This window comes from Alkalihalobacterium chitinilyticum (assembly GCF_029028005.1).
In the GTDB taxonomy this organism is placed as follows: domain Bacteria; phylum Bacillota; class Bacilli; order Bacillales; family Bacillaceae_F; genus Alkalihalobacterium; species Alkalihalobacterium chitinilyticum.
Genome location: NZ_JAOTPO010000001.1, coordinates 173,015 through 522,287, shown reverse-complemented (window position 1 = coordinate 522,287; position 349,273 = coordinate 173,015). Strand labels below are relative to the sequence as shown.

The 349,273-nt window shown below is 37.3% G+C and carries 361 protein-coding genes, 17 tRNA genes, 2 rRNA genes, 3 pseudogenes and 9 riboswitches (1 of these 392 only partly in view); of the genes and pseudogenes, 321 read left to right on the top strand and 62 right to left on the bottom strand.

The genetic code is table 11. The annotated features are described in order from the left end of the window. From N7Z68_RS02750 to N7Z68_RS02625, 26 genes are all read left to right on the top strand, one after another. Window positions 1-125 (top strand): 23S ribosomal RNA (locus N7Z68_RS02750); the annotation flags it as partial. A gap of 215 nt (window positions 126-340) precedes the next feature. Continuing rightward, window positions 341-456: ribosomal RNA gene (rrf, locus tag N7Z68_RS02745) — 5S ribosomal RNA — on the top strand. Window positions 457-476: 20 nt separating this feature from the next. Continuing rightward, window positions 477-552: transfer RNA gene (locus tag N7Z68_RS02740), tRNA-Ala, on the top strand. Window positions 553-562: 10 nt separating this feature from the next. Further along, window positions 563-655, top strand: a tRNA-Ser gene (locus N7Z68_RS02735). Between the two features lie 23 nt (window positions 656-678). Beyond that, window positions 679-755 (top strand) — tRNA-Met (locus N7Z68_RS02730). 125 nt (window positions 756-880) lie between these two features. Then, window positions 881-956, top strand: a tRNA-Asp gene (locus N7Z68_RS02725). A 6-nt stretch (window positions 957-962) separates the two neighbouring features. Further along, window positions 963-1,047: transfer RNA gene (locus N7Z68_RS02720), tRNA-Tyr, on the top strand. Window positions 1,048-1,062: 15 nt separating this feature from the next. Then, window positions 1,063-1,138 (top strand) — tRNA-His (locus tag N7Z68_RS02715). Window positions 1,139-1,159: 21 nt separating this feature from the next. Beyond that, window positions 1,160-1,234 (top strand) — tRNA-Gln (locus tag N7Z68_RS02710). Window positions 1,235-1,238: 4 nt separating this feature from the next. Continuing rightward, window positions 1,239-1,313, top strand: a tRNA-Gly gene (locus N7Z68_RS02705). Between the two features lie 100 nt (window positions 1,314-1,413). Beyond that, window positions 1,414-1,490: transfer RNA gene (locus tag N7Z68_RS02700), tRNA-Pro, on the top strand. Window positions 1,491-1,643: 153 nt separating this feature from the next. Then, window positions 1,644-1,717, top strand: a tRNA-Gly gene (locus N7Z68_RS02695). Window positions 1,718-1,729: 12 nt separating this feature from the next. Continuing rightward, window positions 1,730-1,806 (top strand) — tRNA-Ile (locus N7Z68_RS02690). Window positions 1,807-1,813: 7 nt separating this feature from the next. Continuing rightward, window positions 1,814-1,904: transfer RNA gene (locus tag N7Z68_RS02685), tRNA-Ser, on the top strand. Between the two features lie 9 nt (window positions 1,905-1,913). Next, window positions 1,914-1,988: transfer RNA gene (locus tag N7Z68_RS02680), tRNA-Glu, on the top strand. Window positions 1,989-2,246: 258 nt separating this feature from the next. After that, window positions 2,247-2,322, top strand: a tRNA-Lys gene (locus N7Z68_RS02675). A 7-nt stretch (window positions 2,323-2,329) separates the two neighbouring features. Continuing rightward, window positions 2,330-2,413: transfer RNA gene (locus N7Z68_RS02670), tRNA-Leu, on the top strand. Window positions 2,414-2,682: 269 nt separating this feature from the next. Then, window positions 2,683-2,982, top strand: a complete 300-nt coding sequence (gene comGC, locus N7Z68_RS02665; RefSeq protein ID WP_275116901.1) for a competence type IV pilus major pilin ComGC — start codon at window positions 2,683-2,685, stop codon at window positions 2,980-2,982. After that, entirely contained in the window at window positions 2,979-3,416 is a 438-nt protein-coding gene (gene comGD, locus N7Z68_RS02660; RefSeq protein WP_275116900.1) for a competence type IV pilus minor pilin ComGD, read from the top strand. The genes comGC and comGD overlap by 4 nt, the downstream gene beginning before the upstream one ends. Further along, entirely contained in the window at window positions 3,403-3,732 is a 330-nt protein-coding gene (locus N7Z68_RS02655) for a type II secretion system protein (protein WP_275116899.1), read from the top strand. The genes comGD and N7Z68_RS02655 overlap by 14 nt, the downstream gene beginning before the upstream one ends. Continuing rightward, window positions 3,711-4,163, top strand: coding sequence for a competence type IV pilus minor pilin ComGF (gene comGF, locus N7Z68_RS02650; protein ID WP_275116898.1), 453 nt, complete (start codon window positions 3,711-3,713; stop codon window positions 4,161-4,163). Before N7Z68_RS02655 ends, comGF begins: the two co-directional genes overlap by 22 nt. Further along, entirely contained in the window at window positions 4,160-4,549 is a 390-nt protein-coding gene (gene comGG, locus N7Z68_RS02645) for a competence type IV pilus minor pilin ComGG (RefSeq protein ID WP_275116897.1), read from the top strand. Before comGF ends, comGG begins: the two co-directional genes overlap by 4 nt. Beyond that, entirely contained in the window at window positions 4,525-5,055 is a 531-nt protein-coding gene (locus N7Z68_RS02640) for a shikimate kinase (RefSeq protein ID WP_275116896.1), read from the top strand. Before comGG ends, N7Z68_RS02640 begins: the two co-directional genes overlap by 25 nt. A gap of 39 nt (window positions 5,056-5,094) precedes the next feature. After that, window positions 5,095-5,289 carry a YqzE family protein gene (locus N7Z68_RS02635; RefSeq protein WP_275116895.1) on the top strand — a complete coding sequence of 65 codons (195 nt, stop codon included), beginning with the start codon at window positions 5,095-5,097 and terminating at the stop codon, window positions 5,287-5,289. A 208-nt stretch (window positions 5,290-5,497) separates the two neighbouring features. Beyond that, complete coding sequence (locus tag N7Z68_RS02630; RefSeq protein ID WP_275116894.1) at window positions 5,498-6,202, top strand: helix-turn-helix transcriptional regulator; 705 nt, start codon at window positions 5,498-5,500, stop codon at window positions 6,200-6,202. A gap of 178 nt (window positions 6,203-6,380) precedes the next feature. Next, a complete protein-coding gene (locus N7Z68_RS02625) occupies window positions 6,381-6,626 on the top strand; it encodes a DUF2626 domain-containing protein (RefSeq protein WP_216831716.1) in 246 nt (81 codons plus the stop codon). 37 nt (window positions 6,627-6,663) lie between these two features. Here N7Z68_RS02625 and N7Z68_RS02620 read toward each other — a convergent pair whose 3' ends face one another. Together N7Z68_RS02620 and N7Z68_RS02615 are read right to left on the bottom strand one after the other, a co-directional pair. Next, window positions 6,664-7,791 (bottom strand): class I SAM-dependent methyltransferase, encoded by a 1,128-nt coding sequence (locus tag N7Z68_RS02620; protein WP_275116893.1) that lies wholly within the window; start codon window positions 7,789-7,791, stop codon window positions 6,664-6,666. A gap of 240 nt (window positions 7,792-8,031) precedes the next feature. Then, window positions 8,032-8,667 carry an MBL fold metallo-hydrolase gene (locus N7Z68_RS02615; RefSeq protein WP_275116892.1) on the bottom strand — a complete coding sequence of 212 codons (636 nt, stop codon included), beginning with the start codon at window positions 8,665-8,667 and terminating at the stop codon, window positions 8,032-8,034. Between the two features lie 79 nt (window positions 8,668-8,746). Between N7Z68_RS02615 and N7Z68_RS02610 the strand changes: the two genes are divergently transcribed. Next, window positions 8,747-9,211, top strand: coding sequence for a hypothetical protein (locus tag N7Z68_RS02610; RefSeq protein ID WP_275116891.1), 465 nt, complete (start codon window positions 8,747-8,749; stop codon window positions 9,209-9,211). Between the two features lie 275 nt (window positions 9,212-9,486). Further along, window positions 9,487-9,657: a DUF2759 domain-containing protein gene (locus N7Z68_RS02605; RefSeq protein ID WP_275116890.1), complete on the top strand. Its 171-nt coding sequence runs from the start codon at window positions 9,487-9,489 to the stop codon at window positions 9,655-9,657. A gap of 44 nt (window positions 9,658-9,701) precedes the next feature. Here N7Z68_RS02605 and N7Z68_RS02600 read toward each other — a convergent pair whose 3' ends face one another. Continuing rightward, on the bottom strand, window positions 9,702-10,499 hold the full coding sequence (locus N7Z68_RS02600) for a YqhG family protein (protein ID WP_275116889.1): 798 nt from the start codon (window positions 10,497-10,499) through the stop codon (window positions 9,702-9,704). Further along, entirely contained in the window at window positions 10,477-12,171 is a 1,695-nt protein-coding gene (locus N7Z68_RS02595; RefSeq protein ID WP_275116888.1) for a DEAD/DEAH box helicase, read from the bottom strand. Before N7Z68_RS02595 ends, N7Z68_RS02600 begins: the two co-directional genes overlap by 23 nt. Before the next feature lie 118 nt (window positions 12,172-12,289). After that, window positions 12,290-12,397: riboswitch (glycine riboswitch) on the top strand. Between the two features lie 290 nt (window positions 12,398-12,687). On the opposite strand from N7Z68_RS02595, the gene gcvT reads away from it, so the two are divergent. Genes gcvT through gcvPB form a run of 3 tightly spaced genes read left to right on the top strand, consistent with a single transcriptional unit; the run spans window position 12,688 to window position 16,602 of the window. Then, window positions 12,688-13,788: a glycine cleavage system aminomethyltransferase GcvT gene (gene gcvT, locus N7Z68_RS02590; protein WP_275116887.1), complete on the top strand. Its 1,101-nt coding sequence runs from the start codon at window positions 12,688-12,690 to the stop codon at window positions 13,786-13,788. An 11-nt stretch (window positions 13,789-13,799) separates the two neighbouring features. Further along, the gene (gcvPA, locus tag N7Z68_RS02585) at window positions 13,800-15,149 is read left to right on the top strand and encodes an aminomethyl-transferring glycine dehydrogenase subunit GcvPA (RefSeq protein ID WP_275116886.1); all 1,350 of its coding nucleotides are present in this window, start codon (window positions 13,800-13,802) and stop codon (window positions 15,147-15,149) included. Continuing rightward, window positions 15,142-16,602, top strand: coding sequence for an aminomethyl-transferring glycine dehydrogenase subunit GcvPB (gene gcvPB, locus N7Z68_RS02580; protein WP_275116885.1), 1,461 nt, complete (start codon window positions 15,142-15,144; stop codon window positions 16,600-16,602). The genes gcvPA and gcvPB overlap by 8 nt, the downstream gene beginning before the upstream one ends. Before the next feature lie 212 nt (window positions 16,603-16,814). Here gcvPB and N7Z68_RS02575 read toward each other — a convergent pair whose 3' ends face one another. Continuing rightward, window positions 16,815-17,192, bottom strand: coding sequence for a rhodanese-like domain-containing protein (locus N7Z68_RS02575; protein ID WP_275116926.1), 378 nt, complete (start codon window positions 17,190-17,192; stop codon window positions 16,815-16,817). 234 nt (window positions 17,193-17,426) lie between these two features. On the opposite strand from N7Z68_RS02575, the gene lipM reads away from it, so the two are divergent. Next, window positions 17,427-18,263: an octanoyltransferase LipM gene (gene lipM / locus N7Z68_RS02570; RefSeq protein ID WP_275116884.1), complete on the top strand. Its 837-nt coding sequence runs from the start codon at window positions 17,427-17,429 to the stop codon at window positions 18,261-18,263. 11 nt (window positions 18,264-18,274) lie between these two features. Here lipM and dat read toward each other — a convergent pair whose 3' ends face one another. Continuing rightward, window positions 18,275-19,117: a D-amino-acid transaminase gene (gene dat, locus N7Z68_RS02565; protein WP_275116883.1), complete on the bottom strand. Its 843-nt coding sequence runs from the start codon at window positions 19,115-19,117 to the stop codon at window positions 18,275-18,277. A 451-nt stretch (window positions 19,118-19,568) separates the two neighbouring features. Between dat and N7Z68_RS02560 the strand changes: the two are divergent. The 5 genes and pseudogenes from N7Z68_RS02560 to N7Z68_RS02540 form a co-directional block, all read left to right on the top strand. After that, window positions 19,569-21,008, top strand: a pseudogene (locus tag N7Z68_RS02560) (vitamin B12-dependent ribonucleotide reductase); the annotation flags it as partial. 199 nt (window positions 21,009-21,207) lie between these two features. Next, window positions 21,208-22,137 (top strand): restriction endonuclease, encoded by a 930-nt coding sequence (locus tag N7Z68_RS02555; protein WP_275116882.1) that lies wholly within the window; start codon window positions 21,208-21,210, stop codon window positions 22,135-22,137. 76 nt (window positions 22,138-22,213) lie between these two features. After that, window positions 22,214-23,332: pseudogene (locus N7Z68_RS02550) on the top strand (ribonucleotide reductase barrel domain-containing protein); the annotation flags it as partial. A 259-nt stretch (window positions 23,333-23,591) separates the two neighbouring features. Then, a complete protein-coding gene (mntR, locus tag N7Z68_RS02545; RefSeq protein ID WP_275116881.1) occupies window positions 23,592-24,035 on the top strand; it encodes a transcriptional regulator MntR in 444 nt (147 codons plus the stop codon). A gap of 207 nt (window positions 24,036-24,242) precedes the next feature. Further along, complete coding sequence (locus N7Z68_RS02540) at window positions 24,243-25,133, top strand: patatin-like phospholipase family protein (RefSeq protein ID WP_275116880.1); 891 nt, start codon at window positions 24,243-24,245, stop codon at window positions 25,131-25,133. 6 nt (window positions 25,134-25,139) lie between these two features. Here N7Z68_RS02540 and N7Z68_RS02535 read toward each other — a convergent pair whose 3' ends face one another. Next, a complete protein-coding gene (locus N7Z68_RS02535; RefSeq protein ID WP_275116879.1) occupies window positions 25,140-25,976 on the bottom strand; it encodes a phosphatase PAP2 family protein in 837 nt (278 codons plus the stop codon). A 98-nt stretch (window positions 25,977-26,074) separates the two neighbouring features. Then, window positions 26,075-26,446, bottom strand: a complete 372-nt coding sequence (locus tag N7Z68_RS02530; protein WP_275116878.1) for an SA1362 family protein — start codon at window positions 26,444-26,446, stop codon at window positions 26,075-26,077. Window positions 26,447-26,796: 350 nt separating this feature from the next. Here N7Z68_RS02530 and N7Z68_RS02525 point away from each other — a divergent pair, with 350 nt between their 5' ends. The 29 genes from N7Z68_RS02525 to spo0A all read left to right on the top strand — a co-directional run bounded on the left by N7Z68_RS02525 (window position 26,797) and on the right by spo0A (window position 51,631). Beyond that, a complete protein-coding gene (locus N7Z68_RS02525) occupies window positions 26,797-27,291 on the top strand; it encodes a YqhR family membrane protein (protein ID WP_275116877.1) in 495 nt (164 codons plus the stop codon). Window positions 27,292-27,522: 231 nt separating this feature from the next. Continuing rightward, entirely contained in the window at window positions 27,523-27,960 is a 438-nt protein-coding gene (gene aroQ / locus N7Z68_RS02520; RefSeq protein WP_275116876.1) for a type II 3-dehydroquinate dehydratase, read from the top strand. Further along, window positions 27,961-29,028 (top strand): M24 family metallopeptidase, encoded by a 1,068-nt coding sequence (locus N7Z68_RS02515; protein ID WP_275116875.1) that lies wholly within the window; start codon window positions 27,961-27,963, stop codon window positions 29,026-29,028. A 76-nt stretch (window positions 29,029-29,104) separates the two neighbouring features. Then, window positions 29,105-29,662 (top strand): elongation factor P, encoded by a 558-nt coding sequence (gene efp, locus N7Z68_RS02510; RefSeq protein WP_275116874.1) that lies wholly within the window; start codon window positions 29,105-29,107, stop codon window positions 29,660-29,662. 278 nt (window positions 29,663-29,940) lie between these two features. Further along, window positions 29,941-30,222 (top strand): YqhV family protein, encoded by a 282-nt coding sequence (locus tag N7Z68_RS02505; RefSeq protein WP_216829430.1) that lies wholly within the window; start codon window positions 29,941-29,943, stop codon window positions 30,220-30,222. Between the two features lie 69 nt (window positions 30,223-30,291). Continuing rightward, a complete protein-coding gene (gene spoIIIAA / locus N7Z68_RS02500; RefSeq protein ID WP_275116873.1) occupies window positions 30,292-31,221 on the top strand; it encodes a stage III sporulation protein AA in 930 nt (309 codons plus the stop codon). Next, a complete protein-coding gene (gene spoIIIAB, locus N7Z68_RS02495) occupies window positions 31,218-31,730 on the top strand; it encodes a stage III sporulation protein SpoIIIAB (protein WP_275116872.1) in 513 nt (170 codons plus the stop codon). Before spoIIIAA ends, spoIIIAB begins: the two co-directional genes overlap by 4 nt. Before the next feature lie 40 nt (window positions 31,731-31,770). After that, on the top strand, window positions 31,771-31,977 hold the full coding sequence (gene spoIIIAC / locus N7Z68_RS02490; protein WP_216829433.1) for a stage III sporulation protein AC: 207 nt from the start codon (window positions 31,771-31,773) through the stop codon (window positions 31,975-31,977). A gap of 6 nt (window positions 31,978-31,983) precedes the next feature. Continuing rightward, a complete protein-coding gene (gene spoIIIAD, locus N7Z68_RS02485; protein ID WP_275116871.1) occupies window positions 31,984-32,379 on the top strand; it encodes a stage III sporulation protein AD in 396 nt (131 codons plus the stop codon). Between the two features lie 48 nt (window positions 32,380-32,427). Then, entirely contained in the window at window positions 32,428-33,597 is a 1,170-nt protein-coding gene (spoIIIAE, locus tag N7Z68_RS02480) for a stage III sporulation protein AE (RefSeq protein WP_275116870.1), read from the top strand. Window positions 33,598-33,609: 12 nt separating this feature from the next. Next, window positions 33,610-34,242: a stage III sporulation protein AF gene (gene spoIIIAF, locus N7Z68_RS02475; protein WP_275116869.1), complete on the top strand. Its 633-nt coding sequence runs from the start codon at window positions 33,610-33,612 to the stop codon at window positions 34,240-34,242. A gap of 1 nt (window position 34,243) precedes the next feature. Continuing rightward, complete coding sequence (gene spoIIIAG, locus N7Z68_RS02470; RefSeq protein WP_275116868.1) at window positions 34,244-34,906, top strand: stage III sporulation protein AG; 663 nt, start codon at window positions 34,244-34,246, stop codon at window positions 34,904-34,906. A gap of 3 nt (window positions 34,907-34,909) precedes the next feature. Then, window positions 34,910-35,530: a SpoIIIAH-like family protein gene (locus N7Z68_RS02465; RefSeq protein ID WP_275116867.1), complete on the top strand. Its 621-nt coding sequence runs from the start codon at window positions 34,910-34,912 to the stop codon at window positions 35,528-35,530. A 205-nt stretch (window positions 35,531-35,735) separates the two neighbouring features. Next, window positions 35,736-36,095: a hypothetical protein gene (locus N7Z68_RS02460; protein WP_275116866.1), complete on the top strand. Its 360-nt coding sequence runs from the start codon at window positions 35,736-35,738 to the stop codon at window positions 36,093-36,095. Between the two features lie 37 nt (window positions 36,096-36,132). Further along, window positions 36,133-36,639, top strand: coding sequence for an acetyl-CoA carboxylase biotin carboxyl carrier protein (accB, locus tag N7Z68_RS02455; RefSeq protein WP_275116865.1), 507 nt, complete (start codon window positions 36,133-36,135; stop codon window positions 36,637-36,639). Window positions 36,640-36,651: 12 nt separating this feature from the next. Beyond that, entirely contained in the window at window positions 36,652-38,004 is a 1,353-nt protein-coding gene (accC, locus tag N7Z68_RS02450) for an acetyl-CoA carboxylase biotin carboxylase subunit (protein WP_275116925.1), read from the top strand. Window positions 38,005-38,048: 44 nt separating this feature from the next. Then, a complete protein-coding gene (locus tag N7Z68_RS02445; RefSeq protein ID WP_275116864.1) occupies window positions 38,049-38,453 on the top strand; it encodes an Asp23/Gls24 family envelope stress response protein in 405 nt (134 codons plus the stop codon). Between the two features lie 235 nt (window positions 38,454-38,688). Continuing rightward, complete coding sequence (nusB, locus tag N7Z68_RS02440; protein WP_275116863.1) at window positions 38,689-39,093, top strand: transcription antitermination factor NusB; 405 nt, start codon at window positions 38,689-38,691, stop codon at window positions 39,091-39,093. A gap of 43 nt (window positions 39,094-39,136) precedes the next feature. Beyond that, window positions 39,137-39,982: a bifunctional methylenetetrahydrofolate dehydrogenase/methenyltetrahydrofolate cyclohydrolase FolD gene (gene folD / locus N7Z68_RS02435; RefSeq protein WP_275116862.1), complete on the top strand. Its 846-nt coding sequence runs from the start codon at window positions 39,137-39,139 to the stop codon at window positions 39,980-39,982. A gap of 17 nt (window positions 39,983-39,999) precedes the next feature. Next, the gene (gene xseA / locus N7Z68_RS02430) at window positions 40,000-41,364 is read left to right on the top strand and encodes an exodeoxyribonuclease VII large subunit (protein WP_275116861.1); all 1,365 of its coding nucleotides are present in this window, start codon (window positions 40,000-40,002) and stop codon (window positions 41,362-41,364) included. Continuing rightward, window positions 41,364-41,609 carry an exodeoxyribonuclease VII small subunit gene (locus tag N7Z68_RS02425; RefSeq protein ID WP_275116860.1) on the top strand — a complete coding sequence of 82 codons (246 nt, stop codon included), beginning with the start codon at window positions 41,364-41,366 and terminating at the stop codon, window positions 41,607-41,609. The genes xseA and N7Z68_RS02425 overlap by 1 nt, the downstream gene beginning before the upstream one ends. Further along, window positions 41,609-42,493, top strand: a complete 885-nt coding sequence (locus tag N7Z68_RS02420; protein WP_275116924.1) for a polyprenyl synthetase family protein — start codon at window positions 41,609-41,611, stop codon at window positions 42,491-42,493. Before N7Z68_RS02425 ends, N7Z68_RS02420 begins: the two co-directional genes overlap by 1 nt. Window positions 42,494-43,259: 766 nt before the next feature. After that, entirely contained in the window at window positions 43,260-43,868 is a 609-nt protein-coding gene (locus N7Z68_RS02415) for a CNNM metal transporter family protein (protein ID WP_275116859.1), read from the top strand. A 19-nt stretch (window positions 43,869-43,887) separates the two neighbouring features. Further along, window positions 43,888-45,777: a 1-deoxy-D-xylulose-5-phosphate synthase gene (gene dxs / locus N7Z68_RS02410; protein WP_275116858.1), complete on the top strand. Its 1,890-nt coding sequence runs from the start codon at window positions 43,888-43,890 to the stop codon at window positions 45,775-45,777. Between the two features lie 3 nt (window positions 45,778-45,780). After that, window positions 45,781-46,599: a TlyA family RNA methyltransferase gene (locus N7Z68_RS02405; RefSeq protein ID WP_275116857.1), complete on the top strand. Its 819-nt coding sequence runs from the start codon at window positions 45,781-45,783 to the stop codon at window positions 46,597-46,599. Between the two features lie 195 nt (window positions 46,600-46,794). Continuing rightward, complete coding sequence (gene ahrC / locus N7Z68_RS02400) at window positions 46,795-47,244, top strand: transcriptional regulator AhrC/ArgR (RefSeq protein ID WP_275116856.1); 450 nt, start codon at window positions 46,795-46,797, stop codon at window positions 47,242-47,244. A 13-nt stretch (window positions 47,245-47,257) separates the two neighbouring features. Beyond that, window positions 47,258-48,949 carry a DNA repair protein RecN gene (gene recN / locus N7Z68_RS02395; protein WP_275116855.1) on the top strand — a complete coding sequence of 564 codons (1,692 nt, stop codon included), beginning with the start codon at window positions 47,258-47,260 and terminating at the stop codon, window positions 48,947-48,949. A 122-nt stretch (window positions 48,950-49,071) separates the two neighbouring features. Continuing rightward, entirely contained in the window at window positions 49,072-50,391 is a 1,320-nt protein-coding gene (gene spoIVB, locus N7Z68_RS02390; protein WP_275116854.1) for a SpoIVB peptidase, read from the top strand. A gap of 445 nt (window positions 50,392-50,836) precedes the next feature. Beyond that, window positions 50,837-51,631, top strand: coding sequence for a sporulation transcription factor Spo0A (spo0A, locus tag N7Z68_RS02385; protein WP_275116853.1), 795 nt, complete (start codon window positions 50,837-50,839; stop codon window positions 51,629-51,631). A gap of 47 nt (window positions 51,632-51,678) precedes the next feature. Here the strand turns inward: spo0A and N7Z68_RS02380 are convergent, their stop codons facing one another. Beyond that, window positions 51,679-51,855 (bottom strand): hypothetical protein, encoded by a 177-nt coding sequence (locus N7Z68_RS02380; protein ID WP_275116852.1) that lies wholly within the window; start codon window positions 51,853-51,855, stop codon window positions 51,679-51,681. 123 nt (window positions 51,856-51,978) lie between these two features. On the opposite strand from N7Z68_RS02380, the gene steA reads away from it, so the two are divergent. Genes steA through N7Z68_RS02360 form a run of 4 tightly spaced genes read left to right on the top strand, consistent with a single transcriptional unit; the run spans window position 51,979 to window position 55,031 of the window. After that, window positions 51,979-53,109 (top strand): putative cytokinetic ring protein SteA, encoded by a 1,131-nt coding sequence (gene steA / locus N7Z68_RS02375; protein WP_275116851.1) that lies wholly within the window; start codon window positions 51,979-51,981, stop codon window positions 53,107-53,109. Window positions 53,110-53,118: 9 nt separating this feature from the next. Beyond that, window positions 53,119-53,586 (top strand): hypothetical protein, encoded by a 468-nt coding sequence (locus tag N7Z68_RS02370; RefSeq protein ID WP_275116850.1) that lies wholly within the window; start codon window positions 53,119-53,121, stop codon window positions 53,584-53,586. Continuing rightward, the gene (locus N7Z68_RS02365; protein WP_275116849.1) at window positions 53,570-54,232 is read left to right on the top strand and encodes a glycosyltransferase family 2 protein; all 663 of its coding nucleotides are present in this window, start codon (window positions 53,570-53,572) and stop codon (window positions 54,230-54,232) included. The genes N7Z68_RS02370 and N7Z68_RS02365 overlap by 17 nt, the downstream gene beginning before the upstream one ends. Before the next feature lies 1 nt (window position 54,233). Then, window positions 54,234-55,031 carry a hypothetical protein gene (locus N7Z68_RS02360; protein WP_275116848.1) on the top strand — a complete coding sequence of 266 codons (798 nt, stop codon included), beginning with the start codon at window positions 54,234-54,236 and terminating at the stop codon, window positions 55,029-55,031. Between the two features lie 104 nt (window positions 55,032-55,135). On the opposite strand, the gene N7Z68_RS02355 is transcribed toward N7Z68_RS02360, so the two are convergent. Then, the gene (locus N7Z68_RS02355; protein WP_275116847.1) at window positions 55,136-55,390 is read right to left on the bottom strand and encodes a DUF2627 domain-containing protein; all 255 of its coding nucleotides are present in this window, start codon (window positions 55,388-55,390) and stop codon (window positions 55,136-55,138) included. Between the two features lie 200 nt (window positions 55,391-55,590). Between N7Z68_RS02355 and N7Z68_RS02350 the strand changes: the two genes are divergently transcribed. The 30 genes from N7Z68_RS02350 (at window position 55,591) to N7Z68_RS02205 (ending at window position 88,622) form a co-directional block, all read left to right on the top strand. Continuing rightward, a complete protein-coding gene (locus tag N7Z68_RS02350; protein ID WP_275116846.1) occupies window positions 55,591-57,657 on the top strand; it encodes a sigma 54-interacting transcriptional regulator in 2,067 nt (688 codons plus the stop codon). A gap of 134 nt (window positions 57,658-57,791) precedes the next feature. Then, complete coding sequence (gene yqiS / locus N7Z68_RS02345; RefSeq protein ID WP_275116845.1) at window positions 57,792-58,715, top strand: phosphate butyryltransferase; 924 nt, start codon at window positions 57,792-57,794, stop codon at window positions 58,713-58,715. A gap of 12 nt (window positions 58,716-58,727) precedes the next feature. Continuing rightward, window positions 58,728-59,822 carry a branched-chain amino acid dehydrogenase gene (gene bcd / locus N7Z68_RS02340; RefSeq protein ID WP_275116844.1) on the top strand — a complete coding sequence of 365 codons (1,095 nt, stop codon included), beginning with the start codon at window positions 58,728-58,730 and terminating at the stop codon, window positions 59,820-59,822. Between the two features lie 14 nt (window positions 59,823-59,836). Further along, complete coding sequence (gene buk, locus N7Z68_RS02335; protein ID WP_275116843.1) at window positions 59,837-60,955, top strand: butyrate kinase; 1,119 nt, start codon at window positions 59,837-59,839, stop codon at window positions 60,953-60,955. Continuing rightward, window positions 60,956-62,377, top strand: a complete 1,422-nt coding sequence (gene lpdA / locus N7Z68_RS02330; protein WP_275116842.1) for a dihydrolipoyl dehydrogenase — start codon at window positions 60,956-60,958, stop codon at window positions 62,375-62,377. Window positions 62,378-62,393: 16 nt separating this feature from the next. After that, window positions 62,394-63,386: a thiamine pyrophosphate-dependent dehydrogenase E1 component subunit alpha gene (locus N7Z68_RS02325; protein WP_275116841.1), complete on the top strand. Its 993-nt coding sequence runs from the start codon at window positions 62,394-62,396 to the stop codon at window positions 63,384-63,386. A 14-nt stretch (window positions 63,387-63,400) separates the two neighbouring features. Beyond that, on the top strand, window positions 63,401-64,384 hold the full coding sequence (locus N7Z68_RS02320) for an alpha-ketoacid dehydrogenase subunit beta (RefSeq protein WP_275116840.1): 984 nt from the start codon (window positions 63,401-63,403) through the stop codon (window positions 64,382-64,384). A gap of 17 nt (window positions 64,385-64,401) precedes the next feature. Next, window positions 64,402-65,700, top strand: coding sequence for a dihydrolipoamide acetyltransferase family protein (locus N7Z68_RS02315; protein ID WP_275116839.1), 1,299 nt, complete (start codon window positions 64,402-64,404; stop codon window positions 65,698-65,700). A 217-nt stretch (window positions 65,701-65,917) separates the two neighbouring features. Next, complete coding sequence (locus N7Z68_RS02310; RefSeq protein WP_275116838.1) at window positions 65,918-66,400, top strand: hypothetical protein; 483 nt, start codon at window positions 65,918-65,920, stop codon at window positions 66,398-66,400. Between the two features lie 214 nt (window positions 66,401-66,614). Beyond that, window positions 66,615-67,826, top strand: a complete 1,212-nt coding sequence (locus N7Z68_RS02305) for a metal ABC transporter solute-binding protein, Zn/Mn family (protein WP_275116837.1) — start codon at window positions 66,615-66,617, stop codon at window positions 67,824-67,826. A 169-nt stretch (window positions 67,827-67,995) separates the two neighbouring features. Next, window positions 67,996-68,418: a BrxA/BrxB family bacilliredoxin gene (locus N7Z68_RS02300; protein WP_275116836.1), complete on the top strand. Its 423-nt coding sequence runs from the start codon at window positions 67,996-67,998 to the stop codon at window positions 68,416-68,418. Window positions 68,419-68,740: 322 nt separating this feature from the next. Further along, the gene (locus N7Z68_RS02295) at window positions 68,741-69,100 is read left to right on the top strand and encodes a hypothetical protein (protein WP_275116835.1); all 360 of its coding nucleotides are present in this window, start codon (window positions 68,741-68,743) and stop codon (window positions 69,098-69,100) included. A gap of 167 nt (window positions 69,101-69,267) precedes the next feature. Next, window positions 69,268-69,342 (top strand) — tRNA-Arg (locus tag N7Z68_RS02290). 248 nt (window positions 69,343-69,590) lie between these two features. Then, on the top strand, window positions 69,591-71,207 hold the full coding sequence (locus tag N7Z68_RS02285; protein WP_275116834.1) for an ATP-binding protein: 1,617 nt from the start codon (window positions 69,591-69,593) through the stop codon (window positions 71,205-71,207). Then, window positions 71,197-71,886, top strand: coding sequence for a response regulator (locus tag N7Z68_RS02280; protein WP_275116833.1), 690 nt, complete (start codon window positions 71,197-71,199; stop codon window positions 71,884-71,886). The genes N7Z68_RS02285 and N7Z68_RS02280 overlap by 11 nt, the downstream gene beginning before the upstream one ends. A 9-nt stretch (window positions 71,887-71,895) precedes the next feature. Beyond that, the gene (locus N7Z68_RS02275) at window positions 71,896-72,948 is read left to right on the top strand and encodes a DctP family TRAP transporter solute-binding subunit (protein ID WP_275116832.1); all 1,053 of its coding nucleotides are present in this window, start codon (window positions 71,896-71,898) and stop codon (window positions 72,946-72,948) included. Between the two features lie 221 nt (window positions 72,949-73,169). Then, window positions 73,170-74,231 carry a TAXI family TRAP transporter solute-binding subunit gene (locus N7Z68_RS02270; protein ID WP_275116831.1) on the top strand — a complete coding sequence of 354 codons (1,062 nt, stop codon included), beginning with the start codon at window positions 73,170-73,172 and terminating at the stop codon, window positions 74,229-74,231. A 216-nt stretch (window positions 74,232-74,447) separates the two neighbouring features. After that, entirely contained in the window at window positions 74,448-76,406 is a 1,959-nt protein-coding gene (locus N7Z68_RS02265) for a TRAP transporter permease (protein WP_275116830.1), read from the top strand. Between the two features lie 187 nt (window positions 76,407-76,593). Then, window positions 76,594-77,037, top strand: coding sequence for an acyl-CoA thioesterase (locus N7Z68_RS02260; protein ID WP_275116828.1), 444 nt, complete (start codon window positions 76,594-76,596; stop codon window positions 77,035-77,037). A gap of 11 nt (window positions 77,038-77,048) precedes the next feature. Next, on the top strand, window positions 77,049-77,516 hold the full coding sequence (locus N7Z68_RS02255; protein ID WP_275116827.1) for a hypothetical protein: 468 nt from the start codon (window positions 77,049-77,051) through the stop codon (window positions 77,514-77,516). Further along, window positions 77,516-79,057 carry an acyl-CoA carboxylase subunit beta gene (locus tag N7Z68_RS02250; RefSeq protein ID WP_275116826.1) on the top strand — a complete coding sequence of 514 codons (1,542 nt, stop codon included), beginning with the start codon at window positions 77,516-77,518 and terminating at the stop codon, window positions 79,055-79,057. Before N7Z68_RS02255 ends, N7Z68_RS02250 begins: the two co-directional genes overlap by 1 nt. An 18-nt stretch (window positions 79,058-79,075) precedes the next feature. Then, on the top strand, window positions 79,076-80,755 hold the full coding sequence (locus N7Z68_RS02245; protein ID WP_275116825.1) for an AMP-binding protein: 1,680 nt from the start codon (window positions 79,076-79,078) through the stop codon (window positions 80,753-80,755). Window positions 80,756-80,831: 76 nt separating this feature from the next. Further along, window positions 80,832-81,071 (top strand): hypothetical protein, encoded by a 240-nt coding sequence (locus N7Z68_RS02240; protein WP_275116824.1) that lies wholly within the window; start codon window positions 80,832-80,834, stop codon window positions 81,069-81,071. Between the two features lie 15 nt (window positions 81,072-81,086). Next, the gene (locus N7Z68_RS02235; RefSeq protein WP_275116823.1) at window positions 81,087-82,559 is read left to right on the top strand and encodes a sodium:solute symporter family protein; all 1,473 of its coding nucleotides are present in this window, start codon (window positions 81,087-81,089) and stop codon (window positions 82,557-82,559) included. A gap of 216 nt (window positions 82,560-82,775) precedes the next feature. Continuing rightward, the gene (locus N7Z68_RS02230) at window positions 82,776-84,422 is read left to right on the top strand and encodes an SLC13 family permease (protein ID WP_275116822.1); all 1,647 of its coding nucleotides are present in this window, start codon (window positions 82,776-82,778) and stop codon (window positions 84,420-84,422) included. 386 nt (window positions 84,423-84,808) lie between these two features. After that, a complete protein-coding gene (locus tag N7Z68_RS02225; protein WP_275116821.1) occupies window positions 84,809-85,561 on the top strand; it encodes a transporter substrate-binding domain-containing protein in 753 nt (250 codons plus the stop codon). Window positions 85,562-85,608: 47 nt separating this feature from the next. Beyond that, a complete protein-coding gene (locus N7Z68_RS02220; RefSeq protein ID WP_275116820.1) occupies window positions 85,609-86,268 on the top strand; it encodes an amino acid ABC transporter permease in 660 nt (219 codons plus the stop codon). Further along, the gene (locus tag N7Z68_RS02215; RefSeq protein ID WP_275116819.1) at window positions 86,261-86,983 is read left to right on the top strand and encodes an amino acid ABC transporter ATP-binding protein; all 723 of its coding nucleotides are present in this window, start codon (window positions 86,261-86,263) and stop codon (window positions 86,981-86,983) included. Before N7Z68_RS02220 ends, N7Z68_RS02215 begins: the two co-directional genes overlap by 8 nt. Window positions 86,984-87,088: 105 nt before the next feature. Then, window positions 87,089-88,048, top strand: coding sequence for an aromatic acid exporter family protein (locus tag N7Z68_RS02210; RefSeq protein WP_275116818.1), 960 nt, complete (start codon window positions 87,089-87,091; stop codon window positions 88,046-88,048). A 64-nt stretch (window positions 88,049-88,112) separates the two neighbouring features. Then, the gene (locus tag N7Z68_RS02205) at window positions 88,113-88,622 is read left to right on the top strand and encodes a L,D-transpeptidase (RefSeq protein ID WP_275116817.1); all 510 of its coding nucleotides are present in this window, start codon (window positions 88,113-88,115) and stop codon (window positions 88,620-88,622) included. A 53-nt stretch (window positions 88,623-88,675) separates the two neighbouring features. Here N7Z68_RS02205 and prli42 read toward each other — a convergent pair whose 3' ends face one another. Further along, entirely contained in the window at window positions 88,676-88,768 is a 93-nt protein-coding gene (gene prli42 / locus N7Z68_RS02200; protein WP_275116816.1) for a stressosome-associated protein Prli42, read from the bottom strand. A 216-nt stretch (window positions 88,769-88,984) separates the two neighbouring features. Here prli42 and mce point away from each other — a divergent pair, with 216 nt between their 5' ends. The 9 genes from mce to N7Z68_RS02155 all read left to right on the top strand — a co-directional run bounded on the left by mce (window position 88,985) and on the right by N7Z68_RS02155 (window position 98,135). Next, window positions 88,985-89,410 (top strand): methylmalonyl-CoA epimerase, encoded by a 426-nt coding sequence (mce, locus tag N7Z68_RS02195; protein ID WP_275116815.1) that lies wholly within the window; start codon window positions 88,985-88,987, stop codon window positions 89,408-89,410. Between the two features lie 91 nt (window positions 89,411-89,501). Beyond that, the gene (locus tag N7Z68_RS02190) at window positions 89,502-90,623 is read left to right on the top strand and encodes a tripeptidase T (RefSeq protein WP_275116814.1); all 1,122 of its coding nucleotides are present in this window, start codon (window positions 89,502-89,504) and stop codon (window positions 90,621-90,623) included. A 125-nt stretch (window positions 90,624-90,748) separates the two neighbouring features. Continuing rightward, complete coding sequence (locus N7Z68_RS02185; RefSeq protein WP_275116813.1) at window positions 90,749-91,264, top strand: MarR family winged helix-turn-helix transcriptional regulator; 516 nt, start codon at window positions 90,749-90,751, stop codon at window positions 91,262-91,264. Between the two features lie 152 nt (window positions 91,265-91,416). Then, window positions 91,417-92,655, top strand: a complete 1,239-nt coding sequence (locus N7Z68_RS02180) for a DNA polymerase IV (RefSeq protein WP_275116812.1) — start codon at window positions 91,417-91,419, stop codon at window positions 92,653-92,655. A 143-nt stretch (window positions 92,656-92,798) separates the two neighbouring features. Further along, entirely contained in the window at window positions 92,799-95,942 is a 3,144-nt protein-coding gene (locus N7Z68_RS02175) for a hypothetical protein (RefSeq protein ID WP_275116811.1), read from the top strand. Then, on the top strand, window positions 95,939-96,238 hold the full coding sequence (locus N7Z68_RS02170) for an EscU/YscU/HrcU family type III secretion system export apparatus switch protein (protein ID WP_275116810.1): 300 nt from the start codon (window positions 95,939-95,941) through the stop codon (window positions 96,236-96,238). Before N7Z68_RS02175 ends, N7Z68_RS02170 begins: the two co-directional genes overlap by 4 nt. Before the next feature lie 66 nt (window positions 96,239-96,304). Then, a complete protein-coding gene (fliS, locus tag N7Z68_RS02165) occupies window positions 96,305-96,727 on the top strand; it encodes a flagellar export chaperone FliS (protein WP_308447204.1) in 423 nt (140 codons plus the stop codon). A 26-nt stretch (window positions 96,728-96,753) separates the two neighbouring features. After that, entirely contained in the window at window positions 96,754-97,581 is an 828-nt protein-coding gene (locus tag N7Z68_RS02160; RefSeq protein ID WP_275116809.1) for a flagellin N-terminal helical domain-containing protein, read from the top strand. Between the two features lie 116 nt (window positions 97,582-97,697). Continuing rightward, window positions 97,698-98,135, top strand: coding sequence for a YaaR family protein (locus tag N7Z68_RS02155; RefSeq protein ID WP_275116808.1), 438 nt, complete (start codon window positions 97,698-97,700; stop codon window positions 98,133-98,135). Between the two features lie 62 nt (window positions 98,136-98,197). Here the strand turns inward: N7Z68_RS02155 and N7Z68_RS02150 are convergent, their stop codons facing one another. Together N7Z68_RS02150 and N7Z68_RS02145 are read right to left on the bottom strand one after the other, a co-directional pair. Beyond that, window positions 98,198-98,806, bottom strand: coding sequence for a CPBP family intramembrane glutamic endopeptidase (locus tag N7Z68_RS02150; RefSeq protein WP_275116807.1), 609 nt, complete (start codon window positions 98,804-98,806; stop codon window positions 98,198-98,200). Next, window positions 98,803-100,056 (bottom strand): DUF4236 domain-containing protein, encoded by a 1,254-nt coding sequence (locus N7Z68_RS02145; RefSeq protein ID WP_275116806.1) that lies wholly within the window; start codon window positions 100,054-100,056, stop codon window positions 98,803-98,805. The genes N7Z68_RS02150 and N7Z68_RS02145 overlap by 4 nt, the downstream gene beginning before the upstream one ends. Before the next feature lie 83 nt (window positions 100,057-100,139). On the opposite strand from N7Z68_RS02145, the gene N7Z68_RS02140 reads away from it, so the two are divergent. Next, the gene (locus N7Z68_RS02140) at window positions 100,140-100,574 is read left to right on the top strand and encodes an SRPBCC family protein (protein WP_275116805.1); all 435 of its coding nucleotides are present in this window, start codon (window positions 100,140-100,142) and stop codon (window positions 100,572-100,574) included. 129 nt (window positions 100,575-100,703) lie between these two features. Here N7Z68_RS02140 and namA read toward each other — a convergent pair whose 3' ends face one another. After that, window positions 100,704-101,720 carry an NADPH dehydrogenase NamA gene (gene namA, locus N7Z68_RS02135; protein ID WP_275116804.1) on the bottom strand — a complete coding sequence of 339 codons (1,017 nt, stop codon included), beginning with the start codon at window positions 101,718-101,720 and terminating at the stop codon, window positions 100,704-100,706. A 99-nt stretch (window positions 101,721-101,819) separates the two neighbouring features. Next, window positions 101,820-102,257, bottom strand: a complete 438-nt coding sequence (gene cbpB, locus N7Z68_RS02130) for a cyclic-di-AMP-binding protein CbpB (RefSeq protein ID WP_275116803.1) — start codon at window positions 102,255-102,257, stop codon at window positions 101,820-101,822. A 544-nt stretch (window positions 102,258-102,801) separates the two neighbouring features. On the opposite strand from cbpB, the gene N7Z68_RS02125 reads away from it, so the two are divergent. From N7Z68_RS02125 to cysC, 5 genes are all read left to right on the top strand, one after another. After that, entirely contained in the window at window positions 102,802-103,563 is a 762-nt protein-coding gene (locus N7Z68_RS02125; RefSeq protein ID WP_275116802.1) for a DUF4097 family beta strand repeat-containing protein, read from the top strand. A 202-nt stretch (window positions 103,564-103,765) separates the two neighbouring features. Further along, window positions 103,766-103,915: a YezD family protein gene (locus tag N7Z68_RS02120; protein WP_275116801.1), complete on the top strand. Its 150-nt coding sequence runs from the start codon at window positions 103,766-103,768 to the stop codon at window positions 103,913-103,915. 151 nt (window positions 103,916-104,066) lie between these two features. Then, window positions 104,067-104,792 (top strand): phosphoadenylyl-sulfate reductase, encoded by a 726-nt coding sequence (locus N7Z68_RS02115; protein ID WP_275116800.1) that lies wholly within the window; start codon window positions 104,067-104,069, stop codon window positions 104,790-104,792. Between the two features lie 53 nt (window positions 104,793-104,845). Next, the gene (gene sat, locus N7Z68_RS02110; protein WP_275116799.1) at window positions 104,846-105,988 is read left to right on the top strand and encodes a sulfate adenylyltransferase; all 1,143 of its coding nucleotides are present in this window, start codon (window positions 104,846-104,848) and stop codon (window positions 105,986-105,988) included. A gap of 11 nt (window positions 105,989-105,999) precedes the next feature. Continuing rightward, window positions 106,000-106,596 (top strand): adenylyl-sulfate kinase, encoded by a 597-nt coding sequence (gene cysC, locus N7Z68_RS02105; protein ID WP_275116798.1) that lies wholly within the window; start codon window positions 106,000-106,002, stop codon window positions 106,594-106,596. A gap of 65 nt (window positions 106,597-106,661) precedes the next feature. Here the strand turns inward: cysC and N7Z68_RS02100 are convergent, their stop codons facing one another. From N7Z68_RS02100 to N7Z68_RS02080, 5 genes are all read right to left on the bottom strand, one after another. Beyond that, window positions 106,662-108,440: a S8 family peptidase gene (locus N7Z68_RS02100; RefSeq protein WP_275116797.1), complete on the bottom strand. Its 1,779-nt coding sequence runs from the start codon at window positions 108,438-108,440 to the stop codon at window positions 106,662-106,664. Further along, a complete protein-coding gene (locus N7Z68_RS02095) occupies window positions 108,437-109,003 on the bottom strand; it encodes a GNAT family N-acetyltransferase (RefSeq protein ID WP_373323090.1) in 567 nt (188 codons plus the stop codon). The genes N7Z68_RS02100 and N7Z68_RS02095 overlap by 4 nt, the downstream gene beginning before the upstream one ends. A 21-nt stretch (window positions 109,004-109,024) precedes the next feature. Next, window positions 109,025-109,834: a divergent polysaccharide deacetylase family protein gene (locus N7Z68_RS02090; protein ID WP_275116796.1), complete on the bottom strand. Its 810-nt coding sequence runs from the start codon at window positions 109,832-109,834 to the stop codon at window positions 109,025-109,027. Next, on the bottom strand, window positions 109,835-110,746 hold the full coding sequence (locus N7Z68_RS02085; protein WP_275116795.1) for an NAD(P)/FAD-dependent oxidoreductase: 912 nt from the start codon (window positions 110,744-110,746) through the stop codon (window positions 109,835-109,837). A 125-nt stretch (window positions 110,747-110,871) separates the two neighbouring features. Next, entirely contained in the window at window positions 110,872-111,174 is a 303-nt protein-coding gene (locus N7Z68_RS02080) for a MerR family transcriptional regulator (protein ID WP_275116794.1), read from the bottom strand. A 260-nt stretch (window positions 111,175-111,434) separates the two neighbouring features. On the opposite strand from N7Z68_RS02080, the gene N7Z68_RS02075 reads away from it, so the two are divergent. From N7Z68_RS02075 to N7Z68_RS01970, 22 genes are all read left to right on the top strand, one after another. Further along, entirely contained in the window at window positions 111,435-113,513 is a 2,079-nt protein-coding gene (locus N7Z68_RS02075) for a sensor domain-containing protein (RefSeq protein WP_275116792.1), read from the top strand. Between the two features lie 348 nt (window positions 113,514-113,861). Continuing rightward, on the top strand, window positions 113,862-115,328 hold the full coding sequence (gene cobA / locus N7Z68_RS02070; RefSeq protein ID WP_275116791.1) for a uroporphyrinogen-III C-methyltransferase: 1,467 nt from the start codon (window positions 113,862-113,864) through the stop codon (window positions 115,326-115,328). A 17-nt stretch (window positions 115,329-115,345) separates the two neighbouring features. Further along, on the top strand, window positions 115,346-116,119 hold the full coding sequence (locus N7Z68_RS02065) for a sirohydrochlorin chelatase (protein ID WP_275116790.1): 774 nt from the start codon (window positions 115,346-115,348) through the stop codon (window positions 116,117-116,119). Further along, window positions 116,100-116,732, top strand: a complete 633-nt coding sequence (locus tag N7Z68_RS02060) for a precorrin-2 dehydrogenase/sirohydrochlorin ferrochelatase family protein (RefSeq protein WP_275116789.1) — start codon at window positions 116,100-116,102, stop codon at window positions 116,730-116,732. Before N7Z68_RS02065 ends, N7Z68_RS02060 begins: the two co-directional genes overlap by 20 nt. Window positions 116,733-116,892: 160 nt before the next feature. After that, window positions 116,893-117,894 carry a biotin synthase BioB gene (gene bioB, locus N7Z68_RS02055; RefSeq protein ID WP_275116788.1) on the top strand — a complete coding sequence of 334 codons (1,002 nt, stop codon included), beginning with the start codon at window positions 116,893-116,895 and terminating at the stop codon, window positions 117,892-117,894. Window positions 117,895-118,021: 127 nt separating this feature from the next. Further along, window positions 118,022-118,199, top strand: a riboswitch (cobalamin riboswitch). Between the two features lie 193 nt (window positions 118,200-118,392). After that, window positions 118,393-120,006 carry a precorrin-3B C(17)-methyltransferase gene (cobJ, locus tag N7Z68_RS02050; protein WP_275116787.1) on the top strand — a complete coding sequence of 538 codons (1,614 nt, stop codon included), beginning with the start codon at window positions 118,393-118,395 and terminating at the stop codon, window positions 120,004-120,006. A gap of 32 nt (window positions 120,007-120,038) precedes the next feature. Then, a complete protein-coding gene (locus N7Z68_RS02045; RefSeq protein WP_275116786.1) occupies window positions 120,039-120,932 on the top strand; it encodes a sirohydrochlorin chelatase in 894 nt (297 codons plus the stop codon). An 8-nt stretch (window positions 120,933-120,940) separates the two neighbouring features. Then, window positions 120,941-121,708: a precorrin-6A reductase gene (gene cobK, locus N7Z68_RS02040; protein ID WP_275116785.1), complete on the top strand. Its 768-nt coding sequence runs from the start codon at window positions 120,941-120,943 to the stop codon at window positions 121,706-121,708. 4 nt (window positions 121,709-121,712) lie between these two features. Further along, window positions 121,713-122,363 (top strand): precorrin-8X methylmutase, encoded by a 651-nt coding sequence (locus N7Z68_RS02035; RefSeq protein WP_275116784.1) that lies wholly within the window; start codon window positions 121,713-121,715, stop codon window positions 122,361-122,363. 3 nt (window positions 122,364-122,366) lie between these two features. Then, a complete protein-coding gene (locus N7Z68_RS02030; RefSeq protein WP_275116783.1) occupies window positions 122,367-123,485 on the top strand; it encodes a cobalt-precorrin-5B (C(1))-methyltransferase in 1,119 nt (372 codons plus the stop codon). Then, on the top strand, window positions 123,464-124,672 hold the full coding sequence (cbiE, locus tag N7Z68_RS02025) for a precorrin-6y C5,15-methyltransferase (decarboxylating) subunit CbiE (RefSeq protein WP_275116782.1): 1,209 nt from the start codon (window positions 123,464-123,466) through the stop codon (window positions 124,670-124,672). The genes N7Z68_RS02030 and cbiE overlap by 22 nt, the downstream gene beginning before the upstream one ends. Next, window positions 124,673-125,380 (top strand): precorrin-2 C(20)-methyltransferase, encoded by a 708-nt coding sequence (gene cobI, locus N7Z68_RS02020; protein ID WP_275116781.1) that lies wholly within the window; start codon window positions 124,673-124,675, stop codon window positions 125,378-125,380. It begins immediately after the preceding gene. Between the two features lie 10 nt (window positions 125,381-125,390). Then, the gene (cobM, locus tag N7Z68_RS02015; RefSeq protein ID WP_275116780.1) at window positions 125,391-126,185 is read left to right on the top strand and encodes a precorrin-4 C(11)-methyltransferase; all 795 of its coding nucleotides are present in this window, start codon (window positions 125,391-125,393) and stop codon (window positions 126,183-126,185) included. Further along, window positions 126,178-127,257: a cobalt-precorrin 5A hydrolase gene (locus N7Z68_RS02010; RefSeq protein WP_275116779.1), complete on the top strand. Its 1,080-nt coding sequence runs from the start codon at window positions 126,178-126,180 to the stop codon at window positions 127,255-127,257. Before cobM ends, N7Z68_RS02010 begins: the two co-directional genes overlap by 8 nt. 12 nt (window positions 127,258-127,269) lie before the next feature. Continuing rightward, the gene (locus tag N7Z68_RS02005) at window positions 127,270-128,661 is read left to right on the top strand and encodes a cobyrinic acid a,c-diamide synthase CobB (RefSeq protein ID WP_373323089.1); all 1,392 of its coding nucleotides are present in this window, start codon (window positions 127,270-127,272) and stop codon (window positions 128,659-128,661) included. Next, the gene (gene cobT / locus N7Z68_RS02000) at window positions 128,645-129,718 is read left to right on the top strand and encodes a nicotinate-nucleotide--dimethylbenzimidazole phosphoribosyltransferase (RefSeq protein ID WP_275116777.1); all 1,074 of its coding nucleotides are present in this window, start codon (window positions 128,645-128,647) and stop codon (window positions 129,716-129,718) included. The genes N7Z68_RS02005 and cobT overlap by 17 nt, the downstream gene beginning before the upstream one ends. A gap of 13 nt (window positions 129,719-129,731) precedes the next feature. Beyond that, window positions 129,732-130,496: a uroporphyrinogen-III C-methyltransferase gene (gene cobA / locus N7Z68_RS01995; RefSeq protein ID WP_275116776.1), complete on the top strand. Its 765-nt coding sequence runs from the start codon at window positions 129,732-129,734 to the stop codon at window positions 130,494-130,496. Between the two features lie 307 nt (window positions 130,497-130,803). Beyond that, window positions 130,804-131,802 carry a FecCD family ABC transporter permease gene (locus N7Z68_RS01990; protein WP_275116921.1) on the top strand — a complete coding sequence of 333 codons (999 nt, stop codon included), beginning with the start codon at window positions 130,804-130,806 and terminating at the stop codon, window positions 131,800-131,802. Then, window positions 131,802-132,587: an ABC transporter ATP-binding protein gene (locus N7Z68_RS01985; RefSeq protein ID WP_275116775.1), complete on the top strand. Its 786-nt coding sequence runs from the start codon at window positions 131,802-131,804 to the stop codon at window positions 132,585-132,587. The genes N7Z68_RS01990 and N7Z68_RS01985 overlap by 1 nt, the downstream gene beginning before the upstream one ends. Before the next feature lie 82 nt (window positions 132,588-132,669). After that, complete coding sequence (locus N7Z68_RS01980; RefSeq protein ID WP_275116774.1) at window positions 132,670-133,770, top strand: methyltransferase domain-containing protein; 1,101 nt, start codon at window positions 132,670-132,672, stop codon at window positions 133,768-133,770. Then, window positions 133,757-134,770, top strand: a complete 1,014-nt coding sequence (locus N7Z68_RS01975; protein ID WP_275116773.1) for an ABC transporter substrate-binding protein — start codon at window positions 133,757-133,759, stop codon at window positions 134,768-134,770. The genes N7Z68_RS01980 and N7Z68_RS01975 overlap by 14 nt, the downstream gene beginning before the upstream one ends. Before the next feature lie 84 nt (window positions 134,771-134,854). Next, window positions 134,855-135,193 (top strand): hypothetical protein, encoded by a 339-nt coding sequence (locus tag N7Z68_RS01970; protein WP_275116772.1) that lies wholly within the window; start codon window positions 134,855-134,857, stop codon window positions 135,191-135,193. 90 nt (window positions 135,194-135,283) lie between these two features. Here the strand turns inward: N7Z68_RS01970 and thiC are convergent, their stop codons facing one another. After that, on the bottom strand, window positions 135,284-137,038 hold the full coding sequence (thiC, locus tag N7Z68_RS01965) for a phosphomethylpyrimidine synthase ThiC (protein WP_275116771.1): 1,755 nt from the start codon (window positions 137,036-137,038) through the stop codon (window positions 135,284-135,286). A 195-nt stretch (window positions 137,039-137,233) separates the two neighbouring features. After that, window positions 137,234-137,345: riboswitch (TPP riboswitch) on the bottom strand. 511 nt (window positions 137,346-137,856) lie between these two features. Here thiC and N7Z68_RS01960 point away from each other — a divergent pair. Next, window positions 137,857-139,227: an aspartate kinase gene (locus N7Z68_RS01960; RefSeq protein WP_275116770.1), complete on the top strand. Its 1,371-nt coding sequence runs from the start codon at window positions 137,857-137,859 to the stop codon at window positions 139,225-139,227. A gap of 168 nt (window positions 139,228-139,395) precedes the next feature. Then, window positions 139,396-139,674 (top strand): amphi-Trp domain-containing protein, encoded by a 279-nt coding sequence (locus tag N7Z68_RS01955; RefSeq protein ID WP_275116769.1) that lies wholly within the window; start codon window positions 139,396-139,398, stop codon window positions 139,672-139,674. 22 nt (window positions 139,675-139,696) lie between these two features. On the opposite strand, the gene N7Z68_RS01950 is transcribed toward N7Z68_RS01955, so the two are convergent. Beyond that, complete coding sequence (locus N7Z68_RS01950) at window positions 139,697-140,530, bottom strand: ion transporter (RefSeq protein WP_275116768.1); 834 nt, start codon at window positions 140,528-140,530, stop codon at window positions 139,697-139,699. A 201-nt stretch (window positions 140,531-140,731) separates the two neighbouring features. Between N7Z68_RS01950 and N7Z68_RS01945 the strand changes: the two genes are divergently transcribed. Together N7Z68_RS01945 and N7Z68_RS01940 are read left to right on the top strand one after the other, a co-directional pair. Continuing rightward, window positions 140,732-141,745, top strand: coding sequence for an NAD(P)/FAD-dependent oxidoreductase (locus tag N7Z68_RS01945; RefSeq protein WP_275116767.1), 1,014 nt, complete (start codon window positions 140,732-140,734; stop codon window positions 141,743-141,745). Window positions 141,746-141,828: 83 nt separating this feature from the next. Beyond that, window positions 141,829-142,587 (top strand): class I SAM-dependent methyltransferase, encoded by a 759-nt coding sequence (locus tag N7Z68_RS01940; protein ID WP_275116766.1) that lies wholly within the window; start codon window positions 141,829-141,831, stop codon window positions 142,585-142,587. 115 nt (window positions 142,588-142,702) lie between these two features. Here N7Z68_RS01940 and proC read toward each other — a convergent pair whose 3' ends face one another. The 3 genes from proC to proB are packed head-to-tail and all read right to left on the bottom strand — an operon-like array spanning window position 142,703 to window position 145,916. Then, window positions 142,703-143,536, bottom strand: a complete 834-nt coding sequence (gene proC, locus N7Z68_RS01935) for a pyrroline-5-carboxylate reductase (RefSeq protein WP_275116765.1) — start codon at window positions 143,534-143,536, stop codon at window positions 142,703-142,705. A gap of 17 nt (window positions 143,537-143,553) precedes the next feature. Next, the gene (locus tag N7Z68_RS01930; RefSeq protein WP_275116764.1) at window positions 143,554-144,798 is read right to left on the bottom strand and encodes a glutamate-5-semialdehyde dehydrogenase; all 1,245 of its coding nucleotides are present in this window, start codon (window positions 144,796-144,798) and stop codon (window positions 143,554-143,556) included. Next, on the bottom strand, window positions 144,795-145,916 hold the full coding sequence (gene proB / locus N7Z68_RS01925) for a glutamate 5-kinase (protein WP_275116763.1): 1,122 nt from the start codon (window positions 145,914-145,916) through the stop codon (window positions 144,795-144,797). The genes N7Z68_RS01930 and proB overlap by 4 nt, the downstream gene beginning before the upstream one ends. A 449-nt stretch (window positions 145,917-146,365) precedes the next feature. Between proB and N7Z68_RS01920 the strand changes: the two genes are divergently transcribed. Continuing rightward, window positions 146,366-147,163, top strand: a complete 798-nt coding sequence (locus N7Z68_RS01920) for an SDR family NAD(P)-dependent oxidoreductase (RefSeq protein WP_275116762.1) — start codon at window positions 146,366-146,368, stop codon at window positions 147,161-147,163. Here the strand turns inward: N7Z68_RS01920 and N7Z68_RS01915 are convergent. The 3 genes from N7Z68_RS01915 to N7Z68_RS01905 all read right to left on the bottom strand — a co-directional run bounded on the left by N7Z68_RS01915 (window position 147,154) and on the right by N7Z68_RS01905 (window position 148,257). Continuing rightward, complete coding sequence (locus N7Z68_RS01915; protein ID WP_275116761.1) at window positions 147,154-147,354, bottom strand: YqzH family protein; 201 nt, start codon at window positions 147,352-147,354, stop codon at window positions 147,154-147,156. The genes N7Z68_RS01920 and N7Z68_RS01915 overlap by 10 nt on opposite strands. Before the next feature lie 120 nt (window positions 147,355-147,474). Beyond that, window positions 147,475-147,957 (bottom strand): YqeG family HAD IIIA-type phosphatase, encoded by a 483-nt coding sequence (locus tag N7Z68_RS01910; RefSeq protein ID WP_275116760.1) that lies wholly within the window; start codon window positions 147,955-147,957, stop codon window positions 147,475-147,477. 153 nt (window positions 147,958-148,110) lie between these two features. Continuing rightward, window positions 148,111-148,257: a hypothetical protein gene (locus tag N7Z68_RS01905; protein WP_275116759.1), complete on the bottom strand. Its 147-nt coding sequence runs from the start codon at window positions 148,255-148,257 to the stop codon at window positions 148,111-148,113. A 235-nt stretch (window positions 148,258-148,492) separates the two neighbouring features. Here N7Z68_RS01905 and N7Z68_RS01900 point away from each other — a divergent pair, with 235 nt between their 5' ends. The 4 genes from N7Z68_RS01900 to N7Z68_RS01885 all read left to right on the top strand — a co-directional run bounded on the left by N7Z68_RS01900 (window position 148,493) and on the right by N7Z68_RS01885 (window position 151,156). After that, window positions 148,493-149,701, top strand: a complete 1,209-nt coding sequence (locus tag N7Z68_RS01900) for a Y-family DNA polymerase (protein ID WP_275116920.1) — start codon at window positions 148,493-148,495, stop codon at window positions 149,699-149,701. Window positions 149,702-149,715: 14 nt separating this feature from the next. Further along, the gene (locus N7Z68_RS01895) at window positions 149,716-150,048 is read left to right on the top strand and encodes a YolD-like family protein (RefSeq protein ID WP_275116758.1); all 333 of its coding nucleotides are present in this window, start codon (window positions 149,716-149,718) and stop codon (window positions 150,046-150,048) included. Window positions 150,049-150,227: 179 nt separating this feature from the next. Beyond that, entirely contained in the window at window positions 150,228-150,512 is a 285-nt protein-coding gene (locus tag N7Z68_RS01890; RefSeq protein WP_275116757.1) for a hypothetical protein, read from the top strand. A gap of 164 nt (window positions 150,513-150,676) precedes the next feature. Continuing rightward, window positions 150,677-151,156, top strand: coding sequence for a low molecular weight protein-tyrosine-phosphatase (locus tag N7Z68_RS01885; protein WP_275116756.1), 480 nt, complete (start codon window positions 150,677-150,679; stop codon window positions 151,154-151,156). Between the two features lie 66 nt (window positions 151,157-151,222). Here the strand turns inward: N7Z68_RS01885 and N7Z68_RS01880 are convergent, their stop codons facing one another. After that, a complete protein-coding gene (locus N7Z68_RS01880) occupies window positions 151,223-151,402 on the bottom strand; it encodes an H-type small acid-soluble spore protein (protein ID WP_275116755.1) in 180 nt (59 codons plus the stop codon). Between the two features lie 333 nt (window positions 151,403-151,735). On the opposite strand from N7Z68_RS01880, the gene asnB reads away from it, so the two are divergent. From asnB to N7Z68_RS01845, 7 genes are all read left to right on the top strand, one after another. Next, a complete protein-coding gene (asnB, locus tag N7Z68_RS01875; RefSeq protein WP_275116754.1) occupies window positions 151,736-153,583 on the top strand; it encodes an asparagine synthase (glutamine-hydrolyzing) in 1,848 nt (615 codons plus the stop codon). A gap of 279 nt (window positions 153,584-153,862) precedes the next feature. Continuing rightward, window positions 153,863-155,395, top strand: coding sequence for a class I adenylate-forming enzyme family protein (locus tag N7Z68_RS01870; protein WP_275116753.1), 1,533 nt, complete (start codon window positions 153,863-153,865; stop codon window positions 155,393-155,395). 184 nt (window positions 155,396-155,579) lie between these two features. Further along, window positions 155,580-156,398, top strand: coding sequence for a metallophosphoesterase (locus tag N7Z68_RS01865; protein WP_275116752.1), 819 nt, complete (start codon window positions 155,580-155,582; stop codon window positions 156,396-156,398). Between the two features lie 81 nt (window positions 156,399-156,479). Beyond that, window positions 156,480-156,848, top strand: coding sequence for a winged helix-turn-helix transcriptional regulator (locus N7Z68_RS01860; protein ID WP_275116751.1), 369 nt, complete (start codon window positions 156,480-156,482; stop codon window positions 156,846-156,848). Window positions 156,849-156,969: 121 nt separating this feature from the next. Then, a complete protein-coding gene (locus N7Z68_RS01855) occupies window positions 156,970-157,848 on the top strand; it encodes a carbon-nitrogen hydrolase family protein (RefSeq protein WP_275116750.1) in 879 nt (292 codons plus the stop codon). A gap of 4 nt (window positions 157,849-157,852) precedes the next feature. Continuing rightward, on the top strand, window positions 157,853-158,518 hold the full coding sequence (locus N7Z68_RS01850; RefSeq protein ID WP_275116749.1) for a GNAT family N-acetyltransferase: 666 nt from the start codon (window positions 157,853-157,855) through the stop codon (window positions 158,516-158,518). A gap of 69 nt (window positions 158,519-158,587) precedes the next feature. Next, window positions 158,588-159,259 carry a GNAT family N-acetyltransferase gene (locus N7Z68_RS01845; RefSeq protein ID WP_275116748.1) on the top strand — a complete coding sequence of 224 codons (672 nt, stop codon included), beginning with the start codon at window positions 158,588-158,590 and terminating at the stop codon, window positions 159,257-159,259. A gap of 129 nt (window positions 159,260-159,388) precedes the next feature. On the opposite strand, the gene N7Z68_RS01840 is transcribed toward N7Z68_RS01845, so the two are convergent. Next, window positions 159,389-160,423 carry a LuxR C-terminal-related transcriptional regulator gene (locus N7Z68_RS01840; RefSeq protein WP_275116747.1) on the bottom strand — a complete coding sequence of 345 codons (1,035 nt, stop codon included), beginning with the start codon at window positions 160,421-160,423 and terminating at the stop codon, window positions 159,389-159,391. Between the two features lie 258 nt (window positions 160,424-160,681). Here N7Z68_RS01840 and N7Z68_RS01835 point away from each other — a divergent pair, with 258 nt between their 5' ends. The 9 genes from N7Z68_RS01835 to N7Z68_RS01795 all read left to right on the top strand — a co-directional run bounded on the left by N7Z68_RS01835 (window position 160,682) and on the right by N7Z68_RS01795 (window position 169,252). Beyond that, entirely contained in the window at window positions 160,682-161,830 is a 1,149-nt protein-coding gene (locus tag N7Z68_RS01835; protein WP_275116746.1) for an acyl-CoA dehydrogenase family protein, read from the top strand. 33 nt (window positions 161,831-161,863) lie between these two features. Continuing rightward, window positions 161,864-162,448: a TetR/AcrR family transcriptional regulator gene (locus tag N7Z68_RS01830; RefSeq protein WP_275116745.1), complete on the top strand. Its 585-nt coding sequence runs from the start codon at window positions 161,864-161,866 to the stop codon at window positions 162,446-162,448. 221 nt (window positions 162,449-162,669) lie between these two features. Beyond that, window positions 162,670-164,187: a class I adenylate-forming enzyme family protein gene (locus tag N7Z68_RS01825; protein ID WP_275116744.1), complete on the top strand. Its 1,518-nt coding sequence runs from the start codon at window positions 162,670-162,672 to the stop codon at window positions 164,185-164,187. Between the two features lie 86 nt (window positions 164,188-164,273). Continuing rightward, window positions 164,274-165,458: a TRAP transporter substrate-binding protein DctP gene (dctP, locus tag N7Z68_RS01820; RefSeq protein WP_275116743.1), complete on the top strand. Its 1,185-nt coding sequence runs from the start codon at window positions 164,274-164,276 to the stop codon at window positions 165,456-165,458. Window positions 165,459-165,534: 76 nt separating this feature from the next. Next, on the top strand, window positions 165,535-166,845 hold the full coding sequence (locus N7Z68_RS01815) for a TRAP transporter large permease (RefSeq protein WP_275116742.1): 1,311 nt from the start codon (window positions 165,535-165,537) through the stop codon (window positions 166,843-166,845). A gap of 34 nt (window positions 166,846-166,879) precedes the next feature. Beyond that, entirely contained in the window at window positions 166,880-167,392 is a 513-nt protein-coding gene (locus tag N7Z68_RS01810) for a TRAP transporter small permease (RefSeq protein ID WP_275116741.1), read from the top strand. A 97-nt stretch (window positions 167,393-167,489) separates the two neighbouring features. Beyond that, entirely contained in the window at window positions 167,490-168,677 is a 1,188-nt protein-coding gene (locus N7Z68_RS01805; protein ID WP_275116740.1) for a thiolase family protein, read from the top strand. A 108-nt stretch (window positions 168,678-168,785) separates the two neighbouring features. Beyond that, a complete protein-coding gene (locus tag N7Z68_RS01800) occupies window positions 168,786-169,046 on the top strand; it encodes a sigma-G-dependent sporulation-specific acid-soluble spore protein CsgA (RefSeq protein ID WP_373323094.1) in 261 nt (86 codons plus the stop codon). Window positions 169,047-169,096: 50 nt separating this feature from the next. Next, a complete protein-coding gene (locus N7Z68_RS01795; protein WP_275116738.1) occupies window positions 169,097-169,252 on the top strand; it encodes a hypothetical protein in 156 nt (51 codons plus the stop codon). A 25-nt stretch (window positions 169,253-169,277) separates the two neighbouring features. Here the strand turns inward: N7Z68_RS01795 and N7Z68_RS01790 are convergent. Next, window positions 169,278-169,361, bottom strand: a tRNA-OTHER gene (locus N7Z68_RS01790). Window positions 169,362-169,483: 122 nt separating this feature from the next. Between N7Z68_RS01790 and N7Z68_RS01785 the strand changes: the two genes are divergently transcribed. The 4 genes from N7Z68_RS01785 (at window position 169,484) to N7Z68_RS01770 (ending at window position 174,073) form a co-directional block, all read left to right on the top strand. After that, a complete protein-coding gene (locus tag N7Z68_RS01785; RefSeq protein ID WP_275116737.1) occupies window positions 169,484-169,825 on the top strand; it encodes a hypothetical protein in 342 nt (113 codons plus the stop codon). Window positions 169,826-170,077: 252 nt separating this feature from the next. After that, window positions 170,078-171,001, top strand: coding sequence for a 2-dehydropantoate 2-reductase (gene panE / locus N7Z68_RS01780; protein ID WP_275116736.1), 924 nt, complete (start codon window positions 170,078-170,080; stop codon window positions 170,999-171,001). 63 nt (window positions 171,002-171,064) lie between these two features. Next, on the top strand, window positions 171,065-172,327 hold the full coding sequence (locus tag N7Z68_RS01775) for a sensor domain-containing diguanylate cyclase (protein ID WP_275116735.1): 1,263 nt from the start codon (window positions 171,065-171,067) through the stop codon (window positions 172,325-172,327). A 648-nt stretch (window positions 172,328-172,975) separates the two neighbouring features. Further along, entirely contained in the window at window positions 172,976-174,073 is a 1,098-nt protein-coding gene (locus tag N7Z68_RS01770) for a M24 family metallopeptidase (RefSeq protein ID WP_275116734.1), read from the top strand. Window positions 174,074-174,167: 94 nt separating this feature from the next. Here the strand turns inward: N7Z68_RS01770 and N7Z68_RS01765 are convergent, their stop codons facing one another. Further along, on the bottom strand, window positions 174,168-174,341 hold the full coding sequence (locus N7Z68_RS01765; RefSeq protein WP_275116733.1) for a hypothetical protein: 174 nt from the start codon (window positions 174,339-174,341) through the stop codon (window positions 174,168-174,170). A 465-nt stretch (window positions 174,342-174,806) separates the two neighbouring features. Between N7Z68_RS01765 and N7Z68_RS01760 the strand changes: the two genes are divergently transcribed. From N7Z68_RS01760 to N7Z68_RS01730, 7 genes are all read left to right on the top strand, one after another. Next, window positions 174,807-175,004, top strand: coding sequence for a cold-shock protein (locus N7Z68_RS01760; protein WP_075384919.1), 198 nt, complete (start codon window positions 174,807-174,809; stop codon window positions 175,002-175,004). A 595-nt stretch (window positions 175,005-175,599) separates the two neighbouring features. Continuing rightward, window positions 175,600-176,595: an ABC transporter ATP-binding protein gene (locus tag N7Z68_RS01755; RefSeq protein ID WP_275116731.1), complete on the top strand. Its 996-nt coding sequence runs from the start codon at window positions 175,600-175,602 to the stop codon at window positions 176,593-176,595. After that, window positions 176,588-177,592, top strand: coding sequence for an ABC transporter ATP-binding protein (locus N7Z68_RS01750; protein ID WP_275116730.1), 1,005 nt, complete (start codon window positions 176,588-176,590; stop codon window positions 177,590-177,592). Before N7Z68_RS01755 ends, N7Z68_RS01750 begins: the two co-directional genes overlap by 8 nt. Window positions 177,593-177,622: 30 nt before the next feature. Further along, window positions 177,623-179,281: an ABC transporter substrate-binding protein gene (locus N7Z68_RS01745; RefSeq protein ID WP_275116729.1), complete on the top strand. Its 1,659-nt coding sequence runs from the start codon at window positions 177,623-177,625 to the stop codon at window positions 179,279-179,281. A gap of 198 nt (window positions 179,282-179,479) precedes the next feature. After that, on the top strand, window positions 179,480-180,481 hold the full coding sequence (locus tag N7Z68_RS01740) for an ABC transporter permease (RefSeq protein ID WP_275116728.1): 1,002 nt from the start codon (window positions 179,480-179,482) through the stop codon (window positions 180,479-180,481). Between the two features lie 17 nt (window positions 180,482-180,498). Next, window positions 180,499-181,419, top strand: a complete 921-nt coding sequence (nikC, locus tag N7Z68_RS01735) for a nickel transporter permease (RefSeq protein WP_275116727.1) — start codon at window positions 180,499-180,501, stop codon at window positions 181,417-181,419. Between the two features lie 163 nt (window positions 181,420-181,582). After that, window positions 181,583-182,998, top strand: a complete 1,416-nt coding sequence (locus tag N7Z68_RS01730) for a phospholipase D family protein (RefSeq protein WP_275116726.1) — start codon at window positions 181,583-181,585, stop codon at window positions 182,996-182,998. A 289-nt stretch (window positions 182,999-183,287) separates the two neighbouring features. On the opposite strand, the gene N7Z68_RS01725 is transcribed toward N7Z68_RS01730, so the two are convergent. Together N7Z68_RS01725 and rpsN are read right to left on the bottom strand one after the other, a co-directional pair. Beyond that, complete coding sequence (locus N7Z68_RS01725; RefSeq protein WP_275116725.1) at window positions 183,288-184,358, bottom strand: GTP-binding protein; 1,071 nt, start codon at window positions 184,356-184,358, stop codon at window positions 183,288-183,290. 36 nt (window positions 184,359-184,394) lie between these two features. Further along, window positions 184,395-184,664, bottom strand: a complete 270-nt coding sequence (gene rpsN / locus N7Z68_RS01720; RefSeq protein ID WP_275116724.1) for a 30S ribosomal protein S14 — start codon at window positions 184,662-184,664, stop codon at window positions 184,395-184,397. Window positions 184,665-184,821: 157 nt separating this feature from the next. On the opposite strand from rpsN, the gene N7Z68_RS01715 reads away from it, so the two are divergent. The 3 genes from N7Z68_RS01715 to sufU all read left to right on the top strand — a co-directional run bounded on the left by N7Z68_RS01715 (window position 184,822) and on the right by sufU (window position 186,200). Then, the gene (locus tag N7Z68_RS01715) at window positions 184,822-184,977 is read left to right on the top strand and encodes a DUF1540 domain-containing protein (RefSeq protein WP_216831613.1); all 156 of its coding nucleotides are present in this window, start codon (window positions 184,822-184,824) and stop codon (window positions 184,975-184,977) included. A gap of 255 nt (window positions 184,978-185,232) precedes the next feature. Further along, complete coding sequence (locus N7Z68_RS01710) at window positions 185,233-185,673, top strand: hypothetical protein (RefSeq protein ID WP_275116723.1); 441 nt, start codon at window positions 185,233-185,235, stop codon at window positions 185,671-185,673. Between the two features lie 80 nt (window positions 185,674-185,753). After that, window positions 185,754-186,200 carry a Fe-S cluster assembly sulfur transfer protein SufU gene (gene sufU, locus N7Z68_RS01705; RefSeq protein WP_275116722.1) on the top strand — a complete coding sequence of 149 codons (447 nt, stop codon included), beginning with the start codon at window positions 185,754-185,756 and terminating at the stop codon, window positions 186,198-186,200. 65 nt (window positions 186,201-186,265) lie between these two features. Here the strand turns inward: sufU and folE2 are convergent, their stop codons facing one another. Further along, complete coding sequence (folE2, locus tag N7Z68_RS01700; protein ID WP_275116721.1) at window positions 186,266-187,165, bottom strand: GTP cyclohydrolase FolE2; 900 nt, start codon at window positions 187,163-187,165, stop codon at window positions 186,266-186,268. A gap of 170 nt (window positions 187,166-187,335) precedes the next feature. On the opposite strand from folE2, the gene N7Z68_RS01695 reads away from it, so the two are divergent. The 10 genes from N7Z68_RS01695 to N7Z68_RS01650 all read left to right on the top strand — a co-directional run bounded on the left by N7Z68_RS01695 (window position 187,336) and on the right by N7Z68_RS01650 (window position 197,119). Continuing rightward, window positions 187,336-188,460, top strand: a complete 1,125-nt coding sequence (locus N7Z68_RS01695) for an NAD(P)/FAD-dependent oxidoreductase (RefSeq protein ID WP_275116720.1) — start codon at window positions 187,336-187,338, stop codon at window positions 188,458-188,460. Window positions 188,461-188,534: 74 nt separating this feature from the next. Then, window positions 188,535-189,698: a nucleoside recognition domain-containing protein gene (locus N7Z68_RS01690; RefSeq protein WP_275116719.1), complete on the top strand. Its 1,164-nt coding sequence runs from the start codon at window positions 188,535-188,537 to the stop codon at window positions 189,696-189,698. Between the two features lie 71 nt (window positions 189,699-189,769). Further along, window positions 189,770-190,768, top strand: coding sequence for a CobW family GTP-binding protein (locus N7Z68_RS01685; protein WP_275116718.1), 999 nt, complete (start codon window positions 189,770-189,772; stop codon window positions 190,766-190,768). A 109-nt stretch (window positions 190,769-190,877) separates the two neighbouring features. Next, window positions 190,878-191,813 carry a CobW family GTP-binding protein gene (locus N7Z68_RS01680; RefSeq protein WP_275116717.1) on the top strand — a complete coding sequence of 312 codons (936 nt, stop codon included), beginning with the start codon at window positions 190,878-190,880 and terminating at the stop codon, window positions 191,811-191,813. Between the two features lie 123 nt (window positions 191,814-191,936). Continuing rightward, window positions 191,937-193,136, top strand: a complete 1,200-nt coding sequence (locus N7Z68_RS01675) for a GTP-binding protein (protein WP_275116716.1) — start codon at window positions 191,937-191,939, stop codon at window positions 193,134-193,136. 133 nt (window positions 193,137-193,269) lie between these two features. Continuing rightward, window positions 193,270-194,268, top strand: a complete 999-nt coding sequence (locus N7Z68_RS01670; RefSeq protein ID WP_275116715.1) for a CobW family GTP-binding protein — start codon at window positions 193,270-193,272, stop codon at window positions 194,266-194,268. A gap of 104 nt (window positions 194,269-194,372) precedes the next feature. Beyond that, window positions 194,373-194,561 carry a hypothetical protein gene (locus N7Z68_RS01665; RefSeq protein ID WP_275116714.1) on the top strand — a complete coding sequence of 63 codons (189 nt, stop codon included), beginning with the start codon at window positions 194,373-194,375 and terminating at the stop codon, window positions 194,559-194,561. A gap of 13 nt (window positions 194,562-194,574) precedes the next feature. Further along, window positions 194,575-194,823, top strand: coding sequence for a spore coat protein (locus N7Z68_RS01660; protein WP_275116713.1), 249 nt, complete (start codon window positions 194,575-194,577; stop codon window positions 194,821-194,823). 406 nt (window positions 194,824-195,229) lie between these two features. Further along, window positions 195,230-196,228, top strand: a complete 999-nt coding sequence (locus N7Z68_RS01655; RefSeq protein WP_275116712.1) for a permease — start codon at window positions 195,230-195,232, stop codon at window positions 196,226-196,228. Window positions 196,229-196,243: 15 nt separating this feature from the next. Beyond that, window positions 196,244-197,119 carry a TIGR03943 family putative permease subunit gene (locus N7Z68_RS01650; protein WP_275116711.1) on the top strand — a complete coding sequence of 292 codons (876 nt, stop codon included), beginning with the start codon at window positions 196,244-196,246 and terminating at the stop codon, window positions 197,117-197,119. A gap of 454 nt (window positions 197,120-197,573) precedes the next feature. Here the strand turns inward: N7Z68_RS01650 and N7Z68_RS01645 are convergent, their stop codons facing one another. The 3 genes and pseudogenes from N7Z68_RS01645 to N7Z68_RS24320 all read right to left on the bottom strand — a co-directional run. Continuing rightward, on the bottom strand, window positions 197,574-198,701 hold the full coding sequence (locus N7Z68_RS01645) for a S1C family serine protease (RefSeq protein WP_275116709.1): 1,128 nt from the start codon (window positions 198,699-198,701) through the stop codon (window positions 197,574-197,576). A 14-nt stretch (window positions 198,702-198,715) separates the two neighbouring features. Then, window positions 198,716-199,843 (bottom strand): FxLYD domain-containing protein, encoded by a 1,128-nt coding sequence (locus tag N7Z68_RS01640; RefSeq protein ID WP_275116708.1) that lies wholly within the window; start codon window positions 199,841-199,843, stop codon window positions 198,716-198,718. 9 nt (window positions 199,844-199,852) lie between these two features. Further along, window positions 199,853-199,915 (bottom strand): annotated as a pseudogene (locus N7Z68_RS24320) (zinc-ribbon domain-containing protein); the annotation flags it as partial. A 452-nt stretch (window positions 199,916-200,367) separates the two neighbouring features. Here N7Z68_RS24320 and N7Z68_RS01635 point away from each other — a divergent pair. The 6 genes from N7Z68_RS01635 (at window position 200,368) to N7Z68_RS01610 (ending at window position 207,647) form a co-directional block, all read left to right on the top strand. Further along, window positions 200,368-200,589 carry a YdbC family protein gene (locus tag N7Z68_RS01635; protein WP_275116707.1) on the top strand — a complete coding sequence of 74 codons (222 nt, stop codon included), beginning with the start codon at window positions 200,368-200,370 and terminating at the stop codon, window positions 200,587-200,589. A gap of 132 nt (window positions 200,590-200,721) precedes the next feature. After that, window positions 200,722-202,104, top strand: a complete 1,383-nt coding sequence (locus tag N7Z68_RS01630) for an MFS transporter (protein ID WP_275116706.1) — start codon at window positions 200,722-200,724, stop codon at window positions 202,102-202,104. A gap of 45 nt (window positions 202,105-202,149) precedes the next feature. After that, window positions 202,150-202,249: riboswitch (purine riboswitch) on the top strand. Window positions 202,250-202,310: 61 nt separating this feature from the next. Beyond that, window positions 202,311-203,600, top strand: a complete 1,290-nt coding sequence (locus N7Z68_RS01625; protein WP_275116705.1) for an NCS2 family permease — start codon at window positions 202,311-202,313, stop codon at window positions 203,598-203,600. A 190-nt stretch (window positions 203,601-203,790) separates the two neighbouring features. Next, complete coding sequence (locus N7Z68_RS01620) at window positions 203,791-205,326, top strand: phytoene desaturase family protein (protein WP_275116704.1); 1,536 nt, start codon at window positions 203,791-203,793, stop codon at window positions 205,324-205,326. Further along, window positions 205,323-206,774 carry a phytoene desaturase family protein gene (locus tag N7Z68_RS01615; RefSeq protein WP_275116703.1) on the top strand — a complete coding sequence of 484 codons (1,452 nt, stop codon included), beginning with the start codon at window positions 205,323-205,325 and terminating at the stop codon, window positions 206,772-206,774. Before N7Z68_RS01620 ends, N7Z68_RS01615 begins: the two co-directional genes overlap by 4 nt. 18 nt (window positions 206,775-206,792) lie before the next feature. Beyond that, window positions 206,793-207,647, top strand: a complete 855-nt coding sequence (locus N7Z68_RS01610; RefSeq protein WP_275116702.1) for a phytoene/squalene synthase family protein — start codon at window positions 206,793-206,795, stop codon at window positions 207,645-207,647. A gap of 40 nt (window positions 207,648-207,687) precedes the next feature. Here N7Z68_RS01610 and N7Z68_RS01605 read toward each other — a convergent pair whose 3' ends face one another. From N7Z68_RS01605 to N7Z68_RS01580, 6 genes are all read right to left on the bottom strand, one after another. After that, window positions 207,688-209,163 (bottom strand): phytoene desaturase family protein, encoded by a 1,476-nt coding sequence (locus N7Z68_RS01605; RefSeq protein ID WP_275116701.1) that lies wholly within the window; start codon window positions 209,161-209,163, stop codon window positions 207,688-207,690. Beyond that, window positions 209,160-210,266 (bottom strand): glycosyltransferase family 2 protein, encoded by a 1,107-nt coding sequence (locus N7Z68_RS01600; RefSeq protein WP_275116700.1) that lies wholly within the window; start codon window positions 210,264-210,266, stop codon window positions 209,160-209,162. The genes N7Z68_RS01605 and N7Z68_RS01600 overlap by 4 nt, the downstream gene beginning before the upstream one ends. A gap of 6 nt (window positions 210,267-210,272) precedes the next feature. Next, window positions 210,273-210,989 carry a lysophospholipid acyltransferase family protein gene (locus tag N7Z68_RS01595; protein ID WP_275116699.1) on the bottom strand — a complete coding sequence of 239 codons (717 nt, stop codon included), beginning with the start codon at window positions 210,987-210,989 and terminating at the stop codon, window positions 210,273-210,275. Further along, complete coding sequence (locus N7Z68_RS01590; protein ID WP_275116698.1) at window positions 210,982-211,770, bottom strand: carotenoid biosynthesis protein; 789 nt, start codon at window positions 211,768-211,770, stop codon at window positions 210,982-210,984. The genes N7Z68_RS01595 and N7Z68_RS01590 overlap by 8 nt, the downstream gene beginning before the upstream one ends. 180 nt (window positions 211,771-211,950) lie before the next feature. Then, window positions 211,951-213,468 carry an NCS2 family permease gene (locus tag N7Z68_RS01585; protein ID WP_275116697.1) on the bottom strand — a complete coding sequence of 506 codons (1,518 nt, stop codon included), beginning with the start codon at window positions 213,466-213,468 and terminating at the stop codon, window positions 211,951-211,953. 15 nt (window positions 213,469-213,483) lie between these two features. After that, window positions 213,484-214,074 carry a xanthine phosphoribosyltransferase gene (locus N7Z68_RS01580; protein ID WP_275116919.1) on the bottom strand — a complete coding sequence of 197 codons (591 nt, stop codon included), beginning with the start codon at window positions 214,072-214,074 and terminating at the stop codon, window positions 213,484-213,486. Window positions 214,075-214,236: 162 nt separating this feature from the next. After that, window positions 214,237-214,339, bottom strand: a riboswitch (purine riboswitch). A gap of 282 nt (window positions 214,340-214,621) precedes the next feature. Between N7Z68_RS01580 and N7Z68_RS01575 the strand changes: the two genes are divergently transcribed. The 7 genes from N7Z68_RS01575 (at window position 214,622) to trpB (ending at window position 222,371) form a co-directional block, all read left to right on the top strand. Beyond that, window positions 214,622-215,134: a PTS sugar transporter subunit IIA gene (locus N7Z68_RS01575; protein ID WP_275116696.1), complete on the top strand. Its 513-nt coding sequence runs from the start codon at window positions 214,622-214,624 to the stop codon at window positions 215,132-215,134. Between the two features lie 157 nt (window positions 215,135-215,291). Further along, complete coding sequence (locus N7Z68_RS01570; protein WP_275116695.1) at window positions 215,292-215,603, top strand: CC/Se motif family (seleno)protein; 312 nt, start codon at window positions 215,292-215,294, stop codon at window positions 215,601-215,603. 11 nt (window positions 215,604-215,614) lie between these two features. Continuing rightward, on the top strand, window positions 215,615-216,124 hold the full coding sequence (locus tag N7Z68_RS01565) for a DUF8052 family protein (protein ID WP_275116694.1): 510 nt from the start codon (window positions 215,615-215,617) through the stop codon (window positions 216,122-216,124). Window positions 216,125-216,140: 16 nt separating this feature from the next. Continuing rightward, window positions 216,141-217,742, top strand: coding sequence for a carbon starvation CstA family protein (locus tag N7Z68_RS01560; RefSeq protein ID WP_275116693.1), 1,602 nt, complete (start codon window positions 216,141-216,143; stop codon window positions 217,740-217,742). A 190-nt stretch (window positions 217,743-217,932) separates the two neighbouring features. Then, on the top strand, window positions 217,933-219,120 hold the full coding sequence (locus N7Z68_RS01555) for an acetyl-CoA C-acetyltransferase (RefSeq protein ID WP_275116692.1): 1,188 nt from the start codon (window positions 217,933-217,935) through the stop codon (window positions 219,118-219,120). Window positions 219,121-219,461: 341 nt separating this feature from the next. Next, complete coding sequence (cimA, locus tag N7Z68_RS01550; RefSeq protein WP_275116691.1) at window positions 219,462-221,090, top strand: citramalate synthase; 1,629 nt, start codon at window positions 219,462-219,464, stop codon at window positions 221,088-221,090. A gap of 105 nt (window positions 221,091-221,195) precedes the next feature. Continuing rightward, complete coding sequence (gene trpB, locus N7Z68_RS01545) at window positions 221,196-222,371, top strand: tryptophan synthase subunit beta (RefSeq protein WP_275116918.1); 1,176 nt, start codon at window positions 221,196-221,198, stop codon at window positions 222,369-222,371. A gap of 104 nt (window positions 222,372-222,475) precedes the next feature. Here the strand turns inward: trpB and N7Z68_RS01540 are convergent, their stop codons facing one another. Further along, window positions 222,476-223,414 (bottom strand): TIGR03943 family putative permease subunit, encoded by a 939-nt coding sequence (locus N7Z68_RS01540; RefSeq protein WP_275116690.1) that lies wholly within the window; start codon window positions 223,412-223,414, stop codon window positions 222,476-222,478. Window positions 223,415-223,435: 21 nt separating this feature from the next. After that, complete coding sequence (locus tag N7Z68_RS01535) at window positions 223,436-224,455, bottom strand: permease (protein WP_275116689.1); 1,020 nt, start codon at window positions 224,453-224,455, stop codon at window positions 223,436-223,438. Between the two features lie 196 nt (window positions 224,456-224,651). On the opposite strand from N7Z68_RS01535, the gene N7Z68_RS01530 reads away from it, so the two are divergent. Then, window positions 224,652-225,650, top strand: a complete 999-nt coding sequence (locus N7Z68_RS01530; protein ID WP_275116688.1) for a CobW family GTP-binding protein — start codon at window positions 224,652-224,654, stop codon at window positions 225,648-225,650. 41 nt (window positions 225,651-225,691) lie between these two features. On the opposite strand, the gene uppP is transcribed toward N7Z68_RS01530, so the two are convergent. Continuing rightward, complete coding sequence (uppP, locus tag N7Z68_RS01525) at window positions 225,692-226,522, bottom strand: undecaprenyl-diphosphatase UppP (RefSeq protein ID WP_275116687.1); 831 nt, start codon at window positions 226,520-226,522, stop codon at window positions 225,692-225,694. A gap of 213 nt (window positions 226,523-226,735) precedes the next feature. On the opposite strand from uppP, the gene N7Z68_RS01520 reads away from it, so the two are divergent. Beyond that, window positions 226,736-227,281 (top strand): TlpA disulfide reductase family protein, encoded by a 546-nt coding sequence (locus N7Z68_RS01520; RefSeq protein WP_275116686.1) that lies wholly within the window; start codon window positions 226,736-226,738, stop codon window positions 227,279-227,281. Window positions 227,282-227,414: 133 nt separating this feature from the next. Then, window positions 227,415-228,497, top strand: coding sequence for a DUF3866 family protein (locus N7Z68_RS01515; RefSeq protein ID WP_275116685.1), 1,083 nt, complete (start codon window positions 227,415-227,417; stop codon window positions 228,495-228,497). Here the strand turns inward: N7Z68_RS01515 and mciZ are convergent. Continuing rightward, a complete protein-coding gene (gene mciZ, locus N7Z68_RS01510; protein WP_275116684.1) occupies window positions 228,494-228,625 on the bottom strand; it encodes a Z-ring formation inhibitor MciZ in 132 nt (43 codons plus the stop codon). The two genes, N7Z68_RS01515 and mciZ, sit on opposite strands and share 4 nt — an antisense overlap. Before the next feature lie 94 nt (window positions 228,626-228,719). Between mciZ and N7Z68_RS01505 the strand changes: the two genes are divergently transcribed. The 23 genes from N7Z68_RS01505 (at window position 228,720) to N7Z68_RS01395 (ending at window position 248,739) form a co-directional block, all read left to right on the top strand. Then, window positions 228,720-229,262, top strand: a complete 543-nt coding sequence (locus tag N7Z68_RS01505; RefSeq protein WP_275116683.1) for an NUDIX domain-containing protein — start codon at window positions 228,720-228,722, stop codon at window positions 229,260-229,262. Window positions 229,263-229,320: 58 nt separating this feature from the next. Continuing rightward, the gene (locus tag N7Z68_RS01500; protein WP_275116682.1) at window positions 229,321-230,433 is read left to right on the top strand and encodes an endonuclease Q family protein; all 1,113 of its coding nucleotides are present in this window, start codon (window positions 229,321-229,323) and stop codon (window positions 230,431-230,433) included. Between the two features lie 77 nt (window positions 230,434-230,510). After that, entirely contained in the window at window positions 230,511-231,158 is a 648-nt protein-coding gene (gene spoIIM, locus N7Z68_RS01495; protein WP_275116681.1) for a stage II sporulation protein M, read from the top strand. Window positions 231,159-231,281: 123 nt separating this feature from the next. Next, window positions 231,282-231,743 (top strand): ferric iron uptake transcriptional regulator, encoded by a 462-nt coding sequence (gene fur, locus N7Z68_RS01490; RefSeq protein ID WP_275116680.1) that lies wholly within the window; start codon window positions 231,282-231,284, stop codon window positions 231,741-231,743. Between the two features lie 217 nt (window positions 231,744-231,960). Then, window positions 231,961-232,191, top strand: coding sequence for a YqzK family protein (locus tag N7Z68_RS01485; RefSeq protein ID WP_275116679.1), 231 nt, complete (start codon window positions 231,961-231,963; stop codon window positions 232,189-232,191). A gap of 29 nt (window positions 232,192-232,220) precedes the next feature. Continuing rightward, window positions 232,221-233,111 carry a site-specific tyrosine recombinase XerD gene (gene xerD, locus N7Z68_RS01480; protein WP_275116678.1) on the top strand — a complete coding sequence of 297 codons (891 nt, stop codon included), beginning with the start codon at window positions 232,221-232,223 and terminating at the stop codon, window positions 233,109-233,111. A gap of 166 nt (window positions 233,112-233,277) precedes the next feature. Continuing rightward, a complete protein-coding gene (gene deoB, locus N7Z68_RS01475) occupies window positions 233,278-234,459 on the top strand; it encodes a phosphopentomutase (RefSeq protein WP_275116677.1) in 1,182 nt (393 codons plus the stop codon). A 29-nt stretch (window positions 234,460-234,488) separates the two neighbouring features. Next, window positions 234,489-235,289 carry a purine-nucleoside phosphorylase gene (locus tag N7Z68_RS01470; protein WP_373323093.1) on the top strand — a complete coding sequence of 267 codons (801 nt, stop codon included), beginning with the start codon at window positions 234,489-234,491 and terminating at the stop codon, window positions 235,287-235,289. A gap of 15 nt (window positions 235,290-235,304) precedes the next feature. Continuing rightward, entirely contained in the window at window positions 235,305-236,132 is an 828-nt protein-coding gene (locus N7Z68_RS01465; protein WP_275116676.1) for a purine-nucleoside phosphorylase, read from the top strand. A gap of 13 nt (window positions 236,133-236,145) precedes the next feature. After that, window positions 236,146-237,447 (top strand): pyrimidine-nucleoside phosphorylase, encoded by a 1,302-nt coding sequence (locus N7Z68_RS01460; RefSeq protein ID WP_275116675.1) that lies wholly within the window; start codon window positions 236,146-236,148, stop codon window positions 237,445-237,447. Window positions 237,448-237,674: 227 nt separating this feature from the next. Then, on the top strand, window positions 237,675-238,838 hold the full coding sequence (locus N7Z68_RS01455; RefSeq protein WP_275116674.1) for a D-alanyl-D-alanine carboxypeptidase family protein: 1,164 nt from the start codon (window positions 237,675-237,677) through the stop codon (window positions 238,836-238,838). A 212-nt stretch (window positions 238,839-239,050) separates the two neighbouring features. Beyond that, window positions 239,051-239,401 (top strand): anti-sigma F factor antagonist, encoded by a 351-nt coding sequence (gene spoIIAA, locus N7Z68_RS01450; RefSeq protein ID WP_275116673.1) that lies wholly within the window; start codon window positions 239,051-239,053, stop codon window positions 239,399-239,401. A gap of 2 nt (window positions 239,402-239,403) precedes the next feature. Then, the gene (gene spoIIAB, locus N7Z68_RS01445) at window positions 239,404-239,844 is read left to right on the top strand and encodes an anti-sigma F factor (RefSeq protein ID WP_275116672.1); all 441 of its coding nucleotides are present in this window, start codon (window positions 239,404-239,406) and stop codon (window positions 239,842-239,844) included. 12 nt (window positions 239,845-239,856) lie between these two features. Next, the gene (sigF, locus tag N7Z68_RS01440; RefSeq protein WP_275116671.1) at window positions 239,857-240,615 is read left to right on the top strand and encodes an RNA polymerase sporulation sigma factor SigF; all 759 of its coding nucleotides are present in this window, start codon (window positions 239,857-239,859) and stop codon (window positions 240,613-240,615) included. 112 nt (window positions 240,616-240,727) lie between these two features. Continuing rightward, window positions 240,728-241,351 (top strand): stage V sporulation protein AA, encoded by a 624-nt coding sequence (locus N7Z68_RS01435; protein ID WP_275116670.1) that lies wholly within the window; start codon window positions 240,728-240,730, stop codon window positions 241,349-241,351. Next, the gene (locus tag N7Z68_RS01430; protein ID WP_275116669.1) at window positions 241,341-241,763 is read left to right on the top strand and encodes a stage V sporulation protein AB; all 423 of its coding nucleotides are present in this window, start codon (window positions 241,341-241,343) and stop codon (window positions 241,761-241,763) included. The genes N7Z68_RS01435 and N7Z68_RS01430 overlap by 11 nt, the downstream gene beginning before the upstream one ends. Before the next feature lie 18 nt (window positions 241,764-241,781). Continuing rightward, a complete protein-coding gene (spoVAC, locus tag N7Z68_RS01425) occupies window positions 241,782-242,243 on the top strand; it encodes a stage V sporulation protein AC (protein ID WP_275116668.1) in 462 nt (153 codons plus the stop codon). A 51-nt stretch (window positions 242,244-242,294) separates the two neighbouring features. Beyond that, window positions 242,295-243,311 (top strand): stage V sporulation protein AD, encoded by a 1,017-nt coding sequence (gene spoVAD / locus N7Z68_RS01420; protein ID WP_275116667.1) that lies wholly within the window; start codon window positions 242,295-242,297, stop codon window positions 243,309-243,311. Then, entirely contained in the window at window positions 243,311-243,661 is a 351-nt protein-coding gene (gene spoVAE, locus N7Z68_RS01415; protein WP_275116916.1) for a stage V sporulation protein AE, read from the top strand. Before spoVAD (N7Z68_RS01420) ends, spoVAE (N7Z68_RS01415) begins: the two co-directional genes overlap by 1 nt. Before the next feature lie 4 nt (window positions 243,662-243,665). Then, a complete protein-coding gene (gene spoVAEA / locus N7Z68_RS01410; protein ID WP_275116666.1) occupies window positions 243,666-244,226 on the top strand; it encodes a stage V sporulation protein SpoVABEA in 561 nt (186 codons plus the stop codon). Between the two features lie 3 nt (window positions 244,227-244,229). Further along, a complete protein-coding gene (locus tag N7Z68_RS01405) occupies window positions 244,230-245,708 on the top strand; it encodes a spore germination protein (RefSeq protein WP_275116665.1) in 1,479 nt (492 codons plus the stop codon). Between the two features lie 99 nt (window positions 245,709-245,807). Then, window positions 245,808-245,987, top strand: a riboswitch (Lysine riboswitch). 198 nt (window positions 245,988-246,185) lie between these two features. After that, window positions 246,186-247,505, top strand: a complete 1,320-nt coding sequence (lysA, locus tag N7Z68_RS01400; RefSeq protein ID WP_275116664.1) for a diaminopimelate decarboxylase — start codon at window positions 246,186-246,188, stop codon at window positions 247,503-247,505. Window positions 247,506-247,773: 268 nt separating this feature from the next. Further along, window positions 247,774-248,739: a LysM peptidoglycan-binding domain-containing protein gene (locus tag N7Z68_RS01395; protein ID WP_275116663.1), complete on the top strand. Its 966-nt coding sequence runs from the start codon at window positions 247,774-247,776 to the stop codon at window positions 248,737-248,739. Window positions 248,740-248,874: 135 nt separating this feature from the next. Here the strand turns inward: N7Z68_RS01395 and bioA are convergent, their stop codons facing one another. After that, window positions 248,875-250,233: an adenosylmethionine--8-amino-7-oxononanoate transaminase gene (bioA, locus tag N7Z68_RS01390; protein ID WP_275116662.1), complete on the bottom strand. Its 1,359-nt coding sequence runs from the start codon at window positions 250,231-250,233 to the stop codon at window positions 248,875-248,877. Continuing rightward, entirely contained in the window at window positions 250,208-250,951 is a 744-nt protein-coding gene (bioD, locus tag N7Z68_RS01385; RefSeq protein ID WP_275116660.1) for a dethiobiotin synthase, read from the bottom strand. The genes bioA and bioD overlap by 26 nt, the downstream gene beginning before the upstream one ends. A 206-nt stretch (window positions 250,952-251,157) precedes the next feature. Here bioD and N7Z68_RS01380 point away from each other — a divergent pair, with 206 nt between their 5' ends. From N7Z68_RS01380 to N7Z68_RS01350, 7 genes are all read left to right on the top strand, one after another. After that, on the top strand, window positions 251,158-251,742 hold the full coding sequence (locus N7Z68_RS01380; protein ID WP_275116659.1) for a biotin transporter BioY: 585 nt from the start codon (window positions 251,158-251,160) through the stop codon (window positions 251,740-251,742). A 95-nt stretch (window positions 251,743-251,837) separates the two neighbouring features. Next, on the top strand, window positions 251,838-252,272 hold the full coding sequence (locus N7Z68_RS01375; RefSeq protein WP_275116657.1) for a peptidylprolyl isomerase: 435 nt from the start codon (window positions 251,838-251,840) through the stop codon (window positions 252,270-252,272). A gap of 110 nt (window positions 252,273-252,382) precedes the next feature. Continuing rightward, window positions 252,383-252,532, top strand: a riboswitch (FMN riboswitch). A gap of 352 nt (window positions 252,533-252,884) precedes the next feature. Further along, a complete protein-coding gene (gene ribD / locus N7Z68_RS01370; RefSeq protein WP_275116656.1) occupies window positions 252,885-253,973 on the top strand; it encodes a bifunctional diaminohydroxyphosphoribosylaminopyrimidine deaminase/5-amino-6-(5-phosphoribosylamino)uracil reductase RibD in 1,089 nt (362 codons plus the stop codon). Between the two features lies 1 nt (window position 253,974). After that, window positions 253,975-254,628 carry a riboflavin synthase gene (gene ribE, locus N7Z68_RS01365; protein ID WP_275116655.1) on the top strand — a complete coding sequence of 218 codons (654 nt, stop codon included), beginning with the start codon at window positions 253,975-253,977 and terminating at the stop codon, window positions 254,626-254,628. A gap of 15 nt (window positions 254,629-254,643) precedes the next feature. Then, window positions 254,644-255,837 carry a bifunctional 3,4-dihydroxy-2-butanone-4-phosphate synthase/GTP cyclohydrolase II gene (locus N7Z68_RS01360; protein ID WP_275116654.1) on the top strand — a complete coding sequence of 398 codons (1,194 nt, stop codon included), beginning with the start codon at window positions 254,644-254,646 and terminating at the stop codon, window positions 255,835-255,837. A gap of 116 nt (window positions 255,838-255,953) precedes the next feature. Beyond that, entirely contained in the window at window positions 255,954-256,424 is a 471-nt protein-coding gene (ribH, locus tag N7Z68_RS01355; RefSeq protein WP_275116653.1) for a 6,7-dimethyl-8-ribityllumazine synthase, read from the top strand. Window positions 256,425-256,784: 360 nt separating this feature from the next. Further along, window positions 256,785-257,132, top strand: a complete 348-nt coding sequence (locus tag N7Z68_RS01350) for a GNAT family N-acetyltransferase (RefSeq protein ID WP_275116652.1) — start codon at window positions 256,785-256,787, stop codon at window positions 257,130-257,132. Window positions 257,133-257,242: 110 nt separating this feature from the next. Here N7Z68_RS01350 and N7Z68_RS01345 read toward each other — a convergent pair whose 3' ends face one another. Further along, complete coding sequence (locus N7Z68_RS01345) at window positions 257,243-257,767, bottom strand: DUF309 domain-containing protein (protein ID WP_275116651.1); 525 nt, start codon at window positions 257,765-257,767, stop codon at window positions 257,243-257,245. Window positions 257,768-257,942: 175 nt separating this feature from the next. Here N7Z68_RS01345 and N7Z68_RS01340 point away from each other — a divergent pair, with 175 nt between their 5' ends. The 4 genes from N7Z68_RS01340 (at window position 257,943) to N7Z68_RS01325 (ending at window position 260,356) form a co-directional block, all read left to right on the top strand. Next, the gene (locus N7Z68_RS01340) at window positions 257,943-258,710 is read left to right on the top strand and encodes a segregation/condensation protein A (RefSeq protein WP_275116650.1); all 768 of its coding nucleotides are present in this window, start codon (window positions 257,943-257,945) and stop codon (window positions 258,708-258,710) included. A gap of 14 nt (window positions 258,711-258,724) precedes the next feature. Beyond that, entirely contained in the window at window positions 258,725-259,336 is a 612-nt protein-coding gene (scpB, locus tag N7Z68_RS01335; protein WP_275116915.1) for an SMC-Scp complex subunit ScpB, read from the top strand. 46 nt (window positions 259,337-259,382) lie between these two features. Further along, the gene (locus N7Z68_RS01330) at window positions 259,383-259,769 is read left to right on the top strand and encodes a hypothetical protein (RefSeq protein WP_275116649.1); all 387 of its coding nucleotides are present in this window, start codon (window positions 259,383-259,385) and stop codon (window positions 259,767-259,769) included. Window positions 259,770-259,864: 95 nt separating this feature from the next. Beyond that, the gene (locus tag N7Z68_RS01325; RefSeq protein ID WP_275116648.1) at window positions 259,865-260,356 is read left to right on the top strand and encodes a DUF3907 family protein; all 492 of its coding nucleotides are present in this window, start codon (window positions 259,865-259,867) and stop codon (window positions 260,354-260,356) included. Between the two features lie 32 nt (window positions 260,357-260,388). On the opposite strand, the gene N7Z68_RS01320 is transcribed toward N7Z68_RS01325, so the two are convergent. Further along, window positions 260,389-261,192, bottom strand: a complete 804-nt coding sequence (locus tag N7Z68_RS01320) for a DUF2935 domain-containing protein (protein WP_275116647.1) — start codon at window positions 261,190-261,192, stop codon at window positions 260,389-260,391. Window positions 261,193-261,325: 133 nt separating this feature from the next. On the opposite strand from N7Z68_RS01320, the gene N7Z68_RS01315 reads away from it, so the two are divergent. After that, a complete protein-coding gene (locus tag N7Z68_RS01315; RefSeq protein WP_275116646.1) occupies window positions 261,326-262,225 on the top strand; it encodes a superoxide dismutase in 900 nt (299 codons plus the stop codon). Window positions 262,226-262,266: 41 nt separating this feature from the next. On the opposite strand, the gene N7Z68_RS01310 is transcribed toward N7Z68_RS01315, so the two are convergent. From N7Z68_RS01310 to N7Z68_RS01300, 3 genes are all read right to left on the bottom strand, one after another. Next, window positions 262,267-263,841, bottom strand: a complete 1,575-nt coding sequence (locus N7Z68_RS01310) for an alkaline phosphatase family protein (RefSeq protein WP_275116645.1) — start codon at window positions 263,839-263,841, stop codon at window positions 262,267-262,269. A gap of 11 nt (window positions 263,842-263,852) precedes the next feature. Further along, window positions 263,853-264,539, bottom strand: coding sequence for a DUF421 domain-containing protein (locus tag N7Z68_RS01305; RefSeq protein ID WP_275116644.1), 687 nt, complete (start codon window positions 264,537-264,539; stop codon window positions 263,853-263,855). Between the two features lie 87 nt (window positions 264,540-264,626). Further along, a complete protein-coding gene (locus tag N7Z68_RS01300) occupies window positions 264,627-265,154 on the bottom strand; it encodes a hypothetical protein (protein ID WP_275116643.1) in 528 nt (175 codons plus the stop codon). Window positions 265,155-265,258: 104 nt separating this feature from the next. Here N7Z68_RS01300 and N7Z68_RS01295 point away from each other — a divergent pair, with 104 nt between their 5' ends. The 7 genes from N7Z68_RS01295 to N7Z68_RS01265 all read left to right on the top strand — a co-directional run bounded on the left by N7Z68_RS01295 (window position 265,259) and on the right by N7Z68_RS01265 (window position 269,012). Beyond that, complete coding sequence (locus N7Z68_RS01295; RefSeq protein WP_275116642.1) at window positions 265,259-265,462, top strand: DUF1657 domain-containing protein; 204 nt, start codon at window positions 265,259-265,261, stop codon at window positions 265,460-265,462. Window positions 265,463-265,595: 133 nt separating this feature from the next. Continuing rightward, window positions 265,596-266,042 carry a YhcN/YlaJ family sporulation lipoprotein gene (locus N7Z68_RS01290; protein ID WP_275116641.1) on the top strand — a complete coding sequence of 149 codons (447 nt, stop codon included), beginning with the start codon at window positions 265,596-265,598 and terminating at the stop codon, window positions 266,040-266,042. Window positions 266,043-266,057: 15 nt separating this feature from the next. After that, window positions 266,058-266,537: a stage V sporulation protein AC gene (gene spoVAC / locus N7Z68_RS01285; RefSeq protein WP_275116640.1), complete on the top strand. Its 480-nt coding sequence runs from the start codon at window positions 266,058-266,060 to the stop codon at window positions 266,535-266,537. After that, a complete protein-coding gene (spoVAD, locus tag N7Z68_RS01280) occupies window positions 266,537-267,547 on the top strand; it encodes a stage V sporulation protein AD (protein ID WP_275116639.1) in 1,011 nt (336 codons plus the stop codon). The genes spoVAC (N7Z68_RS01285) and spoVAD (N7Z68_RS01280) overlap by 1 nt, the downstream gene beginning before the upstream one ends. 5 nt (window positions 267,548-267,552) lie before the next feature. Beyond that, window positions 267,553-267,903: a stage V sporulation protein AE gene (gene spoVAE, locus N7Z68_RS01275; RefSeq protein WP_275116638.1), complete on the top strand. Its 351-nt coding sequence runs from the start codon at window positions 267,553-267,555 to the stop codon at window positions 267,901-267,903. 12 nt (window positions 267,904-267,915) lie between these two features. Further along, window positions 267,916-268,122 (top strand): DUF1657 domain-containing protein, encoded by a 207-nt coding sequence (locus tag N7Z68_RS01270; RefSeq protein WP_275116637.1) that lies wholly within the window; start codon window positions 267,916-267,918, stop codon window positions 268,120-268,122. Window positions 268,123-268,154: 32 nt separating this feature from the next. Next, complete coding sequence (locus tag N7Z68_RS01265; protein WP_275116636.1) at window positions 268,155-269,012, top strand: DUF421 domain-containing protein; 858 nt, start codon at window positions 268,155-268,157, stop codon at window positions 269,010-269,012. A 299-nt stretch (window positions 269,013-269,311) separates the two neighbouring features. On the opposite strand, the gene N7Z68_RS01260 is transcribed toward N7Z68_RS01265, so the two are convergent. Beyond that, window positions 269,312-270,034 carry a DUF421 domain-containing protein gene (locus N7Z68_RS01260; protein ID WP_275116635.1) on the bottom strand — a complete coding sequence of 241 codons (723 nt, stop codon included), beginning with the start codon at window positions 270,032-270,034 and terminating at the stop codon, window positions 269,312-269,314. Window positions 270,035-270,200: 166 nt separating this feature from the next. Between N7Z68_RS01260 and N7Z68_RS01255 the strand changes: the two genes are divergently transcribed. From N7Z68_RS01255 to N7Z68_RS01120, 28 genes are all read left to right on the top strand, one after another. After that, window positions 270,201-271,349, top strand: a complete 1,149-nt coding sequence (locus N7Z68_RS01255) for a D-alanyl-D-alanine carboxypeptidase family protein (protein WP_275116914.1) — start codon at window positions 270,201-270,203, stop codon at window positions 271,347-271,349. Further along, the gene (locus N7Z68_RS01250; protein ID WP_275116634.1) at window positions 271,342-271,929 is read left to right on the top strand and encodes a nucleoside recognition domain-containing protein; all 588 of its coding nucleotides are present in this window, start codon (window positions 271,342-271,344) and stop codon (window positions 271,927-271,929) included. The genes N7Z68_RS01255 and N7Z68_RS01250 overlap by 8 nt, the downstream gene beginning before the upstream one ends. Before the next feature lie 2 nt (window positions 271,930-271,931). After that, entirely contained in the window at window positions 271,932-272,465 is a 534-nt protein-coding gene (locus tag N7Z68_RS01245) for a spore maturation protein (RefSeq protein ID WP_275116633.1), read from the top strand. Between the two features lie 217 nt (window positions 272,466-272,682). Next, entirely contained in the window at window positions 272,683-273,411 is a 729-nt protein-coding gene (locus N7Z68_RS01240; protein WP_275116632.1) for a pseudouridine synthase, read from the top strand. A 294-nt stretch (window positions 273,412-273,705) separates the two neighbouring features. Beyond that, on the top strand, window positions 273,706-274,233 hold the full coding sequence (gene resA / locus N7Z68_RS01235) for a thiol-disulfide oxidoreductase ResA (protein ID WP_275116631.1): 528 nt from the start codon (window positions 273,706-273,708) through the stop codon (window positions 274,231-274,233). Window positions 274,234-274,245: 12 nt separating this feature from the next. Beyond that, window positions 274,246-275,904, top strand: coding sequence for a cytochrome c biogenesis protein ResB (resB, locus tag N7Z68_RS01230; RefSeq protein ID WP_275116630.1), 1,659 nt, complete (start codon window positions 274,246-274,248; stop codon window positions 275,902-275,904). Further along, window positions 275,888-277,075 (top strand): c-type cytochrome biogenesis protein CcsB, encoded by a 1,188-nt coding sequence (gene ccsB / locus N7Z68_RS01225; RefSeq protein ID WP_275116629.1) that lies wholly within the window; start codon window positions 275,888-275,890, stop codon window positions 277,073-277,075. The genes resB and ccsB overlap by 17 nt, the downstream gene beginning before the upstream one ends. Before the next feature lie 140 nt (window positions 277,076-277,215). After that, complete coding sequence (locus tag N7Z68_RS01220) at window positions 277,216-277,932, top strand: response regulator transcription factor (protein WP_275116913.1); 717 nt, start codon at window positions 277,216-277,218, stop codon at window positions 277,930-277,932. Further along, window positions 277,932-279,710, top strand: a complete 1,779-nt coding sequence (locus N7Z68_RS01215; protein ID WP_275116628.1) for an ATP-binding protein — start codon at window positions 277,932-277,934, stop codon at window positions 279,708-279,710. Before N7Z68_RS01220 ends, N7Z68_RS01215 begins: the two co-directional genes overlap by 1 nt. Window positions 279,711-279,878: 168 nt before the next feature. Then, a complete protein-coding gene (locus N7Z68_RS01210; RefSeq protein WP_275116627.1) occupies window positions 279,879-280,442 on the top strand; it encodes a WD40/YVTN/BNR-like repeat-containing protein in 564 nt (187 codons plus the stop codon). Window positions 280,443-280,597: 155 nt separating this feature from the next. Next, complete coding sequence (locus N7Z68_RS01205) at window positions 280,598-280,819, top strand: hypothetical protein (RefSeq protein WP_275116626.1); 222 nt, start codon at window positions 280,598-280,600, stop codon at window positions 280,817-280,819. 24 nt (window positions 280,820-280,843) lie between these two features. Then, window positions 280,844-281,299, top strand: coding sequence for a flavodoxin (locus tag N7Z68_RS01200; protein WP_275116625.1), 456 nt, complete (start codon window positions 280,844-280,846; stop codon window positions 281,297-281,299). A 59-nt stretch (window positions 281,300-281,358) separates the two neighbouring features. Beyond that, window positions 281,359-281,537, top strand: a riboswitch (cobalamin riboswitch). A gap of 240 nt (window positions 281,538-281,777) precedes the next feature. Next, complete coding sequence (locus N7Z68_RS01195) at window positions 281,778-282,770, top strand: ABC transporter substrate-binding protein (protein ID WP_275116624.1); 993 nt, start codon at window positions 281,778-281,780, stop codon at window positions 282,768-282,770. Continuing rightward, window positions 282,733-283,788 carry a FecCD family ABC transporter permease gene (locus N7Z68_RS01190; protein ID WP_373323087.1) on the top strand — a complete coding sequence of 352 codons (1,056 nt, stop codon included), beginning with the start codon at window positions 282,733-282,735 and terminating at the stop codon, window positions 283,786-283,788. The genes N7Z68_RS01195 and N7Z68_RS01190 overlap by 38 nt, the downstream gene beginning before the upstream one ends. A gap of 21 nt (window positions 283,789-283,809) precedes the next feature. Further along, the gene (locus N7Z68_RS01185; RefSeq protein WP_308447202.1) at window positions 283,810-285,285 is read left to right on the top strand and encodes a heme ABC transporter ATP-binding protein; all 1,476 of its coding nucleotides are present in this window, start codon (window positions 283,810-283,812) and stop codon (window positions 285,283-285,285) included. Beyond that, a complete protein-coding gene (gene cbiB / locus N7Z68_RS01180; protein ID WP_275116623.1) occupies window positions 285,282-286,277 on the top strand; it encodes an adenosylcobinamide-phosphate synthase CbiB in 996 nt (331 codons plus the stop codon). Before N7Z68_RS01185 ends, cbiB begins: the two co-directional genes overlap by 4 nt. Next, a complete protein-coding gene (gene cobD / locus N7Z68_RS01175) occupies window positions 286,235-287,314 on the top strand; it encodes a threonine-phosphate decarboxylase CobD (protein ID WP_275116622.1) in 1,080 nt (359 codons plus the stop codon). The genes cbiB and cobD overlap by 43 nt, the downstream gene beginning before the upstream one ends. Continuing rightward, window positions 287,311-287,886, top strand: a complete 576-nt coding sequence (locus N7Z68_RS01170) for a bifunctional adenosylcobinamide kinase/adenosylcobinamide-phosphate guanylyltransferase (RefSeq protein WP_275116621.1) — start codon at window positions 287,311-287,313, stop codon at window positions 287,884-287,886. Before cobD ends, N7Z68_RS01170 begins: the two co-directional genes overlap by 4 nt. Next, window positions 287,883-289,397 carry a cobyric acid synthase gene (locus N7Z68_RS01165; RefSeq protein ID WP_275116620.1) on the top strand — a complete coding sequence of 505 codons (1,515 nt, stop codon included), beginning with the start codon at window positions 287,883-287,885 and terminating at the stop codon, window positions 289,395-289,397. Before N7Z68_RS01170 ends, N7Z68_RS01165 begins: the two co-directional genes overlap by 4 nt. Continuing rightward, complete coding sequence (gene cobS, locus N7Z68_RS01160; protein ID WP_275116619.1) at window positions 289,390-290,196, top strand: adenosylcobinamide-GDP ribazoletransferase; 807 nt, start codon at window positions 289,390-289,392, stop codon at window positions 290,194-290,196. Before N7Z68_RS01165 ends, cobS begins: the two co-directional genes overlap by 8 nt. After that, entirely contained in the window at window positions 290,154-290,804 is a 651-nt protein-coding gene (locus N7Z68_RS01155; protein WP_275116618.1) for a histidine phosphatase family protein, read from the top strand. Before cobS ends, N7Z68_RS01155 begins: the two co-directional genes overlap by 43 nt. Next, entirely contained in the window at window positions 290,738-291,172 is a 435-nt protein-coding gene (locus N7Z68_RS01150) for a bifunctional adenosylcobinamide kinase/adenosylcobinamide-phosphate guanylyltransferase (RefSeq protein ID WP_275116617.1), read from the top strand. The genes N7Z68_RS01155 and N7Z68_RS01150 overlap by 67 nt, the downstream gene beginning before the upstream one ends. Window positions 291,173-291,186: 14 nt before the next feature. Then, window positions 291,187-291,768: a cob(I)yrinic acid a,c-diamide adenosyltransferase gene (locus tag N7Z68_RS01145; protein WP_275116616.1), complete on the top strand. Its 582-nt coding sequence runs from the start codon at window positions 291,187-291,189 to the stop codon at window positions 291,766-291,768. 180 nt (window positions 291,769-291,948) lie between these two features. Beyond that, window positions 291,949-292,902: a VanW family protein gene (locus N7Z68_RS01140; protein ID WP_275116615.1), complete on the top strand. Its 954-nt coding sequence runs from the start codon at window positions 291,949-291,951 to the stop codon at window positions 292,900-292,902. Between the two features lie 239 nt (window positions 292,903-293,141). After that, window positions 293,142-294,641 (top strand): spore germination protein, encoded by a 1,500-nt coding sequence (locus tag N7Z68_RS01135; RefSeq protein WP_275116614.1) that lies wholly within the window; start codon window positions 293,142-293,144, stop codon window positions 294,639-294,641. A gap of 31 nt (window positions 294,642-294,672) precedes the next feature. Beyond that, window positions 294,673-295,779, top strand: a complete 1,107-nt coding sequence (locus tag N7Z68_RS01130; RefSeq protein WP_275116613.1) for a GerAB/ArcD/ProY family transporter — start codon at window positions 294,673-294,675, stop codon at window positions 295,777-295,779. Further along, a complete protein-coding gene (locus N7Z68_RS01125; protein ID WP_275116612.1) occupies window positions 295,766-296,860 on the top strand; it encodes a Ger(x)C family spore germination protein in 1,095 nt (364 codons plus the stop codon). Before N7Z68_RS01130 ends, N7Z68_RS01125 begins: the two co-directional genes overlap by 14 nt. A gap of 87 nt (window positions 296,861-296,947) precedes the next feature. Beyond that, window positions 296,948-297,943, top strand: coding sequence for a M23 family metallopeptidase (locus N7Z68_RS01120; protein WP_275116611.1), 996 nt, complete (start codon window positions 296,948-296,950; stop codon window positions 297,941-297,943). Between the two features lie 102 nt (window positions 297,944-298,045). On the opposite strand, the gene N7Z68_RS01115 is transcribed toward N7Z68_RS01120, so the two are convergent. Further along, window positions 298,046-298,183 carry a hypothetical protein gene (locus N7Z68_RS01115; protein ID WP_275116610.1) on the bottom strand — a complete coding sequence of 46 codons (138 nt, stop codon included), beginning with the start codon at window positions 298,181-298,183 and terminating at the stop codon, window positions 298,046-298,048. Window positions 298,184-298,314: 131 nt separating this feature from the next. Between N7Z68_RS01115 and N7Z68_RS01110 the strand changes: the two genes are divergently transcribed. Both N7Z68_RS01110 and N7Z68_RS01105 read left to right on the top strand, forming a co-directional pair. Further along, window positions 298,315-299,397 carry a M14 family metallopeptidase gene (locus N7Z68_RS01110; protein ID WP_275116609.1) on the top strand — a complete coding sequence of 361 codons (1,083 nt, stop codon included), beginning with the start codon at window positions 298,315-298,317 and terminating at the stop codon, window positions 299,395-299,397. A gap of 175 nt (window positions 299,398-299,572) precedes the next feature. Beyond that, on the top strand, window positions 299,573-300,289 hold the full coding sequence (locus tag N7Z68_RS01105; RefSeq protein ID WP_275116608.1) for a FadR/GntR family transcriptional regulator: 717 nt from the start codon (window positions 299,573-299,575) through the stop codon (window positions 300,287-300,289). A gap of 316 nt (window positions 300,290-300,605) precedes the next feature. On the opposite strand, the gene N7Z68_RS01100 is transcribed toward N7Z68_RS01105, so the two are convergent. Further along, on the bottom strand, window positions 300,606-300,854 hold the full coding sequence (locus tag N7Z68_RS01100; protein WP_275116607.1) for a 4Fe-4S domain-containing protein: 249 nt from the start codon (window positions 300,852-300,854) through the stop codon (window positions 300,606-300,608). 303 nt (window positions 300,855-301,157) lie between these two features. Here N7Z68_RS01100 and N7Z68_RS01095 point away from each other — a divergent pair, with 303 nt between their 5' ends. The 5 genes from N7Z68_RS01095 to N7Z68_RS01075 all read left to right on the top strand — a co-directional run bounded on the left by N7Z68_RS01095 (window position 301,158) and on the right by N7Z68_RS01075 (window position 305,106). Continuing rightward, window positions 301,158-302,207: a YpbB family protein gene (locus N7Z68_RS01095; RefSeq protein ID WP_275116606.1), complete on the top strand. Its 1,050-nt coding sequence runs from the start codon at window positions 301,158-301,160 to the stop codon at window positions 302,205-302,207. Beyond that, window positions 302,207-303,727, top strand: a complete 1,521-nt coding sequence (locus N7Z68_RS01090; RefSeq protein ID WP_275116605.1) for a RecQ family ATP-dependent DNA helicase — start codon at window positions 302,207-302,209, stop codon at window positions 303,725-303,727. Before N7Z68_RS01095 ends, N7Z68_RS01090 begins: the two co-directional genes overlap by 1 nt. Window positions 303,728-303,742: 15 nt before the next feature. Beyond that, window positions 303,743-304,324, top strand: a complete 582-nt coding sequence (locus tag N7Z68_RS01085) for a CPBP family intramembrane glutamic endopeptidase (RefSeq protein ID WP_275116604.1) — start codon at window positions 303,743-303,745, stop codon at window positions 304,322-304,324. Window positions 304,325-304,351: 27 nt separating this feature from the next. Further along, entirely contained in the window at window positions 304,352-304,591 is a 240-nt protein-coding gene (locus N7Z68_RS01080; RefSeq protein WP_275116603.1) for a hypothetical protein, read from the top strand. An 80-nt stretch (window positions 304,592-304,671) separates the two neighbouring features. Further along, window positions 304,672-305,106, top strand: a complete 435-nt coding sequence (locus N7Z68_RS01075) for a DUF2663 family protein (protein WP_275116602.1) — start codon at window positions 304,672-304,674, stop codon at window positions 305,104-305,106. Between the two features lie 54 nt (window positions 305,107-305,160). On the opposite strand, the gene N7Z68_RS01070 is transcribed toward N7Z68_RS01075, so the two are convergent. Then, complete coding sequence (locus N7Z68_RS01070) at window positions 305,161-305,382, bottom strand: hypothetical protein (protein ID WP_275116601.1); 222 nt, start codon at window positions 305,380-305,382, stop codon at window positions 305,161-305,163. Between the two features lie 899 nt (window positions 305,383-306,281). On the opposite strand from N7Z68_RS01070, the gene yhfH reads away from it, so the two are divergent. The 10 genes from yhfH to N7Z68_RS01020 all read left to right on the top strand — a co-directional run bounded on the left by yhfH (window position 306,282) and on the right by N7Z68_RS01020 (window position 314,807). Further along, a complete protein-coding gene (gene yhfH / locus N7Z68_RS01065; RefSeq protein ID WP_275116600.1) occupies window positions 306,282-306,413 on the top strand; it encodes a protein YhfH in 132 nt (43 codons plus the stop codon). A 233-nt stretch (window positions 306,414-306,646) separates the two neighbouring features. Further along, window positions 306,647-307,492, top strand: coding sequence for a hypothetical protein (locus tag N7Z68_RS01060; protein WP_275116599.1), 846 nt, complete (start codon window positions 306,647-306,649; stop codon window positions 307,490-307,492). 189 nt (window positions 307,493-307,681) lie between these two features. Next, the gene (locus N7Z68_RS01055; RefSeq protein ID WP_275116598.1) at window positions 307,682-308,551 is read left to right on the top strand and encodes a 50S ribosomal protein L11 methyltransferase; all 870 of its coding nucleotides are present in this window, start codon (window positions 307,682-307,684) and stop codon (window positions 308,549-308,551) included. Window positions 308,552-308,841: 290 nt separating this feature from the next. Continuing rightward, on the top strand, window positions 308,842-309,378 hold the full coding sequence (locus N7Z68_RS01050; protein WP_275116597.1) for an RNA polymerase sigma factor: 537 nt from the start codon (window positions 308,842-308,844) through the stop codon (window positions 309,376-309,378). After that, a complete protein-coding gene (locus N7Z68_RS01045; protein WP_275116596.1) occupies window positions 309,371-310,168 on the top strand; it encodes a hypothetical protein in 798 nt (265 codons plus the stop codon). Before N7Z68_RS01050 ends, N7Z68_RS01045 begins: the two co-directional genes overlap by 8 nt. Before the next feature lie 194 nt (window positions 310,169-310,362). Next, on the top strand, window positions 310,363-311,625 hold the full coding sequence (gene ystJ, locus N7Z68_RS01040; protein ID WP_275116595.1) for an NADP-dependent malic enzyme: 1,263 nt from the start codon (window positions 310,363-310,365) through the stop codon (window positions 311,623-311,625). 226 nt (window positions 311,626-311,851) lie between these two features. Beyond that, the gene (locus tag N7Z68_RS01035) at window positions 311,852-312,256 is read left to right on the top strand and encodes a hypothetical protein (RefSeq protein ID WP_275116594.1); all 405 of its coding nucleotides are present in this window, start codon (window positions 311,852-311,854) and stop codon (window positions 312,254-312,256) included. A gap of 78 nt (window positions 312,257-312,334) precedes the next feature. Further along, window positions 312,335-313,042: a metallophosphoesterase gene (locus tag N7Z68_RS01030; protein WP_275116593.1), complete on the top strand. Its 708-nt coding sequence runs from the start codon at window positions 312,335-312,337 to the stop codon at window positions 313,040-313,042. A gap of 96 nt (window positions 313,043-313,138) precedes the next feature. After that, complete coding sequence (locus N7Z68_RS01025; RefSeq protein WP_275116592.1) at window positions 313,139-314,047, top strand: MerR family transcriptional regulator; 909 nt, start codon at window positions 313,139-313,141, stop codon at window positions 314,045-314,047. Between the two features lie 151 nt (window positions 314,048-314,198). Continuing rightward, entirely contained in the window at window positions 314,199-314,807 is a 609-nt protein-coding gene (locus tag N7Z68_RS01020) for a genetic competence negative regulator (protein ID WP_275116591.1), read from the top strand. Between the two features lie 285 nt (window positions 314,808-315,092). Here N7Z68_RS01020 and N7Z68_RS01015 read toward each other — a convergent pair whose 3' ends face one another. Then, complete coding sequence (locus N7Z68_RS01015) at window positions 315,093-315,221, bottom strand: hypothetical protein (RefSeq protein ID WP_275116590.1); 129 nt, start codon at window positions 315,219-315,221, stop codon at window positions 315,093-315,095. Between the two features lie 165 nt (window positions 315,222-315,386). On the opposite strand from N7Z68_RS01015, the gene N7Z68_RS01010 reads away from it, so the two are divergent. Further along, the gene (locus N7Z68_RS01010) at window positions 315,387-316,304 is read left to right on the top strand and encodes a D-alanine--D-alanine ligase family protein (RefSeq protein WP_275116589.1); all 918 of its coding nucleotides are present in this window, start codon (window positions 315,387-315,389) and stop codon (window positions 316,302-316,304) included. A gap of 122 nt (window positions 316,305-316,426) precedes the next feature. Here N7Z68_RS01010 and N7Z68_RS01005 read toward each other — a convergent pair whose 3' ends face one another. Then, window positions 316,427-317,248 carry an alpha/beta fold hydrolase gene (locus N7Z68_RS01005; RefSeq protein WP_275116588.1) on the bottom strand — a complete coding sequence of 274 codons (822 nt, stop codon included), beginning with the start codon at window positions 317,246-317,248 and terminating at the stop codon, window positions 316,427-316,429. A gap of 339 nt (window positions 317,249-317,587) precedes the next feature. On the opposite strand from N7Z68_RS01005, the gene N7Z68_RS01000 reads away from it, so the two are divergent. From N7Z68_RS01000 to fni, 16 genes are all read left to right on the top strand, one after another. Beyond that, window positions 317,588-318,871, top strand: a complete 1,284-nt coding sequence (locus N7Z68_RS01000) for a Glu/Leu/Phe/Val family dehydrogenase (protein ID WP_275116587.1) — start codon at window positions 317,588-317,590, stop codon at window positions 318,869-318,871. Between the two features lie 106 nt (window positions 318,872-318,977). Next, window positions 318,978-319,970, top strand: a complete 993-nt coding sequence (locus N7Z68_RS00995) for a YpdA family putative bacillithiol disulfide reductase (RefSeq protein WP_275116586.1) — start codon at window positions 318,978-318,980, stop codon at window positions 319,968-319,970. Window positions 319,971-320,011: 41 nt separating this feature from the next. Further along, entirely contained in the window at window positions 320,012-320,974 is a 963-nt protein-coding gene (locus N7Z68_RS00990) for an asparaginase (protein ID WP_275116585.1), read from the top strand. 36 nt (window positions 320,975-321,010) lie between these two features. Next, complete coding sequence (gene prsW / locus N7Z68_RS00985) at window positions 321,011-321,646, top strand: glutamic-type intramembrane protease PrsW (protein WP_275116584.1); 636 nt, start codon at window positions 321,011-321,013, stop codon at window positions 321,644-321,646. Window positions 321,647-321,668: 22 nt separating this feature from the next. After that, window positions 321,669-321,833 (top strand): hypothetical protein, encoded by a 165-nt coding sequence (locus N7Z68_RS00980; protein WP_275116583.1) that lies wholly within the window; start codon window positions 321,669-321,671, stop codon window positions 321,831-321,833. 94 nt (window positions 321,834-321,927) lie between these two features. Next, window positions 321,928-322,040, top strand: a riboswitch (SAM riboswitch). 91 nt (window positions 322,041-322,131) lie between these two features. After that, entirely contained in the window at window positions 322,132-323,238 is a 1,107-nt protein-coding gene (locus N7Z68_RS00975; RefSeq protein ID WP_275116582.1) for a methionine biosynthesis PLP-dependent protein, read from the top strand. A 16-nt stretch (window positions 323,239-323,254) separates the two neighbouring features. Continuing rightward, window positions 323,255-324,418, top strand: coding sequence for a cystathionine beta-lyase (gene metC, locus N7Z68_RS00970; protein ID WP_275116581.1), 1,164 nt, complete (start codon window positions 323,255-323,257; stop codon window positions 324,416-324,418). 25 nt (window positions 324,419-324,443) lie between these two features. Beyond that, window positions 324,444-326,300 (top strand): bifunctional homocysteine S-methyltransferase/methylenetetrahydrofolate reductase, encoded by a 1,857-nt coding sequence (locus N7Z68_RS00965; protein WP_275116910.1) that lies wholly within the window; start codon window positions 324,444-324,446, stop codon window positions 326,298-326,300. Window positions 326,301-326,348: 48 nt separating this feature from the next. After that, on the top strand, window positions 326,349-329,795 hold the full coding sequence (metH, locus tag N7Z68_RS00960) for a methionine synthase (RefSeq protein ID WP_275116580.1): 3,447 nt from the start codon (window positions 326,349-326,351) through the stop codon (window positions 329,793-329,795). A 175-nt stretch (window positions 329,796-329,970) separates the two neighbouring features. After that, window positions 329,971-331,125, top strand: a complete 1,155-nt coding sequence (locus tag N7Z68_RS00955) for a cell wall hydrolase (RefSeq protein WP_373323086.1) — start codon at window positions 329,971-329,973, stop codon at window positions 331,123-331,125. 16 nt (window positions 331,126-331,141) lie between these two features. Next, window positions 331,142-332,497: a germination protein YpeB gene (ypeB, locus tag N7Z68_RS00950; protein WP_275116579.1), complete on the top strand. Its 1,356-nt coding sequence runs from the start codon at window positions 331,142-331,144 to the stop codon at window positions 332,495-332,497. A gap of 92 nt (window positions 332,498-332,589) precedes the next feature. Then, window positions 332,590-333,258, top strand: coding sequence for a flagellar brake protein (locus tag N7Z68_RS00945; protein ID WP_275116578.1), 669 nt, complete (start codon window positions 332,590-332,592; stop codon window positions 333,256-333,258). Between the two features lie 153 nt (window positions 333,259-333,411). Beyond that, on the top strand, window positions 333,412-334,083 hold the full coding sequence (gene cmk / locus N7Z68_RS00940) for a (d)CMP kinase (RefSeq protein WP_275116577.1): 672 nt from the start codon (window positions 333,412-333,414) through the stop codon (window positions 334,081-334,083). Between the two features lie 5 nt (window positions 334,084-334,088). Next, the gene (locus tag N7Z68_RS00935) at window positions 334,089-334,670 is read left to right on the top strand and encodes a lysophospholipid acyltransferase family protein (RefSeq protein WP_275116576.1); all 582 of its coding nucleotides are present in this window, start codon (window positions 334,089-334,091) and stop codon (window positions 334,668-334,670) included. 103 nt (window positions 334,671-334,773) lie between these two features. Beyond that, window positions 334,774-335,922: a 30S ribosomal protein S1 gene (rpsA, locus tag N7Z68_RS00930; RefSeq protein ID WP_275116575.1), complete on the top strand. Its 1,149-nt coding sequence runs from the start codon at window positions 334,774-334,776 to the stop codon at window positions 335,920-335,922. A gap of 9 nt (window positions 335,923-335,931) precedes the next feature. Continuing rightward, window positions 335,932-336,984: a type 2 isopentenyl-diphosphate Delta-isomerase gene (gene fni / locus N7Z68_RS00925; RefSeq protein WP_275116574.1), complete on the top strand. Its 1,053-nt coding sequence runs from the start codon at window positions 335,932-335,934 to the stop codon at window positions 336,982-336,984. A gap of 64 nt (window positions 336,985-337,048) precedes the next feature. Here the strand turns inward: fni and N7Z68_RS00920 are convergent, their stop codons facing one another. Next, window positions 337,049-337,180 (bottom strand): YpzI family protein, encoded by a 132-nt coding sequence (locus tag N7Z68_RS00920; RefSeq protein WP_275116908.1) that lies wholly within the window; start codon window positions 337,178-337,180, stop codon window positions 337,049-337,051. Window positions 337,181-337,306: 126 nt separating this feature from the next. Here N7Z68_RS00920 and N7Z68_RS00915 point away from each other — a divergent pair, with 126 nt between their 5' ends. The 15 genes from N7Z68_RS00915 to N7Z68_RS00845 form a co-directional block, all read left to right on the top strand. Beyond that, entirely contained in the window at window positions 337,307-337,927 is a 621-nt protein-coding gene (locus N7Z68_RS00915; protein WP_275116573.1) for a YphA family membrane protein, read from the top strand. Window positions 337,928-338,088: 161 nt separating this feature from the next. After that, window positions 338,089-339,402 (top strand): ribosome biogenesis GTPase Der, encoded by a 1,314-nt coding sequence (gene der / locus N7Z68_RS00910; protein ID WP_275116572.1) that lies wholly within the window; start codon window positions 338,089-338,091, stop codon window positions 339,400-339,402. A gap of 152 nt (window positions 339,403-339,554) precedes the next feature. Continuing rightward, the gene (plsY, locus tag N7Z68_RS00905) at window positions 339,555-340,163 is read left to right on the top strand and encodes a glycerol-3-phosphate 1-O-acyltransferase PlsY (RefSeq protein ID WP_275116571.1); all 609 of its coding nucleotides are present in this window, start codon (window positions 339,555-339,557) and stop codon (window positions 340,161-340,163) included. Between the two features lie 212 nt (window positions 340,164-340,375). After that, window positions 340,376-341,419, top strand: a complete 1,044-nt coding sequence (locus tag N7Z68_RS00900; RefSeq protein WP_275116570.1) for an NAD(P)H-dependent glycerol-3-phosphate dehydrogenase — start codon at window positions 340,376-340,378, stop codon at window positions 341,417-341,419. A gap of 147 nt (window positions 341,420-341,566) precedes the next feature. Beyond that, window positions 341,567-341,821, top strand: a complete 255-nt coding sequence (locus N7Z68_RS00895) for a stage VI sporulation protein F (RefSeq protein ID WP_275116569.1) — start codon at window positions 341,567-341,569, stop codon at window positions 341,819-341,821. A gap of 216 nt (window positions 341,822-342,037) precedes the next feature. Further along, on the top strand, window positions 342,038-342,241 hold the full coding sequence (locus N7Z68_RS00890) for a DUF2768 domain-containing protein (RefSeq protein ID WP_275116568.1): 204 nt from the start codon (window positions 342,038-342,040) through the stop codon (window positions 342,239-342,241). Window positions 342,242-342,262: 21 nt separating this feature from the next. Then, on the top strand, window positions 342,263-343,003 hold the full coding sequence (locus tag N7Z68_RS00885; protein ID WP_275116567.1) for a YphF family lipoprotein: 741 nt from the start codon (window positions 342,263-342,265) through the stop codon (window positions 343,001-343,003). 339 nt (window positions 343,004-343,342) lie between these two features. Further along, complete coding sequence (gene spoIVA / locus N7Z68_RS00880) at window positions 343,343-344,821, top strand: stage IV sporulation protein A (protein WP_275116566.1); 1,479 nt, start codon at window positions 343,343-343,345, stop codon at window positions 344,819-344,821. Window positions 344,822-345,016: 195 nt separating this feature from the next. Next, window positions 345,017-345,586, top strand: a complete 570-nt coding sequence (folE, locus tag N7Z68_RS00875) for a GTP cyclohydrolase I FolE (protein ID WP_275116565.1) — start codon at window positions 345,017-345,019, stop codon at window positions 345,584-345,586. Window positions 345,587-345,685: 99 nt separating this feature from the next. After that, window positions 345,686-345,904 carry a trp RNA-binding attenuation protein MtrB gene (gene mtrB, locus N7Z68_RS00870; protein WP_275116564.1) on the top strand — a complete coding sequence of 73 codons (219 nt, stop codon included), beginning with the start codon at window positions 345,686-345,688 and terminating at the stop codon, window positions 345,902-345,904. A gap of 186 nt (window positions 345,905-346,090) precedes the next feature. Continuing rightward, window positions 346,091-346,876, top strand: a complete 786-nt coding sequence (locus tag N7Z68_RS00865; protein ID WP_275116563.1) for a heptaprenyl diphosphate synthase component 1 — start codon at window positions 346,091-346,093, stop codon at window positions 346,874-346,876. Between the two features lie 24 nt (window positions 346,877-346,900). Next, window positions 346,901-347,602, top strand: coding sequence for a demethylmenaquinone methyltransferase (locus tag N7Z68_RS00860; RefSeq protein ID WP_275116562.1), 702 nt, complete (start codon window positions 346,901-346,903; stop codon window positions 347,600-347,602). Window positions 347,603-347,640: 38 nt separating this feature from the next. Then, window positions 347,641-348,504: a UbiA-like polyprenyltransferase gene (locus tag N7Z68_RS00855; protein ID WP_275116561.1), complete on the top strand. Its 864-nt coding sequence runs from the start codon at window positions 347,641-347,643 to the stop codon at window positions 348,502-348,504. Then, window positions 348,501-349,106 (top strand): UbiX family flavin prenyltransferase, encoded by a 606-nt coding sequence (locus N7Z68_RS00850; RefSeq protein WP_275116560.1) that lies wholly within the window; start codon window positions 348,501-348,503, stop codon window positions 349,104-349,106. The genes N7Z68_RS00855 and N7Z68_RS00850 overlap by 4 nt, the downstream gene beginning before the upstream one ends. Next, a protein-coding gene (locus tag N7Z68_RS00845; RefSeq protein ID WP_275116559.1) for a menaquinone biosynthesis protein crosses the window boundary here: on the top strand, window positions 349,103-349,273 show its start. It continues 687 nt past the right edge of the window; only the first 171 of its 858 coding nucleotides appear in the window; it begins with the start codon at window positions 349,103-349,105; the stop codon falls past the right edge of the window. The genes N7Z68_RS00850 and N7Z68_RS00845 overlap by 4 nt, the downstream gene beginning before the upstream one ends.

Genomic DNA, 349,273 nt, shown 5'->3' with positions numbered 1-349,273 from the left:
AGATGAGATTTCCCATTACGTTAAGTAAGTAAGACCCCTTAGAGATGATGAGGTTGATAGGTCTCGGGTGGAAGCGTGGCGACACGTGGAGCTGAGAGATACTAATCGGTCGAGGACTTATCCAAATGAATAAAGCGTTGAATTCATCTAGCCATTATCCAGTTTTGAGAGAACCACTCTCAATTTAATAAGGATTTATTAAAAATCCAGTAAAATTGTTAGAAGCGAGAAGTTCGAGGCGACAAGCTCACGAGTAGCGGAATGTACGTTTAAAGGGTACATGAGCAACGCAGAGAGCGCAGTCAACGAAGAAATTCGAAGCTCATCACAATTTTAATAGTCTAGTGGCGATAGCGAAGAGGTCACACCCGTTCCCATGCCGAACACGGAAGTTAAGCTCTTCAGCGCCGATGGTAGTTGGGGGCTTCCCCCTGTGAGAGTAGGACGTCGCTAGGCTTATATTTTTATATTTTGATGGGGCCTTAGCTCAGCTGGGAGAGCGCCTGCCTTGCACGCAGGAGGTCAGCGGTTCGATCCCGCTAGGCTCCACCATTAATTATGCGGAGGAATACCCAAGTCCGGCTGAAGGGATCGGTCTTGAAAACCGACAGGCGGGTTAAACCGCGCGGGGGTTCGAATCCCTCTTCCTCCGCCATATTTATTATACTTTTATATTACCGCGGGGTGGAGCAGTCTGGTAGCTCGTCGGGCTCATAACCCGAAGGTCATAGGTTCAAATCCTATCCCCGCAACCAAAAAAATTATCGCATCTACTTCGAATTACTACTAGGAAGATAATATAAGTAGTGCTTGGAGAGTGCAACCAAAAAAATTATCGCGTCTAATTTTAGTATATGTTCTGAAAAATGTAATTAACAGTGGTCCCGTGGTGTAGCGGTTAACATGCCTGCCTGTCACGCAGGAGATCGCGGGTTCGATTCCCGTCGGGACCGCCATAAGTTGGAGGGGTAGCGAAGTGGCTAAACGCGGCGGACTGTAAATCCGCTCCCTAAGGGTTCGGCGGTTCGAATCCGTCCCCCTCCACCATTTTAACCTGATATGGCGGTTGTGGCGAAGTGGTTAACGCACCGGATTGTGGTTCCGGCATTCGTGGGTTCGATTCCCATCAGCCGCCCCATTTAATAACTTATTAATGTATTGGGCTATAGCCAAGCGGTAAGGCAACGGACTTTGACTCCGTCATGCGTAGGTTCGAATCCTGCTAGCCCAGCCATTATGCGGAAGTAGTTCAGTGGTAGAACATCACCTTGCCAAGGTGAGGGTCGCGGGTTCGAGTCCCGTCTTCCGCTCCATACGCATCGCATTCTTAAATTGTATGATTAATTTGAGTAGGAATACGAGTTTAGGAGTTTTACTCCCCATCTGTGTCATTCTTGTAAAATAAAAAAGTTCCGGGAAGTGGCTCAGCTTGGTAGAGCACCTGGTTTGGGACCAGGGGGTCGCAGGTTCAAATCCTGTCTTCCCGACCATCTTCTATAAGCAAATAAAATGCGGGTGTAGTTTAATGGTAAAACCTCAGCCACGAGCAAGGCTTCTATGATTTACAGCGAGTTGCCTCGACGCATTTTCATCAATGAAGTTGCTAGAAGAGAAAGAGGCATGACTTTTTAAGTGAATAACCTGCGGGTGTAGTTTAATGGTAAAACCTCAGCCTTCCAAGCTGATGTCGTGGGTTCGATTCCCATCACCCGCTCCATTTAATATTTATGGGCCTATAGCTCAGCTGGTTAGAGCGCACGCCTGATAAGCGTGAGGTCGGTGGTTCGAGTCCACTTAGGCCCACCATTAATAAGGAGAAGTACTCAAGTGGCTGAAGAGGTGCCCCTGCTAAGGGTATAGGTCGGGCAACCGGCGCGAGGGTTCAAATCCCTCCTTCTCCGCCAGTGTCATCTGGCCCGTTGGTCAAGCGGTTAAGACACCGCCCTTTCACGGCGGTAACACGGGTTCGAATCCCGTACGGGTCACCATTATTAGAAACTAGTAGATGGAAGTTAGTTACTAGGAAAAGAGGAAGTCTAAACCGACTAACCTGTAACAACTAAATGCTAGTTGAAAATGAAATACAAGAGCCATTAGCTCAGTTACGAGCAAGACAACGTGAAATTGCTACGAGTTGTTCCGACACAGCGTGCTACAAAGCATTACTAGTAGAGGAAGGAACAGGTAGGACCACAAAGCGAAACATCGTCCGATACGACATGAGAAACATCATGAATTAACGTCATGAGCCATTAGCTCAGTTGGTAGAGCATCTGACTTTTAATCAGAGGGTCGAAGGTTCGAGTCCTTCATGGCTCACCATTTATTTGCGGGTGTGGCGGAATTGGCAGACGCGCTAGACTTAGGATCTAGTGTCTTTGACGTGGGGGTTCGAGTCCCTTCACCCGCACCACTACATAAACAATATTCTAATCTCAAGTTAAAACTTGAGGTTTTTTTTGTTTTTTAAAGATATGTTAATTTTATGTAATTATAAGGATTTTCAACTCAACTTATTGTATTATCAATTTATAAATTTATAAGGAGTGATGTCGTAAATAGAAGATCAGTAAGCCCTCTATCTTATCCATATCCCCAATCTCCCCTTGTTTTAGTGATATTAATGTTACCATCCCTATCATTAGTTATTTTATCCCCCTTCTAATTAGGAGTGTGTTGTCTATGAAAAAGTGGCTTAGATTACAAAAAGGTTTTACTTTAATCGAAATGCTTATTGTGTTAATGATCATTTCAATTTTGCTGCTCATCGCTGTACCAAATATGACGAAAAATACTGAAGTTGCTAATGAGAAAGGGTGTGATGCAACGATTGATCTGCTTCAAGCACAGGTTGGTGCTTATACAGTTGAAGTAGGAAGTCCTCCTGCAAGTATTGATGATTTGAAAGAATATGCTAGTAATTTGTCATGTCCAGACAAATCAAAGCTAAAGCTGGAAAATGGTAAAGTAGTTAAAGAATGAAACTAAAACAACAAGGCTACACGCTCGTTGAACTTCTCCTTGTATTAACGATCATTTCTGTTGTCAGTTCTGTTACACTGATCTCTCTTAACTCCACTTATTCTTCATATGAAAGAAATATTTTCCTCTCTCAACTAGAAAACGATTTATATTATGCTCAGCAACTTGCGATATCTAATGGCGCTCACGCTGTTTTTTACTTCAATTCTGAACGTAGCTGCTATGGGATCCGGCAAAATAACCAAATTGTTTATGAACAGCCCATTAATATCGATGTAACCTTTGAACGTGGTTCTTTAGGTTTTACTGATGTCAGGTTCCTTTCTAACGGAAATATAAGTAAAGCTGGGACGTTATTTATGTATGTGGGCAGTCAACGGTATGTGATCGTGTTTCACATAGGGAAGGGGCGCTTTTATATTGAAGAGAAATAAAGGCTTTTCATTACTAGAAGTAATTGCTTCGATTTTTATCTTTACTATCCTATCTCTTTCCGTTTTTCCCGCTTTTATAAAGGTCTATAATGAACGAATAACAATCCGTCAAGAAAATGTCGCGAATGAAAGTATAAATGAAACGCTTCAACGTTGGTTATTTGAAAATCAATTACCAGATGGAGTGTTTGAAAAAGACGATATATTATTTCAATGGTCAGTGACTCAGGTGACTGAAAGAGATATTAAAGTGTGTCTTTCCTGGTCAAGTAAAAATGGACGTGATTATGAAAAATGCGGATATGCCAAAAAATAAATCAAAGAGGATTTACATTCATTGAAGTTATCATAGCTTTTACCCTATTATTGATCATTGCCTCTGTGTTCCCTCTCGTTATCAAAAGTATTCCTATCCTTCCTCCTCCAACTGAACAACCCCATAAGTTCCAAGTGGAATTATTTTTTAATCAATTTAGTATGGAAGTAAGAGAGACAAGTGAAATTGAAGTTACGGGTGATACACTTAAGCTCCGTAAACCAGATGGTACAGTTACTTCAATTGAGAAGCACGGAAAACTTATTCGAAGGAGAGTTAATCAACAAGGACATGATGTCTTTTTACGTCATGTATCGTCTGTGTCTTACCAATTAGTTCCTCATGGTGTAATAGTAGAAATAGTTGATACTAATAGGAAAAGGCATGAGCGACGGTTCTCTTTCGTATGTTCTTTGGAGGTTAACAGTTGAAGAAAAATGGGCAAAAGGGTTTTATTCTTCCTATCACTTTAATTTTTTGTTTACTTTTATCTTTAGCTTTAATGCATGTATTGGATATGTACCTGACAGAAAAAAAGTTTTATGCAGAACAAGAAGAGATATTTCTCTTAGAGTCCTTATTGCAGATGGCTACGGTTGATTTAGTTGATGACCTAACAACCAATCGACTTTCTTCAACGGGTGCTTTTAATTATGAAAAAGGTACAGCCGTATATTGGATTTTAGAAGATACCCATGATACAGTAAACATACAACTTAAAGTAAGGACAGATAAGGAAAGACAAAGAGTCGTTCGATTTCTACTAGACAAAGATAAAATGAGGGTGAAGGAATGGATAGAGTATACGATGGGGTAAAGATTATCTTTTTAACTGGATTTATGGGGGCTGGCAAATCAACTATAGGAAAAATAATAGCAGAAAAATTAAATTATAAACTATTAGATACAGATGCAAAGATTGAAACGACAAAACATAAAAGTATTGCAATGATTTTTCAGGAAGAAGGAGAAGCAGCGTTTCGGTCATATGAAACGGATGTGTTAAAAAAGTTACCTGTCGAAAATACGATTGTAACAACAGGTGGTGGTATTGTTGTCAATGAAGTAAACCGAGAGATTATGCGAGAAAAGGGGAGCATTGTTTATTTACATTGTGACATTGAGAGAATATTAGAAAGAACTAAAGGCGATACTACAAGACCACTTTTACAAAATAAATCAAAAGAACAGGTAAATGAGCTGTTTTTGCAAAGAAAGCCTTTTTACGAAGATGCTGATTATAAAATTGATACTACCAATTTATCCATTTCTGAAATTGTTGATAAAATTCTTTTGATCTTGAATGAGTACCGCTCAAAGTGACAATAATAATTTTAAATGCTTGGTTCGGGAGTGGGAAAATTGTCTTCATTTAACGACTATGTAAAATTTGTTACTCAACAATTTGTTTCTTATGTGGATCGCCCTAAAGAAGAGCGCATCGCATTGAGAAAGCAAAGGAAAGAATCCAGACCGCCTATTCAATATCAAATGTTCGGTATGATACCACTAGCTTTATCAATGATATTAAAAAAAAATCGAAAACGAAAAAAATAATAGCATTTAAGAAGGATGGCTCAATCCATTATGTTTGACTCGCACCCATGTTTTAATTTGTAATTAAAATAGCAGGTTGAGTGTAAGCAGTAGTTGGGTCATCTTTTTTATGTTTTTTTGACAAAAAACTACAAATTTTGAAAATTGATTTGATTGTTTATTGAATTGTATTATAATGGTACAAGACATGAAGAGGGAGTGACGTAATTTGGAGCAACAAACACTTAAGATAACTAGCGTTTTATCAGATCCAACTCGGTTTTCCATATATCAATATGTTACGAAACGACACGGTGATGTTACAGTTCAGGAAATAGCGGACCAGTTCAACATTCATGCCAATGTGGCTCGTTTACATTTAACTAAATTAGAAGATGTAAATATGGTAGTTTCAGAGACAAAGAAGACGGGTAAGGGTGGTCGACCTAGTCGTTTTTACCGACTATCAGATGAAGTTGTTAGTCTTCAGTTTCCATATCGAGACTATCAGCGCCTAGCTGAGTTGTGTTTAGAGACATTAGCTGGCTTTGGAGACGAAGGAGTAGAAGCATTAAAGAAAATTGGTTATAAATTTGGAATGGAATCGGCTAAAACATTCCTAGCTCGAATAAATCGTAATATTGAAGGTATTAACGATGAAGAAAAAATTAGATTTATTGAGCAAATTGCCTTAAATCAAGGATTAAACCCTGAAATTAGTTTTAACCAAGAAGAAAAACAAGTAAGTTTTAGTATTTATAATTGTACTTTTAAAGAGGCTATTCGGGAACACTCTGTTCCATTATGTTCTATGCATTATTCTCTATTACTTGGTATATTTGAGTTTTTCTTTGGGAAAGTTATACTCAAAGAAGAGCAATCCATGAAAGATGAAGGATGCATTGCTTGTTCCTATACGACGATTATTCTATAAGAGGACACGCAATATAAATAATTATAGAAAGACACGATATAGACAAGGATAAGTCATTTACAATCAATTTAATTGTCATATATAATTGTAGTGTACTGTATTTTTTTATGATATGATTAGCATAGACATGTACTATTGTTGATCAATGGATTAAGACATAGAGAAGGAGGGGACAGGAATGGATCGTATGTTTCGTGTTTTAGGCTTCTGGACAGGTATTTTTGCAGTACTTTTCTTCGTTGGAAGTATGTATAACATGGCATTATTGTTTTTTGCACAAACAGGAGCTTTCGTTGCATTAAGCTACTTAAATCTATCAGAGCGAGTGTACATTTACCTTTTTGGTGCATACTTAACTGTTTTCTTTGTAGGTTTTACGTGGTATTCGCATTTCCTACTTGTACCAGGCTTTGGAAATCACTAATATGTAACTTCGGTTTACATACTGAAGAGGCTGACACTTATGAGTCAGCCTCTTTTTCAGCTTTTAAGAAAGACAGGCTTTCGGTTACTGAAAGTGTTTTTGTTTGAAGGATAACATGAAACGCTTTACTCATACCATCCGTAATGAGGGATCGTATCGCTCGATTTTGCTTACTTATTTCAGAAAATGGATTAGGATCGTAATTTTCTTGTAAGTAGTTAAGAATTCCTGCTTGGAGTAAAAACTGATCTTGAGTTGCAACGAGCTGTGTCTCCAGCCCATGCTCTTTACCAATTTTAATAAAAGGATCCAACTGGATATGAGTCGTTAAATCCATATCGCTCGGATAGAGTAAGGGGTTGCCAATCATTTGATGCTGATAGTAGCCCCTTAAACTGCCATCCCGACGTTCCGGATGTTGCCACTCTTCGTTCCAATACCCATAATCAACTGTGAAGATCGCCCCTTTATCTACGAACTGACTTATTTTTTCAATCCATTGCTGCATGGCTAACGGAATTTCGATTCGTTGGTTATTATTTAACTTTGGTCCATAGGTGTCTAGCCACATTTGAATTTCTTTATTCTCAAGTGGTACTCTCACTTCCGTTAATTCATCTAATTCATTTACTGTAATAAAAACTTCATTAATAACGTTATTGTGTTTTTCTATCACATGTACAGGTAATGCATCTATTAATTCATTAGAAAATACAATTCCTTCAAAAGTAGATATATTCAATTGATCAATGGAGGAAGAATAGTGAACGTTGTTAAATTCTCCAAGTATCTCTTTTTGCATTGCCCTGTGATAAGGGCTTTCCTCAATTAAGAAATACGACAGTTCTTCATATGTATCTGGATATTTTCCGTTCCATTCTTTTAATAAATCATAAGCAAAGCGACCAGTTCCGCCGCCAATTTCACAGATTATGAATGGAAGATTATTTTTCGTTATGACCTCATGAAAAATAGAACAAAATACTTTGGCGAAAATAGAATGAACATTACTTGTTGTGATAAAGTCACCCTTTTTTCCAACTTTCTCCTTTTGTTTCATATAATAACCATACTGTGGATCATAAAGTACTTTTGCCATATATTCAGCATAATTTATTTTTTGATTTGTTTGATTCCTTATGTAAGAAATGATTGGATGTGTCATAAAATCCCCTTAAAATGCGCATAATTATCATATTAGAATACTTTTAGTAGACCGAAAGAAATTCACGTTAATACTGTTGACATAGTGTAAAGTCTATAATATAATTTTAATACATTGGTGAATACAATGATTTTGGGAGTCCCCCTCCCCCTCATAGTTCATTTATCAATACGATTTACTCCCCTTGTGACCTCCAAGATAGGAGGTCAATTTTTTTATGCATTTTTTGCGGGAATTTTACTAGAAACCGCTTAAAAATGGGTTTGAGTCCATTTCTTGACCAATTGTTGTTGTCGGTCCATGACCGGAAGCTACGATGGTATCCTCAGGCAGTTCGAGTAGTTTATCATGAATACAGTCTAATAATTGTTGATGATTCCCTCCAGGCAGATCTGTTCTGCCGATACTGCCAGCAAATAGGGCATCTCCTGAAAAAACAATACCGAGTGGTTCAAAATAGAAAGAAACACTTCCTGGAGAATGACCAGGTGTTTCATAAATTTTGAATTCAAAAGAACCAATCGATAATGTTCCTTCTCCGTGAATGATATGATCTGCGTCATTAATAATAATTTCCTGATTTCCTAAGAAAAAAGCAGAACCATTCTTTGTTGAATCTCCAAGCCACTCTGTTTCATTTTTATGTAAATAAACTTTAATACCCCACTCATTCCTTACATCATCAACTGCTCCGATATGATCGAAGTGAGCGTGAGTGAGTAGGATAGCTAATGGTGTAATTCCTTCTTTTTTTAGGTAGGCATTTAATTGTGGTCCGTCTCCACCTGGGTCAAAGATGACGGCTTCTTTTTGTTGGTTCATAAGTAAATAACAGTTGGTTTGAAGTGGACCTAGTGGTACTTGCTTCCAATTCATAAAATCTCCTCCATTGCAGTTTATATAATCCTATTCTACACTGAATACATACGTTGTTCAAAGAATGGAGTTGGCTGTCGTGAATAGTGGCTTTGCCTTAGAGTTAAAAAATAACCTTAATATTGATATAAACACATTAGAGGGCTGTTATTTTGAAATCTACCAGCAAGATCCTTTCGATGAAGCTGAATCGATGTATGTTTTTACTGAACATAATGCTATTGCTGCCTTATCTAATCAGTTTTCAAATTTAGATCTGATTGAGGAAGTTCATGAACTTTTACTTTTTGAAGAGTTAACGGTTTATGAAAAGTTTGCTGATTATGGTTGGAAAGGCAAACTCTATTATTTGTATCGTGAACTTGTGTTACCATTTAAAATTGTACATGGTGAAGAAGTGCAAATAAAAATGGCAACTATACAAATGGAAGAAAATTTAATTGCTTATGATTTGACCAAGCAAACCTATTATGTTGATTTTCACGTAAAAGAATTAATTGAGGGATATGCAAATGCATATGAAATTCATGTAGAGTTCCTATAAACCGAGGTTATAGATAGAATAAGCACTTACGACCAAAATTCTATAACAGAAAAAAACGCTTGTCATCTCTTGACCATTTTATAAGTACTTAGGATTCTTTTTTCCAAGCCTCGACATTTTCAAAAAAAAAGAGTAAAATGAGGTAGAATGAGTCAAGCTATAGAGGGATATTCTGTGACATTTTCAAGTTTATAATGAAACATCCCTCGTAAGTTATTATAATATAAGTGAAAATGCATGTAGTAAAAGCGTTATACATAAGGGGGGAAGGCATCGTGTTTCTTGGAATTAACATGACTTTAGTTGCTCTTTTCTGTGCATGGGGACTAGTTCGTGAAGTGCGCAAAAAGAACTTTTTTGCTGTAGGATTTGCAGCAATTTCATTAGCAGTGTTTGGCTGGTTTGGAGTTATGACATTAATCTCTGGTGCACCAGTTGCTCACTAAACAGAGAAGAGGCTGCCATTATTATGGCCAGCCTCTTTTGCATTTTAGGAAAAGAACTGTTGTCTTAAATAGAACATTCCACCGTTGATAAATTGTACGTGAATTTTTGGTTCATATTGACTGCGAAGTGCTTCTTTTTCGGTTTCGTAGCTTTCAGGCTTTTCATCAACTTCCTCATAAAAACGATTTAATAGCTGTAAATCTTCATCCCAGCGCTTTCTTGCTTCGATTGCCCAATTTTTATCTTGTTGATTAATAAAATTCTCGATGGTTCGCTCTACCCTCAGTAATCCGCTTTTCGGTGTAATTAGCGGAGATAAGGTAAAACAAAAATCAGGAATTTTGGGAGTTAAATCTTTTTCTCTTATCCTGTCAAAAAAATGATCGACGATTTGGCCGTGAATTAAATTTAACCCTAATGATAAGATGACATCTTTTTTCCGATCGCACTGAAACGAGATCTTCACATTTGTACAAAGCCATGGTTGAAGAGGGATCGATCCATGGGAAACCATTTGAATATTTTCATACATTCGAATAAATCCGCCGAGCTCTTTCGTTGTTTGAAAGATTTGGTGTAACCTAGGAGATCCAAAGTGTATTTGTTCACCTTTTATTTCTTCAGGAGCTTTTGTCTGATCTGTTACTAAGGTCATCTGCATCGGCTGAGGTGTCCCACCTGTTTTTTCAAGGTAATGCCAATAAAACGGGCGATTCATTAATGTCTTATCAAGTTCAATGGATAATTGAACTTGAAGATAGCCATCGCCGCTATGTAGGACAGGGCTTTGATTGGCTGTAAAATAACGCTCTAAGTAATTATGGATGTGTTGCTGTTGCATGTGTATCGCTCTCCTCATTAGGATCTGTTTCAGTAGGAATATCATTAATGATCGCGGATAAATGATCCATTTTCACACGGACTTCTCCTTCTGAGTCCGAGTGAAGTAAAATCTCAGAAACGTGTTCTTCGAGTGAAGGGAGTTCTAATTTGGCTAAGATGTCGTCAAGCTCACCGACGACACGTTCAAATAAGTTAATCTTCTCATACAACAATTTAAGAATGTGTTGTTCTACCGTATCTTCTACGGCAAAGTTATAGATACGAACATCATTTTTTTGACCTAAACGATGAATACGCCCAATTCGTTGCTCAATCCGCATTGGGTTCCACGGTAAATCATAATTGATGATATGGCTGCAAAATTGAAGGTTAATTCCTTCGCCTCCAGCTTCGGTTGCTATCAAGACTTGAGCGTGATTTTGGAAGAGTTGTCTCATCCAATCTTTTTTACCCCGTTTAAAACCGCCTCGGAACGGAACAGAAGAAATACCGTGTTGCTTTAAAAACCACTGAAGATATAGTTGTGTTGCTCGGTATTCCGTAAAGATAATAACTTTCCCATCTATGCCTTTAATAATTTCAAGTGCTTTTTCAGCTTTTGAGTTTTGTTTAATATTCTCAATCATTTTAATAAACCGATCGGCATTATTTAACGGACGACCTTCTTCTTTAGCTTTGTCCATCATGTTTTTTAATGTCATGAAAGCGGCTTCTCGGCTTGAACAAATTTCTCGTTGCAGTGTGAGCATGCCAAAGCTGCTAGTCAAAACATTCGGGTCGTGTTTTAAAGAAGAAATGGCATCGTATAACTCTCTTTCTTCCTTACTAAATGTAATTGGCACCGTTTGTACAATCCGCTTGGTCCACTCTATTCCCGTTTCTTCACGTCTGTTTCGCACCATTACTTTATTAACTAACTCACGCAACTGTTCATCATTTTTAGGAGCTCGTTGATTGGATCGGTAGTTCTTTTCGAACGTTGATAAATCTCCAAGATGTCCAGGCTTTAAAAGAGAAACAAGATTAAAGATTTCATCTAATCTGTTTTGGACAGGTGTTGCTGTAAGTAGCAAACAAAACTTTTTCTTTAGGTTTTTTACAAACTCATAGTTTTTGGTTTTAGGATTTTTTAATTTATGAGCTTCATCAATAATAATTAAGTCATAATCTTGTTTCATCACAATGTCAAAATGTGGATTTCGTTTAGCCGTATCAATTGAAGCAACGACTACATCACATTGCTCCCATACGTATGCTTTTTTCTGTGGAACTGCTGGAATGTGAAATTTTTGATTTAACTCGTACGCCCATTGAGAAACAAGTGAAGCAGGGACTAGAATTAATACCTTTTTTGCGAGCCCGCGAATCATATATTCTTTTAAAATGAGTCCAGCTTCGATGGTCTTACCTAATCCAACTTCATCAGCTAAAATTGCTTTTCCGTTCATTTTTTCAATTACAGTATTTGCAACTTCAATTTGATGAGGGTACGGCTCTAAATGAGGCAGATGCTTTGGTGCTTGAAGTCCATGAAACTCTGGGATGGATAAATGTTGCTCAGCTTCATAAGCTAATTGAAACAGCTCCCAGTTCGACCAAGGACCATCTTCATCTAACCTTTTGCAAAAATCTTCTTGCCAAGATGTTTCAAATAAAACGTCTAAATTCAAGAAATATCACCCTTTCCTGAAAATTTTATATTGCCTTTCTACTCATCAATTGATAGGATATTAATATAATATTTTGTTTAAAACATAAAATTTTCAACTGAAAACTTTATAATGGCGAATGAAAGCAAGGGGAGAGCTCGTATATTGTTCGGATTTAGAACAAATTGGCGACGCCGAAGGAGCAAGCGAAAGTGAATCTCTCAGGCAAACAGACTCTTGCTCGACGCGACTCTGGAGAGTGTTCAGTGACTAGTAGTCTAAGAACCACCCACGAAGACATTCCTTGCTTCTTCATATAGTAAGGAAGAAACTTTCTGGTATCAGGACAGAGAAGTACATAGATTTAGTATGTACTTCTCTGTCTTTTTTTATAAACAGAATAAATATTTTAGTCCTGTCTAGATTAAGGTCAGATATCTTGAATCATACTTAATCTCAGTTAATTGCATTAATCTAGCGACAATTTATTTTTACCTTCTATCTTGTATTCTTGCTAAATATTTAAGGAGGATTGACATGTCAACTTTAAAAAGAACACCATTATTTGACTTGTATAAAGAACATGGCGCTAAAACAATTGATTTTGGTGGATGGGATTTACCGGTTCAATTTTCAAGCATTAAAGAGGAACATGAAGCAGTAAGAACTAAAGCCGGGCTTTTCGATGTTTCCCATATGGGTGAAATTGAAGTGAAGGGTGAAAAGGCATTAGAGTTCTTGCAGCTAGTCATGACAAATGATCTAGCAAATATGGAAGCAGGGCAAGCAAAATATACCTTGATGTGTTATGAAGACGGAGGAACGATAGATGACTTACTCGTTTATAAACGTAATGATGAAGACTATCTACTTGTCGTCAATGCTGCCAATACAGAAAAAGATGCTAGTTGGTTAGAAAGCCACATCATTGATGGGGTTGAATTAGTCAATGTTTCAGATCATGTTGCTCAACTTGCGATACAAGGTCCATTAGCAGAATCTGTACTACAACGATTAACGAACGAAGATTTATCAAAAATTGGCTTTTTCCGTTTCAAAGATAATGCAGATGTTGCTGGGGTTAAAGCTCTCGTATCTCGTTCTGGCTATACGGGTGAAGATGGTTTTGAAATTTATTGTGAAGAAAAAGACGCAGCGAAATTATGGGCAGCTATTTTAGAAGAGGGTAAGAATGGTGAGGTTTTCCCGTGCGGGTTAGGGGCTAGAGATACGTTACGTTTTGAAGCTAAACTACCATTATACGGTCAAGAACTTTCGAAAGAAATTTCTCCTCTTGAAGCTGGTTTGGGCTTTGCTGTAAAAGTTGATAAAGAAGCTGATTTCATTGGGAAAGCGGCACTACAGAAACAAAAAGCGGAAGGAACGACAAGAAAACTTGTTGGCCTTGAAATGCTTGACAAAGGAATTCCTCGTACGGGGTATGAAGTTTTTGTTGATGACAACCAAGTTGGAGTTATAACAACAGGTACACAATCTCCAACATTAAAGAAGAATATTGGCTTAGCCATTATTGATAAAGAGTTTACCGCAATTGATACAGAAGTTGAGGTTCAAGTTAGGAAAAAACGTTTAAAAGCTAAAGTAATTCAAACACCATTTTATAAAAGGCAAAAATAGGGGGAAAAACGATGAGTTTTCGATACTTACCGATGACCGAGTCTGATAAGCAAGAGATGCTTGAGACGATTGGTGTACAGTCAATAGAAGATCTTTTTAATGATATTCCAGAGGACATTCGCTTTAAAGGGAACTTAAATATTAAAGAAGCATTAACAGAACCAGATCTAGTAAAATACCTTCAAGGTCTTGCAAAAAAGAATACAAATATTAAACAAATGCCGTCATTTTTAGGTGCAGGCGTATATGAGCATTATATTCCATCAGTTGTAGATCATGTGATTTCCAGGTCTGAGTTTTATACAGCGTATACACCTTACCAACCTGAAATCTCTCAGGGTGAGCTTCAAGCCATCTTTGAATACCAAACGATGATTTGTGAATTAACAGGTATGGATATTGCGAACTCTTCTATGTATGATGGACCAACAGCGCTTGCAGAAGCTGCGATGATGAGTGCAGGACAAACAAAGAAAAAGCAAATACTTGTTTCTAAAGCTGTTCATCCAGAAGCACGTGACGTGTTAAAAACGAATGCAAAAGGTCAAAACTTAACAGTGGTGGAGATTGACATTCGTGATGGTGTTACGGATATAGAGGATTTAAAAGCGAAGTACGATAGTGAAACTGCGTGTGTCATTGTGCAATACCCTAACTTCTTTGGTGCAATTGAAAACTTAGCTGCAATTGAGGAAGTTACGCATTCTGAAAAAGGTATGTTTGTTGTATCAAGTAACCCACTTGCATTAGGAGCACTAAAGCCACCTGGTGAGTTTGGTGCAGATATTGTTATTGGAGATGCGCAACCATTTGGTATACCAACACAATATGGCGGTCCACACTGCGGTTATTTTGCAACAACGAAAAAGCTGATGCGTAAAATTCCAGGCCGTCTAGTAGGGCAGACAACAGATGATCAAGGTCAACGTGGTTTCGTTCTAACGTTACAAGCACGTGAACAGCATATTCGTCGTGAAAAAGCGACTTCTAATATTTGTTCGAACCAAGCACTGAACGCTTTAGCTGCATCAGTGGCTATGACGGCAATTGGAAAGTCTGGAGTAAAGGAAATGGCTATCCAGAACGTTCAAAAAGCAGCATATGGCAAAAAGAAACTGCAAGAAGCAGGCGTAGAGGTTGTTTCTTCTCATCCAACATTCAATGAATTTGTCATTAAATTAAACAAACCTGTAAAAGAAGTAAATCAAGCGTTGTTTGCTCAAGGCATTATCGGCGGATATGATTTGGGTAAAACGTACCCAGAACTAGAAGGACATATGTTAGTAACGATTACAGAAATTCGTACAAAGACTGAAATTGACCAGTTTGCTGGTGTATTGGGGGCGGCTATCAATGAGTAAAAATCAACCACTAATTTTTGAAATGAGTAAGCCAGGACGTATTAGTCATAGCCTTCCTGAATGTGATGTACCAGAAGTAGATCTTGCTGAATTACTTCCTGAAGAATTTGTTCGTACGAACGAGCCTGAGCTTCCAGAAGTATCAGAACTTCAGTTAATGCGTCATTACACGGCTCTATCTAAACGTAATCATGGTGTTGACTCAGGTTTTTATCCACTTGGATCATGTACGATGAAGTACAACCCAAAAATTAATGAGAATGTAGCTCGTTATGAAGGGTTTGCTCATATTCATCCGTATCAAGAAGAAGAGCAAGTTCAAGGGGCATTAGAATTATTATTTGAGTTACAAGAGTCATTAGCTGAAATCACAGGAATGGACGAAGTAACTCTTCAACCCGCTGCAGGGGCGCACGGTGAGTGGACGGGGTTAATGTTGATCCGTGCTTATCATGAAGCAAATGGAGATACAAAGCGTACAAAGGTTATCGTTCCTGACTCTGCACATGGAACAAATCCAGCATCGGCGACAGTAGCAGGTTTTGATTCGATCACGGTTCGTACAGATGATAATGGTTTAGTTGACCTAGAGCATCTCAAAGAGGTAGTTGGAGAAGATACAGCTGCCCTGATGTTAACGAATCCAAATACTTTAGGATTATTTGAAGAGCATATTGTTGAAATGGCAACGATTATTCATAATGCTGGCGGTAAGCTTTACTATGACGGAGCCAATTCAAATGCTATTCTTGGAATTGCTAGACCTGGAGACATGGGATTTGATGTAGTGCATCTGAACTTACACAAAACATTTACTGGTCCGCATGGCGGTGGTGGCCCAGGTTCTGGCCCAGTTGGGGTTAAAAAAGACTTAATTCCTTATTTACCGAAACCATTAATCGTAAAAGATGGAGAGACCTATCGTCTTGATTATAATCGACCTGAGTCGATTGGTCGTGTTAAACCTTACTATGGCAACTTTGGTATTAATGTTCGTGCTTACACGTATATCCGAACAATGGGACCTGTTGGATTACGCCTAGTGTCTGAGTATGCAGTGTTAAATGCTAACTATATGATGAGACGTTTAGAGCCTTACTTTGATTTACCATATCAACAGCATTGTAAACATGAATTTGTTATTTCTGGTAAGCGTCAAAAGAAATTAGGGGTTCGTACGTTGGATATGGCTAAACGTCTTCTTGATTTTGGTTATCATCCACCAACGATTTACTTCCCGTTAAACGTTGAAGAGTGTATGATGATTGAACCTACTGAAACGGAGTCAAAAGAAACGCTTGATGAGTTTATCGATGTAATGATCCAAATTGCAAAAGAAGTAGATGACAATCCAGAAATCGTTCAAGAAGCTCCGCATCATACGGTTATTGGTCGGCTAGATGAAACGACAGCTGCAAGAAAGCCAGTACTACGTTATGAAAAAGAAATGTAAACATGGTAAAGAACTAGACAGTTAATTGCTGTCTAGTTTTTTTATAGAAATACGGACTTATAAGAATGTATTTAAGCTAACTAGGTAAAGCAACTCTCAGTTAATAAAAAATAGCACATCAAATCCATAAGAAAAAGACTAGAAAAATATCTAGTCCTCTTCTTTCGATTTATTTGCTTAAAATTCGTATGAGAAAACATCCTCAACTACATTTATTTCTTTTTAATTTTTCCTGTCCACTTTTTAAATCCACCTTTAAGGTGATTAAGGTCTTCACAGCCGCGTTTTTTCTTTAAGATTTCAGCAGCTTGACGACTTCTTGCACCTGACTGACAGTATAAATAAACTGCTTGGTCAGGACGAACTTCGTTCATTCGTTGTCTTAATTGAGACATTGGAATGTTACGTGCCCCTAGAATATGACCGCCATTAAACTCTTTTGGTTCCCTGACGTCAATAAGTTGAGCTTTTCGGTAGCCTTTAATGAAATCATCTTGCGTTAACTCTGTTAAATATTTAGGCTTAATAAAACGTTTCACAATAAAAAATACTAATAATCCAAAAAGTAAACCCCATAAAATCCATTCCATTTTTGACAAAAACACTCCTTTATTTACAACAATCAATAGTTCCCTCATTTATTATAAACATGGAAGGCATTTTTCGCAAAGTAATTGTTGGTAGTAGTTTATGGTTTGTCTACTAAGTAATTGCTTATTTAAGGAGTTTATTGAGAATGTATAAACAAAAGTTTGTTTCTTTTGTTTTAATTCGACTTTTGATACACTTAGGTTTGTATTTTAGTAGTAGAAAAGAGGAAATGTATGATGAAAGAGACATGGCGGTTTATTGATTCTGGCTTCAGTTCACCAGCTTATAATATGGCGTTAGACGAAGCTTTATTAAATTGGCACAGTGAGGGTGTTATTCCACCGACGATCCGTTTTTATGGCTGGAATCCCCCTACATTATCCATTGGTTATTTTCAAAAAGTAGAAAAAGAAATAAATATGGATGCCGTGAAAAAGTATGGCTTAGGTTTTGTTCGCAGGCCGACAGGAGGTAGAGGGGTCCTTCACGATAAAGAATTAACATATAGCGTGATAGTTTCTGAAGCGCATCCGGAAATGCCTAAAACAGTTACTGAGGCGTATCGCGTTATTTCACAGGGGCTGCTAGAAGGATTTAAAGAACTAGGACTAGACACATATTTTGCTATCCCCAAATCGCAGCAAGAAAAAGATGCTTTAAAAAATCCACGATCAGCTGTTTGTTTCGATGCCCCTTCTTGGTATGAATTAGTCGTTGAAGGTAGAAAAGTTGCGGGAAGTGCACAAACGAGGCAAAAAGGGGTTATTTTGCAACATGGGTCTATCATTTTAGATCTAGACGAGGACCAATTATTTGATCTATTTAAATATCCGAGTGATCGGGTGCGTGAGAGACTGCAAAAGAATTTTAAAAATAAAGCTGTTGCAATTAATGAATTAAGAGAGCGACCTGTTAGTTATGAAGAGGCGAAGGAAGCATTTAAGCTAGGATTTGAACGTGGGCTTGATATTAAATTAGAACCTTACACACTAACGGAAGAAGAAAAAGAAATAGTTCAAAATATTGCGAATGAAAGATATGCAAATGATAGTTGGAATTATAAAAAATGAAGCAGCAGTGTCTACTGCTGCTTCTTTCTGTAGTCTGTAAAAGCATGTTGTAATTTCCTTGTCCACGGTCCAATACTATACGAAGCGGTTAGATCTCCTTTAATTGAACGAACGGGAGTAACTTCCATTGTTGTACTTGTAATAAAAACTTCATCAGCTTGTTTTAATTCTTCCAACGTAAATGGTTTCTCTTTAATTGTTGCTTCTATTTGATAAGCTAAACGGATGGTAATTCTTCTCGTGATGCCATTAAGAATTAAATTGGTAGATGGATGTGTATAAATAACATCATCTTTAACAATAAAAAGATTTGAAGATGAACCTTCAGTTACCAGCCCTTCACGATGTTGAAGCGCTTCATGACAATTATTATCACTTGCTTCTCTTTTCGCCATGATATTCCCTAATAAGTTAATGGTTTTTATGTCACAGCGAAGCCAACGGATATCTTTTGTCATCCACGTATCAAGGCCGTTCTGCTGCCATTCGACATTAGTTTCAAGTGGCTTTGAGAAACCGCTAAGAACAGGTTCTATATCTCGTGAGTATAAATGATTACGTGGTTGAATACCTCTTGTTAGCTGAAAGTAAATCATTCCACTGTTAATTTCATTTTTTTGAATTAAGTCATAGACGAGTTTCTCTATTGTTTCCATAGAATACGGCACTGTCATATCAAGTTCTGATGCACTGTGCTGTAAGCGATCGAGATGTTCATCCATTGCAAATGGAATTCCGTTATAAACACGTACAACTTCATATATTCCATCCCCAAAATTATATCCTCTATCATCCATATCAATATGTAGTTCATTTTTTGGTATAATACGATTTTGGTAAAGAACGTAGTCCATTAATTTTACCTCCTATAATGTCTTGTACTTCAATTTATCATTTTCGCTTTAGAGATTCTCTAGGTATTATTACCTAAAAGTTGTTAAGGAAATGTTAAAAACGCGACAAACCAACCTTTTAGACTATTACTAAAATGCAACAAAGAAAATTGTTTGATTACGTCGAATTTAAGTAGTAAATTTACTCTATTCTCGAAATATCTCTGTTTCTTTCATTTCTTTTAACATTGACAAATAAGATGTACGGACGATCAATTTCACAATATATAGTATATATTTAATTCTTTGATACACAATATATTGATTTGGGATTTATTTTATGTTACGCTTGTCCAAGTTACCCGTAATCAAGAAATTGTTGGTAACTTTCAAAAATTAAACCTCTTTGCTACATACAACATGTTCAGCAGAAGAAAAATAGATAAGATACAAAAGAGAGGAGCTTATTTGTATGACGATGATGATGTCAAAAGTGATGACGATCAACAAAGAAAGACTCAATGATGATATTAAGGTGTTTCCTCAAGTTCACCCAATAACAGGAGACATGAACATTACGAAAAAAGGTGTTTCCCGCCTTGTAATGCTCGATCGTTACACATTTAAAGACACAGAAAAGAAAACACTAAAAGAAGGGGATTTCGTCGTTCTTACTGTGAAAGATGATCCTAAATTCCCAGCGAGAGGCTTTGGTTTTATTCTTGAAATTGATAGAGAAGCTAATAAAGCGAAAGTACTCGTTGATGAAGAATTTCATGGTGTTTTAGATGAACCGAACGAAATGCAAACAGGCATCGTCGAACGCTCACTAGATACAATTGAAAAGCCATTAGAAATTTATTATGAGCAAATTGCAAAGCGTGTTGCTACGGGGTTAGCATCTGTTGAAGTAGATGAGAAAAAACGCCAAGAAACATTTGAAAAGTTCTATCATGAACTAGTTTATATGAACTTTATACCAGCTGGACGAGTTTTATATGGTGCAGGTGCAGGAACGGACGTTACCTATTTTAACTGCTACGTGATGCCGTATGTAAAAGACTCAAGAGAAGGTATTTCTGAACACCGCAAACAAGTAATGGAGATTATGAGCCGTGGCGGCGGGGTTGGAACAAACGGCTCAACATTACGTCCTCGAAACACGCTAGCAAGAGGAGTAAATGGGAAATCTTCTGGATCAGTATCTTGGCTAGATGATATTGCAAAGTTAACACATTTAGTTGAGCAAGGCGGTTCAAGACGTGGTGCTCAAATGATAATGCTATCAGATTGGCACCCGGACATTCTAGAATTCATTATTTCTAAAATGCAAAACCCTCGTATACTACGTTTCTTATTAGAGACGACTAAAGATGATCAAATAAAAAAGCTAGTAAAAGATAAATTGAAGTTCAACCCGCTTTCAAACGTGGAACAAGCAATGTATCAAGGAATTGTTAACTTTAAAAATGTCGAAGGTCAAGGCGGATTTAACGATAAAATCATTAAAGAAGCTGAAGAAAAGCTAGCAGTTGGAGGAACGTATACGGTTAATAATTCTGAGTTCTTAACAGGTGCGAATATCTCAGTCTGTTTAACGAAAGAATTTATGGAAGCCGTTGAAAAAGACGCAAATTACCCATTACGCTTCCCGGATGTTGAGAATTATACGGAAGAAGAAATGGAAATTTATAATAGAGAATGGCATGATTATGGTGATGTACGCGAGTGGGAAAAACGTGGCTTTAAAGTCAGAACGTACCGCACGATTAAGGCGAGTGAATTATGGAACTTAATCAATATTTGCGCGACGTATTCTGCTGAGCCTGGAATTTTCTTTATTGATAATGCAAACGACATGACGAATGCTAAAGCATATGGTCAAAAGGTAGTTGCAACGAATCCGTGTGGTAGAGTAGCTTAGTTTGCCTCACGTAAAAAACTGCGGAATAAAGCGGGAAGGCTGAGATGCTAATCCGAACCGAAGGCTAAACGTAAAACTTTAGTCAGGGGCAACGCATAGATGGTGAACCTCTAGAAATAGAGAATATAACCCATCCAAGAGGCCGCAGCATTGTACAGCTCATTTACTATGGTAAAGTGGTGATATGATGAATAGAGGTTATGCAGGTTTTTATAAAGGCCGTTACCTCCGTAGCTCATATGAATATGCATATGCTAAGTTCCTTGAGCACCATTCTATACCGTGGGGATATGAGGATAAAGATTTTGATATAGGATATAAAATTTATAAGCCAGACTTCTTCTTTTATGATGAATATGGGAAAGTAATTAAAATTGTTGAGATCAAATCTAGAAATAATAAAGCAAAAGAAGAGGCACAAAGAGCATTAAATGCGATTAAAAACCTCTATAATATTAAATGTGAATTGATCTCATATGACGAACTGCTCAATATTTATAAAGACTTACCTTTTTCTCTAACTTCGACAATTAATGAATGGATTGAATCTGATAAAACTACTGTTAATAAATCACTCGCTGGTAATTTAAATGGTCATTACAACATGAAGCATAGTGTTGAAGCCAAAATAAAAATTGGTAATCATACAAAAAAACTATGGGCATCTAACAGTGAGGCAAAGGAAAGGATGTTAACAGGATTAAGAAATAGTGGATTGGCTCAAAAGGGAAAAATTAAAACACCAAGAGAAACTAGAGAGTGTTTAAGTTGCGGTACGAATTTTGAAACACTCATAACATCGGATAAAAAGTATTGTAGTAATCACTGCTCAGGTCAAATAGCCATAAAGCTAGCTACAGAAGCATACTTAAATAAAAGAAGCTCAATCCATTATGATATCAGAGAGTATATAATTAAATGGTCAATCGAAAATAAAGATATTGTTCAAGCAACACCATTGAATAAAATCAAAACAACGATTAAACCATTATTAGATGAAATAGAGAAAAAGTTTGAAGTAAGAGATATACGAGTAGTGAGTAAATCTGTATTCGGGGAAGCTAAAGGTAGAAAAGAGCTTATAAAATTTATGAAAGATATATCAAAAAGTGTATAATGAAAAGGTATGCTGAACTTGCAGGAATTCAACTGTAAGAACTATCGGATAAAAAGCCGATAGGATAACATTATTGGAACAACCACTTGCGCCATATTCAGTTTGTAACCTTGCAGCGATTAACTTAGCTGAAATGGCTGATAAAGAAAATAAAGTTGTAGACTTTGAAAAGTTAAAGCAAACCGTTGATGTTGGTGTGCGTATGCAAGATAACGTAATTGACGCTACGCCATACTTCTTAGAGCAAAATACAAAACAAGCCAAAGGTGAACGACGTGTTGGTCTTGGAGTAATGGGATTACATGACCTACTCATCTATTGTGAAACAGTTTACGGTTCTGAAGAAGGAGATCAACTGGTAGACCGTATTTTTGAGACGATTGCAACTACAGCTTATCGTACAAGTATTGACCTTGCGAAAGAGAAAGGAAGTTTTCCTTTCTTAGTAGGGGAAACGTACGAAGACACGGTTGCACTTAGAGAAGCATTCATTAATACAGGGTACATGAAGAAAATGCCTGAGGATATTCGTCAAGGAATCCTTGAACATGGGATCCGTAACTCTCATTTATTAACCGTAGCTCCTACGGGTTCTACGGGGACGATGGTCGGTGTATCAACAGGTCTTGAACCATACTTCTCATTCTCGTACTACCGTAGTGGCCGCTTAGGGAAATTTATCGAAGTAAATGCTGAGATTGTTCAAGAATACTTGAATGATAATCCTGAAACTAGTAAGGACAACTTACCTGAATGGTTTGTTTCTTCGATGGAGTTAGCTCCAGAAGCTCATGCGGATGTACAATGTGTTATCCAACGTTGGGTTGACAGCTCTTTATCAAAAACCGTAAATGCTCCAAAAGGCTACACAGTGGAACAAGTACAAAAAGTGTACGAACGTCTATACAAAGGCGGAGCTAAGGGTGGCACGGTTTATGTTGATGGAAGTCGTGACGCTCAAGTGTTAACGTTAAGTGCTGAAGAAAATACATTTGATAACGAAGCACCAGAAAGTTCGACGAAAAGGCAACCAGTTGTATTAGTAGATACAATTGCAGATCTTCGTTCAACTAAAGTAACATTTGGTTCTGAAGTTGGAGATACTTGCCCTGTTTGTCGTGAAGGGACAGTGGAAGACCTTGGCGGGTGCAACACATGCACAAGTTGTGGCGCTCAATTAAAGTGTGGCCTATAAGAAATAAACGATAAAAATAAACAAAGATGAATAACAAGAGTCTGGCTCTTTCGCTCATAGTGCGTGCCTTCTATGTATGTCCACTATAAAACGCGAGAATGATGCCAGACTCTTTCATTTTGGGGTTGTTTTTTTATGTGTTTAACCTCTTGGTAAATAATTGGAGTCGAAAAACATTGTTGTCTAACCTCAGTTATAGTAAAATATAGTTTAGACTTAATTGGACAAGAGACGAGACGAATGGAGTGGAGGAGTACCGATGCCAACACCTAGTATGGAAGATTATTTAGAACGGATTTATATGCTTATAGAAGATAAAGGGTATGCGAGGGTTTCTGATATTGCAGAGGCATTGGAAGTTCATCCGTCTTCCGTTACAAAAATGGTTCAAAAATTAGACAAAAGCGAATACTTAATATATGAGAAATACCGTGGATTGGTTTTAACTCCAAAAGGAAAAAAAATAGGTAAGCGTTTAGTATACCGCCATGACTTATTAGAAGACTTTATGAAAATAATTGGTGTAACAAACGAAAACATTTATGTAGATGTTGAGGGAATTGAACATCATTTAAGTTGGGACGCAATAGACCGTATTGGTGATCTCGTTCAATATTTTCAGGAAGATGAGAAACGCATTAATGAATTGCGTGATGTTCAAAAACGAAATGAAGAAGAGGCTGACTCAAAAGGGCACATTTAGTGTCCAGATGGAGTCAGCCTTTTGTGTTTTTATCCTAGTTATTGCTGTTGTGTAATAATGATGTTGCTGGTTGTGCTCTTTCCTAAAGGTCACCCACGCATTTCACGTTGTCCACCTATACTTATTGGATTTCCGTAAAAAAAACCTCAACTATTGTACCTCCTTAGACGAATGACACATATTTTATATTGTGAGGAGGAGAAGGTTATGAAAATAGATGGTGTTTTTGCTGGAGGTGGCGTTCGTGCATTTGCGTTTATTGGGGCAACGCAAGTTCTCGAGGAAAAGGGGTATACTTTCGAGAGATTAGCAGGTACTAGTGCGGGCGCATTATTTTCAGCACTATTGAAAGCTGGATATACGAGTCATGAACTGAATGACATGTTGAATGAACTTAATGTGGCTGAGTTTATGGACGGTAGAAAAACAATACTTCCTTTTAAATGGATGAAATGGGCGCAATTGTATTTTAACTTAGGGATGTATAAGGGAGATGCATTAGAACAGTGGATTGATGAGAAGTTGGCCAAGAAAGGAATAAAAACATTTGCTGATGTACCAGAAGGAACACTTAAAATTATTGCTTCTGACTTAAGCAGAGGGCAAATTGTTGTCCTTCCTGATGATTTACCGGCCTATGGTATTATTCCAGAAAAATTCTCTATTGCAAGAGCAGTAAGAATGAGTAGCAGTATTCCCTACTTCTTTGAACCAGTTAAAGTATACAATCCATCTGGTAAAAAATCATATATAGTTGACGGCGGGGTTCTGAGTAATTTTCCTTTATGGATATTTATGAAAGACATAAATCAAAAGATTGTAAGACCTGTATTAGGGTTTAGGTTGACACCAGACTTAGATGAAATTCCACCGCATGAAATTAAGAATGGGATTGATATGTTCCAGTCGTTGTTTGAAACAATGCGTAAAGCTCACGATGTCCGTTACATCGTGAAGGAACACGCCAAAAATATTGTATTTATTCCTGTAACAGATGTAAAAGCCACGGATTTCGATTTATCTGAGGAAAAAAAAGAAGCTCTCATTCTATTAGGAAGAGAGCGTACACACAAGTTTTTAAAAAAGTGGGTGTACTAACAACAGTTACACCCCGATTTTATTTCCTTGCTGTCCATAAATTTTTAAACTGACAAATAAAATCGGTGCAATATAAGTAATCCATAATCCGATACCAATTGCATAAATGAATTCAATAACCACTTGATCTGGTAAATACAGTCCGATCGTCTGAAGGGAAATAATCCCCATTAAACCTATAATTATAGCGATAACTCTCCTGATAAAAGTAACTTTAATATCCATCCGGTTCTTAGTTTGTTCTAGATGATAGCCGATACCAGCACCAAGTAATACACCACTAAATAAAGCTTGATCCGGGGAGAGAACAAAAAGTGCAACAGGAATAATGACCCAAAGTGAAAGTTTAATTCGCTCAGGCATCCCACCCGTCCAGTCTAATGAACGATAGCTGGCATAAACTAGAAACGCTCCAATAATAATGGCCCCTAAGACATCAAATGGCCAATGGGCTCCGGAATATAACTGAGAAAACGCAACTAATGCAATCATTAAGCAAGCAAAAATAGTAAACCATTGTTTAGTTACGGCAGGAATGAGATAACCCCAAAACGTAGTCGCCGCTTGTGTATGAGCGCTCGGGAATGAATATCCGTTATCAAGTGGTGTAACTTCTGGTCGCTCAATCATAAAAACATCTTTAATAAAGCTGTTAACATACATGGAAAATAGAAATAAAGATAAAAGCTGAAATCCGGTCTGTTTGTGTATAGCCCAATAAATAATTGGAATGAATATGAAATAAATATATTCATAGCAAATCAGTTGGAAAAGTGACATGAAAAAATCAAGGATCGGATGTTCTATCGATAGTAACCAGTTGAGGAAGTTAGACTCAATCATGTTTGACCTCCTTTCATAAACGAATAGAAATATAAGACTCTCTCTTATTATATGTGAAAATATTTCCTATTTCATGGATAAAGAAAAAATCGCGCAACTTAAAACAGTGCACGATTTTTTTTCTTTCCTTTTTTTCCTTCAATCACTGTTAAAGTTGGTGCTGAACTTCGTTTATTTAGCGTACGATTAGATGCTTTCTTTTGTCCTGCCTTCTTACGATGCGGGATGACATTGGTCGTTTTCTTTATTTTATTTTTGACCGGCTGTTTCGGACGGTGAGAGGTCCCTTCCACTCCAAATTGCTTCGCAAGGAAGCGTTTGTACAAGAAAAATAGGATAGCAGCTATCGCCCCAAAAATAAGGAATTGGGTCAATAATTGCAGCGGCTCTGTAATCAGTCGATAAAAGAAGCCGAACACAGCTAACCCAATAAGGATTAAAACAAGCGGATTGTACATTTTACGAGACATTTGGCTCACCTCCAAAGAATTAGCAAAAGTTGTTTTATAGAGAATTTACAAAGAATTTATTAACACTGTATTTCAATATATGTGTATGAGACGGCTTGCCTCATTATCATAGTTGCATAAGTCAACAAATCTAAACATAAATTATTATTTTTTAATTTATATTCTACAACAATGTCCATAATTCCTCTATTGATATCTTCCTGTTCATAGATTTCCCCTTTATTTTTTAAATTACACATATTTCTAGAAATTTTCTAAAGTTATCCATAATCCGACCAAATGAATGGAATTGAAATTTAATGAAAACTATAGAAAAAGATGGGACATACTACAATTGGAGGTGTTGAACATTGGAAAATCAACAATCATTAGAACAAAACCAAAAAGATGACCCGATGTCATATAATGCCAAAATTGCAACCATTGGGGTCGTCGGGGGGGTATTATGGAGTACGATCGGTTATATTGCCTTCTTTTTTAATTTTGCGCGAATTGGTCCTGCTCTTGTATTAATGCCGTGGGCTTTAGGCGATTGGAAGAATGGTTACATGGGACAAATCGTTGGGATTATTGTCATCGGATTGTTATCAATTCTTGTTGCATTCATTTATAAGCTGTTACTTCAAAAGGTTAATAATATGTGGGCCGGAGCTGTATATGGAATTATTTTGTGGTTAATTGTGTTTTACTTATTAAATCCAATTTTCCCTGGACTTAAAAGTGTGGCAAACCTAGATTTTAACACTATAATAACTACTTTATGTTTGTATTTGCTATATGGTGTGTTTATTGGATACTCAATTTCCTTTGAATATCAAGAATTGAAAAGAGTACAATCATCATAATGGTAACGCGTTCATTGGCAAAAGAAGAAAAAACTATGGTAGAATAAACCATAAAGAAAAGTATTTAGGCTTTGTTAGAGTAATTTCTAAAGTGTAGTCATTGGCGGTTTGGGCTCATTAACTGATTAGAAAATTGATCGGTGCGTAGTATTTATTTTATACAAGGGCCCAAATCAATGATCATCATTTATCTACTTTAAAGAGCTATTTTAAAAAGAGGAGAAAGAATCAATGAACTCGATTCTTGTAATTAATGGACCGAATCTTAATCGACTTGGAATGCGAGAGCCTGATATTTATGGTCATGAAACACTAGCAGACTTAGAGAGTAGACTTGTAGAATATGGTAAAGGTCTAGGTTATGAAGTGGTATGTAAGCAATCCAATTTTGAAGGTCAAATTATTGATTGGATTCACGAAGCCCAAGAAACTGGCTGTGCTGGAATTGTTGTCAACCCTGGGGCGTTTACTCACTATAGTTATGCCATTAGAGACGCAGTAGCTAGTATTTCAGTACCTGTTATTGAGGTACATATTTCAAATGTGCATGCCAGAGAAACTTTTCGACATACCTCGGTCATTTCACCTGTTACGCGAGGGCAAATTGTTGGGTTAGGTTTTACTGGTTATGAACTTGCAATTCAAGCAATTATTAAAGGGGGAAGTTAAGTGGAACGTTTACAGAATTTACGTGCAACATTTAAAGAGCAAGGTATTGATGGATTATTGATCGCAAGTCCTTATAATCGTCGGTATATGACGAATTTTACAGGTACAGCTGGAGTAGCACTTGTTTCAGAAAAAGAAGCTAAATTTATTACAGATTTTCGTTATGTGGAACAAGCTCAAGCCCAAGCGACTGGTTTTGAGGTTGTACAACATACGGGACCTATTTTTGAAGAAGTAGCTAAGCAAGCCAAAAATATGGGGATTGGTCAGTTAGGTTTTGAGAGTGATCATACGACGTATCAAACGTTTGAAATCTATAAAAAACAAGTACAAGGAGAACTTATTCCTGTAAGTGGCGTTGTGGAAAAGCTTCGACTAATAAAAGATGAGCATGAACTCAAAATAATTACGGCAGCAGCAGAAATAGCTGATGCGGCTTTTGATCATATTACGAAATACATAAGACCAGGTATAACAGAACTTGATGTTGCCAATGAACTGGAGTTTTTCATGAGAAAACAAGGCGCAGCGTCATCATCATTTGATATTATTGTAGCATCAGGATTACGTTCGGCTCTTCCTCACGGTGTGGCCAGTGATAAGGTCATTGAAAAAGGAGAGTTAGTTACACTTGATTTTGGTGCCTATTATCAAGGATACTGCTCAGATATTACTCGTACACTTGCAGTTGGTCAAATAAGTGATGAGTTAAGAAAGATCTATGATACAGTTTTAGAAGCGCAAAAAAGAGGAATGGACGGGATTAAGCCAGGTCTGACTGGAAAACAAGCTGACGCTTTAACTCGTGATTATATTACCGAGCAAGGGTATGGCGAGTATTTTGGTCATTCAACTGGACACGGTCTAGGAATGGAAGTTCACGAAGGACCATCATTATCAACGAAATCAGATACGGTTTTGGAGCCGGGTATGATTGTGACGGTTGAACCAGGAATTTATATTTCTGGTGTAGGCGGTACCCGTATTGAGGATGATACTCTCATTACTGAAGATGGAAATCGTTCTTTTACAAAATCGACTAAGGAACTTCTTTTCGTCGGCGAATAAATTATGCACCCTGTGGATTATGTATGGTATATTTTTATAGTGAACTAACAATTGATTGAACGATGGAGGATAAAAGATGATTTCTGTAAATGATTTAAGAACTGGATTAACGATTGAAGTAGATAACGGAATTTGGCAAGTGCTTGAATTCCAGCATGTAAAGCCAGGTAAAGGTGCTGCGTTTGTTCGTACGAAATTACGTAACATTCGTACAGGCGGGATCCAAGAAAAAACATTCCGTGCTGGAGAAAAAGTGGCTAAAGCACATATTGAAAACCGCAAAATGCAATACTTATATGCAAGTGGTGATACACACACATTTATGGATAACGAGTCGTATGATCAAATTGAGCTGTCGGCTTCGCAAATTGAACGTGAATTAAAATTCCTAAAGGAAAATATGGAAGTTCATATCATGACTTACCAAACTGAAATTTTAGGAGTAGAAGTTCCAAATACAGTTGAACTAGAAGTTACAGAAACAGAACCAGGAATTAAAGGTGATACAGCAAGTGGAGGTACAAAGCCTGCAACTCTTGAAACGGGGTTAACAGTACAAGTACCATTCTTTATTAACCAAGGTGATGTTTTAATTATCGATACTCGTAACGGTGATTACGTATCGCGTGCCTAATTTTTAAGCTTGATGCATTTGCATCAAGCTTTTTTTACTGCCAAAACTGAAACCATACGAAATTGAAAGAAGCTGAACAATGTTTCCGGCTTCTTTTTTTACACGTTCTCGACGAGGGTAAAAATTTTTAAGTACCAAGTATAAGGGCAACTACGCCTCTGTCTTTGCCTCTAAGACTCGCCAACGGCGAGTTTTCTTTATATTTCAAACAAGCTGTTCTGAACGGATCACTTGCAACATAGGTTGTACAAAGAGAGTTTCGCTTAGAGGTGAATGAGATGAAAGGCTTCTTTACAGGAATTGAAACAGCGCTACTAGGAATGGTTTTATTGCGAGTTATTTCAGGATTGATCGAGCTGTCTGCGGCGGGGCTTATGCTTAAGTTCAACAGTATTGAAAAAGCTGTAGCTATCAACGCGATATTAGCGATTGTTGGGCCACTTGTTCTAATTACTACGATGACAATAGGGCTCATAGGATTAGCAGACAAACTGTCAGCAAGTAAGCTCATACTCATTGGCCTAGGAGTAACATTAATTCTTATTGGTATTAAAAGATAAGGAATAAACAAGCTGTTTGTGCATACATTTGGTTGAGACTAGCTTTTTGAGGATGAAGGAGAGAGAAATATGAAAGAAGTCCTAGAAGTTTTGCCAGAGCCCATCGCCAGGCTTATTACTCAGTGTCCAGACTCAATAAAGAAAGAGTTAGAAGAAATTCGTATCCGTGTAAATCGGCCACTAGAGGTCATCGCTCGTGGAAAACCCTTCTATCCAGAAGTTCGAAGTCAAATGTATAAGGTTAGGCCAGAAGACGGTCAACAGCTATTAAATCAACTTAGTCAATATTCCTTATATGCTTTTGAAGAGGAGTTGAAACGTGGATTTATTACGATCCGCGGAGGACATCGAGTTGGTTTAGCTGGAAAGGTGATTATTGAACAAGGGCAAGTGAAAGCTTTAAGAGATATTAGCTCATACAACATTAGGATCGCAAGACAAAAGATAGGTGTTGCAGACAAGGTAGTTCCGCACATTTATCAAAAAGGGTGGCAAAATACATTGATTGTCGGAGCACCACAGACTGGGAAAACAACGTTATTAAGAGATATTGCCCGGATTGTCAGTAGTGGAGTGCCCGAGCTAAATATACCGCCTAGTAAAGTAGGTATTGTTGATGAACGCTCTGAAATAGCAGCTAGTGTGCGAGGTGTACCGCAACATAATTTGGGGCATCGAATTGATGTGCTAGATGGTTGTCCTAAAGCGGAAGGGATGATGATGATGATCCGTTCGATGAGTCCCGATGTGTTAATTGTAGATGAAATAGGTCGACAGGAAGATGCCGTAGCAATCATGGAAGCAATCCATGCTGGCGTAAAAATTATTACAACAGTGCATGGTTTTGATATGGAAGAATTAGATCACCGTCCGACTATTTCTGGTTTAATGAAAGCTAATGTGTTTAATCGATGTATTGAACTTACGAGAAGGAATTCTGCTGGCGCCATTCGGAGAATTCGTAATCAGCTTCGGAAAGATGTGGTGAGCGCCATTTGAAGCTTATAGGTGCAATCATCATTTTAATTGCTACAACTTGGGTCGGTTTTGAAATTGCAAGAAGGTTAAGCGAACGTCCACGCCAACTTAGACAATTAAAAATTGCCCTTCAATCCTTAGAAGCTGAAATTATGTATGGAATGACACCATTAGCGGAAGCTTGTCATAACTTAGCTAAGCAAATGCCCAAGCCAGTGTCCTATTTCTTTTCGAGATTTGCTCAAAGGCTGAAGGATCAGGAAGAAAGTGTACCAGTTGCATGGGAAGAAAGCTTGAAAGAAACATGGCAGCTTACCGCACTTTGCGATGCAGAATATGAAATTATGCAACAATTTGGTACAACACTAGGGCAACATGATCGAACGAACCAACAGAAACAAATATTACTTACGATCAATCATCTTGAGCGTGAAGAAAGCGAAGCGAAAGATCGGCAAAACCGCTACGAAAAAATGATTAAAAGTTTAGGTTTTCTAACAGGTTTACTCATTATTGTATTAATGTTATAAGCATTTATTTGCATCCTGAGGAATAAGGGAGGGTTTAACGGTGGCATATGATGTAAATACCATTTTTCAAATCGCAGGAATAGGGATCGTTGTTGCCATGATTCATACCGTTCTAAAACAAATGGGAAAAGACGATTGGGCACAATGGGTAACACTCATCGGTTTTGTTGTAGTTCTTTATATGGTGGCATCAATCGTTGATGACTTATTCCAAAAAATAAAAGGTGTATTCTTATTTCAAGGTTAGGGGGTGGTGACCATTGAAATCATTCAAATTGTTGGACTAGGGCTGATCACCACCTTCCTTGCTCTTGTTGTAAAAGAACAAAAGCCGATCTTTGCTTTTCTTTTAACCGTATTTGTCGGGATTTTGATTTTCTTATTTATCATAGATGAAATTGTTAAAGTGGTTACGATGCTCGAAGATATTGCTAAAAGTGCCAATATAAATATGATCTATGTACAAACCATTTTAAAAATTATCGGCATTGCCTATATTGCAGAATTTGGAGCACAAATTGCAAAAGATGCTGGACAAGCAGCAATCGCTTCCAAGATTGAGTTAGCAGGAAAAATCTTAATTCTAGTAATGGCTATTCCAATCTTAACTTCTATTATCGAGATGATTATTTCATTAATTCCGGGCTAAATTGAGTGGTACAAGCATCTCCTGATTAATTATAGAGGGGGTGAAGAGATGCGCATCTTAACCGTATGTTTTTTCGCTTTATTATTCTTTATACCAATTCAAGTATCAGCCGAGACTCCATCGATGGATGAACACACTTTTGTAGAAGAACAATTAGATAAATTAGGGGTAGATGAAGTTAGAGAATTTTGGGACAAGATTGCAACAGAATATGGGGGCTTTCTTCCAGAAAGTCAAAAAGGCACATTTATGGAATTTGTAAAAGGTGAGAAAGAGTTTTCTATTAAAGAGTGGTTTGGTGGACTTATAAAATTTTTTCTTCATGAATTATTAGTCAATGGAAAGCTTCTTGGCTCACTTATACTATTAACCATTTTTGCAATGGTTTTACAATCCTTACAAAATGCTTTTGAGCAACATACGATCAGTAAAGTGGCTTATGCAATTACTTATATGGTCTTAATTGTCATAGCCCTAAATAGTTTTCATGTTGCGATCACGTATGCATCTGATGCAATAAATAATATGATCCACTTTATGATCGCCTTATTACCATTACTTTTAGCCCTTATGGCAGCTGTTGGAAGTATCACATCTGTAGCATTGTTTCATCCATTAATCGTTTTTCTCGTAAATACGAGTGGGCTGCTTATCCAACATGTGGTCATGCCGTTGTTGTTCCTTTCTGCGTTACTAAGTATTGTAAGTACGCTCAGTGACCACTACAAAGTTACGAAGTTAGCAAACTTTTTACGTAATATCAGTATTGGTATTTTAGGAGTATTTTTAACGGTTTTCTTAGGTGTCATATCTGTCCAAGGTGCAACGTCAGCTGTAGCCGATGGAATAACAGTAAGGACAGCAAAGTTTATTGCAGGAAATTTTGTTCCAGTTGTCGGCAGGATGTTTACAGATGCCGCTGATACTGTAATGGGTGCTAGTGTCCTGTTGAAAAATACGGTTGGACTAGCTGGTCTAGCGATACTTCTCATGCTTTGCGCATTTCCAGCGATCAAAGTATTGTCACTTGCCATTATTTATACAGTTGCAGCTGCAGTTCTTCAACCGCTTGGGGGCGGTCCAATTATTGATTGTTTATCGATCATTGGTAAGTCAGTTATTTTCATATTCGCAGCTTTAGCGACAGTATGCTTAATGTTCTTCTTAGCTCTAACAATTATCATTGCAGCCGGAAATGTCTCATTAATGATGCGGTAAGGAGTGTGAAAAATGAGCTTTTTAACAGATTGGCTAACGAATATTATTATTTTTATTTTACTAGCGACGATCTTGGAGCTCCTATTACCGAATTCTAGTATGCAACGCTATGTCAAGATGGTTGTTGGTCTGCTGCTGCTAGTTATTATTCTTAATCCATTGCTTTCCATTTTTTCTAAAGATATCAACGATATACTTCCAAATTTTTCAAATAACGAACACATTTCAGAAAAATCTTTAGAAAATTCAATAGAAAAAAAGAAAATAGAAATAGAAAGAGGACAACGTGCATATATATCAGAACAGATGGCTGTCCCAATGAAGAGACAAGTAGAAGAGGAGTTGGTGGCAAAGTTTGATGTAGAAGTTGATAGTGTTCAAATTACCCTCGATGAATTTGCCTTTGATACTACAGATGAGGATGCCATTGTAAAAGTAACGGTGCATCTTAAAAGAGTGGCAGAAGAGGAAAATGAAGGTGAACTCGTTCAAGCAGTTTCCGTGGTAAATATCGACACACGAAAAGAACTGCCTTCTGAAGAAGAGACAGCATTGGATACAGTCCCTATACAAACATTTTTAGCAGATGAGTGGCAAATTCCTAAAGATAAAATTTCTTTAGCCTGGGAAGGAGGGGAGCAATGATATGGAAAACGGTGATAAAGGGGATAAGCAATGGCTAAAAAAGCTGTTTGACCAAAAAGCTGGCAGTCCAAAGAAAAAAAATACGATCCAATACGTGATTATGGTTCTTTGTGTAGGTGTTGGACTTATGATATTAGGAAATTTCATTGGTGATGATCAAAGTGCTCCACCAAGTGAACCAGTGTTTAATCATGAAGAGAATGAAGAAGCAGAGCCAGCTTTAGGACGAAGTAGCTCTTCCGGCCCTATGACAATGGAAGACTATGAAATCCGCTATGAAAATCAGCTGAAGGAAGTTTTAGAACAAATGATAGGTATTTCTGAAGTTGCGATTATGATCAATTTAGCAGAAACCGAGAAAAGGGTGTATGAACGAAACATTCATACAAAGCATCAAAAAACGGATGAAACTGACCGTGAAGGTGGAACGAGACAAGTAGATGACTTAACGAGGGATGAACAGGTTGTCATTGTCCGTAAAGGAGACAGTGAAGAGCCGCTTTTAGTCAAAAAGCAAAAGCCTGAAATCCGCGGGGTCCTAGTTGTAGCTCAAGGAGCTGACAATATGCAAGTGAAAGCAAGAGTTGTCGAAGCTGTAAGCAGGGTCCTTGATGTTCCAGCTCACCGTGTATCAGTAATGCCTAAGAAATTTAAGGAGGAATAGAAAATGGTATTAAAAAAACAAACAGTATGGTTATTAACAATGCTTAGCTTAATCGTAGTTTTATCAGTGTATTACATGACATCTCAACCGCAAAATACAACGGACTTAGCTTACATGGACGAGGATATGGAAGGTATTGAAGAAATGATGGGTGAAGAAGATGCGGGGCAGGTTTCTGTAAATATTGAAGAAGATGAAATGGAAGAGATGATGACTGAAGGTAACGAAGAAGGTGAAGGCGAAGTTGAAGACGGAATGATTTCCGCAATTAATAGTGACGAGTTCTTTACTGAAATTCGCTTAGATCGTGAAGTTTCGCGCAGTAAAATGCTTCAAGAGTATACAAATATCATTGCAGAAGCAGATGTTCCGGCTCAGGTAAAAGTGGAAGCATTAGAAAAACAAAATAACTTATTAGCGTTAGAGCAAAAAGAAAATTTATTAGAAACATTAATTCGATCAAAAGGTTATAAGGATGTTTTAGTATTAACTGAAGAAGAGCAAGTAAAAATCATTGTAAAAGCAGATGAGCTATCAAAAGAGCAAGCGAATGAAATTCTTCTAATGGCAAACGAGCAATTAGGTGAAAGATTGGTTGTTGTTGGGCATCAGCCATCAAAATAAGATTAAGTTATAGAGGATGTCCTCCTTTTTGAACACGTATTTAAAGAGGCTAATATCATATTAGTCTCTTTTTGATGTCTGATGTTTATATCTTTATTCTTTTGGAACATGATATACTATAATGCGTAGGAAACGATGAAATGGTATAATACGTCAATATCGGAGTACTAAATGATTGTAAGTATGATTTTATGAGGTGATTATAGTGGAATGGAATGACTTAACAGAAGGTGCAAAAGCAGTATTTGAACAAACACGTAACTTGAAGAATGATAACATTCAAATTGTTGAATTTGAAGTGGGATTTGTGCAGGATTTTGAAACAGAAGGCGGAAATACATATACAGTATCTATTCAAGAAGAAGACTACGACAGCATCAAACGATATACAAAAGAAAATGAATATGGCGAAAAGTTTCATATGGCAAGAAATAAAAACATTGTAAAACTAATTTTATTAGAAAACGGTAAAATTCCAGATAACTTATCTGAGTTTCCTGTGTTTCGTCAATACAAAAACGATGTTGTAGTTAAAGAAACAGAAGAAAAGGAAATGACGGAATAAATAAAAATAGCTGGATCGTGAAGGGACAAAAGAAATTATGTTAAAAGTTCAAGATATAAAAGAATTGATAAGAGTAATTGATAAGTCGACGATTGATGAAGTGGAAATCGAACAAGATGGAACGAAATTAACGATTAAAAGAAACACGAACCCATCATTAATTACACCAACAATGGTTGAAGCTCCAGCAGTTCGTGAAAACGTTCAACCAACAGTCACAGCACAAGAGCAGAAAACAGTTGCAGCAAAAGCGCCAGTGGAGGCAGAACAGCCAGTCCGAACTGAGACGAAGGTAAATGATACACATGTCACTATAAAATCTCCAATGGTAGGAACATTTTATGCTGCACCAGCTCCAGATGCACAGCCTTATGTAAAACCAGGCGACCATGTCAATGAAAGTACGATTGTTTGTATCTTAGAAGCAATGAAACTAATGAATGAACTTGAAGCTGAAGTTAACGGTAAAATTGTAGAAATACTCGTTCAAAATGGGGAATTAGTAGAATATGGACAACCATTATTCGTTGTTCAACCAGAGTAGGGAGAGTTTATGATGATAAAAAAGGTTCTAATTGCTAACCGAGGAGAAATAGCCGTTCGAATCATTCGAGCGTGTAAAGAGCTAGGTATTGAAACGGTCGCAGTTTATTCAGAAGCTGATAAAGAATCCCTTCATGTCAGGCTCGCAGACCAAGCGTTTTGTATCGGTCCAACTCCTTCGGCCAAAAGCTATTTAAACTTCACGAACATTATGAGTGTAGCTACCTTAACTGAGGTCGATGCGATCCATCCCGGATACGGTTTTTTAGCTGAAAATGCTGATTTTGCAGAGATTTGTTCAGCATGTAATGTAACATTCGTTGGACCAAGCCCTGAGGCTATAAATAGAATGGGAACTAAAGATGTGGCACGGGAAACGATGGCGAATGCCAATGTACCAATTGTTCCTGGTTCTAAGGGTATTATTGAAGATGTTGAAGCAGGTTTAAAAGTGGCTGGCGAAATTGGATACCCTGTCATTATTAAAGCGACAGCCGGCGGCGGTGGAAAAGGAATTCGTGTAGCCCGTAATGAAGCAGAGTTAAAAAAAGGAATTCAAATTACCCAACAGGAAGCAAGTACTGCATTTGGTAACCCCGGTGTTTACTTGGAAAAATACATAGAAGATTTCCGCCACGTTGAAATTCAAGTACTAGCTGATAATTACGGAAACGTTATTCACCTAGGTGAAAGAGATTGTAGTATACAAAGAAGATTACAGAAACTATTAGAAGAAACTCCTTCGCCAGCGCTGGACCAAGAGATGAGAGATAAAATGGGTGAGGCAGCTGTTAAAGCAGCAAAGGCGGTTAATTATTCAGGTGCAGGGACAGTTGAATTTATCTATGATTACCGCTTACGCCAATTTTACTTTATGGAAATGAATACAAGGATCCAAGTAGAGCATCCAGTAACAGAGATGGTTACTGGGATCGACTTAATTAAAGAACAACTTCTTGTAGCTTCCGGGAAGGAGCTGTCAGTAACACAAGAAGAGGTTACGCTTAATGGTTGGTCGATTGAATGTCGTATCAATGCCGAAAATCCAAGTAAAAACTTCATGCCTTCCCCTGGGAAAATCACAAAATATTTACCCCCTGGTGGTCTAGGTGTGCGTGTAGATTCAGCGGCATACCCTGGATATACAATATCGCCGTTTTATGACTCAATGATTGCCAAAGTAATAACTTACGGAGCAACACGAGAAGAAGCAATTGCAAGGATGAAACGAGCGTTGGCAGAGTTTGAAATCGAAGGAATTGATACTACAATTCCGTTTCATTTAAAGTTGCTTAGTCATGAAAAGTTTATTTCAGGTGAGTTTAACACGAAATTTTTAGAACAATATGATTTAACCAAACCGTAATATGGTAAAATGAATATAAGGCTGAATGATGGAGGTGCGGTAAGATGGCAGAAAATCATATCATAGACCTAGAGGAACAAAAAAATGACCTAGGTAAAGTAGAGATTTCTCCAGAAGTAATTGAAGTAATTGCAGGGATTGCATCATCAGAAGTAGATGGTGTTGCAACAATGAGGGGAAATTTTGCAACAGGTGTTGCCGAGCGATTAGGAAGAAAAAATCACGGCAAAGGTGTAAAAGTTGAGTTGAAAGAAGATGGAATAGTTGTTGATGTTTCCGTAATTATTATTTACGGGGTGTCGATTCCGGAGGTAGCTAAGAAAATTCAATCCAATGTAAAACAAGCGTTACAGACGATGACAGGTATAGACCTTGAAGCCGTTAATGTTCATGTAGTTGGTGTTCAATTTGAGGCCCAAACAGAGCCGCAAGAAGTTACTGAAGAATAAATTTTAAAGTTAAAATAGTTATTAACTGGTTTGACGATGGGAATACTATTTGCAAACAAACAGCCAAAGGATTGTGCCTTTGGCTGTTTTCTAATTGATGATGGTCCAATAGCTGCACTTCAGAGAATTCTACAAAAAAGTCGTATATTCAATAAATATCGGCAATCTCTGTTATCAGCTAGCAGAATATGCTATTATCAAACATATAATTAGGCAACAGAAGGAGAAAACACGTATGAATAGACGTCTAGCACGTTTAAGAGCCGTTCAAGCTCTTTTTCAAATTGACTTAACAGCAGTAGAATGGAAAGAAGCATTGTCAAACTCACTTGAAGACAGTGAGGAGATAACTCCATTTTTAGAAAAAATCGTTTCAGGAACGCTTTCACACCAAGAAGAGATTGATGGTATTTTATCAAAAAATCTCTCGAATTGGTCGTTAGATAGAGTTGGGAATGTCGACCGTGCCGTCCTTCGTATGGCTGTGCACGAAATGAAATACATTGATGACATTCCGATGAATGTTACATTCAATGAAGCAATTGAACTCGCAAAAGCTTTTGGCGGGGAAGAGTCAGGCCGCTTTGTCAATGGAGTATTATCTAAAGTTGTAGAAGCGATAAGTAAAGAAGAAAACTAAAAGGATGTACAAAAATAGGTTTAATGGGATAGGAGTGTAGAAAATGTCAGCAACGATTATTAGTGGGAAAGAGTTAGCTGCTAGCAAAAGACAAGAAATGAAGGTTGAAGTAGAACAACTTAGTAAAAAGGGGATTGTCCCAGGTTTAGCTGTTATTTTAATTGGAGAACACCCTGCATCTAAGTCTTATGTAACTGGAAAAGTAAAGGCATGTGAGGAAGTCGGCATCCGTTCATTACTTATTGAGAAACCAGAAGATATTGCTGAAGAAGAGCTGTTAAATTTAATTGATAGTTTAAATAATGATAAGGACGTACACGGAATTCTTGTACAATTGCCACTGCCAAAGCATATTTCAGAAAGAGCGGTAATTGAAAAAATCAGTCCAGAAAAAGATGTTGATGGCTTCCACCCAATTAGTATTGGGAAAATGATGATCGGAGAAGAAACGTTCCTTCCTTGTACTCCATTCGGCATTGTTGAGATGTTAAAGTCTAAAGAGATTAAATTAGAAGGCAAACATGTAGTTGTCATTGGAAGAAGTAATATTGTCGGAAAGCCAGTTGGACAACTTCTATTAAATGAGAATGCAACTGTTACATACTGTCATTCACGTACAGAAAATATGAAGGACTTAACAAAACAAGCAGATATATTAATCGTTGCTGTAGGAAAAGCCAACTTTGTTGATGCTAGCTATGTAAAAGAAGGGGCTGCAGTAATAGATGTAGGTGTTAACCGCTTAGATACAGGGAAATTGTGTGGAGATGTTGTTTTTGATGAAGTAAAAGAAGTTGCATCATATCTTACACCTGTACCTGGTGGAGTTGGGCCGATGACGATTACGATGCTATTACATAACACGATTATTTCGGCAAAGCGAGGTTAAGATAAGGAGCCGTTCTTATGTCTAGGGAAAATATATTATCTGTAACGGAAGTGACTCGATATATAAAAAGACAATTTGAAACTGATGATGTCCTGCAAAATGTATGGATTAGAGGAGAACTTTCTAACTTTAAACATCATAACCGCGGACATATGTACTTCACGATTAAAGATGAACAAGCGCGAATGCAAGCGGTCATGTTTGCTGGTAATAATCGGTTTCTAAAGTTTAAACCAGAAGATGGTATGAAAGTGCTTATTCGTGGTGAAATCACTGTATATGAAGCATATGGTCAGTACCAAATGTATGCTAGAGAAATGCAACCAGATGGTGTGGGAAGCTTGTATATGGCCTACGAACAATTAAAGGAAAAATTAGAAATTGAAGGCCTTTTTTCTCCACATTTGAAAAAGTCGCTTCCAAACTATGCCATGAGAATTGCGGTTGCCACTTCACCAACAGGGGCGGCGATCCGCGACATTATTACAACGATAAAAAGACGCTTTCCTATTGCTAATATCACGATATTACCTGTATTGGTGCAGGGTGAAGGTGCCGCACCTTCAATTGTAAAAGCAATCCGGCAAGCAAACGCTGCTAATATGTTTGATGTGTTAATTATCGGTCGTGGCGGAGGCTCGATTGAAGAATTATGGGCTTTCAATGAAGAGGCAGTTGCACGTGCCATTTATGAATCGAAAGTTCCAATCATATCTGCAGTTGGTCATGAAACGGACTTTACTATTGCTGACTTTGTGGCTGATATAAGGGCTGCAACACCAACAGCAGCTGCTGAATTAGCAGTTCCAGAACTAAAAGAATTGGTCAAAGCCATCGATCTTCAAAAGCTTAGATTACGCCGAGCTATAATGGAGAAGGTCGAGCGTGAAAAGCAGCGGTTAAACCGTTTACAAAAATCATATGCCTTTCGCTACCCGCAACAATTGGTTCATCAAAAAGAGCAAGAGCTAGATCGTTTATATGATCGTCTTGAACGTGAAATGCGACGACTACTAGAAAAACGATCCGAACAGATAAATCAATTAACAAAAGACATAATGAGGAACCATCCGAATGCAAAGCTGGCAGAGGCTAAGCAACAGTCGTTATTTTTAAGAGATCAACTTCTAAGAAATATGAAATGGCTGCTAAAGGAAAAACAAAACCAATTTCATAATAAAGTACAGACATTAGAAGTACTGAGTCCGTTACGAATGATGGAACGTGGTTATAGTTTAGCATTTAATGATAATAACGAGTTAGTAAAATCGGTAAGTGATGTAAGTATAGATGACGCAGTTCAAATTAGAGTTATGGATGGAACTGTAAAGTGTCAAGTTTTAGATACTAAAAAGGAAACTTTATTAAAGGTGGATGAGTGATGAGCGAGCAAAACCGTGAGGAGTTATCTTTTGAAGATGCAATAACTGAGCTTGAGAGTGTCGTCGAAAAGCTTGAGCAAGGTGACGTACCCTTAGAAGAAGCGATTTCAATGTTTCAACAAGGTATGAACTTATCGAAGCTTTGTCACGATAAGCTGACAGTCGTTGAAAAGCAATTAGAGCAAATTCTAACCGAAGATGGCCAACTAGAAGAAGCATCGTTTCAGGAGGATCAAGCAGAGTGATTGATCTTAAACAATTTCTACAAAAGAGTAAAACCGAAATAGAACAGCAATTACCAGAGTGTATAAGTCACTTAGAAGCTCCGCCTACTCTTAAAGAAGCGATGCTTTATTCGCTTTCTGCCGGTGGGAAAAGAGTTCGCCCAGTGTTATTATTAGCAACTCTTCATGCTTTTAATCGTGATGAAAAAATTGGAACTAATATCGCGTGCGCCATTGAAATGTTGCATACATACTCTTTAATACATGATGATTTACCAGCAATGGACGATGATGATTTACGAAGAGGGAAACCGACGAATCATAAGGTGTTTGGTGAAGCAATGGCTATACTTGCTGGAGATGCACTGCTCACTTATTCATTTCAATTAATTAGTGAAATGAATAGTCCAAATGTAACCGATGGAATGAAGGTAAAGTTAATGCAAGAGCTTGCTAAGGCTGCAGGACCTGAAGGAATGGTTGGCGGACAAGTTGCTGATATGGAAGGTGAAGGAAAAAGCCTTACTTTGGAGGAATTAGAATACATCCATGATCATAAAACAGGTGATCTTTTAACGTACTCCGTTATAGCCGGAGCAATTTTAGCTGAAGCAAAAGAGGAAGAAATTGAACAATTACGTTTGTTTGGGAAGGAACTTGGACTCGTTTTTCAAATTAAGGATGACATTCTTGATATTGAAGGGGACGCAGCTATGATTGGCAAGCCTGTAGGTAGTGATTTCGGGAAAGAAAAAAGCACTTACCCTGCATTATTAACAATGGACGGGGCAAAAGAAAAATTATTCGAGCATACAAATCGCGCAAAAGAATATTTATATAATGTAAAGCTTGAAAACTCATTGTTAATGGCGATAACCGACTATATTGTGGAAAGAGACCACTAAGCTGTTAGTAACGGAAACATGTTTTAGGACTGACAGACATTTTCATTGAGCGATTTTCTATCTAGTGATATAATAACTCTACAAAGAGAGAGTGGTGCAGTATTCTAGTCGGCTCTCTATTCTTGAAGGCGGGGCTAAAAATCCGCTAAAGGGCACATCGATGAAGCTCCTTGTGTCGGCTTGAGGCGCCCAGCTTTGGGTCGGCGCTGGGTGTTAAGGTGTGAGGGCGATCCACAAAGGCATGTGGGCGTTGACCCTCACACCGCGGAGGCCTTATTTTACTGCTGTATGCGGTGCATACAATAGTGGTAACATAGGGTATGAACCTGCTAAGGCAAACTTGGGTAGTTCTGCCAGCAGCGTAGCCTGCCTTGAGTGGAGTCAGAGGGGATTATGGAAGCAGGTGTAAAGGTTGTCGGCCAACAACGTTTACTCTTTGCCATATGAAATCTGCTCTGCAAAAGAGGATAAAAGAATAGCGAGGAGCTGTCGGGGAAAACTCCTAGACTGTTCGTAAGACATTTAAAGAGGATTGAAGTGTGGACTAAGTGGTAATCCAGTCTAGCGTTTGGTGACGGCGCTAAGATAGGTTTAATGGGAAACCGCCAGAGCGGCGACGCTCCGGTACGTATCTGGGAAATCCTACTGGACCTAAGCCACAGCATTTACTCTTTAAATGACCACTCAGCACTATACATATTTAAAGGATGTGTATGGCTTAATTGTGTGTCTTTTAAATTAAAAAGATAGGTGACAAATAATATAAATGAAACAATCATTTATTAAATCCATAAATTGGAGTTTAGCAATTGCCGTTATCACACTTGTGTTAGCGGCTATTTTTTCAGTTATATCGACGTTTCTCTTAAGTGGTGTAACCTGGGGCATTGGAATGCTTATAGTGTTTTTTATTGTATTAACAGGTGTGTTTTTTGATACAATTGGGGTAGCTGCGACAGCTGCAGATGAAGCTCCTTTCCATGCGATGGCTGCAAGGAAACTATTAGGAGCAAAACATGCTGTAAGAATAACAAGAAACGCAGATCGCTTTGCAAACTTTTGTAATGATGTAATTGGTGATATAGCAGGAATTGTGAGTGGGACGGCTTCAGCATATGTAGTCATTCAGCTATCCTTACAACTAGGACATGGTGAGGGGTCACTTGACCAATTTTTTATTTCTGTTTTATTTACAAGTGTAGTGGCTGCAATAACTGTTGGGGGAAAGTCTATAGGAAAAACAATAGCTATCCAATATTCTACTCCTATTATCTATCATGTCGGTAGAATATTATATATTTTAGAGGTAAAATTAAAAATAACACTTTTTGTTAATAATGGTAAGAACGGAAAAAGTAAAAAAAGAGATAAATAATTGAAAGTGAGGGTTCTTAATGGAACTTGAAAATATAAAAGACCCTAGTATGTTAAAGCAACTATCCAAAACAGAATTAGAAGAATTAGCATCTGAAATTCGTCACTTTCTAATAGAAAAGTTATCGGTTACAGGTGGTCATTTAGGTCCTAACTTGGGTGTTGTTGAGCTTACAATGGTTCTACATTACTGTTTAGAAAGCCCGAAAGATAAAATTATCTGGGATGTAGGACATCAAGCTTACGTCCATAAAATTCTTACTGGGAGAGCGGACCAGTTTGACACCTTACGTCAATATAAAGGTTTATGCGGTTTCCCAAAAAGAAGTGAAAGTGAACATGATGTATGGGAAACTGGACATAGTTCAACTTCGTTATCGGCTGCGATGGGGATGGCAGCTGCACGTGACTTAAAAGGAACGGATGAAACAGTCGTTGCTGTTATTGGTGATGGGGCTTTAACTGGCGGTATGGCTTTAGAAGCCTTAAATCATATTGGCCATGAGCAAAAAGATATTATCGTCATTTTAAATGATAATGAAATGTCTATTGCTCCGAACGTAGGTGCCCTTCACAATGTGTTAGGACGATTAAGAACCGCAGGGAAGTATCATAAAGCTAAAGAAGAATTAGAAATGTTAATTCGCAAAATCCCTGCTTTCGGTGGAAAGTTGGCTACGACAGCTGAAAGAGTCAAAGACAGCTTAAAATATTTACTCGTTTCAGGGATCTTCTTTGAAGAATTAGGATTTACTTATTTAGGACCTGTTGATGGTCATGATTTTGACGATCTCCTTGAAAATATGAGGTATGCCAAAAAGACAAAAGGACCTGTATTAATTCATGTTCTAACGAAAAAAGGGAAAGGTTATGCCCCTGCAGAAAACGACGCAGAGGGAACGTGGCATGGATTAGGGCCATACAAGATGGAGTCTGGAGAAGTAGTAAAAAAACCTGGACCGCCGAGTTATAGCGGTGTATTTAGTGACACGCTTAAAAAAATTGCTAGAGAGGATAAGCGATTAGTAGCCATTACAGCAGCGATGCCTGGCGGAACAAAGTTGGATAAGTTTGCAGCAGAATTTCCTGATCGGATGTTTGATGTCGGAATTGCTGAGCAGCACGCAACTACAATGGCTGGCGGATTAGCTACCCAAGGCATAAAGCCTGTATTTGCAGTTTACTCAACATTTTTACAAAGAGGATATGATCAAGTCGTTCATGATATCTGTCGTCAGAATTTAAATGTTGTGTTTGCAATTGACCGAGCTGGTCTAGTAGGGGCAGATGGTGAAACACACCAAGGTGTATTTGATATTGCCTACCTTCGTCACTTGCCAAATATGGTAATATTGATGCCAAAAGATGAAAATGAACTTCAGCATATGATTTATACAGCATTCCAATATGATGATGGTCCAATTGCTGTCCGCTATCCTCGAGGAAATGGTTACGGCATTAAAATGGATGAACAATTAAAGCAAATACCTATTGGAAAGTGGGAAACTCTCCAAGACGGTAATGATGCTTGTATATTGACATTTGGTACGATGATTCCAGTAGCTGAAGAAGCAGTTCGTCAACTTGCGCTACAAGGATTGTCAGTGAAAATAGTAAATGCCCGCTCAATCAAACCGCTGGATGAGCAAATGTTAACTGAACTGGCTGAAGTTAATATCCCGATCCTAACATTAGAGGAAACCTCGGTCCAAGGAAGCTTTGGAAGTGCTGTATTAGAATTTTTCCACGATAATGATTTCCATAATGTTGTCGTCGAGCGTATGGGCATACCAGATCAGTTTATTGAACATGGAAGTGTCTCTCAGCTGCTTGAGGAAATTGGTTTAACCTCAGCGAAAGTTGCAGAAAAGATTACGGCAATGGTACCTCGAAAAAGACAAAGGGCATAGAGAATGAGCAAAAAAGAACGAATTGATGTACTACTAGTAGATAAAGGTTTAATTGAAACAAGGGAAAAAGCTAAACGGGCAGTGATGGCTGGTTTAGTCTATGTAGAAAGTGAACGTATTGACAAGCCTGGAATGAAAGTCAGTATAGATGCGCCTCTAACCGTTAAAGGAGATGTATTACCTTATGTCAGCCGTGGAGGTTTAAAGCTAGAAAAAGCCATAAAGGTGTTCGATCTTAAGTTAGAGGGTGCTGTCGTTTTGGATATTGGAGCTTCGACGGGAGGATTTACCGACTGTGCTCTCCAAAATGGAGCAAAAAAAGTTTATGCCTTAGATGTAGGGTATAACCAATTAGCTTGGAAATTAAGAACGGATGAGCGTGTTTGTGTTATGGAGCGAACGAATTTTCGTTATGTCAAGGCAGAAGACCTTATTCATGGGCTTCCTAATTTTGCAACAATTGATGTTTCTTTTATTTCCTTAAAACTTATTCTTCCTGTTTTAAAAACATTGTTGTTAGAAAACAGTCATGTGATCGCTTTAATAAAACCGCAATTCGAAGCAGGTAGAGAAGAAGTGGGTAAAAAAGGGATCGTTCGCGAGCCAAAGACACATCTAAAAGTTGTACAAGATATTACAGACTTTTCTAGAAACGAAGGATATGAAATTGCCGGTATAGACTACTCGCCTATAAAAGGCGGCGAGGGTAATATTGAATTCTTGTTACATTTACGCTGGAATTCAAAAGAAGATATCGTTCCTCCTTTGTTTTCAGTAGAAGAAGTTGTAAGTCAGGCACATGAACAATTGAAGAAAGACTAAACAGAGGGGGAGACCCCTCTGTTTTTTTACATGCAACTATCAGTTTTATGCAATAGCGAATAAACTTGGGGTTTTATTATTTATACATTAATTATTATAAATATTTGTAAATACCTTGAATTCAGTGAGGATACATGTAAAATAATGAATATACAATTAGTGAATATTGATTAAAAGAATGAGCAGGTGAATGAAATGAATAAAGGACAGCGTCATATTAAGATAAGAGAAATTATTACTAATCAAGAGATAGAAACACAGGACGACTTAGTGGAACACCTAAAAAACTCAGGATACAATGTAACTCAAGCAACGGTATCACGTGACATTAAGGAGTTACATTTAGTTAAAGTACCGATGATCGATGGCCGATATAAGTATAGCTTGCCGGCTGATCAACGCTTTAATCCATTGCAAAAATTGAAAAGAGCGCTTATGGACAGCTTTGTAAGTATAGATCGTTCAGAAAATATGATCGTCATGAAAACTTTACCAGGTAATGCAAATTCGATCGGAGCATTGATCGATAACTTAGATTGGAATGAAATTATGGGAACGATTTGCGGAGATGATACGATCTTAATCATCTGCAAACATAAAGAGGACAGTCCGAGTATTACTGAACGTTTTTTAGAAATGCTATAGAGGGTGAAATATTATGCTAGTAGAACTGTCCATTAAAAACTTTGCCATTATTGATGAGTTAATAGTATCACTGAACAAAGGGCTAACAGTACTAACAGGTGAAACAGGGGCAGGAAAATCAATTATTATCGATGCCATCGGTTTGTTAGTCGGTGGAAGAGGTTCAACTGAATTTATAAGGTACGGAGCTAACCGAGCCGAAATTGAAGGATTATTTTCAATTGAACAGGATCACCCTGTAATTGAGAAAGCAAAATCATTGGGTATTGATGTTGAAGAAGGAATGATTATTGTTCGTCGAGATTTAACGACCCATGGAAAGAGTATATGTCGATTAAATGGTAAGTTAGTGACATTAGGCATTATTCGCGAAATTGGACAAACTTTAGTTGATATTCATGGCCAGCATGAGCATCAGGCTTTACTTCAACAAGATCGTCACATTGCGTTTTTAGATAGTTTTGCCAAGGATGCTCTAAAGTCAACTAAAAGTGAATATCAATTGCTTTTTAAAAAGTTTAACAACGTCAAAAATCAATTAGAACAAATGAATAAGAATGAACAGGAGTTAGCTCATCGAACAGATCTCATTCAGTATCAATTAAATGAAATTGAAAAAGCAAAGTTAAGGCCTCATGAAGATGAAGACTTATTAGAAGAAAAACTAAAGCTGGCTAATAATGAGAAGCTTTATAAAGCTCTTCATGCTAGCTACAACAGCCTATATGGTGAGGGAAAAGGGCTCGATTGGATTCATAATGCTTTGAGTCATGCAGAAGAAGCAGTCGAAATAGATCCTAAACTAAAAAAACTTGTTGAAACCGTTTCTAGCTGTTATTACTTACTTGAAGAAGCATCATTTTCATTAAGTCATCAATTTGAACATTTAGAATTTGATCCAAATCGACTTGAGATGATTGAAACTCGATTGAATGAAATTAGTTTTTTAAAAAAGAAATATGGAACAACAGTTGATGAAATTTTAGAATATGCTGCAAAAGTTGAAGATGAACTTGACACTCTTGTAAATAAAGAAGATCGAATTCAAAGTTTACAAAATGAATTAGATGCGCTTCGCTTAGACCTTGAAGTTGAAGCCAATGCATTATCAGCCATAAGAAAAGATAAAGCACTGCAATTAAGTGATTTGGTTCATCAACAATTACAAGCTCTCTATATGGAAAAAACAAAATTTACAGTTGAAATGAATAAAATACCTAATGGTCGATTTACAGAGGATGGAGTGGATACTGCTGAATTTTACATATCACCTAACCCAGGGGAACCATTAAAACCGTTATCAAAAGTGGCTTCTGGTGGTGAAATCTCAAGAATTATGTTGGCAATGAAAACCATTTTTTCAACGGGACAAGGAGTTACTTCATTAATATTTGATGAAGTAGATACAGGAGTAAGTGGCAGGGTAGCACAAGCGATCGCAGAGAAAATATACCAAATTGCATCAAAATCTCAAGTATTGTGTATTACGCATCTACCTCAAGTTGCGGCAATGGCAGACCAACATTTATATATATCTAAACAGCAAATAGAGGAAAGAACGAAAACAAATGTAAGACAGCTCACAACCGAAGAGAAAGTTCATGAAGTTGCAAGGATGATTTCAGGGGTTGAAGTGACTGAACTCACGAAGGAACACGCAAATGAATTACTAATATTAGCAGATCAAATAAAAACCAATACATGAAAAGTCGGCCAAATAAGGCTGGCTTTTATTTAGGATAGCGGTTATAAATGACACAAAACAAGGCAACATTAGTAATACAGCAAACATGGAGGTGTGTGTAAGGAGCGAGGAGAGTGAATTAGTTGTATTCAGAACAAATTAGAAAAATTATAGGAACAATTCTCCTTGTTTTTGTCATCGGTATTGGCTTTTATAAGCCTGTACATGAGTGGATAAGCATTCCTTCTCAGGTAGTTGTGTTTGAAGGGGTGGAGCAGCAATTAGTTAAATCAGCACCTGAATCAGGCAACCTCACAGCTCAGACAGATCAAGATCATCTTAAGTTTAATTCAATTAGACATGATGAAGAACAGGCTATAACTGTATTAGCCCAAGGGCAAGGGGATGGTGAGGTGACAGTTCAGTCAGGGTCTTTGCCTGTAAAGAAAGTAGATGTAAAAGTTTTGCCGGAGATTAAAGTTGTACCTGGAGGACAATCAATAGGTGTTAAACTAAACACCGATGGAGTTTTAGTCGTAGGACATCATTTAATTCAAACCGAAGATGGAGAGGAATCACCAGGTGAGATTGCTGGAATTGAAGTTGGTGATATGATTACAGAAATTAATGGTGAAAAAATAACGAGAATGAGTCAAGTGGCAGCGTTTGTTCAGGAAGCCGGTGAAAAAGCTGAAAAACTGGATATTCAAGTAAAACGTGATAAGAAAACGTTGCAAAAGAAATTGTTACCATTAAGGTCTAAGGGAGAAAGTTCGTATCGATTAGGACTATATATTCGCGATTCCGCTGCTGGAGTAGGAACATTAACCTTCTATGAGCCGAAATCAAAGAAATACGGTGCGTTAGGTCATGTTATTTCTGATGTTGATACCAAGAAACCCATTGTTGTTCATGATGGGCAAATCATTCGATCATCGGTCACTTCAATTGAAAAAGGAAGCAACGGTGATCCAGGTGAAAAATTAGCCAGTTTTTCTGATCAACGACATGTATTAGGAAGTATAACAAAAAATAGTTCATTTGGAATCTTTGGTGAACTAAACTCACCAAAGGAAGTAAAGAACGATTTGATTGATGAAGCAATGCCTATTACATTATCTTCCCAGGTTAAAGAAGGACCAGCGAAAATTTTAACCGTAGTGGAAGGGGAAAAAGTCCAAGAGTACGATATAGAAATTATTAGTTCGACCCCTCAAAAGTATCCTGCTACAAAAGGGCTTGTTCTAAAAGTTACTGACAAAGACTTAATTGAAGCTACAGGTGGAATTGTACAAGGGATGAGCGGCAGTCCAATCATTCAAGATGGAAAAGTAGTCGGTGCTGTCACACATGTCTTCGTTAATGATCCAACATCTGGTTATGGATGCCATATTGAATGGATGTTGCAAGAAGCTGGTATTGATATTTATGGAAAGAAAGATGACAGTGCAAAGGCGAGCTAAGCTCGTCTTTTTTATATGGTAAGTAGGTGTGTTTTACATAACCTCGAGTTCCTCATCACTCCTTAAAATACCCGAAGAAATTATACAATTTGCGTGGTAGAAAGCTCCTTCCACATTTTCTTTTTGCACGTTTAACAAAAACCGTCTATATCTTACAATTTATTTATGATACGATTAATAATAAAACAATATAAACCATATAATTGAATTGTATTGTAAAAACAACAACAAATAAAGAATATTCGACAAAAGTGGAAGATGTTGTTATTTCGGTATCGAAAAATATCGAATTTTATATTATAACGCATTTGTTTTATAAAAAACAATATTTTTTTTAGGAAATTTAGAAATTTTAAAGGAGTTTCAATAACGATGTCGAAATTGTTGTTTGGAATATAAACTTTGACATTTATTTTACTACTATAGAAGTTGAGGAGGACGTCGTGTGCAAAAGGTGAAGGTATGTATAGCTGATGATAACCGAGAGTTGGTTGGTTTATTAAATGAGTATATTTCTGCTCAAGATGATATGGAAGTTGTAGGGTTTGCTTACAATGGTCAGGAGTGTTTAAAGATTGTAGAGGAAAAACAGCCTGATGTACTTATTCTTGATATTATAATGCCACATTTAGACGGTTTAGCGGTATTAGAGAAGATGAACCAATTGGGGCTTAAGAAAAAGACAAACATTATCATGTTAACTGCTTTTGGTCAAGAAGATGTTACAAAGAAAGCTGTAGATTTAGGGGCTTCTTACTACATTTTAAAACCGTTTGATATGGATACACTTATTTCAAACATTCGCGAAATTAGCGGCCAAAAGCAAACTTTCATTCAAAAAACCGTTTCATATCAACAACCACAATTAAAGTCTGCAACAAAAGAATTTAACTTAGATGCGAGCATAACGAATATTATCCATGAGATTGGAGTTCCGGCTCATATTAAAGGGTATATGTATTTAAGAGAAGCGATTACGATGGTGTATAAAGATATTGAACTATTAGGTTCAATTACAAAGGTTTTATATCCAGACATTGCAAAGAAATTTAATACGACAGCCAGTCGCGTAGAACGAGCAATTCGTCATGCGATTGAAGTCGCTTGGAGTCGCGGTAACATCGATTCGATTTCTTCGTTATTTGGATATACAGTAAGTCATTCAAAAGCAAAACCAACCAATAGTGAATTTATCGCAATGGTTGCTGATAAATTAAGAATTGAGCATAAGGTAAGCTGAAAGGACCGAGAATAGAGAAAAAGAGGCTGACTACAGAGTTAGCCTCTTTATTTTTGTTCGTGTCGATAGTTTTTAAATAAGCGGACAATAGCATCAGTTCCTACCATAGGGGTGATGTGTTCGATTTCGTCTGTTTCTGAATTATAGGTAATCAAAAACCGTTCGTCACAATACTCCGCTTGATAAACTTCACGGTCATTATGTTCGTGTAAAAATTGAAACATCTTCTCACCTCCAGCTTTCATTCTATTTTTTCCTTGTCCTTTTCCCCTTATACCATTTATCTATATGGTTGAAATATGTCGTAATGGAACATACTATCAAAAAAGACACGAGGGGTATTTTGTATGAATCTTTTCCTGCGTGGAGTATGTTATGAAGGACAAATTACAAAAGACTTAGTGAAGACGCTTCCGTCAAAAAGTATTGTTGTGCTGCACCATGAAGACATTGACAGTACTGCTGCCGATGCGTTAATTGATAAAAAAGTTAAGGCGGTTATAAATGTTAAGCAATCAATGACAGGCAAGTACGACCATAATGGTGTATTAGAATTGTTACAAGCCCAAATACCTGTATATGACATTGTTGAAATAGTTGATCGTAATATCGCCTTACATTTATCAAAAGCAAAAATAATAAATAATGAGCTTTTTTTATATGAAGATAACAAGTGGTTAAAAGTTGCGAAATTATACCGATATACCTTCAGCCGGGTAAAAGATCTAAAAAAAGTCGCCTTTTTTCATTCGACAGAAACATATAAAGATTTTGTAAGTAATTCGCTTACCTATGCGGACAAAGAACTGGGAGATTTCTTAAGTGAATATCAACAGTATCAACCATTTAGCGAACTAGACGGAAAAGAAGTAGTCATCGTTGTTAGAGGGGCAAAATATAAACAAGATTTTCAGGTAGTTCTGCCAATAATAAAGCGAAAGAAGCTACCTATTATCGCTGTCGACGGGGCTGCAGATGGGTTAGCTGAATTAGGTGTCTTTCCCGATTATATTATTGGAGACATGGACTCTGTTAGTGAGAGGTTATTACAATCAGGGGCAAAGCTTATTGCCCATTGTTACCTTAATGGAAATTCCCCAGGCTATGATCGAGTCTGTAAATTAGGTTTATCGTGTGAAAAGCTGCCATTTGTAGGGACGAGTGAAGATGTTGCTGTGATTTTCTCTTACTGGGCAAACGCGAAAGTCATTTATTTGGTCGGCGGTCACAATTCAATGAACGATTTTTTAGAAAAAGGAAGAAATGGGATGGGCGCAACCCTTTTAACTCGAATGCAAGCTGGCCATCGTATTGTCGATTTAAAGGGTATCCATCGTTTGCGGTCAAACAGAGAGAAGTATTCACTACCAATGTACCCAATTGCGGGTAGTATCATGGTACTACTAATTATGAGCTCTACTTCAAAAATTCAATTGCTTTTCATGATTTTATGGAATTGGATAAAAGTAGGAGGGTGAAGATAACAAATGAAACCACGGACTAATTTCATTTTATTGTTTACTTTTTTATTCGGTGCTTTTGTCGGTGTCGTTTTAGATAAAGATTGGTTGAACGACCAACAATTATTATATTTTAACCAACTGCAAACTGAGAATAGTTTGTTAAAGGCTGAAAGAAACGAGTGGTTAAGTTTTGTTGCTGAAGAAATAGGGTCTATACCACTTTATATCGCCTCAGAAGATGAAACGTATAGCAGTTTAGCTTTTTTGCTTGAAGAAATTGGAGCTGAAGTCAAACTGATTGAAAAGGGAGTAGAACCGATACTTGAAGAGGAGGGCATATTAATTTCTTTAGGAAATGAACTTTATCATGATTTTGAAGGACCACATATGGCATTAGAAGCCATCCCTATTCATGAGATAGATGTGCAGAATTTTTACTTGACGTTACTAAGACTAAAAGGAGAAATTTATACACATGAACATTCAAGCTAGTGTTGTAATTCCTGCGTTTAATGAACAGGAGCGAATAGAACATACACTAAAAACGTTAAAAGAACAATCATGGGTCCAAGAAATTATTACTGTAAATGATGGAAGCAGTGATGCAACTGGTGAGATCTGCGAAAAATACAGCGATGTTACGGTTCACTTTAAGTCAAATCATGGAAAAGGACAAGCTTTAAAAGCCGGTTGGGAAAAAGCAAATGGCCTGTATATTGTTAGTTTGGATGCCGATATCGGTTCAACAGCAAGTGAAGGTAAAAAATTATTAACTCCATTAACATATCCGTTTATTGATGTAGTAATAGGTACTCTTCCGCCATCCAAAAAAAGAGGTTTTGGTTTTGTTAAACGAAAAGCCCAAAATGTCATCTATAAAAAAACGGGCAAGTGGGTCACTTCACCGTTATCAGGGCAACGTGCCTTTCATCGGAAATGGTTACCTGCATTGCTAAATAAAAATTACAACGGGTTCGGAATTGAATTGGCTATGACGATTGACTTGATTAATGCGGGAGCCCAAATCGTCGAAGTTGATACTAATATAACCCATAGACATACAGGAAAAAACTTAAGTGGTTTTTTGCATCGTGGAAAGCAGTGGCTGCATATCGAAGCCGCATTGAGAGGTGGTTAAAGTGATAATTTTATCTTTTACATTACCTTTAGTTGCTATTGCTAGTATGCTTTTCTTTACACGTATGAATTGGACGTCAACAAACTTTTTAAAACGTTCTATTCCTTATAGCATTGGTTTTTTTGTACTGTACAGTTATATGACTTTTGCCATTTTCTCGCCTTGGGACATTTATGTATTTAGTGGTGTAAGTATGATTTACTTATTTGGTTTATGGTTGATTGGGTTAGTCGATGATGTTATGGGAGATAGGAGAACAAAAGGTTTAAAAGGACATCTTCAAAAATTGATTCAAGAGGGAACTTTTAGTACGGCATTACTGAAATTAACGGGTACAATTATGTTAGCTTATGTATGGATTAGTTTAATGGAACCTGCAACGGTAGAGCAATGGATTCGTTACTCGGTCATTTTAATTTTAACACCGCATGTCATGAATTTATTTGATACAAGACCCCTTAGAGTATGGAAAGTATCACTTCTTCATGCTGCCATATTTTTACCGTATGTTGTAGTGGATGTTCCGTTTGCCTATTACTTATTTCTGTTATCATTCTTTTTTCTATTTTATGTTTTAGATGGACATGCCGTTGCTATGTTAGGTGATAATGGAGCAACATTAATAGGCGGGATTTTAGCCATCGTCACCGTATTATATGCTCCAGTGTTACAGCAGTATGTTGTCATTACCTTATTAATTTTATTAACCGTTATTGCTGAGCGGATTTCTTTTTCAAAGTGGATTGAAAAGCACCCATTAATGAAGAGAGTCGATAAATGGGGATTATCAATAAAATAGATGAGGTTGGATTTAAGTAGATTGAATTCCTAAAGAAAAACGATATATAGATGAACAACGAAAATGGTTGTCACTATATATCGTTATATAAGGAGGGGATATGCTTAATTCAGCTTATTTTTTGTTTTCTTTTGAAAACGAGGAGCGATTTTGTTGTTTTTACGATCACGGTGAAAGATAAACCCGCCAATAAAAGCAATCCCTAGTATACAGAGAATTAGACCTGCAATAAATTGAAACCATAGTGAGAAAAATGGAGTATGGAGAATTTGGAATACGGTATCCCGCATCAGCTTTATTCCATAACCTGCAATAATTGCTGGTATTACTAAAATCATTAATGCAATAAATCGTTGCATAGAAAAATATCCTTTCATTATTACTTTTTGAGGTGATTTCTAAAGTTATATGGATTATAAAAGTGCTGCACTTTTATAAAAAGATACTACAATTATTATTTTAATTGATTATACCATGTTGTCCAAGTAATCAGTTGCAAGTTTTCTAAGTTTCAGTAATAGTTGTGTATAGGGTAAGTTCCTTTAAAGGGGGAAGTAACATGAAAACAGTTGTTATTATTGGTGCCGGGAGAGGCGGTACGGCTTTATTGAAGCTCCTAATGGAAACAAAAAAAATGGAAGTTATCGGAGTTTCTGATATTGATCCTCAAGCACCAGGTATGCTTATTGCAGAAGAAAATAATATCGAAACACAGATGAATTGGAAAGACTTAATCAGTCCAAAAATAGACATTGTAATTGAAGCTACAGGCTCTAAAGATTTAATTGAAGAAATAAAGGAAGTTTGTCATAAAGACACGACAGTGATTTCAGGAACGATCGCAAGCTTTATTTTTCAATTAATTGATGAAAAAGAATCGTTAATAGCTTATATGAAAGAGCACGGAACGGTTCAAGAAACGATCCTCAATTCGACCCATGACGGGATGATTGCGATAAATATGCACAGTGAAGTGACATTATTTAATGATGCTGCAGGAAAAATGGCTGATATTGATGCGAAGTCAGCGATTGGTCAAAAGATTGGAAAGGTTATGCCGGCTAGTCAATTACCGCGAATTCTGCAAACGCAGAAGGAAGAAACCAATCAAGAGCAGTTGTTAGATAATGGGCGTAAAATCTTAACCACACGTGTACCGTTAATTTGTGGAACTGAAATGATTGGTGCTCTAGCTGTTTTTAGAGACATTACAGAAATTGTTCAAATGGCAGAGGAGGTCACGAGTCTAAAAAGTATTCAAACGATGTTAGAGGCGATCATCCACTCTTCAGATGACGCCATATCAGTTGTTGATGAACAAGGTTTAGGTATTATGATAAACCCTGCTTATACGAGGTTAACAGGGCTGATGCCTGAAGATGTGATTGGAAAACCCGCAACCGCTGATATTTATGAAGGTGAAAGTATGCATATGCACGTCCTTAAAACGAGGAAGGCAGTAAGAGGAGTCCAAATGAGGGTAGGTCCAAAACGAAAAGATGTTTTAGTAAATGTAGCACCGGTTATTGTGGATGGGATTTTAAAGGGGAGTGTTGGAGTCATTCACGATACTTCTGAGATTAAAACGTTAACGGATCAATTACAGCGTGCAAGGCAAATTATTCGAACATTAGAAGCCAAATATACGTTTGATGACATTATTGGTGATTCGGATGAAATGAAAGTAGCTATCGAGCAAGCGAAGTTGGCTGCTACGACGCCAGCGACGATTTTATTGCGTGGAGAGTCAGGGACGGGGAAGGAGTTATTCGCGCACGCCATACATAATGAAAGTGAACGAAAATATAATAAGTTTATTCGTGTAAACTGCGCTGCCATTTCTGAAACGCTGTTAGAAAGTGAATTGTTCGGGTATGAAGAAGGTGCATTTTCAGGCGCAAAGCGTGGTGGAAAACGAGGGCTTTTTGAAGAAGCAAATAAAGGCAGTATCTTTCTAGATGAAATTGGTGAGTTGTCAGGAAATATGCAAGCTAAACTCTTAAGAGTATTACAAGAAAAAGAAATAGTAAGAGTTGGCGGGACAAAACCAATTCAAATTGATGTACGAGTTATTGCTGCAACAAATGTTAATTTAGAAAAAGGTATGAATGACAATACTTTTAGAGAGGATTTATATTATAGATTAAATAAAATGCCGATTTTTATACCACCGCTTCGTGAACGTAAAGAAGATCTTCCAGAGCTTTGTATCCATTTAATACATAAACTAAATCAAGATTATGGAAGAGCCATTTATAACATCTCCGGTGAAGCGCATGAACTTATTAAAAAGTATGATTGGCCGGGCAACGTAAGAGAGCTTGAAAATGTACTGGGACGAGCTATGATCTATATGACATTAAATGAACATGTTATCGAAACGAAACACTTTCAGCACTTACCTACGATTGAAAAAGGAACAGTAGAGTCAAAAGCAACCTCACATGTGCTAGGGTCTGGTACTTTATCAGAGCAAGTAGAAAACCTAGAGAGGGAAATTATTATTAATACACTAGAGAATTGTGAATGGAACAAAACCGCTGCAGCGAAAACGCTTGGTTTATCTGTTAGGAATTTATATTATAAAATGGAGAAGTATAATATTGAAAAAAATTTCACGCAATAATTTTCATACTATGAAAATTATTGCACACTTTCTTTTTTGAAAAACTGTAAAATAAAGCGCTTTCACAGTGAATACTTTTGGCACGGATCTTGCAATAGTAAATCTGAGAAAGAGAGAAAGAAGGGAAAGAGGTTATGTTATTACAAAACATGCTTTCGAGGGTTGCAGATTTCCCTAATAAAATTGTTGCTGTCGCTGCTGCAGACGATGAACGAATGATGATCGTTGTAGAAGAGGCTGTACGTTTAAATCTTGCATCTTTCTTGTTGTTTGGAAATGAAGAAAAAATCCGTCAATTAGTAGAGCAAAGAAAAATTAATTGGCAACATGTTACTATCGTTTCCACAGACAGCGTAGAAAAATCTGCTCACGAAGCAGTAAAAGCTGTTCGTAACGGTGATGCGGATATATTAATGAAAGGAATGGTCCCTACATCAATTCTCATGAAGGCAGTCTTAAATAAAGACTACGGATTAAGAGTAGGTAAATTATTTTCACACGTAGCAGCGTTCGATATACCAAATTACGATAAGTTGCTGTTTATTACGGATTCTGCCCTTAATATTGCACCTGATTTAAATCAGAAGGTTCAAATCATTGAGAATTCAGTGGAAGTTGCACGGAAGGTAGGGGTTCAATTACCTAAAGTAGCTCCAATTGCTGCTGTCGAAGTGGTTAATCCTGAAATGGTAGCCACAGTAGATGCTGCGCTTTTATCCCAAATGAACCGCAGAGGGCAAATTAAAAATTGCATAGTTGATGGACCGCTCGGGTTAGACAACGCCATCTCTAAAGATGCGGCCCAGTACAAAGGAATAAAGGGAGACGTCGCAGGTGAGGCTGATATTTTATTAGTCCCTACTATAGAGATAGGTAATATCCTATACAAATCTTTAGTTTATTTTGCGAAAGCCAATGTCGGCGGTTTTATTACTGGAGCAAAGGCACCAATTGTATTAACGTCGAGATCAGATTCAACAATAAACAAATTGTATTCAATAGCATTTGCCTTAAATTCAATTAGCACTAAAAAAGTTTTAGAACATCAAGCACATTAGGAGGAAACAAAAATGGAACTTTTCAAGTATATGGAACTATATAATTATGAGCAGGTTGTTGTTTGTCAAGATAAAGAGTCAGGTTTAAAAGCGATTATAGCTATTCACGACACTACGTTAGGCCCAGCATTAGGTGGTACGAGAATGTGGATGTACGAAAGTGAAGAGGCAGCTTTTGAAGATGCATTACGTTTAGCTCGTGGTATGACATATAAGAATGCTGCTGCAGGTCTAAATCTAGGCGGCGGTAAAACTGTAATTATCGGTGATCCTCGTAAAGATAAAAACGAAGAAATGTTCCGTGCGTTTGGACGTTTCATTCAAGGGTTAAACGGTCGTTATATTACCGCAGAAGATGTGGGGACAACTGTTGCAGATATGGACCTTATTCATGAGGAGACGGACTATGTAACTGGTATTTCACCTGCGTTTGGTTCTTCAGGAAATCCATCACCTGTAACAGCATATGGTGTATATGTTGGGATGAAGGCTGCAGCGAAAGCTGGTTTTGGATCAGACTCTTTAGAAGGAAAAACGGTAGCGGTTCAAGGTGTTGGAAATGTTGCTTATAATCTTTGCCGTCACCTTCATGAAGAAGGAGCAAATTTAGTTGTTACAGATATTAATAAAGAAGCCGTTCAACGTGTTGTAGATGAATTTGGTGCAAAAGCTGTTGATATTAACGATATCTATGAAGTAGATTGTGATATCTTTGCACCGTGTGCGCTTGGAGCAATTATTAATGATCAAACTATTCCAAAATTAAAAGCTAAAGTAATTGCTGGTGCTGCAAACAATCAATTAAAAGAAACACGACACGGGGATCTCATTCATGAAATGGGAATCGTTTATGCACCTGACTATGTCATTAATGCTGGTGGTGTTATTAACGTAGCTGATGAGTTATATGGTTATAACAGAGAGCGTGCGATGAAAAAAGTTGAAGGTATATATGAAAACATTGAAAAGGTAATTGAAATTTCAAAGCGCGATGAAATTCCAACGTATTTGGCAGCGGACCGCATGGCTGAAGAGCGTATTAGAAGAATGAGAAATTCAAGAAAGCAATTTTTACAAAACGGACAGCACATTTTAAGTCGTAGATAAGTTGGTGATTGAAGATGGAGAGTCGACAAAGAGTTTTAGTTATTAATCCTGGATCGACCTCAACGAAAATTGCAGTATATGAAGGTTACACACCTCTTTTTATGACGAAAATTGAACATAGTTTAACTCAAATTCAATCGTTATCAACAGTTGAAGAACAATACGATTTTCGTAAAAAAGTTGTCCTGAAAACATTAGACGAAGAAGGTATTAACCTTTCAAAACTAGATGCAGTCGTTGGTCGAGGGGGATTAGTCAGACCAATCCCAAGTGGTACGTATGCTATAAATGAACTCTTACTTGAAGATTTGAAAGACGGATATGCTGGTTGGCATGCTTCGAACTATGGTGGAATTATCGCCTATGAAATAGCCAACCAGTTAAACATCCCATCGTTCATCGTGGACCCGGTTGTCGTAGATGAAATGGAAGAGGTCGCTACAGTATCAGGTCTAAAAGGAATAGCAAGAAAGAGTATTTTTCATGCTTTAAACCAAAAAGCTACAGCGAGAATCGCCGCCAAAGCGCTTGGGAAAAAGTATGAAGATTTAAAACTAATAGTTGTCCATATGGGTGGAGGAATTACCGTAGGTGTTCATAAGGAGGGGCGTGTCATTGATGTCAATGACGGGCTTTATGGCGAGGGCCCCTTCTCACCTGAAAGGGCAGGGACACTGCCTACGGGAGCAGTCATTGATCTTTGTTTTTCAGAAGGAATGACAAAAGAAAAGGCACTAAAATTAATGGCAGGTTCGGGTGGCTTAGTTAGCTATTTAGGAACTCAGGACGGCCATGTCATTGAGCAATCGATAGAAAATGGTAATGAAGAAGCATTATTTTACTATGAATCTATGGCGTATCAAATTGCAAAAGAAGTGGGCGCAGCTAGTACTGTTCTATCAGGTGAAGTGGATGGAATTATTTTAACCGGCGGTCTCGCATACAGTGAACGCTTAATATTATCTCTGACAGCGAAGTTAGAGTGGATTAGTGATATCCTCGTATATCCAGGTGAAGATGAGATGTTAGCGCTTGCAACAGGTGCGATACGTATCATCAATGGAGATGAAACAGCTAAGCATTATCCTAGTGGAAAGATGCTAAGTGAATTAGAAATATCAGGAGGTAAATAAATGGCTCAAGAATACGATTTGGTCATCCTTGGTGCAGGTACAGGCGGTTATGTTGCTGCCATTCGTGCGGCTCAATTAGGACTGAAAACAGCAGTAGTGGAAAAAGAAAAGCTTGGTGGAACATGTCTACATAAAGGGTGTATTCCTTCAAAAGCACTATTAAGAAGTGCAGAAGTGTTTGCAACAACGAAGCGTGCAAGTGATTTTGGGGTAGAAACGAGTGACGTTTCACTAAACTTCTTTAAAGTTCAGGAACGGAAACAAGCTATCATAGATCAGCTCCACAATGGCGTTCAACATTTAATGAAAAAAGGAAAAATAGATATTTATGAAGGAACGGGGCGTATTCTAGGACCATCGATCTTTTCACCGACTCCAGGGACGATTTCTGTAGAAATGAATAATGGTGAAGAAAATGAAATGTTAATTCCGAAAAACGTTATCGTTGCAACGGGTTCAAGACCACGAATGTTGCCTGGTATGCAAGCTGATGGAACACATGTCCTAACATCAGATGAGGCACTGCAACTTGAAGAACTTCCTTCTTCAATCATCATCGTTGGTGGTGGAGTTATCGGAATTGAATGGGCTTCAATGTTAGCCGACTTTGGAGTAGAAGTAACCGTTATTGAATACAGTGACCGTATTTTACCGACAGAAGATCATGAAATTTCAAAAGAAGCCCAACGTCTGATGAAGAAAAAAGGTATTAAGATTGTGACTGGTGCGAAGGTCCTTCCAGAAACTCTTGAAAAATCTGCTGGTGTCACGATTAAAGCAGAACATAAAGGTGAAGAAAAAACATTTACTGCCGATAAGCTTCTTGTCTCGGTTGGGCGAGCAGCAAACGTAGAAGGTATTGGACTTGAAAATACAGACATCCAAGTAGAAAAAGGGATGATTTTAACGAATGAGTTTTATCAAACAAAAGAGTCTCACATCTATGCAATTGGGGATGTTATCGGTGGATTGCAATTAGCACATGTTGCATCACATGAAGGTATTGTAGCAGTTGAACATATTGCAGGACAAAACCCCGACCCGATCAACTATGACACTGTCTCGAAGTGTATTTATAGTCACCCTGAAGTCGCGTCTGTTGGATTGACTGAAGCAGAAGCAAAAGAAAAGGGTCACGATGTTAAAACAGGAAAGTTTTTATTTAAGGCGATTGGTAAAGCGTTAGTATTCGGTGAAAGCGATGGATTTGTTAAATTTGTTGTTGATGAAAAAACAGATGATTTACTAGGTGTTCATATGATTGGACCTCATGTTACAGATATGATTTCAGAAGCAGCGATTGCAAAAGTACTAGACGCATCCAATTGGGAAGTTTCTCATACGATCCATCCACATCCGACGTTATCAGAGATTATTGGTGAAGCTGCTCTGGCAGTTGAAGGAAAAGCGATTCATTCATAATAGGAGGGATATATCCATGACAGAAAACCGTCATCAAGCATTAGGATTATCTGATGATAAAGTGTTAGAAATGTATGAAACGATGTTACTTGCGAGAAGAATTGATGAGCGTATGTGGCTATTAAATCGTTCTGGTAAAATACCTTTTGTTATATCTTGCCAAGGGCAAGAAGCTGCACAAGTAGGCGCAGCGTTTGCCTTAGACCGAGATAAAGATTATATCTTACCGTATTATCGTGACATGGGTGTTGTATTAACATTTGGTATGACAGCGAAAGATCTTATGCTGTCAGGTTTTGCTAAAGCAGAAGACCCGAACTCAGGTGGACGTCAAATGCCTGGGCACTTTGGTCAAAAGAAGAACAGAATCGTTACTGGTTCATCTCCAGTAACCACTCAGGTTCCTCATGCTGTAGGTATTGCTCTTGCTGGTCAAATGGAAGGTAAAGACTTTGTAACGTTTACGACTTTTGGAGAAGGTTCTTCTAACCAAGGAGATTTCCATGAAGGAGCAAACTTTGCAGGTGTTCATAAGCTTCCGGTTATTTTTATGTGTGAGAATAATAAGTATGCGATTTCTGTTCCTATCGAAAAACAATTAGCGTGTGAAAAAGTTTCAGACCGTGCGATTGGTTACGGAATGCCAGGTGTAACAGTAGATGGAAATGACCCGCTTGCCGTATATGAAGCGGTAAAAGAAGCGGCAGATCGTGGAAGACGAGGAGAAGGACCTTCACTTATTGAAACGGTTTCATATCGATTAACCCCTCACTCAAGTGATGACGATGATCGTACTTATCGTTCACAAGAGGAAGTTGAAGAAGCAAAGAAAAAAGATGCGATCTTTACATTTGCTGAGTACTTAAGAGGAGTAGGACTTCTTACTGAGGAAAAGGAAAAAGAATTAAACGACCGTCTTATGGCAATCGTCAATGAGGCGACAGAATATGCAGAAGAAGCACCATACGCACAGCCAGAAGAAGCAATGAAATACGTTTACGGAGAATAAGGGGGGAGAGAATTATGGCAGTTATTTCATATATTGATGCAGTTACGTTAGCGTTAAAAGAAGAAATGGAACGCGATTCAAAAGTTTTTGTACTAGGAGAAGACGTTGGGGCACGCGGTGGTGTATTCCGTGCTACTAAAGGTTTATATGATCAATTTGGAGAGCAACGAGTCATCGATACTCCTCTTGCTGAGTCTGCAATTGTTGGTGTTGGAGTCGGTGCTGCAATGTACGGGATGCGACCTGTTGCAGAAATTCAGTTTGCGGACTTTATTATGCCAGCAGTAAACCAAATTGTGAGTGAGGCCGCAAAAATTCGTTACCGTTCAAATAATGATTGGGATTGCCCGATGGTTATTCGTGCTCCTTACGGTGGTGGAGTTCATGGAGCGCTATATCACTCACAATCAGTAGAAGCGATGTTTGCTTCTGTTCCAGGTTTAAAAATTGTAATGCCTTCCACTCCTTACGATGTAAAAGGGTTATTAAAGGCTGCTATTCGTGATAATGATCCAGTTTTATTCTTTGAGCATAAGCGTGCATATCGCCTTATTAAAGGTGAAGTTCCTGAAGAGGATTACACGCTGCCAATCGGAAAAGCTGATGTAAAACGTGAAGGTGATGACATTACGGTTATTACGTATGGTTTATCTGTTCATTTTGCACTTCAGGCAGCAGAAAAGTTAGCGAAAGATGGTATTTCTGCACACATTCTTGATCTAAGAACAGTGTATCCGCTTGATAAAGAAGCGATTGTTGAGGCAGCAAAGAAAACAGGAAAAGTTCTACTAGTAACGGAAGACAATAAGGAAGGCAGCATCATGAGTGAGGTTTCAGCAATTATTGCAGAAGAGTGCCTATTTGATTTAGATGCGCCAATTCAACGTTTAGCTGGTCCTGATGTACCTCCTATGCCTTATGCGCCAACAATGGAGAAGTATTTTATGATAAATCCAGATAAAGTCGAAAAAGCAATGAGAGACTTAGCAGAGTTTTAATAGAAGGAGGTTCTATCATGGCTACAGAAATTACGATGCCCCAATTAGGGGAAAGTGTAACTGAAGGAACGATTAGTAAATGGCTTGTTAAGCCAGGTGATAAGGTAAATAAATACGATCCTATTGCTGAAGTAATGACAGACAAAGTAAATGCTGAAGTCCCGTCATCTTATACTGGTGTGATTCAAGATCTAGTAGCAGATGAGGATGAGACGGTAGCTGTAGGTGCAATTATTTGTACGATTGAAGTGGAAGGTGCAGCACCAGCAGCTGAAGAGAAAGTAAATAAACCTGTAGAAACTGCATCCGCTTCAGCAGCAAGTGCAGAAGAAACGGATCAATCGCAGAAGAAACGTTATTCTCCTGCAGTATTGCGCCTAGCCCAAGAGAATAATATTGATCTTGAGCAAGTCAATGGGTCCGGTAAAGGCGGACGAATTACTAGAAAAGATATACTTGCAGTCATCGAGAGTGGTGCGATCCCACAACCTAAAGCAGCAGAAACAGTAACACCACAACAGGAACCAACACCAGTGGCAGCTTCATCAACACCAACACCAGTTGCAACTCAGCCTGCAAAGGAAACGCAATCTATCGACATTCCTGTAGCGGCAGGTGATATTGAAATTCCGGTATCCGGTGTCCGTAAAGCAATTGCAGCCAATATGGTACGCAGTAAGCACGAAGCACCGCATGCTTGGACGATGGTGGAAGTGGATGTAACAAACTTAGTAAACTTCCGTAATTCTGTGAAAGATGAGTTCAAGCAAAAAGAAGGGTTTAATATTACGTTTTTACCGTTCTTCATTAAGGCGGTTGTAGAATCGTTAAAAGAATACCCTCAGCTTAACTCCATGTGGGCAGGAGACAAAATTATTCATAAGAAAGACATTAATATTTCAATCGCTGTAGCAACAGATGACGCTTTATATGTTCCAGTCATTAAACATGCAGATGAGAAAAATATTAAAGGAATTGCACGTGAAGTAAATGACCTAGCTGGAAAAGTTCGCACTGGAAAACTTTCAGGAGCAGACATGCAAGGCGGTACGTTTACAGTGAATAATACAGGTTCGTTTGGGTCTGTTTTATCAACTCCAATTATCAATTATCCGCAAGCGGCAATCTTGTCTGTCGAGTCAATCGTAAAACGACCAGTCGTTATGGAAAATGATATGATTGCGGTTCGAAGCATGGTCAACCTATGCTTATCTTTAGATCACCGAGTGTTAGACGGATTAGTTTGCGGACGCTTCCTAGCAAGTGTGAAAGAGAAATTAGAGAAGATCGGAAAAGATAATACTTCCATTTATTAATAATGGTGTGTAAAAGCATATTGTTTTTAACGAATAAAAAGGGTTCTTAGGAACTCTTTTTATTTGGTTTCTATCAGGTTGAGGCGTGAGAAAAGAAGTAGACCTTAAATAAGGATCCATTTTAGATGAAGAAGTTAAGTTATTAATATCCTTGCATAGAACAACTAGAAAAGGGCACTCTACTCGTGATACTAAAGAAAAAGGAGTAGTGCTAAAAGTGACAAGGAAAAGAGTAATAGCGCTCAGTCTAGCTTGTATATTTTCGTTTATAACTTTGTTCAGTAGTCAGCAGGTTACGTATGGTTTCAGTGTTAGTAGTCAACAAAAAGATGATGAATGTTGTTCGCAAACACAAACTTGTTTATTAATTAATAACGGTTTTACAGCTCATCTAAATATGTATTACGAGTTGTTAGCTGAAAAATATACACCAGAATATGTGAATGCATGGAGAGAAATAAGTAAAGAGCAAGCAGTCCTTAAAAAGAAAATCTCAGAAGCGATGAAAAACGGCGAGCTTATGCACGGTGATGTAATTGATCAAGACTGGTATAAAAAGCATGAAGAGCTTCAAACTTTGTTTGTCCAAGCTGTGGAACAAAGAAATGAAAAAGCATTGAAGAAAGTACTGCCAAAAGTTTTTCAACAACAAAAAGATTTGAATAAAATGTATAAAGAAAGATTATCGATGATTAATTAGTAACGAATAAACTGACTGTTAACGCATCCACCTATACAGTATATTAGATGTAATTAAAATGGTATTGCATCATATATCTAAAAAGGTGAAGTGCTTTCAGTCAGTTTTTTTATGGAACAAAAACATGGATGAACAATTATTAATGATTTACAAATCGGAACTATTACGTTATAATTTATAATCGAAAACGTAATGATTACGGAAGGGGATAATAATGCGAAAATTAAAAGCAAGCTTGTTTGCAGGTATGTTAGTAACATCGTCTTTTTTAGCAGCCTGTGGAGGACAAGGTGAGCCTGAAGAAAACGTACAAGAGGAAGTAGTAGAAGAAGAGGTAGATGCTTTAGAAGTATTTACAACACTTTTCCCGCTTGAAGACTTTACAAATAAAATTGGTGGAGAGTATGTTAACGTTACAAACATTATTCCTGTAGGTGCAGATGCCCATACATATGAACCAACTGCTCGCGAGATGATAAGTGTTGCTGAAGGTGATATGTTCATTTATAACGGAGCAGGAATGGAAGGCTTTGCAGATGCAATTATCGATACGGTTACAAATGAAAATGTGTTAGTCGTCAAAGCAATCGAAGGAATTGAATTAATAGATTACGATCACGATCATGATCACGGACACGACCATGACGATCACGGACATGAGCATGACGATCACGGACATGAGCATGACGACCACGGACATGAGCATGACGAGCATGGACATGAGCATGACGACCACGGACATGAGCATGACGACCACGGACATGAGCATGACGAGCATGGACATGAGCATGACGAGCATGGACATGAGCATGACGAGCATGGACATGAGCATGACGAGCATGGACATGAGCATGACGAGCATGGACATGAGCATGACGACCACGGACATGATCATCATCATGGAGATGAAGATCCGCACGTTTGGTTAGATCCAATTCTTGCAATTCAAATGGCTGAGAATATTAAGAATGGATTAATACAATTATTACCAGAACAACAAGAAGTATTTGAAGCAAATTTTAACGACGTAAAAACTGAATTAGAAGCAATCGATGCAGAGTTTTCTGCAATGGTTGAAGAGGTAGAAAAAGATACATTTATCGTTTCACATGCTGGGTTTGGTTATTGGGAAAACCGTTACGGTATCCACCAAATTGGAATTACTGGACTTTCACCAACGAATGAGCCTACTCGTAAGCAATTAGAGCAGATTATCGAGTTTGCTGAAAAGCATAACATTCAACATGTAGCATTTGAACAAAATTTCACATCTCAAGTTGCTGAAGTGGTTAAAGAAGAAGTAGGTGCAGAACCAGTTTATATTCATAACTTAGAAGTTTTGGTTCAAGAAGACATCGACAATAACGAAGATTACTTTAGCTTAATGAGAAAAAATATTGAATCATTAAGAACAGCATTACAATAAGAGGATTGGAGCGAAGAGTGAGTAACTCTTCGTTCCTTTCTTTTGGTTTTTTTGAAAATAAAACATTGATTTAAAACATAAAAATAATTTTATAAAACGTTTTAGTTGGTTGTTCATAAGAAAACGGGTACAATAAATACAGACTTAACAACATCAAGGAGTGATAAACATGCAATTTAATTTTTTGAACGATGTTGTTCAAATAGCTAGGCAAGATATGGTTAATGCGGGGTACAAGCAATTAACAACACCAGAGGAAGTAGATGAGGCACTATCTCAAAAAGGAACAGCTTTAGTCATGATTAATTCTGTTTGTGGTTGTGCTGGTGGCATTGCTCGTCCTTCCGCAGCTTATATGGCCAACTATGATAAAAAACCAGATCAATTTCTAACGGTATTTGCAGGTCAAGATAAGGATGCAACGGCTCGTGCAAGAGAGTTTTTCACAGGGTATCCACCATCTTCGCCTTCTTTTGCTCTGCTAAAGGATGGGGAAATTAAAATGATGGTTGAACGTCATGAAATTGAAGGACATGAACCAATTGAAGTTGTTCAAAAGTTAGAAGCTGCGTTTGATCAATATTGTGATTAGAAAAGAGGGCTGACAGCATAAAGTCAGCCTTTTTTTAATATAAAGTATAAAATTCGAAGATGTTTAGCGCTAGCGCCCAGCGAGACTTAGCTCACCTCCTTATGATAAGTCAACATCGGCTTCCTAGCGATCACCGAGTCTCCTTTCTCTTTCTTATACGGCGGGCTTCAGTCCTTACTTCACTAAATGCGCGCTTGCGCTTTTCTCATTCACAATTCAATGCGCGGTGCAGGTGTCTTGGTATCACATATTAATAAACCGTGTTTTTCTTATAGGAAAATGTGATATAATATACCCGAATATGTTTAGGAAGGGTGTCAACATGGAAGAACTATATAACCAAATACAAGGGTATTTAAATATGGACGAAGAAATTCCATTCGAAGAATTTGATCAATTCTATAAAAAGGTATTAGATGTCCTAAATGAAAGAAATGAACAATTCACTGAAGAGGATATATGGAAAGCATTGTTCATTGTTGAAAACCTAATGTCAAATGCGGATGCAAGATCTAAAGAAACAAAAGGGGCATTAGTAAAGAAGTATAAGAAAATGGCTAAACGTAATGAGCTATGGGCAAAGAACTTTGTCGTTAGATTACATAAATTTGGCTATAATGATGACCAAATTAATGCACGTTTCGAAAAAATGTTTGAGGACGGTCCAGTTGAAGCTAATTAATGAGTAACACTTAGAGCGTCTATTAAGTAAAGGTATCTCAATATGGGATTATGGATTAAAACCATCAGCTTTTTATTGAGATACCACACATTGTTTTAAGCTTCATATTAAATGATATGTTGACTTTAATATTATATTATTATATACTAGTTGTGTCGCTAAAAAACGCGCCTATGGTGAAATGGATATCACACGAGATTTCGGCTCTCGCGTTCTGGGTTCGAATCCTGGTGGGCGCGCCATACTTATACATATTAACCTGAAGAAACCAATTCTTCAGGTTTTTTTGCCCCCAATCTTCGCACGGTACCAGGTACCTTTAGTCCACTAAAGGTACCTGGTACCGTTTTTTTTTTTTTTTTTCTTATGACACGATTTTCCCTTACGCCTCTTCCTGTGCTTTCTTTTCAAAATAAACAAGAAATTGTTGATTAAAAATATGTTATAGTTAAAGTAGAAATATGCTGAAAATAGTCGAATGGAGAAAAAATTGAAAGCTTTATTACAATTACCTATACGATGGAAAATCACTGGCTTATCTTTTGGAATCGTTGCTTTTTCTCTTATTATAATAGGCATTATATTATTAGGTTATGTTAGTGAGATTAAAGAAGAAGAACGGTCACAGCAAGCAATGATAACCGCACAACTAGTTGCGCAAAATCAAACGGTGCAGGATAGTATTGAATTAGCCAATGCTTCTGAGATTTTACAACCACTTATAGAACGAATGCGGGTTTTGAATGAACAAGATTATATTGTGATATTGAATATGGATAGGATACGACTTACCCACCCCATTCCAGAACGATTAGGAACGCCTTTTGTCGGTGGTGATGAGGGTGCAGCATTTGCAGAACATATTTATATCTCGAAAGCAAAAGCAGAAGATGGAACAGAGACCGTCCGCGCGTTTGTACCCATAATAAATCGTGATCGTGAACAAGTTGGGGTCGTTGTAGTTGGTAGTGTGCTTCCTTATTTAAGTGATATTATTTATGAATTTGGTAGGACAGCTTTAATCATTATTTTAATTACTACACTTTTTGGATTTTGGGGTGCTTGGTTACTCGCTAACCATATAAAGAAACAAACCTTTGAAATGGAACCAAGTGAATTAGCTCGTGTCTTAGAAGAGCGTACAGCTACCTTTAATGCAATACATGATGGGGTTATTGCAATTGATGAACATCAAAGAATTACTGTAATCAATGAAGCAGCTAAAAGGATGTTAAATGTACATGGAAATGTGGTAGGAAAACAGATATCTGATGTGATCCCTGATACTCGGTTGCCGGAAATTTTAGAAATAGGACAGCCTGTATATCAACGAGAGTTCTACGTACAAAACAGAGCGATACTTAGCAATCGTATCCCTATAACCGATCAAGGCAGGACGATTGGTGCCGTTGCTATTTTTCAGGATAAAACAGAAGTAAACCGATTAGCAAAAGAATTAACGGGTGTACAAGCTTTTGTCGATGCACTTAGAGTTCAAAATCACGAATACTCAAACAAGTTACACACGATTGCTGGCCTGATTCAGTTAAATCAGGGGAACAAAGCACTTGATTATATTTTTGAATTAAATGAAGAACATTCTGCCCTATCTAGAATATTGATGCAACAAATTCACGACGATAGTATTGTCGGACTATTATTAGGTAAAGTAAGCAGGGGTAAAGAGTTAGGTATATCATTGAAAATTAATAAATCAAGTTCGTTTGTAAACTATCCAGAAGGTATAACTAACCATGACTTGGTCGTGATTATAGGAAATTTAATAGATAATAGTTATGATGCTTTATTAGAAACAGACACTTCCGATAAAACGGTATATATATTAGTCAAGGAGTTAGAAGAAGAACTTTTTATTCAAGTATCTGACAATGGGATTGGAATTCCAAAAGGGTATAAAGAAAGAATTTTTACGAGAGGCTTCTCGACTAAAAAGAAAGAAGGTAGAGGGATTGGTTTGTTTCTCATTCAATCCATAGTTGAAAGAGTGAATGGAACCATTGATATCGATAGTGAAGAAAATGAGGGGACAACGATATCGATAACGCTGCCTTTAAAGAGGGAGGATGGTGTTGGCCATGCCTTATAAAAAAAAGGATATACTCGTATTATTAGTTGAAGATGATCCAATGGTCCAAGAAGTAAACCGGATGTTTATAGAAAAGATTGATGGATTCTCAGTCGTTGGTGTAGCTGCGACTGGTGAACTGGGAAAGCAGCAAATTCAAAAGTATAAACCAGAATTAGTTCTTTTAGATGTATATATGCCTGGTATTGACGGAGTTGAACTGATCAAACAACTTCGTCAAGAGTTAATTGATGTCGATATCATTGCAGTTACCGCAGCAAATGATACAGAGACCGTCAAAACATTGCTTCGACACGGGGTAGTAGATTATATTGTAAAACCGTTTACTTTTGAACGGCTAGAAAAGGCATTAATCCAATATAAGACGGTATACAGACAATTAAATTATGCGGATAAAATTTCTCAAGAGAAGTTAGATCATATTACTTTTCAACAAGAGGCGAAGCAGGATACAACTCTGCCTAAAGGTTTGCATGTACACACTTTAAATCAAATTAATGAATACCTAAATAAAATGGATACAGCTAAATCAGCAGAAGAAATAGGAAGTGAAGTTGGTTTAGCTAGAGTAACTGTTCGTCGTTATCTGAATTATCTAGAGAACATTGGACAAGTTGAAATGGAGTTAACATACGGAACAATAGGACGTCCTATTCAATTATATCGATTAAAGCAATAGGAGGAAAAGATGAGAGGTTTAATTACAATCTGTTCCTTCTTAATTATCGGGGTTTTAACTGCCTTTTATATTGGGTTTGGTTTTGGAGAAAAAGATGAACCTAAGGCAGTAGACAAAGAATTAGAAGGATTAAACGAAAAGTACGTATTACGCTTTAGTCATGTTGTTGCGGAAAATACACCCAAAGGACTTGCTGCCTCCATGTTTGCACAGTTAGTAAGGGAGAAAACAGATGGCTGGGTAGAAGTACAAGTTTTTCCTAATGCAAGTTTGTATGAAGCTCAAGATGAGTTTGATGGACTAATGAGAAATGATATTCATATTATTGCACCAGCTTTGTCTGAAATTACAGTGTTGGATCCGAAGTGGCTGATTATGGATCTACCATACGCTTTTAAGGATGAAAAAATGGTTGAGGCTGCATTTGAAGGTAAAATAGGAGAATTGCTTTTTGAAAGTATTAAAGATTACGGATTTCATGGAATTGCATACTGGGATAATAGCTTTAAGCAATTTACGAATAATGAAAGGCCGATTATCGTACCTGAAGATTTCAAAGGGCTTACAGTCAGGGTCATGCCGAGTATTGCACTAATGGAAACGTATAGAGTAATAGGTGCACAACCTCGCCTTTTTTCATTTAATGAAGTTTATGACGCACTTAGTGAAGGTATGATAGACGGGACAGAAAATACGTTATCAAATATTTTTTCTAAGGGATTTTATAAACAGCAAAAATACATGACCTTAAGTAATCATAACTATTTAGGTTATGCAGTTTTTATGAACAGTGAATATTGGTCTACGATGCCTGTAGATTATCAAAAAAGCATTATGGAAGCAATGGATGAAGTAACGGTATGGTTACGAGAGCATTCTCAAACAATGAATGAGGAAATGCTTTATAGGATAAAAAATAGTGGAGTTATAGACATCCATTATCAGACAGACGAAGAAAAAGAATTATGGAAACAAGAGTTTAATTCTCTATATGAAAGATTCCAAAATATGATTGGGCCTGAATTAATGGAAGAGCTGAATAGGCTACAATCAGGCTATTAAAAGCTAGCATACTCGTGCTAGTTTTTTTATTTGTACCGGTAAAGAAAAAATAGTATAACACATTTGATGTATCCTTAGAATTATTACATTTCATTCAAGGAAATGTAAAGACCAAAAAGACCAAAATGACCTTTAAGTTCAATTTATGACATACTATTGAAAGCGTTTTATACTTTGAATTGTAAGAAAAATAAAACACTTATAAATAAGGGGGAGCAGATATGAGAAAGTTTTTCAAACGTTCCATGTTAACTGCTGTTGCGAGTTTAAGCTTAGTCTTTGTATCAGCTTGTGGAAGTGATTCCAGTAATGCACCAGCAAATGATGGAGGGCAAGGTGAGACGCCAGAAGAAACCGAAGTAAATTATGCTGAACGTCCTTCAACAGTTGTAATTGGTACAGCTTCACAAGGAGGAACATACTTCATTTATGGTGGAGGTCTTGCGCAATTACTAGAGAGAGAATTTAGTATTACAGCTAACGTTGAAGTAACTGGTGGGCCAGTTCACAATATGCAGCTTGTAAATGGAAAGCAACAAGATATTGGAATGATTACTCTTGGTCCGGGTTATGAAGGGTACTATGGAACAGGTGATTGGACAGGTGCCGACAAGTTAACAGATGTTCGTGTTGCATTCCCTATGTATACTACACCATTCCACTGGTGGGCTTTAAAGAACAGTGGAGTTGAAACATTAGAAGATATGGATGGTAAGCGTGTCGGAGTGGGTCCTTCAGGTGGGACTTCAGGTACGTATCTTCCATTAATTCACGAAGCATTAGGACTAAACGTTACTCCAATCCAAGCGGGGGCGAGTGATATGACGAGTCAACAAATGGATGGACAATTAGACGTAATCGGTTTTGCAGCTGGTATCCCGATTTCTGCTGTGTCTGAGGTAGAAGCTCAACGTGAATTAAACTTTTTCGGAATTGAAGGAGAGCAAAGAGATCTAGTAATTGAAAAATATCCGTTCTTCTATCCTTTCACAATTCCAGCAGGAACATATAATCAATTAGATCACGACCTTGAAACAATTGCTCAATTTAACTTTGGTATCGTACACAAAGAAATGGACCCTGATTTCGTTTATGAGTTTGTAAAAGCTTATCATGAAAACCAAGAATTATTAAAAACAACACATTCTTCTGCTGAAGAAGCTATAGCTGAGGCAATACTTTTTAATGACTCGCTTCCTTTACACCCAGGAGCAATTCGTTACTATGAAGAAATTGGTATTGACCTTCCAGAAGGTGTATACCCGCCAGAATATAAAAAATAAAAAATAAAAAATAAAAATAATAAGAGTAAATCGTATTTATGGGAGGCTGGCTTCTTACGTCAGCCTCTATATAAAAAGTATTCAAAAAGGCACCGTTTTATAGGTTTCTTTTTGAATACCGTTTATACAAGCAGATCCTTGGAATTACATCTATTATTTTATTCATTACCTCAAGGATTGACTTCAAGGTAGAAATTCATAAAGGGAGGTAACAGTATGAGTAAGGACTTAAAAGAAACCGAACAGACAGTTGTTAATGATGACAAAGCGAAAGAGCTCGAGGAAGCAGTTGAGGGGGCCTTACACCATCGTGAATTAACAGGATGGATTAAATACACATTTATAACGATAGCTGTTGTTGGTGCTCTTTTCCATTTATACGTATTAAACTTCCACCCAATTGAACCATGGGTTTTTAGAAGTATTCACTTAGCTTTAGGTGCAGTTTTAGGTTTCATATTATTTAAAAGCTGGAAAACAAGTAAAAAAGTTAATGTCGTTGACTGGCTATTAATTGCAGCAACATTATATGTAACGTTTTATATTTATACTAATGTTTCCGCTTTATTGTTTAGGTTTGGCGTAATGCCACAGACACAAGATACGATTGTAGCCGTTTTAGGGTTAATTATCGTACTTGAATTAACAAGACGTACAAGTGGCTGGACCTTGCCAATATTAGCCGGTGTCTTTATTCTCTACGCATTTGCCGGCCCGTGGCTTCCAGGTATTCTAAACCATAATGGATACAGCTTTGGCCGTTTTGTTACTTATATTTTCGGTACAGACGGAGTATTTGGAGTAACACTGGATGTTTCATCAAAATATATCTTATTGTTTATCATTTTTGGTGCATTTTTACAAATGTCAGGTGTAGGAAAGTACTTTATCGACTTTTCGTTTTCTCTTGCAGGGGGTATGCGAGGAGGACCCGCAAAAGTATCAGTTATTTCAAGTGGATTAATGGGGATGATGAACGGAACATCTGCTGGAAATGCAGTTGCAACAGGTTCATTAACAATTCCTTTAATGAGACGAGTAGGTTATAGTGGAAGGTTTGCTGCTGCAACAGAAGCAACTGCATCAGCAGGTGGACAGATTATGATTCCGATCATGGGTGCTGGGGCATTTATTATGGCAGAGGTAACAGGGATCCCATATTCAGAAATCATTATAGCAGCTACTATTCCGGCTCTTTTATACTTCTTATCTGTATATTTTATGGTAGATTTTCAAGCGTTAAAAAATGGGATGAAAGGTCTATCACGTAAAGAATTACCATCATTAAGAGGTATCCTTAAGCAAGCGTATTTATTTATTCCTATTGTACTCCTTATCGGTGCTCTTCTAAGTGGTTTTTCTGTTATCCGATCAGGTACTGTAGCTATTATTGCGTGTTTAGTCGTAAGTTGGATCCACCCGTCTACTCGTATGGGATTAAAGAAAATCATTCATGCGTTTGAATTAGGAATGAAAAATACGATTCAATTATTAGCGGTTTGTGCGTGTGCAGGTATCATTGTTGGTGTTATCGCCCTAACCGGCGTTGGTTTACGTTTTAGTTCAATGCTTCTAGGAATTGCCGATAATAACATGTTCTTAGCACTATTATTTGCAATGGGGATTTCCATTCTTTTAGGAATGGGTATGCCGACTACAGCTGCCTATGCAGTAGCGGCTTCAGTTGTTGCACCAGGTTTAATTCAGATTGGGATTGAGCCCATCTTTGCTCACATGTTTGTCTTCTATTATGCTGTTATGTCAGCTATTACACCGCCAGTTGCTCTAGCGGCTTACGCTGCAGCAGGTGTTGCGGGGACAGATCCGTTTAAGACCGGTGTAACAGCCTTTAAGCTAGGAATTGCAGCGTTTATCGTACCGTTTATGTTCATTTATAGTCCGCAGCTTTTAATGGAAGGTTCAGCAGGAAGCATTGCTGTTGCTTGTATAACAGCTGCTGTAGGTATCTATCTTCTTTCAGCTGCGGTTCAAGGATGGTTTGCGAAGAAAAGCGCGAACATTATCGTACGAGTATTATTAATCGGTGCTTCTCTATGTTTAATCAATGCGAACTGGATGATGGATTTAATTGCATTATCTATTATCGTAGTAGCTGTACTTATTCAAAGAATGCGTGCACCTGAAGATCCAGTAATAACTCAAAAGATTAGCTAGCAAAAGAGTAAAAGGGGTTAACTTATAAGTTAGCCTCTTTTTTGTATTACAAAAAATCGATATCTAAATGATAAATAAAGTTGGTTTAAATGATAATAAAGGTTGAAAATTTGGAAAATTTAGATTAGTATAGTGTTTAGTAATACTAACCGGTTAGTATAATTTTTAGAGAAGGAGGGGTGTTAGTATGTTAGAAGGTTTTCGTTTTTATTACCCAATAAGAGTAAGATACTCTGAAATTGACGGCCAAAAAATAGTCTTCAATGCGCATTATTCTACGTACATTGACGTGGCATCCACTGAATATTTCAGGGAGATCATTGGGAGCAATTGGATAGAATTAGCTGAAACGAATACTTTTGATTTAGTACTGGCGAAAATTACACTCGAGTATCATCAGCCGGCTAAGTTAGATGATGTCATTCATGTTCATTGTCGAATTAAAAAGCTCGGTCGATCGAGTATGGTATGTTCTTATGTGATTACTCGAGGAGACAGTAATGAAATACTAGTAACAGCAGAATCTGTACAAGTTTCCTATAATTCAGTAACAGGACGATCACAACCGATTCCAGAGGATATCGTTGAAAAAATCCAAACCTATGAAGGTGACCTGCTAGAAACGAAATAGGAGGTGCTGCTGTGCTATCATTCTATCGGAATAAATGGGAAGCTTATGTAGGAATTCCTCAACATGAAGCTTCCAATCTGCTCGAAAAAGTAATGAAAACTAGAAATATACCATTTACTAAAGCATCCAATCCACCAATTTATATCTACGACTCTAACCACGACCAAATCATTTATAAAGCCAAAGACCTCGAGATCTCGATTATTTATGTTTCTGCTGACCCCTTAACTAGATTTTTTTCAACATTATTAGGGACACGCGGACATTTAAAAGGGATTAGTTACCTTTCTATTACATTTACATCTGAATCGAAGCTAGAACTCGCAAAAATATTAACTGATTTCTATCATAATTGTCCCCAAGAACCGTGGAGAATTATGGGACACCCTAGGTTTCAATTTGCATTTTTACTACAGTTAATTAATAAACGAAAATGGAAGAAAGCCTGCAATCATATCTACTTGAAGGAGTCGTTCTAATGGAAGAAGTAAGTATGGAGCAATATATTCATGAATTACAGGAGAGAAAAAAGCGCTCTCTTGATTACGGGAAAAATAAAAGAAAAGATGAACAAAATGCACTAGCAAGGGAGAGAATTGAAAAGCTTGTCGATCCCGGCACATTTTTAGAGCTTGGGTTATTAGCCCACTCAGATGTACCTGGATTTGAAGAAAAGACACCAGCAGACGGTTTAATTTGCGGGCTTGCCAAAGTTAATGGACGTCCGGTAGTTGTTGAAGCGATCGATAAATATGTGATGGCTGGTACAGAAGGTGCTGTTCATTTAAGGAAATCTCACATGGCCCATGAATATGCAATTAAGCGAGGCCTTCCAATCTTTAACCTTGCAGAAGGCGGCGGGTTGCGTATGCCTGATGGAATGGGCTCAGATGGGATTAGTGACAAACTGTTTCCAGACAGCCTTTTGACAGTCGGACGACAAGTTCCCATGATTACAGGGATTTTTGGAGATAGTTTTGGAGGTCCTACATGGATGGCTGTTTCATCTGATTTCGTATCACAAGTAAAAGGAACTTGCATGGCTGTTGCCGGCCCCAGAATGCTGGAGATGGCGACAGGTGAAAAAGTAGATTTAGAGGAACTAGGCGGTTGGAAGGTTCATGCTGAAGAAACGGGACAAATTGATCATGCAGGTGAGGGGGAAGACGAGACGATCGCTGCAATGAAAGAATTTCTTAGTTATTTACCGTCTCATGAAGATGAACTTCCCCCTCGGCGAGAGACAAAAGATGACCCCAACCGGCAAGTAGAGGAATTGCTGGACATTGTCCCAACTAGAAGAACAAGAGCTTATGATATGAAAAAGGTCATTAAGTCAATTGTGGATGATGGTCATTTCTTTGAATTAAAACCGCTGTTTGGCAAGTCGCTTCTTACAGGTTTTGCTCATCTCGATGGAAGAGTTGTCGGGATCATCGCAAATCAGCCTATGCAATTTGCTGGCTCAAGTGGAGCTGAAGAGTGTGATAAGGCAACGGATTTTATTTGTTTATGTGACTCATATCATATTCCTATTATTTTCTTACATGATATACCTGGTTTTCGCGTAAGCAGCAACGCGGAAAAGAAAAGAATACCAACGAAAATAATGGTTTGGAATCAAGCACTTGCAAGATCAACCGTGCCAAAGGTATCCATTATTATTCGTAAGAGTATAGGAGCTGCTTTCGGAAATATGTGTGGACCGACAATGGGAGGAGACTTTGTTTTCGCTTGGCCGACAGCAGAAATTAACTTTACAGGGCCAGAAGTCGGCATAAATGTTGTTTATGGTAGAAAACTGATGCAAGCTGACAACCCTAAGGAAGCACGGCAAGAACTGTTATCTAAGTGGGAGTTTGATAGTTCGCCTTTTAAAGCAGCGAGTAAATATTATATTGATGATGTAATTGATCCGCGTGATACTAGAAAAATCTTAGCTCAATCATTAGAGTTTGCGTGTTCACGTGATGGCGGGAGAAGTAAACGACTGTTAGCCAGTTGGCCTACAGGTTTTTAATAGAAGGGAGATATGGTTATGGAAAAGATTTGGTTAAAAAATTGGCCTGAGGGTGTTTCGACAACATTACAATATCGTCTTGGGAAAAAGCCGTTACATGAGTATGTAAAACAAAATGCAAAAGATACGCCGCATAGAACCGCTTATATTTATTATGGGAGACAAATAACATGCTTAGAAGTAGAAGAGAATTCTCAAAAACTGGCTAATTATTTACTAGAAAAAGGTGTAAAAAAAGGTGATCGAATTGGACTCTTTATGCAAAATTGTCCACAGTATATCTTTTCTCATTATGCCATTCAAAAAATTGGTGCTATTGTGTGTCCGTTAAACCCGATGTACAAAGCTTCTGAGCTTGAGTATCTACTAAATGAAATGGAAGCAAAAGCTGTTATTTCTGCCCAAGAGTTGTATCCTAACTTGGAGCAAATCCGTGCTAAAGTTTCTACATTAGAGTTCATATTTACGACGAATTATGCTGACTTTTTACCTTCACAACCATCTTTACCAATACCGGATGAATTAAAGTTAACGAAGGTTACACCAGAAGGAACGTTAGATTTAACGAAAGTGTTTACGAGGGAGTTGAAGGATTACAAAAATCACCAAGTGAACGTTAGTGACGATGTTGGATTGATGGTGTTTACTTCGGGTACAACAGGCCGTCCTAAGGGAGCGATGCTAACTTATGAGAATGCATTATTTAAAACAGCTGCTTCGGTTCATGCACAAATAGTAGATGATAATGATACGTGGTTAGCTGTTATGCCGTTATGTCATATTGCCGGCATGGTAATGGGTGTAAACATTCCGGTCTACACAAACACTCCATGTGTCTTATTGACCCGATTTGAACCAGAAGCGACGATACAAGCCATTGAAAAGTATAAAGTGACAACTTGGTATAGTATAGCGCCAATAAATGCTGGATTACTGACATATCCAGGAATACAAGAAAGAGATCTATCGTCTTTAAAAATTAATTTAGCAACGAGCTTCGGTATACCTGTAACAGAAGAACTATCGAACAAATGGAAAGCGCTTACAAATGGGTGTTTAATGTTCGAGGCAGCTTATGGTCTAAGTGAGACACATACTTGCGATACATTCATGCCAGCAGATAAAGTTGTATTCGGCAGTTGTGGAATACCGACGTTTGAAACCGATATTCGCATACTTGACTTGAGTACAAAAGAAGAATTACCACCGGGTGAAACTGGAGAAATTACAATAAAAAATCCTGGGGTATTCAAAGGATATTGGAAGCGCCCAGATGCAACGAGTGAGACCTTAAAGGATGGCTGGGTTCATACTGGAGATATCGGATGTATTAGTGAAGAAGGATATTTATATTTTAAGGGCAGAGTGAAAGAGATGATCAAGTCTTCCGGTTATAGTGTCTTTCCAGAAGATGTTGAAGCGTTATTAATGGAGCACCCTTCCATAGCTCAAGTAGCAGTGATTGGAGTTCCTGATGAAACGAGAGGAGAAACAGTTAAAGCTTTTGTTGTCCTGAAACCTGATGCTGTTGGATCGATTAGCGAAGCGGAAGTCGTAAACTGGGCAAAGAATCACATGGCAGCCTATAAATATCCTCGTTATGTGGAATTTAGGGACAGTCTTCCTGCGACAGGAGCAGGTAAAGTATTAAGAAGACTATTGAAAGAAGAAAAAACGACAGAGAGCAAACATGCTTAAAACGCTAGAAAAATGAAAAGTTAACCACCTTTCCTTTTGGAATAGACTACCAAATTAAATGCTAGGGGGAATCGAATTGAATAAGCAATGGTACTCTCTGCCGCGACGTGACGCTGTTTTATTAATTGGGCTTATCGTTTACTCAGCCATTTTCTTTCTTCCTTGGAGTTATAACATAATGATCTTTAATGTTACATTACTAGCTTGGGGTGCTTACGGGTTGCACCTGATCGCTCCTGTAGCAGCGATTTTATTTATCTTATCGGAACGAACTGCAAATGTAAGTGTAGATCAAAAGCAAGATCAACAGTTATAAAAGGAGGGAAACGAAATGAAAACGGTTGAACTGTCGATAATGATTGCCTACTTATTATTTCTAGTTGTACTAGGGTTGATATCGCAATATAAAATTTCAAAATCGACATCGAGCATCGATGAATATTACGTTGCGGGAAGAAAAATTGGAACGGGTGTCAATTCTTTAGCGATGCTTGCGGCCCTTGGGAGCGGTGGTTCCTTTATGGCCGGTGCTGGAACGATTTGGAATTTAGGGTTTCCTTTTTTAGCATGGATGACAGTTGGGTCGGTTGTTGGGTTTTCTGTTGCAAGTGTCCTCGTTGCCAAACCGCTGCGTAACTCTCAAAAATTTACTGTATCTGAATTTATTAACGATCGCTATGGCGGACAATTTTTCAAGATTGCTATTCCAGTAGTTATCATTATCGGTTCAGCCATGTATTTAATGTCGCAAATGAGAGCGGGAGGACTAATTGCTTCATATGTAACCGGTTTTTCCTATGAATGGGGATTAGTCATCATTACGCTTGTGTTTATCTTTTATGTATCATTAGGTGGTATGTTAGCAGTTACGTGGACTAATATACTCCAAGGGTTTATGATGATATTTTTAATCTCCTCGATCGTTATTGCTGGAATTTATCACCTGCCAATCGGGTGGTCTAGTTTTCTAATAGAGGCGACTGTAGCTAATCCGGCATTAGGTGTAGTTGGAGCGACTGTCCCTGTGGCTGCATATTTAGGGGCGTTTGTTACATGGGCTACAGCCGTTTGTGTGACACCACATTTAGTCATGCGGATATTTACTGCTTCTAATGTACGTTCAGCTAAGTTATCTTTAAATATAAGCATGTTGATCTTTGGAATTTTGATGCTAGGTGCAACACTGGTAGTCGTCCCATATATACCTACTTTAGATGCAACTGCTTTACAAAACAATGCGCCAGATATGTGGCTACTTTTAGTTGCTAATGAGTTCTTTGGTCCGATTATCATGGGGATTATAACGGCAGGAATTATGGCAGCTGTTATGTCCTCAACAGATGCGTTGCTTTTAGCAGTAAGCAGTGCTTTTGCATATGACCTTTATAAAGGGGTGTTATCCCCGAATGCTAGTCATAAACAAGTGTTACGGGCATCAGTCATCTTTACTTGGATTGTCGGTATTGCAGTCATGCTTTTAACATTAAATCCGCCGCCATTCTTAATTGTTCTCTACACAGCTGCAGTTGGCTTTATGGTTTCAGCCTTATTTAGCCCGCTAGTACTTGGAATTTGGTGGAAACGAGCCACCCAGCAAGGAGCCGTTTGGGGATTACTAGTTGGGGGAGTATCATTCATGGTTCTTTTCTTAGGGTTTAGCATGCCGTTCAATTCAGAAATACTCATTGCTTTACCGTTGTCTCTAGTAACGATGTTTGTCGTTTCCTATTTAGGAAAGCAGCCTTCACAAGAAGTAGTAAAGAAGATGGACGCATATCATCAAGAAACACATGTAAATTTATAAACAATGATAGACACGAAGTTAGGGGTAATTTCCCTTCCTCGTGTCTTTTTTTTGTTTTTTACACTAACATAATTTAATATTACTCTTCCTAAATGGTTACAAACAAAAACTAAGACCAAAAAGAACAAAAATATACCTTTATGTACAAAACCACAATTAAAAATGAAAGCGTTTTATACTTAGAATAGTAGAAATATTTATAAGGGGAGGATATTTATGAATAATACATTCATTTCTAATGTATGGAATAATCTTTGGCAATCTCATAATAAAGTAAAAAATATAGTAACCTTCTCATTTGCAACTCAAACTTCTCAAGATACAAATGAAAAGACTGATTCGAGAGAAAAAGAGAAAAATAATAATTCTAATCCAATGTATAAAAAGTCTCAGCTTATAGGTTTGATGTTGGGACCGGCACTTTTCGCTGTTATCATGTTGTTTTTCTCACCAGAAGGTTTATCACCAGAAGCAAGGGCCGTTCTTGCTAGTACAGTTTGGATTGCGACTTGGTGGATTACAGAAGCGATCCCGATCCCTGCGACTTCGTTGTTGCCGATTGTGCTTTTCCCAATCACCGGGGCTATGGATAGTGGCGCAGTCACTTCTTCTTATGGTAATAGTATCATTTTCTTATTTTTAGGCGGCTTCTTAATTGCTCTTGCTATGGAGCGATGGGACTTACACAAGAGAATTGCATTAACGATCATTTCTATTATTGGTACAAGTACACAAAGGATCGTACTTGGGTTTATGGTCGCGACAGGCTTTCTATCGATGTGGATTTCAAATACGGCTACAGCAATGATGATGGTTCCAATAGGGACTGCTATTATTTATCAAGTCTCTCGTAGTTTAAAAGAAAAAAATGTAGGCATTGCCAATGAGGATAAAAATTTCGGTCGAGCAATGATGTTAGGTATTGCATATGCGGCTTCAATTGGCGGTTTAGCTACATTGATAGGTACGCCACCAAACATGATATTAGCCGGTGTAGTAAATGAGTTATACGGCATCGATATCTCTTTTGCCAATTGGATGATGTTTGGATTACCTCTATCTATTATTCTACTTGGTCTTGCTTGGGTTTACTTAATCAAATTTGCATTTCCGGTTCAAATGAAAACATTGCCTGGCGGAGATGAGTTAATACGTGAACAAAAGAAATCGCTAGGTAAAACTAGTTTTGAAGAGAAGGCTGTACTGACGATCTTTTTATTAGCGGCATTTGCGTGGATTACTCGTTCGTTTTTACTAGACGGTCTTATTCCAGGAATCGATGATACAATGATTGCTATTACAGCAGCAGCTATTTTATTTATCATCCCTTCTTTAAGTAAGCGAGGTAAGTTCCTGTTAGATTGGGAAACAGCGAAAAAGGTTCCATGGGGAATTCTCCTTTTATTTGGAGGTGGACTTGCAATAGCTGCAGGATTTAGAGAGTCAGGACTTGCAACTTGGATTGGAAACCAATTAACAGTTGTAGAAGGAGTTCACTTCTTATTAGTGGTTACCATCGTTACAGCACTTGTTATGTTCCTGACTGAAATTACATCAAATACTGCATCTGCAACGATGATACTGCCAATTATGGCTTCACTTGCGTTTGCAATCGATGTTCACCCTTATGCACTCATGATCCCGGCAGCAATTGCGGCATCTTGTGCATTTATGTTACCAGTAGCGACACCACCGAATGCAGTGGTTTTCGCATCAGGACACTTAAAAATGTTAGATATGGCTAGGGCCGGATTGTGGATTAATCTGATTTCTATTGTTGTTATAGTAATCGCCATCTATTTCTATCTACCAATCGTTTGGAGTATGGATCTACAAATGATCCCTGAAATGTTTAAAGGGTAAATAAGATCGAAAGGATAACATGGAGGTGCGTGCCCCTTCACTGTTATCCTTTTTTTATTTGTGGTTTATTCTACTGTTTTAAGTACATATAATTAAAAGTAAAAAATAAAATCACCCGAATTTTAATAGCGATATATGTTATCCGAATGAATAAAAAAATTTTTAATTATTTAATAAAAATAGTATTGTAAAAAAGCTAATTCATACTAGTATTATATTAAAAATTGTCAATCTATTGAACTTTCAAACATTTATAAATGTGCAATATTATTTATAAAAAACCTTTTCAAATTTTTTGGTGTGTGTTAAGATACACCAAGATGAATATTTATTAGTTATTATACAAAAAAATAAATTTATTTTAATGAAGAAACCGGGGGATTATGATGAAAAAGTTTTTTAAATTAGGTGTAACAGCATTGCTATCATTAGGGTTACTTGCAGGGTGTGGGTCAGATGACAAACAAGTACTTGTTATGGGTACTTCAGCAGACTACCCTCCATTCGAATCAATTGATGAAGCTACAGGTGAAATTGTTGGATTTGATGTAGATTTAGCGCGTTATATTACGGAAGAACTAGGGTATGAGTTTGAAGTTAGGGATATGGATTTCAATGGTCTTATTCCTGCTTTAGAAGGCGGTCGAGTTGATTTTGTTTTAGCTGGTATGACGCCTAGACCGGATCGTTTAGAGCGTGCGGATTTCTCTGATATCTATCACGAAGCGAATAATTTAATTGTTTCAAAGGCTGATAGTGGAATTGAAACTGTAGAAGATTTAGCTGGTAAGGCTATTGGTGTTCAACTTGGCTCTATTCAAGAAGAAGAGGCTGAAGGTGTAGTAGCTCCTGAGGTAGATGGCTTACAAATCGAAAAGCGTAATCGTATTCCAGAACTGATTCAAGAAATTATAGCAGGGCGTATTGATGCGGCTATTATTGAAGACACAGTAGCTAAAGGATACTTAGAAAGATATGAAGAACTAAGTTCATTCCTGTTACCACATACTGAAGAGGCAGGTTCAGCGATTGCCTTCCCTAAAGGCAGTGAACTGCTAGAACCATTTAATGAAGTACTTAACGAAATGAAAGAGAATGGTAAGTTAGAAGAACTAATTTTAAAATGGTTTGACGAATAAACAAATATAACATAGAAATATATACGAGAGAGGAATGAGATACGGGCATGAATTTGGATTTTAACCAAATCGTGCCCTCTATCCCTTTTATTATGGGAGGGATATGGGTCACGTTAAAGTTTGTAAGTGTGTCTTTAATTATTGGTTTAATATTAGGGACATTTCTTGCGATACTTAAGATTGGAAAAGTTAAGGTATTAGTCATTTTATCTGATATTTATACATCAATTTTTCGTGGTACACCGCTTATTTTGCAATTATCTATTATCTACTTTGCGACACCGCAATTAATTGATTATAATATTTCTGCCTATGAAGCAGGTGTTTTAACATTTGGTTTAAACTCAGCTGCCTACATATCAGAAATCATTCGTGCTGGTATTCAAGCGGTTGATAAGGGGCAAAAGGAAGCTGCAGAAGCATTAGGTATCCCTTACAATCAAATGATGCTGAAAATAATTTTACCTCAAGCGTTTAGAAATATTTTACCAGCGCTTTTTAACGAATTTATAACGCTAACAAAAGAATCTGCAATCGTATCGGTTATTGGTGTCATGGACATTCTAAGAAGGTCACAAGTTGTAGCCTCGAATACGTTCGCTTACTTTGAACCGCTATTGATTGCCGGAGTTATCTATTATGTATTAGTAATGGCATTAACTCTTCTTGGTAAGTTGCTGGAGAGGAGATTGAAGCGCAGTGATTAATGTAAAAAATTTATCCAAATCATTTGGAAAGCTTGAAGTATTAAAAAATATTTCCACTTCAATAAATAAAGGGGAAGTCGTTGCAATTATCGGACCTTCTGGGTCGGGTAAGTCAACGTTTCTAAGATGCTTAAACATGCTAGAACAACCGACTTCCGGCGAGGTTTGGTTTAACGATACGGAATTAACGAACCCTAAAGTTGATATTTTAAAAGTTAGGCAGCAAATCGGTATGGTATTTCAACACTTCCATTTATTCCCGCATATGACGGTGTTGGAAAACTTAACTTACGCACCGATGTCGGTTAAAAAATTGGAGAAATCTGAAGCTGTCGCTAAGGCAGAAGGACTTCTAAAAAAAGTCGGTTTATATGAAAAGAAAAATGAATATCCTAGTCGCCTTTCCGGCGGGCAAAAGCAGCGTGTTGCAATTGCTCGTGCATTAGCAATGGATCCTGAAGTGATGTTATTTGATGAACCGACTTCTGCGCTTGACCCCGAAATGGTAAAAGAAGTATTAGAAGTCATGAAATCATTAACAAAAACGGGTATGACAATGGCGATTGTTACACACGAAATGGGCTTCGCTAGAGAAGTGGCTGATCGAGTAATTTTCTTAGATCATGGACAGTTGTTAGAAGATGCTCCGCCAAGTGAATTTTTCAGTCAACCAAAAACAGAGCGTGCACGTGATTTTCTGCAAAAGGTGCTATAGAAAAAGTTTGACTTTTCAACAAACTGATAAAATAAATGAATTGCCGTATAATAAAAGATGGTCTTTATGCCATCTTTTTTCTATTTTATTTGATAGGAGAACTATATGTTTAAAATAGGCTATCGAACATTAAAAACCGCAGTTGGGGCAGGTATTGCCATTGCCATCGCCCAATGGCTTTCGTTAGATTTTTATGCATCAGCAGCTATCCTAACCATCTTATGTATTTCCGTTACGCGAAGGAGTTCGGTATCAGTATCCTGGCAACGGTTTGTCGGATGCTTATTAGGGTTAGTTCTAGCTTTTATCCTGTTTGAATGGGTTGGATACCATCCTATTTCTCTTATTATTTTATTATTAGTCTTTATACCTCTATCCGTTAAACTGAAAGTAAAAGAGGGTATTGTAACGAGTTGTGTCATCATCTTACATATTTATACTTTAGGTACGGTTTCTGTCGCTATTTTTTTAAACGAATTATATATTATCATTATTGGTATAGGTGTAGCTTTATTAATGAATTTATATATGCCGAGTGTAGACCGAGATTTACATAAGTATCAAAAAAGGATTGAAGATAATTTTAAGTTCATCTTAAAGGAGTTCTCCAATTATTTACGTAATAGTGGTAATCTATGGGATGGAAAAGAGTTGACAGAAACCTACGAGCTCATTCAAGATGCTAAAGATATCGCTATACGAAATATTGAGAACCACCTATTGCGGTATGAAGATCAATATTATCACTACTTTAAAATGAGAGAAAAACAATTTGAAATCATTGAGAGGATCATGCCGTTTATTTCTTCTTTAGATGATACGGTCGTTCAAGGAATTAAAATATCGAGTTTTTTAGAAGAGCTAAGTCAAGCAGTGGGTCCAGTAAATACAGCTAGTTATTTCTTAGACGAGTTGTCTAAAATGCGTGAAGAGTTTCAACAGATGGAATTACCGCAAACACGTCAAGAATTTGAAATTCGTTCCTCGTTATATTATGTCATGCATGAGCTAGAAAAATATTTATTGATTAAAGAATCATTGAGAAAACAACCAGTAAACAAGTAGAAGTAAGAATAAAAACAGGAGGATTAGTCAAGATAAGGAAAAGAGAATATATGGAGGCGGTCGTATGCTGAAAACACTTTTCTTATCGCTGATGTTAATCGCTTCTCCTATTTGGCCACTTGGTGAAAATCCTTTGATTGGTGATCCTTACCTTATCGTTAATAAACAATATAATCAACTTGCGTATATTCAAGATGGTGTTATTCAAAACGTATATTCTGTAGCAACTGGAAAGGAAATGGACTTAACCCCAGAAGGTGAGTTTATGATTGTCGTTAAAGCTCCAAACCCTTATTATCGAAAAAAAGATATTGAGGGCGGGGCAAAAGAAAATCCACTAGGAACGAGATGGATCGGCTTTGACGCACTCGAAACGGACGGCAGAATATACGGTGTTCATGGGACCAATGCTCCACAATCAATCGGTCATTATGTGACAGCAGGTTGCGTAAGAATGGAAAATACAAATGTAGAGAAGTTATATGATGAAATTCCATTAGGAACGAAAATCTTAATTGTAAATACGAAGGAGAGTTTTGAAGAATTAGCTAGAAAGGCAGGAGCTATTGAATAAATAAAAAGAAGAGGCAGCCTCATATACTAAATGAGAATGCCTCTTCATATCATTTAGAGCCACAAAGCCGCTCCTGTCAGTAAACTACCTGCTACTAATGTTACAATCATTACATAGATGACTACTTTTTGAAATTTACGTGGCATATGAAATGACCTCCTAAAAGACGTACTATACTTATTGTACCTTGTTATAGGCATTTGAACAAGGTTCTTTTTTATTCCTATAACTCATGAACCTTCCATCCACATCAATGTTTAACAATGACAAAAAAGGAGGAAAAATGAGAATTATAGAGAAGATTCTACATTGGGTATTACTATAAAGATAATAATATTAAAATGAACTAGGAGTGGATAGTTATGGGAAACTCGAATGCACCTAAAAAAATCGATCATATTGGAATTGCTGTTCAATCGATTGAAAATGCACTGCCTTTTTACACAGAACAATTAAACCTCGAATTACTTGCTATCGAAGAAGTGGCATCTCAGGGGGTAAAAGTGGCTTTTCTAAAAATTGGGGAATCCAAAATTGAATTGTTAGAGCCTTTACATGATGAAAGTCCAATAGCAAAATTCATTGCTAAAAAAGGAGAAGGTATTCACCATATCGCATTAGGTGTTGAAGGTATTCAAGACCGTATTAATGAAATAAAAGAAAAAGGGATCCAGATGATCAATAATGAGCCAGTAAAAGGAGCGGGTGGTGCACAAGTTGCATTTATTCATCCGAAATCTTCAGGTGGAATTCTTTATGAGTTTTGCGAAAAAAATAAATCTGAATAATCTTTCTCTTCTATTGAACTTCACAAAAGGTGAAATGTTCGGGGAAATCATGTACCATTTAAATTGAAAACCGACAGATGGAGGCAGATAAATGATTAATGAACAACGTCTTGTGGATGAGTTTTTAGAGCTCGTCCAAATTGACTCAGAAACAAAACATGAACAATTAATAGCACCTGTTTTAAAGAAAAAGTTTGAGGACCTTGGTGTTGAAGTATTTGAAGATGATACGACTGAACAAACAGGGCATGGCGCAGGTAATTTAATCTGTACCTTACATGGTACAAAAGAGGAAGTAGACCCAATTTACTTTACTTCTCACATGGATACTGTTGTTCCTGGTGTTGGCGTAAAACCTTCTATTAAAGATGGGTATGTAGTAACGGACGGAACGACTATTTTAGGTGCTGATGATAAAGCTGGAATTGCCGTAATGCTTGAGGCAATTAAAGTATTAAAAGAGCAAAACGTAGATCACGGCACGATTCAATTTATCATTACAGTTGGTGAAGAATCAGGTTTAGTAGGAGCTAAAGCACTCGATCCATCTTTAGTAAAAGCAAAGTTCGGGTTTGCATTAGACAGCGATGGACCGGTTGGTGATATTATCGTTGCAGCTCCAACACAAGCAAAAGTAAATGTTGTAGTACACGGAAAAACAGCCCATGCTGGTGTAGCACCTGAAAAAGGAATTTCAGCTATTACGGTAGCTGCTAAAGCTATTTCAAAAATGCCACTAGGTCGTATTGATGAAGAGACGACAGCAAATATCGGCCGTTTTGAAGGGGGAACACAAACGAATATTGTTTGTGATTATGTAGCGATTTTAGCTGAAGCCCGTTCACTGCTTCCAGAAAAAATGGAAAAACAAGTGGCTGCAATGAAAGCTGCGTTTGAAGATACAGCAAAAGAGTTCGGTACGACAGCTGATGTAGATGTAGATGTCATGTATCCAGGCTTTAAACTTGGTGATGGTGATGAAGTAGTTGAGGTTGCTAAACAAGCGATGACTTCTATTGATCGTACTCCACGTTTACTAAAAAGCGGTGGTGGCAGTGATGCGAATATCATTGCTGGCTTTGGCATTCCAACGGTAAACCTTGCAGTCGGGTATGAAGAGATACATACGAAAAATGAACGCATGCCTATTTCGGAACTAATCAAGCTTGCAGAAGCAGTTGTTTCTATCGTTAAAACCGTTACAAATAAATAAAACTTCCAAAAGAGTCCAAATGTTTTGGACTCTTTTTCATTTTTTGGTACACTATACTGGTAAAATGTTAGTGAATAAAAGTAAAATATAGATAAATACTTATATTATGGGCCTGGGAGAAAGGGTTGATTAATTTGGAATATAATTCTATACATCAAATGTTAAATTATTTCCGTGCGACGTATAAAGTGGTTGAAGAAGACTGGCAAAAGTCAGCGCAAGAAGTCGGAATCACACAGTCAGAGCAGCATATGCTCTGGATTATTTATTACGAAAAAAAAGTTTCAATGTCCTATATTGCTAAAGTAGGGTTGTGGGATTTATCGACAGTGATGCAAGTGATTAAACGGTTAAAAGCAAAAGGCCTTGTTCAAACCATTAAAGACGAAAATGACCTTCGGATATCATACGTTATGCTGACGCCAGAAGGTGAGAAGAAGCGAGCAGAAACTTCCGAATTTACCTACCGTTTCTCTGAATTTCTTGATAATTATGCAAATGAAAGCGAAGAACAAAAAAAGAGACTGGAAGAGTCACTGCACTTTGTAAAAGATTTTTGTAAGCATTATTATGGACAGGAATTTATTCAATGGGTAGATAAATCGAGCAGTTTAAATGAAGCCGATGATGAGAATAAGTGATCCAAAAGATGTGAGTTAACTTAAAAGCTCACATCTTTTTTATTTTTCTACGAACGTAATAGTTGCAGTTTCTTTAGTTCCTAAAATAATTTGACAGCTTTAAAATAAGAAACATCTAATATTTTGTTTTATAATGATTGCAGGTGATGATTATGAAAAGAAAGGTGATATTTCATATCGATATGAACTCGTTTTATGCCTCGGTAGAAGCTGCTTATGACCCCAGTTTACGAGGCAAACCTTTAGCCGTTGCAGGAAATGAAAAGGAACGTCGGGGAATTGTGGTCACTTGCAGTTATGAAGCAAGAGCAAAGGGTGTAAAAGCAACAATGCCCGTTTGGCAAGCAAAGCGTCTATGCCCGAACCTAATTATCAAACAGCCGGACTTCACAAAATATCGATCTGCCTCTTTGCAAATGTTCGATGTGCTACGGGAATACACGCCTTTAGTTGAACCCGTTTCCATTGATGAAGGCTTTATGGATATGTCTCATTATGAAGGTGATGAACCACTGCAAAAAGCGACTGAAATTCAAAATAATCTTTTAGAGTACTTATCATTACCATGTAGCATTGGAATAGCCCCGAATAAGTTTCTTGCTAAAATGGCTAGTGAAATGAAAAAGCCCTTAGGCATTACGGTATTAAGAAGGCGGGATATCGCTGAGAAGCTTTGGCCACTCTCTTTAATAGAAATGTATGGCATTGGAGAAAAGACAGCAAATAAATTAAATAAACTGGGACTACATACAATTGGTGATTTAGCCAACGCTGATCCAACTTTGCTAAAAAAGCGGCTAGGAATTTACGGTGAGAAATTAATTGAACGTGCCAATGGCATCGATACACGTGAAGTTGATCCTGATTCAATTTCAGATTTTAAAAGTGTTGGAAATTCTGTGACTTTACCAAAAGATACTACAGATCAGGAAAAAATTAAAACCGTATTTACAAATCTAGCGCATGAAGTAGGACGCAGGTTAAGAACAAAAAAGGTGTGTTCAGAAAACATTCAAATTACTATACGCTATCATGACCGAAAAACAATTACTAGGAGTCGAAAGCTAACGAGTTCTATACAGACAAATGATGACATTTTAGAAGCTGCTCTGTTTTTATGGCAAAAGTATTGGAGTGGTGAATCAATACGGTTATTAGGGATTACAGCAATCGATTTAGTTGAGGAAACAGAAGCCTATAAACAATTAGACTTGTTTTCCTATAAGGAAGATGAGAAAAAGTTAAAGCTTTCTAAAACGGTGGATGAAATTCGCTTAAAATATGGCCAACATTCTTTACTTAAGGGTGGGCAGTTAGGTGAACAGCGGAGTGAGCAATTACGAGATCATAAAAGACGAGGGACGAGTTTAGATAAAGATTTTTTTAAATGAGAAAGATCTAGCTTTTCTTATGAAAACTAGGTCTTTTTTGTGTTCAATCTAAAGGAAATGAAAATACTCCAAAAATTGTTCATAAACCTTTTTATAAGTTAGACCGATATTAACGATAGAGATAATGTACGGGAGTGAAAAAGATGCAAATAACAAATCAACCTACAAATGCTGCACAACAAACATCAGATCGTACGTTAAACTTGCGTGAAGGTGAAGTTTACCGAGCTACTGTCAAAGAACGCTTACCAAACAATGAAGCTATCCTACAAATAAGAGGTCGTGAAGTTCATACAAGATTCGAAGGTGCTCAGCCGCCAACAGACCGAGTAACTATACAAGTAAGTGAAAATCGCCAAGGCATTCCAGTTGTTCGTTCGATAGGAGAAGAACGAAGCGGTTCAACGGTACAACAAGGAGATTCTAAAGATATTCAGCGCGTCCTGCGCAATTTAGGGGTTTCTCAATCTCCAACACCTGAGTTGCGTCAAGCAGCTCAAACTTTACTAGATAAAGGTGTTCCGCTAACGCGAGAAGCAGTTCAAGAGCTACAGAGATATTTCAACTCCAATCAAGGAACAGTAGACCAGCGGCAACAAACGATCCAAGCAATGGCAAATAAAAGATTAGAAGTGACTCCAGCACAAGTTCGTGCTGTTCATGAGGCTTTACACGGACGTCCTATAAACCAAGTGTTATCCAGTATTGCCCAAGAAATGAATTCTGGTACTAGAGTAAATTCGGAAAGCGAGCAGTCCAGACAAAGCCTAGAACGTCAAGTAAGTGAAGCGGTGCGACGATTTGAACAGCTACAGCGAACGGAAGCTAGTAGAGTGACTGTAGAAAATAATCGAGTAGAAGGAAATTCCGCCCGTCAACCAGTTGCTGAAAATGTAAGAAGTATTGAGCAACGTCCGCCAGCAGACCAGCGAGCAAGTGACCAACTCCGCCAAGTGCGAGAACAAGTCCAACGCGAGCCTAATGTGCAACGAGCGATTGAGCATGTCCGTCAGCAAGTGTTGACTAACCAGCAACTGCCGCAAGAAGTAAGAGAGCAAGTCAACCGAGCGGTAGAAGAAGCACGCACTCAAACACAACGGGGCCAGGAAACGGCAGTCGTAAGAGAACGTCTCGTGCAAGCGATAACGCAAGTAGAAAGAGAAGTAGCAAGCCGAGAAAATAATCAACGGATTGAAGGAAATGTCGCACGCCAGCAAGCACCGGAACCTGTAAGAGCAGTCGAGCAACGTCCGCCAGCAGACCAGCGAGCAAGTGACCAACTCCGCCAAGTGCGAGAACAAGTTCAACGCGACCCGAATGTGCAACGAGCGATCGAGCATGTACGCCAGCAAGTGTTGACTACGCCTGGACTGAATAGAGAAGCCGTTCAAGCTGTTGAAAGAGCTAGTCGAGAAGCGAGACAACTTGTACAAGTTAGTCAAGACCGGATGGTTCAATCGTTACAAGCAATTGAAAAGCAATTAAGTAACCAACCGAAATCTGAAGAAAATACCCGTGCAAGCGAGGCAATCCGTGACGTTAGAGATCAACTTAGCCGTGATCAAAATGTACAAAGAAGTGTAGAGCAACTTCGAAATCACCTTTCAAATCAAACATTTGATCGAAATACACAACAGCAGGTTGAAAGAGCAATAAATCAAACACAACAAATCGAAAATGTCTCAAAAGAACGTTTGTCACAAGCTTTAGTTACTGCGGAAAAAGCAACAGTTCGAGCGGAAACAGCCGGAACAAATCAACCAAATCAAACGGTTAATCACACTAGCCAAGGGCAATCAAATGAACAACGTTTAAGTGAGGCGTTGCGTCAAATGCAACAGCTTCTGCAAAAAGAAGCTAATTTTGATCGGGCAGTTGAGCAAATGAAGCTGCAAATCAATCAAAACTCAAACAGTAACACGCAAATGATTGATAAGTTAACAAAAGCAACAGATGAAAGTAAACAGTTATCGAATCAAGGACGAGAAATGGCTGCGAGACAGCAGTTGATGCAAACTTTACAGCAACTAGAGCAGCAAGCGATAGCCAAAGAGCAAACTCAATCATCAGAAGCGAACAGGCAACCGCTCGAGTCGAACCAATATATAGCTAATGAACAGTTCCAAACCGGTGTTCAATTAAATAGTAAGGATATTGCTGTAACTACGATTACTGAGAAGTTGGCACAAGCTGCAGCTGATTTTAAAAACCTGCAACGAGAAATTACTAGAAACCTAGATGTAGCTAATCGATTAATGGATCAATTTAAAAATCAAGCACAGCACCAAGTAAAACCACTGCTTGAAACAACGATTAAAAAATTGGATAATGCCATCTTAAAAAGTGAAATGATGTTATTAACAGATATGAAGACGGAAAAAAGGCTCATGCAGGCGAGCAGTCAATTAGCTGAAGCGAAAAAACTTCTTTCAAAAGGACAATACCAAGAAGCTAATCGTATTGTTCAAGAAGTAAAAGGTGTCGTTGAGCGTCTGCAGTTTAAGCCATCTGAAACAAAAGTGATGCATTACATTAGTAATGAAAGACAGGTACTAGAGTCTAGAACACCTACCCAGCACGTCATGAGTCAATTGAATGAAGGGATAAAGCCGAACTATGGACAAGAAGCGTCGGCTCGTCAAGCGTTTGAAATGGTTCGCGGATTGGGATTGAATCGCGATAGTGAATTAGGGATGTTGTTAGCAAACTCCAGGGAACAATCACAACAGGAGGCTAATCAAAGAAACTTAAAAGCGGCACTAATGACGTTAATGCGCGGTGAAGAAGAAAACAGTCGCCTTGGACAACAAGCCAATCAAGCAGTGAATAACATAACAGGTCAACAGCTGCTTAGTAAATCGGATCAAGGTAACCTACAAAGCATGTTCTTTAACTTACCGTTTTTACTAGAAGAACAAGTTGAAAATCTCCAAGTCTTTGTTAATTCAAGAAATGAAGGTCAGCAAGTAGACTGGGAAAATTGTAATTTATACTTCTTGATCGATACGCCGAAATTAGGTGAAGTAGGGATTATGGTTTCAGTTGTTGACCGAAACTTATCGGTTACACTAAAAAATAATCAACCGATGTTCGAAACCAAGATGGAACCACTAGTTGATCAATGCGTTGATAATATAAAAGAGATTGGCTATAACGTCAATGGAATAAAGTATACAAAACTAGCTACTAACAATGAGAAAGAAGATACAACGATAGAAGAAGTTGACGTACCCAACAAATCTCAGCAACCGATTTTTACAGAGAAAGGCTTTGATTATAAAATATGATGATTTCCAAACACTTTAATCATAAACAGCGACGTGTAACGAACGGTCCAACAGCTGCGGTAATTCAATATGATAAAGAAGACGGCGGGGCACCTAAAGTAGTGGCACAAGGAAAAGGTGATGTCGCCAACCAAATTATTAGCTTAGCAAAAAAAAATAATATTCATATGCAAGAAGACCCGTTGCTTGTGGAAAATCTATTAGATATGGATTTAGGTGAGAATATTCCGCCGCAACTGTATTCGGTTATGGCAGAAATTTTGCTTTTAATTGAACAAATGGAGAAAAAGTATTAAACAATGAAATGATTTTGTCGATAAAAAAAGTAAGATAGTGCTAATTGGAAATTGGGAGGGACATGCGTGACATTGATTACAAAAGAAGCACTTCATAAGAAGTCCCCACAAGAGATTACGAAACTTCTTTATGAAGCTTGCATAAATAATCTAGAGGAAAGTAAAACTGCTATATTAGAAAAAAACTTTGGTAAAGCAAATGATAGGCTTCAAAAGGCAAATGATATTATAGAAAAATTGGGTAGAGGCTTAAACTATGACGCAGGAATAATAGCAGATCAGTTAGAAGCAATATATAACTATTTATCTGATTGTTTAATAAGGGCAAATACTAATAAAGATATTTCAAAAGTAGAGGAAGTTCAAACAATCATTGCTGACCTTTCTGTAGCATGGTCTCAAGCATTACAAAAAAATAAGGATATTCAATCAAAGTCTGTAAAACAAAAAGCTATTGCTTATGAACAAAATTCAATATATGAAAAATAAATTGACACTAAAGGGAGTCTAGGTCTATGAAGATAAATAATAATATCCAAGCATTGAATGCTTATCGTAACTTAAATCAAAATCAATTTTCTACTTCAAAAAATCTTGAAAAATTATCTTCTGGTTTAAGAATAAACCGTGCTTCAGATGATGCAGCAGGACTTGCTATTTCTGAGAAAATGAGATCACAAATTAGGGGGTTAAAACAAGCAGAAAGAAATGCTTTGGATGGTATCTCTTTAATACAAACAGCAGAAGGAGCAATGCAAGAAGTTCATACTATGTTGCAGCGTATGCGTGAGTTAGCTGTTCAAGCGGCAAATGACACTAATGAAACTGAGGATCGTCAAGCTATTAAGAATGAGATTGACGAACTTATTGCTGAAATTAATAGTATTTCAGAAAAAACGGAGTTTAATAAGAAGAAGGTCCTTAACGGTGGAACTATGGAGGCACCAGGGATAGACTTCCAAATTGGAGCTAATAGTAGTCAGAATGTTAACCTTAAAATTACTAGAATGAATTTTGCATCATTAAGTGGCGGCGCAACAACTATTTTGGTCGACAACCATACAAATGCTAATACATCAATAAACACAATTGATACTGCAATTAATAAAGTTTCAGAAAATCGCTCTAGATTAGGAGCTATACAAAATCGTTTGGAACACACAATCAACAACCTACAAGTAACACATGAAAACTTAACAGCTGCGGAATCGCGTATTCGTGATGCTGATATGGCACTAGAAATGACTGAATTCACGAAGAACAATATTCTTAACCAGTCAGCAACTGCGATGCTTGCGCAAGCGAACCAGTTACCTCAAGGTGTTCTTCAATTACTTCAATAATGGATACTTCTGGAGACTTGGCCAAATTTGGTCAAGTCTTCATTTAACTTGGTCTTATTCCTAATTCAACAGTGTGATAAAATGAGAGAAGAATTTTAAGTAGAGGCGGTTAAATCATGGATGTTCAACGTATTGGCAGAGCTAATTTAAATCGAGTCGAGCAAAAAGTACAGGGACCGACGGCTTCGGTTTCATTTGCGGAAGTGATGGGGAAGCAGCGGGATGAACAAGCGTATGAACGAATCAACCAATTGATGCAAAAGATTGATGATCAAGGAAAAGTGTTAGCCGAAACCCGAACGGTTGATGAATTGCGGAAATATAAAGCGCTCATTAAAGAGTTTATGGAAGATGCCGTTTCACTAGGGCTTCGTCTCGAAGAAAAGCGTGGTTTTAACCGACGCGGCCGTACGAAAGTTTATAAGATTGTCCAAGAGGTCGATCGCAAGTTATTAGACTTAACAAATGCAGTGTTAGATAAACAAAAAAGAGGTCTCGATATCCTCGATATGGTTGGTGAAATTAAAGGGTTAATCGTTAATATTTATGCTTAAGAATCATAAAATGTCTTCACCTATAGCAAAATCCGAAGCTTGAATGAAAGCTTCGGATTTTTTTACAACAAAGGAAATAGCACTAATAAAAATAAGTTAAAAATGCTGTGAGATACAATCGGAATGACCATATTTTCAGTTCGATAGTAAAGATAAGACCAAACGGGTCCTGCGACCAGTGCTGCTACCAATAATAGCAGGGTTCCGGCATAAATGTGTGCAACAGCGTATAAAACCGTTGAGATGAAGATGGCAGGAACAGGTTTCATCCAAAAGCGTAACTTCTGAAAAACAAAGCCACGCCAGAACAGTTCTTCTCCAGGAATGACGATTAAAAATAGTACAAGAAAGTGCCACCATTCGATCGGTTGGACGAGTGCATAGAGTGCATTCAGTTGTGTAAGAAACGGTAAATTGAGCCACCCAATTAGGAATTTCCCAAAGGTAAATAAAGCATAGAGTCCAACTCCACTTCCTACTGCCAACAAAAGTTGTCCGAAAGTAATCATACGACTGTTTATAGATCCGAAGCCGATTGAAATACCGATTAAAATAAATAAAGCAAACGAGAAAATGATCCAAAACGAAACAGGCTGCCAGGCAAAACTTGCCCATAAGAGCAGGTGGGCAATGATGAGTCCTGTCACTAACTGTATAAATTGTTGATTCATATCGATTTCCCTGTAAACTCGTCAGGAGCAAAAGGAATAATTTCTTTAAAAATAAACGTCTTCGTTGCATTTAACCGATGCTCAAAGTTTTCAAAAGCTGATATAGGGTGGAGACCAGCCATGTTTAATGAATAAAAACGGTCTCGTTCGACTATTAAGCTGTATATGTAAGTATCGTCTTTATGTCCTGTTGCTTCATTCAAACGTTGTGTATATCCAGAGATGATAACTCTTTCACATGTAGGCACAAAGGCAAAGGCAAATGAGCATAAATAAAGAGCTGTGCCGCCAACCATCACTGCATAATGTTCTCTCGTCTCACGCTGGGATTTCTCTTGGATTTTAAGTCTACCGGACTTCATAATTGTCGCCTTCTCTAAAGGCACTTCTTCCAGCTCTGGCAGGTCGACATCGAAATAGATGGTGTTTTCACTGAGCATTTTAAAATCGACATTTGTTTCTAATGGAAAGTCTAATTCTTCTAAGTGCAGAGCAAGCCAATCTTCTGTTGCTTGAACGTCATGTTTTAAAACCGACGCTAGGAGGTCATTCCTTTTTTGTTTTTCCTCGATAAATAACTGCTTCTGTTCGCTGTAGTCCTCTAACTGTTCTTGAAACATCTCATTTGCTTCTGTGTGCAAGCGATTTTCAAATTCTCTTCTTTTAGCAGGGAAAAGAAGGACTAAGCGATCAATGAAGTTCAGTTGCTTTTTTCTTTCTTCCTTTAGTTGGTCAATGATTTCACTTTGATTGGGTTCCTGTTCTTCAAAAGAAAGATCTTGTTCAATCAGATTTTGCAATTCTTGAATAGAAAAAGTCTTAAACACATGATGATGTAACTGTAAAAGTTTCTCGGTCTGAGCATTGATTTCTTGTTCTTTTTCCAGGTGAATTTGTTCAATTTGTGTGGAAAATTCTTTCTTAAGCTTTCTTTCTACTGTTACCGGTAATGCTTCTCCTTTGTCTGTTACAAATTGAACGGTATTGTCCTGTTTATTAAAGGATAATTGTACGTTTTCATAGGTTTGATTTTTCTCAGTAACATTAAATAAGCGCTGACCGTTGCGTCGATCAATACGTGTACGGTAAGAGAGGCCGCTTCCCGGTAGTCCTACATTTCCGTATAGCCCGCGCTTGCCAACAGTAAGACTTGCTCCTCTTGGGCCAATTGAAGAACTTATCCCTCGTTTGCTTATATTCAGTCGCACTCCTGGTGCAACTCGAACTCGTTTTTGAAAGCGAAAGCTCATTGTAATCCTCCAGTCATAATTGTTTACATTAATTGTACTATAAATTTAAAATAAGGATAAAGTATCCAATGGGGGTGGCAGGTGTGGGGAGAGGAACATTCAAATACGAAACAACGATTGATGCACCACTTAGTGAGGTTTGGGACTTTTTTAAGAGTGCTGAAAATTTGACGGTTATCACATCATTTCCAAGAATTAAGCTTCACTCTGATTCGAGCACGATTGAGGGAAATCATATTGAAATGGAACTGAATTTCGGTGTAGTTCAAAAGAAATGGACGGCCAAAATTCTTGAAGTAAAAGAGGAAGAATATTTTATTGATAAAGGGGTAAAGATCCCTTTTCCATTTATCGAGTGGGAACACAGGCATCAGTTTGATTCTGATGGAAGTCGAACCAAAATGACGGACATTGTAAATTATCAAGCATCAATCCCAAATTTATTTGTCACACTTGTGCTCAGGCAAATGTTTTCTGGGAGGAAAAAAGTATTGGTGAAGAAATTTACTAGCAAATAAAAAATGCCACGGGAAAAGAAATTCTCGTGGCATTTTAATTCTTGTTGATGTCGTTGTCCGTATCCTTAAAAGTCTTTATTAACGAGTTTTGACCACAATCTAAGATCTAGATTTGTTTGAAAAATGCCTTTAAAACCAAACCCGGTCATATTGCTTTGGTGTAGGTATCTGAACATTTAATTCTTTTGCAGCTTGTAGTGCCCAATATGGATTACGTAATAACTCTCTTCCGACAAAAATGAGATCCGCACGATGATTTTGTAAGATTTCTTCTCCTTGTATGCCAGATGTTATTAGACCGACCGCCCCTGTTTTAATATTGGCTTCTTTTCGAATTTGTTCAGCATAAGTGACCTGGTAACCTGGATAGGCTTGAATAGGAGCCACTACAACCCCGCCACTGCTTACATCAACGAGATCAACACCTTGCTCTTTCATTCGTTTGGAAAAATAAATGAAATCATTTATGTCATTTCCCCCGGCAGCATACTCATTGGCTGATAATCTTACAAATAATGGTCCATTCCAAACGGTGTTTATGGCATCAATGATTTTTTCAAGAAAGCGATATCGATCTTTAATAGCTCCACCAAAATCATCCGTGCGCTTGTTCGATAGAGGTGAGAGAAATTGATTAATAAGGTATCCATGCGCTCCGTGAATTTCAATCACATCAAATCCCGCTTCTTTTGCTCTAACGGCTCCTTGTTTAAAATCCTCTATTGTATCATATATCATTTTTTCGTCCATCTCGGTTGGCATCTTCAATTTTTCATTAAAAGGAATTGCACTTGGAGCAATCGTATCCCCGTCAGCCATTGCCTTACGTCCAGCATGAGCTAGTTGAATAGCTGCTTTTGAGTCATAACGATGAATTTCTTTTACGATCTCACGCAAACCATCAATTTGTTCATCATTCCAAATCCCAAGGTCTTGATTAGATATACGACCTTCAGAGGTAACTGAGGTGGCTTCAATCATAACTAGTCCGACTCCGCCAATGGCTCTGCTCCCATAATGAGTGATGTGAAATGGCTTTACCTTTCCATCTGTATTGGCAGTATACATGCACATAGGAGACATGACGATTCTATTATGTAGTGTAACGTTTTTTATTGTAACTGGAGAAAATAATTTGGTTTCCAAAGCTATAACCCCTTTCTAATAACATAACAACCATTATTCTAACACTCTTTTGCAATAAAAATAAACTGATCAGCATATGAGCAGATCAGTTTACATTCATTACTTTTGCAAATAACGATTAATTAAAGCTAATATGGACCTTCGAGTTAGGATGCCAATAAAGGAACGATCGTCATCCAGAATACAAATGAATGGGTGATTAATAGACATTGCTAATGCTCTTGAGAAAGTAGAGTTTTTATTAATCCAAGGAATTTTTTCTTCCATCACATTTTCTACACGTTGCTCGTTCAGCCGCTCTAATTCAAATCGTTCAAGTCCTATTATAGAGTCTAAAATCAGAGCCTTGCTAATTTGCCCGTGCAGTTTATAACTTGAATCTAGAACTGGAATAGCAGAATAACCGGATTTAATAAGAACAAGAAGGGCATGCTCTAATGGGTTTCCTAATTGAACGTGAGCAACTTTGTCAGCAGGTATCATTAATTCTTTGATTTCATTATCCATGATATTACTATCTTTTAACTTTTGTAGCATGATCAGCATCACTTCTTCTCTATAAAAATTGTAAATACGAAGTAATTGTGCACTATTTAATACTATGAGGAACAGAAAATTTTGTCAAGATCATAGAAAACGCTTCCACAATTATTATATGATACCTGAGGGTTGACTGATGATAAATAAGTGTAAGTTTGAAAATAAGTAAAGCTGGTGAAACTAGATGAAAAGTTAAAAAGTGAGTTGAACGTAGGATGCATACGAAACAAACGGTTAAGTACATTTGTAAACAATACTCCTCAGGAAATTGTTATTACTATAAACAAGAAATTATTACTCACGATTCGTGGGAAAATATAAAGTCCTTAACTTGGTCTGCACCAAGGCCTATTACAAAAGAGACTTTTTTTAAAAGAAAAAAAGAAGGGTTTCGCACCGAGTTTATTGTGATGGAAAAGAAACCAGCCGAAGTAATTCACTTTTCAGACCTAGTCAAAAGACGCTAAGTTTTCACTGTACACTTTTTAATCGATATGGTATCGTAAGGCGGATATGATAATGTGAAAGAAGGTTAATTTAGATGAAGAAACTCGGCTTATCTCTAGTAGTATTTTCACTACTTTTTTTAGTTGGTTGTAATTTAACGATGATTCAAAATGAGCAAGAATACTCAATAGATGCAACAGAAGTACAAAGGTTTGTCATGGATTTAGATGAAGGTGAAATTGAAGTTTTCGGTGAAGACCGTACGGATATAAAAGTGATTGCTACTTTTGCTTCCAGAGGTGAAGAAGTAGATCTTACAGAACAATTTCAAGTTGATAATATGAGTGTTTCATTGGAACAAGTGGAAGATGAAGCACTATTAATAACGAACATTTATCGTGGGGATCAATCTCCAATCGAGGCGCGCATTCATATTAAAGCTTACGTTCCTCGTGATCTTGAGGTGATAATGGATCATGATGGTGGAAACTTAGGAATAAGCGAATTGTCTAATTCTTTAGTTATTAATCAAGGGGCTGGAAAGATCGAGATTGAGAATACGAGTGGAGATATAAAAATTACGGATGGTACCGGTGCCATTAGTCTTATGAATAACGATGGGGATATTTCAATAAACAACAATTCCGGTGCCGTTGAGATTGCAAATCATACCGGCGAAATTAAATTAATAAGTGGATCAGGTCAAATTAATTTGGAAGAAATAACAGGGAACCTTCAAGTCCGCAGTGGGTCAGGATCCATTTATATCGACCAAGTTAATGGTGACGTAAGTATATTAGAAAATCGCAGCGGGAAAGTAGAAATTACAAATATATCAGGAACGATTACTCAATAATCGTTTTCTCAGTAATAGTGTCAGTACCTTCATATGAAGGTGCTGACTTTTTTTGTGCTGTTAATGAGTTTTAAAGATGTGTTTTTTTGAAGATACATTTTCAAAAAAGTTGGTTGACACACTGTTAGATGATGGATATAATTCAATTAAACATATAAATCTTATAAAAATACAAGGAATTAAAACGAGGGAGGCGGAGCCGGTGGGGGCAAGAAACGACCAGGACCTAGAGCAAGTTTTTGAAAAAATAAAACTTCTCCTCAACGATTTAAAATACGGCTCAATTACGATTGTCGTTCAAGATGAAAAAGTCATCCAAATCGAAAAAAATGAAAAAGTTCGTTTAAAATAAGGACTAACGTTCGCTGACTAGAAAAACTAGAGGCGGCATTCAGTAACCGTTTTCGGTACTGAGTGTCGTCTCTTTTTATTTATCACACAACAGCAGAAAATTAACGGTTTTATGAAGAATAGATAAATTGAAAAAAGGGGAGAAGTGATGAATGGTTACTTTTCAAACCGTGTCTGAACAAGAGCTAAAGCATCTAAACGAAAGTGTCTTAAAGGAAAAAGACACAGTCGATGTTCTAAAGTGGGCGTACGAAACTTATGGCAATGATTTGGTGTACTCCTGTAGTTTCGGAGCTGAAGGTGTCGTGTTAGTTGATTTAATAAGTAAGGTAAGACCGAATGCGACGATCCTGTTTCTAGACACGAATCTTCATTTTAAAGAAACATATGATTTGATTGAAAAAGCGAAAAAGAAGTATCCCAACCTTAACATTCAAATCATTCAACCTGAACTGACTGTTGAACAACAAGCAGAAGAACATGGGGATAAGCTGTGGGAGAGAAATCCCGATCGTTGCTGTCAGTTGCGGAAGCTGGAACCTCTTGAAAAAGAGATATCCAAGTACGTAGCTTGGATATCGGGTTTACGAAGAGAACAGTCACCGACGAGACGTAATACACAATATGTAAATATGGACCGTCGTTTTCATTCCATAAAAATTTGTCCCCTCATCCACTGGAAGGAAGAAGAGATTTGGATGTATATCAAGCTCAACAAACTTCCATATAATGAGCTTCACGATAACAATTATCCTAGTATTGGTTGTTTTCATTGTACTTCACAAGTAGCTGAAGGAATGGACCCGAGAAGTGGACGGTGGGCAAACTCAGCCAAGACGGAATGTGGTCTACACCTTCCTGGTAACAGTGATAAATAAGTTAGATGAAATAAAATGATAGTAAACTATTTAAACGAAGGAGAGAATGACGAATGGCAACAATTGAGGCGCATGGTGGTAAACTAATGAATTTAATAAATGAGGCTTATGATTTTTCTCATATTAATAAAGAAATAGAATTGGACGATTTTGCTTTATCTGATTTGGAGTTAATTGCTAACGGGGCTTTTAGTCCGTTAACAGGCTTTATGAATCAAGCAGACTATCAATCTGTAGTAGATCAAATGAGATTAGCTGATGGAACGGTTTGGAGTATTCCTATTACTTTACCGGTAACAAAAGAAAAAAGTGAGCAACTTGTTATTGGTGAACAAGTGAAGCTTACGAAAGATGGTTCAGTTTACGGTGTCATCGAAGTAGCTGAGTTATTTGAGCCTAATAAAGACCATGAAGCTGAAAATGTATACAGAACTGGAGATAAAGCCCATCCAGGTGTAGCTAAATTATTTTCTCGACCAAACGTATATGTCGCAGGGTCGATTACACTTGTAAAACGGATTGAGCGTGAAAGGTTTAAAGAGTTTTATTTGGATCCGACGGAAACTAGAAAAACATTTGAGGAAAAGGGATGGGCAACGGTTGTTGGATTTCAAACGCGAAACCCGGTTCACCGAGCTCATGAATATATTCAAAAGTCGGCATTAGAAATTGTCGACGGTTTATTCTTAAATCCTCTTGTAGGGGAAACAAAGTCTGATGATATTCCGGCTGATGTTCGTATGGAAAGCTATCAAGTCTTATTAAAGAATTACTATCCAAAAAACCGAGTGTTTTTAGGGGTATTTCCTGCTGCGATGCGTTACGCAGGACCGAGAGAAGCCGTCTTCCATGCGATTGTCCGTAAAAATTATGGGTGCACCCACTTTATTGTAGGTCGTGACCATGCTGGAGTAGGAGATTATTATGGAACGTATGATGCACAATTAATCTTCAAGAATTTCCAACCAGAAGAACTTGAGATTACACCATTATTCTTTGAACATAGCTTCTATTGCAAAGCTTGCGGGAATATGGCGAGTACGAAAACATGCCCACACGGAAAAGAACATCATGTCATTTTATCAGGAACAAAGGTGCGTGAAATGCTAAGTAATGGTCAAACACCGCCGCCTGAATTTAGTCGTAAAGAGGTTGTAGAAGTATTAATACGGGGCATGAGTAAGGTTCATGCATAGGAGGTGGAGAAATGAGTAATCATATCGTTTGGCACCAATCAACAATTGGCAAAGAAGAGAGACAAGGGAAGAACAAACATAAAAGTGTTATATTATGGTTTACAGGGTTGTCTGGATCAGGTAAATCAACTTTAGCTAATGCAGTAGATCATTTACTTTTTGAACGTAACGTCAATAGTTATGTTTTAGACGGTGATAACATTCGTCATGGTTTGAATAAAGGTCTAGGCTTCAGTGATGAGGATCGAAAAGAAAATATACGTCGTATCGGTGAGGTATCAAAATTATTTGTTGACGCGGGAGTGATTACAAGTACGGCTTTTATTTCTCCGTTTCGAGAAGACCGAGATAATGTTAGAGGTTTAGTTGAATCTGGTGAATTTATTGAAGTTTACGTGAAGTGTTCGCTTGAAAAATGCGAGGAAAGAGATCCAAAAGGGTTGTATAAAAAAGCAAGAGCTGGTGAAATCCCTGATTTCACAGGAATTAGCTCGCCATATGAAGAGCCAATTTCACCGGAAATAACAATAGAAACAGATGTATTATCCATCGAAGAAGCAGCTAACCGCGTGGTCCAGTACTTAAAGGAAAATGGCATAATCCAATAAATAAATTAAAGGAGCGCCACAGATTATACATTAACTGTAGTGCTCCTTTTTGTGCTTTGATCTAATTAGTCGATTAACTGTTTTAATGCGTCTCCAACATTGATTTCACCGGATCCATAAAAAGGATCATGACCTCGTTCTCCTAAATCAATGGCAGTCGCTGTTATTAATTCATAAACTTCTTCATTCGATAGCTCAGGGTTGATCGAACGTATTAACCCGGCTAAACCGGCAACATGTGGGGCAGCCATGGAAGTTCCTGACATGATAACATAATTATTGTTTGGGAATAAACTTGGAATATGCTCGCCTGGTGCAGCAACATCAATGTGGTTCCCGTAGTTAGAGAAAAAGGCGCGTTCTCTTTGGTCGTCAGTTGCTGCTACTGTCAGTACTTCTGCATAGTCAGCGGGATACATTGGCTCATTGGTGTTATCATTGCCACTTGCTGCGATTAAGACAACGTCGTTTCGATGTGCGTATTTTATAGCATCGTGTAGAATGTATGAGTTATGATAATCACCCAAGCTCATATTAATTACTTGGGCACCGTTATCAACGGCCCAGCGTATTCCCCGTGCTACTTCAAACGACGATCCTTCGCCCTTCTCATTTAAAACTTTTACAGGTAGAATATTGTTTTGCCATGCAACCCCTGCGATCCCTGTAACGTTATTTGTAAGGGCTGCTGCGACACCTGCAACATGTGTACCGTGACCGTGTTCATCATTTGAATTAGAAGTGCCATCAAAGGCGTTAAATCCTTCAAGTACTTTTCCTTTTAGGTCCTGATGGTTAGGGTCAACTCCCGTATCAAGTACAGCAATCGTTGTTTCCTCGGCACCATCAGTAACTTCCCAACCTTCTTCAGCTTGTATTTGGCTCAAATTCCATTGATAAGGTTGGAAGAATTCATCGTTCGGAACAACGGTTCGCGTAGCTTGTTTAGTAAATACAAAGTTTGGTTCGACAAATTCCACATCAGGATGGTCAGCTAATTTTTGCAGTAGTTCATTCGTTGATTTTGCAGCAGATTCTACAACATAATAAGGGTCACTATTTTTGACTAATGATAAGTCAGCCTGCTCCTCAATCCAAGCTTCACTATCTTGGTTATTAACAAGCTTAATTACAGCTTGTCCTTCCACATAATGTTGCTCCTCATCGTCTTCAAGGTCAGAGTGTACGACAATTTGCCACCCAAGCTCGGGTACAGTTTGGGCCGATACACCTTTAGGCAAATCTTTCGTTGTTTTCCATTGAACTTCAGGGTCATCCCCTGAAACGAAGAAGTTTCCATTTGAATCAGCAACAGACGCTAAATCTTTAATATAATTTTTTACAAACGTTAAATTGATTTCACCTGCAACGGTCTTTTCATCATCCATTTCTTTACTAATCATAAAGAAGTGTTCATTTTCTTCTTGATATGGGTCCGAAAAAGTTAACTCACCGTGCTGGTGATGGAGTTGTTTCAATTTTTCTTCATTTATTTCACCAACTGCTTCTGTTAATTTTCCATCTTCAACGATTGCGAAAGAATGAAAATGAGGATGCTCGTGTACTTCCTGATGAAATTTTTGTTTTAATTCTTTATCACTTAAATCTTGCTTTGCCCAGCGATCAAGTTGAAGAGACAACTGTGAAAGAAACATCGATGTTGTCATTGAAAGATCTTCTGCTAACACTTGATCCATCCCCTTTTGTTCCATTCTTTCTTCCTTTTGATTCGGAGGCGGGGTACGTTGCATTTCCATTTGATCACCGTTAGTGAGGATGAGAGCTATAAAGCCTAGAAATATAAATCCACCGACAAATAATGCAATTTGATACATCTTTTTCATTTCTTTTCACCACCTGAATTAAAAAAATAAGCCATTAATACTTCATCATCGTACGTCCCTTTTAAGCATACTTGTTCTTTTTGAACCCCTTCGACAACGAAACCGGCTTTTTCATAAAGGTCAACTGCGATTTGGTTGGAAGAGAATACAGTGAGACATAATTTATGCAATTGCTCTTTTTGACACCAGTTTAGGGTGTAAGCCATTAATTTTTTTCCGATTCCTTTTCCTTGAGCATCTGTAGTTAACCATGTACGAAACAGTCCGGTATGTTTTTTCATTTCAAGAGAACTGCGTATGACTCGAGCTAATCCACTTATTTTTCCATTAATATCAACAACAACATACATGTTGCCGTTCTCCTGCATTTCATGAATGAATTGTTTTTCTTCTTTATCTGTTCGTACGGATTCTTTTTGTAGAAAAGTGCCTTCTGATACAATTTCTGAAACAGCATGAACAATACCTTTGCTATCTTTCGTTGTAGCAGGACGAATCGTTACTTGAGTTCCATCTTTAGCAGTAAATGTCTCAATCGTTTGTAGCTTTTCTTTAAGTAACAAGATAAACCTCCTTTCACGTAGTTATTCTGACTGCCAGAACTTCTCAGGGTTTTCTTCTACTTTCGTTTGCAATAAGTGTGATGCTGGTACGATCTCTATCCCTTTTTCTTTAAAATGAGGTAGAGCCGATTTTACGCCCTTCACAGTTTCTGTTCCCTTTATTCCGACATGTCCTATTCCTATAGCTTTTCCGTGTTTGGTTGCAACTTTAGCTAATTTAATCATTTGTTTGTGTACATGACTGCTTGATGAATGTGTATCATCAAGGAAAGTATCCCTGATCGACCAAGGGATATTCATCTCTTCTGCTAATTTAGGTATGACCGATTTCCCGCTCGTTCCACTATCAATGACGTACAAGTCATATTCTTTGACCACTTCTAGAATAACTCGCATAATTTCTTCGTCTTCTACAATTTTGGAGCCCATATGATTGTTCACCCCAGCAATGTGAGGAATGCTTTCGATTGCTGCCTTTACTCTTTTTCTTATTTCTTCATGACTTAAATCACTTGTAATCGGATTAGGTCCAAGCCACGATTTCTTTCCTTTTTTAGGTTCAAGAGGCAGATGGAGCATAACTTCTAAGCCTAGTTCATGTGCCTTTAATGCTTGTTCTTCACTGTTTTTTAAAAAGGGCATAACAGCGACGGTAATTGGGATTTTAGAGTCAAAAAATTCATTCACACCTTTCACATCTCCACCAAAATCATCGATGATTATAGCAGCTTGTAAACCTTGTTGTTGTGTAGAATGTTCTTTGGCGACCAGTGTTGTTTGAAATATCGTAAGAAAAATAACGAATGCCAAGAAAATTAAGGACTTTTTCATTTATGTAGCCAGCTCCTTTTGTAAACTTTTGTGGATCCAAATCGCTGCTTGTGCTCCATCACCCATGGCAACACTCAGTAATTGAGAGTGATTGACTAGGTCACCAACTGCCCAAACGTTTGGTACATTTGTTTCTTTTGTACGGTGATTTACATTGACATGCATATTTTCAAGTCGTTCAATTCCAATCTCTTTTGCAATATTTGAATTAACTTTGGTTCCTTTCATTGCAAGAAAAGCATGATTAGCTTCTATTTTGTATCCATTAGATAATGTAACGCCAGACAGGTATCCTTCCTCTTTATAGTGCAGCTCGCTCACTTCTTCCTGATATAAAGGAATATGCTTACTTTTTAATTTGGCCTTTAATTCTTTATCGATTTCATCAAGATCGTGGTTAACGTAGATAATGTCCTTTGTCCAGTATGTAAGTAGTAAAGAGAGTTGTGCTCCTTTATTTCCAGAACCAATGACGATTGTTTTCTTATTGGATATCTCATACCCATCACAATCAGGACAAATATAAATTGATCTACCTAAACATGGATATATTCCGTCCAACTCTGGTATTCGTTCAGTCATTCCCGTTGCTAATAATAGCTTTTTTCCTTGAAGAGAGTTACCATTTTTCAAGTGAACAGAAAAGGTGCCGTCCTCATTTTTAGTGATAGAAGATGCTGTATCTTCTATCATCTTTACATCATAAGATAAGGCTTGTTTTTTTCCTGCTTCTCGAAAGAAATCGCCATTTACCCCATCAGGCCAACCGAGAATATTATGATACTCTTTACATAAGGTTGAACGGCCGCTACCGTTATCAACAATTGCGATATCGTGCTTATAACGACCGAGTTGGATTGCTGCTTGGAGTCCTCCAATACCGCCACCGATGATGATGCAGTCGTACGACATGACAGTCAGTCCTTTCATAACGCAAATTAAAGACTTTTCGAGTACATAGTATTAATAGTTTTCCTTAAACTGAATTTCTTATGAAAGCAAAAAAATAAGCAGTTAAACATTAAGTGTTTAACTGCTTATTTTCTCATATTGAAAGCGGCATTTAGTTGGCCACGTAGCATTTTTTCACGAACTTCTTTCTTCTTAAGTTGTTTTTGCTCCATTTTGCGAATTTCAAAAGTTTGCATTCCATCTTCCATTTTATTGGCAATATCAACAAGTCGTTCAACATCTAGAAAAGAATATTTTCGTGTACCACCTTTAGATCGTTCAGGGAAGATTAGTTTGCGCTCCTCATAATAACGTATTTTTCGTTCGGATAGCCCTGTTAGCTCACTGACTATGCCGATCGTAATCACTTTTTTATCTTTATACGACATGCGCCGACTCCTCTCCTTAGTAAAACTTTTCTGTCTATTTCTTAATGATTACTATACCATAAAGAAAATGTGCAAAAGGGTTCAATGTAAGATAATCTAACATGTATTCTTAAAACAAATTCTTAAGTAAAAAAGGTTAAAAAATTTGTAAAAAACTTTTCCTTCTTTTCACACCATTGTCTTAAAAAAGCATGTAAAATAGTACTAAAGATGAAAAAGAGATTATTAATGTGATACTCACAATGAAAGTAGGATACATAATGGTGACAAATGACCCTGAAACAATCATGAAAATCGCAAGAAACCAGTTATGGGAAAATTGTGACCTCCTGAGATCGATTGTACAATCTTCACCATTAGCAATAGCCGTTTTAGATTTAGAAGGAAAGGTTAAATTGTTAAATTACGGTGCTGAAACGATGTTTGGGTGGCAAGAAGAAGAGGTAATCGGTAAAAATTACCCTATCTTTTTAACTGAAGGAAGTAATAGTCCCCTTTTTGATCAGATGAAAAAAGAAGAGTTCATAATAAAGCAAGGTAGTGTTCTGAAAAAACGTTCGGGACTTTATCTTGATGTTTCAATATCCTCTGTGCATTTATATGAAAAAGATCAGTTTTTAGGAATTTTATTTATCTCTGAGGATCAGACGAAGCAGAAAAAGGCTGAAGCAGAGTTGAAACAATCAATAAAAGAAATAAAGGATATTAAATTTGCTTTAGATCAATCAGCGATTGTAGCGATTACAGATCCATTGGGCAAAATTCAATATGTTAACGATAAATTTTGTGAAATCTCGAAGTACAATCGAAACGAACTGTTAGGACAAGATCATCGGATTGTAAATTCAGATTATCATCCAAGGTCCTTCTTTAAGCAAATGTGGAAAACCATTAGAAGTGGTCAAGTTTGGCAAGGTGAAGTAAAGAATAAGGCGAAAGATAATAACTACTACTGGGTGCATACGACGATTGTCCCGTTCTTAGATGAAAGTGGAAAACCTTATCAATATGTTTCGATTCGAACTGATATTAGTAAACGCAAATTAGTTGAAGAAAAAGTAAAGAAGTTAGCCTATTACGATGAACTGACGAAGTTACCGAATCGAACGTATTTTAAAAAAAAGTTAGAGCAAGTGCTGCTCGAGCAATCTAATGAAAAAATCGCTGTTATTAGTATAGATTTAGATCGATTTAAAATCATTAATGACACATTAGGTCATCGGTATGGTGATTTATTATTAAAATCAGTAGCAGAACGTTTGAGAGGGAATCTTCGAAAGGATGACTTTATTGCCCGGCATGGTGGCGATGAATTTTTAATTTATCTAAGAAATGTAACGTACGAAGAAATTAAGCAAATTGTTAGAAATTGCATGAATTCATTACAACTCCCTATTCGTTTAGACCAGACAGACCATTTTTCATCCATTAGTATGGGGATTAGTGTTTATCCACAAGACGGCAGTACGTTTGAGGAATTGTATCAAAAGGCTGATATTGCTTTAAATCGGGTGAAAAAACAGGGGAAGAACTCTTTTCAGTTTTTTGAGTCGACGATGGACCACTCATTGTCTCGAGAATTACAAATTGAAAAAAATTTAAGAACCGCATTAGATCATAATGAGTTTACTTTGCACTATCAACCTAAGCAAGATATTTTAACAAAACACATCGTTGGAATGGAAGCATTGATCCGCTGGAATAATAAAGAGTTAGGAAACGTGTCTCCAGCTGAGTTCATTCCAATAGCTGAAGAAACAGGGATGATTAATGATATTGGCGAGTGGGTGTTAAGAACATCTTGTCAACAAAATAAGCTGTGGCAATCTAAAAATCTTCATCCAGTTACAGTTTCTGTAAATTTATCAGCTCGTCAATTTCTAGACCCTCATATTGTAGAAACAGTCACATCTATTTTGGAAGAGACTCAACTAAATCCCAAGTATTTAGAACTTGAGATTACAGAAAACGTAGCCGTTCATGAAAAAGATTATGTCAACAAAAAACTTAATGCAATGCGCCAATTGGGAATTAAAATTTCTATCGATGATTTTGGTATTGGCTATTCATCGCTCAGCTATTTAAAGGATTATCCAATTGATACGTTAAAAATTGATAAATCTTTTGTAGATGAAATATTGAAAAATGGAGACTCATCGATTGTTCGTGCCATTATAGCGATGGCACACAGCCTTCATATGTCAGTCATTGCTGAAGGTGTGGAAGTCCAGGAACAGTTACAGTTTCTAAAGGATCATAAATGTGATCAAATCCAAGGGTATTTTATAAGTAAACCAATATGTGCGACAGAGTTTGAACGCTTATTCCTAAAAGCCTGAAACTGAAGTGCCTGTTTACCTTGAATGTTAGAATGTACAAGACCAAACGTATTTGCTCTTGTACAGTACTATTCAAGATAGCGGGCACTTTTTATTTATGAGATAGGTTTGTGATAACTAAAGTAAAGAAGTCAATGTTAACTCTGTTACACATGCGCTTGTTTGACAGCATCAGCTAAGCGTTTTTTTAGTTGCAAGTATGGTTAATTTTTAATATAATTTATAAAACATATAAATAAACTCGGGTATAAAAGAAGGACGAGTACAAATTCGTATGAAGTGTATATGAATGAACTTAAAGTACATAAATAAAATAATTAGAACTCGAACGATAAAGGGGAAGCTAAAATGAAAAAAGGTATAATTTATTTAGTAGGTGCAGGACCAGGGGATGCGGGGCTACTTACAATTAAAGCGAAAAAAGTAATTGAACAAGCAGATGTTATTGTTTATGACCGGTTAGTGAACCCTACGCTTTTGTTACTGGCCAAGCCAAATGCTGAATTGATTTATGCAGGAAAGCTTCCAAAGCGTCACATTATGAGACAAGAAAAAATCAATGAAACTCTTGTTGAACATGGGTTAGCTGGAAAGGTTGTTGTTCGTTTAAAAGGTGGTGACCCAAGTGTATTTGGACGGGTGGGGGAAGAAGCGGATAGCTTAGCTCAAGCAGACATTGCTTTTGAAATAATCCCAGGAATAACCTCAAGTATTGCGGCCGCAAGCTACGCTGGAATTCCAGTGACTCATCGTGAGTATGGAGGAACATTTGCCGTTGTAACAGGACATGATAAATCAACTTCAGGCGAACCGTTAATTGATTGGAGTTCTCTTGCAAAAGGGATCGATACGATCGCTTTTTATATGGGAGTTAGTAATATCTTTCATATTGCGACGCAATTAATGAAGCATGGACGCCCTGCCGATACGCCTGTCATTTTAATTCAATGGGGGACGTACGGAAGACAAAAAACGTTAGTAGGGACATTAGAAACAATCGGCGATAAGGTCGAAAAAACAAAGTTTCAAAATCCAGCGATAACATTAGTTGGTGACATTGTAGCGTTACGAAAGAAGATTAAATGGTTCGAGACGAAACCTCTAATCGGGAAACAAATACTAGTAGCACGGACAAGCGCTGAAAAAAGCATACTAGAAGAGAAACTAAGTGAGTTAGGTGCAGATGTCTACAATTATCCTTCGTTTGAAGAGACATCATTTTTATTATCCAGTCAAAATAATGAAATAACTAAAAAGATAAATAAATATGATAAAATCACTTTTACATCACCAGACAGTATTCGTTATTTCTTTGAATGGTTACATATACAACGAATTGATATACGGTCAATCCAAGCGAAGTTTCAAGTTCTTTCTGATAAGTCACTTCAACAGCTTCGAAAATATGGTTGTATGGCTGAAAAAGTTCAAGATATAGTAGACTTGGTTAATCATTTAATTGTCGGTGAAGAAAAAGCAGTAGAAGTATTTACAAATACAGACAAAATGGTTACCCATGAAAATCAAATTACGAACGCCTCGCAAATTGTGTTGCAACGTTTGATGGATGATCAGTTGTTATCGACAATTATCATTCCAAGTGCAAAATCAGTACTAGAATTACAAAATGGGGCAGAACAGATTTCTCCACAACTTTTTACGGAATTATTAAAATTAGAAATAATCTGCTATGGAGAAAAGTCTGCTCAAGCAGCATCAAAAGCTGGATTTAAAGTTAACCATATTTTAAATGAACCATCTCATTCTGCTTTGGTCGATTACCTGCTGAAGCAATCTCAGGTTGAAAGTGTGTAAGGAAGAGGGTGTAAAAGATGGATGGAGTATTATATATTGGGCATGGCTCAAGAATTAATGCAGGAAATAAACAATTTCTGGTGTTTATCAATAAGGTCATGGAGATGCTGCCATTATTAATCAAAGAGGTTGCTTTTATTGAATTAACAAAACCGACAATCCAAGACGGGATTAAAAGTTGTATTGAACAAGGAGCGACAAGAATATTTATTCAACCCGTTTTATTACTAGAAGCGGGACATGCTAAAAAAGATATTCCTGAGGAAATTGGAAAAGCAAAAGAGCTTTACCCTGAGGTTCAATTTATATATGGTTCTCCTATTGGAGTCGATGATCGTATGATCGACATCGTATTCGACCGTTTACAAGAAAAAGGTTTTCAAAAAGAGACAAATGATAAGATTAAGGCTTCTGTTTTACTTGTCGGAAGGGGCAGTAGTGATATGGAGGCTAAGGCCGATTTTGAAGAAATTGCAAGACGATTAAAAGAAAAGCTCCAACTAAATCAAGTAACTCCTAGTTATTTAGCAGCCTCTGAACCGATATTTGAAGACGGCCTAAAACAAATCATAGAGGGAGATAATGAGATTATCTATGTCATGCCATATCTATTATTTACCGGCGTACTCATGAAAAGAATGGGGCGAGCGATTATCGATTTAGAAACAACTGATCATAAACAAGTACATTTATGCAATTTTCTAGGGTATCACGAGCAAATTAGAAACTTAATTTATTCAAAAACAATAGAGTTAATGAAAGGCAGTCATCATGAGCTTCATGCCAATTAGTTTGAACCTCAAGGATAAGCCGGTCGTTATTATTGGCGGTGGAAACATCGCCGAACGAAAAGTTATAAAAATAGTAAGTCATGGGGCTAAATTAACAGTCGTTTCACCTCAATTAAGCGAGAAACTAGCGGAGTTAGTTGAAAATCAGTCGGTACAATGGATTCAATCTGTATATAAGAAAGTGTATTTAGATCAAGCATTTCTAATTATAGCAGCTACAAACGACCCTGAGGTAAATTTATCCGTTTATCAAGATCGAAAGCCGAATCAGTTAATAACCATCGTTGATCAACCTGAATTAAGTGACTTTCATATGGTGTCAACGTTACAACGAGGAAAGCTTACGATTTCTGTTTCAACTGAAGGGGCAAGTCCTATGTTAGCTAAGAAAATTGTCAACCAACTCAGTGAAGAATATGGACAAGAATATGAAGACTATGTTGAATTTTTAAGGGAGTCGCGAAGACAGATTATAGAAAATATTAGAGATAAAAAGGTTTGTCGTCAGTTTCTTACTGAGTTGATCGCCGATGATGTCATCTATCATTCGGAGCGGGAAATATGGTTTAAAAATCGTATGCAACAATACATAGATATGCAACATGAGCAGTGATAATGGCTGCTCTTTTTTTATTTTTAACAACTTTGAACATCGAAAATCACAGTAATAATTGCTTGATCTGCTCTTTAATAAAATGGCAAATAATTCTTGTCAACCTCATCATTTAATGTTAACTTATATTAAAAGATAGTTGACGAAAGGTTGGGAGAAGATGACGACAACAACATCAACAAAAAGTATATGGGAACAGTATGCAGATAAAGCTTTAAATGGTGAATTATTAACCATTGAAGAGGGAGTGAGTATTCTTCAAGCAGATGATGATGAAGTTTTACCAATTATGCAAGCCGCTTTTCGTGTAAGAAAACACTATTACGGAAAAAAAGTAAAACTGAATATGATTTTTAATGCTAAAAGTGGGTTATGTCCCGAAGACTGCGGGTATTGCTCACAATCGATCGTTTCATCAGCGCCCGTTGAAAAGTATTCGTTATTAGATAAGGAGACTCTAATCGCAGGTGCCAAAGAAGCTATGAATAGAAAAGCTGGTACATATTGTATTGTTGCGAGCGGGCGAGGTCCTACTGAAAAAGAAGTTGATCAAGTTATTGATGCGGTTAGTGAAATTACGGCGACAATGCCACTTAAAATCTGTGCATGCCTGGGAATTTTAAGCGATGAAAAAGCTAAAAAGTTAAAAGAAGCAGGAGTTCATCGTTATAACCATAACCTTAATACACATAAGGACAATCATGCGAACATTACTTCTACTCACTCCTATGATGACCGTGTAAATACGGTTGAAGAAGTGAAGGCAGCAGGTATGTCTCCTTGTTCTGGCTGTATTATTGGGATGGGTGAGACCGATGAGCAAATTGTTGAGATTGCGTATTCGTTACGAGAAATTGATGCTGACTCCATCCCAGTGAACTTTTTACATGCCATTCCAGGAACTCCATTAGAAAACTACAAACGGACGAAACCGATGAAATCACTAAAAGTACTAGCTTTGATGCGTTTCATAAACCCTCCAAAAGAAATTCGTGTTTCAGGAGGAAGAGAAGTAAACCTCCGTACATTACAACCCTTAGCGTTATTTGCTGCAAATTCCATATTTGTAGGAGACTATTTAACTACGAAAGGCCAAGCAGTTACAGAAGACCATAACATTATTGAAGATTTAGGCTTTGAAATAGAAGAATGTGCACTATAATCAATCGACAATTTTAGATAATTTTTAAAAAAGATTGACAAACCTTTATCTTTTCCATTAATCTTTTAATACAATCACATATGTTGGGAAAGGGTAAAGATTTTAACATTGTTCATTTACCGGAATTTATAAATAATTTCAAGTAGAACTCTATTAAAATCTTTAAAAGGGAAGTTCGGTGAAAGTCCGACGCGGTCCCGCCACTGTAATTTGGTTGTAGTCTATTAAACCACTGTTCTTTGAATGGGAAGGAATAGATTGCAATAACCATGAGCCAGGAGACCTGCCTTTTCTAACAACACTGTCTGACCTACGGGAGATAGGGAGGTGTTAGAGAGCAGATTTTCTGTGTCTAGTTATTCATGCGAATTAATTTATTTGCGAGGAAGTTACAAGCATCTCTAACCATTACTCTATGGTTAGGGGTGCTTTTTTATTTGGTGTATTGGCCTAAATGTACTTTTAGAAATTAAATAACCATTAAAGGAGATGAAGTAGATGCAGCGAGGTAAGCTACTAATTATCGGATTTGGACCTGGTAGTGAACAGCATATGACCTTTAGAGCGAAAGAAGCCATTTTAGAAGCCGATTCCATCATCGGGTATAGTACATACGTTGATTTAATTCGTCCGTTAATTACCACTCAAGATATTGTACGCACAGGTATGACAGAAGAAGTGAGTCGAGCACAAGAAGCTGTTCGCCAAGCGGAAACAGGAAAAAAAGTAGCCGTTATTTCTAGTGGAGACTCAGGTGTTTATGGTATGGCTGGCCTTGTGTATGAAGTTCTCATCCAAAAAGGCTGGAAGGAAGAAGCGGGTGTTGAGGTAGAAATTATACCTGGCATTTCGGCTATCAATTCCTGTGGATCGCTATTAGGAGCACCAATCATGCATGATGCATGTACGATTAGTTTAAGCGACCATTTAACACCGTGGGACTTAATAAAAAAGCGAGTGGATGCTGCTGCTGAAGCTGATTTCGTAATCGCGTTATACAATCCACGAAGCGGGAAAAGAACAAGACAAATTGTCGAGACACAAAAGATTTTATTAAAGTATCGTTCACCAGACACACCAGTTGGATTGGTGAAAAGTGCTTATCGAGAAAGAGAACAAATTGTTATTACTGATTTAGAGCATATGTTAGACCATGAAATAGGAATGTTAACCACGGTCATTATCGGAAATAATTCTACGTTCATCTATGACGGAAAAATGATTACGCCGAGAGGGTATCAACGAAAATATACATTGAATGAGACTGAACAACAACTTAAACCACATGAACGGTTAAAAAAAGAAGCAGAACCGTGGGCACTTCATGGGGGGATAGAAGATGAAAGACAAATAGCTGACAGACCGCTCAGTCCGCAGGTGCTGGCAGAAGAGGCACTTTCAAAACTGGTTATTAAAACAAAACGACTAGAAAACAGCCGACAAAAAGGAATCGAGTTTCAACAGGAAGATATTTTTGAGTTTGCAGTTTCACCTGGGATTGCGAATAAAAAAATAACACCGCAACAATTGGCAGCATTGGTAGAAACGGTAGGAGAGGGAGCAACACTTGAGTATACACCAGATCACCTAATTAAAGTATCCGTTAAGACATCCAATCCAAGTGAAATGACGGAAAACTTAGGAAATGCAGGCTTTTTACTTCTTCCAACAGGTGATGTGGTCAACATAAAAGCATGTGATTTTTGTGATGGTGAAAAAGCCGACTCGATTCCACAAGTAGAACTACTTCAACAACTAATCGGCGGAATTTCAGTACCGAAGCAAATGAATATTGGATTTAACGGCTGTGGAATGGCCTGCTATAGTGCACCAACAAATGATATAGGGATCATTTATCGTAAGAAAGGATTTGATTTATTTTTAGGAGCTAAAACGACAGGGAGAAATGCTCATGTCGGACAGCTTGTTGCTGAAGGGTTGGAAGGAGGAAAGCTTGTTGACCTCGTTGTTAGGATCATAGAAGATTACAAAGATCGAGGATTACCGAATGAGCGATTCCATAAGTTTTTTAAACGAGTACAAGTTGTAGAAGGATTTTATTACAAGGAAGTTCCCGAGCAAGTGGTAGTAGATATGGCTTGTGGGGATTAATAGACGGTGCTAAATATAAAGGAGGAAGTGCAATGAATGCAATTTTATTTATCGGTCACGGTACAAAAAAGCGGGAAGGTAATGAACAACTTCTTCAATTTGTTGAGTCAATGAAAGGTGATATACCGTATCCAATCGTTGAAACTTGCTTTTTAGAGTTTTCCACTCCAACGATACGTGAAGGGATAAAACGATGTGTGGATCAAGGAGCAACGAAAGTTGGCCTCGTTCCAATGATGTTTTTTTCAGCGGGGCATGCGAAAATACATATTCCGGTTGAAATTGATGAAGCAAAAGCTATGTATCCTCATGTGGAATTTAATTATGGTAGACCAATCGGTGTTCATGATAAAGTGTTTGATATTTTACAATCGCGTCTACTTGATGTTGGCTTTTCTAACGACAAAGGAAAAGAAGAGGTCGGTATTTTATTAGTCGGTCGCGGCAGCAGTGATGCAGATGCGAATAGTGAGCTTTACAAGATAGGTAGATTGCTTTCTGAAAAATTAGAGATGGTTAATGTTGAACTGTCATTTATTGGTGTAACTTCACCTACAGTTGAAGAAGGTGTTGCCAGGTCCATAAAGCTTGGAGTGAAGAAAATTTATATTATCCCTTATTTTTTCTTCACAGGAATATTGATGGATCGAATGGTTGAAAAGCTTCAAAGCTTTCAGGTTGAGTATCCAGAGTTACAGTTTTCGATGACTGAATTTTTTGGTTTCCATCCTATTCTGAAAACGATCTTTGTTGAAAGGGCACAAGAAGCACTGCAAGGAGAAGCAAAGCTGAATTGTGATGTTTGTTCATACCGACTTCATGCAATGGAACATATGGATATACATCATCACCACGACCATGACCACCATGATCATCATCATGGGCATACTCATGACCACAACCATCAGCAAGAAATTCAAAGGTAGGATAAAAGATGATTTATGTAATAGCTGGGACAAGTGATGCAAGGGAATTGGCGATAACACTAAGAGACGCAGGTCATGACATTATGGCTTCGGTCGTAACAGATAATGCGGCTATTTCTCTTCGTGAAGCGAATATTGAAACCGTCGTTGGAAGGTTAACCGCTGAAGAAATGACGGTGTTCATAGAACAAAGAGGAATAGAAATGATCGTCGACGCTTCTCATCCATTTGCGGAAGAAGCATCAAAAAATGCAGTTAAAGCGAGCCGTATCTCACGTGTACCTTATATACGTTATGAGCGGGAAGAGTATCAAGGTCAGACTGGACAGATTACGCATGTTTCTTCATATAAAGAAGCAGCACTGCTTGCCAAAGAGAAAAAGGGCACAGTTATGCTTACAACCGGAAGTAAAACACTGCAAATTTTTACAGAACACCTATTGAATGTAAATGGGGTCCGATTAATTGCAAGGATGCTGCCACGTAAAGATAATATGGAAAAATGCGAGGTATTAGGTGTTGAACAAAAAAATATTGTAGCGATTCAAGGTCCTTTTTCAAAAGAATTAAACATCGCATTGTTTAAACAATATAGTGTAACGCTCATGATTACAAAAGAAAGTGGAAAGGTCGGGTCAGTGGACGAAAAAGTTGAAGCTGCTAAAGAACTAAACATACCGATTGTAATGATTTCAAGACCCAAAATAGACTACGGCATCGTATGCAGATCTTACGAAGATGTTTTAGAAACAATAAATCAAAAAGTTGAGGTGTAATAAAATGGATTTCCAAACAGAATTTAAGCCGCTAACCGTACAACCACAAGAAATTGAAGAGTTAAGTTTTCAAATGATCACTGACGAGTTGGGTGTTCACCATTTTACAGAAGAACAATATCCAGTTGTTCAGCGCATTATACATGCGTCTGCTGATTTTGAGTTAGGGCGTAGTGTTGTTTTTCATAGAGACGCAGTACAAGCAGGGATTCAAGCGATTCAGTCGGGAAAAAAAGTGGTCGCTGATGTACAAATGGTTCAAGTCGGGATTAGTAAACCTAGAATTGAAAAGTTCGGTGGGAGTGTTCATGTGTATATCTCTGATCCGGATGTTATGGAAGAAGCAAAACGTCTGAATACAACGCGGGCGATTATTTCTATACGAAAAGCCATAAAAGAAGCTGAAGGTGGAATTTTTGCGATTGGTAATGCACCTACTGCATTACTAGAATTAATTCGTTTAGTAAAGAACGGTGAGGCCAGACCAGGACTTGTTATAGGGATGCCAGTTGGCTTTGTATCAGCTGCTGAATCAAAAGAAGAACTTGCTAAATTAGATATCCCATTTATTACAAACATGGGACGTAAAGGAGGAAGCCCAGTTACTGTTGCTGCATTAAATGCATTATCACTTATGGCTGAAAAGCAGGGGTAGAACATGAAGAAGAAAGTTGAAAAAGACCCGAAGGATATGCGGCATGGATATACAACTGGTGCTAATGCGACGGCAGCAACAAAAGCCGCCTTACTTTCACTCCTCTTGCAAAAAGAAGTGAGACAAGTGTCCATTCGTTTACCTGTTGGTGAAGTGGTAACTTTCAACATGGAAAATGTAAGATTTAATGAATGTGAAGCTAGCGCAACGATCATTAAGGACGGTGGGGATGATCCTGACGCAACTCATGGAGCACAAATGATTGCAACCGTTCAATTAAGTCTGGATGAAGGAATCCATCTAGACGGTGGTATTGGTGTCGGAAGGGTAACAAAGCCTGGTTTACCAGTAGCAGTCGGTGAAGCTGCCATCAATCCTGTACCACGAAAAATGATCATTGAGGCTGCTATAGACGTCTTAGAGAAATTTTCGCTCGTAAAGGGTGTAAGTATTATCATTTCCGTTCCGGATGGAGAAGAAATTGCGAAGAAAACATTAAACGGCAGGTTAGGCATTATTGGAGGAATTTCAATATTAGGTACAAGAGGGACAGTTGTCCCCTTTTCCACTTCAGCCTTTAAAGCGAGTATTGCTCAAGCTATTCAAGTTGCTGTTACTAACGGATGCGATCACTTATTTTTAACAACAGGTGGCAGAAGTGAGAAGTTTGCCATTGAAACTCATCCTGAAGCTAAAGAAGAAGCTTTTATTGAAATGGGTGATTTTGTCGGGTTTGCTTTAAAACAATGTAAAGCGAAAAAGGTAAAGAAAATAACGCTTGTAGGAATGATGGGGAAATTTTCAAAAGTAGCTCAAGGAATCATGATGGTGCACTCTAAAAGTGCACCGGTTGACTTCAATTTTCTGGCTGAAGTAGCAAAAGAAGCGGGAGTACCAACCGAATTACAAGAAGAAATTCGTGGGGCTAATACAGCATCCCAAGTGGGTACGCTCATGTTGGAGTATGAATATCATGCCTTTTTCTCAAAACTATGTCTATCAATAGGAAATATGAGCCTTAAAGAAATTAGGGGCGGTCTGGATATAGAAGTCTATATTATATCAATGAATAAAGAAGTATTAGGAAGAGAGGTTGTAGTATGGGACAACCCATTAAAGTGATAGGGATAACAGATGGAGGAAAAGCTAGTTTATTACCCATGTACGAAAAGTGGATTAATGAAAGTGAATGTTTAATAGGGGGAGAACGTCATCTGAGCTTTTTTCCAGACTTCAAGGGAGAGCGTATTCCATTAAAAGGTAACCTAAAGGATATCGTAGAGCGGCTTCAGACTTCAACGAAAAGTTGTGTTCTGTTAGCTTCTGGAGATCCTTTATTTTACGGGATTGGTAGTTATCTATCAAAAAAAATCCCCGTTGAAATCTATCCAAATGTCAGCTCAATTCAGGAAGCTTTTGCTAAAGTGCAAGAAAGTTGGCATGACTGTACGTTTATTAGTGTTCACGGCAGGACAATGAAAGGATTAGCTCAAAAGGTTGATAGCAAGGAAAAGGTGTGTCTGTTAACAGATGAAACGAACACACCAGCCGAAATTGCTAAGTATCTTCTTTCATACGGGATGAGAGAGTATGATGCCTATGTAGCAGAAGCATTAGGCGGAGAAAATGAAAAAGTTGTTTGGCTTTCTTTAGAAGAAATGTCTGATTATGAAGGGCACCCTCTCAATATCGTTATTTTAAAACGCAATAGAAAAGGACCAACCTGGTCAATTGGAATACCTGACGACCAATTTAAACAAAGAAAGCCTGATAAAGGGTTGATTACGAAAAAAGAAGTTCGGGTTCTTAGTTTAGCAGAATTAAGCATTCAAGAGGACTCAACGGTGTGGGATATTGGCACATGTACAGGCTCTATGGCAATTGAAAGTGCAAGAATTGCTAGACAAGGTAAAGTATTTGCGATTGAAAAAAATCAAGCAGACTATGAAAACTGTTTAGAAAATACGAAGAAGTTTCGAACCGATATTACAGTGAAATGTAGTAAAGCGCCAGATGGTTTAGAGGAGTTTCCTGATCCAGATGCCATATTTATTGGCGGAACAGGTGGAGAAATGAAAGAACTATTAAGGATCTGTGATGAACGTTTAAAACAAGGAGGACGAATAGTTCTCAATGCAGCGACAATTGAGACTCTATATCTAGCAAATGAAATTTTCCATTCTCTAGGGTTTGAGACGTCGATTAACCTTATCCAAATTTCAAGAAGTAAGCCTATTTTACATATGACCCGTTTTGAAGGTTTAAATCCAATCTACATTATTACAGCCACAAAGAAGGAGGAGCAATAAATGACAATTGGAACAGTTTATGGTGTTGGAGTAGGCCCGGGAGATCCAGAGTTAATTACAATTAAGGCTTATAGAATGCTTAAAGAAGCAGATATCATTGCTTACCCTAAGAAGAGAAAAGGCAGTAAAAGCTATGCTTATCAAATAGTAGAACAATATATCGATACAGAGAATAAGGAAATGCTCGGTCTCGTGTTTCCAATGACAAAAGATCAAGAAATTCTAGATCGAGAGTGGCGGACGATTGTTGATCAAGTATGGGAGTGTATTCAACAAGGAAAAGATGTTGCTTTTGTAACAGAAGGTGACACGATGTTATATAGTACATTTATTCATATGTACCGCTTAATGAAAGAGCTGCATCCAGAGGTTAATATTGTATCGATCCCTGGAATATCGAGTGTGAATGGGGCTGCATCAAGGCTTTGTATTCCTCTTGCTGACGGTGATGATTGGACAGGGATTATTCCAGCAACGGACAATCGGGATGATATGAAAAAAGCGCTTGAAGATCATGACGGAATGGTGTTCATAAAAGTAGCCAAAGTATTACCGATGATGATTGAACTATTAGAAGAGCTAGATTTAATTGATAAAGCGACAGTCGTCACAAAAGTAACGTCAGGTGAGGAATATATATGGAAAGATGTTCGTGAATTAAAAAGTGCTGAACTCGAATATTTAACGTTAATGTTAGTAAGAAAGTAGGTGAAACGTTTTGTTAGAAGCTAAAGTCTATATTGTAGGAGCTGGTCCAGGGGATCCAGAACTAATAACAGTCAAAGGTCAAAATATCTTAAAGCAAGCCGACGTGATCTTATATACGGACTCTCTTGTGAATGAACAGTTAATGGAAGTAGCAAAATCAGATGCGCAAGTTTTAAAAAGTGCCGGTATGAATTTAGAAGAGCTTGTTCACTGTATGATAACAAATGTAAAACAAGGGCGAAGTGTAGCACGCGTTCATACAGGTGACCCTTCTGTTTATGGTGCGATCTTAGAACAGATGCGCTATTTAAAAAATGCTGATGTTGATTATGAAATCATTCCAGGTGTCAGTTCAGTTTTTGCTGCAGCAGCAGCTGCACAGATCGAGTTAACGGTTCCTGAATTAACGCAAACCGTTATATTAACGCGTGCTGAAGGACGAACACCTATGCCAGAAAAAGAACGGTTACGTGATCTTGCAAATCATCATAGTTCTACCTGTTTGTTTTTAAGCACGACGCTAATTAAGAAAGTAGTAAGAGAATTTTTAGAAGCAGGGTGGCTTGAGACGGATCCGGTTGTCGTAGTCTACCGTGCCTCGTGGCCAGATCAAAAAGTTGTGAAAACGACGTTAGGTCAATTAGATGAAGCAATGAGAGCAGAAGGCATTCGTAAACAAGCAATGGTTATCATCAGTAAAGCAGCCAATGAGGAACTATTAAAGGAAGAAGGAAAATATGAGTCTAAGCTCTATGATAAATCGTTTACCCACGGTTTTCGCAAAGGGGAGTCCGTTAATGGATAACATTGCAATCGTTGCCATTACAAAGCATGGAGTCGAACTCATTCGAGACTTAAGTACATCCATGCCAAAAGCGGATTTGTACTACATGAAAAAATTTGAACGGGGTGATGAAGCCGAAAGAAATATTCACTTATTTGAAGGTTCGATTCGACTTTTATTGCCTGATATGTTCAAAAAATATGACGGGATTATTATGGTGATTTCATTAGGAGCCGTCGTGCGAATGATTGCGCCGATTTTAATAGATAAGAAAATGGACCCTGCAATAGTAGTGATTGACGATAAAGGAGAATTTGTAATTAGTGTGCTTTCAGGTCATATTGGGGGGGCGAATGATTTAACCCGCGTAGTGGCTTCATACATTAATGCGACTCCGGTAATTACGACAGCATCTGATGTTCAAAAGACAATTCCAGTGGATATATTTGGACGTGAATTTGGCTGGGTAATTGAAGACTTTTCAAATGTGACACCGGTAAGTGCAGCTGTTGTAAATGAGGAACCGCTTCTTATCTTGCAAGAATCAGGTGAAAAAACATGGTGGAAACATGACCGGTCGCTCCCGAAGCAAATGAAAGTGGTACAATCGTATGAAGAAGCCGTTGATATTGATTTTAATGCAGCACTAGTTATTACTCATAGAATTTTAACAAAAGAGCAAGAGCAAAAGCTGTTAACGAATGGGGTATTATACCGGCCTAAATCTGTTTTTTTAGGGATTGGTTGTAATCGTGGGACTTGTATGGAGGAAATAAAAAGCGTCATTTACGAGACGTTGAAAGAACATCAAATTTCGATTCATTCGGTAAAGTCGATTGCGACCATTGATTTGAAAAAGGATGAAGAAGGGCTGATTCAAGTATGTGATGAATTTGGCTGGGAGTTTCTCTACTATACTGCAGAGCAATTAAATGCCATTTCGATAAAAAATCCGTCTGAAACAGTTTATAAATTTACCGGTGCTTATGGTGTCAGCGAGCCGGCTGCACTTCTAGCCGCAGGAGTAGATGAGCTTTTTTTAGAAAAAAAGAAAAATGGAAATGTAACGATATCAATTGCTATTAAAAAGTAAGGATGTGACTTGATGCAAAGAAGAATAGTGATTGCAGGAACAAGTAGTGGAGTGGGAAAGACGACACTAACGATCGGCTTAATGGCGGCTTTTAAAAAGAAAGGTTTAACTGTTCAAGGATTTAAGTGTGGACCAGATTATATTGATCCTAGTTATCATACAGCTGTAACAGGTAGGCATTCCCGAAATGTTGATAGCTGGATGCTCGATCATGATATCGTCAATGATATTTTTGTCAAGGCAAGTGAAGATGCGGATATATCAATTATTGAAGGTGTAATGGGTTTTTATGATGGAAAAAGTCCAAAGAGCAATATTGGCAGTACAGCTGAGATTAGCCTGCTTCTTCAGGCGCCAGTTATATTAGTTGTTAATATTGCGAGTATGGCTAGAAGTGCTGCTGCCATCGTTAAAGGCTATCAATTACTCGACCCAAATGTAAATATTGCGGGTGTCATCCTAAACCAAGCGGGGAGCAAAGGGCATTATGAGCTTTGTAAAACCGCAATTGAACAAGAGTGTGATGTTCCAGTTGTCGGGTACTTATTAAAAGGCGATGGCTTACATATTCCAGAACGCCATTTAGGATTAATTCCAGCAATTGAACGAGGTGAACTTGACGAGTTTTTTAATGAACTTGGTGAAGTAGTTGCTGATCGAATGGACTTAGATGAGTTATTGCGCATCGCAGAACAAGGTCCGGTTCTTCAATCTAAAACGGATTTATTTTCAAATCAGGAAGAGGAAGATCCTAAAGTGAAAATTGCAGTGGCTTATGATTCTGCGTTTAACTTTTATTATCGTGAAAACCTCATGTTGTTGGAAAAAGCAGGTGCAGAACTTGTTTTCTTTAGCCCTCTTAAAGGAGAAACGTTACCGGCTGGAGTAGACGGACTGTACATTGGTGGTGGCTTTCCAGAAGAGTTTGCCAAAGAGCTATCAAAAAACGCTCTAGCGAGAAAAGAGATTAAGAATGCTATAACAAATGAACTGCCTACCTTTGCTGAATGTGGAGGGTTTATGTACTTAACGGACTCCATTACAAATAGTGAAGGGAAAACATACCCAATGGTTGGTGTCATACCAGGAAGAGTAAAGATGCAGGAAAGCTTAGCAGCTCTCGGCTACCGGCAAGTAACTGCTATTGATGAAACGTTTCTTTTAGGGAAGGAAGCAGAAGCTCGTGGTCATGAGTTCCATTATTCTACATTTGAAAGTGATGCTGATTTTCAGAGGGCTTATTTTGTAAAAGCACTCCGTGGTGAAAAAGAAGAGGGCTATAAAACCGATTATCTAGTTGCCGGGTATACACATATTCATTTTGCTTCAAATCCAGATATGGCAAAGTCCTTTGTTGAGAAATGTTTAGAGTATAAGGAGAAGAATGATGCAGAAAATCAATAAAATATTGTCCCAAATTAAACCGCTAAATCAACAAATAATGAAGAACGTTAGCGAACATGTTGACCAATTAACAAAGCCAATTGGAGCGCTTGGCAGGATTGAAGAGATGGCTATCCAATTAGCAGGAATTACTGGAAAAGAACGGCCATCGGTTAAAAAGCCTGCCATAGTGGTTTGTGCAGGAGACCATGGGATTGTTTCTGAAGGAGTCTCAGCATATCCACAAGAAGTAACCAAACTAATGATTCAAAATTTTATCGTCGGTCGTGCTGCAATTAATGTTCTCGGAAATCAAATTGGTGCAACGGTAACCGTCGTTGATGTCGGTGTTAATGGGGAAGTAGATCATCCTTCTTTAGTAAAGAAAAAGGTGAAAAACGGCACTAATAATTTCTTTACAGAAGATGCGATGAGTGAGACAGAAGCTGTTCAAGCGATTGAAGCGGGTATGGAAGTCGCACAAAACTTAATTCAGCAAGGGCATGAGCTAATTATTATTGGCGAAATGGGAATTGGAAATACGACGGCTAGCAGTGCATTAATTGCAGCTTATACGAAAGCTGCTGTACAAGATGTTGTCGGTCGTGGGACTGGACTTAATACAGACGAACATCAACATAAAATAGCAATTATTGAAGAGGCTCTACGACGTCGAAATGTAAACGACGCATCCCCACTCCAAGTGTTAGCCCGTGTCGGTGGACTTGAAATTGCAGCGATGACAGGAATTTTATTACAAGCTACAGCAAATCGTACGCCTGTCATTGTAGATGGGTTAATTTCGACTGCAGCGGCATTAGTTGCCTATGAAATGTGTCCAATGATTAAGGATTATTTAATTATTAGCCATCAATCTGTCGAACCAGGGCAAAAGGCTGTATTTGAATATTTAAATAAAAACCCATTGCTTTCGCTCGATTTAAGATTAGGAGAAGGGACGGGAGCGGCATTAGCTTATCCGCTGTTAGATGCGGCAACAAGAATTTTAACAGAGATGGCTACTTTCGCTGACCTAGGCATTGAAAAGAACAATGAGGCAACAGAAAGTACGGTGTAAAGGCGGGAACGAAATGAAAAATGGAAAGGTGTACTTAGTTGGGGCAGGACCGGGTGACCCGAAATTAATTACGGTCCGAGGCTTGGAGTGTATTAAGACATCGGATGTGATTATTTATGATCGACTAGCGAACCCATCTTTACTTGATTATGCAAATGTACGTGCGGAATTTATATATTGTGGAAAGCTACCGAAGCACCATACGTTAAAACAGGAGCAAATTAATGAATTATTAGTGGCCAAAGCAGAGGAAGGAAAAGTGGTTACTAGACTAAAAGGGGGGGACCCTTGTGTGTTCGGTAGAGTTGGTGAGGAAGCAGAAATTTTGGCAAACCATAAAATCCCATATGAAATTGTTCCAGGTGTATCCTCTGGAATAGCTGCACCAGCTTATGCTGGCATTCCTGTAACTCACCGTGATTATGGATCTAGCTTTGCGATGGTTACAGGGCATTTGCAAAATGAGGAAAATAATGAAGTTAAGTGGAGTGCTTTAGCAAATGGAATAGATACGATCGCTTTTTATATGGGCGTAAAAAACTTACCTTTAATCTGTAATCAATTAATTCTTCATGGTAAAAACCCCTCAACTGCAGTGGCTGTTATTGAGTGGGGAACAACGGAGAGACAACGGACGGTTGTTGGCACGCTAACAACGATTGAAGAGAAAGCAAGAGAAGGTAGTATTTCACATCCTGCTATTATTCTAGTTGGTGAAATTGTAACTTTACGAGAAAAAATCAAGTGGTATAGAGAAGATGCTACAGGAGTGTCTTAACATTCTGAAATCTCAACTACCAAATATAGATACAACTCCTTTTAGATTGTATCTATATTTGGTGCAAGTGTTTATTTAATTTTTTGATCGTCTTTACTCAGAAGTTGAAACAAATAAAAAGTTTTTGACAAACGAGGATAGTAGCGTATAACACAAATCGTAATGATTATGATTTATGGAAGGAGGACGATAAATGCAAGCTAACATAAAAAGGGACAACTCTCCTAAGTTAATACATAAGAAAAAGATTCTAAATGTTTCACATCTACTTTTTGTTTTCATATTAGCGAGTATACTAATTACTTCGATGACAGCAGCTGTGATGATTGGTCCTGTTTCTATCTCACCATTAACTGTTTGGAAAATAGCCTTCTCAAAACTACCAGTCATAAACGAATTCATCGTTCATGATTGGTCAAAATCACAGGAACAAATTATATGGGAAATTCGCTTTCCAAGAGTTTTATTAGGTGCAGTAGTCGGAGCAGGATTAGCTGTTGTCGGTGTGGCTATTCAAGCTTTAGTTCGTAATTCATTAGCGGATCCATTCATTCTTGGCGTATCATCTGGTGCATCTGTCGGTGCAACGTTAGTCATCATCTTTGGTGCATTTAAGCTATTTGGTCAGTATGCATTGTCAGCCGCTGCTTTCATAGGTGCACTTATTTCAGTATTACTTGTTTTTATGCTTGCACAAGTCCGTGGGAAAATATCTACTGTCCGCCTGCTCTTGGCAGGAATTGCTGTTTCAATGATGTTATCTGCTGTTACAAGCTATATCGTTATCTCTGCTCCGCGAGAAGAAGGAATAAGAGATGCAATGTTTTGGATGATGGGTAGTTTGGCTGGTGCCAAATGGGAGCAACTTCCCGTCCCTTTTTTCTCGTTAGTAATAGGCATTGTTATTTTAGTTTTATCCTATCGTCCTCTTAATTTACTTTTGATGGGAGACGCAACTGCTACAACGCTAGGTATGAATATTGATGTGTTTAAGAAATTCTTGATCTTATTAACGGCTTTAATAACTGGAGTTATGGTATCTGTTAGTGGTGCGATAGGATTTATCGGATTAATGGTACCACACATCGTCCGGTTAATGGTCGGTTCTGATCATCGAAGAGTGCTAATTGTTAGTAGTTTAGTAGGTGCAATTTTTCTAGTATGGGCAGATGTTGCTGCAAGAACTGTGGTATCACCCCAAGAATTACCAATAGGTATTGTTACAGCGATATGTGGTGGTCCGTTTTTTATCTGGTTATTAAGAAGAAGTAACTATTCATTTGGAACAGGGGATGGTGGCAAGTAGTGAAGCTTTCAGTCCAAAATGTAGTAACTAAAATTGACCAAAAGCCAATTATTCAAAATATCAATTTTCATGTGAATGATGGAGAATTTGTTGGTGTGATTGGACCAAATGGCAGTGGTAAATCAACATTGTTAAAAACGATTTATCGTATTTATGCACCTTCTAACGGGACTATACTAATTAATCAATCGAACACAAATAAGTGGAAAAACCGTAGATTTGCTCAACAAGTAGCTGTTGTTGGTCAGGAAAGCTCAGTGCCATTTGATTTTACAGTAGAGGATATTGTAAGTATGGGCAGGCATCCACATAAGGGATTTTTAGAAAAAGATAATGATTACGATGAAACAATAGTTACTCGGTCGTTAAATGAAGTTGGGATTGAGCATTATCGAAACCGTAGCTTTTCAGATTTGTCAGGTGGTGAAAAGCAAAGGGTATTAATAGCTAGAGCTCTCACGCAGGAACCAAAATTGTTTATATTAGATGAGCCTACTAACCATCTTGATATTCATCATCAATTACATCTTCTTGATGTTGTGAAAGGCTTGAAACTGACGTCTTTAGCTGCATTACATGATTTAAATTTAGCAGCTGCTTATTGCGATAAATTACTAGTTATAAACAAAGGGGAAATCGTTGCAGAAGGTTCACCAGAGCAAGTGTTAACAGAAGGGCTATTAGCCGACGTGTTCCATGTTAATGGGACTATTATTAAGAACCCTATTACTGAGAAGGTCCATGTTTTATATACTTCAAAAGCAGAGGCTAAATCAATAGTTTAAAATTGAGTGTTTGGACCATAAATCGAATGTTTGGATCATAATTAAGATAAGATTTGGTTTTTCGAATAATTAGGAGGAAGGAATGGGCGAATATAAATGTGATTTTTGTGGATTTCAATATAAAGAAAGAAATGGCGATACGAAAAATGGAATTCCAATCGGAACACCATTTGAACAGTTAGCTGGGTCGCTTTGTAACCGCTGCGGTATGCAGGGGGAGCGACATAAGAGACAACTTACTCAACCTTATATTGGCCTTGAAGCCGAGTATTTCGATCTTTTTACTGGGAAAAGTGGTGTGAAATTCTTTAAACAAATGATTAATACTACTCCTGAACCTACTGTATTAGAGCTAGGAGTTGGAACTGCCAGAATCGCGTATGAATTAGCTGTTCAGGGAGTTGATGTGACAGGGCTCGATACGAGTGAAGATATGCTGGCGATAGCTGAAAAAAAACGAAAAAGGTTAAGTGATGTGTCTAAGTTAACTTTAATACAGGAGAATGCATTAGATTTCAATCTATCTTTTAAGTTTACCCATATTCTACTAACAGAAGGGTTCTTACAACACTGCCTGTTAGCGGATGAACAGCTGCAAGTATTGGCAAACGTAAAAAAACATCTAATAGACGGTGGATTAGTGGCAGTTGACCTTATTGTTCCACCGAATGAGAGAAATTGGAAGGGAAGTCAATGTAAACAATGGGGGAAGAAACGAATTTATAAGACAATCGAGGGTGAAACTCTCTTAAACCGACAGACATTTGAAACAACGATAACCTATGAAACATATGAACAAAACAATGAAGTATCTCGATTTAAAGTAGACCGGGAGTATAGTTTAATACTTCCTAGGGAAATGTGCTATCTATTAAACGCAGAAGGCTTTGAAGTAATTGACATGTTCGAAAATTATCAAACTTGCTATCAACGTATTTCGGCAACAACATTAATACCTCAATTAGCTAAAAAACGAGCTGGAGCAGTATTAAGAAGAGATGAAACACTTGATGAGAGTATAAATGATCTCCAACGCAACCTACAACCTTTTAAAGAGGAGGTTTGGACAAATGGGGGGTATCCAATTCCCATTCGAGGAGACATAACAGACTATCAAATAAGTAATCGCTGGACAATTATTGCTAAATATAAAAATAAGGAGAATGAATATGAAAAAAATTAATAAAATGAAATCAATCTTATCGGCTATTATACTTACATCAACACTGTTAGTTGGATGTGGACAGGAGACGGGAACAAACGAAGAGGTGACAACAACGAATAGTTCTCAAGTTAAAGAAGTTGAAAAGGTAGACCAAAATGAATATAAATCATTTGAAATCGAAAATAATGAGCAGCTGTTAATGTTCACTGAAGCACCTAAGCGTGCAGTTACGTTAAACCAACACGTAACTGAAGTGATGCTAGCTCTTGGATTAGAAGAATTTATGGTTGGCACCGCATATTTAGATGATGCCGTCTTACCAGAATTTAAGGAAGCTTATGAGTCAATCCCAGTTCTTTCTGATCGATACCCATCGCAAGAAGTGTTTTTAGCAGAAGAACCTGATTTCGCTTATGCAGGGTGGGGAAGTGCATTTCGCGAGGATAATATTGGTACTGTTGAACAATTAAAAGAGTTTGGGGTCAATGCATATTTACATGAATCTTCTAGTAAAGTTGGCCCGACAATTGATGATATTTATTCAGATATTTTAAATGTAGCACGTATCTTTAACGTCGAAGAAAGAGGAGCACAATTAATTGCTTCGATGGAAGAAGAACTATCTAAAATTCAAAAAAATATTCCACAGATAACAGAAAAGAAGAAAGTGTTTGTATTTGATAGTGGTGATACTGCGCCTTTTACAGTGGCACAAAATTTTTTGAATTCTTTAATCACGCTAGCGGGAGCAGAAAATATATTTAGTGAAATCGATAAAAACTGGGCAGAAGTAAGCTGGGAAGAAGTAGTGGATCGAGACCCTGAAGTAATCATCATTGTTGATTATGGTGAAACAACGGCTGAAGAGAAAAAAGAAACATTACTGCGTCATCCCGCACTAGAAGATGTTACGGGTATTAAAAACGAGAACTTTATTGTAATTCCATTATCTGCAGTAGCAGAAGGAATTCGAGCACCTTATGCTTTGGAAATTTTGGTAAACGGCTTATATAAATAAAGTTCAAGCGTTGTTCATTGCTCATCTGATGAATTCATACTAGAATAAATAATAGAATACGAGCTAGATGAAAGGCATGAAAAAATGAACAAACAAATTTCTATATTGCTTTCTGTTTTTATTATACTTTTTGCATTAATTGGATCATTGGTTAAAACGACAGAAGTCGCACCAGCTAATGCTCGAATGATAGTGGATCATTCTCATAACGTCTATGTTTCTCCTCCTTGCTTTAATGAAGCGGATGTTTCCAACTTTTTAGAAGAGGTAACCATGAAGGATGCACTTGATATGGGGTATAGACCTGATTCAAGCTGTACAGAAGAATCATTAATAGGTGAGTCAAGATCGTTAATTTCGCTATTATTTGAAACCGTGGGTCTTCGTAAAGGAAAGTGGGACCGTGATGGAGAATGGCAATAATATTGTTTTTGATTAAGTAATTTTCATTTGCATAGCATAAAAAAAGAAGCTGATTGATAGATTCCCAATCTATCAATCAGCTTTTTTTGACTATTTATAAATTTTACTTCCTTGTTCCTTAAATTCTTCAGATTTCTTTTCCATTTCTTCTTTGAGCAAAGTGTGTTCATCGATTCCTTTTTCTTTTGCGGTTTGTCGAATATCTTGAGAAATTTTCATACTGCAAAACTTTGGCCCGCACATCGAACAGAAGTGGGCAGTTTTGGCACCTTCTGCTGGCAAGGTTTCATCATGAAAACTCATTGCTTTTTCTGGATCTAAAGATAAGTTAAATTGATCTCGCCAACGAAACTCAAAGCGAGCTTTTGAAAGTGCATCATCTCGTCGTTGGGCATTAGGGTGACCTTTTGCTAAATCAGCAGCGTGTGCAGCAAGTTTATAGGTAACTACACCTTCTCGTACATCATCCTTATTTGGTAGACCTAGGTGTTCTTTTGGTGTTACATAGCAAAGCATGGCTGTTCCGTAAGAAGCAATCATCGCCGCGCCGATCGCTGAAGTAATATGGTCATAACCTGGTGCGATATCAGTAGTGAGTGGACCTAATGTATAGAAAGGTGCTTCATGACAAATATCAAGTTGTTTATCCATATTTTCTTTGATTTTGTGCATGGGCACATGTCCAGGACCCTCTACCATTACTTGTACGTCATGCTCCCAAGCAATTTTCGTTAATTCTCCTAATGTTTCCAGTTCAGCAAATTGGGATTCATCATTAGCATCAGCGATTGAGCCTGGACGCAAACCATCACCTAATGAGAAGGCGATATCATACGTTTTCATAATTTCACAGATCTCAGCAAAATGAGTATAGAGAAAGTTTTCTTGATGGTGGGCAAGACACCATGCAGCCATAATCGAACCACCTCTAGAAACAATACCGGTTAACCGATTAGCTGTAAGCGGTACATACCGTAGTAACACCCCAGCGTGGATCGTAAAATAATCTACTCCTTGTTCTGCTTGTTCTATTAATGTATCTCGGTAAACTTCCCAGTTTAAGTCTTCAGCTACTCCATTTACTTTTTCAAGGGCCTGGTAAATAGGCACTGTACCTACTGGAACTGGACTGTTTCGAATAATCCATTCTCTTGTTGTATGTATATGCTTTCCTGTGGATAAGTCCATAATTGTATCGGCCCCCCACCGGATGGCCCAAGTCATTTTTTCGACCTCTTCTTCTATAGATGAGCTGACTGCAGAGTTCCCAATATTCGCATTGATTTTCACGTGAAAGTTACGTCCGATAATCATTGGTTCACTTTCAGGGTGATTAATATTGGATGGAATTATCGCTCTGCCACTCGCTATTTCTGAACGCACAAACTCAGGGTCTAGACCTTCTCGAATTGCAATAAACTCCATTTCAGGTGTGACGATTCCTTTTTTAGCATAGTGAAGTTGGGTTACATTTTTGCCTTGCTTCGCTCGTAATGGTTTTCTGCTTGTTGTATCAAAGACTTCCACAGCTTTTGTTTTTTTAATATCAATAAAACCATTATCCTCAGGTTTTATATCACGCCCTTCATAAGATTCAACGTCACCACGGTCTAAAATCCATTGCTTGCGTAATTCTGGCAATCCTTTTCTGACATCTGCCTGATACGTAGAGTCAGTGTAAGGCCCGGTCGTATCGTATACTCTAAACGGTTCATTAGGAATTTCTTCTCCATTAAATGAGGTTGGGCTTAGTTCAATTTCACGAAAAGGAACAGCAATCGAATCGTTTGTACTGCTTTTCTCATAAACTTTCTTACTGTTTGGAAATGGGTTAAGAATTGACATGAATAAATCCTCCTAAGTTTGATTTAAGTTCTGGGTGATAGAACCGATCACGGAGGAGGGGAATGATATTATAAGAATGGAATCCATTTTTATAGTTGCAATCATTATGATGTTATCCGACTGTTAGACTGTCGGATATTTTGCATAATGTGTACTATAAAAATAAAAAGACCGCTAGAAAGCGGTCGAATGGACATAAGTATTCTACAAAATCCCTCCGCTAGCATTACCTAGATCAGGTTCACGGTCGACAACAGTATCAGTTGTCCTCTCAGCCCTTTGCTTTGGAGCTCCCGTTTTCTTCAGTTGTACTATTAAATTAACACAATATTATGGAAAAGAAAACAGTTAATTGGATCTATTTTCCTTTTTATTGTACTTTCTTCATGGTGAGTACTAATTTTTTAATTCCTATATGTGATGTTGGTTTCAAAAACTGACTAAAGGAAGTGAAGAATAACATTAGCTTACTGGATGGTTACATACTAAAAAAAAGTAATTACGAATAATTTATGAATAAGGTTCTGGGGAGAAGGGATTTTGCTGAGAAATATCGAATATTGTTTGTTAATTTCAGCTCTTTATTCCTGTGAAGTGTTACTGTCACATGAAAATCCAACCATATGGGAGGGTTTTCTATCGATTAGCGTGAATGGGGAGAATGTGAAGGTTGAATAAACCAGTTGGTGATATATCCTTACACAGCCTGCGATATCCAATTTATTCAACTTTGCAAACAGGGAAGGGCTATGATAAATTATGAATTATCGAAATATTAAGGGAGCAGAAAAAAACTTTATAGGAGTTGGAGAAACGAGATGAGAGTAGCGAAATTCGGTGGAACATCAGTGGCTAACGCAGAACAAATTCGTAAAGTGGCTTCAATCATTGCTGAGAATGAAGAGAGAAAATTTGTAGTCGTTTCAGCACCAGGAAAAAGGGAAGCAACAGATACAAAGGTTACGGATTTACTTATACAGTTAGCGGATGCCGTGTTAGAAAAAGGTCACGTTGAAAATGCTTTACGTGCCGTTGTAAGCCGTTATGAAGAGATTGCATTAGATTTAAATTTGTCAGCAGATATTATAGAAACGATAAAAGAGGATTTACAAGCCCGAGTAGCTTTTGACACTTCACATGAAGGGAAATTCATTGATCAAATGAAAGCCAGTGGAGAAGACAACAATGCAAAGTTAATTGCGGCTTACTTTCAAAGTACCGGAATTGAGGCGCAATATGTAAATCCAAAAGAGGCCGGATTATTAGTGAGTGATGAACCTGGAAACGCTCAAGTTCTTCCGGAAAGCTACGATCATTTGTTCCAACTAAGGGAACGTCCAGGTGTAATTGTTTTTCCAGGATTTTTTGGCTACTCAAAAGAAGGAACTTTAGTTACTTTCCCTCGAGGTGGATCAGATATTACAGGATCCATTTTAGCTGCAGGAGTGAAGGCAGATTTATATGAGAATTTCACAGATGTTGATTCGGTATTTGCAGCCAATCCAAAGATCGTTGAAAATCCTGTGAACATTAAGAAAATGACGTATCGTGAAATGCGTGAGTTATCATATGCTGGTTTTTCAGTATTTCATGATGAAGCGTTAATGCCTGCATTCCGTCAGTCCATTCCTGTATGTATTAAAAATACAAATAATCCAGAAGCTCGTGGGACGATGATAATGGCTGAACGTGCTTGTGTGTTAAATCCAGTGATTGGGATTGCAAGTGACTCAGAATTTTGCACGCTATATGTGCGGAAGTACTTAATGCACCGTGAAATCGGTTTTGGACGTAAATTACTTCAAATTATTGAAGAAGAAGGCATTTCCTACGAACATATCCCATCTGGTATTGATGACACGTCTGTTATTTTAAAACAGTGTCAGTTGGATGGGGAGAAAGAAGATCGCATCATTACTCGTATTCGAGAAGAGTTAGATGTAGATGATGTGTATGTAGAGCGCGATTTTTCCATGATTATGATGGTTGGCGAAGGAATGCATAATACGATCGGTCTTTCAGCACGTGCAACTTCGGCACTTGCCAATGCTGATGTAAATATTGAAATGATTAACCAAGGCTCTTCAGAAGTCAGCTTAGTATTTGGTATTCGCCAAGAAGATGAAGAGAAAGCCGTTCGTGCCCTATATGAAGAATTTTTTGGAGCAGCGGACGATTCAATTGAATAAAAATTGAAGTTTGAGCAAGGTGCAAATCAAAAAGCGATTTGCACCTTGCTTTTGTGTACTATTGAATATCTTCATATGAAACAACACTCTTTAGTCAAATATCGTTCACATAAGAGAGACAAGGAATAGCTTATAATAAAAGTAATTAGGATTAAAGGGGGCAATAAGATGAATGAAGCAGGAAAAGTACCAACTCAAATTATCTTAAAACATAAAGAGCAACAAGGTCTAAGTGATTTTGCTGACGTGTTAGAAATGATTGCAAAAAAACTTAGAGAAGAAGGTCAGTTCGTTTTTATGCAAGGTGAGGAAGAAGTGCAAGTGAAACCGTCGCAACGTCTAAAAGTAGAATATGAATACTCGACTAAAGGGGACAAGCATTCGTTTGAGATTGAGTTTGACTGGGTGGAAGGCGAAACAGGCCCAAATAAAATGGGAATTAAATAAGTAAAAAGCTGAGGGCATTTCCTCAGCTTTTGTTCATCTTAATCATCATATTTTTAAGTTCAGCAATTTCTTTACGAAGCTCTCGTACCTCATTTTTCATTTCGGCCTCGTTATCGTCGTCTTCGTCTTTACTTGTTTTTTCAACATTACTTACGATAACCCCGATAAACAAGTTAAATACAATGAAGGTACCGACAAGGATAAAGAGAACAAAGTAGATCCATGACCAAGCTACTTCTGCAAATATAGGGCGCATAACCCCGCTGGCCCATGATTCTAGAGTAACTACTTGGAATAAGGTTAATAACGATAATTGCAAATTCCCGAAATACTCAGGGGCCACATCAGCAAACAACATCGTCCCCGTAACCGCAAATATATAAAAGATAATGCTCATTAAAATCATAATATTCCCTAGTGCCGGAATCGTTAATAAGAGCGCATCAACTAATTTTCGTAAAGAAGGAATAACGGAAATAGCTCGCAGGACCCGAAGAACACGCAGGATACGTAAAACGGTGACAAAGTGTGCACCTACAAAAATATGACCGGCCGCAACGATAAGAAAATCAAACCAGTTCCAGCTGCTTTTAAAGAAAGTGTAGGTTGGACGGGCAGCGATCATTCTTAGGGCAATCTCAATTGTAAAAATCCACAATAGGGTAATGTCAGCATAGTAAAACCAACTTGTATACGTTTGGTAGACATTAGGGTATGTTTCAATCCCTACTACAATGGCGTTTATAATAATAAATGTAATAACCGTAGTGGTAAATGCTTTATGTTCAACTATTTTTGCACAGTATTCCGAAATCCGATTCGGTTGTTTGTTTTCTTTTGCTTGTTGTGAAGCCATCTCTCTCCTCCAAAACTTACTCTTATCATCTATTTTCTACAAGGTAATAATTTAAAGCTTCAATGCATACCTACTTATTTTACTAGATTTTGATGTATAGGGAAAGAAAACATCGTAACTTCGTTCAACACATTGCCACCCACTAACAATATTCAATTTGTTACAATAAGGGAAACGTTGTATTTGAGGGAGATGGGGAGAATGGATCATTATTCGGTCATTATTGTCGGTGCGGGGTTAGCTGGAATTATGGCAGCAAAGAAATTTTCAGAGAAAAATGAGAATTACCTCGTATTAGATAAAGGAAAAAGTGTCGGGGGGCGAATGGCTACAAGAAGAGTAAGTGGTGGCAGAAGTGACCACGGTGCTCAATTCTTTACTGCTCGTAGTGAGCAAATGAAAGCTCTTGTAAAGGAGTGGGAGCAAGCTGGCCTTATACATACATGGACAAATGGTTTTCATCAAATGAACAATGTAACCGAAATCGGAAGTCTATCCTTACACAATGATGGTTACCCCCGTTATGCAGGTAAGAATGGAATGAATGCTTTAATGAAGGAATTAGCACAAGATCTAAACATTAAAGTAGACCATAAAGTGGAAAAAATTGAGTGGATAGAGGATAAATGGTCTGTAATTGTACGTAAAGGAAAAGAAGCAGAGTTAGTTTCTTTTATGGCAGATCAATTACTATTAACTTCACCTACACCACAATCTTTAGAGTTAATTGAAGAAGTAAAGGTGGAGGAAAATATTAAAGAAGATCTTAAGACAACGAGCTATTTTCCCTGCTTATGTACAATTGTTGCATTAGATGCACCTACGAATATACCAAAGCCAGGTGGAATTCAAATAAAAGAAGGGGTAGTGTCGTTCCTAGGTGATAATCAACAAAAAGGCATATCGGATACAACAGTAGTGACGATACACGGAAACGAATATTGGTCTCGTGAACATTATGATCAAGAAGACCAGGTCATAATAGAAAAACTAATTCAAGCAGCAAAGCCTCTTCTAGGAGAAGGTGAGATAGTAGAGAAACAGTTAAAGCGTTGGCGCTATTCAAAACCAGAAGCTTTACACCCAGATGAATTTGTCGCCACAACTCTTCCGGGACCTATCGCTTTTGCTGGAGATATATTTAAACGAGGAGCTGTTGAAGGAGCTGTACTTTCAGGATTAGCAGCATCAGATTGGCTATTAAACAGAGAATGAGCAACATGTAGAATACATTAACCTATAGCAAAAATTGGTGTACGATAGAGAAAAGAACTAGGTAGGGAGAATGAACAAACGGTATGAGTCTAAATAACAATCTAGAAGAATATCAAGACCCTGATTTATATGATTTTGAAAATGAAGCCTTTTTAGAAGATTTTTCAATGATCGAAGAGTTTGCAAAACAAGTAAATGGACCTGTTATTGAGTTAGCTTGCGGAACGGGAAGAATTGCACTGCGGCTTGCTGAGCAGGGGATAGAAACAGTAGGTGTTGACCTGCATGAAAAAATGTTAAGCAAAGCAAAAGAAAAAGCGAATGCAAAGGAGATAGATGTTCGTTTAGTAACGCAGGATTGTACAAAGCTAGATCTTGATATAAAAAGTTCATTTGTATTTATGGTGGGCAATTCGTTTCAGCACTTTTTATCCAATCAAGAACAAGATGATTTACTTTCCTCAGTATATCGGCACTTGAAAAAAGGTGGTCTATTTCTGTTTGGAACAAGGTTTCCTTCAAAAGAAGAATTAATGCAATCTGAACAAGAGGAATACTGGCGATCTTATCATGACACTGCAGGTCAAAAGGTCGATGTTTACACAGTCAGTCAATATGATGATTTAGCCCAAATTCAAACGTACAAGACGATTAGACGAAGTAAAGAGAACGAAGAGATCACCCATATTCAGCTCCGCTATGTCTACCCTAAGGAAATGGAACGACTGTTAACCTCTCATGGATTTACAATTGTTCATCAATATGGCAGGTGGGATAAAACACCGTTAACCAATCAAAGTCAGTCGATGATTTATATTTGTAAAAAAGAAAAAGATGAGTGAGAGTTTTTTTTCGGGGTCTTATTATCAATAGAAGTTTTGTGAATGATGCAGGACGGTTTTAAAACAAATAAATAGCCTTCAAAATCATAAAGTAGATGATTTTGAAGGCGTTTTTTTATTTGGACTCTGTAAAAATTTGTCCCATTTCTTTTGCTCGTGCAGAAGATCGTTTAATTCCAGCGATGACAGCATCTTGGAATTGGTAAGAGGCAAGCACATTTAATGCAGCCTCTGTTGCTCCATTTGGACTCATCACTTCTTTATAAAGCTGTGCAGATGTCTTTGAAGTAGACTCAAGACGCTTTAAAGAGCCTCTTAATGTTTGAATGATAGCTTCTTTTGCTTCTTCCTCTTCTAATCCAAGTTCTTTTGCTGCTCTTTCCATCGCTTCAACAAAATAGTAGATATAGGCTGGGCCACTTCCGGCAACTCCTGTAAAGCCGTCTTGTTTGTCCTCAGGAATAATGTGAACGGTCCCGATTGCTTCAAACAATTGAGCGGAAAGGTTTGTATCTTCTTCTGATGCAAATTTTCCAGCAGATAAAGCCGTAGCTGATTCGCCTACTTTCGCTGAAGTATTAGGCATAGAACGAATAACAGGCGCCTCCATCCCAAGTAGTTCTTCAAGGTATTGAGTTGTAACTCCAGCTAATACGGAAATGAAGATTTGTTCTTTTCGTATGAAAGGTTTAATCAGTTCAATTCCATCAATAACGTTTGATGGTTTCATTGCCAAGACAACAATATCCGCTTGAGCTAAGGCTTCCTCTTTATTAGTAGTTGTTTGGATGCCGTACGTATTCTTTAAGCTTTCTAGGCGGTCTGCATCTTTTCGATTCGTTGCAATAATTTGTTCTGGTTTTAATAATTCTTTGTTAATCAGTCCAGCGAAAATGGCTTCAGCCATTGAACCGGCTCCTACGAATGTTACAGTTTTATTTTTTAACATCACTTTCCACCTGCCCTTTACTTAATTTGTCCAGTGCCGCGAACGACATATTTCGTTGATGTTAATGCAGGAAGTCCCATTGGACCACGAGCATGAAGCTTTTGTGTGCTAATCCCTATTTCCGCACCAAAGCCAAATTCAAAACCGTCAGTGAAGCGAGTGGACGCATTATGGTATACAGCAGCTGCATCGACGTAATTTAAAAATTTGCTGACACTATCAGCATCATCCGAAATAATGGCTTCAGAATGCTTTGTTCCATATGTTTGAATATGTTCAATCGCTTCTTCTACACTATCAACTACTCGAAGTGCTACAGTTAAATCAAGATATTCTGTGCCCCAATCTTCTTCAGTAGCAGCCATTAAGCTAGTATCGACCTCGCATGCTTTTTCATTTGCGCGAATTTCAACGTGTTTTTCTTTTAGCTGGGCTAAAAGATCTTGTAAGTGAACCTTTGCCCAGTCTTTATGAACGAGGATCGTTTCCGCCGCATTACATACAGAAGGACGTTGAGTTTTCGCATTAACTGCAATGGAAATGGCCATTTCCTTATCGGCTGTTTCGTCAATATAAACATGGCAGTTTCCAACACCAGTTTCTAATACTGGAACCGAAGCGTTTTTAACGACAGATTGGATAAGGTTAGCACCTCCGCGGGGAATAAGCACGTCTAAGTATTCATTCAGTTTAAACATTTCAGAAGCCGTTTCACGACTTGTATCTTCAAGAAGTTGAACCGTTTCAATCGGTAATTGACTTTTCTCTAGTCCGCGATGAATGACTTGAACAATTGCTTTATTTGAAAAAATAGCTGTTGAGCTTCCACGTAAAATAACAGCATTTCCTGCTTTTAAACATAACCCAGAGGCATCAACAGTTACGTTTGGTCTTGCTTCGTAAATCATTCCAATTACACCGAGTGGAACTCTTACTTTTTTAATTTGTAATCCGTTTGGACGATCCCATTCTTCAAGAACTTCCCCAATCGGATCAGCTAGGTCTGCTACTTGCTTTAAACCATCTGCCATATCTTTGATACGATCACTCGTCAGCTTTAGTCGGTCAATCAGTGATTCGGTTAGACCGTTTTCTCGGCCTGCTATAATATCTTTTTCGTTTTCTGTAAGGATGTAGTCTGTTTCTTCAATTAGTTGTTCTGCTATAAGTAGTAATGCTTCATTTTTTTGTTCTGTCGTTAAGACAGCTAGATCTGCTGTAATTTCTTTTGCTTCTTTGGCTTTTTGAATGAGTTCACTCATTTGATCATCTTCTCCTTTATCGTTACCCATAAATTTCTGTGAATGACCTCTGATCGTTCTTTATTTGTCTGTTTTTTTGCTTCTTCACTTGATAATCCTTTAATTAATTCCAATTCACTCGATGAATAACTGACTTGACCTTTTCCAATCAATTCACCTTTTTGATTAAAGACTTCAATTACATCGCCAGTTGAGAAATTACCTTCAACTACGGTAATACCAGCAGGGAGAAGACTTTTTCCTTTATGAATGACTGCATTTTCAGCGCCGGGATCGATCGTGATTTTACCTGCAATTTCAGAATGAATTCCGATCCACTGTTTTTTACTTTTCATCATGTGGTGATCGGTATAGCCAATATAAGTGCCATCACCTTTTCCAGCAATAATATCGACAAGTTTATCTGATCCTGTCCCTAAGCCTATAAATACTTTAACACCAACGGAAAGGGCCGTTTTGGCTGCCTCGATTTTTGAACGCATACCGCCTGTGCCAACACTTGATCCAGCCCCTCCAGCAGCTTCGAGCAGTTCTTCAGTGACTTCTGGTAAGAATGAAAACTTTTTTGCGTTCGGATTGGTCTTCGGGTTGTCATCGTATAATCCGTTTATATCAGTAAGAATAATTAGTGTATTCGCATGAATAAGTCCGCTGACTAACGCTGACAGCATGTCGTTATCGCCAAACGTAAGCTCCTCAAGGGAAATTGAGTCATTTTCATTAATGATAGGGATGACGTCACGTTTGATGAGTTCGGATAGAGTAGAATAAGCATTGTTGTATTGTTCTTGATTTGAAAAATTATGTCTAGTGAGCAGCAGTTGCGCTGTAACGATGTCATGTTTTCTGAATTCTTCGGTATATGCTTGCATTAACAGCCCTTGCCCAACTGCAGCAGCAGCTTGCTTACCAGCGATGGTTACGGGGCGAGTAGGGTAGCCAAGGTGTGTAAATCCAGCAGCCACGGCACCGGAAGAGATGAGAATTACATCGTGACCTTGTTGTTTCAACTTTGCTATAGCCGCAGTATGTTCAGAAATCTTATCAATGGACAGCCCGCCGTTATTATTAGTTAACGAACTACTGCCGATTTTTACGACAATTCGTTGTTTCGTCATCGTCATCCCTCTTTTTATTTGTAGAGTCAGTGTAAAGTGATAAAATAGTTAGAAAAGCGGAAGCGCTTGGGTAGCGATAGAAGTAAAAAAATCCCAATAAACTAAAAAACTCTTCTGTCCTAATAAAAATAAAAGGACGGAAGAGTTGGATCCGCGGTACCACCTTTGTTGGCAAGCTATAAGCAAGCCCTCTTGGAACCGTTAACGCCGGCGACGGTCAGGTTTGCCTGACAGCTCAAGGGCAGGTTCAACAGTTTCAGCGGTGGCACACCTTTCAGCCGGTGGGTGTTGCTCTCTGGACACATGTCACTGTTTACTATTCCTATCAACGCTCATTATACTTTGGAGACTATTATAAGTTGAACTTGCAATTCCGTCAAGGTGTGACTGATTGTTTTTTCAAAATTATGAATAACTATACAGATAGGTAAAATGATTAGGAGGAAAAGATGACAACGAAATGGCTTCTACATAAAAAAATTGTAATAACAGGTGCTTCTAGCGGGATTGGGAAAGAGCTCGCTTTTCGCGTTGCTGAAATGGGAGCAACCCCGATTTTACTCGCTCGATCTATTAATAAATTAGAAATGATTACAAAAGAAATCAAGGAAAAACATGCTGTTCAAGCGTATTATTATCCATTAGATGTTACATCATTCGAAAGTGTGCAAAATACAGTTGAAAAAGTGGTTGCTAACCATGATACGATAGATGTTCTTATTAACAATGCCGGAATCGGTTATTTTGATGCTTTTAACGAGGCTGATTTCCATCAAGTTGAAGAGATGTTTCATGTGAATGTTTTAGGGCTGATGGCTTGTACTAAAGCGGTTCTGCCCTACTTCTTAGAAAAACAAGAAGGGCACATCATTAACATAGGTTCACAAGCAGGTAAGATTGCTACACCGAAATCGAGTGTTTATTCAGCAACGAAGCATGCGGTAAGAGGATTTACAAATGCACTGCGAATGGAATTGCACGATTCGAATATTTATGTAAGCCTTGTTAATCCGGGCCCGATTCGAACAGCCTTTTTTGATCAAGCCGATAAAACCGGTACGTATAAAAAGAATGTGGAAAAGATGATGTTAGCCCCAGAAGCAGTAGCAAAACGTATTGTGGAATTAATGATTAAGCCGAAGCGGGAGTTGAATTTACCATGGTGGATGGATGCAGGTTCAACGTTGTATCAGCTGTTTCCACGCCTCGTTGAAAAGATCGGCGGTAAAAAGTTTTATCAAAAGTAATTAACCGTTAAATAATCATAAATGACATCGTGAAGAATGTGGTGTAAATCTTCATTAGGGTTGGCGAGCCTTTGTTCATTAAATTTTTCTATAAGTGTGTTGACTTGGTCATCGCTTAAACGTACATCAGGGTCATGTACATAGCTAGCTGTTATTTTTTCAATCTTCTTTTTTAAAAACTGGCGATCCATAAATGATGCTCCTTCATTTCAATCTTTCTTTATTTTAGTAAAGTGGCTAAAGCAAAACAATACGGGGCACGTAAAAAGGTAGAAACTTTAACAGCTTCTACCCTCGCTTTACCATCTTTTTTACCATCTTCTACGAATTAGTCTTTCAAATACCCGCTTTAGTCTAATGTTCCACGGCTCGTGTTCTTCACCAACTGGATGAACTAGAGCTGTTTTCATATTTAGTCGCTTTCCACACCAAACATCTGTAAAAAGCTGATCTCCAAGAAATAAACTTGTTTCTTTTTTTGCTCCCATTTTCTGCATGTATCGTTCAATCTTCCGTATAGCGGGCTTTCCACTGCGCCCTAAGCCATGGATTCCTAAAGGCTCTGAAAACCGATCAACACGCCCTTGGCTGTTATTTGATACGATTGCAAGTTCGACTCCGTTTTCTTTTAACATGGTGACCCATTCCTCTACATCTTGTCCACCGGGTTGGTGGTGAATGGCAAGTGTGCTATCTAAGTCCGATAAAATCGTTTTTATATTATTCGTTTTTAGCCATTCTGCTGTAATTTCAGTAAAATGTTTTAACTCAAAATCAGGTTGAAAATATTTCATTGACTACAATTCTCCTATACATTCGGCTTTATTGTAATTTTCCCTTTTTTTCTAGTTAAATGCAACTTTAAAGGGGAATTTTGTTATTTTAGTATTATTCTAATGAAAATAGAGCACTGAATTTAGTCAGTACCCCTTTCTTATCTTTATTTTTCACCCAGTAACGATTGTATGTTTACCGCCTGGTTTTTCTTCTTCATCGTCATCGTAGGCAATTAATACGACATTTAATTCTTCTTCAAGACTTTTCAACCTTTGGAGCTGTTCGTTGTTTAAGTTTGCTACATGATAATGTTCCACGTTTTTTCACCTCATCCTTATTATTTCCAAATGTCTTTCAATTTATCGTTGCGAATAATGTTAGGACGTATTCATAGGAAGTGATCGTTGTAAACATTTTCTATTTGAAAAACGAACGTATATTCGATTATAATGAAGAATAAAATACGAACACAAGTTCTTTTTGAGGGGGATTTATTTGGTTCCGCAACCATTGTATGAAACGATTGAAAAACGCAGCATTCTTTGTGTCGATATGAAAAGTTTTTATGCCAGTTGTTCAGCGTTAGCGCTAGGGCTTGATCCATTAGAGTGTTATTTAGCTGTTGTTGCTGATACGGAAAGGTCCGGAAGTGTTGTGCTTGCAGCGACACCTAAACTAAAAAAAGACTTTGGAATTAAAACGGGAAGTCGGTTATTTGAAATTCCGGATGATCCTCGTATCCAGCTCGTTAATGCGCAAATGGCGATGTATCTGGATACTTCCGTGGAACTGACAAAGTTTTTTACTCGCTACGTCCCATTCGAAGCCATTCACGTTTATAGTGTGGATGAAAGCTTCCTTCAAGTAGATGGTACGGAACGTCTTTGGGGATCACCTTCACAATTAGCGCAGCGTATTCGTCAAGACATGTTAAGAGACTTTGGCTTAACATGTGCGATCGGGATTGGTCCGAATATGCTTATGTCCAAACTCTGTCTAGATATTAAAGCCAAAAAGACGGGAGTGGCCCAGTGGGATTTTGAGGATTTGCAAAATGAGTTATGGCCCTTACCGTTGCGCGAGATGTGGGGAATCGGTTCGCGGTTAGAAAAACGTTTAAATCGTCTAGGGATTCGAACTGTCGGACAGCTTGCACAATATGACGTGACAAGATTAGAGAAAGCGTTTGGTGTTATGGGAAATCAAATGTATTACCATGCATGGGGGATCGATTTGTCTGAGCTCGGCGCCCCGATTATGCAGGGGCAGATTAGTTTTGCAAAAGGACAAATTTTACTTCGTGATTATAAAGAGAGAGAAGATATTAAATGTGTCATTTTAGAAATGTGTGAGGAAGTGACAAGACGGGCTCGCAATGCTGGTAAGGCAGGGCGTACCGTAAGTTTAGGTCTTGGCTACAGTAAAGAAGAGTATGGCGGCGGCTTTTACCGCTCAGTCAGTCTTGATGAACCGACCAACTTGACTATGGATATTTACGAAGCATGTCTTCATTTAATGAAGAAGCATTATCGGGGAGAAACGGTAAGACAAATTACAATTGCGCTATCGAATGTTTGTGATGATGCTCATGTTCAGCTCAGTTTGCTGGATCCAGCGAAACCTCGGAAAAAGGAATTAGGTTATGCGATGGATGCCATTCGAAATAAATATGGATCAGATGCCTTATTACGAGCTGTTTCTTACACGGAAGCGGGTACAGCTAAATACCGTTGTACGCTTCTTGGCGGTCATAAAGCGTAGAGGAGATGAAATACATGATTAAAGATCGTGGAAATATAAAGTGGACAGCGATGATGCTTCCAGAACATGTAGGTTTACTTCGTGAGTTAAAAAAGGAGCTGACTTATCAAAAAAAGCCTCAACTTGATGAGCAACAGCTGTTAGAAATGAATGAACAGATTTGTGAAGGGATGGCAAATAACGCATCACTTATTTTTACTTACTATGAAAACTATGACTACCATTGTATGGTTGGTACGGTTCATCATTTTAATGAACAAGAAAGAAAACTGCACCTGATTGATCAATTTGGTGGAAAAAACTATTTACAACTGGATGAGATTATTGATGTAAAAACTTACAAGTAAAAACCATTTTTATGTATAAAATTGGTTTGGATTTCCTAGAATAGTTTCTATCTCGTAAATTGAACGAAACCTTCAAGATGTTGTAAAGTAATGGTCACAAATGTTTTTCAAAAATGGTATGACGAAGGTGTATAGTTAGTAGGTGCTATAAAATTTTTAGAATAGGAAGTGAAGAGAACGTGCGCGTTCATGATCTAGTCGAAACGAAAGAGTTTTTTATTGGGGAGACAAAGCCAAATTTCCATGTTATTTATGAAAAGTTTGAAAATAATGATGCAGTTTATGTAGATGGAGTCGTTCAAACGAAAAAGATGGGAATCGAAGAGATTGTCCAAATTTTTCGAGGTGAGGAAGATAGTTTATGTAATGTAGAACGATACTGTATTGGTAAAGAGTACCCGAATATTGAAGCAGTTTTGGCGAAAGTAAAGGAAAGTCATAGAGAAATCTTTATTTCAGAATAATTCATATAATGAAGACTGACTCAAAAGGGCCAGTCTTTTTATAATGCAGTTAGAGAAACTACGAAATTTAAGTCGATTGTAAGAACTGACAGGACGTTGCTTATCCTAATGAATTGCGCTAACATTTACGGTATGGATTTGTGATCTAGAAAGGAAGAGAAGCTATGGTAAGAGTATTATTCGTTTGTCTAGGTAATATTTGCCGATCGCCGATGGCAGAAGCTGTGTTTCGGAAAAAAGTAGAAGAAGCAAACTTAAGTGATCGATTTGACATTGATTCGGCAGGAACGGGAGACTGGCATATTGGCAAACCGCCGCACGAGGGAACGAGAAACATCTTAGACCAATACAAAATTGATTATAGTGGAATGAAGGCACGAAAAGTAACAAAGCCGGACTTACAGAACTATGATTATATCATTGCAATGGATGCGGAAAATGCAGGGAACTTAAACGCAATGGCAGAGCATGAGCAAACAGGAGAAATTGCAAGGCTTCTTGATTTTCTTCCGGAAAGTGATGTTGTTGATGTTCCAGATCCGTACTATACAGGTAATTTCGAAGAAGTATATGAATTAGTAAATAAGAGTTGTGAGAAATTACTTTCATACATATGTAAACAAGAAAATCTAAAGAAGAGCTGATCACACGAGGTCAGCTCTTTTTTAGTTCCAAATATAGATATGTAGTTTAAAATTAGAGTCACAAGCTTATTGTTCCATTAGTTGCTGAACGGGAACTGTCATCTCGTGCTCAGGTTGGCTTTTTTCGTACACTCGTGCAGTGTCATTGTCATGGTCGACATGTTGGATCATAACCGGAGTTCCATTAAAGAGTACTTGAACATCCTTCATAGACTCGACAATCTCTTGCGCTCGTTGAGAATTCACTTCTATTCACTCCTTTAAAAGCCTCTATTACGAAAGAAGCCCTATTTTTCAAATTATGTTTTCATTATGAGGATAAATCGATCGTTTTATGCATAGCTATGAGTTAAATCAGGTGAAAGATCTTCAATCATGGTCATCCAGGACTTATTGAATTTCATCTGGTTTTTTAATTGCTGAACGAACGCTCTTCTACATGAATACTAGATAAAAATATTGATGTGTAAGGGGATACAAGGTGATAGGAGAGTAACAATCTACGATAACTATGAATACGATGGGATATGGGCATTGGACCCATTTAAATAAATTACTCCCGAAAGAGGGTTGATATAGATGTGTGGTATTACTGGTTGGATTGATTGGAAGCAAAACATGGTAAAAGAGCAGGCTGAAGTTGAAAAAATGGCGAAGACGTTATCACGTCGAGGGCCTGATGATATTAACATTTGGAGCTCTAATCATGCAGCGCTAGGACATACTCGTCTTATTGTTGTCGATCCAGAAGGCGGTATTCAACCCATGACCAGAACGAAAGGAAATCGTTCATATACAATTGTGTATAATGGCGAATTATACAATACGGAAGATCTACGTAAAGAGCTGCTTCAACGGGGACATACGTTTAAGGGACATTCCGATACAGAGGTTCTCTTAACTTCTTATATAGAGTGGGGCTTTCATTGCTTAGAAAAGTTAAATGGTATTTTCGCGTTTGCCATTTGGAGCGAGCACGATCAAAGTTTAATTCTTGCCCGTGACCGTCTCGGTGTCAAACCATTATTTTACTCTGTTCAAAATGGTAAATTGCTATTTGCGTCTGAGATTAAAGCACTTCTCGCTCATCGGGACATATCAACAACAGTGGATGAAACCGGACTTTCTGAAGTGTTAGGTTTAGGACCATCACGTACACCGGGACATGGGGTGTTCGCAGATATAGAAGAGCTTCGACCAGCCCATGCAATGCTGTATGACCGCAACGGGGCTAAAATTACTCGCTACTGGAAGTTGAAAAGTAAGGAGCATGTCGATAATGTCGATGAAACAGCAGAAAAAGTTCGTTGGTTGTTAACAGATACTGTCGAACGTCAATTAGTAGCAGATGTTCCAGTGTGTACGTTCTTATCAGGAGGGATTGACTCCAGTGCTTTAACAGCTCTAGCAGCTAATGTGTTTGAGCGCGATAACAAGGGTGACTTGCGAACGTATTCTATTGATTATGCCGACAATGATAAATATTTTAAAGCCAATGATTTTCAGCCAAATGCAGATGGTCCATGGATTGAAAAAGTGTCTAATGAATTTCGCACGTTACACACGAATCACGTCATTTCAATGAAGGATCTCGCAGGTTATTTAAAGAAAGCTGTTGAAGTACGTGATTTGCCTGGAATGGCTGATATTGACTCGAGTTTATTATGGTTTTGTGAAAAAATAAAAGAAGATGTGACGGTCGGCTTATCTGGAGAATGCGCCGATGAAATCTTCGGCGGGTACCCTTGGTTTCATAAGCCTGAAGTGATGAATTTAGATGGATTTCCGTGGATGCGTTCTACACAAGAAAGAGAAGCACTACTGCAGGATAAGTGGAAAAATAAATTAAAGCTACAATCCTACGTTCACGAAAGATATAAAGAAACGATCGCAGAAACACCTAGATTTGAAGAAGATACGAAAGAAGAAGCACGTAGAAGAGAAATTTCGTATTTAAATATCATTTGGTTTATGACAACGCTCCTCGATCGTAAAGATCGAATGAGTATGGGAGCCAGCCTAGAGGTTCGTGTCCCGTTTGCTGACCATCGTCTCGTAGAATACGTATGGAACATTCCTTGGGAAATGAAGCAATTAAATGGTTTAGAAAAGGGGATTTTGCGTAAAGCACTCGAGGGAATTTTACCGGATGAAGTGTTATATCGCAAAAAGAGCCCATATCCGAAAACGCATAATCCACATTATACGAATGCAGTAAAAACGGAAATGCTCGACATTCTTAGTCAAAACGACTCTCCATTATTTGATTTAATTGATCGTACTAAAATGAGAGAAATTGCTGAAAGTGGAGGAGCTTCATTTAAAACGCCATGGTTCGGGCAACTGATGACAGGTCCGCAGCTCATCGCTCATTTTATTCAAATGGACCACTGGTTGAAGCATTATAATGTTCAGATAAAAGGATAGAAGTCGATAGAGGCGCCTACGGAAGTAGGCGTCTTTTTTCAATAAAGACTAATACTAAGAGCTTGTATTAAATCCAAACAATTAGAAGTTAAATAGTGTCTGAAATTCCTACGAGCAATGTTGCTTTTTTAGTAAAAGTCATAAGTAAAGCATAAAAAAACAAGTTCTCTTTTTTTGGTATGAAATTTGCAATATAAATATGAGTATTGTAGGCAGCTAGAGCAGGTATATTGGCTAATTTTAAGTTTGTTTTATTTCATTCATAGGGAGGTAGTTTGGTTGAATATTACAAGTAATTTGGCTTTAAATGCTCGTCGTCATCCTGATAAGGTGGCTATTACGTTTCAAGGAAGGGAGCATACGTATAAACAGTTTAATGAAACTGTCAATCGTTTTGCGAATGGTTTAGCGAGTATTGGGTTGAAAAAGGGAGAAAAGATCGCTCTCATGATGAAGAACTCGGATTATTTTGCGATTAGTTATTTTGCTGCTGCTAAACTTGGGGCGGTAATTGTCCCTATTAATTTTAGACTTGTTGCAAGAGAAGTAAATTATATATTAAAGCAATCAGACAGTGTAATGGTTATTTGTGAACAAGAGTTAGAAGGATTAATCAATGAAGCACGTGAAGGTATTGTTGCTATTCGGGATGTGATTGTTACACCAAGAGCAGCTTCACCAGAAAATAGAAGTTATGAAAACGTGTTGTCTGAAAGTACGGCGGATCCGGATGTAGAAGTAGTAGGAACGGATGATCTTCACATCCTGTACACATCAGGTACAACGGGTCAACCGAAAGGCGCATTATTCGATCATCAGCGAGTATTTAAAGTTGCCTTTGGAACGACGGGTTTATTAGGACTTCAGAGTGATGACAAATTATTGCATGTAGCCCCGTTATTTCATTGTGCACAGCTTTGCTTATTTCTCATACCTGGTTTGTTCCTAGGTGCAACAAATGTGATAGAACAAGATTTTCATCCGGTAGAAACACTAAAAACAATAGAAAAGCATGGCATTACTTTATTCTTTGGAGTTCCAACAATGTATAACTTCTTCACTCAAGTTCCAAATGCAGACCAGCTTGACCTTTCGTCGATTACCCGTTGTGGGTATGGAGCGGCTCCAATGTCACCAGAATTAGTCAAGAAAAGTATAGATTTATTTAAGACAGATCAGTTTTATAATCTTTGTGGCTTAACAGAAGGAGGACCAACGGGTATTTACTTATCTCCTGAAGACCACAAGACAAAGATCGGTAAGTCTGGAAAATGGCCCTCTCTATTTACAGAAGTAGAAGTAGTCAATGATAGTGGTGAACAAGTAGCAGTAGGTGAAGTAGGAGAATTGATTTTGCGTGGAGAAGCAATCATGAAAGAATACTATAAGAAACCAGAAGAAACCGCAAATACGTTACGTGATGGCTGGCTTTATACAGGCGATTTAGCTTCCGTTGATGAGGATGGTTATATTTCACTCGTTGATCGTAAAAAGGATATGGTTATTTCCGGTGGTGAAAATGTGTACTCTGTGGAAGTTGAGTATGCTCTAGATGAACATCCACTCATCATTGAAAGCGCTGTCATTGGTACACCTGATCCGAAGTGGGGAGAACTTGTAACGGCTGTTATCGTTGTTAAAGAAGGTGAACAATTAGAAGAAGTCGAGCTGAGAGCTTTCTGTCGAGAGCGATTAGCAGGGTATAAAGTGCCGAAGAAGTTTTTATTTACCGATCAATTACCGAGAAATGCATCTGGGAAAATTCAAAAGTTTAAATTGCGAGAGCAGTACACTGGTGACCTTGTAAATTAATTAGTAGAAAAGAAAAACTTAATTAGGTATTGCAACTGCAAGGGAAGAGGACACTCTTCTCTTTTTTTGTTCGCTCATAATGATCGCTAGTAGTTATGTTCAAGGTGTAATATGATGTCCATTGGTTATAAATTTGCTATACTTTAAGATACTAATTTTCATTTGCAAAAAAGAAGGTGATGGTGTGAAATTAGGGTTTATTGCTGACCTGCACCTGGACATTAATGAAAAAAGACGAAGAACGGACATACTAGAGGTTTTATTAGAGCAAACGAAAGAACAAAAGCTTGACGCACTCTGTATAGGCGGGGATGTTTCAAATGACTACAGGAGGACTCTGGCTGCAGTTGAGCAAATCGAACACGAACGAAACATCCCGTGTTACTTTGTAGCAGGAAACCACGACCTTTGGAATATCCAACATCCTAACAAGAACACGTGGGAGATTTATAATGAATTAAAAAGGCACCCTAGAAATTTAGCTAATGGATCTCAAGATTTAGGGAATAATTGGACATTACTAGGTGATATAGGATGGTATGATTTCAGTTTTGGAAGTAAAAGCAAATATACCTTTGCAGAATTTAATCAGATGAAAATGAAAGGAAGTACGTGGCAAGACAAAGAATATACAGATTGGGCTGTCAACTCATTAGAAGTGCATGAACTCTTTATGAAAAAATTTAAAGAACAACTGAGGGAACACCGACATGAAAAAGTTATTTTTTGTTCCCATGTTGTATCTCACGAAAAGTTTACTGTGCCAACTCCACACCGGATTTGGGATTATTTTAATGCGTACCTTGGCAGTAAGGATTATGAACAATTAATTAAGAGTGAAAAAGTACAATATGCGTTATGTGGTCATGTGCATTTTCGTAAAACAGTGCACAGTAGTGAAACGGAATTTATTTGCAGTAGTTTAGGATATGCAAACCAATGGAGGACACCTAGCACAAAAGATGAGGTTCAACATGCTTTGACAGTTCTACATTTAGAGTGAGTCAAATTCATAGATAGTACTTACTATAATAAGCAAGGTTTTTCGGGGAAGAAACAATTTATAGAAATATGAGGTAGTTCAATGGCAGATACTTTAAGGAAAGAAATTAAAGAAAAGATTGAAAAGAGAGAGTTTAATTGTGAAAAAGAATTAACTCTGTCGGTCATAAGTGGAAAGTGGAAGATTGTTATTATATGGTATTTAGCGCAAGAGAACTCGTATCGTTTCAGTGAACTTCAAAAGTTACTTCCTAAAATTACTCATAAAATGTTATCGAGTCAATTAAAAGAATTAATTGAAGATGGAATTGTACATAGGGAAGTGTTTCCTGAAGTGCCTCCAAGGGTACAATATTCGTTAACACCACTTGGGAGATCGTTATTGCCCATTATTGACTTAATGTATGAATGGGGAAAAAAACGTATAGAAGACTTAAAAAAGGAGAACTAACCCTTATATATCAATAGGTACCCAAAAAGTAACCTCCTTACTAAAAAGTCCCTACTTGTTAAAGTTGATTTTCTGAAAGATAATCAACTAAGGAAAAGTAGTTGAGAAGGAGGATGTGTTTATGAAATTACGTGTTTCAGCCGTACAGTATCAGTTGCAAACGATTAAGTCTTTTGAGGAGTTCGCAAAACAAAGTGAGCACTACTTAAAAACAGCAGCCGAATTTGGATCGGAGTTTGTACTGTTTCCAGAATTTTTTACGACACAGCTATTATCTATCGGAAGTGAGCAAGGAACTTCGTTAACTATAAATGAGTTACCAGGATTTACAGAGCAATACCAAACTCTTTTTTCGTCATTTGCACAAAAAATGAACGTTCATATTATTGGTGGAACACATGTTATTCGTATCGACGATCGTTTATACAATGTCGCACATCTTTTTTATCCAGATGGAAGAATTGAACAACAGGCAAAACTTCATATTACACCAACAGAAGTGAATGAATGGAATATGTCTGCTGGAGATGAAGTGAAAGTTTTTGATACGGATAAAGGTAGAATAGCGATCCTAACATGTTACGATATCGAGTTTCCTGAAGTTGTTCGAATGGTAAAAGCGAAAGGGGCAGATGTCATCTTTTGTCCATCATGTACAGATGATCGCCATGGCTTCCATCGCGTTCGTTACACGAGTCATGCACGAGCGATTGAAAATCAAGTGTATGTAGTCGTAACGGGTACGGTTGGTTCGCTTCCGACGGTTGACTTTATGCGAGCGAACTTTGGGCAAGCAGCTGTTATTACTCCGAATGATGTACCGTTTCCGCCGCGAGGAATTATGGTCGAAGGGGAATTGAATAATGATATGATCGTAACAGCGGATTTAGATCTGTCGCTATTATATGAAGTGCGTGAAAGAGGGTCTGTTACGACTTGGAGAGACCGCCGATCCGACTTGTATCCAGACTGGGAAAAAATGAACATGAAAGGATACTAATAACATGTTATATCGAAGTGAATTCTATGCGTATGATCAAGACCAGACAGTTCCTACTGTCATTCGGAACTACACAAAGAACGACTTTGATGATCTTATTCAAATCCAAAAAGAATGTTTTCCTCCACCTTTTCCATCTGAGTTATGGTGGGATAAGGAACAACTGACAAACCATGTAGATTTGTTTCAAGCAGGAGCCCTATGTGTTGAAGTTGACGGTGAGCTAGCCGGCTCTTTAACAGGGTTATGCGTCGACTTTGATCTCACGGATGCTGATCATACATGGGAAGAAATAACGGACAACGGGTATATCCGAAATCATAACACCAAAGGAAATACGCTTTATATTGTCGATATCAGTGTCCGTCCGAAATACCGCAAACTCGGCCTTGGTAAAGTGATGATGCAATCGATGTATCACGTTGTCATTCAACAAGGTTTAGATCGTTTATTAGGCGGGGGACGAATGCCTGGGTATCATAAAGTTGCAGAAGAAATGACTCCTGATCAATATGTAAATGCGGTAACAAAGGGAAGCATGAAAGATCCTGTAATTTCCTTTCTCCTAAGGTGCGGCCGAAAACCGATTCATATTGTAGAAAACTACTTAGATGATGAAGAGTCGTGCAACTATGGAGTTTTAATGGAATGGAAAAACCCTTTTAAATAAATCCTCTAAGAATTGTTAAAGATCGTATCGATTACAATCAACATGATTACAATGAAAGAAGTGATATAGTTGGATTACATTAGAATAACTAGTATTGAAGATCCTTTGTTTAAAAAAATGCATGATTTAATGCAAGAAGTATTTCCTCCAGAAGAAGTCCTTGAATTTGAACTTTGGGAAGAACCTTTAAAAGATCCAGACATTCGAGTATTTGTAGCAGTTGACGGAGAACAAGTAGTTGGTGCAACTGAATACCGATACTATGTAGATTGGAATATCGCCATGACCGACTTTACAATTATCGGTCAAGACGGGCGTGGGATTGGACCGTTCCTTGCTAACAGCCGTTTAAAAGACTTAAAACAGTTAGCCAATGAGAACGGCAAAGAACTGTACGGTATGTTTGCAGAAATTTATAACCCGAATGTTGTCGATCATTCCAGCACTTTAAAGGTAAAGTCAATGGACCCGCTTGTTCGAAGAGAAGTACTTTCGCATTTAGGATATCAACGACTTGATTTTAATTATGTACATCCTTCTTGGAAAAACGACGGCGAAGCAGTGAGTGGACTAGACTTAGGTTTCATGCCTTTTAATGACGACTCGACTAAAGTAGAAGCTGAGTTAGTCGTCAATTTCTTAACGACTTATTATTCAGTTCTTTCTAACAAACCTCAAGAATGGTTAACTATGATTGAGGCGTTAAAAGGAAAAGAAACAATTCAGCTTTTACCATTATAAATAATAGCGCTATAGAAAGTCAGGGCTGACACTAAGTCAACCTGACTTTTTTTATTAGGTTTAGGGTATCTTATATGAGTTAGAAGAAGGATAACTAACCGGGATATAGTGATTTTTAACTCTTACGAATCAGCTTGCAGAAATTTTGTGAATAACTGAGGTCCTGTTATTTACACCTAACTTATTAAAGATATTATTTAGGTGAGTTTTAACAGTATTAATACTTAAGAAGAGCTTTTGGGCGATGTCGTTATTACTGTATCCTTTTGAAATAAGACCAATAATTTCAGTTTCTCTTTTAGAAAGCCCAAACTCTATCGTTGCTTTTTTAATAGGGTCTTCATTTTGTTTAGCTTCTGAATGGATATAGATAGTAAAGAATGGCTCCTCTAAATCTAAAGTTACTTGAGTGTTTATTTCAAATGAGAGAACCCCGATAGTCAAGATGAGTTCATCAGTGAATTTAGTGTTTAGCCTTGTTAATACAGCGTCTTTTACTTTGGAGAGTGGATTGTTTTTGTCAGCGTGGTTTAAATTAGAACAGTACTTTATGGCAAGGTCATTACTATAGATGATCGAGAAGTTTTTATCTACTACTAAAACCCCGATAGGAAGTTTGCTCATTGATTGATCAAAAATTGAATTTGAATATTGTAACTGTTTAAATGTTAAATGTTGTTTTAAGGAGCTGGAAATAAATTTGGATGCGCTTTCAAGAATGTGCAATTCGTTTGAAGAGTAATCGCCAGAGCAAAGTGGCTTATGAATACCGATAAGGCCTATAACTCTAGCTCCCCATTTCAAAGGTATAAAAACAGTGTGGTACTTTTTGTTCTTTTTATAAAATTTGAGGTTATATTCACAATTTTGAATAGTTGTATAGGATAGTATGTCTTCAATAGAAAGTAAGTGTTTATTTTGGATCTTCTTTTTATTTAAAAGGTCCATTCGATAATGATACTCCTGGTTTGCCTCTATTGCATTGCTATTCAAGTATAGTGTGGTTGTTCTTTGAAGTGAGCTGTCATTAATAAATAATGATAAGTGGTTATATCCAAGTACGTTTTTTATAGCTTCTAATATGGTCTCGTAATATTCCTCGTGATTTTCCTGGATTATAGAAACAAACTTTAAAATTTTTTCGTAATCTTCCGTTTTTAGCAAAAAAGTTCCCCTCCTAAAAATATAAACTCTCTTTAAAAATTGAAAACCGATTTTTTGCATTTTATGTAAAATGATATTTAGTTTGAGAAAGGGTTGGTTAAACCTTATTATAATAAAGATTTTTGAATTGTCTACATTTTTTTGAATCTTGTTTAAATTTTAAATATTAGAATTAAATTCATCCTTATGGGTGATTTTTGAATATTCAATAAGTGTTAGTATTCATTTATAAAGTTTTTAAAAGGGAGGACTTCAATTATGAACAATAATTATATTCAAGAAGAACATCGTATTTTTAGAAGTACATTAAGAAAATTTTTAGAAAAAGAAGCCTACCCTCATTTTGAACAATGGGAGAAGGACAGAGAGATACCTCGTCATTTTTGGAAGAAAATGGGTGAAAATGGTTTTCTTTGTCCTTGGATCGATGAAAGTTACGGAGGCTTAAATGCGGACTTTGTGTATTCTGTCATATTGAATGAAGAGTTAGAGAAAGTAGGGCAAGGAGTATCAAGTGGAATTTGTTTACACAATGATATCGTAACCCCATATTTTTCAACGTACGGTAGTGAAGAGCAGAAGCAACGTTGGCTTCCAGGGTGTATTACAGGAGACCTAATTACAGCGGTAGCAATGACAGAGCCTGGTGCAGGGTCTGATCTAGCAGGAATTCGAACAACAGCTGTAAGAGATGGCGATCATTATATTTTAAATGGCGGAAAAATATTTATAACAAATGGTCTTCATGCTGATTTAATTATTGTTGTCTGTAAAACAGATCCAAAAGCTAACCCTGCTTATAAAGGAGTAAGTTTACTAGTAGTTGAGCGTGATACACCTGGATTTTCACGAGGGAAAAAACTAGATAAGATCGGAATGCACAGTGGTGATACAGCTGAATTGATCTTTGAGGATGCAAAGGTCCCTGTGGCGAATTTATTAGGTGAGGAAGGGAAAGGATTCTATTATTTAATGACAAAATTACAACAGGAACGGCTTGTTGTAGCTATCCAGTGTCAAACTGAAGCGGAAGAGATGTTAAAAATTACAATGAATTATGTGAAAAACAGAAAAGCTTTTGGAAAATCAATAAGCCAATTCCAAAATACACAATTTAAGATTGCTGAAATGGCAACAGAAATTGAGATAGGAAGGACATTCCTCGATGATTTAATTGTTCGACATATGGAAGGAGAAGACATCACGAAAAAAGTGTCCATGGCCAAATGGTGGATAAGTGAAATGGCGAAAAGAGTAGCTTCAGAATGCCTGCAATTACACGGAGGGTATGGATATATGGAGGAGTATGAAATCGCACGAAGATACCGCGATATACCAGTCGCCTCTATTTATGCAGGTACAACTGAAATAATGAAGACTATTATTGCTAAACAATTAGACTTATAAATAGTGAAACTATAAAGTATAAAGGAGCACTAAATGGGGTTTAAAGAAATAAAAACAGCCAAGAAAAAAGAAGATATCATTCGCTCTGCAGCAAAAATAGTTTCCAAAAAAGGCTATCACGGGGCAACAATGGAAGACATAGCAGCAGAGTTACTAATGACAAAAGGAGCGTTATACTACTATTTTGAAAACAAAGATGACCTAGTCTATCATTGCCATGACTTAATTTTATCCTCAGCAATTAAAACATTAGAGGATTATTTAAAGAGTAATATCTCATCTACAGATAAATTTAAAAAAGCTGTGGAAGTTCATGTTGAGTTTGTAATTGCAGAAAAAGAGACATTTAATATGATTATTAAACCACAACATACTTTTACAGAAAAGCGCCTTGCTCCTATACTTGATAAGCGTCAAAAGTATGCTAATATTTTTGACGAAATAATTCAACAAGGAATAGACAACGGTGAATTTAAAATTACCGAAATAAAGATGGCGAGAATGATGATATTAGGGGCATTGAATTGGATTCAACAATGGTATTTACCAGAAGGTAAGAAAAGTAAAAAAGAGATTGTAGATATTTATTCGGACTATTTATTAAAACTACTTAAATAAGTAGCAGTTACTTTAAGAATAAATTTTATAGGCATTAGATAATGCGACTTTTCACACTTTCGGGTGATGCTTACTAATTTTTGTTCAGCTAATATTAGGTTTAGGTCCTGAAGGGGAACTTATTTCATAATAGTTCTGATTATTCAGAATTTAGAGTACTTCTTCTACTTAAAAAGTTAAGCGCTTACAAATTATTTAAGGCTTGAAAGGGGAATTAATTCATGTTTATTGCAGAGCAGTTAAAAGAGATGGTAGAACGTCAACCAAATGCAATTATTTCATCGTATTTAGGGAGAGAAACTACTTATCAGCAATTTTATAAACAAGCAGAAAGGCTTGCAGGGTATTTTAAGCAATTAGGATATGGTAAGGAGGATATTGTTGCGCTAGTCCTACCTAACTCAGACTATTTTTTAACTTCCTATTATGCGTGTCAGATCGGGGGATTTGCAGTATTACCAATCAATACCAAACTGGCTCCAAGGGAAATCGAATATATCTTAAACCATTCAGAAGCTAAAGGAATTATATATGATCAACGATTTGAAGCGACAGTTCATGAGATTTTACCTAACTTACCAGTCATCCAGGATACTCTTACAACAGGTTATGAAAACACTTCAAATCGCTTAGAGGATATTATTGATGGACCAGATCGACCAGTAAGTGAAGTTTCACGAGAAGATGATGATACTTCTGTAATCTTTTACACATCTGGAACAACCGGAAGACCAAAAGGTGTAATGTTAACGAACAGAAATGTTTTATCTATTGCGCAAATTCATAAGGAATCGATGGAAATAACGAATAAGGACCGCATGCAAATTGTTGCTCCACTTTTCCATTGTGCTGCAGCTCATGTGTTTTCAATACCAACGATATATGCAGGAGGAGCTGTTGTCATTGAGGAGGGATTTTCTCCAGAACAAACGATAAAAACGATGGAGAAAGAAAACATTACGATATTCTTTGGTGTTCCAGCTATGTACAGTATTCTCTTAACAACACCGAGTTTACAAGAAGCATCATTACCAAATCTACGACTCCTTACTTACGGTGCTGCTCCTATGCCGTACGAATTAATTAAACGAGTAAAGGATATTTTTCCAAAGGTTCAAGTACAAAACATTTATGGACAAACGGAAAATTCTCCAGGTGCTACTACATTAAAAGATGAACATGCTTTAAGTAAGATAGGATCAGTGGGTGAAGCATTACCGCAATGTGAGGTTAGAGTTGTTGATGAATCTGGAGAAGATCTACCTGTTGGAAAAGTTGGGGAGATCATTGTAAAAGGTCCACATGTGATGAAGGGTTATCTAAAAAATGAAGAGGCAACTAGAGACACAATTAAAAATGGATGGCTTTATAGCGGTGATCTTGGTCGCTTAGATGAAGATGGATTGCTCTATATCGTAGATCGAAAGAAAGATATGATCATTCGTGGCGGCGAAAATATTTATCCTGTTGAAATTGAGGAAGTTCTCTATGAAATTCCTGAAATTTTGGAAGCTGCTATTATCGGGGTACCACATGAAGTTTTAGGTGAAGTTCCTAAAGCCTACGTAGCCACGAAAAAAGGTATGCAGATAGATGAAACTACCATTTTACAATATTGTCAAAATCGATTAGCTAAATATAAAGTACCTCAAGAGATTGAATTTGTTGAAGAGCTTCCTAGAAATGCTAGTGGAAAAGTGTTGAAAACAGAATTAAGAAGTTCGACAGAGACAATTTAGAATAGGTTGATCGTTTATTCTATATCAATTTCTTTTGGTTTGTTATCTGTCAAATATATAAATTAAAAACATGTGGGGGTAATAAGATGAAAAAAATGAAAAGAATGAAAAACCTGATGAAACCAGTCGTTGGTGCTGCAGTCGCTGCAACAATGGCATTAGGACTTGTCGCGTGTGGAGGAAGTAATGAAGGTGCATCGGCTCCGTCAGAAAGTAATGATGGTGGGGGAGATAAAACCGAGGCTATTGAAGAAATGCGATTAAGAGCTTCCTCTGGAGTAACAGCTAAACACTTTTGGGATCGCGGATTTTTCACACCTTTGATGGAACGAATTGATAGTGAAACAAATGGTGCTATTAGCTTTGAAGCATTTACTTCAGGAGAACTTGTTCCTTTAGGTACGGAATTTGATGCTCTTCGTCAAGGAACCATTGACATTGCGTTAACATTCATGGCACCTTATGATCCTCAACGTTTTCCATATTCAGAGGTTACAATGCTCCCATTGCTTGAATCAGATGCAGTAATTGCCTCGACAGCAATGCAAAATATGATGAAGAGCGATCGTGAATTAAAAGATGGCAAAACGTATTATGAGATAGAGTTTGCTGATAAAGGTTTAGTTGCTTTTGCTAACCCGCTAACAGAACCATATGTTTTAGGAACGACAAGACAAAAGATCGAAAGTGTATCTGATTTTTCAGAAGCGATTCGACTTAGAACAGCTTCGCGTGTACATGAGATCTTAGCTGATAATTTAGGAATCACAGCAATTTCAATGCCAATTACGGATGCGTATGATGCGTTAAGCCGTAACGCATTAGACGGATTTTTCTACAATATTCCAGACTGGAAAGCATTTGGTTTTGATGAATTAATTAAACATGCAGTGGAAGGGGCTAACTTTGGCCACTTTGTTGGTCATACTGCAATGACACAAGAAACTTGGGATAAATTACCTGCTGACGTTCAAGAAAAATTTAAGGCAGCAGCAGATGAAATTATCTTTGATGGTGCAAGTTTAACGAGGGATGAAACTGATGAGAATAGAGATTCTACAATGGAAAAAGGTGGAGAATTTACGCACCTTAATGATCTCGATCCAGAATTAAGAGAGTTTATAAGTCAAGCTATCGTTGACACTTGGGTTGAATGGATTGAGAACTTAGAAGGCCAAGGTCATGCAGGGAAAGAGATGGCTCTTCTATGGAGAGATATGATCGTTGAAGCAGGTGGGGTTTTACCTCAAGAAATCATGGATATGGAGTAATCTTAAGTGATAGGGAGCTGGCTTTTCAGCTCCCTATCATTAAAATTCAGTGTTTATACGATAGTGAGGTGAAGGAATGGTCGAAAATATTGCAATTATTGTTGTCGTTATCGTGTTTTTGTTTTTATTACTAACAGGGCAATACATTAGTTCTCTACTTTTAACATCAGGTATTATAGGTATTTATATATTGGGCGGAATGCCTTTACTCAATGGATTTTTACAAAGTGAACCATATAATCGTGCTGCAAGCTATGCTTTGACGACTATTCCTCTTTACATTTTAATGGCACAGTTCATTATGCAAGCTGGAATTGTCAAAGATTTTTATAATCTTGTATTTAAGCTTTCAAAAGGGAAAACTAGTTTACTAGGTGTATTAACGGTATTTTTAGGAGGAATTCTCGGTGCTGTTTCTGGGTCTGGTACAGCAACGGCCGCATCACTAGGTCAAGTTGCAGTTCCAGAATTGAAAAGGAGAGGATATCCAGACGGGCTTGCTGGTGCTTTAGCAGCTTCAGCTGGATCGCTTTCAGCAATCATCCCTCCGAGTGTAATTTTAATTATTTATGGTGTGACTGTGCAAATATCAATCGGCCAATTGTTTGTTGCAGCTTTTATTCCAGGAGTCCTCATGATGGTCGTTTTTTCTGCAGTTACTATCGTTTATCTAAGGATTTATAAAGGTAAGATGACCCTGCCTACACCAGATGTTGAAGAACATGAAACACCTGTCAGTCGCTATGTCATCATCATTATTGCTGGAGCTTTAATCATTTTTTCGATTTTCGGTGGTATTTATACAGGGAAGTTTACACCAACAGAAGCAGGTGCTGTAGGTGCATTTATCAGTTTAATCGTAGCTCTCGTGTTAGGAAAAGTGAACAAAAGTTTTATTACAAGCTCCCTTATTGAAACAACCAAAGTAACGGTAATGGCAATGATAATAGTTATAGGGGCATCTCTATTCGGCCGGTTTATTTCATTGTCACTTCTTCCTAGGAAAATTATTGATATGTTAGGACCATTAATGGATTATCCAGTCCTATTATTAATCATTATAATGTTAATTTACTTCTTCTTATTTATGTTTATTGAGGGAGTAGCAGTTATCTTAATGACTGTACCTGTTTTGTTGCCAATATTAACGGCAGCGAACATTGATCTGATTTGGTTTGGTATATTAGTTTCTGTTATTTGTACGCTAGGCCTTATCACACCGCCTGTTGGTATAAGTGTTTATGCAGTAGGAGGCGTAACAAAGATCCCAATTGAAAAACTTTTCCGAACATCATTAATTTTTGCCGTCGTTGCCGCTGTAGTAGTCGGTGGACTACTAATTGCCTTCCCGCAATTAGCAACATGGCTACCGCAAACAATGAGGTAATAAAGCTATTATAATTAGAAAGTAGGTGATAGAGATGAGCGGAGTCTTTGAAAAAATAGTAAATATTAATGAAAGATTAAAGTTAATCGGGGTTTATACAGGAGGAATTGCTGTAGTTATCATGATGTTTCTTATTGTAGCGGATGTATTTATGCGAAATATTTTCACATCTCCAATATCAGGTACTTATGAAATTGTACAATTTTTCTTGATGCCAATGGCCATTTTCCCTGCACTAGCTTATACGTATAGTTCAGGCGTTTTACCGAGATTAGGTGAATTAGTTGAAAAAGCACCCCAGAGCTTCCAAAAGATTTCTAAATGGTTAATCATTATCATTGAGGTCGTTATTTTCACTTTATTAACAATCTATGGGTGGAAATTTGCGATGGCTGGTGTCGGTGATCAAATGGCCGTTGCTGTCGGTGGAAAATTAACACCCGTTTATCCAGTCTACTTTTTAATACCTATTGGTTTTGGTTTAATAGTATTAGAAGTTCTTCTATCAGCTATCAAACCCCTAATTAATAACAAGAGGACCAATTAGATTATATTTAAATATTGGTAGGATTTTTGGAGGGAGTTATAGAATTTAGTAAATTGGAATAAAAAGAATTATCTATACATCGTTTGGAGGACATAATATGAACAATATTTACATTTTAGATGGTGCACGAACAGCATTTACAGCTTTCGGGGGTTCTTTTCAATCTGTTAACGCTACTGAATTAGGAACTGTAACTGCAGTAGAGGCCTTGAAACGTGCAGAAGTGGAAGGTAAAGATATTGATCAAGTGGTTTATGGAAATGTTATTCACAGTTCGACGAATGCTGCCTATTTAGCCCGCCATATTGCTTTAAAGGCAGATGTGCCAATGGAAACCCCGGCATTAACCGTAAATCGTCTTTGCGGATCTGGTATGCAATCAATCATTTCTGCTGCTCAAAGCATTCGTTTAGGTGAATCCAACTTAGCATTAGTTGGCGGGGCTGAAAATATGACAATGTCGCCTCACTCTAATTTCACAAGTCGCTTTTCAGGTGTTAAGTATGGAAGTTTCCAGTTTGAAGATATGTTATTAAATACACTTACAGATCAGTATACTGGTATTGGTATGGGAATAACAGCTGAAAATCTAGCAGAAAAATACGAGATTTCTAGGGAAGAACAAGATGAATTTGCTTTGCTCAGCCAACAAAGAGCAACAGAAGCAATCCAATCGGGCATTTTTGCTGAAGAAATAACGGCTGTAGAAGTTTCTTCAAGAGGTGGAAGTAAACAAATTCTTGAAGATGAGCATGTAAAAAAAGATATGACATTTGAAAAGCTTGCTGCGTTAAAGCCTTCTTTTAGAAAGGATGGTACAGTGACTGCTGGTAATGCAAGCGGAATCAATGACGGTGCTGCTTCTTTAATTTTATCCAGTGAAGCGGAAGTGAAAAAACGTAATCAAAAACCGTTAGCTAAAATAGTTTCCTGGGGAATAGCTGGCGTAGATCCAAGTATTATGGGTATTGGTCCAGTTCCAGCCATACAACAAGCACTTCAACGTGCTGAACTAACTCTTGAGCAAATGGACCGTATTGAAATTAATGAAGCATTTGCGGCTCAATACTTAGCTGTTGAAAAAGAATTAGGACTTGATCGCAATAAAACAAATGTACACGGTGGAGCAATAGCACTCGGGCATCCAGTCGGTGCAAGTGGATCACGTATCGTACTATCACTTGCTAATGAATTAAGAAGAAACGGCCTTAGATATGGGGTTGCCAGTCTTTGTATTGGCGGCGGTCAAGGTATTGCTGTTGTTATTGAAAATGAGAATGTGTAAGTAGAATAAAGACGCCTATTAAATAGGCGTCTTTTTCATTTGATGTATAAATTTTACCCCATAACACAATCTAATTTAGTAAGTAAAATAAACGTTATTAGAGAAAGGGTGTTTGAATTGGATCAGTCACTTGGATATTTAAGAGAGGCACTTTCTAATTACATAGAGGATCATCCAATTTGCCAAGGAGTTTACAATCGATTAGAGGAAAATAATTATACAACTGAAAAAGAGTTTGTTGATGGGTTAGCTGAAGAAGAGATGAAAGTACTTGATATCATTTTAAAGCAAGAAATCAAACATGCGAAAGAGGAGCAAGATGAGGAACGCACCAAACAATTAAATGAAGTATTTGAACAACTATTTTAATGTAGATAATAGTTAGATTACTCTCAAAAAATCAAAGGATGGAGAAGTTTATGGAAAATAATAACATATTAAAAGAAAATCAAATGAATAGCAAGAAAAGAAACAATGAAAAAATGGAATTAAGTTCAACAGGATTTGGTTTTGTACCGGAGGCAAGTGATGATAAAAGAGGTAGTGAAAAAAGGCTCAATGACGGGAAAGATTAAAGGTTCTAACTAATAAAAAAAGAGGTGGATTTGGTGGGAATCGAACCCACTAAATGCTCAGTTATTCAGTTCGGAATGACTGGCCGCTCTACCATTGAGCTACAAATCCATATTTGACCCTCAACTATATTTTGTGCTTTGTTCTCATTTATATACAAAAAATTAATAAAGAAGTATAGATGACGCTTTCATAATAAAAAATAAAACTAAGTTTAAAAAGGAGTGATTTCTTTGAGTAAGCATCATCATAACCATGAAGACCATAGCCATCAGCATAGTATTGCATGTGGGCATACGAAAATAAGACATGATGATCATATTGATTATGTTCATAATGGACATTTGCATCATGAAGAGGAAGGAAACTGGGTTGAATGTGCAATTCCAGTGAGTGAAGAAAATCCACAAGAATGTAAACCGATTTCATGTGGTTGTAATCATGAAGAAGATTGTGGGCATGAGCTTGTCCCGCATGGTGATCACTTTGATTATTTAGTTAATGGTCGTCTCCATCATGTTCACGGCGATCATTGCGATGATCATGGGCCAGTTGAACTTGTACATGTGCAATAATGGTTTTTTAATGATATAAAAATGTCCAGATAGCGTTAAGAAGAGACGATATTTCACTCGTCTCTTTTTTATGCAGATCTTCTAATTGGGTACATATAGAAAAATTACAATGATTTTGAATTTTTACCGTTCATCATGTCTTAGATGAGGTATTATAATCTATAGAAATATATTATGCAGGGGAATACCGAGGATCGTAAATGCAAAGTAGGTTTTTTAACCATGGTTACGTTGAATACTGGAGGAATGAAAATGAATGTTCTTATATTAGGTGCAGGAGCTGTAGGTGGTTATTTTGGAGGTCGTCTAGTAGAAAACGGCGTCGATGTTACTTTTTTAGTTAGAGAAAAACGACAAGAACAATTGAAACAACATGGACTTGTTATTAAAAGTATTCATGGAGATCTTCAACTTGAACCTAAGACTTTATTGTCTGGTCAAGAAGTGAAACCATTTGACGTTATTATTATTGCTACAAAAGCACAACATTTAGAAGTAGCGATCAAGTCTCTAGAACCTTATGTTGGACCTGCTACAACTATAATTCCGTTGTTAAACGGGATTAGTCACATTTATCGCTTGCAAGAGGCGTTTGGAAATGAGAAGGTGATAGGTGGGTTTTGCTTTATTGAAACGACTTTAAACGATTTGGGTCATGTCATACAAACGAGTAAGAGTCATCAACTAACATTTGGAGAACTTGATGGACGGGGAAGTTCCCGTATCGAAAGGTTACAACAGCTTTTTAGCGAAACAATAGCATCATTTAAAGTAAGCGAAAACATCCTTCAGGATATGTGGCATAAATATTTATTTATTACTACTTTATCGGGAATTACAACACTCATGCGTTCTTCGATTGGACCTATTCTTGAGGTTCAAGGCGGGGAAAAGCTGACTCTTCAATTATTCAATGAGGCAGCTTCAATTATGAGAGCAGCTAATGCTCCTATAGCAGACGATATTGTTGATAAACAAAAGACTATCATGAAAAAACAACATTACACGATGAAGGCTTCTATGTTGAGAGATATTGAGAAGGGAATTACAATAGAAGCAGATCACCTTCAAGGATATCTGCTCACATTGGCTGATCAATTTCATTTAGATGTACCGTTACTGCGCATCATTTATCATCATCTAAAAGTATATGAAATTAATTTAAGTAAGAATTAGCTGTAGAGACACCCTAAGAGGTGTGAAGTAAACAGTTTGCTGTAGTTAAAGAGGAGTAGCAGAATGGAAAGCTTATTTATTAAGAACCGGAATGAATTTATACGATTTATTAACTACATAAAAGATTTGATCTTTGTAATGGAAGTACACGGCCCCTCAGAATTTCGTTATTTGATTTTAAATGAAGCTGCTGAAGAGGAATTAAAATTTAATGATGAGATTATTGGCAAATCCGTAGAGGACGTTATGCAAGACAAGGCACAGCATTTAATCGAAAAATACCAAGAGGCACTGACGAGAAGAAAACAAGTCACCTTTGAATTTAGTGATGATTATGATAATTTTGGCGAATCCATTCTAAGCCCAATCCTAAATGAAAATAATGAAGTCTCGCATATTATTTCTATTACACGAGATATCACTCAACGAAAATTGGCCGAAAGAAGACTTAGGGAAAGTGAAGAAAAGTATCGCTTAATTGCTGAAAACTCAACAGATTTAATTCTATTAGTTGAACTGAATGGAAAGATTACATATGCATCACCTTCCCATAAAAAAGTACTTGGAATTACTCCCGAAGAACTTTTACAACAATCGTTAGATACATTTATTGCAGATGATGATGAGGTTAGTAAGGTGCAGCGGGCAATGTCACATGTAATAGCTAATAATGAGCATGACAGTATTGAAGTTTATGTGGTATCTAAGCTTAAAAAAAAATTGGCACTCGCATTAGACATTATTCCGATCTTTGAAAAAGAAAAAATTCAAAAAATATTAATTGTTGGAGAAAACATTACAGAAAGAAAACAATTTGAAGAAAAAATAAAAAAGATGGCGTATTATGACTCCCTAACAAAACTGCCGAATAGGGACTTGTTTAAAAATAGATTTCAATATGCTATTGAGGTTGCGAAAAGAAATGATCATATGGTAGCACTATTGTTTATTGATGCGGACCACTTTAAATTAGTTAACGACACATATGGTCATGAGGTTGGAGATGAATTTTTAAAAGAGATCGCAAGGCGTATAGAAAAGAGTGTTAGGAATATTGACATCGTCGCTCGAATTGGTGGAGACGAATTTAATATATTATTAACCGAACTAAGCGAGAGGAAAGAAGTGGAGAAAGTTATTGACCGAATCTTTAATAATCTAAGAAATCCTTGGAAGTACGAAGATCAATTGATTACCATGAGTATAAGTGTTGGAGTTGCAGTGTATCCAACGAATGGTACCACGCTCCGAGTGCTTGGGAAAAAAGCTGACACCGCCTTATATAGGGCAAAAAAACAGGGCCGCAATCGATATGAGTTTTATTAAATGGCGGATTCAATATTCGTTGAGTGAGTACCATCGACATTCTTTCATATAAAAACATATAAAAAGGCGAGCTTCTGTTAGCCCGCCTTTTTCTTATATTTCTTATCGTTACTTAAAATTCGCCGCGATTATATCTCTTTGTTGTCTTTGATACCCCTAAATAATGAAAGCCCTACCTCTCTTTCATCATTACGGCTCCTAGGCCGTGCCATTTAAATAAGGCTAACGAAGTTTCCTAAAAGACGCCAAGATGATTTATGTTCTTTTATATAAATGTTTTTTAATGTTATGGTTGAAGAATCAAATCAAAATTCTAAGTGTTTATAAGTAATTTTATAATTATACTACGAATAGTAAATAAAAGCAAATGGTCTTGCCGTGAATAAGGATATGTGTGCAAAACTTGTAAGAACAACAGTATAATCAAATTTATCCCGTTTAACTGGCGCTAAGACTCCCACTTCAAGACTATGACGACGCGATAAAGGATAAGTGGGAGATAAGCGCCAGTAACAACCCGATTGGTTCAACTAATATTCAGTGGGGGAAGAAGGAACCCCCCCACTGAATAAAGTTTCACTTTATAAAGAGCATTTCCATCTTAATTATCAAAGGAGCAAAAAAATTTAAAGAAGGCTGTGATGTTTAGTGAATAAGCGTTTAGAAGATCTTACAGAATGGGTCAAGGAAAACAATTATACTTATGCTTTTATACAATCTAAATATAATGTTTTTTACTTGTCTAATTTTAAAAGTGAACCACATGAAAGGTTGTTAGGTCTAGTAATATTCCCTGATAAGGAGCCTTTTCTCATATGTCCAAATATGGAAAAAGTATCAGCGAAAGCCTCAGGGTGGAAGGGAGAAATAGTTGGATACAACGACTCTGATAATGTATGGGAGCTATTTCAAAACGCCGTTAAACAAAGAGTTTTAGAAGTAGAAATGATTGCCATTGAAAAAGAGGTGTTATCGTATAGCCGAAGTGAGCAGTTATTATCATTATTTCCAAATGCAAAGTTTGTTTCAGCAGATCACAAGTTACGAACACTACGTATGATAAAAGATGAGATGGAAATCTCGATTTTGCGTGAAGCTGCAAAACTAGCTGATTTCGGAGTAGAAGTGGGTGTTCATGAGATCGGTAAAGGAAAGAACGAAATGGAAATCATTGCAACCATTGAATATGAGTTAAAGAAAAAAGGGATTCGGGAAATGTCTTTTTCAACGATGGTATTATCAGGTGAGAAATCAGCAGAACCCCATGGACACCCAGGTTTAAAGGGAATTTCCTCAGGTGACTTTGTCTTATTTGATTTGGGTGTTGTTTACGAAGGGTACTGTTCCGATATTACACGTACCGTTGCTTATCAAACGGTGACTGATAAACAAAAATTTATTTATGATACTGTGTTACAAGCCCAAACTTTATCTCTATCTATTAGTAAGCCAGGAACGAGGATCGGTGACATCGATAAAATTGCTCGTGATTATATAAATGAGGCTGGGTATGGTGATTATTTTACTCATAGAATTGGCCATGGGTTAGGAATTGAAGTTCACGAATTTCCTTCAATGAGCGAAAATAACGACGATTATTTGTATTCTGGAATGGTCTATACGATAGAACCAGGTATTTATGTCCCTGAAATAGGGGGGGTTCGTATTGAAGATGATGTTTTGATTACTGAAGAGGGATCAGAATGTTTAACAACTTTCCCGAAGAACTTGCAAATAATTAAATAAGTTATGCACCTAACTTTTTTGTGTACATCAATACAATAAAGGAATAAAGAACATCTAGCTACTTTAATTGGAGCAGCTAGATGTTCCAAGGATATTACCCGGTAATACTTTTTTCGATTGCACTATCCCAGTCGGGGTAGTAGTGCAGTGCTGATCTCATCAATTGTGGATGTGACTTTTTAACTGATTTTTTGTTTAAATTTGCACCATTTGCATTGAGTTGTTTGATTTCAAGTAAGACTTCTTCTGAACTCATGTTTACTTCCATGAACTAACCTCCTACTTAAGAATAATATTATCATTACCTAAATCAAGAAACGTAAACATAATTTTCATAACTTTTGCTCTTATATTAATTTCATTTCTTTTTTGAAAAAAGTCTCTTTCCTAATCAAAAAAGTGTGTACTGAGAGAAAATGTAAAAAGAAAGGAAGATGATCTCTTTTTTGCGGAATTACTCTGACACAATTCCATTATTATGATCATCTCTATAGGGGGCGGTCGCTTATAGATAAAGGATTGGTAATCACTTCATGGAAACCCTTTTATTTTCCGATTACACTATTTTTTAGGTTTCCTTTTGTTGCTATTCCTGTTATAATAAAGTTACTTATTGTTGTTCGGATAAGATTGAAGGAAGAAAAGTCTTAAATAAGTATTTTCGCCTTGAATGAATTTGAAGAGCAAAAATAGTAATACAATGTGGCATATGCCATATAGGAGGAACAAGATTATGGTACAAGGTACAGTAAAATGGTTCAACGCAGAAAAAGGTTTCGGTTTCATTGAAGTAGAAGGACAAGACGATGTATTCGTACACTTCTCTGCTATTCAAGGCGATGGTTTCAAAACTTTAGAAGAAGGTCAAACTGTTTCTTTTGAAATCGAGCAAGGTCAACGCGGACCTCAAGCTGCTAACGTTCAAAAGTAATTTGTTTAACAAAGAAGACTCTGGTTCCCAGGGTCTTTTTTTAGTTTTTGTTGGAATTAAATGGTTAGAGGTTAGACGTACCAAAAAGTTTAAAGTAATTTCTTTCTGGAGATAATAAACGGAATATTCTTAAAATAAAAAAAGGATAATAGACTATCAGTAGAGTAATAAGTACTAACGAAATTAGTTGAATATATGAAAAGGGTATTTGGAACCTCAAGTAATCAGCTTTAATCCGCAAACAAATAATATACTAAGTACAAATACTTTATCGCTTTAAACTGTTATATTAACATAAGTATAAAATACATTTGTCTATTTGAGCAAGACATAAAATAGTAGAATGAATTAACAATAAATAAATATTTTAACAATTAAACAAAAAATCCCTTGATTAATTAAGTGGTATTATAGTAAATTTATTGTATATATTTTCAGAAATTTCATCATATTATAAATAATATGTACATACAGAAAAAACAAAATACTATTTTGGTATGTTGAAAGATTACTAAAAAGGTAAGTTTTTTAAGGCTCACAAATAGAAATGTCGTCTTCATTTAGAGAGAAATAGACAGAAAAGAGGTGCAAAAAAATGTCTTCAGAAGTAGTTTTAGAGTTAGATCGGTTACGAACGCACTTTTTTACAGATGCAGGTGAGATACCCGCTGTGGATGATGTGAGTATAAAGGTACATAAAGGTGAAGTAGTAGGGATTGTAGGTGAATCAGGTTGCGGGAAGAGTGTGACTTCTCTTTCTGTTATGAAACTAGTTCCGAACCCACCAGGGAAAATTGTTGGAGGCAGAATACTATTTAAAGATGAGGACCTAGTAAAGGCAACTCATAGAAGAATGCGAAAAATCCGTGGAAACGAAATTGCGATGATCTTTCAGGAACCTATGACTTCTTTAAACCCCTTATTTTCGATTGGTGACCAATTAATGGAAGCTATTCGAAATCATAATAAGCTTAGCAAAAAAAAGGCCAGGGAAAAAGCGATAGATATGCTAAAGGTTGTTGGGATTCCAAGGGCAGATGAGATTGTTGATGAATACCCACACCAACTTTCAGGAGGTATGAGGCAGCGGGTCATGATTGCAATGGCGATGTCCTGTGATCCAGAGGTACTAATAGCGGATGAACCGACAACTGCTCTAGATGTGACGATACAAGCCCAGATATTAGATTTAATGCGGAAGTTGAACAAAGAGCATGGTACGGCGATTATGATGATTACTCATGATCTAGGTGTGGTTGCAGAGATTTGTGACCGAGTAGTTGTGATGTATTCGGGAAAAGTCGTTGAAGAAGGGGATGTGAGGACTATTTTAAAACAACCTCAACATCCATATACGAAAGGGTTGATACGTTCTCTCCCAAAGATACACCAAAAAGAAGAACGTTTATATTCAATCCCTGGTACTGTACCTAAGCCGGGTTCTGTCAAACTAGGCTGTCGCTTTGCGCCAAGATGCGATAGTTCGTTTAGCCGCTGTTACGAAGAAGATCCGGAACTATTATCACTTCGCGAGGGACACCAATGTCGTTGTTTCCTTTATGAAGAAGAAGGGGGAGAGAACGTTGGCTAAACCCTTATTGGAAGTAAAAGGTTTAAAGAAGTACTTCGATATTAAAGGCGGCGTTTTGGGCAGAAAAGTAGGTGAGGTGAAAGCTGTTGATGATGTCTCATTTACCGTACATGAAGGTGAAATCTTAGGAATTGTCGGTGAAAGTGGATGCGGCAAATCAACAACCGGGAAATCGATTCTTCGTTTGATTGAACCGACAGAAGGTGAAGTGTTTTTCGATGGTCAAGATATCACTAAACTTGGTGACGAAGAGATGCGAAAGTTGCGTAGAGATTTGCAAATTATTTTCCAAGATCCTTATGCATCGTTAAACCCAAGACATACGATTGAAAAAATCGTTAGTGAGCCCCTGCTTATACATGGAATTGGCGATGAAAAATCGAGAAAGCAAAAAGTGAAAGAGTTACTAGAGGTCGTTGGGTTAAATGCCTTTCATGCGGCTCGTTATCCTCATCAATTTAGTGGTGGACAAAGGCAAAGAATTGGGATTGCGAGAGCTTTAGCTGTTAATCCTCGCTTAATCATTTGTGATGAGCCAGTTTCTGCCCTAGATGTGTCTGTTCAGTCACAAATACTCAATCTAATGGAAGATTTAAAGAAGGAATTTCATTTAACTTACATATTTATTGCACACGATCTAAGTGTTGTTAAGCATATAAGTGACCGGGTAGGTGTGATGTATTTAGGAAGAATGGTAGAGCTTACTGGAAAAGATGAATTATATGATAGTCCAAAACATCCATACACCAAAGCATTACTTTCAGCTGTGCCGGTCCCTGATCCAGATGAGAAAAGTGAACGAGTAATCTTAGAAGGTGATGTTCCAAGCCCATCTAATCCACCATCAGGGTGTGCTTTTCACACACGTTGTCCTGAATGTATGGATGTTTGCAAAACGGAACGACCATCATTTAGAGCTGTTGCTGATAATCACTTTGTGGCTTGCCATCTTTATGACGAAAGCTTGTCTGAAGTGGCAATTACCACAGAAAAATAATAAGAACCAATAAAAAAAGGGGGAAACAAAATGAAAAAGAAAAGCATGCTATTTATGCTCATTCTCATGTTGAGTTTAGCCACATTCTTAGCTGCCTGTTCAAGCAACGAGACTCAAGCTCCTAATGAGTCTGAAGGTGACGATCAAGAAGCTGCAGAAGAAACACCAGCTGGTGATCAAGTATTAATTTTTGCACGTGGCGGGGACTCTGTTAGTTTAGACTATGCTAGTGTAACGGATGGGGAATCTTCCCGTGTAACAAAACAAATCTATGAAACTTTACTAGAGTTCGACGCTGATTCTTTTGAAGTAGGTCCTGGTTTAGCAACTGAATGGAGCGTTGAAAATGATGGGTTACTTTATACATTTAAACTTCGTGAAGGAGTTAAATTCCATGACGGTACAGACTTTAATGCTGAGGCAGTTAAATTAAACTTCGAGCGTTGGGCTGATAAATCTCATGAATATAACTTTGCTGATGAGGGATATACGTACAGTGTTTACGGGACTCAATTCGGCGGGTTTAAAGGTGATGAAGGGCACGTAATTGAGGAAATTAATGTACTAGGAGATCACGAGATTGAGTTTGTTTTAAACAAACCATTAGGTTCATTCATTCAAAATATGGGGATGAGTTACTTTGCAATTACTTCTCCAGCAGCATTTGAAGAGCATGGCAGTACAATTAACGAAAATCCTGTAGGAACTGGTCCATTTAAGTTTGTAAGTTGGACTCGTGACGACAGTATTGTTTTAGAGAAGAATGAAGATTATTGGATGGAAGGTTATCCGAAATTAGATCGTGTTATTTTTAGAGTTATTCCTGACAACTCAGCACGTTTAACAGCACTTCGCGCAGGTGAAGTCGATATTATGGATGGTTTAAACCCAGATGATGTAGTGACAATTGAAGGTGACTCTGAATTCCAAGTGTTTGAACGTGCAACAAATAACATTGGTTACTTAGGTTTCCATGTAGAGAAAGAGCCATTTAACAATAAGTTAGTACGTCAAGCAATTAACCATGCGATTAATAAAGAGGATTTAATTTTCGCTTTATATGGCGGCATGGCTCAACCGGCTAAAAACGCAGTTCCTCCTGGATACTTAGGGTATAACGACGAGATCCAAGCGTACGAGTTTAATCTTGACCGTGCGAAAGAACTTCTTGCAGAGGCTGGTTATCCAGATGGTTTTGAATTTGATTTATGGACGATGCCAGTAGCAAGACCATATATGCCAGATCCACAGCGTGCAGCTGAAGCGATTCAAGCTGAATTAGCAAAGATCAACGTAAAAGCAAACATCGTTACTCATGAGTGGGCAACGTACTTAGAGAAAACAGAAGCTGGTGAACAAGATATGTTTATGTTAGGTTGGTCAGGAGTTAACGGTGACCCAGACTACTTCTTATCTAACTTATTAAGCAGCCACGCTATTCCAGGCGGTAACCGCTCATTCTATGCAAATGAAGAAGTAACTGCTTTATTAGATCAAGCAAAAACAACATATGATGAAGATGTTCGTGCTGACCTTTACATGAAAGCACAAGCTCTCATCCATGAAGACGCACCAATGGTACCTTTAGTTCACTCGGTTCCAACATTAGCAGGTGGAGCAAACGTGAAAAACTATGTGCCACATCCATCTACAAGTGAAGCACTCACATCAGTAGAGTTATCTAACTAATGAGAAGAGGCTGACTCATAAGTGTTGACTCCTCGTTTTCACTCTAGATATAGGATTGTTGTAGAAACGGCAATTCTTTTCTAGAGGATGAGGTGTCTAACACTTGCATTTGAGTCAGCCCTACTTTTACCTTTAAAGAATTTGATCAATATATGAATACATAGAGAGAAGAGTAATGAAAGAATAGAGGTGAAATTGATGTTAGCATATACAACAAGAAGATTATTCATGTTAATTCCAGTCCTTTTAGGAATGTCGATTGTTACATTTTCAATTATTCATTTAATTCCAGGTAACCCAGCTCAAGTCATATTAGGGGAACAAGCTACACCTCAAGCCATTGCAGATCTTGAAGAACGTCTTGGAATAAATGAGCCATACTTGGTTCAATACGGTTATTATATGAAGGACCTAGTACAAGGGGATTTAGGAACTTCGTTACGAACAAAAAAACCTATAGCTGAAGAAATTTGGCCGTATTTAGCTGCCACGATTGAACTAACAGTTTTTGCGATGATTTTTGCAATTATTATCGGTGTAAATGCAGGAATTATTAGTGCGTGGAAGCAAAACTCATGGTTTGATTATTTAGCTATGTTAATCGCTCTTATCGGGGTATCGATGCCTATATTCTGGCTAGCATTGATGGAACAATGGATATTCGCACAGGAACTAAGATGGTTGCCAGCCACAGGGCGAGATAATGCAAGGGATCCGATACAGGCAATAACACATTTATATGTCCTTGATACAATAATCGGCGGACAATGGGATAAAACGTGGACGGCAATTAAACATTTAATACTGCCTGGAATTGCACTGGGAACGATTCCGATGGCTATTATTGCTCGGATGACGCGTTCAAGTATGCTTGAAGTTTTACGTTCAGACTATATTCGAACGGTCAATGCAAAGGGATCAAATACATTTTTTGTTATATATAAGCATGCTCTTAAAAATGCGATGATTCCTGTATTAACTGTTGTCGGTCTTCAAACAGGAACGCTTTTAGGTGGAGCGATATTAACAGAGACGATCTTTGGATGGCCAGGTGTTGGACGATACATCTATGAGGCGATTGGGAATCGTGATTACCCAGTCATTCAATCTGGAATTCTAGTCGTAGCAACGATGTTTGTCATGATTAATTTAATAGTCGATTTGCTTTATTCTTACATTGATCCAAGAATTAAATATTGATAGGAGGGGAGTCTGAAATGGAACATATTCGTACAGAACAAGTAAACATACCACCGAATTCAAATCCTAATCCAAATCAAGAGGAGAGCGTAAAGGCTATATCACCTTGGCGCGATGCGATGAGGCAATTATTTAAGAATAAATCAGCTGTTATCGGTATGATTATCATCCTATTTTTTATTATCATTGCTCTGATTGCACCTCTCATTTCTGGATATGCATTTGATGAAACGAACCCACAAAACCGACTTCAATCCCCTTCTGCAGAGCATTGGTTTGGAACAGATGATTTAGGTAGAGACATTTTTAGTCGAATTGCTCACGGCGCTAGAATTTCCTTATGGGTTGGATTTTTTGCCGTATCGGGTGCATTAGTAGTAGGCACAACGTTAGGAATTGTTGCAGGATATTATGGTCGTTGGATTGATATGCTGATCTCTCGTATTTTCGATATAATGCTTGCATTTCCAAGTATCCTTTTAGCGATCGCGATCGTTGCAATTTTAGGTCCTTCTTTGCAAAATGCACTCATAGCCATTGCCATAATTAATGTTCCGATATTTGGGCGGCTTGTTCGGTCTAAAGTTATTAGTTTACGTGAAGAAGAATATATAATGGCTGCTAAAGCACAGGGAATGAAAAATGGCAGGATCTTAATTCATCATATCTTACCGAATAGTTTAGCACCAATTATCGTTCAAGCGACATTAGGATTTGGTACAGCTATTTTAGAAGCGGCAGCTCTTGGCTTCTTAGGGTTAGGGGCACAAGCACCGACACCAGAATGGGGGAAAATGTTATCTGATTCACGGCAGTTTATCCAAACAGCACCGTGGACGGTACTTTTCCCAGGATTTTCGATCATGTTAGTTGTATTAGGGTTTAATATGATTGGTGACGGCCTTCGGGATGCGTTAGATCCAAAAATGAAAAACTAACAAGAAAAGGGTGACTCTTTACGTCATCCTTTTTTGCTGTGCTCCAGATCGATGAAAAGGTGCTTCAAAAACACTGACTAGTCCATAAATTTCACAATGTACATATTTTCAAGTAGTTTAAACCATCGTAAAAGTAATAAAAAGAATGAAGCAGGAGGGAGATATGAAGAAAATCATATTAAGTGCTTTGTTAGTGTTCGTTGTTTTTATTGCAGGTTATACGCTTTATGGTCTTTTTAAACCAATACCGATGGGACTATCTTATGAAGGGGAGATGCATCGAGTAGCGAATGTGGAGTTTTTATATGACTTAACGTTTGAACAAGACAATGAGATTGTACAAAAAAGACAAATAGTGGAACGAGTGAAGAGCATGATAAAGGAAGCTGAAGAGTTTATTGTGTTTGATATGTTCCTATTTAATGATAAATATGATGAAGATAAAGATTACCCCGAAATTACAGATGAAATCACTAAAGCTTTATTAGAAAAGAAGGACCAGGCCCCTAATATTGAGATTACATTTATTACAGATGAAATTAATACAACTTATCGATCTCATCCATCCAAACATTTAAAGACGCTGCAAGAAAACGGAGTCGATGTTATTATTACCAACTTAACACCGTTGCGAGACTCGAATCCTATCTACTCAGGTTTTTGGCGAGCCTTTTTAAAAACGTTTGAAAGAGAAGGTGAAGGTTGGATTACAAATCCGTTTAGTGAAGATGCACCAAAAGTGACACTTGGTTCCTATTTAAAGATGTTAAATTTAAAAGGCAACCATCGTAAAGTGATTGGCACGGATAAAGAAGTAATGGTGACATCGGCTAACCTTCATGATGCAAGCGGTTTCCATTCAAATATTGCTTTTGTTGTCAGTGGGAATATTATCAATGACTTTCTAGCTTCGGAGCAAGCTGTTGCTAATTTTTCAAGTAGTAAACAGCTCCCATCTTATGATGATTTTGAAGTAGAAAAAGGGGATATAAGGGTTCAGCTTTTAACAGAAGGGCAAACGAGAGAACATTTAATTGAAGAAATTAACCGTACAAATCACGGAGATGTAATTCATGTTGGAATGTTTAACCTTTCCGAAAGTAAGGTTGTTTCCGGCTTGATTTCTGCAGCTAATAGAGGCGTCCGAGTAAACTTAATTCTTGACCCGAATGAGGAAATTTTCGGAAATGAGAACATCGGCATCCCAAACCGTCCAGTAGCTGCTGATATTGAAGAGTATGGAAATGAGAACATTCAAATAAGATGGTATAACACACACGATGAGCAATACCATTCTAAATTAATATTAATCGAGCGACAAGAGAATAGTACGATAATTGGCGGTTCTGCAAACTTTACTCGAAGAAACTTGGATGATTTTAATCTAGACACGAGCTTAAGAATTGTAGCCCCGAAAGATAGTGAGATTATGACTGTAGTTTCTAATTACTTTACGACATTATGGAATAACGAAGATGGGACATTTACAGTTCATTCCAATGAATATCTAGAGGATTTTCCATATTATAAGCGATTATTATTCAGGATCCAGAAGAATACAGGACTCACTACTTTTTAGTAAAACAGATATGAGTATACAAGGAAATTTAACACTGCATAAAGCTGATGAAGGACATTACAGGGTAGCAATGCAAGCTAAGTGTCCTTCATAAAACGATGAAGGACATTATAAGGTGGAACTGCCTGCAAGGGAAGTGTCCTTCATAAAGCCGATGAAGGACAAAACAAGTTAGAACGGCAAGAGAAATGTCCTTCATAAAGCCGATGAAGGACATTACAAGGTGAAACTGCAAGGAAAGTGTCCTTGACAAATCCGATGAAGTCCCTTTTAATAGGGGCAAATAGGCTCAGACGACTGTTTGATTTATATTATTGTTCTCCATTAGGCATTGATTTAGTTGTTGGGTGACTTCGACATCTTTTAAGTCAAAACCAAAAAACACAACCTTCGATCTAGCAGTAGTATCAGTACAATGTTCGTCTACTGTCTCAATGATAACTGATGCTCCCACTTGTGAGAAATATAGGAGTTCTAAACCATGCGCCTCTGAATATGTCCGTAGGTAACCAGCTGAACGCAATATTTCTGAAGGAAACGTTCGAAACCACTCTTCTAACTTCTCTAATTGAATAGGAGAATGGCTTTCGTATATAAAAGAATTTATGCCAAATTTCTCGACTAAATTTAGAGTAGAAGAATTGTTTTTTAATTCAAGTTTCCAACCGATATTTGACTTAATTTGATGAAGGTCGACATCGTTTACTGAATGAAAAGTTTGGCTGGCTACTTGCCCATCTGCTGAAAAAATAATTTGTGCCTTTGGCTGGAGTTTCTTTATAAACGAGACAGTCTCATCTAAACTTTCTTTGCTTATAAAATTACATTTGTTGATTACAATGTGACTGCAAAATTCAATTTGAGAAATCATAACCTCAGCAAAAGTGTGTTCCATCCTGTCATTATCGTTAGTGTAAATAACGTAATGATTTGAAGTATAATCAAACCAAAAGTGTTGAGCATCAATGACAGAAACGATCGATTGAATATAAAATGTTTTATCCAACATATCCTTTTCAAGTGATTGAAAAAGTTCTTCTACAAAAAATTGAGGTGGAATTCCTGCAGCCAATTCAATAATAAGTTCGTCTATGGGCTGCTTTTCTTTAGAGTAAGAAATCATTTCGCTAATTAACTGTTCTTGAGTAGTTATTAACTTTGCAGGCTGTTCTTGATGTGGTAACTTTCTGTACTGGCGTTTTGTCGATATATCTTCAACTACTGTTATTGTATCTGGGTAGTATACGAGTACTTGTACTTTACAATTACTGCCTTTTATACCGTGTATCAAACGATTACTGATTTTCGTTTTTCCTGCGCCTATCATACCAGTAATTACAGTTATGGGGACTTTATTCACGTATAGTCACCACCTAATTATTATTCAAAATAGAGACTACCAGCTCGATTTTTTTACACCAGGCACTTGACCTTTATGAGCAAGTTCCCTAAACGCAATACGAGACAATTTGAATTTTCTTAATACACCACGAGGTCTTCCAGTCATTTCGCAACGACGAGTTAAGCGAGTGGGTGAAGAGTCACGTGGCAGTTTTCTTAAAGCTTCATAATCACCTTTTTCTTTCAATTCTTTTCTTAATTCCGCGTATTTTGCGACCATTTCTTGTCGCTTAATTTCTTTTGCAACTTTCGATTTCTTAGCCATGTTTATTCTCTCCTTTACTTTACGATAATCGTAATCATTACTATTAGTAACATGGAAATAATTTTACATTAAAAAAAATATAAAGTAAAGTCGTCCTAAAAAAAGTATGAAAAAGCAAACAAAAGATCATGATAAAGATGAAGGGGAGGTGTATACGATGGCAGTAGATGTATTATGTGAAGTAAAAAACTGTAAGTATAATGAAGAAGGTAACAAATGTGCGGCTGACCGAATTTACGTGGTAAGCCACACAGGTAAAAGAGCTGAGAAACAAGAAGAAACAGACTGTAAAACGTTTGACCCAGGTATCTAATTTATTTTAAAAGTTCTATTTGGATAAGGACAGCTTAAAAGGCTGTCCTTTTTTCATTTTAGATAAGATCAATTTATAAATTAAATTAATGTAAATTCTTCTTATAAAGATGTGCATTTTTCTTTCATATAAGACAGACATTTGTTTTTGATCATCTGCATACTTAGTATTGATAATAATTATCATTTTTATTCAAGATTAAGATAAATAAGTATAAAAAAGTAACAATCTGAAGCTATTGTGGAGGGAAAATCGTTGGGTTTTGTTGTACTAAATAAACCTGGTGTCTCTATCGAGTGCTTATATTATGGAACAGGTACACCCCATTTAATTACGGGAATGACTTACGTTGAACAGGGATCAACTATAGATTGGGAGAATGCGAAGTTTATTGTAAACAAAGGTTGGTTTATCTTTGTTACATTAAATGGGAGAGAAGAGTATGTTCTTTATAGGACAATAAGACAGTTAATCGACGAACAAAAAATGATGGTAAAGTTCGATATTGAATTAGACAAGTTCATTATATCCTATCAAATTGATTGTGGGCTCAAGGAAAAAAACAAAAATCTCTTTTTCAGCTCACAAAAAAAACAAAATGCTTACAATATAATCCTACTGAAGTTACCTCCAATTGTTAGGAGGTTTTTTTATACGGTTATCATGCAGGTAATTAGACGAATTTGTAATGGATAAGTATAATATAAACAACAAATCGTAATTATTATTATTTATAGACGTAATATAAATTTAGAAGCTGTAGGGGGGAATTGCAAATGTTAGATCAACTGTACCGACAATTAGTCGTGGACCATTCGAAAAATCGTCGCAATCATAGGAAGATAGAAGGTGAACAGATTAAACAGCTACATTATAAAAATCCGACATGTGGGGATGTAATGACACTGTTCTTAAAATTAACAGAAGCAAAACAGATAGAAGATATTTCTTTTATTGGTGAGGGGTGTAGTATCAGTATGGCTTCTGCTTCAATGATGACAGAACTTTTAAAAGGAAGATCTTTAAAGGAAGCAGCAAACTTACGCCAAGCAATGGAAGGGCTAATTCGGAACGGAGAAATTTCAGAAGAAGTAGATCTTGGGGATGCATTAGCGTTAGAAGGAGTACACAAGTTAAGAGCTCGCCATAATTGTGCACTAATGGCTTGGCAGGCTTTAGATCGAGCTGTTGGAGATGAACCCGAATACGAAAATAGTAATTAAAAAAAAGGTGACTTACTGATCCTATAAATTATTATCTTTATAAGTCAGTGCGTCACCTTTTTAATTTATTCTTTTGTATAAGTTAACCGTGCAATTGCATCATGCATATGAATCGACTCTTCATTTCGGCATTCAACCGTAAAGGACTTGATATCTTCATTTTCATATAAGTCAGCGGCAACTAAGCGAACCATATCTTCGACAAATCGCGGATTTTCATAAGCTCTTTCAGTTACTGCTTTTTCATCTGGTCTTTTTAAGATCGGGTACAGCATAGAACTGGCATTTGTTTCTGCTGCTTCAAGCAGTGTCACTTTCCAATCTGGTTTTAATTCAATCGGGTTATAAAATTTAGCTTTAATCGTCACATATCCGCGTTGGTTGTGTGCACTATATTCACTAATTTCTTTGGAACAAGGACAAAGTGTTGTTACAGCTACTGTAATGCCCACTTCATGGCTAAACCCGTTATCATGATCATAATTAACGTTCATAAAAGCTTCAGCATGCGCCAATCCAGATTTCTGAAGGGAAGGACTTGTTCGGTCAAAGAACCAAGGAAATTGAACGGCTATCTGTGCGCTTGATTGTTCCATGCGTTCAACTAAATCTTTCGTAAATGAGTACAGGCGGTCAAACGTTACATTAAAACCTTCTAAGTAGTATTCTTGTAAGAGCTCTGTTAATCGGCTCATATTGATACCTTTGCTCATCTGATGAAGACCCGTTGTTAGTGAAAATGTTCCAACGGTTGTTTGCTGGCTCGGTTTGTAATCCGATTCAATAATAAGGGGATGTTTTACATTACTAATCCCCACTGAGTCAATTGCGAATAAAAAGTCGTTAGGTGTATTTTGGAGATCAGTCATATCCTCTTTGTTTAGAGGCTTGTCTCCTTTTACAGGAGGTACTGATCCAAATCGTTTGTGACGTTCTTGTTTATTAGGGAAAATGTTTGTTTCCATTGTTGTCTCCTTTATGAATAAATGAATAGGAATTATTCTGATTTATATATTATAATATCATTAGCGTAATAGTGAAAATAAAATGCTTAAATTGACAAAGAGAATGAAGAAAAGATAATATTAATCATAAAATCGTAATCGTTACGGTTTATTTCGAGAGGTGATGAATTTTGGAAAATAGAAGTCATTATGACGTTATTATTGTTGGAGCAGGTCCTGCAGGGGTCGGAATAGGTTCAATTTTCATGCAAATGGGATTAAAAAACTTTGTGATTTTAGAACGTGACTATATCGGAAGTTCATTTAAAAAGTGGCCAGAAGAAATGCGTTTATTGACCCCATCGTTCCCAGGGCATGGGTTTGGCTTACTAGACTTAAATGCTGTCGTACCTTCAACCTCTCCAGGTTATACGTTTCAAACTGAACATTTAAGTGGAGAGGAATATGCAGAGTATTTAGAGGCTGTCGCACACCACTTTAAGCTTCCTATTAAATTCGGTGTTAATGTCACTGAGTTAGATAAAGTTGAGGAAGGGTTCGTCCTCCAAACCAATGACGGTACGTATAATGCCCAATTTGTAGTTTGGGCTGGGGGAGAGTTTCAGTATCCAAATAAAAATGTATTTCCAGGTGCGGAGCTATGTTTACATAACAGTGAGGTTGCTTCATGGGGTGAGATTAAAGAGGATGATGTAATCGTTATCGGCGGTTATGAAAGTGCAATCGATGCTGCAATCAATCTTATTCATTGTGGAAAACAAGTAACGGTCTTAGCTAAAGAAGAAGTCTGGTCAGATGATCATCCAGACCCAAGTATATCATTGTCGCCGTTTACTTTTGACCGTCTTGAAGAAGTGATGGATTGTGAAGACCTGATCTTAAGAGGAAAAAGTAAAGTTGTAAAAGTCGAACAAGCAGATGAGGGCTATACCGTTTTCTTGGAAAATGGAGAAGAGACTTTCAGTTCTGCACGTCCTATTTTAGGAACAGGTTTTAAAAGTAGTTTATCCTTAATTATCGAGCACTTTTATTATGATGAAAATAACATTATCGAGTTAAGTGATAAGGATGAATCAACGGTTTCTGAAGGTTTGTTTTTAGTTGGACCACAAGTTCGGCATCAAGATGTAATTTTTTGTTTCATTTATAAATTCCGCCAACGCTTTGCGGTTGTAGCTAAAGAAATAGGTGAGAAATTAGGCATGGAATTAAATGAAGAGTTATTTGAACATTATCGTAAATCGAATATGTTGCTTGATGATCTTTCTTGTTGTGACAATTCGTGTCAATGCTAGAAGAGTTAGTTATTTCCCCTCTATTATTATAAGGGGGTATTTTATTTACCGTATTCATTAAAGGAGGCAACATAATGAGTGAATTAAGGAAAGAAACGGCTTCCTATCCTCTGAATAAAAAAACTTATAAATTCCCAAAATTTCCTTTTTCGAACGGGAAAGTGTTGTTTTATTTATTTTTAGTGATTAGTGTTTACGGACTTCCTGTATATGCTGCTTATATGCTTGCAAGCGCTATAGAGCCAGTGTTTGAAGGAGCAATTATAGAACCATTAGAACAGGTATTCTCCCATACGCCGTATCTAATTGAACAAGTTTTAGTTGGAGATTTTGGCTTATTTACACTGGGAATGTATTCGTTTTTATGGGCCTTTCCAGTCGTTTTATTTGTTGGGATGAGTATTGCTTTTACCGAGGAAGTAGGCCTTAAGGATAAAATTACAAGTGAAATTACACCCAGTTTAAGAAGAATTGGTTTAAGTGGAAGAGATTTTATTCCTGTACTAACGGGGTACGGATGTAACGTTGTCGCGGTTCTTCAAACAAAATCTTGCAGTGCTTGTACGAGGAAACAGTGTATATCCATGATATCTTTTGGTTCTGCATGCAGTTATCAAATTGGTGCTACCCTTTCTATTTTTAGTGTCGGTGGGAAGCCGTGGCTTTTTATCCCATACTTGTTTGTATTAATCATTGTCGGTGCATTGCACACTAAACTTTGGTATCCATCTGCCAATAAAGCAGCTGATTACTTTTATCCTGCAACACCAATAAACACAGGTAGTCTTAAACAATTCTTTGGAAAAATAAAAGGTACGGTTTCTCAATTCTTCCTTCAAGCGATGCCGATATTTTTAGTAATTTGCATCATTGCTGCAATACTTGATGGTTTAGGGTTAATCGCTAAATTATCCCAAATGGTAGAACCGGTCCTATCGCTATTATCCATTCCTGCTGCTGCCAGTGTGGGATTACTCTTTTCAGTCATTCGAAAAGATGGCATGCTTTTATTTAACCAAGGTGGCGGTGAATTATTAGCTTCAATCACGACAGTTGAATTGTTTTTGCTAGTTTATTTAGCATCTACATTGTCCGCATGCTTAGTAACTATGTGGGCGATCGGAAAAGAAATGGGCTTTCTATATGCACTAAAGCATTCTTCGAAACAAGCTTTAACATCGATTATTTCTGCATTTAGTTTATTAATTATATATAAAGCAATTATTTTCTTTTTTTAGAAGTTTAAATCGTAATGGTTACGATTAAAATAGGTGGTGAAATACGAGATATAATTAAAGGAGTGATTGATATGAAGAATAACGGGAAAGTACCTGTCACTGTACTAACAGGTTTTCTAGGGGCTGGAAAGACGACTTTGTTGAACTACATCTTAACGGAAAACCATGGACAGAAGATCGCTGTGATTGTAAACGAATTTGGCGAAGTAGGTATTGATAATCAACTTGTTGTTGGTGCAGACGAAGAAATCTTTGAAATGAACAATGGTTGTATTTGTTGTACGGTTCGTGGCGACTTAATTCGCATCTTACATGATCTAAAAGAGAGAAGAAATGATAGGGACGGAATGGATCTTAATTTTGATCGAGTGGTTATTGAAACGACAGGTCTTGCTGATCCTGGACCAGTGGCCCAAACCTTTTTTGTAGATCCAGAGCTGTCAGAATATTATCATTTAGACTCGATTGTTACTCTTGTCGATACGTATCATGTTCATGAACAGTTAAACAAATCACATGAAGCACAAAAACAAGTAGCATTTGCAGATGTATTAATCTTAAATAAAGTCGACTTAGTCGATGAAAAACATATCAAATCGGTAATTCAGAGATTAAAAAAAATGAACTCGACAGCTCGAATAGAACGTGCAATGCAAAGTAATATAGATTTAAATAAAATTTTAAATCTATACTCATTTGATCTTGATAAAAAACTAGAAATTGTTCCTGATTTATTAAATGACGACCATCACCATCACCATCATCATGATGACGATGTAAAGGCTTTTGTTTTACGGTCCGAAAAGCCATTGAGTTTACCAAAAGTAGAAGCGTGGATGAACAGCTTGTTGGCTGAGCTTGGACCACAAATGTATCGGTATAAAGGGATTTTTCATATTGAAAATTTAGACAAGCGTGTAATCTTTCAAGGTGTTCACATGCTTTTTGCAGGCACAGCTGACCGAGAGTGGAAAAAAGACGAGAAAAGAGTAAGTGAAATGGTTGTCATTGGAACCGATCTAGATGAACAGTGGTTTCAAGAACAATTTAATAATTGTGTTTCAGCATAACCAATATCGTTTCATGAGTAGGTCACTACTTGTGAAACGGTTATTCATTTAGTCTATTATATATACCGTATAAGGGGTTAGATGAAAAAGAAAGGAGGCCCTAGAGAAATTGAGTAAAAAAGTAGAAATAATTATATTAAGCGGATTTTTAGGAAGTGGAAAAAGTACGCTATTGAAAGAGTTAATTGAGTTTGAGCAAAAGAATGGCAGAAGACTAGGCGTATTAATGAATGAACTGGGGGACGTAAGTATAGACTCCGCAGCGGTACCGATAGATACGCCTTTAAAAGAGATGTTGAATGGTTGTATTTGTTGTACACTTCAAGGTGAATTAAGCTTGCAATTGAGCCAAATGCTTGAAGAATATGAATTAGACGTTATTCTAATAGAAGCTACTGGAGCTGCACATCCATTAGAAATACTTGAAGCCTGCACACATCCAACCTTAGTTAGTAAAGTTGAAATACGATGTATTGTAACCGTTATTAACGCTAAACAGTGGGTGGAAAATAGACTGAGTATTAAACTTAGAAAGCTTTTAATTGAGCAAGTGAAACATGCAGATGTTGTACTTGTTAATAAAGTCGATCAAGTAGATGAAAATGAAATAGCAGCAGTGCTAGAAAGTGTTAAAAACATCAATACGCAAGCAACGATTTCAATTGTTACATATGCAAAAATGAATCTCTCAATTTTGTATGATCGTGTAGTACAAAGTAGTGAAAGATCTTACGAGGTTGAAAAAGCACATGTCCATCACCATTTACACTTAAGGACGATTTCATTTTCAGTAAACCAACCGATTGATCGAGTTGCTTTTTTGCAATGGTTAGAGAAGATTGAAGGGCAGCTACATCGAGTGAAAGGGTTTATTTATTTAACAGAAACTCCTGGACTCTATTTATTTAACTACGCATATGGAATGCCGATCTTTGAAAGGTACGCCTCTGAAAAAAAGTATGAACCCGTGCTCGTGTTTATTGGAGAAGATCTAAATAGAGACGAGATTGAGGAAGAATTAGGGAAGTTGCAGAGACTCACTTAGTTCAAAAACGTGTTCTTCAGCTAGGAATAAGAAAATAATATTATATAAATAGTAATCATTACGATTTGTGTGTTATAATCGATTTGTTTTTATAACGCTACATATAATTAGGAGGAATAATAGATGAAAAATCCCATTCCAGTAACCGTTTTAAGTGGTTATTTAGGGTCAGGAAAGACAACACTGCTCAACCATCTACTAAAAAATCGTGATGGTTTAAAAATTGCTGTCATTGTAAATGACATGAGTGAAATTAATATTGATGCTGAACTCATTAAGCAAGGCGGGGAATTATCACGAACTGAAGAAAAGTTAGTTGAAATGTCCAATGGCTGTATTTGTTGTACATTAAGAGAAGACCTGTTAATCGAAGTAGAGAAATTAGCGAAAGCCGGGAATATTGATTATATCGTAATTGAGTCGACTGGAATCAGTGAACCGACACCTGTTGCACAGACATTTTCATATATTGATGAAGAACTCAATATTGATTTAACACAATATTGTCGCCTCGATACGATGGTAACGGTCGTAGACGCCAATCGTTTTTGGCAAGATTATCGTTCAGGAGATAGTTTACTAGATCGTAAGGAAGCTTTAGGAGAGGATGACACGAGAGAGATTGCAGATTTACTTATTGATCAAATTGAGTTTTGTGATGTACTAATAGTAAATAAATGTGATCTAGTAACAGAAGAAGAATTAGAAAAATTAGAACAAGTACTTACCACACTGCAACCGAAAGCAAAGATCATACGAAGTGTAAGAGCTGAAATAGACCCTAGTGAAATATTAAATACAAGATTATTTAATTTTGAAGAAGCAAGTAATTCAGCAGGATGGATTCGGGAATTGACAGCTGGACATGAACAACATACACCAGAAACAGAAGAATATGGGATTTCCTCTTTTGTATATTTTAGAAGAGAACCGTTTCATTCTGTTCGTTTTCAAAATTGGTGTCAATCCATGCCTAAAAACATTGTAAGAGCAAAAGGAATTGCATGGTGTGCAACTCGAAACAATCTAGCGCTCCTCATGTCCCAGGCAGGTCCATCGGTGTCTATTGAACCGATTACGTATTGGGTAGCGAGTCTTTCCACTGAAGAACAGAAGCAAATATTAAATGAAAACCCGCATTTATTACAAGATTGGGATGTTGAATACGGTGATCGCCACACGAAGCTTGTTTTTATAGGTACTGACCTTGATGTAGAGGAGATAATAAAAGACTTAGACGGGTGCTTATTGACCGATTCTGAAATGGCGAGTGATTGGCAGGCGTTAGAAGATCCGTTTAATTGGAATTTACAAAAGGCATAGTAAATGTTTCAAGATTGCTTTTTATATCTTACTAAACAAAGGGTTCAATGCTTGTATTTAATCGGAATAATTCTTATTTAAATTGAATATAGTTAGGAATTAGAGCGAACGAATTTAGAGAGGATGAATTCCGGTGGCTAAAATTCCTGTCTTTGTGTTAAGTGGTTTCTTAGGAAGTGGGAAAACGACGTTATTACTTCGGTTATTAGAAGAATGTTCACGGCGTCACTTAAAACCAGCAGTATTGATGAATGAGCTAGGAAGTACAGATACAGATGGTGCTATTATTTCAAATGATCGAAAAGAACAAGTGGTTGAAAAGTTACTAGACGGTTGTATTTGTTGTAATAAAAAAGGTGAGGTTGTTGCAAGCATTGAAAAGTTATTATTACAAAAGCCAGATGTAATCTTCATCGAATTAACGGGTGTAGCAAATCCTGAAGAGGTAGCGGATTCTTTGACTGAGCCTCAATTTATAGACCGGTTGAGTCTTCAACAAGTCATCACTTTATTAGATGCAGAAAATGTATTAGATTATAACAGCATTTTTGAAGCAGATCGTAATCTCGTTGAAACAGTGAAAAGACAAACGGAAGTAGCCGATTTATTAGTTATAAATAAGATTGATTTAGTGGACTCGACAAGAATAACAAAGATTAATAAAATACTTAGGAAACAAAATAACAAAGCAGAGATTTGTTTTACAAACTACAGTGAAATTGACCTTGACCCAGTCTTAAAATCCATTCAGCAGAAAAGACCTAGACAAGAAATAAGAGTTACATTTAATAAGAAAAGTCAAGAAGGTAAACAGGAAAAACATGAACATAAGAAGTCCTATTCTCGTATTCAAACCATATCACTACCTATCCCACAGCCAATCCGAGAAAAAGAGATTGAGAAATTTCTTAAAAAATATAAATCATCCATTTTAAGGGCAAAAGGATACATTCCATTGGCAGGTAAAAATCAAACCTACTTAATGCAACATGTTGTTAAAAGAACCTCCTGGGAACCAACCACCTACACAGGTCAACATTATTTAGTAGTAATCGGAATCGATCTAAATAAAGAAGAACTCACCACCCAATGGAAAAAAGTCATGCAGTGCCAGGCACCTTTAGTCAACTAAAGGTGCCGTTTTTTATTTTTATTTTGGATATTTAGGAGTACATAATTTTCCTTTTTCTTTAAATACTAATGGTGTAAGTATTACATAGTGAAAGGAGACTTACCATGCAACTTAATGAGTTAGAATTACAAAACCTTCGTCACTTAATCGGGGGACATGAAACGGTTGCTAAAAAGCTTGATGCGTATGCGGCGAATTGTAACGATCCGCAAATTGTACAAATGCTTCAAAACGATGCTCAAGCGGCTAGAAATTCGAAACAACAATTGATGTCATTTTTAAATCAGCAATAAGGAGGGAAACACAATGAATGAAAAAGATATGATGAATGATTATTTATCAATGATTAACGCTAGTTTAACAACGTATGCAAACGTTATTTCACAAACGGACAATCCGCAGCTTCGTCAAACTATTCAACAAATGAGAAACCAAGATGAAGCGCGTCAGTATACAGTATACAATGCAGCAAAACAAAGAGGGTATTATAAGCCGGCAGCACCTGCACAACCGCAAGAAGTTCAACAGGTTCGTTCCGAGTTAAGCGGTCAGTAGTATTCTAGCGGGACTAACGATGGTGTTAGTCCCGCTTTTTCATCTCCTAGATTGTTCGCCCCGTTTATAAAACTCCTCACATATAGAAACACTTCTTCTTTGAACAAATCCCAACCATCCGTTAGTAGTTATCTAATAATAATTTACAAAAGGAAAACCTCTAAATCAGAACTATTCTTTTTTACAGGAATGTTTTAGTCTTGTCCGCATATACCTCTAATAATGTGTGTTCAAAAAGGAGGACAAAAAGATCCGAGAAGTTCGAGAAAGCGTAGTCTCCGAGCACTGGAGCGTATGGTATTAATACGTGAAGCGCGGAAGAGCAAGCTGACAAAGAAATTCGAGAGAGATTTTTCCCGGACTTTTTGAACAACCTCTAATAATGAATTAATTTGGAGGATACTTTATGCAAAGAAGTACGAACCCCTATTTAGTTGAGATTACGGGATTTATTTTGCTTGCCCTTGTATCTTTTTTAATTTTTTATAGTCCTGTTTTGGCTGAACACGGACAAGGTTTGCCCGCTTCATTACTAATTTTTAACACCATTTTTTTAAGTATATTAATAGAAGCAATTCCTTTCGTTTTAATTGGTGTATTCATTGCCGGTCTGATCCAAGTCTTTATAACTGAGGAACATATACGTCGATGGATACCTAAAAATCGAGTACTCGCGGTCGTAGCCAGTTGTTTTATTGGAGCTCTTTTTCCTGCGTGTGAATGTGGGATTGTTCCAATCGTACGTCGTTTAGTTGCAAAAGGTGTCCCCATATTTGCAGGAGTTGGTTTTCTTTTAACTGGACCACTCATTAACCCGATAGTTGTAGGTTCAACGTATATGGCCTTTGGGAATGACTTGCGAATGGCTTTATTACGAATGGTTTTGGGTCTAGTGATTGCACTTATCATTTGTGCTGTAATTAGTATGCTGTACAAAGGCAGTCAGTTTAGAAGGTCTCACGCTACTATGCCAATTGAGAGTAGTCAAAAGCTTCCTTTATTTGAAAGGTTAAAGTCGATGTGTCAACATTCAGTCGATGAGTTTTTTGAGATGGGAAAATATTTAATGATTGGTGCACTATTAGCAGCTTTTATTCAAACGTATGTTTCTTCAGCATCATTACTAGGTCTAGGGGAAGGTATTCTTATGTCTACGGTAGTCATGATGGGACTTGCCTTTTTACTATCCTTATGTTCAGAAGCAGATGCTTTTATTGCTGCTTCATTTCGCCATCTATTTCCGCAAACTTCTTTACTAGGGTTCCTGATTTACGGGCCGATGCTTGATTTGAAAAACTCTTTGATGCTGCTGGCAGTATTTCGTTTTCGCTTTGTGATCGTATTAATGTTACTCATTACTGTGACAGTGTTAGGCGTATTAATGATTGCTCATCCATTTTTATAAAGGGTGGTAAAGATTATGTATTTTTATATTCATCAAGCAATTAGAGCCATAATATTATTAAGCTTTGCAGGTTTTCTTTTCAAATTACACTACTTTGATGAGATTGCCCATTATATTAATCCTAAGTATATTGGGTTTAGCCAAGTGGCATCTATTTTATTTTTGTTCCTTTTCTTTATTCAAGTTCCGCGAATTTGGAGCACTAAAAAAGAAGAAGACCTCCATGAAAACTGTGGCCCATGGGGATGCAATCACGACGATGCCTTTACAAACCGAGTAACGGTTCGTAACGGAATCATTTATATGATTATTTGTCTTCCTGTTGTAACAGGCCTATTACTGCCTGCAAAAGCATTAGATGCTTCGATTGCTGTCAATCGCGGTGCACTCATGCAACAGCAGTCGCTGAATCAAGACATTCAACACGATGATCATGGGGGTCACTTTCATCTGCATTCGAGCCATGTCGATGAAGAAATATGTTTACCTATTGAAAAGGCAGAAGTTGAGTTGTTTGAGAGCGGGAATGAGGAGCATATGATTGTCATGGAAAAAACGAAGTTTGCTCAGCAGTTTTATGCGATCACAGAAAATGCAGTAAAGGTAAGGGGCAGAGAAATTGTTATGGATGGGTTTGTTTTGAAAGAAGAAAGTTTATCCCGAAATCAGCTGTTCGTTGGGCGGTTTTTAATTACACACTGTGTTGCCGATGCGACAGTAATTGGATTTTTAGCGGAGACTGAAAAAGAAATCGCAATTCCAGAAGGAAGTTGGGTAACTTTAAAAGGGACTTTTGACGTGAGTAGACACGGTCATGAAGAAGTGCCAATCATACGAGTCAAGCAGTTAGATATTATTGAAAAACCAAAGGAGCCTTATATTTATCCATAAAAAACATAAATATTAATCCTGTCTACCAGTACCTGTTTATGTAAGTAGTCTACTAATTAAATAGAAAAAGTCTTTTTTGGCGGAGACACAGGACCTTATTTTCATAAAATCTATCATTTTAAAGGTGTTTGCGGACTGAGAGGACCTTATTTGAGCATTTTTCATGCAAAAGACTGATTTTTTAAGTCAATAAGAGCTTCTGAATCCGTTAAATCTTCGAGACTACTGTTTTTTTACAAATTGGCGCTCTGGAGTCCGCTTACACTTTGTTCAAGAGATTACATTATGACCTGAGTTTAAGTTAGTTCCTAGAACTGGATAAAAACGGCCTCAATAAAATAGAGGGGTAAATCAAATGATAATTTACCCCTCTGTTTCTTTTTCGCTGTAAAATCATTTCTCGCCGCTAATACTAAACCTGTCAATAACACTTTACATCATTTTTCCATAACAGTTACTCTATGATTTCCCCTGTACCGCTGATCAGCTTTAATTGATCATTCTCATACCCGACTTTATATTCTACTTGATACTTTTCAGTTATTACTTCTTTATCTTGGCGTTCTTCTGCATGAATAATCGTAAAGACAGTTACTGTTTCTCCTTCTGTTCGAGTATAAATGTCATCAATAATGACAGAACCAGTATTTAAGTAGCCTTCTCTAAATTGTTCATAACTTGTATTTAATTGCCATGAACTTCCTAACAATGAATAAGCATTTACATAATCTTGTTGATCTATACTATCATAGAAATATTGTACTAGATACGTTGCTATGTTTTCTATGGACGAAGCAATTTGGTCTTCATTGACCGAATACTCCATTGAAGGTAAAGATGTCATTGGTGTTTCCGACCAACTCGTAACAAGAGGGAGAATATCGATAATGGGAATACTAAATCCAATCGTACCAACTTCGGTTGCTGCAGAGTTAATCCCAATGACTTTTCCACTTTTAATCAAAATAAGTGGTCCGCCACTATTGCCCGGTGCAATTGGTGCAGAAAATTGATAAGCATTTTCGTATTGATAGTGATCAATTTCAAAGCTACGATCAACGCCACTAATAATTCCAGTTGTGACTGTATTTTGATAACCAAGCGGGCTGCCTATTGCAAGAACTTCATCCCCTAACTCAGGAGGATAATCTTTTGCAAGCGGCAGTGGTTCAATGTCTTTGATATCTGGGACACGAATGAGGGCGATGTCGGTGTCTGTACTCATTCCGATAACTGTTCCGTCGTACTCCCTTGTGTCGGCCAACTTAACTTTTACCTCGTCTGTACCTGCTACAACATGGGCGTTAGTGATAATATCGCCTTGATTGTTATAAATGAAACCCGAACCGACTGAGCCAGTTCTTTCAACTTCAATCATAACAACTGATTTTTGCGTTTGATGAATAATTTCTTTTACACTTTTCTCTTCTTTATCTTCTTTAGATGCATCTATCTCAGTTAGTATTGATGATTCTATATGAAGCTGAGCAGGAACCCAGTCAGAGATTAGGAAAAATGATAAAACACCAAGTACCCATATGAGAGTAGTTGATAAGATACTAGTTATCCATTTACTTTTCATTTGTAAACCATCCTTTAATCAATCTGCCAAGTAATACTTTCAACAGAAACGCTTAATTCTTCAAATACGCCATAGAAGGAGTGACTAAAACGCCCTGTTTCTCCAGGTGCCAGTTCATATGGGTAAACAGAAGTTACCGATTCCGATACTAGCTCTTCGTCTTCGTCAAAGATAGAGTAATGGATGTCGATCGAATAAATAGTTGTTGTTCCATTATTTATAACATCACCAAATAAAGAAACGTCTCCAAACTCATCTAGTTCAATATTGATTGAAGTGATGTCTACAGCTTCGGTTCGATTTTTTAAATCTTCTTTTGCTGCTGCAACCATCGCTGCTTCAAGACGGTTTTGTTCGGCCTTTTCAAAAGCTAGTTTTTCATCTTTTACTCTATCAATAAAAGATAAGAGCTTTTCATCATTAATTGCATATTGGAGCCCTGATTCTAACGCATAGAGTGCTTTTGAAAACTCGTGCTTTTGCAAATGAATTTCTGCTTTCTCATATGAAAGTTGAACAATTTTATTTAAAATTTGTTGTTTTATTTTTTCCGCTTCTTCACCATTAAAAGAAGAAAGACTTGATAGTTTCTGTGCTAATTCCGCAACTGTCTCAAGCTCATTTAATTCCATCTTGGCTTCGGCTACCGTTAAGTTAATCTCGGTATTCTCCAAACGTACTTGGATTGGTTGAAGCAAGGCAAGATAATTAGTCTCATGCATATGTTCTTTTAATTTCTTTATGTGATGGGACGCCTGAATAACTTGATTTAATTGAATTAAGTCTTCAATCTCATGTAACTTCTCCTCATAATGCAGTGCTAACTTAACTACATCTCGATACTGTTGAAACATTGTCAGGTCTCTTAATTCAAGTGCTTCTGTTATTTTCTTTTCCGCTTTTTCATATTCACCCGCTGAAAAGTTAGATTCTATTTGTCGATTTAATGATGCAATCTGATTATTAATTGAGGCTTCATAGTAGTAGTATGAAACCAGTCCAATGGTAACGAAAAGAATACTTACTACAGGAAGGAGCCATAAAGTTAGTGTCTTTCTTTTGCTATATTGTTTTTTAGGTGGGAGAGTAGTAGAGAAAAAGTCTTCCTCAGTAGTTGCACTAACTTCGTCTAGGTTTTCCATAAATGCTGTCCCACACTTTGGACAATATCTTTCGGTGTCTAAACGTTTATTCCCACACGAGTGACAAAACATGTTTTGTTACCAGCCTTCCTATATAAAAATACACATAGTGACATTATAGTACAAAATATGAGTGATTCTAATAGACCAATAGTATCAACAAAATCTTAATAAAGCTTTAAAACTATTAACAAGTTATTTAGTATATATTATTAATTGGGAGGTGACAAACCTAAATTATATCCAAATCAATATGAAAAGAAAGAAACGTCTTCACAATTTAAAACCGTTTTAAGTCCTCATTACGAAGCATATCCTCAACAATAATTTTCTCCAATCTTTAAGTTGCAACACCTTAATTTTTAACCTGTCCATTAATAAAACACTTGTTAAGAATTACCTAAAAGAATAAAAAATGATGAGCTTTCTCTAGCTGTCACGTAATATTGATTATAAGAAATGAATGATGCAAGAAAAGGTCTGGTATACTAGGGAAATGAAAATATCATTGTGGAGGCATTTGAATGGCAGAAATAAAATTTGAAATTGAAAAAAATATTGGAGTATTATCTGAAAATGCAAAAGGATGGAAAAGAGAATTAAATTTAGTAAGCTGGAATGGAAGAGAAGCAAAATTTGACCTTCGTGATTGGGATCCAAATCACGAAAAAATGGGTAAAGGACTCACTTTATCAAAGGAAGAGGTTATTGAGTTAAAATCGATCCTTAACGAGATTGACGTATAAATACAACAAGATTTGGACTGAACAGGTGTTTACGTACGCATAAGCACCTGTTTTTTCTATTTTATTGAGATTTAGCCATTTTTCTGATAATAATATTAAGAAAACTAAAAGTCAGCTTGAAAGAGGTGTAAGATGGAACTTGCCGAACAGAAAGTAGAGCTAACAGTAAAAAGTGAGAGGTTACTTTATGTCGGATTATTCGTCAATGTACTGATTATCGTTATGAATACAACGATGTTTAATGTAGCGATACCTGAAATTATCATTCATTTTTCACTCACCCCGTCATCAGCATCGTGGATCGTAACAAGTTATTCGGTTGTATTTGCAGTCGGAACCGTATTGTATAGCAAGCTCTCTCAACAAAAGTCGATATCTACATTATTCACAGTTGGACTTTCCTTGTTCGGAATTGGCTCAATTATTGGCATTCTAGCTGTAGACTATACCGTTCTATTATTTTCAAGAGTCGTTCAAGCGTCAGGTGCTTGTTGTGTTGCTGCTCTAGGTATCGTCATTATATCGAGATACATCGCTATTGAACGGCGAGGTAGGGGAATGGGCGTTGTATCTGCAGCTTCTACACTAGGGTTTGGTTTAGGTCCGCTTATAGGAGGTATTATTACTCAATATTTAGGTTGGTCTTTTTTATTTGTCATTAGTTTAATTGGTGTGTTGACCTTGCCAATTTATTTATACAATTTACCTAAAGAGCGATCAACGGCTCAGTCCATTGATTTTTTAGGGCTCATCTATTTACTGATAGGAGTCATTTCCCTCCTTATTTTTATAACGACCAGTCAGTTTATTTTGTTGCTTGGCAGCTTATTCTTTTTTATATTCTGGCTGCATATAAAAAAGGTGAAAAATCCAATGATACCACCCGACCTTTTATTAAATAAAGTATTTATCTCAATTGTATTGATTGGTTTCTTAATTTTCTTTATTAACTTTTCTCTCTTATTCTTAAGTCCATTACTTTTAGCAAAAGTATTCAATACCTCTAGTGCGATGATTGGAATGATTATATTCCCAGGTGCCATGTTATCTGCTATTCTTGCAATCTACATTGGCAGAATGATGGATCGAGTTGGTTCTACGATGATTATAGGGTTTGGAATTGGTTGTTTACTTGTTTCAACAAGTTTATTTGCCTTATTGAGTCATTTAACTTCGATAACGGTTATCTTTTTTTATCTTATTTCCAGTATAGGTTTTTCATCCATTACGATGGGGTTACCTAATTACCTTTCTAATTATCTAAGTAGTGAAAAGTTTGCATCGAGTATAGGTGTTCTCCAACTTTGTCAATTTATCGGTGGAGCTTTTGGCGTTTCTGTTTCAGGAAAACTATTAGAATTTCAGGTGTTTCAGACGATAGCACTACCATTTTGGAGTGGCGGTAACCAAGCGTTTGGCATGAGCTATTTGTTTTTAGTTGTGCTAGCCATTGTGGCATTAACTGTTTTTGGTTTTTTAAAATTTATAATAAAAACACGAACAATTAACAGTTGACACAAAGACATCGTTTGTATTAATATTCTCTAGGTGATGAAAAACAGAAACTATTATTATATTGTTCGTATATCCTCAATGATATGGTTTGAGGGTCTCTAGATGGAACCGTAAAGTCCTAACTACGAACGGGAGTGCGTGATACTACCCGTTTACAGTTAGGGCTTTTTTTCGTCTAATTGTTATGAATAATGGAGGTCTAAGTTATGGATAAGTTTTTTAATTTGAAAGAACGCGGGACAACAGTTAGAACGGAGTTCGTTGCTGGGATTACAACCTTTTTGACGATGGTTTATATCATTGTTGTTAACCCAGCGATTTTATCTGCTGCTGGAGTGCCGTTTGATCAAGTGTTTATGGCAACGATTATTGCCGCTGTTGTTGGGACACTATATATGGGAATCTTTGCAAAATATCCAATAGCGATTGCACCAGGAATGGGGATGAATGCGTATTTTGCTAGTGTTGTTGCCACTCATGGTGTTTCTTATCAAGTTGTATTTGGTACGGTTTTTCTAGCAGGGCTTTTATTTGTTTTACTGACTTTTTCTTCATTAAGAGAAGTGTTAATTCGTGCGATTCCGAATTCGCTTAAATATGGAATTACTTCAGGTATCGGCTTATTTATTGCTTTTATTGGTTTGAAAATGGCAGGAATTGTTGTACCAAGTCCGGACACAATGGTTACATTTGGTGATTTACATCAGCCTATTACACTCCTATCTATCTTTGGTTTGTTTTTAACATTAATATTAATGGCTAGAAAGATTAATGGTGCCCTTTTTATTGGAATGTTGATTACGGCTGTTGTTGGATTATTTACTGGAATGCTTCGATTTGAAGGTGTCGTATCTATGCCACCTGCTCCTGTATTCTTTGATTTAGATATTGCGGGAGTGTTTACCCACGGATTGTACACCGTTGTATTTGCCTTTTTGTTAGTTACGATTTTTGATACAACTGGGACGATGATTGGAGTAGCTGATCAAGCAGGATTAATGAAGGATGGAAAATTCCCTAGAGCGAAATCTGCTCTAATGGCCGATGCGCTATCAACAACTGTAGGTTCGACGTTTGGTACGAGCCCGTCAAGTGCTTATATTGAATCGTCATCAGGTGTAGCTGCAGGCGGAAGAACGGGTTTAACATCAGTAGTTGTAGCGATTTTATTTATATTGGCTATGTTTTTCTCTCCAGCTATTGCAGCGATCTCGTCACTACCAGCAATAACCGCTCCTGTACTCATTATTGTTGGTTGCTTCATGATGGAGGGCTTAGCTCGTATTGATTGGAAAACATTTGATGAAGCGTTTCCGGCGTTCGCGATTATTTTAACAATGCCACTCACTTCAAGTATTGCAACTGGAATTGCGATTGGCTTCATTACGTATCCATTAATGAAATTAGTGAGTGGAAAAGGAAAAGAAGTTCATCCAATTTTATATGTGTTTGGTGTCATCTTCATCATTCAAATGATTTTCTTCCCAGCACATTAATATCGTTTGCAGAGGCGCTTAGTATTAGGCGTCTCTTTTAACATAGTTAAATAGATAATCCGCTAAAAAATAAAACTTATTGTAAGTTTTATTTTTTTTTGTTTTTATATTTGAACAATTTTTGTTTATCGAATATACTATTTGTATAACTATTGTATAACTTTTGTGTGATTAATAGTGGAGGTGTAAAATGGCTCGAAAGCATATTGTTGTTGTTGGAGCAGGGCCAGGAGGATTGGCTGCTGCAATGCTGCTCGTTAGTCAAGGATATAAAGTAACAGTGTTTGAGAAACAGCCTTATGTAGGAGGGAGAACATCTTCATTTCAATTAGATGATTATACATTTGATTTAGGTCCAACCTTTTTAAGTATGCCGCACATATTAGAGGAGTTGTTTGAAGCGGCAGGGAAAAAGCTTGAGGATTATCTATCTCTAGTGGAATTGGATCCAATGTATGAGCTTAGATTTTCTGACGTCATTTTCTCACCTTCTAGGAACGTTCCTGAAACGAGAAAGAAAATCGAAGAACTGTTCCCAGGCAATGGTGAAGGGTATGAACGCTTTATGAAGCATTCGGATAAGAAACTAGACGCACTTATGCCGCTTCTTCAAAATCGTCATAGTTCTTTATTGGATTATTTTCGCTTAAGAACTTTAAGAGCGTTACCGCAACTTTCATTGGGAAGGTCTTTATACGACGTACTTGGAGACTTTTTTACAGATGAAAAACTTAAATTAGCGTTTACTTTTCAATCAAAATATTTAGGGATGTCACCATGGGAATGTCCAGGGGCGTTTAGTATTTTATCTTATATGGAACATAAATATGGTGTGTTCCACCCGCTAGGCGGGCTGAATCAAATCCCTAAGGCAATGGCTAAAGTGATTAAAGAATATGGAGGAGAAGTAGTAACTGGTGTTGGAGTAAAAAAACTATTAACGAAAGATAGAGAAATTACCGGTGTTTTGTTAGAGGATGGGGAAAAGGTACATTGTGATGATGTTATTGTGAATGCCGACTTTGCCCATGCAATGACCCATTTATTGGATGATGGATTATTAAAATCCTACTCAAAACAACAGTTAAAGAAAAAAGATTATTCGTGTTCTACGTTTATGCTGTATTTGGGAGTCAATAAAGAGTTCAAATTACCACACCATACCATTGTATTTGCGGATGATTACAAAAAGAATGTAGAAGAAATTACAAAGACTAAGGTACTTTCCGATAATCCGTCTATTTATATTCAAAATGCATGTGTTACAGATCCGACGCTTGCGCCAGAAGGAAAATCGGCACTTTATATATTAGCACCAGTTCCAAATAATACGAGTTTAATTGAATGGGAGAAACATCAAAGCGAGTTTCGCCAACTCGTACTGGAGCAAATTGAAAGTCGTACGGAATTTAAAGGTCTGCAAGAGAACATCGAAGTAGAGAAAATGATTACGCCTCTTCAATGGGAGAAAGATCTATTCGTCTATGAAGGTGCAACGTTTAACTTATCACATCGCTTAAAACAAATGATGTATTTCCGACCACATAATAAATTCCAAGAGTTAAAGAATTGCTGGTTAGTAGGTGGAGGAACTCATCCTGGAAGTGGCTTGCCGACGATTTTTGAATCAGCCCGTATAACTGCAAATAGTATTTTACAAGAAAATAAAACGATGACTGTTCATCCAACCTTTGAAGAACGAACAGGAATGAGGGGTGCCCAATGAAAACAGCAATAATTGGGGGTGGCGTTGGCGGCATGATTACTGCTCTTTATTTAAGTCAGGAAGGTCATGACGTTACCATTTTTGAGAAGAAAAAAAAGCTAGGCGGCCGGTTGGCTTTTGTTGAACACGAAGGCTATAAAATAGATGAGGGACCAACGATCGTTCTGTTACCAGACATGATTTTTCAAATTTTAGATGAAGTCGGTATTCCCAGAGATGAATTAGAGATGGTACGATGTGATCCTTTATATAAAATTGCATATCCAAATGGAGTTGAATTTTATAAATGGAGTGACGTAGAAAAACAACTTACTGAGATTAGTGAGCATTTTCCAGGTGAGGAAGAAAACTTTCAAAAATATCTCGCAGATATGGAAGAAAGGTTCCACCAAGGAAAACAAGCATTTTTAGATAGACCTTTTATCAATAAACGAGATTTTTGGACATTTAATAACATGTCTATACTTTGGAAGTTAAAAGCCTATCAATCTGTTCGAAAGCAGGCAAAAAGTTATTTTAATCATCCAAAACTCCAAGATGCATTCTCGTTCCAAACTCTGTATGTCGGCGGAGCACCGTTTCAATCACCAGCTCTTTATTCACTTATACCTTTTAGTGAACATTTCCATGGAGTATGGTATGTCAAGGGAGGCTATGCCAGTCTTGTTTCCTTGTTTGAAAAGAAGTTAAAGGAAAATGGTGTACAAATTTTCACCGATCATCAGGTGCAATCATTGAATATAGTTAATGGGAATTGTCGAAGTATATGTGTTAATGGAGAACACGTCCCTTTTGACTCGGTTGTCATGAATGGTGATTATCCGATGATGGAGCAGCTTCTTCCGTCACGTAAGAAAAAACAGTCTTATACCTCTTCTTCTTCTTGTCTATTAATCTATTTAGGGCTAGATCGGATTTATGAAAAGAATACGGTTCATCAATATTTTATGACAGATAATTTTGAAGAACACATGAATGATGTGTTTAATCATAAACGTTTACCAGAAAAACCTTCTATATATACGTTTCACCCTTCAGTCATTGATTCTACGTTGGCACCAGAAGGAAAAGGGGTTCTATATATACTTGTTCCTGTCCCGGCAAATGAAGACATCGATTGGAATAACATCGAGGAGTATGTAGAGAAGGTAATCATTGAGGTTGAAGATAGAGGGTTTGAAGGTCTAAGAAAATCGATTGTTTGGAAAAAAGTACGGACACCTAAAGATGCACTTATAGACGGCTTATATCAAGGGGGAAGCTTTGGGATTGCACCAACTCTAAAGCAATCTGGAGTATTTCGTCCGCAAGTAAAAATTGCTCCATATGAAAATGTGTTTGCGGTTGGTGCAAGTGTCCATCCTGGAGGAGGGATTCCTATCGTGATGCAAGGTGCAAAATTATTAGCGGAACACTTACTGCATGAAGAACTTGTTCGTTCTTCATGACCTAGAGGAGGAACAAAAATGAAGCAAATAGAAAAAGCTTATGAGTCTTGTAGAGTGGTCATAGAAAGACATTCTAAATCGTTTGCAAAAGCTTTTAATGTACTTCCGAGTGAAAAACGAAAGGCAGTTTGGGCAGTCTATGCATTTTGTCGTCGTGTAGATGATATCGTAGACAACGGGGGCACGTTAGAGGAGCTTCATGCCTTTAAGACGGAGTTTGAGTTGTTTTTGGGAGGGAGCTTTTCAGTAAATGATGATATGTGGGTGGCTCTAAATGATGTATTTCAACGCTATTCGATGGAAGCTGAGCCTTTTTTTGATATGATCCGTGGACAAGAAATGGATTTTGAAGTTCATCACTATCCATCACTTGAGCAATTAGAGCAGTATTCGTATTATGTAGCAAGTTCAGTAGGGTTAATGCTATTGCCGATCTTAGCCCCTAGTAATAATCTACATTTAAAAAGTGGAGCAATATCGTTAGGGCTTGCGATGCAGTTAACGAATATCTTAAGAGATGTAGGTGAAGATCTAGAGCGTGGCAGAGTTTATATACCAGCTGATTTAATGGAAAAACATAACTACACGAGAGAAGAACTAATAAAAGGTGAAATCAACGATAATTTTATTGGTTTATGGGAAGACATTGCAACGAGGGCAGAACAATTGTATGATATCGCATTGCCTACAATAGAGAACTATCCTATGGATGCAAGGTTTCCGGTAAAAGCTGCGTTACATTTTTACCGACACATCCTAAATTCCGTTAGAAAAAATAAGTATAATTGTTTTACAACGAGAGCTTATGTTTCAGATGGAGATAAAAGGCAACTCCTACAGCAAATCATGACGTCACAAGAAGCATTAGCATAACTAACACCCCGTCAAAAGAGATGATTGACGGGGTGTTGCTTTATTTATCGTGATTAATGATCAAGTTTGCAACGTTTTGACCACTTATAACGACCATAGGTGAACCTCCACCAGGATGAGTGGAGCCCCCAACAAAATATAAATTCGCAATATCTTTGGATCGATTGGGTGTTCTGAAAAAAGCGTCCATTCTTCGATTGGAAGCTCTCCCGTATAACGCCCCGCGGAACGCATTGTATTCTTGTTTAATCGATTGTGGAGTAATCAGCTGTTCATATTCAATGTGAGGACGGATATTTAATCCTGCTCGAGATAACTTTTGATATATTACATCTTTGTAGTATTCGTAATCTTCATTTGTTGTACCATCTCTTGATAAAGGAGGTGCATTGACAAGAATGAATAAATTATCGCCCTTAGGTGACATTGAAAAATCAGTATAAGAAGAGTTACATATATAAATAGAAGGATCTTTTGGTAATTGCTTCTTAACTAACAGCTCGTTAAATTCTTCTTGATAATTTTGACTAAAATACACTTGATGATGGATTAGGTCTTTCAAACGAGTGTTCAGTCCGATCAGAAGAACATACGCAGAAATGGATGGTTCCGCATTTTGTATCGTAACATTTGAAAAGCGGGGACGGTCATTTTCATTAATAAGCTGAGGAAGCGAAGCTAATAAATCTCCATTTAAGATGACCTCATCTGCTTCTATCGTCTCCCCGTTTGCTAATTTAATAGATGTCGCAACTTGATTATCTATGTTAATTTTAATAACTTCTTGATTAAGATGAATATGAACCCCTAATTCTTTTGCACGTTTAGCGAGTCCTTCCGCAATGGTAGCATTTCCGCCAGAAGTATAGTAAACACCATCGATTAGCTCTAAATGAGCAATCATTGAAAAAGTAGCAGGTGTTAAGTAAGGTGACGAACCAATGTAAGTTGCGTAACGATTAAAAGATTGAAGAACCCTGGGGTCCGTAAAATATCGTCGGTGAAAGTGATCTAAACTTTCAAAAGGTCGTACACTAAGGAATGCTCTTCCTAAACTTGGAGATAAATATTCAGTTAAAGAAGAAAAGGTTCTAGGCAAAAAATGAGATTGCGAGAGTTCGTATAAACGAGTTACTTCTTTTAGATACTTTTTATAATGCTTTGCTCCAAACACATCCATTTCGTTAAGTTGTGAAATCATGTAGTCTGCATCTGTTGAGAAAGAGAACGTTGTCCCATTAGAAAAATGGTTGTTCGTGTGTATATCAAGCTTTTTAAAGTGAAAATAGTCTTCCGACTTCTTATCCGTTTGTTCGATGATGCCTTTAAATACAGAAGGCATAGTAATCGTATTTGGACCAAAATCAAATGTGTAACCATCAGATTGAATACGTTTAAGTTTCCCTCCAACATGTGTATTCTTTTCAAAGAGTTTGACTTTATATCCATTGAAAGCTAGAAGGTTGGCTGCTGCCAGCCCGCCCAATCCACCACCTATAATGACAACTTTCTTCATGTATAGCTACGTCCTTTCCAGCGATAGCCCTTTTTTTGAACACTTAGAAAAGCAGAGTAGATTAATAAAATGATAATCGTCAGAGCTGAGAAGGGCATCCAAAGAAACTGCATGTTTCGTTGTTGGGTTTTCCAATCCACAAATCCCCTGTGAATAAGCAAGATTATGTAAGGTATCAAATATAATAATTCGTTTGTGATAATGCCTGCGATTGCGAAGAACAATGGCATAACAAAAAATATACTATAGAAGATGATAATCAAGGAAGCGAGTGGAATAGAACGACCTAACCCAACGAAGATGTTTTTAACAAAGCCATTCCAAACTTCTTTGTTCGTTTCGTACATAAAACAAGAAACGTCATTTGTTAGGTTAGCAAGTAAAACACGGTGGCCATTCTTTTTTACATGACGTGCTAAATGAACATCTTCGACAATGGAAGCTGCTACAGAACTGTGTCCGCCGATCTTATGGTAGACCTCTTTACGAAAACACATAAAGGCCCCATGTGCAGCCGAAAAAGAAGGAAATGTTGTTCGATTGGCGATAAATATTGGGAGATGAAAGTGCACAATAAAATGTTGCATCGGAACTAAAATCTTACTTAGTAGTGTTGAAGTTGGAAATTTAGGAAATCCCGTTAATAAGCCTGCATCATACACTTCCATAGTTGAAATCGTTTTTTCAATAATAGTCGGACGTACTTTGACATCAGCATCAAGAAATAGCAAGTAATCACCTTTAGCCCGTTCACCTAGTTGCTTACAAGCGTGTACTTTACCTGCCCAGCCGTTTGCTAGTGGAGCACCTTTAATGACTTTAAAGTTAATATGTGTTTCTGTATGTTCCATGAGCAGATTATATGTGTTGTCAGTAGACTGATCATCGAGAAAGATCACTTCGATTTTTTGATAAGTAAGCGATGTTAAACTTTCTACTAATCTCTTAATATTTCGCTCTTCATTTCGTAACGGAATTAAAATCGAAACAAGAGGAGGCGAGGAGTAAGATAAATGTACATTCTGTTTTAGTTTTGGCATAAACATGGAGTTAATTATCGTCCATATTAAAAAGATGAAATGGGTAATCGCATAATAAAACATATGTTTTCACCGCTTTCCGTTTTTTAGGGCTTTAAAAAGTTCACTAACAGGTCGTTTCCCTGTTAATAAGACATTATACTGATTTGTTAGATGGTGAATAACGTCATGTCGTTGTTGATCAAGTTGTTTGGTGACAATGGCTTCTAACAATGTTGTTAATTGCTTTCTTGAATTTCTTTTACCCGAGAAAACTAGCTCTTTCCCGGCATGGATATATAAGTTAGGTAATTGCTGACCGCTAAATGTATAGTAGTAAGTAATTGGCACGACTTGAACGGCAGGAACTTTTTCAATAAGATAAGCAGCGCCATTTTTAAATGAAAGAGGTCTCTTTTCCAAATGTTCTTCCTTTCCTTGAGGAAACATCCAAATGCCTTTATTTTGAAGTAATAGTTGTTCAGCATGACGTAAGGAGGAAACGATTTCTTTTACACTTTGGAGGTGAATAGAAAAAGCACCCAGTCTTTTAAAAAAAGGAAAGGTGACTAAGCCTTTTTCTTCCATCATCGCGTAGCTGTCTATCGAAAAAAGGGTCTTTGCCAAGTGAAAAGAAATCAATCCGTCCCACCATGAACTATGGTTTAACAGAAAAAGGGTTGGTTTTGCCGGGTTAATGTCTGAGTCATTACGTAACATAATTTGTGAAAATGATTTCTTTAGTAGTTTTTTATTGTATTGATAGAATAAGGCTTCAAAGGCCGGGCTTTTTCTGGCTTCAATCATTCTTCCGTGCTCCTCTCATCAGAAAATAGATTACGAGTAATTTAGCCATCAGAATCAATGGTAAAAATGCAGCCATCCAAAGATTTGCAGTTAAAGCTATAACAACAAACATGATGATAATTTGTACATAGAGTAAAACCATTCGAAATTCCCACGGTTTAATCGATTTCTTATTCCATACATGTTTTAAATGAAACAAAAGGTACAAAAACACATGAAGAATAAAAGAAATAATAAACCAGCCTACAAAATTTGAAAAAGGTACCCCATAATAGCCTCCATCACCCATCCAAATCCAGTACTGCTTGACTTGATAAGCAACGGGGTCTATTGCTAAATCCATAATGACAGCTGCTATTGCTCCAAGCAAAGGATAGACAAGCAGAACGAGCCATTTGTATGGAAGTGATTGAACGATCCCTTTTGCGATAACATGGGTTGTCGCCATGACCATGAGCCAGGCAAAACCAATGGTGATTGGAACATTCAAGAGATGAACACCAAAATCAGGCTCGTAATAGTAATCGCCAAAGAATAGACCATATTCAACCCCAAGGCTTTCAGCAACAATTGTAAATACAAAGATAACGACAATTGCTGTCCATCCTAATGGAGAACCATATTGAAGGATAAAATAGATCCCGCCAAGAATGCCTGCAAGAATAAGAAATACGGCGTTGGCCCAGTCAAGCCATGGCGGAAGAACGTCAAGTGATAATAAAATTATTCCGACAACGTACCAAAAAATAAACACCCTGTAAGTAAATTCTTCTGTCTTCATATTAATCACCTATAATCTTAAAGTTTGGCTATAGTAACTAAAGCTGAAACTCAAATCAGAGATAGTACGTCACACGTAGCCTATATGTTATGTTAATTTATTATATAACTTTTGTATAACTTTTGTACATTATAAAGGCCAAAAAAGAGATAGGTTTTTTAACCTATCTCTCTAACATTATTATGCGGCTTGTTTTTCTTTCTCAGGTTGACTTTGAATAGTTGACTTTGAAACTTTGAAATGGCAATAAATAAAGAACAAAGCAATGGCAATATAGCCAATCGTGAAATCTTGAGCGGCATTAATGGTTATAGATGGAGCATGCATTAATCCAACAAACGAGAATAATGCTGCAACGAAAGCAAAGATCGTTGCTTTGATATAATGGCGGTCGATAATAAATACAGTGATAGCACCTAAGATAATTCCAGTGAACATTGCACCTTGTCCGAGTGGTACAATTCCTTGAGAGAGATTAGCGACAACCTCACCAGCTGCATTGTTAAAACGTGTCATAACGTAATTGGCAAGGTACGGTAACATAGCAACCGCAACTGCTGGGTAGTACTTTGAAGCATTGGACTGATAAGCTGTTGCTATCATTGATACACCGACAAATACAAGAATAGGAGCAATCGCTGAAACCGGAATTATAGACGAAATGGCTGCAATTAATCCGAACATCGCAGCAAAGAAAAACACAACTGCATTCAAGATACTATAGCCGCGGCCAGCGCCCATCCACTTTGATCCTACTGTCGCGATATAAACGGTTGTTGGAAAAGGTCCGCCAAAGATAGCCCCAAGCATCGTTCCAGCTCCATCGACAGCTTGACATTCGCGCACATCGTAACTGTCACCGGCAGCACTCATCGCATCAACATTATTCATTGTTTCAATCGCATTATAAATCGTAATTGGTAAAATAACTGCAAGAAGCCCAATGAAAGTTGTAAATAATAATCCGATTCCTTCAAATGGTGCTAATGTTGGCAAAATTGGATAAAAACCGATATTTGCCAAGCCTTCACTAATTTTACTTGTGTCTGAATATCCAAGTGTAAAGGCTAGAACTGTACCAATAATAATGGCGAATAAAGATGAAGGGATATTAAACGGCATGGCAAGCTTACCGATAATACCTACAAGAATAATAGCTAAAACAACTAGTCCGACAACTGGCATTTGGAACGTTCTAAATAACATCTCACCAGCGATAAATGTTAATGCCACCCCAGCAAGTGCTCCGAGCATTGCGGGACGAGGAATGTTATTACGAATCCAGTTTCCAGAAAAACTAATCATGACTTCAAGTAAGCCACTAAGAAATGCAGCAGCTAAAGCAATTTTCCAAGCAAGTTCAGGGTCACCAGTTATCGCATTAGTCGGCAGTAAAATACCGAAAAGGAATACGGCCATTACCGGTGTACTAATTCCATACGATAAAGCAGTTACATCTGTTCTTCCTTCTTTTTGTGCTAGTCGATTTGCTAAAAATGCATAGTATAAGTTACCGAAAACAACTGCAACAGCTGCACCTGGAATAACTTTTCCAAACACGATACTTGCTGGAAAACCTGCTGCAAGCAATGTAATAGTAATGAGTACAAAGTTGGCTAAGTTGTTTTGGAAGAGTGAAAAGAATGCATCTGTATCTTCTTTTTTATACCAAGGATAGTTGACTGATTTTGTAGACATTGTACTTTCTCCCTTTTATACGAGTACCGTTTCATCAACGAAACGAACTTCATTGTTTTTTAATGACTCAATTCTAGCTAAGGACTCCACTTTGTACCCTGCATCTAATAAAACTTGTCGTCCAGGTTGGAAGGATTTTTCAATTACAATACCAATGCCTGAAACGGTTCCCCCTGCTTGTTCAACAATTTGAGCAAGTCCAAGCGCAGCTTGGCCGTTTGCTAGGAAATCATCAATGATTAGCACACGATCGCTTTCTGTAATGAAATCTTTTGACACCGTAATGGTATTCGTTTCTTGCTTCGTGAACGAGTAAACATCAGCCGTATAGACATTGTCATTCATCGTCAATGATTTCTTCTTCCTTGCAAATACGAGTTCAACTCCAAGCTCAAGTGCCGTTGTAAATGCTGGAGCAATACCTGAAGATTCAATCGTTAAAACTTTTGTATTAGGATCTTCGCTATGAAACCTCTTAACAAATTCTTTACCCATTTCTAAAGATAAAATAGGGTTAATTTGATGGTTTAGAAAAGAGTCTACTTTTAAGACCCCATCTGATAATACGATTCCTTTACTTAATATTTCTTCTTTAAGCAATTTCATTTGATGATCCTCCTCAATACGTAGCTGTAACTGAAAATAAATAAAAAACCCGAACGGCAGTTCACTAGACTTCGAGTGAATACTGACATTCGGGTTTTGATTTCCGTAACAAAGCAAACCAGTTTTATAAAAAACAAAATAATTAAATGGCAGGTTACGCTTTGATGTCATATGTTCACTCGTAGTCGAATTGTTTACGGCAATTCGGTAGAAACTTTTGGGCCATATTCCCAATAATTATACGAGTTATTTTTTTGATCTGTTGATGAAGTGATTATAGCACAATCATTTTTCTTATGTAAGATCATTTTATTAATTTAACGAACTTTTTTTGATGTTTTTTCAATTTCATTCGTGTTTTAGTTATTTTCTGTAAAAGAAACGTTTAAATTGTTTGGTAATTATGAAAATTTAATATATAGTTCGCTGTTTTATTTCTATAAATTAGGGAACATTACAAAATATTAGAACTAGAGTAGTAATGCTTTGACAAAAATCATAATTACGATTACTCTTTAGTTGTATATACAAGTCGAGGTGATTAAATATGTTAAAAAAACTATTTGGATTAGACAAGAAAAAAGAAATACCAACTGAAGAAGTGTTACATTCTCCTATGAATGGCACATATGTAAAAGTTGAAGACGTGCCAGATCCGACATTTGCACAAAAGATGATTGGCGACGGTTTTGCCGTTGAACCTAGTAATGGGGAAGTTGTATCACCTGTTGAAGGGGAGATCATCCAGGTTTTTCCTACAAAACATGCAATCGGTATCCGTTCACTAAGCGGTGCAGAGGTACTTATTCATATCGGAATTGAAACTGTTAATATGAAAGGTGAGGGATTTGAAGTCTTCGTAAAAGAAGGAGATAAAGTACAAGTTGGCACAAAATTAGTTGAGTTTTCTCTTGATTTAATAAAAGAAAAAGCAGCTAGTACCATTACTCCAATTGTTATAACGAATGCTGATCAAGTACAATCACTGAAGCTAGAGCCAGTGAGCGAAGTGGTTGCCGGAAAGACTCCTATTGCCACTTTCTTAATGAAAGCAGAATAAACCCCATTTGATAAAAGACTGACTCAATCAATGTGAGGTGCTGTAACGACAAGCACCAAATTCATATTTGAGTTAGTCTTTTTATTTGCGTACTATTTTTAGAAAACTTTAATAATTATGACTTGGTCATAATATGTATAGGAATAAAAAGGGAGGGATGATGATTGGAAATGCAAATTTAAAATTTAATTTTAGTGAAAAAGCGCTCGATTGGGTGAAAAAAGAAGGTAACGTTTTGACTGTTGACCTATTTGAAAGCGCCACCAAATGTTGTGTAGGAAGTGTTCAAGAGCTGCAGGTCCGTTTGAAAGAGCCGTCAAATCCTGCTCGGTACTCTTTTTACCATCACGATGGAATTCATATATTTATAGAAAAAAGTTTAGTTTTTAAAAATAATCAAATCGATTTTCAACTATCTAAAATTCCTTTTTTTAAGGGGATTACCGTTTCAGGGTTAAAACGGTTTTAGGAGGAGAGCCTTTGAGTGTAACGATTTCCAAAAGTTATCTTGATCAGTTAATAGAGAAATATAGTCGTCATTTTAATGTTTATCGAAATAAAAAGCTCGGTTGCATTCCACTTTCGTTTTATGCGGAGTACAAAAGGCGCGATGAAAAGTATTTCATGTCCAAGTCGATTCCAATTTGGGGGGTGGATAATCAGCAATATGTATTTGTGTGGGAGAAAGAAACAAAGGTGACAAAGGAAGATGTTCAAACGTTTGCGACAGAGTTATTAACGAATAGTAAATCGTATGTTCCTTCTCATAGTGAACATATGTCTTCTATTCTTGTTGGCGTTATTATAACGAACCAGCCTTTAGAAAAAGAAGTTATTAAGGAGGTGAAAAAACAACGGAAACTTAAGTTTCTTAAACTAGGTATGAATGGATGGATCGAATGTTATGTAGGTCTCGTGCAGGTAGAACAGAGAGAAGTGTATGTCCATAGGAAAGGGAGAGAGTACATGCAGCACTTTATAGTCGACTAAAGGGGGAAAATAAGACATGAATTTACTTACACTGTTATTAATATCTGGTCTTATTCTGCTTATTGCTTATTTTACGTATGGTAGATTTCTAGAGAGACAAATGAAAGTAGACCCGAATCGAAAAACACCGGCGAATGAATTGTATGACGGTGTGGATTATGTTCCAGCGAAAAAACCGGTTTTACTTGGGCACCATTTTGCTACGATCGCGGGTGGTGGACCTATAGTGGGACCCATTACTGCTGCCTTCTTTGGTTGGTTACCTGCTGTACTTTGGATCCTTATAGGAAGTATTTTTATTGGTGGTGTTCATGACTATACATCGTTACAAGCTTCCGTTCGTCACAAGGCTAAATCGATCGGAGAAATTATACGTGAATATATTGGAAAACGAGGCCAAGTTTTATTTTTGATCTTTTCGATCGCCACATTAATATTAATTGTTGGTGTGTTTATTATACTTGTTGCTAATACGTTTGTAGCCGTACCACAAGCTGCTACAGCCTCTGTACTATTTGTCGGTGTTGCACTCGTATTTGGTTTTATTATTAACCAAATTCGTTTAAGTTTACCGGTTGCGAGTATTTTAGGTGTCGCTGCCATGTTAATTAGTGTGTGGGTAGGTATTTCCTTTCCGCTCGAATTAAGTGCGGTAACCTGGTCGTTTATTCTATTAATCTATGCTTATATCGCATCTATTCTCCCTGTATGGGTATTGCTCCAACCTCGTGATTATTTAAACGCTTTCCTATTATATGGAATGATTGCAGGGGCAACACTTGGGATTATTCTTGCAGCTCCTGCGATACAACTTCCAGCTTATACTGGTTTTAACCATGAAACGTTAGGTTTCTTATTCCCAATTCTATTTATTACCATCGCTTGTGGCGCCATCTCAGGGTTTCACTCGCTCGTCTCCTCAGGAACGACAGCAAAACAGTTAGATAATGAGAAGAACGGTAAGTTTATCGCTTATGGGTCAATGTTATTAGAAGCCTTTTTAGCAATTATCGCAATCGGTGCTGTTGCTTATTTAACACAAGCGGATTTTGCTGCTAGAATGACGGAGCTAGGAGGGCCAATCGGTACATTTGCAGCTGGTATTGGTTACTTTATGTCACATTGGGGGATCGACATCACAGTAGCTACGACATTTACAGCGCTAACGGCTTCCGCATTTTTATTAACGACATTAGACTCTGCAACACGTCTAATGCGATATGCTATTCAAGAATTAGGTGAAGAACATATTCCAGCGGTGAAAAATAACCATGTCGCTACGATTGCAGGATTAATCGGTGCAGGTGCTTTAGCGTTGTCTGGAACATGGGAAAGAGTATGGCCGTTATTCGGGTCAGCAAACCAAATGCTCGGAGCATTAGCGTTGTTGGCTGTATCCGTATGGTTAATAAAAATTGGTGCAAAAGCCTATTACGTCGTCATCCCAATGTTCTTTATGTTTGTTGTCACTGTTTCAGCACTCGGTGTGCTTATGTACAATAACTTTATATCTCAGAATTGGCTCCTGTTCGGTTCAGGCTTAGTTTTATTTATATTATGTATCTTCCTCGGAATAGAAGGCTGGCGTTCAATTGGTAAGCGAACGAAGACATCTTAGTTAATATTTCAGGCTCCTTTTTTAAAAAAAAGGAGCCTGAATATTGAGATAACACTATACATATGTTTCTACAATTGTGTATACTTAATGGGGAACATACTGAGCGTACGCTCAATCAGAAGCAACTACTAAATACTTAAGGATATTTTTAATTAAAAAGATGTAAAGAACGGAAGGGAGAGCGATCATAATGAATAATCAAGAAGTGGTGATTGTAAGCGCTGTCAGAACGCCGATTGGAAGTTTTGGAGGTAGTTTAAAAAGTGTTAAGGCAACGAAGCTAGGTGCAACTGTTATTAAGGCTGCTTTAGAACGAGCGGGAGTTGCTGCAGACCAAGTAGACGAGGTTATTATGGGGAATGTCCTTCAAGCCGGTTTAGGACAAAATCCAGCAAGACAAGCAGCGATTGAGGCTGGCTTACCGCAACACACGCCTTCAATGACGATTAATAAAGTGTGTGGATCAGGTCTAAAAGCCGTTCATTTAGCAACACAAGCGATTTTATCTGGGGATGCAGATGTAGTGGTTGCCGGCGGTATGGAAAATATGAGCCAGGCTCCTTACTTATCAATGGGAGCAAGAGACGGTTTTAGAATGGGTGACCAAAAGTTAATTGATAGCATGGTACACGACGGCTTAACATGTGCTTTCAATGATTATCATATGGGTGTTACAGCAGAGAATTTATGTGATAAATACGAATTAACTCGTGAAGAGCAAGATGAGTTTGCAGCTTGGAGTCAAGAAAAGGCGTCTAAAGCTGTTGCTGATGGTAAATTCAAGGATGAAATCGTTTCTGTTGAAATTCCTCAACGCAAAGGCGATCCAATTGTATTTGATACAGATGAGTATGTAAAAGCTGGTACAACGGCTGAAAAGCTAGGAAAACTTCGCCCTGCTTTTAAAAAGGAAGGAAGTGTTACAGCTGGTAATGCATCCGGTTTAAATGATGGAGCTGCAGCTGTAGTCGTGATGAGCCGTAAAAAAGCCGAAGAACTTGGTGTAACTCCACTAGTGGTTATTCGCGGAAACGCAAGTGCAGCTGTTGATCCAAGTATTATGGGTATTGGTCCAGTGCCTGCAACGAAAAAAGCATTAGAAAAAGCCGGTCTTACTTTATCTGATCTAAACTTAATCGAAGCAAATGAAGCTTTTGCAGCGCAAGCATTAGCTGTAGGTCGTGATTTGGAATTCTCTAAAGAAATTCTAAATGTAAATGGTGGTGCGATTGCTTTAGGACATCCAATTGGGGCAAGTGGGGCTCGTATTCTAGTATCCCTGCTTCATGAATTAAATCGTCGCGACGGAAAATACGGACTTGCTACATTATGTATCGGCGGCGGTCAAGGTGTAGCAACGGTCGTTGAAAAAGCATAATAATTCACTTAAATAAAATAGGTTAAAAGCGTAATAGACTTGTGTTCTATTGCGCTTTTACTATTTGAAAGTCGTAATTTGAAAAGAAGCACATTCTTTTACTAGCAATTAGCTTTGCAACCCGAAAATAGGTAATGCCACCCTGAATGTATCTAATACTTTTTAGAGATAATATTGCATATTCATAAGAGTAAAGGAATAATAAAAACTAACTGAAAATTTTGAACGTTACATAGTCTTTTGCACGTTGATGTGTTATACTTTAATGCAATAATCTGATAATTTAAATTTTGATTTGAGATTTTAGTAGAGAGTAATGCTAGGAGAGTGGGGAGTATAAAATGAGCAGCCAAAATGTGTTCCTATATGACACAACACTTAGAGATGGCACACAAGGTGAGGGAGTAAGTCTTTCTGTCGATGACAAATTAAAGATTGCTAAGAAGCTAGATGAATTGGGGTTACACTACATAGAAGGTGGTTGGCCTGGTAGTAATCCAAAGGACATGAATTTCTTTAAAAAAGTGAAGGATCTTGAGTTAAAGAATGCTAAGGTTACGGCGTTTGGAAGCACACGTCGTATGGGGGTTACGGCCGATCAAGATCAAAACTTGCAACGCATCTTAGAAAGTGGTGTACGTTCTGTCGCAATCTTTGGAAAGACATGGGATTTTCAAGTGACTCATGCGTTACAAACGACACTAGAAGAGAATTTAGATATGATTTACGATTCAGTAAAGTTTTTAAAAGAGAATGGGTTAGAAGTGATTTTTGATGCAGAGCATTTTTTTGATGGATATAAGAGGAATGCTGACTACGCTATTCAAGCGATAAAAAAGGCAGAAGCAGCTGGTGCTGACTGTGTAGCCCTTTGTGATACGAATGGAGGCTCTCTTCCTCATGAAGTGATGGAAATTGTCCAACATGTCGTACAGGAGCTATCGATCCAAGTCGGCATCCATTGTCATAATGATGGAGAAGTAGCCGTTGCAAATACGATCGCTGCAGTTCAAGCGGGGGCGACTCATGTACAAGGTACAATTAATGGCTACGGAGAACGGTGTGGAAATGTAAACCTTATTTCTGTTATTCCTAATTTACAGCTAAAAATGGGTTATTCCTGTATTGAACCGCATCAGTTGGTGAACCTCACATCGGTCTCGAAGTATGTCCATGAAATTGCCAACCAGATTCCGCCGAGTAACCAGCCTTTTGTCGGGAAAAGTGCATTTGCTCATAAAGGTGGCATGCATGTTAGCGCTGTATTAAAGCATCCTGAAACGTATGAACACATTGAACCCGAAGCTATTGGAAATAAAAGAAGAGTACTAGTTTCTGAACTATCAGGGCAAAGTAATGTACTTTTTAAAGCGAAAGAATGGAATTTAGATTTAGATAAGAATAATCCAGCAACTAAGCAAATTATTGAACAAATTAAAGAGCTAGAGCTTAATGGGTATCAGTATGAAGCAGCTGAAGCTTCTTTTGAGTTAGTTGTTAAAAAAGGACTCGGTGAACATTTAGAGTTTTTTAAACTTGATCATTTTAAAATATTTATCGAAAACAATGCAGATCAATCATTTACAACGGAAGCAGTTGTTAAATTAGTTGTAAACGACCAAGAAGTGCTAACTGCTGCAGAAGGAAACGGTCCTGTAAACGCACTCGACCATGCCTTAAGAAAAGCACTTGAACAATTTTATCCTTGTATTAATAAAATGTACTTATCAGACTATAAAGTTCGTGTCTTAGATGAAACAGATGCTACAGCATCTCGGGTACGTGTTCTTATTGAGTCTTCAGACGGTACTGAGAAATGGAGCACAATTGGTGTCTCGGGTAATATCATTAAAGCGAGTTGGTATGCCTTAGTAGATAGTGTTCATTATTTCTTATTGAAACAAGAGGATCAATTAGAAGTAGTCCATCAGCCTAAAACAGAATCTACCATTGGTGTGAGTAACCATTAATCATTGCTACTACTATATAAAGCTGATAAAATATAAATTATCATAATATTATGTTATTGTGATTACTTTAGAATTAAAGGAGAGTTTAGAATGAGTAAAGCAGAGATGAGTACAGTTGAGAAGAATGAAAAAGGGTATTTTGGGGAGTTTGGCGGAAGTTTCGTACCACCACAATTAAACGCAGTGTTAGAGCGTTTAGATGAAAACTTTAATAAGTATAAAGAAGATCCTGAATTTGTCGAGGAATACTTGTACTATTTAAAAGAATATGTCGGCAGAGAAAATCCATTAACTCTAGCTGAAAGGTTAACTGAAAAATGTGGCGGTGCAAAAATTTATTTAAAACGAGAAGATTTAAACCATACAGGTGCCCATAAAATTAACAATGTAATCGGGCAAATTTTATTAGCAAAAAAAATGGGTGCTCACAGAATTATCGCTGAAACTGGGGCTGGACAGCATGGTGTAGCTACTGCTACAGCATGTGCAATGCTCGGCATGGAGTGTATCATTTACATGGGGGCTGAAGACACTCGTCGCCAGGAGTTAAATGTATTTCGTATGGAACTTTTAGGAGCAACAGTTGTTCCTGTTCATAAAGGTCAAGGGCGATTGAAAGATGCTGTTGATGAAGCATTAAATGACCTTGTCGAAAACTACGAGAACACGTTTTACCTTCTTGGATCTGCCGTTGGGCCACATCCATTTCCGACAATGGTTCATCATTTTCAGTCGATCATTAGTAAAGAGTCGAAACGCCAGATTCTTGAAAAGGAAGGAAAATTACCAAACGTCGTCGTCGCGTGTGTCGGTGGAGGAAGTAATGCTATTGGTGCATTTTCCGAATACTTGCCTGAAGAAAATGTAAGGCTTGTTGGAGTTGAGCCTGAAGAAGCGGCAACTCTTACAAAGGGTACGCCTGGTGTCATCCATGGTTTCAAATGCCTTTGTTTACAGGATGAAGAAGGAAACCCGTTACCTACCCATTCGATTTCAGCTGGTTTAGACTATCCTGGAATTGGACCAGAGCATAGTTATCTAAAGGTAACTGAGCGCGCTGAGTATTATTCTGTTTCTAAAAAAGAAGTATTAGATGCCTTTCAAACATTAGCTCGAACAGAGGGGATTATCCCTGCTCTAGAGAGTGCACATGCTGTTGCTTATGCAATAAAAGAAGCAGGCCAGTTAAGCAAAGAGGATATCATTATCGTTAACATTTCAGGTCGTGGTGACAAAGATGTTAATGAAGTAAGGCGCTTGTTACAAGAAGGAAATGAATAAGAATAAATAAGAGGCTGACAATTCTGTCAGCCTTTTATTTTTAGCGAAGTATAAAATTCAAAGATGTCTAGCTTTAGGTGAACGGGCGCTTGCACTTTTCTTTGTTATCTAAAACTTGGGAACACATAAGGCTGTTCCGGTTCATCAATAACTGTAATCTCTCTTAAGTGTATAAGTGGAATTTGGTAGCCATTGTAGTCAGTTTTATCAAGAACACCAGCAACATGAACCCACGTATCGTTTTCATATTCTGTTGCTAAGTCTGACTCTACTAACGTGCCGTATACTGCCGCATCCGCAACACAACACGTCATGGCAAATCGAGCTACGACCAATTGATTATCTTCAAATTCGGGTTCACGGTAAACAAATCCAGTAATGACAAGTTCTCTACCGATAAATTGATCCATGTGTAAATCTAAGACCGTCATAATATCTAAATAATTATCATCAGTCACAATAATTCGTTGTTGGTCTTTCATTTCTTCAGCTAGTTCTTGATAATATTGGTTAAAACCTTCTTCAGTATAAAAGTCTTCAACTGAAAAATGCTCTTCCGTTTCACCCAAACTATCAAAATAACCATCAGGATTTTCCAGAAATGCTTCAGCTCTCGAAGTACTGCCCGTTATTTCATTTGGGTCGGTTGGTTTTGTTAATATCCCGCTTCCATATTGGACACCGCGGTTGGCAGCAACTGAACTATCTAGAACTTTATCCGGTAGAACAAATCCCATCACAATAGGGGCAACGAAGATTGAGTATATTCCAATTTTCAATAGTGGCGAGCCTGTCATCGAATGATCTTCGCCGCAATCACAATCAATCTCTTGATCATTCTTCCTCGTACTTCTTATGATTTGTACTACACCTAAAATGATAAAAACAACTAATGCAAAATACATAAAGGGCATCATTTTAGGGGCGATATAGTAGCGAATGTTTCCTGATAAAATAAACGCAAGCATGAGTAGCGAAAAACCTAGAAGGATAATCCCTCGAATATAGCTATGAAAACTAAGGTCAGTATTTTCTCTATTCATCTTATCCCTCCTATTAATCTATTATAATACAAATAGTTGAAGTGATAGAACTGAAATAAATACAACAGCTGTAACAACGATCATAAAACTAATGACAAATTTCACTCGGAAGAAGGCAAACAGCATAATTGTGTTTTTCAAATCTAACATCGGTCCATAAACAAGAAAGGCAATAATCGATCCAGTTGTGAATGTATTGCCGAAAGACGCGGCAACAAAGGCATCTGCTTCTGAACATAGAGAAAGAATGAACGCAAAAGCCATCATAACACCTGTTGATGACCACTCGTTACTACCGATTGCTAGTAATATATTGCGATCTAACAGTGTTTGGAATAAAGCGGCGATAAAAGCACCTGCGATTAAATATTTCCCCATTAAGAAAAATTCATCGGCAGCATGGTAAAAGGTTTGTTTGATTCGATTAGGTTTTTTAGCCGTTTCGACTGGAAGCACGACTCTCCCCGTCAACTCTTCTTTTGTCCACTTTAATTGGTCTTTGTTTTTAAAGATTACGTACATAATCGCACCGATAATAATCGCTAGCACAAAGGCTAGTCCCATTCTAGCATATAGAACAGTTAAATCGGTACGGAAAGCGTAGAAAGTTGATGCAGCAACAACTGGATTTAGAATTGGTGCAGCAACTAAAAACACAACACCGACATGAAGTGGCATTCCTTTTTTAATAAGACGACGAACAACTGGTATAATTGCGCATTCACAAATCGGAAAGATCGCTCCTAATACAGCAGCTGGTAGTAACGCCATATAAGCGTTTTTTGGTAAGTATCTTTGCAGTGTATCTTCTGAAACATAAATTTGAATGAGCGCAGAAACAAACACCCCAAGCAAAATAAAAGGAACAGCCTCAATGACAATTCCAAGGAAAATTGTATTTACATTAAGCATAACATCAGATACAGGAAATGTTCCTTCTTTAAAACGTTCAATGTTAAAGAACAGAAAAAGGAAGAAAACAAGTAATATAACTCCGAATAAATCTTTCATCAAGGATGAAATTGAGGTTTTTAAGTTCATAGTTCTCTCCTAAATAGGTAGATTTCTAGCTAAATAGTATTTTAACATAGATGATTTAGGTTTCGTAGTAGCAGAATAATTTGTCAAGAAAATGAAATGAAACGCACAAATAGTAATGATTCTTATTTGTGAAAATACTCTATTTATTGTATGCTTGATTTGATAGATTATGTTTGCAAAGGTGGTTCAAAAAACAATGGCTAAATCCATTCCAGTATACTTAATCACTGGTTTCTTAGGAAGTGGAAAAACAACAGTTCTTCAAAAAGCAGTTCAGGCAGCAAAAAATAAAGGTCTTAATCCCGCCCTTATTTTAAATGAATTAGGAGAAGTGAATGTCGAAGAAGGATTGTTCGACAAAGAGCGAATGGTTGAGATGCTTAATGGGTGTATTTGTTGTACGATTTCAGCAGATATGACGAGAGAACTTGCAGTGTTTTTAGAAGTGAATGAAGATATTGATATTCTTTTTATTGAAGGAACAGGAGTAGCCGATCCATCAGAAATTATTGAAGCACTCACACATCCTTCTTTAATCGATAAAGTTCAATTAGTTTCTACTGTTGGAATGGTGGATGGAAGTAAGTTTCTTGAATATCAAAGTATTTTTTCAAGTTCAAAAGAGATTAGAGACATTTTAAAAAAGCAAATTAATTCGTCTTCGTTAGTCGTTTTAAATAAAATTGATTTAATTAAAGAGAAAGAATTAACAAAGGTTAGAAAGAAAATTGGCGATTTAGTAGATAAGCGAGCTGATTTTATTGAGACAACACATGGTGAGATTAGTACGGATGTTTTATTAAAGGAAAGAGTATTAAATAGAGCGTATTCCATTGCGCCTTGTGATGAAAGTTGTGGTTGTGAGAAACAGGATCACCACCACCATGACCACGGCCACGACCATCACCACCATCATCACCATATGTTTGAAGCAATTACACTACGGGACATACCATCTGTTGACCGCATTAGTTTTGAGCGATGGCTTCAGAGTATGCCAAAAATTGTGAGAAGTAAAGGTATTATTCAATTAACAGAAACACCACAAATGTTTCAGTATCAATATGCTTCAGGTCAGCTTATGTTAAATCGCAGTAATGATCAATTAGTTGCGAAGCCTTGTATCATTCTTATTGGTAGCGAATTGAATGGAGAAGAGATCAGGAATAGTTTTCAGCAGTTAATTCAAATATAGAGCAAAAAGACTGACACAGGGGTGTCAGTCTTTTTAGTATTTTAAATATCCATAATTGTATCTGGATTAATAAATAGTGCCACTAGAATTGCAACAACAAAACAGTATATCGCAAAATAGAACAGCTTACTTTTCTTTAAGAACTCGATGAGCCAAACAATTCCTAGCCATGAAAAAATAAATGTTGAAATGAAAGAAACGATAAGTGCCGGTGCACCAATTGAACTAAACATTCCTGAACCGAGTTCGTCTATAGCTAAAACAGAAGAACCAAGAATAACTGGGATTACTAGTAAGAACGAGTATCGTACTGCAGTGTCTCGACTTAACCCTACTAATAGAGCAGCAATTAAAGTTGCTCCAGATCTTGAAATACCAGGAAGAACAGCGAGTGTTTGCCCTAAACCTACGATGATCGAATCTTTAAAAGTCATATCTTTTTCGGTCCGAGAGCCGTACTTGTGAAATCTTTCAATAAAAATAAGTGCAAGTCCAGTCACAGTTAAAGCAGCTGCGATGAAGTATGGTGTTTTCATCGTTTCGCCCACTACGTCTTTTAATACGAGCCCAAGTCCCCCTGTAATTCCTGTTGCAACGATGATATAAATTCCAAAATAGAAATGTACTTTGTTTTCTTTAGAACGGTCAACAAAAAATTTAAAAAAACCGGTAACAACATCAACAATATCTCTTCTAAAATAGATCATCACTGCTAAAATAGAAGCTAAATGTAAGTAAATTTCAAAGGCTAAGCCTGGGAAAGTATATCCGAATATCATTTGTGTAATAACGATATGAGCCGTACTTGATACCGGTAGAAATTCAGTGATCCCTTGGACGAGACCAAAAATAAAAGCTTCGATGATAGACATAAAAAGCCCCTTTCTTTAAATAAGCACAATATAAAATTAACTAAGCCGTGTTAATTCTAGCAAATATTGAGAGAATAATAAAGAAACAATTTTTTATTAAAAGAAGCCTGACAGTGTAATAAGATTGTCACTCTCTTTTTTAGTATTCATATTATAGCCATGTTATTATAGTTAATATAATGTAAAGTACGGTAATGGAATGAGGGATTTAGATTGAATAGACGCATAATCAGTATTTTAACTTTAGTAATTGCTACGGGCCTAATTATATTTGTAATCGCTACAGACCGCGAAAAGCCGCTAGGTGTTGAAAAAGGATTGAAAGCGATTGATTTTACTTTACCTGTTTGGGGAGAAGAAGGTGTTGAAGGGTCTCTTTCTGACTATGAAGGAGATGTAATCATCCTTAATTTCTGGGCGACGTGGTGTCCTCCTTGTAAGGATGAGATGCCTGACTTCATGCAATTTCAGGAAGATTATGGAGATCTGGGCCTACAAGTCTTAACTGTAAATATGTACTACTACGAAAGAAGAGCAACCGTAGAGGAAGACATACAGAATTTTATGGAAGAGGTAAATGTAACTCTGCCAACGCTCCTTGATATTGAAGGTGAGGTTAACAACACGTACCAACCACCTGGCTTCCCAATGACCTATATTATTGATCGAGACCGGGTAATCCAACAAGTTGTCCGCGGAGAAATAAACTATGAAATGCTCGAACATCTAGCCCTGCCAATAGCCAAGGAGACTGATTAAATCAGTCTCCTTTCCTGTTTTACAGCGATAAAGGTACGCTGCACCACTAAAGGCGCCGCGTACTTATACATAGTTTGTTAAATATTGGTTAGGATAGTAGGGGTGTGTTTACGGAGTAGGAGTGAGTGTTGTTATGTATAGGGAAGAGGTAGTCATTGTAAGGAAGATTATTTTTGAAGACGATGATATACAGCTCTTAGAAACGTCTGGTGGAGCGGGGCGTGCGATCTTGTATCGTACGTTCTTTTCGAAAGTACAGGAGCAGGAAGAAATTGTGGTTAACGTAACGGCAACTGAATTGAAACTAGGTACGGGTGGTTGGGATATTGTGAAGGCAATCCCTCAAGCGCATCCGCATAAAGAATTGAAGACTGATGGTCATATTATGAAAGCAAGATACATGCCAAATCAACATAGTGTTCTATCAGTGGAAGCACAAGAAAGTGAAGATCACTCATTGTTCCATACCCCTTTTAGTTTACGTGGTAAACGAGTATTATTAGCAGAATTACACAGTATGCTGCCGCTTGTATACAGTTTAATAAGATGTTTTTCTGCAAGTATGAAAATAACGGTTATTATTAGTGATGAAGCAGCGTTGCCGTTAAAGTTAAGTGAACATATGAGGATACTAAGCAAACAAGATCAGTTTCATTCAATTACCGTAGGACAAGCATTTGGAGGGGAATTTGAGGCCGTTAATCTAATAACAGCACTTCAATATGCCGATCAAAAGTTAAAGAGTGATATTATTCTTATAACCTTAGGACCTGGTGTAGTTGGAACAGGTACCTTCTATGGTTTTAGTGGAATGGAATTAGCCAATTGGGCAAATATTGTTGGCAGTTTAGAGGGGCAGCCTGTTTGGGTGCCAAGGGTATCCTTTGCTGACGAGAGAGAAAGACATTATGGAATCAGCCATCATACACTGACGCCATTACAGAAGTTTACTTGGAGTAAAAGTGTTGTTCCGCTTCCGCTTCTATCAATTTCGCATCAAGCAAAAACTCTCGAGGAACAAGCGAAGTCTATACAACAGCAACATTGTATTAAATGGGTGGAACCAAAATCTTTCCAAGAAGAACTAGCAGGAGCATTAAAGTGGTATCCAAAAGAAATAAAAACGATGGGAAGAACGTTTGAGGACGACCCAGCGTTTTTTTATACCGTTGCAGCGGCTGTGTTTACTGCGATCAATCAAAAGAGGGAAGATTAACGTTTGGTGGTACTATCTCGCCATTGCTCAACGGTTTCGTATCTTTTCATATATTGTTTTAGAAGCGCCTTAACCTGCCATGCCTTACCAACCAAAGTGACCCCTTTATCGGTTACATAAACTTTCATAAATTCACCTCTCGTAATAGGTAAGATTTTCTAAACAACTATGATAGACTGTATGTAAAATTAATATGATTTAGAACTGGGGGATTTGATTTACATGACAAAGCAATTCTATGAAAAAACACTTAAATCAGAAACATTGTATGAAGGCCGTATTATTGATGTCGTTTTGGAAGATGTGGAGTTGCCAGATGGGAAAACAAGTAAACGTGAGCTCGTAAAACACCCGGGAGCAGTTGCTGTTATACCAGTTACGGAACAAGGAAAAATCGTACTGATACGTCAGTTTAGAAAACCATTAGAACGAGCGATCGTTGAAATACCAGCAGGAAAACTTGAAAAAGGAGAAAAGCCTGAAGTGTGTGCGGCAAGAGAGTTAGAAGAAGAAACAGGGTATAAGACTAACAAATTGGAGAAAGTCATTTCATTCTATACTTCTCCCGGGTTTGCAGATGAATTAGTTCATATTTTTTATACAGAACATTTAGAGGCAGGAGTAGAAAATACAGATGAAGATGAATTTGTAGAGAAAATAGAAGTAACATTAGAAGAAGCTGAAAAGATGATTGAAACAAACGAAATTTTTGATGCAAAAACAGCCTTTGCTGTTCAATGGTTGAAACTAAAAAACCAAAAATAAGGTGATACGATTGCGGGAATACTTTGTAGATTTGCACATTCATATAGGAAGAACAAAATTGGGGAAGCCTGTAAAAATTACCGCATCAAAATCGTTAACATTAACAAACATTGTAGATTATAGTCATCGGGTTAAAGGGTTAGATATGATTGGTATCATTGACTCTCATTCACCAGAAGTTATAGAGGAGTTAAAAAGTTATATTTTTGAGGGAGAAGCTAACGAACTTACCGGTGGTGGAATTCAATTTCCTAATGGAATCGTACTTATTTTAGGCTCTGAATTAGAAATTTATCACGAGAGCTGCAATGGACCATTTCATGTATTAACGTACTTCCCAACGATTGAAGCAATGGTTGCCTTTAGTGCCTGGCTATCTAAGCGAGTAACTAATATAACGCTAAGCACACAAAGAGTGTACGAAAAAAGTAATATTATTCAACAGAAGGTGAAAGACTTAAATGGAATTTTCATACCAGCACATGCATTTACACCCCATAAAGGGATATACGGAAAAGGCGTTCACCAGAGTATAACTGAGGTATTCCAACTAACCGATATAGATGCAATAGAGCTAGGCTTAAGTTCAGACACAAATCTAGTAAATGGAATTGCGGAATTATCAAACATCTCGTTCATTTCTAATTCTGATGCTCATTCTTTAGAAAAAATAGGACGAGAATATCAACTGATCCAAATGGAAGAGCCAAGCTTCAATGAATTAGTTTTGGCCCTGCATCATGAAAATGGGAGAATGATTGTTAAGAACTTTGGTCTTCATCCAAGACTCGGCAAGTATTTTCAAACATCTTGTGAACAATGTTACACTCATGTCGGTAAACAAACAGTTTGCCCAAATTGTTCAAGCAGCAAAATTACAAAAGGTGTTTTTGAAAGACTGCAGGAATTAAGCGACCCCAACCATAAAAAAGTAAACCGGCCGCCTTATATTCATCAAGTCCCATTAGAGTTCATACCTAAGTTGGGACCAAAAACATTAACGAAATTAAGAGATCATTTTGGAAATGAAATGAACATTATTCACCAGACAAGCTTGTCACAGTTAAAAGAAGTAGTGAGTGAGCCTATAGCTAAGGCTATTGTATTGAGTCGAACAGGAGAACTATCGATCAGTGCTGGTGGTGCCGGAAAGTATGGGAAGGTTGAATAAAAATTAATAGATTTCCAGTCATAGACCTCTACTAAATGTCATAGATTTAACTAACAGGATGTTTAGGAGGGGCCATTATGAGAGGGAAGCGTAATCGATTTGGACAAGTAGTAGCCAGTCATATAGATGAAAATCGTTCTATTTATATTTTTACAACCATTTTATTTTTAATGGGGATCATTTTTGGTGCAATTATCGTTAACAGTTTAAGTCTGACACAGAAACATGATTTATACATGTATTTAACGCAATTTTTTGGCCAAGTATCAGACGGGCAAATCGCTCAGTCGTCGGCTATGTTCACACAGAGCTTTGCACACTATGCCAAATATGTAGGTTTAATGTGGATTTTAGGATTATCGATTATAGGGCTTCCAGTCATACTCATATTATTGTTTTTAAAAGGAGTTGTCGTAGGATTTACCGTAGGGTTTTTAGTTAATCAAATGGGTATGTCCGGATTTCTTCTTTCCTTCGTCTCAGTGATGCCACAAAATTTTGTACTCGTACCAGCCTTTATCATTGTAGCTACAGGAGCGATTTCTTTTTCACTCATCATGATACGTAACCAATTTATAAAAAGAAGTAATCAACCCATCTTTCCGCTATTTATTAGGTATTCGATGTTAATTCTTTGTGTTGGAGCAGTCTTAGCAGTAGCTTCAGCATTTGAGGCTTATATTTCTCCTTATTTAATGAAAATCGTTGTTAGTCACTTTATGTAATTATTATCATTTAATATTAATTATAATTAGTTAATGATAATGATTATCCTTTGACACCTTCTATTGGAAACATTATAATATATAAAGATTATCGTTTGTTTTCAATGGAGGGGGGTAAACCGAATGGAGAAACGAGTTGAACGGATAAAGAAGCAACTTCATTCACAAAGTTATAAGCTTACGCCACAGCGGGAAGCAACAGTGAGAGTTCTGCTTGAACATGAAGAAGATCACCTGAGTGCGGAAGATGTTTACCTTCTAGTAAAAGAAAAGTCGCCTGAAATCGGCTTAGCAACAGTTTATAGAACGCTAGAGCTATTGACTGAACTAAAAGTAGTGGACAAAATTAACTTTGGAGACGGTGTTTCACGTTACGATTTACGGAAAGAAGGAGCCGACCATTTTCATCATCATTTAGTTTGTATTGAATGTGGTTCAGTGGATGAAATTCAAGAAGACCTTCTTGGTGATGTTGAAAAAATTGTAGAACGTGACTTCAACTTTCAAATAAAAGACCATCGTTTAACGTTCCATGGGATCTGTCACAGATGTCATGATAATAAAACAACAGAAGAAAGTGACTAACCCTTTTGCTCATCTGAAAAGGGTTTTTTATATTAGCTTTAAGCGCCCTGCCGATATCACTTTACGGACCAAAGATAAGAGAAAGATTATACTTTTTATAGAAACTTGTACTAATGAGGTATAAACACGATTTATCTTGGCATATCTTGTATTAAGAGAGTTACCTTTCTCAATTGATCTTATTTTATTAGAGAGGTTGCTAGGAGGTCGGAGTGAAATGAAATCATGGTTAGAGGCCATTTGGAATACACTAAAAGTTTTTGTACTATTTATGGGATGCACACTTTTGTTTTATTATGGTATTCTATGGGTAAGTGAAGAATATGAAAGTTATCATCGATACGATGAGCCGAAAGGGAGAGCTGTTAAGGTCATTCAAATGGAACAAGTGAGTGAACAGCCGACTTGGTTTGATAGGTTATTGTTTTTCTATCATTATGGAGAGTAGCATACAATAAATGGTTAGGGGAAATGGCCATGCTAGAACATATTGAAGATTTTATCCATTATAGTATGGTAGAACGAGGGCTTTCGAGTAATACGATTGAATCCTATCGCAGAGATTTACGTCAATATATGAAGTACATGAAAGAAGTAGAACAACTAAGTTCTATTAATGCATTTGATCGAAACGGAATATTAAACTATTTATATCATTTAAAAGATAAAGGTAGAGCTGATACGACGATTGCTAGAACAATTGCATCTATACGGTCATTTCATCAATTTTGCCTGCGAGAGAAAATTGCTGAAGGAGATCCATCTGTACATATCGAAACGCCAAAGGCTGCCAAGCGCTTACCAAAAGTACTGTCTACCGAAGAAGTTGAGGCTTTGCTCGAGGCTCCTCGTGGAAATACAGAGTTAGATCTTCGAAATCAAGCCATGCTTGAAGTGCTCTATGCTACAGGGATACGCGTTTCTGAGCTATGTCAGCTGGAATTGCAAGATGTACATATCACGATGGGGTTTGTTCGTTGTATTGGAAAAGGAAATAAAGAACGCATCATCCCACTCGGTTCAAAGGCGAGTGAAGCCTTTGAAAAGTATTTATCTAAATCTAGGCCGAATCTGATGAAGAAAACCAATCATCAGATTGTGTTTGTTAATCATCATGGTAAGCCATTAACAAGGCAAGGATTTTGGAAAGTATTAAAAGGGTTAGCTCAAAAAGCAAATATAAAAAAAGAGTTAACACCCCATACGTTAAGACATTCTTTTGCAACCCACTTACTTGAAAATGGAGCCGACTTGCGAGCAGTCCAAGAGATGTTAGGGCATGCTGACATTTCAACAACACAAATTTATACACATGTAACAAAAGCAAGATTAAAAGATGTTTACGCCCAGTATCATCCAAGGGCGTAATTTCTTTTTGTATTTAGTTGTCTGACATCAGACGAGTTGTTTGTCGTAATTGACAACAACGAACTAACAATAGGGTTTCGCTTTATAATAACATGACGTAGTGCATATTATTTCCTATAGGGTTAGGGTATAGTAAAAAAAGGTACGAAGGATTGGAGGTCATTATATGTCAACTTATCGTTTTAAAAGAATATTTATAGTTGTGATGGACTCAGTTGGAATTGGCGAAGCGCCTGATGCAGCCAAGTTTAATGATGAAGGTGCAGATACATTGGGTCATATAGCCGAACATATGAATGGATTACATATGCCGAATATGGCAAAGTTAGGTTTAAGTAATATAAGGGAGATTAAAGGTATACCCAAAGCCAATCAGCCGCTTGCTCATTTTGGAAAAATGCAGGAATCATCTAATGGTAAAGATACGATGACTGGTCATTGGGAAATAATGGGTCTTAACATACAAGAGCCATTTCTTACATTTCCAGAAGGATTTCCAAGTGAACTAATCGAAAAGATTGAAGAGATTACAGGTCGAAAAGTAATTGGAAACAAAGTAGCAAGCGGGACAGAAATTTTAAAAGAGTTAGGTCAGGAGCATGTGGAGTCAGGTGCGATCATCGTCTATACTTCAGCCGATTCTGTACTTCAAATTGCAGCCCATGAAAACGTTGTACCGATTGATGAGTTATATGATATTTGTAAAAAAGTACGTGAACTTACAATGGATCCAAAATATATGGTCGGCAGAATAATCGCAAGACCTTTTATTGGAGAAAAAGGAAACTGGCAACGAACGGCCAATCGCCATGATTATGCGATAAAGCCATTTGGTCGTACCGTAATGAATGAGTTAGCAGATGCACAACTTGACTCCATTGCTATTGGAAAAATTAGTGACATCTATGATGGTGAAGGAATTACTCAGTCCATGCGCACAACGTCAAATGATGATGGGATGGACAAATTGTTAGAAAGTATCAATATGGACTTTACCGGAATTAGCTTCTTAAATCTAGTTGATTTTGATGCAAACTTTGGTCACAGAAGAGACCCAGAAGGATACGGCAAAGCGCTAGAAGCCTTCGATGAACAGTTAGCTAATGTTCTCGAACAAATAGCAGATGACGATTTGCTCATTATTACAGCAGATCATGGTAATGACCCTACCCACCATGGTACCGATCATACGCGGGAATTTGTGCCTCTTCTTGTTTACCATAAAGGCCTAGAAGTCGGTAAAAATTTATCGATTAGGCAGACTTTCGCTGATTTAGGAGCAACTGTTGCTGATAATTTTTCTGTGAAAATGCCTGCATACGGTATTAGCTTCTTAAATGAAATTTAGGAGGAGATAAGATGATAAACAAGCAATTGATGACAGAAGCTGCGGAATATATTCGCGGTAAATTTGATAAGAAACCTCAAATAGGTCTTATATTAGGCTCGGGACTAGGAGTACTGGCAGAAGAAATTGAAAATCCGGTGAAAATCCCATACGATCAAATACCGAATTTTCCAGTATCAACTGTTGAAGGTCATGCCGGTCAACTCGTACTAGGGACATTACAAGGAAAAGATGTAGTAGCGATGCAAGGAAGATTTCACTTTTACGAAGGTTATTCATTAGAAAAAGTAACGTTTCCTGTACGTGTAATGAAGGAATTAGGAGTTAAGACTGTGATCGTAACGAACGCAGCAGGCGGTGTAAATGAAAGCTTCCAAGCTGGTGATCTAATGATCATTAGCGATCAAATTAATAACATGAATCAAAATCCGCTCATCGGTCGTAATGATCCAGAGTTTGGTGTTCGTTTCCCAGATATGTCCAATGCTTACTCTCCAAGCTTACGTAGTTTAGCAAAAAAGGTGGCTGGGAGTCTTAACATTTCAGTTCAAGAAGGAGTTTACGTAGGCAATACGGGTCCTTGCTATGAAACTCCAGCAGAAGTCCGCATGATTCGAAAGTTGGGCGGAGATGCGGTTGGAATGTCTACTGTTCCTGAAGTAATTGTTGCTCGTCATTCCGGTATGGAAGTCCTTGGGATCTCTTGTATTTCCAATATGGCAGCAGGAATTTTAGATCAACCATTGACACATGATGAAGTAATCGAAACAACAGAACAAGTGAAAGAGCACTTTCTATCTCTAGTTAAAAACATTGTGAAGGATATATAGGAAGGGGTAATACATATGGAAAACATGTTAGTCAAAATTAACGAATCAGCAGCATTTATAGAAGAAAAAATTTCAGGTAAGCCGAAAATCGGTCTGATACTTGGTTCAGGGTTAGGTGAATTAGCAGATGAAATTCAAAACCCAGTTCAAATTCCTTACGGTGAAATCCCTAACTTTCCAGTTTCAACAGTAGAAGGACATGCAGGGCAACTAGTCATAGGTCAACTTGAAGGGAAACAAGTGATTGCGATGCAAGGTCGTTTTCATTATTATGAAGGCTACTCCATGCAAGAAGTAACGTTTCCTGTACGTGTAATGAAACAGTTAGGCGTTGAACTGATTGTTGTAACCAATGCATGTGGAGGAATGAACAAAGAGTTTGCTCCTGGGGACTTAATGATAATAACGGACCATTTGAATATGACAGGAGATAATCCGCTTATTGGACCAAATTACAATGAATTAGGACCGCGTTTCCCTGATATGAGTACTGCTTATACACCAAAGCTGGTTGATTTTGTAGCACAGACAGGAAACGAACTAGACATTAAACTTCAAAAAGGGGTTTATGCTGGTGTGACTGGTCCAACATATATGTCTGGAGCAGAACTTATTATGTTACGAAATCTAGGTGGAGACGTTATTGGAATGTCTACTGTTCCAGAAGTAATTGTAGCAAGTCATGCACAAATGAAAGTGATTGGTATTTCTTGTATCACGGATATGGCAATTGGTGAAGAGTTAGAAGGAATTACTCATGAGCAGGTAGTAGAGGTCGCAAACCGCACAAAACCAAAATTCATTAAGCTTGTTAAGAAAATTGTAGCAGATGTTGAGCTGTGAGGTGTAACATTCAATGAGAATGGTTGATTTAATCGAAAAAAAACGAGATGGTGCCGATTTAACTAAAGAAGAAATAGAATTTATTATTCAAGGCTACACCAATGATGAAATTCCAGACTATCAAATGTCTGCTTTTGCAATGGCTGTCTTTTTTCAAGATATGACACCGCAAGAACGGGCTTCCTTAACGATGGCAATGGTAGAATCTGGCGATCAAATCGATTTATCTAAAATAGAAGGCATAAAAGTTGATAAGCATTCTACCGGCGGGGTAGGTGACAAGACAACGATTGCTTTAGCACCTTTAGTAGCAGCAGTTGGTGTTCCTGTTGCAAAAATGTCTGGTCGCGGGTTAGGGCATACAGGTGGGACGATTGACAAACTTGAAGCAATCCCTGGCTTTCATGTTGAAATTGATACGAGTGAATTTAGTGAACTCGTTAATAAAAATAAATTAGCAGTGATCGGACAAACTGCAAACTTAACACCGGCTGATAAAAAGCTTTACGGTCTACGTGATGTAACGGCCACGGTTAATTCGATACCGCTAATTGCAAGTTCCATTATGAGTAAAAAAATTGCATCCGGAGCAGATGCGATCGTTTTAGATGTGAAGACCGGCTCTGGGGCCTTTATGAAAGAACTTGAAAAGTCCAAAGAGTTAGCCGAAGCGATGGTAGAGATAGGAAATAACCTTGGCAGACAAACGATGGCCATTATATCGGACATGAATCAACCATTAGGGTTTTCAGTTGGCAACGCTTTAGAGGTAAAAGAAGCAATTGAAATGCTAAAAGGAAACGGACCGGATGATTTACTTGAGCTTTGTTTGACACTGGGCAGTTATATGGTTTTCCTAGCCAAACAAGCAACTTCAATCGAGGAAGCAAGGACTAAGCTCCAAGAAGTGATTGCTAATGGGGCTGCAATTGAAAAGTTAAAAACATTTATTGCCGCTCAAGGCGGCGATCCAACTGTTGTCGATGATACTAATAAATTACCAAGTGCGTCATATGAAATTCCAATTAAGGCCACTGAAAGCGGGTATATTTCAAAAATTGTTGCTGATAAAATTGGCTTAGCAGCGATGACGTTAGGAGCAGGAAGAGCAACTAAAGAATCTGTGATTGATTTAGCGGTTGGAATCATCCTTCATAAAAAGATTGGTGATCAAGTCAAAGAGGGAGAGGCAATAGCGACTCTTCATAGTAATAGTGAAAATGTTGATACCGTTATTGAATTGGTCCAAGGGTCATTTACAATCGTGCAAGAACCTATTAATCCCCCGACTCTTATCTACAATAGCATTTCATAAATACTTAGAGGCTAACGCAATGTTAGTCTCTTTTTCTATGGAGTTACGTTCTTAGAAGTATATGTTCATGACTGGAAGGCAATTGCTTTTCCATCTAAACTAGCATACATCGTAAAATAACGAAATTTACTTTATGTGTATAAACCTTGGTAAATTGGAAAAAATTATTAGAAAAGTATTAGTCTTAATCTGTAAAAATCACTAACAATATTGGAGGTCATTGGAACATGAGGGCTATCATTTCATCAATGTTATCGTTCGTACTCATCATGAGTATGTTTGCTACAAGCAGTTTAGCTGCAGAAAAAGGGGTACAGTTAGCGCCAGATGCTTCTTCAGCAATCTTAATTGAACGAGATACTGGAGAAATCTTATTTGAAAAGAACAGTGACAAAGAATTACCACCAGCAAGCATGACGAAAATCATGACGATGCTTTTAATTATGGAGGCAATCGATAAAGGTAAAATTAAATATGATGATAAAGTCCGTACTAGTGAACGAGCAGCATCCATGGGTGGTTCACAAATCTTCTTAGAACCTGGAGAGGAAATGACAGTTACTGATATGCTAAAAGCGATTGCGGTAGCTTCAGGAAATGATGCTTCAGTAGCTATGGCAGAACATATTGCAGGATCTGAGGAAGAGTTTGTTCGTATGATGAATGAAAAAGCAAAAGAGCTTGGACTTCAGAATACAAACTTCAATAATTCGAATGGATTGCCTTCACCTGAACACTATACGACGGCAAAAGATTTAGCAATGATGTCTAAAGAATTATTGAAATATGAGGATATTACAAACTTCACAGGGATTTATGAAGATTACTTACGTCAAAACACGGACAAACAGTTTTGGCTTGTCAATACTAATAAGTTAGTTAAGTTTTATCCGGGTGTGGATGGATTAAAGACAGGTTATACGAGTGAGGCGAAATATTGCTTAACAGCGACTGCAGAAAAAAATGGAATGCGTGTCATCTCCGTCATAATGGGAGCTCCATCTCCTAAAGAGCGAAACCGTCAAGTTACGGAAATGCTAGACTATGCCTTTAGCCAATATATGACTCATAAGTTGTATGATCGTGATCATGAACTTGCACAAGTAAAAGTAAGTAAAGGTGCAATTAATAAAGTAGGAGCTGTAACTGCTGAACCTGTTTCATTGTTAACGAAAAAAGGTGAAACAGTTGAAGATATGACAGAAAAAGTAACAATTGTAGAGGACTTAAAAGCACCAATTAAAAAAGGCGATAAATTAGGTACGTTAATCATCGAGAACCAAGGGCAGGTCGTTTCTGAAACAGATCTTGTTGCAGTTGAAAATGTTTCGTCTGCTTCCTGGTGGCAATTATTTAAACGTACATTAGGAAAATTTGGTCAAGTCCATTAATAAATAATAGCAACGAATGTGCAAAATGCTTTGCAAAACTTTGTTATCTTTTGACGAATGGGATATAAAATTATTACTATTTACCACTAAATTTCACTAGTTTTGTCACCGAGAAGGAGTAAGCAGGTGAAATATAGAAACTCTCTCTAGCAGAACATTATGGGACATGATTAATTAAGTGTGTTCCGACTACCATTGAGGGAGTGAGACCTGTGAGTTTAATCATTGATTTAGAGCAAAGAGGCAGTGTTTTGTTAGTTCGCTTAGAAGGTGAGCTAGACCATCACACAGCAGAGCAATTAAGAACACAAGTTGAAAGGCAGTTGGAGGATCAAGATTTAAAGCACATCGTTTTAAACCTTGAGCAACTTTCATTTATGGATAGTTCTGGTCTAGGAGTAATACTCGGTCGCTATAAACAAGTGAAAAATAACGGTGGAGAAATGGTCGTCTGTGCAATTTCACCAGCAGTTAAACGACTTTTCGAGATGTCTGGCCTATTTAAAATTGTAAGGCTTGAGGAAAGTGAACAATTTGCCTTGCAGACATTGGGGGTGGCTTAATCATGAAGAATTCTATGGAGATAAAGTTCTCAGCTTTAAGTCAGAATGAGGCATTTGCTCGGGTAACTGTTGGTGCCTTTGTTGCACAATTAGATCCGACGATGGAGGAAATCACAGAGATCAAAACAGTCGTTTCTGAAGCAGTTACGAATGCGATTATTCATGGCTATCATAATCAGCCAGAAGGAACTGTTTTCATTTCAGTAACACTAGAACAAGATTCGATTGAACTCATTATTCGCGATGAAGGTGTAGGCATCGATAATATCGACGAAGCGAAACAGCCGTTATATACAACGAAGCCAGAGTTGGAACGGTCTGGTATGGGCTTTACGATTATGGAAAACTTCATGGATGAACTTCAAGTCATCTCTGAGCCGATGATGGGTACAACCGTATATTTAAAAAAATATTTATCAAAAAGCAAAGCCATGTGCAATTAAGGAGTCCTGCCTATGGATGTGGAGGTTAAGCATGGAAATAACGATGCCTACTTAAAAGATGATGAAATTAAAAAGCTTATTGAACGAAGTCAAGCAGGTGATGTAGAAGCAAGGGATTTAATCGTCAACCGAAACACTCGCCTTGTTTGGTCTGTTGTCCAACGTTTTTTAAACCGGGGATATGAGGCAGACGATTTGTTCCAAATTGGTTGTATCGGCCTCATTAAATCGGTAGATAAATTTGACTTGTCGTATGATGTGAAGTTTTCAACGTATGCCGTTCCTATGATTATCGGTGAAATTCAACGGTTCCTGCGAGATGACGGAACGGTTAAAGTGAGTCGATCGATAAAAGAATTAGGCAATAAAATTCGTAAGGTTAAAGATGAACTTTCTAAAACGTTAGGAAGAGTTCCAACGGTAAATGAGATTGCTGAAAAACTAGAAATCACACCTGAGGAAGTAGTATTCGCAGGAGAAGCAAGTCGTTCTTTAACGTCTATTCATGAAACAGTCTATGAAAATGATGGAGATCCTATTACACTTTTAGATCAAATCGCTGATCAAACGGGTAATAAGTGGTTTGATAAGATTGCTCTAACTGAAGCGATCCGCCATTTAGATGAACGAGAACGACTTATCGTTTATTTGAGGTATTACAAAGATCAGACTCAATCTGAGGTAGCTGAACGGCTTGGTATATCTCAAGTACAAGTTTCAAGACTAGAGAAGAAAATACTTGAACAGATTAGAGACCAAATGGACGATTAGTCCTTTGGTCTTTTTTCTTTTCTTAACTAAAATACATAATTTAGTACCTAATGCAAAACATAACCATACTAGGACAATTTAGATAGTAATTTCCTGCTTTGGAGGGAGAGGTATGAGTGAGCTTTTAGTCTATATCCGAATGAGGCATAAGGTAGAGGTTAAAGCTAATCAGCATGTGACAGTTGGAGATTTAGCACAGATAATTGCTGAACCTTTAATAAGAGAAAAGATCACTCATCTTCCAATCCACAAAGTGAAGCCGAGTGATAAAAACTTTGTATTAATTGATGTGATGAAAGTTATTATGGTGATAAGTGATGCAGTACCGGGCAGTGATGTTCAATCGATTGGAGCTGCACATACAATTATTGAAGTGAAAATGAAATCCAAGCGGATTGAACCTGTTTATTTTTTGTTTATTTGGCTGCTTTTATTTATCGGGGCTGGCATGGCGATTATGAACTTTCATGAAGATGTTAGCATGAGGGAAGTTCATCAACGAATATTCACAACAGTTACTGGTAATGAAATTGCAAAGCCGCTGTTATTACAAATCCCCTATTCAATTGGATTAGGGTTAGGGATGATTATATTCTTTAATCATGTCTTCCGAAAACGATTAAATGAAGAACCTAGTCCTCTTGAAGTTGAGATGTTTAAGTATCAGCAAGACCTTGATCAATACATTACGTATCATGAAAACAGTGAAAGTGAAACCAAGTTGAATGACCATTGAAGCTGTGTTAACGATACTAATTGGTCTAGCTGGAGGTCTTGCGGTAGGAAGTGGATTTGTTGCTTTCTTAACGGTGCTTGGAGTCGTCCCTAGACTTACTCAATTATCGAAAACCGGAAAGTATATTCATATATATGAATGGGCTGTTGTATTAGGAGCTTTAACAGGTTCAGTGTTTAGTTTGAATAATATTGTTTTAAATTGGAGTGCTTATTTATTAATTCCTATTGGGTTAGCAGAAGGAATCTTTATTGGTTTATTGGCGGCTGCACTGACAGAGGTTCTTAATGTGCTGCCTATATTAGCTAAACGCCTAGGTATTGCTGAGAGGATAATCATTTTGTTAATGGCGATTGTTTTAGGGAAGGTGTTTGGATCGCTTTATCATTGGATTTACTTTGTAGATCAGTAGAAGGAAGGTCATGGCAAGATGGAGGATAATAAGAAGCTACAGAAAGATTTTGAGAAAAAAATTAAACCATTCCAACCTAAAGTCCCTTATTTAAAAAATGGGTTTAAAGCTTATGTAATAGGTGGAGCTATTTGCGCAATTGGACAAGGTATTTCAAATTATTTTTTAAGAGTCTTTGATTTAACTGAAGCTACTGCTGTAAGTCCTATGATTGCTACTTTAATTTTAATTGCAGCACTAATGACAGGATTAGGTTTTTTTGATCGACTCGGCCAATTTGCAGGTGCAGGTGCACTTGTCCCCGTTACTGGTTTTGCAAATGCAATAGCAAGTGCGGCTTTAGAACATCGTAGTGAAGGGCTCGTACTTGGAATTGGAGCTAACATGTTTCGTATTGCTGGTGCTGTTATTGCGTTTGGGGTTGTTTCTGCTTACTTAGTAGGATTAACAAGGTTATTAGTTCAAACGTTAATTTCCTAAGAGGTGTTATAGAAGCCTTTTTTCCAAACCCAAAAGAATTGGAGAAATCAAATGAACATGAATCAACAACAAACATGGCACTTTAAAGAAGATATTTTTGTAGAAGCAATGGGTACAGCGGTTGGACCTTATGAAAGTAATGGCCCGTTGAGTGAAAGTTTCGATAAGTGTTATGACAAATTATATTGTGGTGAAGATAACTGGGAATTAGCTGAACGCCGATTAATGACAGATGCGATTTCGATTTGCTTAGAAAAAGCTAACAAAAAAGAAAGTGAAATTAATTTGATGCTAGCAGGCGATTTGCTCAATCAGAATGTAACCTCAAACTATGTAGCTAGACAAATGAACATTCCATATTTAGGAACGTTCTCAGCCTGTGCGACTGCAATGGAGACAGTTGCAATAGGTGCGTCTTTAATTAGTGGCGGATTTGGCAGCCGATTAATTGCTGCAACAAGCAGTCATAATGCTACAGCAGAAAGGCAATTTCGATATCCGACTGAATTTGGTGGACAAAAGCCAGATACGTCTACTTTTACGGTTACGGGTGCAGGTGCGGTACTTCTCAGTAAGAAACCTTCAACTATTAAAGTTACTCACGCAACAATAGGAAGGGTTGTTGATATGGGTATAAAAAATCCTTTTAATATGGGAACGGCGATGGTGCCTGCAGCTGTGGATACGATATTAACCCACTTTAAGGAAACAGGTAGATCTGAAGAAGACTACGACTTAATTGTCACAGGTGACCTATCAACAATCGGAAGTAAGGTGCTTAAAGAGCTTCTACGTGAGCAGGGGATTAAACTAAAAAATAAACATCAAGATTGCGGTGTGATGATTTTTAGTAGAGATCAACCCGTGTTTGCAGGTGGAAGCGGATGTGCTTGCCCAGCTGTCGTTACATATGGACACTTATTAAAACAAATGCAATTAGGGAAAATGAAACGAATACTTGTCGTAGCAACGGGAGCATTAATGAGTCCAACAATGATGCAACAAAAAGAGTCAATCCCTTGTATTGCGCACGGTGTTGTCTTTGAGTCAGAGGTGATTGAGCAATGATGGAATATATCATTGCATTTGCAGTAGGTGGGTTCATTTGTTTTATTGGGCAATTACTTCTTGATGTTTTTAAGATGACACCTTCACATATGATGAGTACATTAGTCGTCGCTGGAGCCCTGCTAGATGGATTTCATTTATATGACAGACTCATCGATTTTGCGGGAGCTGGAGCAACAGTACCAATCACCAGTTTTGGACATTCTTTAGTCCACGGTGCAATGACAGAAGCTGAACGTTATGGATTTTTAGGAGTAGGTATGGGGATTTTTGAAGTCACTTCTGTCGGTATTTCCACGGCAATTTTATTTGGATTTTTAGTTGCCGTTATTTTTAAACCTAAGGGGTAATAGGATGAAGCCACGAAAAAAAGTGATTTTAATTACCGATGGAGACGAATCAGCTAAAAAAGCAGTTCAACATGTTGCCAAAGAAATTGGTGGAAGGTGTATTTCTAGTTCTGCTGGAAATCCTTCAAATTTAGGTGGGCCGGAAATAATAGAATTAATCCACAAAACTCCCTATGATCCAATTCTTGTTATGTTTGATGACTGTGGTTATAAGATGGAAGGTCCAGGGGAACAAGCATTACGTTACGTAGCAAATGACCCTACAGTTGAGGTGATCGGGGCTATAGCTGTCGCATCACATACTCACTTTGCAGAATGGACAAAGGTTGATGTTTCAATCGACCGTTTTGGCAAATTAACAGAATTTGGTGTAGATAAAAATGGATTACAAGACATTGAATTAGGCAGAATAGATGGCGATACTGTCTATATTTTAGATGAATTGGAAATTCCTATCGTTGTCGGTGTTGGTGATATTGGAAAAATGGGAGGCTTTGATACGGTTGAAAAAGGTGCACCAATTACAAGAAAGGCAGTTGAACTTATTTTAGAACGGAGGGGATGAAGAATGAGTAAAAATTTAATTAACCCTGAAAAGCAACCAATTACTAATAATATATTTGATAATGAAACCGCAATAAAAAATCGTATTGGTATTGGTACAAGCTTCGATGTTGGAATTCGTAAATTTAATATTTTAGGAAAGCAAATTCAAGTTTATTTTGTTAATGGTTTATGCGATACACAATTTATCATTGAATTGTTTAAAGAATTAAGCAGGCTTGATGGCCGAAATGAAAAAGTTACAAATGCCAAACATGCAATAGAAAATCATTTAGTTCATCAGCAAGTCGAAACGGTTAAAACCATAGATGATGCGATTACACAAATGTTATCTGGGTTAATTTTCATCCTACTAGAAGGTGAAGATGAAGCGTTTGTTGTTGATGTAAGAAGCTATCCAGGAAGAGGGCCGGATGAACCAGATACAGAACGAGTAGTAAGAGGGGCTCGTGACGGATATACAGAAAATATCATTCAAAACACAGCGCTAACACGAAGAAGGATTCGAGATGAGCGATTACGGAATGAAATTATGCAAGTTGGTGTCCGTTCAAAAACGGATGTGTGTATTTCATATATTGAGGATGTAGCCGATCCTGACCTAGTAAAAATCATTAAAAAAGAGTTAGAGGCCATAGAAATAGACGGACTAACTATGGCAGATAAAGTTGTTGAAGAATATATTGTTAAACAAGGCTTTAATCCATTCCCGCTTGTACGGTATACGGAAAGACCAGATGTTGCAGCTACGCATCTATTTGAGGGTCACGTTATTATAACCGTTGATACATCGCCAAGTGTAATTATCACACCTACTACGTTATTCCATCATGTTCAACATGCTGAAGAATACCGTCAAGCTCCTGCTATCGGAACCTTTTTAAGATGGGTTCGTTTTTCAGGAATGCTCTTAGCTTTGTTTATTCTTCCACTTTGGTTGTTGTTTGTTATGCAGCCTAATTTACTACCAGAGATGTTAGACTTTATTGGTCCAAATGAAACAACGAATGTTCCTATTTTTGCACAAATTGTACTTGCTGAAATTGGAATAGAATTACTGAGGATGGCCGCCATCCATACTCCGTCACCTTTAGCAACCGCATTAGGGTTAGTTGCGGCATTATTAATAGGTGAAATTGCAATTAATGTAGGATTATTTGTACCAGAAGTAATTTTATACGTTGCTTTAGGAGCGATTGGAACATTTGCTACACCGAGTTATGAATTAGGAATAGCGATGAAAGTAGCAAGGCTAGCCTTATTGTTAGTTGTAGCTATCTTTAAATTACCAGGGTTTGTTATTGCTTCAACAGTATTTATTTTACTTCTAACGATGATAAAATCTTTAAATAAACCATATTTATGGCCACTATTGCCATTTAATCCATCTGCCTTTTGGCAAATTCTCGTTCGAGTTTCTGTACCGTCCATTAAACGTCGTCCTAGCATTGTCAGTCCAAAAGATCCGATTAAACAATCATAAAAATAATATATATAAGACATAGTAAACAATGTTGCCACTTAGCAAGGATTATGATAAAGTGTACCTATTAATTGTATAAGTCCCTCATTTCTTTATGAAACACGGGGTAGAGGTGCAGTGAGAATGAGTATGTCTGAAGAGCGAGATGGAAGCAATGAATCAGACAGAAAGGTCGATTTGCCGAAGTAAAAGAATAGCACCATCCTATTCTTTTACTGGGGTGTCATTAAATAAGTGACACACTGTCACTGTTAAATACAGTGGAGTACTATTCTACAAATGAGGTTACTCTTGCTATGGCTCGGTCATAACAGCTAGTGTAACTACATTAGCTGTTTTTTTATTAACCAAATAGGTAGGTATCTCGCCTTTCATTTATACAATTAGAATATAAAACGGATCTCTATCTCTCATATAAAGAAAGAATTTTTATATGTTGTAGATTGTTAGCTGATGCGAAGATAGGAGAGAGAAACGATGCACTTACATGGTACAAGTAGAATTAATGACATTGGCCACCTGGAGATTGGTGGTGTTGATACAGTTGAACTTGCAAAGCAATACGGAACTCCTCTGTTTGTTTATGATGTTTCACTTATTCGTGAGAAGGCGAATGCATTTAAAGTGGCATTTAAAGATTTAGGTGTAAAAAGTCAAGTTGCTTATGCTAGTAAAGCATTTAGCTGTGTTGCAATGGTTCAACTCGCGAATGAGTTAGATTTAAGCCTCGATGTCGTTTCAGGCGGGGAACTGTATACGGCAATGATTGCTGGCTTTCCGATGGAGCGTGTTCACTTTCATGGGAATAATAAAAGTCCAGAAGAAATAGATATGGCTGTTCGTGCTAACATCGGTTGTTTTGTAGTAGATAATTTTTATGAATTAGAATTATTAAAGCAAGCCGCAATTAGACATGAACGGAAAGTATCTATATTACTAAGAACAACTCCAGGTGTAGAAGCACATACACATGATTATATTACTACGGGTCAGGAAGACTCTAAATTTGGATTTGATTTGTTAAGCGGGCAAGTTGATCGGGCAATTGAGTGGGCTTTGGATTGTGAGCAACTTGAATTGCTAGGGATTCATTGCCATATAGGTTCACAAATCTTTGAAACGACCGGCTTTGTCATGGCAGTTGAAAAGCTTTACACTTATATTGAAAGTTGGTCTAATTCATTAAACTTTGACTTAAAAGTATTAAATTTAGGCGGTGGTTTTGGTATTCGTTACATTGAAGGTGATGAACCATTACCAGTTGGCGATTATGTTAAGGCTACGATTGAAGCTGTTCAACATCATGTGAATAAATTTAATTTATCAATGCCTGAAATTTGGATTGAGCCAGGTCGCTCACTCGTTGGTGACGCAGGAACAACTCTATATACATTAGGCTCACAAAAGGATATTCCTAATGTTCGTCATTACCTTTCAGTTGACGGTGGAATGACAGATAACCTTCGCCCAGCTTTATATCAAGCACAGTACGAAGGAATTTTAGCTAATCGTGCTAATGATCAAGTGGAAACGAAGTATTCAATTGCAGGTAAATGCTGTGAAAGTGGCGATATGCTCATTTGGGATTTGCCGCTGCCGAAAGCGAATCATAAAGATCTATTAGCTGTTTTTTGTACAGGCGCGTACGGGTATTCTATGGCTAATAACTATAACCGTATTCCTCGTCCGTCAGTTGTATTTGTTGAAGATGGAGATGCGCAATTAGTGGTTGAAAGAGAAACGTATGAAGATTTAGTTCGCTTTGACTTACCGCTAAATACGAAAGAAAAAGTGTAAAAGTATTCTGATCCCCACTCTCTACGGTTGTATGAGAGTGGATTTTTCCTTTTTAGAGGCTAAAACCTTATTTATATTGTACGTACGATGTTTTATTGTCCGATTTTCTTGTTTATTTGCGATACTGTGAATGCCTCCTCCTATTTTGTTTCTCTTCTCTTATGGTAAGAGCTTGGCAAACATCTGGTAGAACTTGGGGGTTAATCTAGTAACCTACTAATGTTTTGCAGTGTAATTCGTTTTATGATAGACGGCAGGAGGCGAATTTATGAAAAAAATTATACTTGCATTAGTAGCTTTAATTTTTTTACTACCGCAACAGGCTTTTGCCCATTCTCATACTCTAGCTGATCGTATCATAGAAAGTGGTAAGAGGTATATTGGTACTCCTTATCAATTTGGAGCGCCGTTAGGAAACACTTCTAGTTTTGACTGTTCATCTTTTTCTGCAACTATCTTTGGTGAACACGGAATAACCCTTCCTCGTGTCAGTCGTGACCAAGCAAGGGTTGGTGTTCAAGTACCTCTACAACAATTACAAAAAGGCGACTTATTATTTTATGATACAAACTTTGATGGGCAAATTAATCATCTTACCGTTTACATAAATAATAATGAGATGATCCATGCCTCTAGCAGCCGTGGTGTTCATATTACAAACCCTTTTTCAAACTATTGGAACGAGCGGTTTGTAACAGCACGTCGAGTCATTCCGGCAGAGCAACCTACTGCTCCAACTCAAACTACAAGAACAGGATCAACATATGTGGTTAAGTCAGGTGATACGTTATCACATATTGCAAGAGATCACGGTGTTACCGTTCAACAATTAAGAGATTGGAACCGATTGACTTCTGATATTATCTTTGTCGGTCAAACATTACAAGTACAAGCACCTACCCAAGCACCACCCGAATCGAATGTTTCAGCACCAACTAGCTCTGGGACGGTCCATGTTGTTAGGGCAGGAGACAGCTTATGGGCCATTAGTAGAACATACAATGTAACGGTTAATCAATTGATGGAATGGAATAACCTTAATTCATCGACTATTCATGTGGGTCAGTCGTTACGAGTGAGCTTGGCTTCTTCAGCTAAAACATATACGGTGCAGTCAGGTGACAGTCTATGGAGAATTGCCACACAAAATGGTACAACTGTTCAAGTTATAATGGATTTAAACCAACTACAGTCAACGGTTATTCATGTCGGACAGACACTGAGATTACCATAAAAGTACAGGAATAATATATTACAGAAAATAAAAGGCTGAAGGTGACTGGTTTTTATTAGTGCCCTTCAACCTTTTCTTTTATAGTGATTTTATATGGGGTATAGAACAGACTTACCTAAACAATTGATAAGTTGTTCATGGAGTTGCCAATACTTCTGTTGTTTCTTTTATCGCCTGTTTCATAATGGTGATCATTTGTTCAAGCTCCTCAAAAGTAGTGGCTAGAGGCGGCATAAATACGACTACATCACCTAATGGGCGAGACAACATGCCGAGGTCTCTCATTTTCAATGTTGCATAATAACCGACTCGGTCGCCCCATGGAAATGGCTCTTTTGTTTCTTTATCTTTAACAAGTTCAACACCAACCATTAGTCCTAACTGGCGGATGTCTCCTACGTGCTCAAGCTCTTGTAAGGATTGTAATTTTTCAGCTATAAAGTCAGCTTTGTTTTGTACCGTATTGATAATATCTTCTTTTTTATATAATTCCAAATTTGCTAGGGCGGCAGCGCACCCTAATTGGTTTCCTGTATAGGAGTGACCGTGGAAGAACGTTTTTAATTCCGTATAATCTCCATAAAACGCTTCATACACTTTTTCACTCGTCATCGTTGCTGCTATAGGAAGGTAGCCACCAGTAATTCCTTTTGCGATTGTCATTAAATCAGGCTGGACGTTTTCGTGTTCTACAGAAAACATTTTACCGGTCCTTCCGAATCCAGTTGCAACTTCATCTACAATGAGAAGGATGTTGTATTTTTTACATAACTGCTCGATCCCTTTTAAGTAACCGTCAGGCATCACGTTCATGCCGCCAGCCCCTTGAATCATACCTTCAATAATAAAGGCAGCAATTTCCTCATGTTTTTCCGCGAAAAGCTGTTCAATTTCAAGTAAACACTCATTTTTGACGTCCTCAAGATCAGAATGTTCATTTCGATATGCATTTGGGAACGAAACTTTATAACTATCAAACATCAGCGGATGATAGACCGTGTGGAAAATATCGACAGCTCCAACACTAATGGCCCCGACAGTGTCACCGTGGTAGCCATTCTTTGTTGTTACGAATTTTTGTTTACTTGAATGACCTAGATTTCGCCAGTATTGAAATGCTAGTTTTAAGGCGATTTCAACGGCCTCTGCACCACTATCTGAGTAAAAAACACGAGTTAAATTTTCTGGTGTAATTTCTACTAATTTTTCAGCTAGTTCTGTAGCTGGTATATTTGTAGCACCTAACAAAGTAGAATGGGAGATTTTCTGTAGTTGTTCAATAATCGCTTCGTCGATTTCTCGTTTACGGTGACCATGTACATTAAGCCATAGCGAGGAATAGCCATCTAAATATTTCTTTCCATGGACGTCCGTAAGATAGACTCCTTCTCCTTCAGCAATAATTAAAGGATTCTCTTCGTAATCTTTCATTTGAGTAAATGGTAACCATAAATGTTTTTTACTTTTTTCAACCCAATTGTTTGCTTCGTTCATTTGTTTGTTCCCTCCACATTTTAATAAGAAATTCAATATTTATTTGTTCAATTAAACTAAGTATAAGTTCTTCGTTATCAAGGAATTGTTCTATTTTTTGAACGAACGGCAGTTGCCCTATAACCGGTACATTCGTCATTTTTTCAATCATGTTTACATTTTCTTGTTGTGCTTGTTTTTCACTATTTTCAAACCCATTCATTATAATTCCTGTTATGGGAAGTCCAAGTTGTCGTATGTAATGAACTGTTAGAGTTGTATGATTGATGGTCCCTAAGCCTGCTCTTGCAACAACAATCACAGGTAGTTTAAGATCCTTCATTAAATCAGACACACAATAATTTTCATCGATAATCGGCACAGCTACACCGCCAGCACCTTCTACAAGAATACAATCGCATGCATTAGATAGATGGAGATAATCAGTGTAAATTTTGTCCTCTTTGACCGTAACGGTATCCCAACGTGCTGCAAGGTGAGGAGAAACAGGGGCTTCGAGTAAGTATGTAGAACTTTGAGGAAAGGCCTTATTATTCATCTTTTCGTATGTATCAACATCTGGAGCATAAAGTTGGTTCTCCCGAAAAAACGACCCGCTTTGAACCGGTTTATAAGGAATTGTATTTGTGCCTCTTTTGTTTAAAGCAGCCGAAATTAAGCCAGTTACGATTGTCTTTCCTACATCAGTATCAGTTCCTGTTATAAAAAAACCAGCCATAAATTCACCTTCCTATCATAATGGTAAACTAATTTTATTAGAAAGGTTAACATTAAATTTGTAAAAATTCAACAACAAATGTAAATTTTATGGTTTTACTATTGGATAATTCAAATTCTTTATATTGTAAACTATATTAAAAATAACAGTTGACATATTAAAAAACACTAGATTATTATTACTATAAAATGGAAGGTGATGATGAAATGAAGCTAAGACCCATTGATATCTCAATTGCTGGTTTATTTGTGGCTTTAATGGCAATCGGTGCAAATGTTGCACCTTACTTAACGATTGGTGGAGTTCCTATCACTTTACAACTTTTATTTGCGATATTTGCAGGGGTGTTATTGGGAAGTCGACTTGCAGCAATATCGATGACTGCTTATATGGTAGTTGGTCTGATTGGTGTACCTGTGTTTGCTCAATTTAAGGGTGGGTTTGCCACACTACTAGGACCAACATTTGGATTTGTTGTCTCGTTTATTTTTGTGGCATATGCAGCTGGAAAACTGGTTGAGGCTAAAGTAAATCCTAAGTTACCAACGTTTTTTATGGCTTCTTTTATAGGTGTAATCTTGAATTATGTTATTGGAACACATTGGATGTACGTGGCATTCCTTTTCTGGTTGGAGACGCATGAAGGCTTTAGTTATCTTGTTGCTTGGTCCTGGATGCTGCTCTATTTACCGTTGGATATCGCTGTAGCAGTCTTTGCAGCTGTGATTTCGCCTCGTATGTATAAAGCGGTTAAACGAACAAGGTTAACTCAAAAGCAACGTGCGGCTTAAGTAAACAACAGTCTCCAGTGAAAAATTTCACATTAGGTTCGTTTTATAGTAAAATGAAGCGAATGTGAAATTAAACATTTAGGAGGACATACATAATGAAAAAAGGAAGCTTCAAATTTGAAAATGGGGAACAAATCATTTTTGAATTATTCTCAGAGGAAGCACCAAACACTGTTGCAAATTTTGAAGAGTTAGCAAACAAAGGGTTTTATAATGGTTTAACGTTTCACCGTGTTATTCCTGGTTTCGTAGCACAAGGTGGCTGCCCAACTGGTAATGGTACGGGTGGGAGTGGTAAAACGATTAAATGTGAAACAGAAGGTAACCCACATAAGCATGTCGCTGGATCTTTATCAATGGCGCATGCAGGGAAAGACACTGGAAGCAGTCAGTTCTTCATCGTACATGAACCACAACCTCATTTAGATGGTGTACATACTGTGTTCGGTCAAGTAGTAGAGGGAATGGATACTGTATTACGCATTCATCAAGGTGATGTAATGTCTGAAGTGAAAGTTTGGGAAGAGTAAAAAAAAGAGGTTGACTCATTAGAGTCAGCCTCTTCTTCGTTCTGAATATCTTTTAGTTGACGAAACTTATTATTTAAGGATACAATTTAGAAAATGAATAGGTTTTCAATATATTCCTTCGGGGCAGGGTGAAATTCCCTACCGGCGGTGATGAAACGATTTGTTTCTTAGTCCGTGACCCGTTATGGAGAATGCTCATAACGGTGGATCTGGTGAAACTCCAGGGCCGACAGTGATAGTCTGGATGGGAGAAGGAAGAGAAGAGCGCGTATATGTACAGAGGTGGAATCTGCTTATTTTTGGAAATTGCTAAAACCTTTTTCTGTTTTTTGTACACTTATACGAACGTTTATTTAGTGATGTCTTTTCTTTCGAATTCTTATATAAAGAGGCTGTCCCAAAGTCTGGATCATACTAACTTTTAAGTGAAAGCTAGTATGATCAGATGGATTAGGGGCGCCTCTTTTTTGTTAAATGCTAAGAAATATAAAATGCGGAGATGTCTAGCTTCAGGTGCCATCGGCTCGAGGTCGCTTCGGTCCAGCGCTTGTCGCCGATAAGCAGGCACCTTGCGCTTTTCTAATTATTACATGATAGAAAGAGGCTGGAACGATGAATGATCGACAGTATATGGAACTTGCCATACAAATCGCTCGTTCGGCACAAGGGCAAACGACTCCAAATCCATTAGTCGGAGCTGTAGTAGTAAAAGATGGACAAGTTATTGGAATGGGAGCGCATCTGAAAGCAGGTGAAGCTCACGCTGAGGTTCATGCCATTCGGATGGCGGGAACGAAAGCAGAAGGGGCAACGATTTATGTAACCCTTGAGCCCTGCAGTCATCATGGAAGAACCCCGCCTTGTGCAGACTTAATTATAAAATCTCACATAAAGCGAGTGGTTATTGCTGCAACTGATCCCAATCCAAAGGTGAGTGGAAGAGGGATAGAGAAGTTAAGGAATGCAGGAATAGAAGTAGAAGTAGGTTTAATGAAAAAAGAGGCCGATGAATTAAATGAAGTCTTTTACCACTTTATAAAGACGAATAAGCCTTTTGTAACGTTAAAATCTGCAGTAAGTCTTGATGGTAAGATAGCGACAGTTACTGGGGATAGTAAGTGGATTACAAGTAGTGAGGCTAGAGAGGACGTTCATTACCTTAGACACACGCATGATGCCATCCTAGTTGGTGTTGGAACAGTAATAGCGGACAATCCAAGTTTAACGACTAGGATCCCAAATGGAGGTAAAAACCCAATTCGAGTTATTTTAGACTCTAAATTGCGTACTCCACTTCATTCCACCGTTGTGACGGATACTAGCTCAAATACATGGATTTTCACAACTGATTGTGCGGACAATATAAAAAAAGAACAACTAGAACAATTAGGTGTTACGGTTCTGTCATTAGGGGACAACATTGAAATTGAAAAACTTTTAGATACATTAGGAGATAAAGGAATTACGTCTTTGTTTGTCGAGGGTGGAGCAACTGTAAATTCTAGCTTTTTAAAAGAGCGAGCAGTTAATCAAGTAATAACTTATATCGCTCCTAAACTAATTGGAGGAATGTCGGCACCGAGTTCTTTTGGTGGTGAAGGCTTCACAGCGATGTCTGAAGTATTAGAACTTGATTTCTTGAAAGTTGAGCAAATAGGCCCTGACATAAAAATTACTTCTATACCAAAGGGGGCAAGATAATATGTTTACTGGAATTATCGAAGAGTTAGGTACGATTGAAAATATCCGACAAAATAATGAAGCTGTTGTTATGACTATCCAAGCCGATGAAATTTTAAAGGATGTACATTTAGGTGATAGCATTGCGGTAAATGGTGTGTGCTTAACGGTTACATCATTTGATAATCATAAATTTACGGTTGATCTCATGCCGGAAACGGTTAGAAGTACAAGTTTGAAGACTTTGCAACGAGGCTCAAAGGTGAACTTAGAACGTGCCATGGCTGCAAACGGTCGATTCGGTGGCCATTTTGTATCAGGTCATGTGGATGGAGTCGGAAAAATTAAAAAGCGTGAAGCAGTTGACAATGCTGTATATTTTCAAGTTGAAATAGCTCCTGAATTAAGGAGATATGTTCTATACAAAGGTTCAATTGCAGTTGACGGAACTAGTTTAACGGTTTTTGGAGTCGATGAAACTTCTTTTACGGTTTCAATTATTCCACACACTTTAAGTGAAACCGTCATAGGTGCAAAGCATCCGGGGGATATTGTTAATATCGAGTGTGATATCGTAGGAAAATATATTGAACAGTTTATTACTGCAAGGGTGCCACAACAAGGAACGAATAATTCTCTTACAGAAAGCTTTTTAGAAGAGCATGGTTTTAAATAAAAAGGGGGGAAAGTCATGTTTGATCCAATTGAAGAAGCCATTTATGAATTAATGCAAGGTCGAGTTGTTATCGTTTGTGACGACGAGGACCGTGAAAATGAAGGTGATTTTGTATCACTAGCAGAGAAAACGACTCCAGAAGTCATAAATTTTATGATTAAGTATGGAAGAGGTTTAGTTTGTACTCCTATTACAGAAGAGCGAGCAAAACAGTTAGATCTTTTCCCGATGGTCGATCATAATACGGATCCGCATGGGACAGCTTTTACAGTTAGTATTGATCACCATACAACTACGACAGGTATTAGTGCGCATGAGAGATCAGTTACAGTTCAAGCTTTAATTGATGATGAAACAAAGAAACATCATTTTAAACGACCAGGTCATATCTTCCCGTTAGTTGCAAAAGATGGGGGAGTTTTAAGACGTGCTGGGCATACCGAAGCAGCGGTTGACTTAGCTCGACTTTCAGGTGCAAAGCCAGCAGGCGTTATTTGTGAAATTATAAAAGACGATGGCACGATGGCACGTGTACCTGATTTACGAAAGATCGCAGATGAACATGAACTGAAAATGATTACAATTAAAGATTTAATTGAATATCGTCATCGTAAAGACAAGTTAGTGGAAAGAGAAGTTGAAATTAATTTACCTACTGAATTCGGTGACTTTAAAGCCATTGGATATACCAATGTTTTAGATGGCAAAGAAAATATTGCACTAGTTAAAGGTGAAATTATTCCAGATGTACCTACGTTAGTTCGGGTTCATTCTGAGTGTTTAACCGGTGATGTGTTTGGTTCACATCGTTGTGATTGTGGTCCTCAGCTTCATGCAGCTTTAGCGCAGATTGAGCAAGAAGGTAGAGGGGTACTTCTCTACATGCGTCAAGAAGGGCGCGGAATTGGACTTATCAATAAATTGAAAGCATACAAGTTGCAAGAAGAAGGATACGACACAGTAGAAGCCAACTTAAAATTAGGTTTTGCCCCTGATCTCCGGGAATACGGTATTGGTGCACAAATCTTACGTGAATTAGGTATTACAAAAATGAATTTATTGACGAATAACCCAAGGAAAATAAAGGGGTTAGCGGGTTATGGTCTTGAGGTTGTGGACAGAGTTCCGCTTCAGTTGCCGCACAATGCTAATAATGAAGGATATTTGAAAACCAAGCATGAAAAATTAGGACATATGCTTCATTTTTAGATTTATATATTTAGTTAAAGAATATTTTTAGGTACATGGGTAATTTTCACTAAAATTTAAAAGAAGAAGGAAGGGGAATTCATCCCCTTCTCATACATAATAAGGAGGAAATGAAAATGGGTAAAGTATTTGAAGGAAATTTAGTAGGTTCAGGTCTTAAAGTAGGAATCGTTGTTGGACGTTTTAATGAATTTATTACGAGCAAGTTGTTAGGCGGTGCTGAAGATGCACTTAAACGTCACGGTCTTTCTGAGGAAGATGTAGATATTGCTTGGGTACCTGGAGCTTTTGAAATTCCATTAGCAGCTAAAAAAATGGCTGAAACAGGTAAATATGACGCTGTTATTACACTTGGTACGGTCATCCGCGGTGCAACACCTCACTTTGATTTCGTTTGTAATGAAGCTGCAAAAGGTGTATCAAGTTTGTCCCTTCAAACAGGGATCCCTGTTATTTTTGGAGTATTAACAACGGATACGATTGAACAAGCAATCGAAAGAGCAGGGACTAAAGCAGGAAATAAAGGTTGGGAAGCTGCAACGGCTGCAATTGAAATGGCAAATTTAAATCGTGCGTTTAATCAATAAGGTGGCAACATCACAATCGTTAATTGTGTAAGCATCGACTTACCTAAGGCCAGGCTGAACTTTAATAATCGGTAATACGGCCTTACTATACAAGGTGATGGAATGGAGAGTGTAGCGGTGATACTGCTATGCTCTCTTTTGTTTGATTTTAAAAAGAGGGGTACCAGAATTTAAAATTTAGTCGGTATTTTGACAAAAAACTACCTTTAACCTATTAACATTTTTATCGAATTGACATATTTTATAAGTAACGTTTATCTAAATTTTCATAAACAACACACAATATCTTATGAGAATGTGATAAAATTTAGTTTGATAGCTTACGCATCACAGATCTAGAATGATTAAAGAGGGATTGATATGCTAATAAAATATAAATCTACTTACAAAAAGATTGCGATGGGGCTATTATCGTATATGCCGAAGCAAAAACAAATTAAAGCGTTACAAGAAACAATAGAGAAATATGAACATGATGACAGATGGCAATTATTTTTATGGAAAGAAGAAGATATTGTAGGTGTAATTGGTATATATGAAGACGGTGATGGAGATTTCGAATTATGCCACGTTTGTGTAAACCCGTCTTTTCGTGACGAGGGAATTGGTAAACAAATGCTCCAGGCTGTTCAAGAAAGAATTACGGGCACTCTTAAACCAAATAAGGATACAAAAGACTTTTATTCTGCGTGTTTACTAGATGTATAGAGGTTGACTGAATGTAGTGTTAGGCACCTCGAGGTTATAACTATCTTGACTGATGTAGTTATATAAAACGAGGGCCAAAGCACTTCATGGTCAGCCTTGCTTTTTCTTTGTTAAGAATTTTTTCTGTTTTTTAATTCTTTTTGTCGAACTCTCTCATTAATAACGTCTTCGCGGTTGCGAAGTGAGTGTTTATTTATGAGATAACGGTCGTTAAAGTCACTTGGAATGCACCATTGAAGGTTTTCTTTTTTACATTGATTTGTACAAGCGTGAAGAAGACGTTCATCTTCAATGGGGATATTATAATCTCGATATGGCAGTTTGTTTGCAATATTGTTTTTAATCAAAGGTAAGTCCACTAATAGTTGTTCACTATTCACCCCTAAATCGGAAACCCTGTTTTTCTCTTCCTCCAATATACGTAGTGCACTTGTGATCATTCGCTTGGCACCCTCAAAGTTTTGTCGACGGTAGTGATAAAGGGCGACTGCAATTTGAATAAATCCTACCCAAACCTTTTCTTTACCGCCTTCTTCGGATTTCCAATGTTCCTCTAATACTTCATGACACTCAAAAAAATCACGTTGACTATGAAAGTAAATTAAATAGTCTATAAAAGCTTGTGGATATTTCATAAAATGACTCCCCCAAAGAGTTAGTTAATAAAAGTGTATCATATGTATTTTCGTTAGGAAAATGACAACACACATTGATAAAAGCTAAACATAAATGAAAATAATCAATATCGCCGAATGAAAAGTATGATATAATCCTGTCTAGCAACGGTTTTAAATAGAAATTGGTGATGAGATGAACAGTCAGTACAGTGTAAAATTGGACGCATTTGAAGGTCCTTTAGATTTACTGTTACATTTAATAAATCAGGCAGAAGTAGATATATATGATATTCCAGTCGCTAAAATAACCGATCAGTATATGCAATATATTCGAACGATGCAGGAGTTACAATTAGACATAGCAAGTGAATATTTAGTGATGGCAGCAACGTTGTTAGCTATTAAGAGTAAGATGTTACTCCCAAAGCAACAAGAAGAATGGGATAATGATGAAAGCATAGAATTTGATGAAGATGATCCACGTGAAGAGCTCATGAACCGTCTGATTGAATATAGAAAGTTTAAAGAAGCTGCAATGGATCTTCAAGATCGTCAAGTGGAGCGTGCATTAATTCATACGAAACCTCCAGTCAATCTAGAAAGGTATTTTCCAAGAGAAGAAAGAAAAGAAGTAACGTTAAAAGGGATTACACTTTTTGACATGCTAGATGCTTATCAATCTATGCTCAAGCGTAAAAAGATGCAAGCACCTGTAGCAAAAACTGTAAAGGGTCAAGAGTATTCGATTGAGACGAGAATGGGTGAGATTATGGAGGATTTATCTCGTACTGGTGGTAAACGGAGCTTTTACTCGTTGTTTGCTGTTGGAGAGCGTTCACACATCGTTATCTCGTTTTTAGCTGTCTTAGAATTAATGAAGAAAAATGCCATCATTTGTGAACAGGAAAATAATTTTTCTGACATCATGATCTACATCAAGGAGGAGGGGTCTATTCATTGACGCTGTTTAATCCAATTAGTTTAGATGAATTAAAAGGTATCATTGAAGGATTATTATTCGTAGCCGGTGAAGACGGACTTACAGAAGAACAGTTAGCAAGCATTCTAAAAGTGGAACGAGAAACGGTGCAAGAAGCGTTACACGATTTAGAAGTTGACTTAAAAGAAATGAAGCGTGGCATGCAATTAATTGAGATGGCCGGTGCTTATCAATTAACAACCAAACCAGAGCATGCCCTTTACTTCCAACAATTAGTAGAAGCGCCGGGACATACTGGCTTGTCCCAGGCTGCACTAGAAACTTTGGCAATCGTAGCTTATAAACAGCCGATTACCAGAGTTGAAATTGAAGAAATTCGTGGAGTCAAGACGGAAAAAGCGATTCAAACGTTAACTGCAAAACTGCTGATAAAAGATGTAGGAAGAGCAGAAGGTAGTGGTCGGGCGATATTATATGGCACTACAAAGGAGTTTTTAGATTACTTTGGCCTAAAATCTCTAAAGGAATTACCGCCTTTACCAGATCAAGTCGACGAAGGGTTCTTGGAAGAGGACGCAGATCTATTCTTTAAGAAGTTTGAGGAAGGAATGGAGCCGCTCTTAAGTGAGGACAACAGTGAAAGTTAATATGATATAATTAGAATACATTACTTTACAGTTAGGAGAGGTTGTTGTGATTATAATTAAGGCTGAAGGAATTGAATTAGAAAAGGAAAAGCCCAACACGTCTGAAGATTTCTTCAATCGTTCTACTGTAACATATACTGATAATGGACAAGAAAAGGAGTTAAATGTGTTATATGTACGTTTTTTTGATGAAAAATCATCAGAGATATCTCCTTTTAAAGAAAACCCAATATTAGCGACGAATCAAAGAGAAGTAACATTTAAAGATATCGTCGCTTTAGTTTGTTTGTTGCAAAATCCGGGTAATAAAGAAAAAAAGCGTATATACATTAATGAACTTAAAGAAATGGAAGCACTATTCAGGGACGTTGATCCTGAGCAAATCAAAGGAATTATGAATAACCTCGTCACACAAGGCAAAAGCCAATTGTAAGATATACATAGGAACCTTTTACAAAAAATAGTAAGGTGTTCTTGTCCGAACTGTCGTATAATATAATTATTATTAAAAGTGGAGGTGTCACCACCATGGGGAATACCTTGGTTGAAAGTCAATTAACCTTAGCACATACTACTCTAAAGGGTATTTGTGAAAAAATAAGTGAGTACTTAAATGATACAAAATTAACAGAAATGTTAAGTGAAGATAACCAAACAGATGAAGAATATTACAAAGCGGTGCTTTCATCATTACGACGTGTCCTTGTTTTTTGTGAAGAAGGTAAAGATGCAAGTGAAGTTATTCTAAATGGAAAGACGTTCCGTAAAGCGGCTGCTGAGAAAACATTATATTGGGTTTATCATAATTGCATTGAGGAGTTTTTTAACCCCCGTATTGATAACTGGTTTGAAGACAGCCGTTCAGCGTATACAGGGAAAAATGCAATTAAATTTTCAAAGCCCGTTCCGGAATCCTTAAAAGAACTAATGAAATCGATTGAAGGTCCATTTCAATCAATTCGTGAAGAACTAGAATATTACGAAACAGATTTTCAAACCAAGATGCTTCATTCCAAGTAACGAAAAAGTGCAGCCATTACGCTGCACTTTTTTTATTCATTTCTTGGTGTGGTCGGATCACAATCTGGCATAGTCGTTTCACTTGATTCTGCCAATTTCATTAAGTAGTAACACTCTTCTCTTGCCATATGATCAGCCATTAATTCGGAAAACGTCCCTAGCAACTTATTCGTCATTTCAAGTTCCTCAAGTTCTCTTAGAAATACTTTGAAGAGCTCAATTTCTAATTCAACTTGATCATTAAAACGATGAAGTGCTGGGAATTTATCGACATTTGCTCGTAAGTACCCAGCTAATTCTACAGCTTTAATATAAAAATTTTCAAATGTCTCTGTAAACTCTTCACTTTTTTTACTTAATTTCTTCTCCACCATATCTAGTTCTCCTGTGATTGCATCTGCGTGGCCAGCTGCATCGAGAAGCCAAACGAGGTGATGATGTAGAGGGTGAGTGACAGGAGGAATGGTTCCTTCCACTAAATAAGGAAGAATACGCAAATACTCATCGACTTCATTGACCATATGATTTAAAAATGTAGGAGGTAAACCAATCTCAATATCGCCTACTAAATGCTCACGAAGTAAGTGAAGTTTAAATTCACGAATTCCTTTGGCTTGCTCTAGAGATAGTTCAGTAAGTTGTTTTAACGGTGCGCCACTAATATCTTGGCGTGCCATTTCTAGAAGTTGATCAAAGGTATCTATATATTGTTTGGCGATCTCGACTTCTTCTTCTTCAATTGGAGATAAGGCATCACGGATAAAACGAGCATGATCACCTAATACTTGCAACCAAAAACGATGTTCAAATAATGCAACCTCTTGAAATGTGTTCAAAAAGACCCCTCCTAATCGTTCGTTCATCAAACATAACATATGTTATAAACGCCTAGAATGTGATTATCACCAAGTGGGGTTGTATAGGCATATAGTAGAGCGATGACTGTGCGTTTAAGGAGGAGACGGATTAATGGAAGGTTATCAAAAACAATTACAAGTTTGGACCGGGAAATTAGAAGAAACATGGTCTAAATTAGACGTGAATGTAAAACAGAGGTTAAACCAAAGTGAAATTGAAAACTTTGAGGAAAAGTTACAACAAGTAAAAAGTTTATTTGAACAGCGAACACCGATCGATAAATTACAAGCCGAAACGGGAAGGCTATATGAAAGTTGGGAACTGCTTATAAACAATATGAAACGAGCTGAACATGTAATTACTGCGGGAAATGTCCCTCTTCAGCCTGTGCCTATTGGAGAACATCGACTTCCACCTCTACCCTACAGTTACGAAGCGCTTGAACCTTATATCGCAGCTGAGATTATGCGATTACACCATCAAGAACATCATCAAAGTTATGTGGATGGATTAAATAAAGCGGAAAAGAAGATGGAACAAGCAAGAAAAACTGGTAACTTCGACTTAATCAAGCATTGGGAAAGAGAGGCAGCTTTTAATGGGGCTGGGCATTACTTACACACGATCTTTTGGAATGCTATGAGCCCAAAAGGCGGCGGTGAACCAACTGGTGATTTAGCTAATCAAATAAGAAAAGATTTCGGTAGTTTTCAACAATTTAAAAAACACTTCTCAGAAGCGGCAAAAAAAGTAGAAGCTGTCGGTTGGACGATATTAGTGTGGGCACCAAGAGCCCATCGCTTAGAAATTCTCCAGGCAGAAAAACACCAAAATTTAAGCCAGTGGGATGTTATTCCATTATTACCATTAGATGTTTGGGAACACGCATACTACCTACAATACAAAAATGAACGGGAGCCATACATTAATAACTGGTGGAATGTCGTAAACTGGCCGCATGTTACTGAGCGGTATATGAGAGCTCGCGAATTACGGTGGGAGCCGTTTTAAGAGAAAAGAGGCTGACTTTTGTTAAAGTCAGCCTCTTACATTTATTTGAAAAACTGGAGAATGTAATCTTTTAAATCGACCATCCGTGGATTTTCAAACGGTTTATCCGTACCAGCAATAACGATAGCACCTAATGTATCATTTTTGTGTAAACCACCATGTTCGCCTCCATCGACGTGTAGAGGCGCACCTTCCGATTGGAACGTATGACCTGGTTTGGCTGCTAGGGCAACCGCTGGGTGAGTGTTACTGTTTAAGGATGTCATTATTTGGTTTAAGACGTCTGGAAAATCGGTATAGCTTAATCGTGAACGGTTTTCATGAATTTTAATTCCTACAATCTCTTCATTCCCTTCCCATTCCCACGTTTGATTATATCGATCCACCCATTGTCCCCCATGCTTGAAGCGAAAGGCATCGTTATAATCGGGTGAAATGACATATACCCAATCTTCATCAATCCACGAAGCAAATTCAATGCGCTTATCAACCATCGCAGTTTCCGCTAGATCTGGTAACAATCCCGTATCTTGTAATGGGTAAATATAAGACATCCGATGATTATTAGCAATAACGATATCACCTTGTGTCGCATCGTCAGTCAATGGAGCGACAGAATATTCTTGATAGATATCGTGAAGCGGTATAGACATGGCTAATTCATCATCTAACAATTTATCTTGACCATGATCACCAAATACGATAAAAATATTTTCCTCTAAAGCTTGATCCCAGCTATCATAGCTATTTAATATATCTTGGAAGAAGGCTTCCGCTCTTTCAAAACCGACACGATAATGCGGACTATTATTATGAGCTTCTTTATCAAAGCTTGGCAAAAATACAGCTAAAAAATCAGGTTGTTCACCTTGTTTAATCATCTCACTAACGACTGTAACCGAATATTCATCGTTTAGACCAAAGTTAGATAGGAATGTATCAGGAACATCCTTTCCTTCCATCACTTTAGGTTTTACAGCACTCCCAAATGCTAAGAGGTCAGGACCTTTTGTTTGAAGTGACTGATTTAAGTTTAACCATTGATCGAGTAAGACGGGCAGTGTCATGTCATGAGTCGTTTGACCGCGATAGATTAAAAAATTGACAGAACCTGTGGAATATCTTTTTTGTTGTAAGACTTCATGTATCGTTGTCACTTGTGGACTTAAGTGAGAATTGTTTAAATGATAGAGTGAATCCACTAAACTCTGTTTCATTCCCAGCTTGATCATTTTTTCCATAGTTGAGCCGTAATCAACAATTCGATTTTCATCAGGATTATACCAAACGAGACCCGGAACTTTATGAGTATCTGGCATTTCACCAGTCATTAATGTACTTTCAATAACAACAGACATAGATGGAAAAGGGGCAACTAAATCTTTATGGTATTGACCATTTTCTATTAAATATTCAAGAGCTGGTATTTTCCCTTTTTCTTTACTATTATCTATGAGAGATCCCATCATCGAGTCAATCATGATGAGAATAACTTTCTTATCGGGTTTTATGTTATCTTTTTCAAGTTGTTGAATAGTAGCCCCACCTTGATCGTTTGCTCCCTGGCAGGCAGATAAAAAAATGATAAGAATAACGATAACCATTCGAAAAAACATGATCCCACTCCTTATGAACTGTATGTATTAATATATAGAGAATCTCCTTCGAGCCATTCTGCATAAAAAACTTCTTTTTCATCAGTAATACCGTAAGTAAACAGCTGTTGTTTTAACCAAGCTAGGTTGTAGCCGCTTTCTCTCAAATTATCAACTAAAATTTCACCATCAAGAATAAGGGTAATCGGAAGAAAGACATGTTGAGATTGCATGTTTAGGTCTTTTTTATTCGGCTGTTCGTAATTGTCTTTCTTTAAAATACTAAGGGAGCCATTTGATTCCAAAATCCCATATTGCACTTCACGAATCGAAAAAACATCTTTTTGCCGTAATAATTGTTGCAGCTGATTAATGTCCATGTGATCTTTTTTTAATTGTTGATAATCAATGTTACCTTCACGAATGACAATGGATGGCTTGCCTTGTAAAAAGTTTCTTGTACCCTTGTACTTTTGTGTCAACCACTCAACGGAATAAATTAAAGTACCCCAAACAATTACAGCATAAATGACATAATTCAGGCCAATATCTTTATCGTAAATAGCATTCCCGACGAGTTCACCGAGAACGAGTGCTGATATGAAATCAAACGGGGTAAGTTGAGTAATTTGCGTTTTTCCTAAGACTTTAGTGATAACTAATAAAGCAAAAAAGCCAGTAATTAATTCAGTTGTTAAATAAAAAAAGTTCGTATTCAATGGTTTGCCCTCAGCTAATAAGTGAATGTTTACCTTAGAATGTCCCAACAATGGAATAATTACTCAAAACAAAAAGGAGTAAGCATATTAGTGCTCAACTCCTTTTATTTTTATTAGTAATTGATCAAGTTTAGGCAGTAGTTGTTTAGATGAGGTTTGGATTGTATGAACTTCGCTTCCTTTTAAGTCGATCGAACCTTTAAAGACAGTTTTAATTTTTCCTTCTTCCGTTTTCCAATAGTTATCTGTGTATTGATGAAATACTCTCCAAAAATGAGTGATCGCCTCAATTTGTTTAGGGGAAAAGGCTTCGGCTAATTCCTTATGAGTAAGGCCGTGTGAAGCGGGTGCTTCTTCGATCCATTTAGGATGTAAGTTATTTACTTGCTTTGAAACCGCTTCTCTTACTTGTAACGCTTGTATAAAAACATAAGATCTCCACTCATCTGTTAGACGCTCAGTCTCAATTTTTTTGTTGTTTGGATGTTTTAGTAGTTCTTCCATTTGTCTTTGAAGCTTTTTTCCTTGTGACCTTAACGTGCGGAACATATAAAACAGAAAAATGAATGTGCACAAATTAATGATGAGTATTAATATCAAAAAGGATGATAACATTTTACACTCCTTATTAAATCCCAATATTTTTCTATTATTATTTAGTTTTATAAATCAAATAATTAGTATCGTACCATTATTAATATTTTCAAGGAGGAACCACCATGACAGTAGCAAGTCAAGTAAAACAAACATTAGCTGGATTAAAGAGTGCACAAGCAAGTTTTGAAACATTTTCACTGCAAACTGAAAACCAACAAGCGAAGCAAATGTTCCAAAACTTAGCGCAACAAACTCAAGGTATAGTAGATACTTTAGCGCCACGTGTACAAGAAATTGAACAAGAAGAACCACAATATAAGAACTAACATACTGGTTAAAGGTTGATGTGATAAACGTCAACCTTCTTCTTACAGTTTATACAATGCAAAATCGGTTACATATAATATCGGACATTTGTCAAACTATAATCAATAAGAAGCTGAGAATAGGGTGGTTTCAATGAAAAAGTTTTCCTTATTTATTTTAACTTTTTTTACGTTAGTTTGCATGCAGGTTGGTTGTGGTCAAATGAACTTACAACAACAAGAACAAACTCCGCTGTTTATTGGTCAAGAAGCTATTGTTGATCAAACGCAAGCTGACAATGCTAAAAAGATTGTCCTTTCAATGGATGAGGTGATTGAGGTGAGAGGGGTTGCCAATCAGGACAACATCTACATCGCACCAGCTGTTAAACATTTTGACAGGCTCCATTTAGAAGGAATTAGAAAAGATGGTTTTGAGCGAGTGAAAAAACGCTATCCTAACTCAACAATTTTTCTCTCAACTGATAAAAAAATATTTATGGAGCTTGAAAAATTGGAAAGACAGCTAAAACAGGAGAGGATTTCAAAAGAAGAATTGGACAAAAGGTTAAAAAAACTTGAAGAAGATATGAAAGGGTAAAGTGAGGAGCGAACTATGTCTGATCAAAAAAAGAAAAACTTAACCCCAGTGCAACAAGAATACCAAAAATTCGCTAGTGAACATGAAATTAAACGACCATGGCTTAAAAATTGTATTCGTGCTTTTTTTATTGGTGGTTTAATTTGTTTGTTCGGTCAGTTCGTACAAACTTTCTTTTATACATTTTTTGATTTTACAGAACGTACTGCAGGTAATCCAACCGTGGCATTTCTGATTTTTCTATCGGTATTACTAACAGGATTTGGTGTGTATGATCGGATAGCACAAATAGCTGGTGCTGGAACAGCTGTCCCTGTTACTGGATTTGCTAATTCTGTAGCTAGTGCTGCCATTGAACATCGTACGGAAGGGTATGTGCTTGGTGTTGGTGGTAATATGTTTAAATTAGCTGGTTCAGTTATTGTTTTTGGAACGGTAGCCGCGTTTGTAATTGCCATTATTAAAACAATTGTTATTCAATGGGGGGGATTATAATGCTAACCGGCCATCGAACTTGGACGTTTGAATCAAAGCCTGTCATCCTATCTACTGGTACTGTCGGTGGTCCTTTTGAAGCGAACGGAAATATTCCTGACGATTTTGATACGCTTCACGAAGATATGTGGATGGGACAAGACTCTTATGAAAAAGCACATCGCATTTTATTTGAAGAAGCATGTAATAAAGCGATTGAAAAAGGCGGAATAGAAAAAGAAGCTGTGGAGTTTATTATTGCAGGTGACTTAGTCAATCAAATTACGCCAACGAGTTTTGCTTGTCGAACATTAAGTATTCCATACATTGGGCTATTTGGGGCGTGCTCAACTTCAATGGAAGGATTAGCATTATCAGCGTTTATATTAAACGGAGGTGGAGCTAATTATATATTGACTGGGTCATCAAGTCATAACTCAGCTGTAGAAAAGCAATTTAGATACCCTACGGAATACGGTGCTCAAAAACCACCGACTGCTCAATGGACGGTAACTGCCTCTGGCGTTGGATTATTAGGAAAAACAGGCAACGGACCGAGAGTAACTTCTGCAACGATAGGAAGAGTCGTTGATATGGGGGTAAGTGATCCGTTCAATATGGGAGCAGCCATGGCCCCAGCAGCTGTTGATACAATTGAAGCTCATTTAAGAGATATGCAAGTTGGTCCTGACCATTATGATCTCATTGCAACAGGCGATTTAGGCAAGATCGGTCACTCTATCGCAATTGATTTATTAGCAAAGCATGGATTAGAGCTGACTGAAGAAAAATTTCAAGATTGCGGTTTAATGATTTATCGAGAGAAACAACCCGTACTCGCTGGTGCAAGTGGATCAGGTTGTTCTGCTGCAGTTACATACGGGCATTTACTTAATCGAATGAAACGTGGAGAAATTAACCGAATGTTAATTGTAGCGACAGGGGCTCTATTATCTCCATTATCATTTCAACAAAAAGAAACGATCCCATGTATCGCCCACGCAGTTGCAATTGAAGCAGGAGGTGACTAATAACGATGATCTTTTTTTGGGCATTCGTAGTTGGAGGTATTATTTGTGTTATTGGACAAATTTTAATGGATGTTCTCAAACTTACCCCTGCACATACAATGAGCACGTTAGTTGTAACAGGAGCCGTACTAGATGGGTTTGGGTTGTATGAGCCGCTCATCGACTTTGCGGGGGCTGGTGCAACCGTCCCAATTACAAGTTTTGGTAATGCATTAGTTCATGGGGCCATGGCAGAAGCTGAAAAGCATGGGTTAGTCGGTGTTATTACAGGGATTTTTGAAGTTACGAGTGCGGGTATTTCAGCCGCTATAATATTTGGTTTTTTTGCAGCATTGATTTTTAAACCTAAGGGATAGTGAGGGATTGATATGACAGTAGCTTCACAGGTAAAACAGTGCCTTTCTTCACTCAAGGGAATTGAGGCATCATTAAATACATTTTCAATTGAAACAGAAGATGAAGAAGTGCGACAAGTTTTTCATGAAACCTGCTTAACCACTAGAAAAGTAATTGGCGACATCGAAAAGAGAATCGGCGAACTTGAACGAGAAGAGCCTCAATATAATGGATTTTAGTTTATGAAAGATTTAAGAGAGGAGGGTTTCATTTGCCAGGCTGGTTAGAAATCGTTTTACGCTCATCAGTTGGTATTATTGTTGTTTTGGTTGGTGCGAAACTCTTTGTACGCAAAGCTATTGGAGAGCTTTCGTACTTTGAATTTATCGTAGCGGCGGCGGTGGCTATCATTGTTGGAATTGGTTCTGTAGCATTAAGCATCCCCGCTGGCCATGTAGCCATAGCTCTATTTATATGGATTTTTATCCCCTACATTATCGGTTCATTATCTGTAAAAAGTAAGACATTTCGAAATGTAATCGGTGGTAAAGGCATCCCGATCATTAAAGACGGTAAAGTCCTTGAAGATAATATTAGAAAAGGTCGATATACGACAGACGAATTGTTGAGTAAACTAAGAACAAAAGACGTCTTCCGTGTTGCGGATGTAGAGTTTGCCGTTCTAGAGCCAAATGGAGCAGTTAACGTTCTATTAAAAAAAGATTATCAACCTTTAACGCCAAAGGATATGCAAATCCAGGTCGCTCCAATTAAGCAGCCAGAAACAGTAATCATGGACGGGAAAATTCTAGATGAACCACTTGCTACTATAGGATTTAACCGGAGATGGTTAGAACATGAACTAGACAAAATAGGTGTTGCTATTGAAAATGTCTATTTAGGCCAAATAGACTCCTATGGAGAGTTAACTGTCGATGTATTTGATGATCAAATTGAAATTCCAGAACCTGTTGAAAAACCACTTTTATTTGCATCGATTAAAAAGTGTCAAGCTGATTTGGAAGTTTTCTCCATGGAGACTGAGTCCGAGCAGGCAAAAAAAATGTATCAACGTTGTGCTAAAGATATGGACGATGTAATGAAAAAGTTAAAACCAATTTTGAGATAAGAGGCGGATCTGTGATGCTGCCTCTTGTTTTTGAGTGATAGAAAGTATAAAATTCAGAGTCTAGCTCCAAGACTGGCTTGATTTTAAGAACTTTATGCATTTATTTTCAACTTTGGTTAATTTATTTTCAACTTAGTTCAGTTTATTTTTAACTTTACTGATTTTATATTCAACTTTTTCATTTTATCGATTTCTCGACATAAACCTACAAAATTCATGTGTTCCTTTAGCTCATACGGTGTGCTCCAGTTCGTACGTGGCTAAAGGGGCGCTTGTGCTTTTCTTATTTTCATTTCACGTTAATGATAAAAAGGAGGCATATGTTGCTCTTCTTTTTTCAATGAAATATGAAGTTCTTGATTTTGATTAATAGAAGCGAAAAAAATTCGATTCACGTTTGGTATCCTTCTCTTTTGTAACTCTTTAATGAGCCACGGACGATCTAAGCCTACATAAGTTAAGATGTCTTCGTAAACCTCACCTTCTACGATTAAAGGCAGAGCTAAACTGACACTCTTTTTCTCTAAATTCATATCTTCAATGGTAACTTCCATCTTATTTTCTTGCTTCATTACACTCATTTGTCCATTTCCTTCAATGATAGCGACTTTAACCTCCCGAATATCAAAGATATCTTTCTGCCTTAACATTTGCAATACATTATCGATGGTATATTGTATCCTCCTTAAGTTTTCAACTAGTACTTTTCCATCTTGAATAACTAAAGTCGGTTCAAAAGTAAGTTTCTTACCTAATTTACGATTGGATATTAATAAACGAGCAACCGACTTTTGGAGTAATGGAATGACGATAACAGCTAAATAGGTATAAATATGATCAACGGTTGGGTCGGCAATATCGGCACCAATAACATTAGATAATGTAATAATGATGAGAAAGTCAAATATAGGCATTTCGCCAAGCGAACGTTTACCCATATAAATTGTAACCATTAAAAACAACGGAAAGATCGTTAAAATGCGAGCCAGTATAATGACAGATTCTCTAAGAATATCGTCCATTTCATCACCAAATCACTTAACTATAGTAGTAATTAATTCATGATAGTTTTCTCAAATAGATGGGGAAGTATTCCATTTTATTAGGAGTTGGACAAATTTGTTCATACTTCATTTTCTTGTGCATACACTTGTACAAACTACTATTCAGGCGGGGATTTATATGTACATGAGAAAAAAAGTACTAATCATATGTTTATCTATTAGTTTATTACTTTCTACATTTTCATTTACGAGTAAAAGTGAGGCTTTTTCGGTCTCTGCCCAAGGGGCTATTTTAATTGAACAATCTTCAGGTCGAGTATTATATGGGAAAAATGAACATCAACAAATGAGGATTGCTAGTATTACCAAGATTATGACAGCGATTCTAGCAGTTGAATCAGGAAAGATGGAAGAGTATGTAAAAGTTTCAACTCGAGCGGAAGGAACAGAAGGATCGTCCCTTTATTTAAAAGCTGGAGAAAAAATTAAGCTTGAGGATTTAGTGTATGGTCTTATGCTCCGGTCTGGAAATGATGCTGCTGTCGCGATAGCCGAACATGTTGGGGGAAGTCTTGAAGGGTTCGTTTATTTAATGAATCAAAAAGCTCAAGAAATCGGTATGAATCGAACCGTTTTCTCAAACCCACACGGACTTGATGATCATGAAGAACATTATTCAACCGCTTATGACATGGCGAAGCTTACGCAGTATGCAATGGAGAGCGAGCAATATCGAGAAATTTCGTCTACTAAAAATTATAAGGCACAAAGAGAAGGTGACGTATATAGTTACTGGCAAAATAAAAATAGACTTCTTACTCAATTATACAAATACTCTACAGGCGGTAAGACAGGTTTCACAAAAAGAGCGAAAAGAACGCTTGTGTCAACAGCGACAAAAGAAGATCTAGATTTAATTTGTGTTACTTTAAATGCACCAAGTGACTGGAACGATCATATGAATCTATTTAATTCTGCATTTGACCGATATCAAGTCGAGACTCTCGCAGAGGAAGGAACGATCAAGGGTATTCAAGATGAATTCTACAAAGATAGAGTTTATATACCATATACATTTAAGTACCCGCTTACTGTGAAAGAAAGAGAAGGCGTAAAAAAGGATATTACCCTATATCGTCCCCCAAAAGGTGAAGAGGCCAATAATATTTATATGCCCCAACCGGTTGGGAAGTTAACTATAACAATGAATGGTAAAACATTAAATAGTATCCCTCTTTATTTCTTAACACCAATAGAAGAGGAGAAAAAAGGATTTTGGTCTCAAATAAAGGAAATTTTCTTTCTCACTTTGGGAGTGAAAATCATTGATTAATATCATTTGGGTGACCATGCTCATCATTGGACTAATTTTTGCAGGAATAAATGGGAAAATGCCTGAGGTAAATGAAGCTATATTTGCAGGTGCTAAAGATGCAGTCACCATTTGCTTCGGGCTAATAAGTATCCTTGTTTTTTGGCTGGGGATGATGAAAATTGCACAGAGTGCCGGTCTGTTAGACGGATTAGCAAAACTGTTGAGGCCAATTGCAACTAGATTATTTCCGGAAGTACCTAGTAATCATCCAGCAATGGGTTACATTCTTTCCAACATGACAGCAAATATGTTTGGTTTGGGAAATGCGGCTACACCTATGGGGATTAAAGCAATGCAAGAGTTACGCAGGTTAAATGGTGACCGAGACGAAGCTAGTCGATCAATGATTACCTTATTAGCGATCAATACCGCTAGTATTACGTTAATACCAACGACTGTTATTTCAATTCGTATGACCTATGATTCAGTATCACCTACAGAAATTGTCGGGACAACGATACTTGCTACATTTTGTTCAACGGTTGGTGCCATTCTAATTGATCGATATTTTTATTATCGTCGAATGAGGAGGAGGTAAGCATGGGATGGATAACAGTAATATCAATATGGATAATTCCAATGCTTATCGCTTTTATTTTGTTATATGGAACATACAAAAAAGTTCCTACGTATGAAACGTTTGTTGAGGGAGCAAAAGAAGGCTTTTCAATGGCCATTTCAATCATTCCTTATTTAGTTGGAATGCTTGTAGCTATATCAGTTTTTCGGGCATCAGGAGCAATGGACTTTATTATTGATTCATTAAGGCCGGTATTGCATGCGATTGGTGTTCCTAGCGAAATTGTTCCTCTAGCAATGATCCGGCCTATTTCTGGAACAGGAGCTTTAGGAATGACGACAGATTTAATTGCTACATATGGTCCGGACTCTTTCATAGGTAGACTAGCCTCCACGATGCAAGGAAGTACAGACACGACATTGTATGTGTTAACCGTTTATTTTGGAGCAGTCGGGATTAAGAAAATGGGTGATGCTTTAAAAGTTGGGCTTTTAGCAGATATAGTTGGTATTATTGCTTCTATTGTTATCGTTACATTAGTGTTTGGACCGTAAACTTTATTATTAACACTAACTCCGGTTAGTGTTTTTTTCTTTTGATCTTCTCACAAATGTTGTGCAAGTACCCTAAAGAGCAAGAAATAAAAAATAAAAAGTATTGATTATTAAGTCTAGCTTATCTAATATGTAAAAAGTGACAATAATTAGCCTATAATAATGAAAACTTGAGAATTTACATCAGAAGCTTTAAGATGTTCAATGAGGTGAAAATATGGAACGATTACAAAAAGTTATTGCCCAAGCGGGTGTAACATCAAGAAGAAAAGCAGAACAGTTAATAGTTGAAGGAAGGGTAAGTGTTAACGGTCAAATAGTTCGTGAATTAGGAGTTAAAGTAAACGCTAATAAAGATGACATAGAAGTAAATGGAGTGCCAATTGACCGGGAACAACCGGTTTATTTTTTGCTATATAAGCCAGCTGGCGTCATCTCAAGTGTATCAGATGACAAGGGTCGTAAAGTCGTAACCGATTTTATCGAAGCAGAGGAAAGAATTTTTCCAGTAGGTAGACTCGACTACGATACTTCTGGACTTATTCTGTTAACGAATGACGGGGAGTTTGCTAATCTTCTGATGCATCCAAGACATACAATTGATAAAGTGTATGTTGCAAAAATTAAAGGTGTCCCTACAAGAGAACAGTTAAAGCAGTTAAAAGACGGGATTCGCCTAGAAGATGGCAAGACGGCACCTGCAAAAGTTAAGGTGCTTTCAGTGAATAAAAAAAATCAAACATCAATTGTTCAATTAACAATACACGAAGGAAGAAATCGTCAAGTACGCAGAATGTTTGAAGCGCTAGGCTATCAAGTGATGAAATTAAAAAGAGAGCAATATGGTTTCTTGGATCTTACAGGACTGACACCTGGCGAATTCAGGCCTTTGAAGCCAATTGAGGTTAAACATTTCCGAGAAATAGCTGTCACACAAAAGTCATAATCTTAACTAAATAAGCAACATTCCCATAGTTATAATAAGACTAAAGGTAGAAAAATGTCGTAATTTAAAAGTTAGAAAGAATAAACCATTCTTTCTAACCTGTTTTTAAATTTTCTTCAAACTTTTTTCATACTTCTTTGAAACAATCACATAGTCAAATCATCTGTGAGTAAAAGGTAGTTGAGAAGAAAAGAAGTGGGCACGTATCAAAGTCGATTTCTACCAATCTAACAACACTTCTTACTTTTGAGATAAACGCCCGACGCGTTTTTCTTTATGAGAGGGGAGAGCATAATGAAACAAAGAAGGCTTATTATTCGTAGTTCCATTTTAGCAATCATCACGATCGCTATCGGTTATACGTTCTATATCAACTTCTTTTCAGATCAATCGGTTGTTCGTGCAGGAGATAAGGCCAAAAATTTTGTCGTTGCTGATTTAGTCGGCGAAACGATTGAATTAAGAGAACTAGAAGGGAAAGGTGTTTTCTTAAACTTTTGGGGAACATTTTGTCCACCGTGCGAAAAAGAAATGCCTATAATGGAAGAGCTTTACCACGAGTATAAAGATCAAGGAATTGAGATCATCGCACTAAATGTAGACGAGTCCGATTTGGTCGTTCAAAATTTTGTAGACCGGTACAAGCTGTCGTTTCCAGTCGCTATCGACAAAGGACGGAAAATTACAGAAGCTTATGGAATTCGTCCACTTCCAACCACAATTTTAATTGATGAATTTGGAGAAGTCGTCCGGGTGCATACTGGATTTATGGACGAGCCAATCGTAAGAAAATTTTTAGAAGAGATAAAACCGCAATCCTAATGAGGTGTTCACATGAGTAAAGAAATTAAATGCGAATGTGGTCATGTCAATCCATTTGGAACTGAAATTTGTGAATCGTGTGGTAAACCTTTAGAAGCTGAAAAGACTGAACTTCTTAATATGAGATATGAAGGTGTTGCACGCCGGTCGCAAACCTACAATAAGACGATAATTGATAAAATTTGGAATTTCTTTTCTTCCGTCAAAGTAGGAATATGGATTATCGTGATTACTCTCGTTGCATCATCTATCGGGACAATATTTCCACAAGAAATGTATATACCACCCAGAGTAAATCCAGCACGGTTTTACGCGGAAGAATACGGATTTTTAGGTCAGCTCTACTACCAGCTTGGTTTTCATGACCTTTATGGTTCATGGTGGTACATGCTATTAATAGCAGCCCTAGGAGTTTCTTTAACGATTGCAAGCTTGGATCGTGTAGTTCCATTATATCGTGCTCTAAAAACACAACGAGTAACGAGACACGAAAACTTTTTGAAACGTCAACGAATTTTTGGAACTTCAAAAGTGAGTAATGATGATGCAGCAATTACAAAAGTTAAAGAGAATTTAGAAAAGCGTAAGTATAACGTAACTGAAGAAAATGGAAACCTTGTGGGTGAGAAAGGTCGCTTTTCACGTTGGGGTCCATACGTTAACCATATTGGAATTATCATCTTTTTAATTGGCTGTATGTTACGTTACTTCCCAGGCATGTATATCGACGACTTTGTTTGGATTCGTGAAGGGGAAATTGAGGTTATTCCAGGTACGAATCAAGAGTATTACTTAAAAAATGAAAAGTTCATTGTTGAGTTATATGATGAAGACGATGAGGTATTTGGAGAAGCGATTAGAAACTCTGGAGCTACAGTCGTTAAAACGTATCAAACCAATGCAGTCCTATTTAAAAGAGAAGAAACCGATACAATTGGTGCAGATGCAGAATTGGTAGAAGTGGATCGCCATGAAATTCTAGTAAATCAGCCATTTAAATTTGATGGTTTTGCATTATATCAAGTCGATTACAAATTACATGAGTTAAATGAAATGAGCTTTAATATGCTCCGTAAAGGGGCAGAAGAACCGATTGGAGGCTTTTCTGTCAATCTATTTGATCCACAAGCAGAATATGACTTAGGAGATGGCTATAAGGTAAAAGTTCGCCATTACTTCCCTGATTATTTCTTAAATGACCAAGGACAGCCTGCGAGCCAGTCAAGAATTCCTAATAATCCTGCGTTCATCTTTGAAATGGTATCTCCTGAACATCCCGATGGAGAAGTAAGTTTCTTAGCCATTGGACAAAACTTAGAACCTTTCGGGGAGAATGATTACCAATTACGATTTGATGGTGTGGAAACTAAAAATGTTACAGCTCTAACGGTACGAAAAGACTATACACTAGGTATCTTAATTGTCGGCGGATTGATCTTCATGATTGGACTCATTCAAGGATCATATTGGGTACATCGTAGAATTTGGTTTCAACGTATTAATGGAGAAATTTGGATCGCTGGTCATACGAATAAAAACTGGAACTCTTTGAAAGATGAAGTCGATCGAATGATTGAAGGAACAGAACTTTCTTCTCCAGTAGACCAAGTTGCTTTAAAGGAAGATGAGAAACAACCTAAGGAGGAAGTGCAAGATGGCAGCTTTAAGTAGTAATTTATTAATGGTTGCTTTCTTCTTGTATTTAGCATCGACAATCTTCTTTGCTGTATCGATTACAGGGAAGAAGTGGCGTGACAAGCAAGGAGAAATGAGTGGTAACCGTTGGGGAACATTCGGATTTATTTCTGCGATCGTCGGTTTTTTATTTGCAATGGGCTATTTTATTACACGTTGGATCGTAGCGGGGCATGCACCTGTAAGTAATATGTTTGAATATACGACCTTTTTAGGAATTATGGTAGGACTTGCTTTTATTATCATTTACGCTATTTATCGCTCCAACATACTTGGCTTATTTTCGATGCCAACCGTCATGTTGATCATAGCTTATGCATCGATTTTTCCAAGCGAAGTAGCACCTTTAATTCCTGCTTTACAAAGTATCTGGTTGAAAATACATGTTATTACAACTGCATTAGGACAAGGGATACTTGCGATTGGCTTTGCTGCAGGTTTGATTTATTTACTTCGTACTATCGATTATTCTAAAAAGGATAAAAAGACGAGATCTTTAGAGTTTATTTTATACAGTATTATTGCAACAGTTGGATTTATACTAGTAGGGTATCTTTTTAATGCATTAAATTATGAGGCATCCTTCTCATATGTTAATGAAAAAGACCAACCAGCGGAAATGGTCTATAATTTACCCCCATTACTAGGACCAAACGAAGGTCAATTGTTAACAGAAGATCGTATGAGTCCGTGGCTTGAAATGCCTGCTTGGTTACGTAGTGATGATGCAAATACGGTAGTTTGGGCTTTGTTAGCTGGTATTGTTTTATATTGGTTGTTACGATTAATCTTTAGAAAACCAATTGGTGCGCAAATTCAGCCTATCTTAAAAGGAGTAAATGCAGATCGTGTCGATGAATTAAGCTATCGTGCGATTGCGATCGGGTTCCCAATATTCACACTCGGTGGTTTAATTTTTGCAATGATATGGGCACAAATTGCTTGGACACGCTTCTGGGGTTGGGATCCTAAAGAAGTTTGGGCTCTTATTACATTCTTATTTTATGCTGCGTATTTACATCTTCGACTTTCTAAAGGTTGGCACGGTGAACGTTCAGCATGGTTATGTGTAATAGGGTTTGCCATCATCATGTTTAACCTTGTATTTGTTAACTTAGTAATTGCTGGTTTACACTCTTATGCGTAAGGAATGAGGCTGACTCAAATTTTTGAGTCAGCCTCATCATTGTATCGTTTTGATTATTGTTGAAACGTGGTAAAATAAAGAGTATTATGTCGTAGCACACATTTTATGTACTATTTGTTTATATTTGGGAGGTAAAGATGATGGAACAAGAGGCTAAGATTTTAGTAGTAGATGACGAGGAGCGTATTCGTCGACTATTAAAGATGTACTTAGAGAGAGAAAACTATGAAGTAGAAGATGCTGAAAATGGCGAGATAGCATTAGAAATGGCATTAAAAGAAGATTACGATTTAATTTTGCTTGATATTATGATGCCTGGTATAGATGGAATTGAAGTTTGTCAGGAGTTACGTAAAACAAAAGCGACACCAATTATTATGCTTACAGCAAAAGGTGAAGAGGCAAACCGTGTACAAGGCTTTGAAGTGGGAACGGATGACTATATTGTTAAACCTTTCAGTCCGCGTGAGGTTGTTTTACGAGTGAAAGCTCTGTTACGTCGATCTTCTTCAACTAAATTCTTACAAACGAATACAGGGTCAAAAGATATTCTTGTTTTCCCGCATTTGACGATTGATAATGATGCACACCGTGTAACAGTAGAAGGTACAGAAATTAACTTAACGCCTAAAGAGTATGAATTACTTCATTATTTAGCATTATCGCCTGATAAAGTATTCTCTCGGGAACAATTATTAAAAGATGTGTGGAATTACGACTTCTTCGGTGATCTAAGAACTGTAGATACTCATGTGAAACGATTACGTGAAAAGTTAAATCGGGTGTCTCCAGATGCTGCGAGTATGATATCAACGGTCTGGGGCGTTGGTTATAAATTCGAGGCAGTGAAAGGGTAATGCTTTGGCGGAGTGTTGTAGGTAAGCTTTGGTTTACGATCCTGCTATTAGTATCTGTTTTATTGTCTATATTAATGGTCATGCTTCTTCAATACTTCGAGAAATTTCATGTTATTGAAGCTGAATCTCAGCTTATGAATCATGCAAAGATGGTAGCAACGATTATTGAAGAATATGAAAATGAAGAGACCGCACTATCAACAATATCAAAAATTGCAGAGTCTTATGAGACAAAAGTAGTCATTATCCAAGGTGATGATTACTGGTATTCTTCTAATGATACAGTCAATGTTGATTTACCTATTGCGACTTTTTTTGAAGATCCTATTCTTTCACAAGTTTTTGAACAGGGCGAACAAGTTGTCAGCCAAGGGGACTTTCCTTTTTATGAAAATGGTGAAGAAGTTCATACAGAAGTCATGATCGTCGGTCGTCCAGTTCAAATGGTAGACGTGGCAGGTGCTGTATTCTTGTATCAATCTCTATCTGCATTAGAAGAAACAACCGGTGAAACGAAAAGAATCATTTATTTTTCTGCAGGTATTGCAATAGTATTAACGACGATTTTTGCGTTCTTCTTATCGTCACGAATAACAGCTCCTCTTCGAAAAATGAGACAAGCATCGATGGAAGTTGCCGAAGGTAAATTTGATACAAAAGTACCGATCTTAACAAATGATGAAATTGGCCAACTGGCAATAGCTTTTAATCGAATGGGGCGCGAGTTAAATCGGAATTTAATGGCTTTAAGTCAAGAAAAAGAACAGTTATCTAGAATTTTAAGCAGTATGGCCGATGGCGTTATTACAATTGATCGCAAAGGGAAGATCGTTGTTACGAATCCACCAGCTGAACGTTTCTTGCAAGCTTGGTATTACGATCAAGGTTTAGACGGCAAAGACGATGATTTACCAAAAGCGATTAAAAAGTTATTTCAGCAAGTCGTGGCAATTGAAAAAGAACAAGCAATGGAAATTGATATACAAGGCAGGAGTTGGGCGATTATTCTTTCCCCACTCTACGATAAAACGTTCGTGCGCGGTGCAGTCGCAGTCATTCGTGATATCACTGAAGAGAGGCGATTAGATAAGCTACGTAAAGACTTTATTGCAAATGTATCTCATGAGCTTAGAACCCCTATTTCTATGTTACAAGGGTATAGTGAAGCAATCATTGATGACATTGCTCAGACCGATGAAGAGAAAAAGGAAATTGCGCAAATTATTTATGATGAATCGCTCAGAATGGGCAGACTCGTCAATGAACTACTCGACTTAGCCCGGATGGAAGCAGGTCATATTGAGTTACAGCTTCAAGTTGTAGATGTAATAGAGCTATCTGAAAAGATTAATCGAAAGTTCCAAGGGCTGGCGAAAGAACAAGGTATTACTTTAACAGCCCATATTGATGAGAACCTCACACCTGCCCATCTTGATCCTGACCGTGTTGAACAAGTGTTAACGAACTTGATCCATAATGCAATTCGCCATACAGATAAAGGCGGCACTGTGCAATTAAAAGTTCAGCAACTTGAAAACTACTTACGGTTCGATATCGAAGATAGTGGTTCAGGAATACCTGAAGAAGATTTACCGTTTGTTTTTGAGCGGTTTTACAAAGCTGATAAAGCAAGAACTCGGGGTCGTTCTGGAACTGGGCTTGGCCTCGCTATCGCTAGAAATATTGTTGAAGCCCATGGCGGTGAAATCTCGGTTCATAGTAAAATTAATGAAGGTACGACATTCACCTTTCAAATTCCTCGAAAAATAGAAGAATAAATGGAATACCAACGAATAATCTTGTTTCATAAGAAACAAATTTCAGCAAAAGAGAAGTCGAAATGACTTCTCTTTTTTTATATATTTACTATTGACAATGAAAATCATTTCCAACTATTATATCATTGAAAATGATTTTCATTATTAATACCGTTGGAGGAATTGCGAGTGAACATGATGGAAACTACAGTCCGTGGAGCTACTGCTGTTTGTAAAATTGAAAATGGAGAATACATAGTTGCAGTCGGAAGAGAAGGCATTTTTCGTATGAAAGGACATCAGTTAACAAGTCAATTTTTATTTCCATTTCGAATAGTAAAGCTCATTAAAGTTGGTTCACTACTATATGGAGTTGGTGAAAGAGGAGTTTTTATTAGAAGCAGTGATGGCGGGTTAACATGGAGTCATAAGTTTTTACCGACTTCTGCAACAATTTGGAGCGTAGTTGCTAGCTCTAAAGGACTTGTCATAACTCATGGGAACAATTCTTTATATTTTTCTTATGACTTCGGGGTGACTTGGAGCTCGATTTCTCCATTTGAGAAGCTAGGAAATAATTCTCCAGCTATTCGTTCATTATGTTTGTCTGGACATTCCTTATTCATCGGTATGAAAATTCATCGTAAATATGGAGGGGTTTGGAAACTAGATTTAGCTAGTTTAAAACTGTATTGGATTAAAAGAGAAAATGATTTTATGATTTCTAGTTTAACGGTTTATGAAAGTCGCTGATCGCTGCTGGAGGGTCGTGCAAAGGATCTAAAGGTAGAATTGAAACTTGTTATCTTTCAAAACGCCATAATAACGAATATTTTTGGGATGCTTTAACTCAAATTAAAAGCCAATCAAGCTTTTTAGATGTTACAGAAGACGATGGATATATTTTTGTGACATCTTCCCAGGACAAAGAGGACATTGCAACTGTTTCACAAATACACTTAGAACATAATATTATTGTTCCTTGTAATACCGTAAAAGGTCACGGATGGCGAATTGCAAATGATAAACAAGATTATGTTGTAACAGGTCATTATGAGTTGAAGCATTCAATGCAAGCTTATGATTTAACTGGAACGATTAAAAGTAACAATGAATTAGTCTTACATTAATAGTTTGAAAGGGGAATTTTAAAAATGAGTGAGGTTTTACTTGTTTATGCTAGTATGTCAGGAAATACAGAAGCGATTGCCGATTTAATTGAAGAAGGTTTGCAAGAGGAAAATATGAACGTAACGAAATTAGATGTTGTAGATTGTGACCCTGACCAATTAAATGCATTTGATGCCATAATTTTAGGTGCTTATACATGGGGAGATGGCGAACTTCCTGATGAATTTTTAGACTTGTATGATGAAATGGCTGGGCTGGATTTTACTGATAAACACTTTGCTGTCTTTGGTTCTGGGGATACAGCATATGATATCTTTTGTGGTGCTGTAGATTTATTAGAAGCGATGATTGATGAAAGAAAAGGTCAAATTGTTCAGCCGGGACTTAAAATAGAATTAGGCCCGGACGGTGAAGAAGAAACGTGCAAAGATTTTGGCAGAGAGTTTGCAAAAAAAGTTAAATTAGAAACAAGTGTTTAACTTTCTATAGACGAGATATCGAATATTTTGTATAATTAAGTCGTATCTTAATGAATTGAATAGTTAGTTAGCTTTAAGGTCACTCAAATGAGTGTGAAAAGGGAAGTTGGTGAAATTCCAACACGGTCGCGCCACTGTAAGTACGAATACTCTTTAATATACCACTGTCATATATGATGGGAAGGTAAAGAGGGATCATTGTACGAGTCAGGAGACCTGCCTTAGAGTATTGTGTAACCTTCGCGGAAAAGGTAAGCAGTGTGATAAGATCTGACTTTTGAAAAAGAGTATCCTTTGTTCTAATGAGAACGACACATAATGGAATGTTTTTAGCATCCAAGTGTTACTAGGTGATCTATTAAGCTGAAACCGAAGCTCTCCTTTGAAGGGGAGCTTTATTTTTTTACATACTTTTCCCTCCTGCCAATTCTTTCATCGGATACACAAAAATATATAAAATTAAAAGGGGTTGGAGAAATTGAAAAAATGGTATATGTGGTTAGTTACTTCATTACTTATTGTTGGTTTATTAACAGCATGTGGCACAGATAACCAAGAAGAACCGCAAACAGAAGAAGTACCGACGGAAGAAACAGAAGAGCAAACGACAGGTAGTGGAGAAGCAGCAGCTTTTCCGATAACAATTACTGATGCAACAGGATCTGAGATTGTCATTGAAGAAGAGCCACAAACATTAATCTCACTAGTTCCTAGTAATACGGAAATTGTGTATGCACTAGAAGCATTTGATCGAGTCGTTGCTGTAACAGATAATGACGACTTTCCAGAGGAAGTAAAAGATATTGATACAATTGGCGGAATGGAATTTAATGTTGAAAAAATTATCGCTGCGAACCCAGATTTAGTACTAGCGAATGAAATGAACAACGCAGAAGGTTTAGATCAAATTCGTAATGCGGGCGTCCAAGTACTTGTAGTAAATAACGCTTCTTCATTTGCGCAATTATATGATTCTATTGAAATGGTTGGAAATGCAGTTGGCAAGTTAGAAGAGGCTAATAATGTTATTACATCAATGCAAGATAGAATTAATGAAATACAAACAAAAGCAAGTGAAATTGAAGAGGCTGATCAAGCTACTGTTTGGGTAGAAATTTGGCCGGCTCCTGATATGTATACAACAGGAAAAGGTACGTTTATGCATGAAATGCTAGAGATGATTAATGCTACAAACGCTGCTGGAGATCAAGAAGGTTGGCCTATGTTTACGGAAGAAGATGCTGTTGTTCTAAATCCAGATGTGATCATTACAACTTATGGTCATGTTGAAGGTATGGAAAATGCAGTCGAAGACGTATTAGCACGTACAGCTTGGACTGAAGTAGAAGCTGTTAAAAACGAAAGAGTCTATAATATTGAAGCTAATATTGTAGAACGTCCAGGTCCTCGTTTAATTGAAGGGGTCGAAAAACTTGCAAAACTTATTTACCCAGATGTTTTCGAAAACTAATATCGTACTTGCTTATATAATTTGTTTTACCTTTTTATTGGCTTCGGTTGTTTTAGGCATTGCTCTTGGTAGCGTTCCCATATCATTTCTTGAAGTTATAACAGTTATAGGAAAAGAATGGATCGGGCTACCTATAGCAGCAGAAGTAGACCCGATGCTAGCAAATATTGTAATGGAAATAAGGTTTCCACGCGTTCTATTAGCCATGTTTGTTGGAGGGGCCCTTGCATTAGCGGGGGGTGCCTTTCAAGGTTTTTTAAAAAATCCATTAGCTGACCCTTATACACTTGGAGTATCCTCTGGATCGGCAGTTGGTGCTGTTGCTGTTTTGTTTTTTGGTATTAGTATACCAGTATTAGGAGCATTTACCTTACCGGTTATTAGTATTCTATCTGGATTTATTACATTATTTTTAGTGATTTTTTTCGCTAGAGCACTTAATCGTTCGATGGCAGCTCATACGGTTATTTTAGTAGGAATTATTTTGAGTTCTTTTCTAGGCTCGCTAATTTCATTAATGATAGCTTTAACAGGTGAAGAGTTAAGACAAATCATTGGTTGGTTAATGGGAAGTGTCTCGATGAGAGGTTGGAGCTATGTTTATTTAATTGCTCCGTTTTTCTTCGCAGGATTTTTGATCTTACTTTTTAATGCTAAAGAATTAAATGCATTAGCTTTCGGAGAAGAAACAGCTAAGCATCTCGGTGTTAATATTCAAGCTCGTAAACTGATGATTTTATTTGGAGCGGCTTTGTTAACGGGATCTGCTGTAGCAGTATCTGGGGCGATAGGTTTTGTCGGTTTAGTCATTCCTCATTTAACAAGGTTAATTTGGGGACCCGATCATCGTCATCTCTTACCGCTGTCTGTTTTAATCGGTGGAGGTTTTCTTGTGCTTACTGATTTAGTAGCTCGTACATTAATTGCTCCAACCGAATTGCCTATTGGAGTCATAACAGCTCTCATCGGTGGCCCAGTATTTGCAATCATCTTAATTAGACAACGTCATAGATTATAATCTGTATGGATGGGAGTGAACATGATGTTACAAGTGAATGACATTTGCGGTGGATATGGTAATGTCAATATAATAAAGAACGTTTCATTCTCTGTTTCTAAAGGAGAAATCTTTGGAATCCTTGGTCCAAACGGTAGTGGGAAAACGACGTTATTAAAGATGGTTAGTGGGTTGATACCTACACAATCAGGTGAAATCATTCTTGAAGATAAAAATATATTAGCATATGGCTCAAAGGAATTAGCAAGGCAGATGGCTGTGTTACCTCAACAATCAGATACATCTTTTTCTTACACAGTTGAAGAGGTTGTTCAGTTAGGGCGTTACCCGCATCAAAAAGGCTGGTTTCAAGTTGCAAATAAAAATGACAAGCAAATTGTCAATGAGGCAATGAAATTAACAGGCGTATATCAATTTAAAGGTAAACCTCTTCATTCATTAAGCGGAGGTGAGAGGCAGCGTGTCATGCTGGCACGTGCTTTAGCACAAGAGCCGAAAATACTGCTTCTTGACGAACCTACAAATCATCTCGACATCTCGTATCAAATGAGTCTGCTGGATTCATTGAAACAGTGGTCTAGGGAAAAGGGATTAACCGTTATTGCGATCTTACATGATTTAAATATGGCAAGTCTATATTGTGACCGACTATTACTTCTAGATGAAGGTAAAGTTAGTGCACTTGATCGTCCAGCGCATGTTATGAATGAAAAAAGATTACAAGAAGTGTATAAAGCTAAAGTGGGGAGAAGAGAACACCCATCTGTTCCAAGTCCACTTATTACACTTCAGCCAAAGCAATGGTTGTCAACCGAGCGATCGCTCATAAATCGCTTAAAAATTAAAAGAAAATATGAATATATATATATATCGAGTCCAACGCCGTTAAAAACCTATTCTTCAGCTGTCATTGGTGCAGGGTTTGGTTGGAATTCAACATTTATAAACCGACATGTTCACAAAGACTATGACTGTGATTGTGCTGAAAGTGAGTATAAACAATATTTGAGTAATTTAGGAATTGACTATGAAGGTGCTGTCGGAATGATGACAGCAGCCATTTTAGAAGATGGTTCTTTTAAGACGTATTCGACAGATGAATTTACTGTTTTCGTTGTTGTAACGGCTGGTGTTTCAAATGCAGTGGATGCTTCAATGGCGTATTTGCAAGAGAATGTTTTGCAAACAGTTGGTACAATTAATACGTGGATATTCATAGAAGGTCACTTATCAGATGCAGCTTTTGTTCAGGCAGTGATGACATCAACAGAAGCTAAAGCAAAAGCACTTTTTGATCAAGATATTAAAGATCCGCATACAAATACTCTTGCGACAGGAACGTCTACCGACAGTATAATGGTTGCTGCTTCACAAACAGGGAACGAACAACCTTATGCAGGGACGATTACACCATTAGGGAAGACGATTGCAAGAGGCGTGTATGAAGCAACCTATGAGGCCGTTCAAAGGAACAAAGAAAGAAGGAGAGTTCAATGAACTTTGTCATGTACCATTTAATTGCACTTTCCTTAGCTGTAGTGATTGATCGAATAATAGGAGATCCTCGAAATATTCCACACCCTGTTGTTGGGATAGGGAAGATGATCTCTTTTTTTGACTGTAAGCTAAATGGTGGAGAGAGGAAAAAATTAAAGGGATTTTTCTTTTTACTTATCATTATTTCAAGTGTATTCATTACTACAGTTGTTCCAGTTATCTTAGCCTACTTTATCCACCCTTGGATTGGTGTAATCATAGAAGCGATTATTATTTCATTTGCGATTGCTCAGCGCAGCTTAAAAGAAGCAGCTGAAGAAGTGCTAAACCCGCTTAATACAGGTAATATTCAACAAGCGCGCTTAAAGTTATCTTATATTGTGGGAAGAGATACTGAAAATCTAGCCGAGTCTGAGATCATTCGTGGAACTGTTGAAACCGTAGCTGAAAATACAAGTGATGGAGTAACTGCGCCTCTTTTCTTTGCATTAATCGGTGGAGCACCACTTGCGATGCTCTATAGGGCTGTCAATACGTGCGATTCAATGGTAGGTTATAAAAATGAAAAGTATATTGATTTTGGATGGGCTTCAGCCAAGTTCGATGATGTATTAAATTATATTCCGAGTAGGTTAACAGGAATACTTATGATTTTGTGTAGCGGCAGCTTCGCAAATCAGAAAAAATGGCACTGCTTTGAAATTCTATGGAAAGATGCGAAAAAACATCCAAGTCCTAATAGTGGCTGGGGTGAAGCCGCTGTTGCTAGTTTGCTAGGGATACAACTAGGTGGACAAAATCAATATAAGGGTATGATCTCTAACCGGGCAAAAATGGGTATTTCAACGATGCCCATTTCCTCTTTACATATAAAGCAAGCGATCCAAATTATGCATAACACGGTTCTTTCTTTTGTGTTCACGCTTTGGATGATTGGAGGTGTTCTATTATGGTGTTACCTAATCATGGGGCAAATCCGCATTACTTTGTAAATGCGCTAGGTTTACAATTGAAGGAAGATTCGATTGACTTTAGTGAAAATGTAAATCCATTAGGTGTGCCTAAAGCTGTGCTACAAAAATGGGGGGAGTATGGCCAAACCATTCATACCTACCCTGATCCTTATGCCTCTAAATTACGAGAAAAAATAGCTTTGCAAAATAACGTATCTATTGACCAGCTATTAATTGGTAATGGTGCGGCGGAACTTATTTTATTAATTGCAAACCATTTCCGTAAAAAGAAAATACTTATCGTAGAGCCGACGTTTTCAGAATACCGAGATGCCTGTCTTGCCTACGAATGTGAGGTTATCAGGTTTCAACTCTTTCAATATGACAACTGGCATGCCAATGTTGAAGGTCTGTTTGAAGCAATGACAGAAGTTGATGCGATGTTTTTATGTCACCCAAATAATCCTACGGGAACAATACTAGATCAGACGATTCTACTAAGGTTAATCCAAAGGGCAAATGAAAATGATGTAACTGTCATTATTGATGAAGCCTTTTATGATTTTAGTGATGCGGACATAAGTATCCTGCCTGACATAAAAGATTTTCAAAACGTTATTTTATTAAGGTCATTAACGAAAATGTACGCGATCCCCTCGCTTAGATTAGGTTATTTGATTTCGAATAGTGAGATCGTCAATAAACTTAAAAAATTTCAGCAACCTTGGAGTGTTAATGGTATTGCACAACAAGTTGGACTTGAATGTATAAGTGATGAACAGCACACCATTCGAACAAGATCATTTATTAGGTCAGAGAGAAAATGGCTGTATCATGTTTTATCACAACTCGGCTATGAAGTGTCCCCATCTGTAGTCAACTTTTATCTACTAAAACCTAAGGGATCAAATGACGATTTAAAACCGCTCATTATTTATTTGATTGAAAATGGAATCGTTCCTCGTCACACCTATAATTTTTTAGGGCTTGATGGAAAGTATATTCGTTTAGCGATTAAAACACGGGCTGAAAATGACATGCTGTTAAATGTGTTAGAGAGGTGGGCTCAGCAATGATCATTTTTATTACTGGAGGCGTACGAAGCGGTAAGAGTACATTTGCCTTGCAAGTGGCAGAAAGCAAAGTAGGGAAAAGCGGTGTTATTCATTATATTGCAACGAGTAAACGAAGCGATAGTGAAATGGATGAAAGGATTAACAGGCATATTGAAGAACGGCAACTTCGGGATAAAAATTATGTTACTCATGAAACAAGTACTCATATTGATGAGTTAATGGTTCATTTTAAAAAGGGTGATGCAGTTATTTTAGATTGCTTGACGGGGCTGGTTACAACATATTTTTTTAGTAGTATTGACAAGGGACTAGAGCTGTGGAAAGAACCTTTCTTTTCAAAACAATTACTTGAACGTCTTTCAAATACTTTTGTAGACATTCAACAAAGTGGAATACCGTTTATAGTTGTAACAAATGAATTATTTGAAGATATGATCCCGAACGATGTAAGTACAATTGCTTTTATGAAGGTAATGGGAAGCGTTCATCAAAAACTTGTATCTTTATGTAATCAAGCATATTTAGTTGAAGCTGGAATTCCGATATTAAAAAAGGATGTGGGAGTCGGATGAAAGGGATTATGCTCCAAGGTACTGGGTCAGACGTTGGCAAAAGTGTTCTAGTTACTGCACTGTGCCGAATACTGGCTCGTAAGAATAGAAAAGTGACTCCCTTTAAGTCACAAAATATGTCTAATAATTCTTATGTAACGATAGACGGAAAAGAAATTGGAAGAGCCCAAGGAGTTCAAGCAGAATCTGCCAAAACAGAAGCTAGTGTTTATATGAACCCAATATTATTAAAGCCGCGCAGCACGATGGAATCTGAAGTGGTTTTGTTTGGTGAGGTGTTTTCTTCATGTTCAGGAAGAAGCTATCGCGAACACTTTTACCCAAAAGGAATTGAAGCGATCAAACACGCATTGACAGTGCTTGATGCCAATTATGAATATGTAGTGATTGAAGGAGCCGGCAGCCCTGTTGAAGTTAACCTTAATGATCGTGAGCTTGTTAATATGAAGGTAGCCGAATTAGCAGATGTACCCGTCATTTTAATTGCTGATATTGAAAGAGGCGGTGTATTCGCAAGTGTGGTTGGCACGCTTCAACTTTTATCTGAAGAAGATAGAAAGCGCGTTCAAGGAATTATTATAAATAAGTTCCGAGGCGATATTAGTTTATTTACGGACGGTGTTTCATGGCTTGAAGAATATACAGGAGTTAAAGTTGTAGGAGTCATTCCTTATTATAATCATATTTCAGTTGAAGGTGAGGACTCCCTCTCAATCCATAATAGTCTCATTAAAGAGGGAAAGAAAAATGACCATGGTCTGGATATTGTTGTTTTGGCTTTGCCTTATGTTTCAAACTATACGGACCTTGAACCATTGGCAGCTGAAAGTGACGTGTATTTACGTTTCGTAAAAGAAAAAAGTGAGTTTGGCCAACCTGATGCCGTTATTATACCAGGGACAAAAAGCACCTTTCATGACTTAAAGTATCTGAAAGAGAATGGCCTTGATCATGTATTAGTTAACTATACTGAAAGTGGTGGAACAGTCGTTGGGTTGTGCGGTGGTTACCAAATGCTTGGTGAACGCTTAATTGATGAAGCGGGCACGGATACAAATCAAGTAGGTAATGAAATGCACGGTCTAGATATTGCTCCTTTAGTAACGTTTTTTAATGAGAAGAAAATTACGATACGGTCGAGAGGAAAACTAGCAGCTGATCATTGGAACTGTAAAAAAGAAATTTCAGGCTACGAAATCCACTTAGGAAGAACAATGGCGACAGCAGATAATGCTGAACCTTTTCTAACGGTATGCGATCGACCAGAAGGAATTTGTATGAATGGTGGAAAAGTGATTGGTACGTATTTTCATCATTTATTCCATAATGATGAATGGCGTGCTTCGTGGCTTAATAAGTTGCGTGTTAATCGGGGAGTACCACAACGAGAAGTGGTGAATTTGCTAGAAGTGAGAGACAAAGGATACGAAAATCTAGCTGATCATGTAGAAAACTATCTTGATGTGGAATATATCATTAATATGATAGAAGGCTGGAAGGAGAATGGATAAGCAGCGGAAATTTGTCCTGCTTGACGGTCTTATCTTAGCCTTACAACTATTAACTACTATCCCCATTAGAAAACAAGTCGCATGGACAACCAAAACCGCTTCGATGTCTGTTGCGCTGTATCCTTTTATCGGCTTAATTTTAGGCAGCATTGTAATGATTACCTCGATGTTATTAATTGATGTACTTGTTCTTCCCGCAACCGTTAGCAGCTTTCTTCTTTTATTGCTCATAGTTTCCTTAACGGGAGGACTTCATCTTGATGGTTGGATGGATGTGAGTGATGGATTTTTTTCACGACAGGATCAAGAACGGAAACTAGAGATTATGAAAGATTCAAGAGTCGGAGCTTTTGCTGTCATTTCTTTATTCTTTTTATTAGCAGGTAAGTACATTTTTATTTATCAAGTAATAGAAAGCACCGAATACTATTGGTTTTACTTTTTAATCATCCCATTTCTTTCTCGGTGGATGATGACCAGTTCTTTGTTAGTAGGAAGACCTGCTCGAAAAGATGGGATGGCTTACTCAGTTCAACAAAGTGTACACTCACAGACTAAGTTTAGTTTGCTTATATGGGGGCCGTTACTCTTAATCAGTATCTACCTTTTTTTCCCTACCTTTTTTGTAGCTGCTCTTTTACTGAGTGGTGCAACGATTATCATTTTAGTAGTTAGCTTTTCGTTTTTTAATAAACAGTTCGGAGGAATAACAGGAGATACTCTAGGAACATTAGTTGAAGGAGGAGAGTGGATCCTATGGCTTGTCGCTTGGCTGTTACTCTTTTACGGCATAGCATAACGGACTATAACGAACAAAAACGATATTTAGGTTGGACAGATCTTCCTATTAATACTAGAGGTAAGCAATTACTCTCAGGTCTTAAGAAGAAGCATCGATATATCCCCGGTAATGTTATTTACTCAAGTGACTTAACAAGGTGTGTAACTACTGCTGAAATCCTTTACCCTAACGTTCCTATCATCAAAGATAAAAGGTTAAGAGAAATAAACTTTGGAGATTGGGAAGGGAAAACTTACGAGGAAATTAAAGACGACCCTTTGTATAGAAGGTGGCTCGATGATCTAAATAATACTATACCGCCGAATGGAGAAGCCTATTTAAGCTTTCAATCTCGAATAATAAATAGCTGGAACAAAATTATAAACGATGCAATCCAACAAAAATGGGAGCATATAATTGTCGTCAGTCATGGTGGGCCAATTCGCTTTATTCTTTCACAAATGACATCTGAAAAAAAGAGCTTCTGGGAATGGAATATTGACTATGGTCAAGGGTATACACTGACTACAGAAATCGAGCGGTTGAGGAGGGGAGAACAGTGGAATTTATTACAGGTGGCGCCTTTCATGGCAAACGAAACTGGGTGTATTCAAATTACAAAATAGACCATGTGGATGAGTTTGTTTGTTATAATGGGTATGAAAAAGACGTTACCATTCAAGAACTTTATAATCTGCCCAATCGACAATTATGTGTCATTACTGGAATGGAGATGATTTTTAAACGTCTTCTTCAAGAAGGCAAAGGCAGAAAGGACTTTAACCAGCTATTAAGTCGATGGATGGAATGGGAACAGTTACGAACAGGTCGAAAGTTAGTACTGGTCGGCTGTGATATTGGCAAGGGAATAGTACCTATTGCAAAGGAAGATCGACAATGGCGTGATTTAGCAGGTTGGTGTTATCAAGACATAGTAAAACAATCGAATAAAGTTTATCGCATTTGGTATGGAATTTCAGAACAATTAAAGTAATGGAGGAATGTTTGATGCGTTTGTATACACGTACCGGAGATGAAGGTAAGACGAGTGTTGTAGGTGGCAGGTTAACAAAAGATGATACGAGAGTCATTGCATACGGGACTACCGATGAAGTAAATTGTTTTGTTGGTCAGGCGATCACACAACTAGATCCAGAACTTTTTGAAGATATTATTAATGAGCTTGTAAAAATTCAACATGAATTATTTGATTGTGGTGGAGATTTAGCAATGCTTAAAGCTACTGAAGCACGACCATTTAAAGCGAAGGAAGAAATGGTTCTGTTTCTAGAAGAACGTATAGATGAATATATTAAGGAAGCACCTGAATTAGAGCGGTTTATTCTACCAGGTGGTTCTCCTGCGGCAGCAACTATTCATGTTTGCCGAACAGTTACTAGACGTGCAGAACGTTATGTTTCTCGCCTGCAACGCGAATCTGAAACAAATCCAGTCGTTTTAAAATATTTAAATCGTCTATCGGATTATTTCTTCGCGATTGCCCGAGTGGTAAATCACCGATTAGGTGTAAAAGATGTAGAGTATGAACGAAGTGCAATCGTCTTTCGTGAAGGAAAACGAAAAGAATAGAATGTGCGAAACACGTCGAAAATTGACGTGTTTTTTTCTTAGAAAATTCCGAAAAAACGAAACATTTTAGTGGTAAAATACGTCTTATAGATAGAAGAAAATTTATTTTATTTTTTTGTTCATTTCCATAATTATCCTACATACATTAACGTTGGGAATGTTACAAAAGGGGGAGTAAGGTTGAAAAGATACTGGGTCTATTTTGTTGTTTTATTTAGTTTTTGTTTCTTGTTTACTTCATTTGCAGCTGCAGAAGAAAAAAGTTTGAGGAACCATGGACTAGTCGGGAATGAAGTAGAGTATTATAAAAAGCCGGTAAAATGGGAAGTTGCATTAATTGATGAGCGAACGAATGAGCAGGAAACGATCTTGTTAAATGACTTTGGTTATATTCCTGATTTGGATGAATTAGATGAGATTGCTTTAGCACAATTTGCTGCCAAATTAGCTCGAACCATCGACCAGCCGATGCGCAACCCAACAATTGATTTGAATTATAATATTATATCAGGACAAAACCAAGTCATTTTATCAGAGAAAGAACTAGTCTCAAAAATTCAACAATTAGATTACCGGGATCGAGAAGTTATTCTCCCGATCTATGAAAAGGAACCCAGCGTTTCTGAAGATCAATTAGCTAACATATTAGATGTTTCCATTGGGTCTTTCTCTACTCACTTTAATCCGAGTGTAGAAGGGCGTTCCGTAAATATAAAATTATCAGCCGAAGCCATCCAGCATTATGTATTAGGTCCAGGTGATCAATTTTCATTTAATAATGTTGTTGGTCAACGAACGGTTGAAAGAGGCTATCGCGAAGCGAAAGAAATAGTGAATGAGGAATTTGTTATGGGTATCGGCGGGGGAATCTGTCAAACCTCCTCAACGTTATTTAATGCGATTGATGCTGCTGGATTAGAAGTCATCGAGAGGTATACTCATTCTAGAGAAATCGGTTATGTTCCCGCAAACCGAGATGCAACTGTTTCATGGGGCGGACCTGATTTTGTTTTTACGAATCCTTACAATATTCCAGTCCTATTAAAAACAAATGTCTCTTTAAGTTCTGGAAAAATAACAGTTGAAGTTTTCTCATCACATAATAAAGATCAGTTAATTGCATCAATACAATAAAGAAAGTTACTAAAAGGAATTTGAAAAGAAGCTAACTAGGCAATTAGACTCTCGGTAAGGTGAGAGTACCAAGATGCTGGTTAGCTTCTTTTTGTGTGCTGTATGGTTTAATTGGTAACGTTAAACTTAATTTCTCATATTTAATTAGTAAGCTGAACTTTTCCAGATTGGAATAACATTTCCACTGCTTTCTAATACTAAAGACCAAACTATAGTTAGTAAGGCTAGGAGAAGTGGCTATGTTTTTAAAATGGTTGACAAGACATATGCATAGTAGTCAAAAGCAACAGGAAACCCTTATGTCGGTACTAAATACATTCAAAAAGTCTACGGATTTTAGTATGTATGAACACCAAAATAACGAAGTTCCATATAAGATCATGTTTTTTTCCACGCTAGTCGATCCAGACCGTCTGCATAAGGATGTACTTCCATACATTAATAAGTACATTACTGACGGTCTAGAAATACTTAAAGATAAAATACCTATTGAGGAGATCTCAATTACTAGTGACGTAAAAGAAATAAAAAATAAGGTCTTACAAGGGTATATCCTCGTTCAACTTTTGGCAGATAAGAATAAATGTATGCTTATTGAAGCGAGTGTTAACTTTGAACGAGATGTGGGTATGCCAGAAGTTGAATTTACGGTTACCGGTCCACAAGAATCATTTATCGAGTCTTTAGATACAAATATTAATTTAATTCGTAAACGATTACCTTTGCCAAATCTTCAAATAAAAGAGCTTGAAGTAGGAAAAATAACAAAAACGAAAGTAGCTGTTCTTTTCATAGAAGGAATTGCAGATCAAGAAAATGTAAAAACAATGATGCAACGGCTAGAAGATATTGAATTTGATCAAATTCTTGATAGTTCGATGCTAAATCAAATGGTATCAGATAGTACACTATCTATTTTTCCGCAGTATGTTAATACGGAAAGACCAGATCGGGTTTCTGGTGCACTAACGGAAGGAAAAGTAGTTGTGATGAGTGATAATTCTCCTGAAGCTTTTTTCGGTCCAACGACACTCGTAGAGTTTTTCTCTTCGCTTGAAGATTATTACTTACCTTGGCATATTGCTTCATTTGTGAGAATTCTTCGCTTTTTTGCAGTAACATTCTCTATACTTGCTGCTCCCGTTTATATCGCAGTCATAACTTTTCATTATGAACTGATCCCAAAAGATCTACTGGCAACCATTATTGCGTCACGAAGCAATATTCCGTTCCCGCCGATCGTTGAAGCTTTATTTTTAGAATTTACGATTGAACTTTTACGCGAAGCAGGGGCCAGACTACCGACAAAAGTAGGTCAAACGATTGGTATTGTTGGAGGAATTGTAATTGGACAAGCATCAGTAGAAGCAGGGTTGACGAGTAACATTTTATTAATTATTGTCGCCTTATCTGCACTAGCATCTTTTACAACCCCCGTATATCAAATGGGTAACACGATAAGAATTATTCGTTTCCCGATTATGATCTTTGCTGCATTTTTGGGTGGGATTGGGATCGTCATTTGTTTACTCTTTACTGCTGCGCATTTAATTCGTTTAACCTCTTTAGGAAGACCGTATTTAGAACCCGTCTATCCACTCCGATTAAGAGATTGGAAAGATGCGTTTTTTAGATTACCGTTTACTTTCTTTTCTTCACGTCCAGTCATGATGAGACCCAAAGACACAAAACGATTTAACGCGTCTAGAGTGAAGAAAACAAAAGATATCGACGAATAACATTTCAAATAAGGATAAGGAGGTGACGTAGGTGAATCCCACAAAAGTAAGAGAAAATGTCCAAGTTTCTTCTTATTTAGTATTTTTTATTATCCATGCGATGCAAGTTGGTGTTGGGATTTTAGGTTATCAACGGATCGTTGTTAAAACGGCTGGATTTGACGGATGGATTGCAGTAATCATAGCAGGAATTATTGTCCACCTGTTAATTTGGATGATCTACAAAATATTAAATAATAGTGGCGGTGATATCGTCTACGTTCACCAACAATTGTTTGGTAAATGGTTTGGCGGCTTATTAAGCTTTCTCTTAATCAGTTATTTTTTTGGGCTAGCTTTAGTTGTACTGAGAACATTTATTGAAGTTGTTCAGGTATGGATGTTTGCTGAAATTCCAACATGGTTTTTTAGTACAATAGCTGTTTTGTTACTTTGGTATCTCATAAGCGGTGGATTTCGGGCTGTCATAGGAATGGCTGTTATTAGTGTTTTCATTCCAATACCGTTATTTCTCTTGCTAATCCTTCCCCTTGAGTTTGCCAATATCATTAATCTATTACCGATTTGGAGACATTCTGTTGGAGAGATGTTAATGGGTGCAAAAGATACAACCTTATCCTTTTTAGGGTTTGAATTGTTATTAATGTATTACCCATTTTTAAAGCATAGCAAAGACTCACAAAGGTGGGCTCAACTAGGAGCACTTTATACCACATTTATTTATACAATCTTAATGGTTATTAGCTTAGTTTTTTATAGTGAGGAACAATTAAACCGAACGATTTGGGCTACTTTAACTTTGTATAAAATTGTAGAACTCCCATTTATTGAACGATTTGAATATATAAGCATTTCATTATGGATGATTATTGTCGCACCCAATATTGCATTAGCCGTATGGGCTGCAACTAGAGGGTGTAAACGTCTTTTCAATATTCAGCATAAGAAATTATTACTACCCGTTTTACTCCTATTAGTAGTCATGACAGCGCTGGTAGAAGGCCGGGAAAGTGTAAATATGTTGAATGAATATTTCTCTCTGATTGGTTTCGGCGTTGTTTTTTTTTATATCCCCATTTTATTCATTATTCAGCAACTTGTTATGAAAGTGAGGAAAGGTCAAAATGAATCAATGTAAATGGATCATCCTAATTTGCATAATTCTCTTCGTTCTAACAGGTTGTGTAGAAACGAATATTATCGAAGAGTTGTCATTGGTTCATGGAATGGCCTACGACGAAGCAGAAGGAGATCAACTTGAATTAACAGCAGCTTTTCCAAACTTTGTGGAACAAGGAGAAGAAAGTGCCTTGTTTTCTCAAATATTAACAGGAATAGGTCGAACAACGAATGGGGCGATTGAACAAATCAATATGAAAAGTCAACGTCCAATTAAATTAGGTCAGTCTCGAGTATATATATTCAGTAGTACGATTGCTGAAAATGGCATCGAACATCTTGCAGATGCTTTATATAGAAATCCTGATGTTCCGAATCGTGTTCAATTGGCTGTTTCTGTTGACAAGGCGAAAGATATTTTCAATACAGTCGATGAAAATGAAGACCGCGTTGGAGTATATATCCCTGATTTAATTGATCACGTTCAACAACTGGCTATCCCCCCTACTAATTTACACCTTTTTCTTTACAGCATGTACAATGATGGCAGAGATGCCTACTTGCCGTTAATTAAGGGTGAAGATGAATTAAACATAATCGGCACGGCACTGTTTGATCATGATAAATATGTTGCTCAAATTAATTTACAAGAATCCTATATGTTAAGGTATTTAACCGTGCGAGGCAAACATGGTACCCAACAGCACATAGTTACTCATGAAGGGGGAGATTTAGTTGTCACTGTTGAAAATATTACATCGACATATAGAGTGAAGATGGAAAATAGAGGTGAAACTCCAACATTTATCTATCATGTTCATGTAAAGGGGGAAATTACCGACTCTTCTGAACGTATTAATATCGATGATCCGGGTTTCATACCAAAATTGGAAAAAGAGATGAAAGAAGAAAAGGTTAAGAAAGCTGAAATATTAATTACAAAATTTAAGGAATTAAAAATTGATCCGCTTGGGCTTGGTGAGCAATATCGAAGTCGAACGAGGAATTGGCAACCAGAAAAGTGGGAAGAAATGTATCAAGATATCGATGTAGAATTTAATTTTAATGTCCAAATCATCCATTCAGGGGCAATTGAATAAACTAAAAAAAGTTGTAATAAAAATGGGCAAGCCTCCATACTATAAAGATTGTCTGTGAACCTTTAAGGAAAAATTAAGGAGGCAAGCATGGTAGACTATTTTAGACGAATATGGATTGCAGGAGCGGTTATCGGTTTGGTCGGTATTCTATTCATAGGAACAGTTCCTGCTTATGCAAAAACAATAGAAGAAGAGTTAATCAATTCTTTAATATGGCCAACTGAAGGTGATATTTCTGATCATTATGGAACAAGGGGCGGACGTCATTTTGGTATCGACATTGCTGCTCCTGAAGGGACTCCAATTGTATCCATAAAAGAAGGAACTGTCTCGAGGTCATACTACTCGGATACATATGGTAATGTTATTTTTGTTAAGCATGATGCGGGGCTAGAAACGATCTATGCCCATATGCATGAGCGGTATGTCAGTGAAGGAGACTTTGTAAAACAAGGACAAGTTATCGGTACAGTTGGGAATACAGGACGATCTTCAGGGAACCACCTGCATTTTGAAGTGCATGTCGGGGAATGGAATTTAAGAAAAACGAACTCGATTGACCCATTACTCGTTTTGAAGGATGAACCGAATTCATTAGTCGCGGGTATAGACGAAAAAAATGCAGAAGATGAATTCCAAGAGGTACTGTCAGCGAGATATCAACTAATTCAAGATGAGAATGAAGAAGTAGTGAATGAGCAACATTTTACATATTCGAATAAGACAACAAAGTTTCCGATCAACAAGGGTGATACATCTAAAGAGCAAATAACTGATATTACAGATCAGCCAATAACTCTTACAGTTGAAAAAGGGGACACATTGTGGAGCTTAGCGCAACAACACCAAGTTTCCGTCGACCAACTAAAAAAATGGAATGAACTTGAAAATGAGTTCATTCATGTCGAACAAAATTTAATTGTTTACACGGAAGAAAATGAATTAGTTCATGTTGTAAAGGCTGGTGAAACTCTTCATGGAATTGCAAACGAATATAGTGTTTCTATTGCAACGATAAGAGCACACAATGACTTGAAAGGGGACCTCATTTTCCCAGGTGATGTTCTCCAAGTGACAGAATAATAAACAAAGAGAAGGCAGCTTTAGTTTTAAATCTTCCTTATCATATATAGAAGTGACAATTAATTTGTAATTGAAACTAATAGATAAGGATTTAAAGACTAACTAAGCTTGCCTTCTCTCTTTTAATTTACATGGAAAGTAATAATATGCAGTTTTTTCAACTTCTTCAGGTGTAGTAGGAACAACATCTAGCTCTTCATACTCTGTTAAGACCCGTATGGCCTTCTGAAGATTTACCACACATGTATCCCCTCTTTGATCACAATTCAATTGATCATTTTAAAGCAGAGTAAGCAGTCCCTCTTTACTCATAGCATCTGAAACTTCTTATTTTAAGAATAAGTTCATAAAGTAAAGTGAGGAGGGAGATTATGAGAGCGTACACTGTTCAAAAAGGGGATACGATTAGAAAAGTAGCTGTTAAGTATGGTATTAGACCTTTTGATTTGATTTTGTTTAACCGACAAATTCTTAATGAAAATTCCTATATCTTTCCTGGAGAAGTGTTAGAAATACCGGAAATCACCAAAGAGTTAACATTACGAAATTCACCTTTTCAGTGTTTATGTGAATACGGCCCTACCGATTTAGATCGGGATGTTAAGTCATTACAAGAAAATTACCACGATTATATTTCTACTAATTTTCTTTCAATAAATACAATTGGTCAATCGGTTTTGTCGCATCCTTTGTATAGTTTTAAAATTGGGAACGGAAAAAAGGAAATCTTTTATTCTGGTGGATGGCATGCAAATGAATGGTTGACGAGTAAATTTTTAATGACGTTCATTGAAGAGCTGCTTCATCACTATAAGAATAAAAAAAGGTGGCATGGGTATGAGCTTGAAAAGCTCTTTCACGAAGTTACCTTATATATAGTTCCTCTTGTGAATCCAGATGGTGTTGAATTAGTTCAGCAAGGTATTTATCCTAACCATCCAATGTATAAAGACGTACTGACAATTAATAAAGGTGCTATGGAATTTGATCACTGGTCAAGTAATATTAGAGGAGTAGACTTAAATCATCAATGGCCAGCTGGTTGGGAGATAGAAGCAGATGAAAGTCCTCAACAACCTTGGCCGAGGCATTATAGCGGTACTGCGCCTTTAACAGAACCTGAAGCTAGAGCAGTTTATGAATTTACACGTTCTCATAATTTCTCACACGTTTTAGCTTTCCATTCCCAAGGCCAAGTTATATACTGGGGTTACAGGGGCTATGAACCAGCGGAAAGTAAAGAAATGGTTGAACGTCTCTCACTGGTCAGTTCATACGTTCCTGTTCACACCGCTGAGAGTGACGGGGGCTATAAGGACTGGTTTATTCAAGAAACAGGGCGTCCAGGTTTTACGATTGAGGTTGGAGTAGGCACGAACCCGCTTCCTCTTTCTTCTTTTTCTGAAATATGGTCCAATAATGTGTTGTTAGCTTTAGAAGGACTCATCTTATAGAACTCACTGGCTTCACCTTAAGCTGAAACCGAGAATTGTTAATAATTGTTGCTAATTCGTAATATTATCGGTACAATTTATTCATATTCACTACGAAAGCGTTTCCTTAACTCTCTATATAACAAATAGTGAAATGCGTTAGATTAGGAGATATGACAGTAAAGAAGGTGGAGTCGTGGCAATACGTAAGGTGAAGCCAAAGAAGATTTATGAAATTGTCGCAGAACAATTAATGGATATGATTAAAAAAGGTGAAGTAAAGCCTGGTGAGAGGTTAGCTTCTGTTCAACAATTAGCCGAGGAGTTTAATGTTGGACGTTCAGCAATAAGAGAAGCCTTAAGTGCATTAAAAGCAATGGGATATATAGAAATGCGTCAAGGAGAAGGAACATTCGTAAAGAAGGTTGATCTTGACTTAATTGGCAGTATTATTCCGGGCGTTCAATTAATGCAACAAGAAGATATGCGAGAACTTTTCGAAATAAGAAAAGTGATTGAAACAGGTGCAGCTTCACTTGCAGCACTCAATCGAACGGAAGAGGATTTAAAACAAATGGAACAGGCCCTTAACGAAATGCAACAAGCTGAGGGGGACGGTACAATTGGCGAAAAAGCAGATGTCGATTTTCATAAGTCGATTGTAAGTGCGACGAAAAATGAAATGTTATCAAAACTCGTTGGTAATGTTTCCGATGTGATGCACCAATCAATGAGAGAGGCAAGAAAACTGCTTTTATATTCAGAACAACGTAAAATGAACCAATTATATGAAGAGCATTTGCGCATCTATGAAGCAATAAAAGAAAAAAATCAACAACGCGCTTATGAGGCAATGATGGAGCATATTGTTGGTGTTGAAAAAGGGTTATTTTCAAATATAACTAAAGAGTAGTTGTGTAAAGAAGTGCTGACAATAAGTGTCAGCACTTCTTTATTCATTTGTTTTATTTTTTTTAAATAACTTAACATTGCGTTAACAATAAATCGGTATAATTAAGTGAGAAGAACTATGAACGAACACCTTATTGTTCATGACAACTTGGTCATTGGAAAAAGGTCGAACGAAGAGAAGAGAACGATGAAATTTTAATTAAAGTATTTTAAATCGCTTTTAAGAATAAAAGGGTTCAAGATTCTTTTTTCTTAGTTATTGAGAACAACTACATAAAAAAGAGGCTAACACTTAATGTGTTGCCTCTTTTCTAATACTATTCAAATTTTAAAGCGTCACCATCAAATGCCTCGTCAGCAATCTTGATTGAATCAGTAGGGCATCCTTCAAATGCATCATTCATGTCATCTAATAATACATCTGGAATTTCTACAATCCCTTGATTGTCATCAAGTGTTACGAATGCAATTCCATCATCATCGTAATCGTAAATGTCTGGCGCAGCTGCTCCACAGGCACCACATGCGATACAAGTATCTTTGTCAACAATTGTGTATTTTGCCATAATAAATCCCTCCATGTAGGTTGTAAAATAAGCATTCCTTAATAATCCCCTATGTATGATAAGATGTATCTTAGTCAATTTTATGACGGTTGGTAAGGAATACAACTTCTAATATATATTGTATAGATGTTTGACCAACATTTCAACAATTAAATCTATTGAGAATACTTATCACATAAGGGGTCTCGCAGTTTATTTATTACCGAATTTCGTTAAAAATAAACTACATGTTGTTATTCGCATTTTGATATTATATAGTTGTACCCAATAAATATAAACAAAAGATAAAAAGCGGGGAAAATTGTGTCTACAATTACATTAATTTTGTTGTATCTCCTTTCCCTTTTTAACGGGGAACGTACGATATCAGGAATATATCATTTACTCAAAGGAAAACGTTCATCTCAAACTATTCAAGATGGGCATTTGTATCAATGTTTATTTTTATTTGGAATTTTACCTCGTCTAACTCGAGAGGATCTAGATCAAAAATTAGCAGAATTACTTATTAATCATTATATTAAACAGGAGAGTGATTTGACCTATAAAATTACGAAAAAAGGTGAAGAATTTTTAAACAGGGATTTTAAGGAGATTAGTTATATATTTTATTTAAATGGATGGAAGCATAAAGGTGTTGCGTCACTGTTTTGGTCAAGACTTGTATTAACCATACAATCATTATCAAGTTTAGAGGCAAAGGCCCATCATTTCTTTCCCGTCATAAAAGACGAACAAGTGAAAGGGTGGGTCAAAAAACACTTCCCGAAACAGGTGAATCGTAAGCAATTTAGTTCCCGTTTATATAAAGAGTTAATGCTACTGCTATGTAAACTTTCAAAAGAGGAAGCGGAGATCTGTACTTATAAGTTATCAGGATCACATCGCATTGGTCTTACAAATGAACAATTAGCTTTGATGTACGAAAAAGATAAGGAAGCCATTTTCCTGATCCACTTGTCAATCGTTCACAGAATGTTGGATGAGATGGAATTAAAAAGTGATCAATTTCCACTCTTGAATACATTCATTTCAGATATGAATCGCTCCCTTCAAATGACAAATTCAACAAGACAAACGTACTTCTTAATGAAACGTGGGCTGTCACTTGAGGAGATCGCAATTCAGCGTAATTTAAAAGTGAATACGATTGAAGATCATATTGTTGAAATTATGTTAGAGGATAAGTCATTGGAATTAACTTCTTTTATTGAAGCAGAAGAGGTGGAGCTCATATCAGAAGTGATCGCGAATAGTACTAATAAAAAACTTAGTCATTTAAAAATGCAGCTTCCCCCGGATATTAGCTTTTTCAAAATTAGGCTCGTATTAGCTAGGTTAGGTGAACAGTAGTGGATTTAGAAAAAGAATTATGTAATCATTTTGGTTATAGTACTTTTAGACTTGGACAAAGAGAAGTCATTCAATCACTATTAAATAGAGAAAATGTACTCGCGATGCTTCCAACTGGAACCGGTAAATCGATCTGTTTTCAATTACCCGCACTGCTTTTACCAGGGACAGCGGTAGTTGTTTCTCCTTTACTTTCTTTAATGGAAGATCAGGTACAACAACTTAAAAGTCAGGGTATTAAAAAAGTTACTGCAATCAATAGCTTTCTTTCTTTTCATGAAAGAAAAAAAGCTATTGACACTATAGATAGTTACGACATCGTCTATATTTCTCCAGAAAGTCTGATGTCTCAAACGATAATGGACGCACTATCCTCGATAAAGATTTCATTATTTGTTATTGACGAGGCTCACTGTATTTCTCAATGGGGACACGACTTCAGGACAGACTACTTAAAGTTAGGTGATGTTTGGGAACAATTAAGTTGTCCGCCGTGTTTAGCAATTACGGCAACAGCCACCAAGGAAGTTCAAAAGGATATAGTTGCGCAGTTACGTTTACCGGATGTCACATCACATATTTTTAGCGTCCATCGACCCAATATAGCTATCCAAGTAGAGAAGTATAATGATGTAGATGAGAAGCTTACTGAGTTACTAAATTGGGTAAATAAATTAAATGGCCCAGGATTAATTTATGCCTCCTCCAGAATATGGGCAGAAAATCTTGCTGCTCGTATACAAAGTGAAGGAACTCAAAATGTTGCATATTATCATGGCGGTTTAGAAAATGACGACCGGCTGTTAATCCAACAGCAATTTATTAACGGACAGTTAGATGTTATATGTTGTACAAATGCATTTGGGATGGGGATAAACAAAAATAACGTTAGATACGTTATTCATTTTCACTTTCCGCAGCATATGGAAGCTTACTTACAAGAAATTGGCCGTGCCGGTAGAGATGGTCAAAATAGTTTGGCGCTTTTATTGTATAGTGATGACGACCGGCATTTACCATTATCATTAATTGAACACGAACTGCCTAATAAAAAACAACTTCAAGCAGTTAACCGCTATTTAGAAATGTTAGCTTCAAGCGGACTTTCGCTCACGAGTGACGATGAAATACAAATACAAGTCCAAATGGGACTAACAGAAGGAGCTTGGAGAATTTTATATTATCACTTACAATTACAAAATGTAATTCATTTAGGGAATGTGAATAAACAGGTTTTACCGTATGCAATGAAATTTATTGAACGAAAAGTTGAAAGCAGGCTTGAAGAAAAATTCCAAAAAGTGCAAGAAATGATTAACTTTATTGAATGCAATTCATGTAAGCGTGCTTACTATTTATCTTATTTTGAAGAAAAGCTAGATCAAAAGCCGATAAATTGTTGTGATTATTGTGGACTATCACTAGAAGACTATATGAAAAATAACAGTACACAGACAAAGAAGTTGAATAATTTGTTACCATGGCAAGATGAGTTAAAACGAATTTTTCATCAATTATAAATTAGGATGTTGAACATGAAGAGGCAAGCAAAAATCATTCAAGAAATGTCAGATCGAGAAATACTTTTAAACCTTTATATCACGCAGGCGATTATGTTACTAATAGCTGTCGTTCTAGGCTTTTTCTTGATTGATGACATGTCAGCATTTTGGGAAATGTTTAAATGGAATCCTGTACAAATCTTTCTCATTGGCGGCGGTATAGCAATCATCGTCATTATCATTGATCTTTTATTCGATCGTTTTTTACCAAAAGTGTGGATGGATGATGGTGGGATTAATGAAAGAGTGTTTGCAAAGCGGAATGTCTTTCATATCTTTTTTATAGCATTAATCGTTTCTATAAGTGAAGAAATATTATTTCGAGGTATCTTACAAACACAAATTGGACTTATACTAGCTAGTCTTTTATTTGCACTTATTCATTTTCGTTATCTTTCAAAGCCGTTACTATTTTCTATGGCAGTTATATTAAGTTTTGTTTTAGGGTTATTGTTTGAGTTGACAAATAATTTATTAGTCCCTATATTTACACATTTTCTAATTGACTTTGTATTAGGCCTTTATATTATGATCAGTGCTAGAAAAAAAACGTAAAAGTTACCTAAGTAATGGGGGGTTCTTATGGTTGAAAAGACTTCTAATGATCAAGCGGAAGAGTTAAGACAACAAGTAAAGCGAAGAGAAAACAAGCAAGAAGTTGATATCGCATCCTTACCACCGCGAAGTGAATATCATAAACATAAAAAGAATAAAAGCCGTAAGTTTCGAATGCGTTTTCCATTAATACGAGTCTTATTAGTCTTGTTTATTATTCTTGTCATAGCAGCGTTATCATCACCTATTTGGTTAGAGAATTTGTAAGCTTGTAAGCTAGCGGTATTAAAAGCAAAAACTCCTTCATAAACATAGGATAAGTACAAGTTGTATGAGGGAGGATAAATATGGAAATCAAGCAAATTATAAAAAAACAAGATTATGTTTCGGATACAGGTTTGGTTTTAGTTGAAACACTAATAGAGCGGAAAGTTACTGAACAACATGCAGAAAAACTATTACGAAGAGCAACCCTTTCTACTCTAATGTGTTTAGGATTAGGTGTCATCTTTATGCTCTTACAAGGTGCAGCACTTAATTTTTTAACTTTAATAACAAGTGGTTTTCTTTATTTGTATATTGGATTGTTTCTTATATGTTTACTTTTTATGAAAAATGCAAAAAAGAAGCTTGATAAAGCAGAGAAAGAATATGAAGAGTTACGCTCTGAAGTTATTGATCGTCAAGAACAACTATGGGATACAGCTGAATTATGGAGAAAACGTCATGAGTTATTTAAATTTCTAAATGAAGAATACAAAGTAAATTTGTTCCATAAATAAGCACGAGGCTGACTTGTTCAGCCTCGTGCTTATTTATGGAGTGGTCTTTTTTTCTTATGCAGACAAAGAAGGGTGACCAAAAAGTGCATTTTGGTTACGGCAATATTCAATACCGTTAATCTGAATCAAATAGTGATTATAATCTTCGATACGGCCAAAAGCAAGCGTTTGCTTTTTGGCAGGACAAAAGACTTCAACAGGTAATCCGTATTTTATATTAAATTCAATATCTGCATTTGTAATAAGGGACTTGTTTTTAAGTTTATGAAGTAACATTCTGTTCATCAGCTCCTTTCAGCAAGAATAAAAATGAACATATTTTGTAAGCGCTTACTTCAGTAACTAAAGTATAACACAAAAGACAGAATTTTCAATAATAAGAAAAAAATTAATACCATAGACCTGTTTTTTTACTTGGCTGTCTGAATAGGTGAGCCTAATGCTCATTCGTCGTATGTGTTCCATCGTTTTTATTTTAAGAAATGATCTCGATTTTTCAAATTAACAATGAAGATTCCAGTGCTCTAGAAAAAAGAGTTAAGATCCTATTCTAAGAAGATTAGAGCTAAAAAAAAGAAAGCCGATAAATTGGCTTTCTTCAAAGAGAGAAAAATAAGAGGTCATTTACATTTATTACTTTAACACGTATGCGCACTAAAGTAAATATGCAATTGTGAATTTTCAAAAATAAATAAGTGGTACAGTTATTTATTCTATTTACCACGTTACTACAGTGTATATAATAATAAATCCAAACTCTTAATTTTGTCACATTTACAATAAAAATGCAAGGGTAAAATATGCTATTATCATTGTGGGAGTAAAAAACGATTAAGAGGTGAGGGGTATGAGTGGAACTGCTCTAATTGCAGTATTAGGATTTACTGGTTTAATCATGGTTGTATCTATTGGTATGGCTATCGCCTTTTTCAAAGTAGCAGAAGAGACACAATAAAAATCATTTCACTCAAAAATTCGAAGAGGTTTACCTTTAGCGTTATGAACTCGTGGAGTTGAATGCGCTTAAATAGGTAAACCTCTTCTTTTATATAACAGAAAGTGCGTTTTTAATGAAAATGGGTGTTTTTTTATTAAAAATTGTTTTATTACAGGGTTGCAAATTACATTGTGTTATAATACAATGGCATTAACAAAGGATACAGGGGGAATAAAAAATGACACCAAGTACAGAATTCTTTAGAAACTTACCGCCGAAACAATGCACAGACTGTGGTGATGTGATTGATGAGCAACACGAGTCTTATCTTCACCAGTGTGAAAAGTGTTTACGTCACGAAGTAGAATAATAGCTGTTACACTAGCTTAATAGAAAGTCTTCATTTCACCGGGGAATTGAAATGAAGGCTTTTTATTTTTTGTGTGTTATTTCCTTTTGGTATCTAGTTGTCTTGTATTTGCCCGCTTGCTCTCTAATCAAATCGTATAGTAATCTTAAGGAAAGTTTGGTGATGAAGGGAGAGTATGGTGGGGAGGTATATACTGTGAGTAAAGTTATTAGTCCCAGGATGGAGGAGCCTTTGTGAATAAAAAACAGTTAGTATTGGCAGTAAGTATAGGTTTTCTTGTTATTTTTTCATTAATAAATTATGTTCAATTAACCAAGATCTCTGATGATATGAGTATTTTGCGACACAGTATTGAGGGAGTGTCTAGCTCGTTGAATGATATTGAATATAGAGTATCAAATACTTTACATGAATTTAATGAAGAGCAACGTTGGGTTCGGAATAGTTTTTTTGAAGTGAAAGGTGTGCAAAGTGAGCCTGAGCAAGTAAAGGTACTCGTCTCCTGGGCTTTACGAGAACTTGATCATAATGAACAACTCTTCTTCTTATATCGTGAGCAGGGGGCGAGTGAGTGGCAACAAATAGAAGTAGAAGAAGTTGATAGTTTAAGTTACGAAATCGAGCTGATATTATCTTTAAAAGGGAATTATGAAACGCAAATTTTAGCGGTATCAGAAGAACGAAAAAGAAGTGAAGAATTACAATATCTTTCAATTTTTGACCAAGTGCAAGATCGTATTCACGCTGAAGTTTATGTTTATTCTTATAGTCATGATTATATGGACTTGCATATTATGATGCAACAGTATGGTGGAGGCCATATGTTTCTAGAAGATAAAGAACTACTAAAAATTAGGAGTGCAAAAGCGCATATATATGTTAATGATAAATTGTTAGAAACGGTTGATGTATTAGCGAACTCTAATCAAGAAACGTATACACCGTACGACCTAATGTATGAGTACAATGAAAGAATACAATTTGATGAAGAGATAGATGAGTTAGGTCAAGTTCGAGTGGAATTAATTATAAAAGACGGTATGGGAATTGAATACAAAAGAACGAGTTTCGATTATTAAAATAATGATTTTTGAACTGACTTGTTGAGGTCAGTTCTTTTTTTGTCAAGTAATTGTAGATAACAATTGTTATTAGGTTGACAGGAATAGGGCGTAATGTGTCTTTTAAGAGACTCTTTGCATTAATTACTTCAGGATTTACGTTATGGTAAAATGAATAAAAAGATATTTGTGTTGAAGGAAGGTACAATGATGGCGAAAGAACTTACCGTTAACATCCCAAGTGCAACTGTTGATGAAGCAATTGAACAGCTAAATATTAAAGGGGTTTTCAATTTATACTACGAACAGCCGTTTGAAACAACGGTTGATGAAAATGGCTATGGGGTCGAACTTCAGGAAAATCAAGATATTAAGTTACACATTGTTGTGGAAGAAGATATTGAAGTAAATACAACTCTTCAGTTAGTTAGTGAGACGTTGCAAGTCGCTGTGCAGGAAATAATACAGGCGGATATATCTCTTCATATTGAACCTATTCAATTTGATGACATTAATCTACCGAATGGTTGGATGATCTGTTATGGTGAAAGTGTTGGTAGTAAGCGAGAAAATACAATATATTTAGATCCTCAAGCTGCGTTTGGAACTGGTGTTCATGAAACGACACAAGATTGCTTACAAATCATCCTGAATGATCGGTTAGATGACATGAATGTCTTTGATATTGGGACAGGTTCTGGAGTGCTTGCTATTGCTTCAGCTATCAAAGGAGCTGTTAACGTTACAGCTATTGATATTGAACCAGTTGAGAGAGAAGTTGCACATCAGGCAAATTTAAATGAAATTTCAAATATAACGGTTCATCAAGTAGATATTATAGAAGAGAATTATGACTTTCCTAATAACATCGATTGGACGATCATTAATATTGGAGCAGATGAAACTGTAAAAGTTATTGAGCAACACCGCTTATATGAGAAAACAAGTAAATTTTTGATTTCAGGCGTGGTTGAATGGAATGAAGAAAAGGTAAAAACCTACTTAGGAAATGTTGGTTTTAAAGTGTTAGAACGAATCCAATCGAATGAATGGGTTACTGCTTTATATAGTAAATAAGGTATTCACTTCAAGCTTTTAGATTGCTGTCTTCTGATTTAAGCGGGTAAAAAAGAAAAAATAAAAATAAAGCTGATTTATTATGTTTCAAATACCTCAACTTTGACTTATAGATTTTACACCTTTGTCTATATAGTTATTTTAGGTAATGTGGCATTTTAAGTTAGCTTTTTTTATATTTTTCTTTATTTTTGTAACTTGAAACAAATACTTAGCGTTTCATAAGTGAATTAAAGGTTAATACAATGGTACCGTTTATTAAACTTGGTTCAAGTTTTGGGGGTAGTCTAATGAAGGATGAAGAATTATTAGCAAAATCAAAGCAAGGAGATGAGGATGCCTTTTATCAGTTAGTGAGTAAACATATTCCTACAGTTGAGAAGTTTGCTTTTCAACTTGGAGTACATTCGAATGATATACAAGACGTTACACAAGAAACCTTTTTAAAAGTCTATCGGTATATGAAAAGCCACAGCTATGGGAAATTTACGACGTGGCTTTATCAAATTACCTTGAATATCATAAGGGATATATATCGTAAGAAAAAAAGATTTGACCGGAAGGAGAAAGCTTATCTAGCTGAGGCTGCAATAACCCAATCTCCAGATTTTACAGATGATGCAAACTTGCCTGAAGTTCATGAGGCGCTTCAAAAGTTAGCTGATAAATATAAACTTCCTATTATCCTTCATTATTTTCATGATTTATCCTATCAAGAAATTGGTGAAGTGTTGGGTGTGAGTGAAGGTGCGGTTAAAACCAGAATGTTACGCGGAAGAAAAATGTTAAAGGAACGATTAGAACAGGGAGGTGAGCACAATGAATGATCAAGACTTTGAAAGATCGTTAAAAAAATTAAAAGAAACATATAATCAAAGACTTAATCAATCGTCCCCTGATGAAATAATGAACTATATCAAACATAAAGAAAAGAGAAAGGTTCCTTTCTTTACTAGAATCAGAGGTTTAGGAGTTGCAGTTAGTATCGTTGCAGTAATAGGGATCGGCAGCATCCTTTTATTAAGTGAAGGAACAGAAAACAATGCCAATCATGACCTTGACCCTATGGAATTTAGCGGTGCAGAAACAATTAATGTAGAAGATATTGCTACTATTTTTCAGCGTGAGGAGAAAATGACTGATACTTTATTGATTGAGGGACAAGAAGAAGAGATTGAACTAACCTTATGGGCAGATGAGGAGCTTTGGTTCAGTACCTATATTGATGCGCGCTTTCAGGTTGATAATGTAGAGGATGAAAATGGCTATACAGCTCTTGTGTTTGCGAATTATATGGGGGGACAAGTAGAACCGCCTTTCTTTACGGTACACAAGGCGTCCGCCGATCGTCAAATTCCGCTGGAACAGTATTTAGAACGTCTTAAAGAGGAATATGAGCGTCAGGGGTTCCTTGAAAGTGAGGAAATACTTAATTCAAAATGGAATGCTGATGGTGCGTTATTCATATCGAAACAAGAACAGAATATGGCAAAAGCTGTTTACCTTTTTGAAATAAGAGGAGAAATCTATGAAATAACGGAAACGACGTTTGGTGAATATTCTGAAGGGTTAGATGGGAGGTTACAGCTGATGCAACAGCACCTTCAATGGCACTAAAGGAATGATGTTAACTTACTATGTTTTTTAACCTGATTTACTATGTAAATCGGGTTTTTTGCTTACGAAATCAAAATGTTCTTAAAAATTACACAATATTTTCAAATTGCTGGTTGATTTTAACGGTGTGATGTAATAAAATAACATAAATATTTTAAAAAATCAGAAAATAAAAACAGGAGTGAGAGAACAAAATGACTTTAAAGGAAGAAGCCTTACGGATGCATAAACAGCATCAAGGAAAACTAGAAGTAATCTCAAAAGTATCAGTGCAGAATACGAGGGACTTAAGTTTAGCGTATTCACCAGGGGTAGCTGAACCATGCAAAGAAATTGCTAATGACCAAGAGCGAGTTTTTGACTACACAATGAAAGGAAATACAGTTGCTGTTGTATCAGACGGTACAGCGGTATTAGGTTTAGGAAACATTGGTCCTGAAGCAGCTATGCCTGTTATGGAAGGAAAAGCTCTATTATTTAAATCATTTGCTGGAGTAGATGCTTTTCCAATTTGCCTAGACACAAACGATGTAGAAGAGATTATTCGCACTGTAAAGCTTCTTCAACCTACGTTTGGCGGTATAAATTTAGAAGACATTGCTGCACCTAGTTGCTTTATTATTGAGGAACGATTAAAAAAAGAAATGAACATTCCTGTTTTTCACGATGATCAGCATGGAACAGCTATTGTTACTGCAGCAGGGCTGTTAAATTCCCTAAAATTAACCAAAAAAGAACTTACCGATATAAAGGTGGTAGTTAATGGCGCTGGTTCAGCAGGTATCGCTATCGTTAAATTGTTGCATTCAATGGGTGTGGAACATATAATTTTATGTGATTCGAAAGGAGCGATTTTCAAAGGGCGTTCTTACGGAATGAATCCAGTAAAAGAAGAAGTTTCAGAATATACAAACCCGGATAAGTTAGAAGGGACATTAGCGGATATTATTGCAGGTACTGATGTATTTATTGGTGTGTCTGTGGAAGGTGCTTTAACAAAAGCGATGGTACGCTCAATGAATAGTGATCCAATCATTTTTGCAATGGCTAATCCGAATCCAGAAATCTTACCCAAAGATGCGATTGAAGCTGGTGCAAAAATAATCGGGACTGGAAGATCAGATTTTCCAAATCAAGTGAATAATGTGTTAGCCTTTCCAGGTATTTTCCGAGGCGCCTTGGACGTGTTTGCAACCGATATTAATGAAAGTATGAAAATTGCAGCTGTTTACGCTATTGCGCGCTTAGTATCGGACAGTGAACTAAAGGCAGACTATATTATACCGAATCCGTTTGACCCAAGGGTAGCTCCTGAAGTTGCGAAAAGCGTGGCAAAGGCTGCTTTGGAAACCGGAGTTGCTAGAAAAATGGTAAATCCGGAAGAGGTAGCTTCTAGAACAAGGGAAATGTCCGCTATCCGTGATAATGTATATTTAAGTTGTAATCTTGGAACTTAATTAAAAATAAGTTTTTTATAATTGAAGCATACTTGGCTCAAATTTGAGTACTAAAGTTAAAATAGTAACGATATATTTTGGTAATGAGAGGAGAACTGAATAGTGCTCCTCTTTTTTTAATTGGACATAGACTTACTTAAGTAAATAATTTCAGTAGGAATGGGCTCACCATTGATATGTATATATAGGTGGTTAAAGGATTAAGATCTAGAGAGGGGAAAGGAGTTTGAATAATTGGTTAGTTAAAAAAGCATTATTATTAATTGTTGGGCATGTTTGTATTAGTAGTTCTTCAGGGATCTTCCCATCCCCATTTGCTTTAACATTCTCAGAGTGGCTGGGAGAGTTAGTTTTTGCACCTTTTTCATTATTAGGTGCTGCGTTATTATTTATCATAGGTTTTATGGCATTAGCCTTTGTAATTAAAGAAATTATACTTGGAGTCGTGTATCCCTTCTTAAATAAAAGATTGGTTGACCCCAACGAATGTATAATAGCTATTATTTTTATTATTTCGTTTATTATACAAATAGTACTTCATCCTATCGCAGGGGTTCTGGCCGGAATCTTAGCTGGTGCATATGGTATAATGGAGGCAAATGAAGGAAAAGTTTATGATAGAAATTCGTAAAGGGGTTTTCAGATACTGTGTTTTTTATTTATATAGGTAGTATCGTAATAGTACTCGGCACAATTCTGCTGTTTTTTTATGTATAGAGAAGCTTTTCGAAATCATGTTAGTGAAGTTGAGCTGAAATTTCCTAATTTTCCTCAATCATTTGATGGAATGAGGATTTTTTTTATTTCTGATGTTCATTTTCGCTTACTTGATGAAGAACTCGTTCGTCAAGTGAAAGGGAAAGTCGATTTAGTCATTATAGGTGGAGACCTATTAGAAAAGAAAGTCCCATTTTCAAATGTAGAAAAGAACATTACACTACTTCAATCACTAGGTCCAATTCACTTTGTGTGGGGCAATAATGATTATGAAGGTGACTTTCGAAGGTTAGATGCGACGTTACTTGAAAAAGGTGTACAAATATTAGATAATACAGCAGTTACATATGAAAATGAAGGAGAAAAAATTATCCTTTTAGGTGTCGATGATGTTGGTTGTGAACGAGATCGTTTAGAGTTGGCCCTACAAGATAGTGACGAAGGATTTCGGATCCTTATTAGCCATAATCCTAGTATCGTTGAACAATTAAAACATGAACACCAAATAAGCTTAGTATTATCTGGACATACGCATGGAGGTCAAATTCGGTTCTTTGGTTTTGGGATAGCTGAAATCGGTGGGCTGAAGAAGCGGAATAACACAATCTTATTTATTAGTAATGGTTATGGTACTACAGGAATACCTCTTCGGTTAGGGGCCAGGGCGGAAACACATTTGATCACATTAAGATCTGAATAGGATATTAATTATTGAGCGTTTATTATACAAAGTTTACACAAACGTTTTCCTCTATTATACTAAGGATATTAATGTTGGTGGTTTGGAGGAAGTTCAATGTCTTCAAAAGAAGGTAAGTATAATATTAAAGCAATTTGCCAGATGCTTGGAATTCAACCCGGTACTCTTAGAGCTTGGGAAAGAAGATATAAAATGATTGAGCCAGTAAGGAATCAGGCAGGGCATAGGCTATATACGGAAGAACATGTTGCTATATTACGCTGGCTTATTGAAAAAGTAAATAATGGTTTCACAATAGGTCAAGCGGTAGGGCTTATGGAAAAAGGAAATATTATTTTTGATGTAACAGCTGAAAAGAAAAAAGACGATTACTCAGAACAGTTAGCTGATGAAATCTTAGAAGCGCTACTGCAATTTAGAGAAAACAAAGCTCATGAACTAATGAATCAAGCATTTAGTTTATTTAATGTAGAAAAAGTAACGATCGAGATACTAGGTCCATTGTTAGTAAGAGTAGGTGACATGTGGGAAAAGGGTGACATAACAGTAGCTCATGAACATTTTATATCTAGTTTCTTGAGAACAAAGATAGGGAATATTTTCCAGAGTTTCCCTGTAGACGGATATTTACCAAAGGTAGTTGCTGTTTGCGGCCCTCAGGAAAAGCATGAACTTGGTTTATTGATCTTCACGTTATTCTTACGAAGAAAAGGGTTTGAAGTCGTTTATTTAGGCGGGGGTATACCTGAACGTGACGTTGAATTGGTGATTAAAGAAGTGAGTGCTAAGTTTTTCTTTACATCATGTACGCTTTCACTAAATCTTCCGAGTACATTTGCACTCATCAATCACCTAGAAGAGACATTTGAGGACCTAATAATTGGTGTAGGTGGAACAGCTTTAAGCTACATGTCTGAAAAAGATGAACAGAAGTATGGTAAATATGTAGTTGGTATAACAAAACAAGATTGGGAAAGTTGGTTATCTGCACACCTAAAACGATAATCTATTATAGGAAATGGTTATAAACCAAGAACCATCGACGTTCCTCTGACATATCTTATAGTAACAATCATGACAACAAACGGTACAATATACGCATTAACCGTTGAATGAACGGTCTGGGGCGGGATGCCTGGCACAGGGAGGGTCATAGATGCGTTTAGAGCGTTTAACCATGGATAAAATAAAAATTTTTTTAACCTTTGATGACCTAAAAGAAAGAGGAATGACGAAAGAAGACTTGTGGATGGACGGTCCGAAAGTACATGATCTGTTTCGTGAAATGATGTCCGAAGCAGATGATGAACTAGGCTTTAAAGCGGATGGGCCAGTTGCTGTTGAAGTATTTGTTATGCCGGCGCAAGGTATGGTCATCATCGTTACAAAAGGCTCTAGAGACGATGAAGAGTTTGAAGATGATTATGATGATGGTTACATTGAAATGAAGGTTACACTTGATGAAAGTGATGAAGTGTTCTATGAATTTGACACCTTCGAAGATGTAATTGCTTTATCTTCAAGACTCTATCCTTTTGGAGTGGTTGGCGGTACGTTATATTCATATGACAATAAATTTTATTTAAAATTTGAAGAATATGATCTTATTGGAGTCGATGACGATTCGTTTATCGCATTATTATCTGAATTTGGTAACCCTTCAACTATAACCACGTATCGGATTGCGGAATATGGTAAAGAACTAATGAAAGTAGAAGCGATTTATCGAACATATCACACGTTTGTCAATAGGCCTAAATGTTAACGCCTCTCGAATAGGGGCGTTTTTTTATGTTTATGTTAAAGAGAGATTATAAATGGGGGCTGCAAAGAAGTACATTCTTTATCGTACAGTGGCTTGAGGTCGCTTTGGTCCATCAAACGTGTCCAAAACCGGGACACTTATTGCTGGTCCTCCAGTGCTTGTCGCCGATAAGCAGGCCCCTTACGCTTTTCTACTTGTCTAGCTCCAGCACCCAGCGCCTAGTGGACTTCACTCGCCTCCTTACGATAAGGCAACATCGTATCGCATTCGCTCTACGTGTTTTCTTTATCTCATACGGCGGGCTCCAGTCCATACGTCGCTAAACGGGTCCTTACGCTTTTCTACTTGTCTAGCTCCAGGGGCCATCGGCTCGAGGTCGCTTCGGTCCATCAAACGTGTCCAAAACCGGGACACTTATTGCTGGCCCTCCAGCGCTTGTCGCCGATAAGCAGGCCCCTTACGCTTTTCTTTACTTCATGTTATGATAGTAGGGATTGTGGTAATTTTTGTTGTGTTGTAGCAAGAGTTACATAGGCGAATATAATGAGGATACATATTATTTTAGGAGTGATACTCAATATGAAAATTGGTGTATTGTACGGTGGAACATCAGCTGAGCGAGAGGTTTCTTTATCTTCGGGTAAAGGAATTATCGATGCCCTCTCAAAAAAAGGACATGAAGTAATCGGTATTGATTTCCATCCGCAACGAATTAACGACATCATCAACTTAAATGTTGATATCGTATATATAGGTTTGCACGGACGTTACGGTGAAGATGGTAGAATTCAAGCATTGCTTGAAATGCTAAACATCCCATATGTAGGGTCAGGAGTTCTAGGATCTGCCTTAGCCATGGATAAAGCAAAAGCCAAAACGTTCTTTCATAAAAATGACATTCGCGTAGCGAAAGAAATGGTTGTATATAAGCATAACTATGCTAAAGGACAATTTAAATGGGATACGAATTTCCCGGCAGTAGTTAAACCTAACCAAGAAGGTTCCACAATAGGATTAACGATTGCCCAAAATGAACAAGAATTATTAAATGGTATTGAAGAAGCGTTTAAGTTTGATGATACTGTATTAGTGGAAGAATTTATTGATGGTGTCGAAGTAACGGTTGCAGTGATGGGGAATAAAGGTGAGGAAAAAGCATTACCGGTTGTCGAGATTGTACCGAAAAATAAATATTATGATTATGAAGCAAAATATGCGCCTGGTATGAGTGAGCATATTGTTCCTGCTCGTGTTGAGGATGAAGTGACAACTTTGCTGCAAAAAAATGCAGTCTTAGCTCATCAATCATTAGGTTGTGATATTTATTCACGTGTGGATTTTATCGTTCCAAGAGACGGCAGTGAACCTGTAATATTAGAAGTAAACACTCTTCCTGGAATGACACCGACGAGCCTCTATCCGGATGCAGCGAGAGAAATTGGCTTATCGTATGAGGATATGATTGAACGTTTAGTAGAGCTTTCCATTAAAAAGTAAGAAAAAAAGGCTGACTTAAAAGGTCGCATTTAGCGGCTGATTTGAGTTAGCCTTTTCTCTTATCAAAACAGGTTAACTTATATCAAGATAGCTCATTCTATTTAACTTTTAATGATAAGTTTCTACTTTATTTCCATGAAAAATTGGGCGGATGTTGGATGGTCCTGATCATATGTACTTTGTAAAAAGTGCAAAATCGCATGATTAAACTCATCTGGCTTTTCTATCTTACCAACATGACCTGCCTTTTTAATCGTTACTAACTGTGAATTTGGAATAAGCTTGTGCATCTTTTTTTGGTTATAAGGTCGACAAATTTTGTCATTCTTACATAGAATGACTAATGTCGGGACATCGATTGTTGGTAAGAGCGTTCGATAATCGATTTCTAAGCACGCTTTCCAAGCTGGAATAAAGCTGTTGAATTTGTCGGACCAAGCAGGTAATACTTTCTCGATCATCTTCCTATCTTTCGTATAAAGGCACCTTTCAGTTGAAATCATTTTATGTTCTTCAGGAGTAAGCTGTTCGATCTTTTTTTTCCTACTCTTATAAATAAAGTTTCCGAGCCACTTTGGTACATAAAAGATTGAATTAGCAAGAATGAGCGATTGAACTTTTGAGGAATCTAATTTATAAATTTCTTGTGCAATAATGCCGCCCATTGATAATCCGCAAATATGAGCTGTCTTTATATTTAGTTTATCTAGAAGGGCTAGAATATCTTTAGCAAAATTCGTAATAGATATTTCTTTGTTGTCGGGAAGTGTTGATTTTCCGAATCCTCTTAAATCAGGAATAATTAAATCATAATGATTAGCCAGCTCATGTTGATATTTCCACCCTTCTTTTCTTTCACCTAAACCGTGGATGAGAACAAGTGGTTCTCCAGTTCCAAGTCGGTCATAATAAAGAGTAATATCATTAACGACAACGTTATACACTCAAAATCCCTCCATTCTTGAATATAATACCATATATATAGGTAATAATAACCTAATTTATGTAAGAATAAATAGAGATAGCTTAGTAAATTTATTTTTTAGTAGTTTATCCCTCCTTTAGAATGATAAAACTGAGACGTGAAACAGTTTGCTGTATGTTTTTAATTAATTAAGTGAACTCATCCAGAGAAGTTTTATCATCGGTCCAGCACCAACAAAGTTTATAAAAACTTTTTATAACAATGGGTGGAAAAAATATGTCTTTTTCTTTATAGTTATAGATGGTAAGTTTTTAATATAACTACACTTTTGTTTGATCATATCTTCGAGGTGAATTTCATGGTAGAGAAGGACATGCAGGAAGCTACTGAGTCTAAAGAAAAGGAAAATATGAATGTTTTGTTTTCCACGCAAAAAGTAATAAAAGAGGCATTAGATAAACTTGGTTATGCCGATGAAATGTATGAGTTAATGAAAGAGCCAATTCGAATGTTGACTGTTCGAATTCCGGTCCGAATGGATGATGGCTCAACTAAGATCTTTACAGGATACCGTGCTCAACATAATGATGCAGTAGGCCCAACAAAAGGTGGAGTAAGGTTCCATCCAAGTGTTACAGAAACAGAAGTGAAAGCGCTGTCAATTTGGATGAGTCTTAAAGCAGGTATCGTTGATTTACCATACGGTGGAGGAAAAGGCGGTATCGTTTGTGATCCTCGTGATATGTCATTCCGGGAATTAGAACGATTAAGTCGGGGATATGTTCGAGCTATTAGCCAGGTAGTAGGTCCAACGAAAGACATTCCAGCACCTGATGTATTTACAAACTCTCAAATTATGGCTTGGATGCTTGATGAATATAGTAGAATTCGTGAATTTGATTCACCTGGCTTTATTACAGGAAAGCCGATTGTACTCGGCGGTTCACACGGTCGCGAATCGGCTACAGCTAAAGGTGTAACGATTTGCATTCGGGAAGCAGCTAAGAAAAAAGGCATTGATATCGAAGGAGCACGTGTCGTCATCCAAGGTTTTGGGAATGCAGGAAGCTTTCTGGCGAAATTCATGCATGACCAAGGAGCAAAAGTAATTGGAATTTCAGATGCTTATGGTGCTCTGCATGATCCTGATGGTCTAGACATTGAATATTTACTCGATCGTCGTGACAGTTTCGGAACAGTAACAAATCTTTTCAAAGAAACCATTTCCAATCAAGAATTACTAGAACTTGATTGTGACATCCTTGTACCAGCTGCGATTGAAAATCAAATTACTGAAGCAAATGCTGCAAACATTAAAGCTAAAATTGTCGTTGAAGCAGCGAATGGTCCAACTACGCTGGAAGGAACACGCATTCTAACTGAAAAAGATGTTTTGATCGTTCCTGATGTTTTAGCTAGTGCAGGTGGTGTGACAGTATCTTACTTTGAGTGGGTTCAAAACAATCAAGGTTACTATTGGACGGAAGAAGAAGTGGAAGCTAAATTAGAAAAAGTAATGGTACAAGCATTTAATAACATTTATAACCTTTCTCGGGGTAGAAAAGTAAACATGCGTTTAGCTGCATATATGGTCGGTGTTCGTAAAATGGCTGAAGCTTCTAGATTTAGAGGCTGGGTATAAATGGTTAGGCACATAAAGAAATATTAGATAATAAACTACAACCCTTGCATCGAATTGATGCAAGGGTTTATAGTTGTGAGAGATAAAACAAGAGGTGGAAATTGTTATGACTCAAGAAGAAGTTATTATCGTTGGCGGAGGTCCATGCGGGTTAGCAGCAGCTATTGCGTTAATGAATCAAGGGTATAGCCCATTAGTGATTGAAAAAGATAATATTGTTAGCTCAATCTACCGTTACCCAACGCACCAGACCTTTTTTAGTACGAGTGAGAAACTTGAAATCGGCGGTGTTCCTTTTGTAACGGTTGAAAGGAAACCTAAGAGAAATCAGGCTCTTTCTTATTATCGAGAAGTGGTTAAGCGAAAGGAAATTCGTATTAATGCTTATGAACAAGTGACAGAAGTAAAAAAAAGAAATGATGGTACTTTTACTGTAAGTACACTTAAAAATAACGAATTACCGGTTGAATATCATTGTAAATATGTTATTGTAGCCACTGGTTACTATGATCATCCCAACATGATGGGAGTAAAAGGTGAGGATCAAAGTCATGTCTTCCACTATTTTAAAGAGGCTCACCCCTACTTTGACAAAGATGTAGTTGTTATTGGCGGTAAAAATTCGGCTGTTGATGCTGCGCTTGAACTGGAGCGCGTTGGAGCTAGAGTAACCGTTCTTTACCGTGGTGATGAATTTTCAAAAAGTGTAAAGCCATGGATATTGCCAGAGTTTGCATCTTTAATTAATAACGATCTCATTCAAATGGTTTTTAAAGCCGAAGTGATTAAAATAAAAAAAGAATCTGTAGTTTATGAAGTGAATGGAGTAAAAAGAGAAGAGAAAGCAGATTTTGTTTTTGCAATGACCGGCTATCATCCCGATCATTCATTTTTGCATAACATGGGTGTAGGTACAGAAAAAGAAACTGGGAGACCGATTTTCAATGAGGATACAATGGAAACGAATGTGGAAGGTATTTTTATAGCTGGTGTTATTGCAGCAGGAAATAATGCAAATGAAATCTTTATTGAAAACGGGCGCTTTCATGGTGGCTTAATTGCAGCTGAAATCGTTAAGAGAGATCATAGTCGGAAGTGATCAAAGGAAAGTAAAACTTAATAGACAGGGAGATTAGACATATGAGAAAGGTCGCTTTAATTACAACAGGAGGAACAATAGCATCCAAGAAAATCGCTAGTGGCTTGTTGTCATCAGGCGAGTTAACAGGTGAAGAACTAGCTTCACTTTGCCGATTGCCATCTGATATTCAAGTAGAAGTCCATAGTTTGTTCCAACTTCCAAGCATGCATATCGATTTTGATCGGATGCTCGAATTAAAAAAGAAAATAGATGAAGTATTTGAAGATCAGTCAGTAAGCGGGATTGTCGTTACTCATGGCACAGATTCATTGGAGGAAACAGCTTACTTTTTAGATTTAGCTGTTACCGATCAAAGAAAGATCGTCGTGACAGGTTCGCAACGATCACCCGATGATCTAGGAACGGACGTTTATTCTAATCTTAGAAACTCAATATATGTTGCAGTCGATAAAAGCCTAGATAATATTGGGACAGTAATTGTATTTAATGAGCGTATATGGTCGGCAAAATATGTAAAGAAGGTACATGCATCAAATATGCAGGGATTTGAATCATTCGGTTATGGTTATTTAGGAATTATCGATAATGACGTTGTAAGTGTTTATCAAAAACCACTCGAAAGAGACTGCTATGTCATTAATAATTACCTCCCTCAAGTAGAAATCATTAAATGCTATGCAGGTGCAGATGGTAAATTTATTAGATGTGCCGTGAACGAGGGAGCAAAAGGAATCGTCCTTGAAGGGGTAGGAAGAGGACAAGTATCTCCTCACATGGTAGATGATATTTCGGCAGCTATTAAAGCAGGGGTTCAAGTAGTTGTTGCTACTAGTGCTGAAGAAGGGCAAGTACATACTTCCTATGACTATCGAGGGAGTGCTCATGACTTGAAATTAAGAGGTGTTTTCTTAGGTAAGGACTATGATTCAAAGAAAGCAAGAATCAAGCTTGCTGTATTAATTTCATCTGGGGGAGACATAGAAAAAGGTTTTAAAATATAGAGAATTGATTGAAGTTCAGAGAGGATTGGAAAAACGTTGTTTTCGCTCATAACGGCAACCACTGGTCCAGCCATGGCTTTATTTTGTTACTTTTATCTAAAAAACGATGTCAGTCACCAAGCATTGTTAATGATCATAAAAACATTTATTATTGGTGCTCTCTTGGTGTTTCCAGTCATGGTCATTCAATATGCAATTGAAGTGGAAGGTGTTTTTACCTCGGAGTTTACTATTGCATTTTTCGGGTATGCGTTTACTGAAGAGTTCTTTAAATGGTTTCTCCTTTTTTTCTTTGCGTATAAGCATGCAACTTTCAATAAAACATATGATGGTATTATTTACGGGGTCTCTATTTCATTAGGATTTGCTTCTGTAGAAAACTTTTTTTACTTAATCGCAAATGGTCTAGAAACAGCTTGGCTTAGAGCTTTGTTCCCTGTAAGCAGTCATGCTTTATTTGGTGTAATCATGGGATATTATCTGGGGAAAGCGAAATTTTCAAAAAAGCGACGAAATCGTTATGTGCTTTTTTCTTTATTTCTTCCCATTTTACTTCACGGAAGCTATGATTTAATATTATTAACAATGGACAGATATATTCACATTACGATGCTTTTATTTATGATTGGCCTTTGGACGTTTAGTATACACAAAGTAAAAATGGCAAATTAGATCGAGTGTTAGGGGTGTAAATATGACTGAAAACACAAGATATCGTGTTGTAATTCGTTGTCAAAAATGTGGTGAAAAATTTATCCTTCGCGGAAGTCGAGGAAAAGACGGTAACTATGAAACAGGATTTATCCGTTGTGTCTGTGGGAATGAAGATGACTTACAAATAGATGCAACCCCTGAGTAAATAAAATAAAATAAAAAAGTTATTCATACAAAACCTATTGCTTTTTTCGTACAATTCATGTAATTTAGTATCAAGTGAAAATTGAAAATTAATTTTCTTATCAAGAGAGACGGAGGGAATGGCCCGGTGAAGTCTCAGCAACCAGCTGTATGCTATACAGTCAGGTGCTAATTCCAGCAAGCGTTAGTATAGCTTGATAGATAAGAAGGAGCATAGCCAATAGAAATTGTTTTCTTAGCCTTCTTCTTATTATTAAGAGGAAGGCTTTTTGTATTGATATGAGTGGAGGAGAGTTACGATGAACAAAGAACAGCTAGAAACCAAATTAGTACAAATCGGGAACCGACTAGATGAACATACAGGAACAATTAATGCGCCTGTTTATTTTTCAACAGCATACCGTCATACAGGAATCGGGGAATCAACAGGTTTTGATTATTCAAGGACCGGAAACCCAACAAGGTTGGTGTTAGAAAAAGCTATCGCTCAACTGGAGGCGGGTGATCAAGGATTTGCCTGTAGTTCGGGTATGGCAGCAATCCAAACTGTGTTTTCTTTATTTAAGCAAGGAGATCAAATACTAGCCTCAAGCGATTTATATGGCGGGACGTATCGTTTGTTTGAAAACGGCTGGAAAAACTGGGGCCTGTCATTTAATTATGGCGATCCAAGAAACCTAGTGGAATTTGAACAATTAATTACTAAAACGACGAAAGCATTATTTATTGAAAGTCCAACTAACCCATTAATGCAAGAAGCGGATTTATCAGAGTTAGGCCAATTAGCTAAAAAGCATAATCTCCTATTAATTGTCGATAACACATTTTATACACCTCTTTTACAGCAACCGATAAATGATGGTGCTCATATCGTCATTCATAGTGCCTCTAAATATTTAGGCGGACATAATGATGTGATTGCAGGATTAATTGTAGCTAAAGGTAAAGAGCTTTGTGAGAGAATAGCCTATTACCACAATGGGATCGGGGCCATATTAAGTCCATTTGATTCGTGGTTACTAATACGAGGAATGAAGACATTAACTCTACGGATGGAGCAACATCAAAAAAATGCACGTGAAATAGCAAATTATTTAGAGAAACATTCAGCAGTAACTGAAGTTCTATATCCTGGGCGCGGTGGTATGCTTTCTTTCCGTATTAAGGATGCAAATTGGGTAAATCCATTTTTACAACAATTAAAATTAATCTCGTTTGCAGAGAGTCTTGGAGGAGTAGAAAGCTTAATGACGTATCCGACGACTCAAACCCACGCGGATATGCCTGAAGAGGTACGGGCTGCGAACGGGATGTGCGACCGTTTGTTACGTTTTTCAGTAGGAATTGAAAATTGCCGAGATCTTTTGGATGACTTAGATCAGGCCTTTAACCATGTGAATTCATAGAGGGGATGTAATAAAAATGAGTGAACAATTTTCTTTTCAAACACGCTTGCTGCATAATAATCAAAAATTTGATAAGGAGACGGGAGCTGTAAGTGTGCCAATTCAACATGCTTCCACTTTTCATCAATTTGATTTTGATCAATTCGGAACATTTGACTATGGTCGTTCAGGAAACCCAACTCGTGCAGCGTTAGAAGAAACGATTGCTGAATTAGAAGGTGGAGTTCAAGGCTTTGCTTTTGCATCTGGTATGGCAGCAATATCAACAGCATTTATGTTGTTATCAAAAGGAGATCATGTTGTGGTTACAACAGATGTGTACGGCGGAACATTTCGATTTGTAACCAAAGTATTGAGCCGGTTAGGGATTGAATATACGTTTGTCGATATGACAAATCTTGATGATGTTGAAGCTGGCATTCAAGAAAATACGAAAGTGATATATGTTGAGACTCCATCTAACCCAACGATGAAGATTACTAACTTAAAAGAAGTAGTAGCATTGGCGAAAAAATACGAGTGTTTAACGTTTGTAGACAATACATTTATGACACCTGCACTACAACGTCCAATTGAACTTGGAGTAGATGTTGTATTACATAGCGCTACGAAATTTATAAGCGGTCATAGTGATGTTATTGCAGGGTTAGCCGTCGTAAAAGATGAAGAATTAGCCGAACAATTAGCTTTTTTGCAAAATTCATTTGGATCGGTATTAGGTGTTCAAGATTGTTGGCTCGTATTACGAGGTCTAAAAACGTTACATGTTCGTATGGAGCATTCATCAAAAGCGGCTTATGAATTAGCGTTGTGGCTGAAAGAACAATCAGAAGTAGAGCGTGTTTATTATCCGGGGTTAGAAGGTCATCCGGGTTACGACATACAACAAGAACAATCGGATGGATTTGGAGCAGTTCTCTCTTTTGAATTAAAAGATAAAGATGCGGTTAGACAGTTTGTAAATAACGTAAAAGTACCAGTGTTTGCGGTTAGTCTAGGTGCTGTTGAATCGATCTTATCTTATCCTGCAACGATGTCACATGCTGCAATGCCTGGTGAAGAACGACAACAAAGAGGTATTACGGATGGTTTGTTAAGGTTATCGGTAGGTTTAGAAAGTGTTGAGGACATTAAGAAAGATTTCAGCAATGCTTTTGAAAGCTTGGCGGTCACGAAATAACTATAAAGAAGAGGACGGCGATAGTATGGCTTTTCTTGATGCGCTTAAAGAGCAAATATTAATTGGAGACGGAGCAATAGGAACTTTACTCTATTCTAAGGGGATTACAGAAAACTGCTTCGAGAACTTAAATAGAACGGCTGAAGAAAAAGTATACGCTGTTCATCAAGAGTATCTTCAAGCAGGAGCAAATGTTATTCAAACAAATACGTATGCTGCTAATTCCATTAAACTAGCTAACTATGGACTTGAACATAAAGTAGCAGAACTCAACCGTAAAGGTGTTGAAATTGCACATAAAGCGGTTCATAACCATGGGGCATATGTACTTGGAACAGTCGGTGGCATTACTGGACTGCAAACTAAAAATATAACCGATGAAGAAATACAGCGAAGCTTTGAAGAACAATTGGATATCCTTTTGCATGCAGGTCCTGATGGGTTGCTATTTGAGACCTTTTATAGTTTAGAAGAATTGAAAAATGTCATTACATTAGCTAGAAAAATGACAGACAAACCAATTGTTGCGCAAGTGGCACTCGGTGATATAGGAGTTTTATACGGCGGTACGCCTGTTAATGAAGCATTTAATGCGCTCATTGAAACGGGAGCCGATGTCGTAGGTCTAAATTGTCGCATGGGTCCTTATCATATGATTCGATCATTAGAAGATGTACCGCTATATCAGAACGCCTTCTTATCTTGTTATCCAAATGCAAGCTTGCCAGATTATGAAGATGGAAGGTTCTACTATCAATCAAATCCTAATTACTTTGGGGAAAACGCTTTACGATTTCGTGAGCAAGGGGTTCGGCTACTTGGAGGGTGTTGCGGGACGACACCGGAACATATACGGGCAATGGCAAGTGCACTAAAAGGATACAAACCGATAACTGTAAAAGACATTAAGAAAAAGCAACTCATCATTCAAGTAAGAAAAAATTCTAAAGACACAGACAAACCTATTGATGAAATCGCCAAAGAACGAACAGCGGTCATCGTGGAGCTCGACCCTCCGAAACAGTTACATGTAAATAAGTTTCTCGATGGTGCTAAAGCCCTTCATGAAGCAGGGGTAGATGCTGTAACTTTAGCTGATAATTCATTAGCTTCACCTCGAGTTGATAATATGGCATTAGGTGCGATGATGCAATCACAAGTAGGGGCAAGACCTTTAGTTCATTTAACTTGTCGCGACCGCAACTTAATAGGGTTGCAGTCTCACCTGATGGGACTTCACACTTTAGGGATGAACCAAGTATTAGCGGTGACAGGTGACCCGACAAAAGTTGGAGATTTCCCGGGGGCGTCCTCCGTGTATGATTTGACGTCATTTGATTTAATTTCTTTAATTAAACAGTTAAATGAAGGGATTTCATTTTCTGGAAAATCACTGGGGCAACAGGCAGATTTTACAGTTGGAGCAGCCTTTAATCCGAATGTACGCTCCTTGGAAAAAGCAGTGGTTCGTATGGAGAAAAAGATTGCAGCCGGTGCTGACTATTTTATGACTCAACCCGTTTACTGTGAACAGCAAATCATTGATGTGTATGAAGCGACAAAGCATATTAACAAGCCGATTTACCTTGGTATTATGCCACTGACAAGTTCGAGGAATGCCGAGTTTCTTCATAATGAAGTCCCTGGAATTAAGCTCACAGATGAAATTCGCAGGAAAATGGCAGCTTGTGGTGAGGATAAAGAAAAAGCAGAAATAGAAGGTATCAATATTGCCAAGTCACTGATCGACACAGCAGTTCAATATTTTAACGGTATTTATTTGATTACTCCTTTCCTTCGTTATGAAATGACAGTAGTCTTGACTCAATATATCTATGAGCAAGTAGGCTACAACCCATCATCACTACAAAATCAAATATAATGAACTTCTATTTTTAGGCAAACCGAGACGCTAGAAAGGAACGATACTATGGGGAAGAGCCAGTTTGAACAACAATTAGAGAAAAAAATCCTTGTACTTGATGGTGCAATGGGTACAATGCTTCAAGATGCGAATTTAACAGCTGAGGACTTTGGTGGAGAGGAGTATGAGGGGTGTAATGAGTATTTGAATATAACAGCTCCTCATGTAATAGAACATATTCATCGTGCGTATTTTGAGGCTGGTGCCGACCTCGTTGAAACGAACACATTTGGTGCAACAAACATTGTATTAGAAGATTATGATTTACAACATTTAGCTGAGGAGCTAAATATAAAGGCTGCGCAAATTGCAAAGAAAGTGGCTGATGAGTTTTCCACTCCAGAACACCCTCGCTTTGTTGCTGGTGCGATGGGACCGACAACTAAATCGTTATCAGTTACTGGCGGCGTTACCTTTGATCAACTGATTGAAGCATATGAACAGCAAGTAATTGGCCTTATCAAAGGCGGGGTGGATGTCCTATTACTTGAAACAAGTCAAGATACTAGAAATGTAAAAGCTGCGTATTTAGGGATAGATCGCGCCTTTAATGAGTTAAATGTTAAGTTACCTATCTTAATTTCAGGAACAATTGAGCCAATGGGAACAACCTTGGCTGGACAAAACATTGAGGCATTCTATTTATCAATTGAGCATATGACGCCAACAGTGGTTGGTCTGAACTGTGCAACAGGCCCGGAGTTTATGCAAGATCACATTCGTTCATTATCTGATTTAGCTACATCATATGTAAGTTGTTATCCGAATGCTGGATTACCTGATGAAGATGGTAAATACCATGAAACACCCGAGTCTCTTACGAAAAAGTTGACAGCATTTGCTGAAAAAGGTTGGTTGAATTTAGTTGGCGGTTGCTGTGGTACGACACCTGCTCATATTAAAGCAATGGCTGATGCAATGAAAGCTTATAAGCCAAGACAAGTGAACTTGGGTCATCCTCATGCTGTTTCAGGAATCGAGCCGCTCGTTTATGATGACAGCATGAGACCATTGTTTGTCGGTGAAAGAACAAATGTTATTGGTTCACGTAAATTTAAAACATTAATTGCTGACGGTCTATATGAAGAAGCTTCTGAAATTGCTCGGGCTCAAGTGAAAAAGGGTGCTCATATAATTGATATTTGTTTGGCTGACCCAGACCGAGAAGAAAAAGATGATATGGAGCAGTTTTTAAAATATGTCGTTAATAAAGTAAAAGTCCCTTTAATGATCGATTCGACAGATGAAGAAGTGATTGAACTCGCACTCACGTATTCACAAGGGAAAGCAATTATTAACTCTATTAATTTAGAGGACGGTGAAGAGCGGTTTGAAAAAGTGTTGCCGCTTATTCATCGATATGGTGCAGCGGTAGTCGTTGGAACGATTGATGAAGAAGGTATGGCTGTAACGGCTGAACGAAAGCTTGAAGTAGCGAGGAGATCGTATGAATTATTAGTAAATAAATATGGTTTGAAGCCAAATGATATAATATTTGATCCACTCGTCTTTCCAGTCGGCACAGGTGATGAACAATATCTTGGTTCGGCAAAAGAAACAGTAGAAGGAATTCGACTCATTAAAGAAGCGTATCCCGAATGTTTAACAATACTAGGGGTTAGTAATGTATCTTTTGGGTTACCTCCTGTCGGAAGAGAAGTTTTAAATGCTGTATATTTATATCACTGTACACAAGCGGGTCTTGACTATGCCATTGTAAATACAGAAAAACTAGAGCGATATGCTTCCATTCCAGAACAAGAAAAACAACTTTCTGATGAACTGTTATTTGAAACCAATGATGAAACCTTAGCTGAATTTACTGCTTTTTATCGCGGAAAAAAAGTAGAAAAGAAAGTTCAAACTTCAAACTTACCACTAGAAGAGCGTTTAGCAAGTTACATTGTGGAAGGAACGAAGGAAGGGCTAATTGAAGATTTAACAAAAGCTTTAGAAAAATATTCCGACCCGTTAGACATAATTAATGGTCCGCTAATGAATGGGATGGATGAGGTTGGGCGCTTATTTAATAACAACGAGTTAATTGTTGCTGAGGTGCTGCAAAGTGCTGAAGTAATGAAGGCTTCAGTCGCTTTCCTTGAGCAGTATATGGAGAAGAAATCTGATGATAATGGGAAAGGAAAGATACTCCTCGCAACTGTCAAAGGAGACGTTCATGATATCGGTAAAAACTTAGTCGAGATTATACTGGGTAATAATGGTTTTAAAATTGTGAACCTCGGAATTAAAGTAACATCCAATGAGTTAATAGAGGCGATTAAGAAAGAAAAACCGCATGCAGTTGGTTTATCAGGATTACTAGTGAAATCAGCTCAACAAATGGTTCTGACTGCTCAAGACTTAAAAGAACAAAATATATCTATTCCTATTCTTGTTGGGGGAGCAGCTTTAACGAGAAAGTTTACTGATAATCGTATTTCACCAGAGTATGACGGTGTTGTGCTATATGCCAAAGATGCAATGAACGGTCTTGACCTAGCGAATAAACTTGTAAAAGAAGAAGAACGAACCAAGTTTGAAGAAGAAAAGCGAGCAAAATTGTTACAAAATGATAATGAAGAAACCAAGGTTATCAAAGAAATAAAGACGATCATTCCTCGTTCAAAAGTGTCTAAAGAAGTTGCGATCAAAGAGCCGAATGATTTGCAACCGCATATACTGAGAGATTATAAAATCTCACACCTTGAACCTTATGTAAATTTACAAATGTTACTCGGAAAACATTTAGGTTTGCAAGGAAAGGTGAGTCGCTTACTTGCTGAAGGAGATGAAAAAACACATTTATTAAAAGATAAAGTAGATAGTTTATTATTTGAAGCTAAAACAAATGGGTTATTACAAGCACGAGGAATGTATCAATTTTTCCCAGCCCAAAGTGATGGCAATGATATAATTATTTATGATCCAGAAGATAAAAAGACGGAAATTGAAAGATTTTCATTCCCTCGTCAAAACCATGAGCCTTATTTATGTTTATCTGACTATATACGTTCTGTAGACAGTGGGGAAATGGATTATGTTGGATTTTTAGCTGTAACAGCAGGTATTGGTGTTCGTGAAAAAGCGATGAAGGCCAAAGATGAGGGTGATTATTTGTTTAGTCACTTAATTCAAGCGACTGCCCTTGAATTAGCTGAAGGATTTGCAGAAAGAACCCATCAACTGATGAGAGATAAATGGGGGTTTCCAGATCCAGTTGAAATGACGATGGAGGATCGCTTTTCTGCTAAATATCAAGGAGTTCGAGTATCGTTTGGTTACCCTGCTTGTCCTAACTTAGAAGATCAAGCAAAATTATTTAAGCTGCTACAGCCTGAAAAAATTGGAATTAATCTGACTGAAGAATTTATGATGGAACCAGAAGCATCGGTTACTGCAATGGTGTTCTCTCACCCTGAAGGTCGCTATTTCAATGTACTTTCTTCATTATAATAGTCAATAAAGAATGTCGATTACGGCATTCTTTTTTTTATGTGAGAAAAAGATAACGTTGTCAAATATTACGTGAATTTGTATAAAAAGTGGTCAAGTACAAACAATAACCATACGAAATGGTTAAATATCCATGATTAAGAAAAAGCAACACAATTAAGGAGGTAAGGACATCATGAAGACAATGGCGAACAAGTTAAAATACCCCCTTGTTACAATAATTTGCTTTACTATCATGTTCGGGGGTGTTTTACAGCCGACAGCTCAAGCATTTACAGACCAAATAATCCAGCGTGGAGCAACTGGCGACGATGTGGTTGAGTTGCAAGCAAGACTTCAATACATTGGTTTTTATAATCAGAAAATCGATGGAGTATATGGATGGAGTACGTATTGGGCTGTTCGTAATTATCAAAATGAATTTGGTCTCAACGTTGATGGTCTCGTAGGACCGCAAATGAAAGAGAGATTAGAACGGACGACGAATTTCAATAAGGAATTTGTTCATAAAGCGTTAAATGAAGGGCGTTCTTTTACTCATTATGGTACAACCCCTCTAGAAATTCAAAAAGGACCTAAAGGTAGTCGAGGGCAAAAAGCTCAAAAAGGAGCACCTAAGGAAGAGCAGCAGGCGCGTCAGCAAGCTCAACCAGCACCGAGAGGAGAGCAACCGGCTGATCCTGCACCAGCGCCAGATGCACGGGCTCAAGAGGCACCACCACAACAACAGCAACAACCAGCACAACCAACACCGGAACAACAGCCGGAACAACCAGCGCCGGAACAACCAGCGCCAGAACAACCAGCAGAACAACCAGCACCTGCAGAAGAGCCAACACCGGAACCAGAAGAGCCTGCAGCACCGGAACCAGAAGCACCAGAACCTGAAGAACCAGTACCTGCTGAAGAAACGCCAGATGCACCGGCAGGAGACGAACCTAATATTGAGCAAGCCATGAATGTCCCGGCAGGTTTTAGTGATAATGACATTCAACTTATGGCTCAATGTGTCTATGCTGAGGCAAGAGGTGAACCATATGTAGGAATGGTAGCTGTAGCAGCAGTAATTCTTAATCGTGTAAATAGTGAGGACTTCCCTAATACGATTTCTGAAGTTATTTATGAGCCGCGTGCGTTTGAACCAGTTGCAAACGGTGAGATTTATAATAACCCGAGTGAAGAAGCAAGAAGAGCTGTAATGGACGCAATCAATGGCCAAGATCCTACAGGACATGCATTGTATTTCTTTAATCCAGCAACAGCGAGATCTCCTTGGGTATGGTCAAGACCTCAAATTAAAACAATTGGGAAACATGTATTTGCTAAATAGGTTGGAGGTGATGTAAATGATTCGATCAATAATTATTGGAGTATTAGCACTAGGTTTAATTGCAACTTCGTATTGGGGCTATACGGAACATGAACAAAATGCACTGCTGGCAAACAATGTAGAAGCCGGTTATCAAAGAGCTTACCATACTCTTGTTTATCATGTGGACCAGCTAGAAGATGATTTAGGAGCAGTATTAGCGATGAACACGAAGCGCCACATTTCGCCCAAGCTTACCGATATTTGGAGAGTTACTTCACATGCCCAAAGTGAAATTGGACAGCTTCCTCTTGGAATGATGGAATTACATGAAGCGGAAAAATTCCTTCATGACTTAGGAGACTTTAGTTATAAAACTGCTGTCCGTGATTTAGAAACGGATCCATTAACAGACGAGGAATACGATACGCTTGAGCATCTATACCATATGTCTACAGATGTTAGAAATGAATTGAGGAAAGCGCAAGCGTCGTTATTAAGGAACAATATGTTATGGATGGATATTGAACAAGAGTTTCAAGCTTTAGATGAACCAATAGATAATACTGTTATAAACGGTTTTGAAACTGTGAATGAAAAGGTCACAGGTTATAGTGAAACTGAATGGGGAGCAGGCTTCTCCCAAATGGATGCATTTAATGATGAAGATTTGGCTGAAAGGCTAAATGGTGAGAAAATCACTGAAGAAGAGGCGAGACAAAAAGCGTTAGACTTTATTGGCATCGATGAAAATGTCGAGGTACATGTAGCTGAAACAGGTGATGGCCTAGCATATAAGGCATATAGCCTAACAATTGATGACCCGAACCATGAAACAAACTATTTTATGGATATTACTGAAAGTGGAGGGCATGTTCTTTGGTTCCTTCAATATCGTGAAATTGCTGAACGGAATATTAGTTTGAACGAAGCGGCTGAAAATGCTAAAGAATTTTTAGAGCGAAATGGCATTGAAGGAATGCAACTTGTTGAAAGTAAACAATACGACTCAATTGGTGCATTTGAATTTGCTTACTTACAGGATAATGTACGTGTATATGCTGACCATATCGTCATCGAAGTCGCATTAGATGATGGTGATGTTATTGCTTATGAAGCAGAGGACTATTTATTAAACCATAAGGATGATCGTGATCTCGAAGAGCCTAACATAACAAAAGAAGAAGCTCGAGATCATTTAAATGGAAAGCTTGAAGTGATGGAAGATCACCTTGCTATTATTGTAAATGACCTTGGTGAAGAAGTACTATGTTATGAATTTTACGGTGTAATCGATAACGATACGTACCGAATATTCATTAACGTCGAAGATGGTCAAGAAGAGTTAGTAGAAAAATTAGATAATGCAGAACCTGTTTATAATCTTTCATAATTTTTACAAGAAGAAGCAATAATTGCTTCTTCTTTTTCTAAATTCATGCGATAATAAGAGAAGAAATGTACATATTGAGGAGGATTTTTCCTATGATAGAGATAGGAACTACGATCCATCTTGAGCCGAAAAATGACCTAGAAGGATTAGAAGATCAAGAAGTTTTATTTAAATGTCGCTTAGTCGACAAAGGGGAAAATACGCTTATTGTTGACCACCCGATGAACGAGTTAACTGGAAAATTAGGTTTTTTCTATGAAGGCTTTCAATTTAATGCCTGGTATGTTGGTAAAGACCAGGCGATATATAGTTTTGAAACTGCGTTACAGGGAAGGAAGAGAGGAAACATCCCAATGTTTATCCTTTCAGACCCTGGTTTTGGCTCATACATTCGAACACAAAGAAGAAACTACGTTCGAATTAACACTTCTGTTGATGTTGCAGTTCATCCAAAGGAAGGTCCTTTTGACCCGTTCACAACGGTAACGATGGATATTAGTGGTGGAGGAGCAGCACTTACACTTCCATCCGGAAAAACACTGCCACCGAGTGGTCTAGTTCAATGCTGGTTTGTTCTTCATATGCAATCAGGAGAAATTAATTATGTGTCCGCTGTTTGTAAAATCGTTAGAATTTTTAAAACAACCCCGGATTCAAAAGATCGTGTATCATTACAATTTGTTGAGATTAAAGATCAAGATCGACAAAAGGTTATTCGCTTTTGCTTTGAGAAACAATTAGCAATGAAGCATGCGCAATAGATTTATTAGAAAGTTAAGAATATTTGTTTATTAGTTACAATCGTTAGACCTTTGTTAGCTCAATATGGTATGATATGATAGTGTTATTAGATTATTTTACCTTTATTGGAATAAAAATTGTACAACTAAGATGGATCGTAGTAGAGGTGGATTATGAAACGGAAATCAAATATAGCAATAGATGGACCAGCAGGGGCTGGAAAGAGCACCGTAGCAAAGATGGTAGCTGAAGAGTTATCCTATTTATATATCGATACTGGGGCAATGTACCGTGCGTTAACCTATTGTGCCTTAAAACGCTCAATTGACCCTAAGGATGGCAGGCAGCTAAGGGAATTACTTGATAAGATTTCAATTATACTTAAACCTACTTCATCAGGTACTTTAGTATACGTGAATGAGACAGAAGTAACCGAAGAAATCCGATCAAGTGAAGTTACAAATACTGTGTCTATCATAGCCAGCCATGAAGATGTTCGTCTTGAAATGGTTAAGCAACAGCAAAAGATGGCTGAGAATGGCGGAACCGTTATGGATGGAAGAGACATCGGCACTCATGTTCTACCTCAAGCTGAAGTGAAAGTTTTTTTAACTGCTTCAGTAGAAGAGCGAGCGAAGAGAAGACATGAAGAAAATATTCAAAAAGGTTTTTCTTCCGATCTCGAACAGTTAAAAGAGGAGATTGCCAGGCGTGATGATTTAGACTCAAATCGTGAGTTTGCCCCATTGCAACAAGCATTCGATGCGGTTGTAATTGACTCAACACATATGTCAATACCTGAAGTGGTTGAAAATATATTACATTTAGTTGAGGAGAGGTTCTAAATTTCATGAATTTATATGTATTTGGACGAGGTTTGTGCAGGTCATTTTTCTCTACAACATATCGTGTCGAAACAACAGGATTAGAAAATATACCTAAAGAAGGACCTGTTTTACTTTGTAGTAATCACATCCATAATTTTGACCCACCGTTTTTAGGTTCATATGTACCAAGAAAAGTTCACTATATGGCCAAAGCAGAACTATTCAAAGTTCCTTTATTAGGCCGTATGATTACAGCAGTTGGTGCCTTTCCTGTAAAGAGGGGTGCTGGTGATAAGCAAGCATTAAAGCTAGGGTTGAAAATCCTTAAAGAAGGAGAAGCGCTTGGTCTTTTTCCAGAAGGTACAAGGAGCAAAGACGGTAAGTTAGGAAAAGGGTTGGCGGGTGCTGGTTTTTTTGCATTGCGTACCGATGCAGTGGTCATTCCTTGTGCGATCATTGGAAGCTATAAACCTTTTAGTAAGTTGAGGGTTATATACGGTGAACCATTGGAGATGGAGAGCTTGCGTGCTGCTAAAGCTTCGTCAGGTGAAGTGACAGACTATATTATGAAAGCAATTGCTGAGTTATTACATAAGCACAAGTAACAATATAATTTATTGAAATGGTACAGTTCTTTCACATCGTGAAAGGTGTAATAAAAAAATGTAATATTCGTCCCGATGCTGGACATTGAAGGAGGCAATCGTCATGGTGGAAGAGATGAACAGTGAAATGACAATTAAAGCTTTTAACGTAGGTGACACTGTAACTGGGAAAGTTACAAAAGTAGAGGATAAACAAGCTTTTGTTGATGTTGGTTTCAAAGTTGATGGCATTATTCCAATTAGTGAATTGTCAAGTCTTCACGTCGAAAAGGTAAGTGACGTATTAAATGTTGGAGATGAAGTTGAGTTAAAGGTAAGTAAAGTACAGGATGATGAACTTGTCCTTTCAAAACGTGCAGTACAAGCAGAAAAAGCATGGACTGAGTTACAGGAAAAGTTTGTGAATCAAGAAACGATTGAAGCGCAAGTAGCTGATGTTGTTAAAGGCGGACTTGTTGTTGACCTGGGTGTTAGAGGGTTTATTCCTGCGTCACTAGTTGAAAGACATTTCGTAGAGGATTTCTCAGATTATAAAGGACGTACACTCCGCCTTAAAGTTGTTGAGATGGAGCCTGAAAACAATAAGCTAATTTTATCTCAACGTGCTGTCCTAGATGAAGAAGTTACAAATAAAAAGTTATCTGTTCTAAGCTCTATTAATGAAGGCGATGTTGTAGAAGGAACGGTACAACGTTTAACAGACTTTGGTGCATTCGTTGATCTAGGCGGTGTGGATGGGCTGGTACATATCTCACAACTGGCTCACCATCGTGTTGAAAAACCTTCAGACGTTGTCAAAGAAGGCGACCAAGTAAAAGTTAAAGTGTTATCGGTAGATGCTGAAAAAGAGAGAGTTTCTCTTTCGCTAAAAGATACATTGCCTGGCCCTTGGGAAACAGTTGCAGGTGAAATTAAGACGGGTGATATTGTACAAGGAACAGTAAAGCGTCTTGTTTCGTTTGGTGCATTTGTTGAAGTGGCTCCAGGTGTAGAAGGGCTTGTTCACATTTCACAAATCGCTAATCGTCATATCGGCACACCTCAAGAAGTTCTTACAGAAGGTGATAAAGTGGAAGCAAAAGTACTCGATATTAACCTTGGCGAAAAACGTATCTCTTTAAGTATTCGTGCATTACAAGAAGAAGATACAGTGGAAGAAGTTCCAGAACAATATACCAAAAATGAAGAGGAGCCTTCAGGTTTTTCTTTAGGAGATATGATTGGAGATCAACTAAAAAAGTATAAATCGTAGGTGATAACTTTGACACTTCGTTCTGTAAGAAAAAATGAACATATTGCCCATGCGATTGAAACAGGGCAAGAAAAAAAGCATGGATTTGATGATGTGCAGTTTGTTCACCAAAGCTTGCCTAATATGAATAGTGAACGTGTTGATATATCTACGACTATCGGCGAACTTGTTATGAGTTCGCCGATTTTTATCAATGCAATGACAGGTGGCGGCGGTGAGCGTACGAAAGATGTAAATCAACGTTTAGCAGAAGTAGCTAAACGTGCAAACATTGGTATGGCGGTTGGTTCACAGATGGCAGCGATTAAAAATGCTGAGGAACGTGAATCTTATAGTATTGTAAGAAAGGTAAATCCCAAAGGTGTCATCATCGGCAACCTAGGCAGCGAAGCGACAGTTGAACAAGCCAAAATAGCTGTTGATATGCTTGAGGCAAATGCTTTGCAAATCCACCTTAACGTTGTTCAAGAACTGGTTATGCCTGAAGGTGATCGGGACTTTTCAGGTGCGATTGACCGGATAGAAAAGATAGTTAACGCATTACCTGTTCCTGTCATTGTTAAAGAAGTAGGATATGGGATGAGTAAAGAAGCAGCGAAAAAATTAGCTGATGCCGGTGTATCAATTGTTGATGTTGGCGGATTTGGTGGAACTAACTTTTCTAAAATTGAAAACATGAGGCGTGAAAAGGTCTTGCAGTTTTTTAATGACTGGGGGATACAAACCACCTCCTCCATTGTAGAAGTTGTAAAGAGTCAACCTTTTATGAACGTAATAGCTTCAGGTGGAATTCAGAACGCTCTTGATATTGTTAAGGCACTCTCTCTAGGTGCAACAGCAACTGGATTAGCAGGCTATTTTCTTAAAATATTGTTAGATGATGGTGAAGAGGAATTAGTTAAGGAAATTGAAAGTATGCATTCTGAAATTAAAATGCTTATGACGGCTTTAGGTGTGGAAAATGTAAATGAATTAAAAAAGGTCCCCCTTGTTATAAGTGGCCAAACCTATCATTGGCTTAAACAAAGAGGTTTCTCTACTGATGAGTATAGTCGGAGGTAGGAAATAGAGAAAAGAGGCTGTAGAGCCTCTTTTCTTAATTATGTCTTAAGTCTGTTCGTTTTATTTAGCGTTGACGTTTACGTGCTTCTTCTGGACCTTCAAGTTTTGTTGCACCACCATATTTTAAATCCTGGTCTCTGTCTAGTTCTACTTTATCCGACTTTCTTAATTTCCGTTCTTGGCGATCTTTGCCCATCATAATTCCCTCCTTAAACATCTCTAAGAATCCTGAGTAGTGTCTCACAACCTTGTAAGTTTTATGCATAAATGATTAGTATTTTTAAAATTGTGCATAATGTTAAGGTTAGGTGGTGATGAGCGCATGGACGGTATTTGGTTTATTTGGTTTATGTGGATAAGCTGGATTATATGTACCTTTTATTTAAGGAAGTCCAAAAAACGAACGTGGATATCTTTTTGGTTACTTGTAATCATATTTTTATTTAATAAGTCTTTCACAATAGGTATGTACGATATTTCTTATGCTTATTTACTCGTTTCTTTTCTTTGTTATGGGTTTATTTCAAACTATAACTCCATAATGATGTTGTACATGTTATTTATATCAATGATATTAACATTTTTGTTCGCAGGACTTCATCTCGTTGAACTTTATGATCCTGTAATGTTTTTACTTGTCGATAAAATGTGGGTGATATCAGCTCTTGTTGCAATTATTATAGTAGTGTTAGTGAAGGATTTACGTGGGAGGCTGGTCATTTCAGTCTCAGGTCTGATCCAAGGAGAGTTATTGTTTAAAAAATTTCTCTCAAGTATATATGGAGTGCAATTACTTGGAACGCCAACTTTTTTTGATATGATCGCCATCGCTTCGGTTTTTATTATCAGCTGGCATGCTTTTGAGCGATCCTGTGAGTATATGGGTCAATATGTAAGAAAACTACCTGCATCAAGAGGGAAAGATATCCGTGTTTTTCGTTAATACTATTAAGAGGATGGATGATATTTTAGGCGGTTTAAAATAATCTAATTGTCGAATAGCAACTATATTTGTTAGAATAGATTAGTTGTGTTACCAAAATCATCCGCACGACAAATACATTATTTGTAAAGTGTAACTATAGAAAGAAAGGTAGTGAAAGTATGCCCAAACCAGTTGTTGCAATCGTTGGTCGTCCAAATGTAGGGAAGTCAACGATTTTTAATCGAATTGTTGGGGAAAGAGTTGCAATTGTAGAAGATATGCCAGGTGTAACTCGTGATCGTATTTATAGTTCTGGAGAATGGCTCCATCGGGATTTTAATTTAATTGATACAGGCGGTATTGAACTTAGTGAAGAACCGTTATTAGTGCAAATGCGTGAGCAAGCTGAGCTTGCGATTAAAGAAGCCGATGTAATTATCTTTATTGTTAATGGTAGAGAAGGAATTACAGGGGCGGATGAAGAAGTAGTGAAAATGTTATTTAAGTCGAAAAAGCCTGTAGTTCTCGGAGTCAATAAAATAGATAATCCTGAACAACGAGAAAAAATTTATGAGTTTTATTCTTTAGGGCTTGGTGAACCTATTCCAATCTCAGGTTCTCATGGTCTTGGTTTGGGTGACCTATTGGATGAAGTGATCAAACACTTCCCTGATGAAGAAGAAGATCCGTATGATGAGGATACGATCCGAATTTCGTTAATTGGTCGTCCGAATGTAGGTAAATCTTCTTTAGTTAATGCCTTACTCGGTGAGGAACGAGTCATAGTTAGTAATATTCCAGGAACGACAAGAGACGCGATTGATACACCTTTCGAACGTGATGGCCAAGAATATGTACTAATAGATACAGCTGGTATGCGAAAACGTGGAAAAGTGTATGAAACAACCGAAAAATATAGTGTTCTTAGGTCTTTAAAAGCTATTGAACGTTCAGATGTTGTTTTAGTTGTCTTAAATGCAGAAGAAGGCATTATCGAGCAAGACAAGAAGATTGCAGGATACGCTCATGAAGCAGGACGGGCTGTAATTATTGTTGTCAACAAGTGGGATGCAATTGCTAAAGACGATAAGACGATGCAAAACTTTGAACAAAAAATACGCGATCATTTCTTATTTTTAAGTTATGCACCTATCTTGTTTACTTCAGCAAAACTAAAGCAAAGATTACAACATATCTTACCTACGGTTCAGAAAGTTTCTGAAAATCATAACTTACGTGTGTCTACTAGTGTCTTAAATGATATGGTAATGGATGCTGTTGCAATGAATCCAACACCTACAGACAAAGGTAAGCGTCTAAAAATTAATTATGCCACACAGGTTGCTGTTGGACCGCCTACTTTTGTTTTCTTTGTAAACGAGCCTGAACTTATGCACTTTTCGTATCAGCGCTTTCTAGAAAACCGTTTGAGACAGACGTTTGAATTCGAAGGAACGCCAATTAAAATCTTTGCGCGTAAAAAAAGTGACTAGGTTAAACTGAAGACTATTGATTAAAACAACGTAGGCAACTTTAGGGGAATGAGTTGCTGAAGCCGTTCGGTTAAAAATAGACGAAATGGCGCCCAATTTATTGTAACGAGGAAAATTGGGCACTCACTTTATAATCAGTAGGGGAGAGTTAAATGGAAATTATAATTGCATTTGTTATTTCTTACTTAATTGGTTCAATTAGTTTCAGCTATATCATAACGAAAAAAATCAAAAAGGTTGATATTAGACAACATGGGAGTGGGAATGCAGGAGCAACAAATACACTACGAGTACTCGGGGTTGGACCAGCAGTTTCTGTCTTGTTATTAGATGCGGCAAAAGGCATCCTTGCCGTATTGGTGACATTGTGGGTACTTGGTCCAGGATGGGCACCCGCTTTAGCGGGTTTAGCTGCTATCCTTGGACATAACTGGCCTATTTATTACGGGTTTCGTGGTGGAAAAGGTGTGGCTACAACGATTGGTGTAATGGCTTCAATTGTTTTTATTCCCGCTTTAATTGGTGGAGTAATTGCAATAATTTCCATTGCTTTAACCCGTTTTGTTTCATTAGGGTCATTGCTATTTATGGTAGCAACTACGATTGCTACGATCCTGCTTGCTAACTTTTATCAATATCCAATGGCTTATTTTTACTTAAGTTTGATCGTCACTATTTTATCTTTCTGGAGACACCGTCAAAATGTCGTCCGCCTTATTCAAGGAACAGAAAATAAACTGGGTAAAAAAGCGACAACTTAACGAAAGATGTAACCATTCAAGTTCAGGGAGAAAATCTTTTCTCCCTTTCATTCATTTTACTTAGACTAAGTGGCTGTAAGTTTAAGCAGCTAAGAAAACATAGAGAGTTTAATAAACCGAGAAGTTAATTAAGGAGGTGTAATTCTGGTGATAAACTTTGCAGCTTTAACATAAGGTTTTGCTGCTCTTTGTTAGTTACCGGAATTTTCAATATGTCAAAAATAGCTGTCTTAGGTGCGGGGAGTTGGGGAACCGCTTTAGCCATGGTGTTAGCAGATAATCATCATGATGTAAGAATGTGGGCAAGAAGAGAAGATCAAGTAATGGAAATTAATGAAAAGCATACAAATGTGAAGTATTTACCTGATGTAGATTTACCTCACAATATTACAGCATATACAAATATTGAACCGGCCTTAAAGGAGAGCGAAGCTATATTACTCGTTGTTCCGACGAAGTCTATGCGAACCGTTATGCAAGCGGTCAAACCTTACCTTAAAGATGGTGTGCCGATTATCCATGCAAGTAAAGGAATTGAACCTTCTTCATCAAAACGAGTTTCAGAAGTGATTGCAGAAGAGCTTCCAGCTGGCTTTTCTAATTCAATTGTAGTCTTATCAGGACCAAGTCATGCCGAAGAGGTAAGTAAACGTCAGCCTACAACTGTTACCGTCTCGTCATTGGATATGAATGCAGCCGAGCAAACTCAGGACCTATTTATGAACCAAAGTTTCCGCGTATATACGAATGCAGATTTAATTGGTGTGGAACTTGGTGGGGCACTAAAAAATATAATCGCCTTATGTGCAGGGTTAACGGATGGGTTAGGGTTTGGTGATAATGCTAAAGCAGCTCTGATGACGCGAGGTTTAGCCGAAATAACAAGGTTAGGTATTAAACTTGGTGCAAATCCGTTAACATTTTCCGGATTGTCAGGTCTAGGGGATCTCATAGTGACTTGTACGAGCGTACATAGTCGAAATTGGCGAGCGGGGAATATGTTAGGTAAAGGAAAGTCAATTGATGATGTACTGGATCAAATGGGCATGGTAGTTGAAGGAATTCGTACAACAGAAGCTGCTTACTTACTTGCTCAAAAAGTGGATGTTGATATGCCTATTACGAGTGCGTTATACGAAGTTCTATTTAATAACAAGAAACCAGATGACGCTGTAGAAGAATTAATGGGAAGAGTAAAGAAACATGAGGGCGAAGACTTTTCGGGTTTACTTCCCAATCAAAATAAAGAGCATTAGGTTATAAATACAGTTAGCGTGAAGTCGATCAGTGCGAGCTAAAGCCTGCCAACAGTTGGTTCACCTGTTATTTATGAGTATTCATGCACATGCGAAATTGATGTCGCATACGATATGATGACAATACTCATGAGGGAGGACTATACATTGTCTAATAACTTTTTTGATAACATTGAAAAGAAAACAAATGTTAAGCAAGAAGATATTTTTAAGCTGGCGCAATCGGTTAGTAATGCGAACTTAAAAGATGAGCAAACAGTTCGTCAATTAATAGCGCAAGTTGCTAAAATGGCAAACAAACCGGTTTCAAAAGAAAAAGAAGATCAAATTGTGAAAGCGATTATTAACAATAACATGCCGATGGATTTTGGGTCTTTAACGAAAATGTTTGGTAAGAAATAGGTGGAGGAATGGGCTCCTGTATAAGACAAGAAAGCACCTGTAGCATATAATGTATTGAACGGCTATCATCAAGGCTGTCACATGAGGGTGAAGGATTTAGTCAGGTTGGAGATAGGTGCCCCTATTCTCCAACTTTTTTCTTTTTGGACAAGTATTCAATTCATTGAAAAGTTTTGCTATGATATAATAGATTTTGTTATTAAGGAGGTTGATGATATGTCACAAGCTATGATAAATATGTATATTTCATTTTTTGCAATGATCTTAATGTTTATTTCTGTTGCTACAGCAGTATTTAGTAAATTAAAACTTAAAGGGATTTTTAGAGGGATCGTTCTTACTTTTTCTTTTATTTGTCTAATGGTCTCTGGACTTATCGTATTTTTAATTGTAATTGGTGGACCAACTGCTACACTATAACAAGAAATAGGATTGATTTGCATGAAGAATTTTGTTGGAATGATATTAATGACGATAGGAGTACTGTTATTAACTGGATGTCTCTATCCAAGTGAACAGCGTGTAGAAAACCAAGTACCTTATCCTGACCAATTACTGTCTGTTCAACAGGCTGTTACCCAATTTAAAGAAGATACAGGGGTTCTACCAATAAAAAACAGAGATATTGATACACCAATCTATCAGAAGTATCCTGTAGATTTTAGACAATTAGTCCCCCGTTATTTGCAAAATCCACCGGGGAATTCATTTGAAAGCGGCGGGCTTTATCAGTACGTTTTAGTGAATGTAGAAGATGAAGTTGAGGTAAAACTTCTAGATCTTTCTGTAATGCGTGAGATACAAAGGCTGCAAGGTCAGTTAAATCAATATATGCGTAAAAATGATCTGGCCCCGATTGATGAAATGCTAGATACTGGTTTGTTTTCGCTACAGTTTGAAAAATTAAATTACAAAGAACCACCAACTGTAAGAACTCCTTACTTTGGAAATTACTTACCGTTACTTATCGATAATAGTGGTCAAATATTAATTGATTATCGTATGGATATTAATATGGCCTTACAAGAGTTTGAACATTCCTATACGTATGGTGATGATGTCAGAGACATTCTCGTTGAAAATTCTCCATTTGTCCCGGCGTTTTCCATTCCTTATACGATTGACGAACAAGGTGACCCAGTTTATTTTATGGATTTAGTATATGGAAGGGTTTCGAACTAAAAATAAGTGCTAATAAGTGCTAGGATCTTTTATTAATAGAGATCCTAGCACTTTTTTATGTTTTTTATCAGTTAAAGGGTTATAAAGTTGTTAGGTAGTCATATACATACAAGAGGAAGGAGCATTTGTGTAGTTTACAATAAGATGCGTCCTTCATAACGATGATAAATACTGAAGTTTGTCTGCACCGTGCAACACATATCTTTTTTTATAATAATATTTCATTCTTTTTTTAAGGGTTGTCATATTTTTTGGACAACGACATAAGTATGTAATGTCCAACAATTACGGTGCTAGATTTTAAACTTCTAAATTTATACATGATCGGGAGGGGATCACGTGGAAAAGATTGATATTTTCAAAGATATCGCTGAACGTACAGGTGGCGATATATACCTAGGAGTGGTAGGGGCAGTTCGAACAGGTAAATCTACCTTTATAAAAAAGTTTATGGAACTTGTTGTAATCCCCAACATTGAAAACGAAGGTGACAAAGCTAGAGCTCAAGATGAGTTGCCGCAAAGTGCTGCAGGTAAAACGATTATGACAACTGAGCCGAAATTTGTTCCGAATACTGCAGTTTCCATTCATGTTGATGAAGGATTAGATGTAAATGTTCGGTTAGTAGATTGTGTAGGTTATGCTGTACCGGGAGCTAAAGGATATGAGGATGAAAATGGTCCTCGTATGATTAATACACCTTGGTATGAAGAACCAATCCCGTTCCAAGAAGCAGCAGAAATTGGAACGAGAAAAGTAATTCAAGAACATTCCACTTTAGGTGTTGTTGTTACCACGGACGGTTCCATTGGAGACATTCCGCGTTATGATTATCTTGAAGCGGAAGAGCGAGTAATTGAGGAGTTAAAAGAAGTCGGGAAACCGTTTATCGTTGTTATAAACAGTGTTAGACCGCATCACCCTGATACAGATCTACTTCGTCAGGAAATTTCTGAACGTCATGATGTACCAGTACTTGCCATGAGTATTGAAAGCATGACAGACAGTGATATTAACAACGTTTTAAGAGAAGTACTCTTTGAGTTCCCAGTGCATGAAGTCAATGTAAACCTTCCAAGCTGGGTAATGGTATTAAAAGAAGAGCATTGGTTACGCCAAAGCTATGAAGAAGCTGTAAGAAGTACAGTTAAAGACATTAAACGTCTTCGTGATGTTGACCGTGTTGTTGGACAATTTGGAGAATATGATTTTATTGATCAAGCGGGCCTCGCTGGAATCGAAATGGGGCAAGGTGTAGCTGAAATTGATCTTTATGCTCCAGATGATTTATACGACCAGATCCTAAAAGAAGTGGTCGGTGTTGAAATTCGAGGTAAAGACCATTTGCTTCAATTAATGCAAGACTTTGCTCATGCAAAAGCGGAATATGATCAAGTATCTGAAGCGCTTCGCATGGTAAAACAAACAGGTTACGGGATTGCTGCACCGGCGATTACCGATATGAGCTTAGATGAGCCGGAAATCATTCGTCAAGGGTCTCGATTTGGTGTCCGCCTAAAAGCAGTTGCGCCATCTATTCATATGATTAAAGTTGATGTTGAGTCAGAATTTGCCCCAATTATTGGTACTGAAAAACAGAGTGAAGAACTCGTTCGTTACCTCATGCAAGACTTTGAGGATAACCCATTATCGATTTGGGAGTCTGACATTTTTGGAAGATCATTAAATTCCATCGTTCGCGAAGGTATTCAAGCGAAATTATCACTTATGCCTGAAAATGCCCGCTACAAGTTGAAAGAAACATTAGAAAGAATTATCAACGAAGGATCAGGCGGATTAATCGCTATCATCCTATAACAAAAACAATAAAAAAACAACGGTGCCAGGCACCTTTAGTCCGCTAAAGGTGCCTGGCACCGTTTTATTCTGTTTTGTTGTGTTATTGTGGATAAGTTTAAATCATTATTTTTGCTTTTCATATGAAGCTTGTGCTAAAATTTTCTAAGCTTACATATTATGATTGACTTAAGTGTTTGAATGGGGGCATTTATTTTGGATAATAAATTTGACTTAGAAAAAATTCAACAAGCTGTTACGATGATATTAGAAGCCATCGGTGAAGACCCGAGTCGTGAAGGCTTACAAGATACACCTAAACGTGTAGCAAAAATGTATGCAGAAGTCTTTAGTGGTTTGAATGAAGATCCTGCAGAACATTTTCAAACGGTATTTGGCGAAGATCATGAAGAAATCGTGCTCGTAAAAGATATTCCTTTCTATTCAATGTGTGAGCATCATTTAGTACCTTTTTATGGAAAAGCCCACGTTGGATATATTCCTAGAGGTGGAAAAGTTACAGGTTTAAGTAAACTTGCCCGCGCTGTTGATGCTGTTGCGAAAAGACCTCAATTACAAGAGAGAATTACTTCAACGATTGCGGATGCATTAGTTACAGAGTTAGATCCTCATGGAGTTATTGTTGTTGTTGAAGCAGAGCATATGTGCATGACAATGCGCGGTGTGAGAAAGCCAGGCTCAAAAACGATTACATCAGCTGTTAGAGGAACGTTTGCTGAGGATGCATCAGCACGTGCTGAAGTGTTATCTTTTATTAAAGAATAACCAGTACTTTATGTCATTGACAAATAGTAGGGAATAAGGGATAGTAAATTTATATTAAAGCTCTTAATGATAAAAGAATTTTAAGAAGGGGGCTTTTGAATGAGTTCGTCACAAGATTTTATTTTAATTAAAGCAAAAGAAGACGGGGTAAATGTAATCGGTTTAACCCGGGGTTCCGATACAAGATTTCATCATCTAGAGAAATTAGATAAAGGTGAGATTATGATCGCTCAATTTACAGAGCACACATCTGCGATAAAAGTTCGCGGAAAGGCAGTAATTCAAACAAGTCATGGTGAGATGGATACTGAAGTATAGAAAAGCAGGCTTCCCCTGCTTTCTTTTAGTGTTTCAATAAAAAGGTAAGGCTTCCATAATGAAATTCATAGTGACTTTTTGTAAACGTGTTTATTGACGTTTTACAATTATGCTATAATATAGTTCGACGTTAATGAATACAGAAAAATAACATGAGCAACAAAAGATTAACGGGGGACTATATAAATGAATGATTTTAATGAAATGGTGAACGAATGTAAAGATAAATTTTTTTCGCTCACTGAACACACATTTTTACAAAAATATATACAAAAACCAGATATCGATGAAGACAAGGTTCGATTTATATATGCGATGTTATCTGAGCAATTACCCGAAATTGACATTAACAATATTGCGTTGGCTTCCATATTGGTTGATGCAGCTCTTAACACACACGAAAAAGTCTCCCTCAATAAAATTAACTCAGACTATGTGAAAAAAAATCGTCAATTGACTGTTCTCGCTGGTGATTATTATAGCAGCTTGTATTACTATCTGCTGGCACATTCCGGTCAAATGTCAATGATCCGCTTATTTAGTATATCCATTCAGGAAATTAACGAGCACAAAATGAACATTTATCAGAATGAAAACTTGACATTTGAAGCAACTCATCGAGATATTTGCTCCATTGAATCTGCAATCTTACAAAATATGGCGGATCACTTTCAGTTGCCAAACTGGAAACTAGCGATTTCTGAATTCTTTTTCTTAAAAAGACTGATTTTCGAACGAAGTCAATGGTTGGAAGGTAGAAAATTGCCGATTGTACGAGCTCTTATTCATGACCACAAGCAATCGAAACCTGAACCATATAATCCAACACATGTTGAAGTGTTGCAACTCATTAATGAAAAAATTAGTGAAGGAAAAGAACAGGTCGAGAAGCTCTTAGAAGACCCATTATTTCAACAAGATGTTATAATGAAACAAATGGAACGACTTTTCTCGCCATTAAACTACAGTTAAAAAGTTGCGGAAGAAGGGTAAATAATGACACAAACAAAAGAACAACGCGTACACCAGGTTTTTGAGTCCATTTATAAAAAGTACGATATGATGAATTCTGTTATTAGCTTCCAACGCCATAAAGCTTGGCGTAAAGACACGATGAAAATAATGCAGGTAAAAGAAGGCAGTCAGGCGTTAGACGTTTGCTGTGGTACAGCGGACTGGACAATGGCCATGGCTGAAGCTGTCGGACCGAAAGGGAAAGTCTATGGTTTAGATTTTAGCAAAAATATGCTTACGATTGGTGAAAAGAAAGTTAAAGATGCAAAACTTTCACAAGTGGAACTTCTTCATGGAAACGCAATGGAACTTCCATTTAAAGACAATCAATTTGACTATGTAACAATAGGTTTTGGTTTGAGAAATGTACCTGACTATATGACAGTGATGAAAGAGATGCATCGTGTTCTAAAACCGGGTGGAAAAGTCGTATGTCTAGAAACGTCTCAACCAACACTTATCGGGTTTAAGCAATTATATCTTTTTTATTTTAAATTTATTATGCCGATCTTTGGAAAACTTTTTGCAAAAAGTTATGATGAGTACTCGTGGCTGCAAGAATCGACCTTGAACTTCCCTGGTAAAGAAGAACTGGCTAACATGTTCCGTGAGGCTGGTTTTAAAGATGTACAAGTTAAATCGTATTCAGGCGGAGTATGTGCTATGCATTTAGGAATAAAATAGTAATCTTCAAAGAGAGAAGTAGAATTGGGGAAAATAAAGTGATTAGAAAAATAAAAATCATCTTGGAAATGATCAAATTTGAGCATACAGTATTTGCCTTACCATTTGCATTCTTAGGTGCAGTTGTTGGCAGTATAATGGTGAATGGTTCTTGGCCGACACTCCATCAGTGGATATGGATCACATTAGCAATGGTTGGAGCAAGAAGTGCTGCTATGGCCTTAAACCGTCTAATTGATGAGAAAATTGATAAACACAATCCTAGGACTGCTGACCGAGCAATCCCTGCCAATCTTATTTCAAAATTAGAGGTTATTGCGTTTACTATTTTATCTTTCGCACTCTTAATTTATTCCTCTTTCCAATTAAATTTACTTGCCGTTTATTTGTTGCCGGTTGCCGTTTTCTTTCTTTTTATCTATTCGTATACAAAACGGTTTACATGGGCTTGTCACATTGTTTTAGGAATAACAATTGGTATTGCACCTTTAGGTGGCTGGGTCGGTACGACGGGTACACTACCTTGGGTGGCAGCATTTTTATTTTTAGCAGTAGTTTTCTGGATCGCAGGTTTTGATGTGATTTATGCAACACAAGATGCGGATTATGACAAAAAAGCAGGCCTATATTCGATCCCAAGTTCTTTCGGTATTAAAAAAGCGTTACAAATTGCTAGAGGTCTTCATGTATTAAGCTTTATTGCAATGTTAGCCATGTTCTTTGTTAGTCCATTAAGTTGGATTTATCTGATAGGTGTCCTCATTGCAGGTGGAATTATGGTGTACGAGCATATGATTATATCAGAGGACGATTTATCCAAAGTAGGTGTAGCGTTTTTTCCAATGAATGGAATAATTAGTATTGTCATGTTAGTATTTACTATAGGAGACTTACTATTATGAAAAAATTCGATGGGATTTATACGGTTGGTATAACTGGGGCAAGTGGCGCTATTTACGGTGTTAGACTTGTTCAAGAGTTGCTAAGACAAAATTACAAAGTGCACTTAATTGTAACTGAAGCAGGATGGCAAGTGTTTCGTGAAGAGTTAGAGTTAGATACATCTAAGCGAAACGAAGTAATCAAGCAATTATTTAAAGAGAACGATGAACAGTTTTCCTATCATACACTTCAAGATTTCACAGCACCTATTGCTAGTGGTTCTTACCAAAATGATGGAATGATTGTTATTCCGTGTTCAATGGGGACCATGTCAGGAATTGCTCATGGTACTTCTAAAAATTTATTAGAACGCACAGCGGATGTCATGCTGAAAGAAGGCCGTCCATTAATTATTGTGCCGAGAGAAACACCCTTAAACCAAATTCACTTAGAAAATATGTTGAAAATATCTAAAGTTGGTGGAAAAATTCTACCAGCAATGCCAGCTTTTTATCAAATGCCAAAGTCGATGGATGACCTGATTAACTTTGTTGTTGGAAAGGCGTTAGACAGTTTAGGCGTAGGGCACGAGCTCTTTACCCGTTGGGGGGATCAAAAGTGACATTAATCGTCGGAGAAATTTCCTATACCAATATTCTACCTATTTTTTATTATCTAGATCGTGAAAAATTAAGCGATCTAGATTGTCGTTTTGTTCCGCAAATTCCAGCTGAGTTAAATCGAGGTATGGCAAACGGAGCAGTCGATGTAGGAGGGATTTCATCATTT

Bases quoted from the DNA above. Each gene is read 5' to 3' on its own strand.
- N7Z68_RS01860 (WP_275116751.1), top strand. From the start codon at position 156,480: ATGGCAGATACTTTAAGGAAAGAAATTAAAGAAAAGATTGAAAAGAGA.
- spoVAC (WP_275116640.1), top strand. From the start codon at position 266,058: ATGTCTGATCAAAAAAAGAAAAACTTAACCCCAGTGCAACAAGAATAC.
- N7Z68_RS01145 (WP_275116616.1), top strand. From the start codon at position 291,187: ATGCGTTTGTATACACGTACCGGAGATGAAGGTAAGACGAGTGTTGTA.
- asnB (WP_275116754.1), top strand. From the start codon at position 151,736: ATGTGTGGTATTACTGGTTGGATTGATTGGAAGCAAAACATGGTAAAA.
- N7Z68_RS01830 (WP_275116745.1), top strand. From the start codon at position 161,864: ATGGGGTTTAAAGAAATAAAAACAGCCAAGAAAAAAGAAGATATCATT.
- xerD (WP_275116678.1), top strand. From the start codon at position 232,221: ATGCTAGAACATATTGAAGATTTTATCCATTATAGTATGGTAGAACGA.
- N7Z68_RS01070 (WP_275116601.1), bottom strand. From the start codon at position 305,382: ATGTTACTTCATAAACTTAAAAACAAGTCCCTTATTACAAATGCAGAT.
- N7Z68_RS01220 (WP_275116913.1), top strand. From the start codon at position 277,216: ATGGAACAAGAGGCTAAGATTTTAGTAGTAGATGACGAGGAGCGTATT.
- N7Z68_RS01620 (WP_275116704.1), top strand. From the start codon at position 203,791: ATGGCTCGAAAGCATATTGTTGTTGTTGGAGCAGGGCCAGGAGGATTG.
- ribE (WP_275116655.1), top strand. From the start codon at position 253,975: ATGTTTACTGGAATTATCGAAGAGTTAGGTACGATTGAAAATATCCGA.
- N7Z68_RS02280 (WP_275116833.1), top strand. From the start codon at position 71,197: ATGCCTTATAAAAAAAAGGATATACTCGTATTATTAGTTGAAGATGAT.
- N7Z68_RS01605 (WP_275116701.1), bottom strand. From the start codon at position 209,163: ATGAAGAAAGTTGTCATTATAGGTGGTGGATTGGGCGGGCTGGCAGCA.
- N7Z68_RS00955 (WP_373323086.1), top strand. From the start codon at position 329,971: ATGAAGACAATGGCGAACAAGTTAAAATACCCCCTTGTTACAATAATT.
- N7Z68_RS02350 (WP_275116846.1), top strand. From the start codon at position 55,591: ATGAAAACAGTTGTTATTATTGGTGCCGGGAGAGGCGGTACGGCTTTA.
- N7Z68_RS01585 (WP_275116697.1), bottom strand. From the start codon at position 213,468: ATGTCTACAAAATCAGTCAACTATCCTTGGTATAAAAAAGAAGATACA.
- N7Z68_RS01660 (WP_275116713.1), top strand. From the start codon at position 194,575: ATGAATGAAAAAGATATGATGAATGATTATTTATCAATGATTAACGCT.
- N7Z68_RS01085 (WP_275116604.1), top strand. From the start codon at position 303,743: ATGAAGAGGCAAGCAAAAATCATTCAAGAAATGTCAGATCGAGAAATA.
- cobI (WP_275116781.1), top strand. From the start codon at position 124,673: ATGACAATTGGAACAGTTTATGGTGTTGGAGTAGGCCCGGGAGATCCA.
- panE (WP_275116736.1), top strand. From the start codon at position 170,078: ATGAATGTTCTTATATTAGGTGCAGGAGCTGTAGGTGGTTATTTTGGA.
- N7Z68_RS02175 (WP_275116811.1), top strand. From the start codon at position 92,799: ATGCAAATAACAAATCAACCTACAAATGCTGCACAACAAACATCAGAT.
- der (WP_275116572.1), top strand. From the start codon at position 338,089: ATGCCCAAACCAGTTGTTGCAATCGTTGGTCGTCCAAATGTAGGGAAG.
- ahrC (WP_275116856.1), top strand. From the start codon at position 46,795: ATGAATAAAGGACAGCGTCATATTAAGATAAGAGAAATTATTACTAAT.
- cimA (WP_275116691.1), top strand. From the start codon at position 219,462: ATGAGCAGCCAAAATGTGTTCCTATATGACACAACACTTAGAGATGGC.
- N7Z68_RS02615 (WP_275116892.1), bottom strand. From the start codon at position 8,667: ATGAATTGGAAGCAAGTACCACTAGGTCCACTTCAAACCAACTGTTAT.
- N7Z68_RS01075 (WP_275116602.1), top strand. From the start codon at position 304,672: ATGGAAATCAAGCAAATTATAAAAAAACAAGATTATGTTTCGGATACA.
- fur (WP_275116680.1), top strand. From the start codon at position 231,282: ATGGAGAAACGAGTTGAACGGATAAAGAAGCAACTTCATTCACAAAGT.
- N7Z68_RS02085 (WP_275116795.1), bottom strand. From the start codon at position 110,746: ATGTCGTACGACTGCATCATCATCGGTGGCGGTATTGGAGGACTCCAA.
- N7Z68_RS01970 (WP_275116772.1), top strand. From the start codon at position 134,855: ATGAACAAACAAATTTCTATATTGCTTTCTGTTTTTATTATACTTTTT.
- N7Z68_RS02370 (WP_275116850.1), top strand. From the start codon at position 53,119: ATGAAACCACGGACTAATTTCATTTTATTGTTTACTTTTTTATTCGGT.
- N7Z68_RS01590 (WP_275116698.1), bottom strand. From the start codon at position 211,770: ATGAAGACAGAAGAATTTACTTACAGGGTGTTTATTTTTTGGTACGTT.
- N7Z68_RS01885 (WP_275116756.1), top strand. From the start codon at position 150,677: ATGGTAAGAGTATTATTCGTTTGTCTAGGTAATATTTGCCGATCGCCG.
- cobK (WP_275116785.1), top strand. From the start codon at position 120,941: ATGATTTATGTAATAGCTGGGACAAGTGATGCAAGGGAATTGGCGATA.
- N7Z68_RS02115 (WP_275116800.1), top strand. From the start codon at position 104,067: ATGGTTACTTTTCAAACCGTGTCTGAACAAGAGCTAAAGCATCTAAAC.
- N7Z68_RS01270 (WP_275116637.1), top strand. From the start codon at position 267,916: ATGACAGTAGCTTCACAGGTAAAACAGTGCCTTTCTTCACTCAAGGGA.
- efp (WP_275116874.1), top strand. From the start codon at position 29,105: ATGATTTCTGTAAATGATTTAAGAACTGGATTAACGATTGAAGTAGAT.
- plsY (WP_275116571.1), top strand. From the start codon at position 339,555: ATGGAAATTATAATTGCATTTGTTATTTCTTACTTAATTGGTTCAATT.
- spoIIIAA (WP_275116873.1), top strand. From the start codon at position 30,292: ATGAAAGAAGTCCTAGAAGTTTTGCCAGAGCCCATCGCCAGGCTTATT.
- N7Z68_RS00995 (WP_275116586.1), top strand. From the start codon at position 318,978: ATGACTCAAGAAGAAGTTATTATCGTTGGCGGAGGTCCATGCGGGTTA.
- N7Z68_RS01600 (WP_275116700.1), bottom strand. From the start codon at position 210,266: ATGTTTTATTATGCGATTACCCATTTCATCTTTTTAATATGGACGATA.
- N7Z68_RS01580 (WP_275116919.1), bottom strand. From the start codon at position 214,074: ATGAAATTGCTTAAAGAAGAAATATTAAGTAAAGGAATCGTATTATCA.
- N7Z68_RS01360 (WP_275116654.1), top strand. From the start codon at position 254,644: ATGTTTGATCCAATTGAAGAAGCCATTTATGAATTAATGCAAGGTCGA.
- cobA (WP_275116791.1), top strand. From the start codon at position 113,862: ATGAAAAAAGGTATAATTTATTTAGTAGGTGCAGGACCAGGGGATGCG.
- mtrB (WP_275116564.1), top strand. From the start codon at position 345,686: ATGAGTTCGTCACAAGATTTTATTTTAATTAAAGCAAAAGAAGACGGG.
- lipM (WP_275116884.1), top strand. From the start codon at position 17,427: ATGATGAAAGAGACATGGCGGTTTATTGATTCTGGCTTCAGTTCACCA.
- N7Z68_RS02220 (WP_275116820.1), top strand. From the start codon at position 85,609: ATGAATTTGGATTTTAACCAAATCGTGCCCTCTATCCCTTTTATTATG.
- N7Z68_RS01825 (WP_275116744.1), top strand. From the start codon at position 162,670: ATGTTTATTGCAGAGCAGTTAAAAGAGATGGTAGAACGTCAACCAAAT.
- N7Z68_RS01795 (WP_275116738.1), top strand. From the start codon at position 169,097: ATGGAAAATAATAACATATTAAAAGAAAATCAAATGAATAGCAAGAAA.
- N7Z68_RS02250 (WP_275116826.1), top strand. From the start codon at position 77,516: ATGGAAGAAGTAAGTATGGAGCAATATATTCATGAATTACAGGAGAGA.
- N7Z68_RS01485 (WP_275116679.1), top strand. From the start codon at position 231,961: ATGAAATCATGGTTAGAGGCCATTTGGAATACACTAAAAGTTTTTGTA.
- N7Z68_RS02090 (WP_275116796.1), bottom strand. From the start codon at position 109,834: ATGAAAAAGTCCTTAATTTTCTTGGCATTCGTTATTTTTCTTACGATA.
- N7Z68_RS01010 (WP_275116589.1), top strand. From the start codon at position 315,387: ATGAAAATTGGTGTATTGTACGGTGGAACATCAGCTGAGCGAGAGGTT.
- N7Z68_RS00900 (WP_275116570.1), top strand. From the start codon at position 340,376: ATGTCAAAAATAGCTGTCTTAGGTGCGGGGAGTTGGGGAACCGCTTTA.
- N7Z68_RS02530 (WP_275116878.1), bottom strand. From the start codon at position 26,446: ATGTCTCGTAAAATGTACAATCCGCTTGTTTTAATCCTTATTGGGTTA.
- N7Z68_RS01080 (WP_275116603.1), top strand. From the start codon at position 304,352: ATGGTTGAAAAGACTTCTAATGATCAAGCGGAAGAGTTAAGACAACAA.
- cbiB (WP_275116623.1), top strand. From the start codon at position 285,282: ATGAACTTTGTCATGTACCATTTAATTGCACTTTCCTTAGCTGTAGTG.
- N7Z68_RS02030 (WP_275116783.1), top strand. From the start codon at position 122,367: ATGAAGAAGAAAGTTGAAAAAGACCCGAAGGATATGCGGCATGGATAT.
- N7Z68_RS01100 (WP_275116607.1), bottom strand. From the start codon at position 300,854: ATGGCAAAATACACAATTGTTGACAAAGATACTTGTATCGCATGTGGT.
- N7Z68_RS02145 (WP_275116806.1), bottom strand. From the start codon at position 100,056: ATGAGCTTTCGCTTTCAAAAACGAGTTCGAGTTGCACCAGGAGTGCGA.
- N7Z68_RS02265 (WP_275116830.1), top strand. From the start codon at position 74,448: ATGAGTAAGGACTTAAAAGAAACCGAACAGACAGTTGTTAATGATGAC.
- folE2 (WP_275116721.1), bottom strand. From the start codon at position 187,165: ATGGAAACAAACATTTTCCCTAATAAACAAGAACGTCACAAACGATTT.
- N7Z68_RS02245 (WP_275116825.1), top strand. From the start codon at position 79,076: ATGGAAAAGATTTGGTTAAAAAATTGGCCTGAGGGTGTTTCGACAACA.
- N7Z68_RS01655 (WP_275116712.1), top strand. From the start codon at position 195,230: ATGCAAAGAAGTACGAACCCCTATTTAGTTGAGATTACGGGATTTATT.
- gcvPB (WP_275116885.1), top strand. From the start codon at position 15,142: ATGAGTAAAAATCAACCACTAATTTTTGAAATGAGTAAGCCAGGACGT.
- N7Z68_RS00865 (WP_275116563.1), top strand. From the start codon at position 346,091: ATGAATGATTTTAATGAAATGGTGAACGAATGTAAAGATAAATTTTTT.
- N7Z68_RS01375 (WP_275116657.1), top strand. From the start codon at position 251,838: ATGAAAAAAGGAAGCTTCAAATTTGAAAATGGGGAACAAATCATTTTT.
- deoB (WP_275116677.1), top strand. From the start codon at position 233,278: ATGTCAACTTATCGTTTTAAAAGAATATTTATAGTTGTGATGGACTCA.
- metC (WP_275116581.1), top strand. From the start codon at position 323,255: ATGAGTGAACAATTTTCTTTTCAAACACGCTTGCTGCATAATAATCAA.
- N7Z68_RS01555 (WP_275116692.1), top strand. From the start codon at position 217,933: ATGAATAATCAAGAAGTGGTGATTGTAAGCGCTGTCAGAACGCCGATT.
- N7Z68_RS00920 (WP_275116908.1), bottom strand. From the start codon at position 337,180: ATGGGCAAAGATCGCCAAGAACGGAAATTAAGAAAGTCGGATAAAGTA.
- N7Z68_RS00885 (WP_275116567.1), top strand. From the start codon at position 342,263: ATGAAGAATTTTGTTGGAATGATATTAATGACGATAGGAGTACTGTTA.
- N7Z68_RS01615 (WP_275116703.1), top strand. From the start codon at position 205,323: ATGAAAACAGCAATAATTGGGGGTGGCGTTGGCGGCATGATTACTGCT.
- N7Z68_RS01895 (WP_275116758.1), top strand. From the start codon at position 149,716: ATGATTAAAGATCGTGGAAATATAAAGTGGACAGCGATGATGCTTCCA.
- N7Z68_RS01930 (WP_275116764.1), bottom strand. From the start codon at position 144,798: ATGAGTGAACTCATTCAAAAAGCCAAAGAAGCAAAAGAAATTACAGCA.
- N7Z68_RS01810 (WP_275116741.1), top strand. From the start codon at position 166,880: ATGAGCGGAGTCTTTGAAAAAATAGTAAATATTAATGAAAGATTAAAG.
- N7Z68_RS01535 (WP_275116689.1), bottom strand. From the start codon at position 224,455: ATGAACTTAAAAACCTCAATTTCATCCTTGATGAAAGATTTATTCGGA.
- N7Z68_RS01025 (WP_275116592.1), top strand. From the start codon at position 313,139: ATGTCTTCAAAAGAAGGTAAGTATAATATTAAAGCAATTTGCCAGATG.
- N7Z68_RS01540 (WP_275116690.1), bottom strand. From the start codon at position 223,414: ATGAATAGAGAAAATACTGACCTTAGTTTTCATAGCTATATTCGAGGG.
- proC (WP_275116765.1), bottom strand. From the start codon at position 143,536: ATGTTAAAAAATAAAACTGTAACATTCGTAGGAGCCGGTTCAATGGCT.
- N7Z68_RS01610 (WP_275116702.1), top strand. From the start codon at position 206,793: ATGAAGCAAATAGAAAAAGCTTATGAGTCTTGTAGAGTGGTCATAGAA.
- N7Z68_RS02540 (WP_275116880.1), top strand. From the start codon at position 24,243: ATGAAAATAGATGGTGTTTTTGCTGGAGGTGGCGTTCGTGCATTTGCG.
- N7Z68_RS01570 (WP_275116695.1), top strand. From the start codon at position 215,292: ATGATGATTGGAAATGCAAATTTAAAATTTAATTTTAGTGAAAAAGCG.
- N7Z68_RS02505 (WP_216829430.1), top strand. From the start codon at position 29,941: ATGAAAGGCTTCTTTACAGGAATTGAAACAGCGCTACTAGGAATGGTT.
- N7Z68_RS01155 (WP_275116618.1), top strand. From the start codon at position 290,154: ATGGCTTGTCGCTTGGCTGTTACTCTTTTACGGCATAGCATAACGGAC.
- xseA (WP_275116861.1), top strand. From the start codon at position 40,000: ATGTCTAGGGAAAATATATTATCTGTAACGGAAGTGACTCGATATATA.
- gcvPA (WP_275116886.1), top strand. From the start codon at position 13,800: ATGAGTTTTCGATACTTACCGATGACCGAGTCTGATAAGCAAGAGATG.
- N7Z68_RS01595 (WP_275116699.1), bottom strand. From the start codon at position 210,989: ATGATTGAAGCCAGAAAAAGCCCGGCCTTTGAAGCCTTATTCTATCAA.
- N7Z68_RS02150 (WP_275116807.1), bottom strand. From the start codon at position 98,806: ATGAATCAACAATTTATACAGTTAGTGACAGGACTCATCATTGCCCAC.
- N7Z68_RS01740 (WP_275116728.1), top strand. From the start codon at position 179,480: ATGTTAGCATATACAACAAGAAGATTATTCATGTTAATTCCAGTCCTT.
- N7Z68_RS01435 (WP_275116670.1), top strand. From the start codon at position 240,728: ATGAGTGAGCTTTTAGTCTATATCCGAATGAGGCATAAGGTAGAGGTT.
- N7Z68_RS01405 (WP_275116665.1), top strand. From the start codon at position 244,230: ATGAGTAAAAATTTAATTAACCCTGAAAAGCAACCAATTACTAATAAT.
- comGF (WP_275116898.1), top strand. From the start codon at position 3,711: ATGCGGATATGCCAAAAAATAAATCAAAGAGGATTTACATTCATTGAA.
- N7Z68_RS01340 (WP_275116650.1), top strand. From the start codon at position 257,943: ATGAACAGTCAGTACAGTGTAAAATTGGACGCATTTGAAGGTCCTTTA.
- N7Z68_RS02445 (WP_275116864.1), top strand. From the start codon at position 38,049: ATGGCAGAAAATCATATCATAGACCTAGAGGAACAAAAAAATGACCTA.
- N7Z68_RS02005 (WP_373323089.1), top strand. From the start codon at position 127,270: ATGCAAAGAAGAATAGTGATTGCAGGAACAAGTAGTGGAGTGGGAAAG.
- accC (WP_275116925.1), top strand. From the start codon at position 36,652: ATGATAAAAAAGGTTCTAATTGCTAACCGAGGAGAAATAGCCGTTCGA.
- N7Z68_RS01975 (WP_275116773.1), top strand. From the start codon at position 133,757: ATGAAAAAAATTAATAAAATGAAATCAATCTTATCGGCTATTATACTT.
- mce (WP_275116815.1), top strand. From the start codon at position 88,985: ATGGGAAACTCGAATGCACCTAAAAAAATCGATCATATTGGAATTGCT.
- yhfH (WP_275116600.1), top strand. From the start codon at position 306,282: ATGACACCAAGTACAGAATTCTTTAGAAACTTACCGCCGAAACAATGC.
- N7Z68_RS02080 (WP_275116794.1), bottom strand. From the start codon at position 111,174: ATGTCGTATAAAGATAAAAAAGTGATTACGATCGGCATAGTCAGTGAG.
- spoIIIAF (WP_275116869.1), top strand. From the start codon at position 33,610: ATGAGCTTTTTAACAGATTGGCTAACGAATATTATTATTTTTATTTTA.
- N7Z68_RS01645 (WP_275116709.1), bottom strand. From the start codon at position 198,701: ATGAAAAGTAAATGGATAACTAGTATCTTATCAACTACTCTCATATGG.
- N7Z68_RS02065 (WP_275116790.1), top strand. From the start codon at position 115,346: ATGGATGGAGTATTATATATTGGGCATGGCTCAAGAATTAATGCAGGA.
- ccsB (WP_275116629.1), top strand. From the start codon at position 275,888: ATGGCAGCTTTAAGTAGTAATTTATTAATGGTTGCTTTCTTCTTGTAT.
- N7Z68_RS02170 (WP_275116810.1), top strand. From the start codon at position 95,939: ATGATGATTTCCAAACACTTTAATCATAAACAGCGACGTGTAACGAAC.
- sufU (WP_275116722.1), top strand. From the start codon at position 185,754: ATGTTAGATCAACTGTACCGACAATTAGTCGTGGACCATTCGAAAAAT.
- N7Z68_RS01380 (WP_275116659.1), top strand. From the start codon at position 251,158: ATGAAGCTAAGACCCATTGATATCTCAATTGCTGGTTTATTTGTGGCT.
- N7Z68_RS01125 (WP_275116612.1), top strand. From the start codon at position 295,766: ATGAATCAATGTAAATGGATCATCCTAATTTGCATAATTCTCTTCGTT.
- N7Z68_RS01730 (WP_275116726.1), top strand. From the start codon at position 181,583: ATGAAGAAAATCATATTAAGTGCTTTGTTAGTGTTCGTTGTTTTTATT.
- N7Z68_RS01575 (WP_275116696.1), top strand. From the start codon at position 214,622: ATGTTAAAAAAACTATTTGGATTAGACAAGAAAAAAGAAATACCAACT.
- N7Z68_RS02205 (WP_275116817.1), top strand. From the start codon at position 88,113: ATGCTGAAAACACTTTTCTTATCGCTGATGTTAATCGCTTCTCCTATT.
- N7Z68_RS02100 (WP_275116797.1), bottom strand. From the start codon at position 108,440: ATGAAAAAGATGTATCAAATTGCATTATTTGTCGGTGGATTTATATTT.
- N7Z68_RS01170 (WP_275116621.1), top strand. From the start codon at position 287,311: ATGATCATTTTTATTACTGGAGGCGTACGAAGCGGTAAGAGTACATTT.
- N7Z68_RS01345 (WP_275116651.1), bottom strand. From the start codon at position 257,767: ATGAAATATCCACAAGCTTTTATAGACTATTTAATTTACTTTCATAGT.
- N7Z68_RS02325 (WP_275116841.1), top strand. From the start codon at position 62,394: ATGACAGAAAACCGTCATCAAGCATTAGGATTATCTGATGATAAAGTG.
- trpB (WP_275116918.1), top strand. From the start codon at position 221,196: ATGAGTACAGTTGAGAAGAATGAAAAAGGGTATTTTGGGGAGTTTGGC.
- spoIIAB (WP_275116672.1), top strand. From the start codon at position 239,404: ATGAAGAATTCTATGGAGATAAAGTTCTCAGCTTTAAGTCAGAATGAG.
- N7Z68_RS01950 (WP_275116768.1), bottom strand. From the start codon at position 140,530: ATGGCTTCACAACAAGCAAAAGAAAACAAACAACCGAATCGGATTTCG.
- N7Z68_RS02190 (WP_275116814.1), top strand. From the start codon at position 89,502: ATGATTAATGAACAACGTCTTGTGGATGAGTTTTTAGAGCTCGTCCAA.
- N7Z68_RS02640 (WP_275116896.1), top strand. From the start codon at position 4,525: ATGGATAGAGTATACGATGGGGTAAAGATTATCTTTTTAACTGGATTT.
- nusB (WP_275116863.1), top strand. From the start codon at position 38,689: ATGAATAGACGTCTAGCACGTTTAAGAGCCGTTCAAGCTCTTTTTCAA.
- bioB (WP_275116788.1), top strand. From the start codon at position 116,893: ATGACGACAACAACATCAACAAAAAGTATATGGGAACAGTATGCAGAT.
- N7Z68_RS02180 (WP_275116812.1), top strand. From the start codon at position 91,417: ATGAAAAGAAAGGTGATATTTCATATCGATATGAACTCGTTTTATGCC.
- N7Z68_RS01260 (WP_275116635.1), bottom strand. From the start codon at position 270,034: ATGGACGATATTCTTAGAGAATCTGTCATTATACTGGCTCGCATTTTA.
- N7Z68_RS01640 (WP_275116708.1), bottom strand. From the start codon at position 199,843: ATGGAAAACCTAGACGAAGTTAGTGCAACTACTGAGGAAGACTTTTTC.
- N7Z68_RS01755 (WP_275116731.1), top strand. From the start codon at position 175,600: ATGTCTTCAGAAGTAGTTTTAGAGTTAGATCGGTTACGAACGCACTTT.
- N7Z68_RS02075 (WP_275116792.1), top strand. From the start codon at position 111,435: ATGGTGACAAATGACCCTGAAACAATCATGAAAATCGCAAGAAACCAG.
- N7Z68_RS01805 (WP_275116740.1), top strand. From the start codon at position 167,490: ATGAACAATATTTACATTTTAGATGGTGCACGAACAGCATTTACAGCT.
- N7Z68_RS01920 (WP_275116762.1), top strand. From the start codon at position 146,366: ATGACAACGAAATGGCTTCTACATAAAAAAATTGTAATAACAGGTGCT.
- N7Z68_RS01325 (WP_275116648.1), top strand. From the start codon at position 259,865: ATGGGGAATACCTTGGTTGAAAGTCAATTAACCTTAGCACATACTACT.
- N7Z68_RS01690 (WP_275116719.1), top strand. From the start codon at position 188,535: ATGAGTGAATTAAGGAAAGAAACGGCTTCCTATCCTCTGAATAAAAAA.
- N7Z68_RS01990 (WP_275116921.1), top strand. From the start codon at position 130,804: ATGACAGCAGCTGTGATGATTGGTCCTGTTTCTATCTCACCATTAACT.
- N7Z68_RS01665 (WP_275116714.1), top strand. From the start codon at position 194,373: ATGCAACTTAATGAGTTAGAATTACAAAACCTTCGTCACTTAATCGGG.
- spoVAD (WP_275116639.1), top strand. From the start codon at position 266,537: ATGCTAACCGGCCATCGAACTTGGACGTTTGAATCAAAGCCTGTCATC.
- sat (WP_275116799.1), top strand. From the start codon at position 104,846: ATGGCAACAATTGAGGCGCATGGTGGTAAACTAATGAATTTAATAAAT.
- dxs (WP_275116858.1), top strand. From the start codon at position 43,888: ATGGAACTTGAAAATATAAAAGACCCTAGTATGTTAAAGCAACTATCC.
- N7Z68_RS00945 (WP_275116578.1), top strand. From the start codon at position 332,590: ATGATAGAGATAGGAACTACGATCCATCTTGAGCCGAAAAATGACCTA.
- cobA (WP_275116776.1), top strand. From the start codon at position 129,732: ATGAAAAATGGAAAGGTGTACTTAGTTGGGGCAGGACCGGGTGACCCG.
- N7Z68_RS01465 (WP_275116676.1), top strand. From the start codon at position 235,305: ATGGAAAACATGTTAGTCAAAATTAACGAATCAGCAGCATTTATAGAA.
- N7Z68_RS01515 (WP_275116685.1), top strand. From the start codon at position 227,415: ATGTATAGGGAAGAGGTAGTCATTGTAAGGAAGATTATTTTTGAAGAC.
- ribH (WP_275116653.1), top strand. From the start codon at position 255,954: ATGGGTAAAGTATTTGAAGGAAATTTAGTAGGTTCAGGTCTTAAAGTA.
- N7Z68_RS02355 (WP_275116847.1), bottom strand. From the start codon at position 55,390: ATGCAACGATTTATTGCATTAATGATTTTAGTAATACCAGCAATTATT.
- cobT (WP_275116777.1), top strand. From the start codon at position 128,645: ATGCAGAAAATCAATAAAATATTGTCCCAAATTAAACCGCTAAATCAA.
- N7Z68_RS02270 (WP_275116831.1), top strand. From the start codon at position 73,170: ATGAGAAAGTTTTTCAAACGTTCCATGTTAACTGCTGTTGCGAGTTTA.
- resB (WP_275116630.1), top strand. From the start codon at position 274,246: ATGAGTAAAGAAATTAAATGCGAATGTGGTCATGTCAATCCATTTGGA.
- resA (WP_275116631.1), top strand. From the start codon at position 273,706: ATGAAACAAAGAAGGCTTATTATTCGTAGTTCCATTTTAGCAATCATC.
- spoIIIAE (WP_275116870.1), top strand. From the start codon at position 32,428: ATGCGCATCTTAACCGTATGTTTTTTCGCTTTATTATTCTTTATACCA.
- N7Z68_RS01185 (WP_308447202.1), top strand. From the start codon at position 283,810: ATGATGTTACAAGTGAATGACATTTGCGGTGGATATGGTAATGTCAAT.
- cobS (WP_275116619.1), top strand. From the start codon at position 289,390: ATGGATAAGCAGCGGAAATTTGTCCTGCTTGACGGTCTTATCTTAGCC.
- N7Z68_RS00935 (WP_275116576.1), top strand. From the start codon at position 334,089: ATGAATTTATATGTATTTGGACGAGGTTTGTGCAGGTCATTTTTCTCT.
- spoIIIAG (WP_275116868.1), top strand. From the start codon at position 34,244: ATGGAAAACGGTGATAAAGGGGATAAGCAATGGCTAAAAAAGCTGTTT.
- N7Z68_RS02045 (WP_275116786.1), top strand. From the start codon at position 120,039: ATGAATGCAATTTTATTTATCGGTCACGGTACAAAAAAGCGGGAAGGT.
- N7Z68_RS01470 (WP_373323093.1), top strand. From the start codon at position 234,489: ATGACAGAAGCTGCGGAATATATTCGCGGTAAATTTGATAAGAAACCT.
- bioA (WP_275116662.1), bottom strand. From the start codon at position 250,233: ATGAACGAAGCAAACAATTGGGTTGAAAAAAGTAAAAAACATTTATGG.
- proB (WP_275116763.1), bottom strand. From the start codon at position 145,916: ATGACGAAACAACGAATTGTCGTAAAAATCGGCAGTAGTTCGTTAACT.
- N7Z68_RS02035 (WP_275116784.1), top strand. From the start codon at position 121,713: ATGGATTTCCAAACAGAATTTAAGCCGCTAACCGTACAACCACAAGAA.
- N7Z68_RS00850 (WP_275116560.1), top strand. From the start codon at position 348,501: ATGAAAAAATTCGATGGGATTTATACGGTTGGTATAACTGGGGCAAGT.
- N7Z68_RS01310 (WP_275116645.1), bottom strand. From the start codon at position 263,841: ATGTTTTTTCGAATGGTTATCGTTATTCTTATCATTTTTTTATCTGCC.
- N7Z68_RS01945 (WP_275116767.1), top strand. From the start codon at position 140,732: ATGGATCATTATTCGGTCATTATTGTCGGTGCGGGGTTAGCTGGAATT.
- N7Z68_RS01775 (WP_275116735.1), top strand. From the start codon at position 171,065: ATGGAAAGCTTATTTATTAAGAACCGGAATGAATTTATACGATTTATT.
- N7Z68_RS01635 (WP_275116707.1), top strand. From the start codon at position 200,368: ATGGCAGAAATAAAATTTGAAATTGAAAAAAATATTGGAGTATTATCT.
- ypeB (WP_275116579.1), top strand. From the start codon at position 331,142: ATGATTCGATCAATAATTATTGGAGTATTAGCACTAGGTTTAATTGCA.
- N7Z68_RS01940 (WP_275116766.1), top strand. From the start codon at position 141,829: ATGAGTCTAAATAACAATCTAGAAGAATATCAAGACCCTGATTTATAT.
- N7Z68_RS01630 (WP_275116706.1), top strand. From the start codon at position 200,722: ATGGAACTTGCCGAACAGAAAGTAGAGCTAACAGTAAAAAGTGAGAGG.
- N7Z68_RS01980 (WP_275116774.1), top strand. From the start codon at position 132,670: ATGGGCGAATATAAATGTGATTTTTGTGGATTTCAATATAAAGAAAGA.
- N7Z68_RS01350 (WP_275116652.1), top strand. From the start codon at position 256,785: ATGCTAATAAAATATAAATCTACTTACAAAAAGATTGCGATGGGGCTA.
- N7Z68_RS01815 (WP_275116742.1), top strand. From the start codon at position 165,535: ATGGTCGAAAATATTGCAATTATTGTTGTCGTTATCGTGTTTTTGTTT.
- N7Z68_RS01745 (WP_275116729.1), top strand. From the start codon at position 177,623: ATGAAAAAGAAAAGCATGCTATTTATGCTCATTCTCATGTTGAGTTTA.
- sigF (WP_275116671.1), top strand. From the start codon at position 239,857: ATGGATGTGGAGGTTAAGCATGGAAATAACGATGCCTACTTAAAAGAT.
- comGD (WP_275116900.1), top strand. From the start codon at position 2,979: ATGAAACTAAAACAACAAGGCTACACGCTCGTTGAACTTCTCCTTGTA.
- N7Z68_RS01110 (WP_275116609.1), top strand. From the start codon at position 298,315: ATGAGAGCGTACACTGTTCAAAAAGGGGATACGATTAGAAAAGTAGCT.
- spoVAC (WP_275116668.1), top strand. From the start codon at position 241,782: ATGGAGGATAATAAGAAGCTACAGAAAGATTTTGAGAAAAAAATTAAA.
- cysC (WP_275116798.1), top strand. From the start codon at position 106,000: ATGAGTAATCATATCGTTTGGCACCAATCAACAATTGGCAAAGAAGAG.
- comGC (WP_275116901.1), top strand. From the start codon at position 2,683: ATGAAAAAGTGGCTTAGATTACAAAAAGGTTTTACTTTAATCGAAATG.
- metH (WP_275116580.1), top strand. From the start codon at position 326,349: ATGGGGAAGAGCCAGTTTGAACAACAATTAGAGAAAAAAATCCTTGTA.
- N7Z68_RS01560 (WP_275116693.1), top strand. From the start codon at position 216,141: ATGAATTTACTTACACTGTTATTAATATCTGGTCTTATTCTGCTTATT.
- N7Z68_RS02315 (WP_275116839.1), top strand. From the start codon at position 64,402: ATGGCTACAGAAATTACGATGCCCCAATTAGGGGAAAGTGTAACTGAA.
- N7Z68_RS01715 (WP_216831613.1), top strand. From the start codon at position 184,822: ATGGCAGTAGATGTATTATGTGAAGTAAAAAACTGTAAGTATAATGAA.
- N7Z68_RS02625 (WP_216831716.1), top strand. From the start codon at position 6,381: ATGGATCGTATGTTTCGTGTTTTAGGCTTCTGGACAGGTATTTTTGCA.
- N7Z68_RS00990 (WP_275116585.1), top strand. From the start codon at position 320,012: ATGAGAAAGGTCGCTTTAATTACAACAGGAGGAACAATAGCATCCAAG.
- N7Z68_RS02295 (WP_275116835.1), top strand. From the start codon at position 68,741: ATGGAAGAACTATATAACCAAATACAAGGGTATTTAAATATGGACGAA.
- N7Z68_RS00860 (WP_275116562.1), top strand. From the start codon at position 346,901: ATGACACAAACAAAAGAACAACGCGTACACCAGGTTTTTGAGTCCATT.
- N7Z68_RS01290 (WP_275116641.1), top strand. From the start codon at position 265,596: ATGAAAAAGTTTTCCTTATTTATTTTAACTTTTTTTACGTTAGTTTGC.
- N7Z68_RS01460 (WP_275116675.1), top strand. From the start codon at position 236,146: ATGAGAATGGTTGATTTAATCGAAAAAAAACGAGATGGTGCCGATTTA.
- prli42 (WP_275116816.1), bottom strand. From the start codon at position 88,768: ATGCCACGTAAATTTCAAAAAGTAGTCATCTATGTAATGATTGTAACA.
- N7Z68_RS01200 (WP_275116625.1), top strand. From the start codon at position 280,844: ATGAGTGAGGTTTTACTTGTTTATGCTAGTATGTCAGGAAATACAGAA.
- rpsA (WP_275116575.1), top strand. From the start codon at position 334,774: ATGGTGGAAGAGATGAACAGTGAAATGACAATTAAAGCTTTTAACGTA.
- N7Z68_RS02405 (WP_275116857.1), top strand. From the start codon at position 45,781: ATGAGCAAAAAAGAACGAATTGATGTACTACTAGTAGATAAAGGTTTA.
- N7Z68_RS02160 (WP_275116809.1), top strand. From the start codon at position 96,754: ATGAAGATAAATAATAATATCCAAGCATTGAATGCTTATCGTAACTTA.
- N7Z68_RS02275 (WP_275116832.1), top strand. From the start codon at position 71,896: ATGAGAGGTTTAATTACAATCTGTTCCTTCTTAATTATCGGGGTTTTA.
- bioD (WP_275116660.1), bottom strand. From the start codon at position 250,951: ATGGCTGGTTTTTTTATAACAGGAACTGATACTGATGTAGGAAAGACA.
- cmk (WP_275116577.1), top strand. From the start codon at position 333,412: ATGAAACGGAAATCAAATATAGCAATAGATGGACCAGCAGGGGCTGGA.
- N7Z68_RS01455 (WP_275116674.1), top strand. From the start codon at position 237,675: ATGAGGGCTATCATTTCATCAATGTTATCGTTCGTACTCATCATGAGT.
- N7Z68_RS01395 (WP_275116663.1), top strand. From the start codon at position 247,774: ATGAAAAAAATTATACTTGCATTAGTAGCTTTAATTTTTTTACTACCG.
- cbpB (WP_275116803.1), bottom strand. From the start codon at position 102,257: ATGCTACAAAAGTTAAAAGATAGTAATATCATGGATAATGAAATCAAA.
- accB (WP_275116865.1), top strand. From the start codon at position 36,133: ATGTTAAAAGTTCAAGATATAAAAGAATTGATAAGAGTAATTGATAAG.
- N7Z68_RS01135 (WP_275116614.1), top strand. From the start codon at position 293,142: ATGTTTTTAAAATGGTTGACAAGACATATGCATAGTAGTCAAAAGCAA.
- lysA (WP_275116664.1), top strand. From the start codon at position 246,186: ATGCACTTACATGGTACAAGTAGAATTAATGACATTGGCCACCTGGAG.
- N7Z68_RS01910 (WP_275116760.1), bottom strand. From the start codon at position 147,957: ATGAAATATTTTCAACCTGATTTTGAGTTAAAACATTTTACTGAAATT.
- N7Z68_RS01120 (WP_275116611.1), top strand. From the start codon at position 296,948: ATGGTAGACTATTTTAGACGAATATGGATTGCAGGAGCGGTTATCGGT.
- N7Z68_RS01530 (WP_275116688.1), top strand. From the start codon at position 224,652: ATGGCTAAATCCATTCCAGTATACTTAATCACTGGTTTCTTAGGAAGT.
- N7Z68_RS01295 (WP_275116642.1), top strand. From the start codon at position 265,259: ATGACAGTAGCAAGTCAAGTAAAACAAACATTAGCTGGATTAAAGAGT.
- N7Z68_RS01760 (WP_075384919.1), top strand. From the start codon at position 174,807: ATGGTACAAGGTACAGTAAAATGGTTCAACGCAGAAAAAGGTTTCGGT.
- mciZ (WP_275116684.1), bottom strand. From the start codon at position 228,625: ATGAAAGTTTATGTAACCGATAAAGGGGTCACTTTGGTTGGTAAGGCA.
- N7Z68_RS02210 (WP_275116818.1), top strand. From the start codon at position 87,089: ATGTTTAAAATAGGCTATCGAACATTAAAAACCGCAGTTGGGGCAGGT.
- dat (WP_275116883.1), bottom strand. From the start codon at position 19,117: ATGGACTACGTTCTTTACCAAAATCGTATTATACCAAAAAATGAACTA.
- mntR (WP_275116881.1), top strand. From the start codon at position 23,592: ATGCCAACACCTAGTATGGAAGATTATTTAGAACGGATTTATATGCTT.
- N7Z68_RS00980 (WP_275116583.1), top strand. From the start codon at position 321,669: ATGACTGAAAACACAAGATATCGTGTTGTAATTCGTTGTCAAAAATGT.
- N7Z68_RS02380 (WP_275116852.1), bottom strand. From the start codon at position 51,855: ATGTTTCAATTTTTACACGAACATAATGACCGTGAAGTTTATCAAGCG.
- N7Z68_RS01055 (WP_275116598.1), top strand. From the start codon at position 307,682: ATGATGGCGAAAGAACTTACCGTTAACATCCCAAGTGCAACTGTTGAT.
- steA (WP_275116851.1), top strand. From the start codon at position 51,979: ATGAATCTTTTCCTGCGTGGAGTATGTTATGAAGGACAAATTACAAAA.
- N7Z68_RS01855 (WP_275116750.1), top strand. From the start codon at position 156,970: ATGAAATTACGTGTTTCAGCCGTACAGTATCAGTTGCAAACGATTAAG.
- N7Z68_RS00915 (WP_275116573.1), top strand. From the start codon at position 337,307: ATGGACGGTATTTGGTTTATTTGGTTTATGTGGATAAGCTGGATTATA.
- thiC (WP_275116771.1), bottom strand. From the start codon at position 137,038: ATGTCAATTCTTAACCCATTTCCAAACAGTAAGAAAGTTTATGAGAAA.
- N7Z68_RS02600 (WP_275116889.1), bottom strand. From the start codon at position 10,499: ATGCAACAGCAACACATCCATAATTACTTAGAGCGTTATTTTACAGCC.
- N7Z68_RS02125 (WP_275116802.1), top strand. From the start codon at position 102,802: ATGAAGAAACTCGGCTTATCTCTAGTAGTATTTTCACTACTTTTTTTA.
- N7Z68_RS01900 (WP_275116920.1), top strand. From the start codon at position 148,493: ATGAAAAGTTTTTATGCCAGTTGTTCAGCGTTAGCGCTAGGGCTTGAT.
- N7Z68_RS01030 (WP_275116593.1), top strand. From the start codon at position 312,335: ATGTATAGAGAAGCTTTTCGAAATCATGTTAGTGAAGTTGAGCTGAAA.
- N7Z68_RS01315 (WP_275116646.1), top strand. From the start codon at position 261,326: ATGGAAGGTTATCAAAAACAATTACAAGTTTGGACCGGGAAATTAGAA.
- N7Z68_RS02300 (WP_275116836.1), top strand. From the start codon at position 67,996: ATGCAATTTAATTTTTTGAACGATGTTGTTCAAATAGCTAGGCAAGAT.
- N7Z68_RS02620 (WP_275116893.1), bottom strand. From the start codon at position 7,791: ATGACACATCCAATCATTTCTTACATAAGGAATCAAACAAATCAAAAA.
- N7Z68_RS02555 (WP_275116882.1), top strand. From the start codon at position 21,208: ATGAATAGAGGTTATGCAGGTTTTTATAAAGGCCGTTACCTCCGTAGC.
- N7Z68_RS01000 (WP_275116587.1), top strand. From the start codon at position 317,588: ATGGTAGAGAAGGACATGCAGGAAGCTACTGAGTCTAAAGAAAAGGAA.
- N7Z68_RS01020 (WP_275116591.1), top strand. From the start codon at position 314,199: ATGCGTTTAGAGCGTTTAACCATGGATAAAATAAAAATTTTTTTAACC.
- N7Z68_RS02305 (WP_275116837.1), top strand. From the start codon at position 66,615: ATGCGAAAATTAAAAGCAAGCTTGTTTGCAGGTATGTTAGTAACATCG.
- lpdA (WP_275116842.1), top strand. From the start codon at position 60,956: ATGGCTCAAGAATACGATTTGGTCATCCTTGGTGCAGGTACAGGCGGT.
- N7Z68_RS02535 (WP_275116879.1), bottom strand. From the start codon at position 25,976: ATGATTGAGTCTAACTTCCTCAACTGGTTACTATCGATAGAACATCCG.
- spoVAE (WP_275116916.1), top strand. From the start codon at position 243,311: ATGGAATATATCATTGCATTTGCAGTAGGTGGGTTCATTTGTTTTATT.
- cobJ (WP_275116787.1), top strand. From the start codon at position 118,393: ATGCAGCGAGGTAAGCTACTAATTATCGGATTTGGACCTGGTAGTGAA.
- cobD (WP_275116622.1), top strand. From the start codon at position 286,235: ATGGTGTTACCTAATCATGGGGCAAATCCGCATTACTTTGTAAATGCG.
- spoVAE (WP_275116638.1), top strand. From the start codon at position 267,553: ATGATCTTTTTTTGGGCATTCGTAGTTGGAGGTATTATTTGTGTTATT.
- nikC (WP_275116727.1), top strand. From the start codon at position 180,499: ATGGAACATATTCGTACAGAACAAGTAAACATACCACCGAATTCAAAT.
- cbiE (WP_275116782.1), top strand. From the start codon at position 123,464: ATGGGACAACCCATTAAAGTGATAGGGATAACAGATGGAGGAAAAGCT.
- N7Z68_RS00965 (WP_275116910.1), top strand. From the start codon at position 324,444: ATGGCTTTTCTTGATGCGCTTAAAGAGCAAATATTAATTGGAGACGGA.
- N7Z68_RS01045 (WP_275116596.1), top strand. From the start codon at position 309,371: ATGAATGATCAAGACTTTGAAAGATCGTTAAAAAAATTAAAAGAAACA.
- aroQ (WP_275116876.1), top strand. From the start codon at position 27,523: ATGAACTCGATTCTTGTAATTAATGGACCGAATCTTAATCGACTTGGA.
- rpsN (WP_275116724.1), bottom strand. From the start codon at position 184,664: ATGGCTAAGAAATCGAAAGTTGCAAAAGAAATTAAGCGACAAGAAATG.
- ystJ (WP_275116595.1), top strand. From the start codon at position 310,363: ATGACTTTAAAGGAAGAAGCCTTACGGATGCATAAACAGCATCAAGGA.
- N7Z68_RS00890 (WP_275116568.1), top strand. From the start codon at position 342,038: ATGTCACAAGCTATGATAAATATGTATATTTCATTTTTTGCAATGATC.
- N7Z68_RS01915 (WP_275116761.1), bottom strand. From the start codon at position 147,354: ATGGATCGCCAGTTTTTAAAAAAGAAGATTGAAAAAATAACAGCTAGC.
- N7Z68_RS00975 (WP_275116582.1), top strand. From the start codon at position 322,132: ATGAACAAAGAACAGCTAGAAACCAAATTAGTACAAATCGGGAACCGA.
- ribD (WP_275116656.1), top strand. From the start codon at position 252,885: ATGAATGATCGACAGTATATGGAACTTGCCATACAAATCGCTCGTTCG.
- N7Z68_RS01835 (WP_275116746.1), top strand. From the start codon at position 160,682: ATGAACAATAATTATATTCAAGAAGAACATCGTATTTTTAGAAGTACA.
- N7Z68_RS02365 (WP_275116849.1), top strand. From the start codon at position 53,570: ATGAACATTCAAGCTAGTGTTGTAATTCCTGCGTTTAATGAACAGGAG.
- N7Z68_RS02260 (WP_275116828.1), top strand. From the start codon at position 76,594: ATGTTAGAAGGTTTTCGTTTTTATTACCCAATAAGAGTAAGATACTCT.
- N7Z68_RS01255 (WP_275116914.1), top strand. From the start codon at position 270,201: ATGAGAAAAAAAGTACTAATCATATGTTTATCTATTAGTTTATTACTT.
- buk (WP_275116843.1), top strand. From the start codon at position 59,837: ATGGAGAGTCGACAAAGAGTTTTAGTTATTAATCCTGGATCGACCTCA.
- N7Z68_RS01050 (WP_275116597.1), top strand. From the start codon at position 308,842: ATGAAGGATGAAGAATTATTAGCAAAATCAAAGCAAGGAGATGAGGAT.
- N7Z68_RS01685 (WP_275116718.1), top strand. From the start codon at position 189,770: ATGAAGAATAACGGGAAAGTACCTGTCACTGTACTAACAGGTTTTCTA.
- N7Z68_RS02155 (WP_275116808.1), top strand. From the start codon at position 97,698: ATGGATGTTCAACGTATTGGCAGAGCTAATTTAAATCGAGTCGAGCAA.
- bcd (WP_275116844.1), top strand. From the start codon at position 58,728: ATGGAACTTTTCAAGTATATGGAACTATATAATTATGAGCAGGTTGTT.
- N7Z68_RS01165 (WP_275116620.1), top strand. From the start codon at position 287,883: ATGAAAGGGATTATGCTCCAAGGTACTGGGTCAGACGTTGGCAAAAGT.
- N7Z68_RS02060 (WP_275116789.1), top strand. From the start codon at position 116,100: ATGAGCTTCATGCCAATTAGTTTGAACCTCAAGGATAAGCCGGTCGTT.
- N7Z68_RS02425 (WP_275116860.1), top strand. From the start codon at position 41,364: ATGAGCGAGCAAAACCGTGAGGAGTTATCTTTTGAAGATGCAATAACT.
- N7Z68_RS01245 (WP_275116633.1), top strand. From the start codon at position 271,932: ATGGGATGGATAACAGTAATATCAATATGGATAATTCCAATGCTTATC.
- N7Z68_RS01675 (WP_275116716.1), top strand. From the start codon at position 191,937: ATGAAAAATCCCATTCCAGTAACCGTTTTAAGTGGTTATTTAGGGTCA.
- dctP (WP_275116743.1), top strand. From the start codon at position 164,274: ATGAAAAAAATGAAAAGAATGAAAAACCTGATGAAACCAGTCGTTGGT.
- N7Z68_RS01765 (WP_275116733.1), bottom strand. From the start codon at position 174,341: ATGGAAGTAAACATGAGTTCAGAAGAAGTCTTACTTGAAATCAAACAA.
- N7Z68_RS02230 (WP_275116822.1), top strand. From the start codon at position 82,776: ATGAATAATACATTCATTTCTAATGTATGGAATAATCTTTGGCAATCT.
- N7Z68_RS01215 (WP_275116628.1), top strand. From the start codon at position 277,932: ATGCTTTGGCGGAGTGTTGTAGGTAAGCTTTGGTTTACGATCCTGCTA.
- N7Z68_RS01650 (WP_275116711.1), top strand. From the start codon at position 196,244: ATGTATTTTTATATTCATCAAGCAATTAGAGCCATAATATTATTAAGC.
- N7Z68_RS02010 (WP_275116779.1), top strand. From the start codon at position 126,178: ATGGATAACATTGCAATCGTTGCCATTACAAAGCATGGAGTCGAACTC.
- N7Z68_RS01960 (WP_275116770.1), top strand. From the start codon at position 137,857: ATGAGAGTAGCGAAATTCGGTGGAACATCAGTGGCTAACGCAGAACAA.
- N7Z68_RS01300 (WP_275116643.1), bottom strand. From the start codon at position 265,154: ATGTTATCATCCTTTTTGATATTAATACTCATCATTAATTTGTGCACA.
- N7Z68_RS01430 (WP_275116669.1), top strand. From the start codon at position 241,341: ATGACCATTGAAGCTGTGTTAACGATACTAATTGGTCTAGCTGGAGGT.
- spoVAEA (WP_275116666.1), top strand. From the start codon at position 243,666: ATGAAGCCACGAAAAAAAGTGATTTTAATTACCGATGGAGACGAATCA.
- recN (WP_275116855.1), top strand. From the start codon at position 47,258: ATGCTAGTAGAACTGTCCATTAAAAACTTTGCCATTATTGATGAGTTA.
- N7Z68_RS02320 (WP_275116840.1), top strand. From the start codon at position 63,401: ATGGCAGTTATTTCATATATTGATGCAGTTACGTTAGCGTTAAAAGAA.
- gcvT (WP_275116887.1), top strand. From the start codon at position 12,688: ATGTCAACTTTAAAAAGAACACCATTATTTGACTTGTATAAAGAACAT.
- N7Z68_RS01505 (WP_275116683.1), top strand. From the start codon at position 228,720: ATGACAAAGCAATTCTATGAAAAAACACTTAAATCAGAAACATTGTAT.
- N7Z68_RS02235 (WP_275116823.1), top strand. From the start codon at position 81,087: ATGAAAACGGTTGAACTGTCGATAATGATTGCCTACTTATTATTTCTA.
- uppP (WP_275116687.1), bottom strand. From the start codon at position 226,522: ATGTCTATCATCGAAGCTTTTATTTTTGGTCTCGTCCAAGGGATCACT.
- N7Z68_RS01625 (WP_275116705.1), top strand. From the start codon at position 202,311: ATGGATAAGTTTTTTAATTTGAAAGAACGCGGGACAACAGTTAGAACG.
- N7Z68_RS02575 (WP_275116926.1), bottom strand. From the start codon at position 17,192: ATGGAATGGATTTTATGGGGTTTACTTTTTGGATTATTAGTATTTTTT.
- folD (WP_275116862.1), top strand. From the start codon at position 39,137: ATGTCAGCAACGATTATTAGTGGGAAAGAGTTAGCTGCTAGCAAAAGA.
- spoVAD (WP_275116667.1), top strand. From the start codon at position 242,295: ATGAACATGAATCAACAACAAACATGGCACTTTAAAGAAGATATTTTT.
- N7Z68_RS02225 (WP_275116821.1), top strand. From the start codon at position 84,809: ATGAAAAAGTTTTTTAAATTAGGTGTAACAGCATTGCTATCATTAGGG.
- N7Z68_RS02465 (WP_275116867.1), top strand. From the start codon at position 34,910: ATGGTATTAAAAAAACAAACAGTATGGTTATTAACAATGCTTAGCTTA.
- N7Z68_RS01850 (WP_275116749.1), top strand. From the start codon at position 157,853: ATGTTATATCGAAGTGAATTCTATGCGTATGATCAAGACCAGACAGTT.
- spoIIM (WP_275116681.1), top strand. From the start codon at position 230,511: ATGAGAGGGAAGCGTAATCGATTTGGACAAGTAGTAGCCAGTCATATA.
- N7Z68_RS02415 (WP_275116859.1), top strand. From the start codon at position 43,260: ATGAAACAATCATTTATTAAATCCATAAATTGGAGTTTAGCAATTGCC.
- yqiS (WP_275116845.1), top strand. From the start codon at position 57,792: ATGTTATTACAAAACATGCTTTCGAGGGTTGCAGATTTCCCTAATAAA.
- N7Z68_RS01240 (WP_275116632.1), top strand. From the start codon at position 272,683: ATGGAACGATTACAAAAAGTTATTGCCCAAGCGGGTGTAACATCAAGA.
- N7Z68_RS01955 (WP_275116769.1), top strand. From the start codon at position 139,396: ATGAATGAAGCAGGAAAAGTACCAACTCAAATTATCTTAAAACATAAA.